Raw genomic sequence first — 454,911 nt, 5'->3', positions numbered from 1 at the left:
CTGTTCGCGCCCTATGTGACGACGCTCGTCGCAACCGCGGTGGTGTGGCGCTATCTGCTCCACACGCGCTACGGGCTCGTCAATTATCTGCTCTCGCTGTTCGGCATCGCGCCGGTCGACTGGCTCGGCGATCCGCACGCCTCGCTGCCCGCGATCCTGATCTTCGTCGGGTGGAAGACCTTCGGCTATAATATGATCATCTTTCTCGCCGCGCTGCAGACCGTGCCGCGCGAGTTGGAAGAAGCCGCGCGGATCGACGGCGCCGGCTGGTGGACGCGCCTCCGCCACGTCACCCTGCCCGCGATCGCGCCGACGGTGTTGCTCGTCTCGGTGCTGACCGTCGCGGCGATGTTCCAGCTCTTCGCCGAACCCTATGTGATGACGCAGGGCGGCCCCGCCCAGTCGACCGTCACCATCCTCTATTTCATGTACGAGGAGGGGTTCAAATGGTGGAACCTCGGCTCGGGCGCGGCGGTCGCCTTCCTGCTCTTCCTCTGCATTCTCGCGGTGACGCTCGTACAGCTCAAGCTCGCGAAGCGCGGGGGTGCGATATGAGCCTTCGCCGCTGGACCGTCACCCTGCTCGCCGCATTCGTCGCGCTGCTCACCATCGCGCCGCTGCTGTGGATGGTGTCCGTCAGCTTCATGGCGCGCGGGGAGGCGTCGCAATTCCCGCCGCCACTGCTCCCCGACAGCCCGACGCTCGACAATTACCGGATGCTGTTCGGCACCTTCGGGGTCGGGCGCTTCCTTGCGAACAGCGTGCTGGTGTCGACGCTCGCGACGATCCTCGCCCTGCTGTTCACCGTACCCGCCGGATACGCCTTCGCGAAGCTGCGCTTCAGGGGCCGCGACGCGACCTTCCGCATGCTCGTCGCGGCGCTCGTCGTGCCGGGGCAGATCGGGATGCTGCCGCTGTTTCTCGAACTGAAGGCGATGGGGCTCGTCAACAGCTACGCCGGTGCGCTCGTACCGTGGCTCGCGGGCATCTTCGGCATCTTCCTCGTCCGCCAATATTGCCTGTCGATCCCCGACGAGATGCTTGAGGCGGCGCGTATCGACGGCGCGAGCGAGGGGCAGATATTGCGCCGCGTCGTGCTGCCGATCCTGACCCCGATCATCGTCACGCTGGCACTGTTCGTCTTCCTTGCGAGCTGGAACGACTTCATGTGGCCGCTGATCATCCTAGCTGACCAGAATCTCTACACGCTCCCCGTCGCGCTCGCCGCGATGAGCCGCGAGCATGTGCAGGATAATGAGCTGATGATGGCGGGCGCGGTCGTCACCACCCTGCCGGTGCTGATCCTCTTCCTCGCGCTGCAGCGCTTCTATCTGAGCGGCCTCCTGACCGGGAGCGTCAAGGGATGACCATGAAACGACTGAAAATCGCCGCGCTGGCGGCACTCGCCCTCACCCTCTCTCCTCCGGCAATGGCGCAGATGACCGACGGACAAAGCCCGCAACCCGCGATCGAGGCGGGCAATTATCCGTACCAGCTTTTCCTGCCGCGCGGCTATTCGGCCGACAAGGCGAAGCAGTGGCCGTTGCTGATCTTCCTTCACGGATCGGGCGAGCGCGGCGACGACGTCGCAAAGGTCAAGGTGCACGGCCCGCCGAAGATCGCCGATCGCGATCCCGACTTTCCCTTCGTCCTCGTCTCGCCGCTGCTCGGGACCGATCAGGACTGGGATATCGAAAAGCTCGACCGGCTGGTCGATTATGCGGCCAAGAAGTTCCGCATCGACCCGTCGCGCATCTATCTGACCGGGCTCAGCCGCGGCGGTCACGCGAGCTGGCGCTGGGTCGTCGCCGAGCCGACGCGCTTCGCCGCGGTCGCGCCGGTCGCCGGGCGCGGCGATCCCGGCGGCGCGTGCCGGATCATGGACCTGCCCGTCTGGGCCTTCCACGGCGACCGCGACGATGTCGTGCTGCCCGAGGGCAGCTTCAACATGGCGCGCGCGATCCGCGCCTGCGGCGGCCGCAAGGCGCGCCTCACCGTCTATCCCGACCTCGGCCACAATGCCTGGGACCCCGCCTATGACGATCCCGCGCTTTACGCGTGGCTCCTCGAACACCGCCTCCCCGCGAAGGACAAGAAATGACCAAGACGCCTTTCCCCGACAATTTCCTGTGGGGCGCCGCGACCGCCGCCTATCAGATCGAGGGCTCGCCGCTCGCCGACGGCGCGGGCGCCAGCATCTGGCAGCGCTTTACACACGACCCGCGGCTGATGGCCGCGCCGGGCGACACCGGCGACGTCGCGTGCGACCATTATAACCGCATGGAAAGCGATGTCGCACTGATGCGCGAACTCGGGCTGCAGGCGTATCGCTTCAGCGTCAACTGGGGCCGCGTGCTGCCCGAGGGGACCGGCCGGGTGAACGACAAGGGACTCGATTTCTACAAGCGCCTCGTAGACACCCTGCTCAAGCAGGGCATCGAGCCGCTGCTGACGCTGCACCATTGGGACCTGCCCGTCGCGCTCGACGATCGCGGCGGCTGGCTCAACCGCGACAGTGCCGACTGGTTCGCCGACTATGCGAGCGTCATGTACCGCGCGCTCGACGGGCTGGTGACCAAATGGGTCACGCTGAACGAACCGTGGGTGATCACCGACGGCGGCTATCTCCACGGCGCGCTCGCGCCGGGGCACCGCAACATGTTCGAGGCACCGATCGCGACGCACAATCTGATGCGCTCGCACGGCAAGGCCGTGCAGGCCTATCGCGCCGAAGGGGCGCACGAGATCGGCCTCGTCGTCAACATCGAACCCAAATATCCGGCGACCGACAGTGCCGAGGATGTTGCCGCCACCGCCCGCGCGCACGCCTATATGAACCGCCAGTATCTCGACCCGGCGCTCAAGGGCTCCTATCCCGAAGAGCTGAAGGAAATCTTCGGCGAGGCATGGCCCGAATGGTCGGCAGACGATCTAAAAGACATCAACCAACCGGTCGATTTCATTGGCATAAATTACTATACGCGCAACGTCGTCAAACACGACCCGAACCAGTGGCCACAGCAGGCCGCGCCGGTGAAACAGATCGCGACCCACACCACGACCGACTGGGAAGTCTATCCCCCCGCGATGACCGACATGCTCGTCTGGTTCCGCGACACCTATGGCAACATCCCGCTCTACATCACCGAAAACGGCGCCGCCTTCTACGACCCCCCGACCGCCGGTCCCGACGGGATCGACGACCCGCTGCGCTGCGACTATTTCCGCACGCATATCGCGGCAATCGGCGATGCGATCGCCAAGGGCGTCGATGTGCGCGGCTATATGGCGTGGTCGCTGCTCGACAATCTCGAATGGTCGCTCGGCTATTCGAAGCGCTTCGGGATCGTCCATGTCGATTACCAGACGCAGGTTCGGACGCCGAAGCGGAGCGCGCGCTTCTATTCGGAGATCATCGCGGCGAACGGCGCGAATCTCTGATGCGCTGGCTGGCGCTGCTGCTTGCCGCTTTGCTTGCGTTGCCGGTGGCGGCGAAGGCGCGTGCCGACCGATATGGCGTGATGACGTACAATATCCGGCTCGATATCGCATCGGACGGCGACGATGCGTGGGTGCATCGGCGGACAGCGCTGACCAGCCTCGTCGCCTATTATGCGCCCGACCTCGTCGGGATGCAGGAAGTGCTGCTGGGTCAGAAGCGCGATATCGAGGCCGACCTGCCGGGTTATTCCTTCGTCGGAGTCGCGCGCGACGACGGCAAGGACAAGGGCGAATTCTCGCCGCTCGGCTATCGCCGCGACCGCTTCGCGCTCGTCGCCTCCGGCACCTTCTGGCTCTCCCCCACCCCCGATGTTCCCGGCAAGGGCTGGGACGCCGCCTATCCGCGCGTCGCGAGCTGGGCGCGGCTGACCGACAAGGCGGGCAAGCGCAGCCTGCTCGTCGTCAACACGCATATGGACCATGTCGGGCTGACCGCACGTCTGGAGGGTGCCAAGCTGATCCGGAGCTGGATCGCCGGGCATCGCAAGGCGGGCGACACGGTGGTGCTGATGGGCGATTTCAACAGCCCGACCGGTAGCCCGGCATATGCCGCGATTGCCGAAGCCGGCGCTGATGCACTGCGCGATACTCTGACCATCACCCGCACGCCGCATTTCGGCCCGCTCGGCACCTTCACGGCGTTCAAGGTCGACCAGGTCGAGCCTTCCCCGATCGACCATATCTTCGTGAGCGACGGCGTGACCGTGCTGCGCCACGCGACGCTGACGCAGCAGACGGGCGGCAAGCTGCCCTCGGACCATTATCCGGTGCTCGCCGACCTTTGCGTCGGCAAGGGTTGCTGATCAGTCGGTTTTCGCCTTATCGAGCCAGCCGCCGGTGAAACCGATCCGCTTCAACCCGCGCACGATGTGCGGATTCTTGCGCATCACCTTCCACACCAAGCCGCTGCGGTGGTTTTCCATCATCGTCAGGATCGGCCCCTGATCGATGCCGAGATAGTCGTTCGCCATCCAGCCTTGCGCGGGATCGATCGTGCCGTCCCCTGACGTCGCGCCCGCAAAGGTGAAGCTGGGGTTGAAGGCGTCCTTGAAGCCGTAGCGCGTGTATAGCCGTTCGCCATATTGCGTACGCATCGCCATCAACGCCGGGATCGCCACCTCGGGTGCAAAGGCAACCGAACCGCCGGCGGCGGTCGGAACGACCGTGCCGTCATCGACGACGCGGATCGCGCTGACCCCGCGCGCCATATAGCCATTGAAGGCTCGCGACGTGCCGTTGACGCGATACTGGCCCTCGGAATATCCGGGTCCGTCCGACGCGGTCCAGCCCCAGATGTCGGCGCCGTAGCCGACCCATTTGTTCGGGTTGGCCGCACCATAGGCGCGCTGCGCGAGCGTCGCGCGGCGGCTGTTCTCGAAATAGTCGATGCCCTTGCCGCGCATGAATGCGTCCTGGATTCCCCGGAAATCGACCCAGACATGGCTGTACTGGTGGCCGAAGAGCGGCTCGAACTGCAGATGCTGCTGGCCGTAGAACGTGCCCCAGTCCTTTTCGAGGTCGGCCGCCCAGCCCCTGTCCCACGCATCCCTGTCGACGGCGTGTGTCGGCGAACCGAGCGCGAGCACATAGACGAGCATGCCCTCGTTATACCCGACCCAGTCGTGGCTCTCCCACCCCTTCTCGGGCTTCCAGCCCATGGTGATGGCATGCGAGTTGCGAAGGTTATCGGCCTGCGTACCCGTGGTGTTCCGCTGCGCCCAGCGCCAGTCGACGCGCGTATAGATTTTCTCGGCGAGGTCGCGGATCTCGGCCTCGACCGGGTCGTTGCGGTCGTAATAGCTCTGCGCGAAAAGAACGCCGCCAAGGAACAGGCTGGTGTCGACGGTCGACAACTCGACATTGCGGAAACGCGTGCCGTCGTCGTTCTTCAGGAAGTGATAGTAGAAGCCCTTGTAGCCGGCGTTGCCGGCGGCTTCGGGCCCCTGCGGCGCGGTCCAGTAAAAGCGCAGGCAGTCGCGCGTGCGGTTTGCCGCCTCGGCGCGGGGCACATAACCGCGCTCGGCGCCGATGCCATAGGCGGTCAGTGCGAAACCCGTCGCGGCGATCGACGAGAAGGGATTGCTCGGCCAGCGGTCGGGCGCGAGGCAGCGCTCGGTATCGGTCGTATCCCAGAAATAGCGGAAGGTCCGCTCGGTCAATTCTTCGGAAAAGGCCGCCTCGCTCATCGGCGCCAGAGCGGCAGTAGCGGGCGACGGCATCGCGGAGGAGGCAGGGTTGGCGGTGCAGGCGGCGGTCAACGCCACGAGAGGCAAGGCGAACGCCCCGATCCGGAACGACATTGCAAACTCCAAAAAGAAAGACGCCCGGCCAACGGGAGGGGTGTGTGGCCGGGCGTCCTATTCAGCCGGTCAGAAAGAGAAACCGGCCGATAGCTTAATCGTCCGCGGCGGACCATCAATCGCATAGTCATTCGGGTTACGAAGCCCGGTGACCGCGTTGAAGCCGCTGAAATTGCGGTCGTTGAACAGGTTGATGATATCAACCCTCAGACGGATACGTGTGTCGTCATTGATGAATTTCAGCGGAATATTCTTGGTTATCGACAGATCCATCTGACGATAGCCCCAGAGGTCGCCATTGCCCTTCGTCCGCGTCGAGATCACTTCCCGGCTGAGCGGGTCGCCCGGCGTGAAGACGAACGACGCCAGATATTTCGGCGAGGCCATCTGGAACTTGCCCGACAGCGTGATTCCGTACGGAATGTCGACCGATCCCGCCATCACGAAGCGATGCTTGCGCACGCCCGTCGAGGTGATGAAGTTATAGTCGTCCATGCTCGGGAAATCGAGGCTGAAGGTTTCGCCGAACTGCCGGTTTTCCTTGGCGTCGGTGAAGGTGTAGGTCGCATCGAGGCTCCAAGGCGAGAATTCGGTGTAGCGCTTGGTCAGCTTGAAATACGCCGTGTTCGCCTTCGTCTCGATCCCGTTGGTACCGATGATGATGCTGCCGAACGGCGACGGAGCAAAGCCGAACGGCGAGTCCGGATTGCCAGTTGCCGGGAAGAAGGTGCCATTCGCCCGACGGTTGCCGAGCAGATAGGCGAAACCATCCTTGCTGATCACATAGCTATAGCCGACTTCCAGATCGAGCAGGTCGAAACGGCCGCGCGCGCCGATGCTGAACTGGTCCGAATAGGGCGTCTTCAGCTTGTTGTTGATGAAGCGCAGCTCGCGTCCGGCACCCACGGGCAGCCCGGCGATCAGCGCCGCGCGGCCTTCGGGGGTCAGATAGGCGGGATCCCAGGCGATACAGGTCGCGCTCGGCGCGCAGACGTTGGTCGTGTCGCCCGGGTTGTTGAAGTTGAACGTCCGCGTCGCGAACAGGCCCTGCGACAGTTCCTGCTGGATGAAGTCGAACTGCGTCCGGTCGTACGAACGGCCGTAGCCACCGAAGATCGCGAAGCGCTTCTCTTCATCGAGTGCATAGGTGAAGCCGAGACGCGGCTGCCAAGCGCCCTTGAATGCCTTACGCTCGCTGCCCGTCGAGATATAATCGTCGATGTCGTAATCGGCGTTGACGAGGTTCTGATAGGCGGGGGTCACGGTGCCGTTCGGCGCCGTGTACGGCGCGCGGCCGGCGACGAATTCGGCGATCGCCGGGTCGTGGACATAGTTCAGGAAGGCCGGGGTCCGCTCGTAATCCCAGCGCACGCCGAGGTTGAGCGTCAGGCGGTCGTTCACCTCCCAGTCGTCCTGCGCATAGATACCGAACTGGAAGTTGTTCGACGTGATGTTCGGATCGCCGCCCGCGACGGGCGCGCTGAACACCATGCGGTATGGGATGTCGTCGTTGAACGTGCCGCCGTTGGGGTTGTAATTGACGTTATAGGTGAAGACCGGGTTCACGCCGTTCTGCGTGTTGGTGTTCAGCTTGATCCACTTCGCCTTCACGCCGACCTTGAACGTGTGGTTCTCCATGCCAGTCCAGGTGAAGTCGTCGGAGACCTGCCAGCCCTTCTGGCCCTTGTCCTGGAAGTTGCTGCCCGCGCCGATGCGCAGGATGTCGCCGCGGCGGCTCGTCGTCGCCGGCGGCGGGTTCGGAACCGTGGCGTTGAAGATCGACACATTGCCGAAGTTGAGCGGGCGCGGACCCCAGGTCACATCCTCATAGGCGACCTTGAAGTCGTTGACCCATGTGTCGCCGGTATGCTCCCAGCGCGCAAGACCGCGCCATTCCTCGACCTTTGCGATCGTGCGCGTCTCATAGGCGGCGATACCGCTGTTGAACTGTTCGCCGCTCTCGTCGCGATATTTGACCGAGAATTCGAACAGGTCCTTCGAGGTCGGGGTGAAGTTGAGCTTCCCGAAATAGAGATTCTCGTTGAACGTCTCGCTCGCCGAGCCGAAATATTGCTGATACTCGCTCGGGAAATAGCTGACCGGCAGCTCGAGACCCGGCGTCACGTCGCGCGGATTGGTGCGGCGCTTGCCTTCATAGGTCGCGAAGAAGTGCAGCACGTCCTTGATGATCGGGCCGCCGATCGCGCCGCCGAACTGGATGTCGCGGGTGCGGACCTTCGGGATGTAGCGCGGGAAATTCTCGCTCGGGCGGCGGTCGCGCAGATCCTGGTTGGTGAAGTCGATGAAGCCTTCGCCATGGAATTCGTTCGTACCCGACTTGGTGATCGCGGTGATCGCGACCGAGCTGACCTGGTCGTATTCGGCCTTATAGTTCGAGCTGATGACGCGATACTCGCCGATCGCTAGCTGCGGGAACGGGTTGCCCTGCGTCGAATCCTGCCCGGTGATACCGTTCTTCAGGACATAGTCCTTCTGGCCGACGCCATCGATGAAGATATTGACCGCATTGCTGCCCTGCGCGCCGCCCTGCAGGCGCGACTGGTCGCTGCCGTTGGTGATGAACTGGACGCCCGGCGCGAGGTCGGCGAAGGCAAGGAAGTTGCGGTTGTTCTGCGGCAAGACTTCGATCAGGCGCTGCGAGATGTTCGTGCCGACCTCGCCGCCTTCCATCGAGCGGATGCGGCTGCCGGTGACGATGATCGCATCGTCACCCTGCCCCGTCGCAATCTCGGGCTCCGAGAAATCGAAATCGAGAACGGCATTCTGCGCGACGTTCAGCGAGAAATTGTCGGTGCGGCGGACGCCGTTCGGGGTCGTCAGCTCGAGCCGGTAGGTGCCGGCCGGCAGCGACGCGAAATTATAGCTGCCGTTCTCCGTCACCGTGACACTGCGGGTCAGGCCGGTCTCGGTGTTGATCGCCGTGACCTGCGACACGCCGCCTTCGGCCTTCACATTGCCGCGTAGCGACGCGCCGGCAACCTGGGCGTGCGCAGGTGCCGCCATACCGAGCGCAAGCGCCGCACCGGCGCTGCTATAGGCAAGCGCCGCGGCAAGCATCCGGACATGCGACCGGCGCGCGGCATTGGATTGAATCTGACGGTGTGACTTCACGGCATCCTCCCTGGTAAACGGCCCCGATTTCCCCCGATTTTTCGCCACTTCGTCCGGTTTTCTTACCGGTACGGCGCCGAATCGCGGGGAACCCGTGTTCTTGTTGATTTGATTTGTAACCGGTTTCACGATAGCTGTATAGAGGGAAGCGACACAGGCGGACAGAACCGGGGGCCAGCCGGAAATGGCTTGTTTCAGCCAATCCGTGCGCCACAACCAAAGAGAGACCCAATGGGGAAGGACGAATCATGCCGCCGAAATCGCGCAATCTTGCCTGTCTGACGCTTGCTACGCTGATGGTCGCAGGACAGCTCTCCCCCGCCCCGCTCGACGCCAAACCGGCACCGCGTGTCGAACAGCCCGCGCCGGAAGTCGACTCGACCGGCTGGATGAAACCCGATCCGGTGATGGAAAGGTTCATCGCTGACCTGATGGCGAAGATGACGCTGGAAGAAAAGATCGGCCAGTTGTCGCTGCTGACGAGCGACTGGGATTCGACCGGTCCGACGATGCGCAAGGGCTATCAGGACGACATCCGCAAGGGGCGCATCGGATCGATCTTCAACGCCTTTACCGCCAGATATACGCGCGAACTGCAACGCCTCGCGGTCGAGGAAACCCGGCTCAAGATTCCGCTTCTCTTCGGCTATGACGTCGTCCACGGCCATCGCACCATCTTTCCCATTTCGCTTGGCGAATCAGCTAGCTGGGATATGAAAGCCATTGAAAAGTCGGCAAGAGTTTCGGCGACCGAGGCTGCGGCCGAGGGCATTCACTGGACTTTCGCGCCGATGGTCGACGTGGCACGCGACCCGCGGTGGGGGCGCATGTCGGAGGGTTCAGGCGAAGACGTCTATCTCGGCAGCCAGATCGCCAGGGCGCGCGTGCGCGGCTTCCAGGGCGACGATCTGAAGCGCGTCGACACCGTGCTCGCGACCGCGAAGCATTTCGCGGCCTATGGCGCCGCGCAGGCCGGGCGGGACTATCATACCGTCGATATCTCCGAACGCACGCTACGCGACGTCTACCTGCCGCCGTTCAAGGCCGCCGCCGACGCGGGTGCCGCGACCTTCATGACGTCGTTCAACGAATATGACGGCATCCCCGCCTCGGGCAGCCATTATCTGCTGACCGACATCCTGCGGAAGCAGTGGGGCTTCAAGGGCTTCGTCGTAACCGATTACACGTCGATCAACGAAATGGTCCCGCATGGTTATTCGCGCGACCTCAAGCAGGCGGGTGAGCAGGCGATCAACGCCGGGGTCGACATGGACCTGCAGGGCGCGGTCTATATGGAATATCTCGCCAAATCGGTCGCTGAGGGCAAGGTTTCCGCCGCGCGCGTCGACGAGGCGGTGAAATCGATCCTCGAGATGAAGTATCGCCGCGGGCTGTTCGAGGACCCGTACCGCTACTCCGACGAGGCGCGTGAAAAGGCGACAGTCTACAAGCCCGAATTTCTCGAAGCCGCGCGCGACGTTGCGCGCAAGTCGATCGTCCTTTTGAAGAACAAGGACAACGCCCTCCCCCTCGCCGCGACCGCGAAGTCGATCGCGGTCATCGGCCCTCTCGGCAACAGCAAGGAGGACATGATCGGCAGCTGGGCGGCAGCTGGCGACCGCAAGACGCGCCCGGTGACGTTGCTCGAGGGGCTGCAGGCGCGCGCGCCGAAGGGCACCAGCGTCGCCTATGCACGCGGCGCCGGCTATGGCTTCGACGATGCGGGCAAGAGCGACGGCTTCGCCGAAGCGCTCGCGCTCGCGCAGAAATCGGATGTCATCATCGCGGCGATGGGCGAGAAGTGGGACATGACCGGCGAGGCGGCGAGCCGCACCTCGCTCGACCTGCCGGGCAACCAGCAGGCGCTGCTCGAAGAGCTGAAGAAGACAGGAAAACCGGTCATCCTCGTACTGATGAGCGGGCGTCCGAACAGCATCGACTGGGCCGACGCGAACGTCGATGCGATCCTTGAGGCCTGGTATCCGGGCACGATGGGCGGCCATGCGATCGCCGATGTGCTCTACGGCGATTATAATCCGTCGGCGAAGCTGCCCGTCACCTTCCCGCGCAACGTCGGGCAGGTGCCGATCTATTACGACATGAAGAACACCGGGCGGCCGATCAATCCGAAGGACCCGAACGCCAAATATGTTTCGCGCTATCTCGATACGCCGAACACGCCGCTTTATCCCTTCGGCTATGGCCTCAGCTATACCAGCTTCACCTATTCGCCGGTGACCCTCGACAAGACGGCGATCCGCCCGGGCGAGAAGCTGACGGCGAGCGTGACGGTAACGAACAGCGGCGCCCGCGACGGCGAGGAGGTCGTGCAGCTTTACGTTCGCGATATCACCGGATCGGTCACGCGTCCGGTCAAGGAGCTGAAAGGCTTCGAGAAGATCGCGCTCAGGAAGGGCGAAACCAGGACGGTGCGCTTCACGCTGAGCGACGCCGACCTGGCCTTTACCCGAGCCGACATGAGCTGGGGTAGCGAGCCCGGTGCCTTCACGCTGTGGGTAGGACCGTCGTCGACCGAAGGGTCGGAGGCCGGTTTCGAGCTGACCGAATAGGGCGGCTTGCCGGGGAGGCGGCGCAGGTCTAGGCGAGACGGTGTGAGTCCCGACACGCCCTGCCCGCCCTCCGCGCTCGCCCCCTTCCGATATCCTGCCTTCCGGGCGATCTGGATCGCGAACCTCGCGTCGAACATGGGGTCGATGATCCAGTCGGTCGGCGCGGCGTGGCTGATGACCGAGCTCACCAAATCGCATTTGCTGATCGCGCTGGTGCAGGCGGGCGCGACGATCCCGATCCTGCTGCTCGGCGTCTTCGCGGGCGCGATCGCCGACAATTACGACCGGCGGCGGGTGATGCTGGCCGCGCAGACGGGAATGCTGCTCGTCTCGGCGGCTCTTACCGTGACGACCTATGCGGGTGCGATCACGCCGTTTCTCCTGCTGTTCTTCACGCTGGCGGTCGGCGCGGGCACCGCGCTCAACGGCCCCGCATGGCAGGCTTCGGTGCGACTGCAGGTAGGGCCCAGGGATCTGCCACAGGCGATCGCGCTCAACAGTATCGCCTTCAACCTCGCGCGCAGCGCCGGCCCGGCACTCGGCGGCCTGCTGATCTCGATCACCGGCCCCGCACCCGCTTTCGCGCTCAATGCGGTCTCCTATCTGGCGCTCATCGTGGTACTGTTGCGCTGGCATCCCGAGGTCGATCCGCCGAAGCGCACGCCGATGCTCGCGGCGATCGCGACGGGCATCCGCTTCTGCTACCAGTCCGATCCCGTCCGGCGCATCCTGATCCGGGGCTTTGTGTTCGGCGTCCCCGCCATCGCTTTCCAGGCGCTGCTCCCTTCGCTCGTGCGCGACCGGCTGCATGGAACCGAGACGATCTATGGCCTCTGCCTCGCCGCCTTCGGCATCGGATCGATCATCGCCGCCCTGTTCGTCGGCAATCTGCGTCGCCGCTGGGGCAGCGACCGGATCGTGAGCGCGTCCTCGCTGGTCTATGCTGCGGCCATGCTCCCGGTTGCCCTCACCCAGCATTTGCCGGCGATCCTCGCGGCCGCCTTCGTGGCCGGCATGGCCTGGGTATCGACGCTGACGACGCTCAACGTCGCGATGCAATTGCGCTCGCCGGAGGCGATTCTCGGGCGCTGCATGGCGATCTATCAGGCGGTCACCTTCGGCGCGATGGCGGTGGGGGCGTGGCTGTTCGGCACGGTGGCCGACCTGTGGACACTGGCGACAGCCATCCTGACGGCTGCAGCGTGGCTGACGCTGTCGGCGGTGATTCTTCCGATGCTCGCGCCGATGCCGGGGCGCGACGAAGGACGCATCATGTCCTAGGCTTCGGCCACGGCCTCCTCGATCGTGAAGCCGCTGTTCGCAAGTTGCAGTTCGTCGCCGCAATGGCTGCACGCGACGACCATATGGAGGTCGTGCCCGCACGGGTCATGCGTCAGCAGAACCGGCGGGCCGCGCTCATCGGAGAACCAGCGGTCACCCCATTGCAGCAGCGCGAGCAGCACCGGATAGAGATCGCGTCCCTTTTCCGTCAGCCGGTATTCCACGCGATCCGAATGCGTCGAATAGGGCACGGTCTTCAAAATCCCCTGCCGCACCAGCCGCTCGAGCCGGCCGGTCAGGATGTTCGTCGCCATCAGCGTGTCGCGCTGGATGTCGTCGAAGCGGTTGATGCGGGTGAACATCGCGCGGACGACGAGCGTTGCCCAGCGGTCGCCAAACAGCTCGATCATCGTATCGACCAGCGGCCGTCCGCCCGGCCGCCGCGCGCCGACCTCGCCGCAGAAGCGTCGGCGCTCATAGGCCGGCGTGACCTGCACCAGCCCCGGTCCTTCGCGCCACGATACCTCGCGCGGGTCGATTTCCTTGTGGCAATGCCCGCACGACGGCACCGGCTCGGTCGCGTGCCCGCACGTCGCATGGTGCAACCGGACCTGAAAGTCGCGGCTTGCCGCCTCCCATTTGTGCTGCCAGCGCAGCATCATCAGCGCGTTGGGAAACTGGTCGCGGCCCTTTTGCGTCAGCACATAGTGAAAGCCGCGCCCGCCCTGCTTGGGCTTCTTGGCGAAGCAATCCTCCTCGACCAGCTTCTTGAGGCGGCCGTTGACCACCGAGCGCGCAAGGCCCGTCCGCGCGACGAACTCATCGAAGCTGTGCGTGCCGAGAAAGGCCTGTTCCATGATAAGCAACACGGGTACGTCGCCGACGACGTCGAGCGCGCGCCAGATCGAGCAGGCCCTGATGGTGCGCTCATGTTTCAATCGGGACACATCCTTCGGTTCCGCTTCGCCCTAACCGGGGCGCCGCGCGATGGGAAGAGGGGGCCGTGCCCGTGGCCCCCTCCCCCGCACCGGGAGAACCCGGTCAGAAGCGACCCGTCAGCTGCACCGCAATCGTGCGCGGCCGGTCAACGATGCCGTTATAGGCATTGCCGGCGTTGCGCGTGATCGTCGTCGCGAGCGGCATCGAGCTGGCGGTCTGCAGGATGCGCTGGTTGGTGAGATTGCGCCCGATCAGCGCGATCTCCCACTTGTTGTCGACCTCGGCGAGCGCAAGGCGCGCGCCAAGCTTGGCATAGCTGTCCTGCCGCGTGCGCGGGTCGAGGTTCGCCGAGGCGATATAGGCCGACGAGAAGTCGACGTTGAAGTTCGCGGCGATCTTCATGCTGCCGCTGATCGGGGTCGTATAGTCGAGGTTGAGGTTGCCCGACCATTTGGGCGACAGCGCGTTGCGCTTGCCCGTATAGTCGCAGAAACCGCCCGGCCCCGGCGTCTGCAGATAATAGCACTGGCCGTTGGTGAAGTTGGTGAACTTGAAGTCGAGATAGGCGATCGCGCCGCTGACCGTCAGCCCCTCGGCGAGTGCCGCGCGGAAGTCGGCCTCGACCCCCTGCGTCTTCGCGCCGGCGGCGTTGCGGACGTTGAAATTCAGCGTGCCGTCGAAGATGTTGACCTGAAGATCGTGATATTTGGTGCGATAGACCGACAGGTTGAACGCAAGGTTGCGTCCCTTGTATTTCAGCCCGCCCTCGAAATTGTCGGCGCTTTCGTCCGCGAACATGAAGGCGCCGGGCTTGGCGACGGTGGTCGAGGTCGGCAGCGAGTTCGAGCGGATATCGAACCCGCCGGCCTTCGTTCCCTTGGCATAGGAGGCGTAGAGCATCAGGTCGTCGGTCGCGTCGAACTGGACGTTGACCATCGGATTGAAGCTGTCTTCGCTCAATTTGCCAGAGATGCTGTGCGCCTCGATGTTGAGCGCGCGGAAGGTCGCTGCGACCACGAGCGGGTTGAAGGTGTTGAGTGGCCCCTGGACGATTGCGAGGCTGCGGCTGCCCGTCTTCTTCTCATGGTTGAAGCGCGCCCCCGCGGTAATGCGAAGCTGGTCGGTGACCGACAGCTCGCCCTGCGCGAAGGCCGAGATCAGGTCCGATTTCTGGCTGTAGTCGCGGTCGTTGCGCGTATCGCCGATCGCATTGAACGGCGGGCCCAGCGCAAGGAAGGTCGAGTTGAACAGGGTGAAGTCCTGCACATCGAGCTTGGCATTCTGATAATAGAGGCCCGCGATATAGTTGAACGCTTCGCCGCCCGGCGATGCGAGGCGGAGTTCCTGCGAATATTGGCGATAGTCCTCGCGAAGGTTCGTGCCGTCAAGGAAGCTGATCCCCGAGAAATCGACGTCGACGATCTCGCGCGTCTTGTAGTCGAGCAGCGACGAGGTCGAGGTCAGCGTGTGGTCGCCGAGCTCGAGGTCCATGTTGAGCGTCGCGCCGAACACCTTGTTGCGGCTCTGATAGCCGTTGTCGGCGCGGACATAGTCGGGGGTCGTGTCGACGAAGAACGGCCCCTGGAACACCGTGTTATAGTTGCCGACCGCGCCGAACACGTCGCGCGGCTGACCCTTCGCCTCGAAGTCGGCATATTCGAGCTTGAGCTCGGCCGCGAATGGCCCGCCGCGATCGAATTCGAGTTTGCCGCGGAAATATTTCTCGTCGACGTTCGGCTCGTCGCGGTCGAGCTTGGTGTTGTAGAAATAACCGTCCATCGTCCGGTAGTAGCCAACGACGCGCGCCTCGACCCCGTCGCTGAGCGGCCCCGACAGGACGCCGGTCAGCTGGAATTCCTTGTGGTTGAATTCATAGAGGCCCGAGACCGAGCCCTCGAATTCATCGGTCGGGCTGCGCGTCGTGATGTTCACCGCGCCCGCGATCGCATTCTTGCCGAACAGCGTCGGCTGTGGTCCGCGCAGCACCTCGACGCGTTCCATGTCGATCAGCGGCAGGCGAGAAAGCTGGTCGCGGCCGTAATAGACGCCGTCGACGAACATAGCGACCGACTGTTCGAAGCCCTTGTTGTCGCCCGAGGCGATGCCGCGGATCGCGATGCGGTTGGCGATCGCGGTCTGGGTGATCTTGAGGTTCGGGACCGACGACGAAATCTGTTCGAGGTTGGTCTGACCATAGCTTTCGATCTGCTTGCCACTGACCGCCGAGATCGAGATCGGCACGTCGGACAGGCCTTCGGCGCGCTTCTGCGCGGTGACGATGATTTCTTCGAGCCCGCCCTGCTCTTCCGCTGGCGCAGTGTCCTGCGCAAAGGCGATCCCGGGGGTCGCGAGCGCCGATGCAGCGAGCAGCGCAGCGAATTGCGTCTTCATGATGTCTCTCCCTCCCACCACCGTCGGGGGCACCCCGCGATGTTTTTCTGGCCTTGCGACTCTTATCTTCTTTAAGTATCGTTATGCAAGTCAGATAATTCGGGAGAGCATGATAGTGCCGAAAAACGGCCTTCCACCAGCGCTTACGCGCAATTTGCGGCTGCCCGCGATCGCCGCGCCGATGTTCCTGGTGTCGGGCCCCGAGATGGTGATCGCAGCCTCGCGCTCGGGCGTGATCGGCAGCTTCCCGGCCCCCAACGCGCGCACCTCGGCCGATCTCGAGGATTGGGTGAGCCGGATCGATTCGGCGCTGTCGAACGATCCCGAAGCAGCGCCCTGGGCGGTCAATCTGGTCGTCCATCCGTCGAACAGCCGCCTGCCCGAAGACCTCGCCTGCGTCGTGCGCCACAAGGTGCCGCTGGTGATTACCGCGCTCGGCAGTCCGGCGCGGGTGGTCGAGGAAATCCACGCCTATGGCGGGCTCGTCTTCGCCGACGTCAACTCGGTCGGCTTCGCGCGCAAGGCCGCTGCGGCCGGAGTCGACGGACTCGTTCTCGTCGCGGCGGGCGCGGGCGGTCATACCGGCGCAACCGCCGGCTTCGCCTTTGTCGAGGAGGTGCGACAGTTCTGGGACGGGCCGCTCGTACTGGGCGGCGCGATCTCGACCGGCCACGCCGTCCGCGCAGCCGAAATTCTCGGCGCCGACTTCGCCTATCTTGGCACCTCGCTGATCGCCTGCGCCGAAAGCATGGCAGTGCAGCCCTATAAGGATATGGTCGTCGCAGCAGGCGCCGAGGACATCGTGCCTTCCAAAGGCATCACCGGTGTGACCGCCAACTGGCTGAAATCGAGCCTGATCGCCGCGGGATACGACCCCGCGAACATGCCCGAGGACAAGCGCCCGAACTTCTCGGACGCGCAGGACGATGCCAAGGCATGGAAGAATGTCTGGTCCGCCGGCCAGGGCGTCGGCGCGGTGCGCGGCATCGAACCCGTCGCCGCTATCGTCGATCGTCTCGTTTCCGAATATGATGCCGCCGCCGCAAGGCCGCGCTTTGCAGCAGCCGAAGGAGTCATCGCATGACCGCCGAACTCGTCGAGACGATTGCCACCACGATCCAGCCGAACGACCACCCCTATATGAAGGACGCGTGGCGCCCGACATACAACGAGTGGAACGCGATCTTCGCCAATGGCGATGCCGAGGTGATCGGGACGATCCCGACCGACATCGACGGCGTTTACGTGCGCACCGGCGAGAACCAGATCCACGAGCCGATCGGCCGCTATCATCCGTTCGACGGCGACGGCTTCATCCACGCGATCTCGTTCAAGGACGGCCGCGCGAGCTATCGCAGCCGCTTCGTCCGCACCAAGGGGTTCGAGGCCGAGAAGGAAGCCGGCCGCTCGCTGTGGGCGGGGCTGATGGAGCCCCCGCACAAGTCGACGCGCCACGGTTGGGGTGCGCAGGAGTGGCTGAAGGATTCAAGCTCGACCGACGTTGCGATCCATGCGGGCAAGATCATCTCGACCTTTTACCAGTGCGGCGAAGCCTACCGGCTCGACCCCTTCACGCTCGAACAGTTCGGCACTGAAGCCTGGGTGCCGCTCGACGGCATTTCGGCGCATTGCAAGGTCGACCTCGCAACCGGCGAACTGATGTTCTTCAACTACTCGAAGCACGCGCCCTACATGCATTATGGCGTCGTCGGCGCGGACAACCGGCTGAAGCACTACATCCCCGTCCCGCTCGCCGGGCCGCGACTGCCGCACGACATGGCGTTCACGAAGAATTACACGATCCTCAACGACATGCCGCTCTACTGGAACAAAGAGCTGCTCGAGCGGAACCTGCACGTCGTTCAGTTCCATCCCGACGAAAAGACGCGCTTCGCGATCATTCCGCGGCATGGCCAGCCCGAGGATATCCGCTGGTTCGAGGCCGAGCCGACCTACACGCTCCACTGGCTGAATGCATGGGAGGAAGGCGACGAGATCATCCTCGACGGCTATTATCAGGAAGAGCCGATGCCGAAGTCCTACCCGAACGCGCCCGAGGGGCTCGAGCGGATGATGGCCTATCTCGACCAGGGACTGCTCAAGCCGCGGCTCCACCGCTGGCGTTTCAACCTGAAGACCGGCAAGACGAAAGAAGAGCGGCTCGACGAGCGCGATCTCGAATTCGGCATGTTCAACCATCGTTATGCCGGCAAGCCCTATCGCTACGCGTACAGCGCGATCCCCGAGCCCGGCTGGTTCCTGTTCCGCGGGCTGGTGAAGCACGACCTCAATGCCCGGACGAGCGAGAGCTACGAATTCGGCCCCGGCCGCTTCGGCAGCGAAGCCCCCTTCGCGCCGCGCATCGATGCCAAGGACGAGGACGACGGCTATCTCGTCTCCTTCATCGCCGACCTCGAAACCGACACGAGCGAATGCGTGCTGATCGATGCCAAGAATGTCGCGGCGGGGCCGGTGTGCCGGATCATCCTGCCCGAACGCATCTGCTCGGGTACCCACACCGTATGGGCGAGCGGCGACGATATCGGCATGGGCCCGAACAGCGTGCTGGCCGCCTGAAATGATCGTCGCGGGAGAGGACAAAAGGCGGCGACATCGGGAAAGCGGCTGGTGGGGCGACCAGACCTTCGCCGACCTGTTCGCAGCCAATGCGGCGGCGCACCCCGAGCGTTTGGCGCTGGTCGATGCCCCCAACCGCGGCGACTTCACCTTCGGCGAGCCGCAGCGGCTGAACTATGCCGAACTGGCGGCCGAGATTGACCGACTCGCCGGGGCGCTCGTGACCGCCAGGATAGGCAAGGACGATGTATTGCTCGTCCAGCTTCCGAATATCAGCGAGTTCGTTGCGCTCTATTTCGCGGCGGCGAAGATCGGCGCGATCGTCAGCCCCGCGGCGGTGCAATATCGCAGCCATGAGCTGAAAGGGATGATCGGCGTCGTCGAGCCCAAGGCGTTCGTCTGCGCAACGGCGGTCAAAGGCTGTGACCATGTCGGCGTTGCGCAGCCGCTGCTGGGCGACATTGCCCTGATGACCTTCGGCCCCGATGCACCGCCGAACGCGCTCGATCTCTCGACCGCGGAGGGAGATGCGCAAGCCCTCACCGCGCATGTCGCCGCAAACCCGGTCGATGCCGACGACATCTTCACCGTCTGCTGGACATCGGGCACCACCGGTGTGCCCAAAGGTGTGCCGCGTAGCCACAACCACTGGATCGCGGTCGCGGGCGCAGGCTATGAGGCGATGAAGGTCGGACCCGGCGATGTCCTGCTCAACCCCTTCCCGCTCATCAACATGGCGAGCATCGGCGGCATCACGATGTGCTGGCTGACCAGCGCGGGGACGATGGTGCTGCACCACCCCTTCGATCCCGGCGTGTACCTCAAGCAGATCGCAACCGAGCGGCCGAGCCTGACGATCGCGCCGCCTGCGGTACTCAACATGCTGTTGCAGAATGAGGCTTTGCTCGCGTCGGTCGACCTCTCGAGCCTGCGCGTCATCGCTTCGGGCTCGGCGCCGCTCGCACCCGCGATGGTGCGCGGCTTCCAGGAAAAGCTAGGCATCATAATCGTCAACGTCTTCGGGTCGAACGAGGGGATGAGCTTCATCACCGGCGAAGGCGACATGCCCGACCCCGACAGGCGCGCGAGCCTGTTCCCGCGCCGCGGCACCTATCAGCGCCCTTATGGCGAGGGGCGCGCGCCCAATATCGAAAGCCGGCTCGTCCCGCCCGGCGGCGGCGAGCCGGTCGAGCAGGACGGCGTGTCGGGCGAGTTGCAGATCCGCGGGCCGACGCTGTTCGAGGGCTACCACAACGCACCCGACCGTACCGCCGAGGCCTTCACCGACGACGGCTGGTTCCGCACCGGCGACCTGTTCGAGATTGCCGAGGGCGGCGACTTCTACCGCTTCGTCGGACGCTGCAAGGATCTGATCATCCGCGGCGGGGTCAATATCTCGCCCGAGGAGATCGACCAGCTGCTCGGCGGCCATCCCTTGCTCGCAGAGGCGTGCGTCTTCTCGCTCCCCGACCCGACGATGGGCGAGCGCATCGGCCTCGCCTACGTCCCGCGCGGGTCCGACGACGTCGGCATCGGCGAGGTCGCGGACTATCTGCGCGGGCATGATCTCGCGGTGTTCAAACTGCCCGAGCGCCTGTTCCGGTTCGACGCCCTGCCACGCAACGTCACCAACAAGGTGATGCGAAGCGAAGTGCGCGAAATGGCGCTGGCCACTCTCGAAAAGGAAGCCTGACATGGCAAAGGACGTCTTCATCCTCGGCGGCGCGCAGACCGACTTCGCGCGCAACCTCGAACGCGAGGGCGGCGGCCTGTTCGAGCTTTTCCGCGACGTCGCCGAAGCCGCGTTCGTCGCGACGGGGATCGAGCCGAAAGAGGTCGAAACCGCGCATGTCGGCAATTTCGTCGGCGAACTGTTCGCGGGGCAAGGCCAGCTCGGCGGCTTCTTCGGCCATGTCCACCCTGATCTCGCGGGCATCCCGGCGTCACGCCACGAGGCCGCCTGCGCGTCGGGCAGCATCGCGATCCTCGCCGCCGCCGCCGAGATCGAGGCCGAACGCTACGGCCTTGCGCTTGTGCTCGGCATCGAGCTGATGCGCAACGTCCCCGGCCAGCGCGCCGCCGAATATCTCGGCGCTGCCGCATGGGCGGGCCGCGAAGCACAAGAGGCGCGCTACCTGTGGCCGTATATGTTCGCGCGCGTCGCCGAGGAATATGAGGAGCGCTTCGGGCTCGACCGCGCGCATCTGCGAGGGATTTCGGCGAACAATTTCGCCAATGCGAAGCGCAACCCGAACTCGCAGACGCGCGGCTGGGCTGTCACCGACGATCATCTCGGGGAGAATGACGAGGTCAATCCGCTGATCGAGGGAAGCCTGCGCAAGTCCGATTGCGGTCAGGTCACCGACGGCGCCGCCGCGATCTTCCTTGCTTCACGCGAGGTCGCCGAGGCCTATGCGAGGCGGCGCGGGATTCCGATCGACAGCATCCCGCGTATCAAGGGGTGGGGTCATGCTACTGCCCCCCTGCTCTACTCGACCAAGGTCGCGGACAGCCGCGGCGGCGATTATGTCTTCCCCAGCGTCCGCAAGGCGATGATGGACGCGCTGCGCCGCGCCGAGATGCCCGACATCCATGCCTGCGACGGGGTCGAGGTGCACGACTGCTTCTCGATCACCGAATATATGGCGATCGACCATTTCGGGATTACCAAACCCGGCGAAAGCTGGCGCGCGGTCGAGGACGGCACGATCGCACTCGGCGGCAAGCTGCCGGTCAATCCGTCGGGCGGCCTCATCGGCCTCGGCCATCCGGTCGGCGCGACCGGCGTGCGGATGCTGCTGGACAGCTGGAGGCAGGTCACCGGCAATGCGGGCGACTATCAGGTCGAGGGCGCGAAGAATTTCGCCACCTTCAACGTCGGCGGCAGCGCGACGACCGCGGTCAGCTTCGTCGTCGGCACCTGATTTGGCCGACGTCCATATCTACGACGCGGTGCGGACACCGCGCGGCAAAGCGCGGCCCGACGGCGGCCTCGCGGCGCTGAGTCCGCAGGAACTGGTGCGCCAGCAGGCGGCAGCACTCGCCGCTCGTTGCGGCAATATCGCGTCGGCGCCTGACGCCCTGCTGCTTGGTTGTGTCACGCAGAGCGGTACGCAGGGCGGGCATATCGCGATGCTGGCGAAGCTGCACGCAGGGCTGCCCGACGCCTGCGCCGCGCACAGCGTCAACAATTATTGCGCCTCGGGCCTGTCGGCGATCGGTCAGGCGGTGGCAAAGGTCGCGAGCGGCGAGATTGGCGTGGCGCTCGCAGGCGGGGTCGAGTCGATGAGCAGCGCGCCCTTCCTCGGGGATCGCGCCGGCTTTTACACCAACGACGAATTGCCGCCCCGCGCGCGTTTCGTCCCGCCGGTCCTCGCCGCCGACCGGCTGGCGAACGCCGAGGGCATCACCCGCGCCGAACTCGACGCGGTCGCCCTCGCGTCACAGCAGAAGGCCGCCACGGCAGAGCATGATCCGGCGCTGCAAGCCTCGCGCATCGCGACCGGCGCGCTGACCGGCGAGGAATGCATCAGGCCGCAGACGAGTGCGGAATCGCTAGCTGCCGCGCCTGCTGCTTTCGGCGAATTGCAGGCGCAATATGCGGGGGCGCTCGAGGGCGCGACTTTCGAGCCCTTGCACGCCGTCGCGCACGCCCCGCCGATCTGCGACGGTGCGGGGCTGGCGTTGATCGGCTACGGAGGATTGGGCCTCGCGCCGCGAGCGCGCGTCGTTGCCTTCGCCGAAAGCGGCGGCGACCCCGCCGCGTCGCTCACCGCGGGCTTCGCTGCGATGGACAAGGTGCTTACCCGCGCGGGACTCTCACTCGCCGAGATGGACCGCATCGAGTTCATGGAGGCCTTTGCCGTCACCATCGCCAAATTCCTCCGCGACCGCGCGCCCGATCCGGCGCGCGTGAATGTCGGCGGCGGGCATCTGGCGAAGGGGCATCCAATGGGCGCGAGCGGTGCAATCCTGACGTCCAGCCTGCTCGATGCGCTCGACGCCGCCGGCGGGAAATACGGCCTCGTCGTGCTCACCGGCGCGATGGGTGTCGGCGCCGCGATGATCGTCGAGAGAGAGGCCGGATAAATTTCCGTTAGCCATTAAATCCGGCCGCCCCACGCCCGTTAAATGGCGCATGACCACACATGCAACACCATCGAACGAGCCGGTCGGGCGGCTCCTGGGCTGGCTTGGATTACGGAGCGCGCAGGGCGGCGCCCGCGAGGAGGAGCGGCCGTCGGGGTCTCCTGCCACGCGTGACCTGATCCGCGAAGCGCGTCACCAGCTGGTGGGTGCAATCGGGACTTTTCTTCTCGACCATGATCTGGACGTGACGGCGACCAACCTGCTGATCGCACACAGCGCCTTTTCCGGGATCAATCCCCGCCTCGCGCGACAGATCGCAACACGCGCCGCAACCGGCGAAGGCATCACGCAACAGTGGCTCGACGAACTCGCCCAGCAGGAACCGATCCAGCCCGACAGCGCCGAGCTCGACCGCATGGTCGCCCGCCTCGAATCGAACCTCGAAACCTTCCACACGAACACCAAGGCGGCGCGCAGCGCGACCAGCGAATACGGCACCAGGCTCGAAGAGCATGTCAGCGACCTGGAGGAAGTGCAGAAGACCGGCGAACTCGTCTCGCACCTTGCCGACATTGCCAAGGTCATGCTCGAACGTACGCGCCACGCCGAAGAGGAAATGCGCAAGAGCGAGGACGAAGCCCGCTCGCTCCGCCGCAGTCTCGCGCGAGCCAAGCGCGACGCCGAAATCGACTATCTGACCGGCCTTCCGAACCGCCGCGCCTTCGAAGTGCTGCTCGAACGCCATTATGAAGAGGCGCGTGCCGCTTGCGAACCGCTGTCGGTCGCCTTCTGCGACATCGACAAGTTCAAGGAAGTCAACGACACCCACGGCCATGAGGCCGGCGACCGCGTGATCAAACTGATCGCAGATACGCTCGCGCATATCTCCAATGATCATTGCCATGTCGCACGCCACGGCGGCGAGGAGTTCGTGATGCTGTTCCGTCGTCTCCCGCCGAGCGAAGCCGCGAAGAAACTCGACGAGGCGCGCGAGTCGCTCGCCAACCGTCGCCTGATCAACCGCAAGACCGATCAGCCCTTCGGCCAGATCACCTTCTCCGGCGGGGTTGCCGACGTCTTCGGCTTCGGCGACGCCCGCGCGGCGCTGAAAGCCGCCGACGACGCGCTCTACCGCGCGAAGGAAAGCGGCCGCAACCGCATCGAGCTAGCCCAGCTCTAACGGCTCCAGCGCGCGAAGATGGCGGTGGGGAGCAACAGCCCCCGCGCCTCTTCGCGTACCGCCAGTTCGCCGCATTCGACCTTGCCCGGCAGATCTGCGAAAAGCTGCGCAAGCAGCTCGCCGATCGCAAGCGCCGACATGCGCACGGCATAGACCGTCAGAAACAGCGCGCGGCTGTCGGCGTCGAGCAATTGCCGACAATCGGCGAGCAAGGGCGCCAGCCCCTCCTCGAGCTGCCAACGTTCGTTGTTCGGCCCGCGCCCGAACTTCGGTGGATCAAGCAGGATCGCATCATAGCGCCGCTCGCGCCTGACCTCGCGCGCGGTGAACTTGCCCGCATCGTCGACGATCCAGCGGATCGGCTTGTCGCCCATGCCAGCCAGCGCGGCATTCTCGCGCGCCTGCGCGACCGATTTTTTCGAGGCATCGACATGCGTCACCGTCGCGCCGGCGGCTGCGAGCGCCTGGCTGCCCACCCCGGTGTAGCCGAAGAGGTTCAGGAAGGCCGGATCGGGCTTGCCGTCGACCTGGCCACGCAGCCAGTCCCATACCGGCGCCATGTCGGGAAAGAAGCCGAGATGGCGAAAGGGCGTGCAACTCGCGGTGAAGCGCGTCTCGCGCCAGCCGAGCGGCCAGCCTTCGGCGGGAACCGGCTTGTTGTAATACCAGCGGCCGCCGCCATCATCGTCCGAGGCGGGAATGAATTCGCCGTCGGCGCTTTCCCATTCGCTTTCCGGCAATGCGGGCGCCCACATCGCCTGCGGTTCGGGACGGATGAAGCGGTACGGGCCATAGCGCTCGAGCTTGCGCCCGCCTCCGCTGTCGACCAGCCCGTAATCGTCCCATGCCTCGCCGACGAGGGTGACGAGCGGCTGCAGTTCAGCCACGCGCTGCCTCGCCGAGGATATAGGCCTTCACCGCGTCGTAATCGCCGGGAAGCTTCTCGTAGCGCTCCTCGCGCTCGAACAGATTGCCGAGGCGCGCGGGGAGCGGCGGGCGGACGCCGGTCGCACGTTCGACCGCGTCGCGGAATTTCGCGGGGTGTGCCGTCGCCAGCGTGACGACAGGCACGTCCGCGTCGATCTGGAGCTCGCGCGCCGCGGCGAGGCCGACGGCACTGTGCGGATCGATGATCTGCCCGCCCTTTTCCTGCGCCCAGCGAAGCGCCAGCGTCATGCCGTCGGCATCGACGCGCGCGCTCGAGAAAAGGTCGCGCGCGCCCGCGAGCATGTCGGCCGGAATCGTCATCGCGCGCCTGGCGTCGAATTCGTTCATCATGCCCGTGATCGCCGCACCGTCGCGGCCCGCGAGGTCGAAGAGCAACCGTTCGAAGTTGCTGCTGACCTGGATATCCATGCTCGGCGTAGCGGTCGCGGTGACGCTGCCCGCGCTATAGTCGCCGCTGGTCAGCGCACGGTGCAGGATGTCGTTGACGTTGGTCGCGACGACGAGCCGCGCAACCGGAAGCCCCATGCGCGATGCGACATAGCCCGCGAACACATCGCCGAAATTGCCGGTGGGAACGCTGAACGCGACCGGGCGGTCGGGGGCGCCGAGACGGACGGCGGCATAGAAATAATAGACGACCTGCGCCATCAACCGCGCCCAGTTGATGCTGTTCACCGCCGACAGCGTCACTTGGCTGCGCGCCTCTTCGTCGCCGAACAGGCGCTTCACCATCGCCTGCGCGTCGTCGAAGCTGCCGTCGATCGAGATATTATGGACGTTCGGCGCAAGCACCGTCGTCATCTGGCGGCGCTGGACGTCGCTGACGCGGCCTTCGGGGTGGAGCATGAAGATGCGGATATGCTCGCGCCCCGCCACCGCTTCGATCGCCGCCGAGCCGGTATCCCCCGACGTCGCGCCGACGATCGTGATGTCGGTGTCGCCGCCCGCGAGAAACTTTTCGAATAGCTGGCCGAGCAGTTGCAGCGCGACATCCTTGAACGCCAGCGTCGGGCCATGGAACAGTTCGAGCAGCCAGTGGCGATGGTCGAGCTGGACCAGCGGCGTCACCGCGTCGTGGCTGAACCTCCCATAGGCGGCCTTGCAGAGCTCGCGCAGTTCGTCTTCGGTCAGGATACTCGCGACGAACGGCGTCATTACCCGCACGGCGGTTTCGACATAATCGAGCCCCGCGAGCGCGCGAATGTCCGCCGTCGACATCTGCGGCCATTTTGCCGGGACATAGAGCCCGCCATCGCCGGCGAGGCCGGCGAGCGTGGCGGCGCGGAAGTCGAGGGTCGGCGCTGAGCCGCGGGTGCTGATATAGTCCATGACGGACACAGCGCCTAGCGGTGTGCCGTCACGCCTGCAAGCGGCGGCGGACCGCGAGGATATAGATAATCAGTGCGACGATCGCGAAGAAGAACCATTGAAAGGCGTACGCCAGATGGTTGTTCGGCACGTCGGCGCCCGTCGGGACCTGGCTCGCGCGCAGCCCGGCAACCGGAGCATCGGCGACAAGCATCGCGCGCGCGGGAACCGCCCTGCCCGTCAGCCGCGCGATCACAGAGGGTTGCTCGGGGCCCGGAACGATCGTTCCCTGCACCGTGCCGCCCTTCCACTGCGGCGGTTTGAAATCCTCGGCGATCCCGACATCGACCAGTACGCCCGGCCCTTCGGCGCCGGTACGGCAGTCGGCGATCATGCGGATACCCGAATTGCCCTTGCGATCGGTGCCCCCGCGCGGGTCCCATTTGACGACCTCAAGGCAGACCACGCTGCTCTTGCGGAACAGCATCGTGTCGGGAACCGGCGGCAACTTGGGATAGGTCACGAGCGACGACATCGCCATGTTGCGGTCATAGAGCGCGATCAGCGCTTCCTTCTCGGCCTTGCGCTGCAGCTGCCAGACGCCGAGCGCGATCATCGTCGCGACGGCGCAGAGCACGACGATCGTCGGAATGATCGGCCAGCGGCGGGGCGCCGAAGCAACAGGGTCAGTCATCGCGCAACTTTCCTTCGGCCGCCTGCCGCTGATGCTCGCTCGCGAGCAATGCCGCCTTGGCGACGCGCAGGCCGTAAATGACCGCCGCCGCGGTCAGCGGCACCCACAGGATGATATGGACCCACAGCGGCGGAGCAAAGGCTGCGTCGACCCCCAGCGCCAGCGCGATCAGCAACGCGCCGATGATCATAGTCAGAAAGGCTGCGGGTCCGTCGCCGACATTGTAGCGGCCGTAATCGAGCCCGCACGACGGACAGCGATCGCGAAAACCCACCAGATCGCCGAACAGTCCCGTCGCCCCGCATTCGGGGCAGAGACCAAAAAAGGCAGCGCGCCAGAGCGGCGGCTGCCCTTTTTGTTCGTGGCTTTCGTCCGGCAACTTAGTGCGCGGCGACCGGCGCGCCCCAGCCGCCCCAGACATAGACGATGATGAAGAGGAACAGCCACACCACGTCGACGAAGTGCCAGTACCAGGCAGCGGCTTCGAAGCCGAAGTGCTGCGTCGGGGTGAAGTGGCCCTTGTAGGTGCGGACGAGGCAGACGATCAGGAAGATCGTGCCGACCAGGACGTGGAACCCGTGGAAGCCCGTCGCCATGAAGAAGGCCGAGGTATAGTTGATCGTGCCGAAGTGGAATGGCGCCTCGGCATATTCATAGGCCTGGATCGAGGTGAAGAGCATGCCGAGCAGGATCGTCGCCCACAGGCCCTTCTTCAGCCCCTCGCGGTCGCCGTGGATCAGCGAATGGTGTGCCCAGGTGATCGTCGTGCCCGAGCAGAGCAGGATCAGCGTGTTGAGCAACGGCAGCGAGAAGGCGTCGATGACGTGGATGCCCTTCGGCGGCCACACGGTCGCGGCGGCCGCGCCGTCCTGACCGAAGAGCGAGGTCACGGCGCCGTCGACGATTTCGACCGGAACCGGGAAGAGCGAGAAGTCGAACCACGCCCAGAACCAGCCGACGAAGAACATGACTTCCGACGCGATGAACAGGATCATGCCGTAGCGCAGGTGCAGCTGGACGACAGGGGTATGGTCGCCGGCATGCGCTTCGTTGATGACGTCCGACCACCAGCTGAAGAAGGTCGCGATCACGCCCATGAAGCCGAGGCCGAGGACCCATTTGCCGGCGCCGCCGAAATGGTCCTGATGCATGAACATCACGAGGCCGAAGAACATCACCAGCGCCGCGAACGAGCCGATAAGCGGCCAGACGCTGGGATTTACGAGGTGATAGTCATGATGTTTGGCACCGGACATGGCGTTGTTCCCGTTTTTAGCAGCCCCAGCTTCGCGATTCCCCATCGCTCGCCAGTCTTGTTTGGACTCTTTGGATGCGGCCTTAGCTCGCGTTTTTGTCCCCGTCTACAGGGTGGAAGGTGTAGCTGAGGGTGATTTCTTCAATGTCCCTGGCGTCGGGATCGTCCTTGATCTTGGGATCGACGAAGAACAGCACCGGCATACGCATCTGCTCGCCCGGCTTCAGCGTCTGCTGGGTGAAGCAGAAGCACTGGATCTTCGTGAAATATTTTCCCGCGGCATCCGGCGTGACGTTGAAACTTGCCGTGCCGACGACCTCGTGCGGCGATTTATTCTCGGCGATGAAGATCGCCATGTCGCGCGCGCCGATGCTGACCGTATCGGTCGGGTGTTCGGGGTAGAATTTCCAGGGGAGTTTCGGCGAGACATTGGCGTCGAAACGCACCGAGATCGTGTCGCTGAGAATCTTGGGTTCGGCGGCGGCGGCAACCGGATCGAAGCGCTGCGTCGTGCCGCCGAAACCGGTCACGCGGCAGAAGAGATTGTAGAGCGGCACCGCGGCGAAACCGAGCCCCACCATCGCCACCGCGAGCAACGCGGCGAGCGAAGCGGTCTTCGCGTTCGCCGACATCCGCTTCATTTCGGCCCCACCAGTCGCGCGATGGTGATGAAGAAGAAGAGCAGGGCGAGCCCGCCAAGCAGCCAGCCCATCAGATTGGCGCGGCTGCGCTGGCGGCGGCGATATTCTGCCTCGTCGAAAGGCGGCTGTTCGGGGGGGAGTTCGTCGGTCATAGCGGCCACCAATGGTCGGCGACGACAGCGCCGAACAGAATGAAGAGATAGGCGATCGAGTAGGCGAAGAGGCGTTTTTCGGGGCGCATCGCATCACCCTCGCCCGTCGTGCGCATCCCGACCTGGATCGACAGGAGTACGAAGACGGCCGACAGCACGACCGCGGTCCAGCCATAGAGCGCACCGGTATAGCCGAGCGGCCATGGCGCGATCGCACCGACCGCCATGATCAGCGCGTAGAAGAGGATCTGGCGCCGCGTCGAGGTTTCGCCAGCGACGACCGGCATCATCGGGATGCCCGCGGCGGCATAGTCCGACCGCACGAACAGCGCGAGCGCCCAGAAATGCGGCGGGGTCCAGAGGAAGATCAGGAGGAAGAGCAGCACCGGCAGCGGCGCGATGCTGCCCGTCGCCGCAACCCAGCCGATCAGCGGCGGAAAGGCGCCCGCCGCACCGCCGATAACGATATTCTGCGGCGTCCGCGGCTTCAGCCACATCGTATAGACGAAGACGTAAAATACGATCGAGCCGGCGAGCAGCAAGGTTGCCTGCCAGTTCGACGCGAAGAGCATCAGGAACAGCGAAAAGGCGGCGAGGCCGACACCGAACTGCAGCGCGGTCTGCGGGTCGAGCCGGCCCGCCGGAAGCGGCCGCCCGGCGGTGCGCTTCATCTTCGCGTCGAGTCCCGCTTCATACCATTGGTTGAGCGCACCCGACGCCCCTGCCCCCAGCGCGATCGCAAGGATCGAAGAGAAGGCGAGCACCGGATGGACGCTGCCCGGCGCCGCGAGCAGGCCGCACAGCGCGGTGAAGACGACAAGCGACATCACGCGCGGCTTGGTCAGCGCGAACAGGTCGCGCCAGTCGGCCGGAAGCGCCGGTTCGCCGTGGGTCAGGCTCTGCGCCATGTTAACTCCGGCCTGAAAGGGTCAAGCCCCCTGCCTAAGTTCGGCAGGGGGCGAAACCGGTCAGGCGATACGCGGCAGTTCGTTGAACTGGTGGAACGGCGGCGGGCTCGACAGCGTCCATTCGAGCGTCGTCGCGCCCTCGCCCCACGGATTGTCGGCGGCCTGCTTGCCCGCGAACAGCGACCAGAGGATGTTCACGAAGAAGAAGAGCATACCGACGGCCATGATCACATAGCCCAGCGACGAGATGTGGTGCCAATAGGCATAGGCTTCCGCATAGTCGGGATAACGGCGCGGCATGCCCTGCTGGCCCAGGAAGTGCTGGGGGAAGAACATGACGTTCACGCCGATGAAGAAGATCCAGAAGTGCAGCTGGCCCAGGACCTCGCTGTACATCCGGCCCGACATCTTCGGGAACCAGTAATAGAAGCCGGCGAAGAGCGAGAAGACCGCGCCCAGCGACAGCACATAGTGGAAGTGCGCGACGACATAATAGGTGTCGTGCAGGTTCTGGTCGACGCCGCCGTTCGCGAGCACGACGCCGGTGACGCCGCCCACGGTGAACATGAAGATGAAGCCGAGCGCCCAGACCATCGGGGTCTTGAAGCTCATCGAACCGCCCCACATGGTGGCGATCCAGCTGAAGATCTTGATGCCCGTCGGGACCGCAATGACCATCGTCGCGGCGGTGAAGTACATCTTCAGGTTCACGCTCATGCCGACCGTGAACATGTGGTGCGCCCACACGATGAAGCCGACGACGCCGATCGCGACCATGGCATAGGCCATGCCGAGATAGCCGAACACCGGCTTGCGGCTGAAGGTCGAGATGATCTGGCTGACGATGCCGAAGCCCGGCAGGATCATGATGTACACTTCGGGGTGACCGAAGAACCAGAAGAGATGCTGGTACAGGATCGGATCGCCGCCCCCGGTCGCATCGTAGAAGGTGGTGCCGAAGTTGCGGTCGGTCAGCAGCATGGTGATCGCGGCGGCCAGAACCGGCAGTGCGAGCAGCAGCAGGAAGGCGGTGACGAGCACCGACCACACGAACAGCGGCATCTTGTGCAGGGTCATGCCCGGCGCGCGCATGTTGAAGATGGTGGTGATGAAGTTGATCGCGCCGAGGATCGACGCCGCACCCGCAAGGTGGAGCGAGAAGATCGCCATGTCGACCGCCGGCCCGACCGAGCCGCTGGTCGACAGCGGGGCATAGACCGTCCAGCCGGTGCCGGCGCCATGGCCGCTGCCGCCGGGCACGAAGCTCGACCCCACCAGCATGACGAACGCAACGAAGGTCAGCCAGAAGCTGACGTTGTTCATGCGCGGGAACGCCATGTCGGGCGCGCCGATCATCAGCGGCACGAACCAGTTGCCGAAGCCGCCGATCATTGCGGGCATGACCATGAAGAAGACCATGATCAGGCCGTGCGCGGTGATGAGCACGTTCCACAGATGCTTGCCCGCAACCTCGTCACCGCCGCTACCCAGCCAGTGAGCCCAGCCGGGCAGATACTGGATGCCGGGCTCGGCGAGCTCGAGACGCATCATGCCCGAGATCACGCCGCCGACGATGCCGGCAACGATCGCGAAGATCAGATAGAGGGTGCCGATGTCCTTGTGGTTCGTGGACATGAACCAGCGGACGAAAAAGCCCGGCGTGTCGTGGTCATGATCATGGGCATGATCGTGGCCGTGCGCGTGTGCAGTCGCTGCGATATCGGTCATCTGTCGGACCCCTTGGATTATTTCTTGGCAGCCGGAGCAGCGGCGGGAGCCGCAGCCGGCGCTGCTTCGGTCGTGGCGGCGGCCGGTGCATCGGCGGCCGGAGCGGTGGTGGCGGGAGCCGGGGCGGCGGGCGCCGGCGCTGCAGCGGCCGGAGCCGCGGGTGCGGGCTTGGGATTGCCACCCTTCGAGCGGACCCAGGCTTCCCACTTCTCGACCGGCAGCACTTCGACCGCGATCGGCATATAGCCGTGATCGACGCCGCAAAGCTCCGAACACTGACCGTAATAGACGCCGACCTTGGTCGGGGTGAAGGTGACTTCATTGGCACGACCCGGGACCGCGTCCATCTTGGTCCAGAAGGCCGGAACCGCGAAGCTGTGGATCACGTCTGCGCCGGTCACGATCAGCTTCACCTGACGGCCCACCGGAACGACCATGCGATTGTCGACCGCAAGGTGATAGGGTTCGCCGGCGGCCTTCGCCTTGTCCTCGGGCAGGATCTTCGAGACATATTCGGCAATGCCCTGGTCGGGATAGGCGTAACCCCAATACCATTGGTAGCCGGTGACCTTGATCGTCAGCGCATCCTTCTTCGCCGGCTCGTACTGTGCGGCGAGAAGCTTGATCGACGGGACTGCGACCACGGCGAGGATCAGGACGGGGATGGCAGTCCACAGCACCTCGATGAGCGTGTTGTGCGTCGTCTTCGACGGGACCGGGTTCGCCTTGGCGCGATAACGGATGATCGCCCAGAGCATCAGGCCGAGCACGAACAGCGAGATGATCGTGATGATCGGCAACAGCAGCATGTGGTTGAACCACAGCGCCTGCTGTCCGAGCGGCGTCACCTGCGGCTGGAAATCGTAACCGCCGGGCGTCGGCTGCCCTTCGCAGTTCTTCGCGCCTTCGGGGCACGGAGCAGGCTTCATCGGCACATAGGTCGCGTCGCCAGCCGGAACGGCGGCCTTCGCTGCGTCGGCCGGCGCCGGAGCGGCCGTGGTCGCCGCCGCATCGGGTGTTGCCGGTGCCGGAGTCGCCGCGGTGGTGACTGCCGGGGCCGCGGCAGGTGCCGCCGCCGGAGCCGCCGCGTGCGCGGCGCCCATTGCGCCGAGCGACAAAGCCGCTGCGATTGCAATGGTTTGCAAGCTGGTTTTCAAGCTCTTCATAAGGATAGTGCCGCCCGTTGCCTGTTGTTCTTTTTGATGCCCCAACCCTTTTTCCGGATCGCCGGACATGCGTCACGGCAGCCGTCCCCAAGGCTGAATCTCGCGGGCGCTATAGACCCGCTTGCCGCTTGCCTCAAGCATCTCTAACACTATTTTACGGCTGGCAAATCTTGACCGCCGAAACGCAGTCGCCCGATCCGGGCGACGACAGGAACAAAAGACCATATCTCCCATGACCGACGACGAAATCCTGGCCGAATTCCGCGCCGCCGACGCCCTGCTGCAGGGACATTTCCTGCTCTCCTCGGGCCGCCACAGCGAATATTATCTGCAATGCGCGCGCGTGCTGATGGACACCGAGCGCGCCGGACGGCTCGCGTCGGCGCTCGCCGCCAAGCTGCCGCGCGACCTGCGCCAGACGATCGACCTCGTCGTTTCGCCCGCGATGGGCGGCGTGATCATCGGCCATGAGATGGGCCGCGCGCTCGGCAAGCCGGCGATCTTCGTCGAACGCCCGACCGGCACGTTCGAGCTGCGCCGCGGTTTCACCATCCCCGACGGCGCGAAGGTGCTGATGGTCGAGGATGTCGTGACGACCGGCCTTTCGTCGCGCGAAGCGATGGACGCGGTCCGCGCCGCGGGCGGCGACGTCATAGCCGAGGCCGCGCTGGTCGACCGGTCGGCCGGGAGCAACATCGACCTTGGCGTCCCCTTCTATCCGCTCGTTGCAATCAATTTCCCGACCTATGCACCCGATGAGTTGCCGCCCGAACTCGCGGGCAGCGAAGCGATCAAGCCCGGGAGCCGGAGCGTAGCGGCTTGAGCGCCCTCACCTCCAGACTGCGGCTCGGCGTCAACATCGACCATGTCGCAACGATCCGCAACGCGCGCGGCGGCGACCATCCCGATCCCGTGCGCGCGGCGGAGATCGTCGCGGCGTTCGGCGGTGACGGCATCACCGCGCATTTGCGCGAGGACCGGCGCCACATCCGCGACGACGATCTCGCGCGCATCCAGGCGGCGACCACCCTGCCCCTCAATCTCGAGATGGCGGCGACCGACGAGATGCTCGAGATCGCGCTTCGCCATATGCCGCATGCCGCGTGCATCGTGCCCGAGAAGCGCGAGGAGCGCACGACCGAGGGCGGGCTCGACGCTGCGGGGCAGCATAATCACCTCGCGCCCATCGTCGGGCGTCTCAACGACGCGGGCATCCGCGTCAGCCTGTTCATCGAACCCGACCCGCGTCAGATCGAGGCCGCGATGCGCCTGAAAGTGCCTGTCGTCGAATTCCACACCGGCCGCTACGCGCATGTCGAGGGCGAGGAGCGCGCCGCCGAGTTGCGCCGCATCGCCGACGCCGCCGCGCTCGCCTGGAAGAACGGCATCGAACCGCACGCCGGCCACGGCCTGACCTATGACAATGTCGTGCCGATCGCCGCGATCCCGCAGCTCGCAGAACTCAACATCGGCCATTATCTGATCGGCGAGGCGATCTTCACCGGTCTCGAACACGCGATCGGGCGCATGCGCGGCCTGATGGACGAGGCGCGCGGGTGAAGGCGCCCGGACACAGTCTCCTGCTCGTTTCCGGCCTTCTGAAAGTCGGGGGAGCGCTGCTGATCCTGCTGCTGCTCGCAAAGGCGGGATGGGATCTGGCGAGCGGCCGTCAGGTGGAAATTCCGCCGATCCTGCTGATCGCAATCGGCGCGACGCTCGCCGCGCAACTCGCGACCTGGGCCGGCTGGCGCTACGCAACGCGACGCGACACCGAAGAGTCCGGCGCATGATCATCGGCCTCGGCTCCGACCTCTGCAATATCGAGCGAATCCAGAATTCGCTCGACCGCTTCGGCGAACGCTTCGAAAATCGTGTGTTCACCGACATCGAGCGCGCCAAGGCGGCGCGGCGCCCCTTCACCCGCGCCGGCACCTACGCCAAGCGCTTTGCGGCGAAGGAAGCCTTTTCGAAAGCGGTCGGCACCGGCTTCAAGCGCGGCGTGTTCATGAAGGACATCGGCGTCGTCAACGCCCCCTCGGGTGCGCCGACGCTGGCCCTCACCGGCGGCGCTGCGGCGCGGCTCGCCGAGATGATCCCGGCGGGACACAGCGCGCATATCCATCTGACACTGACCGACGACCATCCCTGGGCGCAGGCTTTCGTCATCATCGAAGCGATCAAGGATTGAGAATGGCGAAAAGTGCGAGTGACGAAGAGACGAGCTGGGGCAAGCTGATCCGCGACATCGTGGTGATCGTCGTACTTGTGCTCGGCATTCACAGCTGCGTCGCCAAGCCCTTCTATATCCCCTCGGACTCGATGATGCCGATATTGCGGAACGGCGACCGGCTGGTCGTGTCCAAATATCCCTATGGCTGGTCCTATGCTTCGGTGAGCTTTCACCTCGCGCCGAAGATCGCGGGACGCCTGTTCGGCAAGTTGCCCGAACGCGGCGATATCGTCGTGCTCGAACATCCGGTGACGCGCGTCGACTATATCAAGCGCGTGATTGGCCTGCCCGGCGACACGATCGAGCTGCGTGGCGGTGCGCTGATCATCAACGGCAAGCCGATCAGGCGCGAAGTGCAGCCGATGCTCGCCGTTCCGGTCGACGACAATATGCCCGGCCCCGACAGCAGCCTCGGCCGGTTCATCGGCAAGGACGCGGCCGGCAAGGACGTGCTCGAACTGCCGGTCGTACGTGAGACGCTGCCCGGCGGCGCGACCTTCGATACGATCGACATGGGCCCGGGTTACATGACCGACGACTATGGACCGGTCAAAGTCCCCGCCGACCATCTGTTCCTGATGGGCGACAACCGCGACGGCAGCGCCGACAGCCGCGTGTCCGTCGAGCGCAAGGGCCTGGGAGGCCCGGTTCCGTTCGATGCGATCGCGGGCCGGGCCGAGATCATCAGCTTTTCGACCGACGGCACGGCGGAATGGTATAACCCGCTAAGCTGGTTCAAGGCGCTCAGATCGGATCGTGCGGGAACCAACCTGCGTCCCGAACATGATGCCAAGGCGAAATAGGGAGTAAGGGCATGGCGGCGACGACAGGAAAACCGGCTGCGACACGCGCCAAAGCCACCGCCAAGGCCGCGCCCGCCGCTCAGGACGATCACAAGGAAGCACCCGGGCCGACCGAAATCCGGAGCCAGCTTGTCCGCAGCGAATTGCTGAAGGCCGGCGTCTGGCTGGGGCTGGCGCTGCTCATCGGCGTCTGCATCATCCTGATCCAGCCGATCCTGCTGATCTTTGCCGGCATCGTCGTCGCGGCGATTCTCGATGGCGGCACCCGCCTGCTCGGCCGCGTCCTGCCGATCGGGCGCGGCTGGCGCCTGCTGATCGTTTGCCTGTCGCTCGTCGCCTTCCTCGCATGGACGGTGATGTTCGCGGGCTCGCAGATCGCCGATCAGGCCGCGACCCTGCAGACGGTCGTGATGAGCCAGGTCGAACGCATCGCGGCATGGGCCAGCGAACATGGAATGGGCGACCTTCAGTTCGACACAAAGACGATCACCGACAATATCGCAGGCACCGTCGGACGCGTCACGGCGGCGGTCGGCACCGTGCTCGGCGCGCTCACCAGCCTCGTGATGGTCGTCGTGCTGGGCATCTTCATCGCGATCGAACCGCGGCTTTATGAGCGCGGCGTCGCGTGGATGCTGCCGATGAAGAGCCGCGAGAATTTCTACATCACCACCGCGCGCATGGGCTTCACGCTGCGCCGTCTGATGGCAGGGCGCCTGCTCGGCATGGTGGTCGAGGGCATCGGGACCTGGCTCGCTTGCCTGGCGGTCGGGATTCCGATGGCGGCGCTGATGGGCCTGCTCACCGGCCTGCTCGCCTTCATTCCCAATATCGGAGCAATCGTGTCGGGCGTGCTCCTCGTTCTCGTCGGCTTCTCGGCCGGGACCGACGCCGGACTTTGGGCGATCGCAATCTATTTCACCGTCCAGACGGTCGACGGCTATCTGATCGTGCCGATGGTCGCGAAGCAGACGGTCGACCTCGCCCCCGCCCTCGTCCTTGGCGCGCAGATCCTGTTCGGCGCCTTGCTGGGGATCATGGGGCTGTTCCTTGCCGACCCGATCGTCGCCATGATCAAGGTCGCGCTGGAGCGCGAGGCCGAACGCAACGCGGGCGTCGCCAAAACGAAAGCGGCGGCGGGCACCTGACCCGCCGCCGCTTCGGTTTCTTCCAGGCGAGCCGCGTTACTGCGGCGGCGCAGGGGCCGGAACCGGCGCGCCGGGTGCGCCGCCGGGGCCGCCCTGCTGCATCATCTGCTGCATCGCGCGAACTTCGGCTTCCGAGCGGAAGTCGAGCAGTTCGATATCGAAGTGCAGCGTGCTGTTGGCGGGGATCGGTCCGACCGCGCGATCGCCATAGCCGAGCGACGGCGGAATGCTGATCTTGTATTTGCCGCCCTTCTGCATGCGGGTCAGCGCCTGCGAGAAGCCGGGAACGACCTGCGACACCTGCATCGGTGCCTGTTCGTTGGCGTCGAAGACCGTGCCGTCGTCGAGCTTGCCCTCATATTTCACCAGAACGACGTCGGCGGCCGTCGGGCTCGCGCCAGTGCCCGCCTTGACGGTCTCGAATCCGATGCGCGGAGTGCCCTGGAAGGCAAAGGCGACGCCGGCGACGAGCAGCGCGATAAGGCCGATCCACATCAGCCACAGCCCGCCCTTGCTCACCGGGCGCAGTGGAACCGTCGTTACGCTCATGCTCTTGTCCTTCCCCTGCCCCCCGGAAGCTCCGGCCGGGGCTGAATGTCGGGCACGCCTATAGGCGGTGCGGCGCGGGGCGGTCCAGCGGGAAAACGAAAAAGGGCGCCGCGTTACCGCAGCGCCCTTTTCTCGAATCAGGATCCCGAACGGGAGACGGTCTTACTTGATACCGTCGCGCTCCATCCGCTTGCGCTCCATCTTGCGGGCGCGGCGGACAGCGGCGGCACGCTCACGGGCGCGCTTTTCGCTGGGCTTCTCGTAGTGACGGCGCAGCTTCATTTCGCGATACACGCCCTCACGCTGCAGCTTCTTCTTGAGCGCGCGAAGGGCCTGGTCGACATTATTGTCGCGAACGATGATCTGCATACGCCGTGTCGTCTCCTGTTCGTCAAAACGATTTGTGCCACCGGGCAAGCCGGTTTGCCGTAAATCGCCGATATTCGGGCAATAAAAAGAGCGCCGCGATCACGCGACGTTCCGATGAAGCGCCAACTAGAGAGATTCGCGCCAAAATGCAAGCCCCTGCGCGGCGGAGCGTCCGATTGGCGTCCCGAAAGGCTCGCGCGCGGGGATTGTGCCCGGCCCTTTGCCTGTGGCATAGGTAGCAGGACGAAACGGATAGAGGAAGAGGACTGCCCATGGCGACCCAGCTCAAGCGCAACAGCAAATATAGCGAAGCCGAGTGGACGGCGAGGCAGGAACTGGCCGCCTGCTACCGCATCTTCGCGATGATGGGCTGGGACGAGATGATCTTCAACCACATCACGGTGAAGCTGGAAGATCAGGAAGGCGCTTTCCTGATCAACCCCTATGGCATGCACTTCAGCGAAGTCACGGCGTCGAGCCTGATCAAGATCGACATCGACGGCAACAAGCTGGACGAGGACAATCCCTGGCACGTCAACAAGGCGGGCTTTGTCCAGCACAGCCTGTTCCACCGCGTCCTGCCCGACGCGCATGCGATCATCCACACGCACACGACGGCAACGATGGCGGTTTGCGGGCTCGAAGGCGGACTGCAGCCGACGAACTTCTATGCCTGCAACTTCATGGGCCAGCTCGCCTATCACGACTTTGAAGGCGTGACCGTCCGTGAGGAAGAAGGCGCTCGGCTTGTCGAGCATCTCGGCAACAAGCGCATCCTGATGCTGCGCAATCACGGCCCTGTCGTGATGGGCAAGTCGCTGTCCGATGCCTTCATCAAATATTGGGCGCTGCAGCGCGCGTGCGAGATCCAGCTCGCGACGATGAGCATGGGCAAGCCGATCCTCGTCGACGAAGAGGTGATCAAGGTCCATCAGCGCGACCTCTATATGGCGGCGATCCCGGGCCAGTCGGGCAAGGCCGAGTTCGACGCGATGGTGCGCAAGGTCGACAAGATCGACACAAGCTGGCGTGACTAATCCGAAGGTTCCGCTAAGACCGGCCGCATGACGAGATTTTCGGTCAACGACCGGCCGGTCGAATATCGCATGGATCCCGAAACGCCCCTGCTGTGGGCGCTGCGCGACGCATCGAACCTGACGGGCACCAAATATGGCTGCGGCACCGGCGAATGCGGCGCGTGCACCGTCGATATCGACGGCGAGGCGATCCGCAGCTGCATGGTCACGATCGCCGAATGCGAAGGTCGCTTCGTCACGACGATCGAGGCGCTGTCGCGCGACCGCAGCCACCCGGTGCAGCAGGCGTGGGTCGCCGAACAGGTGCCGCAGTGCGGCTTCTGTCAGTCGGGAATGATCATGGCCGCCGCCGCGCTGCTGCGAAAGAACAGCAATCCGAGCGACGCGGAGATCGACGCCGCGATGACCAACATCTGCCGCTGCGGCACCTATCCGCGCATCCGCACGGCGATCCGCCGCGCCGGGCGCGTCCTGCGCGGCGAGGAACGTCTGGCCGTGGCACCCCCGCCCGGCATCCGGCCGGCCGATGCCGCCCTTGCCGTTCCGGCGCTGAAGAAACCCCAGGCCGACTGATCCGTTCATCTAGCTGAACCGCAGGCAACAACCGGGTTCAGCCATGATGCATCTTGCCTCCGGTAACACTCGATTCATCTTCCCGATCGGCCGGGTGCCGTATGGGACATTGGAGAATGCCGAGATGAAGAAGACCCTTGGAGGATTGCTGATCGCAGCGACGATCCTCACCCCCATCGCGCCCGCCGCCGCCCAGGCGAACGGCGAGCGCATCCAGATTGCCCAGCGCGGTGATCGCGGCGGCGAGCGCGGTCCGCGCGGCCCCGAAGCACGCCGCGGCGGCAACTGGAACGGCGGCAACAACGGCGGCGGCCAGCGCGTCGAGCGCCAGCGTCCGCAGAGTGCGCCGCAGACGCAGCAGGTCCAGCAGGCTCCGCGCCCTGATCGCGGTGACCGCGGCAACCGTGGCGGCAATGGCTGGAACGGCCAGCGGCAGGGCGGCGGCGACCGCCAGTGGCAGGGCCAGCGCGGCACCACGCAGCGCCCGGTCGTCCAGCAGCAGCGCCCCGTTGTGCAGCAGCAGCGCGTGACCGGCCAGCGTGGCACGTACGATCGCAACCGCGATGGCCGCACCGATCGCCAGTGGGATCGCAACCGCGACGGCCAAGTCGACCGCCGCTGGGACCAGAACCGTAATGGTCAGGTCGACCGCCGCTATGACCGCAACCGCAACGGCGACCTCGATCGCCGCTGGGACCGGAACAACGACAACCGCGTCGATCGCCGCTACGACCGGAATCGCAACGGCACCGTCGACCGGCGCTATCGCGACGGCCGCCCCGGTAACAACTGGAACCGCGACTGGCGCAGCGACCGCCGCTACGACTGGCACAGCTATCGCGACCGCAACCGGAACTACTACCGGATGCCGCGCTATTACAACCCGTACCGCGGCTATGGCTACACGCGCTTCAGCATCGGTTTCTCGCTGAACTCGCTCTTCTATAGCCAGCGCTACTGGATCAACGATCCCTGGTACTATCGCCTGCCGCCGGCGTACGGCGACTATCGCTGGGTCCGCTATTATGACGATGCGCTGCTCGTCGACGTCTACAGCGGCCAGGTGGTCGACGTGATCTACGATTTCTTCTGGTAATATTCCTTTCGGTTATCAGATGACAAACTGGGGGCCGGCTCGACCGGCCCCTTTTTTGTGAGCATCGCCGCGCTTCCGGCCCCTCTTTTTATCGCCTTGCCCTCCCCGGCCCCGCGCGCCACGATGCCGCCGCAACACAGGGGAGATTCCATGCGCACAATCGGACTGGTCGCTGCCGCGGCCGCCGCACTGCTGAGCGGCACGGCGTACGCCAAAACCACCATCATCTACGCCGGCCGCGTCATCACCGACGCGGGCAATGCGCCCGAAGGCCCGTCGACCGTCACGGTCACCGACGACCGCATTACCTCGATCACGCCCGGCCGCGCCGCCGCGCCGGCCGACGCCGAAGTCGTCGATCTCGGCGACAAGACGCTGCTTCCCGGTCTCATCGACCTCCACGTCCATCTGACCGGCGATCCCGGTGGCGATTATCGCAGCGAGGCGGTCGATCCCGACGAATGGGGCGTCGTTGTCGGCGCGAAAAACGCCCGAGTCACGCTCCGCGCCGGCTTCACCACCGTGCGCGAAGCCGGGTCGGCACAATATACCGCCTTCTCGCTCCGCCGCGGCACCGCCGAGGGCTTGATCGAGGGGCCGCGCATCATTGCTGCCGGCCCACCGCTGTCGATCATCGGGGGCCATGGTGACGTCACCGGCTTCCGCGAGGATATCCACGCCGTGCTCGATCAGGGCTATACCTGCACCGGCGCGGTCGAATGCGCCGAAAAGGTCCGCAAGGCCTCGCGCGCCGGCGCGGATGTCATCAAGATCACCGCGACCGGCGGCGTCCTGTCGCAGCAGGGTCGCGGGCTGGAAGGCCATTTCTCGAACGCCGAACTCGAAAGCATCGCCACGACCGCGCATTCGCTGGGGCTGAAGGTCATGGCGCATGCGCACGGCGCGCGCGGGATCGAATCCGCCGCCGCCGCCGGCATCGACAGCATCGAGCACGGTACCTTCGCCGACGAGGCCGCGCTCAAGGTCATGAAGGCGAAGGGCACCTATATGGTCCCGACGCTGATGGCGTTCGAGGGCATCCGCGAACGGCTCGGCAAAGGCATCTATACCCCGACGGTCGAGACCAAGGTCCGTATGACGCTGAACGACGTCGGCAAGGCCGTGGGCCGTGCGAAGGCGCTGGGCGTCCCCATAGCCTTCGGCACCGATGCAGGGGTGTTCGAGCACGGCCGCAACGCCGGCGAGTTCGCGCTCCTCGTCAAATATGGCCTCACCCCGCGCGAGGCGCTGGCCAGCGCAACGACGGTCGCCGCGAAGCTGCTGTCGATGGAAGGCGAGATCGGCCGCATTGCACCCGGCATGTCCGCCGACATGATTGCGGTGAACGGCGATCCGCTGAGCGACGTGACGACGCTGGAGAAGGTCGACTGGGTAATGGTCCGCGGCCGGATCGCCGACTAGCGGACGTCAGGCGGCGCGGTCGATCCGCGGGCGCGCCGCCTTCCTCGCGGGGCCGATCAACCCCGCGATATCGACCGCCTCGGCGAACTGGACGCCAACGCGATTTCCTTCGGACCAGCGCGCCGACGCCTCGACGATCTCGTCCGACCCGAATTCGATCATCAGCCGCGTCCCGTCGGGGACGTTCCACAGTCCCTCGATCAGCGCGCCGCGCGACGAGATATTGCGGATGATCGCTTCATACCGATAACCGCCGCTTTCGATCTGGATCGTCCGGAAGGTCCGCACGCGCGGTTCCCGCGCGCTCTTGAAGCCTTGGGCGACAACGCGCCCGCCGCCCTCGGCGAGCAGTTTCAGCACCTCGCCAAGGTCCATCGGCTTGCCGTAGATATAACCCTGGACATGGCTGCAGCCGAGGCCGCGGATCAACGCGAGGTCGTCGTGCGTCTCGACCCCCTCGGCGGTCGTCTCCATGTCGAGCGCGGTCGCCAGCCCGACGATCGACGAGATGATCGCCGCGTTCATGCTGCTGGGGTCCGCCGCACCGAGCACGAAGCTCTGGTCGATCTTGATCTTGTCGAACGGCGCCTTCTTCAGATAGCCGAGCGCCGAATAGCCCGTTCCGAAATCGTCGAGCGCAAGGCGGACGCCGGTGCGTTTCAGCTTCTGGAACATTTCCAGATTTTCGGGGCTTTCGTCGAGGAACACGCCCTCGGTAATTTCCAGCTCGAGCTGTTCGGGACGGATGCCGGCGGCGGCAACCGCATTCATGATCGTCGCGGGCAATTTCTCGTTCGCAAACTGCCGCGGCGAGACATTGACCGCCACGCGATAGTCGGGGCCGAGCCGCGCGATCGCGTCGCACGCCGAGCGGATGATCCATTCGCCGATCGGGACAATCAGGTTCGATTCCTCGGCGATCGGGATGAACTTCGACGGGCTGATGACGTCGCCCATGTCGCGCTGCCAGCGGATCAGCGCCTCGAAGCCCGAAATATGCTCGCTGCCGACGTCGACGATCGGCTGATAGAGAAGCTTGAGCTCGTCCTTCGCGAGCGCGTCGCGCAGCGCGTCTTCGATGGCCTTCCGCTCGCTCGCCTGATTGTGCATCGCGTCGGCGTAAAAGCGATAGACGCCGCGCCCCGCATCCTTCGCCGCATAGAGCGCGAGATCCGAATTGCGGACAAGCGCGGACGAGGTGACCCCGTCGCCTTCGGATATCGCTATGCCGATCGAAGAACCGATCCGCACCTGTTCGCCCTCGATCGCGAACGGCTTGGCGAGGCTCAGAATGATCGCGTTCGCGATGCCCGCCAGCTTTTCGGCCTGGATAATCTGCGGCAGGACGATCTGGAATTCGTCGCCGCCAAGCCGCCCGACCTGTCCCTTGTCGCCGACGATCTGCGTCACCCGGCCCGCGACCTGCTGGAGCAGCTGGTCACCGACCGGGTGACCGAGCGTATCGTTGACCGCCTTGAAGCGGTCGAGATCCATCAGCAGCAGCGCACAGGGCTGCGCCTGCCCCATATGATTGCGGAGCGCGCGTTCGAGCAGATCGGTGATGTGGAGGCGGTTCGCGAGCCCGGTCAGCGTGTCGTAGCGTGCGAGCTGATTGATCTCGCGCTCCGACCGCTTCTTTTCGGTAAGGTCGGTTCCCGAACCGCGAAAGCCCTGGAAATTGCCCAGCTCGTTGCTGATCGGGTGACCCGAAATCGACCACCACCGCTCTTCGCCGTCGACCGCAGCCTGCACCGTCAGTTCGTTGAAGGGTGTGCGCGACGAGAGGCTGAAGCCAAGCGTCCGCTCTTCGCTGTCGTCGTTGCCGACGCGCTTGCGGATGATGTCGGTGAAGGGACGCCCGAGGATGTCGGCAAGCGGCAGGCCCAGCTTCGCAGCGACAGTCGGCGAGATATAGACAAGCTGGCCGCCGCGATCGGTTTCCCAGAACCAGCCGCGCCCGGCACGCTCGAAATCGCGCATCAGCCCCAGTGCGCGCTGCTGCTCGCTGATCGACAGCCGGCTGGCGCGCGTCGCGCGGCGCTGATGGCGAACGTCCTCGCGCATCATCACGATCAGCACGCCAAGGAATACAAGCCCGGCGACGCCGAAAGGCCAGGATGCGATCCCGATCGCACCGCCCAGCGCCGTCGCGCCCGCGAAGGCAAAGAAAGCGGGCCGCGCGATCGCGACCGCCGACGCCGCCACCAGAATCGTGCCGAGCTGGATCGCCGAGAAGGCGTCGAAATACAGGCGGCCGTCATTGACCGCGACGGCGGGGAACATCGCGGCCGCGTTGAGCAGGCTGCCGATCACAATCGCACCCATGCCCGCGATGACGAAGGGACGCGTCCGCTCCGCGATATGCCTGGGGCTGACCCGGGTCCACTGTCCGATCACCGTCAGCAACAGATCGCACGCAAGTCCGCCCGCCATCACCGCCCATTGCGACGCGTGCTGCAGGAAGCCGGGAATGCCGGGCACGAAAGCGCAGACGAGGAACGCGAGCGCGCGGCCGAGGAACACATAGTGCCACAGCTGCGCGACGCGCGTCAGCCGCGCCACGAATTTGGGCGAATCGAACAGGGAATCGCCCTCGGGCAATTCACCGTCGACCGGCCGCACGATGCTCCGCTTCACACCCAAAAAATTGCGTCCCTGCCGCTCTGGTCCGACGGGCAAGGCTCTGTCCCAAAGGCGTTTCCAAATCCTTACCCCGGATCCCCGATCCGCGCCGATTCTGTACCAAAACGGAAGGGGTTGGGTTTCGCTTCGCAACGGGTTAGGGTGGGCCATGTCCGCTGTCCGCCTGCTCCCGCCCGACCGCTTTTTCGACCGCGACGCATGGCGCGCGATCACCACCGCGTCGCGCTGGCGTGGTCCGTGGCTGGTCGCGCACGCATGGATCGTCAGTATCGCAGCGGTCGGGCTGGCCGCGTGGAGCGGAAATCCGGCGGCCTGGCTGCTCGCCGTGGCGATCGTCGGCGGCCGTCAGCTCGGCCTTGCCATCCTGATGCATGAGGCCGCGCACGGGTTGCTGCATCCCGATCGAAAGATTAACAATTTTCTCGGCCAGTGGCTGACCGGCGCCGCTGTCGGATCGGACCTGATCGCCTATCGCACCTATCATCTGCAGCATCACAAATTCACGCAGCAGCCCGAAGATCCCGACCTGTCGCTGTCGAAGCCGTTTCCGACGACGCGCGCCAGCCTCGGACGCAAGGTGCTGCGCGACCTGACCGGCCAGACCTTCTTCAAGCAGCGGATGGCACAGTTCGCCTACGCCTTCAAAGGGCTCAAGGCGATGCTCCGCGGAGAACAGGTCGACAAGGGCCGCGCCAGCACCAAGGCCGGAACGCCGTTCAACAAGCAGTCCGACGACGGCATGACGTCACCGACGATCGACGTTGCCGGCGCAATGGCGGTCGCGCGCGCGGTCGGGCGGTTTCTGGTCGTTCAGGCGGTGCTGCTCGCAGCGTCGCTCTTGCTCTACGGCTGGACGCCGTATCTGCTCTGGCTCGCAGGGCTCGCAACGACCTTCCAGCTCTACCTGCGGATCCGCAACATCGCCGAACATGCCTGCACGACGACGGGCAGCGACGATCCCTTCACCCATGCGCGCACCACCTACGCTGGCTGGATCGCGCGCGCCACGGTGGCGCCATATTGGGTGAACTTTCACGCCGAGCATCATCTGTTCATGGGGGTCCCCTGCTATCGCCTGCCCGCGGTCCACGCGATGTTGGGGCAGCAGGGCAAGCATGGGGAGATGACGATCGCGCCCACCTATGCAGCGGTGTTGCGGCAGGTCACCGCGCGCGGCTAGTCCGCGAGGATCAGCACTCCGTCGGCGAGCCACTGGCCGAGCCAGACGGCAAGCTCTTCCATCGCCGCCGCTTCGCCGACCCGTTCGATCACATGCGCGCTGAGCGCCGTAAAGTTTGCTCCAGCCGCCAATAGCGACAGCGCATCGGCTTCACCCGCCGACAGGCTGCGAAAGCTCGTCTGCTGGCGATTGCGCCAGACGAGCAAGGTCACCGGTTCGGCGAACGCGACAGGTTCGGGCGGCTCTTCTTCCGCGTCGAGCGCGCTCCACAGCGCCGCACTGTTGAACCGGAGCGCGAGGAGCGCCGCCCCGGGATGAAGCGTCAGCGGCCGCCCGATCCATGCATCGCCGAGTTCGCCGACCATCGCCGCATCGAGCACCGGCGTATCGGGCGCGTCGAAGGCGGATCGCAGCGCCCAGTCGATCACCGCCACCTCGGCGAGTTCGCCATCATCGGGGAAATGCCGGGCCAGGAATTCGGGAAAAGCGCCGCCATAATAGCGCAGGTTCCGCGTCGTCGACGGGTTCGCCGCCAGATAGGCGCCTGCGATGTTGTCGAACTGCTCGTCGCCCAGATAGGCATGCAAGCGCTCGAAATGGTCCGACAGCACGCCGATCAGGCTCGCGCGGTAATTATTGCGATAGATGTCGAGCCGCTTGCGCGCACCGACGCGCACATCGTCGACGATCAGCGCCTCGGCCCCGGCATCGCCCGCGATGATCCCCGCGAGGAACCGCTGCTGAACCTCGCGCAGCGTCTCAGGCATGCGCCGGCTCCAGCACGCTCGCGGCAAGCGCGCGCGCGCGGTCGAGTTCGGCGATCACGTCGGCGAGGGGCGGAATGTCGTCGTCGCGCTCGATCATCGTGGCGACCGGGCCGAACATGCCGATCGCCCTGGCATAAAGCTCCCACACCGCATCGCAGACCGCGGCATCATGCGTGTCGATGACATAGTCGCCCATGTCGCTGTGCCCCGCGAGGTGGATCTGCTGGATGCGATCGGCGGGCAGTCCGGCAAGATAATCGAGCGGGTCGAAGCCGTGGTTGCGCGCGCTGACATAGATATTGTTGACGTCGAGTAGCAGCAGGCAGTCGGCGCGCTCGGCCATTTCGGCGAGAAACTCCCATTCGCTGCGGTCCGACGAGCGGAACGTCACATAAGAGGAGGGATTTTCGATCAGGATGCGCCGTCCGAGATAGTCCTGCACGCGGCCGATATTGCCGACGACGCAATCGAGCGCGGGCGCGTCATAGGGCAGCGGCAACAGGTCGTGCGTGTTATGTGCGTTGATCCCGGTCCAGCAGAGATGGTCCGAAATCCACAGGGGTCCGACGCGCTGCTCAAGCGTCTTGAGCTGACCCAGATAGTCCATGTCGAGCGGCTCGTCTGACCCGATCGACAACGACACGCCGTGCATCACGACCGGATAGTCGGCGCGGATCGCGTCGAGCATCGCAAGCGGCTTGCCGCCGGGCACCATATAGTTTTCGGAAATGATCTCGAGCCAGTCGACCGGCTGCGGTCCGGCGAGAAATTCGGGATAATGGTCGGGGCGCAGGCCAAGGCCGAAACCCGGCGACGGCGCGGTCTTGCTCTCGGTCATGTCGTTCGTTCGCCCCGGAAATGGAAGGCCCGGCTGAGCGCCGGGCCCGCCAGATCAATCAGACGCCGATCTTGCCGCCGTCGGTCAGGCATTTGCCGGCCGCGAGCTTCTTGAAGCCCTTGCCCTTGCAGCTGTTCGCGCCCGCGCAGCTGTTGCCCGCGGTGCTGCAGCCCGAATCGCCGCTGCACGAGGCCGCTTCGACCTTGCAATCCGACGAGCCCTTGCAGCTGTTGACGCCATAGCATTTGACCGTGTCGCTGGCGCCGATCTGCTTCGGCAGCGGCTTGTCTGCGGCGACGGCGGTCGCCGAAAGCGCAAGCGCGGTGGCCGAAGCGGCAATGAGACCGGCGAGTTTGTTGCTGTTCATGTGATCGTCCCTTCCCTTGGTTGTCCAGATAAGGTGGAGCGAATCGTCGCTCCCGTGCTGTTGTCACACGACCCGCGGGTCTTGTGGCATGATCTGGATCACAGGCGAAGGGATTCTTCCCGGACCGCGACGAAGCGAGGCCCGGGAAGCGAAACGATCAGCCGATGTCGCCGATGACGCCGCCGTCCGACAGGCACTTCGCCGCGGCGACCGCCTTGAAGCCGTGGCCCTTGCACTCGTTCTGGCCCTTGCACTCGTTCGACGCGGTCTTGCAGTCGGCCGTGCCCTTGCAGCTGTTGACGCCGTAGCAATGGACGGTGTCCTTCGCGCCGACCGCGGCGCCCGAGCTGCCGGCGGGTGCCGGCGCAGCCATGGCGGCGCCGGCAAGCGCGAGGGCGGTGGCCGAAGCGGCGACGGCGGCGGCGAACTTGTTGCTGGTCATATTATCCTCCGAAGACTGGGCGAAGCGGCACGATGCCGGTCCCGGAAGGATATTCGGAGGCGGGGTCCGAAGGTTACAGCGCGCGCTTCTTTATTCGGCGCCCGAGACGAAACGCGATCCCGCGCGGTCCTTCACCGTCGTCGCGGGGTCGAAGATCATTCCGTTCATCGCGATATAGACGCCCGGCGGCAGCGTCTGCACAGCGGCGAGCGCGAAGCCGACATTGAATTCGGCGTCGCTCGCGCGCACCGACGCGGGCTGCATCGCGCCGGTCATCACGATCGTCTTGTCCGGGATCCCGGCAAGCACCCGCCCCGTGACCGGCATCGTGTCGGTCCCGTGCGTGACGAGGATGCGCGACGCATCGCTTCCCGCCACCGCGGCGCGGATCGTCTCGCGGTCGGCGTCGGTGAGCTCGAGGCTGTCCTTGCGCATCAGCTGCGTCACGCGGTGCGGGACGTGGACATTATTCTCGCGCAGCAGATCGGGCAGCGCGGTCGGCCCCACCTGATATTCGGAGAGCGCGTCGAAATAGACCTTGTCGATCGTCCCGCCGGTGGTGAAGATGTCGATCATGCGCATTCGTCCTGCACCGGCGCCGCAGGGGTGCCGTCGGGCGCGGCGAAGGGCCGTTTGAAGGTGAAGGCCTCCGCCGTCGGTCCGCTCGCCTCGAGGATCGCGAGCCGCGCCATCCCTTCGGCAACCGTCGGGCGATGCCCCGCGGGAACCCACCAGAGCACCTGATAGACGGCGATATGGTCGAACCACTCCTTGCGCCGCCGCATGATCGAAAGATGACCGGGCTGGCGATAGACGAAGGCCGCAAGCGCATCGATATCGCGCCACACCGACATGTTCGGAATCACGAGCGGATCGTCGGTCACCGGCACGTCGGTCGCATCGTTGCCGTCACCGGTCAGCCGCCAGATGAAGCCGTCGCTCGCCTCGGCGATCGCGTTGACGCCGTCGAGCGCCGCCATGAAGTCGCGGTTCGCGACATGGTCGGCAGGCAGACGGAAGCGCGCGATGTTGATCTGCGCGAGTTCATATCCCGCCATGCCCGCCTCCCTTATGCCAGCGCCTCGGCGATCAATCGCCGCGTGTTGTCGATCCCGAACAGCGCGATGAAGCTGCCCATGCGCGGCCCGGCGCTCGACCCGAGCAGCGTCTCGTACAGCGCCTTGAACCAATCACGCAGGTTTTCAAAGCCATAGGCCTCGTTCTTGCCGATCTCATATACGATATTCTGGATATCGTCGGCCGAGGCATCGGCGGGCAGCGCCGCGAGCTTGTCGTCAAGTTCCTTCAATGCCGCGCCTTCACCGCCCTGCGGCTTGCGGCGGCTGAGCGTCGGCGCGACATAGTCGCGGTTGTACGCCATCGCATTGTCGATCAGCCGGTCGAGCTCCGGGTAAGTCGCAGCGCTCGCCCCCTCGACATATTGGCCGAGATAGCGCCAGATCTGGTCCTTCGAGGCATCGGCGCCCATCACGCCGACGAGGTTCAGCAACAGCCCGAAGGTAACCGGCAGCTCGGCGCCCGGCATATCCTCGCCGCGCGCGACATGGACGTGGTGCACCGGGTTGCCGAGCTTCTTGTCGGGCTCCTGCGCCGGGTAGTTGCCGCGCATCTGCAGATATTCGTCGACCGCCTTCGGGATCACACCGATATGCAGCTGCTTCGCAGCCTTGGGCTCACGATACGCGAAGAAGGCGAGGCTCTCCTCGCTGCCATAGCTCAGCCATTGCTCGAGGCTCAGGCCATTGCCCTTCGATTTCGAAATCTTCTCGCCCTTTTCGTCGAGGAACATTTCGTAGATCAAACCTTCGGGCTTCTGCCCGCCGAGTGCGCGCGCGATCTTGCCCGACTGGATGCCGCTGTCGGTCAGGTCCTTGCCGTACATTTCGTAATCGACACCGAGCGCGACCCAGCGCATCGCCCAGTCGACCTTCCACTGCAGCTTCGCGCCGCCGCCGAGAATGCTGTGCGTGATCGTCTCGCCTTCGTCCTCGAACGACACAAGGCCCTTGTCGGCGTCGACCACCGTCACCGGCACCTGCAGCACGATCCCCGATTTGGGGCTGACCGGCAGGATCGGCGAATAGGTCGCGGCGCGCTCGGCGCGCAGCGTCGGCAACATGATGTCGAGAATGTCCTGATTGTGGCGCAGGACATTCTTCAGCGCCTCGTCAAAGGCGCCCGACTTGTAACGCTCGGTCGAGCTGACGAATTCATAGTCGAAACCGAAGCGGTCGAGAAACTCGCGAAGCATCGCATTGTTATGATGCGCGAAACTTTCATACTTGCCGAACGGATCGGGAATATCGGTCAGCGGCTTGCCAAGGTGCCCGGCGAGCATCTCCTTTTGCGGCACATTGTCGGGAACCTTGCGCAGGCCGTCCATGTCGTCGCTGAACGCGACGAGCCGCGTCGGGGCATTGCCCGTCAGCGTCTCATAGGCGCGGCGGACCATCGTCGTGCGCAGCACTTCGTTGAAGGTGCCGATATGCGGCAGGCCCGACGGGCCATAGCCGGTCTCGAACAGCACGGGATCGCCACCCGGCTTGCCCTGCGGATAGCGTTTGATCAGCTTGCGCGCTTCCTCGAACGGCCAGGCCTTGGACGTTTGCGCGGGTTCGCGCAGCGAAGGATGAAGGTGCAAGTCAGTCATGGCGCGCGCCATAGCGGCAAGATGCGCCGATGGGAAGAAGACCGGACGCGCCCCGGCCCCCTTCCCCGCCGATTACCCGCGCGGCTGCACCGCCGGCATGAAGCTGCTCCGGCGCAGCAGCGCCGCCGACACGAGCGACACGATCAGCGCGACCGGCAGTATCTCGGTCAGCGTCAGCGCCATGCGGAACAGCGGATTTTTATACTGCTCGGCCATCGCGCCCATCTCCGACGAGAATTCCGCGATCTCGGCGGCCGATTTCCCCGCTGCGCGCATGTCCTCGATGCTCGAGGCGATATATTCGGCCATGAAGGTCCCGCCGGTCTTCCACATATAAAGTTCCCAGCCGAGCACATAGAACAGCCCTGAAACGAGCCCGATCCCCAAACCCACGCCGAACGCCCTCCAGAAACCGATCACTCCGCCCAGATCGACGTCGCGATAGCGCTTCACGCCGACGAACACGAAAATGAGCGCCACCAGCATCGACAGATAGCCGGCGACCATCCCCATCGCGCCATGGTCGGCGAGGAAGCTGATGTTGATGAACATGCCGATGACGACGATGACGCCCGAAATGGCGCCATAGACTGCGATGACCCTGCCCATGAATAGTCTCCCCTTGTGAATGAATGCCATGCAAGGAGAGGCGGAACAACGGCCGAAATCCATCGCCCAAACGGGTGATTTGGCGGGTCTCCCCGATTTTACGGCAGGATGTCGAGCGTTCGCGCCTTCTGCACCGCCTGCGTCCGGCTGGCGACCGCCAGCTTTTCATAGACGCGCGCGACATGCGTCTTCACCGTGTTCGGCGAGATATCGAGCTGGCGCGCGATGACCTTGTTCGCATGCCCCGCCGCGAGCATTTCGAGCACCTCGCACTCGCGCGCGCTGAGGCCGAGCGCTGCGATCGCGGCGTCATTCCGCGCAAAAGCCAGCCGCGGGCGTGCGGTCAGCCGGTTGCCGACCCAGATCCCGAGCGCCACGCAGACAGCCGCGATGCAGACGATATAGAATTCGGCCGACCAGCGGTGCACGACATGCCGGTAGTTCAGCCATTCGAGCAGGAACGCCACCGCGGCCAGCGCAATGCCATAGAGGAAGATCGACCGGGCCATGACCTGCGATAGATCATTCTCCGCCAATGCTTGCAATATGGAGCCATCGCCCGGCTTATCGTTACCGGAAAATTTACCATGTCGGGCTTAGCCTCTGCCCATGACGAACTTCCGTACCCCCACGGCGCGCAGCCATAACCGGACCCCGGTCTCGATCGAGGTCATGGTCAACGGCGTTCTCAATTTCGTCGACGGTCGCATCGTCGACCTGTCCGAAGGCGGCGCACGTATCGACGGCGCGAGTATGCCCGCGCGCTCGCGCTGCGAAATCCACTATGCCGGCGAGGTTACCTACGCCGTCGTGATGTGGTCCGAATTCGACCGCATGGGCGTCCGCTTTCCTTATGAGCTGACCCATGGCGCACTGTACAATGCACTGCACAGCGCGCGCAGGGTCAGGCCAAGCGACATGCCGCCCGCCTTCCTCAGCCAGCGCACCGCCGGTTTCGGACGCTGCGGGCTGAGCTGAATCCATAACGGATAAACCCGTTCGCCCTGAGCTTGTCGAAGGGCCGTTCTTCCCTTTATCCCGCCGGTGATGAGCTTCTGGGCCTATATTCTGCACTGCCGCGGCGGTGCCTATTACACCGGCCACATCGACAATCTTCAACGCCGCCTCGCCGAGCATGTATCCGGCACTTTTCCCGGCTTCACTGCCGACAGATTGCCTGTCGTGCTCGTCTGGAGCCAGGATTTCTCAACGCGGATTGAAGCGTTGGAGGCGGAGCGCCGAATAAAGGGATGGAGCCGGGCCAAGAAGATGGCCCTGATCCGCGGGGATTGGGGCAGTTTGTCGGCGTTGGCAAAGAGCAAGAACAGTCCTTCGACAAGCTCAGGACAAACGGATTAAGGTTACGGCCTGACCTTGCCGCGTTCGCCTTTTGTCCCTAGCATATTCCGATGCTCCCCCGCGTCGATCCCCTTGCCCTGCCCGCCATCCACGCGAGCCATGTCGGCATCTGGATCGCCGATCCTGCGGGCCGTGTACAACGCGTCGGACGCGGCGAAGCCATCGCGGCGGTAGCCGCAACGCCGCACCTTCTGCTCAATGCGACGCTGACCGGCGACCGGCTGGGCTATCCCGAACTGTCGGGGCTCGACCTCCTCGAGCTTTTCGCCTTTCTCTATCCCGCACGCTTCACGGTGCCGACGCCCGCGGGGATCGCCGCGTCGATCGGTCTCGACACGCCGAAGGCCGAAGAGGATATCGCACCCTTCCTCCGCCTCGCTGCCGCCGCGATGCTTGCGAGCCTCGACGATCCCGACTGGCCCGAACGTGAAGGCGCCTGGCACGGGCTGCAATCGCTCGGCCGCCAGCGTTGGCCGTGGGCGTCGCTCATGCAATCCCGGCTGGACCCGCCCGACAAGACCGACCGCTGGCTTTTCGCACGCCTGCCCGAGTGGGAGGAGGCGCCGCCGCGCCCGCAGCCGCGGCAGGTGACGGTCAATCCCGACGACGTCCGCGCGCGGCTCGACCGGCTGACCGGCGACGGCGCCGAGCGCCGCACGGGGCAACAGGATTATGCGCAGGCGACGGCCGCGATCTTCGCCCCGCGCGAGCGCAAGGACATGCCGCAGATGCTCGTTGCCGAGGCGGGTACCGGAATCGGCAAGACCCTGGGTTATCTCGCTCCTGCCAAGCAGTGGATCGACCAGTCGGCGGGCGCGATCTGCATCTCGACCTATACCAAGGCGCTGCAACGCCAGCTCGCGCGCGAGACCGAGAAGCTATACCCCGACGCCGCGACGCACCGCGAGAAGGTCGTCGTGCGCAAGGGCCGCGAAAATTATCTCTGCCTGCTCAATCTCGAGGATGCGCTGCAGGGGGGCTTCTCGGGCCGCGCCGCGATCCTTGCACAGCTCGTCGCGCGCTGGGCGGCGTACACGCGTGACGGCGACATGGTCGGCGGCGATCTGCCCGGCTGGCTCCCCGCGCTCTTCCGCCGCAACGGCACCACTGCGCTCACCGACCGGCGCGGCGAGTGCATCTATGCGGGCTGCCCGCATTTCCGCAAATGCTTCATCGAGCGCTCGACGCGCGCCGCAGGTCAGGCCGACATCATCATCGCCAACCATGCGCTGACCATGGTGCAGGCCGCACGCCCGCGCGACGGCGGGGCGCCAGCGACGCGACTGATCTTCGACGAGGGCCATCATCTGTGGGACGCCGCCGACTCGATGTTCGCCGCGGCGCTGACCGGTCAGGAAGCGGTCGAGATCCGCCGCTGGGTGCTCGGCCCCGAGGGCAAGTCGCGTGGCCGGCGCCGCGGGCTCGCGGCAAGGCTTGCCGATGTCGCAAGCTATGACGAGGCGGGCGACAAGGCGATCCAGGCTGCAATCCACGCCGCGGGCGAACTGCCCGGCGAAGGCTGGCTCGGCCGCATTTCCGAGAATGAACCGTGGGGCGCGATCGAGCGGCTTCTCGTCGCGGTGCGCGCGATGACCTATGCGCGCAGCGTCGACACGCGCGCGGGTGACAGCGGCTACGGTCTCGAAACCGAACTCGCCGATCCCGATCCCGAACTGGTCGCCGCCGCCGCGGGTGCAAGCGACGCGATCGAGGCGCTGCTGCGCCCGCTCCTGGCGCTCGGCAAGCGACTCGACGCGCTCGTCGAGGATCCGCCCGACTGGCTCGACGGACAGGCGCGGGCGCGCGTCGACGGCGCACGCAACAGCCTCGGCACGCGGATCGACACGCTCGGCGCGTGGCTGTCGCTGCTCGGCCGCGTCGGCGGCCCCGCCGATCCCGACTTCGTCGACTGGCTCGCAGTCGACCGCTTCGACGGCCGCGAGTTCGATATGGGTCTCCACCGGCACTGGCTCGACCCCGCGCGCCCGGTCGCCGACATCGTCTATCGCCCCGCGCAGGGCGTGCTCGTCACCTCCGCCACCTTGCGAAGCGGATCGGGTTGGACCGACGCCGATATCCGCACCGGCGCGCGGCATATGGACGGCGGCGTCCAGCATTTCGCGGTACCAAGCCCGTTCGATTATGCGCGCCAGTCCGAAGTGCTGATCGTCACCGACATCCCGCGCGGCGACCTGCCCGCGCTCGCCGGCGCGTACAGCCGGCTGATCGAGGCATCGGGCGGCGGGGCGCTCGGGCTCTTCAGCGCGATCCGGCGGCTGCGTATCGTTCACGCGCGCATCGCCGACCGCCTCGCCCGCGCCGGGCTGCCGCTCTACGCCCAGCATGTCGATCCGCTCGACACCGGCACGCTCGTCGACATCTTCCGCGCCGACCCGCACGCCTCGCTGCTCGGCACCGATGCATTGAGGGATGGCGTCGACGTTCCGGGCGATTCGCTGCGACTCGTCGTGATGGAGGGCGTGCCCTGGCCGCGCCCGACGATCCTTCACGCCGCGCGCCGCGCCGCACAGGGCGGCGGCGGCTATGACGACAGCGTCATCCGCGCGCGGATCGGCCAGGCCTTTGGCCGCCTGATCCGCCGCGCCGACGATTTCGGGCAATTCGTGATGCTCTCACCAAGCTTCCCTTCAAGGCTGCTCGGCGCCTTCCCCGAAGGCACGCCGATCCGCCGCCTGCCGCTCGACGAAGCGGTCAATCATGTTGCCGCGGCGAATGTCGAACAAAGAAAAACCGCGTTTCCTGCCTTTTCACCGTCATGAGATTGCGGCAGAGAGCTTTTGATTGAGGGGATCGAAGGCAACGCGGGGAGCGTTTTTTGAAGACTTTGACCATCCTGCGCCATGCCAAATCGGGCTGGGACGTGCAGGTCGAGCGCGATTTTGACCGTCCGATCAACGCCCGCGGCCGCCGCGGTGCGGAGATCATCGGCCAATATGTGAAGCGCCAGGCCTTTCCGGTCGACCGCATCGTCGCGTCGCCGGCGGTACGCGTCACCGAAACCCTCGACATCTTCCAGCCCGCGGCGAACCTTGACGATCTGGAACCCCATTGGGACCGCCGCATCTATCTTGCCTCGGCCGCGACGCTCATCGACGTCATTCACGACATGGGAAAGGATGCGGATAATCTTTTGATCTCCGGACATAATCCGGGACTTGAGGATCTGGTTCTGATGCTTGTTCCCGAAGTGAACGGCGGCGAGCTTCGCGAGAAGGTCGAGGAAAAGCTGCCGACGTCGGCGCTCGTCCGGCTGGAGATCGACATCGCCGACTGGCGCGATCTCGAGGTCAATATGGCACGCATCGCCGCCTTTATCCGCCCGCGCGATCTCGATCCGGCGCTGGGCCCGGCGATGGACGACGACTGACGTCGCCTAGCCGAGTGCGGCGACGAGCCGCTGGCGCAGCGCCACCAGCGCTTCCACCGGGACACCATGCGGGGCGGCGGCGACCACCGCTGCCGGAACGACAGTCACCGGTTCGGCTCGCGCGGCGCCGTTCGGTTCGGACAGCGCCTTGCGCGCGCCCTCCACCGTAAAGCCCTTTACGTGCAGCAGATGGTGGATACGCTCGGCGAGCGCGATATCCTCGGCACGATAATAGCGGCGGCGGCCCGAACGCTGGAGCGGGCGAAGCTGGGGAAAGCGCGTTTCCCAATAGCGCAGCACGTGCGTCGGCACGCCGATACGGTCCGCAAGCTCGCCGATGGCCAGCATGGCGCCGGCGGACTTGCCGCCGTCGCTGCGATCGTAAACGTCAGACACGATCCTGGGCCCGGGCCCGGATCACTTGCCGGCGACGCGCGCGCGCATCGACTGGCTGGCACGGAAGGTCATCACCCGCCGGGGCAGGATCGGAACCTCGATGCCGGTCTTCGGATTGCGGCCGATACGCTGCGCCTTGTCGCGAAGCACGAACGTGCCGAAACCCGAAATCTTCACATTCTGCCCGTCGGCCAGTGCGTCGGACATATGATCGAGAATCGATTCGACGATCGTCGCCGACTCGTTGCGCGACAGGCCGATCTGCTGGTTGATCCGCGCCGCGATGTCCGCGCGCGTAAGTGTCCCTGCTGCCATGTTGTTCCCTTCCCCTCCTGAAGCAAAGCACAAGAAGGACGTCTGACAGCCCCCACCGTCACGAGTCCCCGCGCGCTATGTAACAAAAGCGAATTAATCCGCCAAACTTAAATGGATGGAGCGAGGAGTTGATGCGGTGAAGACCTGTCGCCTTCGGGGACGCGTTCTCACGCCCCAACCGGTCAGATGCGAAGGACCGCCGCGCCCCAGGTAAAGCCCCCGCCCATCGCCTCTAGCACGACCAGATCGCCGCGCTTGATGCGTCCGTCGCGGACTGCGAGATCGAGCGCGAGCGGCACCGATGCGGCGGACGTATTGGCGTGCTGATCGACCGTCAGGACGACACGCTCTGCCGGCAAACCCAGCTTTTTGGCGGTCGCATCGATGATCCGCTTGTTCGCCTGGTGCGGAACCACCCAGTCGATGTCCTCGGCCTTCAGCCCGACATCTTCCATCACCTCGCCGAGCACGCTCGCAAGGTTGGTGACGGCATGGCGGAACACTTCGCGCCCCTGCATGCGGACATACCCGACGGTCCCGGTCGTCGAGGGGCCGCCATCGACATAGAGCATGTCACAATATTTGCCCTCGGCATGGAGCCGCGTCGCGAGAATCCCGCGATCGTCCGCGACCTCTTCGGCCGACAGCACCACAGCTCCTGCCCCGTCGCCGAACAGGACGCAGGTCGTGCGGTCTTCCCAGTCGAGAATACGGCTGAAGGTCTCGCTGCCGATGACGAGCGCATGCTTTGCAGCGCCCGTACGCAGCATCGAGTCGGCGACCGACACCGCATAGAGAAAGCCCGAACACACCGCCGCGACGTCGAAGGCGACGCAGTCGGGCGCGCCGAGGATCGCCTGCACCTTCGTGGCGCTCGCCGGAAAGGTGTTGTCGGGGGTCGCGGTTGCGACGATGATCAGGCCGATGTCGGAGGCTTCGAGGCCTGCGGCCTTCAGCGCTTCCTGCGCCGCGGCGGCACCCAGCGTCGCGGTCGTCTCGTCGGGTTCGGCGATATGGCGAAAGCGGATCCCGGTACGCTCGACGATCCAGTCGTCGCTGGTGTCGACGCGCTCGGCAAGCTCGGCGTTCGAAACGCGGGTGCGGGGCAGCGCCGAGCCGGTACCGGCCAGAATCGCGCGCAGGGTCATGCCGCGGCGCCGCCGCGGAAATTGGCGAGATCCTCGGTCACCTGACGCGTAATGTCCTTTTCGATGAGCTCGGCGCACAGGTGGACGCAGTTCGCGACCCCCTTTGCATCCGCGCTGCCATGGCTCTTGAGCACCACGCCGTTGAGGCCGAGGAACACGGCGCCATTGTGATTGTTGGGGTCGAGATGATGCCGCAGCAGCTCGGTCGCGGGGCGCGAGATCAGGAAGCCGATCTTCGAGCGCACCGAACTGGTAAAGGCGCGGCGCAGCAGGTCGGTCACGAAACGCGCCGTTCCCTCGATCGTCTTCAGCGCGATGTTGCCCGAAAAGCCGTCGTGGACGATCACGTCGACGTCGCCGCGCGAGAGCTTGTCACCCTCGATAAATCCGGTGAACTGCATCGGCAGCCCCTTCGCCTCGCGAAGCAGCGCCGCGGCGTCACGGATCTCGTCGGTGCCTTTCAATTCCTCGGTACCGATATTGAGCAGGGCGACGCGCGGCTTTTCCAGCCCCATCGCGGTGCGCGCATAGGCGGCGCCCATCACCGCAAACTGCACCAGATTGTTCGCGTCGCAATCGGTATTGGCGCCAAGGTCGAGCATGACGACGTCATTGTCGCCGAGCGTCGGCAGCAACGCGGCGAGCGCCGGCCGGTCGATCCCCGGCATCGTGCGCAGCGCGAGCTTCGCCATCGCCATAAGCGCACCGGTGTTACCCGCCGAGACGGCACCGCCGGCATCGCCGCGCTTCACCGCATCGATCGCGAGCCCCATCGAGGTGCTCTTTGCCTTGCGGATCGCCTGGCTGGGCTTGTCCTCGCCTGTCACCACGCCATCGGTATGGATGATGTCCGACGCGGCGCGCAGGTTCGGGTGGTTTTCGAGCGCAGCCTTGATCTGCCCCTCGTCGCCGACGAGCAGGAAACGGAGACCGTCGTGCTTGTGACGCGCCATAGCGGCGCCGGCGAGCATCATGCGCACGCCGACGTCACCGCCCATCGCATCGATCGCGATTCGCGGTGTGAGGCTCATCCGAACGCTCTCCGGCTAGGGCTTAGGCGCCAGCCACCACTTCGCGGCCGTTGTAGTGGCCACAGGCGTTGCACAGGTTGTGCGGGCGCTTCAGCTCGCCGCAGTTCGGGCATTCCTGGAAGGCTTCGACCTTCAGGCTGTCGTGGCTACGACGCATGCCGCGCTTCGAGGGCGAGGTTTTTCGCTTGGGAACGGCCATTTTATATCCTGCATTCTTAAATGTTTATACGAATCGGCGAACCCGGACATGTCGCTTCCGTTGCCGGAAATGACTGGCCCGCCCGCCGCGCGATGCTTGTTTCCGCCTGAAAAAGAACGGGAAACTGTCCGCCGGAGGGTGCCTCAACGCCAGTTGGTGTCGGGTGCCGGATCGGGCGCGGCTATAGCGTTTTTGCCCGCAAAGGCAACCCCCGAGGGGGAAAGGATGTGCCACCGCGCCACTTGCCCTGCCCGGCCCGCAATGCCACACCCTCGTCACCGCCGGAACACCGGCCAACGACAGGGGGGAAGCCACATGATTATCTTGCCGATCAGCCTGACAATCGCCGCGGGGGCGGCGCTGCTCAATCTCTGGCTCAGCGTTCGCGTCGGACGCGTAAGGACCAAGGAAAAGGTTTTCATCGGCGACGGCGGAAGCGAAGCGGTGACGCGGCGGATGCGCGCGCACAGCAATTTCGTCGAGAACACCGCCTTCGTGCTGATCCTGCTCGCGCTCGTCGAGCTTGGCGTCGGATGGTCGATCTGGCTGTGGGGCGTCGGCGCGCTCTATCTGGTCGGCCGCATCCTGCACGCGCTCGGCATGGACGGCATGGCGTGGGGCCGCATGGCCGGCACGATCATCACAATGCTGACGCAGCTCGGCCTTGCCGTTTTCGCGCTGTTTGTCGTCTACGCGACGCCGGTCAGCTTCTCGACCACTGCGGTTACCGCGACCGAGGTCGCTGCGCCGAAATAATTCCGGCTATTTCCCGGACCGGGCGCGCAGGAACAGCCAGGGCACGTGGCTGCCGTCGAAGCGCAGCCGCGTCTCGCGGTCGAGGACCGGCGGCATATGGTCGCCGACGACCAGAATGTCGGTAGGCGGCAGGTTCGGGTCCATCGCCATCGCGTCGATCGCGTCGGCAAGCTGATGGTGGAGCGAGAACATCCGGCAGAGCCCGGGGTTCTCCTCCCGCCAGACCTGCGGGCCGATGTGGCATCCGGCCGTGCCGAGCTTCGCGTCCTCGACCACCGGCGCATGGGTGTTGAGCGTCAGCCAATAGATCATCTGCGGCCTGTCGGCGGCAGCGAGGCGACGGCCGATCAGCGCCGGAACATCCTTGTCGCACGCGCCGGGGAACATCCCGCCACAGGGGCGCGCGCCATCGCGCTCAAGGTCGCGCTCGAACTCGACCCGGTCGAAATGGAGCTTCGGATACCATGCCGTGCGGTTGAAGAAACTGCCGGTAAAGCTGTGCATCGCGGTCGTCTCGTACCCCGCACGCCGGTAATGTTCGGGCAGGCAGTCGGCCTTCGCGAAATCGAAATCCATATAGAGACCCCAGACCCCGCATAGCTCGCGGAGTTCGGCGCTGGTCGTCGACCCGTAATAGGGGACCTTGCCGTGCGAGACGTCATAACGGTCACGCCAGCGCGGCCGGTCCCAGTCGGCGGCATAGAGCGCCTTTTCGGTTCCCGCGGTCGGACGCCCGAGCGCCTCGACCAATATGATCACCAGATGGTGCCGTTCGGCACCGGGCTTCGCCAGACCGACCACATGCGAGGCGGCGTGGAAGGGCTGCCCCGGTTCGGGAGCCGAATGATAGCTGCCGCGGGTCGACGCCGTCGCGAGGCCGTCCATCATGCTGAACCCGAACACCATCCCCAGCGCCACAAGCATCGGCAGCAGCGAGGGAAAGCGCTGCACCTGCGGCGCCCGGCGCAAGCTGAACAGGACGACGCCCGCAAAAACGATGGCGCCGGCGACATAGAGCGGCGCACGCCAGGGCTGCACCTCGCTGGCGAATGACGGCAGATAGCCGATCGCCCAGATCGGCAGATTGAAGGTCTTGGTGACGTAAAAGGCGGAGACCGCGCCCATCATGAGGAGCAGCAGGAGCTGCTTCACGCGCGTCCACGGCAACTGCGATACGAGCAGGGCCGAAAAGCCGAAAAGCTGCAGGAGATTGCCCATCGACGGGCCGCCGATCGGCCACATCAGGATCACGATCAGGTTCGGGATGAACAGCCAGTAGAGCGCCCACCGCCAGGGTATCGCGCGCTCCAGCCACGCCTTCATCCGCTCGATCGTCCCCTGCCGCATCGGGCGGCATTAGGCGATCATGGTTAGTATCGGGTAAAGAGGCGAGGCCCGGGTCCGGTCAGGATCCGATCGCCGCGTCGCCGACATAGGGATTGGTACGCCGTTCCTGCGCGAAGCTGCTGTGCGCGCCATGTCCCGGCAGAAAGATCGTGTCGCCGCCCAGCGGCCACAGCTTCTGCGTGATCGAATCGAGCAGTTGCTGGTGATTGCCGCGCGGGAAATCGGTGCGCCCGATCGATCCCTGGAACAGCACGTCGCCGACGATCGCGAGCTTCGAAGGACCGTGATAGAAGACGACATGGCCGGGCGTGTGCCCGGGGCAATGGATGACGTCGATTTCCAGATTGCCGACGGTCACCTTGTCGCCGTCGACCAGCCAGCGGTCGGGCTCGAAGGGCTCACCCTCCATCCCGAAGCGTTCGCCCGCCGTCGCGAGGCCCTCAATCCAGAAACGGTCGTCCTCGTGCGGCCCTTCGAGCGGCACGCCGAGTTCCTTGGCGAACACACCCGCCAGCCCGCAATGATCCATATGGCCGTGGGTGACGAGGATCTTCTCGACCTCGACCCCCGTCTGGCGGATCGCCTCGCGCAGCTTCGGCAGGTCGCCGCCGGGATCGACGAGCGCCGCCTTGTTGGTCTCGGTACACCACAGCAGGGTGCAATTCTGCTGGAAGGCGGTGACCGGCACGATCGCGGCCTTCAGCGGAGGATTGGGAGCGTTCATGGCCATCGCATGTGGGCAAAGCGGCCGGATTTGGCAAGTGCGGCGCTCAGCGCAGCGTCATCGTGTCGCCTTCGACATTCACAGCGTCGAGTTTGGACAGATAGCTCTGCCCGAGCAGCGAGACGCCCATGTCGGCGTCAACCACCGCCGCTTCGACGTGGCGGACCTCGATACCGTCGACGTCGACACTGTCGAGCATGACGACGCGCATCGGCACGTCGCCCCCCGCCGTCTTCGCGGTTCCCGCGACCGGCAGGCGGTCGACATCGATCCCGATGGCTTCGGCATCGCGGCGCGTCAGCGCGATGATCGACGCCCCGCTGTCGACCATCATGCGGATGCTCGTGCCGTTCACCTCGGTATCGGCATAGAAATGCGAATCCCCGGAACGGCCGAGCCGCACTTCGCCCGATGACGAGCGCGTTGCAGGGGCCTGAGCGCTGCCATGCGTTCGCGGCTGCGTCGTCCAGTTGGCGTTGCTGTCGTCCGCAGCGGGCGCGCGCGACGACCCGGCGTCGCGCGTGGCCATGCTCCCTACCGCGATCGAACCCGCCGCGATGATCGCGCACATCGTGATGATCCGCCCCAGCATGGGCACATTCTAGCGGCGGGTGGTTGGGGAATGGTTAAGTGCGCGGAATGTCGCGATCACCCGGCGACTGCTCGATGAACGCCCGCCATGTCGGCGCGTCACCCCGGATGCTGTAGGTGATCCGCGCACATGCATAGGGCCGCCCGGGCGCATTGTCGGCCTCGACGGCGGTCGCCGGCCACTGGCTGTCGCCGGACGAGGACCAGCAGACGATGGCCTCCGCCTCCGGCCGCGCCGCGATCGCCGCCTGCTCTTCGGCGGTCAGCGTTGCCGGCGCCCAACCCAGGATCCTGCGATGGGTAAACCCCCTTGCAAACAGCGCATGGCGGAACGGGCTGTGCCGGTCGTTCAACAGGGCCCGGACGCGCTCGCGCTCGGACACCGCGAGCCATTGACCGCCCAGCAGCGGCGCCCAGCGGCTTTCATCGCCCGAACGAAGCGCGGGCAGCAATTCATCGGCCGCAGCCGCAAACCGTTCCGTCCACGGGGAATCCGGAGCAAGCGGCGCTAACGGCGCAGGCGCTGACGCCTCTTCCGGTGCGACGGGAACCAGCGGGGTTTCGGCGGCAAGCGCCGGCGAGGCGAAGACGGCGGCAAGCGCCGACAAGGTCAACAGAGCGCGCATGGCCGGCAGACTATCATGCCTGCCTGCATCTGTCATGAACCGGGGGAGGTGAGCGCTTCGCGCATCCAGGCGGGAGCGGCCGCCGGATCGATTGCCTCGGCACGGCGATGCTCGACCGACCAGCCGAGGTCGGGCCATGCGACGACCTGCCGCTTTTCGTCCGCATCGGCGATCGGGACGACGACGAGCCGCCGGTTGACCTTTTGCCGCCAGTTCATCCGCGCAGTATTCTCCTGCCCGACGTAACAGCCTTTTGAAAAGCTGACCCCGTTGAGCTCGGCGGCGTTGCACTCGAGCCAGAGCGTCGTCCCGTCGCCGAGTTCGGCGCGGCCTTCGGTGACGCCCAGCGACAGCCGGTGCGCCTTCCACCCGGCATCGGCGCCCTCGCCCTCATCGGCGGGCGCGAGCCAGCGCTGGCCGAGATCGGCGAGCCGCGGATCGACGACGCCAAGGTCGCCTTCGCTCGCCCAATGCACGGCGAGTCCGTCTTCGCGCCCGATCGTGATCGCCCGGCGCAGGCGATAGAGGGTTAGTCGCTTCGCCAACGCTTCGGCGGCTTCGGCCTCGCAGTCGATCAGGACGTCTTCCTCGTCGCCCCAGATCAGGAAATCGAACAGCACCTTCCCCTGCGGGGTCAGCAGCGCCGCCCACACCGGCAGATTGCCCGACACGTCGTTGGTGACGAGCCCTTGCAGGAAGCCGCGGACATCCTCGCCCGAGAGACGGATGAGCGCGCGGTCGTTCAGGGTGGTATTGGCCATGCCGATAATCTAGGGACGCCCCAGCCAAAACCAAGCCACTTAGTGACGAGTCTCCCGATGACCGACCGCCTGACGATCCGCCGCCCCGACGACTGGCACGTTCACCTTCGCGACGGCGCGATGCTCGATCATGTCGCGCGCTACACCGCGCGCCAGTTCGCCCGCGCGATCATCATGCCGAACCTGTCGCCGCCGGTGACGACCGCCGAGGAAGGCGCGGCGTACCGCGACCGCATCCGCGCGGCGGTCCCCGCCGGGCTCGACTTCACGCCGCTGATCGTCGCCTATCTCACCGATCACAGCGACGCCGACCAGATGGCCCGCGGCCACGCCGAAGGCGTTTTCACCGCAGCCAAGCTCTATCCGGCGCACGCCACGACCGGCAGCGCGCACGGCGTCACCGATATCGCGAACATCATGCCCGTGCTGGAACGCATGGCCGAAATCGGCATGCCGCTGCTCATCCACGGCGAAGTCACCGACCATGACGTCGACATCTTCGACCGCGAGGCGGTGTTCATCGACCGCACGCTCGCACCGCTGGTCAAAAAGCTGCCGCAGCTGAAGATCGTCTTCGAACATATCACCACGTCCGAAGCGGTCGATTTCGTGACGAGCGCGCCCGCCAATGTCGGCGCGACGATCACGCCGCAGCATCTCCACATCAATCGTAACGCGATGCTCGTCGGCGGCATCCGCCCGCACGCCTATTGCCTGCCCGTCGCGAAGCGCGAGCAGCACCGGCTCGCGGTGCGCGCCGCCGCGGTGTCGGGCTCGCCCAAATTCTTCCTCGGCACCGACAGCGCGCCGCACGCCGTGCACACCAAGGAAGCCGCCTGCGGCTGCGCAGGCATCTTCAACGCCCCCTATGCGCTCGAATCCTATATCGCGGTGTTCGACGAGGAAGGTGCGCTCGACAAGTTCGAAGGCTTCGCCAGCGAGCATGGCCCGAACTTCTACGGCCTGCCGCTCAACGGCGGTACGATCACGCTCGAGCGCGGCGAAACGGCGGTGCCCGGCACAATCGGCGAAGTCGTCCCCTTCCATGCCGGCGAAACGCTCGGCTGGCGGCTTATTTAAGCGACTTCGATCATCCGGTCGGCGCGCATCTTGCGCCACATGTCGAAACTGAACACCGCGATGCTCGCCCATATGAGCAGGAAACAGATCAGCTGCGCGGGCTTCAGCGGTTCGTGGAACACGAACAGGCTGAGGATGAACGCAATGCTCGGCGCCAGATATTGCACGAAGCCGAGCGCAGCGTAGCTCATCCTGCGCGCCGCCGTCGCAAACAGCAGCAGCGGCACCGCGGTCACCACGCCGCCCGCCATCAGCAACAGGCTGATCGAAGTCTCCGCCCCGAAACCGCGCCCGTCGCCGATCCAGAGATAATAGCCCGCCGCGACAAGCGCCGGCACCAGCAGCACCGTCGTCTCGATCGCCAGCCCCGGCAGCGAGCCCACCGGCACGATCTTGCGGATAAGGCCATAGGTGCCGAAGCTCAGTGCGAGCGTCAGGCTGATCCACAGCGTGTCGAGCGCGCCCGCGAGCAGGATTGCGACGCCGATCCCGGCGATCACCACCGCGACCAGTTGCAACCGCGACAGCCGCTCGCCGAGGAAGACCATCCCCAGCATCACATTGACCAGCGGATTGAGATAATAGCCGAGGCTCGCGGCGAGCACATGGTCGCTGAAGATGGCGTAGATATAGACGAGCCAGTTGACCGCGATCAGCACCGAGCTCGCGAGCAGCAGCCGCAACGTCTTCCAGTCCTTGAGCGCGATCAGATAGTCGCCGATCTGCCGCCGGAACGCCATGATCACGAAGCACAGCGGCAGCGACCAGACGATGCGCTGCGCCAGCACCTCGGCCGGCGGGACGCTCGTCAGCAGCTTGAAGAACAGCGGGACGAAGCCCCAGATGCCATAGGCCGCGAGGGCATAGGGCAGCCCGCCCTGATGGCTCCCCGCGGGGGCCGGTGTCGTCGCCATGGCGGTACGCCGTTCCGGATCAGATGATGCCGCCGCCGAGCATCAGGCGGACGACGCCGATGACGATGACGACGATATTGAGGTTCCGTCCCGCGGTGCGGTCGGACATTGCGCCGAGCGCGAGCCCCACGACGGCGAACGGAATGATCACCCAGTTCGCCCAGCCAAGCAGCGGGATGAACGCGAAAACGGCCAGAATCAGTGCGATAATGCCGATGACGATCGAGGTGATGTTGAGCATGCGCCCTATGTCGCATGGCCGCGCCCACCCTTCAAGGGCCTTTCGGTTCGTCGACGGATACGCTCGCTTCGTCTTGTTGCCCGAGGTTCATGCAACGGGTCGGCTACCCGGCTCGTTTTCCCGTTCGAAGCGCCCGGTCCCGGAAGGGATGAGGTGCCGATACCAGGAAAGGATAAAAAGATGCGTATTCTCACCAAAGGCCTGATGGGCATGTTCGTCGCGGCAAGCGTCGTCGGCACCGCCCCGGCCTATGCGGGCCTGTCGACCGCCGCTCCCGCGCAGGGCTACAGCAAGGCCGACACCGATGCGAATTTCTATCGCAAGAAGGATCGCCGCTATTACGCCTCGCGCGACCAGCGCGTGAATTCGAACACGCGGATCTGGCGCGGCAACGACGGCCGTTATCGCTGCAAGAAGGATAATGGCACCACCGGCCTGCTGATCGGCGGCGCTGTCGGCGGCCTTGCCGGTCACGAGATCGCGGGCAACGGCGACAAGCTGCTCGGCACGGTGCTCGGCGCCGCCGGCGGTGCGCTGCTCGGCCGCGAGATCGATAAGGACAAGTACCGCTGCCGCTAAGGGACAAGTACCGCTGCCGCTAAGCGACAGAAAACCGTCGCAGGTGTGGGTTCGAGACCCCTCCACCTGCACCATGTGATGGCGAGGGCGCCGACCGGAAGGTCGGCGCCCTCAACCATATCCGGCTTGCCCCGCCGCGCCGGTTCCCGCAGAAGCATCGGCCAACCGCTGCGGGAGAGAGAATATGTTGAACGGCCCCCTGCTCGTCACCGAACGGCTGATCCTGCGCCCGCCCGCCGCCGAAGATTTCGATGGCTTCGCCGCAATGTGCGCCGAGGAAGAGACGATGCGCTTTATCGGCGGCGCCTGCCCGCGCGCCTCGGCATGGCGGCTGTGGTGTACGCTCGCCGGAGCCTGGCACATCCGCGGCTATTCGATGTTCTCGGTGATCGAGCGCGACACCGGCGAATGGGTCGGCCGCCTCGGGCCGTGGGAACCCGACGGCTGGCCGGGGCACGAGATTGCCTATGGCGTCCGGGCGAAGTTCGCGGGCAAGGGCTATGCCTTCGAAGGCGCGGTGGCAGCCTGCGATTTTGCGGTCGAATTCCTGAAATGGCCCGACTTTCTCCATTGCATCGATCCGGACAACACGCGTTCGCAGGCGCTCGCGCAGCGGCTGGGTGCAACGAACAGCGGCCCGACCCGCCTGCCCGCGCCGTTTCAGGATGCACCCGTCGACGCTTGGCGCCAGACCGCCGACCAGTGGCGGATAAAACGCAAGGAGTTCCTGCCGTGAGCGATCATCACATAGACCCCGAACGCACTCAATTCGACGCCTTCAAGGCGCTGCCCCGCGACACGAAGATCCACATGCTCAACCTCGTCCGCTTCAAGGACAAGGCGACCTATCCCGCCGATCACCCGCTCGCGGGCGCCGGTCTCAGCGGCGCCGAAGCCTATGCCAATTACGGCACCGACAGCGGCGCCGTCTTCCAGCGCGTCGGTGGCAGCATCGTCTGGCGCGGGTCGATGGAGGCAATGGTCATCGGCCCCGATGGCGAAAAATGGGACGCGATGTTCGTCGCCGAATATCCAAACAGCGGCGCGTTCATGGAGATGGTGACCGACCCCGTCTATCGCCAGGCGGTGGTCCACCGGCAGGCCGCCGTCGAGACCTCGCGGCTCATCCGCACGGCGCCCGGGCTGATTCCGTCTCGCTCCGGCACAGTTTTCGGCTAACAAAGTCTTACCCGTTAACGCATTTTATTTGGGCCTTTTTAACCAGGATCGGGCATTCCGGGGGCGATATTAAGGGAGTGTTAGCTATGATCGTGCGGGGAAAATGGCTGGTTGCCGGTTTGCTGATTGCGACCGCGCCGCTTGCGGGCTGCCGCGATAATCCTGACGCCAAGGCCGATCTCGCGCCGCTCGACGACGGCCTGACCAATGCCGATCCGGCGGTCAAGGGCGCGCTCGAGGACAAGATCATGGTCGACCCGAAACTGACGGGTCAGGCGAACAAGAATGCCGTGGGGCCGGGGAACAAGCCGGTCGACGGCGGCGTTCCGGGCGTTGCCGGCGGCAAGGCGGCGACCGCGGCCGAAGCCGCTGCCGCGCAGGCTGCGGGCAAGCTGCTCGCCGCGCCGAAAGCCCTGCCCTTCGAGGAAAATTGCGACGGCAATTGCGGCAAGCGTCCGGTCACGATCGGCGCGCTCGCCCGCGACCAGCAAAAAGGCAGCTGCGACGCCAAGCTGACCTATGGCAATGCCTGGGCCGATCGCCTGCCGGCCGCGTTCAAGGTCTATCCGCGCGCGACGCTGCGCGAGGCCGCGGGCGTCGCCGGCGGCAAGTGCAACATCCGCGTCGTGAATTTCCAGACTGCAGCCTCGATGCAGGCGGTACTCGACTATTACCACACGATGGCAATCCGCGCCGGCTATACCAGCGATCACCGCGTCAAGGGCGACGAGCATATGCTCGGCGGCACGAAAGGCGATCTCGCCTTTGTCGTGATGCTGCGCCGCGACGGCGGGATGACCGACGTCGACCTGGTGGCTTCCGGAGGCAAATAAACCCTCACAACGAACACAGTGAAAAAGGCCCCGGGGAGAGGGAACCCCGGGGCCTTTTTCATGCGCGACGAAACGCGTCAGATCTTGTTGCCGAGCGCGCCTTCGACCTTGCCCTTCAGGTTCTGGGCTTCGCCCTTGCGTTCCTGCGCTTCGCCTTCGACGCGCAGGCGTTCGTTGTCGGTCGCCTTGCCGATCGCCTGCTTCGCATTGCCGGCGGCTTCGTTGGCGAGGCCTTTGGCTTTGTCTTTCAGTTCACCCACAGGGGTTCTCCTTGCTATCGAGGCGGGGGAGCAGCCTCGTGCAGGAGAAACGGACGGAAGAGCGCCAACGTTCCTGCCCCGCAAGGCAAACCGTTCAGGGGAAAGGACAATCCGATCGAGGATCAGTCGTGCCGCGCCGCGATCCTGTCCAGCGCGGCCGGATCGCGGATCGTGATGCGATTGTAATCGACCGCGATCACTCCTGCCTCCTCGAAGCCGCGCAGCAGCTTGTTGACGCTCTGCCGCGTCACCCCCAGCATCGCCCCCAATTGCTCCTGCGGCAGGCGGAGGCCAAGCTCGGTCCCAGCCGCGCCGGCGACACCGTGAAGGCGCGCAAGGTCGGCGAGCGTCGCGGCCATCCGCTGATCGAGCGAGCCGAGCTTCTGGTCGTTGAGCTGGCGCAGGCTGTCGCCGTGCCGCGCACACATCAACAAGGCGACGTCGCGCCACAGGATCGGGTGGGCGTCGAGGATCGCGGTCAGACCGTCGCACGGCAGGTGCAGCAGCACGCTGTCCTCATAGGCGCTATACACATAATGGATCGGCGGCGCGGCGAGCAGGCGGACGATCGCGAGGATTTCGGGCGGCCCCTGCACGCTCAGGACGAATTTCTTGCCTGCCGCGGATCCGCGGCTGACCTCGACCCCGCCCGACGCAATGACGAAGGCCTCGCGTTTTTCGGGGTCTTGCGCATAGATTTCGGCGCCGCGCGGATAGTGCTCTGCGCGCGCTATGGCCGCGAGGTCGGCTATCGGCGCATCGGGCCAGCCTGCAAAGAGCGGACAGCGGCGCAGTATCTCCTGCCGCTCGCCCTGCGACCATGCCCCGGGCCGTGTCGCCATAACCGCCGCTCCTCCCGTTTCCGGCCTTACGCGTACCCGGGAAAATTCCCAAGAGATTGTCGGCCGGATGACAGACTGGCGGCGGCGCTCCATCTAACGCGCCGCAGTCCCCTTTTCAGGAGTCGCATGCGATGAAGAGCCTGCTTGCCCTTTTTGCGATGGTCGCCGCCTTTGTGGCCGGCCCGGCCACCGCCGCCCCGGTCACCGAAGACGAAGCCTATGCGATCGGCATCGAGGCCTATACCTATGCCTATCCGCTGGTCCTGATGGAAACGACGCGGCGGGTATCGACCAACGCCGGCGTTCCCGGCCGCCTCCGCGCGCCGGTCAACCGGTTCGCGAACATGCAATCCTACCCCGACGCGACGTTCAAGGATGTCGTGCGGCCCAACGCCGACACGCTCTATTCCTCGCTGTGGTTCGACGTCGGCAAGGAACCGCTGATCCTGAAGCTGCCGAACACGCAGGGCCGCTATCATGTCATCCCGTTGATGGACATGTGGACCGATGTCTTCGCAACGCTCGGCACCCGGACGACGGGCAATGAAGGCGGCACCGTCGCGATCGTCGGCCCGCACTGGCAGGGCAAGCTGCCCGACGGGATGCGGATGGTGCGCAGCCCGACCGAAATGGGCTGGATCATCGGCCGCATCCAGACGAACGGGCCCGCCGACTATGACCATGTCCACGCGCTCCAGAAGGGGCTGTGGGCGATGCCGTTGTCCGGATGGGGCAAGCCCAGCCCGGTGTTCGCGGCGCCGCAGGCGGACCTGTCGGTCGACATGAAGACCCCGCCGGTCGATCAGGTCGCGCAAATGGCACCGCAGGCCTTTTTCGCCACCTTTGCCGAACTGATGAAACGCAACCCGCCGCACGCCAGCGACAATTCGATCGTGCTGCGGATGGAACGCCTCGGCATCGTGCCGGGGCAGAGCTTCGACCTGTCGAAGGCCGATCCCGCCGTCCAGCGCGGCCTCGCCCGCGCCGCCGCCGAAGCCTATCCGCGCATCGTGAACCGCCGCAAGGCGATCCCCCTCACCCGCAACGGCTGGGGCTCGATGGGCGCCAATATCGGCGTCTATGGCAACGACTATCTGCAACGCGCCTTCATCGGCTTCGCCGGCCTTGGTGCGCTGCCGCCCGAGGAAGCCATCTATCCGATGGCGCCCGTCGACAGCGACGGCAAGCCGCTCAACGGCGCTTCGAACTATGTCCTGCACTTCGAAAAGGACCAGATTCCGCCCGCCGATGCCTTCTGGTCGCTGACCATGTATGGCGCCGACCAGTTCTTCGTCGCGAACCCGATCAATCGCTTCGCGATCGGCGACCGCAACAAGCTGGCCTTCAACCCCGACGGCTCGCTCGACCTCTACATCCAGAACGCCTCGCCGGGCGCCGACAAGGAAGCCAACTGGCTCCCCGCCCCCGCCGGCCCGTTCACGATGAACCTGCGGCTGTATCTCCCGCAGCGCCGCGCGACCGACGGAAGCTGGCTGGTGCCACCGGTGAAGCGGGTACCGTAAATCCCATTATCGTCATCCCGGCGAAAGCCGGGCTGACGATAAGATACTAGATCAACCCTGCAAGCGGGCTCGACGGATCGGCATATTTGCGCAGCCCCATGCGACCCGCCAGATAGGCATCGCGCCCCGCCTCGACCGCCAGCTTCATCGCCCGCGCCATGCGAATGGGGTCTTTCGCCTCGGCGATCGCGGTGTTCATCAGCACGCCGTCACAGCCGAGTTCCATCGCGACCGCGGCATCGCTCGCCGTCCCGACGCCCGCATCGACGAGCACGGGCACCGAGGCACCCTCGACGATCAGGCGGATCGTCACGCGGTTCTGGATGCCCAGCCCCGACCCGATCGGTGCGCCCAGCGGCATGATCGCCACCGCGCCCGCATCCTCGAGCTGCTTCGCCGCGATCGGATCGTCGACGCAATAGACCATCGGGAGAAAGCCCTCTTTCGCGAGCACCTCGGTCGCTTCCAGCGTCTCGCGCATGTTGGGATAGAGCGTCTTCGCCTCGCCGAGCACTTCCAGCTTCACCAGATCCCAGCCCCCGGCCTCGCGCGCCAGCCGTAGCGTCCGGATCGCGTCGTCGGCATTGAAGCAGCCCGCGGTATTCGGCAGATAGGTGATCTTCTTCGGATCGATAAAGTCGGTCAGCATCGGCGCGGTCGGGTCCGACACATTGACGCGGCGCACCGCGACGGTGACGATTTCCGCCCCCGATGCCTCGACCGCCGCGGCATTCTGTTCGAAATCCTTGTATTTGCCGGTGCCGACGATCAGCCGCGACGTGAAATTCCGCCCGGCAACACTCCAACTGTCGGTCAACACCCGCCTCCTACGAAATGAACGATTTCCAGCGCATCGCCTTCGGCGAGCGCGACGTCGGCCAGCGTCGAGCGCGGCACGATTTCGCGATTGCGCTCGACCGCGACCTTCTTGACGTCGAGGCCGAGCGACGCGACGAGATCGGCGATGCTGCCTTCGCGCACCTGCCGGGGTTCGCCGTTGAGAATGACCGAGATCACGCCGGAATCCGCCTCGCTTTGCCTTTTGCCGAGCAGCCCATATAGGGGGAGCGCATTTCGCCGCAACCGAAAGACCGCGCATTGACCGATAAGCCTGTCGTCTACGTCCTGAGTGGGCCCAACCTCAACCTGCTCGGAACGCGCGAGCCGGAGATTTACGGGCACGACACGCTGAACGACATTCACGCGCGGCTGGAGGCGCAGGCGGCCGAACTCGGCCTCAGCCTCGAATGCCGCCAGACGAACCACGAAGGCACGCTGATCGACTGGCTGCACGAGGCCTATGTCGCGGGCGCCAAGGCAGTGCTGCTCAACGCGGGCGGCTATACCCACACCTCGATCGCGATCCACGACGCGATCAAGTCGATCAAGGTGCCGGTGATCGAGGTTCATCTGTCGGACCCGATGCAGCGCGAGCAATTCCGTCACATCAGCTATGTCGGCATGGCCGCCGTAGCGCATTTTGCAGGCCATGGTGCGAACAGCTATACGCTGGCGCTGGACGCCGCCGCCCGTCTCTGACAAGAGGGCGCATCAAAAAACGGGGTCCGGGCGTTGGAACCGCAACGCCGCAACAACAGGAAAATTCTCATGGGTGACCATAAAGACGATGGCATCAATATCGATCCGGCTTATGTCCGCGCGCTCGCAGAGCTGCTCGACGACACCAGCCTTACCGAGATCGAAGTCGAGGACGGCGACCGCAAGGTTCGCGTCGCACGCAAGGTAACGGCCGCCGCCGCGACGCCCGTCGCTTATGCGCCCGCACCTGTCGCGGTGCCCGTCGCCGCACCGGCCGCGCCCGCCGCAGCGGCGCCCGCCGCCCCCGCCGCCGACAGCTTCGCCGACGCGGTGAAATCGCCAATGGTCGGCACCGTCTATCTGTCGCCCGAACCCGGCGCACCCAATTTCGCGACCGCCGGCTCGGCCGTGAAGGCCGGCGACACGATCCTGATCATCGAGGCGATGAAGGTCATGAACCCGATCGTCGCACCCACGGCGGGCACGCTGAAGGCCGTGTATGTCGAGAACAGCCAGCCGGTCGAATTCGACCAGCCGCTGTTCACCATCGGCTGAAGCCACAATGGCCATTGAAAAGCTCCTGATCGCCAACCGCGGCGAGATTGCGCTGCGCATCCACCGCGCGTGTCACGAAATGGGCATCAAGACCGTCGCGGTCCACTCGACCGCCGACACCGATGCGATGCACGTCCGCCTTGCCGACGAAGCCGTGTGCATCGGGCCGCCGGCCGCGAAGGACAGCTATCTCAACATCCCCGCGATCATCTCGGCCGCCGAAATCACCGGCGCCGACGCGATCCACCCGGGCTATGGCTTTCTGTCGGAGAACGAGCGCTTCGCCGAGATCATCGAAGCGCACGACATGATCTTCGTCGGGCCGAAGCCCGAACATATTCGCACCATGGGCGACAAGGTCGAGGCGAAGCGCACTGCGGTGAAGCTGGGCCTCCCCGTCGTTCCGGGCTCGCCCGGCGCGGTGACCTTCAGCGAGGAAACCAAGAAACTCGCGCAGGAAATCGGCTACCCTGTCCTGATCAAGGCCGCGTCGGGCGGCGGCGGGCGCGGCATGAAGGTCGTTCCCGACGAGGACAGCCTCGAAAGCCTGATGGGTCAGGCTTCGTCCGAAGCGGCCGCCGCCTTCGGCGATCCGACCGTTTATATGGAAAAATATCTCGGCAACCCGCGCCACATCGAATTCCAGGTGTTCGGCGACGGTCAGGGCAATGCCATCCATCTCGGCGAGCGCGACTGCTCGCTCCAGCGCCGCCACCAGAAAGTGCTCGAGGAAGCCCCCTCGCCGATCATCTCGGCCGAGGAACGCGCGCGCATGGGCAAGGTCTGCGCCGACGCGATGGCCGAAATGGGCTATCGCGGCGCCGGCACGATCGAGTTCCTGTGGGAAAATGGCGAGTTCTTCTTCATCGAGATGAACACGCGCATCCAGGTCGAGCATCCGGTGACCGAGATGATCACCGGCTTCGACCTCGTCCGTGAACAGATTCGTATCGCCGGCGGCGCGGGGCTGTCGGTCAAACAGGAAGACCTCGAATTCCGCGGCCATTCGATGGAATGCCGCATCAATGCCGAGGATCCGCGCACCTTCCTGCCCTCGCCGGGCAAGGTGACGAACTATCACGCGGCAGGCGGCATGCATGTCCGCGTCGATAGCGGGCTCTATGCCGGCTATTCGATCCCGCCCTATTACGACAGCATGATCGGCAAGCTGATCGTCTATGGCCGCAGCCGCGAAAGCTGCATGATGCGGATGCGCCGCGCGCTCGAGGAAATGGTGATCGGCGGCGTCAAGACGAACATCCCGCTCCATCAGGCGCTGCTCGCCGATCCCGACGTCATCCACGGCGACTATACGATCAAGTGGCTGGAAGAATGGCTTGCGCGGCAGGACGAGGACGGCGCGGCCTGACCTTCGCCCACAAGCGGTAGAGTGTGCGCTAGCTCACTTTAACTAGGGAGAGTTTTTGGCTATGGCCTTCGTCATGGTCAAAAAGTCTCTCCTTTCGCTGCGCCCGACTGCGGCGCTGTTGCTCCCCCTGACGCTGCTTGCAGCGCCCGCCTTCGCTCAGGCGGTCAAGGAGGATTCGGTCGTCCTTCAGCCCGACAAGGTCAAGGACGACGCCCCGGTCGTCGAGACCGTCGGCGAGGCCAATCTGCCGAGCTGGTCGGTGGCGAACGCAAAGGCGCTGCTCGCCTTCGTCAAGTCCGTCGGCGACGAGGGCCTGTTCCCGAAGGATTATAATCCCGACGGTCTGCAGGCCGCGATCGACAGCGGCAGCCAGATCCAGCTCGACAAGACCGCGACCGACAGCTTCCTGCTGCTCGCCACGCACATGCGTGACGGCCGCACGCCGAACGCCGCGCGCAAGCAGTGGTTCATGACCGACAGCGATGCCGACAGGACCCCTCTCGTGCCGCTGCTTACTGCGGCGCTGGTGTCGGGGACGGTTCCCCAGGCGCTGGTCGGGCTCGATCCGGTTCACAAGAATTTCGCGGTCCTGAAGGCCTCGCTCAAGTCGGCGAAGACGCCCGCCGACGCCAATGCGATCCGCGTGAACATGGAGCGCTGGCGCTGGATGCCGCGCGACCTCGGCGATCGCTACGTCGTCAGCAACGTTCCCGAATATCTGACCCGCGTCGTTCATGGCGGCACGATCATCGCAACGCACAAGGCGGTCGTCGGCAAGCCGACGACGCCGACGCCCCAGCTCAACCCGATGGCGACCGGCGTCATCGTCAACCCGACATGGACGCTGCCGAAGAGCATCATCGCCGAGGGTATCGGCGCCACGATCGCCTCGCGCCCCGCTGCGGCGCGCGCGCAGGGCTATACCTGGACCGGCAGCGGCAAGACGCTTTCGGTGGTCCAGCAGCCCGGCCCGGGCAACGCGCTCGGCGTGATGAAGATGGAGATGCTCAACCCGCACGCGATCTACCTGCACGACACCCCGTCGAAGGGGGCCTTTGCGTCGACCGCGCGTGCGTTCAGCCATGGCTGTATCCGCACCGACAAGGCGCTGCATTTCTCGGGCCTGATGGCGGTCTATTTCGCCGGTCGCAGCCCGGAGGAATTCGGCGAGGCGATCGCCAGCGGCAAGACGACGAAGTTCACCTTCGAACAGCCCTTCCCCGTCTATGTCGCCTACTGGACGGTCATCCCCAACGCCGCGGGCACGGGCGTCAGCAAGCTGGCCGACATCTACGGCCGCGACGCGCCCGTGGTGGCCAGCTTCGCCAAGCCCGGCCGCAACGCCGCGGTCATGATCTCGCCGAACCCGCCGGCGGTGGTGCCGACGGTGGGCGCGCCGATCACGACTGGCGGACAGTAAGTTCCCGTACCACGCAACTTCTGCTCCCCGGCGAAAGCCGGGGCCCATCGAAGATCGCGTGGAGATATAGACCCCGGCTTTCGCGGGGGAGCATCTGGCAGGCTATCGAATCAATCCGCGGTCTTCGGGATCGTCGTACCCGCACTTGTACGGATCAGATTCTCGCTCCCCGGCAGCGGATCGTTCGGGGGCATCTGGAAGGGCGCGGCCGGGGGTACCGGCGGCGGCACGCTCAGCTTGTCGGCGAACAGCAGGCGGCCCGGCCCCAGCTTGTAGAGCACCATCGGCAGCAGTTCTTCGCCGAACACGAAACAGCCTTCGCTCCGTCCCAGCTTGCCCTGCGTCGCGATCAACGACGGATCGGCATACCAGGCGCCGTGGATCACGATCGCGCGCATGTCGGCGTTGTTGTTGTCGGGCTCCAGCCCCGCGAGGCGCATCGAAGACCCGTTCGAGCCCCAATAATAGTCGCTGGTGCGATAGGCCCCGCGCGAGGAAGCGAGCGAGCCCGGCGCGTTCGAGAAACGCTTGAGCCAGCCGTCATGCTGCGGATCGGATCCGCGGCCATGCGTCACCGGGAACATCTCGATCTTGCCCGCGACCATGTCGACGAGCGCGAAGCGTGGACGCGATGACGGCAGGCCGAAATCGACGATGCCGACGCGGTCGCTCTGGTGGATGTTGCGCGACTGAAGTGCGAGTTGCCTTTTCGCGACGGCCAGATAGTCGACCGGCGCCTGCACGGGCGCGGGTACCGGCGCCAGCGGCGGCAGCGATGCCGACGGCGATGTCTGGGCAATCCAGTCGGACAAGGGCGCGGCACGCGCCGACGTCGCGGCCAGCGCACCCGCGCCCGCCATTGCCGCCAGCAGCTTCCGCCGATCAATCAATTCATTCACGTAAACAGCAACCCCGCAATGGCCGCCTCTGGCGGTCCCTCGACTTTGCATAAGTCGTTGTCCGGACCGGGAAAGGCAAGCTGGTGGTTCCCCTTCATGCCGCAGGATGTGCCATATATGCCATGAATAGCGGGTTTACGCTGCGGTAAGCTCCCGTTAGGGCGGCGGAATGAAGGCTACCATCTGGCACAACCCCGCCTGCGGCACCTCGCGCAAGACGCTGGCGATTCTCGAAGAGACCCCCGGCGTCGAGGTCGAGGTCGTACAATATCTCAAGACGCCCTACACCGCCGACAAGCTCCGCCAGCTTTTCCGCGACGCCGGCCTGACCGCCCGCGACGCGCTCCGCCTGCGCGGCACCGATGCCGAGGAACGCGGCCTGAAGGAAGCCGACGAGGACGCGATCGTCGCCGCAATGGTGGCGAACCCCGCCTATGTGGATCGCCCCTTCGTCGAGACCGAAAAGGGCGTCCGCTACTGCCGCCCGCAGGATCTGGTGCGCGAGATTCTCTGATCTTTGCGATGCCTCATTGCTGAGCTATCCTTCTGCCGTTCGGCGAGGGAGGAATGGATGCGCATTTTCGCTGCGTTTCTGATCAGTTGCGTCGCGGGGCTTGTCGCAAACCCGGCGACCGCAAAGCCTTCGACGATTTCAAAGACCGAAGCACGGTCGCTTCCGTCCCGGGACGTCGAGCGCCGGGTCATGCGGCAATTATCGGAAATTCTCGAAGAAGAGCGGTTCGAAGGGCGAAAGCCGCCGACCCGCGTGCTGACCGACATGTTCTTCACGACGCCGCCCCATGCCACCTACGTCCCGGGTCTATGTGTCGTCGATCGATTGACCGTCAGCTTCACACCGCATCCGAAGATGGCAAAGCCCGATGCCGATACGCCGGTCAGGGCCAACGGCTTCAGCGCCGAACGTTTCTATCGCTTCGCGCAACGCCCCGATGCCGGCTATCATCAGCTGCTCGCCGAAGACTATCACCCCGACGACTCCCGGTGCAGCGGCGCGCTTTGGAAGGATGAGTTCTTTCGTGCGCCGAGCGAAGAAATCGCCGCGGACGGCTATTTCGTCGCGCATCGAGCTCTGGATGCGATCCTCGCGGGCACCCCGCCCTTTCCGTTCACCTGCGAAAAATTCCCGATGGAAACAGCCCTCGGCTGCAGCGACCTCGCGCGGATGCTGAAGGAGGGGGAAATCGACAGCATTGATCGGTGCGAGGAAAGCGACGCGACCACTGCCGGGAATAATTGCTTCGCCATCAGGTCTGGCGACCGCGAATTGCGCATTCTTGCCAGTCCCCACGCATCCGGCCCGAACGTCCCGCCGCCCCTGACGATTGCGTCTGTGCATATCGGATCGCTCATAGTGCTGGTGCACGAAAGGGTCGATTGAGCGTCGACCTTCGCTCTGGACAGAATCGCTCCCCCGTGGCTACCCGCGCGGCATGGGAATCATCGCAACGATCATGAACACCGCCACCGGCCAGCCCCTTCAGAAGATGAGCTTCGGCCGCATGCCCAAACCCTGGGCGAGCTTCACGCTGGAGACCGGCCAACTCGTCACCGCCGAGCGCATCGACGTCGGCAAACCCGCGCCGGGCAAATTCGCCGCTCCGGTCAGCATCTGGGTGACGGTCAAGCCGAAGGACTGATCCGCCCGCCGGCAATGTGAAAACGCGTCACCGGCCCCGGCATCGCGTCGAACAGCGCCGCCTCGGTCCCGGTGAGCCACGCCTGCCCGCCCTGCCCCGCCAGCCGCTCGTAGAGCGCGGCACGGCGCGAGGGGTCGAGATGTGCCGCGACCTCGTCGAGCAGCAGCACCGGGCGCGCGCCGCGCAGCCGCGCGACGCAGTCGCTGTGCGCGAGGACGAGCGACAGCAGCATCGCCTTCTGCTCGCCCGTCGAACAGCGCCCCGCCGAGCGGCCTGTCGCGGCGTGAACGGCGTTCAGGTCGTCGCGGTGGGGGCCCGCGGTCGCGCGGCCTGCCGCCGCGTCGATCCGGCGGCGGCTCGCGAACAGCGCCTTCAGTGCCGCAGCGTCATGGGGCGCTGCGCGCGGGGCGCCGTCGCTGTCGACCAGCGTCAGCAGCGGCCGCGCAAAGGGTGCGTCGGGCTGCCCCGCCAGTTCGGCCGACAGCGCCGCCAGCGTCGCCTGCCGCGCCGCATCCATCGCCGCGCCATGCTCGGCGAGTTGCGCCTCGAGGCTCGCCAGCCATTGCGGGTCGGCGCTCGCCGGATCGGCCAGCAGCTTGCCGCGCGCCCTCAGCGCCGCTTCGTACCGGTTGCTGTGCTGCGCATGGCGCGGATCGAGCGCGAGGACGAGCCGGTCGAGAAAGCGCCGCCGGTTTCCCGCGGTCTCGACGAACAGCCGGTCCATCGCCGGGGTCAGCCACAGCACCGCGATCCACTCGCCCAGCGATGCGGCCGCGGCCGACGCGCCGTTGATCCGCACGATCCGCCGTCCCGGATGCGCGGGCTCGATCCCCGTTCCCAGCGCGACCGGCGCCAGACCGGTGCCCGCCAGCACCTCGGCAAAGATCGCAAAGCCCCCGCTCGCTCCGTCGCGCACCATGTCGGACAGCGCCGCGCGTCGCAGCCCGCGTCCGGGCGCGAGAAGCGAGATCGCCTCCAATATGTTCGTCTTGCCCGCGCCATTGTCGCCGTGCAGCGCCACAAGGCCGGGGGTGGCCGCCATGTCCGCGCCCGCATGGTTGCGAAAATCGGTCAGCGAAAGGCGGGCGAGCGTCATCTCCCTTTCGCCTACCGCAGCCTCCGCACCGATGCCACCCCCGCCCGCGCCCGATTTCGGAACGAAAATTTTCCCATAATCGGTATTTTTCCCCATCCACTCGCAAAAACCGCTTTGAAATATAATTTCTGAATCCGAAAAACGGCAGTTAACCGCCAATGAATGAAATTGGCACGCGTCCTGCATTACATCGGGCATCCACCGGATGGTCCGGATGGAGGATAAAAAAGGATAGTATGATGGCCCACTTCTCGATCGACTCGTTCAAGAGCTACGCGGTTGCCGCGGTTGCCACGGCTTATTGCTCGCTCATGTTCCTTGCCGCTGTCGGCCCGAACGCTGCGCACTTCGGTGGTCTGGTCGCCTGACCAGACCCCGTCGCCAGCCAAAAACGCCGGCCTGACGGCCGGGATCGAAAGGAAAGAAATGAACCAGGGTTTTCGCAAGAATCGTCGCAACGGGATGATCTTCGGCGTGTGCGCCGGGATGGCAGACCAGTTCGGCATCGATGTCTTGTGGACGCGCGTCGCCTTTGTCGCCCTGACGCTCCTCGGCTTCGGCCTGCCTCTGTTGCTGTACCTCGCCGTCGCGATCCTCGCGCCCTAGGACAGCCCGGGCCGGCCGCCTTCAAGGCGCAGTCGCACCGGCCCGCACATTCCCAAGGACCAAGGGCTCACCGGTCATCCGGTGGGCCCTTTTCATTGCGTGGCGGTCTGGACCACGGCAATCCCGCGCGACAGACGCTGGCGGCGCAGCCATCCCCTGACCGCGCGATCGGCCATTGCCGCCGGCAGCGCAAGCAGCGTCACGCTCGCCAGATAGACCGCCAGCCCCGACGCGACCGACCCGGTCGCCGTCTTCGTCGCCTCGCCGATGAACAGCAGCGGCACGTGCAGCACATAGACGGGGTAGGAAATGTCGCCGAGCAGGCCGGCCGCCCGTTCGAGCACCCGCGGCACCTCCCACCGGATCGCGAGACACACGAGCAGCGGAAAGAGCAGCATGATGCTCATCCCCTGTACCGCACCTGTCAGCGCCGCGGGCGGCGTCCAGAGCAGGATCAACAGCGACAGCGCGATCGGCACCGGCGCCAGCCAGGTCACGCGCCGGGTCGCCGCGATGCCCGACCGGAAGATCAGCACGCCCGCGAGGAAGGAATAGAGCGTGCGCGGAATCCCTCCCCAAATGGTCGGCCAGTCCGCCCCCAGATCGAAGAAGTGCGGCGGCGCGGCCATCGCGATCAGGGCGGCGCCCGCGGCGACGGTCAGTGCCGCCAGCGCCGTGGTCCTGAGCTTCCAGAGGCCGAGCGCGAAGGCCAGCCCCACCAGAATCTCGAACGACAGCGACCAGCCCGGAATATTCAGCGGAAAGGTCCAGCGGTCGGCCGGCGCGGGCAGCATCAGCAAATTGGCCAGCGTGATACCGGCGAACCATTTGGGCGCTGCGGCCGCAGCGCCATTGGCGACGAAACCCGCCACCGCCACGAGGCAGCCGAGCAGCCACAGCGGATAGAGGCGTTCCAGGCGCAGGATCATGAAACCCCCGGCGCCAAGCCCCTGCTTCAACCGCTCCGAATAGCTCATCGCGATCACGAAACCGCTCAGGACGAAGAACAGGTCGACCGCCAGAAAGCCCGGGAACCCGCCGACGAAATGATAGGCGGCAACCGCGAGCGCCGCGACGCCCCGGATGCCGTCGAGGGCATGAAATCTGGTTTCTCCGCGCATCGCCAAGGCCTTGTTAAAACGGATCGTTCCGTCGCCCTAGACAGCACAGATGGACAATCGGTGAAAGAAGCACCGTCCCCGAAACGGATCGGGACGACGCGCCTCGGGGCAAAGAGAAAGCCCCGCCGGATCGCTCCGGCGGGGCCTGTTTCTGTCAGCCCGAAAGCGGGGCGAAGATTATTCGCCGTCGCTCTGGATCAGGTAATCGCCCGCATCGGCGTCGGTGCCGTGGGTTTCACCCTCGACCGCACCCAGCGGATCGTCGCCGATCGCCGCTTCGGGGCCCTGCGCCAGTTCGGCGGCATGCTCGTCGGCAGCGCTCGCCGGAGCGATCAGGTCCGGGTTCGCGGCGCGCATGGCGGCACGCAGCGCGGCGTCCTTCGACGACGCGGTGACGCGGACGCGGTTCATGGCAGCGCCGGTACCCGCCGGAATGAGGCGGCCGACGATGACATTTTCCTTGAGACCCTGCAGCGAGTCGATCTTGCCCTGCACCGAAGCCTCGGTGAGAACGCGGGTCGTTTCCTGGAAGGACGCGGCCGAAACGAAGCTGCGGGTCTGCAGCGACGCCTTGGTGATGCCCAGCAGGACCGGGCGGCCCTCCGCAGGCACGCCGTTCTTCGGCAGCTTGGCGTTATACTCCATCATCTCCAGATAATCGAGCTGCTCACCCGGCAACAGCGTGGTGTCGCCGCCGCTGGTGATCTCGACCTTCTGCAGCATCTGGCGAACGATCACCTCGATGTGCTTGTCGTTGATCTTCACGCCCTGCAGTCGATAGACTTCCTGGATTTCGGCGACCAGATACTCGGCCAGCGCTTCCACGCCCATCACGTCGAGGATGTCGTGCGGGTTCGGCGAACCGCTGATCAGCGCGTCGCCGCGCTTGACCTGATCGCCTTCCTGCACTTCGAGAACCTTCGACTTCGGGATCAGATACTCGATCGAATCGCCCTCTTCCGGAACGATCGCGATCTTGCGCTTCGCCTTGTAGTCCTTCACGAATTCGATGCGGCCGCTGATCTTGGCGATCACCGCATTGTCCTTCGGGATGCGCGCTTCGAACAGCTCGGCAACACGCGGCAGACCGCCGGTGATGTCGCGCGTCTTCGACGCCTCGCGGGTCACACGGGCGAGAACGTCACCCGCCTGCACTTCCTGACCGTCCTCGACCGACAGCATCGTGCCGACCGCGAGCAGATAGCGCGCGGCTTCGCCCGAGGCGTCGTCGAGCAGCGTCAGGCGCGGCTGAAGGTCTTCCTTCTTGCCACGGCCGGCGGCGCGATATTCGATCACGACGCGCTGCGCGATGCCGGTCGCTTCGTCGACCTGCTCGATCAGCGTCTTGCTGTCGATCAGATCCTGATACTTCACGACACCGTGCTTTTCGGTGATCAGCGGCATGGTGAACGGATCCCATTCGGCAATCCGGTCGCCCTTCTTCACCTTCTCGCCGTCCTTGTGCATGATCTGCGCACCATAGGGCAGCTTGTGGGTCGCGCGCTCGCGGCCCTCGGCGTCGATGACCGCGATTTCGCCCGAACGCGACAGCGCCAGACGGCGGCCGCGCTGGTCGACGATCGTCGCCATTTCGCGATATTCGATCGTGCCGTCCGAAATCGCTTCGAGGTTCGACTGCTCGTTGACCTGCGCCGCGCCACCGATGTGGAACGTACGCATGGTCAGCTGCGTGCCGGGTTCACCGATCGACTGGGCGGCGATAACGCCGACCGCTTCACCGATGTTGACCGGCGTACCGCGCGCAAGGTCGCGGCCGTAGCATTTGCCGCAAACACCCAGCGTCGCTTCGCAGACCAGCGGCGAGCGGATCTTGACCGCCTGTACTTCGGCTTCCTCGATCTTCGCGACCATCGCTTCGTCGAGCAGCGTGCCGACCGGCGCGATGACATTGCCGTCCTTGTCGACGACGTCCTCGAGCGTGGTACGGCCGAGGATGCGCTCGCCCAGCGAGGCGATCGTCGAACCGCCCTGGATGATCGCGCGCATTTCCATGCCGCGTTCGGTGCCGCAATCGTCCTCGATCACGACGCAGTCCTGCGACACGTCGACCAGACGGCGGGTCAGGTAACCCGAGTTCGCCGTCTTGAGCGCCGTATCGGCCAGACCCTTACGCGCACCGTGGGTCGAGTTGAAATACTCGAGAACGGTGAGGCCTTCCTTGAAGTTCGAGATGATCGGCGTTTCGATGATCTCGCCCGACGGCTTGGCCATCAGGCCGCGCATGCCGGCGAGCTGCTTCATCTGGGCCTGCGAACCACGGGCACCCGAGTGCGCCATCATGTAGATGGAGTTGATCGGGGCCAGACGGCCGTCGTCCAGCTTCGGCGTCGCACGGATTTCGTCCATCATGGCGTTCGCCACCTTGTCGCCGCACTGCGACCAGGCGTCGATCGCCTTGTTGTACTTTTCCTGCTGCGTGATCAGGCCGTCCTGATACTGCTGCTCGAAATCCTTCACCAGCGCGCGGGTTTCGTCGACCATCCCTTCCTTCGACGCCGGAATGATCATGTCATCCTTGCCGAACGAGATGCCCGCCTTGAACGCGTTGCGGAAGCCCAGCGCCATGATGGCGTCGGCGAACAGTACGGTCTCTTTCTGGCCGGTGTGACGATAGACCTGGTCGATCACGTCGCCGATTTCCTTCTTCGTCAGAAGGCGGTTGACGACGTCGAAGGGCACGGTGTGCGACTTCGGCAGGCATTCGCCGATCAGCATGCGGCCCGGGGTCGTTTCGTAACGCTTGAGGTAGGTGTTGCCTTCCTCGTCGGTCTGCGGAACGCGGCTCTTGACCTTGGTGTGGAGCGTCACGGCGCCGACGTGCAGCGCCTGATGCACCTCGGCCATGTCGGCGAGCAGCATGCCCTCGCCCGGTTCGCCTTCGCGCTCCAGCGAGAGATAATAGAGACCGAGGACCATGTCCTGCGACGGAACGATGATCGGCTTGCCGTTCGCGGGGCTGAGGATGTTGTTGGTCGACATCATCAGCACGCGTGCTTCGAGCTGCGCTTCCAGCGACAGCGGCACGTGGACCGCCATCTGGTCACCGTCGAAGTCGGCGTTGAACGCGGCGCAGACCAGCGGGTGAAGCTGGATCGCCTTGCCTTCGATCAGAACCGGCTCGAACGCCTGAATGCCGAGGCGGTGAAGCGTCGGGGCGCGGTTCAGCAGGACCGGGTGCTCGCGAATGACTTCGTCGAGGATGTCCCAGACTTCCTTGCGTTCCTTTTCGACCCACTTCTTCGCCTGCTTCAGGGTCATCGACAGACCCTTGGCGTCGAGGCGCGCATAGATGAACGGCTTGAACAGCTCGAGCGCCATCTTCTTCGGCAGGCCGCACTGGTGCAGCTTGAGTTCCGGACCGGTCACGATGACCGAGCGGCCCGAATAGTCGACGCGCTTGCCGAGCAGGTTCTGACGGAAGCGACCCTGCTTGCCCTTGAGCATGTCCGACAGCGACTTCAGCGGACGCTTGTTCGCACCGGTGATCGTGCGGCCGCGGCGGCCGTTGTCGAACAGCGCGTCGACGGCTTCCTGCAGCATGCGCTTTTCGTTGCGGACGATAATGTCCGGCGCGCGCAGCTCCATCAGGCGCTTCAGGCGGTTGTTACGGTTGATCACGCGGCGGTACAGGTCGTTCAGATCCGACGTCGCGAAGCGGCCACCGTCGAGCGGCACCAGCGGGCGCAGTTCGGGCGGAATGACCGGCACGACCTCGAGGATCATCCACTCGGGACGGTTGCCCGATTCGATGAAGCTCTCGACGACCTTCAGACGCTTGATGATCTTCTTGGGCTTCAGCTCCGACTTGGTGGTCGCAAGCTCTTCCATCAGGTCGACGCGTTCCTGCTCCAGGTCGAGATTCTCGAGGAGCACGCGGATCGCCTCTGCGCCGATGCCGGCCGAGAAGGCATCTTCGCCATATTCGTCCTGCGCGTCGAGCAGCTCGTCTTCGGTCAGAAGCTGGAACTTCTCGAGCGGGGTCAGGCCGGGCTCAAGAACGATATAGGCTTCGAAATAAAGGACGCGCTCGAGCTGCTTCAGCTGCATGTCGAGCAGCAGGCCGATGCGCGACGGCAGCGACTTCAGGAACCAGATGTGCGCGACCGGAGCGGCGAGCTCGATATGGCCCATGCGCTCGCGGCGGACCTTGGTCACCGTGACTTCGACACCGCACTTTTCGCAGACGATGCCCTTGTATTTCATGCGCTTGTACTTGCCGCACAGGCATTCATAATCCTTGATCGGACCGAAGATGCGCGCGCAGAACAGGCCGTCACGCTCGGGCTTGAACGTGCGGTAGTTGATCGTTTCGGGCTTCTTGATCTCGCCGAACGACCACGAGCGGATGCGTTCCGGGCTCGCGATGCCGATCTTGATCATGTCGAAGGTTTCGGGCTTCGCGACCGGGTTCATGAAGTTGGTAAGCTGGTTCATGTCTTTGTCCTCAATCGAGGGAAAATCTTGAAATAGTTCAGTTGCCGGTGGCTGGGGCTTGAACCCGCACCCCTTTCGGGGACCACTGTAGTGATACGTCTACCAATTCCGTCACACCGGCATTTGATCCATTATTCCGCGGCTTCCGGAAGAGCGTCCGGACCTTCGTCGGGGTCTTCGTCCGCATAGGACGAAAGCTCGACGTTGAGGCCCAGCGAGCGCATTTCCTTGACGAGCACGTTGAAGCTTTCGGGAATGCCGGCCTCGAAGGTGTCGTCGCCCTTGACGATCGCTTCATAAACCTTGGTGCGGCCGATCACGTCATCGGACTTCACCGTCAGCATTTCCTGCAGCGTGTACGCCGCGCCATAGGCCTGGAGCGCCCAGACCTCCATTTCACCGAAGCGCTGGCCACCGAACTGCGCCTTACCGCCCAGCGGCTGCTGGGTGACGAGGCTGTACGGCCCGATCGAACGCGCGTGGATCTTGTCGTCGACAAGGTGGTGGAGCTTCAGCATGTAGATGTAGCCCACGGTCACCTTGCGGTCGAACTTGTCACCGGTGCGGCCGTCGTACAGGTCCGACTGACCCGATTCATGCAGGCCCGCGAGGGTCAGCATGTTCGTGACGTCGGCTTCCTTCGCGCCGTCGAACACCGGGGTCGCGAACGGCACGCCGACGCGCAGGTTCGACGCCAGTTCGACGATGCTGTCTGCATCGCGCGACTTGATGTCGTCCAGATATTCGGTGCCATAGACATGCTCGAGCTGGTCGCGGACCGCTTCGGGCATCTGACCGCCCGTCGCGTCGGGATTGGCATCGCGCCATTCGTCGAGCGCCTGCGTCACCTGACGGCCGAGGCCGCGCGAGGCCCAGCCAAGGTGCGTTTCGAGGATCTGCCCGACGTTCATGCGCGACGGCACGCCCAGCGGGTTCAGCACGATGTCGACCGGCGTCCCGTCTTCGAGGAACGGCATGTCCTCGTTCGGCAGGATGCGGCTGATGACGCCCTTGTTCCCGTGACGGCCGGCCATCTTGTCGCCCGGCTGCAGCTTGCGCTTCACCGCGACGAAGACCTTGACCATCTTGAGCACGCCCGGGGCGAGTTCGTCGCCGCGCTGCAGCTTCTCCACGCGATCTTCATACTTCGCGTTGATCCGCTTGATCGCGTCGTCATACTGCGCCTTGATCGCCTCGAGAGCGGTCTGGGCATTGTCCTCGACAACGGCCAGCTTCCACCAGTCGGCGCGGTCGAGATCGACCAGCATCTCCTCGGTGACCGTATCGCCCTTCTTCAGGCCCTTCGGCACCGCGCTGGTCGTCTGACCGATCAGCAGGTCCTTCAGGCTCGAGAAGGTCGCACGGTTGAGGATCGCGCGCTCGTCGTCGGCATCCTGCTTCAGGCGCTCGATTTCTTCGCGTTCGATCGCGATCGCGCGTTCGTCCTTGTCGATACCGTGACGGTTGAAGACGCGGACTTCGACGACCGTGCCCGACACGCCCGGCGGCAGGCGGAGCGAGGTGTCGCGCACGTCGCTGGCCTTTTCACCGAAGATCGCGCGCAGCAGCTTTTCTTCCGGCGTCATCGGCGATTCACCCTTGGGGGTGATCTTGCCGGCCAGAATGTCGCCCGGGCCGACTTCGGCGCCGATATAGACGATGCCCGCTTCGTCGAGGTTGCGGAGCGCTTCCTCGCCGACGTTCGGGATGTCGCGCGTGATGTCTTCCGGCCCGAGGCGCGTGTCGCGCGCGGTGACTTCGAATTCCTCGATGTGGATCGAGGTGAAGACGTCGTCCTTCACGATGCGTTCGCTGATGAGGATCGAGTCCTCATAATTGTAGCCGTTCCACGGCATGAACGCGACGAGCACGTTCTTGCCGAGCGCCAGTTCGCCAAGCTCGGTCGACGGACCGTCGGCGATGATGTCGCCGGTCCGGACGATCTCGCCCACCTTCACCAGCGGACGCTGATTGATGCAGGTGTTCTGGTTCGAACGCTGGAACTTCTGCAGGCGATAGATGTCGACGCCCGACTTGCCGGGTTCGACCATGTCGGTCGCACGGATAACGATACGAGTTGCGTCGACCTGATCGATCACGCCGCCGCGGCGCGCCGCGATCGCCGCGCCCGAGTCGCGCGCAACGGTGCCTTCCATGCCCGTGCCGACGACCGGAGCCTCGGCGCGGAGCAGCGGAACGGCCTGACGCTGCATGTTCGATCCCATGAGCGCGCGGTTGGCGTCATCGTTTTCCAGGAACGGGATCAGCGATGCCGCGACCGAAACGAGCTGCTTCGGCGACACGTCCATCAGCGTGATCTGCTCGCGCGGCGCCATCAGGAATTCGCCCGCTTCGCGCGCCGAGATCAGCTCGTCGATGAAGCTGCCGTCGGGGTTGAGGTCGGCGTTCGCCTGCGCAACCGTGTGCTTCTGCTCTTCCATCGCCGACAGATAGACGACCTCGTTGGTCACCTTGCCGTCGATGATGCGGCGGTACGGCGTCTCGATGAAGCCGTACTTGTTGACGCGCGCAAAGGTCGCGAGGCTGTTGATCAGACCGATGTTCGGGCCTTCCGGCGTTTCGATCGGGCAGATACGGCCATAGTGGGTCGGGTGAACGTCGCGGACTTCGAAGCCCGCGCGCTCGCGGGTCAGACCGCCCGGCCCGAGCGCCGAGACGCGGCGCTTGTGGGTGACTTCCGACAGCGGGTTGGTCTGGTCCATGAACTGCGAGAGCTGCGACGAGCCAAAGAATTCGCGCACCGCGGCGACCGCGGGCTTCGCATTGATCAGGTCGTTCGGCATCACGGTCGACACGTCGACCGAGCTCATGCGCTCCTTCACGGCGCGCTCCATGCGGAGCAGGCCGACGCGATACTGGTTCTCGAGCAGCTCGCCGACCGAGCGGACACGACGGTTGCCGAGGTTGTCGATATCGTCGATTTCGCCCTTGCCGTCCTTCAGGTTCACCAGTTCCTTGACCACGGCGAGGATGTCCTCGCTGCGGAGCGTCGTCACCGTGTCCTCGGCGTCGAGGCCAAGGCGCATGTTCAGCTTGACGCGGCCGACGGCCGACAGGTCATAGCGTTCGCCGTCGAAGAACAGGCCGTCGAACAGCGCTTCCGCGGTTTCGCGCGTCGGCGGTTCGCCGGGGCGCATGACGCGATAGATGTCGCTCAGCGCCTGGTCGCGGTCTTCGGCCTTGTCGGCCTTCAGCGTGTTGCGGATCCACGGACCGGTGTTGTTGTGGTCGATGTCGAGCAGGACGAGCTTGTCGATCCCGGCGCCATCGAGCTTTTCGAGGTTGTCGGCGGTCACTTCGTCGCCGGCTTCGATGTAGATCTCGCCAGTCGCCTCGTTGATCAGGTCATAGGCGCTGTAACGGCCGAAGATTTCCTCGGTCGGGATCAGCAGCGTGTCGAGACCGTCCTTCGCGGCCTTGTTGGCAAGGCGCGGGCTGATCTTGTGGCCGGCGGCGAAGACGACTTCGCCGGTCTTGGCGTCGACGACGTCGAACGCGGGCTTCGCGCCGCGCCAGTTTTCGACGACGAACGGAACCTTCCAGCCGTTCGAGGCGCGCTCGAACACCAGACGGTCATAGAAGTGGTTGAGGATTTCCTCGCCCGACATGCCCAGCGCGTAAAGCAGGCTGGTGACCGGCAGCTTGCGCTTGCGGTCGATACGGACGTTGACGATGTCCTTGGCGTCGAATTCGAAGTCGAGCCACGAACCGCGATACGGAATGACGCGCGCGGCGAAGAGATACTTGCCCGACGAGTGGGTCTTGCCGCGATCGTGATCGAACAGCACACCCGGCGAACGGTGCATCTGCGACACGATGACGCGCTCGGTGCCGTTGACGAAGAAGGTGCCGTTCTCGGTCATGAGCGGCATGTCGCCCATGTAAACGTCCTGCTCCTTGATATCGAGGACCGAACGGGTGTCGGTTTCGCTGTCGACTTCAAACACGATCAGGCGCAGCGTGACCTTCATCGGCGCCGCATAGGTGATGCCGCGCTGACGGCATTCCTCGACGTCGTACTTCGGCTCTTCGAGTTCGTAGTGAACGAAGTCCAGCTCGGCGGTGCCGGCGAAATCGCGGATCGGGAAAACGCTGCGGAGCGTCTTTTCGAGGCCCGAGACATATCCGATCGAGGGGTCCGAGCGCAGGAACTGCTCATAGGATTCGCGCTGCACCTCGATGAGGTTGGGCATCTCCACCGCTTCGTGGATGTTGCCGAACAGCTTGCGGATTCGCTTGGTCGCGGTTGCTTCGAGGGCCTTGCCCACCGACTTCGCCTTGGTCGCCATAAGTGATTGTCTCGCCTTGAAAAAATAGCTCGCGAGCGCAGGAGAGACGCAAAAAGGCCGCGATCAACCGTTGCCGGTTTCCCGCAGCTTTCTGACGCATCTCGAAATCCCTATCGCCCTATCCGTACAGCCCGCTGCGCAAAGGCAGGCTCTATCTCGGACGATCGGGTGTGATCGCCATATAGGATTGGGGGGCCCGGGTGTCAAAGGGGCCCAGGAAATTTCTCGCTTCCCCCGCATCCGCCGCCGGAACGGCGAAACCCTTGGCCGCTCAGAAATAGCGCGGGATCGGCCCGATCTGCGGGGTCTGGTCGGGAAGATCGACGACCACATCGTCGATATAGCACCATCCCCAGCCTTCGGGCGGATCATAGCCCTCGATGATCGGATGGCCGGTCTCGTGGAAATGCGCGCGCGCATGGCGATGCGGGGAATCGTCGCAGCATCCGACATGACCGCACGCCCGGCAGAGCCTCAGATGCACCCAGATGCCGCCGATCCGCAGGCAATCCTCGCATCCCTTGGCGCTGGGGACGACGTCGCGGATCGTTGTCTCATGCGAACAGGCCATCACCCTCTCCTTCGCGCTGCAAGGAATGTCCGGCGAGTATCGCAGGTCCGTGCAGGAAATGATATTGCCGATCTGCACGCGATCCGGAGACCATGATGACCAGCCCAAATCCCGCAGGCCCGCACTATTCGCCCTACACGACCGGGGGGGGCCTGATCTTCGTGTCGGGCCAGCTGCCGCTGCTTCCCGGCCGCGACGCCTCGCTCGCCGGCGCGCCTTTCGGGGCACAGGCCGAACAGACGCTGCACAATCTGGCCGCGGTCCTCGAAAGCGCCGGCGTCGGCCCCGCGCAGATCCTCAAGACGACTGTCTATCTCGGCGACATGGCCGACTGGGACGGGGTCGATCAGGCCTACCGCGAATTTTTCGGCGACGTCCGCCCGGCCCGAACCGTGATCGCGACCGGCCCGCTGCACTTCGGCTTCCGGATCGAGATCGACGCCATTGCGCTGGCCGCGCAATAGCGGGCTCCGCGCTACGCCGCGCCCTGATTGCCGACGCGTTCCAGTTCCGACGTCAGCCGCTGCGCGTCGAACGCATGCTGTTCGAATTCGCCGCGACGCTCGACCCAGAACAGGAACAGATGCGCGGACCACCGGTTGGGATTGGGCCGCGTCCGGCCGTGGCGCAGATCCATTCCGCGATACAGGACGGCATCGCCGGGCTGCATCTCGACGGCCGAGAAAGCCTCGTCGCCGAAGTCCTCGGTGCACGGATCCACGCTGGTAACCCGTTCCGAGCCGACTTCCAGCGGCCATGCCAGACCGTCGCTGTAGACGAGCGTCAGCGACACGCTGTGCTCGCACGACGGACGATCGGCGTGGACGCGGCAGATATCGTCCTGGTGATAGATGCGGAAATAATCGTAGCTCGGCAGCAGGTCGGCTCCCGTAAGCTCGCTGATGATCGGCGTCAGCCCCCACAGGAAGGTGGTGAGCGGCCGGTAGAAATGGCCCGAGATTTCGATGGTCGGCCGCGGTGAAAGCGCGTGCGCCTGGGCAAAGGTCTCGAACGACTTGCCCGAAGCCTCGAGGTCGATCTGGATTTGCCTGAAAAGATTGAAGGCGACCTCCGGAGGGATCAGGCCCCTGATCGTCGCATAGCCGTCGCGATGATAGTCACCCTCGATTTGCATAAGACTCCCTGTCCTGCCCCGCAGCTTTCCCGGAACAGGACCGCACAATGCACGAATTTGCGGCGGCGCCAATGCCCGAACGGGTCGTCAGCCGCGTCAGAATACCCCTTTCAGCAACTTCCCGGGATTCTTCCGCAGCGCCGCTTCCTCATTGCCCATGTAAAGGAAGATGCCTTTCAGCGCCTGCTCGGTAACCGAATCCGTCAGCCGGTCGTGGCTGACCCCCGCGAGCGACAGCAGTTGGTTGTTCCGCCCCAACTGGTCGAGCTGGCGATACGCTCCAACGCTCTCAAGCGCCCCCGTAACCAGCGGCCGCACCTTTTCGGTCAGCACCCCGCCCGCGCTCGATTGCAGATAACGCGTCGCGCCGTCCTTCTTCGACACCAGCGACGGCACGTCGTTCCAGCCCAGATTGTCGATCGCGGCGCGGAACACCGGCTTCGCCTCGCCCGCCGCCTTGCCGCCCGCGTCGTTCAGGCTTTTCGTCAGCTTGGTGGTCAGCCCCAGCTTGTCGCCCGCACCGAGCAGCTTCGACGCCAGCTTGCCGCTCGCGCCCGGCAACAGGATACGCACCGCGGTATCGGCATAGAAAGCACCGGGCTGCGCCAGCCGGTCGAGCGCATTGTCGGACGCCCCGCTGATAAGCCCCTTGAATCCGCCGATCGCGGTCTTCGCGAAGGCGGCCGGCACGAGCCCGAGGCCGGCCAACGCAGCGCCCCCCGCGAGCAGGTGCCGTCTCGCCACCATGTCATCCCTGTTCATGAAAGCCTCCCACGCTATTGTCCGGGCCGGACGATAGCGGAAAAGCCATGCGCACCCAAGCGCTTACCGCCGCTAGGCCGCCATCCGCAGCCGGTTCCGTCCGTCGCGCTTTGCCGCATAGAGCGCCTGGTCGGCACGGTGGAGCAGTTCCTCGGCGTCGGGTTCGCCATCATAGAGCGCCAGGCCGATACTGATCGTCGCGTCGGGCAGGGTCGCTTCCTCCGCGGTTCCCGTCTCCACGGCCTTGCGGACCCGCTCGGCGACGATTTCTGCCGCCTGCGCGCTCGACCGCTGAAGGATGCAGACGAATTCCTCGCCGCCGATCCGGCCGACCAGATCGCCGTCGCGCAGGGCCGCCTTCGCCCGCTGTGCCACGCGGCGGATCACATCGTCGCCGACCGCATGACCGTGCGTGTCGTTGATCCGTTTGAAATGGTCGATGTCGAAAATCGCTACCGCCAGCGGTGCGCCATTGTCGCGCGCGCCGGCCAGCGCCTTTTCCAGAAAAGCCAGCGTCGCGCGCCGGTTCGGCAGGCCGGTCAGCATGTCGGTGTTCGCGACCCGCTCGGCCGCACTGCGCGCCGCTTCGAGGATGCGGGCGTTCTCGACAGTCTCGGTGACATCCTGCACGGTTCCGAAGATGCCGATCGCTTTGCCCCCGCGGCCCATCTCGATCGACCCGTGTGATTTCACATGGCGGATCTCGCCGTCGAGCCTGCGAATCCGCCCCTGATATTCGAAAGCCTGCCCGGTGCGCACCGCTTCGGCGAGCACCTTGCGAACCTCCTCCATATCCTCCTCGACATATTGCTCGACGCTATAGTCGACATCGACGGGGGTTCCGGGCTCCAGCCCGTGGACCCGATAGGTCTGATCCGACCATTTGATCGTCCAGTTGACCAGATCGACGCGCCAATGGCCAACGAGCGCCGCAGCCTCGGCCTGCACCAGCCAGCGATTGCTCTGTTCGAGGCGGCGCGCGAGCTTGCGCTGGACCACCAGCAGGGCCGCGAGCGGCAGCGTCGTGAACAGCAACGCCAGCAGATAGAATTGCAGGAACAGCACCCGGACCTTCTGGCTGTCGTCGATCGCCGCGATCGGCCCGTGCCCCTGCCCGGTCAGCAGCGACGCGATGATCGTCACGATCAGCATTCCCGTCGCCGCGCCGAAGGGCCCTAGCCGGTACGCAGCAGCGACGACGGCGATGCACGGCAGGAAGGTCACCGGGAAATGCGATTGCGAAAAGGCCGTAGCGGTGACCGCCGCGGCGGCGGTCAGGATCAGGATTGCCTCGGTCTTCATGCGCGACGATGCGTTGTCGAGCGCCTTGGTGCCGATCATGCGCGCCAGCATGACGATCGGCGGCGTCACGATCAGCATGCCGAGCGCCACGGTCGTCAGCCATGAGAAGAAGAAATCGATGCCGGTTCCGGCAAGCGCGGTCGCGATCGAGGCACTCAGCGCGCTCGCCGACAGCGTCGCGATGCAGAAATCGCCGACCGATCGCGGGACCATGAACGACAGGTCGCCCGCGTGACGGCGCCGGACCAGCCACAGCGCGACATAGGCCTCGGACGCGTTGGCGAGCGTGAAGGCGGCCGACGCGAGCGGTGGCGTGCCGCCCAGCAGATTGGCGCCGAAGCTGGCAACACCCATGCCCACGAACGACGCTGCTTGCGCGCGTCCGGGCATCAGCAGCAACAGCGCAAGGAAATAGCCGCTCGGTGGCCACACGGCGGCAATATTGTCCGCGCCCCTGGTCGCATAGAGCGACAGGCTCGCCAGCAGAAAATAGCCGAGCGCCGTAAGCAGCGACCAGAAAGCCGCTTCGACTCCGGGTGAGAGCGACCGCGTCATGCTCCGGATCTATCCGAAAACTGGAAAATAAACCGCTAACATTCCGCCACGGCTTAACGCGATTTCACAGCAAAATCACGCACCTTTAGCCTCTAGTCGACGCCACCGAAGGTCATGCCGACGATTTGCCCGATCCGTTCCTCGTCCCATTCGATCCGGCGATCGAGGACGAGCATCGCGAGGCCGTGGACGAGCGACCACGCATGAAGCGCGGCAATTTCGGGTTGATCGAGGTGCGGCATCGTCTGCTCGACGCCCGCGCGCAGCAGATTATAGGCAACTTCCCCTCCGTCGCCGCTTTCCTTGCTGCGTTCGTGCATCTGGCGCGTGAAGCTCAGGCGGAACACCGCGGGCTCGTCGTGCGCGAAGCGGACATAGGCGACGCCCGTCGCCAGGAAACCGGTACGTCCGCCTCCCGCTTTCAGCCACGCCTGCGCCTGCAGCGCGCCCAACCGCCGCAGCCCCTCGTCGGCGAGCGCGTCGAGCAGCGCCTCCTTGTCGGGAAAATGGCGGTAAAGTGCGGTTGCGCTTACCCCCACGTCGCGCGCCAGTGCGCGCAGCCCCAGCTCGGCGCCGTCGCCTTCCTCCAGCCGTTTGAGCCCCGCCGCGATCACCGCCGCGCGCAGATCGCCATGGTGGTAGGAGCCCGAACTTTTCGCTCCGGCATTTTCTATGTTGACACTGTTATCTTGTTCGCTCATGTTGTCACCGTAAACATTCCGAGTCGCCAGTGCAATCCCCTCCACACTGCGCGGCACCTTTGAAACCTTCGGCTTAAGGAGCATCCCCATGGCGAGCAATATGGAAACCCTGATCCGCGGCGCCGTCACCAAGGGCATCGGCAAGGTCGCCGACTTCAACCGCAAGCGCCTCCCCCGCCCCGCCGACGCGCACCCCTATCTCACCGGCATCCACACCCCGATGACCGAGGAATTCACGCTCGAGGAACTGCGCGTCGACGGCGAAATCCCTGCCAGCCTGACCGGCCGCTACCTGCGCAACGGCCCGAACCCCGCGGTCGCACCCGACCCCGCGAGCTATCACTGGTTCACCGGCGCCGGCATGGTCCACGGCATCCGCATCGAAGGCGGCAAGGCCGACTGGTACCGCAACCGCTGGGTCCGCGGCGCCGAGGCTTGCGAAGTCCTTGGCGAGGAAATCCCCCCCGGCCCGCGCGCCGAAAGCAACGACGCGCCGAACACCAATGTCATCGGCGTCGACGGCCGGACCTTCGCGATCGTCGAGGCGGGCGGCAAGCCGGTCGAGCTCGGCTATGAACTCAACACCATCGCTCACAACCCCTTCGACGGCACGCTGAAGGGTCCGTACACCGCGCACCCGCACCTCGATCCCTCCACGGGCGAGATGCACTCGATCACCTACAAGGGCGACGACTTCAACACCGTCTGGCACGTCGTCGTCGACAAACATGCGCAGGTGATCCGCGAGCTTGCGATCCCGGTCAGCGACGGCCCGTCGATCCACGATTGCGCGATCACCGAAAATTACGTGCTCGTCCTCGACCTGCCCGTCACCTTCTCGATGTCGCGGCTGCTTGCAGGCTATCGCTTCCCCTATGCCTGGAACGAGAAGCATCAGGCACGCGTCGGCCTCCTCCCCAGGAAGGGCAGCGCAGACGACATTATCTGGGTTCCCGTCGAGCCCTGCTATGTCTTCCATCCCGCGAACGCGTTCGAGACCGCCGACGGCAAGATCATCGTCGACGTCGTCGCGCACGAGACGATGTTCGCCGAATCGACCCGCGGCCCCGACAGCCAGAAGGCCCGCATGGAACGCTGGACGCTCGATCCCGCCGCGCGCACCTCGGTCCGCACCGTCATCCACGACCATGCTCAGGAATTCCCGCGCTACGACGAAAGACTGACGACCAGGCCCTATCGCTATGCCTACACGGTCGCGATCCCCGAGGCCGAGGCGTCCGAATGGCAGATCGCCGATACCCGCCTGTTCCGCCACGATCTCGACAAGGGCGTCACCGATGCCCACGATTTCGGCCCCGGCCGGCATCCCGGCGAGTTCGTCTTCGTTCCGCGCAGCGCAGATGGCGCCGAGGATGACGGCTGGCTGATCGGCCTCGTCGTCGACATGAACGACGAGACCACCGATCTCGTCATCCTGAATGCCGATGACTTTACCGGGTCACCGCAAGCTGTGGTTCACCTGCCGCATCGCGTGCCGCCGGGGTTCCACGGGAACTGGGTCGCGGATTGACGATATCGGGGCGCTTCATCAGCGCCTCGGTCACCCGCAACGACCGCTCGTTGTCGACATCGATCGCTGTCGCCCCGTTGCTCACCAGCAGCGGGGCGATGTCGACTTTCAGGTGGCGCGAAATGCGCTGGAAGATGTGGTGGATCGGCCCCAGCCCGAAGCGGAAACGCAGCAGGTTGATCAGCCCGAACGCCTGCATCACGCGGATCGGCTTCTTGACGAACTGCCCGCCGCCGCGAAACGCCTCGGCGGCCTTGAGTGCTGCGGGATCGCCGATCCAGTAGGCGTTGCAGTTCGACACCGCGACATCCGAAAATTCATAGAAGCGCCGCTGCCCCTCGGGATGCACGGCAAGCACATCCTCGCGCCGCGCGAGCGCAACCCCCGCCCCCACGCCGAGCCGAGCCGCCTCGTTTCCGATCTCGACGATCGTTTCGGGGGTCAGCAGGCAATTGTCCGCCGTGGTGATGAACAACGGAAACGCGGCTTGGCCGGCGACCGCAAGAACCGAGTCCGCGAGGTTGTCGGCGGCCGGCACGATGACGAGGCGCTCGCCCAGCCTCTCGATCACCTCGTCGGCCAGATCATCAAGAAGGGTCTCATGATGCGTCGAGACGAAGATGCGGGCCGCATCGGTCTGCGCCGCGCTGTCGAGTACATGCGCAATCATCGCGCGGCCCGCGACGGGAACGAGGCACTTGTCGCCCACCCCATGCGCCTCGGCGAGCGCGTCGACCGCACCCGGCCGGCGCCCCGCGAGGATCAGGATCGAGCCGCTCATGCCGCGTCCCTCCGCGCAAAACCGACAAGCTGGCGGATCATGCTTTCGGACACGATCGTCTCGATCAGGTCGGCCTGGGTAAAGCCGGCTGCAATCGCGGCGCGACCGAAAACCTTCTCGGACCACAGGTTGCAGTTGAGATTGACCTCGAGCAGCCGGATCTCGCCGGTCGCGAAATCGACGCGAAACTCGAAGCGGCCATAATCGAAAGGCCGGAAGACTTCAGCCATCGCGCGCGTATATTCGATCAGCCGCGCGCCGATTTCGGCGTCGTCGAACAGCTTCAGGCTGTATTTCTGGCTGCGGTCGACCAGATCGCGCTTTTCCTGATAGGTGCGCAGGTGGCTCGGGTCGGCCTGCTCGAAGATCATCATCGGCAGCATCGCCGGCTCGCCGTCTATGGTGATCACCGGCACCTCGACGTCGCTGCCGTCGATGAAGGGCTCAACGATCGCGTCATGATCGAGCGCATGGATTTCGGCGATCGCCTGCGCGAGTTCGATCCGGTCGTGCGCGTCGCGAATGCCCCACGAAGCCGAGCTGTTGTTCGGCTTGATCACCCAGCGCTTCGCCGGCGGACAGCGCGACGCATCGACCGGCGCGCCGCGGCGGAACAGCGACCAGGGCGCGGTGGGAATATCGCGCGCCGCCGCTTCGAGCTTGGTCAGGTGCTTGTCGTCGGACAGGCCGCGCACGATCGGCGACGCGCCGACATAGGGCAGCCCCAGCCGGTTGCAGAGCAGCGGCAGCAGCATCTCGCTGTTGTAGAAGCCGCCGCGGTTGAGCAGCGGAAAGACGAAGTCGGCGTCGGGCCGGGTGAACAGGTCGGCGTAATTGTCGGCGACGAGCAGCGGGATGCCGAGCCCTTCCAGTATCTCGCGCGTTTCGCGGTGATAGAGCGCGTGGTTGCCGTCTTCGCTATGGAGCCCGCCGGTCCATTTCGCGTGCTTGGCGATGAAGAGAAGCCGCTGCGTGTCGCGCAAGCGATCGGGCAGCCTGGTGGGTGCAAGGTCGTTGGTTCGCATGTGACGCTCTGACCACGCGCAGGTTTCATGCCGATGACTTTTCAATGACTGCGCTGCAACCAAAACGCCAAATCTCTGTCATCTTGCGCCGGTAATTCGCGGGTCATGGTCTTCCCCGGAACGGATTTATCCGCATGCTTCTGAACCCGAAAAGCTATGAGAAAAACGCACTGCGCAGCGACGGCCGCCATGCCGCGCGGCTCGCCGAAGCGCTGATCAGCGGCGGCGACGGGCGCATCCGCCTCGATGCGCAGGGGCGTAACCAATATTATGCCAGCGCCGCGCCCAGCGACGCGCTCGCCTACGGGTCGTCGACGATCAGCAGCATTTCGGAGCATGCGTTCGAGACGTTGGTCGTCGAATGGAGGGATCGGCTCGACCAGCCGGTCGCCGCGCGCGATTATGCCGCGGGCCTCGACGCGATCCGCGACCGCCTCGCCGCATATTTCGGTTCGGACGATGCCGCGATCGTCTTCGCCGCGTCGGGAACCGATCTCGAATATGTCGGCCTCGCCGCCGCCTGGGACGGCCGGCCGCTCACCGCCGTTCTGCTCGGCCGCGACGAGGTCGGCAGCGGCTGCATCCATAGCGCCGCAGGCCGCTTCTTTGCCGAGGAAACCGCGACCGGCGCGCGCGTCGTCGCGCAATCGGCGATCGACCCGGCCTTTGCCGGGATCGAGCTGATCGACGTTGGCGTGCGCGACGCCGCCGGCCGCCCGCGCGCCTCGGCCGCGGTTGCCGCCGAGCTGTCGCTCCACATCGAGCGCGCCGCCGCCAACGGCCGCCGCGCGGTCGTCCATGTCGTCCACGGCTCGAAATCGGGCCTCACGCTCCCGGCGCTCGCCGACGTCGAGCGCCTCGTCGCGACGCATGGCGACGCGATGACGATCGTCGTCGACGCCTGCCAGCTTCGCATCGCGCCCGATGTCGTCCGCAGCTATCTCGCGCTCGGTTGCACCGTCCTGATGACCGGCTCGAAATTCGCCGGCGGCCCGCCGTTCAGCGGCTTCGCGCTGGCACCCGCCGCCGCGCGCGACCGCGCAAGGCCGCTTCCCGAGGGCTTCCGCCGCCTCGCCAACCGCGCCGAATGGCCCGCCGACTGGCCCGGCGCCGACATTCTGCATGCTACGGGCAATTTCGGCCTGCTCCTGCGCCTGCAGGCGGCGCTGATCGAGATCGAGCGCTTCGCTGCGCTTCCTGCCGGGCGCGCGACGCATGTCGCCGCGCGTTTCAGCCATCATGTGATGCGGATCGTCAAGCGCCTCGAGCTTGCCGAGGTCCCCGGCGCGGGCACGAGCTGCCTTGCGACCGAGACGCTGCGCACGCTCGACCTGTCGGCACGCTGGCCGCAATGCGATTTCGATGCCGCGAAGACGATGCACGGCCATATCGCGCGCCAGTCGCGCCAGTGGCTCGGCCAGGAAATCCGTCTCGGCCAGCCGGTGAAGACGCACCCGCTCGCCGACGGGCGAATGGCCGGGACGTTGCGCCTGTCACTGTCGATGCCGCTGATTATCGACATGGCCGCAATGGACGATATCGCCCTCGACGAGCGGCTCGACCGCGAGATGTCGCTGGTCGGCGCGGCGATCTCGGCAGCGGGCGCGATGACTCTCGCCTCGCCCCAGCCAGCCCCCATCGGCTGACCCCGAAAGCGGTCGTCGGGCGCGACGAACGGGCCCGAAATCTTCGCCGCGCCGCCACGGCGGCACGGCTCATCGTGGAATCGGACGCATTTTAGCAGCGCTTTTCGGGCGCCGTTCGTTTGCCCTCCACTATGACGAAAAATGCTCCCCTCCTCCGCCCCGCCGCGAGCGCGATTGCCGCGTTCCTGGTCCTCTCCACCCCCGCCGCCTTCGCGCAGGAAACGACGGTACCGATGACGCCACCGGTCAGCGTGCCGCCGGCCTCGGCTCCGCCGACGGTCCAGCCGCCCGCTACGACGGCGCCCGCGACGGCCCCGACCGCGCAACCGGCGCCCCAGCCGGTGATCCGCGTCCCGCTCGACCTGCCGCCCGCTCCGAAGGCAGCCGAGCGTGAAGCCGCTGCCCCGCCCGCCCGTGCCCGGGCCGAACGCGCGGCTCCGCGACCGCGCCCGGCACAGGCAGCCCCCACGCGTGTCGCGGCCGCGCCCGTCGCGCCGGTTGCCGCCGCGGCTGCGCCGATCGAAGAGGCTGCGCCGGTTTCGCCCGTCGTCGTTGAGCCGGTCCAGCCGACGGTAGAGACCGCACCTGTTGCGGTTGAAAAGGCAGCGCCCGCTACCAGCGACAGCTTTCCTTGGGAAATCGTCGGAGGTGCAGCCGCGCTGCTGATCGTCGGCGGTGCGGGCATCGCCTTCGCGCGCCGTCGCAAGGCCTCCAAGGAGGTCTGGGAATTCAACGAGAATTCGAACGCCGAATGGGTGCCGACGGGTGAACCCGCCACCGAGCCCGCCTTCACCCGCGCGGAAACCGTCGTCGCGCCTGCGCCTGAACTGCAGCCGACAGAGCCTGCGACCACGCCGGCCTTCGCGGCAGCGCCTTCGGGCAGCATGGGGCGTCACGAGGCGATGGCAATGGCGGGGCCGACGCCCGACAACCCCTTCACCACGCTCAGCAAGCGCCTCGCCCGCGCGCGCTTCCTCGATCGTCAGGAACGCGCCGACTATGACGCCGCGCTCGCGACCAGCGAGCCGCAAACCGAACAGGCCCCGGTTCGCAAACCGGTCAGCGCATGGGAAATCGCCCAGCGCCAGACAATCCCGGCGCCGGCCGAACAGGAGGTTCGCCGCCTCCAGCCCGGCAGCGTCCGCAAGGAGCTGAAGCCCGGCTGGACGCGCAACTGACGCCCCCTTCCGGGCAATGAAAAAGGGCGGCGCCTCGCAGCACCGCCCTTTTTCTTTTTCGCAAGCACGGCGGGCAAGCCCGCCGGACCCGAACCGAATTACTTCAGTTCGACGGTCGCGCCGGCGGCGAGCAGCTTGGCCTTCAGCTCTTCAGCTTCAGCCTTGTTGACGCCTTCCTTGACGGCCTTCGGCGCGCCTTCGACGAGTGCCTTGGCTTCGCCCAGACCCAGGCCGGTGATCGCACGGACTTCCTTGATCACGTTGATCTTGTTGCCGCCGTCACCGGTCAGGATGACGTCGAATTCGGTCTGCTCTTCAGCAGCGGCGGCACCGGCGCCACCAGCGGCCGGAGCGGCAACCGCAACGGCAGCAGCGGCCGAAACGCCCCACTTTTCTTCGAGCAGCTTCGAAAGTTCAGCAGCTTCCAGAACGGTCAGCGCCGACAGGTCTTCAACGATCTTTGCGAGATCAGCCATTTTCATTCTCCATCAGAACCGGGAAAGCCCGGTGAATTGTTACGGTAGGTAAAAGTTTATGCCGCTTCCTTGGCGCCATAGGCACCAAAGACCCGCGCCAGCTGACCAGCCGGGGCTGCCGCAATCTGGGCAACCTTGGTGGCCGGAGCCTGGAGCAGGCCGACAAGCTTGCCACGCAGTTCGTCAAGCGACGGCAGCGATGCAAGCGCCTTCACGCCTTCCACGTCGAGGACCACATCCCCCATGCCACCACCAACGATTTCAAGCTTGTCGTTGGTCTTGGCAAATTCCACCGCGATCTTCGCAGCCGCGACCGGATCGGTCGAAGCGGCGATTGCCGTGGGGCCGGTCAGCAGATCGCTGATACCGGTGTAGGAGGTGCCATCGAGCGCGATCTTGGCCAGGCGGTTCTTCGCGACCTTGAAGCTTGCACCCGCGTTCCGCATCTGCTCGCGAAGCACCGTCGACTGGGCGACGGTAAGACCCAGGTTGCGAACAATCACAACCGAGGCTGCATTCGACAGCGTAGCGTTCAGCGAGGATACGGCTTCGGCCTTTTCAGCACGATCCATGCCTGTTTCTCCACTCATGCCCGGCTGCAAGCAACCGGGCCGCTAACACACGCAAAAGCCATGCGGAATGAATCCCGCCTGTCCCTTGCGCAACGATGTCCGATGGGGTCGGTCAAGCCGCGTCACCCGGGAATGCCAGGCGGGCGACCGATAAAAGACTGTCCCCGTCTCGGTTGGAAATTAAGAAGGGCAAATTCCCTTCACCAACTGTCTCGGACGGAATTGCCAAGGCCGGAGCCCGGACAACACGGGCGCGCTAATAGCGATAACGCGCGCCGAGTCAAGCCGCATGCGGCGGAAAAGCAGGCTTGGCGCGCGATACCGACAGCCCTACGGCGGCATCCATGATCCGGATACGCCCCTCCACGCCCGCCGACGGCGACCGCGCCGTCGATATCTGGCGCGCCGCAGTCGACGCCACACACGACTTTCTGACGCCCGCAGACCGGATCGCGATCGAGGAAGAGGTAAAAGGCTTTCTGCCGCAAGCACCGCTATGGCTTGCCGTTGACGCCGACGATCGCCCGATCGCCTTCATGCTGCTCGACGGCAGCAGCATGGAGGCCCTCTTCATCGACCCCGCCCATCGCGGCCGGGGTATCGGCAGGGCGCTCGTCGAGCACGCGATCGGCCTTCACGGCACGATCACGACCGAGGTGAACGAGCAGAATGACCAAGCGGCGGGCTTTTACGAACGTATGGGCTTCACCGCCACCGGCCGCTCGGACCGCGATGGTCAGGGCCGGCCCTATCCCTTGATCCACCTCCTTTTCTCACCGCGAAGCTGACGGGACTCCAGCGGTGCGCAAAAAAATCATCGCACCCTCTTGCCTAAAACACATCAAGATATATCTTAGACGCATCGAATCGCATGAAGGAGTACAAGATGCGACATGGAATGAACCGGCATGGCTGCGGCGAACGCCACGCCATGCGCCATATGATGCGCGAAGCGATGCGCCACGGTGGCTTCGGTCACGGACGCGGTTTCGGGCGCGGCTTCGGTGGGCGCCACGGACGTGACGACGACGGACACGGCCGCCGCCGGCGGATGTTCGACAGCGGCGAGCTGCGGCTCGTGCTGCTCAAGCTGATCGCCGACGAGCCGCGCCACGGCTACGACCTGATCCGCCAGATCGAAGAGCTGACCGGCGGCGCCTATGCGCCGAGCCCGGGCGTGATCTACCCCACCCTCACCCTGCTGGGCGACATGGGGCTGATCGAAGCGGCCGACAGCGACGGCGCGAAGAAGCTCTTCGCGATCACCGCAGCTGGCCAGACCGAACTCGACGCGAACAAGGACGCTATCGATGCGTTGATTGCGCGCCTGACCGAAGTCGGCGAGGAGCTCCAGCGCACCGACAGCGCGTCGGTCCGCCGCGCGATGGGCAATCTCAAGGCCGTGCTGATGAACCGGCTCGGCGACCGCGACCTCGACGAGGCGACGCTGCACAAGGTCGTCGCGCTGATCGACGAGGCGGCGCAGAAGATCGAGCGGCTGTGATGGTTAGTGTCGTCGCCAACGTCCCCACCGCGCACGCGAGCAAATATCTGCAGCAGCTGTGCAAGCACTGGCAGCACAATCTCGCCGTCGAATTCACCCCGGAACATGGCACCGTGACCTTCCCCAGGGATGCGCGCGGCGCGAGTTGGGCGGGCGACGCGCTGGTCACCTTCGATGCGGGAGCCGGCGCACTGTCGGTGCGCATCGACGCGAGCAGCGACGAGCATGTCGAGGCGATGAAGGGCGTCGTCGCCCGTCACCTCGATCGCTTCGCGTTTCGCGAGGCCTCGCTGGGGTTTGACTGGGCGGTGGCCTGAGCGGCCAGCCAGCCCCGACAGGCATCGTCATTCCGGCGGAGGCCGGAATCTCTCCGCCGGACATCGATGCACCGGCGAGATCGTGTTCAGAGTCGCGTGCCTCTGAACGCCCTTCGCCGGGATGACGAAAGAGTTATCGTTTTTCGATATTATCGATTGACGATAAGGTCGACTCAAAATATATCGTTCTTCGATAAGCAAACCATCGGAGAACGATATGCCTACCGATCATTCGACTCTGCTGCGCGCGACCCGCGGCCTGCTCTGGCTGATGCTGGCGCTGGTCGCAGCGGCGTTTCTGTTCGTCATCGCCTCGGGCGGCGCGCTGGTCGCCATGTGGCCCGACATTGCGGTGGAGGCAAAGAACAGCAAGGTGTTCATCGATGCCGACGCCATGCGTCCGCAGCTGTTTGCGCTGCTCGGCATCCTTGCCGCGATCCTTGCGGTCGCCGTCTATGTGCTGCGCCAGTTGCAGGCGCTGGTCAAAAGCGCGACCAACGATCCCTTCATCCCCGCAAACGCCGCGCGCCTGCGCGGGATCGGCTGGGCATTGGTCGTGACGCAGATGCTGGCCTTTCCGCTGGGGTGGGTCGCGAGCCGTATCGCGGTGTCGACGAGCGAGTTCGCCAATATGGGCGGGCTCGATCTGGAGGGCATCCTCGCGATCCTGCTCGCCTTCGTCCTTGCCGCCGTGTTCGAACGCGGCGCGGCGATGCGCGACGAGCTGGAAGGGACCGTCTGATGGCGATCGTCGTGAAACTCGATGACCTGCTTCACGCGAAGCGGATGACGCTGACCGACCTGTCCGACCGCATCGGCATCACCCTCGCCAACCTGTCGATCCTCAAGACCGGCAAGGCCAAGGCGATGCGCTTTTCGACGCTCGAGGCGATCTGCACCGAACTCGATTGCCAGCCCGGCGACTTGCTGGCGTTCGAAGCCGACAGCTGAAGACAGCGCGGCAAAAGACTGACCCCGCTCCGCATCCCCGGTCGGAGCGGGGTTTTTTATGCCTTACGCGCCCGCCGCAACCGCCTTGTTACGGGCGTAGAGGAAATAGACCGCAAGCCCCGCAACATTCCAGATCCCGAACCACAGCTGTGTCTTCGCCGGCAGGCTGAGGAACAGATAGATGCACCCGAGCACCGCAATGCCGCCGACCACCCACGGCATCGGCGTGCGGAACGTGCGCGGCGCATCGGGCGCACGGCGACGCATGATGAGCATGCACACCGACACCGCCGTGAAGGCCGCGAGCGTGCCCGCATTCGCCAGCGCCGCCAACTCGTCGAGCGGAATGAAGCCCGCGAGTATCGCGACGACGATCGCGGTGAAGATGGTGATACGGACCGGGGTGCCACGCGACGACAGCTTGGCGAGGCTCTTGGGGAGCAGCCCGTCGCGCGCCATGGTGAAGAAGATGCGGCTCTGCCCGAAGAAGAAGGCCAGGATCACCGTCGGCAGCGCGATCACCGCCGAAAGTGCGAGATATTTCGCGGCGCCCGGCTGGCCCAGCTCGCGCAGGATCAGCGCCAGCGGCTCGGGGCTGTTCGCGAATTTGCTGTATGAAATCGCGCCGACCGCCGCGACCGCAACGAGAATATAGATGGCGACGCACGCGAACATCGATCCGACGATCCCGATCTTGAGATCGCGGTCGGGATTCTTCGCCTCCTCGGCGGCGGTCGCGATCGCGTCAAAGCCGTAGAAGGCAAAGAAGATGATCGCCGCCGCCGCCATGATCCCGCGCTCGACGCCATCGGGGCCGACATGCTTGGTAAAGCCGAAGGGGCTGAAAGGTTCGAGGTTCGCCGCGTCGAACGCCGGCAGCGCGACAGCGACGAACACCGCCAGCGCGATGATCTTCACGATCACGAGGATTGCGTTGACCGTCGCGCTTTCGCGCGTGCCGTAGAGCAGCATTCCGGCCACGATCGCGATGATCGCGATGGCCGGCAGATTGACGATACCGCCGAGTTCCGGCCCTTGCATCAGGCTCATCGGCACACTCGCCCATGCGTGCAGCAGCGGCGCCGCATAGCCCGACCAGCCGACCGCGACCGCGCTGACCACGAGCGAATATTCGAGGATCAGGCTCCAGCCGACGATCCACGCGATCAGTTCGCCGATCACGACGTAGCTGTAGGTATAGGCGCTGCCCGAGGCGGGGATCATCGTCGCCATCTCGGCATAGGCGAGCGCCGCGCACGCGCAGATCAGACCGGCGACAGCGAAAGAGACGATGACCGCAGGCCCTGCCTTGTCGGCACCGACGCCGATGAGCGTGAGGATGCCGGTCCCGACGATCGCCCCGACACCAAGCGCGATCAGATGCGGCCAGCTCAGCGTCCGGGCGAGCCCGTGCCCTTCCTGTTGCTCCGGAACAATGGATTTGCGGCGCAGCAGGCTGTCGGACATGTGGACGATCCCCCTTGTTACTTTGTTGCGCCCTTGTGGAACCGGCACGCGGGGAAGGCAAGATATGGCTTATGCGGTCCGGCGGGGCAGCCACCATGCGCGAAGCATCAGCGCCGCAGCCAGCAGGAGCGCAAGGCCGTATGCCGCCGGCACCGACGAAAGGATCGTCCGCGCTCCGACGATCGCACCGCCGACCAGCGAAAGCCAAAGTCCGAAATGGTGGAACCAGTGCCCGTCACCCTCGCCGCGCAGCCTGTTGGCGATTTTTTGCCCCATCTGCACGAGCGTCCCGGTCATATAGGTGACGCCGACGACGGTGCCATCCTTCCCCTCCAGCGCCGCATTTACCAGCCCCATCGCAAAGGCAAGGCAAGCGATTGCCGGCCACTGGCCAACCTCGAACCGCAATGCCGCAGCGGCGGCAAGCAACAATGTGGTGCCTGAAAGCACGGCGGGTGCCCGCGCCGCCCCCGCCCGTGCGGCGAGGAGTGAGCCGGTCACGACACCGGTCAGGAACAGCGTGATGATGCCGCCGGCAATCAGCGCCGCCGCCTGCCATTCTGCGGCGCCGACCGCGAACCGTGTCGAATTTCCCGTCATGAACGAGACGAAGAAGCCGCCCGATTCGACAAAGCCGATCGCGTCGACAAAACCGGCGAGGATCGCCACCCCGACGGCAAGCAACTGACGGGACCGGTCGAAGCGGATCATCGGCGGATCAGAGCAAAGCCTCGATCGCCTCTGCCAGCGCGACGTCGCGCCCGGACAGGCCATCGGCATCATGCGTCGTCAGCAATATGTCGACCTTGTTATAGACGTTCGACCATTCGGGATGATGATCCATCTTCTCTGCAATGATCGCGACGCTCGCCATGAAGCCAAAGGCCTGTGCGAAATCGTCGAACTTGAACTGCCGCGTGATGCCGTCGCGGGTCGGCTCGTGCGTCCAGTCGGGAAAGCGTGCGAACAGCGCGGCGCGCTGCGCATCGTCGAGTTTCTGGACCATCTTCTATCTCCCGCTGGCCAAGCTGTGTCCCCCGCCATAAGGAAGGGCGCAATGACCGACAAGACCGCCCTGACCGCACTGCCCGCCGGATGGACCGGCGGCGCCCCGGACGCCGAGGCGCTGTTCGCGATGGCCGAAGCCGCGCTCGCGCAATTGCCCGATGTGTTCAAGCCGCATATTCAGGACGTCGTGATCGAGATCGAGGAATTCGCCGACGACGAGACGCTGAAATCGCTCGACATCGAGCATCCCTATGATCTGACAGGGCTCTATGAGGGCCGCCCCCTGACCGAGCGCAGCATCGACCAGAGCGGCGGCATGCCCGACCGCGTGACGCTGTATCGCATCCCGATCCTGGTCGAATGGATCGAAGGGGGCGAGCGGCTCGACTGGCTGGTACGCCATGTCCTGATCCACGAGATCGGCCATCATTTCGGTTTCAGCGACGACGACATGCACGCTCTGGAAGATATGGCGTGACCGGGCTGCTGCGGCTCGACAGCGTGGCGTGCATCCGCGGCGACCGCCTGCTGTTCGAGCGGCTGTCGCTGACCCTGAACCGCGGCGATGCGCTGTGGCTGCGCGGGCCGAACGGCGCGGGCAAGTCGAGCCTGATCCGCCTCGCCGCGGGGCTTCTGCGACCCGCCGCAGGGACGGTCGAACGCCGCGAGCGCGTCGCGCTGATCGACGAGGCCGCCGCGCTCGACGCCGAAGTGCCGCTGCGCCGTGCCCTCGATTTCTGGGCGCGCGTCGATACGGTCGACGGGCACGCGGTCGACCGCGCGATGGACGAGATGGCGCTGGGCAGCCTCGCCGAAGTGCCCGTCTCGATGCTCTCGACCGGCCAGCGCAAGCGCGCCGCGATGGTGCGCGTGATCGCGAGCGGCGCGCCGATCTGGCTGCTCGACGAGCCCGCGAACGGCATGGACGATGCAGCACAGGCGCGGCTGGTCGCGGGAATCGCGAAGCACCGCGCGAACGGCGGCGCAGTGCTGCTGGCATCGCATTTCGCGCTCGGGATTCCCGATCTGGCCGAGCTCGATATGGGGGCGCTGGCATGACCGCGCTGATCGCCCTGTTCTGGCGCGACCTTCGCCGCGCATGGGGCAGCGGGGCACTGTGGCTGCCGGTGCTCTTCTTCCTGCTCGTCGCGACCGCCTTTCCCTTCGCGGTCGGACCCGATGCGCCGCTGCTGCGCCGTGCCGGCGGCGGGATGGTCTGGGTCGCGGCGCTGCTCGCGGCCCTGCTGCCGATCGACCGGCTGGTGAAGCCCGACAAGGATGCAGGGGTGCTCGACCAGCTCGCGGTGCGCGGTTTTGCCGACGAAGTGATCGCGGCTGTGAAGATCGGCGCACATGCCATTGGATTCGGGCTGCCTCTGCTGATCGCCCTCTTGCCCGCGTCGGCGTTGCTCGCGCAGGACGGCGGGCGCGTCGAGCTGCTGGCGACGGGCATCGCCATCGCGATTCCGGCGCTGGCCTCGCTCGCCGTGCTGAGCGCCGCGCTGACCGCGAACCACAAGGGCGGCAGCGCAATCGGGGGACTGCTGATCCTGCCGCTCGCGGTGCCGATGCTGATCTTCGGCGCCGGGATGCTCGATCCATCGGGGCGCGGTGCATTGAAGCTGCTGGCGGCGTCGAGCCTGCTTCTCACCGTAATCGGGCCGTTCGCCGCGGGCGCGGCGCTCCGCGGCCTGCGCGAATGACGCGCCAGTCGCTCGCGCACATCGCGCTCGTCGTGCGCGACTATGACGAGGCGATCGATTTCTATGTCGGCGCCCTCGGCTTCACGCTGGTCGCCGACGACTATCAGCCGGCGCAGGACAAGCGCTGGGTTCTCGTCGCCCCGCCGGGCAGTCCCGAAGGCGGTGCAACGATCCTGCTCGCACGCGCCGCAAACGAGGAGCAGGCGGCTTTCATCGGCAACCAGTCGGGCGGCCGCGTCTTCCTGTTCCTGCAGACCGACGATTTCGCCCGCGACTATCAGAACCTGCTGGACAAGGGCGTGCGGATCGAGCGCGAACCGCTGCAGGCCGACTATGGGACCGTCGCGGTCTTCCTCGACCTCTATGGCAACAAATGGGACCTGATCGAGTTTCGCCGGCCGGAATGACAGCAATCGACCGATTGCGAACATTGTGCCTCTAACCTAGTCTGGCGCAATGGAAGCAGAACTTAGATCGCTTGCTACGCAACATGGGGAGTTCCTGACCGACATCCGGCCTGTCGGAGATTTGTTCTGTATCACCGTCTGCGCTGAAATTGGCACTAAGGGCGGCGTCGGAGCGGATCTGTTCGATTTTGATGTTTGCTCGCCAGGCTGGCTCGATTCCGAACTCGATCGACACTCAGTGCTGCCCGGTGGCAAAAGGCTATTCATGCGTAAGTTCGATCCCGATGCGGTGGAACTATATGTTCGCAAGCGCCTTCGGCACGCCACCGGTACCAAATGGCATGAAATCGCGAGTAAAATTGGTGAATGGGCGCGATGGGAGTTTGCGGACTAAGAGGGCGGTGTCCGCTTCCCACCCCGAAGACGCCGTCGCCTTCAAATAGGCCTTTCCTACATTATCCGGCTGTGTCAGCCTTCGTCCGGTCTTTCATCTGGTAGATAAAACGGTTGCTACCCGGCTTGCCACGAGATCCGATCGGCACCGCACAGGGCTGACCTTCACTGAACTTTGGAATATCACACGGCCCTCGCGCCGACCGCATCCCGGGACGATGTCACAAGGCGGCGGCGGTTCACCATCTTCCAGCCCGCGCACAAGAAAAGGGCCGGAGTTTCCCCCGGCCCTTTCCTGAATCGTTGCGGTGCCGATCAGGCGCCGGTGACGTCGGCCGTGTCGACCTTTACGCCCGGGCCCATCGACGACGACAGCGCGATCTTGCGGACATATTTGCCCTTCGCGCCTGCCGGCTTGGCCTTGACGATCGCATCGACGAAGGCGTCGAAGTTCTGGCGGAGCTTTTCCTCGCCGAACGACAGCTTGCCGATGCCGGCGTGGATGATCCCGACCTTTTCGACGCGGAATTCGATCTGACCGCCCTTGGCGGCCTTCACGGCTTCGGCGACGTTCGGGGTCACGGTGCCCAGCTTCGGGTTCGGCATCAGGCCCTTCGGACCCAGCGTCTTGCCGAGGCGGCCGACGATGCCCATCATGTCCGGCGTCGCGATGACGCGGCCATAGTCGAGGTTGCCCGCGAGCATGTCTTCCATCAGGTCTTCGGCACCGACCTTGTCGGCGCCGGCGGCCAGCGCCTTGTCGGCGTTGTCGCCGCGCGCGAACACGGCAACCTTGACGTCCTTGCCGGTACCGGCGGGCAGCGTGACGACGCCGCGGACCATCTGGTCGGCGTGGCGCGGATCGACGCCGAGGTTCATCGCGATTTCGAGCGTTTCGTCGAACTTGGCCGAGGCCAGTTCGCGAACGGTCTTGATCGCTTCGTCGACGGCGTGAAGCTTCAGCGCGTCGACCTTGCCCTCAAGGGCTTTCTGCTTCTTGGTCAGCTTGGCCATCTGATCAGCCCTCCGTCACTTCGAGGCCCATCGAGCGCGCGCTGCCCTCGATGATCTTCGTTGCCTGTTCCAGATCGTTCGCGTTGAGATCCTTCATCTTGATCTCGGCGATTTCGGTCAGCTTCGAGCGGGCGATCTTGCCACCGCTGATCTTGCCGGGCTCCTTCGAACCCGACTTCAGGTTCGCGGCCTTCTTGATCAGATAGGTCGCCGGGGGCGTCTTCGTGATGAACGAGAAGCTCTTGTCGGCAAAGACGGTGATGATGGTCGGGGTCGGCGTGCCCTTTTCCATGCCGTCGGTCGCGGCGTTGAACGCCTTGCAGAATTCCATGATGTTGACGCCGCGCTGACCCAGTGCCGGCCCGAGCGGCGGCGAGGGGTTGGCGGTGCCGGCGGGCACCTGCAGCTTGATGTAGCCGCTGATTTTCTTGGCCATGATGGCCTCCTTTCTTTCTGTCGCCCCGGACCGGGATCCAAGGCTCAAAATAAGCGGTCGAACAGAAAGGCATCACCCCTTCCTCCCGCGCGGAATCACGCCCTTGTCTGACGCGAAGCGGCGCCCATATGCGCAAACGCCGCGGAAAACAAGCCTTATGCGTCAGGCGGCGGCGCGACGCGCAGCAGCCCTTCCTGCATCGCCGATGCGATCAGCGTTCCATCGCGACGATAGACAAGGCCGCGGTTGATCCCGCGGCTGCCGCCCGTCCAGTCGCTGTCCATCACATAGACGAACCAGTCGTCGACCCGAATATCGTCGTGAAACCACATCGCGTGATCGAGGCTTGTAGAGAACAGGCCCGGGGTCGACCAGGTGAAACCGTGGGGAAGCAGCGAAGAGGAGAGCAACCCCATATCGGACGCATAGGCCAGAAAGGCACGATGCAGCAGCGGATCGTCGCCGATCGGCGCAGCGAGCCGATACCATTGATAATGCGCGCTCGCCTTTTCGGTCGACGGTGGCCGGAAGCTGCGGATTTCGAATGGCCGCAGGCGAGCCATGCGATCGAGCTGCGCGTCGCTGACATTAGGGTCGGCCGCCATATTCTCGACGAATTCGGCACATTGCTCGGGCGGCAACAGGTCGGGCATCGATACCTGATGGGTCACGCCTTGCTCGGGTGCGTGGAAGGACGCGGTCAGGTTGAAGATCACCTTGCCGTCCTGTCGCACGACGACGCGGCGGTTGGCAAAGCTGCGCCCGTCGAAGTCGCGGTGCACGCGGAAATGCAGCGGCTTCGCTTCGTCGCCACCGCGCAGAAAATAGGCATGCAGCGAATGCGCCGACTTGTCGGGGTCAACGGTTCGCGCCGCGGCGACCAGCGCCTGCGCGATCACCTGCCCGCCAAAGATGCGCTGCCGCGTGGGCTTGTTGAACGCCGGAAAGGTAAATTCGTCCTCAAGGCCAGGAACGCGTTCCAGATCGAACAGCCGCGTCACCGCCGCGACGACCTTTTCAGGCGAAAAGGCGGCCTGAATCTCGCGCGCGCGATCAATGCGGGCCTGAATCTCGTCGGGAGTCAGGCTCATGCGGCAATCCATTCTTTCGCTGGGCCCCCGCCTTCGCGGGGATGACGACCTGTCGGGGTCGTCACTTCATGCGTTCGACCTGCTCGAAATCGAGCTCGACGGGGGTCGCACGACCAAAGATCGACACCGACACCTTGACGCGCGCCTTGTCGAAATCGAGTTCCTCGACGACGCCGTTGAAGCTTGCGAACGGCCCTTCGAGCACCTTGACCTGATCGCCGATTTCATAGTCGACGCGGATTTCGGTCTTCGGACGCGCCGCGGCCTCTTCCTTGCTGTTCAGGATGCGCGCGGCTTCGGCTTCACTGATCGCCTGCGGCTTGCCCATCGAACCCAGGAAGCCCGTCACCTTCGGCGTGTTCTTGACGAGGTGATAGACGTCGTCGGTCATCGTCAGCTTGGCGAGGACATAGCCGGGGAAGAACTTGCGCTCGGCCTGCACCTTCTTGCCGCGCTTCACTTCGGTCACCGTTTCGACCGGCACTTCGACCGATTCGACGAAATCGGTAAGGCCCATGCGCTCGGCTTCGGCGAGCACCGAATCGCGCACCTTGTTCTCGAAGCCCGAATAGGCGTGAATGATGTACCAGCGCGCCATGATTGCGTATCCCTTTTGAGTCCTGTGGCCCCGCGACTTAGCGCGCGAGCGACGTCAGCCAGCTGACGATGAATTTGAAGATCGTGTCGACGCCGAAGAAGAAGAGTGACAGGATCGTGGTCATGATCAGCACCAGGATGGTGGTCTGCACGGTCTCGCGGCTTGTCGGCCACACGATCTTGGTGGCTTCGGTCTTCACCTGGTTGACGAATTCGCCAATTTTGGGCTTGGCCATGTCGCGCGTCCTGTCCTTCAAACGTCCAATGATCCGGGCCAGATGGGTTGCCGCCCCCGGCGCGTCAAGCGCGCTTCGGGCAATAGTCCGCCCACCCTCCCCGAGCATGTCGGCGAAAGGCGGAAGGAAAACGGCGCATCTGTCCGAATGATGCGGCCTTTACCGGTGCCCCACGGCGATTGCAAGTCAAAGGCTGGCAGGCCGTCGCGCGGCATGACGATGCATCAGGACGAGCAGCCCGATCATCAGCATCCAGCTCGCCGCCGGCTGCAACACGAACAGCAGATGCAGCTCGCGCGCCGCAGCTGCGCCATTCTTCGGATCGAAGCCGACAAGGTCGAGCAGCACATAGCTGACCGCGATCGCGGCGGCGACGCCGAACTTGGCCATCAGGTTCAGCAGCGCAAAGAGGAAGGCCGAACGATTCCGCCCGCACCGCTCCGCGTCGCGCGGGATCAGGTCGGCGAGCATCGAATAGGTGAAGAGCAATCCGACGAAGCCGGTGCCCAGCATCAGCGAAAAGATCGCCGCCTGCACAAAGCCGCGCGGCTCCTGCACGAGCGTCGCGAACAGCAGCGACGAGATCAGCAGGGCCATTGCCATCATCATCAGGGGCTTGCCGAACCGCCGCGCAAGCAGGGTCCAGACCGGCGACGCGATCGCCCCGCCGATGAAGCTCGCGAAAAGCAGAAGGGCACTCTGGCTGTCGAGGTCGAGCACCGATGCGGCGAAGAAGACGAAGAGCGAGGTCAGCGATCCGAAAGCGAAGCTGTTGAGAAACTGGACACCCAGCAACAGCATCAGCGGCGGGAAAGACAGCGACGCCCCGATCTCGCGCCGCCAGCCGATGCCCGGCTCGACGACCACGGCGCGCGCCGGTACGCCGGCGATCGCGATCAGCGCAACCGGCGCCAATATCAGGAAAATGGCCGCATAGGCCATGATCCGCCCCTGCAGGTCGACGCCGGGGATCAATATCTGCGCAGCCGCCGGGGCGGCGAAAGCGACGATCAGCGCGATCTTGGTGAACCAGTCGCGCGCCCCATAGAGAAGCGCGCTGTCCGCCGGACTGCGGACCAGCGCCGCGCCCCATGACAATTGGGCGACCTCATAGAGGCTGAAACTCGAATAGAAGAGCACCATCACCAGAAATAGCGCTGCAAAGGGCAGCGTGTTGCCCACGATCACGATCACCGCGAGCAGAAGCGAAAGCGGCACGAGCGCGCTCAGCATCCAGCGGCGGTGCGCCCCCATACCGGGGCGAAAGCGGTCGATCATCGTCCCGATCAACGGATCGACCACGCCGTCCCATACGGTCGTCAGTGAAAAGAGCAGCCCGACGAGCGCCACGGGGATCGCCCCGCCCTCTGCAATATAGGGCGGCAGATAGACGCTGAAGGGCAGCGCGAGCATCGCGGTCGGCCCCGCCGTAGCGGCATAGGCAGCAACCGTCCGTGGCCGCAGCGCGGATTGTTCCGGCGCCGCGCCGGTGGGAGACTGGGCTATGGTGGCCAAGCTGCGATCCTCTCGGCACCGAGAGTTTCAGCTGTTGACAGCCATGTCAATAGTCAAGCGGGTGCCGATATCTTCATCAACACCAGACCCGAAACGATCAGCAGCGCCGCGACGATACGCATCGCGCTTGCCGTCTCGCCAAGCCAGGCGATCCCGACGACGAAGGCGCCGACCGCGCCGATCCCCGTCCAGATCGTATAGGCGGTGCCAAGCGGCAGCGATTTCATCGAGAGCGACAGCAGCGCGAAGCTCGCGATCATCGCGGCCACGGTGATGATGGTGGGAACGGGACGCGTGAAACCGTCGGACTGCTTCATGGAAAAAGCCCAGACGATCTCGAAAAATCCCGCTACAGTCAGATATATCCAGGGCATGACAGCCTCCTTCATGGACTGCCGGGCCGTCCCGGACCTGAAACCCGCGAAATGCAGGGAGGACGTGGCCTCATCGGGATCCTGCCCCGGGGGGCGGGATCATCGGATCGGCTCTCTGAACCCTTTCGGGGCAAACTGCAACGCACAGCCTTCGCGACCGCACATCCGACCGCGGCTCGGTGCCGCCTACCCCTCGATCGCGCGATCCCGCACGACATCCTGCCCCTCGCACAAACGAACGGCGGTGGGCGAAGCCCCAACATCCTCCCAGAACGGATCATTCGGCGCGAGCCCAAGCGGCAGGAAGGCAGCGGTGCAGAGATAGAGGCTGCCGGTCGAAATATAGTCTTCGGCGAGCCCCGGCTGGTGCCCCGAATAGCCGACCGTCAGCCATCCTTCGTCATCGAAGGTCTCCGGCGCCGCAAGGGTGCGCGTCATGGCAAGCGACATGGCGCTCCGCACCTGCCCCGCCGCCACTCCGGACGGCAGTTTGCCGAGCAGGGCGAGCTGAGCGAGCAGGTGCAGATTGCCGCAGCGGTAGGTGAGCGATCGCCCGATCGCCGGCATCGTGCCATCGGGTGCGATCATCCGTTCGAGCTGCACGGCGTGGCGCTGCGCGCGTCCCGTCTGCCGCGCGCCGAACTCCTGCCATTCCGGCTCGCGCGGCAGCACGCGCAGGATATCGACAAGAAAAGGATGGATGACGAAGCTGTTGTAATAGTCGAAACGAAAGGCGGGCCCGTCGCCATACCAGCCGTCGCCGACATACCATGTGTCGAACTGCCGGATCGCCCGGTCAATACGCATGGGATCGAAATCCAGCTTGAGAGCGGCGAACAGCGTCTCGATCATCGCCGCGAAGAGCAGCCAGTTGTTCGACGCCGGCGTGATCCACCGCGTCGCCGCCATTTCGCGGACGATATGGGTGCGCACAGCGGGAGGAAGGTCGTTCCACAGGATGGTCGGCGCCCGCAGGATCGCCTGCGCAAGGAAAGCGGCATCGACCAGCGGCTGCAACCCGAGGCCGAAATCGACATGATCGGGCGATGCGGGATCGGTAATCGACGCGATCAGCGCCTGCGCCTGTCCGCGCGCCTCATGCTGCCACGCCGCCTCTTCACCGGTCAGCCCTTCGAGTTCCAGCCATGGCGCCAGCCCCGCGAGCATTCGCCCGCAAGCCTCCAGATGCGTAAAATGCCGCCGCCCCTCGCCGCCGGTGGGAGCCTCGACCGGCATCGCGCTCTTCAGCGTTCCGGCGGCGCCATGGCGCAGGACGGGCGCCACGATCGTCCGCAGCATCGTCAGCCAGTCGCCACGCGTCTGCAGGGCGGTAGCCGACGCCATCGTCATGCGCCGTCGATGCCTCCGCCCAGCGCCTGGTAAAGCGCGACATAGGCATTGAGGCGATCGGCGCGCAGCTGAATAAGCGACTGGTCGACCGAAAGCAGCGCACGCTGCGCGTCGATCTGCTCCAGATAAGGCGAATAGCCGGCACGATAGCGGTTCGTCGCGTGGCGCAGCACTTCGGCAACTGCGGTACGCTGGGCGAGCAACGCTTGCTCCTGCGCGCCCAGCCGGTCGATCAGCGCCAGCTGATCCTCGACCTCGCGAAACGCCGTGAGCACGGTCTTGCGATAAGCGAAGGCGGCCTGGTCGCGCTGCGCCGTCGCCGCGTCGAACTGCCCTTCCAACCGCCCGCCCGAAAAGATCGGCGCGAGGATGCTGCCGCCGACCGACCAGATGGTAATCGGATCGCCCAGCAGCGACGAGATCGCCGCGCCGCCCGACGCCGACAGGCGAATCTGGGGCAGGAACTGCGCCCGCGCAGCGCGCAGATTGGCATCGGTCGCCGCCAGCGAATATTCGGCCTGCGCAATGTCGGGGCGGCGCCTGACGAGATCGGACGGCACGACGGCCGGCACGGCAGGGGTCGCAAGCGCGTCGAAGTCGGCGCCGCGCGCGATCGCGTGCGGCGTGTCGCCGACCAGCAGCGACAGCGCATTTTCCTGCCGCGCGATCGCCGCCTCGATCGTGGGGATCTGTTGCTCCGCCGCCCGATATTCTGCCTCCGACTGACGCAGTTCGAGTTCGGATGTGTAGCCCGCTTCGGCACGATCGCGCGCGATGCGGAGCGCCTCTCCGCGCTGGACAAGCGTTTCCCTGAGCAAGCCCAGCCGCTCGTCGAGCGCGAGCAATGTAATGTAACCGCTCGCCGCCGTGGCACTGACAGACAACGTCGCAGCCTCATGCGCCGCAGCAAAAGCGGCGGCGCTGGCACGCGCCGCATCCCGCCGCGCGGCGTTACCGCCGAACAGGTCGAGCTCGTAGGCGGCCTGGAAGGTCGGCTGCGCCGACGTGCTTTCGCTCGGCTGGCCGAAAGCGTTGACCGTGCGCGCCTCCGATCCCGGGAGGCTTGCAGACAGGCTGGGAAGCAGCAGCGACCGTGCAACGCGTTCCTGCGCGCGCGCCTCGGCAACGCGCGCGGCCGCGATGGCAAGGTCCGTATTGTTCGCGCGCGCCTGCTCGACCAGCGCCGAGAGCTGTGGATCGCCGAAACGCCCCCACCATTGCCGTTCGACCACTCCTTCGGAGGGCAGCGGCGTGCGCCAGTCGGCGGGTGGCGCAACGACACTTGCTTCGGGCCGCGGGCTGATCGCAGGCGCGCAGCCCGCCATCAGCAGCGGCAGCAGCAGCGCGGCGCGTTTCACCGGCCGCTATCCGTATCGACGGTGGCGATCACCGACATGCCTGGGCCGAGCCGCTTCGCAAGCGCCTGCCCGGGATCGATCCGGATACGCACGGCGATCCGCTGCGGCACTTTCACGAAATTGCCCGATCCGGTGTCGGGCTTGATCACACTGAATTCGCTGCCTGCCGCAGGCGCCACACTCTCGACCGTACCTTTCAGCTCGGCGCCGCCGAGCGCATCGACGCGCATTCGCGCTTTCTGGCCGACGCGGATGGTCGCGGTTTGCGCTTCCTTGAAATTGGCAACCACCCAATGGGTTTCGGGCACCAGATACATGAGCTGCGTCCCCGGGTTGACGAGCTGGCCGACGCGGACCGTAACCTCGCTCAACCGGCCCGAACGCGGTGCACGGATCACCGTGCGCTCGAGATCGATGTCTGCGAGGCCCCGGGTTGCCTCGGCATTCTGTACGCCCGCCTTCAGCCCGCCGCGTCCGACGGTAACCGAACGCACCTGCTCCAGCGCGATCTGGCGCTGTGCCTGCGCCTGACGCACCGCCGCTTCGGCCTGGCGCAGCGCCGCCAGCGTCTGGTCGCGCTCGCGCAGCGACACCGATCCCGCGTCGACGAGTTCGTTGACGCGGCGCATGTCGGCCTGCGCGCGCTGAAGCTGGGCACCGGCATTCGCGACTGCGGCATCCTGCAGCTGGACCTGCGCTTCGGCCGAGCGCTGGCTTTGCTCGCTGTTACTGAGGCTCGCGTTCTGCGCCGCGATGTTCGCCGCGCCCTGTGCGACGCGCTCGCGATAGATGCGGTCGTCGATGCGCACCAGGATCTGCCCCGCCGCAACGCGCTCGAAATCCTGCACGAGCACCTGCGTCACATAGCCACCGACCTGCGGCGAGATGATCGTCGTCTGGCCGCGAACATAGGCATTATCTGTGGTCTGGCTGTCCGGCCGAAAGGGCGGCAGCCCCCAAGCATAGAGGATCGCGAGAGCGCCGATCAGGATCAGTCCGGCGAAAAGCACGATCTGCCGGCGCGACCGGTCGGGACGCCACCCTCCTCCGCCTGCCGGCGGTGCTTCGGCGGAGGCGGGCTGCCCTGTGTCGGGCGCCGGCTCGGGCTGCGGTGCCGGAGCCTCTGCAGGCGGCGGGGTTTTCTTGTCTTCGGTGTCGGTCATTGTCTTTGTGCCAACATTTGCTGGAGTCGGAAGAGATCGGCGGCGAGCGGGTTGAAGCCGCGCCGGCGGTCGTACAGCCAGCGCGCGAACATGATGACAAAGGCAAGTCCCGACAAGGCGCCGATGACGAAAAATACGTCGTTATACGCAAGGACCGCCGCTTGGCGCGCGGCTTCGCGAACGACGTTGCTGCCTGCGACGGCCGCCCGCAACGCCGGATCGCCGATCGTACCGTTGAGGCTCGCGGCAAGACCGTTGATCGCTTGCGCCAAGGCGGGATCGTCGGTCTGGAGGCTGGGAGCCAGCGTCATCAGATGCGCCTTGGTGCGTATGGTAAAAAAGGCCGACAGCGCCGCCGTCCCGAACAGTCCGCCGATCGTCTGCGACAGGTTGAAGATCGCGAGAAAGCTGACGACATAGGCCGGACCGCGCGTCAGCGCACGCAGGAAACCCTCCATGAGCATCGGGCCGATGAAATAGACCGAGGCAAAGGCAATCGCGGCCTGCGACATATAGAGGTTGATCGGCCGGGTGTTGAGCCCCGAATGCGTGTCGGCAAAGGCTGCGATGCTGATAATCGCGAGCGAGACGAGCCGCGATGTACGCAGATCGAGCGGATTCAGCCGGACGAGCGGAAGAAAGACGCCGAGCAGCGCCGCCGCCGCCGTCACGACATAATAGGTCACAAGTTGATCGTTCACGAGCCCCAGGCTGGTGAGCAGGCCGCTCGCGCCAAAACTCTGTTCGGACAGGACGACGCGGACGAGCGCCCCGGTAAAGGCGAGCTTGACCAGATCGCTGCTCGCGATCCAGCGCGTCAGCAGCATCGGGTTGGCACGGTTATGCTCGATCAGGAAGGACGCGCCGATCAGCACGACCGAGAGCGCGAGCGCACCGCCCAGCCAGGGCGTTGGCCACCAGACGATCCGCCCCTGGACTAGGAAGGCGCAGAGCAGTCCGACGCCGATCGCGAGCAACGGAAAGCTGATCATGTCGAGCACCCCGAAGGCCCTGACCTTGATCCCCTGCGGCAGCGGCAGGATGTTTACTGCGCCGACCGCGACCAGCGACAGGCCGAACTGGAACGCGAACAGGCTGGTGATATCGCCGTCATAGACGAGCAACGGTGAAATTGCCCGCGCCAGCGGCGTCCCCAACTGCACCATGCCGATACCAAGGATGAGCGCGATCATCTTCTTCGGTCCCGGCAGGCTCTGCATCATGTAGAAGATGGCCATCGTCACCAGCCCGCTCGCCGCAATTCCGGAAATGCCCCGCGCGATCAGCTCCAGCCGGTACCCTGCGTCGAACAGCTGAAGGAAGTTCGCGATCACCAGCGCGAGCATCGTCAGGCGAACGAACCGCTGGATGCCGAAATGCTGGCGTCCCTTGAACAGCAATATGCTCATGCAGGTGTTTGTCATGTTATAGGCGACTGTCACCCAGCCGGCGTCGGCCGGCGTCAGACCCATATGGCTCTGGAGCAGCGTCAGGTTCGCGAGCAGCAGACCGTTCTGGAATCCGCTGACGAGGCCAAGGAACAGGCCGATCGCGAAATAGAAATAGCGGCGATGCAGCGGGTGGTCGGGGTTCGCCGGCGAGCCCGGGATGAGGGGTTGCTCGTGCGGCTTGAGCACATATTCGCCGGATGCGCGCGCGTCAGCCACGCCCGTTGCCGATCGACTTCATCTGTATGGCAAGCGTGCCCTGCATTGCACCGCACAATAGGCGTGCGAACACGATTGGCCTAGTACCGAAAACAGTCGGACCGCCTGGTCCGTCAGGCGGCTTCGGCTGTCCCCGAGCTGAGATCGCGGCGCGCGTGCCGAAAGACGTCGAGGCTGCCCCATATCGCCAGCCCGGCCATGATCGCCGCCACCGCGAGATCGGGCCAGCCCTGCCCCGTTCCGAACACGCCAAGCGCCGCCGCCATCACCGCGAGGTTGCCGATCGCGTCGTTGCGCGAGCAGACCCAGACCGAGCGCATGTTGGCGTCCCCGGTTCGATAGCGATAGAGCATCAGCGCGACAGCGACGTTGGATACCAGCGCTAGGGCGCCGATCAGCCCCATCGTCTCGGCATGCGGCGCGGTCCCGGTGATGAAGCCCCACGCCGCTGACGCGAAAACCCAGAGGCCGAACGCCAGCATCGTCCCGGCTTTCAGCAACGCCGCCCGGGCGCGCCACGCGAGCGCCATGCCGGCGACGCCAAGACTGATCGCATAATTTGCGGCATCGCCCAGAAAATCGAGCGCATCGGCCTGCAGCGCGCGCGAATCGGCCGCCACCCCTGCTACGATCTCCACCCCGAACATCGCGGCGTTGATCAGCAGCGCGATCCACAGCACGCGCCGCCAGCGCGGATCGTTGAGCGCGGTCTTGCCGCTTTTGCCGGAACAGCATTGATCGGCCATTCGCCGAAGCTCCTCTTCATCGGTCGGCTTTCCGGGGAAAGCCTCCTTACATCTTCGAGTCGACCTCCTATATGGAGCCTGTAGCAACTACAGGGTCAAGCGATGAAAATCGGCGAATTGTCGCGTGCCACCGGCACCAACATCGAAACCATCCGCTATTATGAACGGATCGGCCTGCTCCCCGCACCCGCGCGCACCGATGCCAATTACCGAAGCTATGGCGCCGAGCACCGCTCGCGGCTCAGCTTCGTGCGCCATTCGCGCGATCTTGGCTTCACGATCGAGGAAATCCGCTCGCTGCTCGATCTGTCGGATCACCCCGACCGCGACTGCGGCGAGGCCGACCGCATCGCGACGACGCATCTGGAGCAGGTCGAGGAGAAGATCGTGCAGCTGTCGCTGCTGCGCGACGAGCTCCAGCGTATCGTCGGCCGCTGCCGCGGCGGGCTTGCAGGCGATTGCCGCGTAATCGAAGCGCTGGGCGATCACGGGCAGTGCGAAAGCCGGCACTAACTGGCGACGATCACCTTCCCGAGCGCTTTGCCGCTTTCGAGAAATTCGTGCGCAGCAACAATGTCGTCGAGTGGATAGCGCGCGGCAATATTGTGGGTTAGCGCCCCCGCCTCCAACGCCTCGGCAATCGCCCGCTGAGCCTCTGCGTGGGCGGCAGCATCCATCACATAGACGAGAACAAAGCGGATCGTCGCATCGAGCATGACGAGCGGCCAGAAGGGCAGTGCCGGCTCGGGCACCGCATCCGATGCATAGGTTGCGACAACGCCGCGCGGCGCGAGCAGAGCGGCGATAACATCGAGATTGGCGCCGAACGCGACTTCGACGAAGCGGTCGACACCGCGCTCCTTGCCGGTGAACTCGCGGACGCGCGCGACGATGTCGTCGGTCTTGCGATTGACGATGAAGTCCGCACCGGCCGCAAGCGCCGACTGCGCCTGCTCGTCGCGGCTGACGCTTGCGATGACCGTCGCACCGCCAAGCTTGGCGAACTGGATGGCGTAGCGCCCGACTGCGCCTGCACCGCCCGAGACGAAGACGGTCTTCCCGGCGACAGGGCCGTCGGCGAATATGCTGCGATGCGCGGTCATCGCCGGCACGCCCAGGCTCGCGCCTTCCTCGAACGACGCAGCGTCGGGCAGTTCCGAAACCTGCCGAACCGGCAGCGCGACATATTCGGCGGCGGCGCCGAACGGCCTGCCCAGCTGTGCTTCATAGAACCAGACGCGTTTGCCGATCCATGCTGCGTCCGCAGCCGATCCGGCCGCGACGACTTCGCCCGCGCCGTCCTGATGCGGAATGATCAGCGGAAACGGCATGTCGGTGCGTCCACGCGCGCCCTGCCGGGCCTTCGTGTCCGATGGGTTCACCCCAGAGGCGCGGACGCGGATCAACAGTTCGCCGGCCTGCGCTACCGGCACCGGCTGCTCGCCGACGACGAGCACATCGGCGGCGCTTCCCTTTTGATCGTACCAGGCGGCCTTCATGACGGATTTTTCCACAACACATTCCTCTTTCGATGTTCAAGATTGCTGTTGCGGATGTAGGCGTTTATGACGATCTTCATAAGTACGTACAATTTGGACATGTACTATCATGAATGTATCTATTGCAGAAAATGAAGGAAAATCGCGCGCAGTCCGACGCCGGGCCGGGCGGACGGGATGCAGCGTCGAGGCCACGCTTTCGGTCATCGGTGGCGTCTGGAAGCCCGTGCTGCTGTTTCACCTGCTCGGCGGCAAGCTCCGGTTCAATGCGATCTGCCGGCTGACGCCGAACGCGACGCAGCGCATGATCACCCTGCAGCTTCGCGAGCTGGAGGCGGACGGGATCGTCGAGCGGACGGTCTTTCCCGAAGTGCCGCCGCGCGTCGAATATGCGCTGACGCCGCTCGGCCGGACGCTCAAGCCGGTGCTGCTCAGCATGCGATCGTGGGGCGCCGATTTTCAGGCAGGCCTCGACGGTGAACGCCCGACGACAGCCGCCACTCCCTGTGCCGAAGCGAACGTCCCGACGTAAAAAGGGAAAGGTGGGACGATTCTGTTGCCCGGCTCGTCCCCAGCCGCTGGTATCCGATTCTGTTGCCCGGTTCGGTCCGAACCGCGTTCTATTTGTCTAACCTTAGGCCGTGAGGCTTATCGGTTAGGCAGCAAGAGCGAGTGCTTCGTTATCGTTAGCACTTATAGGTTTGAGCCTTGAACGGGTTACTCAGCCCGGAAGAAAACATCGTCTTTGAACACACGTCGATCCTGGTTCGGCCCCGTCAGAAGCCCGCGATCCCCTCGGGAGCGCGCGGGTTTGTGGTGGAGCCGCCGGGTACTGCCCCCGGGTCCGCTGTGTCTATTCCACGACACCATTTATCCTCATAGCCGGCCGAAACCGGCATGACCCATATAGGAAACCCGCCCGCGCTTTGGAAGGGCGCAGGCGGGTCATTCGTCCCGAATTGGGCTGGGGGCCCTATTTCTTCCGCAATTCGTCCCGGATTTCGGTGAGCAGGTCGACTTCGCTCGGACCGGCTGGCGCGTCGGGTCCACGGCGGAGAACCTTGTTCACCCATTTGACCAGCAGGAAGATGATGAAGGCGAGAATCAGGAAGTTGATGACCGCGGTGATGAAAGCGCCATAGCCGATCATCGCGACGCCCGCCTTTTTCAGCGCGGCATAATCGGTCGCGCCGATGCCGTCGGGGATGCTGCCGAGCAGGATGAACTTGCTCGAAAAATCGACTCCGCCGAAAAGCCAGCCGACCAGCGGCATGATCAGGTCGGCAGTCAGCGACGTCGTGATCGTCGCGAAGGCGCCGCCGATGATGACACCGACCGCGAGGTCCATGACATTGCCCTTGGCGATAAATTCCCTGAATTCGCTCAACATGTTGCTGCTCCCCGGATCGTGGATCTTGCGCGCCGACCGTGCCGCGACGATTGCACAAAGGCAAGCGCGATCCTATTATGTGTGTTGTTGCGGCAAAACGCCGCGCGAGGGAGCATTGATGACCATGACCTATCGTTCCGCCCGCTGGCTGATTGTCCCGGTTGCCGCACTGTCGCTGTCCGCCTGCGGCATCAACAGCGTTCCCACCAAGGAAGAGGCCGCGAAGGCCAAATGGGCCAACGTCGAAGCCGCCTACCAGCGCCGCGCCGACCTGATCCCCAACCTCGTCGAAACCGCGAAGGGCGCGGCAGGAATTGAGAAATCGACGCTGGAAAGCGTCGTGCAGGCGCGTGCATCGGCGACGCAGGTGAAACTGTCGACCGACGACCTCAACGACCCCGCAAAGGTCGAAGCCTTCCGTCAGGCGCAGGGTCAGGTGTCGAACTCGCTCGGCCGGCTGCTCGTGACGATGGAGGCCTATCCCGACCTCAAGAGCCAGGGACGTTTTGCCGACCTGCAGACGCAGCTGGAGGGAACCGAGAACCGTATCACGACCGCCATCAACGATTATAACGGCGCGGTTCAGGACTATAATACGACGATCCGTACCTTCCCCGATATCATTGGCGCCAAGATCGTCCATGGCGCGCAGCCGATGACGCCGTACAAGGCCATCAGCCCGAACGCGGACACAGCACCGAAAGTGAATTTCGGTCAATAAGATGCGCCGCGCCGTCCTTGCCGTGCCGCTTGCGACCCTGTTGGTCGCGGGCGGCTGCAAGGAAGCGCCCGCGTCGTCGGCACCGACCCCGGCGATCGCGGGCTGCGCGGGCGTCCCCGACATGGCGCTGCAAGGCCGTGTCACGGACGCTGCAGGCATTCTTCCGGCGGCCGAAGAAGCTCGCCTGTCGGATCGGCTCGCACGATATGAGCAACGGACGACGCATCAGATGGTCATCGCTACCGCACCGACCCTCAATAACCTCGACGTTGCCACGGTCGGCGACTGCCTCGGCAATCGTTGGGGCATCGGCGACAAGGATCGCAACGACGGAATCCTGATACTCGTCGCGCCCAACCAACGGCGGGCCCGTATTTCGACCGGGAGCGGGCTTGAATCGATGCTCACCGACGAGGAAGCAAAGGCCGCGATCGACCAGATGACACCGCATTTCAGATCGAACGACTTCGCGGGAGGCCTGTCGGCTGCCGTCGAGGCCATCGCTGCCCAGACCGGAGATACGCAATGAAGTCCATCCTGCTCGGCTGGGCGCTGGGCCTCTCGCTGTTCGCCGCGCCTGCCTCTGCTCAAACCTTTCCCAAGCTGACCGGCCGCGTCGTCGATCAGGCGGACATCATTCCCGCTGCCGAGGAAGCCAATCTCAATATCCAGCTCGAGCAGCTTGAAAAGACGACCGGGCATCAGCTGGCGGTCGCGACGGTCAACGACCTCGAAGGCTATGACGTCAGCGAATATGGCTACAAGCTGGGACGTGCGTGGGGGATCGGCCGCAAGGACAGCAATGACGGGGTGGTCTTCCTGATCGCGCCGAACGAGCGGCGGATGCACATCGCCGTGGGCTATGGCCTCGAACCCGTGCTGACCGACGCGCTGTCGGGCCGGATCATCCGCGACGTCGTGACGCCGAAGTTCAAGGCGGGTGACATGCCCGGCGGCATCCAGGACGGCGTCAATGCGATCGCGCAGCAGATCCAGCTGCCGCCCGAAGAAGCCGCCGCACGCGCCGCGGCTGCGGACAAGGCCGAGCGCGATCGCGCCGATGACGGCGATATCGGCGGCCTGGTCTTCATCGGCTTCATCGTCTTTTTCTTCTTCATCCTGCCGATGATCTCGGCCTTCGGACGGCGTGGCAAGAAGCATCGCCGCAACCGGCCGTGGGGCGGCGGTCCGATCATCATCTGGGGCGACGACGACTGGGGCGGAGGCAGCGGCGGATCTTCGTGGGGCGGCGGCTCCTCGTGGGGCGGTGGCGGCGGATCGAGCTGGGGTGGCGGCGGCGGCTTTTCGGGCGGCGGCGGCAGCTTCGGTGGCGGCGGCGCATCGGGCGGCTGGTAAGGGGAACAGGCCATGAAAGTCAGTCACGTCAGCGCCGCCGATCACGATATCGTTACTGCCGCGGTCGCCGCGGCCGAAACGCATACGAGCGGCGAGATCGTCACCGTCATCGCGGCACAGTCGAACGATTATGACGACGTCGCGCTCGTGTGGGCGAGCGTGATCGCCTTCCTTGCGATGTCGATCGTCGCTCTTTTCCCCGATTTCTATCAGGGCCTCTACTATCGCCTGAGCGGTGGCTGGGGCCACGAACTCACGTCCAACCAATGGCTTGGAACGGTGATCGCGATCGGGGTGCTCAAGTGGATCGGCGTGTGGCTGATCCTGCTCTGGCGCCCGCTGCGCCTGTGGCTGACCCCGCGCGCGATCCTTGCGGGGCGTGTCCGCGCCCGCGCTGTCGATCTGTTCAAGGTCGGGACCGAGGCAAAGACGCTCGGTCGCACGGGCGTTCTGCTCTACGTCAGCCTGCGCGAACACCGCGCCGACATCGTCGCCGACGAAGCCATCGCGTCGAAAGTCGCGCCCGAAGTCTGGGGCGACGCGATGGCGTCGCTGATCGAGCTTGTCCGCAAGGGCAAGCCCGGCGAAGGCATGGCCGAAGCGGTGCGCCAGATGGGCGTCGTCCTCGCCGAACATTTCCCGCGCGGCAGCGAGAACCCGAACGAACTGCCCGACCGTCTGATCGAACTCTAGAAGGAAACGCCATGAGCCGCCCCTCCTCCGACACGCCCATCGAAACGCGATGGGAAGGCCGGTTCATCACGGTGAAGCAGCAAGGCACGTGGGAATATGTCTCGCGCTCGCGCGGGATGCATGCCGCGGTGATCCTCGCGATCGATGAAGCGGCCGACGGGCGGCATGTGATCCTCGTCGAACAGTATCGCGTGCCGTTGAAGGTCCGGTGCATCGAACTGCCGGCGGGGCTCGTCGGTGACGAGGTCGCGGGAGAGGCGGCCGAGGTGGCGGCGCAGCGCGAGCTGGAGGAAGAAACCGGCTATCGGGCCGTAAACTGGCGCAATGTCGGCGAATTCTACAGCTCGCCGGGCATGGTCAGCGAAAGCTTCACGTTACTCGTCGCAACCGGCCTCACCAAGGTCGGCGACGGCGGCGGCGTCGAGGGTGAGGACATTGTCGTCCACCGCGTTCCGCTGAACGGGATCGAGGATTTCGTCACGGCAAAGCGCGCCGAAGGATGCGGCATCGACGTCCGGGTCGCGACGCTGCTGGTAAGCGGGCTGCTGGCCTAGCGGGCGCCGAAGCGCCAGCGAAGCAGGGGGCGGGCAAGCAGGAGGCCTGCAAGAAACCCTCCCACATGCGCCCAGATCGCGATGGCGCCGAGCTCGCCGCCGCCCGCGAAACCGATCGCGAGCTGCAACCCGATCCACGCCGCGGCGAGCCAGAGCGCTCGCACCCAGTGCGCCGGGATCGGCCCGATCGCAGAGGTCTGCGTGCGGCTGAAGATCAGCGCGAAAACCGCGAGCAACGCCGAAATGGCACCGCTCGCACCGATCATCGGGACCGTCGATTGCGGATCGGCCAATCCTTGTGCCAGCGCGCCGGCATAGGCTCCGACGAGCAGCAGGACCGCCATCGCCTTGCCACCCAGCGGCGCCTCGAGCTGGCGGCCGATGAACAGCAACATGACCATATTGAAGATCAGGTGCAGCCAGCCACCGTGCAGGAAGGTCGCGGTCAGCGGCGTCAGCAGGAACGGCACCATCGTGCCCGGGGGCGCGATGACCTCCGCGCCGAACCGCGCGGGAATGAAGCCCGCGCGGATGATCGCGTCATACTGGAAGCCGGTGATCGTCAGCAGCAGAAAGATGATGACGCAGGCGAGCGCATAACCCGTGATGACCGGGGCTTCCTGCGGCTTCATGCGATCTGCCCCGGCGTCAGACGAATTCGATCTTGGTGACGAGATAATATTTGTCGCCCGACGGCACGGTCACTTCGACCTCGTCGTCGACGCGGCGTCCGATCAGCGCGCGGCCGAGCGGCGAGTTATAGCTGATCTTGCCGTCCTTGGCGTCTGCCTCGGCCTGACCGACGATCTGATACTTCACCGGCTTGTCGTCCTCGTCGGCGAGGGTGACGGTCGCGCCGAAGACGATGCGGTCGCCCGACAGCGTCGTCGGGTCGATGATCTGCGCGCGCGACAGGCGGTCTTCGAGGTCGCCGATCGAGGCTTCGACCTGACCCTGACGCTCCTTCGCGGCGTGATATTCGGCATTTTCCGAAAGGTCGCCATGCGCACGCGCTTCCTCGATCGCATCGACGATCAGAGGGCGCTCGGCCTTGAGAGTCGCGAGCTGGGTGCTCAGCTTCTCATAGCCTTCCTGCAGCATCGGTACCTTTTCAACGCTTGCCATTATCCTGTTGTCCTTCGTCAATAATCCTGCCTCGGCGGTTTAGCGCCGAGCGGCTGAGCCGCTGTGTCCATCAATGTCGGGAGGTGGAGCGGTATCCTCAATAATAGTCCTGAAGCGGCTTTACTTCAAGACTATGCGCGCGCAGCGCCCCGATCGCGTGGGTCGCGGCATCGCTTCCCGCGGCGGTCGTGTAATAGGCGATGTCGGCGGCGAGCGCCGAGGCGCGGATCGATTGCGAGTCCTGCAACGACTGCCAGCCCTCGGTCGTGTTGAAGATCAACTGCACATCGCCGTCCTTGATCCGGTCGACGATATGCGGGCGGCCCTCGGCGACCTTGTTGACGCGCTCGACCTCGATCCCCTGCTCGGCCAGATAGTCGGCGGTCCCGCCGGTCGCGACGACCTTCCAGCCCCAGGCGCGAAGCTGCTTCACCGAACCCACGATGCGCGGCTTGTCGCTGTTCTTGACCGACACGAACAGGCGTCCGTCGGTCGGCAACCGGTCGCCCGCGCCGAGCTGTGCCTTCGCGAAGGCGAGATTAAAATCGCGATCGATTCCCATGACTTCGCCGGTGGACTTCATCTCGGGAGACAGGACCGGATCGGTACCGGGGAAGCGCGCGAAGGGGAAAACCGCTTCCTTCACCGCGACATGCGCGATGTCGCGATTGATCTTCGGCAGGTCGGCGAGCTTCTCGCCGGCCATCACGCGCGCCGCGATCTTGGCGATCGGCGAGCCGACGGCCTTCGCGACGAAGGGCACGGTGCGGCTCGCGCGCGGATTGACCTCGATCAGATAGACCTCGTCGCCCTTGACCGCGAACTGGATGTTCATGAGGCCGCGAACGCCCAGCGCCCGCGCCAGCGCATCGGCCTGTCGTTCGATCTCTGTAACGATCTCGGCCGAGAGGCTGTACGGCGGGATCGAGCAGGCGCTGTCGCCCGAATGGACCCCCGCTTCCTCGATATGCTGGAGCACGCCCGCGACGACGACGTCGGTCCCGTCGCAGAGCGCATCGACATCGACCTCGATCGCATCGCGCAGATAGCGGTCGATCAGCACCGGCGAGTCGCCCGACACCTGCACCGCGGTCTCGATATAATTTTCGAGCTGCGCCTGATCGTCGACGATCTCCATCGCACGGCCGCCGAGCACATAGCTCGGGCGCGTGAGCACCGGATAACCGATACGCGCCGCGACCGCGACGGCCTCTTCGCGGCTGCGCGCGATACCGTTCTCGGGCTGTTTCAGGCCAAGCTTGTTGACGAGCGCGGCGAAGCGCTCGCGGTCTTCGGCAAGGTCGATCGCGTCGGGCGAGGTGCCGAGGATCGGGATCCCCGCCTCCGCCAGCGCCTGCGCCAGCTTCAGCGGCGTCTGCCCACCGAACTGGACGATCACGCCGACGAGTTCGCCCTTCGACATTTCGACATGCAGGATTTCAAGCACATCCTCGGCGGTCAACGGCTCGAAATAGAGGCGGTCCGACGTGTCATAGTCGGTCGATACCGTCTCGGGGTTGCAGTTGACCATGATCGTTTCATAACCCGCCTCTTCGAGCGCGAAGCAGGCGTGGCAGCAGCAATAGTCGAACTCGATCCCCTGCCCGATCCGGTTCGGACCGCCACCGAGGATGACGATCTTCCGGCGGTCGCTCGGGTTCGCTTCATTCTCGGGCTCGCCGAAGGTCGGGGCTTCATAGGTCGAATAGAGATAGGGCGTCTGCGCCTGAAATTCGGCGGCGCAGGTGTCGATCATCTTGAACACCGGCCGCACGCCGAGCTTGTGGCGCAGCGCGCGCACTTCGGCTTCGGTCACGCCGCCGGTCATCGCCTTGACGGCTTCGTGGATCAGGCCCGACCCGCGCGCGGTCGCGCGGCGGGTGCCGGGGTGGAGGTTCGCCGACTGGAGCGCCAGATAGGCGAGCCGCTTGTCGGAGAAGCCCATGGCCTTGAGCTTGCGCAGCCCCTCGGCGTCGCGCGGCAGGCCGTTCGCCATGACTTCATTTTCGGCCTCGACGATCTCGAAGATGCGTTCGAGAAACCACATGTCGTAACCCGCGATGCGGTTGATCTCGGCAAGCGGCAGCCCCTCGCGGATCGCCTGCGCGGTGTTGAGCAGGCGGTCAGGCGTGCGCTTTGCCAGCTCGCTCTTGAGCTGCTCGTGGCTCGCGCCGACGAGGCGGTCGACGAAGTTGAAGCCCGAAAGTCCGGTCTCCAGCCCGCGCAGCGCTTTCTGCAACGACTCATGGATCGTCCGCCCGATCGCCATCACCTCGCCGACCGATTTCATCGCGGTCGACAGCGTCGCCTCGGCGCCCTTGAACTTCTCGAAGGCAAACCGGGGGATCTTGGTGACGACATAGTCGATCGTCGGTTCGAACGAGGCCGGGGTGACGCCGGTGATGTCGTTCATGATCTCGTCGAGCGTGTAGCCGACCGCCAGCTTCGCCGCGACCTTGGCGATCGGGAAGCCCGTCGCCTTCGACGCGAGCGCGGAACTGCGCGACACGCGCGGGTTCATCTCGATCACGATCAGGCGGCCGTCCTTCGGATTGACCGCGAACTGGACGTTCGACCCGCCGGTTTCGACACCGATTTCACGCAGCACCGCGATGCTCGCGTTGCGCATGATCTGATATTCCTTGTCGGTCAGCGTCAGCGCCGGCGCGACGGTGATGCTGTCACCCGTATGCACGCCCATCGGATCGACATTCTCGATCGAGCAGATGATGATGCAATTGTCCTTGCGGTCGCGCACCACCTCCATCTCGAACTCCTTCCAGCCGAGGAGCGATTCCTCGATCAGGACTTCGGTGGTGGGCGAGGCGATCAGGCCGCCGCGGACGATATGCTCGAATTCCTCGCGGTTGTACGCGATGCCGCCACCGGTGCCGCCGAGCGTGAATGACGGGCGGATGATCGACGGCAGGCCGGTGCGTTCGAGCACCTTCAGCGCCTCGTCGAGCGTATGCGCGACGCCCGAGCGCGCGCTTTCGAGCCCGATCTTGTCCATCGCATCGCGGAACTTCTGCCGGTCCTCGGCCTTGTCGATCGCCTCGGCATCGGCACCGATCATCTCGACGCCGTACTTGGCGAGCGTCCCGTCCTGCGCGAGCGCGAGAGCGGTGTTGAGCGCGGTCTGTCCGCCCATCGTCGGCAGCACCGCGTCGGGGCGCTCCTTCGCGATGATCTTCGCGACGATCTCGGGCGTGATAGGCTCGACATAAGTGGCGTCGGCGAGGTCGGGATCGGTCATGATCGTCGCCGGGTTGGAGTTGACGAGGACGATACGATAGCCCTCCTCCTTCAGCGCCTTGATCGCCTGCGTCCCCGAATAGTCGAACTCGCACGCCTGACCGATAACGATCGGGCCGGCGCCGATGACGAGGATGGATTGGATGTCGGTTCTTTTGGGCATTATTTTGCTGTCTCTAAACTCTTGAAGAGGGTTGTGTCCGGCTCGCCGCGTAGTGGGTTTCCAAGGCCAGCGGAAAACGCCCCGTAAAGGCCCGACTTCACGCATTTGACCGTCGACAAATTATCTGAAGCCTGAGGGACGATTACGGTTTCGTAGTGCCAGCCATAATTGACATGGATATGCGAATCTGTGCAGGATTTTACTGCCTCCAGAAGCAAATCCGGATCACCGAAGGCTTTCCGGCGAAGCTTTGCGAACAGCTTGATTGGCGGCTTACCTTCGCCTCGAATGGCGCCCGGAAAGCCCTGAACCCCGTCGCCTTGCACAAACATCAGGGTCTTTGCGTATTGTTTCCGCAACTCGCATATCTCGCCCCTTGCGTTTGAAACGCATTTATCGAGAAAGAACGCTCTGCCTTTAAGAACCGTCCAATTGCCGCCTGAATAGGTTACGTCACGCCAAGGATTTCCATAGCCGCTTAACGCCGCATAGGAATAGATGGCGAGCGCGCCGATCAGAAATGAGAGCAGCAGGGCCTTCATCCAAGACCCTGCACAAACTTCTCGAACAGGTAGAAGCTGTCCTGCGGCCCCGGGCTTGCCTCGGGGTGATATTGCACGCTGAACGCCTGCTTGCCCGTCACCTCGATGCCGCAGTTCGATCCGTCGAACAGGCTCTTGTGCGTTTCGACCACGCCCTTGGGCAAGGTCGCCGCGTCGACCGCGAAGCCGTGGTTCATGCTGGTGATCTCGACCACGCCGTCTTCCGCGCGCTGCACCGGATGGTTCGCGCCGCGGTGGCCCTGATGCATCTTCACCGTCTTCGCGCCCGCCGCGATGCCGAGCATCTGGTGACCGAGGCAGATGCCGAAGATCGGCACATTGCGCTCGAGCAGCCCCTTGATCACCGGCACCGCATATTCGCCCGTCGCCGCGGGGTCGCCCGGGCCGTTCGACAGGAACACGCCCGCTGGGCGCAGCGCCATGATCTCGTCGAGGCTGGTCTTGGCGGGTACCACCGTGACGCGTGCGCCGGCCTTCACCAGATTGCGGAAGATATTGTCCTTCGCGCCATAATCGACCGCGACGACATGCGGCGCGGGATCGCCCGCGCGCTTGTGGTCCGACCCTTCATAGCCCGATCCCAGATGCCACACGCCCGCGTCCCAGCTTCCCTGCCGCTCGCGCGTCACGGTCTTGGCCAGGTCCATGCCCTCCAGCCCCGGCCAGCCCTGCGCCAGCATCAGCAGCTTATCGAGGTCGAACTTGCCCTCGGGGCTGTGCGCCACGACGCCGGTCGGCGCGCCGCCGTCGCGGATACGGCGCGTCAGCGCGCGCGTGTCGATGCCCGCGAGGCCGATCAGGCCCTGGCTCGCCATCCAGTCGGGCAGCGTCTGGACGCTGCGAAAACTGCTCGGGTGCGTCGGTAGTTCGCGCGTGATGCATCCGATCGCAGCGCGCTTTTCGCGCTCCATATCCTCGGGGTTCGCGCCGACATTGCCGATATGCGGAAAGGTGAAGGTGATGATCTGCCCGGCATAGCTCGGGTCGGTCAGGATTTCCTGATAGCCGGTCATCGACGTGTTGAAACAGATCTCGCCGACGCCCGCACCGCTGGCGCCGTATCCTATGCCCCAAAGGACGGTTCCGTCGGCAAGAACGAGGACGCCGGTGGCCCCTTGCGGTTGCTTTTCAGGCGCGACTGATGGGTTGGCTGGTGCCATTTAAACTGCTCCGGACGGGGGGCTAAACGGCCGACCAAGTAGGAGCCAAAAAAGTGATTCACAAGCTATCGGATTCGAAAACTTGCCGCTAGAGAGGGCCTTTCCGAAATTTGCAGCGCATGGGGACACGCATGATTCGTGACGACATCAAGGCTGCGCAGGTTGCTGCCATGAAGAGCGGCGACAAGGCGCGTCTGGGCACCATCCGGCTGATGCTGGCCAAGATCAAGGACAAGGACATCGAACTGCGCACCGGCACCGCGCCGGCCGACGACGATGTGCTCGTCACCGACGTGCTGCAGAAGATGGTGAAGCAGCGCCGCGAGTCGATCACCATGTACGAACAGGGCGGCCGCCAGGAACTTGCCGACATCGAAGCGGCCGAGGTCGTCGTGATCGAGGATTTCCTGCCCGCGCAGCTTTCCGACGACGACGCGATGGCGGCGATCAAGGCGATCGTGGTCGAGCTGGGCGCCGAAAGCCTGAAGGATATGGGCAAGGTGATGGCCGCGGTGAAGGACCGGCTCGGCTCGCAACTCGACATGAGCAAGGCGAGCGGCTGGGTTAAGGCGGCGCTGAGCTGATCAGCCGGGAAGAGCCAGCCTGAAAATCCGTTCGTGTCGAGCGAAGTCGAGACACCCATCGGGACAGTGCAGGTTTGAGGGCATCTCGACTTCGCTCGATGCGAACGGGTAGAGGGGTAGGATGGCGTTCTGGACCTACATCCTGCTTTGCAACGATGGGCTCTATTACACGGGCCATACCGATAATCTCGAATATCGGATCGGCCAGCACCAATCGGGTCTTATCAAGGGTTTTACATCGTCTCGTTTGCCAGTCCGCTTAATGTGGTCGCAGGACTTCGCCAGTCGCTTCGAAGCCTTAGATGCCGAAATGCGAATCAAGAAATGGTCTCAAGCTAAGAAAGAGGCATTGATCCGCGGTGATTGGAAAATGGTGAGCCATTTCGCCAGGCCCCCACATGAACGTTCCCCCTCTCCGCTCGCGTCGGGCGAAGTCGAGACGCCTATCGAGGCGGTTTCTCGTCCGATGGGTGTCTCGACTTCGCTCGACACGAACGGGATTGAAATGACAACCCGCCAAAGGGAGGGGAGCTAAATGACGCTCACCCCGCAATGGCTGGACGAACTCAGATCGCGGATCACGCTGTCGACGCTCATCGGGCGGACGGTGAAGGTCACGCGCGCGGGGCGCGAGTATAAGGCCTGCTGCCCCTTCCATAACGAAAAGACGCCCAGCTTTACGATCAACGACGAAAAGGGCTTCTACCACTGCTTCGGTTGCAGCGCCCACGGCGACGCCATCCGCTGGATGACCGACCAGCGTGGCCTGTCGTTCATGGACGCCGTCAAGGAACTCGCCGCCGAAGCCGGAATGGAAGTCCCCGCCGCCGACCCGCGCGCCGCGAAAAAGGCCGAGGAGCAGGCGAGCCTCCGCGATGTCACCCAGGGCGCCGCCGACTGGTTCACCCAGCAGCTCGACAGCAGCAACGGCGCGCCCGCGCGCGAATATCTGAAGAAGCGCGGCATTTCGGACGCCACGCGCAAGGCCTTCGGCTTCGGCCTCGCGCCCGAGAGCCGGAGCGCGCTGAAAGAAGCGCTCAAGAAATTCCCGACCGCGATGCTCGTCGAATCGGGGATGCTGATCGCGGTCGACGACAAGGACCCTTACGACCGCTTCCGTGGCCGCCTGATGATCCCGATCCGCGACGCTCGCGGGCGCGTGATCGCGTTCGGCGGACGCATCCTCGGCGACGGCGAGCCCAAATATCTGAACTCGCCCGACACCCCGCTCTTCGACAAGGGCCGTACGCTCTTCAACCTCGACAAGGCGAGCCCGGCGTCGCGGCAGACGAACCGGATCATCGTCGTCGAAGGCTATATGGATGTGATCGCGCTCGCCGAGGCGGGGATCGCCGATGCGGTCGCGCCGCTCGGTACCGCGCTCACCGAGAACCAGCTCGGCATGATCTGGCGGATGGTGCCGGTGCCCGTGCTCTGCTTCGACGGCGACAATGCCGGACAGAAAGCGGCGATGCGCGCAGCGATGCGCGCGCTCCCCCTGCTCCGCCCCGGCTTCAGCCTCGCCTTCGCAACGCTGCCCGCCGGACAGGACCCCGACGACATCGTCCGCGCGCGCGGCGCGACCGGCTTCGTCGAAATCCTTGAGGACGCCCAACCGCTCGTCGAGCGCCTCTGGGCACACGAGGTCGCAGCGGGACCGCTCGCAACGCCCGAGGAACGCGCCGCACTCAAGACGCGCCTTCTCGCGCACGCCGACGCCATTCAGGACGCCGACGTGCGCCACCATTATCGCGAGGCGTTCCGCGAAAAGCTCGACGCGCTCTTCGCGCGCAAGCAGCCCGAACGCGGCCCGCGCGTGCCCTGGGCACCACAGCCGCAGCGCGGCGGCCGCCGCTTCCAGCCCGACCCGCGCCTTCAGCCACCCGCCGACGAAACGCGCGCACTGGGACAAGCCGGCATCGGCGGCCCTTATGCAGCCGCGCTGCTTGGCGGCCTGCTCCGCTATCCCGAGGCGATCCGGCGCCACGAGGACGAGCTTTTCCGCCTCGCGATCCCCGATTCCGGCGACGCCGAACTGCTCGGCGTAATGCTTGACAGCGCAAATGCCCAAGAAGGGCTTGATTGCGAGGGGTTGCTTGCCATATTGGAGCCCATGAAAGTGTATAATAGGGCGATGACATTGCTCAGAGCCGACGGAATGCACTTCTCATTCAATCGAAGGCTCGAAGGCGAAGAGGCTGATGCAGCACGTGAAATCGCGCTGCGCGACCTCGACGAATATATCGGCGTGCTGGTCACCCAGCCCGAAATCCGCGCAAGGCTGGCAGAAGCCACCGCGGAGTTTCAGCGCACGATGGACGACGAAGGCCTCGCGCGTCAGCAAAAGCTGCGTGCGATGGATGAGGACCTGACCCGCCGCCTGGCCGCGCTGTCCGACAGCACGAACCAGTAAAGACCGACCCGTTTATGCCCCCCGGCTGGGCAATGACCAGGAAGAATTAATGGCCACGAAGAACACCGAAGCCGATACCGACGCTCCGCTGATCGACCTCAACGAGGCCGACGTCAAAAAGCTGATCGCGCGCGGCAAGAAGCGCGGATACCTGACCTACGACGAGCTCAACGAAGCGCTGCCGCAGGACGAGATGTCGTCGGAGCAGATCGAGGACATCATGTCGGCGATCAGCGACATGGGCATCAACATCGTCGAAAGCGACGAGGACGTCCAGGAAGAGGCCGAGCAGGAACAGGACGACGAAGTCGATGTTTCGGCGGGCACCGGATCGGTTTCGAACCCCGCGATCGAGAAGAAGAAGGAAACGGTCGATCGCACCGACGATCCCGTTCGCATGTATCTGCGCGAAATGGGCGCGGTCGAGCTGCTCAGCCGCGAGGGCGAAATCGCGATCGCGAAGCGCATCGAGGCGGGCCGCGACACGATGATCCTCGGGCTGTGCGAAAGCCCGCTGACCTTCAACGCGATCATCGAATGGTCGAACGCGCTGAACAACGGCGACATGCAGCTGCGCGAGATCGTCGATCTCGAAGCGATGCTGTCGAAAGACCCGGCGCCTGAAAACCTCGACGAGGAAGGCGCCGAGGACGACGGCGAGATCAGCGAGAAGAATGCCGGCGTCTCGTTCAAGGACGAGGACGAGGTCGAGGAAGAGCCCTCGGCCGACGAGGACGACGAGGACGGCGAAGGCTCGTCGGGCAAGCGCGAAACCTTCGAGGAGGACGAAGAAGACAACACCCTCAGCCTCGCCGCGATGGAAGAGCTGCTGAAGCCCGATGCGCTCGAAAAGTTCGCGAACATCACCAAGAGCTTCAAGGCATTCCAGAAGCTGCAGGAAGCGCGCCTCGAATCGCTGTCGGGCGGCGAGGAATTCCCCTCGGCGTCGGAGAAGAAATATCACAAGCTGCGCGAGGAGCTCACCGCGCAGGTCGAGAGCGTGCAGTTCCACGGCACCAAGATCGAATATCTCGTCGACCAGCTCTACAGCTACAACCGTCGCCTGACCGCCCTCGGCGGCCAGATGCTGCGCCTCGCCGAGCGCCACAAGGTGCCGCGCAAGGCCTTCCTCGACAATTATGTCGGGCGCGAACTGGAAGAGAATTGGCTCGAGGACGTCGGCTCGATCGACAAGAAATGGGCCGCCTTCGCAGAGAATGAAGCCGGCGCCGTCGACCGCATCCGCATCGAAATCAGCGAAATCGCGCAAGCCGCGGGCATGAGCCTGACCGAATTCCGCCGCGTCGTGAACATGGTCCAGAAGGGCGAGCGCGAAGCGCGCATCGCCAAGAAGGAAATGGTCGAGGCCAACCTGCGTCTCGTGATCTCGATCGCCAAGAAATATACGAACCGCGGCCTGCAGTTCCTCGACCTCATTCAGGAAGGCAATATCGGCCTGATGAAGGCGGTCGACAAGTTCGAGTATCGCCGCGGCTACAAGTTCAGCACCTATGCGACCTGGTGGATCCGGCAGGCGATCACCCGCTCGATCGCCGATCAGGCGCGCACGATCCGCATCCCGGTCCATATGATCGAGACGATCAACAAGCTGGTCCGCTGCAGCCGCCAGTTCCTCCACGAAAGCGGCCGCGAGCCGACACCCGAGGAAATGGCCGAGCGTCTGTCGATGCCGCTCGAAAAGGTCCGCAAGGTGATGAAGATCGCCAAGGAGCCGATCTCCCTCGAAACGCCGATCGGCGACGAGGAAGACAGCCACCTCGGCGATTTCATCGAGGACAAGAATGCCGTCATCCCGGTCGATGCCGCGGTGCAGTCGAACCTCAAGGAAACGGTTACGCGAGTATTGGCGTCGCTTACTCCTCGTGAGGAGCGTGTTCTCCGCATGCGCTTCGGCATCGGCATGAACACCGACCATACCCTCGAGGAAGTCGGCCAGCAGTTCAGCGTGACCCGCGAACGCATCCGCCAGATCGAGGCGAAGGCGCTCCGCAAGCTGAAGCACCCGAGCCGCAGCCGCAAGATGCGCAGCTTCCTCGACCAGTAAGCGATACGCCGGCCGTCCGGCCAACGAACGTCCAACCACTGGACCGCTCGCCCCGTCCGCACCCGTGCGGGCGGGGCGCTTTCGTATCGGTTGGGAGCATCCGATTGTGCGCCGCACAAAAAATTTCGTGCCCCTACTTCAAATCTTCATACTTCCGAACCAGATAGCCATCCGGCGGAGGGATTTGGGGCGCGATTTTCAGCAACCGTTCATCCAGAACCGCTAAATGGCAATCCATCCCACATAGTGGGAATATAGAACATAGTCCGAGGAGGGCAGCCGCTCCGGCTGATCCGAAAAATCCCGGAAAAGTGAGAGAATGTACGAATTGGCACGCGCGTTGCTTAGCAGTGGGCATGACGCGGCGCTCCCCGCCGCGGCCAAAGGGAAAGACAAGAAGATGCAGACCGAAACCACCAATCTCTTCCGCCGCCGCGATACCTTCTTCGGCATCTGCGAGGCCGTCGGCCAGGATTTCGGCTTCAATCCGCTGTATCTGCGTCTCGCGTTCATCGCGCCGCTCTTCTTCTTCCCGGTGCAGACCTTCGCGGCCTATTTCGCGCTCGGCTTCATCGTTCTCGCCTCGCGCCTGCTCTTCCCGAACAAGGCAGCGGCGGCGGCCGGACAGCACGCCCTGACGGTGGCCGAACCGGCCGCGGCGAAGGAAGAGAAGACCGAGGAATTCGCTCTCGCAGCTTGACGGGAAACGGGCCGGGCACTTTCCCTCTCGTCGCCCCGCTCGTTCCCTCCGGATGGCGCTCCCCGGCGCCGCAACCAAGGACCGGCAAGCCCTCCGTGCTTGCCGGTCTTTTTGCGTCATGATTTCCCCGCTGTCTCTATCCGGCACAGCTTCCGCCGAATTCGCCGGGGTCCATATAAACGCGACGTTTACGACGTTGCTCTAAGGCTGGACGCTCGAAATCACGGGTGGGGCGCATCGGCGTGCCGCCACAGGCAAGGATGATGCGTTGAGCCAGTCGACCCAGCCCCAGCCGCAATCACGCGGCGTCGCCGAACTGCTCGATACTCTCGTCGCCAGCGAAGGCACGGGTGCGCATCCGCACGTCAAGTCCGGCGCATTGTCGAGCGACCCGCAAGCGATGCGCAACCTTGCCGACGCCGTCCATTTCCTCGGCCTCCTCCACGGCCGCTATCCGGGTGTCATCGACAGCGCCGCGCGCAAGGCGGTCGACCCCGTCTCGCGCCGGTGGATGGACGAAGCCGCGCAGGCCTTTGCACAGGAGCGCGCCTTCCTCACCAAGATCGCCTCGGCAGTCGGCCCCGTCCCGAGCACGCAGGGTCAGGCGCAGTGCGAGGCCGCAGTCGCGGCGCAACGCAAGGCGCTCGACATGCTCGCCGAATCCGATCGCCACGGCTGCGCGGTCGGCGCGGCAATCGCCCTGACCCTCGACTGGCGCACGATCCGCGTCCTGCTCGACATCAGCGCGCAGCGCCTCGACATGAATGTGCCGCGCTGCACGCTACCCGACCTTCGCGATACGGCACGTCTCGCCGGCGAGGTCGCCGACGGTCCGGCCACCGAGCGCGCGATCGCATTCGGCGCGCAACAGCTGGTCGCCCAGCACAGCGGCCTTTGGGATCTCCTCGCCGCCCGCGCCGCGAGCCGCGCGCACCCCTGAACGCTTCTGCCAGCCAGAGGAACGCAACTTTGCTTGCGCCCCCTGCCCCGCTGTGCCATTTCACTTGACGTTCACGTTAAGGGAAAGAGCCGATGCGTTTCGAAGGTACCAGCGCCTATATCGCCACCGACGACCTGAAGGTCGCGGTCAATGCCGCGACGATGCTCCGCCGCCCGCTGCTCGTGAAGGGCGAACCCGGCACCGGCAAGACCGTGCTGGCCGAGGAAATCGCAAAGGCGTTCGACGCGCCGCTGATCACCTGGAACATCAAGTCGACCACCAAGGCGCAGCAGGGCCTGTACGAATATGACGCAGTCGCGCGCCTCCGCGACGGCCAGCTCGGCGAAGAGCGCGTCCACGACATCCGCAACTATATCCGCAAGGGAAAGCTGTGGGAGGCCTTCACCAGCCCCAAGCTTCCCGTCCTGCTGATCGACGAAATCGACAAGGCCGACATCGAATTCCCGAACGACCTTCTCCAGGAACTCGATCGCATGGCTTTCCATGTGTACGAGACCGACGAGACGATCAGCGCCAAGGAACGCCCGATCGTCGTCATCACCTCGAACAACGAGAAGGAACTGCCCGACGCCTTTCTGCGCCGCTGCTTTTTCCACTACATCAAATTCCCCGACCGCGACACGATGGCGAACATCGTCGATGTCCATTTCCCGGGCATCCAGAAAACGCTGGTCAGCCGCGCGATGGACATCTTCTACGACGTGCGCGATGTCCCCGGCCTCAAGAAAAAGCCCTCGACCAGCGAGCTCATCGACTGGCTGAAACTCCTCCTTGCGGAGGATATGCCGCTCGAAGTCCTGCAGAACCGCGACGTCGGCAAGGCAATCCCGCCGCTCCACGGCGCGCTGCTCAAGAACGAGCAGGATGTGATGCTGTTCGAAAAGCTCGCCTTCATGGCGCGCCGTCAGGGCAGCTGATGGGCTATACCGGCCGCTGTTCGTGCGGCGCGGTCGAGTTGCGCATCGATGCCGAGCCCATCGCGGTGCGCCAGTGCTGGTGTCGCCGCTGCCAGAAGATCGCGGCGGGCGGCCCCACGAACAATGCGATTTTCCGGACTGCCGATATCATCATCGACGGCCCGACCGCGTCGCATGACTATGTCGCCGACAGCGGAAACACGCTGACGCGCACCCACTGTCCCGCCTGCGGCACCCCGATCCTGGGAGGGTCTTCGGCCCGGCCGCAGATGCGCGTCGTTCGCCTCGGCGTGCTGGATCAGGGGCATGAGCTCAAACCAACGATGGCAATCTGGACAAGCGAAGCGCCCGGCTGGGCGGTTCTCGACCCGGCAATCGAGCAGTTCCCGGCGCAGCCCCCGGCTCCGCCGGCGCCTCAGAGCTGATAGGCAACCTCGACGTCGCCCCAGCGGCGGCCGTTGATCACCGCGGGCATATAGACGTTGCGTACGGTCAGGTAATTGATCCCGTCACCTTCCTGCCGGTAAACGGTCATGAAGAAGGGCGCGGTGCTGCGCTTCGCCGCTGCGTCGGTTTCGTCATAGAGCAAACGGCCGTTGCGGCAGTGGGCGGTATCATGCTCGAGGTCGCCGGTCGGCGCGCGCGAGCAATCGGTGATGTGCGTCGGCAGAAAGCCGTTCATGTCACCCGCCGACGACATCTTGATCTCGGGATGCTCCGCGACGATGCGGTCGAACAGCGGGCGCCAGTGGGCGTCGGCCCAGTCGCAGAGCGTCGTGCGAAAGCGTTCGGGGTTCGAGTTCGGAACCCGGACATAATTGGTATCGAACAGCTGGTCCATCGACAGCTCGCCCCGCGCCACCGCGCGTTCGGCAAGCCCGACAAATTCGTCGCGGACCTTGGCAGCCAGTGCAACGACTGCCGAATCCTGCGGAGACACTCCCGCCGAGATCACGGCATTGAACATGCGGTTCGACACATGCTCCATCGACAGGATAGAATCGCGCGTCCCGTCGAGGGTCGCGCTGTTGTCGCGCACCGAGGTGACGACGCGGTCCATCGCCTCGCGCACCTTGGCGCCATTGGCATGCACCATGGCCGAGCTTTGCGCGATCCGGTCGCTCTGGTCGTCGAGCAGCGCGACAAGGTGCGTCGCGTCGTGCAGCGCATCGGTGATCGTCTCGAACTGCGCCTCGGCACGGCTCGACTGTTCGACGCCCGACTGGATTTCGGCGACAAGCCCCGATGCCTCGGTCGCGAGGCTGCCGATGCTGCGACGAATTTCGTCGGTCGCGCCGCGCGTGTTCTGGGCCAGCTTCTTCACTTCGGCGGCAACAACCGCGAAGGTACGGCCGGCGTCGCCGGCGCGCTCGGCCTCGATCGCGGCGTTCAGAGCCAGCATGTTCGTGGTCTTGGCGATCGACTCGATCGACTGGCTGACCTGCTGCACCTGCTCCATCACCGCGGCGAAATTGGTGACGTGCGTGCCGAGCCGTGCGACCAGGTCGATCACCGAGCGGAATTCGCTGACCGCGGCGTTGACCCGCTCGGCTCCGGTGTCGAGTTGCTCGCACGCGCGCGCCGACAGCAGTTTCGCTTCATCGGTCGAATCGGCGATCTGGCGCTGATCGTTTTCCAAACTGACGACGAACTCTTCGAGCCTCCCGAGCTCCGAAATCTGACGATCCATCTGGTCGGTCGCGCGCTTGATGCGCCCCGCTGCATCGCTGCAGCCGACGGCAAGCTCGCCGCAGTCGCTGGCTACCGACTGGTCGAGAATCTGCGCCGCCGGATTGATCGGATCGAATTTCATCAGGCTACCCACCCCAAATTGATCGCAAAGCTATGACGGGCAATGGTTAACGCGGCGTCAACTCGGGGACCGCTTTACGTTCACGTAAAGTGATTGCGCGCGCGCCGCCAAAGCGGTACGCCTGCCCCATGCTTCTGGGCTTTCTCGACGAACTTCGGGCCGCGGGCATTCCCGCCAGCCTGAAAGAGCATCTGCTGTTGCTGGAGGCGCTCGACCGCGAAGTCATCGACCGCAGCCCCGAGCAATTCTATTATCTCAGCCGATCGATCTATGTGAAGGACGAGGGCCTGCTCGACCGCTTCGACCAGGTCTTCAACAAGGTCTTCAAGGGCCTGCTCACCGATTATGGCCAGAACCCCGTCGACATTCCCGAGGAATGGCTGAAAGCCGTGGCCGAGAAATATCTCACGGCCGAGGAGATGGAGGCGATCAAGTCGCTCGGCGACTGGGACGAGATCATGGAGACGCTGAAAAAGCGGCTCGAGGAACAGCAAAAGCGCCACCAGGGCGGCAACAAGTGGATCGGCACCGGCGGCACGTCGCCTTATGGCAATTCGGGCTATAACCCCGAGGGCGTCCGCATCGGCGGCGAGAGCAAGCACAAGCGCTCGCTGAAAGTCTGGGAAAAGCGCGAGTTCCAGAATCTCGACAACACCAAGGAACTCGGGACCCGCAACATCAAGATCGCGCTCCGCCGCCTGCGCAAGTTCGCGCGCGAGGGCGCGGCCGACGAGCTCGACATTCCGGGCACGATCGACGGCACGGCACGGCAAGGCTGGCTCGACATCCGGATGCGTCCCGAGCGGCGCAATGCGGTGAAGCTGTTGCTGTTCCTCGACGTCGGCGGCTCGATGGACCCCTTCGTCAAGCTCTGCGAGGAACTGTTCAGCGCCGCGACGACCGAGTTCAAGAATCTCGAATTCTTCTATTTCCACAACTGCCCGTACGAAGGCGTTTGGAAGGACAATAAGCGCCGCTGGTCGGAACGGCACCAGATGTGGGATATCCTCCACAAATATGGCCATGACTATAAGCTGATCTTCGTCGGCGACGCGTCGATGAGCGCCTATGAAATCACCCATCCGGGCGGCAGCGTCGAGCATTTCAACGAAGAGTCGGGCGCGGTCTGGATCCAGCGCATGACGCACGTCTATCCGGCTGCGGTGTGGCTGAACCCGGTGCCCGAGGCGCATTGGGGCTACACACAGTCGGTGAAGCTGATCAAACAGTTGATGAATGACCGCATGTACCCGCTGTCTCTCGCGGGACTCGATGATGCAATGCGCGAGCTGACGCGAAAGCATTGACGCCACGTACGCGGGGTGTAGGGGCGCGAAGATGATCGACCTCCCCCTCGTTACCATCCTGCTGCTCACGGGCTTCATCAACCTGATCGGTGCGCTCGCCTATGCCGCGCGCATCGCTGGTGTCCGGACGCGGCGCATTGCGATGTCCTTCGCGCTGTTCAACATCCTCGTGCTCTTCTCGCGCACATCGAACAGCTTCCTCGGTCCCTTCCTCGCCAAGCGGATCGAGACGCGCATCCACGACGGCAGCGGCGGCCAGCTGTTCTTCGACATGCAGATGGTGCTTGCGGCGGCGAGCGTCGCGACTTTGGTCGGCATCCTGCTCGTACCGACGGGTCAGCGGATGTTCGCGGCCGCGATCGGCTGGTACCAGAACAACCGTTCGACGACGAAACTCGCGGTCAAGGCGATGAGCCCGAGCGGGCTGCGCACGCTGCGCCAGTCGTTGACCCTCCCCAGCCTGTCGCATCTGAAGGCCTGGAAGATGCCGAAAGGGATCGGCTGGGGCGTGCTGATTGCCAACTGTCTTGCCCAATCGCTGATCGCGGTCGGGGTCGTCGCGTCGCTCTACGCCGGCTACCTCGCTCCCGAATTCCGCGTCACCGCATCGCAACTCTCGGCCCTCATCAACGGCTTCGCGACGATTTTGCTGTTTGCCTTCATCGACCCGCAGCTGTCGGTGATGACCGACGATGCGGTCGAGGGCAAAGTCGACGAGAGCGATTTCCGCCGCGCGATCACCTTCATTTCGCTGAGCCGCCTTGCGGGGACGGTCCTCGCGCAAGCGCTGCTGCTGCCCGCCGCGAACTTGATCGCCTACGTCTCCGTGCATGTCTGAACCGGCGCGCAGCCACAGCCGCTTCCATGCGGTCCGCGCGCGCCTCGAGGCGATGGCGGTCGAGCCCGGGCCGCGTGGCTCGTTCCTCGAATTCCTCGCCTTCGGATTCAAGCAGGGATGGGCGTGCCTGTTCGGCGGGCTGATGCTCGCGCTGCTGCTCGGCACGCATCTCTTCTGGCCCGACGACGCCCCGCTGCATCGCTATGACGCTATCACGATCGGCGCGGTGCTGATCCAGCTCGGCATGCTCGCCTTCCGGCTGGAGACGCCGAAGGAAGCGATCGTCATCCTGATCTTCCATATCGTCGGCACGATCATGGAGCTGTTCAAGACCGCGGCGGGCTCGTGGCAATATCCCGAAGCGAGCCTGCTCCACATCGGCGCGGTGCCGCTCTTCTCGGGCTTCATGTACGCCGCGGTCGGCAGCTATATCGCGCGGGTCTGGCGCATCTTCGATTTCCGCTACACCGGCTATCCGCCGGTCTGGACGAGCTATCTTCTCGCTGCCGCGATCTACGTCAATTTCTTCGCGCACCACTGGATCTATGACATCCGCTGGTTCCTGTTCGCCGCGACCGCGCTGCTCTTCTGGCGCTGTCAGGTCTGGTTCCGCCCGCTCCACACGCACCGCCGCATGCCTTTGCTCGTCGGCTGGGGCCTTGTCGCGCTCTTCATCTGGTTCGCCGAAAATATCGGCACCTTCGCGCGCGCATGGACCTATCCCAGCCAGAACGACGGCTGGCACATGGTCGGGTTGGAGAAACTCGGCAGCTGGTATCTGCTGATGATCATCAGCTTCGTGCTGGTCAGCCTCGTACAGCGACCGACAGCGCCCGATCAGGCGAAAGGCTGATCGATCGACGGCGGCGGTTCGCTGAACCATTTCGGGCCGCTGTCGGTCATGTAGAAGCAGTCCTCGAGCCGGATGCCGAATTCGCCGGGGATATAGATGCCGGGCTCGTTCGAGAAGCACATACCCGGCGCGAGCTTCGTCGTCTCTCCATGGACGAGGTTCACCGGCTCGTGCCCGTCGAGCCCGATGCCGTGCCCGGTGCGGTGCGATGTGCCCGGCAACTTGTATCCGGGACCCCAGCCAAGGCCCTGATAATAAGCGCGAACCGCATCGTCGACCGCGCCCGCCGGCGTCCCCAGCTTCGCCGCGGCGAACGCCACATCCTGCCCCTTGCGCATCTGGTCCCACACCTGCCGCTGGCGTGCGCTCGCCTTGCCATGGACGAAGGTCCGTGAAATGTCGGATTGATAGCCGTGGACCGTCGCGCCGCAGTCCATCAGCACGACTTCGCCATCCTTTACCGCCTGCGGCTTGCCGCTGCCATGCGGATAGGCGCTCGCCTCGCCGAGCAGGATCAGCTCGAACTCGCTGCGCCCGCCAAGAGCCGTCGTCGCAGCCTTCATGATCGCGCCGATATCAGCGGGCGTCATTCCCGCTTCGATCCGCGGCGCGGTGTGGCGATAGGCGGCAATGGTAATGTCGGCGGCGATCTGCATCAGCGCGATTTCGGCGGGCGACTTGTGCATGCGGCATCCGCGCACGACGGGCGCGCCATTGACGACGGTCGCGCCCGGCATCGCCTTTTCCAGCCCGTCGACCGCGAAATAGCGCACCGTTTCCTCGACGCCTATCCTGCCCTTTGTCAGCCCGCGCTTGCCGAGCCACGCCGCCACCGCCGCGAGCGGGTTCTCGTCCTCGTTCCACGTCAGCACCTCGGCCTCGATTCCCAGGCTCTCACGCACCGAAGGCTCCTCGAAAAAGGGCGTGACGATCGCGACCTCGCCTTCGCGCGTCAGCACCGCGGCAGTCAGCCGTTCGCTCCGCCACCACTCGACCCCGGTGAAATAGATGAGGCTCGACCCCGGCTCGATCAGCAGCGCGCCGATATCGTTCGCGCGCATCAACTCCCTCGCCTTGGCGATGCGCGCCAGGCGCTCGGCCTTGCCGATCGGTACGGCTCGGGCAGCAAGGTTCGGCAGGCCGGCGGTGTCAGCTGCAAGCGCGGAAACCGGCAAGGTTGCAACCAGACCGCCGAGCGCCGCCGTACCCAGAAATTGCCGCCGATGCATCGCCATCCCTTCCTCAGTAAATCAGCAGGTCCGCAATCTCTTCGCGCCACGCCGCTTCGTCGGGCACCGCAACCGCGTCGAGATCGCCCGCCGCAGCGCCGGCATCATCGACCCACTCGCGCAGACCCGGTCCGCCGTTGATCACGTCGATCGCGAGCACGTCGTCGGTGTACTCATATTTGAAATCCTTACCGCGCCAGACCGGATAGTCGGGATAGAGCGAGCGGATTGCCTTGAAGCCCAGCGCCTGCACGCGCCATGGCCGGAACGCCAAATGATCATACCAGCCGCCCTCGGCGTGGATATGGATGCCGTTATTGAGCTGCTTCATATGTTTGTGAAAGGTTGGCTCGAACCAGATGTCGCGCAGCTTGCAGCCGGCAAGCCATTCGGGTGCGATCCGCTTCATCTCGGCGATTACCGCTTTCGCGTCGATATCGGGCGCACCGAAGAGTTCGAGCGCGCGCGTCGTGCCGCGCCCTTCGCTCAGCGTCGCGCCCTCGACCATCACGGTCCCGGCATAGGCGCGCGCCATGTTGAGGTTCGCCGCGTTCGGGCTGGGGTTGATCCAGACGCGTTCGACGGGCCAGCCGAACCCCGGCCCTTCGGGGTCCCACCCCTCCATCCCGATCACGCGGTAGTCGACGTCGAGCCCGAAGTGGCGGATGAACCAGTGCCCCATCTCGCCCATCGTCAGCCCGTGGCGCATCACCATCGGCCCCGCGCCGACGAAGCTTTCCCAGCCGGGAAGAAGCCGCGTGCCCTCTACGGGACGTCCCGCCGGGTTCGGGCGATCGAGCACCCACACCGCCTTGCCATGCTCCGCCGCGGCTTCGAGCACGTACAAAAGCGTCGTCACATAGGTGTAGATGCGACAGCCCAGATCCTGCAGGTCGACCAGCATGACGTCGAACGTATGCATCGACTGCCCCGACGGGCGCCGCACCTCGCCATAGAGGCTGAACACCGGCATGCCATAGGTCGGATCGGTGAAGTCCGGCGACTCCATCATATTGTCCTGCAGGTCGCCGCGCACGCCGTGCTGCGGCCCGAACACCGCCGTGACGTCGATCCCCGCCGCGACCAGTGCATCGAGACTGTGCGTCAGGTCAGCGGTGACCGAGGCGGGGTGCGCGAGCAGCGCGACGCGCTTCCCTTGCAGCGGCGCGCGAAGCGCGGGGTCGGCGAGCAGGCGGTCGATACCGAAGTGGGTCGTCATGCCCGCCCGCGTGCCTCAAGCGTCAGCGCAAAGCAATCGGGATGATGGAAGTCGGGCTTGCCCGCGGGGTGCCGCAGCGCCCAATAGCTCTTCGTCCCGTCGACCTCCTCGATCACCGCCGACAGCGCGAGCTTCGATCCGGTGTCGGGAAAGATACCCGGCTCGACACGCAGGACATAACGACCGACTTCGCGCTCGCTCTCCATCAGCCAGGGCGCCAGATCGTCGGGACGCAGCAGCGAGCGATAGTCGTCGAACTGGTAACAGGCCCAGCGCCCGTCGGGGGCATAGTTGAACTCGGTATAGTCGGGTTGGCCCTCCTCGGTCAGGAACGCCTCGAAACAGGTACTCTGCCACAATCCGTCGGTGACGCTGTCGGCGATGACCAGCTCGCCCTCGCCCTGCGGCAGCACGATCGCGCCGATCTCGCCCTCGACGATGAAGCGCAATGCAAAGCCCTCCTCGAACGACAGGTCCACTTCGACCGCGATCGACCGCACCGCACGCGCCGGGGTGTCGGGGTGGCAGATCAGCTCTTTGCGCATGCTATCCAAATATCAAACCCCATGCTAAGCGCCCGCCCGCTATGACGAACTATAAATCCGACCTGCTGCGCCTGCTCGACGAGCGAGGCTATATCCATCAGACGACCGACGCGGAAGGGCTCGATGCGCTTGCCGCGAAACAGGTTGTCCCGGGATATATCGGCTTCGACGCGACCGCGCCGAGCCTGCACGTCGGCAGCCTCGTCCAGATCATGATGCTGCGTCGTCTGCAACAGACGGGGCACAAGCCCGTCGTGCTGATGGGCGGCGGGACGACGCGGATCGGCGACCCGACGGGACGCGACGAGAGCCGCAAGATGCTGTCGGACGAGACAATCGCCGCAAACATCGCCTCGATCTTCAGCATCTTCCAGCAGTATCTGACCTTCGGCGACGGTCCGACCGACGCCGTAATGGTCGACAATCAGGACTGGCTCGGCAAGCTCGGCTATATCGAACTGCTGCAGGAAGTGGGGACGCACTTCACGATCAACCGCATGATGACGTTCGATTCGGTCAAGCTGCGGCTCGACCGCGAACAGCCGATGACCTTCCTCGAATTCAACTACATGATCCTGCAGGGATACGACTTCCGCTACCTGTCGAAGGAGCGCGGTGTGCGCCTCCAGATGGGCGGATCGGACCAGTGGGGGAATATCGTCAACGGCATGGAACTTGGCCGCCGGATGGACGGCGCCGAGCTCTATGGCCTGACGACTCCGTTGCTCACGACCGCCGCGGGCACCAAAATGGGCAAAACTGCTTCGGGTGCCGTGTGGCTCAATTCGGGACAGTTGCCCCATTTCGACTATTGGCAATATTGGCGCAATTGCGACGACCGCGACGTCGGCAAATTCCTGAAGCTCTTCACCGATCTCCCGCTGGACGAAATCGCGCGCTTGGAAGCGCTCGAAGGCGCCGAGATCAACGAGGCGAAAAAGATCCTCGCGAACGAGGCGACCGCGATGTGCCGCGGTGCCGAGGCCGCGAAGATCGCTGCCGAGACCGCCACCCAAACCTTTGAAAAGGGACAGATTGGCGGCGACCTGCCACAGGTGTCGGCAAGCGCCGGCGGCATCAGCATCGTCGACGCCCTTCGCGAGCTGGGCTTTACCGCGTCGAACAAGGAAGCGCGGCGCAAGCTCGACGAGGGCGCGGTCAAGGTCGATGGCGTCGTCGTTCGCGATCCGCACCATCTGATCCAGCCAGGGACAGGCGATGTTCCGGTCAGCCTCGGGTCGAAGAAACACGGCCTCGTCACGCGCTGAACCGGGAAAAGCCCTTTACGGTTTCTTCAGCATTCGTACCAATGCTGCATGGCAAACCACAAAGGTCCGGGACGTATGCGCAAGATCGATACCAGCAAGGCCCATTATGTCGGCCTCGACCAGCGAATAGCGCCGCGTAGCGACGTCTATTGCCGCCTGCCCTTCGTGCTGCCCGACGGGCGGCAGGAAATGTGCACCTGCGTCAACATCAGCGCCGACGGTATGCTGATGCGGTACGAGCGCGGGCTCGAAATCGGCGACCTCGTCGTTTTCCGCATGCCGATCATCGGCCGCACTGCCGCAAAGGTCGTCTGGTCGCTCGGCGGCAAGACCGGTGTACAGTTCGAAAAGTCGATCGCCGCCGAGGATTATCTGCCGATGATCCGCGCCATGGGCGCGCGCGGGGACGTCAACTAAGTCAGCGCTACAACTGAAAGCTGTTTTCCCCTCTCGCTTGCGGGAGGGGCAGCGAGACTTGCGAGCCTGCTCGCTAGTCGCAGCGGGGTGGGTACCTGAAGCGGTGCAGCCCACCCCCAACCCCTCCCGCAAGCGGGAGGGGAGCTATTACCCACTCCGAAGCAGCGGCACCGCGGCGTCGCGTTCGAACAGATAGAGACAAAGGCGAACAGCTTCGCCGCGCGCTCCCTCCATGCCGCCGTCGCGCTCGACGAACAGTCGTGCGTCGTCGTGCGCCACCGGCAAGAGCCGTACCAGCTGCTCGGGCGTCGCGACGCGATAATCGGCGTCGCCCGACTGCTTCAGCCCCAGCAACTCGCCGCCGCCGCGCAGTTCCAGATCTTTCTCGGCGATCACGAAGCCGTCGTTCGTGTCGCGCATCAGGGCCAGCCGCTCGCGCGCGGTTTCCGAAAGATTCTGCGAGCGCAGCAACAGGCACACCGATTTCGCCGCACCGCGCCCGACCCGGCCGCGCAGCTGGTGGAGCTGGGCAAGCCCGAAATTCTCCGCATGTTCGATGATCATCAGACTCGCGCTGGGGACATCGACGCCGACCTCGATCACTGTGGTTGCGACAAGAACGCCGATCTCGCCCGCCTGAAAGCGCGCCATGACGTCATCCTTTTCCGGGCCCTTCATCCGCCCGTGAACCAGCCCGACGCGGGAGTCGCCCAACCGCGCGCGAAGCAGCGCCGCCCGGTTCTCGGCGGCGGCAAGTTCGCTCCCCTCGCTCTCGGCGACGAGCGGGCACACCCAATAAGCTTGCGCGCCGGTCGACAGGTGGCGATCGAGACTGTCGACGACATCGTCGAGCCGGTCGAGCGAGATCACCCGCGTGTCGACGGGCGTCCGCCCCGGCGGCATTTCGTCGATCTGCGACACGTCCATCTCGCCATGATTGGCCAATTGCAGCGTGCGCGGGATCGGGGTGGCGGTCATCACCAGCAGGTGCGGCGGACGCTGGCCTTTCGCCGTGAGCATCAATCGCTGCGCGACACCGAAACGATGCTGTTCGTCGACGACGACCAGCGAGAGATCCCTGTAGTTTACCGCCTGCTGGAAAATGGCGTGCGTTCCGACAAGGATGTCGATGCTGCCGTCGGCGAGCCCCATCAACGTGGACTCGCGAACCTTCCCCTTGTCGCGCCCGGTCAGGATCGCGAGGTTCACGGGCAGGCCGCCGAGCATCCTTTGCAGGGTCGCATAGTGCTGGCGCGCTAGGATCTCGGTCGGCGCGAGCAGCGCCGCCTGCGTCCCCGCTTCGACCGCGGTCAGCATCGCGCGCAGTGCGACGAGTGTCTTCCCCGACCCGACGTCGCCCTGCAGCATCCGCAGCATCGGCGTGTCCTGCGCCATGTCGCCCGCAATCTCGCGCCCGACGCGCTCCTGCGCTCCGGTCAGCCCGAAAGGAAGTTGCAGCGCATCGGTCAGGCGCCCGTCGCCGACGATCGCCCTGCCCTTCCGATTCCGCAGCCCTTGCCGGATCAGCATCAGCGCAACCTGGCTAGCGAAAATCTCGTCATAGGCGAGCCGGTCGCGCGCCACTTCGTCGCGCGGGCTTGCGTGCGCCCGTTCGATCGCCTCGCGCCACGCCGGCCAGCCACGGCTCGCGAGCAGCGGCGCGTCGATCCATTCGGTCAGTTCCGGCCGCCGCTCCAGCGCCACGGCGCCGAGTTGCGACAGCCGCGCGTTGGTCAGCCCCTCGGTCAGCGGATAGACCGGTTCGTGTTCGGCGATGCCCGCCTCGTCTTCGGGTTCGGCAACATGGTCGGGATGTACGATCTGGCGCATATCGCCATAGAGGTCGAGCCGGCCCGACACGCGGCGCTTCTCGCCGAGCGGGAACAGCTTGCGCGCCAGCCCCGACGTCCGCCCGAAATAGGTCAACCGCACATGATCGCCCGCACTATCGAACGCCTCGACCCCGAAGGGGGCGCGCGGGCTGCGACCCGGGCGATAATCCTGCGCGGTCAGCTCGACGATGATCGTCTGCCCCGCCTGCGCCTGATCGAGCCGGTCGACCGGAAAGCGCGAGATCAGTCCCGTCGGCAAATGGAACAGCACATCGACCACGCGCTCCAGCCCGAGCCGCGTCAGCGGCTTGGCCAGCTGCGGCCCGACCCCTTTCAGGTCGGTCAGCGCGGCAAAGAGCGGATTGAGTATATCGGGTCGCATCGCTAGGGCGTGTCTAGCCTCGTCTTTCCGTTCGTGTCGAGCGAAGTCGAGACACCCCGATGGCATAGGCCAGACCGATGGGCATCTCGACTTCGCTCGATGCGAACGGGTTGAGGAAACTTCGTCGGCACCGCGCTGAGCCGCTTAAGAAGAATCGCCATGCAAGACCGCCTCAAACGCCTGAAATTCCGCGCCTGGCACCGCGGCACGCGCGAGGCCGACTATATGATCGGCGGCTTCTTCGACCGCTACTCGGCCGAATGGGGCGAAGCCGAACTCGACTGGTACGAGGCGGTCGTCGAAGAGGATGATGTCGACATCATGGCGTGGGCACTCGGGACCGGCCATCCGCCGGCACATCTCGACAACCCGCCGCTGATCGCCGCGATGCGCCGGCTGGATTATATTCCGCTGCCATGACCCGCCCTGCCGCCGATATTTTCGCCGCCATTGCGTCGGCTCCGGCGCCGCTGACGCTCGCGCGGACGGCGGACGGCTTCCTGCCGCTACTGCTCGCCGATCTGGCGCGCGCCAGCGACAAGCGGCTCGTTTATGTCGCGACCGACGACACCGCGATGCAGGCGGTTGCCGACGCCGCGCCCTTCTTTGCCCCCGACCTGATCGTCCACCGCTTTCCGGCGTGGGACTGCCTGCCCTATGATCGCGCCGGCCCGTCGATGCGCGTCAGCGCCGACCGGCTCGCGACCCTGTCGGCGCTGCAACAAGCGCCGAAACGCGGCGAGTTGATCCTGACCACCGTCGCCGCGATCACCCAGCGCACGCTTACCCCCTTCCGCATCCGCCAGCTCGCGACCACCCTCGCGCCGGGGCAACGGATCGACCGCGACGCGCTCGCCGAGCTGCTGGTCTCGAACGGTTTCAGCCGCGTCGATACCGTCGCCGATCAGGGCGAGTTCGCGGTACGCGGCGGCATCCTCGACCTCTTCCCCGCGGGTGAGGAGACGGGCCTCCGCGTCGATTTCTTCGGCGACGAGATCGAGAGCATCCGCCGCTTCGATCCCGCCGACCAGCGCAGCCTCGGTCCGGCGAAGGCGCTGCAATTGCTCCCCGCCGCCGAAACCTTGCTCGACGAGGCGACGATCAAGCGCTTCCGCTCGAGCTACCGCGAAATCTTCGGCGCACAGGCGACCGGCGATCCGCTCTATCAGGCGGTCAGCGAAGGCAGGCGGCAGGCGGGCATGGATCACTGGCTGCCGCTGTTCGAGGAGCGGCTGGCGACGCTGTTCGATCATATCGACCCCGCGACCCCGGTGCTCCGCGGTCACCGCACCGACGCGACCGCCGAGACGCGCTTTGACGCGATTACCGACTATCACGCGAACCGCGTCGCCGCCGAACGCGAGCAGGCCGGCAGCTATCGACCGCTCGCGTCCGAAACGCTGTATCTGACCCGCAACGAATGGTCCGACGCCGAACGCGCACGCCCGATCCATATGATCTCGCCGTTCGACGTCCCGCCATCGGCGACGGTGATCGACCTCGAAACCTTCGCCGCGCGCGATTTCACGCCCGAGCGCACGGCCGATCTCAACGTCTATGACAAGGTCGCCGACCATCTCTCGGACGAGCGCCGCAAGGCGCGCAAGACGATCATCGCCAGCTATTCTGGCGGCGCGCGCGAGCGATTGTCGGGGCTGCTGCGCGACCATGGCGTCACCTCGCTCGCTCCGGCGGAAAGCTGGCAAGACGCGCTCGGCACCGCTTCGGCGGAAAGCGGCGGCGCGACCGCGATGGTCGTCCTTCCGCTCGACCATGGCTTCGCCAGCGACGCGATCAGCCTGCTCACCGAACAGGACATCCTCGGCGAAAGGCTGGTACGTCGTCAAAAGCGCCGCAAAAGCGCCGACGCCTTCCTCGCCGAGCTCGCGACGCTCAGCGTCGGCGACCTCGTCGTCCACCTCGACCACGGTATCGGCCGTTACGAAGGCCTGACATCGATCCCGGTCGGGAGCAGCCCGCACGACTGCGTGGCGCTCACTTACGCGGGCGGCGACAAGCTTTACGTCCCCGTCGAAAATCTCGACGTCCTCTCGCGCTACGGTGGCGAGAGCGACGGGGTCGCGCTCGACAAGCTCGGCGGCGAAGCCTGGCAGCGTCGCAAGGCGCGAATGAAGGAGCGAATCCGCGAGATTGCGGGCGAATTGCTCGCGACCGCGGCGCAGCGCGCGCTCCGCCCCGGCGAGGTGCTGGCACAGGACGCCGCCTACCCCGCCTTCGCCGACCGCTTTCCCTATCAGGAAACCGACGATCAGGACCGCGCGATCGGCGACGTGCTCGAAGACCTCGCCGCGGGCCGCCCGATGGACCGGCTCGTCTGCGGCGACGTCGGCTTCGGCAAGACAGAGGTCGCGCTGCGCGCCGCTTTCGTCGCGGCGATGGCGGGGGTTCAGGTCGCCGTCGTCGTGCCTACGACCCTCCTTGCGCGCCAGCATTACACGAACTTCGTCGAGCGCTTCAAAGGCTTCCCGGTCAATATCGGCCGTCTCTCACGGCTCGTGCCCCCTGGCGAAGCGCAGAGGACACGCGACGGCCTGTCGAGCGGCCAGATCGACATCGTCGTCGGCACCCACGCGGTCATCGCGAAAGCGGTCGAGTTCAAGAATCTCGGCCTCGTCATCGTTGACGAGGAACAGCGTTTCGGTGTCGTCCACAAGGAACGACTGAAGCAGCTGAAGGCCGACGTCCATGTGTTGACGCTCACCGCTACGCCTATCCCGCGCACCTTGCAGATGGCGATGTCGGGCCTCCGCGAACTCAGCGTCATCCAGACGCCGCCGGTCGATCGCCTCGCGGTGCGGACTTACGTCGCGCCTTGGGACCCCGTTGTCATTCGCGAGGCGCTGCTCCGCGAGCACGACCGCGGCGGCCAGAGCTTCTTCGTCACACCGCGGATCAAGGACCTCCCCGACATCGAGGAATTCCTGCGCAATCGCGTGCCCGAAATCAAATATGTCGTCGCACACGGCCAGATGGCACCGGGCGAGGTCGAGGAGCGGATGAGCGCCTTCTATGACCGCAAATATGACGTGCTCGTCTCGACGACGATCGTCGAAAGCGGTCTCGACATCCCGAGCGCGAATACGCTGATCGTCCACCGCGCCGACCGTTTCGGTCTCGCGCAGCTCTATCAGCTCCGCGGCCGCGTCGGACGTTCGAAGACGCGCGCCTATGCTTACCTCACGACGCCCGAGGGCGGGGCGATCACCGATACCGCCGAAAAGCGGCTGAAACTGCTCGGCGACCTCGACACGCTCGGCGCAGGCTTCCAGCTTGCGAGCCACGACCTCGACATCCGCGGCGCGGGCAATCTCGTCGGCGACGAGCAATCGGGGCACATCCGCGAGGTCGGTTTCGAACTTTACCAATCGATGCTGGAGGAGGCGATCCTCGTCGCCAAGGCCGAGGGCATGGGCGCCGCGCCGCCGCGCGAAGCCTTGTCGCCGATCATCACCGTCGACGCACCGATCCTGATCCCCGAGGATTATGTCCCCGATCTGCCGCTGCGCATGGCGCTCTATCGCCGCCTGAACGACGCCGGCGACCGTCCGGCGCTAGATGCTTTCGCCGCCGAAATGATCGACCGTTTCGGTCCGCTCCCGCCCGAGACCGCGAACCTGATCCAGCTGATGGAAATCAAGGCGAACGCGAAGGCGGCGGGCATCGCCAAGCTCGATGTCGGCACCAAGGGCGCGCTCGTCAGCTTCCACGGCGACCAGTTTGCCAACGTCCCCGGGCTGATCGCCTATGTCGAGCGACTGAAAGGCCGCGCACGTATCCGCCCCGACAACAAGCTGTCGATCAGCGGCGACTGGGTGAGCACGGGCGCCCGCCTGAACGGCGCGCTGCAGCTCTCGAAGGGATTGGGGAAACTCGCGAAGCAGGCTGCCTAGGCGGTCAACAGGTCCGGAAGCTGGTCGCCGGGCACCGGTCCCGATTTCAGGAAGCCCTGCCAGGTCGCCACGCCAAGCTCCTTCAGCCGGTCGAGCTGCTGCTCCTTCTCGATCCCCTCGGCCACGACCAGAAGGCCGAGCGCCCGCGCGAGATCGACGATCGCGCGCACGACGATCCGGTCGCGGTCGCTGCCGTCGAGGCTCCGCGTGAAACCGCTGTCGATCTTGAGATAGTCGATCGGCAGCCGCGCGAGCAGCGACAGGCTGGAATAGCCCGTCCCGAAGTCGTCGATCGCGATCGCGCAACCGAGCGCGCGCAATTGCGCCAGCTGCGCCGCCGCGCTCGCGGGATCGCTGAGCATCGCCTGCTCGGTCAGCTCCAGCGTGATCCGGTCAGGATCGACTCCGGCCCATTTCGCCATCATTGCGAAACGATCAGCGAAATCCGGATCGCCAAGATCGGCGGCGGTGATGTTGAGCGAAACGCGCAGCTTGCCGAGCGCCTTCGGCCATTTCGCCATTTCGGCGAGCGCGACGCGGTGTGCATGCTCGGTCAGTTCGCGCTCGAGGCGCGCCGCGCGCGCGGCGGTGACCAGCGGCCCCGCGCCGAGCAGGCCCAGTTCGGGATGCTGCCAGCGCAGCAGCGCCTCCACACCGGTCATTTCGCCCGTCGCAACATCATATTGCGGCTGATAGAAGACGACGACCTCGTCGTGCGAGAGCGCCGCGTTGACCATGGCACCATCGCGGGCCGATGCCGGACGGCCAAGCTGGTCGCTCGCAATGCGAAGCTGAGCGGCAATATCCTCGTCGCGCGTGATCAGCGACGCCGCGATCCGGATCGCGAGCCGGCCATTGGGGTCGCCGACCATCGGCTCGGCAAGCGCCACATGCAGCGCACGTTCCTGTACCCGCAGCGCCCCGAGCGACAATGACGTCGCCGGCACGATGACGAAGCGCGGTCCGCCGATCCGCTCGACCACTGAGCCTTGCCCGAACTCGTCGCCCGCGAAACCTTCGAGCCGTCGCGCCACCTCTTCGAGCAACGCATCACCCGTTTCGGTCCCCGCGCTCGTGTTGATGCGCGCGAGCTGGTCGACCTGCACGAGGATCACGCCGATATCCGCGCCGGCCTGTTCTTGTAGCAATTCAATCTGCCGGACGCTTGCCGCATCCGAGTCAATCATCCGATTCATGAGCGCCGCCATAGCAGCGATTACTTGCCAAGCCCTTCCCTTTTGCATCACAATCCCCGCAATGGCCGTAATTTCGTCTCCGCCTGCGGCTTCGACCGCGCCCTTGATCGACGGCATCGGCCGCCGGATCAGCTATTTGCGCCTGTCGGTGACCGACCGCTGCGATCTGCGCTGCCGCTATTGCATGGCCGAAGACATGCAATTCCTGCCGAAATCGGCGATTCTGAATATCGAGGAAATGGGGGATCTGGCCGAGCGCTTCGTCGCGCGGGGCATCCGCCGCATCCGGCTGACCGGCGGCGAACCGCTCGTCCGCCGCGGGATCGATACGCTCGCAATGCGGCTGGGCGCGCTGATCGGCCACGGACTCGACGAGCTGACGCTGACCACCAACGCCATGCGGCTCGCCGAACATGCGCCGATGCTCGCCGCCGCCGGCGTCCGGCGAATCAACGTCAGCCTAGACACCCTCGATCCGGCAGCCTTTCGTCACATCACCCGCGTCGGCGATCTCGGGGTCGCGCTCCGCGGGGTAGACGCAGCGAGGAGCGCCGGTCTGGCGGTCAAGATCAATATGGTCGCGCTCGCGGGTCTCAACGAGGATCAGCTGCTCCCGATACTCGATTTCTGTAGCGCGAACGGCTGCGACCTGACGCTGATCGAGACGATGCCGCTCGGCGAGATCGAAGGAGACCGGAGCGATCACTATATCCCGCTCCACCAGTTCATCGCACCGCTGCGCGCGGCGCGCGCGATCTGGCCGGTCGACAAGGCGACCGGCGGTCCCGCGCGCTATTTCGCGATCGAGGACAGCCCCGTCACCCTCGGCCTCATCACCCCGCTCAGCGACAATTTCTGCTCGACCTGCAACCGCATCCGCCTGACCGTCGAGGGGCGCATCTACATGTGCCTCGGCCAGGATGACCATGTCGACCTCCGCGCAGCGCTGCGTGACGGCGACGATGTCGACGGCTTGATTGATGTCGCATTGGCTGGCAAACCCCGCGCGCATGACTTTCATATCGAACGAAAGTCACAACCGGCGGTCGCGCGTCATATGAGTGCAACGGGCGGCTAGGATAGCCGGGCCAAGGGGGACCATAATGCAACGCAGGATCGCGCTGGTCGCGTCGAATTCGCCCGTGGCGGAGGAGGCCGAGGCCGAACTTCGTCCGCTCTACGACTTCGTCGACCTGAACGAGGCTGACATGCTGATCGTTCTCGGCGGCGACGGCTTTCTGCTGCACATGCTGCACCAGCTGCTCGACCAGCGGCGCAGCATGCCGGTGTTCGGGATGAACCGCGGCACGATCGGCTTCCTGATGAACGAGTTCCGGGTCGAAGGGCTGCTCGATCGCATTGCCGCCGCACGCCCCTATCTGATTCATCCGCTGTCGGGCGACATCACGACGATCAGCGGCGAGCGGCACATCCTGCCCGCGATCAACGAAATCTCGCTGCTCCGCGAAACGCGCCAGGCGGCAAAACTCGAGGTGATGATCAACGAAAAGACAATGCTTGAGGAACTCGCCTGCGACGGCGTCCTCGTCTCGACCCCTGCCGGATCGACGGCGTACAACCTCAGCGCCAACGGCCCGATCCTGCCGCTCGATTCGGCAATGCTCGCGCTGACCCCGATCAGCCCTTTCCGCCCGCGGCGCTGGCGCGGTGCGCTCGTTCCCGAATCGACGAGCATCCGCTTCAACGTCCGCGAGGCCGCAAAGCGCCCGGTCAGCGCAGTCGCAGACCAGCGCGAAATCCGCGACGTGAAGACCGTATTGGTCACGACCGACCGCAGCCGGCCGCTGACTTTGCTCTTCGATCCCGATCAGGGATTGGACGAACGCATCGCGATGGAACAATTTATCGTTTGAGGTCTTGCAAAATCATTCGGGCGACGGCAAAGGGGCCGCCTTGCCCGCCACGGCGGTGTGTTCCTCGGTAGCTCAGCGGTAGAGCAATCGACTGTTAATCGATCGGTCGTAGGTTCGAATCCTACCCGGGGAGCCATTTCTTTCCAGACATACGAAAGCCTGCGCCAAACCACCTTAGCCTTGCGTGGTCTGCGGCCAATCGGGCCTCAATTTGATCTACCGGCGTCGTCGATAGGTGCCGGTCCTATTTGCCCGTAAATTATCGTGGCTTGCCTCGCTCTCCAAAGGCGAAATTGGCCGATCAGACTGCAGGATAGAAAGACCGGCGTCAGGAACGATCAGGAAAGAAGCGGACCGCTCAAGCCGGATGCCCATTGCGCTAAACTCGCGCGGCGACCTCTGGGCGCTAGCGGGCCGTCTTCTTTGCAGCCCGTGCCTCGAAAAGCGGACAAACGCGCCGCTTGATCGGTTCCCATAAACTCTTCGCAATGAAACGTAGGTGAAGGCACCAAAATGGTAAGTCTGCTATCCATCGCTGATACAGCAGATGAAGGCAATCTTGCGCGAGGATGGTATGCCTAGTTTGGCGTCAGGATCATCTTGAGGGCGCCGCCATCGCGCGCATCGAACAGCGCATAGGCCTCGGCTCCCGCGCTCAATGGCAAGCGGTGACTGATATATTTCTCGGGCCTCAGCCGCCCCGACTGCACCAGCGGGAACAGCGTGGGCAGCTCCTCGGGCACCGAACAGGTGCCGGCGCGGAAGGTCAGACCGGCGGCGAAGAAGCGTTCGAGCGGGAAGGCATAGCGCCGCGACTGCTGCACCCCGATCACCGACACGGTGCCGCGCGCGCGGACTAGGCGGAGCGCGAGATCGACCGTCTCGTCGCGCCCGACGACCTCGATCGCGCAGTCGAGCTTGCGTCCCTTGGTGGCCTCGCGGATCGTCTCGATTGCGTCACCGGGGTGAAGCGCGATCGCGCCCGCCTCCTCGGCCAGCGCGCGGCGTTCGGCAATCGGATCGATCGCATAGACGACATACGCGCCCATGACGAAGGCGCTCTCGACCGCCATCAGGCCGATCGGCCCAAGCCCTATCACGGCGACGCTGCTGCCCGGCACGATATCGGCATTGCGGGCACCGAACCAGGCGGTCGCGAGCGCGTCGGTCATCAACAGCGCCTGTTCCTCCGACACGCCGTCGGGGATAAGCACGGCATTGACGTCGGCGGCAGGAACACGCACCGCCTCGGCCTGCGAACCCTGCAGCTTTGCCGACAGGCCGTAGCAGGACCCCATGCCGAACTCGCAGAGATTGACGACCCCGGCGAGGCACGACCGGCACGATCCACAGCCGACCGCGGCAGGGATCATCACCTTGTCGCCGACCTTCAGCCGCGACACGCCGCGCCCGGTTTCGACGACCTCGCCCACCGCCTCGTGCCCGACGCAGAAGCCGACATCCTCCGAAAAACCATGGCCATGATAGATGTGCAGGTCGCTACCGCAGATCGCACAGGCGGTGACCTTGACGATCGCGTCGCGGTCCGATTGCGGCGTCGGATCGTCCATGCTTTCGTAGCGGATGTCGTGTGCGCCGTAATAGCGAAGGGCTTTCATGGCTTTGCCTCCCCTTCCCGATCAGCGCCGGTTCGCGGCGACATATTCGGCGATCTTCTGCTTGCCGAGCTGCGACATATGCACTTCCTCCGGCCCGTCGGTGATGCGGACGTAGCGGTTGAGCGTGAAGAAATAGGCGATCGGCGTGTCCTCGCTGACCCCCATGCCGCCATGCGCCTGAATCGCGCGGTCGGACACGGTCTGCGCCATTGTCGGCGCGACGACCTTGATCGCGGCGATCAGGTCCTTCGCCTGCTTGTTGCCATAGCGGTCCATCGCATCGGCCGCCTTCAGCGTCAGCAGCCGCGCCATTTCGACCTCGCAGAAGCTTTTCGCGACGTCCTGACGGATGCTGCTCTGGTCGGCGAGCTTCTTGCCGAAGGCGACGCGGCTGTCGACGCGGCGCGCCATATGTTCGAGCGCGCGCTGCGCCTGCCCGATCGAGCGCATGCAGTGATGGATGCGGCCCGGCCCGAGGCGGCCTTGCGCGATCTCGAACCCGCGACCTTCGCCGAGGATCAGGTTCTTCTTCGGCACGCGGACATTGTCGAACCGAAGTTCGGACTCGCCGCCCGGCGAATTGTAGGAGCCGAAAACGGTCTGATGGCGGACGAAGGTCACCCCCGGTGTGTCGCGCGGGACAAGGATCTGCGAATGCTGGGCATGGCGCGGCGCGTCGAAATCGGTCTTGCCCATCACGATGAAGAGGTCGCAGCGCGGGTGCATCGCGTTCGAAATCCACCATTTGCGGCCGTTGATCACATAATCGTCGCCGTCGGGGATGATCGACAGTTCGAGATTGGTCGCATCGGACGAGGCGACCTGCGGCTCGGTCATCACATAGGCCGAGCGGATCTCGCCGTTCAGCAGCGGCCTCAGCCATTTCTCCTGCTGCTCGGGCGAACCGAATTTCGCCAGCACCTCCATATTGCCGGTGTCGGGCGCCGAGCAGTTGAACACCTGGCTCGACCAGGGCACGCGCCCGAAAATCTCGGCCAGTGGCGCATATTCGAGGTTGGTGAGGCCGGGCGAGAATTCGCCATATTCGTGCGGCAGGAACAGGTTCCACAGTCCTTGCGCGCGCGCCTTTTCCTTCAACGCCTCCATCCCCGGCCATTCCTGCCAGCGATTGTTCTGGTCATGGACGAAATCGTAATAGGCCTGTTCGTTCGGATAGATATGCTCGTCCATGAAGGCTTCGACCTGCGCGATCAGCCCGGCGACCTTGTCGCTATATTCGAAATTCATCTGTCTGCCTTTCGTTAGAGGGAGAGCCCGCCATCGACGATGAGCGTGTGGCCGGTGACATAGGAAGCGAGCGGCGAGGCGAGGAAGATCGCGGCGCCCGCCATATCCTCGGGCGTGCCCATCCGCCGCTGCGGGATATGGGCGAGCGTGCCTTGCAGCCGCTCGGGGTTCTGGGTGGTGACCTTGGTCAGCTTGGTATCGACGAGGCCTGGGGCGAGGCCGTTGACGCGGATGCCGTCGGCGGCGAACGCCTGCCCCAGCGTCTTGGTCAGGCTGATCGCTCCTGCCTTTGACGCGGCATAGGCGGGGTTGCCGATATTGCCCTTCAGCCCCGAGATCGAGCTGACGATGACGATCGACCCGCCCGCATCGGCGAGCTGCGGCCGGAACTTGCGCGATATGTGCATCAGGCTGTCGAGATTGACCGCCATCACCCGGTCCCACCCCTCGCGCTCGAACTCGCCGCGGCGATAGACGACGGTGCCCTGACACAGGATCAGCACGTCGAGCCCGTCGAACGGCAGCGCCGCCGCCTCGATCGCGTCGGGATCGCCAACATCGACGCAGCTATAGCCGAGTCCGCTCATATTCGATCCGTCGGCCGCGTCGTAATCCGCTGCGGAGGCACGCGTGCCCCAGACATGAACCTCGGCGCCGCGCTCGCGAAAGCCGTGCGCAACACCATTGCCGATGCCGCTCGATCCGCCGACGACCAGCACCCGTCGGCCTGTGAAATCGGTGTCGTCTTTCATCGTCATTCCTTCAGTTGATGCGACGCAATGCGCGGTCGAACAGGTCGAGTGTGTGGGCGTGGAGGCGGTCGCCGGTTTCTTTCGGCGCCTTGCCGGCAGCGGCGCGGGCATGCGTGCCCTCAAGAATGATCCCGAGCTTGTAACAGGCGAGCACGACGTACCAGTCGAGCGCACCGAGACTGCGGCCGCTGACCGCGGCATAATGCGCGACCAGTTCGCCCGGGGTCGCAAACCCGTCCCACGGCGTGATCGCGACGTCGGTGGCGCGGGGCGTGTCGCCTTCGGGCCAGGTCGCGAGCAACCAGCCGAGATCGAGCAAGGGATCGCCGATCGTACTCAGTTCCCAGTCGACCACGGCCGCCAGGTCGCCGCTGTCGGGACGCACCATGACATTGCCGAGATGGAAGTCGCCGTGGATGATCCCCGGCCGGAAGTCAGAGGGGCGATGCGCGTCGAGCCAGTCGGCAACGCGCTCGACCCCGGGAATCGCATCGGGACCGGGCCATTCGGCGAAATCGGCATAGCTGGCGAGCTGCGCCTTCCACCGGCCGACCTGCCGCTCGAGATAATTGTCGGGCTTGCCGAAGCCGTCGAGCCCGACCGCGCGATAATCGATGGCGCCCAAGGCGGCGATCGCCTCGACCATCGACAGGCCGATACGGTGGCGGACAACCGCGTCACCCGCATGCAACGCTGGCAGCCCCTGCGTCGGATTGAATCCCTCGACGGGCTCCATCAGGTAAAAGGCGACGCCCAGCACATCTTCTTCCGGGCAGGCTGCCAACAACCGCGGATGCGGCACGGCGGTGCCGTCGAGCGCCGCGAGCACTCGTGCCTCGCGTCGCATGGTGTCGTTCGAATTGGCGCGCGGCACCGGTGGCGGGCGACGGAGCACATAGGCGGCATCGCCGCGGCGAAAGCGCATCAGGATATTCTGGGTGCCGCCCGACAACAGCCGCGCGTCGGCGATCGGTCCCGTGCCGACGCCCCGCCCCTCCATCCAGCGTTCGAGCGCTGCGAGGTCGACTCCCTCGATCATCCTCAACCCTCTCTTTTATCCATTTGGATAAATGCATTTGACGCCCCCCGCTGTCAATGGCAAATGCAAGCCATGGCCCGCGACCCGTCGACCGCGCATTCCGAAGCGCCGCAGCATCTGAAGGCGGTCGCGATGAAACTCTTTGCGGAGCGCGGGATCGACGGCGTCACGGTGCGCCAGATCGCCGAAGCTGCGGGGCAAAAGAACCACGCCGCCATCACCTATCATTTCGGATCGAAGGACGCGCTGATCCGCGAACTGGTCGTCGACGGCGCACAAGCCATCGACGCGCGCCGCAACGCCGCGCTCGACCGCGCGAATGCGACGAACGGTCCACACAGCGTCCTCGAAGTGATGGAGATACTGGTCGAAACCTCGGTCGACCCCGACCCGCCCGCCTGGGGCGAATGCTACAACCGCTTTGTCGTCGGGCTGCAGCTGTCGAATCGGGCGCTGTTCATGGACGCGCTCGCGGGGCGCTGGAACTCCGGATATCAGCGTTGCCTGGACGAAGTGCGCCGGCTGATGCCCGGCATGCCCGCCGAGCTGCTCAACCAGCGCCTCGTCTTCATGGGCGGCGCGATCGGCGGCATATTGGCAGGACGCGAGACCGAGCTGGCCGACCGGTCACGCGAACACCCGATGTGGTCGCATCCCGGCACGCTCGGCCGCGTAGCGCGCGCCCTGGCCTCGATCATCGAAGACTGATCAGCCGCGCAGCTCGGCCTTCAGGATCTTTCCTGCCGCCGACAGCGGCATGATGCTGCGAAACTCGACCGAGCGCGGGCATTTATAGGCAGCGAGCTTCGTTCGCATATGCGCGATGATATCGTCGGCATCCGGCACGACGTCGGGCTTTGCAACGACCACTGCGTGGACACGTTCGCCCCAGCGCGGGTCGAGGAGGCCGACGACGGCGCATTGCGACACCGCCGGATGATCGGCCAGCACCGCCTCGACCTCGACCGAATAGACATTCTCGCCGCCGGTTATGATCATGTCCTTCAGCCGGTCGACGATATGGATATAGCCGTCGGCATCCATCCGCCCGACGTCGCCGGTGTGCATCCATCCACCGCGCAGCGCCTCTGCGGTCTCTTCCGGCCGGTTCCAATAGCCGGTCATCACCGCCTCGCCGCGCGCAACGATCTCGCCGATCTCGCCGACCGGCACTTCGTTGTCGTCGGCATCGACGACTCGCGCCTCGATCGCCACCACCGCGCGCCCGGCCGAGCGCAATCGCGCGGGGTCGCGGTGGTCGGCAGGCTTCAGGAGCGAGATCGAGCCCGAGGTCTCCGTCATGCCATAACCCTGCACAAAACCGACGCGTGGCATCGCGGCGATGGCGCGGTCCATCAGCGCAGGCGGCATCGGCGCGGCGCCATAATAGATGCGCTCGACGCTGGTAAGGTCATGCTCGCCGAAGCGCGGGTGATCGAGCACGGCCTGCAGCATCGTCGGGACAAGGAAGATATCGGTGACGCCCTGCCCCGCTACCGCTGCCATCACCGCCTCGGCCTCGAACGCGGGCAGAAAGATATGCCGCCCACCGCCGAGCAGGCAGGCGAGGAAGCCCGAGATTGCGCCGACATGGAACAGCGGCGCCGTATGCAGCATGCATTCGCCGGGCGCCGCATCCCCCGCGCCGGCAAGGCACAGCGCATAGGCCATCAGCGCACGATGCGAGAGCATCACGCCCTTCGACCGCCCGGTCGTACCGCCGGTGTAGAGGATCATCGCCAGATCGTCGCCGTGACGCAGATGCTCGTCGGGTTCGTCGGACGCCGCGATCAGTTGCTCGAATACGGGACCGACCACGACGACCTCGCGCAGCTTCGGTGCCTCGCGGCGGATATCCGCCAGCATGGCGCGGAAGCCCGGATCGACGATCAGCACCTCGGCACCACAATCGGCGAGCGCATAGGCGATTTCGGCCGCGGTCCAGCGCGTGTTGACCGGGCAGGAAACCGCGCCCGCCCAAAGGCTGCCGAACAGGAAATCGACAAACAGGCCACCATTCGGCGCCAGCAGCGCGACGCGGTCGCCCGGCTTGACGCCAAGATTCTGCAGAACGCCCGCGATGCGGCGCGTCCGATCGGCAACCTCGCGCCATGTTCGCGTGCGCCCCGCATCGACGGTCGCGATGCGATCGGGTGTTTCGCGCGCGGCGCGGTGTAGAGGCTGGGTGATCGACAGCCCGGTCATGCGGACACCGCCGACCGCCGCGCCATCACCATCCGCCCCGCAGTCACGATGCCGCCAAAGTAGAGCGTCGCCAGGGCGATCGCCGCCATCACATGCGCAAAGCTTTCTCCCGCCTGCAGCAGCGGGGCGGCCATCACGGTCAGATAGAGCATATAGGGCCGGTTGATGAGCAGCGGCAGCCAGCCGCGAAGCTGGCAATAGATCGCGGCGACGATCAGGCCGAGCACGGGCGCTGCACCGGCCAGCCCGCCCTGCACCGCGCCATATTGCAGCAGCCACGCCGTCGCCGTCCCGCCGCACGCGCCGACGAGCAAGGGCGCCAGCGCCTTGCCCTCGACCATGTCGACGCTGCCCCAATACCAGAGCAGCAGGAAACCGGCATAGAGCGGCGTCAGCCCGAGCAGCAGGCCGAACGCGATGAACCCGGCGATCAGCAGCACGACGCCGCCGGTGACGACCGCCGCCTGTCCGCTCGCCATTGCCGGCGCGGGTTTGTCGCTCATCGCCAGGGCTCCACGACGATCTTCACCTGATCGCCCGGCGAGGCGAGCCGTTCGAAGGCCGCAGGCGTACCGGCCAGTGCGACCTGATCGGTCAGGAACGCCGATCCGTCGATCGCGCCTTCACCCAGCGCCTGCAGCGTTTCCGCGAATTCATCTGGCGAATAGGCCCAGACAAAGCTGAAGCGCATCTGCTTGTTGATGCCGAGCACGGGCAGGATGCGGTCATCCTCCATGCACGCGCCGACCACGACGATATGCGCGAGCGGCGGCGCCTGTTCGAGCAGGTTTTGCAGCATCCCCGGCACGCCGACACATTCGAAGACGATCGCGTCGCGCATCGACCGGCCCGACAACTGCGCCACGCCGAAGGAGGCAAGCGTCGTCGGGACGTCGAGCGCCTCCCAATGAGCGTGGGGCGAGGTCGCGGCAGGGTCGACGACGATGTCGGCGCCCAGCTTCTCGGCGCGTGCGCGGCGGGCGGGCGAGAAATCGGCGGCGATGATCGGGCCGATGCCCCGGCGTTTCAGCGCCACGATCACCGCGAGCCCGATCGGGCCGCAACCGATGACCATCGCGACACTGCCCGGCCCCGGATTGGCGACCGCGACGGCATGGGTGCCCACCGAGAGCGGCTCGGTCAGTGCCGCGATCTCGGACGGAAGACCGTTCGGCACCGGCAACAGCAGCGCCTCGGTGAGCACCACGCGCTCGGCGAGCGCACCGCGGTAGCGGGTCGAAAAGCCGATCAGTTCGGCGCCGAGCGGCCCGAAGGCGAAGGGCGTCGAAACGACGCGCGTTCCCGCTGCGAACCGCTTTTCGGTTCCGGGGCCATGGTCGAGAATTTCGGCGCAGAACTCATGCCCCAGCACCAGATCCTGCGACGGGTCGATCGTGTCGGGCGCGCCGCAGCGGCGACCGATCTCGACCCCATGTTCCAGATGACGGACGGCGTGCAGATCCGACCCGCAGATGCCGCAGGCGAGCGTCTTTGCGACGACCTGCCCCGCTTCCGGCACGACATCGGGAACGTCGGTGACGGTCAGCGCGGCGCCGCGGCGGACCGCCGCGCGCATCGTGGCTCCGCTCATTTTGCGCCTGCGAGTTCGGTCGGCTTGCGCTGGCCTTCCCAGCCTGGCTTTTCCTTGCGCAGCCCGTCGACGATCTTGTCCCAGAACGCAGCCGTATTGCCGCGGAAACGGATATCGAATGCATCGGCGGTGCGGAATTCCAGCACCTCGACGCCCTCCGGCCCGGGCTTGTAGGTGTAGGGTACGTCGGTGCCGACATAGAAGCCGTCGCCGGGGCCGAGCACCTCAGTGCCGAGCTTCAGCGAGCCCGCGATGATATAATAGAGACAGTCGGCGTTGTGGCTGTGCAGCGGCAACGGAAAACCGCTCTTGAACCAGGCATAGGTCAGGCTCATCCCCGGCATCGAGAAGAGCAGTTTCACCTCGTTCCCGTCATCGGCGCCCTCGGCAGTCGCACGGACGATGCCGTCCTCGATCACCGGGGTGATTCCCGAATATTCCATGCACGACGTCTCGCTATACGGCGGCGCATCGGCGGCGCGATAGACTTGGAAGTTGGTCTTCTTGGCAGTCATCGTCTTACCTTTCACGCTTGATCCACGGCGCCCAGAACGTCGCGGAGGTCGGGCTGCCCCGTATGTGCGGTCAGCCCGCCGTCGACCGGAACGGTGGCGCCGGTCATGCCGCTGGCATCGTCCGACGCGAGGAAAAGCGCGACGGCGGCGATCTCCTCTGGACGCGCAAAGCGATGGGCCGGCACGATCCGCTCCCATTCGCTGCGTAGCCCCTCGATCTCATCGACGCCGCTGGTCAGCAGCGGTGTGTCGACGGGGCCCGGGCAAATGGAGTTCGCGCGGATATTGTCGCGCGCATGGTCGATCGCGAGGCACCGGGTGTAGTTGATCACCCCTGCCTTCGCTGCATTATAGGCGGTGAAGCCATAGTCAGCGGCCATGCCGGAGGCCGACGCAGTGTTGACGATCGCCCCGCCCCCACGCGCCCTCAGATGCGGGATGATCGCACGGCAGGCATAGAAGACGGCATCGAGATTGACCGCGATGCAGCGACGCCACTGTTCGACGTCCATATCGGGGGTCAGACCGAAATTGCCGATTCCGGCGTTGTTGAACAATATGTCGATCCCGCCGAAGCGTTCGACGGTCTTGTCGGCGAGCGGCGCGAAAGCGTCGGCATCGGCGACGTCGACCAGTTCGAAGGCGACACGTTCGCCCAGCTCGGCCGCGAGCGCGGCGGCGCGCTCGACATCGAGTTCGGCGATCATCACCGATCCCCCCTCCGCAACGAAACGGCGCACAAAGGCCTCTCCGATCCCCGAAGCGCCGCCGGTGACGATCGCGGTCTTGCCTGCAAATCTCATCGCGTCTGTCCTTCTTTCACTTGTTCCAGCCAGGTCAGAAGCGCCGCGGTCACCGCCTCCGGCCGCTCCTGCTGTGTCCAATGTCCGCATCCATCGAGAAGGATCGCATCGGACAGATTGGGTACCTGCGCCCGCATCGCCGCGATCATGTCGAAGCCGGGCAGCATCGACAGCACCAGATCGCGCGTGCCGCCGATATAGAGCGCCGGCTGGTCGATCATCCGTCCGCGCCACGGCTCCAGATGGGCGACGTCGCGGTGCTGGTTGCGATAACGGTTGAGCGGTCCGCGAAGGCCGCTGGCCCGAAATTCGCCGACCAGATACGCAATGTCCGCCTCGGGCAGCCACGCCGGAAAAGGTTCGGGGTCAGGCAATCCGTCGAGCAAGCGGGAATCGGCGGGCCGGTCGTCGCCCAGACCGTCGGGCGCTTCCCCCGCCAACCAGAAATAGAAACGGCGAACAAAGGCGTCGAGGTCGGCTTCCGCTTCGGCTTCGGCGGTACCGGGAGCCTGAAAATAGTCTTGATAGAAGAAGCGGCCCCGATCCGCATAGACGGGCTTCAGCGCATCGATCAAAGCGACCTCGGCGACGCCGATGAACGGCACCGACAGGGCGGCGACCGCACGGACCCGATCGGGGTGCAGCAGCGCAGTGTGCCAGACCAGATACGCGCCCCAGTCGTGACCGATCAAAATGCCGGGCTCGCCATCGCCCATCGCATCGACGACGCCCGCGATATCGGCCGTCATGCTTTCCAGATCATAGGATTCGATAGCGTCCGGCTTGTCGCTGCCGCCGTAACCGCGGCAGTCGATCGCGCAAACCCGATAGCCCGCTGCCGCGATCGGTCCGATCTGATGCCGCCACGCCGCCCAGCTTTCGGGAAAGCCGTGCACGAGCACCACCAACGGCCCTTCGCCGGCTGTCGCCACGCGCAGGTTGATGCCGTTGGTGGCGATCGTACGGAAGGCGGGTGGGATCACAGGCGCCAGCCGACCGAGATGCCATATGTCGCGGGGCGGCCCGCCATTCGCCACGCGGTGTCGGCCTGGAAGGTCGAGTTCCAGTAATATTCGTTGAAGACGTTGCGGCCCCAGAGCTGGACGCGCAGCTTGCCATCCTCGCTCTCGATCCCGGCGCGCAGATCGACGAGCGTCCGCGCATTGATCCGCAGGATCGCGGGATCGCCGAAGGTCGAGTTGGTCGCGCTGTTGTAGTTGACGTTGGTGCCGATCACCGCGTTCCAGCGATCGCTGACGGGCCATTTATACTGGACGTCGGCGGTCGCCTGCCACTTCGGGGTGAACGGGAAAGCCGACCCTTCGTAATCGGCGAAAACGCCGGTGCCGTTATAGCCGGTAAATTCGTCGATCCGGCTCTTCACATAGGTGCCCGACAAATTGGCGGTCAGCCCTTCGACGGGGCGCCAGTCAATCGCCGCCTCGACACCGTAAATGTGCGAGGTCGGGATATTTACCAGCCGTTCAAGCAGCCCGAAGATCGGATCGAGGATACGGCCGCGAACCTGCTTGTCCGAATAGTCGTAATAGAAGCCCGCGGCATTAAGCTGCAGCGTGCGGTCGGCCAGCGGCAGCTTGAAGCCGGCCTCATAGGCGAGCAGCGATTCCTGCGTTGCGGGCAGGAAGCCCGTGAAGGAAGAGGCCGGTACCGTGGGGAACCCGCCGGCCTTCCACCCGCGCGAAATGTTCGCATAGACGATCGCGCGATTGTCGAATGTGTAGGTCAGGCCGCCCCGCCATGAGATATTGTCCTGCTTCAGCTCATCGACGACCAGCGACGGCTGGAACTCGGGACTGAAGGTCAGACAGCCGCCGGCCGGGATCGGTGTGATTGGCGGCGCGCCGGTGAACAGCTCGGTCAGCACGTTGAAGCTCAAATAGGTCGTGCCATCCCCGTCATAGCCGCAGCCATTGAAGCTGCGCTCGTTACGCGTGTAGCGGATGCCGCCTTGCGCTGTGAGGTTCGGCGTCAGATCATATTCGACATTCGCATAGCCCGCATAGGTGGTCACCTTCTGGTTGGTGAACACCGCCGACACGGTCAGGATCGGCAGCCCGGGAATGATGACGTTGCTGCTGAGGTCGTTGGTGAAGAGGATCTGCTGCTCGCTCGCCTTGTCGTGCGAATAATTGGCGCCGAGGATCCAGCGCGCGTCGCCGCTGGTGCCCGTCAGCCGCAGTTCCTGAAAAAAGCTCTTCACGCTGCCCGGCGTATAACTGTCGAGCTGGCGCCACTGCGTTGCATCGAGATCCTGCGTGGCGTCGGTATTGAATTCGAGCCACGAGGTGATCGAGGTCAGGCGGACGTCGTCGGAAACGTCGAGGTCGGTACGGAGCGATGCCTGATAGAAATCATCGTCGCGGCGCATCGGGGTCGACGCCGACCAGTTGGCAGCGCGCGCCTTTTCGGGCGCCAGCGGCGTCGCGAGTACATAGGGATAGGCGCCGGCCGGGTTATAGGGCGTGTGCGCGGTCAGCTGCGGCGCCTGCACGTCCGACTTGTCGCGCCAACCGTTGAGATTGAGCGTGAATTCCAGCGTGTCGGTCGGGTTCCAGACGACCAGCGCGCGGCCCGCGATGCGGCGCGCGCTGCCCAGCTTGTCGTCGCGGGTGTAATTCTGCTGCCAGGCGCCGCCCTCGTCGACGCGCGCGCTGAGGCGAACGCCGAGCGTATCGGTCAACGGTGCGCTGACAAAGCCCGACAGTTCGAACGCGTTGAAACGCCCGAAGCTGGCATCGGCGCCCGCCTCGAAATCATTGCCGGGCTTGGCCGAGATATAGTTGATCGCGCCGCCGGTGGCGTTCTGACCATAGAGCGTGCCCTGCGGACCCTTGAGCACCTCGACGCGCGACAGATCGAGCGCGGCGCCCTGCGTCAGGATCGCGAAAGGCAGTGGCACTTCATCGACATAGACGCTGACCGCGGGCGATGCCGCGAGGGTCGATTCGTAAAAGCCGACACCGCGGATCGTATAGACCGGGGTCGCGATCTGGCTCCGGGTAAAGGTCAGGCCCGGAACGATCTTCGCGAGGTCGGCAACGGTGTTGATGCCCTGCGCTGTGAGCTGATCGCCGCCGATCGCGGTGATCGACATCGGGACCGAGTTCAGCGACTGTTCGCGGCGCTGGGCGGTGACGATGATTTCGCCTGCATTGTCGGCCGGCGCGCTTTGCGCCGCCTCTTCGCTACCGGCCTCGGCGGTCTGCGCCATGGCCGGCGTGGCAACAATCAATGCTGCGTAGGTCACACTGGCGCAAAGTCGCGCCGCAAATCCCTTGGACATCCAACTCTCCTTATCGGGGACGGCTTATGGCGCCGCCTCCCGACCAGAAAATCAGATTGCCCCAAATTAGTCAAGATCGACTAATCAAGTTTGACTAATTAAAACCCCGTGTCGCTTCGAGCCGCGAGATTGGCGCAAAACCGCCGGTGCCGCTCCTTCATACGCTCGATCGCTGCTATGATCATTGGGCGCGACTGGTTCACGCTATGCTCGATGATCAGCCCGCGAACGCTTGCGATCAGCAGCCAGCCGTGCGGCACCAGCGCCTCGGCGTCGGTGAACCCCGCTTCGCTTGCGAGCTTGATGAACTCGTCGTGGATCTCCTGCTCAACCCTGCTCGTAACCGGCTGCAGCCCGTCGAGCAATTCGCGGTCCCAGCGCGCCGCCAGCAGGATATCGGTCAGCGCCAAACCCTCGGGCAGCGAGTGCGTTTCCCACGAAATGCGCGCGTAATCGGACAGGCGCTCGAAGGGGTCCTCGATTGCCTCGGCCATGACCCGCGCCGAATCCATGACGCGCCGCATCGCCAGTTCGGCGGCCGCCACCATCAGCGCGACCCGGTTCGGAAACTGGTGCAGCACCGAACCACGGCTGAGCCCGGCTTCGACCATCACATGCTCGACCGTGGTCGCGGTGAAGCCTGCGCGCACGATGCAAGCGATCGTCGCGTCGAGAATCTTCTCCCGCGCGTCGATGCCACGTCGCGTCATCCGGCGCGGCCGACCGGCAACAGGAATGGAAGTCAAATCGCTCATTGGATCATTTGGCTCCACAACGCCAAAACGTCAAACTCGGCCGAAGTCTGCCAGCCGAACATTTCGCATTTGGCCGCTTGCGGACTGACTGCTCTTGGGCGAATCTCGAAAAGGCGAGCGTAGATGATGCGCTACGAAAGCTATCCTGCCCATATCGCGGGAACCGCGCGCTGCCATTCAATTGCTGCTTCCAGCTGATAGGCGAGCCCAAGCAGCAGAGCCTCGCCACCGACCCGGGTCGCAAACTGGATACCAACCGGAAGGCCATCGTCGCTGAACCCGATCGGCAGGCTGATCGATGGTGTGCCGGCGAAATTGTCGATCCAGCAATAACCCGCATAGTCGATGAGGGGATCCTTTTGATCGAGCCACGAAACGTCGGGTCCGAACACGCCGATGCGCGGAATTTCGGTGCTAAGCGTCGGGGTCATCCAGATGTCGATCTGGTCCAGTCGGTCGAGATAAGCTGCGACAATATCCTCCATCGCCGCCCAGGCCGACGCGAATTGCGCGTCGTCGATCGCCTCGCCGGCGGCGATCAGCGTCGCCGACCGATGCTCAAGATCCTCGACCTTGACCTTGATCCCGATCGCCTGCGAGAGCATCCCGAGACGGCGACAGAACATACCCTCGGTGATGGTGCCGAGGAGTCCCATCGCCGAAGGCCCGTCGAAGGGAAGGTCGGCGTCCGCAACCGTATGACCGAGCCGACCCAGCAAAGCGATCGCATCGCTGAAAACCCGCTGGACGCTGGCGTCGGGCAGCCCGCCCGTTCGCATCACGCGGCCGTAAGAGTGAATGCGCAGGCGATGATCGACAGGGGACGTCACCAGCGGAATCGGCGTCAGACAAGCAGGATCGCGCGTCTGCGTTGCCTCGAGCCAGGCCGCGGTATCACGCACCGTGCGGCTGACGCAGCCGTTTACGGTCAGGTCCGAGATCGACCGGAAAGCCTCCTCTCCGGCATTTCGACCGCGCGAAGGCTTGAGGCCGACGAGGCCGCACGGCGCCGCGCCGTGGCGGATCGATCCGAGCCCGTCGCTCGCGTGCGCGATCGGAACCACCCCGGCCGCGACCGCTGCCGCTCCGCCGCCGGACGAGCCGCCGGGGGTGTAATCCGGATTCCACGGGTTGCGCGTCGGGCCGAACAACGGCGATTCGGTGACCGCGTTCAGACCGAGCTCGGGCATCGTGGAGCGCCCGATGGAGATCGGGCCCGCGGCGGAAATGGCGCGCATATAGGGGGCATCGTCGGACGGGATGAAATCGCGCAGCGCGGCCGATCCGAAACTTGCGGGTAGGCCCTTTTCAGGGAGCATGTCCTTGATCAGTGTCGGAATGCCGCCGAGCGGCCCTGACAGCGGCTCGGCAGCCTGCGCCCGCGCGCGATCGAACGTCGGCCAGGCCATGAAGTTGAGCTTCGGATTGACCGCTTCGGCGCGTTCGATCGCCTGATCGACCAACGCGGACGCGGTGGTCCGCCCCGAAGCGAGCGCTTCGCGCATGTCGGTCATGTCCAAAGGGGCAGGCGCGGTCGTCATGGGAATTCCTTCGAAAGCCCGGGCCGGATCGCCCGGAGCGTAGCGGCATAAGGGCTAGGTGCGAATGCCATCAGTATCGCCGAGACGATCAGCGCCGGCAGACTGATGATTGCAATCGCCTGCAGCATGCCGCGCGGCCCCGCGATCAGCCCCGAAAGCGCACCGATCGCGAGCGGCGAGGCCGCAAGGGCCAGCGCGTTGACGATTCCGAGTAGCGCGAGGACGCGCGATCGGAGATGCGGCGGCGCGAGATTCTGTAGCACGCCCGGCATCAACGAGGAGGCGGCGATGCCCAGCGCGCCCTGTACCCCCGCGACGAGATACGCCTGAAATGGCGAGGTCGTGAACGGCAGGAAGGCGGCGGGAAGCGGCGTCAAGGCGACGAAGATCGCGGCGACGCGGAGCGGGTCGAGATCGGCGTCGCGCCGCCGCAGCCTGAGCAAGGCGGGCGCAAGGACGACGCCGACCAGCGTCGCTATCGTGATCGCGGTGCCAAGCCCTACCCCCACGGTCGCCGGATCGATCCCGAACGCGCGCGGAAGCGCGAGCGGAAACCACATGACGCCCGACGTCATCGCCACCGCCATCGCAAAGATCGATCCGAAGACGCAAAGCAGCGTGCGCCGATGCGCGTGTGCATAGGGAAGAAAGTCGTGCGGGGCGCCGTCGGCAACGGCCAATGCCGCCAAGCCGGCCTTGCTTCCCAGCGGCATCGTCAGCACGAGCAGAAAGAAGATCGGTCCCGGCAGCGCGATCAGCATCATCGCGATGCGCCAGCTATCGACGCTCACGAGCGCCGCAGGAAGCACATCTTCTGCCTGCGCAAGCCATTGCAGCAAGGCGCCGCCAAGCGCCATGCCCAGCCCCGCGCCGAGCAGCGACCCGCCATAGAAGATGAAGTTCGCGGTATTGCGCTGCCGCTCGGGAAACAGATCGGGGATCAGCGCAAAGACGATCGGCGCGAGTCCGGCTTCACCGATCGCAATGCCGATCGTTGCCGCAAACAGGCCGCCGAAACTGTCCTGAAACGCACAGAGCCCCGTCGCCAGCGACCAGCAGGCGACCCCGAGCGCGAGAACGAGGCGACGACCGAAGCGGTCGGCGAGCCAGCCCATCGGATAGCTTGCGACGCTCGCGAAGACGGCCATGCCGAGCCCCTGCAACATGCCGAGCTGCAGGTCGCTGAAACCGAGCGACGTCTGGAGCGAGGGCGCGACGAGGCTCAGCATCTGGCGAACGACGAAAGCGAACAGCGTCGTCATCAGCAGTACACCGAGCCCGTACCACGCCCAAGCGGCGGCGCTGCGCGCCGTGCCCTCGCCGTCCCCTGCCGTTCCGATTTCCATATCGCTCTCCCGAGCTTGTTGCGTCACGCCACAATAAAACAAGTTGACTTTATTGTAAATGGGGCAGATGTGTCGTCGCAGCAAAGACGGAGGTGAGCCGGTCAGCGCCACCTCCCGCTTGGAGCAGGCCAATGCCCTTTTCGGTACGCGCATCGCTGGAACAATTCACCCTCGCCCACCCGTCGGGCCACAGCGAGCTGACGATCAGTGTCGCCGCGCCGTCAGTAGCGGACCCCGCCGCTGGCGTACCGGTCCTCTATGTCCTCGACGGCGATATGCTCTTCGGCATGGCGGCCGAAATCGGGCGTGCGGTGTCTAGCGTCGCGGGCTTCCCGGCGCACTATGTCGTCGGCATCGGCTACGACGCCGACTATGGCGATTTTCTGAAGCGCCGCACGGCCGACCTGACCCCGCCGATCGGCGCAGAGGCCCTCGCCGACCTGGGCGGACTCGGCGCGGCCATCGGCGGCGATCAGGGCGGCGGCGCAGATGCCTTCCTCGGCTTTCTGGCCGATACGTTGCAGCCGGAGATCGCTGCGCGCTATCCGCAAGCGGCCGGCGGCGAGCAGATCCTCTTCGGCCATTCGCTCGGCGGGTTGTTCGCGGCGCACGCGCTGCTGACCCGGCCCGCCAGCTTTTCGGCCTTCGTCATCAGCAGCCCGTCGCTGTGGTGGGACGGCTTCTCGATCATGAAACGGCTGCCCGCGTTCGGCGAGCGCCTCGCTGCGCTGCCGCGCCAGCCGCGCATCTTCGTCGATGTCGGCGCACACGAGCAGGAGCTGCCGACCAGCGTCCCCGACGGCATCGGCGTGACGCTGGAAGAGGCGCAGGCGCAGATCCGGAACGCGCGCATGGTCGATGCCGCAAAGGACTTCGCCGACGCGCTCACCGAAGCGGGGGCCACCGCGGTCCGGCATGTCGCCTTCGCCGAAGACGACCATGTTTCGGTGGCGCCGGCCGCCATTCTGCACGGCATGCGCTTCGCGCTCGGCCGCGACCTTTGAGGTTCGGGACTATAGATCGATGAGAGGGGATTTCAGAATGCGCCAATCCAATGTTCGGGCCGGAACCGCCCTCGCGCTTGTCCTGATGCTGCCCGGCACCGCCTTCGCGCAGGACGCCGAGCCGGGGCTGCAGGACGAGATCGTCGTCACGGCACAAAAGCGCGCGCAGACGTTGATCGACGTGCCGCAATCGGTGTCGGTCGTGTCGGGCGCGACGCTCGAGGAACAGGGAGCAACGAACTTCGCCGATTATCTCAAGAATGTGCCGAGCCTCCAGCTCGTTCAGGGCACGCCCGGTCAGGGACGCCTTGTCCTGCGCGGCATCAACACCGGCGGGGTCGCATCGACCGTTGCCGTTTATGTCGACGAAACCCCCTTCGGATCGAGCACCGGCCTTGCCAACGGCTCCGAACTCGCGGGCGATTTCGACAGCTTCGACATCGCGCGGATCGAGGTTCTGCGCGGTCCGCAGGGCACACTCTATGGCGCGAGCTCACTCGGCGGCCTGTTGAAGTTCGTCACCAACGCCCCCTCGACCGCAGGCCTCGAAGCCAAGGCGCTCGGCGGGTTCGAACTGACCAGGGGCGGCGACGCCTCGTATCGCGGCGCGGCGATGGTCAACCTGCCGCTTGGCGAAACGCTCGCCTTCCGCGCGTCGGGCTCGTACCGCAAACAGGGCGGCTATATCGACTCGATCGGCACCGCGGGATCGAATGTCCGCAGCAATATCAACGACTTCGAAAACTACGGCGGCCGCGCCTCGCTGCTCTGGAAACCCGACGCCGGTCTCAGCGTCCGGCTGAGCGCGCTGTTCCAGAACCTCTATGTCGATGCGCCGAGCATCGTCGAGGCCGATCCCGCGACGTTGAAGCCGCTCTATGGCGGGCTCACGCAGTCCGAATATCTGCCGACCTTCAGCAATGTGAAATACCGGCTCTACAACGGCACGATCGACTATGATTTCGGCGGCGTCACGCTGACCTCGGCGACGAGCTATGGCGAACAGCTCCAGTCGTTCCGCGCCGACTATACCGCCAATCTGAACGCGGTGCTCGGCACTTATGTCTATTTCGACCAGCTCACCGAGAACCGCAAATGGACGCAGGAGCTGCGGCTCGCGTCGAACGACGGCGATTTTCTCGAATGGATGATCGGCGGCTATTACACGCACGAAAAGGCGCGCATCTTCCAGAATCTGAAGACCGCGGCGCCGGGAACGCCCGGCGTGCTGACGCCGATCGACCTGCCCTTCGAGCTCGCGGTGTTCAATCTCGACTCGCGCTACAAGGAGATTGCAGGCTTCGCGAACGCGACGCTGCACCTGTCGCCCTGGTTCGATATCGACCTCGGTGGCCGTTACAGCCACAACAGCCAGCGCGCGCAGCAGGCGACCGACGGCATCTTGCTCGGCACCGCGCTGATCGACGGCCTGCGTTCGTCGGACAATGTCTTCACCTGGTCGGTCGCGCCGAAGGTCAAGTTCGGCGAGCAGGCCTCGCTCTATGCCCGCGTGGCCAAGGGGTACCGCCCCGGTGGCCCCAACGTGATCCCGATCGGCTCGCCACCGGGCACTCCGACGACCTACCAGCCCGACACCGTCACCAGCTATGAAATCGGATTCAAGGGCGATACCGCCGACCGGACGGCATCGATCGAGGCCTCGCTCTATCATATCGACTGGAAGAACATTCAGCTCGCGGCCGTCGTCAACGGTTTCGGCGTCAATGTGAACGGCGCGAGCGCCAAGGTCGACGGCGCCGAAATCGTTGCCACGCTGCGCCCCACGACCGGCCTGACCACATCGATCAGCCTCGCCTACAATGACGCGCGGCTCAGCGGCGATACCGATCCCGTCGCGGTCGGCGCGGTGAAGGGCGACCGCCTGCCCTTCACGCCGAAATATGCCGTCAACGCCAATGCCGATTATGAATGGGACCTCGCATCGGGCGTCACCGCATCGGTCGGCGCGTCGATCCGTTCGGTCTCGCGCCAGAGCGGCGGTTTCGACCCCGCCTATCTCGCGACCTTCGGGCGCTTCCCGCGCGTGAAGGCCTATGAGGTGCTCGACCTGCGCGCCGGTCTCGACTTCGGGCGTTTTTCGCTCGCCGCCTATGTGAACAATCTGACCAATTCGGGCGGGGTCACCTCGACGCAGGCGCTGCTCGGCGTCGCGGGATTGCCGCGCAGCGCCAACGGCGCGCTGGGCACGGGCGTCCTTCGGCCGCGGACGATCGGCGTCAATGCCACGATCACCTTCTGAGGCCTCGCCTACGGCGCCCGCTGCCGTTATCGATGACGTCGACATGACGCCCACCCTCGCCCGCCCCCGCCGCAGCCAAGCCGACCGCAGCGCCGCCACGCGCGCCAAGGTGCTGGCGGCGGCGCGCGACGTGCTTTGCGCGCAGGGCTATTCGGGTGCGACGATGCACGCGATCCGCGACGCCGCCGGGATGAGCCTTGGCGCGATCCAGCATCAGTTTCCGACCAAGGCGAAGATGATGGCGGCGGTCGCAGCCGAATTTGCGGCGTACCGCACCCGCGTTTATTCGGAAGCGATCCGCGCCGGCGCGACGCCGCGGCAGTCGATGGAAAATCTGATCGACGCCAATTTCCGCATGGTCAGCCGCCCCGAAATGGCGGCAGTGCTCGAAATCCACCTCGCGCGGCGGAACGATCCCGAACTCGATCAGGAAGTGGGGCCTGGTACGCGCCGCTTCGAACGACGCGTCCGCCTGTGGGGTCACTTCATCCTGCACGCCGCGGGCATCGACAACGACGCGGCCTATCAGAGCCTGCAACTGCTCAACAACGCCGTCACCCGCGGCCTGACCGTCGAATATATCCGCAACCCGGATATGGCGCTGATCGAGCGATCGGTCGCGATCTGGAAACGGCAAATGCTGGAGCTGGTTTTCGGCCCATGAAGTCGCCGGCAATGGCCGCTAGCGGTCAGGCCGCTTATGTGTCTTCGCTTGCGGAAGCCGTCATAAGGCGATGTTCCAGTGTCATGTGCACATGGTGGGAGTATGATGCTTGAAGTCCCAGCGCGTGCTCGAAGCGTTCGATAGCTTCGATATCCGCCGCAATCTCCCCTGTCACCCAGATGGACGCATGGGAGAGCAACCCGACGTTGCCGCCACTAAGCCGTACCAGCGATGCAGTGCCCGCCAATTTCCGACCTTCTGATACCAGATTGAAGCGGCCGTCACAGTAGCTGCGATCTACACGTCCCAAATATGCCGGTATACCTACAGCACCGATTGACGTTGCCAGATGCTCGCAGAATATCCGGAACCGACGGATCGCATCGTCGCCATCGCCGCGCCACGATTGAAAATGGCTGGCGTTCAACGTGCCGGGCCTATGTGCGACCGTCGTTCCCCCGCTCGGCCGCACAAACACCGGCCACCCTTGGCAGGCGCTCGCCAGCGCCGCATCGGCGAAGCGGGGCATGGCCGCAAAACGGCGCGTCGTGACGAGACAAGGGCGGTTTGTCCATAGCCGCCACCCGCCCGCGCTGGCGTCACCCCTGAGCAGGGCGTCGAGGCGCACGGCATCCGCGTCGATCGCTGTCCGTCCGTCGCCGCACTCGACGGGAACATCATCTGCTATCGCCATCGCCAAGCGCGACACGATCGTCGATGGCATGATCATTCAGACGATCCGTGCCGCCACCGCCCCCGCACGCACCGGGACCTCGGCCGTGATCAGGATCTGCAGCGTTCCCGTAGCCGCCGCGATGAGTTCATAGCTCGATTTCTCCACCATGATCTCGGCGATGATCGCGCCTTCGGCGACCGCGTCACCATCCGCGTAGAGCCATGCCGAGATCGCGGCCTCATCGTCGGCGTTCCACAGGCCGGTCGGAATCGTCACGTCGGTCATCAGTTCGAAACCCTCATCATCTGGCGCACAGCGGCCGTGACCTTGTCTGCATTGGGCAGCACGAAATGCTCCATCACCGGGGTGAAGGGCACGGGAATGTCGGGAAAGGCGATGCGCTGCGGCGGCGCGCGAAGCGGGATGTCCGCTTCGCAGACGCTGGCGATGATCTCAGCGCCAACGCCGTAGCTCAGATAATCATCGTCGACGACAAGCAGCCTCCCGGTCCTGCGCACCGACGCCCGCACCGCTTCGCGGTCGAGCGGCGCGACGCTGATCAGATCGATGACCTCAGCCGAAATGCCCCCTTCGGCCAGCTGCCCGGCGGCATCGAGCGCCTGATGAACCGAAAGGCCCAGGCCCACGACCGTAATATCTTCGCCCTCGCGCACGCATTTCGCTTTGCCGAGCGGGACAACATAATCGCCCTCCGGCGCATCGGTGATCGAACGTTGCACGGTCCCGAGCCAGCCCATGCCCTGCAGAGCCTTGTGATACATGAAGATCACAGGGTTGGGATCCCGGATGGCCGCCAGCATCAGGCCCTTCGCGTCGTGCGCGTTCGAGGGAATGACGACCTTCAGCCCCGGCAGATGACCGAAGGTCGCGTAGAGCGCCTGGCTATGCTGACCCGCGTCGCCATAGCCGCCGCCGACGCTTGTCATCAGCACCATCGGGCACGTCACCTGCCCACCCGAGAAATAGCTCTGCTTGGCCGCGAGATTGTAGATCGCGTCCATGCATACGCCGAAGAAATCGACGAACATCAACTCGACCACGGGCCGCATTCCCGAGGCCGCGAGACCCACCGCGGCGCCGATGAAGGCGGTCTCGGAGATCGGTGTATCGCGGACGCGTTCGGGGCCGAAGCGGTCGAGCAGCCCGGTTGTGGTACCGAAGACGCCGCCGAGCTTCGCAATATCCTCGCCCATGACGAGGACATCGGGATCGCGCTCCATTTCCTGCCCGATCGCTTCGGCGATCGCGCGGGCGATGGTCAGGCGGCGAGCCGGCCGAACGGCCGTTGCAGTGTCAGGCGAAGACATGAGTGAAAGCCTCTTCCGGATCGGGATAAGCCGCGGCGCGCGCGAAGGCGAAGGCGGCATCGACGGCCGCCCGGGCTTCGGCCGCGGTGCGGTCTAGGTCAGCCGCCTCGAAACCGTCGGCGAGTAGGCGCGCGCGATAGGCCGGAATGGGATCGCTCGCCTTCAACCGTTCAACCTCGCCCTCGGGCCGATAGCCCTCCGCGTCGCCCATGAAATGCCCCTCGAGCCGGCAGGTCTCGATCTCGAGCAACGATGGCCCCTCGCCGCGCCGCGCGCGCGCAATCGCCTCTCCGGCAATGGTATGGACCGCGTCGGCGTCATTGCCCGCGACGAAATGGCCGGGCATGGCATAGGCCGCCGCGCGATCGGCATTACGCTCGACCGCCGTGCAGTCGCGCTTGGAGACGGAGATGCCGTATGCATTGTCCTCGATCACGAAGATCGCCGGCACCTTCCAGACCGAGGCGAGATTGAGCGCCTCATGAAAGGCCCCCTGGTTCGCCGCGCCCTCGCCGAGAAAGGCGACCGCGACGGCATCGTCACCGCGCAGCTTGCTTGCTAGCGCCGCGCCGACCGCTGGCCCCAAACCCTGCGCAATGATGCCCGAACAGGCAAAATTCACCCGCGCGTCGAACAAATGCATATGACCGCCGCGCCCGCCCGACAGCCCGCTTGCCTTGCCGAAAATCTCCGCCGCCATTGCGTCCAGATCAACCCCCTTGGCGATCGCGACATGGTGCGGGCGATGCGTCGCGGTGACCGTATCACCGGGCCGAAGATGAGCGCAGACGCCAACGGCGCAGGGTTCCTGCCCGTCGGACAGATGCATCTCACCCGGCAATGGCCCCTTCGCCATATTGAACACCGGGCTTTTGCCTTCGAAATAGGCGGGCTTGATCAGCGCCTCGAAATGGCGGCTCTTGATCATTGTGGCGTACATCCACAGCCGGTCGCTGGCGTTGCTCGCGCCGGTCATCGGGCGACCCACCCGCCATCGATGACCAGCTCGATCCCGGTCACGAAACGCGCTTCGTCGCTGGCGAGGTAAACCGCGCCCATCGCAATATCCCGAGGGCTGCCAACGAGATTCAACGGGCACAGCGAAGCGACCGCGGCCCACGGGTCTTCAGCCGGGATGGACCCTTCGCGCACCCAGCCCTCGACCGCCATCTCCAGCATCGGCGTGCGAATGCAGCCGGGATGGATCGAATTGCAGCGGATCGGTAGCGCATGCGATGCCCATTCGATCGCAAGGCTCTTGGTCATATGGCGCACCGCGCCCTTCGACGTGTTATAGGCGAGCTGGTCGGGATAGCCGACAAGCCCGGCGATCGACGAGATATTGACGACGCTCGCCGCGCCACTCGCCGCGAGCAGCGGCTGCATCGTCCGGCAACCGAGGAACAACCCGTCGACATTGACGGCCATCAGACCGCGCCAGTCGGCCAGACTGTGCTCGGTCATCGGCTTGACCAGCTCGACGCCGGCATTGTTGACCAGGATCGAAAAGCTTCCAAAAGTCGATGCAATGTGATCGGCCGCAGCGGCCCAGTCGCTTTCGCTGGTGACATCAAGCGCCAAGGCCGAAATGCCGCTTTCCACCGCGAGGGCTTCGCACCCCGCCACATTACGGTCCGCCGCAATGACGTGGGCGCCTTCGGCGGCCATCGCCCGAGCAATAGCCGCACCGATGCCCTGCGCCGCCCCCGTAACCAACGCGACCTTATTGTTGAGCCTGTCGCCCATATCCGTCTCCCATCGTCGTTTCTTCGACCTAGGGGAGCGGATACATCCTGACTTGCATCAGAACGGCGGCTTATTTGGGCGGGAGGGAACCGGCGGCGGCACCATCGGGACATTCGGCCGCAACGCGGCGAAACGCTCGCGGCGAGAGCCCGAAAGCATCGCGAAAGGCATGGCTGAAATGCGAGGCATCGGCGAAGCCGCGCCGCATCGCGATCTCGGTGATCGAATAGGAGGCCATCGACCGGCTCGACAGGTCGCTACGTGCCGCAAGCAGGCGGCGTTCGCGGATCCACGTCCCGACGGTGACCCCGAACTCCTCGAACAACCGGTGGAGATAGCGCGGGCTGAAACGAAAGGCGGCGGCGATGCTGGCGGCCGACAATCCGGGGTCGCCCAGATGCGCAACGATATGGTCCTGCACCCGGCCGAGCAACGCACGCCGGAAATTGGTTCCGCCAAGCTGCTCGACGTCAGGGCGAAAGGCCGCGGCCACCAGCTCGACGGTTGCGCGAAGCACGGCCGTCCGGTCGCGCGGATCCACCGTTTCGACCGTGCGGTGGATCTGACGCAGATGCGACAGCAGGATCGCCCCCAGCCCCGCGCTGCCGTCGACGGTCAGCCCACACATATCCTCGATCCCCGGCACGATCGTCTTCGCCATATGATGCGGGATCATGATCGAGAGCTGGTGCAACTGCTCGCTATTCTGGAACATAGCGGGACGCGTGCTGTCCCACACCGCGATCGTGTCGCGCCGCACCACCGATTCATTGCGCCCCTGCCGCAGCAGGCAATTCCCCTCCTCGAAATGGAGCAGGCAGAAATAATCCTCGGTCCCGCGCTTCACATCGTCCATCGTGCGATAGCCGGTCACCGGATCGCACACGATATCGGTGAAGACGAAGTCGTCGATCGCGCGCCGCCGCACCTGCGCGTCGTAACGCTCGCCATTGCCCTTGCTCAGCCCCCAATGGAAATGCGTCCGGTCGAACACTTCCTGGAATCCCGGCAGTTGCCGCGGCGGCGGCAAATGCGCCGATGTCCATTGTTCCTCGGTCAGAAGCATTGGCCTGCCCTCTCTCCAACGCGGCAAGCTATGCCTTTTGGCGTGGCGATGCAATCAAGGGGTCCGCCGGGTTCTCGCTGACACAAATATGGCTACGCGATGAGACAATTGCCGCCGCGAAAGCACGGCCTTCCGCGCGCTTTGCGCCGCACGCAGTTCCCGCTCAGCCAAATTTTGCACCGCTCAGGCACATGCGCCGGATGGCCGCCCTCGCCTAGAAACGGGAACGAACAGGACGCCCCGACAGAGGGCGCCGCTATCCTGGGAGGGGATCATATGACAAACCAGTTCCGTACATCGCTCTACGCCGCCGCAGCTGTTCAGGCGCTCGCCATCGCAGCACCGGCTTGTGCTCAGGAAAGCACGGATAACGCGACCCAGAGCGGCGTCGGCGAAATCGTCGTCACCGCACAGAAGCGCGCGCAGAATCTTCAGGATGTTCCCATCTCGGTCAGCGCATTCGACGATACCGCAATCCGGGAAGCGGGCTTCACGAACAGCCTGTCGATCGGAGACCAGGTTCCGAACCTTGAGATCAAGACGTTCGGCGGCGTTCCCAACATCTTCATCCGCGGCGTCGGCAACAATGATTTCAACGCATCGTCCATTGGTCCAATCAGTATCTATCGCGACGATGTGGTGGTCGCCTCGACCGGCAGCCAGATCTTCTCGCTGTTCGACCTCGAACGGATCGAGGTGGTGCGTGGCCCGCAAGGCACCCTCTTCGGCAAGAACACGACCGGCGGCGCGATCCAGTTTTTCTCGAAACTTCCCGACGGTAAATTCGAAGGCAATGCCCGCTTCGGCTATGGCCGTTTCGACCTGTTCGAAGGCGAAGCCGCCCTGAGCCTGCCGCTGGCCGATACGCTCTCGCTACGCGTCGCGGGGATTGTCCGCCGCCGCGACGGCGAGAAGGTTAACCTGTTCACCGGCGACCGTGCGATCGATGTCGACGAAGCCGCCGCACGCGCGATCCTGCGCTGGCAGCCGTCGGGTGACACTGACGTCCGTCTGTCCGTAGGCGGCGGCCGCGACCGCAGCGACTATCTGGAAAACAAGCCCGTCGGGACGATCAACGGCGCCGACCTGTTCGGCTATTCCGACCCCTTCCCCGACAATCCCAATTTGCTCAACTTCAACGGCCAGTCGCGCAATCACAGCGACAATGTCTTCGTCAATCTCAACATCGCGCAGAGCTTCGGCGACTTCACCTTCAAGTCGATCAGCGGCTATGACAAGAGCGACGTCGACAACCGCGTCGATGTCGATGGCGGCACCAAGCGCGTCGACGAGATCACCTTCCTGACCGACGCCGAACAGCTGACCCAGGAGTTTCAGCTGGCCTATGACAACGGCCCGCTCAACGCGATCGCCGGCCTTTATTATTTTCAGGAGGATCTCGACGCCGACAGCAATGCCGACCTGCTCGGCGAACTGACCTTCGCGCAGGGTGCGCTGCCGGTGATCACGCGGGCGACGCGCAAGAACCGCGCTTATGCGATCTTTGGACAGGCGACTTACGCCGTGATACCGACGCTGCGGCTGACCGTTGGCGGACGCTACACGATCGACAAGGTGCGTGCGACGCACCGCGCCGACCTGGTACCCGGTTTCTTCGATGCCGACATTCCCGACGGCGCACCGGTGCCGCTGGTGCCCTTCGCGGCACTGCGCGATACCTTCAAATCCTTCACGTGGCGGATCGCGGCCGACTTCGACGTAACCGACGATATTCTGGCCTATGCCAGCGTCGACCGCGGCTTCAAGGCGGGCGGCTTCAACATCGGTATCATCACCAGCGTCGCCGAGCGGACGCAAGTCGATCCCGAATATCTGACCTCCTATGAAATCGGACTGAAGAGCACCTTGTTCGATCGCCGCCTGCGGCTGAACCTCTCGGCCTTCTACTACGACTATACCGATTTGCAGGTGCTGTCGGTGAACCGGCAGGCGGGCAGCGCGGTGCCGACGCTGGGGCTCGACAATGCGGCAGACGCCACGATCAAGGGGATCGAGGTCGAAGCGACGGCCGTGCCGACGGACTGGCTCGACATGGGGCTCAACCTCGGCATCCTCGACGCCAAATACAAGAACTACCTGTCGGGTGCGATCGATCCCGTGACCGGCGATCCGCGCGACTTTTCGGGCAACCGCATGCCCGGCGCACCGAAATTCACCCTGTCGACCTTTGCACAGGTTACCGTGCCGGTCGGCAGGTTCGAGACGCGCTGGCGCGCCGAATACAACTACACCGGCAAGAAATATTACAACAATGCGCAGGACGAACTGATCAGCTCGGGCGAAGGCTATGGCCTGCTCAATCTGCGCGTCGCCTTCGCCGATCCCGACCAGGGATGGGAACTCGCCGCCTGGGCGAAGAACGTCACCGGAAAGGCCTATATCGTCGATGCGACCGACACGAGCGGCTTCGGTTTCGTGCCCCGCTATTATGGCGAGCGCGCGACCTATGGCGCCGAATTTTCCGTCCGTTTCTGAACCCTTTACACGAGTATTTCGACATGATGGACGAACATCTGACTCCGCCCGCCGCCATGAAATGGGCAACAATCGCCGACGGGATCGAGTTTGCATTGCTCTATTCGAGCGCCGAGACGGGCCGCTGGACCGTGTTGTTTCGCGCCCAGCCCGGCAGCTTCTTCGGACCGCACCGCCACCTCGGTGCCGGGGAATATTATGTGACGAAGGGCCGGATGACGTATCGAATGGGCGAAGCAGGCCCCGGCACCTATGGTTATGAACCGCTCGACGTGGTGCACGATCACACGGCATTTCCCGAATATACCGAATTGCTCTTCACCAACCATGGCCCGATTGCCTTTCTCGACGAGGCAGGCGAGATATCGTCGATCCTCGACCACAAATTGCTCGAGGATCTTTCGGCGGCCGTATGAGACGATGAGCGCAACTTACGAAGACACCTATACCAGCAGCCTCTCGAATCCCGACGCCTTCTGGCTCGAGGCGGCCGGGGCCGTCGACTGGATCGAGCGCCCACAGAGCGGATGGACCGAGGGCCGGGGCTGGTTCGCCGACGGCACGCTCAATACCTGCCACAACGCGGTCGACCGCCATGTCGCCGCAGGACGCGGGAAAGACATAGCGGTCATCTACGAAAGTCCGGTTACCGGCGCACGGCAGCAGATCGATTTCGACACGCTCCTCGAACGGGTATCGCGGACCGCCGGAATGCTGTCGAGCCTCGGCATCGGCAAAGGCGACCGCGTCATCATCTATATGCCGATGATCTCCGAGACGCTCTTCGCGATGCTTGCCTGCGCGCGGATCGGGGCGATCCACTCGGTCGTATTCGGCGGCTTCGCCGCCCCCGAACTCGCCAAGCGTATCGACGATGCGGCGCCGCGCGCCCTGCTGACCGCCTCATGCGGAGTCGAGGGCGGCCGAATTCTTCCATACAAGCCGCTTGTCGACCATGCGCTGGCATTGGCGTCGCACCGGATTGAGCATGTGGTGCTGTTGCAGCGCCCACAATGCGTCGCCGAGCTGGTCACCGGCCGCGACCGGGACTGGACCGAAAACTATGAGGCTGCCCGCCCCGCCGGGTGCGTCCCGGTCGCTGCAACAGACCCGCTCTATATCCTCTACACCTCGGGCACCACGGGAGCGCCAAAGGGCGTAGTGCGCCAGAACGGCGGACATGCGGTGGCGCTCGCGTGGAGCATGCAGCATATCTATGGAGCCCAAGCGGGCGAGACCTTCTGGGCGGCATCCGACGTCGGGTGGGTCGTGGGGCACAGCTATATCGTCTACGGTCCGCTGATCGCGGGATGCACCACGTTGCTTTTCGAAGGCAAACCGGTCGGCACCCCCGACGCCGGGACGTTCTGGCGCACGATCACCGAGCATCAGGTCGACATCTTCTTCACCGCGCCGACCGCGATCCGTGCGATCCGCAAGGAGGATCCCGAGGGTCGATTCATTCAGGACATAGGCACCGGGCGCCTGCGCGCGATGTTCCTCGCGGGCGAGCGCGCCGATCCCGACACGTTGCTCTGGGCGGAGCAACAACTGGACATTCCCGTGATCGACCATTGGTGGCAGACCGAACTCGGCTGGCCTGCGGTCGCAACCTGCCTCGGGCTCGACGACAGACGACGGCGCGCGGGCAGCGCGGGTTTTCCGGTTCCCGGATTCCGCTTCGCCGTGCTGAACGACGACGGCGCGCCGGTCGCACCCGGGGCGAGCGGCCATATGGCCATCGGGACGCCACTGCCACCCGGCTGCTATTCTTCCCTATGGAACAATCCCGAGGGCTATGGCCGCGCCTTTCAAAGCTTCGCCCGTCATTATGAGAGCGGCGACGCGGGCCATATCGACGATGAGGGGTTCGTCCATATCATGGGCCGCACCGACGATATCATCAATGTTGCAGGGCACCGACTTTCGACCGGACAGATCGAGCAGATCATCGCCACCCACCCTGCCATTGCCGAATGCGCCGTCATCGGTGCCGACGACGAGCTCAAGGGCATGATCCCGCTCGCCTTTGCAGTAGTCAAGAGCGGCGTGAACGCGGCGGAAGAATTGTCTGGCGAGATTATATCCCTTGTGCGGGAAGAGCTTGGGCCCGTTGCCGCTTTAAAGCAGGCCATCATCGTCAATGCCCTGCCCAAGACCCGATCGGGCAAGATCTTGCGCGCCGCCATTCGGCGACTTGCCAACGGAGAGGATGTCGACACGCCGCCAACTATCGAAAACCCCGGAGCGTTAGCGGAAATTGCGGCCGAATTGCAAAGGCGACGGAATTCCCAGCCTGCATGATCGCTACTGGCCGGTTTGAGGCAGTCCGCTTTTGGGCGTAAAATGGAAATTGCGGACATCGAAGGTGCCGACCCGCGAACAACCATTGGGTGCGTCGCCGCACTTGGGGTCCAAACGGGCGCCGCATTGGCCTATCTACCCTCGATCCATCAGTTTCGATCGAAGACTATATTCCAATGACTTAGCAATCCGACGCTTGGCTACGTCAGGTTGAATCCGCCATGCGACTCGGTTGAAACGGCCATTTCCGTGTAACACGGTTCGCGCAGGAAGCTCGTGAGGCGCCATATCCAGCTTTTTTTTCAACAGACACCTTGCTCAGAAGAGTGGGGCCTCAGGCACGCTCGAAATCGCAGTGCAATTATCCATATGATTTTACTGAATTTAAAATTTCACCTGGGTGGAAGCTAGCTCTTTTTCTTGGTCTTGTTCTCCCATACCGAAGCAGTTCTTCGCAATGAGGTGGGGTCCAAACTCACTTTAGCGGGATAGCGGCGGGCGCTCCAATCCGGATAAGCCACAGCACTCCAAATGCGCTGCGATGTCGCCCGTCGCTTTTATTTGCCGCACTCAGTTCAGCTGAATGCACCCGCGATAGCTCTGGTACGAACGACGATTTTGCAGCTGCGCCTTCCTTATTGCTTCATTGGTTAGCTCGGCGACAAGCTCTGGATGGGTCCTGAAGCTCCAACGATGTTGAATGCTTCGGTCATGTGGGCGTCAGTCAGTCTTACCGCGCGATACCAATCTGTTCGCCCGCCCGCATGTCCGCGCGGACCCGAAACAACGTCAGGCCAAGTTTCAATGAGCTGCTGACCCCACTTATCGTTGTCGTGTTTCAGAAGGTTAGTGAGATCACGGACTGCTTCCAATCGCGGGTGAATCGGGTCACCCAACGCCTCCACTGCAATCGCCAGCTTGCTATGATCCCGCCGGTCGTCACCGGTCCACTTGCGTGCTGACCGCTCCCAGTGATGGTAGAGCGCAATCACAAAGGCCTTCCGGAGGGCTTCCTGAGCTTCAACTTTTGTATCAATCTCCATCTCGTGGACTTGCTCCTGGTCCCACACGATTGCCCCGTCATCCTCCCGCTCCCCCTGCCGTTCGATCTCGCCCTGATTTACCCCATCAACATAGGCTTGGGCATCTTCGCGTGCACGCGCTCACTCCTCATGGAGCGCATCCGCGGCAGAATGATATGCGCTCACAAGAACGTGAACGCCTTCTTGGAAGACGAAGCCATGTAGATTGAAGGTGAAAGCGACCAACGAGGCCTCCGAATATCGCCGAGTATGAAGCCCTAAATCACATGTCGTACGACGATATACTGCATGTCTTGCTCTGTCCGATCAATCGAGAAACTCGGAACTCACGCTCTCTTGCCCGGTTTGATTTTTGCTTCTGAACCCAGACGCAACCACTCCAAGTCATCGCCCCCGACGCGGTGCTGGCTAGCCGCAATATCGCTCGCAAAGCCTTGCGCTTTCAAATTGGCGATATCGCCCATCCATTGAAATTTTCTGCGCCACGTCGAGCTTGGACGCCTCCTATCAAACGCGGGCTTCCCGGCGCAGACATCGGCAAAGGGCCTCCGAGCCAGCTTACTGGATTGTGTAGCCCGCCATGCGCCATTGGCCATCCTGGTCCAAGCTGAATGAGACCACTTCTTCCGCGGACTTTCCATTCTGCCCGGTCGTTGCAAAGCGGATAGAGATATATTGCCCGACGGGCAGCGGCCCGCCTGCCTTGGTGATGGGCACACGCATGATGGATGTCCAGTCGCGAGTCCGGATGCTTCCCAAGACCGCTCTGCGTTGCGCCACGTTCGCAACGAAACGATCCTTCGGAATGCTCGATTTCATGATGGGTGAAGAGACGTCCCAGACCGTCGCCATTTCATAGCGGTCGATCGCGTTCACGACATTTTGCGCGGCATCCAGAAAGCTTGACGGGCCAAGCGTGGCAACTCGCGCTGGCGCTGGCGCACTCCCCGGCCTCTGGCCAGACGCCGGTCCGGAAAGACCCAGAACAATTGCGAAGACAAAGGAGCCGAGGCAGCGCATTTCCATCATTTTTCTACATTCTTTGGCGTGTTGCCCGCGAGGTTCTGCTCGAGAATATTCACGCAGGCCGGTTCACGAAACCAGGTGCGTTCAACGCGTGCCTTGCGATCAAAACGTATCTGGTACTGGCAAGCGACATACTTGTCGCCTTCACCCGTATAAAAGTTCACGATGTAGTTCCAGCGTCGCACGCCGAACAATCCTTCGTGGAAATGCGGCACGCCGATCAGAGCGTAGACCTGATCTTTTGTCAGGCCCGGGGTCACCATCGCAATATTACGCGCCGCAACGAATACCCCTTCCTTGCGGGTAGCGCGCTCGACATCGGGAAACGTAATCGCGTCGCTTACCCCGGGCCGATAGGAAGGAAGTCCATCTGCCGCGGCCGCAACCGCGCCGGACAGGCAAAGCATCGCTGAAGCGGCGAGCATATATCTGGTAATCATTTTCGTCATTCTCCGGAATGAGACTGAGCTGGTCGCCGCATGGAGCGGCGCGATCCTGCCGATCAGAACTGGAACCCGACACCTACGGCCGCACCGCCTTCGCTGCGGCTGTTATAGGAGCCGGTCGCTCGCACAACGACGCGCCCGTTGTCGGATGCCTTCGAAATGCCGAATGCAATCGCCTGCTCGCCCTGCCAGGTCGACATGCCGATGCCCGCGATCCCCATACCGGGCTCGAAAGCCTGCGGCACCTGGCTCATCGCCATCGCCGCAGCCGTGCCGCCATTGGCATCGCGCCGATAACGGGTCAGATCGAAGCGAAGGTCGGCGATTGCCGTATCGGTATAACGGTTGGCCTGACCGAGCGTGTTCGCTAGCCCGGCATTCATCTGCCCCAGATTGACCGCATCGGTTGGCGCAACACCCGCGCCGACATTGGTAATCCGGTCACCGCCCATATCGATGCCGTTTCCGTTGATCGTCGGGCCGCCGGTGATTGCAATGCTCTGAATTCCCGTCAGGTTGGGATTGAGCGCAAGCTCCAGGGCGCCGCCGCTCTGGTTGATCGTCATATTGTTGCCGGCGACGAAAGTCGCCGTCGCGCCGGGTGCGATCGATGCCGAAGCATCGCCCGTCACTACGCCTGACCCGTTCACGCCGCTCGCCAGCGTCCAACCGCCGCCACCGCCATTGACCGTTATGGCCTGCAACGCGTCCTGCACATTGCTGTAGACATTGTTTCCGACGACGATTTGCGCCGTGATGCTGTTGGTCGCAGGGTTGTATGTCGAGCCCGGGCTCAACGAGGCCGCGATGCTGTCCCCCAATGCCACCAACTGGCTGCCATTCACGGCCTCGGTGCTGGTCGACGACAGGGTTGCCGCCGTGACGCCCGTTATCTTGCCGGTCCCGCCGTCATTGACCGTGACGGTACCGAACTTCGGCGCTTCGGCCATCTCGATGTTGATGGCGCCGCTACCGGGATCGGTCACGGTACGGATATTGCCGCCCGAGTAGCTCCCGGTCGTCGTCCCGCCGCCCTGGATAACGAGCACCTGACCGCTCGACCGCGTGATATTCGCACCCGAGTTGCCTGCAAAGCCGATATTGACGCTGCCGACTGCGGCGTTGAGCTGACCGACGTTCACCGCGTCGGTCGCTGCGGTACCCGCCGCGACATTGGTGATCCGGTTCCCGCCATTGTCGAGACCGTTGCCGGTCAGCGACACCGTGCCGTTCGGACCGCCGGCGATGCTTACCCCGCTGGTGTCCACCGTCGTGTTACCGGCGGTGACGCTGTCCACCGTGATGTCGTCGGCCAGCGCAAACTCGATATCGTTGCTCGCTGTGCCCTTGGAGACGACGACATTGCCGTCGCTGCTCTTGAAGTCGACGGTCGATCCCGTTGCGCTGCCGGCGGCCACATTGGTCGCGTTCGCACCCTGCGCGCTGATAATCCAGCCTGCACCGGCGGTGGCATTGAGCTGCGTCAACGCATCCTGCACATTGTTGTAGGTGGTCCCGCCAACCGAAAGCGAAGCGACGACCTGGCCCGTGCTCGGATTATAGCTCGATCCGCCGCCCAGCGACGAAGCCGTGCTGTTCCCGAGCGCAAAGAGCTGCGACCCGTTCACCGCGTCGGTCGAAGCCGCGCCGATCACGCCTGCCGCGACATTGGTGATCCGGTTCCCGCCGTTATCGAGACCGCTGCCGGTCAGCGACACCGTGCCGCTGGGACCACCCGCGATGCTCACGCCGCTGGTATCCAGCGTCGTGTTGCCGGCAGTGACGCTGTCCACCGTGATATCGTCGGCAAGCGCAACCTCGATCTTGCCATCGTCGTCGGCGCCTGTCTGGGTCACACGGATATTACCGTCACCCTCGAAGACGACGTTGCCATCCGGGCCGATGTTTGCGGCGTTGCCGTTCGCATCGGTCAGGTTCCATCCCGCATTTGCGGCCTGCGTGGCGGCTGCGACCGCTTGATTGGTGGCATGAAGCTGGCTGCCATTCACGGCCTCGGTGCTGGTCGACGACAGGGTTGCCGCCGTGACGCCCGTTATCTTGCCGGTCCCGCCGTCATTGACCGTGACGGTACCGAACTTCGGCGCTTCGGCCATCTCGATGTTGATGGCGCCGCTTCCGGGATCGGTCACGGTACGGATATTGCCGCCCGAGTAGCTCCCGGTCGTCGTCCCGCCGCCCTGGATAACGAGCACCTGACCGCTCGACCGCGTGATATTCGCACCCGAGTTGCCTGCAAAGCCGATATTGACGCTGCCGACTGCGGCGTTGAGCTGACCGACGTTCACCGCGTCGGTCGCTGCGGTACCCGCCGCGACATTGGTGATCCGGTTCCCGCCATTGTCGAGACCGTTGCCGGTCAGCGACACCGTGCCGTTCGGACCGCCGGCGATGCTTACCCCGCTGGTGTCCACCGTCGTGTTACCGGCGGTGACGCTGTCCACCGTGATGTCGTCGGCCAGCGCAAACTCGATATCGTTGTTCGCCGTGTCCTTGGAGACGACGACATTGCCGTCGCTGCTCTTGAAGTCGACGGTCGATCCCGTCGCGCTGCCGGCGGCCACATTGGTCGCGTTCGCACCCTGTGCACTGATATTCCAGCCTGCACCGGCGGTGGCATTGAGCTGCGTCAACGCATCCTGGACATTGTTGTAGGTGGTCCCGCCAACATTCAGCGCCGTCGTCACCGAGCCGTCGGGATTCACATAGGAGCTGCTGCTCATGCCACCGGCGATGCTTTGTGCCAGATTGCCGACTGCCGTATTCGTGGCAAAGAGTTGCGAGCCATTGACAGCATCGGTGCTGGTCGATGAAACGCGTCCTGCCGCCACATTGGTGATTGTGCGTTCAGCCCCAAGATTGCCGATGCTGACCGTACTGGTCGGGGCAATACCCGCATAATTGTAGGTAATGCCGTTGTTGACGCTGCTCGCCGTCCCCGCAACCACCGCAGTGACACTGCCCCGCCCGAGAGCGACGTCACCATTTTGTGCGCCGGCGACAGAGTTGCTGCCGATTGAAACCGTATCGCTCGCGGTGATGCCGTTCCCTGCCAGATTACCGAGGGCAATGTTCGATGCACCCGTTACATTTTGTCCGGTATAGGCACCAAGAGCTGTATTGAATGATCCCGTCACGTTCATGCCGGACTGCCGGCCCAGCGCCACGTTCAGGTCGCCCGTGACCTGGTTGCCCGCCTGCCAGCCCATTGCGGTATTCGCCGTTCCCCTCACATTCTGGCCAGTCCGAATGCCGATACCGATATTCGTTACGTTGGTGCTGACCCCGCCGAGCCCGGACTCGGTACCGATATGGATCTCGGAATTGCCCGCCGAAGTGGCGTTCCAGCCAACCGAGATCGATTCCCGCCCGACCGACCTGGACTGAAAACCGAATGCCACACTCAAAGTACCTTGAGCAGAGGCGTTTGTGCCGATTGCAATCGCGCCAAGTCCGGTCGCGCCATCGTTGTTATAGTTGCCCGAGCCCAAAATCTGGCCTGCGTCGTTGATGCTGACGTAATGCGTCTTGCTCGCCTCCACCGCCTGGTTCGTCGCAAAGAGCTGGGAACCATTGATCGCGTCGGTGCTCGTCGCACTGACGCGTCCGGCCGCGAGATTGGTAATCGTCCGCTCGTTACCGACGCTTCCCACGCTTACCGTGCTGAGCGGAACGGCTCCCGCAAAATTATAGGTCGTGCCGTTGATCGTCGCAGAGGCAGTCCCGACGACCGTATCGGCGATCGATCCGGCACCGAGGGCGACGCCGTCGGCGACTGTTACATTGCTGTTATGCCCCAAGGAAACGGCGCGATCGGTGCCCGCAGCGATGGTGACATTATTGCCCAGAACGAAGGCCTGATCGGCGTCGATCACATTGTCGTTGCCGATGGCATAGCTGTCGTTGCCGGTGATCGTGGTCGGATCGCCAAAGGCACCCGACCGATCCCCCGACACGTCATGCCCGACACCGATCGCGATCGACTGGTCTCCTGAAACCTGGCTTCCCAGCCCGACCGCAATACTGCCGATACCGCTGCTCTGCGCGTTCGATCCGAATGCCAGGGCATCTTCCGCCGATGCCCTGGCGCTATCACCCATCGCGATGGCAAAAGCGCCGGATGCATTTGCGATGCGGCCGATTGCAACAGCACTGTCACCAGAATCCGCCTTTGCGCCATTACCAAGCGCGACCCCACTGTCGGCCATTGCACTCGATGTTGTCCCGAGCGCGACTGCACGGTTGCCGCTGGCCGTGACGCTGTCCCCCAGGGCGAGCGACCCGTCGCCGGTTGCGAAGCTCACACGGCCGATAGCGACCGACCCGTCGCCAGTCGCCGTATTATAAGAACCGAGGGCAACGGCGCCATCACCCGTGGCAAATTGACTGACGCCGATCGCGACGGCCCCTTCATTTGTTGAATTGGCGTTCGCCGATGTTCCGCCTGCGCCGATGGCGACATTGTAGCCCGTGGCTCCCGACGTCGCGCTCGCCCCGACAGCCACACCATCCTGGCCCAGTGCGGACGCGTCCGTTCCGATCGCGACCGCCCGTTCAACTGCCGCAGCATCGGTCCCGATGGCGACCGCATCGTCGGCGAGGCCGCGGGTATCCTGACCGATGTTGACGGCGCGGTTATATGCAGACCCAAGCGTCCCGACAGGATTGCCGTTGCTGTCGATCTGCGCCTGTGTTCCGGCCTGATTGCCGATCGAAACATTGTTGTCGCCCGTTACAGCCGCGCCTGCTGCGACCCCATGCGCGACGTTGTTGTTCCCTATCGCTGCCGCGCCGCCGAAATAGCCACTGAAGCTGTTCTGCGTGCCCTGCGATTCCGCCCCGGCAAAAGCACCGACAAACGTACTGCGCGAGACATCGCCGGCTCCCTGGCCGGCGCCATAACCGACCGCAACCGTCGATCCCGAAGAGATCGTGCCGTCCAGCGCGCCTGCGCCCAACGCGGTATCGCCTTGTCGGGCGAGCGCATTGTTGCCAACCGCGGTCCCCAGATTGCCTCTCGCCTCTGCGCCGGAACCGATGCCGACCGCATACTCGCCGAGTGCGTCGGATTCGCGCCCGATTGCTATCGCATTGGTGTTGAGCGCCTGCGCCTGTGATCCGATGGCAACCGAATGAATACCGTCGGCTTCTGCCTCCGCACCGAAAGCAAGCGCTTCATTTCCAGTGGCCGAAGCATACGCACCAACGGCAGTGGCGCTCGGGCCAACGGCGGACGCTGCATTCCCGATCGCAATGGCATTGGCACCGGAGGCGCGCGTCGTTGCCGTGCCGAGAACAATTGCGTTTGCACCCGGCAGATTGGTCGACACCCAATTGTTCAGCCAGGCCAGATCCGGATCGCCCGTCGGAGTGCTCGGCACCCCGGAAATCGTTGCGAACCCTCCGCTGCCGTTCGGCACCTCGCACGTCCATGTGGACGCCACAGTGGGGGATGCCGACGCGATGGAACAGGTGGAGCCCTGTGTGCCGACATCGACAGCCGTCGTCTCCGTGACGACGGTCGCAAGAGCCGGCGATACCAGCGCCAGAGCCACGGACGCCATCGCGGCGCCGACAACCGAGCGACCGGTGTCGCTTCCCGGATGAACCGGACCCAGGCTACGACGCTTGCGGCGCATCCCCAGTACCCGAACAGAAGCACGCAGCGCCTGCATGATACGGCGACGGACGGACCACGAAAGGCCTCCCCCGACTTTCAGCCGACCAGCAAACCCACGCTGGACATTGGCGGCTACGTGTGTCCTTTTCAGATCATAGCGCATAGAGGATGTCTTTCTTTGGTCCCTTAGACATCCAGCATAGGAATTGTTGGTAAATTACTGGTTTACTAAACACTTGCGCATACTTTCACATATTTGCACCCTGCCTCCGTGACGCTCGGCCCGATGGCCGTCGCGGCCAGCAGGCCCGATGCCATACGAAACCGCAGCAGCGGGATCTTTCGCCAGAAATCTACCTGTCTTCTTCGGAGCGCAGGGCGAGCGCCATGCGCCTTGGCGTCGGTCGTGGACGAGCATCTTTTGGCTATTGGTCGAGAGGAGGAGACAAGGGTCCGCCACGCCGGGCTCACGCGCTGCTCCGGATTCGTGGACGAAGCTCACGCGCTTCCTGGCATCATCATCCAGTCCTCCTTCGATCGACCGTAGCATCTCTCCCGAGTCGAAGAGGATCGTCGCTGCCAGCGGTTCCGGTTCCTTGTCGAGCCGGCTCCTTGCAGCATTTCTGCCGCTGAACATTCTCGCAAAGACATAGCGGGAGATTCATCGCGCCCCTCACGGCTCGAGCGAGATGCGTCGGGACAGAGGGCTTGGCCGGCGGCGGACGCCGACGATAGGTAGGTTTCTAACTTTGGACGTGCATCCCATTGAAATCTTGATACATGCGCGCTCGCACTCGCTTGGGGCGTGAAGCGATTGCGATCTCTCGGGGGACCCAAGAGCAACAATCGAAGGAATATCGAAGCATGAAGAAGTTTTTGACGGTCGCTGCGATCGGAGCGGTGCTGGCATTGAGCGGCTGCGGCAAGAGCGACGATACGGCGGCTGCGCCGGCCGGGACGGTGAAGCGCGAAGCCGGCAACTGGAAGACCGACATCAAGCTGGTCAAGTTCGAGATGCCGGGCGTCCCCGATAATGTGAAGGACCAGATGTCGAAGCAGCTCGCGGCCGCCGGCGGCACCGAACAGTGCCTCACGCAAGAACAGGCCGACAAGGAAGATATCGCCGGTGCCCTGTCGAAGGGCTATGGCGAGGCCTGCACCTGGAACAAGAACCAGATCGGCGACGGCAAGATCGATGTTGCGGGCACGTGCACGCAAGGCGCGCAGAAGGTCGAACTGGCCCTTGCGGGAACCCTTGGCGGAAAGAAGACCGATGTTCTCGTGACCTCGAAGGGCAAGTCGCCAATGGGCGGCGGCGACATGGAAATGGAGATGCAGGTGACCAGCACCAATATCGGGCCCTGCAAAAGCTAAGCTTCTTCGAAAGAACGAGTTGATCAGGGGCGCGGCGCCAAGGCCCCGCCCCTGATCAGCATCGAATCCCTTACCGCTACAATCCGGTCGCCATTGATCGTCGCAGATCGTGAAAGCGCGCGTGGCTGATCGAGGCTATCCGGCGAATTATCATCTGAAATTATAGCTTTCGGCAATCACCGCCGGAAAAGTCCGTCCTGATTTTATGCTTGAAAGCTGTGGCCAGTGGCAGGCTGGCGGCTCTTGAACGGATTTCAACGCTGGCAGACATTCGGGGACGCCTTCCGCAGCGCCGGCAGCAGGCTTTTCATTAAGACCTCGCCGCGTGTCGCCCGATGGTGGGATTTTGTCGCTGCATATCAAGACGGTTCCGAACGGTGCATTTTAGTCTCGGCGCACCATGGAAATAGTCGCGCAATCGCGCGGCATGCCGGAGCCCGAACGCCGATGCCGAACGACAAATATTCGCCCGACGAAGTGCGCGACGATTTCGTTCCCAAAGAGGTGTATTACGCACAGGACTTCGCCGACCTCGAAGCGGACAAGCTCTGGCCGTTCGTCTGGCAGCTCGCGTGCCGCGCCGAAGAGATACCGGATGTTGGCGACTATGTTACCTATAACATCGTCGATGACTCTGTCGTCGTCATCCGCGCCAGCGAAACCGAAATCAAAGCCTATCACAATGTCTGCCCGCATCGCGCCCGGAGGCTGACCGAGGGCTGCGGCAACAACCGGCAGTTCGTCTGTCCCTTTCACGGCTGGCGTTTCGGCCTCGATGGCCGGAACATCAAGGTGATCGACAAGGGTGACTGGGGCGATTGCCTGAAGGACGAGGACATCAAGCTGTCCGAAGTCCAGTGTCAGTCATGGGGCGGCTTCGTCTTCATCAACATGGACGCGAACGCCGAGCCGCTGCTCGACTTCCTGTCGCCCATGCCCGACTATTGCGAGAAGTTCGAGTTCGAAAAGCTGAGATTCCAATGGTATAAGACGGTCGTGATGCCGTCGAACTGGAAGACCGTCCTCGGCTTTTTCAACGAATTCTATCATGTGCAGCAGGCGCACCCGCAATTGCTGGAATTCACCGACGATTATTCGAACAGCGGCGAATTCGGCCGCCATTCGCAGACATGGTTCGAATCCGAAGGCGCGCTTCCGTTCCGCCGGTCCCCCCGCCTTCCCGCGCGGCCGGAACCGCCGATGAAGGAGCATATCGTCACCTTTGCCGAGCAGTACAGGGAAGACCTGCGCACCATGTTGACGCCGCGCAACTATGCGGCGGCGATGCGGGTCCGCGACGAAGTGCCGGCCGAGACGGGCGCCGTCGAGACACTCGCCAAATGGGCGGAATTCCAGATGGAGGCGGCCGCCGCCGACGGGTCGGGATGGCCCGAGGGGCTGACCCCCGAATATATCGAGCGGTCGGGCCTCGACTGGCACGTCTTTCCCAACACCATCTTCCTCCACGGCTTCGTCGATGGTGTCCTCTGGTATCGCGTCCGGCCCAACGGCCGCGATCCCGAAAGCTGCATCTTCGATATCTGGTCGCTCGTCCGCTACGGCCCTGGTCAGGAGCCACCGCTCGAACGTGAATATTATGAAGACTGGCGCGACGGGGACTGGGGGCTGATCTTCCGACAGGATTTCGAAAATATTCCCGAGGTCCAGAAGGGCTTCAAATCGCGCGGCTTCAAGGGCGAACGCACCAATCCCGTGCAGGAGCGGTCCGTGTCGAGTTTTCACAGGGTGCTGCGGCAGTTCCTGCGCGATCCCTATGACAAGCCACCGGTCACCCGGCAAAGATGAGGACGACGATGTACGAAAACTACGAGCATATCCGGTTTGACCGCCGTGGCCGCGTCCTGACCGTGACGATGGACAGCCCGCCGCTCAACGCGGTGGGCCGGGCGCTGCACGACGAGCTCTCGTACGTATTTCTCGACGTGGGGCGCGACGAGGCGTGCGACGTCGTTGTCCTGACGGGAGCCGGGCGCGCCTTCTCCGCTGGCGCGGATTTGCCGGGGCTGCTCAGGGCGACGGAGGACAAGGCGCTGCGGACCGCCCTGCTTTCGCGTGCTCCCGCGATCGTTCATTCGCTGTTGAGTCTCGAAAAGCCCGTTATCGCGCGGGTGAACGGTCACGCGATGGGACTGGGCGCTACGCTGGCGCTTCTCTGCGATGTCGTGATCGCTTCGAACGATGCGCGTATCGCCGATCCGCACGTCGGGATCGGCCTGTCGGCGGGCGATGGCGGCGCGCTGATCTGGCCGCAACTGATCGGCTATGCGCGGGCCCGTCATCATCTGCTGACCGGCGACCCGCTGACCGCGCCAGAAGCCCAAGCGATCGGATTGATTTACAAGGCCGTCGCGGCCGATGCACTGGACGCCGAAGTCGATGCCTATGCCGACCGGCTGGCAAGCGGCGCCACAATGGCGATCCGCGCGACGAAACGGTCGATCAACATGGAGCTTTGCCGCCAGGCGATCGCCACCGCCGAAGCGCATGCCGGGCTCGAGGCCTACACGATGGCATCGAACGACCACCATGAAGCGGTGCTCGCCTTCATCGAGAAGCGCACACCGGTGTTCAAGGGCGACTAGCCGGCCAGTTCCATATAGCGCGCAAGGTGATGCTCGACATCGCCGAAGCTGCGCTCGGACACCATCACCCGCCGCAGATAATGACCGACCGGATATTCGGTCGTCATCCCGATGCCGCCATGCAGATGCACCGCCATGCCGGCGATCCCTTTCGCCGCGTCGAAGGTCTTGACCCAGCAACTCGACACCGCGCGTCGCCGGTCTTCGCGTCCGCCACGATCGAAGACGGCGATGGCGTTATACAGGCTGGAACGGATCGAATCGGCGTCGATATACATTTCGACGACGCCGTGCTGCAGCGCCTGGAAGTTCGCGAGCGGCTGGCCGAACTGGGTGCGCGTCTTCAGATAGTCGGCGGTGATCTCGACCGCCCGCTCGAGCGCTCCCAGCGTATCGGCGCAAAGCGCGAGCCGCGCTTCGTCGAGCACGTCTTCGACCGCATCGACGGTCGTGATGCCCAGCAAGGCATCGGGACCAAGCTCGACCTGCTCGAAACGGACGTCGGCGGCATTGCCGTCGTCGATCGTCGCATAGCGTGTCGGGAAGATAGCGGCATTCTCCATCGTCGCCAAAAACAGGCCCACAGCACCGTCGCCCAGCAACGCCGTCACGAGCAGGCCGTCCGCACCCGCTGCGCCCGCGACCAAGCTTTTGGCGCCGGACAACCGGTACCCGGCGCCTGACGTTACAGCGCGGACTTCGGGCTCCAGCCTGTAGCGACGGCCGGGTTCGTACAGCGCCGGTGCAAAGCGTCGTTCGCCGCTTGCCATCGCACCCAGAAGATCGAGGCGCTGCTGCCCCGCGGCGACCAGATCGACCAGCCCGGTCGCAAGGACGGCCGAGGCGATATAGGGTTGGAGTGACAGGGCCCGGCCCATTTCCTCGGCGAGGATCAGCACATCCTCGATATCGCCGCCCAGTCCCCCGGCATCTTCGGGCGCGAGCAACGCGAGCCAGCCGAGATCGGCATAGCCTCGCCAACCCGTACCACCAGCGGCACCGTCGCCGCGCCGCCGCGCCGCGAAATCATCCGCGAGATAGCGCCGCGCACCGTCGCGCAGCATGTCCTGTTCCGGACTCAGGGCAAAATCCACTCGCTCAACCTTTCTGTGTCCTGCAGCCGGCAAATCATCGGAACAGCGTGCTCCAGATGATGTTGCGCTGAATCTCGTCGGAGCCGCCGAAGATCGTGGCGGCCCACCAATAGAGATATTGGGTGGTGCGCCCCGCGGCCGCCGGCGGCGCTCCGGCGACGAGCGGGGTTCCGTCGTCGGGGGCGAACCGCGGCACGACCTGCGGTCCGAGGATCGCCATTTCGAGGTCGGTGGCGCGCAGCAGATACGCTGCCCCGCGGATCGAGATCGCCGACGCCGCCGCGCCCAGCGCAGGCCCCTCCTCCCCGGCCAGCACGCGCAGCACCGACCATTCGAGCGCATCCACATCGATCGCGAGCCGTGCATGACGGCGCCGGTATTCGCCCGCTTCGGCGGCGGGCAAGCCGCGACACAACTCGTCGTCGATCAACGCCGGAATGCGTGCCAGATACCGCCGCAGCATGCCCAGATAGGCATTGTGCGTCCGCTCATGTCCGAGCAGATATTTGGCCTGTGTCCAGCCGCTGTTTGGCTCGCCGATCAGATAATGGACCGGGACGCGAACATCTTCGATGAAGACCTCGTTGACATGCGCATCGCCGTCGATCGTATCGATCGGACGCACCGTCACGCCCGGCGCATCCATCGGCATGATGATCATCGACAGCCCGGCCTGCGGCTTCACTTCCGCATCGGTTCGCGCCAGGCAGATCATATAGTCCGCCATATGGGCGTCGGTCGTCCATATCTTCTGCCCGGTGATCACATATTCGTCGCCGTCGCGCACCGCACGCGTGCGCAGGCTGGCGAGATCCGATCCGGCCTGCGGCTCCGAAAATCCCTGACAGAACCAGCAGTCGCCCTTCAGCATCGGCTCCAGAAACTCGTGCTGGAGCTCCGGGCTACCGAACCGGCACAGCACGGGACCGGCCATCGACATTGCGATCAGGCTGTATTCGGGAGCGTTGGCGAGGCCGCATTCGAGTTCGAAGATATAGCGCTGGATCGGCGACCAGCCCGCCCCGCCGAATTCCGCCGGCCAGTTCGGCGCTGCCCAACCCCTTGCGTAAAGCCGCTGCTGCCACGGATGGACCGTGTCGCGTTTGTTGTGAAAGCCCGCCGCTTCGCGCCGCGCCAGCCCGGGCGGCAGCTCGGCGGCGAGAAAGGACCGGACTTCGGCACGGAACGCCTCATCCTCGGCCGAAAATGCCAGCTTCATATCGCCTTTTCCTTCTCGAGCACTTCGCCTGCCGCGATACGCCGGAGCTGGTCCTTGCGGACTTTGCCCGAGGGCGTTTTCGGGAGATCGTCGACGAGCATCAGATGCTCAGGCGTTTTCTGGCGGGCCAATCCCGCCGCGCCCACCATCGCCGTCACATCGGCCAGGCCGACCGACGCACCGGCGGCCGGAACGATGAAAGCGCAGATGGCCTCGCCGGTCCGCTTGCTCGGCATCGAAACGACCGCGACTTCCGCGATCAGCGGTGAGGAAAACAGCACATCCTCGATTTCGCGCGCGCTGATATTCTCGCCCGCGCGGATGATCAGATCCTTCTTGCGGCCGGTACAGACGATGTGATCACCGTCGACGAGACGGCCGAGGTCGCCCATCCGGAAATAGCCTTCCCCGTCATAGGCATCCTCATTGTCTTCCAGCCGCGCATAGCCGAGCGCCATGCTGGGCTCGCGCACCAGTATCTCGCCCTCCTCGCCCGCTTCGAGCGGCATGCCGGTCGCGATATCGACGATCTTGACCTCGCAACGGAGAAGGCGCCCGTCGGTTTCGGCCGCCAGCCGCATATCGTCGCGGGATGCCGGGCCGGCGGTCATCGTCGGCGCTTCGGTCGCGCCGAAAGTCCGGAACGGGATGCAATTCGGAAACTGCCGCGCCGCGTCGTAGATCAATTCGGGCGGGACAGATGCGCCGCCGCACAGGAAGTAGCGGAGCGACGGCACCGTTTCACGGCGCGCGCGCGCGACGGCGAGGAAGTCCTGCAGAAAGGGCGTGGCGCCCAGCATGAAGGTACAGCGGTGCGCGGTCACCAGATCCAGCGCACGTTCGGGTTCCCAGATATCGACGATCACGGCGGGGACATCGATGATCCACGGCGCGTTCAGGGCCCACAGAAAACCGCTGACATGGGTGACCGGTGATGGCGAGAAGATACTGTCGCCGATGCCCAGACCCATCGCCGCGGCCATCTTGACCGAATCTGCGCCGATGCTGTTGTGCGAATGCAGCACCCCCTTTGGCCGGCCCGTCGTACCCGAAGTGTACATCAGCAATTTAACCGCGTCGGGATCGACCTTCCGGGCTGTCGTCAAAGGCGCCCCGGCGAGTATCTCGTCGAAGCTCCGCAATCCTTCCGCCGCGCTGCGAACGGTGATCACCTCGGGCGCACCATCAAGATCGGGCGCGATCCGCGCCATCATCGCGGCATAGTCGAAGCCACGAAAAGTCCCGGGCACGAACATCAGCCGGCTCCGCGACTCGCGCAGCATGAAGGTCACTTCGGCGTCGCGGTTGATCGGGACGATCGGGTTCACGACCACGCCCGTCATTGCCGCCGCAAGGTTGATGACCGAACATTCCCACCAGTTGGGCAGCTGAAACGAAACGACCTCGCCCGGTTTCAGCCCGATAGCATCGAAATAGCCGGCAAGCCTTTGCGCACGATCATGGAGATCGCCGCAGGAGAGCCGGTGCTCGCCGTCGATCAACAGGACTCGCTCCGGGTTGGCGGCCACCCGCTCGGTAGCGAAATCGGCGATCGTTCGATTGGTCCAGTCGCCGTCGCGAACGGCGCGGTCGGCGCGGTCGGGATTCCAGCGCGTTCGCCAGCCACCGGCGTCCTCGCGATAGCGGCGGTCAGCCATGAAGGCGCCGCGTCGCCGAGCGATCGATTTCGGCGCGTCCCTCGGCAACGAAGGCCCGGCGCCGTGCGATCACGGGTATGTCGGCCAGCACGTCGACAACCCGCGCCGACAGCGGCGCGTCTCGGAAACCGGGGCGATGAAAGCGAATATCGCCGTCCCCGGACCAGGCGCGTTCGTAGTGCCAGCGCATCACATTCATCATCGGGTGATCGACGTCGGGTTCGGCCGCGTCACCGGGGATCAGTTTCCAGCCGAAGGTTCGCACCTCCGCCGCGCTCTGGTTCACCCGCACCAGGGCGTCGGCGGACAGCGGACGCAAGCCCGAGACCTCGCCCTCCATCAGCACCGCGTCATATTCGGACGCCCGGAAGCGACGGCTATCGTCGCTCCGTTCGATCGCATCCATCGCCGCGGGCAATTTCGCGAAGCCCATGAACTCGCGGCCGCTGATCAGCGCGCCCGGCTCGGTCACCCACATCACGGGAGCAAAGCCCGACGGGCGCTCGTCATCGCCATGCAGCGCGCTCACCGACACGACGATCTCGCGATATCCGCGGCCGCCCAGATAATCCACGTCGCTGTAATCGATGCGGGTAACGGTGACGACCGGCTGCCCCGCGGCGCGAAAGAAGCGCGGCAGCAGCCGCTCCGCCGCCGCGACGCTAGTCTCGAAACCGATCGATACGACCTCTGCGAAAGGTATGAGGCTGCGGTCAGGCACCGGACTCGGACCGAAAAGAGCCGGCATATCAAATCGCTGCGTTGCCAAAACCATGCTCCCTTCGACCGCGAAACGGGCGTTGCGGCGAACATAATGGAGCGGCTCGGGCGCATCTTGGCGGCGGGCGACATTGACCTGACATCCGGCGACCCTTGCCGCAGAAAACCGCCGGTTTCGGGGGGGCGCATCACGGCAACATCACCCTATGCCGCCTGTCGGGCAATATCTTGATTTTTGACGACAAAGAGCAGATGATTCGCGTCGTAACGGAGCGCGGCGATTCTTCGCGAATGACGTTCCGGACAAGAAATGTCGCCGAAAAAGGGCGTCAGGGAGAGCAAAATGGCTAGCACTGCAAAGCTTCTCGACAGCGATCACGAGGATGCCGGCGTCAAGACGGCACTGGTTCGCGCGGACATCCTGCGTCTGTATCCGGAGGTCGTAAGCCGGCTCGGCGGCGACCCCGAACCCCTTCTGGCAAAGGAGAGTATCTCGCCCGAGATTTTCGGCCAGACGGGCGCGATGATTTCCTACCGCCGTGCGATCCGGCTGTTGCACCGGACGGCTATCGAACTTCAGCGACCCGACTTCGGGATGGCCTTTGCGTCATATCAAGGCGGTACGGCGGTCCTCGGCCCGCTCGAAGTCGCCATGTCCAACGCGCCGACGCTTGGCGACGCCTATCGCTATTGCGCCGACCATCTGCGCACCTACAGCCTCGCCAGCGAGCTGACGCTCGAGAATGAGCGCGGCAGCGGCCGGCCCTATATCCGCTGGGAAATCTGCCTCGACCGGCTGCCCCACCAGGAACAGGCGATCGAACAGGGGATGGCGCTGATGCACCACGCGATCCTCGCGCTGTCGGGCGGAAGCGTGCGCGCGCGCGAAGTGTGGTTCGGCCATGATTATATTTCGGCGCCGACGCGCTACAGCCAGTATTTCGGCGCGCGCGTCGAGATGAACGCTCCGTTCAATGCGATCTTCCTCAACCGCGCCGACCTTGCGGCGCCGATCGCCAATCGCAGCCAGCAGCTGTACGATATGGCGACCTCCTTCATCGACACCCAGTTTCCGGATTCGGCGCGACCGCTGTCGGGCCGCGTGCGATCGGTCGCAGCCCGGCTCCTGTCGCATGGCGGCAGCCTGCACGTCGACGTTGCAGCCGCCATCGGCATGCACCCGCGCACGATGCAGCGCCGATTGAGCGAGGAAGGCGTCAGCTTCGAGGATATCAAGGACGAGGTGCGGCGCGAGGCTGCCATTCGCTACCTCGGTCAGCCGACGATCCCGCTGACCCGCGTTGCCGCGATGCTCGGCTATAGCGAGCCATCGGTGCTGACGCGCAGTTGCCACCGCTGGTTCGGCGCCAGTCCGCGCAAGTTTCGCAAGGATATGTCGACCGACGTCGAACTCTGACGCGCTATCCGGCGAGCAGCCGCTTGCCCTGATCGACCGCAGCGCCGAGCCCGCGCGTCACGGTCGAAAGATATTCGCGGCTGAAATGCGAGAGCTCGTGCGCCGCAAAATGGGCCTCCAGCGCGGAACGGAATCCGGCAAGATCGTGCCCGTGGTTGAGCGATCGCTTCGTCAGGCGAATCCCGAACGGCGGTGCCTCGGCGATGCGCGATGCCAGCGCCATCGCGGCGTCATCCAACTCCGCGACCGGCGCGATCCGGTTTACGAGTCCGATCACATGCGCCTCGGCGGCGGTCATGCGCTCGCCCGTGAACAGCATCTCCTTGGCGCGCCGAAGTCCCATCACCCACGGATGGACGAGTATCTCGACGGAAGCCGCACCCAGGCTGTGAACCACCGGGTCCGCGAAATAGGCATCGTCCGACGCAACCATCAGGTCGCACATGTTCGCCATCATGAACGCGCCCGAAACACAGGCGCCCTGCACGCGCGCGATGGTCGGCTTGGGGCAATCCCAGATTTTCAGGCACAGTCCGTAAAAATGTCTTTCCTCATAGGCCCAGCGCTCCTCGACCGACAGGTTGGCGCGCTTCTCCTCGCCTTCGCGCAGATCATGGCCTGCCGAAAAATGACCGCCGATGCCGCCAAGGACGATGACGCGCACCGAAGCGTCGGTGGCTGCACGATCGAGCGCGGCTTCGATCTCGGTCAGCATCAGCTGGTTCTGCGCGTTGCGCTTGTCGGGCCGGTTCTGTTCGATGACAGCGACGGCACCGGTCTGGCCATATTTAACGAGCTCGTATGTCATGGGATGAAAGCCCGTCAGACAGGATCGAAAGCGATTTCGAGCCGGCTGGGCCCAAAGGCGAAGAAATGGGCCTGCCAGGATACGCCCGCCTCGCCGCGCGCCAGGCGCAGGTTCTTCATGCGCTGGAGCAGCCGGTCGATCGTGATCCTGAGCTCGCCGCGTGCGAGCAGATTGCCGACGCAAAAATGGGGCCCGACGCCGAAAGCGAAATGCCGGCGCGCGTTCGTCCGCCGGATATCGAAGCGATCGGGGTCGGGAAATATTGCGGGGTCGTGGTTGCCCGCGCCAAAACGCAGCACGATGATCGAATCCTTGGCGATCGGCACTCCGCCAATCTCGGTATCGCAGGTTGCCCGGCGCCAAAGCCCCTGAACCGGCGCCGCAGTTCGCAGAACCTCCTCGACGAAGTTGGCGATGAGCGACGGGTCGGCGCGAAGCTCGTCCTCGAGGCCCGGCGTGGTCGCGATCCGGTGCATCGCGCTGGCAAGGGCGCCCACTGTCGTGTCGCTTCCGGCCGGCAGCATCTGCTCGACGATCTGGATGATCTCTTCGATCGCCAGGCGTTTGCCGTCCACCTCCGCATGGACCAGATCGTTGAGGATGCAAGGGCGCGGAACGTCGCGATATTCCTCGATGCGCTCGACCAGAAACTGCTGCAGTTCGCAAATGGTGCGCGTGATTTCGACCTGACGCTCTTCGCCGTTGTTGGGGTCGGCTTCCTGCACGATCGCGTCGGCCCAGCGCTTAAAATCGGCGAACCGCTCGCGCGGCAGACCGATCTGGTCCGACAGGACGTGATTGGGAATCTTGACCGCAAGATCATAGTAGAAATCGGCCGCACCCGAACCGATCACCTGGTCGACCATTTCGTCGACCACGCCTGCCAGATATTCCTCCATCCGCTTGACGCTCGACACAGTGAACACCTTGTCGACGAGCGAGCGGTGAAAGCTGTGGATTGGCGGGTCGGCCACAACCAGCGCGGTTACCGGCAAATAGCCTTCCTCGCGATAGATGGCGTCGATCCGTTCCTGATAGGGCGCCGTCTTGACGAGCAATTGCCCCGTAACGCTGGAAAAGGTCTTCGTATCCATCGCGGCCTTGCGGATATCGTCATAGCCGGTGACGATGTGGAAGCCGTTCGATTTGTCGTAATAGACGGGCCCCGCCTCGCGGATCTCCTTATAGGCCGCAAAGGGGCAACGCTGGATATCGGGGTCGTTGAAACTGATCTCCGGCGTCACGCCTTGCTCCCTCCCGATCGCTGCCGGCATCGCGGTCAGAAATCATATCCGACGGTGATGCCGAACTCGCGCGGCTCTTCATAGGTGGCACGTGCGGCACCGGCCGAAATGGTTGTCGAGCTGAACGATTTGGCGTTGGTGAGGTTATGCACCCACAGCGACAGCCGCAAACCGCTGTTGTCGGGCTTGTACGCAATTTCGGTCGCCACACGGGCATAGGCGCCCTGAACCAGCAGATCGAACGCGTCATAGGGCAGATATTTGCTCGAATAATGGACGCTGGGTGTGATCGTCAGGTCGCCGCCACCGACACGGCCGGTGTAGGTGACGCTGGCAACGGCGCTGACTTTCGGCGCACGGACCAGCCGCTGGCCGCTGACGTCGGCCACCACCGAGGGAAGTCCGCCCGCCGTGATCACCGGCTGATAGCCGGCCGCGTTCGGGAAGCTGCGGAAATCCGCCTTGGGCATCCATGTCACGCCTCCCCGCGCGCTGAACGAAGAACCGAGATCGACGGTCCCGTCGAATTCGACGCCGAAGATCCGGGCCGAGGCGGCGTTGGTCGGGATGATCGTCGTGCCGGTAAACGACTGGATCTGCAGATCCTTATAGTCATAGAGGAACGCCGCGAGATTCAGCGAGTAGCCGGGCTGCGCCGTCTTGTATCCGACTTCATAGGCGGTGATCTTTTCGGGATTCACCGGATCGCCGACGGTCAGGATCGGCAGGATGCCGCTCTTGAAGCCCTTGCTGAAGGTCGCATAGATATTGCTGCGACCATCGAGCGCGTAACGCAGGCCGAGCCGCGGCGTGAAGCTGTCCCAGCTGGGGTTCGCAAAATTGGTGAACGGCGAACCGAAGAAGGTGATGTAGCCCTTCTTCTTCTCGTAGCTGTAGCGCAGGCCCGCGGTCAGCGTGAGCTGGTCGGTCAGGTCGATATCGGCTTGCGCGAAAATGCCATAGGCGCGGGTCTTGACGCGGGTCGTCGCGATCAGCAGCGGATTATAGACGACGGTCGGCGCACCGGGCTGGGCGCCCCCGCTGAAGTCGCTGATCACCCCGGACAGGTCGCCGTTGCTGCTGAAGAAGTTGCCGCCCACGACGAATTTCACGCGCCCCATCTGTTCGGACGTGAACAATATATCCTGCAGGAAATTGTCGTTGGGCTGCGTATCGGCGAACGCGATGCACGCGAACGTCATCGGCGCCGCGGCAAGACACTGCGGCGAATAGGACGCGTCGACGTCGACGCGTTCGCGGTGCCGGCTGAGCGTGTAGCTGGTCGTCGACGTCAACGTACCGGCGCCGGTGTCGATGTCGATCTTCAGCGCGCCGCCGTAATTCTTGATCTCGGTCAGCGGATCGGGCGCGTCGTACGCATATTCGAAGGGCCGCGTCCCGAACACCGCATCGGGATAGAAAGCGCCCGCGGTCAGGCCACCCACCGGCAGCCCCGCGCTGCCATGATCGCTCTTGCGGTGCATGTAATAGCCGCTGAGCAGAACCGAAACATTCTCGGTCGGCGTGAACAAGAGCTTGCCGCGGAGCGTGACCGATTTCAGCCAGTCCATGCGATCGGTGCCATAGGCGTTCTGGATCGCCGTCGGCAGGCTGTCATAGACGATGTTCGTCGAATAGCCGTCGACATTGCGATAGGCGAAGGACAGGCTCGCGGCGAGCTTGTCGGCAACGATCGGCCCGCTCACATATCCCTTCACCCCCAGATCATAGGACGAACGGCTGGATCCCGAGCCGTCGTACAGCCCGGCGGTTGCCGAAACGCTGCCTGTGGTCGTGAAGCTGGGGGTCTTGGTGAAGATCTGGATCGCGCCGCCGGTCGAATTTCGCCCGAACAATGTGCCTTGCGGCCCCTTGGACACTTCGATCCGCTCGACGTCGGGCAGGTCGATCGAGGCGCCAGCCTGCGTCCCCTCATAGACACCATCGATATAGAGCGCGATCGGGTTGTCGGAACCGGGACCGGTAACGAGGGTCGTGATCCCGCGCAGCGCCGGCTGCACGAAATTGCCTTGCGCCTGGAAGGTCAGGCCGGGCGTCACCGCGCCGAGGTCGCGCAGATTGTCGACGCCAGCCGTCTCGAGCTGTTCACCGCTTTGCACGACGACCGAGATCGGCACATCCTGCAGCCGTTCGGCGCGGCGCTGAGCCAGCACGATGATCTCGTTGCCGTCGTTGACGGATGTCGCGTCGGCTGGCGGCGGAGTGCCCTGCGCCCATGCGGGCGCCGCCGACGACAGCAACACGAGAGCCACGCTTCCGAGTTTGAACCTCATCTTTTTCCTCCCCAACCGAGCTCTTCTTCTGGTCGCTCTTTTGATCCGTGATCACCGAATAATGAATTTGCCACGCACCGCGCGTCTTTATCTTTGACGACAAAATCCCGATTGCAGGCGGTCCGTGTCGGTCGTTTCGACACCGGGTTCCGTAGCCATCCGGGCGCAGGTCCCGATTGTCGTTCCGAGCGCAAAAATTGTCGCGACCCGTCAAGATGCGCGCCGAACGCGCATTCTAACGTCGGCAGCAAGGGAAGAGGTTTGAAACATGCAGGACGATCTGAACGAGATTCTGAACCATCAGCGAATCCGGCTGGTTCTGGAACGCTATTGCCGCGGCATCGACCGGCTCGACGCCGACGCGCTGGCCAGCGTCTACTGGGACGACGCGCATGACAATCATGGCATCTACAATGGCCCTGCGCCGGGCTTCGCCGAGTTCATCATTCCCTACATGCGTGACCATTGGACTTCCACGACGCACATGATCGGCCAGTCGAATATCGAGGTCGCCGGCAACCGCGCCGCGGCGGAAACAGTCTTTATCGCGCACCACATCCGGCCCGATGGCGACGGCATCGCCGACGATGTCGCGGGCGGCCGATATGCAGATGTTCTCGAATGCCGCGATGGCGAATGGCGGCTGCTCGACCGCGTCGTCGTGATGGACTGGGTCTATACGCACGCCGGTCTCGCCAGCAGCGCGATCGACCCCGATGTTTTCGTGATCGGCCAGCGCGACGCGGCCGATTTTGGATACCAGCCTTACGGCCGTCTTCGCGACTGAAGGATCAGCACCCGCATGACCAACCGACCCGATCCCGACGCAACGACGCTCGTTGCGATCTACCGGCGCATGGCGCTCATCAAGGCCAATGACGAACGCTCGCGCAAGGTGATCATGACCGGCCGGCTCGTCATGCCCTATTACTCGCCGCGCGGGCAGGAAGTGATCCCGAGCGCGGTATCGGCCAACCTGCACGACAGCGACTATATCTGCACCATCTATCGCGGCACCCACGACATGCTGGCGAAGGGCGTGCCGCTGAAAGACCTTTGGGCCGAGCTTGCGGGTCGCGTCACCGGAACCTGCAAAGGCAAAGGGGGCCCGATGCACATCACCCATCCGAAATCGGGGGTGATGGTGACGACCGGGATCGTGGGAAGCTCGATGCCGATCGCCAACGGCCTTGCATGGTCGTCGCAGCTCAACGGCGATGGCCGGGTGACGGTCGCCTATTTCGGCGACGGTGCCTCGAATATCGGCGCCTTCCACGAAGCGCTCAATCTGGCCTCGGTATGGAAGCTGCCCGTTGTCTTCGTATGCCAGAACAATGAATGGGGCGAGCATACCGCCTATGAGAAGGCGACCTCGGCGCCGCGTGTCGCGGACCGGGCGGCGTCCTATTCGATGCCGGGCATCCGCGTCGACGGAAACAATGTGCTCGAAACCTATGCTGCGGCGCGCGAGGCCATCGAACGCGCGCGGGCCGGCGGAGGCCCGACGCTGATCGAGGCGATGACCTATCGTTTTCACGGTCATATCTTCGGCGATGCCGATGCCTATATGGACCCCGAGCGCAAACGGGCGGCGATGGCGGCCGATCCCGTCCCCCGTTTCCGCGCATGGCTGATCGAACAGGGGCACGCCGCCGAAGCCGACCTTGCCGCCATGGAAGCGTCCATCGACGCCGAGATCGACGAAGCGATCGACTATGCGCTGGCAAGCGATTTTCCCGACGTCGGCGAACTGTCGCGCGATGTATTCGCGGCGGAGGCGGCATGATGGGCAACATCACGATCCTCGAAGGCATCAACCGCGCGCTGGCCGATGCCATGGAAGCCGACGAAAGCGTGCTGATCCTGGGCGAAGATGTCGCCGATCCCGAGGATGGCGGCGTACTCGGGGTCACCAAAGGGTTGTCGACGCGGTTCGGCGAGCATCGCGTGCGGTCCACCCCGATCGCCGAGCAGGCGATCGTCGGCGCCGCGATCGGGGTGTCGCTCGGCGGATTCAAACCCGTCGCCGAAATCATGTTGATGAACTTCACGACGGTCGCGATGGACATGATCGTCAACCACGCCGCAAAGCTGCGCTTCATGTCGGGCGGCCAGACCAACGTCCCGATCGTGATCCGCACGATGACGGGCAGCGGCTTTGCCAACGGCGGCCAGCACAGCGACTATCTGGAGGCATGGTTCGCGCACACCGCGGGAATCAAGGTCGTCGCGCCGTCGAACCCGGGCGATGCCTATGGCCTGCTCCGCAGCGCCATCGACGATCCAGATCCGGTGATCTTCATCGAGAATCTGCCGACCTATTTCACCAAGGGCGAGGCGCCCGAAAGCGGGCACCGCGTCCCCATCGGCAAAGCCAGTGTCGTGCGCGAAGGCAGCGACGTGACGGTCATTGCCTATGCGAAAATGGTCCAGGAAGCGGCTGCAGCGGTCGAAACCCTCGCGAGCCGCGGCATATCGGCCGAACTGATCGATCTGCGCAGCATCGCGCCGTGGGACCGAGAAACGGTGCTGGCGTCAGTGAAGAAGACCGGCCGGGCGATCGTCGTGCACGAAGCGGTGACGCCATTCGGTGCGGGCGCCGAGATCAGTTCGGTCATTCACGAAAATCTGTTCCACGCGCTCAAGGCACCCGTTCAGCGTTTGGGCGCCGCCTTCTGCCCCGTCCCCTTCTCTCGCCCGCTCGAAGCCGCTTTCGCGCCCGATGCCGCAGCCATCAAAGCTGCGGTCGTCGCGCTGTTGAAATAGGATCAAAAGGAATATCTCTCCATGGCAGTCGAAGTCCTGTTGCCCAAGATCGGTTTCTCGATGAACGAAGGCGAGCTTGTCGAATGGCTCGTCGCCGACGGCGGTCAAGCGGTCGAAGGCGAGCCGCTTTATGCGCTCGAGAGCGAGAAATCGACGCAGGAGGTCGAAAGCCCGGCGACGGGAACCCTGCGAATTCGCGCAGCGATCGGGGAAACCTATCAGGTCGGCGCCGTCCTCGCGGTCATCGAATAGATGGGCCGGCTCGACGGCAAGGTGGCCCTGATTTCCGGAGGCGCGAGCGGTCTGGGCGCGGCCGAAGCCGAACTCTTCGCCCGCGAGGGCGCCCGCGTCGTCGTCGGCGATATCCAGATCGAGGCCGGACAGAGTGTCGTCGACCGGATCGTTGCCGCGGGCGGCGATGCCGCCCTGACGCCGCTCGACGTGACCAGCGCCGAAAGCTGGCGGCAGGCGGTGCGATTCACGGTCGGGCGGTTTGGCGGGCTGACAACACTGGTCAACAATGCCGGCATTTTTCGCATGGGCGGCGTGCGCACGACCACGCCGGAAATCTGGTCCGACGTCATTGCCGTCAATCAGACGGGAACGCTTCTGGGCATGCAGGCGGCGGCGCCCGAATTGCTCAAGGTCGCGGGCGCGGCGATCGTCAATATCGCGTCGATCTATGCGATTACCCCCAGCCCCGACGCCCTGTCGTATCACGCCTCGAAAAGCGCGGTCCGGATGATGAGCCGGGCGGCGGCGCTCGAATTCGCGCGGCAAGGCATCCGGGTCAACACGATCCTTCCGGGGCGGATCGACACGCCGATCGCCGGCGACATCGCGCCCGAACAACTGGCGGCGGTCAACGCCCGAATTCCCATGGGCTGGACGGGCGATCCGATCGATATCGCGCACGGCGTCCTCTATTTCGCTTCCGATGACGCGCGCTATGTAACGGGGGCGGAACTGATCATCGACGGCGGCTGGTATGCGGGCGCCGGATCGATGATCGACGCACCGGAACCGGAAGGAAGCTAGATGAAAATCGACGGCGTCGCCGCCATTGTCACCGGCGGTGGATCCGGCCTCGGCGCGGCCACGGCAAAGCTGCTCGCCGCGCGCGGCGCAAAAGTCGCTATCCTCGACCGCGACCCTGTTGCGGGCGAACGGGTCGCGACGGAAACAGGCGCTCTGTTTGCCGAATGCGATGTCACCTGCGAAGCGAGCGTAAAGACGGCTCTCGACGCAGCAGAAGCGCGCCACGGCACCGCGCGCATCCTCGTCAATTGCGCGGGAATTTCGGACCTGATCAAAACCGTCGATGACAGCCGGATGCCCCATTCGCTCGATGCCTTCCGGCGGATCATCGACATCAATCTGGTCGGAACATTCAACACCCTGTCGCAGTTCGCCGCGAGGCTATGTGCGGCCGATCCGATCGGCGAAGAGCGCGGGGTGATCGTCAACACATCGTCGATCGCGGCCTTCGACGGCATCGCCGGGCAGGCCGCCTACAGTGCATCGAAGAACGCCATAGCCGGAATGTCGCTGCCCATCGCGCGCGATCTGGCTCCGCACAGGATCAGGATTGTCGCCATCGCGCCGGGCACGTTTCTAAGCCCGATGGTCGAAGCGCTGCCGCAACAGTACAGGGACGCGCTCGCCGCCGCCGTCCCGCACCCCAGCCGGCTGGGCCGTCTGGAAGAATTCGCGGAATTCGTCGAGACGATCATTGCCAGTCCCATGATAAACGGCACTTGCATCCGCCTCGATGGCGCAGCCCGCCTGCAGTAAGTTCCGACAAGCTCCGCTGCGCGGCCGGGCGCGAAATGTGCGGGCCAGTTCGGCGGCGCTCACGCCGGCGACGGTTAGCGGAGACCCTTGATCGCCTCCTCCCCGCATAGGGGGGAATGGTGAGCCCGCACGCTTGGGACGTGCGGTGCGAAGACGGTGATGCCGATCAGTCCGGCACCGATCGCGCTTACAAGAACTGCACCCGCCGCAACATCCTTCGCGGCCTTGATCGCCGGATGAAAGCCTTCGCCGATGGCATTGCAGCATTGTTCTATCGCCGTGTTGAGCGCCTCGGTCGCGACGACGAGGGTGATTGCGACGATCAGCCAGCGCCATTCGGACAGGTCGAGGCCAATCCACAGGCCGAGAACCAGCACGAGCATGGATGCGCACGCATGAATGCGCATGTTCGGCTCATTGCGAAGCGCGAAGGACAGACCCGCAACGGCATGGCGGACGCTGTTTATGCGCCCGCTCCGCATGGCCGGCCGCTGCGCAGCATCGTCATGCAGGCGCCAGGCCAGCGGACTGGGCCGCCAGGCGGCGACGGGAAACAGGACGAGAGCCAGCAGCCCGGCAATCAGGGTGCAGCAAACCATATTGCCTCCTCAGACAAACAGCTCGATCGACAACTGCGTCCGGCCGCGAAGTTCTATCTCGATCGTCGCGACACCTGACGGGTCCGCGCGGAGAAACTTCGGCTGCGCCAGCCCGGTCAGATAGTGCCGGCCGGGGAGCAGGCCCCCGATCGCGATCGTCGACACCGTGACATCGCTGCCCGGATACAACACCAGATCGAGCGACCGCGCGCCCGCGACCGCGCGCGCGATCAGCACATCGGGATAGTTTGTCCTGACCAGCCGAGGACCGTCCTGCTCCCGCGCGGCGCCGACCATCGTGCGTAACCTGTCCCGGCCGATGCTCCGCGCGATCATCTCGAGGCAATGTGCCCAGAGCGAAGCGCGATCCCGGTGAATCACGCCCCTATCGCTGCGCAATGGGCATTCGGTATCGAGCCGCGCAAGGCATTCGTGCATCACCCCCGCATCGCCCATCTCGGCGGCAGCCGCTGCTGTTGCGGCGTAGCCCGCAGCCCGGCTGAAACCATAGTTGCCGACATCGATCGGCCAGAAGAGTTTGCGCCAGTCCCGCCGGCCGAGTTCGGCGCGCACCGCGTGCCATTGCTCCTGCGCCAGATCCGGATCGAGCGCATTGAGGAAAAGGCAGGGGAAGCTCTGCATCACGATCCCGCCGGGCGCGGGGGGAGCAATCCCGGTCAACGCAGAGCGAAAAGCGATGAACCGTCCGTCGGCTCGGGTAGCTTCGCGTAGCAAGGCCTCCCGGAAGTCGTCAGCCATCCCCGTCCAGCGATCGGTGCCGTTACGGGCGCCGGCGGCCTTGATTCCCGCAGCGGTGATCAGGTTGCAAAGCGGGTATATCCAGTTGGGCTCGCACGCGAGCAGGCCATAAGGCGACATGCGATATTGGTCCGCAAGCCGCCCCGCGATCCGATCCAGCGAATAGCGGCGCCATTCGCGACCTTGCCGATGCAGGACGAGATCGTCCGGCAGACCGGAAAGCGACATCTGCAGCGCAGTGAAACCCGAATACATGATATTCTCGTCGGGAACCGGATCGGCATCGAGCCGAAGCCGCCCCCACGCATTTTCAAGCTGCCAGTACCGCCACAAACGGTGGTCGCCGATCTTGTGCAGCAACTTGCCCTGCGCCGCCTCGAAGCAGGCACCAGCCGCGGGCGCATAACGCGCTTGCGCCGCCGCGAGCGCATAGGACAGGAAATTGACCTGATAGCGTATCGCGGCCGTCTGGAACTGATCGCGCCATTCAAAGCCGCGAAAGTCCCCGGCGGGCTGGAGCGCCCGGTCGAACAGAAGACGCTGGCGCCGAAGGTCTTCAACCGACAGTTCGCCTGCCGTGCCGGGCGTCGGCGCCATGTCCCAACCCGCTGGAGCGGCGTGGACCCGGCGCGGCCGCCGGCGCCGCGGACGCAGCCATACAGCCCCCGCGACGGCCCAGAGCGCCGGGCCGGCGACGAGAGGCCAATCAGCCGACAGCGGAAGAGGGTCGAGTCCTGCCCGCTCCGGATGGCTCGCGAGCAGCGCCGACAGGCCCAACAGCGCCGGCGGCGCGAGGATGTTGCCCGTTCCGAACCAGATCAGCAGCGAGAGGCCGAATGCCGACAGCGACAAGCCAGCCCAGCCAAGGGCGGGCCAAAGCTGATCGGCCGACGCCCATGTGGTAAATCCGAGACCCGGAAAAACGAGGCCGAGCAAGCCGGCCCTTGCCCTGTCGCCGGGATCGCCCAGCAGGATTCCGGCTTCGACCAGCCCCACGAGCAGGCCATAAAACAGCAAAAACCGCCCCTGCCGACGCCACGAACGCGTCGCGCGCACGGAGGTGCAATTATGCAAATAACTTTGCATTGCAGAGCATGGGTGCAAAAAAAGGGCAGTCATTCCCCGTGTGGTGGGTGCAATTCCGGCGGCGGGGCCTCGATTGTGGTCGCTCATGCCGGCTTCCCATTGGTCCCCGGCACCTTCACCGCATCGCCGCGGGCGAGGAGCAGCACCTGCTCCAGAACCGCGAGATAATCGTCGAAGCGACGCCGTCCTTCCGCGGTGAGTTTGCAGTTCGTATGCGGCCGCCGGCCTTCGAACCCCTTGGTGACATCGATCAGCCCGGCCTCCTCGAGAATCTGGATGTGACGGCTGAGATTGCCGTCCGTCAATCCGCAGAGGTCGCGGAGTTCCCCGAAACCCAGCCCCTCATGATAGTCGGCAAGCGAGGTCAGGATGCCGAGGCGAGCCTTTTCGTGAAGTACGCGGTCCAGCCCTTCGAAAGCGAAGGGAGCCTCTTTCCGGTCAGACATGGTGCTTCCTTCCCGACGAGGCATAAAGCGTCGCAGCGACCAGAAGCTGCCCGATACCGAAAGGCAGCCCCATCATCCACGCGAGGTCGATCGACGCGTCACCGCTGATCGCGAGGCTGATCGTACCGGTCATAAAATAGAAGGCCGCGGGCCATCGCATTGCCGGCGGCAAGTTCCCGAGCGCGGCGCATATGCCGACCGCCATCAGCAATTGCCACAGTCCCGGCAGCAGCCGGGCGTGTTCGGGAAGCTTCATGAGGATGACCGAGCCCGCGATGGCACCCGCCAATCCGACGGGCGCCAGACGTTGCAACGTGCTGTTGATCAGCCGGTCGGCCATCGCGCGATGCAGCGCACGCGCACGGACAATGGCCTCGACCCCGAGCATGAGCGCGCAGACCAGCGCAAGAAGTATCCAGACGAACAGATTTGCATCGCCGCTACGCCCCTGCCAGCCGGCAAGCAGGAAAGCGAATGCGCCGGTAAGCGCCACAAGTTTTGGCGCGAATCCCTCGAACCGCGTGCTGGCGGCCAGCCTGTCGCGAATCCGGTTGATGTCGTTCAGCGCCGAATCGATATCCGTCATGGACACCGCTATAGGCAAATTACTTTGCAATGCAAAGCATGATCACGCGGTTGCCTGATACTTCGGCGCGGGCCGGTTCGCCGGATATCGCCGCCTTCCGGTACCCCTTGGCATCGGACGCAACGACCTGAGGACGAGCCCGACCGCTCAGCGACCTACCGGGGCGAGCAGCGCTGTCAGGCAGAGACCGGCCGCGACGATTTCGCCGTCGGGCCGCGCATAGCCCGATGCGACCCAATGCTTGAGGATCCGCACCAGTCCGCCGGCGACTCCGACCCGCAGCGCGCTATCGTGAACGCCCGCGGTGTCACCCCAAGCCTCTTCGATCAGATCGGCAAGCCCGTCGAGGCTGTCCTCGAACGCCGCGTCGACGTCGGCCCCCGCGCCCGATATCTCGACGAGAAACAGGCGCGCCGACGAGGGATTTTCACGCAGCGCGAGGCAATAGGCGTGAAGCAAGGCGGCCGCACGTTCATGGCCCGGTGAGGCAACCGTCGCAGCCGCCTCGGCAAGGCGCTGGCTGAGCTGATCGGCAACATGCTCATAGGCCGCGACCAGAAGCGCCTGCCCGCCCGGAAAGCTTTCGTAGAAATAGCGCTCCGTCAGCCCCGCCGCCTCGCAGACCCCCTTCACCGACGCGCCGCGAAAGCCCGTCTGTCCGTATACCTCGATCGCCGCCTCGATCAGCCGCGCCCGCCGGAGCGCCCGTCGCTCGGCGGCGGGCACGCCCTTGTACGCTTGTCCGCTTCCCTGTTTCACATCGGTCATTCCGCAACTTTGACATGAGCTATTGTCAAAATCAATCTGACAATGCATATTGTCAGAGTTCGATGCGAATCGCAGCGTGCAGACGGGATGACCGAGGGGCCTGACTCCACCTGCAGAGTGGATGTGCCTCTCCATGAGGAGACACCAGCAATGAGCCTTGCCACCCTCGACAGGCAGCAGGCGCGCAGCGCCCCCGCCGATCATTTCGACCTGCTGATCGTCGGCGCGGGACTCTCCGGAATCGGCGCTGCCGCCCATTTCCTCGAAAACTGCCCCGGCAAAAGCTATGCGATCCTCGAAGGCCGCGCCGACCTCGGCGGAACGTGGGACCTGTTTCGCTATCCCGGCATCCGCTCGGACAGCGACATGTACACGCTGGGCTACAGCTTCAAGCCGTGGACCGACAGCAAGGCGATCGCCGACGGCCCGTCGATCAAGCGCTACATCGCCGAAACGGCCGCCGAGCGGGGCATCGACCGGCACATCCGCTATGGGCACAAGGTGCTCGCAGCCGATTGGGATTCGAACGCCGCGCGCTGGCACGTGACCGCCGAATGCAACGGCGAAACCCGCATGCTCAGCTGCAATTTCCTGCTGATGTGCGCGGGCTATTATTCTTATGCCGAAGGCCATCGTCCGACCTGGCCGGGCGAGGAGAGCTTTGCAGGCCGCATCGTCCATCCGCAATTCTGGCCCGAGGATCTCGACTATACCGGCAAGCGCGTGGTCGTGATCGGCAGCGGGGCGACGGCGGTGACGCTCGTCCCCGAGATGGCGCGCGAGGCGGCCCATGTCACGATGCTGCAGCGCTCGCCGAGCTATGTGGTCTCGCGGCCGTCGGTCGACGGTATCGCGGAGAAACTGAAGGCCCTTCTCCCGGCGAAACTCGCCTACGGGCTTACGCGCTGGAAGAATATCCTGCTGGGCCAGTTCTTCTATAAACTCGCGCGTTCGCGCCCCGAAAAGGTCAAGGCATCGATCATCGACATGGTGCGCGGCGAGCTTGGCCCTGACTTCGACATCGAGAAGCATTTCACGCCGAGCTACAACCCCTGGGACCAGCGCGTGTGCGCGGTTCCCGATGCCGACATGTTCAAGGCCATTCGCAACGGCAAGGCATCGGTGGTAACCGACCATATCGACGCCTTCACGCGCGACGGGATCAGCCTCGCCTCGGGCGAAACGCTGACCGCGGACGTCATCGTCACCGCGACCGGTCTCAAGCTCAACCTGTTCGGCGATATCGCGCTGTCGCTCGACGGCGAACGGATCGATCTGTCAAAACGGATGAATTATCGCGGCTGCATGCTGTCCGACGTTCCCAACCTCGCGTCGATCTTCGGCTATACCAACGCCTCATGGACGCTGAAGGCCGATCTGGCCTCGCAATATATATGCCGCCTCATCAATCATATGGAGCGCAAGGGCGCCTCCTCGGTCCGTCCGCGGCGCGATGCCAGCGTCGGTGAGGAACCCTTCCTCGATTTCGCATCGGGCTATGTCCAGCGCGCGATCGACAAGCTGCCGCGGCAGGGATCGAAGCAGCCGTGGAAGCTGTACCAGAATTACACGCTCGACCTCGCCACGCTGCGATTTGCAAGCCTTGATGACGGCATCCTCAGCTATGGCATTTCGGCGAATGTCGATGAAACAGGCGGACGACGCGCCGCCTGAGATCCGCGGCTTCCACTCGACCATAACGGACCGGATAGCGGGAGATCGCCGCCCGTCCGAGGCTGGAGGTCGGCCCGGTTTTGCTTTATTTGCCAAGCGGATTCAAATTCCTGGATTCTTCCGGTCAAGCAGGATTCCTGAAATGCGCACCGCCGGCCTCGCCCTTCTGCTGACTCTCGCCGCCTGCTCTTCATCGGGCACGCCGCAGCCGCCCGCGAAGGAGGAAAAGGCCCGCGATCATTCCGCCGTTGGTGCGAAACCCGTCGTGAAGGCATCCCCGGCGAGCAACCCGATGGCTATCGAGCTCGCGGCGGATGGTTTGCTGGTCAGGGGAAAGCTGCTTCCCTTCGGCACGCCGCGCCCGAGTGCCGAAAGTGCGATCGGCGATCTTCAGGGGAGCGAAGGCACGCGCGGCAGCAGCTCGGAATGCGCAGCCGGCCTTGTGGACTATACCGCGTACGGCGACAGCCTCCAGCTGACCTTTCAGGAGGGGAAGTTCGTCGGCTGGACGATCAACGGCAGCGCATCACCCCTGCGCACCGCCAAAGGCATCGGTATCGGATCGCCGCGCCAGTCGCTCGATGCGGCCTATCCCGATGTCATCGTCGACGATTCCTCGCTAGGCCTGCTGTTCAGCGCCGGAGACCTTGTCGGCTTGCTCGATCAGGACGGGATCGAGGGGATCGTGACCGATATCTGGGCCGGCACCGTCTGCCTGGTCGATTGAGGAGCCGAACCATGGACCGGATCGAAACCAAAGCTTCGGGCGGATGCCAGTGCGGCGCGGTGCGCTGGCACGTCACGGCCGTCAACGACAGCTCGCATATCTGCCATTGCCGGATGTGCCAGAAAGCGGCGGGCAATTTCTTCGCCGCACTGATCGGCGTCCCGCGCGACGCGCTCACATGGACGCGCGGTGCGCCCGCGACCTTCGCCAGTTCGGACAAGGCCTCGCGCGGCTTCTGCCGCGACTGCGGCACACCGCTCACTTATGACTATCACGAGAGCAGGCACATCAACCTGACCACCGGCTCGTTCGACGAGCCCGCGCGCTTCGCGCCGAAGATGCAGTTCGGGATCGAGGGGCAATTGCCCGCCTTCGCCAATCTGCCGATTCAGGCCGAAGGGACGACCGAGTCGACGATGAGCAGCGTCGTCGGCGTGATCAGGGCGAGCAACCATCAGCATCCCGATCGCGACACCGCGCGCTGGCCCGAATAATTCGCTAGCGCTCCGGCCTTCCTGTGATACCCCGTCAGGGGCTTTGGGGGAGGCTTGGCAATGGCAACGCAACCGATCGGAACGCGCGTCAGCGGAGCGCGGCTGAGCTGGGTCGTCGGGCTGATCGCACTGTCGGTGCTGCTCAACTATGTCGACCGCGGCGCGATCGGCGTCGCCGCACCGCTGATGAAGGAAGAGCTTCAGCTCTCGGCGACGGGCTTCGGCCTCGCGGTCTCGGCCTTCTTCTGGGTCTATGCCCCCGCCTGCCTGCTCGTCGGCTGGCTCTGCGACCGCTTCTGCGTCTATCGCATCTTCGCGGCCGGGGTCGCGATCTGGGCGCTCAGCACGGCGCTCACGGGTTTCGTCGGCGGCCTCGTCTCGCTGATCATCCTGCGGCTGTTCCTCGGGCTTGGCGAGAGCATCGCCTTTCCCGGCAGCACCAAGATTTTCGCGGCCGAAGTCCCGGCAGAGCGCCGCGGCATCGCCAATGCGGTTGTTGCGGCAGCGCTCGCATTCGGCCCCGCCGCAGGCGTCCTCGCGGGCGGCGCGATCCTCGGCGAATGGGGGTGGCGGCCGGTCTTCTGGATTTTCGGCGCGGTCACCCTGTTGTGGCTGATCCCCTGGATGATCGCCTCGGCGCCGATGCGCGCCAGGGGGCTGGCAGCGCCCGCTGCGGGGCAGGTCTCCATCGGCCGGCTGATCCGTCTGCCGACCCTGTGGAAGATGAGCATCGTCCACTTCCTGTCCAACTATGGCTTCTACTTCCTGCTCGCCTGGCTGCCCCTCTATCTGGTCAACACGCGCGGCTATTCGATCGGCGAGATGACGATACTCACGACGCTGAGCTTCACGACCCAGGGCGTCGTCGCCCTCGCCGGCGGCTGGTTGTCCGACACCATGGTCGCACGCGGCGCGAATGAGGGAGAGGTCCGCCGCTGGCTGATGGTCGCCGGACAGGTCGGCTTGGGCGCGGCGATCGCCGGCATCGGCGTCGCCGACAGCTACGCCATGCTGGCGTTCTGGCTCGCCGTCGCCGGGTTCGGAACGGGGCTGCTGTCGACCAACCTGTTTGCCGTCGGGCAGATATTCGCCGGGCCGCGCGCTGCGGGCAGCTGGATGGGAGCGCAGAACGCGCTCGGCAATATTTCGGGGATCGTCGGCCCGATCGTCACCGGGCTGATCGTCGATTATCTCGGCGGCTATGCCTACGCCTTCGCCAGCGCAGCGGGGCTGTCGCTGCTCGGCGCGCTGCTCTGGTGGAAGATGATCCCCGAAATCCGCCCGCTCGACCTCTGATTCAGGCGTGGCGAATCCCGCCGCGCCCGACTAGAGCGCGGCAAACGCCAGCGACGAAAGCCCTGCCATGACTCCCACCGCCAAAATCCTGCTGCTCGGTTCGGGCGAACTCGGCCGCGAATTCGTGATCTCGGCCAAGCGGCTCGGCTGTCATGTGATCGCATGCGACAGCTATGCGGGTGCGCCGGCGATGCAGGTGGCGGACGAGTTCGAGATATTCTCGATGCTCGACGGCGACGCGCTCCGCGCGACGATCGAGAAGCATCGGCCCGACCATATCGTCCCCGAGGTCGAGGCGATCCGCACCGAAATCCTCGCCGAAGTCGAGGCCGAAGGTTTCCACGTGGTGCCGTCAGCGCGGGCGGCGCAGCTGACGATGAACCGCGACGCGATCCGCGACCTTGCCGCGAGCGAACTCGGGCTGAAAACCTCGACCTTCGAATATGCCACGACGCGCGAAGAACTCGCGGCGGCCGCGGCGCGCATCGGCTTCCCGCTCGTCGTGAAACCCGTGATGTCCTCGTCGGGCAAGGGCCAGAGCACGGTCAAAGACGCCACCGGGATCGACGCCGCGTGGGACTATGCCGCCGCCGGCATGCGCGGCGACCGCCTCCGCGTCATCGCCGAAGCCTTCATCGACTTCGATTACGAGATCACGCTGCTGACCGTACGCCACAAGGACGGCGTCAGCTTCTGCCCTCCGATCGGCCACCGGCAGGAACGCGGCGACTATCGCGAGAGCTGGCAGCCCGCAGCGATGTCGGATGCGGCGCTCGCCTCGGCGCAAGACATGGCGACCAAGGTCGTCGATGCGCTTGGCGGAAACGGCATCTTCGGCGTCGAATTTTTCGTGAAGGGCGACGAGGTCATCTTCTCCGAACTCAGCCCGCGCCCTCACGACACCGGGATGGTAACGCTGATCTCGCAGGCCCTGTCCGAATTCGATCTCCACGCCCGCGCGATCCTCGGCCTGCCGATCCCGGCAGTCGACGTTCCCGCGGCCAGCGCCAGTGCGGTGCTGCTCGCCGACCGCGACGCGCAGGATTTTGCCATCACCGGCCTCGCCGACGCGCTGACCGCTCCGGACGCCGCAACCTCGGTCGATGCGCGCATCTTCGGCAAGCCCGTCACGCGGCCGTATCGCCGTATGGGCGTGGCGCTGGCGAAGGTCGCGGGCGGCACGACCGACGACGCGCGCGCAGCGGCGGTCGCGGCGGCGGCGAAGCTGCATATCGACTATCGCGACTGATCGGCTAAGCGGGGACATGGCCAAGCGCCCTGCCCCGCTGACCCGCTGGCTCGTCATCGCTGCGCTGCTGATGCTCGTCATCGGCCTGCCGCTGATCTTCCGCGACCAGTTCATGGCGGCGAGCGACGCGATCCTCGCGGCGGCCGACGAGCAGCCGGTCGCCGCGGCCGCCTTCATCATCGCCGCGCTGACGCTCGATCTGTTCCTGCCCGTTCCCAACGGCGTTACAAACACGCTCGCGGGTGCGGCCTTCGGCTTTCCCCTCGGCACGCTGGTGATCTGGCTCGGGCTGATGGGCGCCAGCCTTGCCGGCTATTCGTTCGGCCGCTGGGCCGCCCGACCGCTCGCCAAGCGGCTGCTCGGCGCCGATGACGTCGAGAAGGCGCACAGTCTCGCCGAACGCGCCGGGCCGATCGCGCTGATCCTGTCGCGCCCGGTTCCGGTGCTCGCCGAGATCATGTCGATTGCCGCCGGCGTGGCAGGCATGTCCTTTGCGCGCTTCGCACTGGTGATGGCACTCGCCAATCTCGGCGTAGCGGCGCTGTTCGCGGCGATCGGCGCAGCAGCGGTCGAGCAGGCGTCGGCCGAATTGCTGATGCTCGGCGCCGTCGGTCTGCCGCTCTTCTTCTGGTTGAGCTGGCAGGGTACCCAACGCTGGCGGACACGATGACCAAAGCGGGAACATCGCCCTAGGCCGCCCGCGCCGCCGCTGCTACACCGCCGCCATGTCCGAGAAGAATCATCTCTATCTGGTCGATGGCTCCAGCTACATCTTCCGCGCCTATCACCGCCTGCCGCCGCTGACGAACCCGAACGGGGTGCCCGTCGGCGCGGTCTATGGCTATACGACGATGCTCTGGAAGCTCGCCAAGGACCTGCACGACGCCGACGGGCCGACGCATCTCGCGGTCATCCTCGACCATAGCAGCCATTCGTTCCGCAACGACATCTATGACCAGTATAAGGCGAACCGTCCGGAGCCGCCCGAGGATCTCCGCCCGCAATTCCCGCTGATCCGCGACGCGACGCGTGCCTTCTCGCTGCCGTGTATCGAGATGGAGGGATTCGAGGCCGACGACCTGATCGCCTCTTACGCCGAGGCGGCGGTGCGCGAAGGCTGGGACGTCACCATCGTCAGCAGCGACAAGGATCTGATGCAGCTGATCCGCGAGCCCGCCGACGGATCGCCGCACGTCGACATGCTCGACACGATGAAGAATGTCCGCCTCGGGTTCGAAGCCGTGAACGAGAAATTCGGCGTCACCCCCGACCTCGTCGGCGACGTGCTCGCGCTGATGGGTGACAGCGTCGACAACGTCCCCGGCGTGCGCGGGGTCGGGCCGAAGACCGCGACCAAGCTGATCCAGGAATATGGCAATCTGACCGCCGCGCTCGACGGCGCGGAGACGATGAAGGCCAGCAAGCTTCGCGACAACCTCATCGAGCATCGCGCGATGGCCGAACTGTCGCGCATCCTCGTCGACCTGAAGCGCGACGTCGCATTGCCCGACGCGCTCGATACGCTGAAGCTTGGCGCGATCCCGCCGCTCCCGCTCAAGGCCTTCCTCGACGAACATGGGTTCCGCTCGCTTTCGGCGAAGCTCGACACCGGCGCGACGCCAAGCGGGCCGCCGACCCTGCCGCGCGCTTCGGCACCCGCCCCCGCCGCACCGTCGGCGCCCTCGACGCCGACCCTGCCCGCATGGCCCGCGATCGACCGTTCGCTTTACGAGACCGTCACGACGATCGAGGCCCTCGACCGCTGGATTGCCGAAGCTCGCGCGGCGCATGTCGTCGCGGTCGACACCGAAACCGCAACGCTCGACAGCGTCACCGGCGAGCTCGTCGGGGTCAGCCTGTCGACCGGTCCCGGCAAGGCCTGCTACATCCCGCTCGGCCATGGCGGCACCGACATGTTCGCCGAAAAGCCCGACCAGATTCCGATGAACGATGCGATCGGACGCCTCCACGCGCTCTTCGCCGACGAAGCGGTGCTGAAGGTCGGGCATAACCTGAAATATGACATCGGCGTCCTTGCGCAGCACGGCGTCACCATCGCGCCCTATGACGACACGCTGGTGATGAGCTTCGCGCTCGACGCAGGCAAGCATCAGCACGGGCTCGACGAACTGTCGAAGCTGCATCTCGATCATGTCTGCCTCTCGTTCAAGGACGTCTGCGGCACCGGCAAGTCGCAGATCAGTTTCGCCGAAGTGCAGCTCGACCGCGCGACCGAATATGCCGCCGAGGATGCCGAGGTCGCATGGCGGCTGTGGAAGCTGCTCAAGCTCCGCCTACCCATCGAGGGCGGCACGCGCGTCTATGAAATGGTCGACCGCCCGCTCGCCGCGATCGTCGAGACGATGGAACGCGCGGGCATCATGGTGAACCGCGAATATCTCGCCAAACTGTCTGCGGATTTCGCGAGCGAAATGCTCCGCATGGAAGGCGAAATCCACACCCTCGCGGGCCAGCCCTTCGCGATCGGCAGCCCCAAGCAGCTTGGCGAAATCCTGTTCGACAAGCTCGGTCTCAAAGGCGGGCGCAAAGGCAAGTCAGGCGACTGGTCAACCGACCAGAGCGAACTCGAACGCCTCGAACGCGACGGCGTGCCGATCGCGCGCAAGATCCTCGAGTGGCGCCAGCTCGCGAAACTCAAGTCGACCTATACTGACGCGCTGCAGCAACAGATCAACGCGAAGACCGGCCGCGTCCACACGAGCTACAGCCTCGTCGGCGCGCAAACCGGACGCCTGTCGTCGACCGACCCCAACCTGCAGAACATCCCGATCCGCACCGAGACCGGCCGCCAGATTCGCGACGCGTTTATTGCGGCGCCGGGCCATGTGCTGATCGCTGCCGACTATAGCCAGATCGAGCTGCGCCTCGCCGCGCACATGGCCGACGTCCCCGAGCTCAAGGAGGCCTTCGCGCAGGGGCAGGACATCCACAGCGCGACCGCGATCGAACTGTTCGGCGAGGTCAACCGCGACACGCGCGGCAAGGCGAAGACGGTCAATTTCTCAATCCTCTATGGCATTTCGCGCTGGGGCCTCGCGGGCCGGCTCGAGGTCACGCCCGACGAGGCGCAGGCGCTGATCGCCCGCTATTTCGAGCGCTTCCCCGGCATCTCGGACTATATCACCGACACGCTCGATAGCGCGCGCGCGAAGGGATACACCGAGACGCTGTTCGGCCGTAAAACCTGGTTCCCGCGCCTGAAAGCCGCGAGCCAGAACGAGCGCGCGGGCAGCGAACGCGCCGCGATCAACGCGCCGATCCAGGGCACCAGCGCCGACCTGATCAAGCGCGCGATGGCGCGGATGCCGAAAGCGCTGGAGGAAGCCGGCCTGTCCGACGTCAAGATGCTGCTGCAGGTCCACGACGAACTCGTTTTCGAAGCGCCGGAGGGCAAGGCCGAAGCCGCCGGCGAGGTGATCCGCCGCGTCATGTCGGGCGCCGCCGAGCCGGTGCTGACGCTGTCAGTCCCGCTCGAAGTCGAAATCGGCATCGGCAAGAGCTGGGGCGAAGCGCATTGATCGCCGCCCTGTTGCTTGCGGCGGCGCTCGCAGCCGATCCCGTCGCCGCGCCGGTTACGGCACCGGTCGAGGCGGCAGCACCCGTCATCGCCGACACCGACGTTCGCGAGTTCGCCGCGCTGGCCGGGCGAAAGGTCGCCGGGCGCCCGGTCGGCGGCCCCTATCCCGATGCCGACAAGGTGTTGCTCATCGCGCGCGATGGCAAGGGCTATCCGGCGATCGCGGCGAGCATCGGCTTCCCGACGCGCCAGTCGCTGCCCGCGCCGCCGGCAGGGACGCTTGCGATCGTCCGCCTGCACCAGAGGTCGCTCACCACCGTGCCCGGCCCGACCGCCGACGACCTTGCCTTCGTCGCGGCGAACAAGATGCCGCTGTTCGTTATCGGCGAATGGGCGCGCCCCGCGCCGATGTGGGAGGTCGCATGGGTCGACGGCGCGGTGCGCTATCGCGCGATCGGCGACGTGGGCGAGATCGGCCCCTGGCAAGACTAGCAGATTCTCACATTCACGCTTGACTGTATTGCAATAATAATACAGCAAGCCGGAAACCGAGGGAGGATGCATGTCGCACAAGCTGATCGCGGCCTTCGCCGCCGCTGCCCTGTTTTCTCAAGCTGCCATGGCGGCGGAACCGACGCCCCCCTCTCCTCCGCTCGAGTCGGTCGAGATTCTGCCCGTCGGCTTTTCGCCCGAAGGCCTGTCAGGACCCGGCGGCGAGCGGCTCCGCACCGCTTTGGAGCAAGCGCAGTTCGTTGCGCTCGGCGAGGATCATGGCTTCGCCGGGTCGCCGGAACTGGGCGAGGCGTTGGCGCATGACGCGGCGGCGGTCGCCGAACGTCAGGGCGCCGGGCCACTCTACCACGCTGTCGAGGTCGGCCCGCATACGATCGAATGGGTTGCGGCACAGATCGGCACCGGCGGGCTCGACGCCTTGGGTGACGGGTTGAAAGGGCGGCCGTGGGCAATGCCCTTCCTGTCGAACGTCGAGGATGCGCGGCTCGCTGCCCCCTTCGCGACCGAAGGCCGCCTGTGGGGAATCGACCAGGAGTTTGTGGGCTCGCCCTCGCTGCTGTTCGACATCCTCGCCGCACGGACGAAGGACAAGGCGACCAGAGCTTTGCTCGCGGACTGGCGCGCAAAGGACGACGCCGCGCTCGCTGCGGGAAAATTTGACGCGATCTTCACATCCTACGCGACGCCTGGAAATTTCGCCGATCTCCGCGCGCGCTTCGAAGGCGATGCCGAAGCCCTGAAAATCATCGACGATCTCGCCGAAAGCACGTGCATCTATCAGCTCAACAACAGCGGCCAATATCTTCAGAACAATGAGGAAAGATCGGCGCTGATGCAGCGCTACTTCCTGACCGCCTATCGCGCCGCGCCCGTCAAGGCACCGCGCGTGCTGTTCAAGATGGGCCTCAACCATATCGGCCGCGGGACCACGCCGACGTCGATCGTCGACCTGGGCTCGCTCCTGCCCGGCCTGGCGGCAGCGAACGGGAAGACGGCGTTGACGGTTGCTTATGTCCCGCTGGGCGGGTCGGTGCGCCAAATCAGCCCTTCGCCGGCAGCCTTTACAAAGGTCGTACCCTATGAAGACGAGATGATCGGCCCGATCCTCGACGCTGCGGGGATCGCCCGCGACAGCATCCCGGCCGAAGGCCATGTGCTGATCCCGCTCGCGCCGCTGCGCCATAATCTCGCGGGCAAGAAGCTCCGCGAGCTCCCCGCCTATTCCCGTTTCATGCTGCTCGGCGTCGACTATCTCGTCACGACGCGCGGCGCCGAGCCGGCGACGCATTTCGAAGCCATAGCCAAAGCGCCGCGCTGATACGGCAGATCGACCGAAGCGCCCTTTTCCCGCCGCGATTTCGCCTCTATGACGGGCCAATGACATTCCGCTGGCATTTTTGCGACAGCGACGGCGAAAGATTTCCATGACAACCACCCCGGCCGCCAATGTGCCGACGCGCATCCAGCAGAACTTCCTCGCGCGTCACGAACGCCGCCTGCTCAACTGGATATGTCCTCGCCTCCCCGCATGGGTAACGCCCGACCAGTTGACGACGCTCGGCTTCCTCGGCGCGGTGATGGTGGCTGCGGGTTACATGCTCAGCTGGATCGACGACGAATGGCTGGGGCTTTGCCTCGCCGGCTATATCGTCAACTGGTTCGGCGACTCGCTCGATGGCAGCCTCGCGCGCTGGCGGCGGATCGAACGACCGAATTACGGATATTTCGTCGATCATAGCGTGGACGCCGTCGCGACCCTGCTGATGGTCGGCGCGATCGGGATGAGCCCCTATCTGCGGCTCGACGTCGCGCTGATGGCGGTCATCGGCTATTTCCTGCTGTCGATCCACACCTTCATCGCGGCCAAGGTCGTCGGCGAGTTTCGCCTGTCCTATATGGCGGGCGGGCCGACCGAGCTGCGCCTGATGCTGATGGCGATGACCGTGACGATGGCGTTCGTCGGCCCCGGCGACATCCGCGGCACGAATTTCTCGCCCTTCGACCTTTTCGGGCTGGTCATTGCCAGCATTCTGGTGACACTGTTCGTGGTCCAGAGCTTCACGACGGCGCGGATGCTCCGCGCACGCGGGGGTTAGGGCCGAAGCCGCGCCTGCGGATAGGTGCCGAGGAGGCGCAGCGATTTCGTCTGGAAATCAAGCTCCTCGAGCGCACGATCGATCCGCTCGTCGCCGGGCGCGCCGACGATGTCGGCATAGAATTTCGTCGCCGCGAAGCTGCCGCCGACCTGATAGCTTTCAAGCTTGGTCATGTTGACGCCGTTGGTCGCGAAACCGCCAAGCGCCTTGTAAAGCGCGGCGGGGATATTCTTCACCTCGAAGACGAAGGTCGTCATCAGTGGCACGTCGGCAGGCGGCTGGGTCAGCGGTTTCTGCGCGAGGACGACGAAGCGCGTCATGTTGTGGTCGGCATCTTCCATACCCGTGCCGTGCAGCGTCAGCCCGTAAAGCCCCGCGGCGTGCGGCGGAGCCAGAGCGGCCAGTCCGACCTCGTCGCTGTCGGCGACCCACGCGGCGGCGCCCGCCGTGTCACTGTGCGCAACCGGCGAGATGTTATTGGCCCGGAGCCATTTGCGGCACTGGCCGAGCGCCTGCTCGTGGCTCATCGCGCGCGTGACCGGACCGAGGTCGCGGCTCATCAGGCCATAGCGGATCGGCAGAAAATGCTCGCCGATGATGTGCAGACCGGATTCGGGGAGCAGGAAATGGATGTCGGCGACGCGTCCGTGCAGGCTGTTCTCGATCGGAATGATCGCGCGCTCGACGCTGCCGCCCAGCACCGCCTCGATCGCATCCTCGAACGAATAGCAAGGCATCGGCAGCGAGGCCGCGTCATATTCGCGCGCCGCCAGATCGCTGTTCGCGCCGGGGGCGCCCTGAAAAGCGAGGCCGCGTGCCGGATCGGCGAGCGCCGCCGCCTTCATTTCATCCACCAATCGCTGCGCCGAAGCCGAATAACTGCCCATGACTGCCCTTCCGAACTGCGCCGCGGCGCATAGCGAGGCATGAAGGGGCGCGCAACCGCAGCCCGTGCGATTTCATCCCCTTGCGCCGCGCATCGTGCCCCAGTAAGGGAGCGACCAAATCATATACGCGCCCACGGGCGGGCGTGAGCGAACGGGGCTGCAAGCATGGACGACCGCAACAATACTATTGCCGGCTGGGTTTTGTTCGCCGGCATTTGCGCACTGGGCCTGTCGATCGGCTCGGGCATGTTGTTTGCCAGCCATAACCCCGAAAAGCCGGGCTATCCGATCGAGGATGCCGAAGCCGGCGCAGGCGGCGGCAAGTCCGCGGTTCCCCTGCCCAACCTGCTCGCCGCAGCCGACGTCGAAAAGGGCAAGGCCGTGTTCGCCAAGTGCGCCGCGTGCCACACGGACAACCAGGGCGGTAACAACGGCATCGGCCCGAACCTCTACGCCGTCGTCGGCGACGAGATCGGCCATGGCCGCGGCGGTTTCGCCTTCTCCGATGCGCTCAAGAGCCATGGCGGCACCTGGACCTTCGAAAATCTCGACCAGTGGCTCGCCAGCCCGCGCAAGTTCGCCAACGGCACGAAAATGTCGTTCGCCGGTCTGTCGAGCCCCGAAGACCGCGCCAACCTGATGGTCTATCTGAACGCGCAGGGTTCGAATGTTCCGCTGCCGGCGGCCGAAGCGGCTCCCGCGGCCGATGCCGCCCCTGCAGCTGGCGCCGACAAGGGCGCCGCCCCGGCCGAAGCCGCCAAGGGTGCGGAAGGCGCCGCCGCGGCTCCCGCCGCTCCCGCCGAAGCCAAGAAATAATGCGTCTCGCGCCCGTCGCACTGGCGGGCGCGTTGCTGCTTGCCGGATGCGGCAAGGCCGACCAGCCGGCCCGACCTGCAGCCGATGACGGCGCGGTGGCCGAAGAACCCGCGCCCGCTGTCGAACCCACCGCCGCGATGGGCGAGCAGGTATTCAAACGCTGCGTCGCCTGCCATACGATCAACAAGGACGGCCCCAACGGGATCGGCCCGAACCTGCACGGCGTGGTCGGACGCGCCGTCGCATCGCATGCGGGCTTTTCCTACTCGTCGGCGCTGAAGGCCAAGGGCGGCGTCTGGGATGAAGCGCATCTCGAACAATTCATCGAAGCGCCGATGAAATATGCGCCCGGGACGCGCATGGCGTTCGCAGGCGTGATCGACGAGGCGGATCGCAAGGCGCTGTTCCTCTATCTGGAAAGCCAGAAATAGCGCCATTCCCCGCGACTCTGCGCGGGGAAGTGCCCTCAATGATGCTCGGCGTTGGCGTAGAAATCCTGGATGATCGCCCACGCTTCTTCGGCGGTCTCGACGAACCGGAACAGGTTCAGGTCGCGTGCGCTCACCACACCTTCCTCGACCAGCGCCTCGAAATTGACGACGCGGTGCCAGAATTCCTTGCCGAACAGCACGATCGGGATCGGCTTGATCTTGCCGGTCTGGATCAGCGTCAGCAGTTCGAACATCTCGTCGAAGGTGCCGAACCCGCCCGGGAAGACCGCGACGGCGCGCGCGCGGAGCAGGAAGTGCATCTTGCGCAGCGCGAAATAGTGGAACTGGAAGCTGAGCGACGGCGTCACGAAACGGTTCGGCGCCTGCTCGTGCGGCAGCACGATGTTGAGGCCGATCGATTCGCGACCCTCGTCGGCGGCGCCGCGGTTCGCGGCCTCCATGATCGAGGGACCGCCGCCCGAGCAGACGACGAAGTGGCGACAACCGTCCTCGTCGCACGGCACCTGGCTCGCGATCCGCGCCAGCTTGCGCGCCTCGTCGTAATATTTCGCCTTGGCCTTCAGGTGGCGCGCGATGTTGCGCTGGACGTCGTCGGTCGCTGCGGCTTCGAGCCCGTCCGCAGCGTCGGGTTCGGGAATGCGCGCCGAGCCATAGATCACGAGCGTCGACTCGATTCCGGCCTCGTCCAGCAGCAGTTCGGGCTTCAGCAGCTCGAGCTGGAAGCGCACGGGGCGCAGATCCTCGCGCAGCAGGAAATCATTGTCCTGGAAGGCAAGCTTGTAGGCCGGGTCGGCGGTCTGCGGGGTGGTGGTCGCCTGCTTGGCGAACTGCGCGTCGTCCTTGGCTTTGTGGAAACGCGAACGATGGGGCTGTTTGTCTTTTGTCATTCAGGTGCGGCTACTCGCTTCGCGTGACTTTGCCAAGACGGCGGCGCTCTAGCGGCAGTAACCGTTGCCGCTCATATCCATGTGGAAATGATTATAGTGGGCCGCATTATAATCGGGGCTGAGCACCGTACCGAAGCGGCGGCATGCCGATTTGTGGAGCGCGCGGAGAAAGTCCTGTGACGCCTTGTCGCCCTTCCACCCGCCATCGAGCATGATGCGGCGCCCGTCGGCCAGCACGAAGCCCGAGACGTCGATCGCGTTCGAATAGGCGTGCTGCGACAGTCGTCCCGAACGTCCGCCATAGATATTGCGGCAGCTGTAGGTGCCGAAGGTCTCGATCTTCACGACCTCGGATCCGAAGTATCTGCGTGCCGCGGGTTTGACCGCGAACTGCGCCCACGCCGCAAAATTCTTCGCAAGCGGGCAGGTCATCGCGCCAAGGCCCGAAACCGGGGTGCCGATATCGAGGAGCTTCACCGAATCGATCGAACTGCATCCGCCGCCATGATCCTGGTTCGGCAGAGGGGTGAAGCGCACCCCCGCCTGTTTGAGATCGAACGCGCATTGCTGCGCTTCGGCGCTGGTGAAGGACGGCGTACCGACGACTTGCGGACGGCTTGGCTTGCTCGCGACCGGACGTTTCCCGCCGCTATTCTTCATCGCCTCGGGCGCCCCGAAACAGGCGGATAGCGACAGCGCCGCGACGGCGGCGATCAGGATCCGGGGCTTCAGGAAAGGCGGGATCGGCATGGCCGTCAAATTACCGACAAGATGGTTAACAAGCCGTATACCTTTGCCTCGGCTCGTCGGAAATTTCGCGCGGACGGCGCAATTTGTTTGACAGTTGCGCGTGCGAACCTAAACGCGGCGCCGGGCCACGCGGTCCCAACGCCGCGCGAGCTCTCTGCAAGGAGAGACTATAATGAGTGAAGTGACGACGCCACAGGTGCGACCGACGCGCCCCTATTTTTCTTCCGGTCCCTGCGCCAAGCCGCCGGTCTGGTCCCCCGAAAAACTAGCTACCGAATCGCTCGGCCGCTCGCACCGCGCGAAGATCGGCAAGACGCGCCTCGCTCATTGCATCGACCTGATGCGCGAGATGCTGCAGCTTCCCGACACGCACCGCATCGGCATCGTGCCTGGATCGGACACCGGCGCCTTCGAAATGGCGATGTGGACGATGCTCGGCGCCCGCCCCGTCACGACGCTCGCTTGGGAGAGCTTCGGCGAGGGCTGGGTCACCGATGCCGCGAAGCAGCTCAAGCTCGACCCCACCGTCATCCGCGCCGATTACGGCCAGCTTCCCGACCTCGGCCAAGTCGACTGGTCGAATGATGTCCTTTTCACCTGGAACGGCACCACCTCGGGCGTTCGCGTCCCGAACGGCGACTGGATCGCCGCCGACCGCGAAGGCCTGAGCTTCGCCGACGCGACCTCGGCCGTGTTCGCCTACGACCTGCCGTGGGACAAGATCGACGTCGCGACCTTCAGCTGGCAGAAAGTGCTCGGCGGCGAAGGCGGCCATGGCGTGCTGATCCTCGGCCCGCGCGCGGTCGAACGGCTCGAAAATTACACCCCCGCCTGGCCGCTGCCGAAGGTCTTCCGCCTCGTTTCGAAGGGCGCGCTCGCCGAAGGCGTGTTCAAGGGCGAGACGATCAACACCCCGTCGATGCTCGCGGTCGAGGACGCGATCTTCGCGCTCGAATGGGCGAAGTTGCTGGGCGGTCTCGACGGCCTCAAGGCCCGCAGCGATGCCAACGCCGCCGCACTCGACAAGATCGTCGAAGAACGCGAGTGGCTGAGCCACCTCGCCGCCGACCCGGCCAGCCGCTCGAAGACCTCGGTCTGCCTGTCGGTCGCGGGCGCCGACGAAGCCTTCATCAAGAAGTTCGCCGGCCTGCTCGAAGCCGAAGGCGCGGCGTATGACATCGCGGGCTACCGCGATGCGCCTCCGGGCCTGCGTATCTGGTGCGGCGCGACCGTCGACACCGCCGATATCGAAGCGCTCGGCCCGTGGCTCGACTGGGCCTACGCCTCGCTCAACGCCTGAACTCTTTTAATCGTCATTCTCGCGAAGGCGGGAATCCAGCTTTTTCCATCGTCATACCCAGCAGCGAACAAGGAAGCTGGACCCCCGCCTTCGCGGGGGTGACGAGAAAACAGGAATAGAAACATGACCGCACCCAAAGTTCTGATTTCCGACAAAATGGACCCCAAGGCCGCCGCGATCTTCAAGGAACGTGGCATCGACGTCGATGTCATCACCGGCAAGACCAAGGATGAGCTGATCGCGATGATCGGCGACTATGACGGCCTCGCGATCCGCTCGGCCACGAAAGTCACCGCGGACGTCCTCGCCGCCGCGACGAACCTGAAGGTCGTCGGCCGCGCCGGGATCGGTGTCGACAATGTCGACATTCCCTCGGCGTCGAAGCAGGGCGTCATCGTGATGAACACGCCCTTCGGCAACAGCATCACCACCGCCGAGCATGCGATCGCGATGATGTTCGCGCTCGCGCGCCAGATCCCCGAAGCGAACACGCTGACGCAGGCGGGCAAATGGCCGAAGAATGACTTCATGGGCGTCGAGCTCACGTCGAAGACGCTCGGCCTGATCGGCTGCGGCAACATCGGCAGCATCGTCGCCGAGCGCGCCCTCGGCCTGCGGATGAAGGTCGTTGCCTTCGACCCCTTCCTGACCCCCGAGCGCGCGATCGAACTCGGCGTCGAAAAGGCCGATCTCGACACTTTGCTCGCCAAGGCCGATTTCATCACGCTGCACACGCCGCTGACTGACCAGACGCGCAATATCCTGTCGGCCGAGAATATCGCCAAGGCGAAGAAGGGCGTCCGCATCATCAACTGCGCGCGCGGCGGCCTGATCGACGAAGCGGCGCTCAAGGACGCGCTCGACAGCGGCCACGTCGCGGGCGCCGCGCTCGACGTGTTCCAGACCGAACCGCCGGCGGCCGACCACCCGCTGTTCGGCACCCCGAACTTCATCTGCACGCCGCACCTCGGTGCGTCGACCGATGAAGCGCAGGTCAATGTCGCCATCCAGGTCGCCGAGCAGATCAGCGATTATCTCCTCACCGGCGGCATCACCAACGCGCTCAACGTGCCGAGCCTGTCGGCCGAGGAAGCGCCGAAGCTGCGCCCCTATATGAGCCTCGCAGAAAAGCTCGGCAGCCTCGTCGGCCAGCTCGCGCACGACAACCTCACCACCATCTCGATCGAGGTCGAAGGCGCCGCCGCCGAGCTCAACCTCAAGCCGATCACTGCCGCGGTGCTCACCGGCCTGATGCGCCGCTACTCGGACAGCGTGAACATGGTCAACGCCCCGCACCTCGCGCGCGAACGCGGGCTCGACGTCCGCGAAGTTCGCCACGACCGCGACGGCGATTACCACACGCTCGTCCGCGTCACCGTCGCGACCGAGGCAGGCGACCGCTCGGTCGCGGGCACGCTGTTCAGCAACGGCGACCCGCGCCTCGTCGAAATGTTCGGCATCAAGGTCGAGGCCGATCTCGACGGCCATATGCTCTATATCGTCAACGAGGATGCTCCGGGCTTCATCGGCCGCATCGGCACCGCGCTCGGCGAAGCCGGGCTCAACATCGGAACCTTCCACCTCGGCCGCCGCGCCGCAGGCGGCGAAGCCGTGCTGCTTTTGAGCCTCGACTCGCCGATGCCCGAACCTTTGCTGTGGCAACTTTGCCAGCTTCCGGGCGTGAAGACGGTGAAGGGTTTGAAGTTCTGACCATCCGGCGGGAGCGGTTGAAACGCTCCCGCCACCCTTCTAAGGCCGCAATCGATGACCAAGGCCCCTGCCCTGCTGCCCGAAGGCCTCCGCGACCGCCTGCCCGCGCAGGCCGAGGCCGCCTCGCGCGTCACCCGCGCGCTCGTCGATGCGATGCGCTCGCACGGCTATGGCCGCGTCTCGCCCCCGCTCGCCGAGTTTCGCGAGACGCTCGGCACCGATGACGATCGCAGCGCCCGCGACCTCTTGCGCTTCACCGATCCGGTGTCGCAGCGGACCCTCGCGCTGCGTCCCGACATCACGCGGCAGGTTGGCCGCATCGCCACCTCACTGCTCGCCAAGGCGCCGCGCCCGCTGCGGCTCTGCTATGCCGGCCAGATCGTCAAGCTCCGCGCCAGCCAGCTTCGCCCCGCGCGCGAAATGCTGCAGGTCGGCGCCGAGCTGATCGGCAGCGACAGCGTCGCCGCCGCGCGCGAGATCGTCACCGTCGCGATCGAGGCGCTCGATGCGGCCGGGATCGGCGACGTCACGATTGATTTCACCTTGCCCGATGCGGTCGGTCTGCTTGCAAACGGACCGCTGCCGGTCGCCGCCGATATTGAAAGCCTGCGCGACGAACTCGATGCGAAGGACGCCGGCGCACTCGTCCGCATCGGCGCCGGGGCCTATCTGCCCTTGCTCCGCGCGACCGGCCCGTTCGACCGCGCCATCGCCGACCTGCGCGCTTTCGACAAAGCTGGCGTGCTCACCAGCCGCATCGACGCACTGGAAGAAATCGCGGCGCCGATCCGCGGCCGCGTCAATCTGACCCTCGATCCCACCGAGCGCCACGGCTTCGCCTACCAGAGCTGGTTCGGCTTCCAGATCTTCGTCCCCGGTCAGGGCGACGCGATCGGCCGCGGCGGCGGCTATGCGATCCCGGTCGGCGACAGTCAGGAAGAGCCCGCCGTCGGTTTCTCGCTCTACCCCGACCCGCTGATCGACGATGGCCTCGGCGCCGAGGACGAGGCCGAACGCCGCATCTTCCTGCCGCTCGGCCATGATCCCGCGCTCGCATCGAGCCTGCGCGCCGACGGATGGCAGACGGTCGCGGCGCTGACCGAAGACGAGGACGCAAAGCGCCTCGGCTGCGGATTCATCCTCGGCCCCGACGGACCCTTCGAAGCCTAAAAATCCGAAATCCCGAAACGCGGAATCCCCTGGTTGACGCCCGGCGGATCGAGCACGGTCACGTCGAGCTCGACCGGTTCGCCGATCCAGTGCGCAAGGCTGGTATGATCGGCGAGATCGTCGTCGGTGAGCGGATGAACGAGCGCACGCAGCCCCGTTGCCTCGATCGCCGCGACGACCGCAGGCCGATGGCCGGCCAGAAAGTGCACCTCATATTGCGCAATCGGATGCGGCCCCGCCGCGCGGTCGGTCAACGCCCCGACGAACAGGATCGCGGGATCGGCGCCGAACGCATCGCGGAGCGCGACGGCGGCGGGCCGCTCGGCGGGATCATAATAGATATGCGCATGATAGGGCGCGTCGGGGCTGGTCATACCCCGATGCTTACCGCAACGATCAGCGTGCGAACACCCGCTTCAACCACGCGTCGACCGTCGCGGTGGGCGCATAGGCCGGATCTCCCAACCGGCGGTTGATCTCGGCATGGCCCTGCAAGCCCTCGCCCGGGAAGCTCCCGCGTTCGACCTTGCTCCCGCCCGCCACCAGCGCCTTCTCCAGCGCCTCGGCCTGCCGCACCCCGTCGGGGCGCTGTACGTGGAGCAGGAGGAATTGCGGCACATTGGGCGCTCCCGCCTGTAATGTCGGCGACAGCGCCTTCTGGCGCGCCGGATCGGTACCGAATGCCTGCTTGTATGTCGCCTGCATGATCTGCGGCCCGTCCTTCATCTGCGCCGGCACGTCATAGGCCGCGCCGTCGATCGGGATCACGCCGGCGATATCGGCGAAACTCAGCCCCGCGGCGCGCAGATATGTCTCGTCGGCCCCGACCACGGCGACCAGATGCGCCCCCGCGCTGTGTCCCATCAGCACGATCCGCCGCCGGTCGATGCCCAGCGCGGCCGCGCGGTCGACCAGCGCCTTGACCGCGCTCGCGACGTCGGCCGCCTGCTGCTCGACCGTTGCGTCGGGAACGAGGCGGTAGTTGATCGATGCGAAGGCATAGCCCTCGCCCGGATAATGCTCGGGTTTGAACTGGCCGGTCGCATTGTCCTTGCTGCCGCGCTTCCAGCCGCCTCCGTGGACGAAGACGACCAGCGGCGCCGGCCCCTCCGCATCCTTCGCGCGCCACACATCAAGGGTTTGCAGCGGGTTGCTGCCATAGGAAATCGTCTCGCTGCCGGGCGCCTTCGGCCCCTCGTCAGCGCCCATGCGTTCGGCCATGCGTTCGCGCAACCGGTCGCGCATCCGCTCGCGCGCGTCGGCAAAGGGCGCAGACACCGTCACGCTCGCCGCCGCAAAGGCCGCCACTGCGGCATATCCCAACCAGTCTCGTTTCATCATCGTCCGTCTCCGCTGTCCCGGCACACCCGATCTTGCCCGCAATTGTCGCAAAATCATCCCGCTTTGGGTTGCCTCTCCGGCCAAATCCGCTAAGGCCGCGCCGGGCCCGCACTGGTCGTTTTTGGCCCGGTTCAGCAGGACAGCATCATGGCAAATGTCACCGTCATCGGGTCGCAGTGGGGCGACGAGGGCAAGGGCAAGATCGTCGACTGGCTCGCAAGCCGTGCCGACGCAGTCGTCCGCTTTCAGGGCGGCCACAACGCCGGCCACACGCTCGTCGTCGGCGAACAGGTGTACAAGCTGTCGCTGCTCCCCTCGGGCATCGTAACCGGCACGCTGTCGATCATCGGCAACGGCGTCGTCCTCGATCCCTGGGCTCTGCGCGACGAGATGGCAAAGCTGCGCGGCCAGGGCGTCGAGATCAACGCCGACAATTTCGCAATCGCCGACAATTGCGCGCTGATCCTGCCCTTCCACCGCGATCTCGACGCGCTGCGCGAAACGGCTGCAGGCGCGGGCAAGATCGGTACCACCGGCCGCGGCATCGGCCCCGCCTATGAAGACAAGGTCGGCCGCCGCGCGATCCGCGTCTGCGACCTCGCGCACCTCGACAAGCTCGATCCGCAGCTCGACCGCCTGACCGCACACCACGACGCGCTGCGCGCCGGTTTCGGCGAGCCGCCGATCGACCGCGAGCGGCTGATCGCCGACCTGTCCGAAATCGCCGACTTCGTGCTCGAATATGCCCAGCCCGTCTGGAAGCGCCTCAAGAAGGTCCGCAAGGCCGGCGCGCGCATCCTGTTCGAGGGCGCGCAGGGCGTGCTCCTCGACGTCGATCACGGCACCTATCCCTTCGTCACCAGCTCGAACACCGTCAGCGGCACCGCCGCCTCTGGCTCGGGCCTCGGCCCGAGCGCGGTCGGCTTCGTCCTCGGCATCGCCAAGGCCTATACGACGCGCGTCGGCAGCGGCCCCTTCCCGACCGAGCTCGAGGACGAGATCGGCCAGCGGCTCGGCGAGCGCGGGCATGAATTCGGCACCGTCACCGGGCGCAAGCGCCGCTGCGGCTGGTTCGACGCGGTGCTCGTGCGCCAGAGCTGCGCCGTGTCGGGGGTCACCGGCATCGCGCTCACCAAGCTCGACGTGCTCGACGGGTTCGACACGATCCGCATCTGCACCGGCTATCGCCTGCGCGGCAAGATCCTCGACTATTTCCCCTCCCACGCCGCCGATCAGGCCGAGGTCGAACCGATTTACGAGGAAATGGACGGCTGGCACGAATCGACCGCGGGCGCGCGCAGCTATGCCGACCTGCCGGCGCAGGCGATCAAATATATCCAGCGCGTGCAGGAATTGATCGAGACCCCGATCGCACTCGTGTCGACCAGTCCCGAGCGCGAAGACACGATCCTGATCCGCGACCCGTTCAGCGACTAGCCGGCCTGCCCCTCCCCACGCTATAGCGGCTCTGTGGGAGGGGGCCGATGACGACCAGAAGAACCGGCTGGGCCGAAGACGAGCGGTTGCTGTTCGTGCTGATCGCCGCGCTGCTCGCGATGAGCGCAATCATTGTCGCTGTAGCGGGCACGGGTATCGACGGCACGCGAATGCTGATCCGCGCGACCGCGCGCAGTTCGCTCCTGATCTTCCTCGCTGCATTCGCCGCCAGTTCGCTGGCGCGCCTGTGGCCCGCCCCGACGACGCGATGGATGATCCGCAACCGCCGCTGGCTGGGGCTGGGCTTTGCCTTCTCGCATCTTGTCCACCTGATCGCGATCCTGTGGCTGTTTGGTGTTTATGGCGGAGAGACGCCGCCCCCGCCGATGCGCACGATCATCGGGGGCGGCATCGCCTATGTCTTCATCGCGCTGCTTGCCGCGACGTCGTGGAACGGCGCGGTTCGCGCGCTCGGAGCGCGCAACTGGCAGCGGCTGCACAAGGCCGGCGTCTGGTATATCTGGCTGATCTTCATGGTCAGCTATGGCGGCCGCGCGGCCATAAATCCGCTTTACCTGCCGCCCGCGATGCTGCTTGTCGGTGCGGCGGCGTTGCGCCTCGTCGCCTCGCGCCGCCGTGCCGCCGCCTAGGGTCTTGCGGCTGCGACCGCGCGGATCGCCGCAACGAAGCCTTCGGGATCGTCCTCCTGGATGAAATGGCCGCCCTTCAGTGTGCGATGGGCGACACGCGAGGCTCCGGGAACGCGTGCCGTAAACAGCGCATCGCCGCCGCGGGTGATCGGATCGCCGTCGGAGAAGCAGCAGAGGAACGGCTCGTTGAATTTCTCCAGCGCCGCCCACGCGCGCTTCTGGTCGGGCACCGCAACATTGTCGCCGAGCGGCACGAACGACGGATAGACACGCGCGGCAACCTTCGACGCCCGCGTCGGAAAGGGCGCGTCATAGGCCGCGATTTCTTCGGCGCTGAGTTCGCGCTTCGCTCCCGCCTTGACAATCTTGCCGATCGGAAACACCGGACTGTAGCGCGAGAAGGCGCGCCAGATCGCGAAGGCGCGCGGCGCCGCCTGGCCTTCGGGAAGCCCACCGTTCGACAGCGCTACGCCCGCGAAGCGCCCGGGCATTTCGGCGACGAGACGTAGGCCGATCAGCGAACCCCAGTCCTGGCACGCGAGGATCATGTTTTTCAGATCGAGCGCTTCGATCCATTGCCGCATCCATGCGACTTGCGCAGCGTAGCTATAGTCGGAGCGATCGAGCGGCTTGTCCGAGCGGCCGAAGCCGATCAGGTCGGGCGCGACCACGCGAAAGCCCGAACTTACGGCCGGGCCGATCATGTGACGGTAGAGATAGGCCCACGTCGGCTCGCCATGCAGCATCAGCACCGGCTGCGCATCGACCGGCCCCTCATCGACATAATGAACCCGCAGCCCGTCCGCGATCTCCAGATAGTTCGGCTTGTACGGCCAGTCGGGCAGCCCCTCGAAGCGCGCGTCCGGCGTGCGATAGATCCGCATATTGTCCCCCTCTTCCCGGGGTCAGCTTAGCGCAGGCCGCGGCCTTGTCCATGCGCGGCGATGCCCTATGGTGGCGCGATGCGCTTCGTTCCCACCCTGTTCCTTCTCCTGTTGTCGGCTTGCGGGTCGGCGCAATCGCAGCCGCTGCCCGCCGGGACGAAGATCGGTCGCCTGCTCGTCGACAAGAGCGACCGCGTCCTCATCGGCTATTCGGGAAGCCGCGAGGTCCTCCGCTATACCCATATCCGCCTCGGCGACGCGCCGGTCGGGCACAAGCGTTTCGAGGGCGACGAAAAGACCCCCGAGGGCAGCTACACGATCAGCGGCCGCAATCCGAAGAGCGCCTATCACCTGTCGCTGCGCATTTCCTATCCCAACGCGGTCGACCGCGCCTATGCAAAGGCACGCGGGCGGTCGCCCGGCGGCGACATCTTCATCCACGGTCAGCCGAACGCGTGGATCGGCCCGACGATCGCGCGCGACTGGACCGACGGCTGCATCGCGCTGTCGAACACCGAGATCAAACAACTGTGGGATGCCGTTCCCGACGGCACCCCCATCACCATTCGTCCCTGAAGGAGCAAATATGGCCCGCGATATCCTGGTCTTTTACGGCAGCTATCGCCGCGACCGTCAGGGCATCAAACTCGCACGCTGGATCGTCGAAGCGCTACAGGCGCGCGGCGACAATGCCGAACTGATCGATGCCAAAGTCGTCGACCTGCCGATCCTCGATCGCCGGTTCAGCGATTACAGGGACGGCGAAGCGCCGGCCGCGATGGCCGAGCTTGCCGCGCGGATCGCGGCCGCCGACGGCTTCGTCTTTGTCGCGGGCGAATATAACGGCGGGCTGCAGCCGGGACTCAAGAATCTGACCGACCATTTCCTCGAACAATATTACTGGCGACCGGCGGCGATCGCGTCCTACTCGGCCGGTCCCTTTGCGGGGATCAAATCCGCGACGGCGTGGCGCAGCACGCTCGCGGTGCTGGGAATGGTGGTCACCTCGACGCCGTTGTCGCTTGCACGGATCGGCGGCGCGTTCGACGCCGACGGCAAGCTGACGGGAGACGACGGCGGGCGGCTTGAAAAGGCGTTCCCGCGCTTCGCCGACGATCTTGGCTGGTGGATCGACGCCGCGCAGGCGCAGCGCGAAAAACAGGCCCCGCCCTATTAACCCGATTTGAGTTCGCGGCCGAGACGCAGGCTCGCGCGCCAGAAGAAGAAAGCGGGGATCAACCCGAGCCATGCCGCGCCATAGAGGACGTAGCGCACGCTCTCCTGCCCATAGGTCGGCGCGAGCTGGTCCGACAGCACGCCGAACAGGAATGGCCCGAACCCCAGCCCGATCAGATTCTGCCCGAACAGCATGATCGACGCCGCGACCGCGCGCGCTTGCGGGCGGACCAGCCCCTGAACACAAGCATAAGCTGGACCGTAATAGGCGGAGTTGAGGATCGTGGGAATGATCAGCAGCGCGACCGCGACGCGCCAGTCCTCCATATAATAGCCGAGGAACAGGATCGGCGCCGCGACCGCCATGCCATAGGCGGGGAAGGTCAGGATGTGGCGCTTGTCGCGCGGCCCGAACTTGTCGGCCATCTTGCCGCCGAGCCACGTGCCGAACACGCCAGCGAGGCCCAGCACGACCGCCATCGACAGCCCCGCCTCGGTCGTCGAAAGCCCGTGGCTCCGAATGAAGAAGCTGATCGTCCACAGCGCCTTGCCATAGCCGAGGAAAGCAACGACCGACGACGCGATCAGGATATAGACGAAAGCGCGCGAGGCGAAGATTTCGCGCATCGCTTCGCCGGTCGACAGCCGAGCGGGAGCCTCTGCAGTGGTGACCTCGACGGATCGCAGATGGCGCGGTTCGCGCATGAAAAAGAGGACGACGAGTGCGAGCAGCAATCCCGGCGCGCCGACGAGCATCAGTGCAACGCGCCAGCCATAGAGATCGTTGACGACCCCGCCGATGATCAGCCCGAGCAGCGACCCGATCGGCACGCCAAGCCCGTAGAAGGCGATCGCCGACGAGCGCTTTTCGGGCGCGACGCTGTCCGCAATGAGCGAATGCGCGGCGGGCGTGCAGCCGGCCTCGCCGATCCCGACGCCGATGCGCGCGAACAGCAGCTGCACGAAATTCTGCGCAAGCCCGCACATCGCAGTCATCGCGGACCAGATCGCGAGCGACAGCGAGATCAGCCGGACGCGGTTCGATCCCGCCTTGTCGGCATAGCGCGCGATCGGAATGCCGAGCAGCGCGTAAAAGACCGCGAAGGCGGGTCCGGCAAGCAGGCCGAGTTCGGTATCGGTCAAATGCAGATCGCGTTTGATCGGCTCGGCGAGGATGTTGACGATCTGCCGGTCGAGAAAGTTGAAGATATAGACGACGAGCAGGATCCACAGCATCGTCCGCGTGTGCGCGGCAACGCTGTCGGAGGGCGGCGAGCCGATGCCGGCGGCAAGGGCAGGTTTATCCGTCATTTTTCTCTCCCGAACGGGCAAGGTGCAGACCGCGGCGCAGCCTGTCAACGCCGCCGCGGCGAGCCGGAACAAGGCGCTTGCAATTGCCGCTACGGCTGCCAGCCTGCGACCATGCAGAAAATTTTCCTCGCCGCCGCCGTGTCGCTCCTCGCGCTGGCCCCCGCCGCGGCGATGCCGCCGCCGCTGCCGCCGGTCGAGGACAAGGACGCCGCAACACTGCAGGCCGAGATGACGCAGGGGTCGATGTACGACGAACTGCTCACGACCCTCTATCTCGACCGCATCCTGAAGATCGACGATTACGGGCCCAAGCTCGATGCCGTCATCGCCACCTTCCCCGACGCGGAGAGCGAGGCGAAGCGCCTGTGGCAGGAACGTCAGGCCGGCAAGGTCCGCGGTCCGCTCCACGGCATCCCGGTGCTGATCAAGGACAATATCGAGGCGAAGGGTCCGCTGCCGACAACGGCGGGGAGCCTCGCGCTCAAGGACAATGTCACCGGCCGCGATGCGCCGATCGTCGCGCGTCTGCGCGAGGCGGGCGCGGTGATCCTCGGCAAGACGAACCTCAGCGAATGGGCGAATATCCGTTCGGGCGATTCAACGAGCGGCTGGAGCGCGGTCGGAGGGCTGACGAAGAATCCGCACGCGCTGAACCGCAACGCCTGCGGCTCGTCGTCGGGCAGCGGCGCCGCGGTCGCGGCGAGCCTTGCTCCGCTGGCGATCGGGACCGAGACCGACGGGTCGATCACCTGCCCCGCCGCGATCAACGGCATCGTCGGGTTCAAGCCGACGGTGGGCCTCGTCAGCCGCACCTTCATCGTGCCGATCAGCCACAGTCAGGACACCGCCGGGCCGATGGCGCTGACCGTGCGCGACGCGGCGGCGCTGCTCGGCGTTATCGCGGGCAGCGATCCCGCCGATCCGGCGACCGCCGAAGCCGATGCGCGAAAGACCGACTATGCGGCGAAACTCTCGCCCGACGCGCTGAAGGGCAAGAAGATCGGCGTGCTGCGCGACCGCATCGGCGGCCGCGCGGACATCGCGGCGCTGTTCGATGCGGCGCTGAAGGCGATGGAGGGCGCGGGCGCGACGATCGTCGAGATCAAGGATAGCAAATCGGGCCAGGACGAACTCGGCGCCGCCGAGCTCGAAGTCCTGATGACCGAGTTGAAGGCGGACATGGCGACCTATCTCGCTTCGCGCCCCGCCAAGGATGGCCCCAAGACGCTTGGCGACCTGATCGCGTTCAACAAGGCGCATCCCGAGGAGCTGCGCTGGTTCGACCAGTCACTGTTCGAACTGGCCGAGACGAAGGGCGGCCTCGACAGCCCTGCCTATCGCGAAGCGAAAGCCAAGGCGGCGCGGCTCGCCGGACCCGAAGGCATCGACCGGCTACTCGCGGAGAATAAGGCCGATTTCCTCGTCGGCGTCACCAACGGCCCGGCGTGGACAACCGACCTCGTCAACGGCGACCATTATACGGGCCCCAGCGTCAGCCAGATGCCCGCGGTCGCGGGCTATCCGCACCTCACGGTGCCGATGGGCGCGGTCGAAGGCCTGCCGATCGGCCTGTCGATCATCGGACCGAAATGGAGCGACGCCGACGTGCTGGCGGCGGGATATGCCTATGAGCAGGCCAGCAGGAAACGGGTCGCGCCGACGTACAGGCCGCAATGATCAGCGGCGGCTCTGCCGCTTCTTCCAGCCCATTTCCTCGAGTTCGAGCAATTCCATCGGCACGTGAATCGTGCGGATCGCCAGTCTGACCTCGATCAGGAACAGGACCAGCGACACCAGCAGCAGCAGCATCGCGACCGCAAAAACCCAAGCCGCGGCGAGCCCGAGGTCAAAGCCCGCTACCGCTTGGGTGAACAGCAGCGCGACGAGCAGGCAAACGACGATGCCGCACGCGACCGCCGCGGCGATCGAATTGTTGATCACATCGATGCGACGGTCGACGACGCGCAGTTCGGCAACGACGCGCTCATGCTCCGCTCCCTCGGTCTCGGCCCAGAGCTCCATCAGCCGGCGCGAGCGGTCGACCACCCGCGCAAGCCGGCCGGTAAAGACGTTGAGCAGGCTGCCGGTAGCCACCAGCAGGAATACCGGCGTGACCGACAGCTGGATCGTCTCGGCAATGGCGCCGAGGCCGGAGGCCATTAGCCGCCCGCCGCGACCGACGGCGTGTTCACGCCGTGCATCTGCAGGAACTTGCGGACGTTGCGCGCGGCCTGACGGATGCGCTGCTCATTCTCGACCATCGCGATGCGGACATAGCCTTCGCCGTCCTCGCCATAGCCGACGCCGGGTGCGACCGCGACCTTGGCGTGGGTCAGGAGCTGCTTCGAAAATTCGAGGCTGCCCATTTCCTTGAGCGCGGGCGGTAGCGGTGCCCAGGCGAACATCGACGCGGGCGGGCTCGGGATATCCCAGCCGGCGCGGGCGAAGCTTTCGACCATGACGTCGCGGCGTTTCTGATAGAGTTCGCGGTTTTTCTGGACGATGTCCTGCGGCCCGTTGAGCGCCGCGCAGGCGGCGGCCTGAATGGGGGTGAAGGCGCCATAGTCGAGGTAGGATTTCACGCGCGTCATCGCCGCGATCAGCCGCTTGTTGCCGACCGCAAAGCCCATGCGCCAGCCCGCCATCGAATAGGTCTTCGACATCGAGGTGAATTCGATCGCGACATCCTTCGCGCCCGGCACCTGCAGGATCGAGGGGGTGGGGTTGCCGTCGTAATAGAGCTCCGAATAGGCAAGGTCGCTCAGCACCCAGACCTTGTTCTCCTTCGCCCAGGCGACGAGGCGTTCGTAGAAAGCCAGGTCGACGGCTTCGGCGGTCGGGTTAGACGGGTAATTGACGACAAGGATCGACGGACGCGGGACGGTGAAGGCCATCGCGCGGTCGAGCGCGCGCCAGTAATTCTCGTCGGGCGTCGTCGGCACGCTGCGGATCGTCGCGCCGGCGATGATGAAGCCGAAGGTGTGGATCGGATAGCTGGGGTTCGGCGCCAGCACGACGTCGCCGGGGCCGGTGATCGCGGTCGCGAGGCTCGCGAGCCCCTCCTTCGACCCCATCGTCACCACGACCTCGCTCTCGGGATCGAGTTCGACGTTGAAGCGGCGCGCGTAATAATTCGCTTGCGCGCGGCGAAGCCCCGGGATGCCCTTCGATTGCGAATAGCCGTGCGCGTCGGGCTTCGCCGCAACCTCGCACAATTTGTCGATCACATGCTGCGGCGGCGGCAGGTCTGGGTTGCCCATCCCCAGGTCGATGATGTCCTCTCCCGCGGCGCGGGCGGCCGCACGCATCGCATTGACTTCAGCGATGACATAGGGCGGCAGGCGCTTGATGCGATAGAATTCATCTTCGGACATGGGAAACTAGAACAACTCCTTTTCGTTGTGGACAGGTTGACGCGAGCGGCAGCCTCGCCAGCCGCTTCGCGGCTCGTTATAGGCATAATATCCGCACTGACCAGCAGGAACGAGCATGAGCGATACGGGCAAAAACGACACGACCGAAGCGCCGAACCCCTTCATGCCGTCACCCGACGATCTGCAGCATTGGGCCAGCGTCATGGGCCGCGCGCAGCAGATGATGCTCGACTATGCGCTGGGTCAGGCGAACCAGGGGAACAGCGCCGCCGCGGGCCTGTTCGACCCTGCAAGCTGGTTACAGAATCCGACGACGCAGGCCTGGACCGAACAATCGGCAAAAATGTGGGAGCAAGGCGTCGCCTTCTGGACGTCGATGGCGACGCTGCAGCCGCCCTTCGCTCCGGCCGCCGACGCGCCGCAGGACAAGCGCTTCGCCGATCCTGACTGGACCGCAAACCCCGTCTTCGCGCTGATCCGCCAGACCTATGGCCTGCTCACCGAGCAATTGCTGACGACGACGCGGACGATGCAGGGGCTCGACGAGCATGCGCGTGCGAAAATGGAGTTCGCCGCGAAGAATATGGCCGAGGCGCTGTCGCCCTCGAACCTCGCGATCACCAATCCGCAAGTGATCAAACGCGCGGTCGAGACGCGCGGCGAAAGCCTGCTCAAAGGTTTGAAGCATATGTTGACCGACCTGTCGCGCGGGCAGCTCAGCCACGTCGATCCCGACGCATTCGAGGTCGGCGTGAACATCGCCACCACCCCGGGCAAGGTGGTCCACGAAACCGACCTTTACCAGCTCATCCAGTATGAGCCGGCGACGAAGGACGTCTTCAAGGTCCCGCTCGTCATCTTCCCGCCGTGGATCAACCGTTTCTATATCCTCGATCTCAACCCGGCGAAAAGCTTCGTCAAATGGGCGGTCGAGCAGGGCCTTACCGTCTTCATGGTGTCATGGAAGTCGGCCGACGCCTCTATGAGCGAGATCATCTGGGACGATTATATCGCGGCGCAGGTCGATGCGATCGACACGGTGCGCGAACTGCTCGACGTCCCTTCGGTTCACACGATCGGCTATTGCGTCGCCGGCACCACCCTCGCCGCGACGCTCGCGATGCTCGCCGCGCAGGGCGAGGCCGACAAGGTCAAGTCGGTGACCTTCTTCACCGCACAGGTCGATTTCGAGCTGGCCGGCGACCTCAAGATGTTCGTCGACGACAGCTACCTCACCCTGCTGCAGCAATTGTCGGCGGGCGGATTCCTAGACGGACGCTATATGGCCGCGACCTTCAACAGCCTGCGCGGCCGCGACCTCATCTGGAATTATGTCGTCGGCAATTATCTGCTCGGCAACGACTATCCGCCGTTCGACCTCCTCTATTGGAACGGCGACACCACCAACCTGCCCGCCAAGTGGCACCGGCAATATCTGATCGACCTCTATCGCGACAACCGCATGGTGATCCCGAACAGCCTGTCGGTGATGGGCACCCCGATCGACCTGAAGAAGATCAGGACGCCCGCCTACATCCAGGCCGGCCGCGAGGACCATATCGCGCCGCTCGCCAGCGTATGGCGCCTGATGGACCATCTGGCGGGGCCGAAGACCTTCCTGCTTGCGGGATCCGGTCATATCGCGGGCGTGGTCAATCCTCCTGCTGCGGGCAAATATCAATATTGGACCGGCGACAATGATGCCGCGACGCTCGACGATTTTGTTGCGGGCGCAAGCGAGACCAAGGGCAGCTGGTGGCCGCACTGGATCGGCTGGATTTCGGCACAGGATGGCGCAAGGACGCCCGCCAAGGGCTCGCGAATCCCCGGAAAGGGCGCTAAAAAGGCGATCGAGGACGCGCCCGGCCGCTATGTCAAACAGCGGTAATATCTAGCGAATATACCGCTTCGGGGACGACGTTCCGACAATTTTTGTGCGCTGCACAATTTTTTCCTTGAAATCGCCGATCCACTCCTATATTGTGCACTGCAACATAAAGGAGTTGTCCCGATGGCTACCAAGATGGATAGTGCCGAAAAGGCTTTCGAAGCCGCGACGCTGGAAACCGCCGCCAAGCCGGTGGCCGCTCCTGCCGCTCCGGTGGTTGCTGCTCCGGCAGCACCCGTGAAGACCAAGACTGTCGCGGCGAAAGCCAAGCCGGTCCAAAAGAAAGCCGCAAAGCCGGCAGCGAAAAAGGCCGCCCCCAAGAAGGCGGCTGCAAAGACCATTGCCCCCAAGCCCACGAAGGTCGCGCCGAAGCCGGCCGCCGTCGTCACCAAAGGATTCAAGACCATGAACGACACCGTCAAGAAGTTCGCCGACGAAGCCAAGACCCGCGCCGAAACCCTGACCGCCGATTTCCAGGCGCGTTCGAAGGAAGCTCTCGCGAAGTCGAGCAAGCTCGCTGAAGAAGCCGTCGAATTCAACAAGGCGAACGTCGAAGCGCTCGTCGAAGCCGGCAAGATCGCTGCCAAGGGCATCGAAACCCTCGGCCAAGAAGGGGTCGCCTACGCTCGGAAGAGCTTCGAAGACACCTCGGCCGCGCTGAAGGGCTACACCGCCGTCAAGTCGCCGGCCGAATTCCTGAAGCTCTATGCCGAAAACAGCAAGAAGGCGTTCGACGCCGCTGTTGCGCAGACCTCGAAGACCAGCGAACTCGTCGTCAAGCTGACGAACGACAGCTTCGCGCCGATCTCGAACCGCGTTTCGGTCATCACCTCGAAGATGAAGGCAGCCTAAGGCTTTCCATCTTCCCGTTGGCGCGGGCTTCCCCCTCCTCTCCCCGTCCGCGCCGACATCCAAGACCGCTCGCTTCCACCGGAAGCGGGCGGTTCTTGCTTTCTGCCCCAACGAAAAGGGGGTTAATACCTCCCCGCCCTCTTGCGATTCCGCCCCGGCTTGCGATATTCCCGATAATGATGCTTCCCGCTTCGATCCCTCACGTCGTCCGCGCCATGGCGGGCAAGGATGAAGACGCTTCCGGTACGCCCGGCGTCGGCATCGCGACGCGCACGCGCGCGAAGCCCAAAAAGCCCTCGATGTACAAGGTGCTGCTGCTCAACGACGACTATACGCCGATGGAATTCGTCGTGATGGTGCTCCAGCGCTTTTTCAACATGGATATCGAACAGGCGACGCAGGTGATGCTGCATGTTCACCAGCAGGGCGTCGGTGTGTGCGGCGTGTTCAGCTACGAAGTCGCCGAGACCAAGGTCAACCAGGTCATGGACGCCGCGCGGCAGAACCAGCACCCGCTGCAATGCACGCTCGAAAAGGCGTAGTCCCTATTCGGCCGCGGGCTTTTGTGCCGCGGCAAGCAGCTCGGGCAATTCGGGAAACAACCGGCGGTACAGGACGCCGCTCGCCGCATCGTCGAGAAGGTGAATGTCGGCACCCACAAGCATCCGTCCGAAACTCTGCCCCGCCGGACTGGCGATGAAGGCGCGCGTGGCGGCAAGGTCGGTCGCCAACATCAGCTGACGATACAGATTGGCCAGCGTCACCCTGACATTTGACCGCTCCTCCGGCCAAACAGCGTCCACTCTCGCCAGAATGGCGAGATGGAACTGGCGGAGAACCGTCGGGTCACTGATCTCGGGATGCGCCGTCCGCAACCAGCCCGTCGCCTCCCGGGAAACAGCGAAACCCGTCCGATGCCGCAATTCGCTTTCGTTCAGGGCGATCAGTTCATCGGCCAGTGCATCGGCTTCGATCACCGCCACCGGATCGGGCGGCGGCTGTGGCGGCGGGATGGCGTGAACCGGGACCGCAACGGCCAGGCAAGCGACAACGCTGAAAAATGACCGACCGCGCAACCTCGCCTCCCCGGCATCGAGACGACAGCGTATCAGAATACGGCTTGCAGTCTATCCCGTCCGCGCCGCCTGCTCGGCCCTCAGCGCCGGCGACGGCTCGCCCTTCAGGTCGCCATAGCCCAGCGGCGCCCCGCACCCCGGACAGACCAGCGCCGTTCCGACATCGGTGCCGCATGCCCGGTGGATATAGCGCATCGCGGGCCCGCCTCCGGTTTCGCCGTCGGTATAGGCCCAGCGCTCGGCCCAACCGCGCATCGCATAGAGCACGCCGAACAGATCCTTGCCCTTGTCGGTCAGCCTGTATTCGTACCGCGGCGGCCGCGGCTGATAGGCATGGCGCTCGACCACCCCCTGCTTTTCCATAAGCTTCAGCCGAGCCGACACGAGTTGGGGGCCAAGGCCGGTGTTCGCTGCGATCGCCTCGAACCGGCGTCGGCCGAAAAACAGGTCGCGCAGGATGAGCAGCACCGCGCGGTCGCCGAGCAGTTCGGCCGACCGTCCGACGGGGCAGAAGGTGTCCGACAGATCCGTGCGTCTGGGCACTGCTCAAACCTTCCCGAAGAAAATCCTTGTCACTATGATTATCATAGTTACTATCCGGTGCAAGAGGAGAGTCGCCGATGCCCAGTCCCGCAGCCGTCATCATCGGAGCCGGCGACGCCACGGGCGGCGCGATTGCGCGCGCCTTTGCCGCCGAGGGCCTCACCGCCTGCGTCAACCGCCGCGAACGCAATGCCGACGCACTGGAAGCGCTCGCCCGGTCGATCCGCGACGACGGCCATCAGGCGCGTGCCTTCCCCGCCGACGCGCGCGACGAAGAGGCGATGATTGCGCTCTTCGACCAGGTCGAGGCTGAGGTCGGTCCGGTCGAGGTCGCGGTGTTCAACATCGGCGCCAATGTGAACTTCCCGATCGCCGAGACGACGGTGCGCGTTTACACCAAGGTCTGGGAAATGGCGTGCCTCGGCGGCTTCCTGATGGGCCGCGAAGCGGCAAAGCGCATGGCCCCGCGCGGCCGGGGCACGATCCTCTTCACTGGCGCAACCGCATCCTTGCGTGGAGGATCCGGCTTCTCTGCCTTTTCGGGTGCCAAGGGCGCCCTCCGCATGCTCGCGCAATCGATGGCGCGCGAGCTCGGGCCCAAGGGCATCCATGTTGCGCACACGATCATCGACGGCGCGATCGACACCGAATTCATCAAGGGCCGCCACCCCGATTTCGACAATGCGAAAGCGCAGGACCTGATCCTCAATCCGGATGCCATCGCGGCCAATTATGTGATGCTCTACAAGCAGCCGAGAAGCGCGTGGACGCACGAACTCGACCTTCGTCCCTGGGGAGAGAAATGGTGAGCAAAACCCTCGAACTCATTTTCGATTTCGGCAGCCCCAACGCCTATCTGACGCTGAAGGTGCTACCCGAATTGCTCGACCGCACCGGCGCCGATCTGGTCATCACACCCTGCCTGCTCGGCGGCATCTTCAAGGCGACGGGCAACAAGGCGCCGATGGTCCAATATGCCGAAGCGCCCGCGAAGCTCGCCTATGAAAATCTGGAGATGCGGCGCTTTATCGCAAAGCACGGCCTCTCGAAGTTCCGTCTCAATCCGCACTTCCCCGTCAACACGCTCACCATCATGCGCGGCGCGATCGTCGCCAACGACGAGGGCATTCTCGACGATTATGCCGACGCGGTGAACCGCGCGATGTGGGAAGAGGGCCTGAAGATGGACGACCCGGAGGTGATCGCGACCTTCCTGTCGGCCAACGGCTTCGACGGCCCCGCGCTGCTCACCCGCACGCAGGAGCCCGAGATCAAGGCGAAGCTCGTCGCCAACACCGAAGCCGCCGTCGCGCGCGGGGTGTTCGGCATTCCGACCTTCTTCGTCGGCAACGAGATATTCTTCGGAAAGGACAGGCTCGGTCAGGTTGAAGAGGCACTCGCCTGACCCTTAACTCGCCGCCCCTGCTTCGCGCGGGGGCGGCGGTTTTCTGGTCCCTAGTTGAAATCGAGCTGGATGATCTCGCTCGGCGTCGCGCGACAATACATTTCGATGGATTGCGCGCCGGTCGGATAGGTCGCGGTCATCGCGGCGCGGATACGCCATCCGCCATTGCCCTGCTCGAGCGAGACGAGCTTGTCGTACGACAGCTTCGTACCCCCGGTCGCGCCGATCTGCCGCGCCGCATCGTTCATGCAATTCTGCACCGACGGCCGCGCCGCGCCCGGCAAACCGCTGAGGTTCGCGCTCAGCGTGGCGGGTCCCGTCGACGCTGGCGGCGGGGTTTCGTCAGCGGTGCCGTCGGACTTTTTCTTCTTGCTGGCGAGCAAGGCAAGCAACCCGCCCGCGACGACGATGCCGCCAATGATCAGCCCGGTACTCGGGCCTTTCTTCTTTTCGGGCTCGGGTCCGGGCAGCGGAGTCAGATTGGCATAGCCATAGCCGAACTCGGCACGGCAGCCGTTCGTGACCCAGATATAGTCGGCGCCATAGCCCCATTGCCGTCCGGCATTGCATTTGCCGCCAATCTTGCGGACGAGTTCGACGCGGCCATTCGTCTGCACCGCGCATTGCTCGTAACGGTTGCTGCGCGACTCGCAGCGCAGCGTGCCGGCGAAATCATTGCCGGGATAGGTGCCGCCGGCATAGCCATAACGGAACTCGGCGCGGCAGCCGCCCGACACCCAGATGCCGTCGGCATCGAAGCCCCAGTCGCGTCCCTTCGAGCAGCGCCCGCCGATCACGCGGACAAGTTCGACGCGATTATCGGTGCGGACGTTGCAGCGTTGCTGGCGATTGCCGTAGGATTCGCAACGGATCGTGCCAGCCCAGCCCTGATTATAGCCTGTCGAACCGGTCGGCGGCGGATAGGGATAGGTGGTCTGGGCAAAGGCCGGGACGGCAAGCTGGCTGGCGACGAACGATGCGGCGGTAATCGCCGTTACGACAGGATTTCGCATAGCTATTTCTCCCCTGTTGAACTCTGTGCCCTACGTTCCTCATTTCCTTCGACTATCGACGCGAAGTGTTTCACATTTTCACGAGGTGCGCCACCGCGAAAGCCGAGCGCGCCCGCTTGCGCGCTTTCACGCATGCGCTAAAGCAACGCGATGGATCAAATCGTCATTCGCGGCGGCCAGCGACTCAAGGGCCGTATTCCCATCTCCGGCGCGAAGAATGCGGCGCTGACCTTGCTGCCGTGCGCGCTGCTCACCGACGAGCCGCTGACGCTTCGCAACCTGCCGCGCCTCGCCGACGTCGACGGCTTCGGCCATCTGCTCAACCAGCTCGGTTGCTCGACGACGATCGAAGGCTCGCGCCCCGAAGATTTCGGCCGCGTGATGACCGCGCGCGCGACGACGCTGACCTCGACCGTCGCGCCCTATGACATCGTCCGCAAGATGCGCGCGTCGATCCTCGTGCTCGGACCGCTGCTCGCGCGCGCGGGCGAAGCGACGGTGTCGCTGCCCGGCGGCTGCGCGATCGGCAACCGCCCGATCGACCTGCACCTCAAAGCCCTCGAAGCCTTCGGCGCCGAGATCGAGCTCGCCTCGGGCTATGTGAAGGCGGTCGCCCCCGGCGGTCGCCTCGCCGGCGGCAAATTCACCTTCCCCGTCGTCTCGGTCGGCGCGACCGAAAATGCCGTCATGGCGGCAGTCCTCGCCAAGGGCACCTGCGTCCTCGAAAATGCGGCGCGCGAGCCCGAGATCGTCGACCTCTGCAACTGCCTGGTCGCGATGGGCGCGCATATCGACGGCATCGGTACCGAGACGCTGACCATCGAAGGCGTCGACCGCCTGCATGGCGCGACCTATCGCGTGATGGCCGACCGCATCGAGGCGGGCAGCTATGCCTGCGCCGCAGTGATCACCGAGGGTGATGTCGAACTTGTGGGCGCGAAAGCCGACGAGATGGACGCGACGCTCGCCGCACTGCGCGAAGCCGGCGCGACGGTCGAGGAAACCAAGTCGGGCATCCGCGTTGCCATGTCGGGTCGCGCAGAACCCGTCACCCTGTCGACCGCCCCCTATCCGGGCTTCGCGACCGACATGCAGGCACAGTTCATGGCGATGGCGACACTCGGCACCGGCGCCTCGCTGTTCACCGAGACGATCTTCGAGAACCGCTACATGCACGTTCCCGAGCTTGCGCGCATGGGCTGCGATATCCAGGTCAAGGGTCGCACCGCGATCGTCCGCGGCGTCGACCATCTGGTCGGCGCGCCGGTGATGGCGACCGACCTTCGCGCCTCGATGAGCCTGATCATCGCAGGGTTGGCGGCGCAAGGTCAGACCGAGGTCAACCGCGTCTATCACCTCGACCGCGGCTATGAGCGGCTCGAGGAGAAGCTGCAGGCGGTCGGCGCCGATATCGAACGGATCAGCGCGGGGTAAGATGCTCGGCGCGGCCATAGGAGCCGCGCACATCGCCCTTGATCCAGTCGCCGAGCAATTTCAGATAGCCGTCGGTGATGCGCGTGACGCTGCGCGAGCCGTCCGCATTCGTCGTGAACTCGAACATGCCGTGATCGGTGTCGGGGAACAGATAGACGTCGACCGGCTTGCCGGCTTTCGCAAGCCCCGTCAGCGCGCCGCGCGTCGTTTCGATCGGTGCTTCGCGATCCTCGCCGGCTAGAACCCAGAGCAGCGGCGCATCGAGCTTCTTCAGCGCCGCGACCGCGTCATAGTCCCAGATCAGCTCGAGATTGTCGACGCGCGCGCGCCCGATCCGCTTGAGCTCATCGTTCGGCGTCCGCGCAATCGCGCCGCTATATTCGCCCTCGATCTTCGCCGCCCACGGCTTGTCCGCCATGTCGCGCCGGACCGCGTCGAGCGCGTCGTAACCGGTGTGGAATTCGGAGAGCAGCAGCTGCGACGTCGCCGCCGACAGCCGGTTGACCAGCGCAACCGCGTCGTCACCCAATCCGGCTGCGCGGACTTCCGACACCATCTGTTCGCGGTCCTCCTCGATCGGTGAGGCGACGAGGCCGAAACCGATCGCGACGAAATCGGCCTTCGTCCGCGTCGCGGCGAGCGGCGCGACCCAGCCGCCCTGGCTGCCGCCGAAGAAGCCCGCGCGGCCGAAACGCCCCTTCGCCATGCTGCGCGCCTGATCGAGCGCGTGCCCTGCATCCTCGGCGAGCAGTTCGAAGTTCTGGGTATATTCGCCTTCGGAGCCACCCGTCCCGCGCTTGTCATAGACGAAGACCGAAATTCCCTGAGCAGCCATCGCATAGCCATAGACGCCGCCGATCGGCGAGGTGCGCTCGGATCCATGCACCATCACGACGAGCGGCCGCTTGGCGTCGGGGGCGCCCGGCGGCTCGATCAGCATGCCATTCATCTTCGTCGCAACGCTGTCGAACGTCGCGGGCGTCTCGCGAAAGGCGACCGGCTTCCACGCCTTGCCGTTCACCGTCACGCTGTCGGAGCCGCACGAGAACGGTGCCGTCGTATCGGACGACGCGCCGCGCCGGCCATCGCGGAACAGATAGCGCAGTCCCGGAGCCGGTACCGCCGGGCTCTTCACGAGCACGACGAAATCACCGTCAGCGGCGGCATAAGTGCCGGGCGTACACGCCTGTGCGAAAGCCGGAGTCGCCGGCAGGGCAGCGAGCAGGAGGGCACCGAGGAGCTTTTTCATGAAGCTGTATTATTAGTACAATACAGCTTTGGCAACTAGCTTTCGCGTTCGACCGGCACCGAAACCATATTGCCGCTGACCGAAGGCCGCTCGGGCCGCTTGGCGACCGCGATCACCAGTCCGACCAGCGCCACGATGCCGCCCGCGATCGACAGCGTCGCCCAGTGGTAACCCTCGAACACCGTCGAAAAGCCCATCGCGATGATCGGGATCAGCACACTCGACCACGCCGCCTGCCCCGGCCCCACCGCGCGGATGACGTTGAAGTAGAGCGGAAAGGTCACCGCGCTTGCGATGATGCCGAGATAGAGGACGCCGCCGAGATAGGCGGGCGTTGCCTCGACCACCGGCGGCCCCGTAGTAATCCACGCATAGCTGCCATCGGCGAGCGCACCGAACAGCATCGCCCAGGCGATCATCACCACCATCGACTGCGCGCGCGCGATCCGCGTGCCCTGCATGACATTGGCGGTCGAGGCGCTGAAGACGCCCGACAGCGTCAGCACGGTGCCGAGGATCACCTCGTCCGCGCCCAGCGCCGCGGCGCGATATTCGTGCAGGATCATCAGCCCGACCCCGATAATTGCGATTCCCGCGCCGGCAAGAAAACGCTTTTCCAGCGGCGTCTTGAGGAACAGCCGCCCGAGGAGCGTGTTCGGCACGATCAGCAGTGCGAACAGCACCGCCACCAGCCCCGACGTGATATGCTGCTCGGCGCGATAGACGAAGTTGAAGTTGAAGGTGAATTGCGCGACGCCGAGCAACACCGCAAAGGCCATCGCGCGCGGTTCGAGCCAGATCTTCTCGCGCCTGACGGCGGCGAACGCGAACATGGCGATCGCCGCGACGCCGAAGCGGTAGGTCACCGACCAGCTTGGCGGGACGATGCCGAGCTGCCCCTTGATGACGATCCAGGTCGATCCCCAGATCAGCGTCACAAGCGCGAAAGGAAGAAGGACGCGCGGACTGAGCAGCCCCGGCTGCGTCTCGCTCATAGCGCCGCGATGGCGGCCGCGAGCGGCGCCACGGCGGTCGCGTCCTGATCCCAGCTGACGACGAGGCGCGCGGCGCCGCTGCCCCAGTCGTAGAAGTCGAAACCCTTGGCGCGGAGGTCAGCCGCTTCCTCGGCGCTGATCCGGACGAACAGCTCGTTCGCCTCGACGGGATGCATCAGGCGGTCACCGCACGCCGCAGCCAGCGCGGCCGCACCCGCATTGGCCGCACGCGCATTCGCGAGCCAGAGGTCGTCCTTCAGCATCGCGCGGATTTGCGCCGCGACGAAGCGCCCCTTGCTGAGCAGGTGGCCGCCGCGCTTCTTGAGTTCGCGCACACCGGCGCCGCCGCTGCCGCCAAAGAAGACGAGCGCCTCGGCCATCATCGCACCATTTTTGGTGAAACCGAACGACAGCGCATCAACGCCGGCGCGCCATGTCACATCGGCGGGCGAACAGCCGAGGAAGGCGACGGCATTGGCGAAGCGCGCACCGTCCATATGCAGTTTCAGTCCGCTCGCCCTGGCGATCGCGCTGATCTCGCGCACTTCGTCGGGACGCCAGGCGAGGCCATATTCGGTCGCGTTGGTGATGCTGATCGCCGCCGGCTGGATCTGGTGGACGTCCTTGCGGATGCCTGCGATCCGCGCCTTCAGTGCGTCGGTGTCGATCTTCGCGCCCGGCCCGGGCAGCGTCATCAGCTGCGCGCCGCCCGAGTAGAAGGTCGGGGCACCGCACTCGTCGACCTCGATATGCGCTTCCTCATAGCAGAGGATACCCTGCCAAGGGCGAACAAAATGCGCGAGGATGATGCTGTTGGCCGCAGTCCCGGTCGAAATCCACACGACTTCGCAGTCGGTTTCGAACAGGTCCGAAAAGGCCGCGTCGAGCGACTGGCTGAGCGCATCGCCGTCATAGGCAGTGTCGACATGGTTGGCGGCGGCAAGCGCCTCCATCACGGCGGGATGGACTGTTGCGGCGTTGTCCGAGAAGAAGCGCATGGCGGTCATGGACGGGCCCCTTAGCGCAGGATTCGCGATCAGGCTAACGCGTTAAGATTTGGGCTGTCCGGCAGCGGGATCGTCGTCTTCGTCGGGAGCGCTGCGCGCGAGGCCCATGCCGCCGGCAAGGCCGAGACCGCCGGCCATGCCCATACCACCTCCGCCACCCGCACCGCCGCCGCGACCGCCACCGCTGCCATCCCCGCCGCTGCGTCCGGCTCCACTGCCCTTGCTCCCGCTGCCCGACGGGCGCGTCGGGCCTTGCAGCGGGATTGCGACGTCGGCCGGCACCGCGTCCAGATCGAGCGCATCGCGGATATAGTCGCGCAGCGCCACGACCAGATCATGGACATGGACCGGGCGCCCATCCGAAAGCTCCCGCGCCGCCGTCGCCGCAAGCCGCACCTGATCGGCCGTACCGAGCAGAATGATATCGGAAAGTGCCGCCTCGACCGCATCGCGAATGCGCCGCGGCCGATCCGACTCGCCGCCCTGCCGTTCGCCTTCGTCATCGGTCAACGGCTCAGTCGCAGCGCCCTGATTCGCGCCATCGCGGCGGATGTCCCGCAAATGCCGCGGATCGACCATCAGGTTACCGGTGAAGGATCCGCCCAGCGTCTTGTATGCCGCGATCAGCGTGCGGAGCCGTTCATTGATCTGGCGGTTTAGCCGTTCGCGGCGTTGCTGGATCGTCATCATGACCATCAGCCGGATGCCGACGCCGATCAGCGTGACCAGCGCGAGCCCGAACAACGTGGTGGCGATGCTCTGCCACGAAGAGAAATCGAAGACGCGCACGGATCGGCAATCCCTTCGGCCCTGAATGCTTCAGGCCGATCCTGACGCGTGTCGGCGTCGCGCGCTACCCCTGAAGACGTTTAGGCGGCCGAGCTGTGAATACGCCGGTAGATAGGCTGGCCGAGCGAGCGTGACCTGCGAACATAATATTTGCCGGGCGAAAGCCACCTGGTGTGCACGCCGGTGCGATCGAGCAGCTTTCCGAAGCGGGGCAGGACCAGCGAGCAGGCCTGCCATTCATAGACGGAGGGATCGATTTCGGAGACGTTCGACATTGCTACCTACCCACTTTGGTCCAAGGCAGCCCCCACTGCCCTATTGCCAGACTGGTAGCGAATGCGCGCCGGTCAGCGCTTACATAAAATCACGAAATTATAGATATTTGTGGGAATTTACCATCAACCTGCCTTGCCAAAACGGCAATATAGCGCCGAACCGAAAGCTAGCGCCGCCGGTCCCGCACCTGCAACCAGCGAGTCGAACCTAGCGGTCGCGCTTCGCGAGCAGCTTCAGCCGCAGCGCGTTCAGCTTGATGAAGCCGGCCGCATCCTTCTGGTCGTAAGCGCCGGCATCGTCTTCGAACGTCACATGGCGTTCGCTGTAGAGGCTGTTCGGCGACTTGCGGCCGACGACGCTCGCGTTGCCCTTATAGAGCTTCAGGCGGACCGTGCCGCTGACCTTTTCCTGGCTGAGATCGATCGCGGCCTGCAGCATCTCGCGCTCGGGCGCGAACCAGAAGCCGTTATAGATGAGCTCGGCATATTTCGGCATCAGCTCGTCCTTGAGGTGCGCCGCGCCGCGGTCGAGCGTGATGCTCTCGATGCCGCGATGCGCGCGGGCATAGATTTCGCCGCCCGGCGTCTCATACATGCCGCGCGACTTCATGCCGACGAAACGGTTCTCGACGAGATCGAGGCGGCCGATGCCGTGCTTGCGGCCAAGGTCGTTGAGCGCCGCAAGCAGGGTCGCAGGCGACATCGCCTGACCGTTGAGCGCGATACCGTCGCCGCGCTCGAAATCGATCTCGATATATTCGGGCGCGTCGGGCGCGTCCTCAGGATTGACGGTGCGCGAATAGACATAGTCCGGGGTTTCATCCCACGGGTTTTCGAGCACCTTGCCCTCCGACGAGGTGTGCAGCAGGTTCGCATCGGTCGAGAACGGACTCTCCCCGCGCTTGTCCTTGGGCACGGGGATCTGGTTCTTCTCTGCGAAATCGATCAGCGCGGTGCGGCTGGTCAGGTCCCATTCGCGCCACGGCGCGATGACCTTGATGTCGGGGTTCAGCGCGTAGGCCGACAGCTCGAAACGCACCTGATCGTTGCCCTTGCCCGTCGCGCCATGTGCCACGGCGTCGGCACCGACTTCCTTGGCGATCTCGACGAGCCGCTTCGAGATCAGCGGACGCGCGATCGAGGTGCCGAGCAGATAGTCGCCCTCGTAGCGGGCGTTCGCGCGCATCATCGGGAAGACGAAATCGCGGACGAATTCTTCGCGCAGGTCATCGATATAGATATGCTCGGGCTTGATCCCCATCAGCTCGGCCTTGGCGCGCGCGGGCTCAAGCTCCTCGCCCTGCCCCAGATCGGCGGTGAAGGTCACGACCTCGCAGCCATAGGTCACCTGCAGCCACTTCAGGATCACGCTGGTATCGAGACCGCCCGAATAGGCGAGGACGACGCGCTTGAAGGACTCGGACATGATGGCACCTTTGGCGAGGGAAAGACGCGGGCGCGGCTAGCAGGCCGTCGCCCAAGGCGCAACCGGCTTGGACCGCACGAAGGGACGCGATATGCTTGCGCGGAGGGAGATCGTGATGGGCAAGGCGGAAATCAAAACCAAAGCGACCGAAGCCGGCGTCGCCGATTTCATCCTCGCACTTCCCGACGCGCGTCGCCGCGACGAGGCCACTGTCATCGATGCCATGCACGAGCGGGTAACGGGACAAAAGGCCAGGATGTGGGGGCCGTCGATCATCGGCTATGGCAGCTATGACTATGTCTATGACAGCGGCCATTCGGGGACAATGTGCCGCGCGGGCTTCTCGCCGCGCAAAGCCGCGATGACCCTGTATCTCATGGGCCATTATCTCGACCGCCAGCCCGAGGCGGACGCGCTTCTGGCAAAGCTCGGCAAGCACAAGACCGGCAAGTCGTGCCTCTACGTCAACAAGCTCGCGGACGTGGATCTGGAGGTGCTCGAACAGCTCGTCGCGCTGAGCTGGGAGGTCATGAACGAGCGTTATCCGGTATAGCGACCCTCGGCTTCGGCCATGTAATCCCGCGTCAGCGGAAGCGCATGACGGCTGCGCGCGAACTGGATCTGATAATTCCCCATCCCTCCGCTTTCGAATGCAGCGGTCGCTCCGGCGAGATAGAAGCACCACATGCGGAAAAAGCGTGCGCCCATCATCTTCACGATTTGGGTCTCGTGCGAGAGCGTGTTCGCATACCAGTGACGCAGGGTCGCGGCATAGTGGAGGCGCAGCGTCTCGATATCGGTCGCGATCAGCCGGCTCTTCTCGCTCGCCGCGAGCGTCTCGCTAAGCGCCGGAATATAGCCGCCGGGAAAGATATATTTGCGCGTGAAGGCGTCGGTCGCGCCCGGCTTGCCGAAACGCCCGATCGTGTGGAGCAGCATCACCCCGTCGGCGGTCAGCATGTTCGCGCAGGCGCGGAAGAAGGTTTCGAAATTGCGGGCGCCGACATGTTCGAACATGCCGACCGAGACGATGCGGTCAAAGCCCCCGGCGTTGCGCTCGGCAAGGTCGCGATAGTCGATCAGCTCGAAGCGCACGCGCCCCGCGACGCCCGCCTGCTCGGCGCGCTGCTGCGCGAGTTCGAGCTGCTCGACCGATAGCGTGATACCAAGCACCTCGACCGCCTCAAGCTGCGCGAGCGTGATTGCCATCCCGCCCCAGCCACAGCCGATGTCGAGAATGCGTTGCCCCGGCGCGAGCGCGAGCTTTGCCGCAATATGCGCCTTCTTCGCCTCCTGCGCTTCGTCGAGCGACATGTCGGGCCGCGGCCAGTAGGCGCAGCTGTACTGCATGTCGCGGTCGAGAAAGAGGCGATAGAGGTCGTTGCCGATGTCGTAATGGTGCGCGACATTGGCACGCGACTGGCGCCGCCGGTTGATCGAGCCGAGCCGCGTTTTCAGCCCTTCGATCCAGCGGCCGACCCGCGTCTTGTCCTTGAGCTTCGCGCCGCGATCCCACGGCGTATTCATGCGCAGCAGACCGATGAGTGCCATGATGTCGCCTTCGACGACTTCCATATCGCCGTCGATATAGCTCTCGCCCGCGCCGAGCCGCGGATCGAGGATCACACGGCGCATTGCCGTGCGGGTGACAAAGCGAACGCTTACTTCCGGAAAACCCGCCGCAGGCTCGCCGAAATGCTCGGCGGTGCCGTCGGGATCGATGACGGTCAGCCGGCCCTTGCGAATGACGCGAGAGAGAAACGGATGCAGGATGGACATGGACGCGGCCTCATTATCTTTATCTGCCCCTGCGAACCCCTGATACCCCCATCCCGTTCATAATCAACGCGAACTTCCATGGCCCGGCCGGACCGATTGCGATTTCCCCTGCCGGGCCGCTAGCGAACTAGGCGACCGCCTCGGCTGCATATTGCTCGCGATAGAGGTTACGCAGACTGACCTTGTCGATCTTTTCGCTGCCCAGCTTCGGCAGCGCGTCGTTCGACATCCAGATCCGGCACGGCACCTTGTAGGGCGCGAGCCGCGTGCTCAGGAACGATGTCAGTTCGTCGGCAGTCACGCTGCTCCCGGGCTTCATCCAGACGACGGCACCGACGCATTCGCCGAGCCGCTCGTCGGGCAGGCCGAATACGGCGCATTCGTTCACCTCGGCGTGCTCGTAGATCGCGGCCTCGACTTCCTGACAGCTGATGTTCTCGCCGCCCCGGATGATGATGTCCTTCTTGCGGTCGACGATGAAGAGATAGCCGTCGGCATCGAGATAGCCGAGATCGCCCGAGCGGAAATAGCCATTGTCGAAGAAGGCCGCCTTCGTCGCGTCGGGGCGGTTCCAATAGCCCTCGAAATTGCAGACCGAGCGCATGCAGACTTCGCCGACGCTGCCCTGCGGCAGTTCATTGCCATTGTCGTCGAGGATCGCGAGGTCGACGAGCGGCTTCGACGCCGGCCCCGTCGACAAAGGCTTTTCGACGTAATTTTCGTTGATGATGCCGCAGCCGACGGCATTGGTCTCGGTCAGGCCATAGCCGAGCAGCGGCTTGGCATCGCCCATCTCGCTCGCGAGACGGCGGACATGCTCGGGCGGACGCGGCGCGCCGCCGCCGGCGTAGCTCCGGCAGGTCGAGAGATCATAATTCTTGCGGTTCGGACTGACGAGAATCTCGTAGCTCATCAACGGGACGCCGACGAAATAATTGCACTTCTCGTCCTGAATCAGTCGCATCGCCTCGTCGGCGTTCCACTTGGGCATCAGCACCAGTTTGCGCCCGAGCGCGAAGCTCTGAAGGAACACGGGGATTTCTGCGGTGACGTGAAACAGCGGCGTACAGATCAAGGTCGCGGGCTGGATTTCCGACATCTGACCGTCCTCGGTCAGCAGATGGACGATGCTCGCGGTCTGCGTCACATAGTTGAAGATCGCCTGCACCACCGCCTCGTGGCGCGAGTAGGCGCCCTTTGACTGGCCGGTCGATCCCGAAGTGAACAGGATCGTTGCCAGATCCTGTCCCGTCAGCGTCGGCAACACGGTTTCGGCGCTACCACCCGCAGCGATCGGCGCGATCGCCTCGTCTATCGGTTTCGTGATGTCGAGCGTGACCACCTTCGCGCCGTGGCTGACGCCGGGCTCGGCGAGCCGCGCCGCGCGCTGGACGTCGGCGATGACAAGCTTCGCTTCGGCATCGTCGATACCCGCGGCCAGTTCGGCGCCCTGCCACCAGCCGTTTAGCAGCGTGGCGCAGCCACCCGCGAGCAGGATGCCGACATAGGTCACGCACCACGCGTTGGCGTTGCGCATCGCGATCGCGATGCGGTCGCCGCGCTGGACGCCATGGCCTTCGATCAGGCCCGCGGCTACCTGGCGGGCGGCGGCATAGACCTGTTTGAAGCTCAGCCGTTCGTCGCCTTCGACCAGAAAGGTCGCGTCGCCGTGCATCGCGCTGAAATAGGCGACATAATCGGCCAGGTTCGTGGGCGCATTGGTGATGAACGGCAGCTCGCGGCCAAAGCGTTCGACGGACCCCACCTGGATCGGACCGCCCGGGCCCGTGATCAGATTATAGGCGGATTCCAGGCGCAGATCGAGCGCGGAAGGCATTGGGCATCTCTCCTCTTGGTCTCGCTCGCCTTACCCCCTATGGGGAAGGCCTCTCCTGGGGAAGGACAGCGCGACTATATGTTTCTTTTTGCAACCTTAGCCGAAGCGACGCAACATCTTAACTTTCAAGATCTGATGGGCGAGCATAGCGAGATCGCGTTCAGCGTCTTCGGCTGGCCGATCCGCTGGTACGCGCTCGCCTATCTTGCGGGCGTTTTTCTCGGCTACTGGTACCTGCTGAAGCTGATCGCGCAGCCCGGTGCCCCGATGGCGCGACGCCACGCCGACGACATGATCTTCTATGCCATGCTCGGTATCATCCTGGGCGGCCGGCTGGGTTATGTCCTGTTCTACAATCTCGAATCCTATCTGAAGAAGCCGGTCGAGATCTTCAAACTATGGGACGGAGGGATGTCGCTGCACGGCGGTGTGCTCGGCGTGCTGATCGCGATCTGGTATGTGACGCGCAAGGAAAAGCTCAGCTTCCTGCGCTTCTGCGACTACATCGCCTGCACCATCCCTTTCGGGCTGTTCCTCGGACGCCTCGCCAATTTCGTGAACGGCGAGCTGTGGGGCCGGGTTGCCCACGTGCCGTGGGCGATCATCTTTCCGCACGGCGGCCCCGAACCGCGCCACCCCAGCCAGCTCTACGAAGCCGGGCTGGAGGGTATCGTGATGATGGCCATTCTTGCCTTCCTGTTCTGGCGCACCGATGCGCGATACAAGCCCGGCTTTCTCGTGGGCATGGCCTCGATCATCTATGGGCTCAGCCGCTTTGCCGTGGAATTTTTCCGCGAGCCCGACGCGCAACGGATGAATGTCGTCGAAGCGACCGGTCTTTCGATGGGCCAGTGGCTCACGGTGCCGATGATCCTGATCGGAATCTGGCTCGTCGCGACAGCGAAGAGGCGTCGCCAACGGGTCGAGCCGATCGCGGGACCCGACGCCGTTGCGTGAGGGCCCACCGACGCCCGAGCAACTGATCAAGGATATCGCCGCCGCCAGGCCGATGACCGTCGCCGACTATATGGCGGCCGCCAACGCGCACTATTACGCGACGCGCGATCCACTCGGCGCCGCGGGCGACTTCACCACCGCGCCCGAAATCAGCCAGATGTTCGGCGAACTGATCGGCATCTGGGTCGCCGATCTGTGGAGCCGCGCGGGCAGTCCAGCCTTCCATTATGTCGAGCTCGGCCCCGGCCGCGGGACGCTTGCCGCAGACGCTCTTCGCGCCGCCGCGCGCTTCGGCTGCGTGCCGGCCGGCGTGCACCTTGTCGAAACCAGCCCCACCTTGCGAACCGCCCAGGCGGCGCGCATCCCGCAAGCGGAGCATCACGACGAGGTCGATGCCTTGCCCGACGATGCGCCGCTGATCATCATCGCCAACGAGTTTTTCGATGCGCTGCCCGTTCATCAATATGTGAAGACGGCCGATGGCTGGCGCGAGCGGATGGTCGAACGTCGCAAAGCGGGGCTGGCGCCGGTCGCCGGGAGCATTCGGGCAGACGATGCCGTGCCCCCCGCGCTCCGCGACCGGCCCCAGGATACGATCGTCGAAACCGCACCCGTGTCGGCCGCAATCATGCAGCGCTGCGCCTTCCGCCTTGTCCACCAGGGCGGTGCGATGCTGGTGATCGATTACGGCTATAGCGGCCCCGCCGCGGGCGATACCTTGCAGGCGGTGAAAGCCCATCGATTCGCCAATCCCTTCGTCGACCCGGGCGAGGTCGATCTGACCGCGCATGTCGACTTTGCCGCGCTCGCCGATGCGGCACGCGCCGCGGGTGTGACGATCGACGGCCCGACGCCGCAGGGCAACTGGCTGAAACGCCTCGGCATCGACGCGCGGCTGAAGTCACTTTCGACCGCCGCGCCCGATCGCGCCGAAGAGTTGCGGGGCCAGCGCGACCGGCTGGTCGAAACCGACGCGATGGGCGAATTGTTCAAGCTGATCGCAGTCACCGCACCGGGATGGCCCGCACCCGCTGGATTTTCAGGAGAAGCCGCATGACCGCCATCCAGCTCGCCAGGCCCGAGGATGCCGAAGCGATCGCGACGTTCGCAAACGGATCGTTCACGCATACCTTCGGGCATATCTATGACCCCGCCGACCTGTCGGCCTTCCTCGCCGACTGGAACCCGCCCGAACGCGTGCGCGCGCAGATCGAGGATGCGGGGCATGACATCGCGCTCGTGCGAAGCGAAGCGGGCGCGATCCTCGGCTATATCAAGATGGGGCCGGTCGAATTCGACCTGCCCCCCGAACAGCCGACCGACGATGCGGTCGAACTGCACCAGATCTATGTCGCCGAAGCCGCCAAGGGCACCGGTGTCGCGGTCGCGCTGATGGAATGGGGAATCGCGTGGGCGCGCGAGCGCGCGTCGATCCTGTATCTCACCGTGTTCACCGAGAACGACCGCGCGCAGGCCTTCTATCGCCGCTATGGCTTCTACGACGTCGGGCGCAACGCCTTCCGGGTCGGCAACCATGTCGACGAGGACCGTTTCTTCAGGCTCGACCTGTGACCGCGAGCTTCATCGGCGCTGCGACGCTCGGCGTTCCGCACGGCTTCTTCGGACGGCAGGGCGGCGTGTCGACCGGCGACCTTGCCTCGCTGAACTGCGGGTTCGGGTCGGGCGACGATCCCGACCTGATCGCCGAGAACCGCCGCCGCGCCGCCAACGCCGTGTTGCCCGGCGCGAAGCTGACCGGGCTCTATCAGGTTCACGGCAATCGCTGCGTGATCGTCGACGAGACCAGCGATCTCGCTGCCCGCCCCGAGGCCGATGCGCTTGCGACACGCACGACCGGACTGTTGCTCGGCATCCTGACTGCCGACTGCGTTCCGGTCCTCTTTGCCGATGCGCAGACCGGCGTTGTCGGCGCAGCACATGCAGGATGGAAAGGCGCGCTCGCCGGGGTCACCGATGCGACGCTCGACGCAATGGAAAGTCTCGGCGCCCGCCGCAGCGACATTGCGGTCGCGATCGGCCCCTGCATCGGCCGCGGCTCCTATGAAGTCGACGACGGCTTCGTCGACCGCTTCCTCGCCGACGCTCCCGTCAACGAACGCTTCTTCGCGGCGGGCAAGCCGGGTCATGCGATGTTCGACATTGCGGCCTATGTCGCGGCGCGTCTCGCCGCCGCGGGCGTCACCCGAATTGCCATCGGCGGACAGGATACTTATGCGGAGGAGGCGGACTATTTCAGCTACCGCCGCGCGTGCCACAGAAACGAAAACCGCTACGGCCGACAGATATCGCTGATCGGACTGAGCTGAGGGGGATCGATGAAGGCCTTCGCCATACCGCGCAAACGCCTCGTCTCGATCGTCGGCGGTTCGGCGGGCAATCTCGTCGAATGGTATGACTGGTTCGCCTATGCCGCCTTCGCCATCTATTTTGCCCCCGTCTTCTTTCCCAAGGCCGACCCGACCGCGCAGCTTCTGAGCACCGCGGCGATCTTCGCCGTCGGCTTCATCATGCGGCCGATCGGCGCGTGGGTGATGGGGCGCTTCGCCGACACGCGCGGGCGCAAGGCCGGGCTGTCGTTGTCGGTCGCGCTGATGTTCAGCGGGTCGATGCTGATCGCGATCGCTCCGACCTATGCGACCGCGGGCCTGTTCGGTCCGGCGACGCTGCTGGTCGCACGGATGCTGCAGGGCCTGTCGCTCGGCGGCGAGTATGGCGCCAGCGCGACCTATCTGTCCGAAATGGCACCCAAGGAGCATCGCGGTTTCTGGGCGAGCTTCCAGTATATGACGCTGATCGGCGGCCAGCTCTGCGCGATCTTCGTCGCCGTCATCCTGCAGGCCTTTCTGACCGAGGCCGAACTGACCGCGTGGGGATGGCGCATCCCGTTCGTCATCGGCGCGATCCTCGCGCTCGTTGTTTACATGCTCCGCCGCAATCTCGCCGAAACGCCGTCGTTCGAAAACCAGGCCGTCGACCGGCCCGTTTCGACCGCAAGGCTGCTGTGGAAGGAGCATCGCCGCGAGAGCATCCTCGTCGGCATGCTGTCGGCAGGCGGCGGGCTCGCGGCCTATACCTACACCAGCTACATGCAGAAATATCTGTTCAACACCGTCGGCTTCGACAAGGCGACCGCGACCTATATCATCGCCGCCGCGCTGATCTGGTTCACGCTGATGCAGCCGGTGTTCGGCGCGCTCGCCGACCGCTTCGGGCGCAAGCCGATGCTGCTGCTCTTCGGGATCGGCGGCGCGATCGTCGCGGCGCCGACCTTCCTGACGCTCGAAACCGTCACCTCGCCCATCGTCGCGACCCTGCTGATCCTGATCCCGCTGACCTTCCAGGCTGGCTACACGGCGAACAACGCGCTGGTGAAGGCCGAGCTGTTTCCGGCGCATATTCGCGGTCTCGGCGTCGCCCTGCCCTATGCGATCGGCAATGCGATCTTTGGCGGCACCGTCGAAATGGTCGCGCTCGCGCTAAAGGGCGCAGGCGTCGAATGGCTCTTCTATTTCTATGTCGCCGCGGTGATCAGCATGGCCGGCGTCGCCACGATGATGCTGCCCGAAACGAAAGAGCGCAGTCTGATCATCGAGGACTGACCGCGCAATATAGTTTCAAACGAAACTTTGAGCGCTATAAGGGCCGCCATATCTCAAGGAGCTTCCCCCATGGCCATGCGCGGCAAACCCAAGACGAACAGCAAGAAGATCGGTGACAAGGAGCTGAGCCCCGCAACGCTGATGATGGGCCTCGGCTATGATCCGATGCTGTCGGAAGGCTCGCTGAAGCCGCCGATCTTCCTGACCTCGACCTTCGCGTTCGAAAACGCCGCGGCGGGCAAACGCTTCTTCGAGCATATCACCGGCAAGCGCGAAGGCCCCGCCGACGGCCTCGTCTATTCGCGCTTCAACGGGCCGAACCAGGAGATCCTTGAGGATCGCCTTGCGGTCTGGGACGGCGCCGACGACAGCCTCGTCTTTTCGAGCGGCATGTCGGCAATCGCGACGCTGCTCCTCGCACTGGTGAACCAGAATGACGTGATCGTCCATTCGGGCCCGCTCTATGCCGCGACCGAAACGCTGATCGCGCGCATCCTGTCGCGCTTCGGCGTCAGCTTCCTCGATTTCCCCGCCGGCGCGACGCGCGAGGAGATCGACGCCATTCTCGATCGCGCCAAGGCGCTGGCGGCCGAAAAGGGCGGCAAGGTCGCGCTCGTCTATCTCGAAAGCCCGGCGAATCCGACCAACGCGCTGGTCGACGTCGAGGCCGTCCGCAACGCACGCGATGCGGCGTTCCCCGGCGAGCACAAGCCCGCGATCGCGATCGACAACACCTTCCTCGGCCCGCTGTGGCAGCAGCCGCTGAAGCAGGGCGCCGAGCTTGTCGTCTACAGCCTCACCAAATATGCCGGCGGTCATTCGGACCTCGTCGCGGGCGGGGTGTCGGGCGACCAGCACCTGATCAACGCGATCCGGCCGATGCGCAACACGATCGGTACGATCTGCGATCCCAACACCGCGTGGATGCTGCTCCGCAGCCTCGAAACGCTGGAACTGCGGATGAGCCGCGCGGGCGAGAATGCGCTGAAGGTCTGCACTTTCCTGCGCGATCATCCGAAGGTCGAGGGACTCGGCTATCTGGGCTTCATCAGCGACGCGCGGCAGAAGGACATCTACGACCGCCATTGCAGCGGCGCTGGATCGACCTTCTCGCTGTTCATCAAGGGCGGCGAGGCCGAGAGCTTCCGCTTCCTCGATGCGCTGAAGATCGCGAAGCTTGCGGTCAGCCTCGGCGGCACCGAAACGCTCGCGAGCCATCCCGCGGCGATGACGCATCTGTCGGTCCCTGACGAGCGCAAGAAGGCGCTTGGCATCACCGACAATCTGGTCCGCGTGTCGATCGGCATCGAGGACCCGGATGACCTGATCGCCGACTTTGCGCAGGCACTCGACGCGGTCTAACGACCGCGCTTGGCGCGCCAGTCGACGACTTGCCAGCCCATTCTGGGCGCAAGCTGTTTCAGCTTGCGCGACGGCGTCGTGGCGACCGCCTCGTCGGCGAAGTGCAGCATCGGATGATCCGAGACGTGATCCGAATAAGCACGGACATGCAATTGATCGCGGGTGATTTCATTCGCAGCGAGCCAGTCCGAGATGCGCGCGAACTTGGCCTCGCCATAGCAATTGGCGCCCGCCAGCCGCGCGTGGATGTGGTCGGCGCCATCGGGCTCGTCGAGCTGCGTGGCGAGCACATCGTCGATCCCGAGCCGCCGCGCGATCGCGTCGACATAAAGATGGAAGGACGCGGTCGCGAGCAAGAGCCGGTAGCCTGCCTCGCGGTCGGCCGCGATCTGGTCGAGGGCGGCGCTGTGCAGCCCGCGTGCAACCACCTTGTCGGCATAGCTCTCGGCGAGCGGCGCAATTTCGGTTCGGCTGAAACTCTTGCCCACAAGCAGGCGCAGGTTGATCGCTTTCAGCCGCGACCGGTCGATAAGGCGTAGCGCGTAGCCTGCGCCCGCAAGCCCGACGAGCGGCAGAAACAGCAGCCGCCATTGCTGGCGCCGCCTTGCAACATGCATAAGGAATCCACTGTAAGTCCCTGAACGCGTTATCGTTCGATCCATATCGTACATGGCAACGCGATGCGTGTAGCCGGTCGTCGGCGAAACAGCGGGAGTCTCCATGCGCGTGGTCATAGTGCGACGGAACGAAGCGGCCAAGGGGGCGGGATTCGCTTGCTGTCACAAATGAAATAATACAAGGTCCCGGCGAGATGGTGGCCCGGGCGGACTTCGACTTTAGCGACGGCGCCAACGGCGCCGCGGTCCGCTTTACCGGCCGCCTGACACTGGCGCGCCTCGGCGACGTCCCCGCCCGCCTTGAAGAGCTGGGTCCGATCGAATCGCTCGACCTCTCCGAAATCGAACGCATCGATACCGTCGGCGCGTGGATCGTCACCCGCGCCGTCAACGAACATGGCGCGAAGGTCGTCGGCGCGAGCCCCGAAGCGGAACGGCTGCTCGAGGCGCTGAAAGACGACAAGAGCGAATATCGCGTTCACCGCGACCGGCGCTCGGCGATCGAGCGCATGCTCGAACAGGTCGGCACCGCGAGCGTCGCCATCTGGCGCGAGCTCGTCGGCATCGTCGATTTCTTCGGCGCAATGATCATCGCGCTCGGCGTCCAGATCCGGGCGCGGCGACGGCTGCGGTGGCATGCCGTCGTCACCCGCTTCCAGACGGTGGGCGTCGACGCCCTTCCGATCATCGGACTGATGAGCTTTCTGATCGGGATCGTGATCGCGCAGCAGGGATCGGTGCAGCTCGAACAATTCGGGCTGGAGGTGTTCACGATCAATCTCGTCGGCCGCGCGTCGATCCGCGAACTCGGCCTGCTGATGACCGCGATCATGGTTGCCGGGCGGTCGGGATCGGCCTTTGCGGCGCAGATCGGGACAATGAAACTGACCGAAGAGATCGACGCGATGCGCACGATCGGCGTATCCCCGATGGAAGCGATCGTGTTGCCGCGTGTCGCAGCCTCGACGATCACCATGCCTTTGCTCGGCTTCTATGCCAGCATCTGCGCGATCGTCGGCGGCGGCGTCTTCTGCTGGGTCGGGCTCGAAATCCCGCCGCTGACCTATGTGCAGCGGCTACGCGAAATCATACCGATGCACGATTTCTGGATCATGCTGATCAAGGCGCCGGTGTTCGGCATCCTGATCGGCGTGACTGGCTGCTACGAAGGCATGCAGGTTCGCCAGAATGCGGAGGAAGTCGGCAAGCGCACGACATCGGCGGTGGTCGCCGCCATCTTCCTCGTGATCGTGCTCGACGCCTTTTTTGCGGTCTTCTTTTCCTCGCTGGGATGGAATTGATGGCCGACGACATCCAGCAGCAGGAAATCAAGGAAGAGCTGGCCGCCGCCGACGCGGTACGCCCCGAAAAGTTCGAATATGCGATCCGTATCCGCGGCCTCAAGAACCAGTTCGGCGACGCGGTGATCCATGAAAATCTCGACCTCGACGTGCGCTCGGGCGAAATTCTCGGTGTGGTCGGCGGGTCGGGCACCGGCAAATCGGTTCTGATGCGATCGATCGTCGGGCTGCAGACCCCGACCGCGGGTGAGATCGAGGTCTATGGCAAGACGCTCGACACGATCACCGATCAGGAAGAATCGCGCGACCTTCGTCGCCGCTGGGGTGTGATGTTCCAGGGCGGCGCGCTGTTTTCGACGCTCAGCGTCGCCGAGAATATCCAGGTTCCCCTGCGCGAATATTATCCGCGGCTGGACCAGCGGCTGCTCGACGAGATCGCGGCATACAAGGTGCAGATGGTCGGCCTGCCCCCCGATGCCGGGCCGAAATATCCGGCCGAGCTGTCGGGCGGCATGGTCAAGCGCGCCGGCCTGGCCCGGTCGCTGGCGCTGGACCCGGCCCTGCTCTTCCTCGACGAACCGACTGCCGGGCTCGACCCGATCGGCGCCGCCAAGTTCGACGAACTGATCCGCGAGCTGGCCGATACGATGGGGCTGACCGTCTTCCTGATCACCCACGATCTCGACTCGCTTTATGCAACCTGCGACCGGGTCGCGGTATTGGCAGAGAAGCGGGTGATCGCGGTCGGCACGATCCCGGAACTGCTTGCCACCGAGCATCCGTGGATACAGGATTATTTCAACGGCCCCCGCGGCCGGGCGGCCGCTGGCTGCAATATTGCGACAGAGCGGCAGGATAGGAAAAGCTGATGGAAACACGCTCGAACAATGTGCTCGTCGGCGCGTTCGTCCTCTTCTTCGTCGCGGCGCTCGCGATCTTCGTCGTCTGGCTCGCCAATGACAGCGGCGGCACGAAGCGCGAATATGACATCTTTTTCAAGCAGTCGGTGGACGGGCTGAACAAGGGCGCACAGGTGCAATTCTCGGGCGTCCCCGCAGGACAGGTGCGCGAGATCGCGCTGTGGCCCGACGACCCGCAGTTCGTCCGCGTGCGGATCGAAGTCAACGAAGGCGTACCGATCCTGCAGGGCACCACCGCCGCACTCGAGGGCGTCGGCTTTACCGGCGTCTCGCAGATTTCGCTCGACGGCGCGGTCAAGGGTGCCCCGGCAATCGCCGACAAGGGTCCCGCGGGCAAACCGGTAATCCCGACACGTGTTGGTGGTCTCGGCGAGCTTTTGAACACCGCGCCGCAGCTGCTCCAGCGTCTCTCGACCCTGTCGGAACGCCTCGCCGAACTCGCCGACGACAAGAATCAGGAGAGCTTCGCGAACATTCTCGACAATGTCGAGGCGACGACCGCGACGCTCGCGCGTAACGGCCCGGCGCTCGAAAAGGCGATCGCCGATACGCGGATCGCGATCCAGCAAGCGGGGAATGCCGCCGAGCAGGTCGGCAATCTTGCGGCAGCGACGCAGGGCACGATCGACCGCAATGTCGATCCCGCGATGGCGAACCTGCGCGATACGCTGAAATCCGCGAACAATTCGATCAAGACGCTCGAGGCGGCAATCTCCGACGCCCGTCCGGGGCTCAAGACCTTCAGCGAGACGACGATCCCCGAAGCCAATGCGCTGATCCGCGACCTGCGCCGGACCTCCGCCTCGCTGTCGAGCCTGACCGACAAGCTCGACCAGCAAGGTGCGGGTGCGGTTCTGGGTGGCAGCAAGCTGCCCGATTACAAGCAATGAGGATGCTCGATATGCGAAAACTCCGCGCCCCGCTGATGAGCGTCGCCCTTGCCGTAACGCTCTCGGGCTGCATCGGGCTTGGCGGCAAGACGCCACCGTTTCTGCTGACACTCGACCCCGACGCTGCGCCGCAAGCCGGCACCGCGCGCACGGCGGCCGAGGCAGCGACGCTGACGATCCTGATCCCGACCGCCCCCCAGAAGCTGCGCACGACGCGGATTCCGGTGCAGCAGGACGGTTCAAGCGTGACCTATGTGAAGGATGCGCAGTGGGTCGAGGCGCCTTCGCGCCTCTTCCAGCGGCTCGTCTCCGAAACCGTTGCCGCGCGCACCTCGCGCGTCGTGCTCGACGAGGGGCAATATCTGACCGCACCCGGCGAGCAGCTTGCCGGGCAACTCATGGAATTCGGCGTCGACGCGCGCTCGAACGAGGCGGTCGTCGTCTTCCAGGCGATGCTCGTCTCGGCGGGCGGCAAGACCGTGACCCAGCGCCGCTTCGAGGTGCGCGAGAGCATCGGCGGCAAAGTCGAGGCCAAGCCGGTCGGCGAAGCACTGACGCGCGCCGCGAACAAGGTCGCGGTCGACGTCGCAACCTGGCTGGGCGGCTAGCCCAGCAGGCTTTTCGACGCCTGCTCGGTCACATCGCGCGAGAGGCCGGGCTGCGCCAATATACGTTCCAGCTCCGCTTTCATCATCGCCTGACGCGCGTCGTCGAAACGCTTCCAGCGGCCGAGCGGCGGGATCATCTTTGCTGCGGTCTGCGGGTTTTTCGGATCGAGCGCGATCACCAGGTCGGCGATCAGGCGATAGCCCGCGCCATCGGCCTGATGGAACGCCGCCTGATTGCCGGTGAGCGCACCGTATAGCGAGCGTACGCGATTCGGATTGGCGAGTGTGAAGTCGGGGTGCTGCGCCAAAGCCTCGACCGCATCGACCGTGTCGGGCCGCATCGACCACGCCTGCACCTGAAACCATTTGTCGAGCACGAGCGGATTGTCGCGATAGCGCTGGTAGAAAATATCCAGCGCCGCGATGCGTTCGGGGCTGTTCCCATGCGCGAGCGTCGCGAGCGCCGCCTGCCGCTCGGTCATCCCGTCGGCGCCCGAGAATATCCCGAACGCCAGCGTCGACACATCCTCGATTCCGGTCGCGGCGAGATAGGCCAGCGCGACACCGCGCAGCCGGCGCCCGCCCTTGGCCTTGCGCGACAGAATCGCGGCGGGCGGCGCGACCTCGCCGAGGATCGCCCGCCACTCGCCTTCGAGCGCGCGGCCGATAGCCGCCTGTAGCGCAAGACGTTCGCGGCGGATCGCGTCGGGATCGACAGTCACCATCTGGTCGCCGATAAAGGCCTCACTCGGCAGCAGGATGGCTTCGGCGACGAAAGCCGGGTCGGACGCGCGCCCCGCCAGCGTCAATCCGACCGCGTCGATCACCGCCTGATGGTCGGCAGCCTCGCCCGACACGGCCGCGACGAGCGTGTCGAGCATCAGCTGCTGGAGCGCCTCGTAGCGCGCGAACGGATCGTCATCATGCGCGGCGAGCCATGCGAGTTCGCCCGGCGCGCGTTCGAACTCGACGATGACGGGCGCCGAGAAGCCCCGGTTGACCGACAGTGCCGGGCGCGCGGCGAATTTGCCGAGCGCGATACGTTGCGTTGCTTCGGTGAGCGTAACGAGCGTGTCGGGGAGCGCGGCACCACTGTCGTCCATCGCGAAGGCGGCGAGGCGCAGCGGCATCATCGCGGGCTGCTTGTCGGGCTGACCGGGCGTCGGCGGCACGATTTGCGCAACGTCGAGATACCATTCACCGCCCTCTTCTCCGAGCGCGAGCCTGAGGCGCGGCGTCCCGGCCTGTTCGTACCAGCGGCGGAACAGGGTCAGGTCGATCCCGCCTCCCTCCTCCATCGCGCGGACGAAATCCTCGCACGTCGCGGCTTCGCCGTCGTGGCGGTCGAAATAGAGGTCGGTGCCCTTGCGGAAACGCTCGGGGCCGAGCAGCGTCGCCATCATCCGGATGATCTCGGCGCCCTTGTTATAGACCGTCGCGGTGTAGAAGTTCGATATTTCCTGATAGGAATCGGGCCGGATCGGATGCGCGAGCGGCCCCGCATCCTCGGGGAACTGCGCGGCGCGCAGCAGGCGGACATCCTCGATCCGCTTGACCGGCGGCGAGCCCATGTCGGCCGAAAAGCTCTGGTCGCGAAAGACGGTGAAGCCTTCCTTCAGGCTGAGCTGGAACCAGTCGCGGCAGGTGACGCGGTTGCCCGACCAGTTGTGGAAATATTCGTGCGCAACGACGCCCTCGACCCCGTCATAATCGAGGTCGGTCGCGGTGTCGGGATCGGCAAGGATGTAGCGGGTGTTGAAGATATTGAGGCCCTTGTTCTCCATCGCCCCCATGTTGAAGTCGCTGACCGCGACGATGTTGAACAGGTCGAGGTCATATTCGCGGCCATAGACGCGCTCGTCCCACGCCATGCTGTCCTTGAGCGCCTTCATCGCATGGCCGGTGCGGTCGACGTCGCCGTCGCGCACCCAGATGCCCAGTTCGACCTTGCGCCCCGACATGGTGACGAATTCGTCGCGGTTGACGACGAGGTCGCCCGCGACGAGCGCGAAGAGATAGGACGGCTTCGGCCAGGGATCTTCCCACAGCGCCCAGTGATCGCTCCCCTCTTCACCCGACGCGATGCAATTGCCGTTCGACAGCAGGATCGGGAACAGCGCCTTGTCGCCCGCCATGCGGACCTTGTAACGGCTGAGCACGTCGGGCCGGTCGGGGTGGAAGATGATGCGGCGGAAGCCTTCGGCCTCGCACTGGGTGCAGAGCATCGAGTTCGAGGCATAGAGGCCCATGAGCTGGGTGTTCGCAGCCGGGTTGATCGCGGTATCGACCTCGACCACCGCCTCGGCCCGGTCGCCGAGGTCGACGATCAGGTCGGGGCCGTCCATACGCCAGTCGTTCCAGCCCTCACCGTCAACCCGAACCGCAAGCGGGGTCAGCCCGTCTCCGCGCAGGGTCATCGGCGTTGGCGCATCGGCGTGGCGCACAACCGAAAGCGCGGCCGTGACGCGTGTCTCGTCAATCCCGAGCGCGAAATCGAGTGCGATATCGGGCACCTGCCACTCGGGCGGGCGATAGTCGCCGCGGTGGATCGTGACGGGAACGGCGGGGGTGGAAGAGGCGTCGGTCATGCACGAGGGTCTAGGCGCGGGGCGACAGGCGCGCAATAAGGCGCGCGATGGCAAGGATGCTGATTTTCGGAATGGGCTATGCGGCAGGGCATCTCGCCGCACGGCTGGACGCACGCGGCTGGGAGGTCATGGGAACGACGCAGGACGGGCGCGGTGGCAGCATCGCGTTCGGCGACGAGGCGGCGGTGATCGGCGCGTTGCGCTCGGCGACGCATATCCTGTCGTCGGTACCACCCGGTGAAGGTATCGATCCGGTGCTCGAGCGATACGGACAGGCGCTGGCGGTCGCGCCCGCGACATGGGTGGGCTATCTGTCCTCGACCGGCGTCTATGGCGACGCAGGCGGCGCGTGGGTCGACGAGAGCGCACCGGTCAAGGGCCGCCGCGCCGATCGCAACGCCGCCGACCGGGCGTGGCAGACACTGCGTGGCGACGTCCGCATATTTCGCCTGCCCGGCATCTACGGACCCGGCCGCTCGATCCTCGACCGCATCGGCGAAGGACGAGCACACCGGATCGACCTGCCCGATCAGGTCTTCAGCCGCATCCATGTCGACGACATTGTCGGCGGTGTGATCGCCTCGTTCAGGGGAGCGGCAGGTGTCTATAACCTCGCCGACGACGAACCCTGTCACCAGAACCGACTCGTCGAATGGGGCTGCGCGATGCTGGGCGCCCCCCTGCCGCCGTTACAGACGCTCGACGAAGCGGGCTTGTCGCCTGCCGCACGCGCCTTCTATGCCGAGAACCGCCGCGTCGCGAACGGCAAGGCGAAGCGGCTGCTGGGGTGGACACCGCGCTACCCGACATTTCGCGAGGGACTGGCGGCGGTCAGTTAGATCCAGATGTCGACGGTATGGATCAGTACGCCGACGAGCCCCCCGACCAGCGTTCCGTTGATGCGGATATATTGCAGGTCGTCGCCGACGGCATTTTCCAGCCGGTCGGTGATCGTCTTGGCGTCCCAGCCGCGGATCGTGTCCGAGACGAGCTGCAGCGCGGTCTCGCCATAACTGTCGACCATGCCGACGACCGCGCGGCGCGCATAACGGTTGAGCGTGCGCTTGATGCCTTCGTCCTCGCCCAGCATCGTCCCGAATTGCGTGATCAGTTCGCCTAGCTGTCCCGCGAGCATCGTATCGGGGTCGCGCGCAGCTTTGAGCAAGGCGCTGCGTCCCTGTTCCCACAGGCCGTCGAGCCAGCGCTTGACCGCCCTGTTCTCGAGCAACTCGTCGCGAACCTTGGCGACCTTCGCTTTCACTTCGGGATCGTGCTGCAGGTCGAGCGCCATCTTGGCGAGGCCTTCCTCGACGCGGATACGCAACGGGTGCGTTTCGTCGACCGCCATCTCGCTGAGCAGCTTCGACAAACCGGCGACGATGCGGTTCGAGATGCTCTCGTCGAGTCCCGTGAAGCGGACGATCGCGTTCGAATTGTCGTGGACCATCTGGTGAATCAGATGCTCGTTGAGTTCGAGCGTCTTTGATCCCCATTTGACCATCGCGTCGAGCAGCGGCTGGTGCCGCCCTTCCGAGAGCGCCGCCTGCAGCGCTTGCCCCAGCAAGGGGGCGACATCGAGTTCGCGCAGCCGGTCGGCGATCGCCGATTTGACCATGCCACCCAGCCGCTGCTGGTCAAGCGCGCCGAGCCCGTCGGCGATGATCCGCGACGCGCCGAGCTTCAGGCGCCCGCCGCCCTCGGCCGGCTGCGACAGGAATTTGCCGACCGCGCCCGCGACATCAACCGTCTGCATCTTGCGCGCAATCAGCCGCGGCAACAGGAAATTGGTCAGCAGGAAGCGCGCGAGCGTGTCGCCGATGCGGTTCTTGTTGCGCGGGACGATCGCGGTATGCGGGATCGGCAGCCCCATCGGATGGCGGAACAAGGCCGTCACCGCGAACCAGTCGGCAAGCCCGCCGACCATCGCCGCCTCGGCAAACGCGCGGACGAAGCCAACGGCGGGATGGACGTCCTGGAAATATTTGGCGGTAACGAAAACCGCCGCCATGACGACGAGCAATCCGGTCGCGACGACGCGAATGTTCGAGCCTTTCGCCGGGATGGCGACGCCCATCGGCCGGGAGAGCGCGTGGTCGGTCATGCGAACCAAATGGCGAAATGCCGCAAAGGTTGCAACCGGCGCAGTGACTTACCGCGCCGGCTTGCCGTCATTTACTCGGCCGGCTCGGGTGCTGGCGCCGTGTGCGGCTTGGTATCGTCGCCCTTCCGGTAGGTCAGAAGATAGGTCGAGAAGAAGCGGCCAAGGCGTTTTTCGATGCTGTCGGCAAGGCTGAAGCCCGCGGGAACGATCAGCAACGTCAGCATCGTCGACAGGATCAGGCCGCCGATCACGACCACGCCCATCGGCGCACGCCATGCCCCGTCACCCGACAGCGAGAGCGCGGTGGGCACCATGCCGGCGACCATCGCGACCGTGGTCATCACGATCGGCTGGGCACGCTTGCGTCCGGCATCGAGCAGCGCCTCCGACTTGCCGATCCCGTGATCCATTTCCTCGATGGCGAAATCGACGAGCAGAATCGAGTTCTTCGCCACGATACCAAGCAGCATCAACAGGCCGATGAACACCGGCATCGAGATTTCCATCCCCGCGATCCGGAGCGCCAGCAGGCCGCCAAGCGGCGCAAGCAGCAGCGACGACATATTGACGAGTGGCGAGAGGAAACGGCGATAGAGCAGGACCAGCGTCGAGAAGACGAGCATCAGCCCGGCAATGAGCGCGATGAAGAAATTGTTCATCATCTCGGCCTGCCATTTGGCATCGCCCTGGATGACCTTGCGGATACCCTGCGGCATGTTCTTCACCGCCGGCAGCGCATCGATCTTGGTCTGGGCATCCCCCGTGACGAGGCCCGGGGCAAGGTCGGCGCCGATCACGATACGTCGCGTCTGGTTGTAACGACGCAGCTCGGTCGGCCCCGCGCCGAAGCCGATCTCGGCCACCGACTTCAGCGGCACCGTCGTACCGCGCGAGGTCGGCACCGGCAGATTCTCGATCGTCGCGAGCGCCCGGCGCGAGTCTTCGGACAGCAGTACCCGGATGGGGATCTGACGATCGGACAGCGAGAATTTCGCCGCGTTCTGATCGATGTCGCCGATCGTCGCGATGCGGATCGTCTGGCTGAGCGCGGCCGTCGTGACGCCGAGTTCGGCCGCCAGATCCATACGCGGATTGACGATGATCTCGGGCCGCGGAATGTCGCCCTCGATCCGCGGCGAACGCAGTTCCTTGAGCTTGCCCATCTGCGCAACGATCAGGCGCGCGTGCTTTTCGAGCGCCACGGGATCGTCACCGCCGACCACCATCGTGATATCACGGCCCGAAAAACCGCCCGACTGGCTCTGGAAATGGACGCGCGCATCGGGGATCGCCGACATTTTGGGTTGCAGGTTGCGTTCCCATTCGACGCTCGACATCTCGCGCTTCTTTTTCAGCGTGATGTACACGCTGCCACCGCCCACATTGACGTCGTAGAAAGCATTTTCGACCGTCGGGTTCGCCTCAAGAATATCGTTGATCTGGTTCGAGATATGCTCGCTCTGCGCAAGCGTCGAACCCGGCGGCAGCTCATACTGGACCTGGCTATAGTCGCTGTTGGTCGTGGGCTGAAACTGCTTAGGCGAGATAATGAATATCCCGATGCTGCTCAGGAAGGCGACAACGCCGATCCCGACGATCCACACGCGGTGGTCGAACAGGCGCGCTCGCGCGCGCTGCGACATCGACATCGCCCAATGGGAAAAGGTCCATTTCGCCATGCCGAGTTTTGCAAACACCCACGACACAAATCCGAGCGCGACCGCGAAACCCATAATGCCGGCCCACGCCATCAGCGCCTTGGTGATCGGGGACAACATGCCAACAAGCCACAGCAGCGCGACCAACACGGCAGCAACAGCTGCAAGCCGCGCATAAGCAGAGGCGATCTTCGACATCGGCTCACGCTCTGTCCAGACTACCATCGCCCCCAGGACGATCTGGAGAAGCGCGACCAGCAAGAAGGTCACGACAGCCACGAGTGGGGTCAGCAGCAGGAAATGCAGCGCGGCATTAGGCGCGTCCTGACCGACGGGCACAGGCCGGAAGTACATCGCTGCCACGACCGCGGCGACGATCGCGGCGACGATCAGCGGTACAATGAGGAAGATCAACCGCGTGGCGGTCAAGTCATAGCCCGCACGCTTCGCATGATGTTTGCTATTGTCCAGCGACCAAGCGAGAATGCGCTCATAGCGGTCGACCCATGGCCCGGCGGCATGCTCCTGCTCGCCCTGCGCCGACAGGAAATAGGCCGCGATCATCGGTGTAATCATACGCGCGACGGCCAGGCTGACGAGCACCGCGAACACGACGGTCATCCCGAACTGGATGAAGAACTGCCCCGATACGCCCGGCATCAGCGCGACCGGCAGGAACACCGCGACGATCGACATCGTCGTCGCGACGACTGCGAGCCCGATCTCGTCGGCGGCGTCGATTGACGCCTGATAGGCGGTCTTGCCCATACGCATATGTCTGACGATATTCTCGATCTCCACGATCGCATCGTCGACGAGCACCCCGGCCACAAGGCTGAGCGCGAGCAGCGACAGGCCGTTGAGCGAGAAACCCATCAGTTCCATGAACCAGAAGGTCGGGATCGCCGACAGCGGGATCGCGAGCGCGCTGATCAGCGTCGCGCGCCAGTCGCGCAGGAACAGGAAGACGACGACGACCGCGAGCACCGCGCCCTCGATCATCGCGGCCATCGAGCTGCGATATTGCTCCTTGGTATATTCGGTGCGCGTGAAGAGGATCTTGAAGTCGACCTTGGGGTTGTTCTTCTTGATCTCCGCGAGCTTCTTCATCGTCTCGTCATGGATCGTGACGTCGGAGGCGCCCTTCGCCTTCTCGATCGAGAAGCTGAGCACCTGACGGCCGCGGATCTTCGCAAGGTTACGCTGCTCGGCGTAGCCGTCGGTCACCTTTGCGATGTCCGACAGGCGGATCGTGCGGCCATTGCCGATCGAGATGCGCGAGTCCCCGAGCGCGAACGCATTGGCGGCGTTGCCGAGAACGCGCACCGCCTGTTCGGAACCCGCGATTTCGGTGCGGCCGCCCGCAGCGTTGACGTTCGTCTGGCGGAGCTGCTGGTTCACCTGGCTTGCGGTCAGGCCGTAGCTTTGCATGCGCGCGGGATCGAGGATCACGCGGATTTCGCGATCGACGCCGCCCGAGCGGCGCACCTGGCTCATGCCGGGGATAGAAAGCAGGTCCTTCGCGACCGTATTGTCGACGAACCACGACAATTGCTCGAGCGTCATGTCGCTCGTTTCGACGGCGAAATAGGTGATCGGACCGCCCGCGATGTCGACGCGCACGACCTGCGGCTCCAGAATGCCGTCGGGCAGGTCGCTGCGGATCTGCTGCACCGCCTGGTTGACGTCATTATAGGCGCGGTCGATCGGGGTCCCGATCGCGAACTGCACCATCGTGCGGCTGTTGCCCTCGCCGACATAGGAGGACATTTCATCGACGCCGCTGACACCGCGCACCGCGGCCTCGATGCGCTGCGTCACCTGCGTCTCGAGCTCGGTCGGCGCGGCGCCCGGCTGCGAGACGATGACCTGCACCGCCGGGAATTCGACGTCGGGGTTGTCGTTGACGTCCATCCGGTTGAAGCTGACGACGCCCGCCAGCAACAGCAGCACGAACAGGACGATCGGCGGCACCGGATTGCGGATGCACCAGGCGGAGATGTTGCGAAAGCTCATGATTCAAACGCCTTTTGTGCGCGTGCTGTCCGTATGCGGTTCGTTACTGCGACGATTTCTGCAACACCGGCTTCACCTTGTCGCCGGGGTTGAGGAACGCACCGGCGAGCACGACGACCTTTTCGTTGCCGGTCAGGCCCGACGCGATCGACACGCCCCCGTCGGTCACCGTTCCGACCTTCACCGGCTTGCGTGCGATCTTGTTGTCCGCACCCACAATCAGGACGAAATTGCCTTCGGGCCCGCTCTGCACCGCGCTTTCGGGAAGCAGCGGCGCCTGTTCGGTGCCCGAGACGAGCCGTGCGTCGGCGAAGCCGCCGGGACGCAGCGCTGCGCTGTACGGGATGGCGATCCGCACCGTACCCTGGCGCGTATCCATGTTGACGATCGGCGCGACCTGCCACACCTGACCCGCGATCTGCAGGCTGGTGCCGACCGGCGTTACCGTTGCAGTCGTGCCGACCCGGACGCGCTGGAGATCGGCCTCGGCGAGCTGCGCGAGCATTTCCATCTCGCCGCCCTTCGCCATGCGGAACAGCACGCCGCTTCCTGCACCCACGACCTGACCCGGCTCGACCTGCCGCGTCAGGACCAGACCGGCTTCCGGAGCGACGATGTTGAGGCGTCCGTTGCGTGCGACCGCTTCCTGATACTGCGCCTGCGCGACACGAACGCGCGCATTGGCAGCATCGCGGGTCGCGCGCTTCCGGTCCATGTCGGCCTTGGAAATGAAGCCGCGCCCGACCAGCGCCTGTGCGCGCTCAAGTTCGGCCTGCGCAAGGTCGGCGTCGGCCTGTGACACCTTGATCGAGGCGGCAAGGCTCGCGGCCTGCTGCGACTGGACCGAACGGTCGATAATCGCGAGCGTCTGGCCGGCGCCGACCCACTGGCCGGGCTCGACGAGCACACGAACGACCTGACCGCCTTCGCCGGCAACGCCAACGGGCATTTCGCGACGCGCCGCAATCGTGCCGTTGGCGGCAATCGCCGCCTGAACCGAAACACGGCCCGGGATCATCACGGTAACGTTCGGGACGTTCTGGGCGCCCGCACCGCCGGCGCCACCGGCCGCCGCGTCGTCGCCCTTGCTGTGGGCGAACGCGTACCAGACGCCGAGCAGCACGACTGCGATCAGCGCCACGGCGGCGATCGTCAGCATCCGCTTGCGGCGGTTGTCCTGATCTTCGTAAAAGCTTTGCGTCCCCGCGAGGCTGTCCATCGAATCCACTTTCCGTTCGTAGTTCACGCCATATCCCCTCTGACGCCGCGAAAGTCCGGACAATGATCGCCCGACAGCGACCCGCCCCGACCCGCAAGCGCAGGATAATCCCTTTGAAGGTGTGTTACCTTATTAAATCACCGCATGCAAGAGGTGAAAGCCCCCCGGCCGCCTTGCCCTCGGTTCGCGCCTCCCTAGAGGGGTCTTTGCCCGATTTCCAGCAATAGTTCGGATAGTTGAGGACGAAAAAAGAGCGGCCGGATCGCTCCGGCCGCTCCTTGTCTCATGGCATCCGATCCGTAACGGACCGGATGGTGGTCCGGTCAGCGAACCCTGCCGCGCCGGATCAGGTTGACGATGGCGAGCAGGAGAATGGCACCGATGAACGCCGTTACCAGCGTCCGCCAGTCGAACGCGTCGCCGCGCAGATGGCCTCCGCCGAGGAGGCCGCCGAAAAGCAGGCGACCCAGGATCGAGCCGACGCAACCGACAATGATGTTCAGGAAAATGCCCTGCTGGGCATCGGTGCGCATCACGATGCTGGCCAGCCAGCCGATGACGCCGCCCATGACGAGTGCGATAATGAAATCAATCATCTATTTGACCCCCTACGATCATTATGTGCCTGACGCTGCAGGCAAGACATTGGTACCTTAAATATTTTCAATCGCATAGCGAAATGGCAACCCCGAAGGCGGCCCCCGGGCGGCGCCCATCCCGCCCGTCACCGGGCACCTCCGCGACGGAAGAGGCTGAGCAGGCCGAGCAGCGCCAGCGCGCCCATGACGGCCCATGCGAGGCCGATCGGAAACTGGAAAGATCGGCACTCATCCCCGACATTTTGGCAAGAAAACTGCCCAGAAAAGCACCGGCGACGCCGGCTCCGATGTCGAGAAACATTCCCTTCCATGTGTCGGTACGCGTGGCAGTGCTGGCGAGCCAACCGAGAATCCCGCCGGCAACCAGGGTGATGATCAGCCCCATGGCTTCCTCTCCCGCGCGCACCACGCTGCAATGAAAGGATAATCGGGAAATCCGGAAAAGGTTCCCGGCCGCACCGGAGGCGCAGCCGGGAAAAGGGGGATCAGCTCCGGTCGGGGAACTGGTCCGGGTCGCAAAGCCTCGATAAGCAGGCAAGTTTGACCGCGATGTGACTCGCGTCACAGCAAGGGGAATTTTCCGGGCGTCTGGCCCGCAGAGGAGAAATCTGGCTCGGACGACAGGGCGGAGCCTTGTAGCGGGCGACACTTCGATATCGGCCCGAACGAAATGGGGGCCGGCATCGCTGCCAACCCCCACTATCCGGTTGTTGCTCCTTCGCGCCTCCGCTCCGCCCCATCCCGGTCTACCGGCCCGAAGACCTGCAGCCCGCAAAACGTTGCGCTGCGGCGCGCGCCGGGTCAGTCCGGCGATGGTTTGGTCGGCCCCCTTTCGGGGGCCGGCCTCACCTGAAAGACCCTTCATCATCTTGTCCGTGCCTCTGCCGAAACAGCTGCGCTTCCAGAGCGATGGACTGTCTTTCATATGCCCGATCTGGTTCGCCTCAACTCGTGGGAATCGCTGCGTTCCGTGATCAGACTATCAGTAGATTTCCTCGCAAATCCGGCCCGTTTCCTTCTGGCTAGTCTTGCAACTACCCTTCATGTCCCGGCGGCTTTTCGTCTCCGTCTTCCGATGATTTGAAGCTGTCACGAACCGATTTCCTCGCCAACAAAAAATGCGCGGGAAAGCCGCTTCAGGGCCCCGCGCTTGTGGATAAGTCCGGTATTAGCAACATGCGGATTCACTGCAGCATTTTTGTAACAAGGCTGCAGCATTTTCGGATTCCATTGCCGCAGTGCAGCATCGGACGACGGGCGCGACTCGCCTGGAATTTTCGCCGGTCGAGTCGCAGAGTCGCGACTCAGGCGCGGCCCAGATCGCCCTTGCCGACGGTGCCCGACGCCATGTCGAGCATCCGGTCGAGGCTCTTGCGCGCGGCGAGACGAAGCCCCTCCTCCATCTCGATCTGCGGCTTGAGGTCGCGGAGCGCGAGGTAGAGCTTCTCCATCGTGTTGAGCGCCATGTACGGACAGATATTGCAGTTGCAGTTTCCATCCGCGCCCGGCGCCCCAATGAAGGTCTTTTCCGGAAGCGCGAGCTCCATCTGATGGATGATGTGCGGCTCGGTCGCAACGATCAGCGTGTCGCCGGGGAAGCTCTTCGCGAATTGCAGGATGCCGCTGGTCGATCCGACATAGTCGGCATGGTCGACGATGTGCGGCGGGCATTCGGGGTGCGCCGCGACCGGCGCGCCGGGATGCTGCGCCTTCAGCTTCAGCAGTTCGGTCTCGCTGAACGCCTCGTGGACGATGCAGACGCCCGGCCACAGCAGCATGTCGCGGTCAAATTTGCGGTTGAGATAGCCACCGAGATGCCGGTCGGGGCCGAAGATGATCTTCTGGCTCTCCGGAATCTGGCTGATGATCGTCTCGGCGCTCGACGAGGTGACGATGATGTCGCTGAGCGCTTTCACCGCCGCCGAGCAGTTGATGTAGGTCAGCGCAATATGGTCCGGATGCGCTTCGCGGAAGCGCTTGAACTGTTCGGGCGGGCAGCTGTCCTCGAGGCTGCAGCCCGCATCCATATCGGGCAGGATCACCGTCTTTTGCGGCGACAGGATCTTCGCGGTTTCGGCCATGAACTTGACGCCGCAGAAAGCGATGACGTCGGCGTCGGTGTCAGCCGCCTTGCGCGACAGTTCAAGGCTGTCGCCGACGAAATCGGCGAGATCCTGAATCTCCGGCTTCTGGTAATAATGCGCGAGGATGACGGCGTTGCGTTCCTTGCGGAGGCGCTCGATTTCGGCGCGCAGGTCGAGACCCGAGAGATTCTCGCGGACGGGAGCAGTCATGGCTTTATCCTTATATGGCTTTGCCTTGCGCGCCCTCTACACGCCCTCGTCGGGCAGGGCAATCAGCCGGTCAGCTTTGCCGCCAGTGCAGCCACCGGCGGCGCGAGCGACAGCAGATAGATGGCCACGCGCACTGCGATGACAAGGAGTGCAACGGCCTTCGTTGCCGGATGGATGAGGCCGAGCGTACGCCGGTCGTGCAGTGCGATGATCCCGACGACCGAAAGCTGGATCAGCCCGACCGGAATGTCCGACCAGCCGATCATCAGCGGCATCGGGAGCAAGCGGCCGAGCGCGGGTTCGAGAATGACGATCGTCGCGCCGATCATCAACCGCCGGTGCCATTCGGTATCGCGGCGCTTGCGGATGGCCGCCATCACAACGAGCCCGAAAGTGACCGCCTCGACGAAGGTCAGCGCAAGGAAATAGGGCGGCGTGAAGAAGGGCGGAAAGCGGTTCAGCACGAGCGAGGCAAGCCCCGTATAAACACCGAGGATTGCAATCAGTGTCGCGAGTGCTGCCCCGGCCCATCCGAGCCGCCGATGCAGGTCGAGATTGCCGCGCGTCTCCAGCGTCGGCTGCACGACGAGCAGAGCAAGCCACGCGAGCATCGCGACGCCATGCAGATGCACCCACCACGGCGCGGCTACCGGATCGACGAAGCCGCGCAGCGCGAACTGCAGAAAACCGAAGATGATGAAGACAGCGAGGCCGATCGCCATCCGCTGCCAGAAACGCCCGGCGCGTACCGCGCCCTCTGCCGTCGTTGCCATGCCGCACCCCCCGATTGGCCTGAACGGAGCGAGGGTAGCGCAGCGTCCCCTGTGGGGAAAGCCTATTCGCCCGCGAAGCGCGCCGTCACCTTAGCGTCGATCCCCGCCGCCTTCAACGGCATGGCAAAGCTCTGTTCGACCGCGGTCCGCGCGGCGTTGCGGGCGAGGCGCATCGGCGTCGTGCCCTTCGCCTGCTTTATCAGTTCCTCCTGCGCCGCCTTGCGGTTTGCAGCGTCGAGCGTCTTTTCGGCGTCGGTAAGCGTCAGCAGGATGACGCCGTCGCGATATTCGCTGATCGAATCGAGGTCGATCTCCGGCCCCGCAAGGCGGAGCGGGGGCAAGGTCACGCCAAGCGAATTGTTCGCAGCATCCCAGGCGAGGTCGGACTGCTTCAGCTTTCCGAGGTCGAGTTCATAGCGGACCGTGCCGGGCATGATCAGCGTCTTCTTTGCCTCAAGCCCCAGCCGCGACTGCGTCGAGGTCACGACCGCGACATAGCGCGCGGTGAAGGGCACGAGAACATTCTGCTCCTGCAAGCCCTGCAGGCTCGCCGCGACGACGGTCTCGGGATCATAGCCGCGCTGCCAGTCGCGCCATGCGGAGAAGGCCCACCAGGCGGCGAGCGCCAGCAGAGCGGCGGCGGCGAGGAGGATAAGGCGCGGAAGGAGGCGCGACGGACGGTCGGTCATGGTGTTGTATAATCCGAGCATTCGGGCGCCGGCCGGTCCATTTCGTAGCGCGACGTCGCGGGGTTGTAGCGCAGCACGCGGTCATAGGTGCAAGCGGGGTCTTCGGCGCGAACAAGGTCGGCGCGTTTGAGCTTGCCAGCGCTATTGTCCTCCGACCGGCGCGAGGTGCGCGGGAAGGTCGTCGCGACGGCCCGATAGGTCAGTGCCGGAAACATTCCGCCATCATCCGGCGCTGCGGTCAGCGTCGCGCTGAAATCATATTCGTCGTGACAGGCTTCGAGCCGGTCTTTCATGTCCTGCTCCGAAAAACAGGCGCGGATCATCAGCGAGCCGCCCCAGACGACATTCAGCACCTCCTCGCCGAGCCCTGTTGCGCCCGACTCAAGGCCGAACTCGTAGAGATGAAGCCGCGAGGCCGAACCGCCGCCGCCCGAATACATGGCATTCTGGCGCCCCAATATGCCGACCAGATAGTGCTGGGCGCCATCGTCGCTCTTGAACGCGATCAGGTTCGGCCAGAGTTCGCGCTGCCCGGCGTCATCATATTCGGGGAGCGGTACCGTCGTCGGCTCGCCGTCGGCGGGCGTCACGATCAGCGCCGTATCGCCACCGCCGTCTTCGGCAACCACGGGGATTTCGAGGCACAGGCTCTTGTCGGGAAGGCATTGCCGGTCACCCTCACCCTTGACGAGCGCGATCACCGGACCGGCGTCGACGGGCGCGGCGGCGGCCAGAAGCAGGGGCAGCAGCATCAGGCAAGAATCCATTCGTCGTTGTCGTTGCGCACCGCTCCGCGCGTCTGCAAGTCGATGAGATGCGCGAGCACCGAACGGCCGGCGGCGCCGGTCAGCCGGGGATCGAGCCCCTTGTACATATGCGTCACCATCTCGGGGATCACGCGCGTGCCCTTTTCGAGTTCCCGCAAAATCTGCCGTTCGCGCTGCTTGCGGTGGCCAAGCATCCCGCGGACGAGCTGGCGAGGCTTGGTCACCGCCGGGCCGTGGGCGGGATAATAGACGCGATCGTCGCGGTCGTAGAGCTTTGACAAGCTTGCCATATACGCCGCCATGTCGCCGTCGGGCGGGCTGACCACGCTGGTCGACCAGGCCATCACATGGTCGCCGGTAAACAGGGCGCCGCTTTCGACGAGCCCGAAGCACAGGTGGTTCGACGTGTGGCCGGGCGTCGCAACGGCCTCGAGAGTCCAGCCGTCGCCCGCGATGCGTTCGCCGTCGGCAAGGACGCGATCGGGCGCATAGTCGGGGTCGAAGGCCGAGTCGGCGCGCGGGCCGTCGTCGCGAAGCGCGAGCGGGGCGCAGCCGATGATCGGCGCGCCGGTCGCTTCCTTGAGCGGCGCGGCGGCGGGCGAGTGATCGCGGTGGGTGTGCGTGCAGAGGATTGCGGCGACGCGCTGCCCCTCGACGGCGCGCAGGATCGCGTCGACATGCCCCTGCCCGTTCGCGTCGGGGGGATCGCCGATGCTCATCCCGCTGCCCGTCGGGCCGGGGTCGATCACCGCGACGTCGCTGCCCGCGCCGACGATCCAGGTCTGGGTGCCGGTGAAGGTATAGGGCGACGGGTTCGGCGCGAGGACGCGGCGTACGAGCGGCTCATGCCGTTCGCAGTCGCCGGCGCGGATCGTGTCGGGCCAGGGCTTTTCTTCGCTCATGAAGGGCATGTGGCATTGCCGCCCGCAAAGGAAAAGGGCGAGACGCGAAAAAGGGAGCGGTCATGACGCCGCTCCCTTTCCCCGCCCCTGCCATCGGCCCCACCGGGGAATGGGGGCCGACACCAAAGCCGTCAGGCCCCTAGCCGCCTGATTTTTCGAGCTCGGCGATCGCCTTGTCGAGGTCGGCGGCCACCTTGGCGCGCATGTCCTCGGACAGGCCACGGGCGGCTTCGCCCTTGCTGAAGCCCTCGCGCGCCTTCTTGAGCGCCGAGAGGCGCGCGGCCTTGTTCTCGGCCGTGTCGCCGCAGCGGATCATATAGACGCGCTGGCGCTTGTCCCCGCTCGCTTCCTCGCGGTTGACCAGCGGCGCAGCCTTCGACCCGTCGCCGCACTTGCCGATCACCATCGCCTTGCCGTCGAACGTGCCCCATGCAGCGTGCGGCATTGCCGGCATGGGCGGCATCGGCGGCATCGGCGCCATGACGGTGCGGATACGCTCACGGCGCTTGGCCTCGAGCTTGTCGGCGATCGCCTCGGCCTGCGCGCCGGTCACGCCCTGTTCCTTCAGCGTCGCGAGCACATCGTCGCGCGACAGGCTGCCCGGCGTGCGGATTTCGACGCGCTTGAACTTGCCATCGGCGGGAGCGAGCATCATCGCGGGATGCCCGTCGCCCTCGCCATCGCCGTCGCGGCGGATGACGATACGATGGACTTCGCGCTTCTTGCCGTCCTTGTCCTTCGCCGCATCGCCGTCCTGCACGTCGGTGAAGATCATGACGTTCGACATGTCACCCGCCGCAGGAGGTTCGGGCGGCAGCGGCGCGTCGGGTGCGGACGGCGGCGCGGGAGGCGCCGGCGGCTCGGCAATGTCGGCCTGCGCCTTGGCCGTCGCCGCAGGCACCAGCGTCGCGGTCGTCGCAAGCACGGCAAGCGTCGCACCGCCCACCAGCAGCTTGCCGATCAGGCCGCGCTTCCTCGAAATATCCTCCCTCATAAGCATCGTCAGTCTCTCCTGCAGATTGTCGTGAACCGCCATCGGCGCCGCAAGCGACAGCCGCGACCCGACCGCCGCCTTCGCAATCGCGGTGGCATAACGGGCCGTACGCAGGTCACGGGGTGCCTCGTCGGTCATCGTCAGGACGCGCGCATCGCATGCCGCCTCCTGATCGAAACGGAAGGCGCGGATTGCGCGCCAGGCGAAGGGGTTGAACCATTGCGACGCGAGCAACAGCAGCGCCGCGGCATTCGCCCAGAGGTCGCCATGGCGGTGGTGCGCCAGTTCGTGGTCGATCGCGAGCGCGCGCTCTTCGGCGGCGTAGCGGCCGAAGAAATCCTGCGGAACCGCGACGAAGCGGCGCCAAAGGCCGAAGGCGACCGGCCCGTCAACCGCGCCGGTCATCACCAGCCGGATCGTACCGATCGGTTCGAGTTCGACCGCTTCTCCCAGCGTTTCGCGAAGGAAACGGCGATGCGCGAGCCATGCCGAGGCAAGCACGAACAGGACGCCCGCGACCCACAGCCCGAAAATATAGGGAAGCGCGTCGGCGAACGACCATGCGGGCGCCGAGGCAACAGATGCTTCGGCCATCGCATCGGCGGGAACCAGATAGACGATTTCGCTCGCGGGAAGCGCCGCGGCTGGCTGGACCGGGTCGGCAAACGGCAGCGGCGGCAGCAGCAGCCGCAGCGCGGGCACGAGCCAGAGCATATAGGTAAGCTGAGGGCCGAAATGGCGGGCGAAGGGCTTGCGGATCAGCAGCACCGCAAGGACGAGGGCAGCAGTGGTGACCATCGTGTCACCCCAGACCTGCAGGATCATGTCGCCGCTCACGACTTGAGTTTCCGGAGCAGCGCCTCGATCTCGGCAATGTCGGCATCCGACAGCGCCTCGCGTTCGGCGAGATGCGCGATCATCGGGCTGACCCGGCCACCGAAGAGGCGATCGACGAAGCGCTGCGATTCCTCGCCAACGGCGGCGGCGCGTTCGACGGCGGGACTATAGAGATAGCGGCGGCCGTCGGCTTCGGCCGTGACCGCGCCCTTCTGAACCAGCCGCGCAAGCAGGGTTTTCACCGTCGCCTGCGTCCAGCCGTTGATCTTGCCGATGCGCCGGGTCAGATCGGCCGCCGTTTGCGGCGCCTCTTCCCACAGCGCCGACAGGACCTGCATTTCGGAATCGCTTGCTCTTTCCGCCATATCGGAAACCCCTCCCTTCGGCGTTGACCTGCAATACGACTACAAATGTAGTCATTCGGCTGAACGCTTCCTGAACGAGCCTGAACGTGGCGGTGCGGGCGATGTGTCGGGAATTTTGACAGCCGCGGGAGCCGGTAAGGAATCGCTAACCAGCGTGTCCCGCCGAAATCCGCGAAGGCGGCAAATTGGCACGCGGTTTGTATGGTATAAGACGTTCCCGAGTGTTCCGCTCAATGGAGCGGTGGGGGGCATCGGTCTGGTCCCTGATGTCCCCTGCCCCCACTCCGGAAATTCCCCACTTGCCCCCGACGCAAACGGGGGGCGGAGCGGCCGAAAGGCCCCGCCCCCCGGATGCTTTTGTCCGGAAAAAATCAGCCGAAGGTGAAGGCGAAAGCCTGGACGCCGGGATCGAGAAACTCGATCTGGAACGTCCTGTCCTGCGGCCCCTGCTGCCGCACGAGCTGATAGAGCCGCTGGCCGGTCACCGTGCCGTTGCCCTTTGCGTCGATATCGAGCCCGTGGTCGGCGCCCGGCGCCTTGCCGTCGAGCGTCACGCGAAAGCGCACCGGCCTTTTGGCATCCGCTGCGCCGAGGACGAGGTGCAGGTCGCGGCCGCGGAAGCGGAAGGCGATGCGCGCGCCGGGAGCGGCCGACACGCCATGTTCGCCGCCGATGGTCCACTGGCCGCCCAGCGCCCAGTCGTTGCGGCTGGCGAGCGTGGGCACCGCATAATCATGCACCGCATCACGGACGAAGCCGCCGGGCGAGACGAAATTCGCGGCACGGTCGTAACCGACATAGGTTTCAGGCGAGCGGTCCTTGCGCGTGCTCTCGCCCTCGCCGACACCTTTCGCATCGACCAGAGCGGTGTCCATCGCGCCGAGTGCGCCGCCGTTTTCGGCAATCAGCCGCTGGATGATCTTTTCCGATTCCTCATGATGCCCTTCGCCGAAGCGCGCGGCGCGGATGCGGCCTTTCGCGTCGATGAAATAATGCGCCGGCCAATATTTATTGTCGAAGCCGCGCCAGATCGCATAGCGATTGTCGAGCGCGACCGGATAGGTGATGCCGAGATCCCTGATCGCCTTCGCGACATTGTCCGGATCGCGCTCGAACGCGAATTCGGGGGTATGAACGCCGATCACCACAAACCCTTTGTCGCGATATTTCTCCTGCCACGCCTTCACATAGGGAATGGTGCGCAGGCAGTTGATGCACGAATAGGTCCAGAAATCGATCAGCACGACCTTGCCGCGCAGGCTTTCGGTCGTGAGCGGCGGCGAATTCATCCAGCCGGTTGCGCCGGCAAGCGAAGGAAACGGCCCCTTGTCGGCGAGGGCGTCGGCGCCCGGCATATCCTTGGGCATCGCGCCCTCGGGGTGCAGGCGGTCTAGCAATCCCTGCTCGAAGCGCGCGGTGCTGGCGAGCGACAGGCGGGTGAGCAGTCCGGTATCGAGACCGAGGCCGATCGCGACGACGCCCGCGAGTACCGCGACGCCGAGCGCCTTGCGTACCCATTCTCCCGCGCGGATCGAGCGCTTCATCGCCGCGAAGACGCGACCGCCAACCAGCAGCGCCAGCGCGAGCGACGTCGCCGCGCCGAGCGCATAAGCGAGCAGTAGCAGCGAGGTCTGCGCGCTCGCGCCGTTCAGCGCCGCGCCGGTGAGCAGGAGGCCGAGCACCGGCCCGGCGCACGGCGCCCAGAGCAAGCCGGTAGCGACGCCAAGCAGCAGCGAAGAGAGGAAAGACGAACCGCCGCCGTCCTGCCCCGCATTTCGCGACAGCCGAGCGCCGAGCGCGACGAGCGGCCGCGTCGCGCGGTCGGCAAGTGAAGGAAAGAGAAGCAGCAGCCCGAACAGGCCGAGGATGACGAGCGCGGCGATGCGCCCGTAATTGTTCGCCTCGACGACCCAGCTTCCGCCGACCACCGCCAGCGTCGCCACGGCGGCGAAGGTGACCGCCATGCCGAGGAGCATCGGAAGCCCGCTCTTGACGAAAGGCTGGTCCGCCCGGGCGAAAACGAACGGAAGCACCGGCAGAATGCACGGGCTGACGATCGTCAGCGCGCCGCCGAGATAGGCAAGAAGAAAGAGGATCACGAAGCGCTGCGCCCTTGATGGTTACCGGTCCTATGTCCCAGATACGATGGCAATCGTCGAGACGTTACAGACAGGCGCCGGGCGCGGCGCATTCGCTCAGGCAGCGCGGGTCGGGACGCCGTCCATCAGCTGGTGCAGCTCGCCGGCTTCCCACATTTCCATCATGATGTCGCTGCCGCCGACGAATTCGCCCTTCACATAGAGCTGGGGGATCGTCGGCCAGTCCGAAAATTCCTTGATGCCCTGACGGACTTCCATGTCCTGCAGCACGTCGACGGTGTCATATTCGATACCGAGGCGGTCGAGCATCGCGATCGCGCGCGAGGAAAAGCCGCACTGCGGAAAGAGCGGCGTGCCCTTCATGAACAGCAGAACGGGGTGATCGGCGACCAGCTTGGCAATGCGGTCGTGGGTGGCGGGATCGCTCATGTACAGTCTCCGGTCGGGCGCCGTTGCGCCGCTTGAAAGGGATATGCCCCTTATGAAGGAACGGCAGTCGTCAATTGCAAGGCATGAAGTTCGCCGCCCATGCGTCCGCCAAGCGCCGCATACACCGCCTTGTGCTGCGCAACGCGGCTCATCCCGCGGAAGGATTCGCTGACGACATGCGCCGCATAATGGTCGTTATCGCCCGCAAGGTCGGTGATCGAAACCGCGGCGTCCGGAAACGCCGCCTCGATCATCGCCTTCAGATCGTCCTGCCGCATGCCCATGATCGTCGCCTCAGCTCTGGCTGTCCATGAACTGGCGGCGCGCCTCGGCCGTCTTGTCGTTCAGGACCGAACGAATCTCGGCATCGCTGATCTCGACGCTTGCAGCCGTCAGGTCGCCCGCCAGCTTGCGGATCACATCCTCGTCGCCGGCTTCCTCGAAATCGGCCTGGACGACCGCCTTCGCATAAGCGTCGGTTTCCTCGGGGGTCAGGCCCATGCGTTCGGCAGCCCATTCGCCGACGAGACGGTTGCGGCGCGCGGTGATGCGGAACTGCACTTCCTGGTCGCGGGCGAACTTCGCCTCGAATGCCCGTTCACGATCGTCGAATGCGCTCATCTTTGTTCCTCGCCGGAAAATAGGGGTTCCCGGTCCAGATAGGTCGGTGTGCCAAAGCGCGCAAGGCAGTGTGCCGCAGATCACTTCCCTTTTTCGAATGATGGGTTTAGGGTCCGCGTCGACGGGAATGGGTCGTACCGCAGCACTGAAGACTGCGCCTTGCCGCCACGACACGCGGGCACGGCGCCTTGAAGCTTGCTTTGGGGGATTTGGTAATGACCGCTCGACGTCCGTATTTTCTGCCGGTTCTGGCGGCGCTGGCATTGGCCGCGCCCGGTGCCGCGCAGGCGCAGGTCGGCGATCCGACGACCCGCGACAGCTTTTCGATCGGCGATCAGGGTGGCTCGCTCTGCGAAGTGCAGGCAACCGTTCGCGACTCCGTGATCAAAGGCATGTTCGACCGTGCCTGGCTGATCGTCTGCCGCGATGCGAGCCAGCCGGTCGGTTATGTCCGCATGCTCCGCGACACCCCCGAGCAGGCGCGCGCCCGGATCGACCGCGGCCGCAGCGGCACGATCGTCTGCGTCGACGGCAACACCTGCACCGTCAAGGACAGCAATGTCGGCTGGACGACGCGCGTCGAGGCCGGCGGCGAGACGACCTACACCGTCGAGGGTTTCACGGCGTATAATGATGCGCTGAACCTCGCGCTCGAATCGATCCGGCAACGCAAGGTCGTTCCCGGCAAGATCAACGTCGCGACGACATCGGTCGGCGGCAGCGACGGCTTCGCCCGCACGCTCGCGGGGACGATCGACGTCGACAAGGCGCTTGCCGAGGGATACCGGCGCAACCACAGCGGCGATTATGCCGAGGCCGCCGAATTCTTCGAGGCGCTGTCGCGCCGCGCGCTCGAGGATCAGGCCGCGGGCGATCTCGACCCCACCGAATTCACGCTCAATCGCGCGCTCCAGCGCTCGAACCTCGGCGAGTTCGCCGAAGCCGAGCGGCTGTTCAGCGAAGTCGAGGCGATCCCGACGAGTGACCCGGTGCAACTCCGCCTCCGCCGCAATTTCCGTGCGATCCATGCGCTGAACCAGCGCGACTACGATGGCGCCGCGGCCCTGCTCCAGACACCGATCCCGCCGCTGACCAACGCGGTGACGGTCGAGGGCGGCGCGGTGACGCTGACGCCCGAGATCGTCGCCGGCGTCAACAGCGGCAACAACGCCCGCGCGGTACGCCAGACCGGCGACCGCGAACGGCTGACCCCGCTCGAACGCGCACAGATCATCGATGCGCAGGCGACGCATCTGCTCGGCACGGTCGAGCGGCTGCGCGGCAATGCGCAGGCGGCAAAGACGGCTCAGCTCAAGGGGCTCAGCGACGCGCTTGCAGTCCGCGAAGGCCGTGTGACCTCGATCGTCCGGCTGCGTTCGCAGATGCTCGGCGAACTCGCGCTGGCCGAGGAGGCGCTCGGAGATAATGGCGCGGCAGACGCGCGCTTCCAGGAATCGATTGCGGCGCTCGCGGTCGAATATCCCGAGACCAATGCACTCGCCTCGGCGCGCGCGCGTTATGCGGCTTTCCTCACGCGCCATGATCAGAACGACAAGGCGCTCGGCATCTATCGCGACGTGGTGACGGCGCTCGCCGGCTCGCAGCGCTCGACGACGGGCATGGCGAACATGATGGCGCCCTATTACAAGCTGCTCGCCGACCGCGCCGCGACCGATCCGGCGGCGGTGCAGGACTTTTTCGTCGCAAGCCAGCTGCAGGTGCGCCCCGGCGTCGCCGACACACAGGCGATGCTCGCACGCGAACTGTCGGCGGGCAGCGACGACGGCTCGCGTCTGTTCCGCCAGGCGACGACGCTCAACCGCGACATCGAACGCGCGCGGATCGAGGATGCCCGCCTCGCCCAGCTGCCGACCTCGCCCGAGGTCAATGCCTTGCGCGCCGACCTCAAGACCCAGCTCGACAACCTGTCGTTCCAGCAGGCCGAAACGGTCGCGAAACTATCCGCCTACCCGCAATATCGCGTCGTTGCGCCGGGCAAGCTCGACCTTGCCGAACTGCAGCAGGTGCTGAAGCCCGACGAGGCCTATCTCAAGATGCTGGTCGTCGGCGATTCGGTATATTCCATGCTGATCGGCAACGGCAGCGCGCAGCTGTGGAAGGCCGATATCAGCACGCAGGGCCTCGAGAATGCGGTCGACAGCATCCGGTCGACGATCTCGATCGTCGAGAATGGCAAGCGCGTCACCTATCCCTTCGACGCGCTGACCGCACGCAAGCTCTACACGCAGCTCTTTGCGCCGGTCGCCGACCGGTTGCCGGGCGTACCGCATCTGATCTTCGAGCCCGACGGCGCGATGCTGCGGTTGCCGATCAACCTGCTGATCACCTCGGATCAGGGGCTCGCGGCCTATGAGCAGCGGGTGGGCGATCCGAATGCCGACGCGTTCGACATGCGCCAGATCGCGTGGCTGGGCCGCTCGACGCGCCCGAGCACGGCCGTGTCGGCGCTCTCGTTCCGCAACGCGCGGCAGACGCCGCCGTCGAACGGGACGCGCGAATATTTCGGGCTGGGCGAGAATCTGCCTGTGCGCGGGGGTATCCTGCCGTCGACGGGAACACGCGGCGCTGTCGCAGGCGGCATCGACGGCGGATGCCAGTGGGACGTCAGCCAGTGGAGCCGGCCGATCTCCGCCGACGAGCTGGTCACCGCGAGCAGCACCATGGACCGCGGCGCGACGACGCTGCTGACCGGCGGCGCCTTCACCGATACCGCGGTCAAGAACCGCAGCGACCTGTCCGATTATCGCATCATCCATTTCGCGACCCACGGCCTCGTCACCGCACCGCGACCGTCGTGCCCGGCGCGGCCCGCGCTCGTCACTTCGTTCGGCGATCAGGATTCGGACGGTCTGCTGACCTTCCAGGAAATCTTCGACCTGAAGATCAACGCCGACCTCGTCATCCTGTCGGCGTGCGACACCGCGGGCGCTGCTTCGGTCGCGGCGACGCGCGAAGCCGGCGTCTCGAGCGGCGGCGGCAATGCCCTTGACGGGCTGGTGCGCAGCTTCATCGGCGCCGGCGGCCGCTCGGTGATCGCGAGCCACTGGCCCGCGCCCGACGATTTCGACGCGACCAAACGGCTGATCGGCGGGTTGTTCGCGGCCCAGCAGGGCGAAAGCATCGCCGACGCGCTGTGGGCCACGCAGACCAAGCTGATGGACGAAAAGCAGACCTCGCACCCCTATTACTGGGCGGGCTTTGCGATCATCGGCGACGGCGGTCAGGCACTGCTCCACGGTTCGACCACGACGGCGCAAAACGGGGAGGCTGCGGGCCGCGCGGCCCGCTGAACTGATGGCGACGACAGCGATCGACACCGCGGCGCAAGAGGCGCGCCCCGCAACCGTGCCGATTGGCAAGCGCATCCGCCGGCTGGTGATGCAGCTTGGTCCTTCGCGCATGGCGATGACGATCCTGTTCCTGATCGTCGCGACGCTGTTCGCCCGTTTCAGCTGGCAGATGCCGCTCGTCGGCGACGCCGAACGTGCGCTCTACGACGCCCGCGCGATGGTGATGGCGCCGCACGTCGGGCAGGACAAACGGATCGTCATGGTCACCTATAATGACGAGACCTTGTTCAACACCGGCATCCGCTCGCCGCTCGACCGTACGATCCTGGCGAATGCCCTCGCCAATCTCGACGCGATGGAACCGAAGGCGATCGGCATCGATATCGTTTTCGACTCGCCGCGCCCCGACGACGATCTGTTGAAAGCGCAGTTGCGCGCGATGAAGACGCCGACCTGGCTCGCCTATGCAGAGCAAGCGAGCAATCCGAACACGATCTTCTATGAACAGCAGAAATATCTCGAAGCGTATCTGGCCGAGGTCACGACGGCGAAAACGAAGCCGACGAGCGTGCTGTTCCGCACCGACGGCGACGGGGTGATCCGCAACTGGCCCGACCGGCCGAAGAATCTGCCGCCGTTGATGGCCAACGCCCTTGCCCCGGTCGATCCGGCGCATGCCAATTATCAGGGCAACATCCGCTTCCTCGTTCCGGCGCGCGTCGCCAAGGGACAGGAAGAGCCGGTGTTTGCGAACATTCCGATCGACACCTTCGCGATGCCGATGGATGCCGAAACGCGCGCCGGCTTTTCGGAGCTGGTGAAGGGCCGCTACGTGCTGATCGGCGGCGACGTGATCGACAACGACCAGTTCAACATCCCGCTCAGCCGCTTCACCGACCCGATCACCGGCCAGCATGAAACGATGATCGGGCTGGAAGTGCATGCGCATATGCTGGCGCAGCAGCTCGACAACGACTGGTCCAATCCGCTTCCGGGCCCGGCGCTGTGGGCGCTGGCGATTCTCGTCGTCCTCGCCGGCGGACTGACCGCATTGGTCGACATGCGCGCGCGCTGGGTGGCGGTGGCCTTCCTCGGGCAGATGACCTTCTTCGTCGCCTTCCCTTTCTGGCTGCAGGGGCACAGTGTCGATACGACGACCCTGCCCGCCTTCGGCTGGGCAATCGGCTGGCTGCTCGGCTACGCCGCGATCGGAACTGCCGCGCGCACGATCGGGTCGCGCCAGCGCGCCTTCGCACAGTCGGCGCTCGGCAAATATCTGCCCGCCGACGTCGCGGCGCAGATCATGCGCGACCCCGACCAGCTTTCGCTCCACGGCGAACGGCGCAATATCTTTTGCGTCTTCACCGACCTCGAAGGCTTTACCAAGCTCAGCCATGCGACGACGCCGGAAACCGTCGCGCGCCTGCTCAACGAATATCTCGACCGCCTGTCCGACGTCGTGCTCGAACATGGCGGGACGATCGACAAGTTCGTCGGCGATGCGATCGTCGCTTTCTGGGGTGCGCCGCTGAGCCGCCCCGACGACGGCGAACGCGCCGCCGCCGCGGCGATCGCGATGAACGAGGTGGGCGAGAAATTCCGCACAGATGTCGCGGGCGAAGATGTGCCACCGATCGGCATGACCCGCGTCGGGCTTCACGTCGGCGACGCGATCGTCGGCAATTTCGGCGGCGAGGATCGCATCCAGTACACGGCGCTCGGCGACAGCATGAACACCGCCTCCCGTCTGGAATCGGCGAACAAGAGCCTGAAGACCGGCGTACTGATCTCTGCCGAAGCCGCCGCACGCGCGGGACGCGACGATCTGGTCCCGATGGGACGCGTCACATTGCGTGGCCGCGCGCAACCCGTCGATGCGTTGACCCCGCGCCCCGACCTCAGTCCCGGGCAGCGAACGCGCATTGCCGAAATGGTCGCGGCACACACGGCGGGAAATAAAAATGCGTATGTGACCGCCGCCACAGCGCTGGCCCAAGAATTTAGTCAGGATCCAGCCATAATGTTCCTGATAGAACGCCTGAACGAGACCGAAAGTGGAGAAAGCTATGTCCTTTCCTGATTTCTCGATGCGCCGCCTCGGCCTGACCGCAGCTGCTGCGATCGCGGCCGTCGCCTTTGCCGGCACCGCCGCTGCCCAGTCGATGGTCGTTCGCTCGACCGGACCTTCGGCGGGCAAATATCCGACCGGCACCAAGCTCAAGTCGACCGACAAGCTGACGCTTGCGGCGGGCGACAAGGTCGTGCTGATGCAGGCGGGCAAGACGCGCACGCTGTCGGGACCGGGCACCTTCGGCGCCACCGGCCAGATCCAGGCGAACCAGAATATGGGCGCAACGGTCACGCGCATGCTGTCGACCGGCCCGACGATGCGCTCGCGCGGCGGGTTCTCGCGCGGGGCAGAAACCGACACGCCGGTCAATGTCCGCGCACCGAACGTCTGGCTGCTCGACTATCGCGAAGCCGGCACCTTCTGCGTCGTCGATCCGGCAACGCTGATGCTGTGGCGCCCGAACATGGAAGGCGATACCGCGCTCGAGATCGAGGGCGCCGGCAAGAAAGCGACCGTCGCGATCGTCGACGGCGCCAATTTCCGCAAATGGCCGACCGATAGCCTGCCCGTGCAATATGGCGTCGATTATCATCTGTCGGGCGCCGGGCTCACCAAGCCGGTGACGGTACGCTTCACCGAAATGGGTACGGTACCCGACACCGTCGAAGGGTCGGTCGACATGCTGATGGCCAAGGGCTGCGCGCCGCAGCTCAACCGTCTGGTCGATGCCATGTCGGAAACCGAAGCCGTGGGTGGTTAACGGAATCGGGTTTGCATTGAACCGTTTCGGACCATCTGATAACACTTGGACAAAATCAGCCGCAACAAAGCGGTAAGTCCTTTCCTTGGGTCGAAAATTCGCTCTGCCGGACCAGCGGCGGAGCATGAAGAATTGGTGCGTTTCCGCGAGCTGCGGGCGCATGCGTACGCAAGGGGTGGTAATGACCGACAAGGGGCAATTCGACGCTATCGTGACCGCGCAGCCGGCGAGCCGCGCGATCTTCAGGGCGCTGGCATGTTCGGCCGGCCTTGCGGCGATATCGCTGGCAAGCGCTGCACAGGCGCAAATCGCTCCTTCGGTTCCCACGCGCGAGGAAATCCAGCGACCCAACCTGCCGCCCGCCAGCCCGCCCGGCGAGCAGGTCGTCACCGCGGACGACAGCATCGAACGGTCGCCCTGCCCGCTCGCCAACCCCGAATTCGCGAATGTCCGCGTGACCGTCCGCGATGTGCAATTCTCGCCGGTCGAAGGCATCGATACGTCGATGCTCGACGACAGCTGGCGCGACACGGTCGGGCAGGATCTGCCGATCTCGGTTGTCTGCGACATTCGCGACCGCGCCGCCACCATGCTGCGTTCGAAGGGCTATCTTGCGGCGGTGCGCGTGCCGCCGCAGACGATCGGCAGCGACGGAATCGTCAAGCTGGATATCCTGTCGGCGCGGATGACGCGCATCGAGGTGCGCGGCGACGCCGGCGCGAACGAAAAGCTGCTTCAGCGTTATCTGTCGCGGCTCGACGACCAGCCGGTGTTCAACATCGTCGACGCCGAACGCTATCTGCTGCTCGCGCGCGACATTCCCGGACTTGACGCCCGCCTGACGCTGCGCCCCGGCTCGGCGCCCGGCGAAGTCGTCGGCGAAGTCACGGTCAGCCGCACGCCGATCCTGTTCGATGCCAATGTGCAGAATTTCGGATCGAAGGACGTCGGCCGCTGGGGCGGCGTCGCGCGCGTGCGCTTCGCGGGGCTCACCGGCATGGGCGACCTGACGACCGCGAGCTTCTATTCGACCCCCGATTTCGACGAGCAGAACGTGCTGCAGCTGGCCCATGAATTCCGCGTCGGCGGCGAGGGATTGCGGTTCGGCGCAAGCTATACCTATGCCTGGACGCGCCCCGATCTTGCCAATTTCCCGGTGCGGTCGAACACCCAGATCGTCAGCCTGTTCACATCTTATCCGCTGGTCCTGACTCAGGCGCGGCGCGTCACGCTCGGCGGCGGACTCGACATTATCGACCAGGATATCAGGCTGGCGTCGATCCCGCTCAACCGTGACCGCATCCGCGTCTTCAACCTGCGCGCCGATGCCAGCTGGGTCGACCCCGCGTCGGTCGCCGGCAAGAACGGTTACAGCCCGTCCGAACCGCGCTGGGGAATCGCAACCTCGCTCGAAGCGCGGCAAGGCGTGAACTTCCTTGGGGCGAGCGACGATTGCGGTCCCGGCGGTGCGGCCTGTTTCCTGCCCGGCGCCGTCCCGCTGACGCGGGTCGAGGCAAAGCCCGACGCGTTCCTCGTCCGCGCCAACGCGCAGATCGAGTGGCGACCCGACAAGCTGTTCACGATCGCGGTTTCGCCGCGGGCGCAATGGGCAAGCGATCCGCTCGTCGCCTATGAAGAATTTTCGGGGGGCAATTTCACCGTCGGGCGCGGCTTCGATCCGGGCACGGTGATCGGCGACAGCGGCGTCGCCGTTTCGACCGAACTGCGTTACGGCTCGTTCGTTCCCGCGAATACCAAGAGCTTCGCGGTGCAACCCTTTGCCTTCTTCGACGCCGCGTGGGTGTGGAACAAGGACACAGCGTTCAACGGGCTCAATCCCCAGAAACTCTATTCGGCAGGCGGCGGCCTGCGCGTCGCCTATGGCGACGTGGCGCGGGTCGACATGACGCTTGCCGTGCCGCTCAACACGGGCGGCTTCCTGACCCGGAAGCCCGATCCGCGCTTCCTGGTTTCGTTTACGACCCAATTCGGCGTGAAGGCGCGCTGAGCCATGACTTTTGCATCGAGGACCAATGCCATGCGTGCCACTGTCACCCCTTCGCCCGTCCGCAACGGCAAGCGCCGCCTGCTGAACAGCTGTGCGATCACCGCGGGGATGATGGCCCTCGCATACGGCGGGCCCGCGCTGGCGCAGGTCGCAGCCAACCCGGTGCCGGTGAATGTGACCGCGGGATCGAGCGTCTCGGTCAATTCGGGTACCAAGACGACGACGGTTACCGTCACCGGCGCACAATCGGTCTATAACTGGGTTCCGACAGATACCGCTGCAACCGGCGGCGACATCAACGTTCTGCCAGCAGACAGCACATGGAACTTTGTCGGGACCGGCAACTATATCGTCCTCAACCGCTTCGTGAACGGCGCCGGCGGCTCGCTCAGCCGCCAGATCGCGCTCAACGGCACGATCAACAGCAGCAACAGCGCCGCCTCGGGCGCGCAGGGCGGCAGCATCTGGTTCTATAATGCCGGCGGCATCCTGATCGGCAGCACAGGCGTCGTGAACGTCGGCAGCCTGGTGCTGACGACGAACGACATCGACCGCACCGGGGGTCTGCTCGATCCGACGACCGGCGCGATCCGCTTCCGCGGAACCTCCGGCAGCACGTCGACCGTTACCGTCGCCGGCTCGATCGATGCCAATCAGGCGCTCGCGCCCGGCAGCAGCTATGTCGCGCTGGTCGCGCCGCGCGTGGTGCAGGCGGGCAGCGTCAGCGTCTATGGTTCGGCTGCCTATGTCGCTGCCGAACAGGCCGATATCACCATCAACGGCGGGCTGTTCGACATCAATGTCCTCGTCGGTGCCGAGGGCGGCAATGTCATCACGCATACCGGCAGCACGGCCGGTCCCGAGCAGCAGACAACCGGCCCCGCGCAGCGCATCTATATGGTCGCGATCCCGAAGAATGTCGCGGTGGGCATGCTCGTGTCGGGTCAGGTCGGCTATCAGGACGGCGCAACGACCGCGATCACCAATTCGGACGGTTCGGTGGTGCTGTCGGCGGGCTACAATATCACAAACGGCCTGATCAACACGACGCCGGCCAACAATGTCGGCGCGGACATCACCGTCAACGACATCATCTTCCGCAGCAATGTGCTGGCGCACGCGAGCGGGGCGTTCCTTGGCCAGCCGCTGCTCGCCGTGCCGGCGATCGGAGGGCCTGTCACGGCGCTCCCGCCGCCGCAGAACGGCCGCTTCATCGTTCAGGGCAACGGCACCTTCATCGGCGACACCAGTTCGACGCTGACGGTCAATGCCAACCGCGTTGCAGGCGCCACCGGCACGCTGACGCTGATTTCGGGCGGACGCGGCGGCGTCGGGGGAAGCGCGAACGTCAATGTCAATGGCGGCACGCTGCAGGCTATCGGCGGCCTGTCGATCATCGCCGACGCAGCGGCCGATCCGACGCTGGGCCTCGGCACCGGACGCGGCGGCACAGCCAACCTGTCGGTCACGAATGGCGGCGTAGCGCTCACAAACAACTTGCTGCTGTCCGCCGTTGGAACGGGCGGCATTACGGATTCGGGCACGGGCGGAACCGGAACGGGCGGAACCGCCAGTGTCACCGTCAGCGGCACGGGCAGCGTGTTGAGCGCAAGTTCGGTGTCGATCGACGCGAGCGGTTTCGGCGGTGGTCTGACGACCGCTTCGTCGGGCGCGACGACCGCGGTCGACGAAGGCGGAAACGGTCAGGGCGGCAGCGCGCTGCTGACGGTCGACGGCGGCGGCAGCCTGAGTTCGACGAACGGCGTCGCGCTGAACGCCGGCGGCTTCGGCGAACTCGGCAACGTCCAGTCGGGTAACGGAACCGGCGGCACGGCACGTCTTACGATCGGCGGCGACACGTCGAGCGTCACGACGCCCTTCGCTGTCATCAATGCGATCGGCGTCGGCGGAGGGTCCTTCTCGCGCTCGCCGATCGGGACCTTCTTCTCGACCAACGGCGGAGACGGCAGGGGCGGCACGGCCGAGCTGCTGATAACCTCGGCCAGCACGACACTGGACCTTGGCGGCGTCGGGCTCGACGTGAGCGGTTACGGCGGCGGCGCCGGCGGGAATTCGGAGAATACGACCGCAGGCGACGCCTTCGGAGGCAACGCCAATGTCGCGGTGAACGGCAATACGAACATCGTGCTCGACAACCTGTCGGTCAATGCGCACGCCGAAGGCGGAAGCGCGACAAGCGCCAGCGGCCAGACCGCGCGCTCGGGCAACGCGCAGGGCGGCAATATCGACATCCTCGCGACGGGATCCTCGACGCTGACCGTGACCGACGGCGCGTCGCTCGACGCCAGCGGCAACGCCCTGGCGGGCGAAAATGTCGGCGACGGCGCGGGCGGCAACATCGCGGTTACGGCCATGAACAGCGGTACGCTGGACTTCGGCGCCGGCCTGCAGGCGAACGCGTTCGGCGGCATCACATCGGGCAGCCTGCCGAGAACTGCGGGCAGCGCGACGGGCGGCAATATCGATCTGCTCGCCGATCTCAGCGGCACGATCACCGCGAGCAATTACAATCTCAACGCCCGCGCGGCCGCGGCCAACGCGGCGACCAACAACGGCACGGCGCAGGGCGGGCGGATCACGATGACCGCGCTCAACGGCGGCCTCGTCGAAGCGACGAGCGACGGCATCGACAATTTCGACGTCAGCGCGCAGACCGGATACAGCCAGACCGGCGCCTCGGCGACGGGCGGCGAGATCGACATCTTCGCGAACGAGGCGAGCATTGCGCTCTCCAACGTCTCGATCAGCGCCGGCGGCGTCGCGGGCGGTGCGCTGGCACCCGGTGCAGAGCGCGTGACCGGTACCGGCGGCAACGTCGTGATCCGCACCGGTTTCGGTTCGGACAGTTCGATGAGCTTCGGCACGCTGAACGTCGACGCGAACGGCCGGACGCAGGCGTTTACCGAAGGCACCGGCGGCGAAGAGTTCGAACCCTCGGGCGACGGCCAGGGCGGTACCGTGACCATCCAGGCGAATGGCGCCGACCTGACGATCGCAGGCCCCACCACGCTTCGGGCCGACGGCTATGGCGGGCTGGGCGGCGCGAGCGCGACCGGGCGTGGTGGCATCGTATCCTTCACGCAGATCGGCGGCAACGTCCAGACCGGCGACTTGCGGCTTAGCGCCGACGGTTATGGCGGGGTGATCGAGGGCCAGTCGGGCGACGGTATCGGCGGTGACGCGTCTGCCACCTTTACCAGCGGCACCTTCACCGGCGGGGACGTCCGCGTCTCGGCCAGCGGCTTTGGCGGTGCGGCGTTCAGCGGCGACGATCTCGATCCGGCCAACCCGCGCGCGGCGGGGAATGGCGGCAACGGCCAGGGTGGCAATGCGTCGATCACCATCGCGGGCGACGCCGTTGTCAACGCGTCCGTGCTGGCGGCCACGGCGAGCGGCTTCGGCGCTGCGGGGGGAGATTTCTACAACTATAACGGCCTGCCCGGAGCAAGCGGCAATGGCGGCAACGGTCGCGGCGGCTTCGCAACGATCAACCTGACGTCGGGCGAGCTCAACGCCGACGCAGTCGTCGCCGATGCCGGCGGCACCGGCGGCAACGGCGGCAGCACGATCCTGACGTCGACCAGTTCGGGTTCCTCGACCGGCTTCGGTGTCGGCGGCAACGGCGGCAACGGCGAAGGCGGCTCGGCGATGATCGAACTTGCCGGCAGCGTCCTGAATATCAGCGAGAGCGTCACAAGCTATTCGGGCGCCCGCGGCGGCGATGGCGGCGGCATCCCGACATCGAGCAGTTCGGGGATTCCCACCGGCGCAAGCGTCGGCGGCAATGGCGGCAGCGCGACGGGCGGACTCGCGCAGGTGATCGTCGACAATTATGACGCGGGCGTCCTCTCGCTCGTGCTCGACACCTCGTCCTTCGGAGGCAACGGCGGCGACGGCACCGATGGCAACGCCGGCAACGGAGGCAATGCCCGCGGCGGCAGCGCGCGCGTCGAGGCCATCGGCCCCAACGCCTCGGTTATCGTGTCGCAGGCCAATTTCGAAGTCAGCGCGGCGGGCGGCAACGGTGGTTCGGCCTATACCGACTTCTTCTCACGGCCCACAGTCGGTGGTCGTGGCGGCAATGGCGGCGACGGCGTCGGCGGCGACATCCAGATCGTCGCGACCGATGGCGCCACGGTCGGCCTCGGTATCGGCCGCACTGGCGGCGGGCTGTTCGGCAGTACCGGCACCGGTGGCAACGGGGGTCGCGGTGCCGACAATCCGGGCACGATCACCCTCCCTGGCCCCGACGGTATTCCCGGCACCCCCGATGATGTGATCCAGGGCCTGCAGGGCGGCGACGGCGGCATCGGCGGCGGCGGCACGGGCGGTACCGTTTTCCTGTTCGCGAACGGCGGTACGATCACCTCGGGCGGCGCGCCGGTGGGCATCGCGGTCAACGGCGTATCGGGCCAGGGCGGCGATGGCGGCGTGGGTTCCGGCGGCACCGGCAGCTGCTGTTCGGCCTTCCTCGATTTCGGCGGCCGCGTCCTGTTCGAGACCAGAAATACCGCAGGCGGGGCGGGTCAGATCACGCTGGGCGACACGGTCATCAATGCCAATGGCGGCGGCGCCGGACGTATCGAGATGCGCTCGGCAGGCAACATCACCATGGCGAGCCTGACGGCGGAAGCACTGGGCTTTGCCTTCCCGACAAACAACGACACCGACGAGGCGGGACAAGGCATCTTCTTCGCGCCGACGGGCGGGACGATCAGCACCGCGGGCGACTTGACGCTGCGTACCGGAGGCTCGATCGGCGTCTATGCGCAGGGCAGCGGCCGCGTGAACGCCGGGGGCAACATGTCGCTCGAGGCCGGCGACCAGATCGACCTGCGCCACACGGTGCGCGGCGACGCGACGAACGCGACGCTATTCGCCACAGGCGACCTGACAATCACCGCGGGCAACACGCTGACCGGGGCGACAGGCACCCTGCTCGGCGCCGACGGCACGCTGACGCTGGCGAATTCGACGCCCAACGGCAGCATCACCGTCGACCGGCTCGACGGCGACGACATCGTCATTACCAGCGATGGCGCCGTGAGTGTCGAGCATGCCGAAGCGGTGGGAGATTTTACCGCGACGGCCGGCAGCTTCCGGACCGGGCTCAATTCGATCATCACCGGCGGCAACATCGACATCACCTCGGCCGGAGCCGTTGACCTCGGCAATTCGACCGCAGGCGGTTATGTCGATGTCGACGGCCAGTCGATCACCTTCGCCAATATCGTCTCGGGCTTCTACGTCGATCTGAACGCGACCGGCACGGCTTCCGGCGCCGAAGGCATCAACGGCGGAACGATTACGTCCGACAGCAGCGTGTTCCTGAACGGCAACAGCATCACGATCGATTCGATCGACAGCGGCGGCTCGCTGTCGGCCAACGCCTCGGGCGGAAACGTCGCGATCGACGAAGGAATCGCGCGCGGGGGTATCGGCATTTTCGCGCAGGGCGACATCACCGGCAGCTATGCCGGCGGTGCGGACATCTATCTGAGCGCGGGCGGCGACATTATCGCATCGGCAAGCGCGATCGGCGAAGGAGGCAGCAGCAGCAGCGGCACGCCCACGGCCGCGGGGCTCTATGTCGATGCCGACGGCGACGTCATGCTGTCGAACAGCGAGGCGAGCGGAATGTTCGGGGTGAACGCCGGTGGATCCGCGACGATCAACGGCGGCACCGCGGGCGAGGACATGCTGGTGCTGGCCGGGACCACAGCGAACCTTTCGGACATCACCGTCGGCGACGATCTCAACATCCGCGCGCCGGGTGCGATCACCGTCGCCGGGGCCAGCGCTACCGGCGACGGCCCCGACGGCCTCGAGCTTCGCTATTCCAACGGCAGCTTCACCATCGGTCAGGGCGAAGGCAATTCGACGCTCGACGGGGCCGATATCAACATCATCTCCGCGAACGGGGCGATCAACGCGAGCGGGCTTTCGGCCGGCGACGACATCTTCCTTTCGGCGGCGACAATCGCGCTCAACGGCGCGACGACGCTGGGCCTCGGCACGACGGGCGGCGACAGCAGTATCAGCACGACGGGCGGCGACACCGATGTTTCGGGGCTCGACGCATTCGACGACATATTGATCAACTCGACCGGCACCGCGAGCATTTCGAGCACGATCACTGCGGGTCGCAATGTCTCGATCGAGGCGAACGACGTCACGCTCGCCGGCATCATCCTGCCGAACAACCAGGTGGTCGATACCGTCACGGCAGGCGGAAATATCAATGTCACCTCGGCGAACGACATAACCGGCGGCGCTTTCACCGCCGGCGGCAGCCTGACGCTGACCGCCGACGGGGCGATCGGCATCACGCAGGCGATCAGCGGCGAAGATGCCGAGATGACGCTGACCGGTGCGACAGGGATTTCGGCCAACATATTGCGCAGCCGCGGCGTCACGACGCTGACCAGCGACGCCGGTGCGGTGCAGATCAACAGCCTGAGCTCGCGCGACGCGGTGACGGTGAGCGCTGACAGCCTGAACATCGGAACCAACGGCCCGATCGAGTTCGCGAATATCGTCACCGACGTCGGCGATGCGACCATTCAGGCAAACAACCGCCTGATCATCGACGACGGCGATATTGCGGGCACGGTGCGGCTCAGCGATACGGGCGAACATATCATCATTCGCAGCCTGACCGCCGCCAACGTCGCCATCGACGCGAACGAGATGCTGTCGATGACGAATGTCACCGCGACCGGCAATCTGGATGCCGAAGCCGGAACGACGATCTTCATCGACGGGACCGTGACGGGCCAGAATATCTCGCTCGCTTCCGCCGATATCGACCTTGTGGTCACGGGCCGCGTCGGTACCGCGGGCGTCACGCAGGCGCTGTCGGTCCAGAACAACGACAACCAGAGCCAGACCTATGTCGGAGGGACGGGCACGCGCAACGGCTTCCATATCGATGCCGCCGAGCTCACCCGTCTCTATGGCAACGCGATCGAGATTTTCGCGCCCGAGGTCCAGATCATCCAGCCGGCCTCGGTGGGCAGCTCGTCGCCGCCCGATGTGATCGTCGACACCTTCACGATGACCGGTGGCGGACCGAACGCGCAGGGCGTCCCGTCGAACCTGGGTGCGAACGGGGCGCTGACGATCCGCACGACGGGCAAGATGCGCGTCATCGGCAACGTCCAGCTGACCGGCCTCACCGATACCAATGCGCTCAACCTGATCGCCGACGATGCGCTCGAGGTCATTCTGGGTCAGGGAACGGTGCGCCTGCTCGGCGCGAACAATGCCCCAGGCGGCGTGCTCAACATGGAATCGGACGATATCATCGTCGCGACCTCGCAGGCGATCACCGACGTCGGAAACGCCACGACGATGGACGCGATCAACACAAGGCTCGGCCAGAACGATGGCGTGACGCTCGACGAAGGTGCGCTCTTCGCCCGCCGGATCGCCTTCGACGTCGTCGGCGGCGTCTATGTGCAGAACAGCGGTGCGGGGACCGACTTCGGTCAGCGCCGCGGGCTGACCTTCGGCGCCGGCGGACTGGACGTCACGACCGAGGGCTCATCGCGGATCGTCCTGAACGGCGTCCACCTCGGCCCGAACGGCCAGGTGACGGGGCTCGATGTAATCCCGCTGCTCACGCTTGCGGGCGGCAGCGTCCCGACCGGCGGCACGACCGGCTCGCTCGGTTTCGACCCCCAGTCGACGCTCAACGGCTGCTTCATCGCGAACACCGGAGCCTGCACGACGCCGACCGTCGTGATCGACCGGATGTTCCCGGTGCAGGACGTGATCGAGGACGAGGATGGCGACGGCGACGAGGGCGACGGCACCAGCCTGCCGACGGCGCTGATCACGATGCGCGACCTCGACCCGCTCTCGGGCGAGCCGCTGCTCGACGATCCGGTGACCGGCGCGGGCAACGACGATCTGTGGACGCCGACGACCGACACGCAGCAACCGTAAGCCTTTCGGTTGACGGAGTGCGGTTTTGCGGGGCAAGGGCACGGGCATGACCGATGCCCCTGTCCCCCTGCGGCTGTTCAACAGCCTGACGCGCCAGCTGGAAGAATTCCGGCCCGTCCACCCCGGCGAAGCGCGCGTCTATAGCTGCGGGCCGACGGTCTATAATTATCCGCATATCGGCAACATGCGCGCTTATGTCTTCGCCGACACGCTGGGACGCACGCTGTCGTACAAGGGGTACAAGCTTACCCATGTCATCAATATCACCGACGTCGGCCATCTGACCGACGACGCCGACGCGGGCGAGGACAAGCTGGAGAAGGCGGCGGCGGAGCGCGCGCAGTCGATCTGGGATATCGCCAAGCACTATACCGAGGCCTATTGGGCCGATGTGAAGGCGCTCGGCATCCGCCAGCCGGCGCACTGGTCGATCGCGACCGACTATGTTCCCGCGATGATCGAGTTCGCGAAGGCGATCGCCGACAGGCATTGCTACGAACTCGACGGCGGCCTCTATTTCGACACGACGACGGTCGCCGACTACGGCCGCCTCGCGCGCCACGGCACCGATGAGGGCGAAAGCCGCATCGACCCGGTCGAGGGCAAGCGCCACGCCGCCGACTTTGCGATCTGGCGCAAGACGCCCGCGGGAGAGACGCGCCAGATGGAATGGGATTCGCCCTGGGGCCGCGGCGCGCCGGGCTGGCACCTTGAATGTTCGGTGATGTCCGAAGCGCTGCTCGGCTTCCCCTTCGATATCCACACGGGCGGGATCGACCATCGCGAGATCCACCATCCGAACGAGATCGCGCAGAACCAGGCCCACAGCTGCTCGACCGACAGCGGGGCGCGGATGTGGATGCACAATAATTTCCTCGTCGAACGCAGCGGCAAGATGTCGAAGTCGAGCGGCGAATTCCTGCGCGTCCAGCTGCTCATCGACAAGGGTTACCACCCCCTCGCCTATCGCCTGATGTGCCTGCAGGCGCATTATCGCAGCGAGCTGGAATTCAGCTGGGACGGCCTCGGCGCGGCGCTGACCCGGCTGAAGCGACTGGTGATGGCGGCAACCTCGGTGCGCGACGCCGAAACGGTCGTGCCGTCGGACCGGCGCCTGACCGACCTGCTTGCCAGGTTCGATGCGGCGATATCGGAAGACCTGAACACCGCGGTCGCGCTGACCTTGCTCGAAGAGACCGTCGCGATGAAAAAGATCGACACCGGACAGAAACGAGGAGCAGTCGAGGTGATGGATGCCGTGCTCGGGCTCCAGCTACTGACCCTCTCCCGCGAAGATCTTCGCGTCCGCCCCAAGGCCGCGACGATCGGAGAGGACGAGATCGAAGCCATTCTCTTCCGCCGCAAGGAAGCGCGCGCCGCTAAGGACTTTGCGGCCTCCGATGCGCTGCGCGACGAACTCATCGCGGCTGGCGTCGAGGTGATGGACGGCGATCCGCTCGGCTGGGACTGGCGCCTCGCCAATTAGAGACTTGCCCGGGCGCGGCGCGCTGCCTAGCCTCGTTGCATGTCGCAACTGATCTGCTGGCTCCTCGTCGCTCTCGTCCACCTGATCCCCGCGCTGGCGCTGTTCCGGCCGGGCCTGATCACGCGGCTCTATGGCGTCGCGCCGGACAGTCCGCTGTTCCTGCTGATGCACCACCGCGCGGCGCTGTTCTTTGCGGTGCTTGTCGCCTGCATCTGGGCGGCTTTCGATCCGGACGGGCGCAAGCTCGCGACGGTGATCGCCGCGATCAGCATGCTCAGCTTTCTGGCCCTCTATCACAGCCGCGGCCGCCCCGCCGCGCTCGGCACCATCGCCCTCGTCGACCTGATCGGCCTCGCCCCGCTCGCCTGGGCCGGCTGGCACGCTTTCCAGCAGTAGGAAGAATATGACCAAGACCGTCACCGTCCTGTCCGCCATGGTCCGCCCGCTTATCGACGGCCGCCTTCCCGACTGGGTCGAGCCGCGCTTTTTCATGTCGAAAGAGGAAGCGATGGAGCTGGCGCCGGAGGCCGAGATCGGCTGGTTCGACATGTACGACAAGAAGGACATGGCGGCGGCGATCACCGCCGCGACGAAGATGAAATGGCTGAATTCGATCTATGCCGGGGTCGACGGCTTTCCGCTCGACCTGCTCCGAACACGCGGCACGGTGCTGACGAACGGTGCGGGGATCAACGCGATTACCATCGCCGAATATGTCGTGATGGGGATGCTGACCGTCGCCAAGGGCTATCGCGACGTCGTGCGCGCGCAGGAACGGCGCGAATGGCTGATGGAGTCGCCCGGCAAGGTCGAACTGTTCGGATCCAAGGCGCTGCTGCTGGGCTATGGTGCGATCGGCAAGCTGATCGAGGAGCGGCTGAAGGGCTTCGCGGTCGATGTGACGGTCGTGCGGCGCTCGGCGGGCCCGAACACGCTGACCCCCGACCAATGGCGCGATCGCCTCGGTGAATTCGACTGGGTGATCCTCGCGGTTCCGGCAACACCCGAAACCGACGGGATGATCGGCGCAGCCGAGCTGACGGCGATGAAACCGACCGCGACCCTGATCAACATCGCGCGCGGCGCGGTGGTCGATCAGGACGCGCTCGTCGCCGCGCTCGATGCGCAGCAGATCGCCGCCGCCTTCCTCGACGTTACCACGCCCGAGCCACTCCCTGCCGACGACCCGCTGTGGAGCCTCGACAACGCCCATATCACGATGCATCTGTCGGGGCGCGCGCAGGACAAGATGTTCGCGCGTTCGGCGCAGCGCTTCCTCGAGAATCTCGATCGCTGGAAAAAGGGCGAAGCCGTCGAACCGCGCGTCGACCTGACGCTGGGCTACTGACCCGGCGCGGCGCGGCGCAGCGCTGCCTTGATGTCGCGAAGGTCTTTGCGGAGCGCCTCGATGCGTCCCTTGCCGATCTTGTCCGCGATCGCCGCCTCCGCCTCCAGACTGAGCTTCGTCAGCGTCGCAACCGCGTCGCGGCCACGCCGGGTCAGCAGCACCCGCTTGGCACGCCGGTCGCCGGGATCGGCCCCGATCTCGACATAGTCGAGCGCCGCGAGGCCTTCGGTCAGATAGGCCATGCTTTGCTTGGTCATCCCCGCTCGCTCGGCCAGATCGACGACGCGCGATCCCGCCGCGTCGATATGGCGCAGGACGCCCGAATGCGCGGGGCGGAGATCGTCGAACCCCCGGCGCGCCGCGCCCGCGTAGACGCTTTCGCGCATATCTTCATAAATGGCGCGGCAAAGCTGGGCGATACGTTCGCCTTCGGGCGGTTCGGCATTTTCCATCAAGGGATATTGACACAAGACAGATAAACTGTCTATTAGCAATAAAGACAGACAATCTGACCAAATGAGGCATTGATGAACGACGACATTATCGCCCGCAATCTGGCGGTGGCGCATGACCATATCACGAATGAGGGGATCGATCCGGCGTCGGTGATGCATCTCTATACCGACGACATCATCCTCGAAGTGCCGGGACGCGGCCTGCGCTTCGACACGCACGAAGCGATCGAAGCCAACTACCGCCGGATGTTCGCCTCATTCGCCGATGTCGAGATCATCCCGCTCGACCGCTTCGCCACCGAAACACGCGTCTTCGACGACATGATCGTGCGCTTGAGGCTGGTCGGCGACGGGATGGTCAACGCGCCGGTTCCGGTCGGATCACACGTCGAGATGCGGCTGCTCCACGTCTTCCACATGCGGGATGGCAAGATCGCGCGCGAGATCGTGCACGAACAATGGACGCTACTCGGCTGAAATCCGGTCAGACCGGCCGCTCCGCCTTCAATTCGCGCACCAGCGGCTGCAGCCGCTCGTCATATTTGGCGAGCATCGTGTGCGCGCCGGCATGATCGTAGAAGCTGACGAGTTCGCGGCCGTTCCAGCGGTGGAGGGCATAGGCGGGGTCTTCGGCGACGATCATGGGGCGGTCGTCGGGATGGTTCTCGTCGATCGGGCGAAGGTCGAGCGAGACCTGCGGCGCGGTCGACGAGCAGATCGCGACCGTACGCCCCTCCCACGACACGGTGACGCTGCGGTGGAGGTGGCCGCAGATCAGGCCGCGCACCTGCGGGTGGCGCTGGACCACCTCGGTAAACACCGCGACCCACGGCTCATTCGGGTCGGTGTTCATCCATTCGATGCCGCTTTCGACCGGCGGGTGATGCATGACGACATAGGTCGGCTTGGCGGGATCCTTCGCCAGTTCGGCGTCGAGCCAAGCCGCGCGTGACGCGCAGAAAGCGCCGCCGTGGCGCCCTTCCTCAAGCGTGTCGATCGTCACCAACCGCAACTCGGGCAGCTCGATCGTGTACTGGATGAAGCCGTTGCCGTCGTCGAAGCCCGGAAACTGTGCGTGAAAATTGTCGCGGAGGTCGTGGTTCCCGACACTCGGCCAGACCGGGAAGGGACAGCGCGAGAAAGCGGTCGCAAGACGGCGATAGCTGTCCATGTCGCCGCGATCGGTGATATCGCCCGTCGCGAGCAGCAGATCGGGACGGTTCGGGCCCTCGATCAGCACGTCGAGGACGTCGTCGAGCCGTTTGCGGTTATACTCCGCCGGATTGTCGGGATCGAACCCGATATGGATATCGGTGATCTGCGCGATCAGCATATCCGTCCCCTGCTTCCCGCCGGTCGACCCCGGACCAAAATCTAGCCGCCCCGCTCTGCCCCGTGCAGGGCGGGTGTGCGCCACGTCACATCATAGAGCCCCCGCCCCGGTGAACCTGTGACCAAGCTCACACCATAGATAGCGCGAAGAGGTTTATTTGTGATTGCCGCGCTGTTTACCTTGCGTTGGCGCGCCGGCATCCACGGCTTGCCGCCATCCGAATGATATTCGTGGCACATCGCGCAGGGCGATTCGGTCGCGGTCTCGACTTTTACCAGCCGCGCGCCATTCTCGCCGACATGGCAATCGCGGCACTGGCGAAGCCCGGGGATCAGCAAGTCGCTTGCCGCCTTCGAACCCGTCGCCATCGTGTGACAGTCGGCGCATTTCGTTTCCTTGTGCGCATCATGGTCGAACCAGCCCTTGGTCAGGAAGCGCGACGTCTGGTCGACCGCCTGGACGGTCCAGCCTTTACCGCCCTGCGGTGCATAGATCGTGTGGCAGTCGTAGCAGGCCCCTCCCTTCGAGAAGACCGCACGCACCGCATCCTCGGCGCGGTTCGGTCGAACCGCGACCTCGCGGAAATAGATGTTGTAGACCTGCCCCTGCGCATAATCGCCCGGCCGCCGTCGCTCCATGCCGCCGAGCTGCAGCGGCCGCGACGGCGGGGTCGAGCGATAATAGGCGGTCAGATCGGCGACCACCTGGTCGGGCTCCCCGTGACGCAGGGTGCGCGTCACGCCGCCAACCGTCTCGAACGCGAGACTGTGGCACATCGCGCAATCGCGCTCCATTTGCACGGGCTTTATGCGGACGCCATCGGCCTCGGGACGATGGCAATTCTCGCACTCCAGCTTCTTGCCGAAATCGTAGCGGCCGCGGAAACTGGCCGCCATCCGCGCGACGCCTCCGGTCGCCTGCAGATGCAGGTCATGCGGAAATTTGAGCCCGTCGAAGTCGGTGAGCGCACCCTTGCCCGTCACCGCCCGGATCGGCTTCGCGCCGGGCGCCGGGCGCACCATCGGGCGGAATTCAGGGTGGATCGTCCCGAAATCGGCGGCGTCGGCGACGGTCGGCTTGAATCCGGCCTTCAGCAGCCGCGCCGACATGCCGTCGTGACAATCGGCGCAGAATTTCTGCGGCGTCGCAAGCATCGGCCCGGCACCTTCATGCTCGGTATGACATTCGACGCAACGCCCCTGCGGTTTGTTGAAGGTCTTCGCAAAACCCGCGAGAATCCGTTCGCCCACACCCGGCGGATGACGCGCCGCCAGCAACATCGCGGTCGGCGCGTTGGCGTGGGCAGCGCTCATCGCCTTGTGCTCACCGGTGTGACAGCCGACGCACGCTTTGTCGGTCACCGCGACGAACGGCTCGACATGGCACGACTGGCAGTCGTTCTTCAGGCTGGCATGGGCGCTCGACAGCGGTCCCGACATCCATGCCTTGTCGGCGTGATAACCTTCGGGGCGTTCGTCGACATTCTTGAAGCTCTGCCACGCCCAGATCGGCCCGACCAGAAAGGCGAGCAGCATCAGGATCGCAAAGGTCCATGCGCCGAGGCGCTTGCCGGGCATGACGCCCGCCAGCGAAAAGGCTTTCGCCTCGTCGACGTCCTTCGACGATTGCGACAGTTCGTCGATACGTTCGACGAGCAGGATGATCTTCTCGTCCTCGCGCGCAATCGTCAGCCGGTGCCCGCCAAAGCGCAGTTCGGCCCCCGCAGCGCTGTCGATATCGGCGGCATCGACCGTGCGGCCGTTGATGTCGAAGCCCAGCCCTTCGCTCGCCTGCACGCGGACGTGTCGACCGTCGGCGCTGGTGATCGTCGCATGGTGCGGATTCACCGCCAGATCGGCGATGTGGATGATATTGCTGCCCTCGCGGCCCAGCGTGATCGCATCGCCCGGCAACGCCTGGTCGCGGACGATCTGCTTGCCCGTCTTGGTCGTCGAGATCCGGCGCAGGATGAAGCTCATCGTCCCGGCCTCACCAGTAGAAGAAAACGCTGATGATGTGCGCCGACAGCGCCGCGATCAACGCAAAGGTCAGCGGCACATGCACATAAAGCCAGACTTCGAGCAGCGCGCGGATGCGAAGATGCTGGCGCAGCCGCGCCAACGCCGCCTCCTTCTGCTTGAGCAGCCCGATCACCTTCTCGCGCGCCTCCGCATCGCTGCTCCGCGAGGTCGACAGCGCCACGAGCGCCGCCGAGGTCGCGCAGCGCGGATACCGGCCCGAAAGGCGCGCACCGATCCCGCCGGCGAACGGATCCTCGTCGAGCGCGGCGAGCACCGGCGCGGTATCCTCGGGGGTCAACGGCTGGGCGGCAGAATGGAGCTGACGATCGAAGGCGCGGATCGCCTCGAGCATCTGCATCTGCGTCATCTCGTCGCGGTTGTTCGAGAGTGCGGCAGGCAGTGTCGCATAGACGATAACGCCATAGAGCCCCGACAGGATTACCAGCATCATCAGCACCCACGCCAGCGTGTGGACGTTCCAGCCGAGCTGGAAGCCCGTATGCCAGGTGCCGATGACGATCAGGCTGAGACCGAGGTAGACATGCGCCGAGGTCCACGCCTTCAGCGACCAATAGTCGCTCGTCATCTTGCGCTTGCGATAGCCGAGCGCGGTGAGCCACAGGATCAGACCTGCGCCGATGGTGCCGAGCGTATAGCCGTACCAGCTGCCGCCATTAGGCCGCGGCGTCACGTCGATCAGCGCGTAGGAAACGATGATCAGCAGGCACAGCCCGCCCGAGATCTTCGCCCAGCGGAAATTGGCGTAACGCAGGAAGCCCTCGTGCCGCCTTTCGCGGACACGCTCGGTCTGGGTCGCCTTGCTGCGGCGGCGCTTGAAAAGGCTCGCCATCAGCCGGCGTCCTCCTCGAGCCGCGCGATCGAGAGGAACTCTTCGGGCGAGACGCGGATTGCGGCGCCGGTCGGACAGGCGCGGACGCAGGCGGGGCCGCCGGCGATACCCTTGCACATGTCGCACTTCACCGCGATCTTCTTGGGCTTCTCCTCGCCGAGTTTCTTCTTCGTCCACTTGGGCGACGGCTCGCCCGGACCGGGACCGAAGCCGGTCAGCAGCCAGCGCAGCAGGCCGGGCTTTTGCGGCGGCGCCGCTTCCATCCGGATCACGCCATAGGGGCAGTTGCGCATGCAGTTGCCACAGCCGATGCATCCCGGCTCCATGAACACTTCGCCATCGGGGCCGCGATGGATCACGTTCGGCGGACAGTCGGCCATGCAATGCGGATGCTCGCAATGCCGGCAGCTGGTCGGGACGTGCAGATGCGCGAAGGTCTTGCCCGCCTCGCGGTCGAGCCGCGACAGGCCTTCGTGGCTGTCGGCGCATGCCTTTTCGCAATTGTCGCAGCCGACGCACAGATTCTCGTCGATCAGCAGCGCGTCGGTCGCCTCGCCGAGGCCTTCCTTCATGATGAAGCCCGCGGTGTCCGAATAGAGATCAACCGCGCTCGAATAGCTCGCCTTGCGCGATTCGATGAAGCTGTTCATCGCCGCCCGCTCGGCAACCGCCGCCTCCGTCGCCGCCCGTACCTGCGGCCGCTTGGCGAGCATTTCCTTGAACTGCTGTCCCTTCAGCCGGATGACCTCGCTCGCGACCGCGGCCTTGACCGTCGCGTTGCGCGGAGCCCCGCTCAGCACCGCCATTTCGCCGAAATAGCTGCCGGCCGGGAGGTAGCGGAGGAAGATCGACTTGCCGCCGATATCCTTCTCGACCACCATCGAACCCGAACGAACGACATAGACGTCATCGCCCTCGTCGCCCTCGGCGAGCACGACCTTGCCCGCCGCGACCCGCTCGATCGCCGGATCCTCGACGATCGGTTCCAGATCCTCGACCGTCAGCCCGCCCTTGAAGATCTGGAGCAGCTGGCGTTCGAGCGAGATGCGGTTGATCACGCGCTTGGCGCCCGGCACCGCCGCCATCAGCTTGAGCGCCGCGGTGCGCGAGACCTCGACGAAGATGCTGTCCTCGCCCGCACGGATCGTCGCGCCGCGCTTGCGGCCCGAAATCAGGCCGACCTCGCCGAAGATCGAGCCTTGCTCGATCGGTACCGTCATGCCGCCGCCGATGTCGACGACCGCGCTGCCGTCAGCAATCGCGAAGAGTGACGATCCGGGCTCGTTCGCCTCGAACACCACTTCGCCTGTCCGGTAGAATGCGACCTTCGAATCGAGCATGAACTCGCGCATCTGCAACGGCGAAACGTCGGCGAAAATGCGCACCCGCGTCCGCAGGAATTCCAGCCAGTCGGCGACGGATTTCTGCTGCGGCAGGTTGGCGAAGATCGCCGCCAGATCCTTTTCGTCGGCCGGCGTGAGGTTCTTGTTGCCGTTGATGAACTCGACGACGTCATAGCCTTGGTTCATGCAGTGCTTGATCAGCGGATAGCCCGCGAGCGCGCCGATGACGAAGATACCGGGGACGGTCGATTCAAAGGTCGGCGACAGTTTCGGAAAGGCTTCGCGATCAGGGCCGGTGAACTCGATCCCCATCGATTCGACGAAGCCGCGCGGCGCGACCGATCCCAGGCGCGCGACGATGACGTCGCACTGGATCTTCTCGTCACCGGTCGGGGTTTCGAGCGTCAGCCAGCCGGGTTCGACGAGCTTCGGCTGCGTCTCGGTGCGGATCGACATGAAGCCGTTCTCGCCCGCCTCCATCATGTCGGAAACATTCTTCGCCTTGGCGCGCGCGAAATCCTTCGAGCGGTTGAGGATCGTGACGGTATTCTCGAGCGCTTCCTCGGCGACCCCGAGCGCATTCTCGATTCCGGCGTCGCCCGACCCGACGACGGTTATATGCTTGTCCTTGAAATCCTCGGGATCGTCGACCTGGTAGATGATGTGCGGCAGGTCGGCACCGCCGCAACGCATGCGGTTCGGGTTACCCTGCGTCCCGATCGCGAGGACGATATTCTCTGCCTTGTAGACCTCGCCCTTCGCGGTCCTGATCTCGAACGCGCCCTGCTGCCCCGTTACCTCGGTGACTTCGGCATGCTTGACGACATTGACCTTGTTGTTGGCCGCATCCTCGTCCCAGTTACCGAGAATATATTCGCGCGCACCTTCGGCGAACCGGCAGTCGGAACGCAGGTCAAGGCGTTCGGGCGTCGCAAGAACGCGCTTGCCCTTCTGATATTTGAAGATGGTATCGGAGAGGTGATCGGTCTTTTCGAGCAGCACATGGCTAAGCCCCAGCTGCCCCGCACGCGACGCCGCGCTGAGCCCCGCGGGCCCCGAACCGATAATCGCAACCTTGACCGTCTCGCTCATGCGCGCACGATCCCGCTGGCGGAACGCCTGCTTTCGGTCCTGATGCTGAACGCGCGCACGGGCATCCCATTCCCCCCAATCGCCTACCCCTAGGCGACCACCAAACTGGATGCGACCCGGACTTTGTCCTGGACGATGAGCTATGCCCTTGAAAGCGGGAAAAGGTCAACCGGCGAGGCGGCAATTTCGCCTGCTGCGAGACGTTCGCAATAGCGCGGAATTACGCGAGTTCGAACATCGCCGCGATGCGGTCCGACGTCGCCGGCTCGAAGCGCGACCAGCCATCGGGGCCGAGCTTTTCGAGCGGACGGAAGCGCGCCTTGTACGCCATGCGCGGCGAACCTTCGATCCAGTAGCCGAGATAGACGTACGGCAGCCCCGCATTGGCGGCGCGCAGCACATGGTCGGCGATGATATAGGTGCCCAGCCCTTCGCGCATCGGATGCGCGGCATCGAAGAAGCTGTAGATCATCGACAGCCCGTCGCCCTGCCGGTCGGTCAGACAGCAACCGACAAGGCGGCCCTTGCGGCCGTCGACCGTCGGTTCGCGATATTCGATCATGTAGGAATCGACCGGGGTCTGCTCGACCATGTCGGCGAAATCCTGTTCGTCCATATCGGCCATGCCGCCGTTCGGATGGCGCGAGCCGAGGTAGGAGCGCAGCAGCGCATATTGTTCTTCGGTCGCCCACGGCTTGCACGCGGTGGCGACCAGATCGTTGTTGCGGCGGATCGTCCGTTTCTGCGAATTGCTGGGCATGAACTCGCTCGCGCAGACGCGCACCGAGACACAGGCCGAACAGTCCGCGCAACTCGGGCGATAGGCGACCGACTGGCTGCGCCGGAACCCGATTCGGCCGAGCGCATCATTCAGTTCGTTCGCATTGTTTCCGCTGAGTTCAGTGAACACCTTCCGCTCGGTCTTGCCCTCGAGATAGGGGCACGGAGCGGGGCTGGTGACGAAAAAGCGCGGGAAACGGAACGGTGCGGACACGCGAGACAGACCTCCGGAATGGCGTTGCGGAGCCCCCCGACGCGGGTCCGTTGCGCTACATCCACCGGTTATGCCGTGCTGCGTCAATGGTGCAAAGACCATTTACCATTTTTGTCCGTCCCGTTCTGATTCAGCTTCGAAAAATTCTGAATCGCCCAGTAACTCTTGTGCCGATTTGAATCGAAAGGCCGCCCCTCCGCCGGCGCAGCGAAGCTGCGTGCTAGGCGTAGCCGCGAAGCTCGTCGCCGGTGAGCGTCGCCACATGGAGCACATTGGTCGAGCCCGGCGTACCGAAAGGCACACCGGCCATCATCACCAGCTTCGATCCCGCGGTGCCGATCCCGTGGCGCAGCGCCATGCGCTTGCCCTTGGCGATCATCTCTTCGAAGCTGCCGATGTCCTTGGTCGGCACCGCATGCGCGCCCCACAGCAATCCCATGCGCCGTGCGGCTTCGCGCTTCGGCGTCAGCACGAGCAGCGGCGCACCCGCACGCTCGCGCGCAACCCGGCGCGCCGTCGAGCCCGAGAAGGTGAAACAGATGATCGCATCGGCGCCGATCGTCCGCGTGATATCGCCCGCCGCCTCTGCGAGCGCATCGGCGGTCGTGGAATCGGGCTGCGTCTCCGTGAAGTGCAGGCGGCGGAAATAGTCGGGATCGCTTTCGACCGAGCGCGCGATCGAATCCATCATTGTCACCGCCTCGACCGGCCAGGCGCCCGCTGCGGTCTCGGCCGACAGCATGATCGCGTCCGCACCGTCATAAACCGCGGTCGCGACGTCCGAGACTTCGGCGCGCGTCGGCGACGGGGAGACGATCATCGATTCGAGCATCTGCGTCGCGACGACGACGGGTTTGCCCATGCGGCGGGCGGTCGCGACGATCTTTTTCTGGAGCGGCGGCACCGCCTCGGGCGGCAGCTCGACGCCCAGATCGCCGCGCGCGACCATCGCTGCGTCGGCGATCTCGAGGATCTCTTCGATCCGCTGAACCCCCGAAGGCTTTTCGAACTTCACGAGCAGCGCGGCCTTGCCGCCGATCAGCCGCCGCGCCTCGGCAACGTCCTCGGGACGCTGGACGAACGACAGCGCGATCCAGTCGACATGCTGTTCGAGCGCGAAGGTCAGATCCTTGCGGTCCTTCTCGGTCAGCGCCGCGAGCGGGACGACGACATCGGGGACGTTGACGCCCTTCCTGTCCGAAATCTTGCCGCCGACCTCGACGATCGTCTCGATGCGGTCCTTCGCGACGCTCTTCACGCGGAGCACGAGCTTGCCGTCGTCGACGAGCAGGCGCGTATCGGGTTCGAGCGCGGCGAAGAGTTCGGGGTGCGGCAAATGGACGCGGCTCGCGTCGCCGGGCGCCTTGTCGGTATCGAGGACGAAAGGCTTGCCTTTCACGAGTTCGGCGGGGCCATCCTTGAAAGTGCCGACGCGCAGCTTCGGCCCCTGCAGGTCGACGAGGATCGTCGTCGGGCGGCCGGTTTCCTTCTCGAGCGCGCGGATCGCGGCGATGACCTTCGCATGCCCGGCATGATCGCCATGGCTCATATTGACGCGGAAGGCGTCGGCGCCGGCGACATGCAGCGCGGCGATCATCTCGGGGTTCGCGCTCGCGGGGCCAAGGGTCGCCAGGATACGCACCTTGCGCTGGCGGGGGGTGAAATGCTGGGCCACGGATGCTCCGGAATGAGAGTTTGGATGGCCGCTTGCCTAGGCCTGTTGCCCCCGTCTAGGCAAGCCGCGTATAGCTATTCATCGGCCGACAAGAAGGGAATCCGCCATGTCCTGCAGCGACGACACGACCGCAGCGAACGATGCGCTCGATAGCCTCGACGATGCGGTTGCCGCCGCAGCGTTCCGCCGTCTCGTCCGCCTGCTCCAGCATCGCAGCGACGCCGCGAACATCGACCTGATGGGGCTCGCCGGATTCTGCCGCAACTGCCTCGGCGACTGGATCGCCGAAGCGGGGGAGATGGACAAGGAGGCCGGTCGTGCGATCGTCCACGGCATGCCGACCGCCGACTGGAAAGCGCGCTTCCATACTCCGGCCACCGCAGAGCAGCTTACGCGGATGGAAGAAAGCATGGCCAAGAATCCCTGACCCCGCTAGGTGGGCCGCGAGGCGATTCTCGCCACCCAAATCCAACCTTTAGCGGAGTCAAAAATGAGCGAAGCCACCGTGTCCGACGAACAACTGCGTCTTTTCATCGAGCGCATCGAGCGTCTGGAAGAAGAGAAGAAGGGCATCGCCGACGATATCCGCGACGTCTATCTGGAATCGAAGTCGCAGGGCTATGACCCCAAGATCATGCGCCAGATCGTCCGCCTGCGCAAAATGCCGATCCACGACCGCAAGGAAATGGAAGCGATCCTCGACGTCTATAAATCGGCGCTCGGCATCGCCTGACGCCTTTTCATCCAAGCCGGGAGAATGACGATGTTCAGCACCACCACGAATAATGTCGAAGGCCATCCGGTCCGCGAATATCTGGGCATCGTCACCGGCGAGGTGATCGTAGGCGCCAATCTGTTCCGCGACCTGTTCGCGAGCATCACCGACATCGTCGGCGGCCGTTCGGGCAAATATGAGGACGTCCTCGCCCGCGCCCGCAAGGAAGCGATCGCCGAGATGGAAGCCGAAGCGGCGCGCCTCGGCGGCAATGCCGTGATCGGCGTCGATCTCGACTATGAGGTGCTAGGACAGAACGGCTCGATGCTGATGGTCAGCGCGTCGGGAACCGCCGTGGTTGTCTGATCGGCGTGCCCGCGCTAGGGCGGCGCCAGATTTTTCCTTTGAGGAGGTAGGCCGTGGCAGGCCATAGTAAATTCAAGAACATCATGCACCGCAAGGGTGCGCAGGACAAAAAGCGCAGCAGCCTCTTTTCGAAGCTCAGCCGCGAAATCACCGTCGCGGCGAAGATGGGCCTGCCCGATCCCGACGCGAACGCGCGCCTGCGCGCCGCGGTCAACGCCGCCAAGGCGCAGTCGATGCCGAAGGACAATATCCAGCGCGCGATCGACAAGGCGGCGGGCAATGACGGCGATAACTATGAAGAGATCCGCTACGAAGGCTATGGCCCCGGCGGCGTCTCGCTGATCGTCGAGGCGCTGACCGACAACCGCAACCGCACCGCGACCAACGTCCGCACCGCGTTCAGCAAGAACGGCGGCAACCTCGGCACCTCGGGCAGCGTCAGCCACGGCTTCGATCGCCTCGGCATGATCAGCTATGGCGCGGGCGCGGGCGATGCCGACACGGTGTTCGAAGCCGCGCTCGATGCCGGCGCCGACGATGTCGAATCGTCCGAGGACGGCCACGATATCTGGACCAGCGTCGACAGCCTGCACGAAGTCGCGAAGGCGCTCGAAGCGAAGCTCGGCGAGGCCGAGGGCGTCAAGCTCGCCTGGCGTCCCACGCTGAAGAGCGAAGTCGCCGACGAGAGCATCGCGCAGACGCTGTTCAAGCTGATCGACACGCTCGACGACGACGACGACGTGCAGACCGTGTGGGGCAATTACGAAATCCCCGACGCGGTGATGGAAAAGCTTGGCTAAAAGCCAGAATCCGTTCGCATCGAGCGAAGTCGAGATGCCCATCGGTCGCGCATGCCTTCTGGGTGTCTCGACTTCGCTCGACACGAACGGGAACAGATGATCATCCTCGGCCTCGATCCCTCGCTCAGCTGCACCGGCTGGGGCGTCATCCGCGTCGAGGGCAGCCGGATCAGCCACATCGCCAACGGGCAGGTGAAGACCGACGCCAAGGCTCCCCTGCCCGACCGGCTCGTGCATCTCGATACCGTGCTAGCGGCGGTGATCGCCGATCACGCGCCCGCCTGCGCCGCGGTCGAGGAAGTCTTCGTCAACGACAATCCGCAATCGACGCTGAAGCTGGCGCATGCCCGCGGCGTCGCGCTGCTCGCTTGTGCGCGAGCGGGGCTGACGGTGGGCGAATATGCACCGCGGCTGGTCAAGAAGGCGGTCGTCGGCACCGGCGCCGCGGCGAAGGAGCAGGTACAGGCGATGCTGCGCATCCTGCTGCCCGGTGCAAAGGTCACGGGCGCCGATGCGGCCGACGCACTGGCAGTAGCGATCTGCCATGCGAACCATCGTCCCAAAGCCTAAATCTCCGTACCGTTCGTCCTGAGCTTGTCGAAGGACCGTTCTTCTTCTAGGGAGAACAAAGAGTGAAAGAACGGCGCTTCGACAGGCTCAGCGCGAACGGCTATTTGGGGGCTCGATGATCGCCAAACTTACCGGACGGCTGGACAGCAGCAGCGCAGGCCATGCGGTGATCGACGTCGGCGGCGTCGGCTATCTGGTCGAGGCTTCGGCGCGCACGCTCGACGCGCTCGGTCCGGTCGGCGGCGATGTCACCATCCATACCGAAATGCTCGTCGGCGAAGATTTCCTGCGCCTGCTCGGCTTTGCCAAGGCCGAGGAGCGCGACTGGTTCCGCCTGCTCACCAGCGTGCAGGGCGTCGGCGCCAAAGTCGCGCTCGCGATCCTGTCGGCGCTGGAAATCGGCGACCTGCAGCGCGCGCTTGCCAGCGGCGACAGCGCGATGATCGCGCGCGCGAACGGCGTCGGGCCGAAGCTCGCGCAGCGGATTGCGCATGAACTCAAAGACAAGGCGGGGGCACTCGGCGGAATTGCAGGCACGGGCCCGGTTCTCGCGGCAACCGCCGGCCCGCTCAGCGACGCTGTCGCCGCCCTCACCGGCCTCGGCTTCAAGCCCGGCGAGGCAAGTGCCGCCGTTGCTGCCGCCAGTGAGGAACTGGGCGCGGGTGCGAGCCTTGACGCGCTGGTGCGCGTGGCGCTCAAAAAGGCGGCTAAGTGACCGAGCGCACCCGCCACGCCTCCTGCCGCTGCGGGCAGCTCCGTATCGCCTGCGCCGGCGAGCCGATCCGCGTGTCGGTCTGCCACTGTCGCAATTGCAAGGCGCGGAGCGGCAGCGCCTTTGCCGCGCAGGCGCGCTTCCCCGCCGATCAGGTTCGCACCGAAGGCGAAGCGAAATTGTACCAGCATCCCGGCGGCAGCGGCACGCTCGCGGACTTCTACTTCTGCGAAAACTGCGGCTCCACGCTCTGGTTCCTCAATCGTCCGGATCTCGATAGCTATGCCGTGCCGATCGGCAATTTCGAACCCGGCCATGACTTCGAGCTGCAATTTTCAGTCTATGAGGATCGTCAGGAACCTTGGGTTTGCATCCTCGGCGAGGCAATAGAGCGTTTATGACCGAGCCCGCCCTTACCACCCCGCTGCGTACCCCCGAGGATGCCGACGCCGCACTGCGGCCGAAGTCGCTGGCCGAGTTCGTCGGACAGGCCGCAGCGCGCGAGAATTTGCGGGTGTTTATCGAGGCGGCGAAGGCCCGGGCGGACGCGCTCGACCATGTACTCTTCTATGGCCCGCCGGGGCTCGGCAAGACGACGCTGGCGCAGATCGTCGCCAAGGAGCTCGGCGTCGGGTTCCGCTCGACCAGCGGCCCTGTGATCGCAAAGGCGGGCGACCTTGCCGCGCTGCTCACCAATCTGGAGGACGGCGACGTCCTCTTCATCGACGAGATTCACCGGCTGTCGCCCGCGGTCGAGGAAATCCTCTATCCCGCGATGGAAGACCGCGCGCTCGACATCATGATCGGTGAAGGACCGTCGGCGCGAAGTGTGCGGATCGACCTGCCGAAGTTCACCCTCGTCGGCGCGACGACGCGGCAAGGGTTGCTGACGACGCCGCTGCGCGACCGCTTCGGCATTCCGGTGCGGCTCAACTTCTACACACATGGCGAGCTGGAGCAGGTCATCTCGCGTGCCGCGCGTCTGCTCGCCCTGCCGATCGCCGCCGATGGTGCGCTGGAGATCGCGAAGCGCTCGCGCGGAACGCCGCGCATCGCGGGCCGCCTGCTCCGCCGCGTGCGCGATTTCGCGACCGTTGCAGGGCATGAGATCGTCGATGCGAAAGCCGCCGATGCCGCACTCAACCGGCTGGAGGTCGACGCGCTCGGGCTCGATGCGATGGACCGCCGCTACCTCACCATGATCGCCGACATCTATCGCGGTGGCCCGGTCGGTGTGGAGACGCTGGCGGCAGGGCTCAGCGAGCCGCGCGACACGATCGAGGATGTGATCGAACCCTATCTGCTGCAGGCAGGCCTCATTGCCCGCACCGCGCGCGGACGCATGCTGAACGCGAGCGCGTGGAAGCATCTGGGGCTGAATCCGCCACAGGGCACGCAGGACGGACTTTTCGACAACGGGAAATAGCGGGGGCAAATAGCGCGGATTCCTGCGCCTTTCATTCCACCAACCGGCGCTCAGGTGCGACGAACCGTTGATCAGGGGTTTGCGACGAGTCGTTGCCCCGCTATCGGTTAACCAGATGGCAGATGTTCCTCCACCCTTCGTCCCCGGCGCCTTCGTCGGGGCCGCGCACCATTACCGCGCGCGCATCTATTTCGAGGACACCGACCTGTCGGGAATCGTCTATCACGCCAATTATCTGCGCTATATGGAGCGCGCGCGCTCCGACATGCTGCGCCTCGCCGGCATCGACCAGCGCGCGGCGATGGAGGGCGGCGAAGGCGCGTGGGCGGTCACCGATCTGACCATCAAATATCGTAGTCCTGCGAAGCTCGACGACGACATCCTCGTCGTCAGCACCGTCGAGGCGGTGCGCGGTGCGAGCGTGATTATCGCACAGCGCATCCTTCGCGGTCAGGACGCGTTAAGTTCCGACACGCTTACCGAGGGCCGTGTTACCGCGGCCTTCCTGTCGCCCGAAGGCCGGCCGCGCCGTCAACCTGCGGGCTGGGCCGACCGCTTTACCGCCATCATGAATGGAGAGACTTTCCCTTGCTAGACAATATCAAGCTGGCCGCCGACGCGGCGACTTTGTCCCCTATCGCGCTGTTCCTGCAGGCCGACTGGGTCGTCAAAGGCGTGATGATCGGGCTGTTGCTCGCATCGGTCTATGTCTGGGCAGTGATCTTCACGCACGGCCGCGGCGTCGGCAAGATGATGCGCGCGTCGGACCAGTTCGAGCGCGATTTCTGGCGCGCCGAAAATATCGACAAATTCTATGACAAGAACAGCACCGAGGAATTGCCGAGCGCAAAGGTTCTTGCCGCCGGCATCAGCGAGTGGCGCCGCTCGACCAAGGGCAAGGTCGTCGACCGCGACGGCACGCGCGAACGGCTCGGTATCGCGATGAACGCCGCGGTTGAGGGTGAGGTCGACCGGCTCGCCGAGAAGATCGGCACGCTCGCCACGATCGGTGCGGTCGCGCCGTTCGTAGGCCTGTTCGGCACAGTGTGGGGGATCATGCGCGCCTTCACCGAAATCGCCGCGCAGAACAACAGCAGCCTCGCCGTCGTTGCCCCGGGTATCGCCGAGGCGCTTTTCGCGACCGCGATCGGCCTGTTCGCGGCGATCCCCGCCGTGATCGCCTATAATGCCTTCTCGCAGCGCCTGAACCGTCTGGAATCGCGCCTCGGCCGCTTTGCCGACGGATTGCATGCGACCTTCAGCCGCGAGCTCGAGGTGGACGCCTGATGGCGATGTCGGGCCCTTCGGGCGGCGCCGGCGGACGGCGGCGCGGTCGCGGTTCCCGCCGCGCGCCGATGTCCGACATCAACGTCACCCCGCTCGTTGACGTGATGCTGGTGCTGCTGATCATCTTCATGATCACCGCGCCCCTGCTCGCCTCCGCCGTTCCGATCGACCTGCCCGAAAGCCGCGCGAAGCCGGTCGAAACCGAGGAGCAGGAGCCGGTGCAGCTGTCGATCAACGCCGACGACAAGATCTATCTTGGCGATCAGGTCGTCGCCGAAGCCGAGTTGCCGGCGCGGCTCGACGCGATCGCGCGCGAGAATGAGGGCAAGGACAAGCCGCGCCAGATCATGCTGCGCGCGGACCGCGGCCTCGACTACGGCCGCGTCATGCACGTCATGGGCGAGCTTAACCGCGCCGGGCTGACGCGGATCGCGCTGGTCACGACCGGAGCCGATAGCACCGCCGCCGCCGAGGCCGCGGTCACCAACGGTTCAGGCAGCGGCCAATAGGTTCGGGATCATGGCTGCCACAACAGCACCAAGGGGGAACCGGAACGCCAGCATCGCCATCGCGGTGCTGCTGCACATACTGGTGATCGGCCTGCTGTCGGTGCAATGGAGCCGCGGCGACCGGCGCTTCGACAATCCGCCGATGGAGGTCGATCTGGTCGCCGAAACCGCGACGCAGTCGTCGGCGCCGGTGATCAGCCAGACGCCGCCCGCCGCAAGGCTCGGCGAGGAAGACGCGACCGATATCGCATCGCCCGAGCCCGTGCCTGCTCCCCCGATACCCGAGCCGGTCGTCCGCCCGACACCCGCACCAGCACCGAAACAGGTCGCTCGGCCGGTTCCGACGCCCCCGAAGAAGGCGCCCCCGGCCGCGACAAAGGCGCCCCCCAAGGCTGCACCGAAAACGCCGGTTAAAAAGCCGGGTGCGCAACCGACCGGCCGCCCCACAGGGAATCTGGACGGCATCGGCCGCGAACTTACAAAATCGCCGAGCAAGGGCGCGCCGGCCGCCACGACGTCGGCGCAGGTGAAACGCTCGATCGATGTCAGCATCAGGGCAAAAATCACCCCCCCGTGGAATCGCTGCAAGGTGTCGGGGCTGGACGCCGATCAGCTCGTGACAACGGTGAAATTCCGGCTCTCGCAGTCGGGCGCGCTGACGTCATTCAGCAGCGTGACGACGTCGGGCGTCAACGAGAGCAACAAGCCCCAGGTCGCCATCCATCAGGAATGCGCGAAGAAGGCGATCCAGCTGGCCAGCCCGTTCGATCTTGATCCCGACAACTATGACTACTGGAAAGAGTATACTCTTCACCTGGAAAAGAAATGAGGAACAATATCATGTCTGCCAGCCGGCTCTTCGCCCTTTCTCTTTCCGTCCTTCTTTGTGGCGCGCCTGCTCTTGCCCAGCAGGTACCGGATGCTTCCTCGCCGCCGCGTACCGGACCGGAAGAAACCGTGACCGGGACGCTGTCGCAGGATCGTACCGTTATCGCCGTTCCGGCGCTGGCAACGCCCGCCGCGGTGAATGTTGCCGGGCTCAACACCTCGACGCTTGGCAAGCAGATCGCCGAAGTGATTGCGGCCGACCTTGAACGCAGCGGCCTTTACGCCCCGCTCGGCCCGGGCAGCGTCCGCGCGATCACGATGGCAGAAGTCCGCGCGCCGCGCTTCGCCGACTGGCAGGCGAAGAATGCGGACAATGTCGTCCACGGCTTCGTGCAGGCAAGCGGCACCGGCGGGCTGGTCGTCGGTTGCTATCTCTATGACACCGACCTCGGCAGCGAACTGGTGCGGCAGGGGTTTGAAATCCAGCCCGGCGACTGGCGCCGCGCCGCGCATAAATGCGCCGATGCCATCTATGCACGCCTGTCGGGGGAGTCGCCCTTCTTCGACAGCCGCGTCGCGTACATCGCGGAGAGCGGCCCCAAGGGTAACCGCATCAAGCGCCTCGCGATCATGGACTCCGACGGCGGCAACCACCGCTTCATCACCAACGGCCAGGCACTCGCCATCAGCCCGCGTTTCTCGCCCGATTACAAGAAGATCGTCTACGTCTCCTATCTGAACAACCGCGTGCGGGTCTTCATCTACGACGTCGCGAACGGCAGCCAGAAGCTCGTCACCGAAAGCGCCAATGCGACCTTCGCGCCGCGCTGGTCCCCCGACGGGCGCCAGATCCTCTATTCGATGGCAGTCGGCGGCAACACCGACATCTATCGCATCTCGGCCGATGGCGGCACGCCTGTCCGGCTGACGAACACGCCGGGGATCGACGTCGGCGGCAGCTTCTCGCCCGACGGCAAGAAAATCGTGTTCGAAAGCGACCGCTCGGGCGGACAGCAAATCTATACGATGAACATCGACGGATCGAACCAGCAGCGGATCAGTTTCGGTGGCGGTCGCTACGCCACCCCCGAATGGTCGCCGCGCGGCGACCTGATCGCGTTCACCAAGATGGGCGGCGGCGAGTTCCGCATCGGCGTCATGACGCCGTCGGGCGGCAGCGCCCGCCTGCTGACCAACAGCTGGCAGGACGAGGCGCCGACCTGGTCGCCGAACGGCCGCGTGATCCAGTTCTTCCGCACCTCGCCCGGCAAGGAAGGCAAGTCGCAGCTGTGGCAGGTCGACCTGACCGGCGTGAACCTGCGCCGCCTGCCGACCCCGCAGGACGGTTCGGACCCGAGCTGGGGCCCGATACTGCCCTGATTGGGTTACGGAACCAATGGAAAACCGCGGGGTTCAACTTAAGTTAATCCCCGACCCGCACGACTGAAGACGCAACTACAAGAGGACAGAAACATGACGATACGCAAAACCACCGCGATGATCGCGGCGATCACCATGCTGACTGTTGGGGCTTGTGCGAAAAAAGCTCCCGATACGCTTCCGCCCGCACCCGACGGTTCGGGCAGCACCGACACGGGCACCGGAACCGGCGGCGTCGTCCCCGGATCTCAGGCAGACTTCGTCGCCAACGTCTCGTCGGACCGCATCTTCTTCGATCTCGACCAGTATAATGTCGACGCGCAGGATCAGACGACCCTGCAGAGCCAGGCGCAGTGGCTGGCACGCTACCCCGCCGTCCGCGTCACGCTGGAAGGCCATGCCGACGAACGCGGCACCCGCGACTATAACATCGCGCTCGGCGAACGCCGCGCCAATGCCGCGAAAAACTATCTGTCGTCGCTCGGCGTCGACCCGAACCGCATCCAGGTGATCAGCTATGGCAAGGAACGCCCGGCGGCGCTGGGTTCGAACGAGGAAGCCTGGGCGCAGAACCGCCGCGCGGTGACCGTCGTTATCGGGAACTGATAAACGTCGACAGGGGCACCGCGGTCCACGCCGCGGCGCACAGGAAAAGACCGAAGGGGACCCGTCGCAGGGCAAGCGGCTGGTCCCCTTTTCCTTGCGCGAGCGCCCAGCATATTCCTCCGAGGCTCGCGAGCAGCAACAGCAACGGCTGCGCCTGCCAGCCGAGCCAAGCGCCGATCGCCGCGACGAGTTTCGGATCGCCGCCGCCCATGCCGTCGCCGCCGCGCACACGCCGATAGCCCCACGCGATCGCGGCCAGAATTAACCCTCCCGCGAGCGCGCCGATCCAGCGGTCGAGCAGTGAGGTGTGAAGCAATGGTCCTGCCAGTAGCAGCCCTGCGATCGCGAGGAGCGCGTTCAACCGGTCGGGCAGCCAGAAATGGCGCGCATCGAGCAGCGCAAGCGGTAGCAGAAGCCAGCCGAACAGCGCCCAGAGCCAGCCGGCGGTGCCGGGGAGCAACGCCAGCGCCGTAACGCCGATCAATCCCGAGCCCAGCTCGACCCGCCAGTGGAACGGATCGATGCGCCCTCCGCACGTCCGGCACTTTCCGCGCGCAGCGAAGGCCGACACGAGCGGCACCAGATCGAAGATACCAAGATTGCGGCCGCACCCGTCGCATTGCGAGCGCCCGAGGATCGAGCGCCCTGCGGGCCAGCGCAAAACCAGCGTCGCGATGAAGCTGCCGAGGACAAGGCCGATCAGGCCCGCTAGAGACACGCCCGCGCCGACTGGCAAGGCGTCGAAGATCGGCACCTCAGAAGCGACCCGAGGTCGCCAGCACGAAGCCGTTCGATCCGGGCTTGAACCCGAGCACCGCGAGTGCCGCCGCCATTGCCGGATCGCGGTCGACGTTGATCGCGAATTGCGCGCGATAGTTGCCCTGCCCGTCGAATCCGAGCGTCAGGCGCTCCATCCCCGACTGGCTGGCGAGCGCCGCCTGCGCGCGGCCGCCCGCACAGCTGAGCGGACCCGACAAGCCCTGCGACAGGTCGAGCCCCGCGATCGGCGCCGCGACCGACAGCTGGATGCGCCCCCGCGCCTCGACGCACTTTCCGGCCGCGTCGAAACGGATCGTCGCGCCTTCGAAGCGGATCGTGTCGGCGGGAATCGGCCCGAGTCCGCCCGCGAGCGAGGTCGTACCGTTGACGTCGGACATGCCGCGCGGATTGCTGCCGTGCAGGCGACCCGCGAGCGGACCGAGACGCTGATCGGCGCGCTCGAAGGCAAGTTCGGTATCGCCGCCGAGCAATGCCAGCGGCGACAGGCTGGCGCGCACCGAGCCGATCGGCAGCGCGCCGAGCCGCGCGTCGATCAGCGCCCCCGACCAGACCGAGCCGCGAATCTCGCGCGCCGAAATGCCGGCGTCCGATGCGCCCGACAGCGACAGCGCGAGCCGCATCGGGAAGGTCGCGACGATCAGCAGCAGCGCAAAGAGTGCTGCTGCGACGATCCAGCGCCGGCGCACACTCATTGGCCGCCCTTCCGAAGTTCGGCGGTCATCCCGACGGTACCGTCAGCCGCAGGCGTGATCGTGAGCTGGTCGACGACGAAGCCCTGCGTTTCCAGTCCCGCAAGCCAGTCGGTCAGCACGGGAGCCTTGGCCGTCGCGATCGCAATCGTCGCCTGCCGGTCGCCGCGCGGCTCGTTGCGGTCGAGCGTCAGCCCGATCTCGCCCGCCGACTGCGCCAGATACTGGTCAATTGCCACCGCGTCGATGGCAGCCGCGACCGACTTCGCCGGACGCTGGCTCAGCAACTGTACCTTCGCGGCGACGCGCCCTTCGCGTTCGACGGCGGCGCGGTGCTGCGTCTCGAGGTCGAAGAAGGCGGCAACCGCGGGCCGCCCGAGCCCCCAGCCGAGCACCGCGAGTGCGAGCGCCCCCGCGACGCCAACGAGCCAGCGCTCGCGCATCGACAGTCCGCTCCACCAGCTTTTCACGCCGTCCATCATGGCACCGCCCGGATCGTCACATTGGCCATCTGCTGGCCGTCGGTGCCCGCCATCGGCTGCGCGGTAATGCGATAGCCGCGCGCCTGCAGCGCGAGCAGCACCTTGTTGATGTCATCGACGCGCGGCGCCGCAAGCGTCGTCGTCAGCGTTCCGTCGGTTCGGTGCGCCAGCGTCTTCAGCGACACGCCCGGCGTATCGCGCAGCGCGTCATATAGCGCCGATGCAGGGACCGAGAAAGCGAGCGGCCCGCCGCCCGCGGTCGCAAGCCGGCGGTCGAGTTCGGCTTCCGCCGTCGCGGCGTCGCTTGCCGCGACCCCGGCCTTTTTCGCCGTCGCAACCGCCGCTTCGTCGGCACGGCTGGTGTCGGACATCAGCCGCACCGCATAGACAACCGGGATCAGCACGCTCACCACGACGAGCGCGATCAGCAACCGCTTCGCCAGTTTTACCAGCGCCGGATCGACCGACCAGCTCCGCTTCGGCTTCCATGCGCCGCTCAGCAGATCGAGCGGCGGGGTGACCAGCGACAGCAGCAACGCTTCGCGCATCGGCTCGGCGGGCAGCGGCGCGATCGTCCGCTCGCCGGCAATCAGCGGATCGAGTTCGGGGTCGGACAGGAAGGCGCGGTCGGCCGTACGCACGATCGCCTCGCCGCCGACCTCGGCAGTCCACAGCATATCGGGCTCTGGCGGCGGCACCGTCGCGGCCGACGGAATGATCGCTGCGGCGCTGAGGCCGCGCGCCTTCAGCCAGTCGGTCCACGCCGCCATCGCACCATGGGTGGCGACGGCAACCGGGACCGCCTGTCCGGCTTCCGCAGGCAAGCCTGCAACCACATGCAGCGCCGACGCCTCGCCAAGGCTGTCGCGCAGTGCGTCGAGACGCGCCGCTGCCGCGGCCTGTGCGGGCGCGGCGTCGGGATAATGATACCAGCGCAGCGGAATATCGGCCGCCGGGGCGAGCGCGATCAGCTGGTCGTCGCCCGCATTGTCCTGCGGCCTTTCCCACGCATCGACCCAGCCGTCGTCCTGCCCTGAATCGACGATCACGCCGTCATCGACGCGCAGCCAGGCCGGGCGGGGCTCATCCTCGCCCGAAAGCGCTGCCTGCGACGGCAGCCAGAGGACCAGAGTGCGGGCCATATCAGTCGCCGTCGCCCCAGTCGCGGCGGACGATGACAGGTGCGGCCTGCCCCGCGCTGGCCGCACCGCCGTTCGCGTCGATGAGCGATCTTGCCGTCAAAACCCCGTCCCCCATCGTCACATTCGTCGTCAGCGCCAGCCAGCGGCTCGTCACTCCCGCCTGCTCGGCAATATCCTGCGGCGGCTCGATGCCCTCGAAGGCCCGGCCCTCCCAGAATCGCACGCTGCTGCCATAGCCGCCCGCAGGCCGTGCGGCTAGCGCCGCCCGCGCGTTCGCGATCGTGATCTTGCCCGGAACCAGCATCGCGATCAGCGGCGCCTGTTCGGGGATCAGCGTGTTGACGTTAAGCTTCACCGGATCGGTGACCGGCAGCACGCAGACCCAGGGTTTCAGCTGCGCATAGATTTTCGGCGTCACGCCGCGCACCGCGCGCAGCTCGCTGACATCGGCCATCTTGCGGTTCGCGGCGAGATAGCTTGTCTGCATGCCGCGATAGACATTGTCCTCGGCGCCGAGCGGGCCGTCGTTGCTGTCGCTGTCGATCCAGTCGGCGGCCGCGCCGGCGATCTGCAGCGCCTGATTGTCGCCCACGCCGACGAGCTTCATCAGCTCGGTGAATTGCCCCATCGCGCCCGATCGCTGACTGTATTTGCCCGGCGTCACCTCGGCGACGAGGCTGTTGAGGTTGAAGCAATTGTTCGCGTCGGTGAGCTTCGCCCGCCCCTGCCCGCCCGGCAGCGGCAGGGTGAAGTCGCGGCCGAGCCAGCCGCTGTCGTTGGTGAGCCGCGTCGCATCGCGCGACATCAGATTGTTGACGCGGCGGAGCGCGATCTGTTCGGCGGCAAAGGTATAGGCGCGGCCCTGATCGACGGTCGCTGCACTGCCCGCGATCCGCGTCGCGAGCGTCAGCCGGTCGAGCGCGGTCGCTGCGATCACCGCCATCACCGCGACGAGCAGCAGCACCGTCAGCAGCGCCGCGCCGCGTTCGTCTTTGGGGTCGCGTGTCATGTCGGCGGTGCTCCCGTCACGGGGGGCGGCAACGTCGGCCCGGTCAGGAACAGCATCGTCAGAGGAGCGCGTCCCGCGCGGGTAAGTCGCACCTCGACCGCGCGCGGCAACCGGTCGACCGGATCACTGTTCCAGCTCTGCGTCCAGTTTCCCTGCGCGTCGCGGTAGCGCACCGCGATGGCGGTGACGTCGCCGATCAGCCGGTCGCCGTCGGACAAGGCGCTGCCGTCGAGCATCGGCTGCGTCGCGCGGCGCCACTCGCCGCCGGTCAGCGCATAACCGACACGCTCGACATTCGGCCGCGGGCTGCCGTCGAGCGAGGCGGCACCAGCATGGACGAAGGCGAAACCGTTCGCCGAGCCGACGAAAGCCGGCACCGGCTCGCCCGCTTGCCCGCGCGTCGAGCGCTGCACCGCCTGCGCGAGGTCGTTGGCCATCACCGCGCGAAGGCGATTCATCCCGCTCATCCCCTTGAGCCGCGCCTGTACCGCATCCTGCGTATCGACGCTGCTGCGCAGCAGGCTGACCCCCATCGCCGCGATCACCGCGAAGATCGACAATGCGACGAGCATTTCGACGAGGGTGAAGCCGCGGTCATCCCTCATCGCGACGGCCTGATGATCGTGAGCGCCGCCTGCCCATTGCCGCTTTCGGGCCGGACGATCAGGTCGATGCGCAGCAGGCTGTCGTCGGCGGTTTTCGCGACGCGCTGTTCGATGCGCCAGTTGCGCCCGGCGTTGGCGACGCTGCTCGCGCTGTTGCCGATCGTTGGCGGCGACGGGTCGGTCCACAGCTCGACCGCGCGGTTCTGCGCGACGATCCCCGCCATCGTGCTTTCATCGAGATCGCCCGCGGTGCGCACCGCATAGGCGTCGAGGCGGACGAGCGTCAGCGCCGCGATGCTGATGATGCTGAGCGCGACGAGCATCTCCAGCAGCGTGAAGCCGCGCTCGTCGGACGGCGGACGACGAAAGGCGTCATTCGCCACGGCTGACCTCCCCGGTCGCCGAGATGCGCACGACCTCGCGCGCGTCGCCGCCCGCCAGCACCAAGGCTTGCGGCGTCGGGCTGGTGCCGATGCGGTCGAAGAGGATGCGCGCGGCACCCTGTCCGTCGTCCGCGACGAAGCGGACGTTGGACGGCCAGTTGCGTTGTTCGAAGGCGCGTCCGGGCAGCGGTTGCCAGGCGCCCTCGACGCGGCGTTCGAAGCCATAGCCCGAGGGCGCGAAATTGACCGAGACGCTGCGCCCCTCGATCACCGCGACGTCGCGCGCGGCCGCGAGCCGCGCCGCGAGCCGGTCGGCCTCGCTTCGCACCGTGCGTTCTTCGCCGGGAATGGTCAGCACGACGGCGGTCGCCGCGAGCGCCATGATGGCGATCACGACCATCAGTTCGACGAGCGTGAAGCCGCGTTCGCCGGAGGGACGCTCAACCTTCTCCGTGAATGTCGGCATTGTCGTCGGTCCCGCCCGGCGTTCCGTCGGCGCCCAGCGACCATACATCGAACGCCTTTCCGTTCTGACCAGGCGCCTGATAATTATAGGGGCGCCCCCACGGATCGCTCGGCAGCTTCTTGATGTAGCCGCCGCGGCGATAGCGTTCGGGCTGTGCGAGCGATGGCGGCGCCGTGACGAGCGAGTTCAGCCCGTCGGTCGTCGCCGGATAGCTCAGATTATCAAGCCGATATTGTTCCAGTGCGCCTTCAAGCTGCGAGATATCGGTCTTTGCCTTAGTGACAACGGCCCGGTCTTGGGCGCCTAGCACGTTGTACATCACCACCGTGGCGAGCAGGCCGATGATGAAGATCACGACCATCAGCTCGGTCAGGGTGAAGCCGCGCTCGTCCTTCGTGCGCCGCGTCGGGCGCGCCTGATTTGTGAAGGACGGATCGAGCATCAGGCGGAAAAAAAGCTTCATGAGCGACATATTATTATAGCCCTGCGAGGTTCTGCAACTGGAGGATCGGCAGCAGGATGGCGAGGATGATGAGTGCGACGCACGACCCCATAACGACAATTATGACAGGTTCGAGAAGGGCCATCGACGCGGCGGTAAAACGGTCGAACTCGCGTTCGAGATAATCGGCGGCGCGTTCGAGCATCTGCTCGAGCCGCCCCGCGCTTTCGCCGCTCGCGGTCATATAGACGAGCAGCGGTGGGAAGACCCCGGCATCGCGGAGCGCGGCCGACAGGCTGCCACCGGCGCGGACCTGATCGACGATGCCCGCGGTTGCGATCGCGAGCGCGCTGTTGCGGATCGTCGGTACGGTCAGCCGCAGCCCCTCGACGAGCGGCAGCCGGCTCGACACCATCGTCGACAGCGTGCGCGCGAAACGCGCCGCGTAAAGATCGCGGAGCAGCCGGCCGAAAAGCGGCAGGCGCAGCAGGCGGCCGTCGACCGCGGCCTTGAACGCCGGGCGGCGCATCGCGGTCACCCAGCCGAAGGTCAGGGCCGCGATCAGCAGCGCGATCAGCCACCACCAGTTGGCAGCAAAACCGGAGATCGCGATCACCGCGCGGGTCAGGAACGGCAGTTGCTGGCCGACGTCGGTGAACTGCTCGACCACACGCGGGACGACGAAGATCATCAGTGCGGCGACGACCCCGATCGCGACGACCGCCAGCACGACCGGATAGGCGAGCGCCGCGATCAGCTTGCCGCGCACCTCGGCCTGCCGTTCGAGCAGGTCGGCAAGGCGCGCGAGGATCGTCGTCAGACTGCCCGTCGTCTCGCCCGCCGCGACCATCGCGCGATAGAGCGGCGGAAAGCTGCCCGGCTGGCGCGCCATCGCATCGGCAAGGCGGCGGCCTTCGAGCAGCCCGGCATGGACATCGGCGATCACCGCACGCGCGCTTTCGGCCTCGCTCTGGCGCGTCAGCGTGCGCAGCGCCTCTTCGAGCGGCGCGACTTCGACAAGCGTCGCGAGCTGGCGCGTAAAGAGCGCCAGCTCCTTCGACGCGAGCTTGTTCCGGCGGAAGGCAAGCAGCGAACGACCGGTGGCAGGCTTCGCCCCCGCCTCCTCGACCGCGACGATGTGGAATTTGCGGCGGACCAGATCGGCGCGTGCGGCATCGTCGTTCGCGGCGGTCAGCCGCCCCTTGCGCTCGCGGCCCTGCGGATCGATCGCCACATAGCGATAATCAGGCATCGACATCCTCGCGCCGCGCGATGCGGATCGCTTCCTCGGGCGTCGTCAACCCCTTGGCGACCATCGATCGCGCCGCCGATGCGAGCGTCGGCGCCTTCAGAAAGGCGTGCTTTGCGATCATCGATTCATCGCCGCCGGCATAGATATAGCGGCGCACGGTCTCGTCGACCTTGATCGCCTCGAACACGCCGATGCGGCCCTTATAGCCTGTATGTCCGCACTGGTCGCAGCCCTTCGGCCGCCAGACAACGGTACCGATGTCGAGGCCGAGGACCGCGGCGACGCTGTTGTCGGCCTGCACCGGCTCGCGGCAATTCTCGCAGAGCTTGCGGACGAGGCGCTGTGCCAGCACGGCGCGGAGCGTCGAGGCGAGCAGGAAGGGCTCGACCTTCAGATCCTTCAGGCGCGTGATCGCGCCGACGGCGTCGTTGGTGTGGACGGTCGAAAGGACAAGGTGGCCCGTGAGCGACGCCTGAACCGCAATGTCGGCGGTCTCGCGGTCGCGGATTTCGCCGACCATCACGACGTCGGGGTCCTGACGCAAGATCGCGCGGAGGCCCGCGGCGAAATCGAGCCCGACCTTGGCGTTCACCTGCGTCTGGCCGATTCCGTCGACGGCATATTCGACCGGATCCTCGACCGTCAGGATATTGCGCTGGCCGTCGTTGAGCTGTTTCAGCGCCGCATAGAGCGTCGTCGTCTTGCCCGATCCGGTCGGGCCGGTGACGAGGATGATGCCGTTCGGCTCGGCCAGCGCCTCGCGCAGGATGCGGTCGGCCTCGCCCGACAGGCCGAGGACGTCGAAATCGATCCCCGCGGTATCCTTGTCGAGGATACGCATCACGACGCGCTCGCCCGCGCGGCTCGGCAAGGTCGAGACGCGGACGTCGACGGCCTTGCCCGCCAGCGTCAGCGCGATGCGCCCGTCCTGCGGCACGCGGCGTTCGGCGATGTCGAGGCGCGCCATCACCTTGATGCGGCTGACGACAACCGGCGCGACGTGCGGCGGCATGCGCAGATGCTCGCGCAGCACGCCGTCGGTGCGCATGCGCACGACGAGCCCGCTTTCATAGGGTTCGATGTGGATGTCGCTGACGCCCTGCCGCACCGCCTCGGCGATGATCGCGTTGATCAGCCGGATCGCGGGCGCATCGTCGGCGCTGTCTAGCAGATCCTCGGCGCTGGGAATGCCGAGTTCGAGGTCGCTGCCGTCGAGCGTCCCCGCCATCGCCGCGGCAGAGGCGTCTACCGCATAATGGTCCGAAAGCAGCCGGTCGAAATCGCCCGCGCTTGCGGTCGCAACGCGGATCGGCTGCGCCAGATAGCGTTTCACCTCGATCAGCACCGCGGGATCGCTGCCCTCGCGCAGGGTGGCAAGCCAGCGCCCCTCGCCATCCTGTGCGATGACGACACCGTGGCTTCGCGCGAAGCCATAGGGAATATCAACCGGCGCCGGGGGAGGCGCCGCCGGTTCGATGTCGGTCACGGATAGTCTCCGGGCGGGGGTGCGGGTGCCTGCGACACCGAAGGCGGCACGTCGGTGCTGATCACCTTGCCATCGGGTCCGCGCAGTTCGGGCAGATTGACGGGTCCGACGGTCACGTCGGCGGGCGTCGGAGCGGTCGCGACCGGTGGGACAGTGCCCATATAGTCGCGCACCAGCGTGTCGATCGCGGGCTCCTCGCCCGGATTCCGCTGGAGCTGGAAATCGCGGATATAGCCGTAACGGCGCGCGGTGAGCGCTGCATTGTCCTCGCGATTGCGCAGGATCGTCGGGCGGATGAAGACCATCAGGTTCGTCTTGGAACGCGAGCGGCTGCGCGACTTGAACAATTCGCCGACCAGCGGAATGTCGCTGAGCAGCGGGATGCGCTCGATCGTCTTGCGCTCGTCGTCGTTGAGCAGGCCGCCGATTGCGAGGATCTCGCCGTCGTCGACCGTGAGCACCGTCTCGAACGAGCGCTTGTTGAGGATCAGGTCGCTGTTGCGCGACGATACCGGTCCCGCGACGCTCGACACTTCCTGACGCAGGAACAGCTTCACCTCGCCCGCGCCATTGACCTGCGGCGTCACCTCCAGCTTGATGCCGACCTCTTCGCGCTGGACGGTGCGGAAGGCGTTGTCGAAATTGTCCGAAAGCGCCTCGCCCGTCGTGATCGGCACTTCCTGTCCGACGAGGAATTTCGCGGCCTGATTGTCGAGCGTGACGATATGCGGGGTCGCGAGCAGGTTCGACGTCGTGTCGGACTTCACCGCATTGATGATCGCACCGAAGATGGTGTTCTTGCCGATGTCGCCCGCGAAGCCCGCGAAGCCGCCGGTCGCGGTGAGCAGCGATGCGGCGGCCGCTTCCTGCAGGCTGCTGCCGAGCGCGCTGTTGGTCTGGGTCACCGTCGTGTTGCCGTTGACCGTGGTCGTTTCCTGCGACAGCCGGTTCGCCGCATAGGCGCCGCCGAGCGTGAAGATATTCGGCTGGGCATTGCTGTAGTTGGTCGCGACGAACGGGATATTCTTGCCGCCGAGCAGGAACTGGACGCCGAGGCGCTTCGCGGCATCGTCGCCGATCTCCACCACGATCGCCTCGACCAGCACCTGTTCGCGGCGGCTGTCGAGCTGGCGGATCAGCTCGCCGAGCATCCGCTGCACTTCGCTGTTCGCCGCGACGATGATCGCATTGGCACCTTCGTAGCGCGTGACGATCGCGGGGCCGCGCGTCGCGATGCTGCCGCCCGAACCGCTGACCGAAGTTGGCGTGGTGGTCGCCGGCGCGGCGGTCGGCGCAGATGTGCTGCCGCCCGTTGTCGAGGACGAGGACGACGCGGGCGGCAGACCCGCCTTTTGCGCCGGATCGCTGCCGCCGCCGACGAGCTGCTGCAAGGTCGGCAGCAGCGTTTCGGCATTGGCATGTTCGAGCCAGTAGACGCGCAGCTCGGTGCCGCCGGCTGCTTTCGCATCGAGGTCGTTCGCCATCGAGACGAAACGCGCGACGAGCGCCTGATCACCGCGGAGCGCGATCGCGTTGCTGCTGTCGACCGGCACGATCGCGATCGGGGCTTTTGCCCCCTCGCCTGCAGCCGGAACGAGCGCGGTCAGCGCCGCGGCGATTTCGCGCGCGCCGGCATTCTTCAGCGTGACGATCTGGCTGGTCGAGGTATCGCGGTCGATGCTGGCCGCAAGCGCTCGGATACGGCGGATATTGTCGGCGAAATCGGCAACCACAAGGCTGTTCGCGTTGCGGTTCGCGGTGAGCGATCCCTGCGCACTGACCAAGGGGCGCAGCGTTTCGACGGCAGCGACGGCGTCGATGTGCTTCAGGCGAATGATCTCGGTGACGAACTGGTTCTGCGCCGCGCGATCGCTGCCGATCCGGCCCGGTTGCGCGGCGGCGCCGTCGATCGGCTGGATGCGATAGGCGCCGTTCGGCCCCGGCACCGCGACGAGCCCGTTCGAGCGGAGGGTTGAGAGGAAGATTTCGAAATATTCGCTGCGCGACAGCGGGCGGTCGGTGACGACCGAGACCTTGCCGTTCACCCGTCCGTCGATGACGAAGGTGCGCCCGGTAATCCGCGCCGCATCCTGGATGAAGGCGCGGATATCGGCATCGCGGACATTCAGCGTATATTGCGCGAACGCCGGTCCCGGCGTGGCGGAGACGAGAGCTGCAGCGAGCATCAGGGACAGTTTGAGACGCATGGGACCTATTGCTTCGAGAGGATGATGGCGACCGGGACGACACCGGCCCCGCGCTCGACTTCGAGCGAGAGGCGCGCGCCGGGCGCAAACTGGCTGGCAAGCGACGCAGCATCGCCTGCCGAACTGATCGGGCGGCCATTGACCGAGCGGATGACGTCGCCGGGTTTCAGGCCTGCCGAACGAAACACCGCGCCGTCACCCTGCGACTGGACGACAAGGCCGGTGATCCGGCCATTCTCGGCGCGCGGCGCGAAACCGACGCCGGCCTTCAGGGCGTCGGGCGACATTTCGCCACCCGGCGACGTCCCGCCGGCGGGAGCGGCGCCGGCCTCCGGCGTCGGCGCGGGAAGCGCAGGAGCCGGGGCGGCGGACGCGCCGCCGCTCTGGTCGAGGAACAGCGTCTCGCGCGCACCGCCGCGATCGAGCAGGACATGGTCGAATGCCACGCCGACCAGCTTCAATCCCGGCGCGATCTCGTCACCCACGGCATAGCTGTTCTGGACGCCGTCCTCGCCGGCGATGATCGCCGAACCGCCGCCGGTGGCTTCGTTGATATTGATCCCGAACAGCGTGAGTCCGGCAGAGGTTACCGTGGCCGTCGCCGGCCCCTGCCCCGCACCGCGAAAGAAGGGGTCGATGCTGGTGAACAGCGCGCGGCGCTCGGCGGGCGATGCGATGACCGCCGTTTGCGGCTGCCACGCGCCGAGCGGGGACAATGGCACGACAAGCGCCCACAGCAGGCTGACCGCCTGCCAGATCAACGCCGCGACCAGAAGCCCGACGAGAATCGCCGGACCGACGTCGCGCGCCGACCGCTTCCCGCGCAGCCACGAAGGCAGCGCGCGCGGCAGCCGTACGGCCGATCCGGACATCAGCGTCGCCATGAATTCGTCCCTGTCCCCCAACTGAAAAAGCGGTCTCGCGAATCGCCTAGGGGCGATCGGTGACAATCAGCTGACGGGAAGATTACAGTTTTTTGACAGAGGGGCGAGTCCGCCCTGCACGGCTGGTAGCAGTCGCCACCCCGGCACTCGGCCGGGGTGACGTGCAAGGGACCTCTAGAATTTCAGCGATCCGCCGAGCGAGAAGGTCGTGCCGGTTTTATACAGGTTGTAGTAGACGGTGTTGTCGCCGCTCTGCTGCATTTCCTTGAACTTCGTGCCGAGGATATTCCGCGCCTCGAACTTCAGCTCGAGCTCCTTGCCGAACAGCGGAATGCCCTGACGCGCAACGAAGTCGATCTGGACGCCCGGCTTTTCGAAAATGTCCGGCTGGCCCGAAGGCCCGCGCCGCGTGATGCGATCCGACGCATAGGAAATCAGGATCGTCTGCTGCGACAGCTTCTCGGTATCCTCGAGACCGAACTCGAGGTTGACGAGATGGTCCGACTGGCCGGTCAGCGGCGCGCCGTCGCGGAAGAACTGGCTGGCCAGCGTCGCGCCGGTGAAGGGGAAGGCCTTGACCGGATCGTCAGGGCCAACCTTCAGTTCGGACTTCGAATAAGTGTAGTTGCCGATGACCACCGCGCGGCGCGTGGCGAAGAAGCCGTCACCCCAGCCGCTGAGATCGAAATGCTTCTGTACCTCGAACTCGGCGCCGTACAGCGTCGCCTCGGGGGCGTTGGCGAAGCGCGTCGTCACGCTGTTGCCGTCGAAGCTGGCATAGGTTTCGATCGGATTCTTGATCCGCTTGTAGAAGCCGCCGATCGACAGGCGCTGTTCGGGCGCGAAATACCATTCGAAGCGGCCTTCGGCGTTGTACAACTGGCTGTCGACAAGCTGCGGATTGCCCTGGAAGTTCCGGTTGGTGTCGGGATCATAATAGGTCTGGAACACCAGTTCGCGGAACTGGGGGCGTGCGATCGTCTTCGAGGCGCTGAGGCGCACCTGCATCTGCGGCTGGATCTCGTATGTCAGCGTCGCAGCGGGAAGCAGATAGTTGCGGCTGAGATTGGTATCGGGCGGCAAGGTCGGATTGACGGTATAGACCTGCACCGCGCTGACGCGCTGGACCGCGGTTTCATAGCGTGCGCCGATGTTGAGGTTGAGCCCGTCGATCAGGTCGGCCTGCAGCTGGAAATAGCCCGCATGATTGCGCAGGGTCGCCTCGAACGTCGGGTTAGAGCCCGTGCTGTCGACCAGGCTGATACCCGTCGGGCTGGGGTTGGCCGGACAATTGGGGTTGGTCGGCGGATTGAGCGGCGGGAAACAGATCACCGTCTGCGAGAGCAGCAGGTCGGGCCGCAGCAGCGAGACGCCGAGCGGAATATTGTTGTTCCCCTGGAACAGGAAGTCGCGGCGTTCGGTAACGCGGTCGGTATCGCTATAGGCATAGCCATAGACCGCTTTCACCGTCGGCGTGATTTCATAGGTGAAGTCGATGCCGGCCGAGTACAGATCCTCGTTCAGGTCCGAAAAGGCGATCGTCGCGCTGCCCGGACGCTGCCCCGTATTCAGGGTGTTCGTGTAGAACTGCCCATAGGGATCGGTCGGGCTGTTGGAGCGGCTGTAGACGAAGCTCAGCTCGAACGGCGCCTCGCGCTGCGAATTGGCGTAGCCCGCGCGGATGTCGACATGCAGGTCGTCGAAAGGCTGGAATTCGCCGACGAACTGCGTGTTGAACAGCTGGCGCGCATACCAGGCGGTGTCCTGGTACATGAAGCTGACGCCGGGGTTCGCATCCGAACTCAGCGGGCGATCTTCGGCGCCGAGGCGCGCCTGCTTGATGGTGTCGCGGATGTACAGGTTGGTCCAGCGAACCTTGTTCTCGCCGAATTCGGCGCTGAGACCGATGAGGCCGTTCACGACGACGCGGTTATCGGTGATCACGCGGTTGATATCGGTGTTGAGCGAGGACAGGTCGAGCGCATTCGCTGTCTGCTGCGTCACGTCGCGCGTACGCCATTTGCTCGTATAGCCCGCCGTCGCGATCAGACCGATCTCGGTGCCGCCGAGCGTCCAGGATTTGCCGCCGGTGATGTTGGCGCCCCAGTTGACCGGCATATTGTCGTTGCGCTGGACGATCGCGTTGCTCGCCGTCACGAACTGGCCGGCGATTGCTTGCTGATTGACGCTGGGATCGTTGATGCGCAGGCCCGAGGCGCGCCACGCCTTGTATGCGGACGGCAGATTGCGGCCGCCGTCGCCGAAGCCGGTCCAGTCGCTGCCGGTTCCGTAATAGGTATAGCCGAGCTGGCCCGTCGTTTCCGAGTTGCCGCCGATGCTGGCGCCGATCGTCAGGAAGGGGTCGCGCGGCACCGCCTTGGTCGTGAGGTTGATCACGCCGCCGCCGAATTCGCCCGGGAAGTTGGCCGAGTAGCTTTTCTGGACGAGCGACGAGGCGATGATGCCGCTGGGGAAAATGTCGAGCGGGACGACGCGCTTCAGCGGTTCGGGGCTGGGAAGCGGCGAGCCGTTGAGCAGTGCGAGCGAATAGCGGTCGCCGAGACCACGGACATAGACGAAGCCGTTGCCGACGACGCTGAGGCCAGTGACACGGCCCAGCGCGCCCGCGATATTGCCTTCACCGGTGCGCGCGATGTCGGCGGCACCGAGAACCGAGACGACCTGGGGGGCCGTGCGCTCGACGTTGGCGTTGCGACGGCCGGTCACGACGATCTCGCCGCCACCGGGGATCGACACGTCCAGTTCGTCATCTGCCGGCGCTTCGGCGGCAGCGTCCGCGGGCGCTTCGGCTGCCGGATCGGCGGCAGGTGCCTCGGGTGCCGGATCCGTTTGCGCCATCGCCGTGGCGGGCGCGACGAGCGCCGTGGAAATCAACAACAGGCTGGCGAGCCGGATCGGCTTGGACATGACAGTCACCCCTCAGGAACCCGAAAATATGCGTGAGAGGGAGCGGCACCCCGCCGCCCCCTCCCGATTGATGCCAAAGGCCTCAGGTGGTCGGCAGCGTGGTGCAGAGACCCGAATTGCCGGTGCCGAAATTGGCGGTGCCGCTGTTGCAGGTCCAACCCTGGAACCAGGTGTCGCTCGCATCCTTGACCGCGCCGATATAGGTCGTCGCGTCGAAGAAGCCGGCCCGCGTCAGTTCGATGCCGTTGAACGTCTGGCCGTTCAGCGTCGAAACGTTGAACGGGGTCACCGCGGTTTCGGTCGCGCCGTTGATGTACAGGCTGGTCAGCGTCGGGGTGTAGGCATCGTTGTTGCCGTTCGTTCCGGTGCCGAAGATCGCCTGCACGTCGGTCGCCGACGGGCCGTTGCTGCCGATATATTTGGTGCCCGAGCACTGCATCAGGACCGAGCGGAAGATCGGTGCACCGAATTCGTCGATCGCGGCATTCTGCGTGCCCGAAGCGGTCTGCGCACGGCTGATGCGGAGGCACGAGTTGTTCGGGCTGACGACCAGCGAGTTGTAGAGCCCATAGTCGGTACCGCCGCGCAGCAGGATCGACGCCTGGTCCGACGAGCTGTTGTTCGAATTCTGGTAGAAGACGAAGTTCGACACGCGGGTGTTCTGACGCGGATTGTCGCCATCGAGCGTGTCGTCCGAGTCGGCCTCGATCAGCGCGTCGCCGATGTTCGGACGCTGGACGATGATGCCGTACTGGAAGTTTGCCTTCGTGCCGACGTCGGTGTCGAGATTGTCGTCCTCGGCGCCGACCGCGATGAAGTGCTTCACATGGGCGTGGCCACCGAAGATTTCGACCGCATCGTCCGAGCTGTTGTACGACTGGATATGATCGATCTGGGTGCCCGAACCGACGCCCTGCAGCGTCAGCGACTGAAGCTCGCTGTTGTTCGACAGGATGTAGCCCGAGAAGCGGATCTGGACATAGCTCAGACGGCCGCTGCTCTCGGTGTTGTTCGCGCCGCCGTAAAGCGCCGGATCCACCGCGCCTTCGGTCTGGCGTTCGCAGGCCGTCGTGCCCGGCGCCGCGCCGCCGGTCGCGCAGTTGGTGACCTGCGCACGGCCGCTCAGCACGACACCGCCCCACTGACCCGACGAATTTTCGGTGTTCAGGCCCTGGACGTTGTCGCGGCTGGTGAAAATGATCGGCTTGGTCGGGGTGCCGACGGCCTGGATCGAGTTGCCGCGGGTGACGTTGAGCCACGACGGACCCGATTCGCCGTAGAGGATGACGCCGGGCTCGATCGTCAGGACGACGTTGGTCGTGCCCGTCGTGGTCGGCCCCTTGTCGGTACCGACGTCGACGCGGCCGTTCATGCGATAGACGAGACCGGCGATCTTCGGCAGCGTGATGCTGCCCGTGATGACCGACGGCAGCGTGCAGACGCGGAAGGTACCGACCGATGCGTTGGCAATCGTGCCGCTGTCGGTGAGCGCGCCGGCCGAGATCGTCGGGCAGCCGGCAGCCGGCGTCACCGACGGCGGAGTCGGAGTCGGCGTGGGGGTCGGCGTCGGGGTCGGGGTGGGCGTCGGGTTGATGATGATCGTACCGCCTTCGCCCGGCGATGCGATGTCGTCGGCACCGCAGGCCGCGAGGGTGGAACAGGCCACGCTGGTAAGCATGATCAAACGAACGCGTGCAAAGGCCGCCATGAAATTCTCCGTTCCCGGTGTGCGCATGTCGAGCGCAGTGAAAAACCACCGGCAAACGAAAGAGGTGTGCCGCCTCGCCCCCGGTGCCGCCGCCACTAGGGTGATTCGATGACGGTCTGACGCCAGAGCAATGACAGTAAGGTGACTCTTCGAAGTCGCTTCCGTGACATCGGCCCAAGCCGCGCGGCGCCATGTTCGCAGGTGCAAGAAATAAAAGCGGCGAAGCTCGCTTGCATCACCCGGAAAGCTTTGCTAGGCGCCCGCTCCTACCTGGTGCCGGACTGTCCGGAACCATCATGATGTGCGGTCGTGGCGGAACTGGTAGACGCGCAACGTTGAGGTCGTTGTGGCCGAAAGGCCGTGGAAGTTCGAGTCTTCTCGACCGCACCATCATAGCCATATTATGGCATAAATTCAGATATTTAGTGAGATATTCAGCCCTGCGGCCCGCCTTTTCGCGGCCACAGGATGACGCCATGATTTCGCTCCGGACCTCATCCCATCCGGATCCGCGGATTTTGCCGCTCTTGGCGAATTGCAGGGCGCCCGACAATCACCTGCCGGCCAACGACAGACGGCTTGCTTCCGGTGGTGCATAATATGAAGTGAGCGTTGCAGGCTTTTCGGCAAGCATGGTGCAACGGGCAAGCGGCCGGACGGCATCGCCGCCAAACTCTCGCGGCGTTGATTTGTATCAGGCTGACACATCGAATTTTTCGTCGCTGATTCTGAACGGCTTAGCGCCCGTGACGCTTTCGTCCAATCAGACTCGCTGCCCCCTTGCCATGTCTGGGGCAAGACGGGCGGAGGACTTCTTCGACTGACGATATCGTGGCGGTCTGGCCACTCGCTGCGGGCGCGCAATGCGCCTGCGGGCCAGATTGCCTTCGTCGGCGAACCCTCCCGAACCGCAGGGTCCAGTTGCATCACCGACATCCATCCCGCGCGTACTTTCGCGCGCGATCCGCAATGCATGGGAGAATCCGAATGAAAGCCCTCCAAGCCAGCAGCTTCCTGACCGTCACACCCGTCATGGAGTTTCGTCCCGACCTGATCGCGATCATCGGCGCCGCCACCGGTCCGACCGCGCAGGACAAGGCCAACGCCGTCCTCGCCAAGGCAAAATTGCGTATCCGCGACGGTGACGAAGCCTATAAATCGGGAAGCTATGAGGCGGCGCTGACGCACTACAAGGCGGCACGCGCGCTTCTCTATTCGCAGGTCGCGCCCAATTTCAACGCCATCCTCTATTCGGTCGCGACATCGCCGCTGCTGCCTGTATCCGAAGCGATCGAGGCCGGGATGATGCAGGCCGGCGTCCAGCTTCTCGACGCGGCGCAGCCCTCAACAAAGCCCGGCGGGCTGCTGACGACGGTCACCCTTCCGCCGCTGACCGACGACTTCAAATTGTACAGCCTCGCCGGATTCCAGACGGCCGGATCGAACGAGATAACCGACACGCTCGAACGGTCCGCGGGGCTGATCGCCGAAGGGCGTGCGGCCGGCGCGATCGAACTGCTCGAGACCGCGCGCCGCGCTACGGGGCGGACGAGCGCCGGAACGCAGGCGTCTATCGCGCTCAATCTGGCGACCGCGCATATCCAGGCCGGCGACGTCGCGAAAGGCAGCGAGGTTGCCGAGGAAGCCGCCGCGCTGTTTGCGCGTGCCCGCGACAAGCAAGGCCAGGCGCAGGCTCTTCACGTCGCGGCGGTCGGACTGGCCGACACCGACGCGCGGCGCGCCGACCAGCTCTTCACCGATGCCGCAGCGCTCGTCGGGAGCGGAGGAATCGGCGCCGGCCGGATCGAACGCGGGGGCGCGACGCCGCGCTCGCGCGACGTGTCCGCGGCGATTGCCGAGAAACGGCGCGACGTCCTCGCCGTCCGCTCGCGCGCCGACGACAGCGGGTGGACGATGGTGGCGCGCGGCGAAGCGGCGGCGCAGGGCTGGAAGGTCGGCGTCGGCAGCGCCGCCGGCCCCGTCGCTTTCGAGGTCTCGCCCGGCAAGGGGCCGACGGCCGACATGGTCATGGCCAAGATCTACGACGTCCGCATCACCGCAACGAACATCTCCGACCTGATCGTCAACATGACCGACGGCGCGTCGGCCAGCCTGTATGTCAACCATCTCTACAGCTTCGTCCTGACGATGAAGATCGGTGACGCCCTGCACGCGCTCGGCCGCTATGCGCAGGCCGAGGATTCCTACAGGCAGGCAGCGTCGTACAAATATCTGAACAAGGCGCACGAGGCGCCGGCGGTCTGGCTGAAGCTCGCCGCGAATGTGATGCAATGGGGTGACTCGCTCTATCGCGACGAGAAGATCGAGGCCGCCAAGGCGCAGTACGAGAAGTTCGTCACCGAGGACTTCGATGCCCCCGCCGGCTCGTTCCTCTACAAGCTCGAAAAGCTGTCAGGACCGGCTGCGATCGCGAAAGCGCGGCTGGCGGCGATCGGATCGGGAACGCCGGGTTCCAATTCCGAGATCGGCTATTATGTGCTGACCGCGGCGAGCCGGATGCAGTCGATTCTCGACGGGCTCGACTTCTTCGGCACGCTTCTCTCGCCGATCCATACGTTCGAATATCTGCAGGGCGTCGCGCGCGGCTTCGCGCAGAGCGCGATCCAGGCCGAGCGCGAGTTCGTCAACTTCACTACCCAGCAGGAGGCCGAAACGGCGACGCGCCGCGAACTCGAAACGATGGTCGCGATGGCGAAGGCGGAGACCGAGGCGAAGCTCGAAGCGGTGAAAGCGGCACAGGAGGATGTCGACGCATCCGCCGCCGCCCTCGACCTCGCCAAAGAACGGAAGGAAAATGCCAAGCGTCAGCGCGACGATTATGCCGAGGCGAGCTGGCAACAGATATGGGCGTCGGCGGCAGCGCAGGCGCTCGGCGGCGGCGAGTCCGCGATGTTCAATACCGTCGTTGCGCTCGCCGACCGGCTCGACAACGGCGAGACGATCCGTGGCGCCGGCCCGCTGCTCGCGGCAGCGCAGACCTATCGCTCGGGACGGCGGACGCGCGAATATGAACTTGCCAAGATGGACGACAATATCGCCGACCTCGCCGGCGCGGTCGATATCGCACAGGAAATGCTGAACGCCGCCGAAGCGCGGCTGCGCGTTGCCGAGATCGCCGCCGAGGCAAGCGCCGAGCGCGCGGCGATGGCCGAGGAATCGCTCGACGCGTTCGACAGCGAGATGTTCACGCCGGAGGTGTGGGCAAAGATGGCGTGGGTCATGCGCGGCATCTCGACCGCCTATCTCCATGATGCAATCCGCCTCGCCAAACTGATGCAGCGCGCATTCAATTTCGAGAACGACACCAACCTGTCGCTGATCAAGAACGGCTACGGCCATGCGATGGTCAACGCGTCGACCGGCGGGTCGGTGTCCTTGCTCGGCGGCGACAGCCTGATCCGCGACATCGACGCCTTTACCTATCAGGCCATCACCGGACGCACGCGCAAGAACAGCCGGATCAAGGATACGATTTCGATCGCGCACAATTTCCCCGCGCAGTTCGAGGAATTCCGTCGCACCGGCGTGCTGGAGCTCGAAACCGATCTCTATGAGTTCGACCGGCTGCATCCCGGCTTCCACAATCAACGGATAGAAGCGGTAGAAGTCGAATTCGCCGGGTTGCTCCCGCCCGAGGGGATCAACGGCATGGTCCGTTGCGGCGGGGTAACGAGCTATCGCACCCGCAGCCGCGGCACGAACAAGCGCGTGCACCAGGTCGACACGATGGCGCTTTCCGATTTCACGGTGCGCGGCGACCTGTTCATCTACACGCCCGAGGTCGGCCTGCGCGGACTGTTCCAGGGCATGGGCCTTGCGACCACGTGGAAGCTCCACCTGCCACGTCGCAGCAATGATTTCGATTATGCGCGAATCTTCGACGTCAACCTGGTCATCTATTACACCGCACAGTTCGATCCGCTGCTGCGCAAGACGGTGCTGTCGAGTCCCGTTCGTCCGGGCGAGCTCACCGAACTGCGCAATTTCGACCTGCGCTTCGACTTCCCCGAAAGCTGGTACGGGCTCTACAAGGACGGCGCTGCCACATTCGCCTTCCGCCGCGACCGCCTGCCCTTCAACCAGCAGGATTTCTCGACAGCGTCGGTCAATTTCCGCGTCGTCACCAAGGCCGGGGTTCCGGCGAAAGGGATCGAACTCAGGATCACGGCGCCGAACGGCAGTTCGGGGAATGCGACCACCGCAGCCGACGGGTCGGTGTCGAGCGAAGCTGCCACGCTCGCCGGTCTCGCGAACGGATCGCCGGTAGGCGACTGGAAGGTCGAGATCGTCGGCGGGGCACCGCTGGAGGATGGCGGCACGCTGAAGTTCGATCGCATCCACAATATCCAGATGGGCCTCGAATACGGGTTCGCATTCGTCGCCGAGGAGATCTGAGATGCGCGCCGATTCAGGAGCAGCGGCCGGCATCACCGGCCTTCCGGGCGGCGGCGTCTCGCCGCTCGGGGACCGCTTCCAGCCCGACCTCGTGCGCGGCAGCGGGTCCTTCTCGGTCCCGTTGCCCATGCCGCTCGGCGCGGGACAGATGCGTCCGGACCTCAAACTCGATTATGGCACGGGAAGCGGGAACGGGCCCTTCGGGCTCGGTTGGCGGCTCGAACTGCCGCGCATCGAACGGCGCACCGATCGTGGCCTGCCGACCTACACCGACGCCGACAATTTCGTTCTCGGCGGCGCCGAAGTGCTGGTCGATGTCGGCGACGGCCGTTTCCGGCCGCGGGTCGACACGCTGAACTGGCTGATCGAGCGCGACGGCGACGGATGGCGCATCAAGACGGGGACGGGGTCGACGCTGTTCCTCGGCACGAGCGAGGAAGCGCGCGAGGCCGACGGCGGGCGTGTCTTTGCCTGGCTGATCGAACGCGAAGTCGACGCCGCAGGTAACGAAATGCATTTCGACTATGAACGCCGGGGCAATCGATTGCTGATCAAGGCCGTGCGCTGGAGCGTGTTCAGCCTGGTCATCGACTATGAGGATCGCCCCGACCTCATCCGCAACGGCCGCGCGGGATTTCTCCGCACGCTCGATCGCCGCGCGAAATCGATCGCATTGCACAGCGAGCGCGCGGCGCCGACCTTACTGCGCACCTATTCGCTGACTTACGAGCGCGCCACCAATGGCAGCTCGCTGCTCGCCCGCGTCGCGCTGGAAGCCGAACGCGGCGGCAAGAATGCCGCGCTACCGCCGCTGACCTTCGCTTACTCCGGCCAGGATCTGGCGGCATGGGAGTGGCGGAGGCTCACCGGGACGATGACACCGCCCGGCATCGCCGATCAGGACACACAGTTCGTCGACATGACCGGCGACGGCCTGCCCGATATATTGCACGACAGCGGCAGCGCGCTTCGCCTCTGGCGTAACGTCGGCGACGGTCATTTCGAAGGCCCGACGCTGATCGACGCGGTGCCGGCCGCGCTGCGCCTCGCACAGCAGGATGTCGCATTCGCCGATCTCAACGGCAACGGCCGCGCCGACCTGTTCGTCGCCGACCAGCCGCTCCAGCTCGCGGTAGAGAATGACGGCAAGGGCGGCTTCGGCGACCGACCGCTGATCTTCGACGGCGCTCCCGGCATCGCGCTCGCCAGCCCGCAGACGCGCCTTACCGATATCGACGGCGACGGCGTGACCGACCTTATCGCCACAATGCGCGACCATATCGTCGTGCATCATCATCAGCCGGGCGTCGGCTGGACCGATACCAGCGTCATCGACCGCGAGCATGATCTCGAGCTCTTTCCCGATGTCAGTTTCGGCGACCGCGGCGTACGGCTCGCCGACATGACCGGCGACGGGTTGCAGGACATGGTGCTGATCCGCAGCGGCGACGCGAGCTATTGGCCCAATCTCGGCAACGGGCGTTTCGGCGCGCGCGTCCTGCTCGACGCACCGCCCGCCTTCCCCGCCGGATATCGCGAAGACCGGCTGTTGCTGCTGGACGTCGACGGGGATGGCTGCGCCGACCTCGTCTATTGCGGCGACGACGGCACCACCGTCTGGCTCAATTGCAGCGGCACCGGTTTCGGCAGCGCGATCGAGCTTCCGGTCGCGATCGCGCGGCACGGCACGCCGCCGATCGCGCTCGACTTGTTCGGCGACGGCATGGCGAGCCTCGTGTGGGCCGAGCCCTCAACCACCCCCGAGGGTGCGGGCGCGGCGGCTCTCCGTTTCGACAATGGCACCAAACCCTATCTGCTGACGTCGATCGACAACGGCATGGGCGGCGTGACGACGATCGCCTATGCCAGCACCACGGCAATGCGGATCGCCGATCGCGCGGCCGGGCGCCTTTGGACGGGAAGCCTGCCCTTTCCGGTACCGGTCGTCACCGCTATCGACGAGCATGATACGATCCTCGACAACCGGCGGCGCACCGAGCTTGTGTATCGCGACGGCGTCTATGACGGCATCGAGCGCGAGTTCCGCGGCTTCGCCGACGTCGAACAGCGGCTGATCGGCGACGATTCCGCTCCAACGCTCCGCCAGCAATATCGCTATTTCCAGGGCGAGCCCGAAATGCCCGAGCCGCGTGAACGCCAGCGCCAGCGCGCGCTGAGCGGATCGCTCGCCGCGCTCGAGATCCACGAAGTCACGGAGGATGGCGAGCGGCTCTGCATGCGATCGGAGCAGCAGTGGGAAGCGGTGCAAGTCCACGACGGCGCGGACGGCTTCGTCTTCGTCCCGCGGCTCCTGAGCGTCGAGCAGCGCGAGATCGGCGAAACCGACGCCGACCGGATCGAGCGAACCGAATATTCCGAGCATGACAGCGCGGGCAACGCCGGCTGCAAGCGCCGCCGCTTTTTCTTCGAGGGCCAGCCCGATTCCGAAATCGTCAGCGAAGAACGTTCGAGCTTCATCGCGCCTTCGCCCGCCTGGCTCGTCAAATTGCCCGTTCGCGAGCAGGTCAGCGGCGCTGGCGGCACCGAACGCCTGCGCGAAACCCACTATGACGGCGCGGCGTTTGTCGGCCTGCCACTCGGTGAGGCCGAAAAAGGCCTGCCGACGCGGGTTCGCGAGCTGCATCTTCGCGACGCGGCGACTCCCGCGGGCTATCTGGGCGGGCGCGACATGGCAGCCGACGGCTTCGAACGCGAGGCTGCGGGCGGCGAACCGGGCTGGTATGCGACCACCTTTCGCGTCCGGCGCGATGCACGCGGCAATATCGTCGAACAGCGGGACGCGCTGGGACAGTCCACGCGTATCGCGTTCGACGACGACGGACTCTATCCGGTCGAACAGGTCAACGCCGTCGGGCACCGCGTGACGTACAGTTTCGACCCTGTATCGGGAGAGCCCGCGGAAATCGCCGCGAGCGACGGGCGCAGGACACGCTATGTCTGCGATCCGCTCGGCCGGCCGGCGGCGCAATATGAACTCGGCGACGCAGGCGACGAGCAGCTTGTGGCGCTGTGGGACGCCGCGATCGACGTGCTGCCCGTGGCAACATTATCATGGTTGCCGCGAAAAGCGGGACTGACGCCGGAAAGCGCCCGCGATCCGGCGAATGCTGCAGACGTCCGCCACGGCCGCGTCTATTTCAACGGTTTCGGTGAGCGCGCGCAGGAGATCGGCGACGGACCCGCAGCGGCCGACGGATCGCCGCGCCTCGTCAGCCGGCACGAGGTGCGCCAGAACGTCCGCGGGCTGGTATCGGCGACATTCGCCGACCGCTTCGTGACGAGCTTCGGCTTCGCGCCGCAATCGATCGATGCCGCCGAAGAGCGGACGCGCTATGATGCGAACGGACATATGATCGAACGCGCAGGCCCGGGCGATAGCCTGTTCCGGGCGGCGCGCGACACGGCAACGGTGACCCGCTTCGAGGGTACCGCCAGCGCACCGGCCAGGACGCGGACCGAAAACTTCGACGCGCAGGGACGCATCCGGCGCATCGCCGAATGGATCGAGCCCGCGGTTGCCGCTGTCACAAGTTACGACCTGACGCTCGACGGGCGGATCAAGGCGGTACTCGACGGCGATGGCAAGACGCGGATCGCCTACACCTATGGCGCCGCCGGCGAAGCGATTCGCATTGCATCGCGCGAGGCCGGCACGCGCGACTATCATCGCGACGCCGCGGAACGGATTGTCGCGCTGAAGCTCGCCGACGGGCAAATGCTCGATTATGCCTATGATCCGATCGGGCGGCCCATCGCGATCACCGGCGGCGGCGCAACGCTGCGCCGCTATGAATATGCCGATGCAGCGACGCCCGACGCCGATTTCACGACCGGGCGCCTTACCGCGATCGTCGAGCCGGCCTCGAGGATCGACTATCGCTATACGCGATTGGGCCGGACGCGCGCCGAGCGGGTGACGGTGAACGGCGAAGCGCTCGAAGTACAATGGGAATACGGGCTTGGCGGCGACATCACCGCGATCGTCCATCCCGACGGCGCACGTGTCGAGCAAACGCTCGACAGTGGCGGACGGGTCACGGCAATCGACGGCGTCGTCGATGACATCCTCTATGACGCCGATGACGCCGTCGAAAGCTACCGGCTCGCGAACGGCGTGACCGTCGTCACGACCCGCGAAGACCGGCGCGTCAGGGGCCTCGACGTCACGCTTGACGGGGCTGCCCTTCGCAGCATCGCCTATGATCGCGACGCGATCGGCGGTTGCATCGCGATACGCGACCGGATGCCCGGCGATCTGCGCGTCAGCCGCTTCGGCTTCGACGGCGCGCGGCGGCTCACCTCGATGGCGATATCGACCAGCGAAGGGGGCCCTCCCGTCCGGCAGGTCGATTACGGCTATGATGCAATCGGCAACATCCGGACCTGCGGCGAAACGGGAACGCAGATGGCCTATGCCGATGGCATGCGGCCGGAGCGGCTGACCGGCACTACCGGCCCCGGGGGCCCGCGCAGCTTCGACTATGATGCGCGCGGCCACACAACCGGCCTCGGTGACGGGACAAATCTCAGCTTCGACCTCTTCGACCGGCTGACCCGCGCCGAAAGAAGCGGCGGTCCGGTCGTCGACTATGTCGTCGACCCGCTTGGCCGCGTCGCGCAGGTCGATCGCAACAGCGGCGGTGCGGTGACCTCGATGCGCGCGATCGGCAGCCTCTTCGAACAGCATGACGGCTTCGCGCTTCGCCATGTCTATCTCTCCGACCGCGCAATCGCGACGATCCGCAGCGCTCCCGGCGAGGCCGATCGCACCGCCTACCAGGTCAGCGATCATCAGGGATCGGTGCTGCTTCAGATTGACGATGCCGGCACGCCGATTGCGCAGCAGCGCTATACCCCGTTCGGGCTGGCGGTCGACGATGGCAGCGCGCTCGATCGCTATCTTGGTATCGAGCGCGAGGCGTCGCTGGGCATCCAGCGCATCGGCGCGCGCATCTATTCCGCTTCGCTCGGGCGCTTCCTGTCACCCGACTGGTACATACTGGAAAATCCCTCGCTCACCGCGAGCGTCCCGCAGGGGTTCCATGTCTATAGCTACGCGGTCAACAACCCGGTCGACTTCAAGGACCCGACGGGGCGCTTCTTTTTCATCGTTGCCGCCGTCGTCGCGGCGGTCGGGTTCACTGTCGGCTTCGTTTCGGGGATCGCGCGCGGCAAATCCTTCGGCGAAAGCCTGCTGATCGGGCTGGAGACCGCGCTCACCACGACGATCGGCGCAGCGCTCGGCGCAGCCACGGGCTTCCTCGTCGGCGGGCCCGCAGGGGCGATCTTCGGCGGGATCATGGGCGGAATAAACGGCCTCTATACCGGCGCGCGCGGCATCTACGACTGGGGCGGCGGGACGGGGTTCATCGCTTTCCTTGCCGACTCGACCTGGGGCCTCCTCGGGACGTCGCTCGGCAATCTGTCGAACATCTATAATTCGATCGCTGCGCCTGGAAGCTATCAAGCCAAGTGGAGCGAACGCCAGAACCGGCAAGTATATGATCGCGGCTTTTCGATCGACGGAAAGGCCGCATTCACCGCGGGCAATGTGATCAGCAATATGCGCGGGCGGTATCCCGATCAGGGTTCGGACCTCCTCTATCACGAAACGCTGCACATCACGCAAAGCCGGATCTTCGGGCCGATCTATCAGATCACCTATGTCGCATGGCTGGTCGTCGGCGCGATCATCGGGCTGATCGCGTCGCCCTTCGTCGACCAGTCGGTCGGCCAGTCGATCCGCGACATGGCCTATTCGAACAACCCCTGGGAACGCTGGGGCTATCACGTCGGGGGCTCCGACGGGCGGGCGGGAGAGCTCAAATGGTAGCCCGGAACCCGCCCTTGGCGCGGCGAATACCGGCCGCCGTCGACGGGGCCGCTGCGGCCATGGTAACGCCGCAGCGGATACTGCCTACGGATTCGCGTAAACTGCCGCCACGCCGCAACCGCCACCTCTGGCATCGCTGCTGACGAAAATGCGGCAGGAGCAATCTTGCCAGTTCGAGATGCCCCCTATGGCGGCGCTCGGCGCGAGGAAGATGTTCGGGCCGACAGGCGTGTGAGGAACAGGACTGTGACGAGCGCACCGGCGCTCATCTGCCCGAGCCATTCGACCGTGCCATAGGCCCAGCCAAGCCCCCGGCCGGCCAGGACAAAGGCCAGCGCGAGACAGGCCCACCCGGCTGCGCGAAGCGCTTTGGGGGCGGCAGCCGGGAGCTTTCGCCCAAGGAGGTCGCGTTGATGGCGATCGCGCGCGAGGCAGAGCATCGCGAATCCCGCGCAGGCGAGGCCGAAAAGCAGGATATGGATCATCCGGCGGCCTCCTGCCGCGAATGCGCATCCGCGCCGCGCACCCGCCTCCCCGGTTTCTGCCGGCGCGCGACTTTGAACGCCGCGAAGCCGAAGACCGACGCGAGCAGGAGCATCGCCAGATCGAAACCTGCGAAGACCCAGTCGCGGGCGAGGAGGCTTGCGACAAGCGAGCGATCGGTCGTGAGCGCGTTCACGACCGGAATGGCCGCGAAGGCGATTCCGGTCGCCGCGAAACCTTCGATCCATGCGCGTCCGGCCGGCCGCGCGATCGCCCATATGGCGACGGCGCCCCACACGATGAACATGGTGCCGATCTCGCGATCACTCCGTCCGGCGATATCGAGCGGCAGAAGACGGTTGGCGAGAAAATAGGCCGCGATCGCCAGGGGCAGGCCCGCAATCGCCGCGATATTGAGCTTCTCGACGAGCCGGAAACCGAAATGCGGACGCTCGGGATCGGGAAGTCTGGCGCGGCGCTTTACAGTCCACAGGATCAGGCCGGACGCCACCATGACGCATCCGGCAATTCCCGACAGGAAATAGAGGAAGCGAAGCAGCACCGAAGCGAAACGGCCGGCGTGAATGCCGATCATCGTACCTTCGGTGGCCGTCGCGGCACCGGCAGGATCGCGCCGCTCGACGACCTTGCCCGTTACCCCATCGAAGGTGATCGAGCGCGGGCGCACCGACATGCCGGCATCGGGCGCGCTCGAGACGATGACTCGCGCCGTGCGATCGCCGGGATTCAGGATGCGGATGCTTCCGGCCGCGACGCCCCATTCGCTTTCCGCCTGCCCGACCAGCGGCGCGACGGGCGCGAGCGGGGCGACGCCGGTCTTCTCCCCGGGCGCCGGCCAGGGGAAGGCCGCATCGAAGAACTTGTCTTCGCTCGCATAGTTGGCGGCTATCCCCCACGGCATATAGTGCGTCGCGAGGCTGACGAGCCCCGTATAGGTGATCATCAGGATGAAGGGCAGGAACAGGACGCTCGACACATTGTGCGCGTCGAGCCAACTGCGCTGCCCCTTGCCGAAGCGCAGCAGGAAAAAGTCGACGAAGATCTTCTTGTGCGTGACGATGCCCGAGAGGATCGCGACCAGCATCGCCATCGCCGCGATGCCGACGATCCAGCGCGCCCAATACCAGTTGATGTAATGCAGGTCGTAATGGAAGCGGTAAAGGAACCAGCCGCCGAGCGTCTCGCGGGCCTCGACCTTTTGACCGTTCCCGTCGAGCCGTGCTTCGGTCGGCGCATCGGCAGGTACGTCCGGGCCGTTGACCCAATAAAGCTGCAGGTCGGCGGCGCGCTTCCCCGCCGAATAGACCGACCATTCGCTCGCACCCGGAGCCTCGCGCTGCAACCAGTCGGTTGCGCTCTGGAAGCCGCGTGCCGGATCGACGGGCACGCTTCGCACTTCGGGCGTCATCCAGCGCGTCGTCTCTTCCTGGAAATAGGCCGAGGTGCCGGTAACGAAGATCGCGAACAACAACCAGCCGAGCAGCAGTCCGGTCCAGGTGTGCAGCCACGCCATCGACTGACGGAAACCCTGCTTCACAGCCGGCCACCGATCGAGATCAGCAGCCAGTCGATGCCGCCCGCCAAAACGCCGAGTACGACCAGACCGAGCCAGAGTTTGACGGTCGAGCGAACGGCGAACGCGGCCATCGCAATTCCCGCAAAGAGGATGAAGGACAGCAAGGTCGCACCGATGCTGGCCTGCGCGGCGCCGCCCGGCAGCAGGCGCGCGATGAGCATCGTGAGAACGGCGGTGACGGCGTAGTTGAGCGGCACGGCGGCGAGCGCACGCAAAGCCACGTCCCGCCAACCGCTCTTGCGCGCCACCCTGGCCGTCCCGCTCATCCCGCCCTCATCCCCGTCAGAAGCGGTAGCCGAGCGTGCCCATCACATTGCGCGGCGCCCCGACGAAGCAGTCACCACGTGCGAGGCAGGAGGCATAATATTTATTGTCGAACAGGTTCGTTGCGTTGAGCGCGAAGCGCCAGTTGTTCCAATTGATCTCCGCAAGTGCGTCGACCGTCATGCGCGACGGGGTGACGATCGACCAGACGGGGCTCGTCGATACGCTCTTGCCGCTATAGACGACGCCGCCGCCGAGGCGCAGTTGCACGTCGCTCGCAAGGTCGAAGCTCTTGGTCGTCCAGAGCGACGCGGTGTGACGCGGCATATAGTCGAGGCTGGTGTTGGTTTCGGACTTGAGCTTCGAATAGCCATAATTGGCGAGCAGCTCGAAATTGCCGGGCAGCGTGTGGCTCGCCTCGATCTCGAAGCCCTTGGTGTTGAGCACGCCCGACTGCGTCGTCCCGCCGGCGGCGAGATAGAGGACGCGGTTGCGTTCGCGGATCTTGAAGACGGTCGCGGTGACGAGCGTGTTCGGCGCCGGCTGCCATTTCACGCCCGCCTCGTACTGCGTACCGGTCTGCGGCTTATAGGGGTCACCGAAGGTCCCGTCGCCATTGTCGATGCTGCCCGCCACCGGCAGGAAGCTTTCGGTATAGCTGAAGAAGGGCGAGAAGCCCGCACCAACCTCGCCGATGATCCCGGCACGGAAAGTCGTCGCATTGTCCTTCTGGCCCGACGAGCCGGTGACGCGGTCGCGGCGCGCGCCGAGCACGACCGAAACGCGGTCGAAGAAGCGAATCTGGTCCTGCACATAGACGCCGAGCTGCTTCTGGCTTTCCGTGGTGAAGGGGCCGCTGGGATCATAGGTCAGCAGCGCATCATAATCGATGTCGTAGAGATCGACGATCTCGAAGCCGAAGATCCCGCGCTTTTGCACCTTGTTCCAGCTGTAATCGAGGCCGACGAGCAGCTTGTGCTCGATATTGGCGCCGGTGCTGAAATTGAGCTGGAGATTGTTGTCGGTCGAGAAGACGTTCATCCGCGCGTCGCTGGCATCGGCGTAGAGCCCGATGGTGCGGCCGTCGGTGCCATAGACCGAAAAGGGATCCTGCGGGTCCGTATAGCTGTCGGCATAATGGGTATTATATTCGAGGTCGCTGTCGATATAGCGCGCCTTGAGGCTGAGCTTCACGGCGTCCGAGAAGCGGTGCGTGATCGATCCGCCGCCCTGGAGCGAGCGGCCGGCATAGCGGTCCCAGCCGGGCTTGCCCACGAAGGTGTAACGACCGAGTTGTTCGCCCGCGACCGTGTTCGGCCGGAAGGTGCCGATGATCGGCAGGAACTGCGAGGTCGAGCCCGTGTCGTCCTCCTGATAGAGGCCGGTAAGCACGACGTCGGTGTCGGGGGTCGGCTGCCAGCGGATCGATGGTGCGAACATGACGCGGTCGTCGGGGACGTGGTCGACATAGGTGTCGGCGTCGCGCGCGCGGCCGACGAAGCGGACAGCGAGCGTGTCGGATACCGCGAAATTGACGTCGCCCAGCACTTCCTTGCGGTCATCGCTGCCATAGACGAGGCTGATTTCGCCGCGGGTGTCGAAATCCGGCGTCTTGCTGACGAGGTTGACGAGGCCGCCGATCGAACCCTGCCCGAACAGCACCGAGGCCGGCCCGCGGACGATCTCGACGCGCGAGAAATTATACGGGTCCGAGGTGATCGAGGCATAATAGCTGAAGATGTCGCGCATACCGTCGCGGAACTGCAGCGCATCGAGCCCGCGGATGTTGAAGCCGTCGACGCGCGTGTCGCGACCATAGGGGTTGGCAAGGACGCCAGCGGCATATTTCACCGTGTCGCTGATGCTGATTGCGCCTTGCGCCTCATATTGCTCGGCGGTGATCACCTTGACCGGCTGCGGCAATTCGGTGAGCGCCGTGTCGGTCTTGGTTCCGGTGTAGCCGAAAACGACGATGGTATCGTCGGCTCCCCCCGCATCGGCTTCCGCCGTGGCGGCATCGTCCGCTCCCTCGCCCGCCCTATCGCCCGCCCCATCGCCCGCCCAGGCCGGATTGGCGGCAAAGGCCAGCGTTGCAGCTCCGCAAAGCGCGATCATTCGGACGGTCATGGCGTTCCCCTTCTTGCGACTCAATCTCAATTGGGACCGGCGGCTATCGCCATCGCGACGCCATGACAAGCTAATAATAATCGTTTGCAATAATGACCATCAACGGCCACACACCGGTCGCCGAAGCCGGCCGATCGCATCAGCGAGGTCGGCCAGCCGGAATTGAAGACGGGGAGAATCCGATGAAAAAGACCCTTGCCGCCTTGCTGGCCTTCAGCTTTGTCGCCGCCCCCGCGGCCGCACATGAAGTGTGGATCGAGCGCGACGGCGACGGTCCGGCCCGCATCTATCTTGGCGAGCCCGCCGATATTGTTCCCGAGGCGGGCGATCCCGAGTTCCCGAACCTCAAGACCCCGTTGGTGTTCCAGACCGACCGCACGAAGCCTGCGATGCTCGCGCGCCGGGCCGATCATATCGAGGCGGCAGTCGCCGGACCCGGCGACGTACGCCTCGCCGACGACAACGTCTTCGCGCCCTGGGAAGGTGAAGGCGGCAAGTTGGAGGGTGTCGTTTATTACGCCCGGGCCGGACGCGGCGAGACCCGCACCGGACTTGACCTGGAGATCGCGCCGACGGCGCCGGATGCCGACAGCGTGATCGTCTCCTGGCTCGGCAAACCGCTGGCGGGCGCCAAGGTGACGGTGATCAATGCCGATCGCTGGCAAAAGAGTTTCACCGCCGATGCAAATGGCCGGATCGACGTTCCCGTATCCGCACCGGGACGCTATCTGGTGTCGGCCAGCCACACCGTCGAGGGCGCCCGGACGCTGGGCGGCAAGCAAGTCGCCAAGGTTATCCATGTATCGACGCTGACCTTCGTCGCGCCCTGATCATTGTCCCGATCCGGTCAATTCCGGCTTCGCGACCTCCTACGGCGATAGTCGGAAGCTCGATCCAGCGATCGGGCTGCCGACTGTCCGGCGGCTGCGGGGCCGGAAACGGCCGGCTCGCCTTAAAGCGGCCAAAGGCCCGAAGGCACGCCATGAAATCGGGATTGAACATGGCCCCGCTTCGCGGCGCACCTCCCGACAGATTCATGTCCGAACGGCAATTCTTCCATTCGGCGGCGAAGCCGGGCTCGGGCGCCGGGTCGACGAAAGTCGTTCCATATCCGTCGGCGGTGGTGACGTATAGCGGCGTCGTGGGCCATATCAGCCGCAGCGCGGCGATCGACGACACCTCGGACTGGTTGACCATCAATGCATAGCCGCGCATCGCCGCCGTAAACGCATCCGCCTTGGCGTCCGGCGCGACATCCGCGCGGGCTTCCGTCGGGCCATTGCGAACGACATAGGCTATACCCGAATAATCGGCGCCGGCGTCGGCACCCGCGCGGGCCATGGCCCGCTCGAACAGCGCTTGAGGAAGCGCAAAAAAGACCGACTGACGTACCCCGCCATCCATATAGGTTTTCGCGCTGCTCCGGTCGGTAACGCCGCGCGGGCGCGGCCCGACGACCGGCTCGATGCTGGAAATGCGGAGCTGCTGATACTGGACCGGCACCGCGGCGGATGCCATCGCGGCCCCGGTAAGGCATTGCTGGCGTTCGCGCACCGGCATCGTCACGCTGCGAACACCGTCAGGGCCCGCGACCGGGTAGGTGCCGCGCGCTATTTCATTCGCCGAAACGAAGAGCAGCTGCCCGCTCCCGGCTTCGACGAAGCCCAGCATCACCTCCGGCGCCCGGTCGCTCGCCAGCGCTTCGATGAGCGGACAGTCGGCAAGCGTCAGCGGGTCGGCCGTCGGCCGGCCTGCGGCCTTCGGGCAAAGCGCGGCTTCGATCCGCGTCCTGAGCGGACCCAAGCGCGCGACCGACCCCTTGAAAACCGCCCCCAACCACGAACCGCGCTTGACGACATCGGCTTCGCTCGCCGGCGAATATTGCCTCCTGAGCTCGGTCAGCCATTTCTTTTCGGGCTCCGCCGCATGCGCGCCGACGAAGAGCGCCTGGAGTCCTCCGGTGCTGACACCCGTCACGACCCGCGGCTCGGGCAATTGCGAGGGGTTTCCGTTTGCGAGCGCCTCAAGGAAACCGGCGCCATAGGCGCCCCACTGCCCCCCGCCAGACAGCAGCAGATAGACGGGGCGCCCGTCCGTTCGGGCGTCCGCTCCCATCACGCCCGCGGTCGCTTTCGCGGTCAGAACGCGCCGGGCCTGCGTCTCGATCGAACGGCCCATGGCCGATGTATCGATGATCCGGTCCAGCTCGGCGGGCGCGAATATTGCGGCGGACGGAACGGCGCTGTCGCTGCGGATCGCCTCGACGATGCTGTTGTCGCTGACCGGCTGCGCGAAGTGCGTCCTGAAGGGCGCGCACTCCAGCGTAAGCGCTCCGGACGAGGCACAACCCGAAAGCAGCAACGCTCCGGCCGGGAGGATCACGGTTCGGACAAGGCGGTTTCGCATCGCTGTTACTCCGTCTTCAGGCCGCCGGCGGCTGGTCGAGCAGCCCGTAACCGACGAGCGCGGGACTTGTGAAAAGATTGCGGATCCGCGCCTCGGGCACCAGCCTCTCGCGCGTGCGGCGCCAGCCGGCGATGCGGCTGCCATGATCCTGCGGATCTCCGAAATTGTCGGCGACCCGCGCTGCGTCGAGATCGCCCAGTTTTGCCCAATGCATGGCGTAACGCACCGGCTTGCCGTCGATGACCGCTGCATCGAGCGTGTCGCGCAACCGGCGCGCCGCCTTGACGATCTCGCCGCCGAACTGTCCCAGGCCGTTCGGCGCCTTGGCCGATATCCCGTCGATCTCGATCACCGCAGTGTCGCCGAAATGCGTGAAAGCGAGCGAGCCCTTCGCCCCGGACACGAAGCGGATTGTATAGAGAAACGTCGGCAGACACCCTTCCACGGCCTTGCAGATCAGGGGAATGACCGCCGGCAGAGCCTCGCGGGGGATGGCGAAAGATGCATTCCAGAGTGCCCCCGGAAAACCGCCCGTGATCACGTCGCCGTGAAGTTCGCTCCAGCGCCGCGGCGCCGCCAGCGTCCCGCTTGCCAGAAGCTCGTCGACCTCTCCCCTGTACATTTCGAACACAGAAGGAAGGCTGCCCGCGCGCTCCTTCTGCGAAAGCTGTTCGATCGCCGCGGGAAGGAAGTCCGTCGCGAGCGGGGCCTTGACCGGGTCCGCAGGAGTAAGCGGCGACGTCTCCACCGGAAGGTAGAAATTATGGATGGCCTCGGACCCGTTCCAGGCGAAAGGGTCGATCGTCAGTTCATAAAAGGCCGGATTTCCGGGTAGCCCGAGCCTCGACGCCAGCTCGCCGAACGCTCCGGCGGCCAGCTTCCCCAGCCAGTCCGCATCGATCCGCGCAAAACGGAAACGGTGGGAGAAGCTTTCGTCGGGGGCGAGGCGAAGCGCGACGCCGTTGACGATACCCATGGCGCCGAGGTGGACCAGCGCATCGTCGAAAACCGCGTCGTCGCTGATGACGTCATTGGCGAATTGCCGGGCGACATCATCGCGCAGGACCGGGTTGGTTGCGGACTGCACCCAGACCGACCGGTCGGGACCCGTCACGAAATGCATCCCGCAGACAAGATTCTGGATGCCGCCGTGACCAAGGCGCGAGCCGTGACTGGCAGTGGCCGCAGCGCCCGCAACGGAGGGGCCGAGATGGGTTCCGCTCGTTTCGATCGAAAGGCCGCGCGGAGAGCCCCAGTTCACGATTTCGCGCAGGCGCGTGCCACCGAGTGCAAGAACAACCCGGCCCGGGGCGATCCCGCTGTCCGGATGCTGGTCGGCCGGGTCGAGCGGCGCCACACCGGCAAGACCGGCAAGGTCGACGAGCAGATCGTCAGCTGCGATAAGGTCGGCGAAGCTCCAGCCGCGCCCGGCGATACCGCACGAGCGCGGATAGGGTTTGCGCCGCATCGGCGGCGCGGGTCGGTCGATCCTGTCGGTCATTTCCCGAAGCAATGCGCGAAGGGTGTCGCCGCTCGCTGCAAACATCGCGGGACCTGCCATACCGGCGGCGTCAGCGCAGAAGAGCTCGGCAATTTCGTAGACCGTGCCATCGGGCAGATGCCGCCCCTCGCTGGTCAGATGATAGTTGCACCACTTCGGAAGATAGCTGATCGCATAGCCCGGCATATTTCCCTCCCGTCCCGCGGCGAAAGAGGCCATGGCGGGGCGACCCGTGCAACGCCTTTCTGATGGCGAACGGCGCCTGCCCTCATTTTTCACGTTTCGCGAACGGTCAGCGAACGGAACGCGCGCGCCGGGCGCCCTACACTCCTCCCGTAGCCGATCCTGGGGGAGAGAAAATCATGCGAAAATATCTGGCACCGCTGCTTGCCGGGCTCGCCGCAATACCGGCGCCGGGCCTTGCCGCCGATATCCAGATCGTCGGGGGCGAGAAGGTTCCCGCCGATGTATTCAACTGGCAGGTTGCGATGATCGAGGGCAAGCCCGACCAGGACCGCAGCCGCGCACAACTGGGGTGCGGCGGCGTCCTCATCTCGCCGGTCCATGTGCTGACCGCGGCGCACTGCGTCGACCGGAACGGGGGCGGTGGCCGGCTGCAATTGCCGTACGAGCCGATCGATGTCGGGTCGATCAGCCTGCTGGTCGGCGCCGTAAACTACCGCGCTCCCGGCGATGGCGAACTCATTGCCGCGGCGGCGATAACCGTGCATCCCGGATGGAAATCGACGGACAACCGGCTCAATTCCGATGCCGCAATCATTCGTCTGGCGCGACCGGTCACGCAGGGACAGATCGTGCCCATTCGCCGCAAGCCCGTCAGTTCGGCAACGGGCAGCGTCTGGGTCAGCGGCTGGGGCCTGACCGAACATCAGCAATTGTCGGATCATTTGCGCGGCGTCGCGGTTCCCGTCGTCGATCCCGGCCCGTGCGCGGTCGGCAACGACTATCGCCTGACGAACAACATGTTTTGCGCCGGCCTGAAAGAAGGCGGCAAGGACAGCTGCGGCGGGGACAGCGGGGGGCCCGTCGTCGTCGGGTCGCTGGGCCGGGTCCAGCTGGTGGGGCTGGTCAGCTGGGGCGGCGGCTGCGCCGCGCCCGATCATTATGGCGTCTATACCCGCCTCTCGCAGATGCTCGAATGGATCGCCGAAGCCAGCGGCAACGCGGCCCGCTTCACATCCGCCGACCCGGGGCCGCTGTTCGATCTGCCGAAGAAGGGGGAGATCTGAAATGAACGGACGGATACTCCTGCTGGCGGGCTCCAGCCTGGCCCTGGCGGCATGCCAGACGGTCGAATCGCGGCCGATCGCTTCCACGCTGCAACCGGCTGCGGCGGGCGCGACGTCAAGCGGTTCGGGTGTGACGCCGATTCTGGATGGAGGCGATTGCCCCGAGGGGCCGCAGCCGGTCTGCGACAATGGCATCAGCGCCGCGCCGACATCCCCGCCACCCGCCGCGCCCCTGAACCGGGCCACTTTCGAACTGAACCCGGACGACGACGGGATGATCTACTTCCTCCCGCGCCAGCTCGCAAAGATCGTCGCCAAACGAACGACGAAGAAGCTCAGCGAAGCGGTTACGGACGTGACGAAAGCGCAGACTGCCCTCGACACCGCGAAAGCCCGCCAGGCCTCGCTGGAGAAGGAGCAGGCGGCGATCGAGGCGCAACGGCTTGCACAGGCCGGCGATGCCGGGGCAGTCGCCATCTATGACGCACGGCTGAAGGAGCTGACGCCATTGGTGGCCGAAGCGAAGACCGCGGCGGCCAATGCGCAGACGGCGCTCAAGGGCAAGACCGACGCGCTCGCGGCCTTGCGCATCAAGGGTCTCGACGGTGATCCCGAAACCGACATCGTGACCGTTACCGTCGAACTGCCGCCGCTCAGCGCCGATCCCGCCTTCGGCTTCCGGCTTCGGGCGCTGCACAGCATCCAGCGCGACGACGAGCACAAGCTGATCGTCACGCCGGGCGGGCTGCTGACCAGCACCGACGTCGTCGCGACCGACCGTACCGGCGATATATTGGTCGAGCTTGCAACGATCGCGGGCGCGATTTCGGGTGCCGGGGTCGGAAAGACCGCCCTCGACGGTTCCATCCCTCCCGATCCCTGCCTCGGGGCGCCCAGCGAGGTGATCAGCATCGTCGACTTCGCCGATCCCGCCGATGTCGATCAGCTCGAACGCGACCTCCAGTGCATGAAGATCCGGCTGCGGCCCGCCGCGGCCGTGCAGACGCGCTACACCGGGCTGAATGCGACCGCGCGGGCCGCACCGGGCATCGCGACGCGGATGCCGGTCGAAGTCCCGATCCGGATCGAGCAATGCACGTTCGTGGAGTGCGGGCCGGGCGACTATCGCCTGCGCGAGGTGCGCTATCTGCCGCTACCGCAGGCCGGTCCGATCGGCTTCGTCAAACAGGAAGCAGGGGTTTTCACCAGGACCCAATACAAGCTGGGCTTCAAGGACGGCGTGCTCGTGTCCTACGACGCCAATCGTCCGAGCGAGCTGCTCGAGATCGCGCGCACACCGATGCGGCTTGTCGATGGCTTCTTCTCGGGCTTCAGCAAGATCATCAGCCTCCGCACCGGCCGGAACGACGAAGTCGTGTCGATGTCGGCGAGCGAGCTCGCCAAGATGATGGCGCTGGCACGCGACCAAAGCGCGGCCGAGGCCTTCCTTGCCTGTGTCCGGACGAAAACAGCCGCGGGCGAGTCTTTCGACGCCTGCATGCCGACTTCCTGATTGCGACCTGACGGGCGGGACGGACGAGCCATCCTATGATCGACGACAGGACGCCGGGGCATGACCCCGCCCGCCGCGAACGGCATCGCCTGATCGCCCGCCTCCTCCGCCGCGCGCTGGGCGAGCAACGGCGGACGTGCGTCGTCGGTTGCGTCGGGTTTCCCGACGAACAGGAACTGCTCGGGCGGGACCTCAGCCTTATGACCCTCGTCGATCCCGACGCGTCGACAACTGCAGCACTGCGTCGCCGCTTCGGCGAGGCAATCGTGATCGAGACGAGCCCGCCCTCGCCCTTTCTCGCGCGCTGCCGGTCGAACGGTGAGCGTTTCGATCTCGTCATGCTGCCCGGGCTTGCCGACCGGACCGACGACGAGGCACTCGGCACCCTGCTCGGCGAGATGGTCGGCGCGCTCAACGACGGCGGCTGCGTGCTTCTGGTCGCACATGTGTCGACGTCGCGGCTGACCGGCCGGACCCTCGGCGACTTTGTCCAGCTGTTCGAAAAGGCGGTAGGACCGCTCGACGTATCGGCACATCGCGAGGGTGATCTTGCTGTGCTGGCTGGACAGCTTCGGGCCTAGAGCATCGCCGCCGCGTCGAGTGCAGCCGCAAGCAGCGCGCGCTGTCCGGGATCCTGAAAGGTCCGCAGCACGACCTCCGCTCCGCCGAGGCTGGCGAGCTGGTACGACGCGGCCCGGGCAGCATCGCGGTCGCCGACCTGTGCGGCGGCGATCGCAAGCGCCGCCTGGGTGGTCGGATAGGTCTGGAGCTCGGCTGCGGCATGACGAAGCAACGGAAAGGCCGTGGCGGCATCGCCCGCCAGGAGCAGGCTGACGCCAATGCCGGTCAGCGCATAGTTGCGAACCCCGGCAGCAGGGTTGATGCGCAGCGACAGCTCGAAGCGTTCGCGCGCCCGCACTGGATTGCCATTGGCGATATCGACCCACCCGCCCCAGAAAAGCGTCGGCTGATAGGGCGGAAGAAGCGACAGGGCGTGCGTGACGAGCCGGTCGGCCTGCGCCATGTCACCGCCTATGCTGACGAGCGTCCCCGCCGCATAGCCCAGAGCTTCGACATTATCGCCGCCGAGCCGCAGCGTGTTCTGGAAATGGTGGATGGCGGCGCGACGGGTCGCTTCGCGGTCGATCGTCCAGCTGAAGGCATAGGCGATGCCGTTGCAAAAGGCGGCAAGCGAAGCGGACAAGGGACAGGTGGGATTGATCGCCACCAGTTCGTCGGTGAGCTGGATCGCCTCCAGCCCGCTTTCGCGCTGCCAGTTGCGGTACAAAGCGTTCGCGCGCCAATAGAGATCATAGCTGTCCATCCGCGCAACCGGCGATGCAAGGCCGCGATGCCGTTCGGCAACGTCGATCCGGGTCCATATCTGCGGCGCAACCGCGACGGTGACGCTTTCGGCGAGCGAAGCGATCGCCTCGCGGACCGTCTCGAAGCTCTGCACCCAGAGTTGCTGGCCGCTCGACCCGTCGAGAAGCTGCACCGCCGTCCGGATGCCGCTCGCCGACGGCCGGACCGACCCGCCCAAAAGATAGCGCACCCCCAGGGTGCGGGCGATTTCGGAGGGGGTCATCCGGCGCTCGGTGAGCGCGGCCGCTGCCGAACTGGCAACCACGAACAGCTGGGGCAATTGGGCGAGCGTCAATCCGATATCCTCGGCGATGCTTTCGCCCAGCCAGCCGGGGACCTCGGGCGCCGCAACGGTCTGGAACGGCAGGACAGCGACCGACGGCTTTGGCGGCAATGCGGGTGGTTTGCCCGCGATCAGCGAAGCCGTCGGCGGCAGCGGTCCGCCGAGGACTTCCTCGACCGGCGCAAGCGCGGCATCGGGCTCCGGGATCGATATCCGCTGAAGCTCGGCGATCCGGCCGCGCTGGCGGAGCAGCCATTCCTCGAATTCGTCGCAATCGGGAAGGTCGATGCCTTCGAGCAGATCGCCCTTGTCCTTCATTGCGTCGGGTTTCGGGGCGACGACGAGTTGATCGATGTCGACCACGATCCGGTCGAGCCGCAGCTGGATACGCTGGCTTTCGCGAACGAGCAGATCGTCCGCACCATATCCCTCGAGGATGGTGCAAAGCGTCGACAGTTCGCGGCGCAGACTCGATTGCGCCTGCGCCTGTCCACGGGTTCCCCAGAGCATCGCCTGCAGCCAGCCGCGGGTGCGCAATCCGTTGGGCGCGAATGCCAGCAGCGCCAGCAGCGCCACGGCCTTCCGGCTCCGGATGTCGATACGCTCGCCGTCGGGCGCGAAGAAGCCGAACGGACCGACAAGGTCGATCCGGAATTTTCCGCCCCTATGCAGCGCGTCCCCCATGTCGCGAGGAATAGAGAGGTCGCGCCGTAACGCAACCGGCCGATCCCGTTATTTGATCAGTATTGGCGAGGATGACAAAGGGGGCGGCCGCCTGCTCGCCACTATATGTCTTCGTCCGGGAACGCGCGAAAACATATAGTGGCAGACGGTCGTCATCGTCTGCGGGCCGTTGCAGGCCGACTGCGCGGAAACAGCCCCGAAACCCGCCCGCCTCGATGACGGGCGGGTCCCCCTTTGGCTCGATCAGGTCGCCGGGCGTCGCGCGTAATATCCGAAGCAGGCGATCACCGCATAGCAGATCGCGGGCAGCGCCAGCGCGACCGCGAGGCTGCCCGTCACATCCGCAATGGCGCCTGTCGCGAGGGGCACGACTGCGCCGCCGAAGATCGCAATATTGATGATTCCCGATCCGTCAGCTGCCCGGCTGCCAAGCTTCTCCGACGCCAAGCTGAAGATCGTCGGGAACATGATCGCATTCATCAATCCGATTGCAAGCAGCGACCAGGCGGCGACGCCACCGCTGCTGTTGGCCGAAATCAGGATCAGCGTAATCGCCCCCCCCGCAACGCCGGCAAGCAGCTTGCCCGGGCTGACGCCCAGATACATGATGCCCGAGCCGATAAAGCGCCCGACCATCGCCCCGCCCCAGTAAAGCGCGACCATCCATCCGACGACCGCTTCGGGCTGGCCGAGCACGCGTTCGAGTGCGAGATAATTGATCATCAGCGAACCGATCGACACTTCTGCCCCGACATAGAGAAAAATGCAGAGCGCGCCGAAGCTGAAGCGCGGTCGCTTGAGCAGGTCGAAGCCCGCGAGCCCGCCGCTTGCCTCGTGATTTTCGCCCTTCAGCCGGTTGCGGAACATCCACACCGCGGCGGCGACGATAGCGAGCGCCGCCGCGATACCGAGATAGCCGTGGACGATCGCCTGACTCTCGGCAACGCGATAGGCGTCCAGCGCAGCACCCGACAGGTCGGCCGCCTTCACATCCTTGAGCGAGCCGAGGATCAACCCGGCGCCGACAAGCGGAAAGATCGTCGTGCCCAGCGAATTGAACGCCTGCGCAAAGGTCAGTCGGCTATGCGCAGTTTCCGGCTTGCCGAGGAGCGAGATAAGCGGGTTCGCAACGACCTGCACGATGACCACACCGCTGGCGAGTACAAAGAGCGCGAAGAGGAAAAGACCATATGTCGCCGTCTGCGAGGCGGGAATGAAAAGCAGGCAGCCGACCATCATCGTCAGCAGTCCCGCCACCGCGCCGCGCATATAGCCGATCCGCTTTACGAGCTTCGCGCCCGGGATGCCGATCAGCAGATAGGCGGTGAAGAAGCAGAACTGCACCAGCATCGCCTGGGTATAGTTCAGCGTAAACAATTCCTTGAGCTTCGGAATGATCACGTCGTTCAGCGATGTGATGCCCCCGAAGATGAAAAAGAGACCCATTACGAACAGGCGCAGTTCGGGGGCATCGACATGCTCCCCGGCACGTCCGGCCACGATATTATCGGCACTCGTCAGATCTGGCGATACGGCCACATTGTCTCTCCCCGGAATTGTATCACGCCAGTCTCTTTGCGCGGTTCGATCGTTACGCCGCTGGCGGACAGGCCAGATTTTCGCCGACCGCCTCGACCCGCGCCGACATGAGCGTCAGCGCGAGGCCCTTGTCGCCGCTCAGCGTCACGGCGTCACTGACTTTCTTCAGGTCGGCGCCGGTATCGGCGAAACAGCGCAGCGGGATCCTGATCGTCGAGACCTTGCCCGCCGGGGCTCCCGCGACGAGCGCTGAAATGTCGAACGCCCTGTCACCCAGCGACAGGCGCGCGGGGCCGGCGGCGTCGATGCGCCAGTCGATACGCAGCGCGAAACTGTTGTTGAGCTGGCGCGTCATGTCGGCGCTCGGACCCGACAGGCGGAACGAGGCTGCACCCGTCCAGACGAAACTCTTGCCATCTTCCTGCGCCGCGACGTCGACCGATTTCGCCTTGAGCAGCCCGTAGCTGCTGTCGAGCGGCCCCGACTCCACCTGCCGCGATCCTCCGGCGTCGGCGATCGACAGCGTCCACGGCGTCCGCGCGCGGCCGCCCGAAAAGAAATTCTCGACATTGAGCATTCCCGCAATGTCGACCCCGGGTTTTTCCGACAGCTGCGGCACGGTCTTCCGGTCGGCATAGGTCAGGCCGTACCCGACATCGAACTGCGGCTTTTCGACGGGCGAGCGCGCGTCGGCGGGCCAGGCGAAGGGCAGCTTGCCTGTGAAACCACGCGGCGTCTTGCCGTCCTTGCCCGCAACGAGCACATCGGCGACGCCGTCGCCCTGCGAGCCCGGCAGCCACGCCGCGACGAACGCGTCGGCAGCGTTGATTTCGGGGTTTGTAAACAGCGGGCGACCCGAGAGGAACAGGGCGACAACGGGAATCCCCGCCGCCTTCAGCTTTTTCAGCGTCGCAAGGTCGGTCGCCTCGGCGGGCTGATAGTCGAGCGTCGGAACGTCGCCCTGGAATTCGGCATAGGGATGCTCGCCGAAGACGACGACCGCGACGTCGGGCTTTTCCTTGTAGACGCCATCATCCGAAAGCGTCGCGATGCCGCCGGCATCGCGGACCGCCTTGTCCATCGCCTCCCAGATCGTCTGCCCGTTCGGGAAATCGGCGTGGGTGACGTCGGTGCCCTGCCAGCTGATCGTCCAGCCCCCCGACTGGAGCGCCATGTCGTTCGCACCGGGGCCTGTGACCAGCACCCGCGCGCCGGCCTTGATCGGCAACACGCTGCCGTTGTTCTTGAGGAGGACGAGCGATTTCGCGACCGCCTCGCGCGCAATCGCCAGATGTTCGGGCGCGCCGACGGCGGCGAAATTGCCCCGGTCGACATGCTCGACATCGAACAGGCCGAGCTTGTATTTGACGCGCAGGATGCGGCGCACCGCATCGTCGAGCCGCGCGGCGGGGATGGTGCCGTCCTTCGCCTGCTTCACCGTCGTCTCGTAGAGGCCCTTCCAGCTGTCGGGCGCCATGAACATGTCGAGCCCGGCGTTGATCGACTGCGGACAATCGGTGACGCTGCATCCCGCAACCTGGCCATGGCCGTTCCAGTCGCCGACGACGAAGCCTTCGAACCCCATCTTGTTCTTGAGCGCGTCGGTGAGCAGCCCCTTGTTGCCGTGGTGCTTGACCCCGTTCCAGCTCGAGAAGCTGGCCATGACGGTCAGGGTTCCGGCGTCAATCGCGGCGGGATAGCCCTGTGCATGTCTGGCGACGAGTTCCTCTTCGCCGATCTTCGCATCGCCCTGGTCCTTGCCCTCGAAGGTACCGCCATCGGCGAGGAAATGCTTCGCGGTCGCTGCGACATGCGATGCGTCGACCGGACGGCCGGCGACGAGCGGCCCCTGCAAGCCCAGCACCATCGCCTTGGCATAGTCCGCGACCAGCTTCGGGTCCGACGAATAGCCCTCGTAACTGCGGCCCCAGCGCAGATCCTGCGGCACCGCCAGCGTCGGCGCGAAGGTCCATTCGATGCCGCTGCCCGAAATCTCGGCCGCGGTCACCTGACCGATGCGGTGGAGCAATTCGGGATCGTGCGCGGCGCCAAGGCCGATATTGTGCGGAAACAGCGTCGCGCCGGGGATATTGTTATGCCCGTGAACGGCATCGACCCCGAAGATGATCGGGATCGCGACACCGTTCGGCTGCGGGCGCAGCGACACGGCGCGGAATTCGCCGACAAGCCTTGCCCAGTCTTCGGCGGTCGAGCGCTCATTGCCGTTGGGACCGCTGTTGCCGCCGGCAAGGATGGACCCCAGCGGATAGGTTTCCAGATCCTTGGGCGTGATTGTGCTGATGTCGCCCTGGACGAGCTGTCCGACCTTCTGCTCGATCGTCATTTTCGCGATCAGCGCATCGATACGCGCCTCGGTCGCAGGATCGGTGATCGCGGCCGGGCTTTTCGCCGACGGCCAGAGCGCGGTGTGGACGTCGGCGGTGCCCGAATTCGCTGGCTGAGCCATTGCCGCACCGGCCACCCCTGCCAAAAGCAGGGCGCTCGCCATCGCTATCGCCTGTCGACGCATCTCTCTCCCATCCCTCTTATGTGAACGTTATCAAATTCTCTCTCGCATAGGCTCTTCGCGAAATCAAGCGGACAATGTCGGGAGGTTTCAGGCCCGGCGGGGCATGGTCGCGAGCAACAGCACGGCTGCTGTCGTCAAGGCCGCGAGCAACAGGAAAAGCGCGCTGAATCCGAACCCCGGAACGAGCGAGAGCGTCAGCCACGGCATGATGAGCGACGGCATGGTGTTGGCGAGATTGAAGATACCGAGATCGCGCCCGCGATGTTCGGCACGCGGCAGGATGCGCAGCGTCTGCCCGGCGTGAAGCGACAGGAACGCCGTCGTCGCGATTCCGAAGACGAGGTAGGCGAGCTTTGCCGATGTCGGATCGGCAGCGAGTGCCATGCCGATCAGTCCGATGGCCGAGACGATCGCCGTGACGACCAGCGGCGCGAACGGCCGGTCGTTGCGGTCGGCCCAGCGTCCGGCGAACAGCGCCACCGGCACCGCAACGGTCAGCGCCACGCTGAAAATACCGGCCTTCTCATTGTCGCCCATCGCGGGATCGATCGAGCGGAACCAGAAATAGAGATAGGCGAAAAGCGCCGCTTCGGCGATCTGGACGAGCAGGCGCGCAAGCCACATGCGCGCGGCGGGCATTGTCACCCTTCGCTCGCCTGACGGGTCCGGCCGCATCAGTTCGGGAAAGGAGCGCGGCCGGCCGAAGAGAAGCGCGGGCAGGATCGCCGCCGCGATCATCGCGGCAACGACGCCAAGCCGCTCTTCGAAGCCGGTGATCCCCGGCAGGGTGACGATCGCCCCCGACCAGGCACCGAGCGCCGGCGACAAGGCGAGCAAGCCGCCGAGGAGCCCCTTCTGCTCGTCGGGGACGACATCGCCCGCCCATGCTGCCAGTGGCCCGAGGATCATGTTCAGCGAAAACTGCCAGGCGATGATCAGCCCGAGCAGCGCGGGCATATTATCCGCGAGCGGCATGGCGAGAAGCAGAGCGACCGTCATGACGAGCCCGAGAGCCACCCAGAGCCGGCGCCCGCCCGTCCGGTCGCTGAGCCAGCCGAAGAAGATACCGGCGACGCTTGCGGCAAGCGCGCCGAAGAAGGTCATGTAACCTAGCCACTGGACGTCGTTCGCACCTGCGAGTTCGGCCATCCGTGCCGGCAGCAACAGCGTCAGGAACGGCACATAGGCGATCGCCCCACCTGCCGCCGCGAGCGCATAGAGCAGCAGAAAGCCGAGCGCCTGGCGCCGCGGCGGTTCGCTTTCAATCATACCGCGCCGTCGATCCGCGTTCGACGAGCCCGCCCGTAACGACGGCCGGCTCGGTCGGACGCGGTGCACCGCGCTGCGACGCGATAATCAGTTCGACGGCCCGCGCCACGGTCGCCGAGATCGGCTGGTCGACGGCGGTCAGCGGCGGCTGGCTGAAATTGACGATCGGCGTGTTGTCGAAGCTGACGATCGAAAGCTGCGACGGGACATCGATGCCGAGTTCGCGCGCGACTTCGAGCGTCGCGAGCGACATCTGGTCGTTGCTTGCGATGATCGCGGTCGGCGGATTCGCACCGCCCAGCAATTGCCGCGCCGCGGCCTCGCCCGAGGCATAGCTGAAATCGCCCTCGGCGAGCAGGCCGTCGATCGGCAGACCGGCAGCACCCATTTCGGCTTTCCAGCCGTCGATCCGCCAGTGGCTGAGATCATATTCGACCGAGCCCGAGATAAAGCCGATGCGCCGGTGGCCCAGATCGATCAGATAGCGTGTCGCGCGCGCGGCCGATCCTTCATCGTCCATCGTCAGCGCGATCCCGGCGTCGCCGCCGTGCGATCCGATGCGCGCAAACGGGATTTTCTGGCTGTGCAGCAGGTTGACGATCAGCGGGTTGTCCGAATGCGGCGGGGTCAGGATCACGCCGTCGGGCTGCAGCGCCGCAATCGCCGCGCGCAATTCCCGTTCGATATGGTCGCTGTGGGTATCGACCAGTTCGAAGATCATCCGGTATCCGAATTCGGCGCATTTCAGCATCCCGCCGAACAGCATCTGGTCGACCCAGTCGGTGCCCTGCCGCGCCTTCCAGTCGGCGATCGTTCGTTCGCGGTCGTTGATCGCGAGGATCAGATAGGAGCGCGACCCGCTCATCCGCTGCGCCGCGATCGAGGGGACGTAACCCAGCTTGTCGATCGACGCCTGCACGCGCTCCTTCATCTCGGGCCGCACGTTCGGTTCGTTGTTGATGACGCGGCTCACCGTCTGCAGCGACACGCCTGCATCGGCCGCTACATGCTTGATCGTTACTGACTGTCGCCGACGCCCCATCAGACCCCTCGGTCCCTGCAAATCCCACAATTCGCTCTGCTAGCGGTGTCACCGGCGCATTGCCAGACACGAAGCCGGCGGTTTTTTATCTTTTGCAGCTTCACGCGGCCTTCGGCTCCGCCGCACCGCAATATTGCGCAACATAATCCTGATGCGAGGGCAGCGTCGCCGCGGTGCGCGTCACGCTCTCGCGAAGCGATGCCATCAACCGTTCGAGTTCGTCGTCGCCCAGCTTCTCCGCGATCGGATGCCAGCTTTGCGGATCGACCCCCTGCCCCATCATGACCTGCACCCAGCTGTTCTCGGCGAAGAGTTCCTCATTCTTGCGGAAGGTCCGGCCGGTTTCGCGGAACAGCTCGATCTTCTGCTGCAGGCTGTCGGGGACCGGCATCGCCGCGACGTGCCGCCAGAACGGGCTGTCGCGCCGCTCGGTCGCCTTGTAGTGCAGGATCACGAAGTCGCGGATCTGCTCGATGTCCTGCCGCTGCTGTTCGTTGAACTCGATCGCGTCGCGCTCGCTGACCCGGCCGTTGGGCATCAGGCGGATGAAGCGCAGCACCGCGCGCTGGATCAGGTGGACCGTCGTCGCCTCGAGCGGCTCGACGAAGCCGCCGGCCAGCCCGACCGCGACGCAGTTGCGATACCATTGCTTGCGGCGGACACCGCCCTTGAACTTGATGTCGAACGGCTCGATCCGCGGCGTGCCGACGCTCGACATCAGCCGGTCATAGGCTGCATCGCGCGACAGATAGCCGCTCGAATAGACGATCCCCGCACCCATCCGGTGCTGCAGCGGAATACGCCATTGCCAGCCCGCATCATGCGCGATCGCCTGTGTGTACGGCATCGGCGGCCCCAGATGGTCCGACTGCACCGCGATGGCGCTGTCGTTGGGTAGCCAGTGCGACCAGTCCTCGAACCCCGCGTGCAGCGCACCGTCGATCAGCAGGCCGCGGAAGCCCGTGCAGTCGACAAACATGTCGCCCTCGACGCGGCGGTCGCCGTCGAGCAGCAGCGCGGCAATATTGCCAGTCTCCCCGTTGAGCTCGACCTTCTGGATCCTGCCCTCGACGCGCTTCGCGCCATCGGCCTCGGCGAGCTTGCGCAGGAAGCGGCCATAGAGCGTCGCATCGACGTGATAGGCGTAGTTCATCCGGTCTTCGGGCAGGTGCGCGAACTTGCCCTGCAGCCCGGCGACGAGCTCGAGGCAATAGTCGTCATAGCTGTGCGGATAACCCTTGGCGCGCGCATGCAGCCAGAAATGCTGGAAGCCCGCCGACCAGTGATCCTTTCCGCTCAGACCGAAGCTGTGGAAATAGCTGTGCCCGTCGTACTTCCAGTTGTCGAACTTGATGCCGAGCTTGAAGGTCGCCTGCGCCGCGCGCATGAAATCGGGCTCGGGAATGCCGAGAATGCGGTTGAAATTGACCAGCGGCGGAATGGTGGATTCGCCGACGCCGATCGTCCCGATCGCCTCGGACTCGACCAGCGTCAGGTCGACGGTCTTGCCCATCGTCCGCGCGATCGCCGCGGCCATCATCCATCCCGAGGTTCCGCCGCCCGCGATCACGACCCGGCGAACTGGTTTGGTGTCACTCATCTGCTCAACGTCCTCAACAGAAAGGCGCGCAGGCGCCCGGCGCTTTCGGGGGTCAGGGGCGCCAGAATGCTGCGCCCCGCTTCGGGAATATGGTCGGTGACGCCGCTGTCCGCGTCGAAGACATAATGGTCGAACAGGTCGCGCCAGATCGCGCGGTCTTCGGGCGGCAGGTCGCGGATCGCGAGGATCGCATGGTTCAGTGCTTCCTGCGGCTGGCCGAGCCAGGCGGGGGTCCGCCGCCACCAGTAGTTCACCAGAATGTTGAAGTCCGCGAGCCCCTCGACATGATGCCACCACATCGACGGGATGAAGATCGCATCGCCGGGCTCCAGTTCCGCAGTCAGCGCATGCGCCATCGCCTCGACGAACTTGGGATGCGCCGCGAGGTCGGGACGTTCGAAATCGACCATCGAGATCGCGCGGCCCGCCGGCGTGTTGTCGATGGGCCCCAGATAGAGATTGCGGAACTCGCCCGGCGGAAACAGCGTGAAGCGGCGCCGGCCCGCGGCGCAGCAGGCCAGATTGTCGGGAAAGTCATTGTGCGCCGCGATCCGCGTCCGCGTCCCGATCCAGATGCTTTCGAGCGGTTCGCGGTCGCCGAGGTCGACGCGGTTCGCCTCGCCCAGGCCGTCGAAATAGCCCGCCATGTCGACCGAGCCAAGATAGACGGCGCGCGGGTCATCGAGATCCTCGCTCTTGTCGATCCCGGCAAAAATGTCGGCGAGTTTGCCGGTGCCGGTCCGGAAGTTCATCTCCATATTCGCGTCGTAGAAGAAGCGCCCGTCGTGTCCCGGCGGACCGATCGACACGGTGAACGGCCGGTCGCGCGCGCGGTCGAGCAGATATTGCCGCACCGCACGCGCCGACCTTTTTCCTTCGGCGACGAGCGGCCAGTCGGCGACCAGACCCCGGATCACGAAGGGTTCGCGCGCCTCGTGAAGGAGAGCGTCGAGCCCCGCCGTGTCAGCAACCGTCCGCTCCGGGACCCGCGCAAGGCGGTCGTATATGGGCGCGTCGCGTTCAGCCATCGCGGCGCCGGTTCTTGCGCGCGATCAGCGCGCCGATCTGCGCCTGCGATGCGATCGCCATGAAGATCGGCATCAGGTGCCCCGCTTCGTGAAGCGCGCCGAGCGCCGCGGCGTCGAGGCTGCGCAATTTCGCCTCGTCGATGATGTGGAAACCGACGAGCGAGTGGACCGACCCGTTGTCGAGCGTGACTTCGAGCGTGAACGGTTCGAGCAGGTCGTGCCCGGCCAGCGCCGCGAAGAAGGCCGTGCTTTCGCGATATCCTTCGTCGAGGTCACCCAGCTTGTCCGCGATATCCTCCAGAAAAGGGGTTGCGAGGCCGCTGGCGTCGAACAGGCGGACGCCTTCCCCGCCCGCGGCGATGCGCGGGTGGCCGAGGTCGACATGCACCTGCGCTGGCGCATCTTCGTTCGCCGACCGGCCGATCAGGAAGGGCTGGATCGCGAGCGACAACGGGCGATAGCCGGCATCCCAGCGCGCGCCATCGACAAAGAGATTCTCGCCGCTTTCGAATCCGAACAGCGCCACCGCGAAAAACTGCTCCTGCCCCGCCTCGCGCCGGAAAAGGATCGGGAAATGGCCCTGTACGCGCCGGAACTCTGTCGGCACCGTCAGCGTCGCCATCACCCCGTCGCCCAGATCGACACCCGTATCGACGCGCACGCGAAGCTCGCGGTGGCTGTTGCTGTCGAGAAGGGCGTGGTTCGTCATGCGGGTCTTTCTATTCGGCGACGATGCGTTCGGCGGCGAGCGCGTCGAGGTAAGTACGGTTTGTCGGCAGGCCCGCCGCGAGCGTGCGCGCGCGCTGGCGCATTTCGGCAAGCGCAGCCATCGCTCGGTCGCTCGCCGGCCAGCCGGCGGGGGCCGGAAAGCCCATGCCATAGAGAATATACTGGTGACTCTCGGCCGAGAAAATCTCGTCGACATAGGGAAAATCGGACGAGGAAGGCGGCTGGTCGCGCCACAGCGTCAGCAGGTCGGCAAGATGCGGCGGGATATGCTCGGGCGCGCGGTGCGCCACCCAATAGGGCTCTTCGCGGCGGCTCAGCGCATAATGGAGCTTGAGGAATTCGATGATGCGGTCCCAGCGATAGCGGAACAGCTTGTTGAAGCGCGCAGCATGGATATCCATCGCTGCCCGGTCGGCCGGGAAGTTATCGGTCAGCGCACGCAGCGAGAGTTCGATAAGGACGATCGCAGACGCCTCGAGCGGCTCGACGAACCCTGCGGCCAGTCCGATCGACAGGCAGTTCCTTTCCCAGAAGCGCGCGCGGTGGCCGGTCCGGAAGCTGATATGCCGGAACGGCGTCCCGAACACCTTGCTCTCGGGCTCCGCCCCCGGCAATTCGCGTTCGATATAGGCGCGCAGGATTTCCTCGGCGCGCCCGGAATCCATGAAGCGGCTCGAATAGACGCAGCCGATCCCGCGCCGCGACGGCAGGCCGATGTCCCATATCCACCCTGCCTCGTGCGCGGTCGCGATCGTCTGCGACGCGATCGGGCTGCCCGGCGGCACCGGCACCTGCGACGCGATCGCGCGGTCGTTGAAGGCATGGTCGCTGCGGTCGACCCACTCGACGCCCAGCGCGCCGTCGATCAGCAGACCCTTGAAGCCGCTGCAGTCAATGAAGAGATCGCCCTCGATCTCGCGGCCGCTGCGGGTCGTCAGTGCAGCGATGTCGCCGTTGTCGGCGTGCCGGACTCCGGTGACATGGTCGAGGATGTGGGTGATGAGCGGGTTCTGCTTCGCATGCGCGGCGAGCAGCGCGCCGAATTTCTCGGTCGCGAAATGATAGGCATAGTTGGTCGCGCCCTGATAGCCCGGCATCGCGCGTTGGCGCGGGGCGAGGTGCAGGCTGCAAACCGCCGCCTGCGCGCTCATCGCCGCCGCAAAGGGCTGGTCGGGCGCCGAGGCCTGCCATGCCGCGAGCAGCTCGCCGGTCGGGACGGGCGGCGGGGTCGTGAAGGGGTGCAGGTAACTGTCGCCTTCCGAACCGTCGACCCAGCCGTCGAACCGCGAAGCCTGCTTGAACGCGCCGTCGCAGGCCGACAGGAAATCGCCTTCGTCGAGCCCGATCGTCGCCAGCGTCGACCGCATCGTCGGCCAGGTGCCCTCGCCGACGCCGACGATCGGCACGTCGGGTGCCTCGACCAGCGTGATCGACAGCGGCGCGGCCTCGGCGCGGCGCGAAACGGCGATCAGCGACGCAGCCAGCCAGCCGGCCGTGCCGCCGCCCACGATGACAACCCTCTCGACTTTTTGCGTCATTGGGAACGTTCCTAAGCCAGTCGGCGCCCTCCGTCACGCAAAAGAGCCGCGCCCCGGGGAAGCGCGGCTCTGTCGCCTGCGGGAGGGGTCCCCGCGTCTAGAAGCTGAACCTCACACCGGCCGCGTAGCGGGCATAGCCCGGCGCCACGAAGGTGACGTTGTTGTTGCTGCGCAGATGCCCGCGGCGCCCTTCGCCCGTCAGGTTGATCGCCTCGACGAAGCCCGTAAGGCCCGGCATGAACTCATAGCTCGCGCTGGCGTCGATCTGCCAATAATCCTCGATATAGGTCGGGTTCGGCCCGCTGCCCTGGAGGAATTCGTCGCGCCAGTTCCATGCGACGCGCGCCTGGATTCCGTTCTTGTCGTAATAGGCCACCGCATTGGCGCTGTCGCTGAGGCCGACCAGCGCGAACTGCGGGACCGACGACGGCTGCGTATTGTCGTACGTCGCGTCGCCATTGACGATCGTATAGTTCAGGATGACCCCGAAGCCCGTATCCCAGAAGCTGTGCTGGATCGCGAATTCGAAGCCGTTCAGCGATGCCGTCTGATCGCTGTTGATCGGCTGCGTGACCTGGAAATTGAGCGCCGGGTCCTCGGGCAGCGTATTGATCGTCCCGACATAGGTGCCCGGCCCGCCGCCCGTGATGGTCACCGACCCCGGATAGTTGGCGAAGATATACTGCCGGATCTGTGCCACCGTGGCATTCTGGCCGAGCGCCGCGACCGCCGCGTTCCAACGTGGCCCGTTCACCGGCGTCTTCAGCCCGAAAGCTTCGGTATCGACGCGCGTCGTCGAGATGAAGTTGCTGACATCCTTATGGAAATATCCGACGGACATATAGCTGCCGGGGGCGTAATACCATTCCGCCGACAGGTCGATATTCTTCGACTTGTAGGGGATCAGTCCCGGATTGCCCTGCGAACCGGTTCCGCCGCCGACCCGGAACAGCGTGTCGAGCGTGCGGCCGCCCTGCATGTTGGCATAGTCGGGCCGCGTGATCGTGTGGCTGTACGACGCGCGCAGCTTGACGTTCTCGATCGGGGAGACGTCGAGGTCGAACGCGGGCAACCAGTTCTCGTACGATCCCTTGAAGCGGGTAAAGTCGCTGTCGCCCGAGAAGATGATGTTGAACTCGTTGTCGCCGACCCAGCGGGTACCGGTGGGCACCGGCACAAGCGCGGCCGAGGAAATGTCGGTCGTCTCGTAACGGACGCCCGCCACGAAATGCGCCGGATTGTTGAACAGGTCGAATTTCGTCGAGACCTGCAGATACGGCGCCAGCGTCTTTTCGGTGATCCGCCGGTCGGTATTATAGTTGGCGATACAGGTGCCCGGGATCGCCTGCGACCCCGTCTGCGGCCGGCTGCACGTGCCGTATTTCGATTCGATCAGATCGACCATCCGCTCGAAGTCGAACGTGTAGAAGCTCTGGATCATCCCCGGCTGCGCAAGGCCCGGGAACTTGTCGGGCAACGTTTCGAGCGTGAAGATATCGTCAGGGATATCCGCCGCCGGTCCGGCGCCGCCCCAAGTGTCGTTCTGGATCGTCCCGAACGCCGAGCGCACCTTGTTCTCGACATAGGAAACGCCGAAGTCGATGCTGTCGAGGAAACCTTCCTCCGCCTGATAGCGGCCGCGCAGCTGGATCTGGTTGATCTCGTCGCGGAAATAGGCGGCACGGAAGGCGTTGCCCGTCGGCTGGATCAGCCCCGCGTTCAGCGGGTCGATGCCCGGATACATCTGGTACGACAGGATCGGCAGATCGTTCTCGAAATTGATCGACTGGCTCTGGACGCCGAAGATCGCGTTCCCGACCGACATGCTCGAACCATATTTGTTGACCGGCTTGACCGTTGCCGTCGAATGGTGCGCGTCGAGCTCGAAGGAAAAGCCCGTATCGTTCTTCCAGTCGAGGTTGAAACCGATCGAACGGTTCTCGGCGCGGTTGTCGGTCAGCGCGCCGCTGTACGACAGATCCTTGCCGCCGTTGAGCGTGGTGGTGCTCGGCGGAGCCGGCGGTGCCGCGAAGCGCTCGGTATAGAATATCGGGCCGGCAACCGGGCCGTCGGTCCAGGCGCTCGACGTGTCCTCGTGGTTGAACCAGATGCCGACGTTGCTGTTTCGCGTCTGAACCGTGTTGCGCGAATAGGTGTAATCGAGCGTCGCGGTCAGCGAATCCGCGGGGCGCCACTGCAGCACCGCCTGCCCGTTGATCCGCTCGCGATTGATGTCGTTGAGGTCGTAGGACGCGTTCTGCGGCACCTGATAGACGTCGGTCGGATCGGGGCGGTTCGCGATGTTGGGGAAACGCGGATCGCCCGGCTGCGCCAGCGAACCCCAGTTGTTTTCGCTGCCCAGATAACCGTCGCGCCAGCCGACATTCGCCTGGTTGTTGCTCGATTTGCGCTTCTGGTACGAACCGGTGATCAGGATGCCGAGCGTGTCGTCGGCAAAGGTCGTGCTGAAGATGCCCGAGATTTCGGGAGTGACCGGATTGCCGTTGTTGCGCGATGAATCATAAACCGCTTTGGCCGACAGGCTGCCGTACATGCCCGGCTTGTCGAGCGGGCGCGGCGTACGGATGTTGATCGTCGAGCCGATACCGCCCGATTCCACCGTCGCGCGGCCGCTCTTGTAGACCTCGACCGCCGAAACGCCTTCGGAGGCGAGGTTCGCGAAATCGAACGAGCGCGACGAGGGCGCGCTGCCGCCGTCACCGATGATCGCGGTGGGCATCTGGCGGCCGTTGAGGGTGACGAGGTTGAACTCGGGACCGAAGCCGCGGACCGTAACGGTCGAGCCTTCGCCGTTCGAGCGGTCGATCGATACGCCGGTGATCCGCTGCAGCGATTCGGCAAGGTTGGTGTCGGGGAATTTGCCGATGTCTTCGGCCGAGATCGCATCAACGACGCCTACAGCGTCGCGCTTGATATCCGCCGCCGCCGAGAGGCTTGCCCGGATACCGGTCACGACGATCTCGTCGCCGGCACCCTCTGCCGGAGCTTCCTGTGCCATGGCCGCCTGGGCCGCCCCCATCAGCGACAGTGCCGATGTGCTGACCAAAAATTTGGCGAGCCAATGCTTGTGCGAAGCCTGCATCCCTAACCCTCCCGTTTAGCCACTCTTTGGCGGCATTTGTAATGTGAACGTTCACCTAAATGATAACGTTCTCTTTGTCAACGCGTTCGCATGGCGCCCACGCGTTAAATGCAACAGAAGAGGCATCGTTGCGCGGGTGCTGTCGCAATCAAGGCCGTCTTTTTCATCTTTATGGTTTTAAAGGAATAATATCGGGAAGAGGTTCCTCCGTGCGGAAGTGCGCGCGAGGCCCGGCGAGCCGTTCAGCGATGCCAAGACTACGAATGCAACGCTGCTGAACCATGGACACACACCCCGCATGACCCCCGGCAGGACCGCCATCCACACCGTCGCCGGGTGAGGCGACAGCCGCTATTCGTCGACGATTCGAAACACCGCGCCCGTCCCGGCATCGCGGACCAGATCGACGCACCGGCCGTCCCAGTGATAGTCGAGATGCCGCCCCTGTACGGGCAGCGAAGCACCATCGGGGTAGAAGAGGCCGACGCATTCGCCGCCGGGATGGCGTACGCTGGGATAGGCGATGCCGTCGCTTCCACCGCGACGAAGCCGGATACCCAGACTCTGCGCATCATCATAATCGTCGGGGTCGAGTTCGCCCGCGCCCGCCTCTCCGCGCAGATCGTGCAGATCGGCCGCGATGTCGAGCAGGAGCTCCCGGAACTGCGACGTCCATCCGGGCGCCTCGGCCGTTCGCGCCATGAAGCGCGCGTGATGGTGAATGGTCTCGAACAACGCCGTCTCATAGGCGCGCGCGGCGTAGAGAACGCCGAAGCTGCCGTCGGAAAAACGGCTCGTCCGGTCGGGACTGACATGGGTGAACGACGCCATCAACCAGGAAGCGCCCGGTCCGCCGACGCGCCGGTCGGGGGGCACCAGGTCGAGATTGCCGATCGTTGCCATGATCCGCGGGTTGGTCTTTTGCTCGGCCGACAACAGAAGCGGCCAGTCGGCAGGATCGGCAATATCCTCGAACAGGTCGATCGGCGGGAACAGGCTGCGGATGATCCGCACCGCCCCTTTCCATTCGACCCGCGAAACAGGAAGCTTCCCCTTCGTCACCACCCGCCACGCTCGGCGTCGAGATAGCGACGCACGCGCATGATGTCGGTAAGCTCTCCGCCCAGCATCACCTCGAGCGCGCTGCCGCCGCCGAAGCCCGTGTTCGGCGCCTTGACCCAGTCATAGGCACGCTGCGCTTCGGTGAAGATGATGCGCAGCGCCTTGTGAATGCCCATCAGGTTCGACAGCCTCGCCCGGCCGTCCCGCGTCAGGCGTCCGGGCCCCTCGGCCTTCCAGCGGCGGAAGCTGCGCACCGGCATGTCGAGCAGGACGGCCGCCTGTTCGTCGGTGATACCCCATTTGCCGAACAGGTTCAGCGCGGCGCGGAACAGCGCCTCGCCCTCGGCCTGCGTGATCGGGTCGGCGCGAAACGCCTGGCCGATCGTATCAACGGGTTGCAATGCCAGCATGATCATTCTCCATATGGCATCATATAGTAATTATATGCCATATGGCAATATCGGCTTGCCACGCGCACAAATGGAAAGACCGGCCCGCGCAAGGTGCGGACCGGCCTTTTCGGAGTTCGAGAGGGAAAGGGGCTTACTGGCCCTTCTTCTCGACCTTCTTCGCGCTGTGCGTGGCGGCCTTCTTCGCCGGCGCCTTGGTGGTGGCGGTCTTCTTCGCCGGCTGCGCGGCGGGCGTCGCGGCAAAGGCGGATCCGGCGATCGCTACCGACAGGGCAGCAGCGGCAGCAAGCTTGGTAAAGTTACGCATGGGTTCACTCCTAGACAGTTGATCCGCCCCATTTTCCGAAACGGGCGCCGTCTGGATGAACCGATCCTCTGCCAGGGTCAGGGGGATGGATTGGACCGGTTCATCCGACGCCCCCCTTATGGGCGCCCCACCCTGCCCGGGCGATGGCGACCGGATTACATATTCGTCATCTTCGGTCCGCGCGCCACAGCCAGCCGGCGCACGCCAGATCCTGCACGATCGATCCCAGCGATTTGTAGATCGTCACGTCGCGCGCCCCGATCCGGCCGGGCGCCGTCCCGGCGAAGACGTGCCCGATCTCCGGCAGCACATGCGCCTCGGTCACCAGCCCCGCCGCTTTCGCGCGCAGATATTCGGCGCCCTGCGCAAGCACCCCCTCGCGATGATCGGGAATGAAGCGCGCGCGCGCGACGAGCGCCTCGTCGATTTCGGACGGTCCGGCTCGGCTCGACCCGACGACATTGATATGCGCGCCCTCGGCAACATCGCGATCGAACAGGATCGGTTCGGCAGCGGCGGTGAGCGCACAGATGATATCGGCGCCCGCCGCAGCTTCGGCCACAGACTTCACCGTGCGAGCCGGGAGCCCGAGATCGCCGATCCGCCGTGCCAGCGCATCCGCCTTTTCCGTTGCCCGCCCCCAGACGGTCACTTCCTCGAGATTGCGGACATGCCGGATCGCGGCGACGTGATGCCACGCCTGCTCGCCCGTTCCCAATATGGCGAGCCGCCGCGCGTCGGGGCGCGCAAGCGCATCGGTTGCAGCCGCCGAAGCGGCGGCGGTGCGGATCGCGGTCACCTCCCCCGCGTCGATGACGCACACCGGCGCACCGCTTGCACGGTCGAACAGGAGGATGAGCCCCTGGTGCGACCCGCCCTCCGCCGCTGCGGCGGGAAACACGCTAATGATCTTCGCGCCGAAGCCCGCTCCGTCGAGCGCACCCGGCATCACCCCGAACATGTCGCCGCCGCCCAGATCGATGATCCCGCGCAGCAATTGCTGGCTGCGCCCCCCGGCCAGCGCGGCCATCGCCGTCTTCATCAGCGGGATGCAGTCGGCATGGCCCAGCCGCTCGCGGACCTCGCTCGCGTCGATGAACGCGATGGGTTCAGGCACCCCACACGCCTTCGGCATGGCGCATGAAATTGAGCCCCATGATCTTCTCGATCCGCGCCGACGAATAGCCCCGCGCCGACAGCAGCCCTATCAGCTTGCGAAATTGCTCCGGCCCGCGCAGGTCGACGACGAAGGGATAGGTGTCGGGCCGCTCGCCGGTCGCACTGATCCCGGCGGCGCGGCGCGCCTCGATCTCTTTCGCGAGCACAGCCTCGTAACGCTTGAGATCGTCGATCTGCGTCACGTAGCCGTCGGTGCCGATCCCGACATGATCCTCTCCGCAGACATTCACCGCATGGTCGATATGCGCCACCACATCCTCGGCACGCGCATGGCCCGAGATGTTGAGGAAAGGCATGAAATAGATGCCGACGAAACCGCCCTTCTCCGCCACCAGCCGCAGTTCGGCATCGGTCTTGTTGCGCGGCAGGTCGGTCACCGCGCGGCACCCGGTATGGTTGATCGAGATCGGCGCCTTCGACGCCCGCGCCGCTTCCAGACAGGTGCGTTCGCCGCTGTGCGAAAGGTCGACGATCATCTTCTGCGCATTCAGCCGCTCGATCACCTCGCGTCCGAAATCGGTCAGTCCCGGATTGTCCGCCGCCATCGACCCGCCGCCAAGCAGGTTCGCCGGATTATAGGTGAGCTGGAATATCCGCACGCCCATATTGGCGAAGATGTCGACCCGGCGCGCATCCTTTCCCATCATCGCTGCATTCTGGAATCCGTATATGATGCCGACCTTCTTCTCGGCCTTGGCGCGGCGGATGTCGGCGACGCTCAATATCTTGATCAGGTCGCGTGGATAGCGCCGCAGCAGCATGTCGGCCTCGGCCACGTCGCGGACGCTCTTCTCGAACGGCTCGTCGGGACCGGCGACATAGCCGAAGGTCCAGTTGATCGCGGTGACGCCCGAAGCGTGCGCGTCGGCAAGCACGCGCGCCGAATAGGGATCGGCCGCATCGGGATCGTTCGGATCGCCGAGCCCGCCGAGGGCGTTGACGATCACCCATTTGCTGCTGTCCGGAGCCGCTGCCCAGGCTCCGCGTAGCAGCAGGGCGCCGGCAGCGAGCCCCGCCGCGCCAAGCATCATCGCGCGCCGTTCAATCGTCATCGCCAAGCTCCTTTTCCGTCACTGGGACATAGTCGGCGCGCCGATACTCGCGCCCGCGCTTCACCGTCATCTCGATCGTCTCGATATTGCCGATGTCGACGAGCGGATCGGCGGTCAGCACGACGAAGTTGGCAAGCTTGCCGGCCTCGACCGACCCCATATCCTTCGCCTGCCCCGCAGCCTCCGCCCCGACCAGCGTCGCAGACCGGATCACCGCGAGCGCTGGCATGCCGACATCGCGCGCCAGATAGCGCAACTCCTCATGCACTTCAGGCCAGGCATCGCCTGCCGGATCGACATAATCGGTTCCGGTCGAGATCGGGATACCGGCGCGCCAAGCCTGCTGCGTCAGGCGGATCGTCTGCGCCCCGCTGCAACGCAGCGGCTTCTTTTCGGGGTGCGCCTTGCGCTCCGCTTCGAATTTCACGAACAGATTGCCGGTCGCGTCGAGGATCGTTCCCTGCTTCAGCATCGCGCGATAGAGGCGCGCGACGACCGGATCGTCACCGGCGGGGGCGAGAAGATTTTCCCGGACCGGCGTCCGGTCCTCATAGGCGGCAAGATTCGCCGGCTGCGCCTCATAGCCGAGATAACAGACGTGACTGATCACATCCGCGCCCGCCGCGATCACGTCCGAGGGTCTGGCCGGAAAGACCGAACTGTGGGCCCAGATCATCACATGCTGGCGATGCGCTTCGGCGGTGATCGCGCGGACACGCTCGGCTGGAAGGTCGGCATAGATCTTGATCGCACTTGCGGAGGTTCCGCGCGCCAGCGTCACCGCGGTGCGAAGGTCGGTTCCCTTGTCGATCGACTGCATCCACGGCGCGGTTCCCGGCGTGAAGCCGCGGCTCACCGCCAGGACGCGCGGATCCTCGAAAAAGGGCGGTCCGGCCATCAGCGCGGCATAATAGATGTCGGGCGCCGGAATCTCGCCGACCAGCGCCGCACGCGAAAGATCGCCGACGGCGCGCAGATCGTCGGCCATGTCGCGGACCGCAGTCACGCCGCCATAGAGCTGACGCCGCAGGATCGCTTCGGCGCGCGCGCGGTTCGGCGGCGTCGCAAGGTGGACGTGGCTGTCGATCAGCCCCGGGATCACAAAACGCCCTGCCAGGTCGACCCTGCGCGCGCCCGAAGCGCGTTCGTCCAGGCCGCCCCGCGCCCCGACCGCGACGATGCGTTCGCCCTCGACCAATATGTCCTGATGCTCGCGGGCGGGCCCTCCCGTCCCGTCGATCAGCGTGACGTCGCTATACAGGACTCCGTCTGCTGCCGCAGCGGATGCGGGAAGAATGAAGGCGGCGAGGAGGAAGAGCGACGAGCGAAAGCTGAAACAGGCCATGCCTTTGGCTAGCCGCCCCCGGAGCGCGCCGCAACCGGGACATCATGGTGCACCCGACAGGATTCGAACCTGTGGCCCCCAGATTAGGAATCTGATGCTCTATCCTGCTGAGCTACGGGTGCAGCCGGGGTCCGTGTAGCGGGCGGGTATGCGACAGGTCAATCAGTTCGCGGCCTCGGGCGGAACGATCGGAACGAGAAGCGGCATGGCCGCAATCCCGTCGTCGCGCAGCGCCTGCGCCTCCTCGGGCGAAGTCTGACCGTGAATCAGGTCCTCGGCCGCCCGGCCTTCGTGCATGGCGCGCGCGGCATCGGCGAAATCGCGCCCGACCCAGCGCGATTGCGGAAGCATCTCGGCCTGTTTTGCCGCTATCTCCGCAAGCACCTTGCGCATCAGTTCCGGACCCGGCTCGCCGTGGGTGTCCACAGGCGGCGACGCCGGAGCGCTGGCGATCTGGTTCGACTTTGCGCCGACACGCGGCGCCATCACGGCCTTCCTTACATCGACATCCCCGCAGACGGGGCATGCGATCAGCCCGCGCGCCTGCTGGTCGGCAAAGCTCTCGCTGCTCGCGAACCACGCCTCGAACCGGTGGGCGCCGGTGCAACTGAGGTCGAAAACGATCAAGTTTCAGCCCGCTCCGAGCAGCGGATCGAGCTGGCCCTTCGCCTCGAGCGCGGCCAGGTCGTCGCTCCCGCCGACATGCTTTCCGTCGATGAATATCTGCGGCACGGTGCGGCCGCCGTTCGAACGTTCGACCATCGCCTCGAACCCGGCGCGGTCCATTGTCACGTCGAGTTCCTGATAATCGGCGCCCTTGCGATCGAGCAGCGCCTTCGCGCGCGCGCAATAGCCGCAGAAGGCCTTGGTATAGATTTCGATCTTTGCCATGCGGCTATCCTGTCATCCTTTGATCGTCATATCGGAATCAACGTCCGCAAAGTCAAATATGTTGCCCGTCATCAGCGCATCGGGAACCACACGGGCCCACGCCAGCGCCGACACCCGCGCCGCGCCGCTGTGCTTCAGCGCCCGTGCCGCCGCGCGGAGCGTCGCGCCGCTGGCATGGACGTCGTCGATCAGCACCAGATGCCGGCCCTCGGCGCGCGGCCTCGCATCCTGCGCCAGTGCGAAGGCTCCCGCAACGATCCGTTCGCGCTCGCGCCGCCCCTTGCCGCGCAGCGCCGCAGTCGCCTTGTTCCGGACGAGAAGGCGATGGTCGTGCGGCGTGCCCGTAAGCTCGGTCAGCGCGTCGGCGACGAGCGCCGCCTGGTTGAAGCCGCGCGACCAGAGCCGCCAGCGATGGAGCGGAACCGGGATCAGGAGCATCTCGTCGCCTCGGCCGAGCGCGGCCAGCGGGCGCGCCATCAATTGTGCCATCAACCGCGCATGTCCCGTCCGCCGTCCATATTTCAGCCGCAGCGCGACGGTGCGCGCAACTGCGCCATAGGCGACGGCGGACGGCGCCCCCTCGAACGGCGGCGCCGACGCGAGGCAGGCGCCGCAACGGACCGGCGCGCCGGGCAAAGCCGTCGGCAGCGGGATCGAGCATTGCGCACAGGCCGGGCCGTCGAGGAAATGGAGCGACGACCAGCAACCGAGACAGAATTGCCGGTCCTCGCCGACGATCGCACCACAGCCCGGACACCGCGGCGGCAACGCATAATCGACGATGGCGCGTCCGATCCGGCGTACGGGGTGAATGAAGCCGTGGCCGACCGCACCCGGCGCGTCGATTCCGGCGTCCCCGATTGCCGCGCTCATGCGGACACTTGTGAAGCATCGCGCGGGGCGGCACAAGCGCGTGCATGTCGTCCTCCCCGCCCCTCTTTTCTCCCGCCCGCCACGCGGCACAGCGCGATCGCATGGCAGGCCTTCCGGCCGACGCCAATTTCCTTGCGCCGCTGATCGCCGAGACGCTGCTCGATCGCCTGTCGATGGTTACGCGCGACTTCAGACACATCCTGCTGATCGGCGCTCATGATCCGGCACTGACCGCTCATCTCCGCGCGACCGGGACCCGGCTCACCCTGTTCGAGGCGGGTCCGCGTCTCGCCGCCTCGACCGGCGCGCTCTGCGGGGAGGCCGACAGCATCGACCTGCCGCCCGGCAGTTTCGACCTGATCGTGTGGCCGGGCGGGCTGGAAGCGGTCAACGACGTCCCCGGCGCGCTGGTCCGGATGCGCGCGCTGCTCGCGCCCGACGGATTGCTGCTCGGCGCGTTCGTCGGTGACGGCAGCCTTGCCCGGCAGCGCCGGGCCGTGATGACCGACGGGGTCCGCACGGTCGCGCGCCTCCATCCGCAGATCGACCTGTCGGCGATCGGCAACCTGCTCCAGCGCACGGGGTTCGCCCTGCCGGTGGTCGATGTCGATGCCCTGACCGTTCGCTACGGCGACTGGTTCGCACTCGTTCGCGATCTGCGTGCCGCGGGGTTGTCGTCGCAGCTTGCCCCCGCCCCGCCGCCGCTGACCCGCGAGGAGGCGGCCCGAATCGCTGCGGCCTTCGCGGCGCAGGCCGACCCCGACGGCCGCGTCGCCGAAATTTTCCGGATCGTGCATTTCAGCGGCTGGGCGCCGCACCCCGATCAGCCGCAGCCGGCAAGACGCGGCAGCGGGATGGCCTCGCTCGCCGAGGCGCTGAAACCGAAAACCTAGACCAGCGCTTCCAGCAGGCCGATCAGCGGTTCATCGGCAGGCGGCATGGGAAGGCCGTGCAACTCGACCGGCCGCACCCAGCGCAGCGCGCTTGCATGCTGCGCCACGGGCACGCCTTTCCATTTGCGACAGACGAAAAGCAGAAGCAGCAAATGCTTGTCGCCCAGCGTATCGCTCGCGAAACAGGCCGGCGCGAGACAGCTATGATCGACGTCGATCGCCAGTTCCTCTGCCAGTTCGCGGATAAGGGCCTGTTCGGGCGTCTCGCCGGGCTCGATCTTGCCGCCCGGAAATTCCCAGAGGCCGGCCATCGGCTTGCCTTCCGGCCGCTGCTGCACGAGCAGCCGGCCATCGCGATCGACCAATGCCGCCGCGACGACCGAAAGTGTAGTTTTTGCGGCGATTACAGCCCCCGACACGGACAAATTGTTAACCTTCCTGTGCGACCCTCGCAAGCCTCGGGAACTATAACTTCAGTTAGGGGCGGAACAATGAACAAGTTTCATAAGCTGCTGCGGTCGACCAGGGCCGCTACAGCTGTCGAGTACGGGCTGATCCTGGCCCTTGTATTTCTCACGGCAATCGTTGCGATCTCCGCCGTGGGCACGTCGACCATCAAGATGTGGACGACGGTGTCGGATACATCGACGGCCGCGATGGGCGGACCTTAAGCGTCCTGTTTCGGGACTCGAAAATCCCGAAAACGCAAGCGCCGCCATTAAGATTTTCAAAACCAATTGGCCCTAACTTGCAATTGTTGACCACGACCAGACCGTCAACAGGGTAAGTGATTGTCAGGAGACCAGACATGAAGTTCATCAAAAAGTTCGTTCGCAACACCAAGGCTGCGACCGCCATCGAATACGGCCTGATTGCCGCTCTCATCGCCGTCGCCGGCATCTCGGCCATGACCGCCGTTGGTAAGAGCGTCAGCACGACCTTCAAGGACGTCAACACCGGCCTGCAGCAGTAATCACTGCGCACCGGTCGGGCTCGCCAACGCGAGCTGGCTGAAAATCGAAAGGGCGGTGGATCACTCCACCGCCCTTTCTTTTTGCCTTCGGGCCGCGCGCCGCCGCTATCGCGCCGCGTATACGACGATCTTGACCTTCTGTCCCGGGGTCAGCCGGCTCGACGCGGTCAGCCGGTTGAGCACCTGAAACCGCTCGGTCTGGAAATTGCTGTACGCCATGCGCCGCGCCAGCGTTGCGACCGTATCGCCGCGTCCGACCGTCACGACGTCGATCCGCCGCGGCTTGATCGCCGCCGCTTCGGCCGCACTCAGTCGCCGTACGCTGTTGAACATCGTGTTGAACACGTTTCCGCCGCCCGCCTGCGTCAGGGCAACGAAGTGGAACGCGCTGCCCTTTGAAAACTCATAGGCAAAGACGGTAACATCGACCTGACCCGACTGGGTATTCGCGCGCGCCGTCGAATAATAGGCGGGAATGCCGTTCACCGTCGTGCGCTGAATACTGCCCGGGCTAAGCTGCGCGTTGCCGGCAATCGCCTTGAAAGCCGCGGCGATATAGGCGTTCATATCGCCATTATAGGCCGCGGTCGTGAACTGCGCCTGCCCGCCGTTGCCGCTCACCAGCACCGCGGTCGCGCCATTCTGCATCCCGTAGCCGTTCGGCACCGCGAATTTCAGGCGAAGGTCGGGGTGGAGAAACTCCTGCCCCTCGACCACGCCCTGCGCCGGATCGTCGCCATAGAGCACGCCGTCGACCGAGGCGAGGAACGCATCGGCGTTGCGCACGCCGCCGACGCCGACCTTCGCGGCGAGCGACTGGGCATTTTTCACGCGCGACGCGGGATCGGGGTGCGTGCTCGCCCATTCGGGGATGGCGCGCGCGTCGCCACCCGACACGCGGGCCTCCAGATTGGTCTGGTTGGCAAGGCTGGCGAGCATCGTCGACAGCGCGAGCGGATCGTAACCCGCCTTTTTCAGATACTGGACGCCGAGCTGGTCGGCTTCGAGTTCCTGACTGCGCGAAAATCCCAGGGTCGCGAGCTGCGCCGCCTTCATCGCATTGTTCTGGAGCAGGCCGCCAAGACCGCCGAGCAGTCCGCCATTGTCGCCGATCGCGCCGCCGATCACCGCGCCGAGGACGCCCAGGATCGTATTGCGCGTTGCGGCGGACTGGCGCTTCTTGCTGTGCTGCGCCGCGACGTGGCCGACTTCGTGGCCCAGAACGCCGGCCAGCTCGGCCTCGTCGTTCATCAGCGCCATCAACTGGCGTGTGACATAGACATAGCCGCCGGGGATCGCGAACGCGTTGTTCACCGGCGAGTTGAGCAAGGTCACGGTGAAATCGCTGGGGCTGCGCGACAATCCCGACTGGACCGCAATATTCTGGCCGATGCGGTTTACATAGGCCGCCTGCTGCCCCGCATAGGCACCGCCGAATTCCTGCAGCAACTGCGGATGTGCCTCGTCGCCCTGCTTGCGCTCGGCCGGCGTGATATTGGTCTGGGTCCGGATCGCCTTGAGCTGCGCGTCGGCGACTCCCGAAAGAGCCATACTCGCGGCCAGCATGATCGCCAGCCTGGTCCCCGTTCTTTGCGTCATCTGAATGCGCCTCCCACTTTTTCCGGTCGCAGGGTTAACCCCCGGACGCGATCTGGCAAGCCGTGCCTGAACGACGGCTTGCGATGCTGTGGATTTTGAACGCGATAAAGGCGGATCGGGTTCCGGGGTCAGACCCTGCCCATCGCCAGAAACTTCTCCTCGCGCGCGGTCAGCAGCGCCTCGGCCGGCAGACCGGCAAGCGAATCGAGTTCCTGCGCGATCGCATCGCCGAGCGAACGGATCGCGACCTCGGGTGCGCGGTGCGCGCCGCCAACGGGTTCGGGGACGATGCGGTCGATCACCTTCAGTCCCAGCAGATCCTGCGCCGACATCTTCATGGCCGTCGCGGCATCGGCCGCCTTGTCCGAGGTGCGCCACAGGATCGACGCGCAGCCCTCGGGCGAGATCACCGAATAAACCGCATGTTCGAACATCAGCACGCGGTTCGCTGCGGCAAGCGCGATCGCGCCGCCCGACCCGCCTTCGCCGACGACGGCCGCGACCATCGGGACGCCTAAGGCAAGGCATTGCTCGGTCGAACGCGCGATCGCTTCCGCCTGTCCGCGTTCCTCGGCCTGGATGCCCGGAAACGCACCCGACGTATCGACCAGCGTCACCACCGGCAGTCCGAAACGGTCGGCAAGCTGCATCAGGCGGATCGCCTTGCGATACCCCTCGGGCTTCGCCATCCCGAAATTATGCTTCATGCGCGAGGGAATATCGTCGCCCTTTTCGTGCCCGATCACCATCACACGGCGGCCGCGAAAGCGCGCCAGACCGCCGAGGATCGCCTGATCGTCGGCGAAATTCCGGTCGCCGGCAAGCGGCATCCAGTCGTCGAACAGCCCCGCGACATAATGTTTGAAGTGCGGGCGATCGGGATGGCGCGCGACCTGCGTCTTTTGCCAGGGCGTCAGCTTTGAATAGATTTCGCGCAGCAATTTCGAGGACTTGTCCTCCAGCCGCGCGATGTCGTTGTCGATGTTGAGCGACGGATCGTCGCCCATTTCGCGCAGTTCGGCGATCTGCCGATCGAGCGCCGCGACCTGTTTTTCGAAGTCCAGAAAGGCTGTCATGCGCAGTCGCTAGGACGATGATGTCGCAAGGTCAACGTCGTCGATGCGCGCCAGCGGATGCCGCTTGTTGACCAGCTCGACGAGGCGGCGGCTATCGACATGCGTGTAAATTTCCGTCGTCGCGATGTCGGCATGGCCGAGCATCAGTTGCAGCGCGCGAAGGTCCGCGCCGCCTTCGAGCAGATGCGTCGCGAACGCGTGGCGCAGGACGTGCGGACTGATCGCCGCCGGGTCGATCCCCGCGCGCGCCGCAAGCTCGCGCAGGAGCTGGAACAGGCGAACGCGCGAGAGATGCGCCTTGCCCGAGGGAAAGAGCCACGGCGAACCGTCGGCGAGCAGTGGCAACCATCGGTCGACCGCTTCGCGCGCGCGCTCGGAGAGCGGAACGAGCCGTTCCTTGTCTCCCTTGCCGCGAATGATCAGAAACTCGCGCCCGCCCGTGACCGCCCGGCGCGGAAGCGACACGAGCTCGCTCGCTCGCAGGCCGGAGCCGTATAACAGTTCGAGCAGCAACAGCATTCGCACGGCATTGGCCGGCGGGGTTTCGCCCGCGGCCTCCTCGCTCGCCTGCGCAAACAGCGTTTCGACATGATCGTGCGTCAGGATCCGCGGCAGCGGCCGCCGCGTCGCAGGCCGCGCGATATCGAGCGCGGGGTTGTCGGTCCGGTCGCCCTCGTCGAGCAGAAACGCAAAGAATTGCCGCAAAGCCGACAGCTTGCGCGCTGCACTGCTTGCCGCAAGCGATTGATAATCAGCCATCAATTTGCGCAAATCGTCAGCTTGGGCGTTGCCCAGCGACCCGTGGATCAACTCCGCAGCCTGCTCCAGATCACGGCGGTAAGCGGCCAGCGTGTTGCGCGATGCGCCGCGCTCGGCAGCCATCATCTCGAGGAAGCGGTCGATCAGGCTTCCATCAGGCATGGCCTGACAAATCCTGAACGTCAGACACGCACCAGCGCTTCGGCAGCGATCATCCGCGCTTCGGATCCGAGCCCGACCTGCCGCAGTGCGCGGACGATATGATAGAGGTGATAGGGCGGCAGGTCGGACCATTCGCCCTGCATCCCCGTCGCTGCCAGCAAGGCCACCATGCCGGGTTCGCCCCGCGCCGCGGCATCGTCGATCGCGCGGGTCCAGCGCGTCTGCTTGCCGAGATTGAGGTCGAGATCGCTCGCCGCCGATGCCGCCTGCGACTGATCGAGCCGTCCAAGCCCCGCGAGGCCGGCCACCAGGAATTTCGAGCGCAGATACTGGTCGCTGTCGTCGCTTCCCGAGAAGCTGCCGATATTGCCGGCGCTCACGCCGTTCAGCGGACGCGGCGAGCCCACCGCCAGCACGCCCCATGCGCGGCTGCCGACGCTGATCTTCGGCGCCCAGGCCATGGCATTATTGTCGAAGCCGGCCGCCATCATCGACCCGAGAAGCTGCCACGGATCGTTGCCCACGTCGGTATTCGTCGGCAGTCCCGCCGCGGCGCGCGCGGTCGCGACCATGGCCGCATAATGCTGGACGCGATCCGTTCCCGCGCTCCACAGGCCCTGCATGGCCGAATAGCGATCGGCGCCGCCCGGCGCGCTGAAAGCGTTGCGAAGCCGGTCGATCTGGCCGACGAGCGCCTCGGGCGGCTCCTCCTCGGCCGAGGCGGCGCTCAGCAACGAGACATAGGCTTCGCTCGACAGCACGCCGCGCGCCGCCGCAACGGGTGCCGCCGCGATGCGGTCGGCCATGTCGGTCATCGGCGCAAGGACGGTCCAGCCGCGCATATAGGCCGGTTCGGTCTTGCGGAGGTCGGCGGGAATATCGATCGCCGTCGCGGTCGCCATGCCGAAGCGCCAGCTCGTAAGCTTGTCGACCTTGGTCCATTCGATCGTCGTCGAACGGCGGCCGGCACCGGTCGCGCCCAGCACGCGTTCGGCGAGCAGGATGTCGAAATTGCTGATCCGGCCGCTGGACCTTACGCGGCCGATCGCCCAGCCCGCCGGGCCCGCTTCGCCGGACAGCCCGGCACAGATGCCCGCGGAGAGACGCCACGACTGCTCTTCGCCATGCGCAAGACCTGCCGGCACATAGGGGCAAAGCCCGGCCGGGTCGGCGTTCGCCAGGAACGTCTGCTGCGCGACCTGGACGAGCCGCGGACTTGCCCGGTCATAGTCGACCGACTGGACGATCGACCGTGCTGCGGTCGATTCGCCCATACGGAGCAACAGGCCGGCGCGGTCCGCCGCCAGATCGGCGCCGTTGATCGTGTCCGGCGTGTCGATCGCCGACGACAGTGCGCGGCGAAGCAGTATCTGGCCCCAGCGCGACGCCAGATTGCCGTTCGTCTTGCGCATCAGCGCGGCGGCATATTGCCCGCGCACACCGAACGCGTCGGGCGCGAGCCCGCCGGTCTCCGGCGTCAGCGGGCCGATGCGCGACAGCAGGCGGCGCGCGCCCGGCGGCAGGTCATATTTCAGGCCGCCCGAGGTTTCTTCCTCATCGTCGGCCGCATCATCACCTTCTTCGTCGCTCGCGGCAGTCGTCGTCGGTACGACCGACGGGGGCAGCACGCCGGGCGACGAGCCCGACGAGGACGGCGACGGCGTGGGCGCCGCAGTCGGCGACGGCGTGGGCGAGGATTTCGGGGTCGGGCTCTCGGACGGATTGCCGAATCCTTCGGGGAGCAGCGATTCCTGCGCGAGCGCAGGCAGGACCAGCGCGGCGGCCATGGCGGTGCCCGACATACCGAGCGTCAGCGTCAGCAATTTCTTCGTCATCGCGGGCCGCTTTCGGCGATCTTGTCGGTCACGTCCACCCATATCCTCTGTGCATTGCAGCAAAATGCCCGCAGTAAAGCATTGTCCCGCGCGCCTTCGTCGGTATAGCCGCCCGCACCATGTCACGAAACCCGAAAAGCCCGGCTCCGGCCGCCTCCGGGCCGATCCCCGCCGCGGTTCGCGAGCGATCGATCGTGCTCGTCGGTCTGATGGGGTCGGGCAAGTCGACCATCGGGCGTCGCCTCGCGCAGCGGCTCGGCATGGCCTTCGCCGACGCCGACGACGAGATCGAGCGTGCGGCAGGGATGACGATTTCCGATATTTTCGCGAAGTTCGGCGAGGCGCATTTTCGCGATGGCGAGCGCCGCGTGATCGCCCGGATGCTTGCCGGCAAGCCGCACGTCCTTGCGACGGGCGGCGGCGCCTTCATCAATGACGAGACCCGCGCGCTGATCCTCGCGGACAGTCTCTGCATCTGGCTCGATGCGGATATTCCGACGCTCGTCGAACGTACCGCGCGCCGGAATCACCGCCCGTTGCTGAAGGGTCGCGATGCGGGACAGGTGCTTCGCGAACTCGCCGAGGTCCGCAATCCGATCTATGCCGAGGCGCATATCCGCGTCAGTTCGGCCTCGAGCCCGCACGAGTACACGGTGCGCGCGATACTGGAGGAGCTGGCGCAGTGGAAAGCCTGACCGTCGACCTTGGCAGCCGCAGTTACCCGATCCTGATCGGCGACGGACTGCTTCGCGACATCGGCCGCCATGTCGCGCCGCTGCTCAGGCGTCCGCGCACCTTCATCGTCTCCGACGCCCATGTCGCGGACCATTATCTGGTTGCGCTCGGCGCCTCGCTCGGCGCCGAAAATATCTCCTTCTCCTCGCTCGTGCTCCCGGCGGGCGAGAGCACGAAGAGCTGGACGGGCCTAGCGCGGCTTACCGAATGGCTGATCGGCGAAGGCATCGAACGCAGCGACCATGTCATCGCACTCGGGGGGGGCGTGATCGGCGACCTCGTCGGCTTCGCGTGCAGCATCGTCAAGCGCGGCTGCAACTTCATCCAGGTGCCGACCACCCTGCTCGCACAGGTCGACAGCAGCGTCGGCGGCAAGACCGCGATCAACGTCGAGGCGGGCAAGAATCTGATCGGCGCGTTCCACCAGCCCGCCCTGGTTGTGATCGACCCGACGACACTCGCCACCCTGCCTCGCCGCGAACTGGGGGCAGGCTATGCCGAGGTCGTCAAATACGGGTTGATCGACGACGCGGATTTCTTCGCCTGGTGCGAAGCCAACGGCGCGGCACTGCTCGCGGGCGACGCCGAAGCGCGGCACAAGGCGATCGCACACAGCGTCGCAGCGAAGGCGCGCATCGTCGCCGCCGACGAGCGCGAGACGCAGGACGTGCGGGCGCTGCTCAACCTCGGTCACAGCTTCGGCCACGCGCTGGAGGCAGAGACCGGCTATTCGGACCGGCTGCTCCACGGCGAAGCGGTTGCCGCGGGCATGGTGCTCGCGCATCAATTCTCGGCCGCCAACGGGCTTTGCCCAGCCGAAGATGCGGCACGCGTGCGCGATCATCTGGCCAGCGTCGAGCTGCCGCACAGTCTTGCCAGCGCCGGGATCAACACCGGCGGCGCGGCGCTCGCGGCGCATATGGCGCACGACAAGAAGGTGCGCGGCGGCAAGCTGCCGCTGATCCTGACCCGCGGCATCGGCCAGAGCTTCGTCACCGACGAATACAGCTTGGATACGGTCGCCGAGTTTCTCGACGGACAGCGCGGCTAGGCCGCCTCTTCAGCCTCGGTTTCCTCGCGCGCGCGCTTCGCGGCCTGCCGCCGTTCGCGCAGCGCCTCGAGCACGCTCGACGCCTGCCGCCCGCCGCCCGCGACGAACCGATGCTCGCGGCCCGCAGCGATGTCGCCCTCGCTGATCTGCATGTCGAGGCGTTCGGCGTCGAGCTGGCGCAGCGCGGTTTCGACATCCTCGATCTCGCGCGGTTCGACCTCGAGCTGGCGCAGCGCCATCAGGCCGAGCGCGATCGAGCTTTCGAATACCTCGCGCACCGCGCCCGCGGTCCCCGCCCCGTCGACCGCGAGAAGCTGGCGACGGTCGAATACGCGGGTCAGCACGCGCGCATTGGGAAACGCCTCGACGATCGGCGCGAGTGCGGCCGCGTCGATCGTCCGGTCGTCGGTGCAGAAGACGATCAGCCGCGCCTCCTCGGCGCCCGCGCGCCGCAGCACATCGATGCGCAGCCCGTCGCCGAAATAGACCTTGGTATCGAAGCGGCCCGACAGCTCGATCTGGCTCGGCTTCTTGTCGATCAGCGTTACCGAACAGTCGACCGCATGCAGCATCTGCGCGACGATCTGGCCGAAGCGACCATAGCCGATGACGATCGACGAGCCGCGCGGCGCATTTTCGGGATCGTCGAGGTCGGCGTCGACGCTCGGCGAGAATTCGAGGTTGCGCGCGAAGAGCATCAGGAACGGCGTCGTCATCATCGACAGCGTCACGACTGCGCTGAACAGGCTCGCCGCCTGCGGTGCGACGAGCAGCGCGTCGGCCGCCTGCGTGAAGAGCAGGAAACCGAATTCACCGCCCTGACTCAGCAGCAGACCCAGGCCCAGCGCCATGTTCCACGGCTTGCCGAACAGGCGGACAAGCACGGTCAGCACGGCCACCTTCACCACCACGACCATCGCCGCGAGCGACACGACCAGCATCGGCTTTTCGGCAACGACACTGACGTCGAGCACCATACCGACCGCAAGGAAGAAAAGGCCCAGAAGCACGAGACGGAAGGGCTCGATATCGGCCTCGATCTCGTGCCGGTACGGCGAGTCCGCCAGCATCATGCCGGCCACGAACGCGCCAAGTGCGGTCGACAGGTGGAGGCTGTGCATGAACGCGGCGCTCGCCAGCACGGCCAGCAGCCCCACGACAACGAACAGCTCGCGCTCGCCATAGCGGCCGATCAGCCGAAGCAGCGGATTGACGACGAAGCGGCCGACCAGCACCAGCACGGCGATCGCGCCGACCGTATAGAGCGCCATCTGCCATCCCGGTGGCGCCGCCGGGTCGGCAGGCGCGCGCGACAGTGCGGCGATGATCGTGATCATCGGGACGATCGCCAGATCCTGGAACAGCAGGACCGAAAAGGCCTTTTCGCCAAAGGGCGAATTGATCCGTCCCGAGCTTTTGAGGCTCGGCAACACCTGCGCGGTCGACGAGAGCGCGAGCGGCAGCCCCAGCGCGAGCGCCGCCTGCCAGCTGAAGCCGAGCGTCGCAAAAATCAGCGCCGCGAGGATCAGTCCCGACACCACGACCTGCGCGAGCCCGAGACCGAAAATCGCCTTGCGCATCTCCCACAATCGTCGCGGATGGAGTTCGAGACCGACGAGGAACAGCAGGAAGGCGATGCCGATCTCGGCAAAGGCGAGCTTGGATTCCCCGCCGCCGACGAGACCCAGCCCATAGGGTCCGACGAGCGCGCCCGCGATCAGATAGCCAAGCACCGCGCCGAGCCCGAGGCGGCGGAAAATCAGGACGAACAGCGTCGCGACCCCCAGCAGGATCGCGCCCTCCAGCAGCACCGCGTCGGTTGCAGTCTCCGCCGCAACCTCCGTGGCTGCCGCGGTCAGGACGGCAAGGTTCATGCCGCGTCCGCCCGGTCTTCGAGCGCGGCAACAGCGGCGTCGAAGGGCAGCAGGATCGCCCCGTGGCGTGCCGGGTAATCGCGCGCGGCGGCGAGCAGGTCGAAGCCCGGCCACGCGGGTGCCTCGCCCTCGCCCCTGAACCACGCCGCGATCGCGTCGCGTGCGGTCCGGATTTCGGTGAGCCCCTGTCCCGGCGCGTGCCGGGCGAGCAAGGCGGCCGACGCCTGACCGAGTGCGCAGGCCTCGACGTGCAGGCCGATGCCCGTCACGCCGCCATCCGCTTCGGTATCGAGGTCGAGAATGATCGCACTCCCGCAGAGCGGCGCACGCACCGACACGCGATGATGCGGCGCCTCGAGTGGCGGGAAATCCGCGGTCGCGACTGCAAGCGACAGGATGTCGCGGTTATAGAGCGCGGCGCTCATTTCGGCGTCGCGGGAGCCGCGCCTTCGCTTTCGGCGGCGCGCGCCTCGGCGCGGCGGTCGGCAATGACCTTGCTCAGCGCCGAGCTCGTCGCATTGAGCGCGGGATAGGTGCGGCTATCGGCCATCCACGCGGGGCGCTGCGCATTGCCATAGCCGATGTCATAGAGGAGCGTGACAAGCATGAAGCCGATGGTCGCGATGATCAGCCCCTTGACCGCTCCGAAACCCGCACCGAGCCCGCGGTCGAAACCGCCGACGATCGACGCGCGGCTCCGCTGCCCCATCGCACGCGAACCCCATTTCGTAATCGCGAAAACCCCGCCGAACAGGACCACGAACGCCAGCATCGCCGCGCCCCCGGGCGCCTCGATCCATTTTGACAGCAGGTCTGTCGTCATCCCGTGAAAGAAACGCACCGCGGCGATCGCGAGCACCCAGGCGAGCAGGCTTGTTACCTCCTGCACCAGCCCCCGCGAAAAGCCGAGCACCGCGCTGCCGCCGATCAGCGCCAGCACGAGAATATCCATAGCCGTCAAACTACCCATAAGGGCGAGCTAGTCGCGACCGAGCATCAGGTCAACGAGTTCGCCGAGACGTCCGAAGCCATTTACCCCGATCCCGTTCACAGGCTTCATACCCTTCGGCCCCCAGCCCTTTGAAAAGCCGAGCTTCGCGGACTCCCGAAGGCGGAGTGCATCGTGCGAGACGGGACGAACCTCGCCCGAAAGCGACAGCTCGCCAAAGACGATCGCGTCGGACGGCACCGGCCGCTCGCTGAACGCCGAAATCAGTGCGGCCGCGACCGCGAGATCGGCCGCGGGATCGGTCAGCCGATAGCCGCCCGCGATGTTGAGATAGACTTCGGCGCCGCCCATCTGGAGTCCGCAGCGCGCCTCCAGCACCGCAAGCACCATCGCAAGCCGGCCGCTGTCCCAACCGACGACCGCACGCCGCGGCGTCGCGCCGCTCGCGAGGCGCACGGTGAGCGCCTGCACTTCGACGAGCACCGGACGCGTGCCCTCCAATGCAGGGAACACCACCGACCCCGGCACGTCGCGGCTGCGATCGGTCAGGAACAGGCTCGACGGGTTGGAGACTTCGCCCAGCCCCTCTTCGCCCATCGCGAACACGCCGATCTCGTCGGTACCGCCGAAGCGGTTCTTCACCGCGCGGAGGATCCGGTACTGGTGGCTGCGCTCGCCCTCGAACGCCAGCACGGTATCGACCATATGTTCGAGGACGCGCGGTCCTGCGATCGTTCCGTCCTTGGTGACATGCCCGACCAGCACAATCGCCGCGCCGCTGTCCTTGGCATAGCGGATCAGTTCCTGCGCGCTCGCACGAACCTGGCTGACCGTGCCGGGCGCGCTGTCGATCAGGTCGCTGTGCATGGTCTGGATCGAATCGATCACGACGAAATCGGCGGTCCGGCTGTCGAGCGTCGCGAGGATGTCGCGCACCGAGGTCGCACTGGCGAGCGCGACCGGCGCATCGCCGAGCCCCAGCCGCTGCGCCCGCAGCCGCACCTGCCCCGCCGCTTCCTCGCCGCTGATATAGACGACCGACTTGCCCGATTTCGCGAGCCGCCCCGCGGCCTGCAGCAGCAAGGTCGACTTGCCGATCCCCGGATCGCCGCCGATCAGCGTCGCCGATCCCGCGACGAATCCGCCGCCGAGCGCGCGGTCGAACTCGGCGATGCCGCACAGCATCCGTTCGGGCATCGGACTATGTTCGTCGAGCGTTTCGAGCGCGAGCGTCCGGCCGCCCTTGCTGAGGTCGTGCTTCGCCGAAAAGGCGGTCTCGCCCGCTTCCTCGACGAGCGTGTTCCACTCGTTGCAATCGGCGCATTGCCCCTGCCACCGATACGAGACCGATCCGCAATTCTGGCAGACATATTGACGCTTCGCTTTGGCCATGCCGATCGCATAATCGGAACAAAGACGGAACGCCAGCGCTTTCCGGAAATGCGGACGGTTCATATTTGGCGCGCGCTGTTCTAGGGCGGGAACCGATCCGAATCACCCTGCCCGCAAGGAAGCCCCGCGCCATGAAATTCTTCGCCGACACCGCCGAAATCGCCGACATCCAGGAACTCGCCGCGACCGGCCTGCTCGACGGCGTCACGACGAACCCGTCGCTGATCGCCAAGTCGGGCCGCGACTTCAAGGAAGTGACAAAGGAAATCTGTGCGCTGACCACCGGCCCGGTGTCGGCCGAAGTCGTCGCGCTCGACCATGCGACGATGATGAAGGAGGCCGAAATCCTCCGCAAGATCGCCGACAATGTCTGCATCAAGGTGCCGCTGACGATCGACGGGCTCAAGACCTGCAAGGCGCTGACCAGCGACGGCACGATGGTCAATGTCACGCTCTGTTTCTCGGCCGCACAAGCACTGCTCGCGGCGAAGGCCGGCGCGACCTTCGTCTCGCCCTTCGTCGGCCGCCACGACGACAATGGTTTCGACGGCATGCAGCTGATCGCCGACATCCGGCTGATCTACGACAATTACGCCTATGAAACCGAAATCCTCGTCGCGAGCGTCCGCCACGGTATCCATGTGCTCGAAGCCGCGAAGATCGGCGCCGACGTGATGACCGCACCGCCGTCGGTCATCAAGGGCCTCTTCAAGCACATCCTGACCGAAAAGGGCATCGAGGGCTTCCTTGCGGATTGGGCGAAGACCGGGCAAACCATTGCTTGAGCCAGCAATTTCCGGCCGCTGAGTGGCAAACGCCTTTACAGCAGATTGGCTCGCGGACGGATGTGACTGATTTGCATCGGGGGAAAAGACAATGGTTCGCTGCCTGCGTGTTCTCGCAGCCATAGCTGTAACGGGACTGTCACCCCTACCCGCGCTTGCGCAAGTTGTACCCGCGGCCACTGTGAAGACGCCTTCCCATGAGGAGGCGGCTCGGGATTTGGCAACGACCCTGTTCAGCAAGAGCCGAATGGAGAAGTTCATCGAACCGACGGTCGACTTCCTGATCGATCGCCTGCTCGCGTCCGATCCTGTGGCAGCTGATCTGAATCGACAATATCCGGGACTTGATCAGGCGCTTCGCAACTCGTTGCGGCCCATTCTTCAGGACGACCTGGATCATCGCTATCCACAATATGTGACGATGCTTACCGAGCTTTACGCAAGTCGGCTCTCCACGGCCGAGATCGGACAGGTCAAGATTTTCCTGACTGGGGAGGTCGGACAGATCCTTCTGGGAGTATGGGCGGATACCTTGGCATCGCACGCGGCGGTGACCGCGCAGTATAACGAACCGGGCAACGACGGCGGACCTACGCAGGCACAAAGATCCGAAGGCGCGAAAACGGCCCTCCAGAGAATGTCGACGAGGCAACTCAATGACCTGAAACGTTTTTTCGAATCCCCGGCTGGGCAAAAGTTTCAGGCCAGCGATCTGGAAAAGAAGGCGATCGAAGAGAAGTGGATTGTCGATAGCGCATCCCCTGATCTGGTAGAACGGGTCGATCGCGCGATGACTGCAGCGGCCGAAGCGCATATTGCGAGCGCTGGCGCGGACGGCTCGTTGACACAATAGCGATGCAGAGGCTCCCTCACGGGCATCTGCATCGAAGTCTTTCCAGTTGACGTAAACGTCAAGTCATCGCGATACTCGCCCGAAAGGGAGAGATTCGCGATGACCGACACCACCATCCTCACCGAACGCCGCGGCCATGTCCTGATCGTCACGATCAACCGGCCCGACGCGCGCAACGCCGTCAACGCCGCGGTCCATGTCGGTATCGGCACCGCGCTCAAGGAAGCGGAAAGCGATCACGACATCCGCGCCGTCGTGATCACCGGCGCGGGCGAAAAGAGCTTCTGCGCCGGCGCCGACCTTGTCGCACTGTCGCGTGGCGAGAGCCTCTATCCTTCCGACAAGGTGCAGCAGGAATGGGGCTTTGCGGGCATGGTCTCGCACCCCATCTCGAAACCCATCATTGCCGCCGTCAACGGCTTCGCCTTTGGCGGCGGCTGCGAGATCGCGCTGATGAGCGACATCATCGTCGCCGCCGACCATGCGCAATTCGGCCTGCCCGAGGTCAAGGTCGGGCTGTTCGCCGCAGCGGGCGGCGCCTTCCGTCTTGCCCAACAACTGCCGCGCAAGCTCGCGATGGAATATATGCTGACCGGCGACCCGATCCCCGCCGCGCGCGCCGCCGAATTCGGCCTTGTGAACCATGTCGTGCCGCTCGCCGACCTGATGCCGACCGCGATCGCGCTGGCCGAAAAGATCGCCGGTAATGCGCCGCTGTCGGTGCAGGCGTCGAAGCGCGTCGCGCTCGGCATCGCCGACGGCCGGATCGCCGCCGACGCACCCTATTGGGAACATAACACCCGCGAGCGCAGCGTGCTGATGCGCAGCGAGGACGCACGCGAAGGCCCGCTCGCCTTCGCGCAGAAGCGCAAGCCCGAGTGGAAGGCGCGCTGAGGATGGCGATGACCGATCCCGAGCGCATTCCCGTCATCATCGGCGTCGGGCAGGTCAACGACCGCCCCGACGACCCCGATCAGGGGCTGGATTCGCTCGGGCTGATGGTCGCGGCGCTGCAAGTCGCGGCGGAAGATGCAGGCGTATCGCTGACCGAAATCGACAGCCTCGCGATCGTCGACCAGATCAGCTTCCACAGTCTCGGCAAGCTCCCCGAACCGCTCGCCGCCGCGATCGGCGCCAGCCCCGCGATCAATTACCAGTCCGCCGCACCGCATGGCGATACGCCGGTGCGCCTGCTCAACGAAGCCGCGAACCGTATCGGCGCGGGCGAGGTCAAGCTCGCCGCCATCGTCGGCGCCGAAGCGCTGCGCACCGCAGCGGGCCGCGCCGCCAAGGCGGCGAGCGGCGAGGACAAGAGCTATAATGCTATCCGCAAGGTCGCGACGCGGCGCGAACCCAATTATGCCCAGCTTCATGGCCTCGCCGCCCCCGTCGACGTCTATCCGCTCTACGAAAATGCGACGCGCGCGGCGTGGGGGCAGAGCCTGACCGAGGCACAGGCCGAAAGCGCCGAAATCTGGTCGCGCTTCTCCGAGGTTGCTGCCGCGAACGACGGTGCGTGGATCCGCAAGCCCGCGAGCCCCGCCGACATCCTCAACGTCGACGAGCGCAACCGCCCGATCGCTTTTCCCTATTCGAAGCTGATGGTCGCCAATTCGTCGGTCAATCAGGGCGCGGGCTTCCTCGTCGCCAGCCTCGCCGAGGCGCGGCGCCGTGGCATTGCCGAAGACCGTCTCATTTATGTCGGCATGGGCGCCGCGGCGAAAGAGCCCGCAAGCATCCTCCACCGCGACCGCTACGATGGCAGCGTCAGCATGGAGACGTCGATCAATCGCACGCTCGATCTCAACGGCATGACCGTCGCCGATTTCGACTGCGTCGAACTCTACAGCTGCTTCCCGTGCGTCCCCAAAATGGCGCGCCGCACCCTCGGCTGGCCGGTCGACAGGCCCGCTACCGTGTTCGGCGGCCTGACCTTCGGCGGCGGCCCGATCGCCAACTATATGAGCCACGCGATCGTCTCGATGGTCGGGAAGCTGCGCAATGAAGGGCGCTACGGCTTCCTCTTCGCCAATGGCGGCTTCGCGACCGACAATCATTGCATCGTGCTGGGAAGCGAACCGATCGCGGCCGCAAGCTTCCCGCAGGACTTCGACTATCAGGCTGAAGCCGAAGCGAAGCGCGGGCCGGTGCCCGAACTGGTCGAGGATTATGCCGGCCCTGCGACGGTTGAAAGCTACACGATCTTCTATGGTCGCGACGGCGCGCCGAAAGCTGGCGTGATTGCTGCGCGGACACCCGAAGGCCAGCGCACGCTGGCATATGTGGACGTCGCGGATCCCGCGATGCTCGCCTTTCTCACCGACGGCAGAGTCGAACCGGTCGGCACGTCGGGGCGGATCGTTGCACTGGAAGAAGGCTTCGGTTGGCGCGCGGCCTGAGCTGCCGATTATGACGTGCGCTGAAACGGCTCGCCCTCAGCACCGTCGACCATTATGGTCGAGCGCATGAAAAACCCCTTCGTCCGGCTGGCGTTCGGCGCGGCCATCATGAGCATTTTCGGATGCACGGCACCGACCCGCGCCGAACCGGCGATGGAGGAGTTGCTGCGCGATCCCGTCGTCGCCGAATTTGCCGCGTGGCAGAAGGACCATAGCCTTCCGGCCATCGATCTCGAACCGGCCGGCCCGGCCCCCTCGACACCCGGAGGCACCCGTATCGGCGGCCCGGTCTGGCTTGCCGCAGGCGAAGCCTGGCCCGCCGACGCCGACGGGCAGCCGATGTCCTTTCTCGCACAGGTCGACTTTGCCGAGCTTCCCCCGCTGCCCGACTATCCGGCCAGTGGCGTCCTGCAATTCTTTATCGCGCGCGACGACCTGTACGGCGCGAATTTCGAGAAGCCCGAGGCCGGAAAGTTCCGCGTCATCTGGCGCGAAAAAATGGACGGGCCCGGAAAACTGTACAGCGGAACGCCGCGCGGTGACCGCGGAATCGACGACTATTCCCCGCTGAACGACGATACCGTCCTGCGGGGGATCGCGCTGAAGGCCGAACGCGTCGAGCAGGTGCCCTCGGTCGAGTCGTGGCTGGCCGAAAGGGATATGAAAGCGGCGCTCGAGAGCGACAGCGTCTACAAATTTGCCGACAAGCAATATGAGACGACCCCGCAGCGCCATCATGTCGGCGGCCACCCCGGCTTCACCCAGTCGGACTGGCGGGCCGACAAGCCCTATCAGGACGTCGATCGCGTCCTGATCAACCTGTGGAGCGACGACCACATCATGTGGGGCGACATGGGGCAGGGCCAGTTCATGATCCGGCGCGAAGACCTGCTCAAGCGCGACTTCAGCAAGGTCTTCTATCAGTGGGACTGCTACTGACGGGCGGCACAGCCCTCAGATGTCGAACGAAACCCCCTGCGCCAGCGGCAGTGCGTCCGAATAGTTCACCGTGTTCGTCGCGCGGCGCATATATTGGCGCCACGCGTCCGAACCGCTTTCGCGCCCGCCGCCGGTCTCCTTTTCGCCGCCGAACGCGCCGCCGATCTCGGCGCCGCTCGTGCCCAGATTGACGTTCGCGATGCCGCAATCGCTCGCGGCAAGAAAGCGCTCGGCCTCGCGCATGTCGGTGGTGAAGATCGCCGACGACAGGCCGGCCGCCACGTCGTTATGCAGCCCGATCACAGCGTCGAGGTCGTAATAGCGCATGACATAGAGGATCGGCGCAAAGGTCTCCTCCAGCACCGGCCCGACCTGCCCCGGCATTTCGACGAGCGCCGGCCTTACATAGAAGCTGGCGCCATCGCCGACGCGGTCGCCGCCATGCACGATGCCACCGGCCGCCCTGGCAGCGGCCAGCGCTTCCTGCATCATCTCGTATGCGGCGCGGTCGATAAGCGGGCCGACGAGCACTTCGCCCTCCAGCGGATTGCCGACGCCGACGCTGGCATAGGCCGCCTTCAGCTTCGCGACGAAACCGTCATGGATGCTGTCGTGCAGGAACAGCCGCCGCGTCGTGGTGCAGCGCTGTCCCGCGGTCCCCATCGCCCCGAAGGCGACACCGCGCAGCGCGAGATCGAGGTCGGCCGACGGCGCGACAATCACGCCGTTATTGCCGCCGAGTTCGAGGATCGCGCGCGCGAAGCGCTGCGCGAGCCGCGGCGCAACCGCGCGGCCCATGCGCGTCGACCCGGTTGCCGAAACGAGAGCGACGCGCGGATCGTCGACCAGCGCCTCGCCCGCTTCGCGCCCGCCGATCAGCAGTTGCGACAGCCCCGCCGGCGCATCGCCGAAACGCGCAACAGCCCGCTCGAAAATCGCCTGTGTCGCCAAGGCGGTCAGCGGCGTCTTTTCGGACGGCTTCCACACGACGCTGTTGCCGCACACGAGCGCGAGCGCCGCATTCCATGCCCACACCGCGACCGGGAAATTGAACGCCGAAATCACACCGACGACGCCGAGCGGGTGCCAGACCTCCATCATCCGGTGCCCCGGCCGCTCGGTCGCGATGGTCAGGCCGTAAAGCTGGCGCGAGAGGCCCACGGCGAAGTCGCAGATGTCGATCATTTCCTGCACTTCGCCCGCGCCTTCGGACGGGATCTTGCCCGCCTCGATCGTCACCAGCTTCGCCAGATCGTCCTTCGCGGCGCGCAGCTCCTCTCCGAACAGGCGGACGAGCTCGCCGCGGCGCGGCGCGGGGACATTGCGCCAGGCACGGAACGCCGCGGTCGCCTGCCCGAGCACCGCGTCGATCGCCGCGGCATCGACGATCTGCACCTGCCCCAGCTGCTCGCCCGTCAGCGGCGTCACCGCGGGCATCGACCCGTCGATCCATGCGGTGCGATCGACGCCGAGTGTGTCGAGAAGCGAGGCGACCTCCTGGCCCAATATCGTCATTCTATGTCCCTTCACCGGCGCGAGCGCGCCCTTGCAGTTTGTGGCTCGCGGGTTATCGCAGCCAGCAAGCGAGTCAAATCGAAAGCGGGAGAATCAGCGTGTCCGACCTACCCCCCTCCGAACCGCTGGTTCCCGTCCCCGCCGACGCCGCCGCGAACACACATTGCACCGCCGCCGATTACGACCGGCTCTATGCGCAGAGCGTCGACGACCCCGACGCCTTCTGGGCCGAACAGGCAAAGCGCGTCGACTGGGTCCAGGCGCCGACGAAGATCGGCAACTGGTCGTACGACCCGGTCGAGATCAAATGGTTTGAGGACGGCGTCCTCAACCTCTGCCACAACGCGATCGATCGCCACGTCGCGGCGGGCCATGGCGAGCGCACCGCGATCATCTTCGAACCCGACGCGCCCGATGGCGAGACGCGGACGATCAGCTATGCCGCGCTGCTCGCCGACGTCATCCGCATGGCGAACACGCTGAAGAAAATGGGCGTCCGGAAGGGCGACCGCGTCACCATCTATATGCCGATGATCCCCGAGGGCGCGGTCGCGATGCTCGCCTGCGCGCGCATCGGCGCGGTGCACAGCGTCGTCTTCGGCGGCTTCTCGCCCGAGGCAATCCACGGCCGCATCGAGGATTGCGCGAGCGACTGGGTGATCTGCGCCGACGAGGGCCTGCGCGGCGGCAAGACCGTTCCCTTGAAGGCCAATGTCGACAAGGCGCTCGAGCGCGTCGAGGTGAAGGCGGTGCTCGTCATCGCTCACACCGGCGGCGATGTCGCGATGAAGGAAGGCCGCGATCACTGGTACGACGCACTGTCGGCCGATGTCGCCAGCGACTGCCCGTGCGAGCCGATGGGCGCCGAGGATCCACTCTTCATCCTCTATACGTCAGGCTCGACCGGCAAGCCGAAGGGCGTGCTCCACACCGTCGGCGGCTACAGCGTCTGGACCGCCACGACCTTCTGGTATGGCTTCGACTATCGCCCGGGCGAGGTCTTCTGGTGCAGCGCCGACATCGGCTGGGTCACCGGCCATAGCTATGTCGTCTATGGCCCGCTCCAGAACGGCGCGACCAGCCTGATGTTCGAGGGCATCCCCAACTATCCCGACCACGACCGCTTCTGGCAGGTCGTCGACAAGCATCGGGTCAACATCCTCTACACCGCCCCCACCGCGATCCGTGCGCTGATGCGCGAGGGCGACGACTATGTGACGCGCCACGACCTGTCGTCGATCCGCCTGCTCGGCAGCGTCGGCGAACCGATCAACCCCGAGGCGTGGCGCTGGTATCACCAGACCGTCGGCAAGGGCCGTGTGCCCGTCATCGACACCTGGTGGCAGACCGAAACCGGCGGGATCATGATCACCACGCTGCCGGGAGCGCACGCGATGCAGCCGGGGAGCGCGGGCAAGCCCTTCTTCGGCGTCCGCCCCGAACTCGTCGATGCCGAAGGCCATACGCTGGTCTGCGAAGAAACCGGCGGCGCGGCCGAGGGCAATCTCTGCATCACCCATAGCTGGCCCGGGCAGGCGCGGACGATCTACGGCGATCATGGCCGCTTCGCCGAGACCTATTTCTCGACCTACAAGGGCAAATATTTCACCGGCGACGGCTGCCGCCGCGATGCCGACGGATACTGGCGGATCACCGGCCGCGTCGACGACGTCATCAACGTCTCGGGCCATCGCATGGGCACCGCCGAGGTCGAAAGCGCGCTCGTGCTGCACGAGGATGTCGCAGAAGCCGCGGTCGTCGGCTTCCCGCACGACATCAAGGGTCAGGGCATCTACGCCTATGTCACGCTCAACGCCGGCGTCGAAGCGAGTGACGCGATCGTCGCGGCGTTGAAACAGCAGGTGCGCAAGGAAATCGGCCCGATCGCAACCCCCGACCATATCCACCTGACCCCCGCGCTCCCCAAGACGCGCTCGGGCAAGATCATGCGCCGCATCCTGCGCAAGATCGCCGAGAATGATTTCGGGTCGCTCGGCGACACGTCGACGCTTGCCGATCCGAGCCTCGTCGACGGGCTGATCGAGGGGCGGAAGAACAGATAGGCCGTATCATTCTTTGGTATGATTGAACGCGCGGCCGCGGCGCACCATATAGGGAGCGCCCCCGAGTTCCGGCCGCCTTCCCCCCTCCCTGCGGCCGGAGCAACAAGGCCCGGAAGGTCCCGCACCTTCCGGGCCCTCCCTTTCCGGAAATCCGGCGCAAACCTCCAATCAGAAATGGAAGTCGGGCAGTTCCGCCAGCGCGATTCCCAGCGCCTCGGCCCAGCCGTCGGCGACGCTCTCATAATAAGGATCGTTGCGCTCGAAACGCCGCTCGCGCACGCTCGAAAAATCGTCGCGCTCGTGAACCTTGAGGTCGATCGGCAGGTCGACGCCGGCGTTCGCGCGGATCGTCGAATCGAACGAGACGCAGAGCAGCTTCACCGCATCCTCGAACGACATCGCGGGATCGTAGGACCGGACGATGATCGGCCGGCCGTATTTCGTTTCGCCGATCTGGAAGAAGGGATTGTCCTCGCCGGCCTCGATGAAATTGCCCTCGGGATAGATCAGGAACAGCCGCGGTTCGGCCCCCTTGATCTGCCCGCCGACGATCAGCGAGGCGCGGAACAGCGATTCGGATGACGGCCCCTCTTCGTTGTGGCGCATCACGATGCCGCGCAGCGTCTCGCCGATGATCGTCGCGACCTGAAACATCGACGGCGCCTGCAGGATCGAGGGCTGCCGGTCTTCGGGCGCCTTGGTGCGCTCGTCGAGCAGGCTGACGACCGCCTGCGTCGTCGCAAGGTTGCCCGCCGACATCAGCGTGATCACGCGCTCGCCGGGCACCGTCCAGCTGCGCATCTTGCGGACCTGAGAGATGTCGTCGACGCCCGCGTTGGTGCGGGTGTCCGACATGAACACCAGTCCCTTGTTCAAACGCATGCCAACGCAATAGGTCATCGAATCCCGTTTCCCCGCCCGGATGATGTGGTCGCCCGAAGCCCGCTTATTGCTGGACCTGCAATTGGACAACCAGATTTTCTTGCGCTGCACCATAGCGCATCCCGCGAACCGGGGCGGCGTCGCGATAGTCGAGGCCGGTTGCGACCCGGATATAGCGCTGGTCGGGCGAGTGGCCGTTGCTCACGTCGAAACCGATCCAGCCGATATGGTCGAAATACGCCTCGGCCCAGGCGTGGGTTGCATCCTGATGCGTCCGGTCGTTCATCATCAGATAGCCCGACACATAGCGTGCCGGGTGCCCCAGATGCCGCATCGCCGCGATGAAGATATGCGCATGATCCTGGCAAACCCCGCCCTCGCCGCCCAGCGCCTGCTCGGCGGTGGTCTCGGCATCGGTGAAACCGATCCGGTAGGCGAGCTTGTCGATGATCAACGCCGACAGCGCATGCGCGCGTTCGATGTCGGACGCATAGTCGCGGCCGAGCTGCGCCGCCAACGCCCGCACCTGGCGCCCCGCACGGGTCAGCGGGGTCGGGCGGAGGAAGGTCCAAAGCGGCATCGCACCACGGTGCGCGCCGATCACGCCGTCCCACGTGATCAGCTCTATCTCGCCGGCGCAACGAATCACGAGCTCGGTCTCGCCGCTGCGCACCGCGACCAGATCGACGCCATTGCCGTGATGGTCGGTGTAGTGCAGTTGCTGCGCACCGCCTTCGACCTCGATCGACCAATTGTGGATCAGCTGTTGCCCCGGCCGCTCCTTCGGCGTCAGTTTCAACTGCTGCAGCGCATAGGCGACAGGGCTGTCGTAATTATAACGGGTGGTGTGCTCGACGCGCAGTTTCATAACTATTCCACAAAGCGGTAGTCGCGCTCGATCTGCTGCGCGAGCGCGGCGTTGGCGCGAAGGAAGTCGGTGATGAATTCGTGCAGCCCGCCATCGAAGATCGACTGGATCGGGCGCGAGAGCCGCTCGCGGCAGATCGCGCTGCCCATCCGGACCGCCTCGGTCTCCTCGTCATAGGTCCGCTGGAGCAGGCCGAGATTGTCGTTCATCTGATCGCAGCAGAAGGCCAAGCTGCGCGGCATCTGTTTGTACAGGATCAGGAACTCCGCAATCTTGAGCGCGCTGATCTCGGTCCCGTACAGCCAGTGATAGGCGCGGTGCGCCGACACCGAGCGCAGAATGGTTTCCCACTGCACATTGTCGATCGAACTGCCGATGTGCGCCACCGACGGCAACAACAGATAATATTTGACGTCGAGGATGCGCGCGGTGTTGTCGGCGCGCTCCAGAAACGTCCCGACCCGCGCGAAATTATAGCCGTCGTTGCGCAACATCGTCCCGGAAAAGGCCCCGCGGACGAGCGCGCTCTGCTGGCGGATCGCGGCGAGTACATCGGGCAGATCATCCTCGCGCACCTGCCGCTTGAGCAGTGCGCCAAGCGTCATCCAGCTCGTGTTGACCGCCTCCCATACTTCGCGCGTGAGATAGGTTCGCGCAGTCCGCGCATTGTCGCGCGCCTGTTTGACGACCGAGAGGATGCTCGACGGGTTCGACGGATCGCGCAGCATGAAGTCGACGACGCGCTGCGAATTATAGTCCTGATGCGTCTGCTTGAAGGCGTAGTCCTGCCCTGCGGTCACAAGGACCGAGCGCCATTCGGCTTTCGCGGTACTCGACCGCGTCAGCGCGATACGAAACCCCGCATCGATCAGTCGCGCATTATTCTCGCTGCGCTCGAGGTAACGCGCCATCCAGTAGAGGCTGCCCGCCGTTTTCCCCAGCATCAGTCTTCCAGTACCCACGTGTCTTTGGTGCCGCCGCCCTGACTCGAATTCACCACCAGCGACCCCTTGGTCATCGCGACGCGCGTGAGCCCGCCCGGCGTGATCGTGATGCCCTGCGGCGACATCAGAACGAAGGGACGCAGATCGACGTGCCGCGGCGCCAGACCCGCCTTGGTGAAGATCGGCACCGTCGAGAGCGACAGCGTAGGCTGCGCGATATAGCCGCGCGGGTTTGCTTCCAGCTTGTCCCTGAAAGCCGCGATCTCTTTCTTGCTGGCGGCGGGACCCACGAGCATCCCGTAGCCCCCCGACCCATGGACCTCTTTCACCACCAGTTCGGGCAGGCGGTCGAGCACTTCCTTCAGATGTTCGGGCTCCGAACAACGCCAGGTCGGTACGTTCGGCAGCAACGCTTTCTCGCCCGTGTAGAATTCGATGATGTCGGGCATGTAGCTGTAGAGCGCCTTGTCGTCGGCGATACCGGTGCCCGGCGCGTTGGCAATCGTGATGCCGCCGGCGCGATAGACATCCCAGATCCCGGGCACGCCCAGCATCGATTCCGGCCGGAAATTCAGGGGATCGAGAAAGTCGTCGTCGACGCGGCGATAGAGGACATCGATCGGCGTATAGCCCTGCGTCGTCCGCATCGCGACGCGCCCGTCGACGACGCGCAGGTCGTGACCCTCGACCAGTTCGGCGCCCATCTGGTCGGCAAGGAAGCTGTGCTCGAAATAGGCGCTGTTGTGGATACCCGGCGTCAGCACGGCAACCGTCGGCGTCCCGTTGCACGCGGGCGGCGCGCAGGCGGAAAGCGACTTCAGCAGGTTGAGCGGATAGTCGCTGACCTCGCGCACCGAAATCTTCGCGAACAGCTCCGGAAACATCTGGAGCATCGTCTCGCGGTTCTCGAGCATATAGGAGACGCCCGACGGCGTGCGCGCATTATCCTCCAGCACATAGAATTCGTTCGGGCCGGTGCGGACGATGTCGATGCCGCTAATATGCGTATAGACGCCGCCCGGCGGGTCCATTCCCATCATCATCGGCAGGAAGGCCTCGTTGCGCGAGATGAGCTCGGTCGGCACGCGGCCGGCCCGAAGGATCTCCTGCCGGTGATAGATGTCATGGAGGAAGGCGTTGAGTGCCCGGACGCGTTGCTCGATCCCGCGCGACAGGCGCCGCCATTCGCTCGCCGAGATGATGCGCGGAACGACGTCGAACGGGATCAGCCGCTCGTCGGCCTCGTCCTGCCCGTAAACGTTGAAGGTGATACCGGTCGTGCGGAAAAAGGCTTCGGCCTGCTGCGCCTTGCGCTGGATGCGCGCCGCATCCTCGCGATCGAACCATTCATGATAGTCGCGATAGGGCGAGCGGACTTCGCTGCCTTGCCCCGTCATCTCGTCGAAAAAGGAAATGCCCCAGCCCTTTCCACGCAACATGCCAACGTCCAGCCGCGCGCGATGGTCGGGCGTGCACGGCCCCGATATTCCTGCCTGCTGCGTTGCTTGTCTGGCTACGCGGCCGCCAAGCTTGTGGAGACGATGCTAGCACCGCGGCACGGGAAGGCAAGAGCGCAAAAAGTCCTTGAAAACCAGAAAGAAGGCACAGGAACTAGATACCGATCGCGGGTCCGATCACCGGATACAGCAGCCGCACCGCCACAAACCCGACAAGCAGCGCGGTAAGCCGCCGGATCAGCGTCGCGGGGCCGGTCTTCACAGCCAGTTGCGTGCCGATCGCCCCGCCGATCAGCACCGCGACCAGCAATGGCCAGTGCCCCGCGATCGCGTGGACCATCTCGCCGCCCTTGCCCTTGATCAACTGGCCGGTCAGCCCGAACAGGCTGTTGACGAGGATGAACAGGCTGGCGGTTGCGGCGACGCTGCGCGCCTCGGCCCAGCGAATGAGGTGCAGGATCGGCGCAAGGAAAATGCCCCCGCCGATGCCGACGACGCCGGCAAGATAACCGAGCGCCGCTGCAACCGGCAGCAACAGCTTCGGCGACAGATCGACCGGCTTCGCGGTCTGCGGCTGGAACAGCAGGGCGAGCGCAGAGGCCAGCAGCGACAGGCCCAGCAGAACGACGAGCACGCCCTGCTTGACCGGCGTGAGCCCGCCAAGGAATGCCAGCGGCGCAGCGACCACGATCAGCGGCAGCGCCTTCGTCCACGGCATCACCCCGGCGCGCGCGAAGCGGATCGTTCCGCCGGTGACGACGATGACGTTGCACGCAAGACTGATCGCCGGAACCAGCCCGACCGCGACACCGCCAAGCAGCAGCAGCGCGGTATAGGTCGACCCGCCGCCGAACCCGACCGCCGAATAAAGCAGCGCGGTGAGGCCAAAGAGGGCAGCTAGTCCGGTCATCTCATCTCCCCCCTGTCACTGCCCCTTTCCCCGTCATCCCGGCGAAGGCCGGGATCTCACCGTTGCCTTTTATCGCGAGGTCGAGATCCCGGCCTTCGCCGGGATGACGACTTGGGAGGAGTAACGGCCCTTAGAGCTGGCCGTGGCAATGCTTGTACTTGCGGCCCGACCCGCACGGGCACGGCGCATTGCGGCTGATCTCGAGCGCCGCATAGGGATTCTCGCCATCGGGCATGTCGGGACGCGGCGACTGCATCGGCGGCAGCGTGTTCGCGATCACGCCCAGTTCGCCCGCGTCGATGTCGCCGCTGTCGTCCTCGCCTGTGAACGGGTCGATATGCGTCGTCAGGAAATCGGGCAGATCGGGAAGCGGCATCGGTTCCGGTTCCTGGAACTGGAAGTCGATGCGCGCGACGGTGCGCGTCACATCCTCGCGGATATTCTGCAGCATCCGCTCGAACAGCGCGAAGGCTTCCTGCTTGTACTCGTTGATCGGCTGCTTCTGCGCATAGGCGCGCAGGAACACGACCTGCCGCAGCGCGTCGAGGGTCGAGAGATGCTCTTTCCAGTGATGGTCGAGCGTCTGCAGCAGGATCGACTTTTCGATCCCCTTCCACGATTCATCGTCGACCTGCGCCGCCTTTCCTGCGGCGGCGCTGTCGGCCATTTCCTGGATGCGTTCCTCGAAGACTTCGGCGTCGACCGCATCTTCCTGCATCCAGTCGTCGATCGGCGGGGTCAGGTCGAGGATGTTCGCGACGCGCTCCTTCATCTGCTCGATGTTCCACTGTTCGGGATAGCTTCCCGGCGGGCAGGCATCGGCGACGATCGAGTTCACCGTTTCGGCGCGCATCGCGGTCATCACCTCGTCGACGGTTTCGCTGTCGATGATCTCGCCGCGCTGTTCATAGATGACCTTGCGCTGGTCGTTCATGACGTTGTCATACTCGACGACCTGTTTGCGGATGTCGTAGTTGCGCGCCTCGACCTTCTTCTGCGCGGTCTCGATCGCCTTCGACAGCCACTTCGATCCGATCGCCTCGCCATCCTCCAGATTCTTGTTCATCATCTTGGAGAAGAGCGTGTCGGGTCCGAAGATACGCAGCAGGTCGTCGTCGAGGCAGAGATAGAATTTCGACAGACCGGGGTCGCCCTGGCGTCCCGAACGGCCGCGCAGCTGGTTGTCGATGCGGCGGCTTTCGTGGCGTTCGGTCGCGAGCACGAACAGCCCGCCCGCTGCGCGCACGGCTTCGCGTTCGGCGGCGACCTCGGCGCTGATGCGTTCCACCGCGGCGTCGCGCTCGGGGCCCTCGGGCATGTCCTTCAGCTCGTCCTCGATGCGGAACTCCTCGTTACCGCCGAGTTTGATGTCGGTGCCGCGGCCCGCCATGTTCGTCGCGATCGTGACCGCGCCGGTGCGGCCCGCCTGCGCGACGATGTGCGCCTCGCTCTCGTGGAAGCGCGCGTTCAGGACGCTGTGCGCCACACCTTCCTTTTCGAGGAAGGACGACAGCAGTTCCGATTTTTCGATCGACACGGTGCCGACGAGCACCGGCTGTCCGCGTTCCTGCGCTTCGCGGATGGTGCGCGCGATCGCGCCGAACTTGTCGGTGATATTCTTGTAGAACTCGTCCTCATCGTCCTTGCGCGCGATCGGGCGGTTGGTCGGGATGGTGACGACGTTCATCTTGTAGATGTCGAAAAATTCGGCCGCTTCGGTCGCGGCGGTACCGGTCATGCCCGACAGCTTCGGATACATGCGGAAATAATTCTGGAAGGTGATCGAGGCGAGCGTCTGGTTCTCGGGCTCGATCTGGACGCCCTCCTTCGCTTCGACCGCCTGGTGCAGACCGTCGGACCAGCGGCGACCGTCCATCATGCGGCCGGTGAATTCGTCGATGATGACGACCTTGCCGTCCTTGACGATATAATCGATGTCCAGCTTGAACATCACGATCGCCTTCAGCGCCTGATTGACGTGATGGACGACCTGCGTGTTCTCGATGTCATAGAGGTTGCTGCCCTGGAGCAGGCCCGCGGCTTCGAGCAGCCGCTCGACATGCTCGGTGCCTTCTTCGGTCAGGTTGATCGACTTGGCCTTCTCGTCCTTCTCGTAATCGTCCTCGACAAGCTGGAGCACGACCTCGTTCACGCGGACATACATTTCCGACTTGTCGTCGGTCGGCCCCGAAATGATCAGCGGGGTGCGCGCCTCGTCGATCAGGATAGAATCGACTTCGTCGACGATCCCGAAGTTGAAGGTGCGGTGGACCATCTGCGCGCGGTCGAACTTCATATTGTCGCGCAGATAATCGAAGCCCAGCTCGTTGTTCGTCGCATAGGTGATGTCGCTGTTATAGGCTTCGCGGCGCTGCGTCTCGTTGAGGTTCGGGACGATGATGCCGGTGGTCAGGCCCAGGAAGCCATAGACCGTTCCCATCCATTCGGCGTCGCGGCGGGCCAGATAGTCGTTGACCGTCACGACGTGCACGCCCTTGCCCTCGAGCGCGTTGAGATAGCAGGGGAGCGTCGCCATCAGCGTCTTGCCCTCGCCCGTCGCCATCTCGGCGATCTCGCCGCGGTGAAGGACGATGCCGCCGATCATCTGGACGTCGAAGTGGCGCATGCCGAGTGTGCGCTTCGACGCCTCGCGCACCGTCGCAAAGGCTTCGGGCAGGACGTCGTCGAGCGTTTCGCCGGCTTCCAGCCGGTCGCGGAATTTCTGCGTCTGCGCCTTCAGGTCGTCGTCGCTCAGCGCCTCGAGCTCGGGCTCGAAGGCGTTGATCTTCGCCACGATCTTGCGCATCGAGGCGACGTAGCGGTCGTTGGACGAGCCGAACAGGCTCTTGGCAATGCTGCCGAACATATGGAATTTCCTTGGATTCTGGATAGGCGGGGGCGGCAGGCATGCCGCGCGGAACATACAGGAAAAGCCCCCGCACAGGCGGAGGCGAGGCCCGAAAGGGCGTCAGCTCTTCAAGCTATTCGAGCGCGCGGTCGCTGCCGGTGAGAAGGCCGGGAAGGTGCGGCGGCCCCGCCTTGCGCGGCTTGCCGCCGCCGCCGCTGGTGGTGCGGCGCGTCGGTGCGGTCGTCGTGGGACGGCGTTCATTGTCGACGGTCTCAACCTTGCCCGCGCTTTCGGCGAGCAGGACGAGCGACCCCATTGCCGCCGGAACGGCAGGCGCAGCCATCGCCCGGTCCGCACTCGCGAATCCGGTGATCAGCGCCAAAAGGGTCAGAAGTAACCGCAAGAATCGCCCCTCCATACGTCCGGAGCCAAGATTATTGCGCCCCGTTCCCTGAACATAGGGTGAAAGTGGTCCGGCGTCCAGTGGCTGGTTATTTGGCCGGCGCGGCCGCCGGCGCCGCATCGTCCTCGACCTTCACCTCGGTCCGGAAGGTGATCCGCCTTGCAACGGGCCGCCCGTTCGTATCGGTAAAGGGGATATAGCGCAGCCTGCCGCCGATCGAGTCGCACGGATTCGGCATCTGCCCCCCGACACCTGCGCTCTTGTACTGACAATCGCTCGCCTGCCCGTCGGTGCCGATCCGCACCGTCGCCTCGATCATCCCGGCATCGCTCATGGGGAATTTGCGAATGGGCGGCTCCGGGTTCGGCGCGGCATCGTCGGCGCGGGGCAGCACCCAGTTGAAGGTTGCCGGAACCACCGACCTTGCCGGTTTGCCATTGCTGTCGAGCGCGGGCTGGAATTTGCCGTTCGCCCGCATCAGCGCGCAAGCGGCATCGTCGAGCTCCTTTACCATGCTGGTGTTGATCACCGCACAGCCGACCACCTTGCCAAGCGGATCGACGGTCAGCGTCATGACGACATCGCCTTCCTGCCGCTCCGCCAGCGCCTTCGCCGGATAGTGCGCGCCCGCATCGAGCGTCACCATCTCCGGATCGGGAACGGCGCCGCGCGGCCAGGCCGGGCGATTGGTATCGAGCTGGAAACCCGACCTCGCCAGCTGCTCCAGATAATCGTCGGGCATCTGCCAGCGTATGCGGTTGCTATAGGTGCCGCCAACCCGCACGCCGTTGGCATCGCGCTGCGTCTGGAACCGCGCGCGCTCCATGAGGAGGCGGCAGGTTGCGGTATCCAGCATTTCGTGCCCGCTCGACGCAATGATTTCGCACCTGCGCGGCAAGCCGTCGGGTCCGACCGTCAGGCGGAAGCCCGTCACGCCTTCCAGCGTGTCGCGAAGCGCGGCGGGCGGATAGTCCGCCGGCGTGACCCAGCCCCCCGGATTGGTGACCGGCTTCATCGGCTCGTCGGCCTGCGGCACGGGCGACGGCGGCTGTTCCGCTCCGGGCGCCGCGAGCAGCATCAGCATCGCAATCATCATTTTCGTCCCCCCTTACCCGAGCGCCGGATTGAGTTCCTTCACCTCGAGCAGAAACGTCTTCGGTTTCTTGAAATATTTGCTTTTCCGGTTGACCTTCAGCCCGACGACTTCGGCAAGTTCCATCACGAAATGGACGCAGTTCGCCTTGTTCAGGCTATAGCTCGGCTGCTTGCGATCCTGCCATTCGCGCACCTTTGCGATCACGCGCGCATAGGTCGCATCGTCGACCACGACGCTGAACTGGCGATCGCTCTTCGCGATATAATCGGGCTCGGATGTCTGGACATAGCCCTTCACCGACCCGAGCAGGATCGCCGGGCTCACATTCTTCGCGGTAAAGCCGAAATTATTGTCGACCGCCTGCCCGCTGCCGTCGAGCTTTCCCTTCACGACGATGAAGGCGTGCGGAAAGCGGTCGCCGAAATCATGGCTGTAGAAGCTGACGGTTACCGCCGCGTGCGCGGGAAGCGCGACGCCCATGCAGAAGGCCAGCAAGGTCAGGAGCATCAGGCGCAGGCGAAACATCGGCGCCCTGATAGCGACGCGCAGGTCGCCTTGCCAAGCGCGATTGCCGCTTGACGTTCACGTCAGCCTCGCCTCTTCTGTCACTGACACGAATGTAAGGGAGCGCGCAGATGGCACGGAAGGCGATTTTCATCACCGGCGGCGGGTCGGGAATCGGCCGTGCGACAGCACGCCACTTTGCCGCGCAGGGCTGGTTCGTCGGAATCGCCGACGTCAATGCACAGGGAATCGACGAAACCGCTGCCCTGCTTCCCGAGGGAGCCTCGTCGCGGCATATCATGGATGTGCGCGACCGCGACCAGTGGAAGGCGGCGCTCGATGCCTTCGCATCGGCAAGCGGCGGACGGCTCGACGTCCTCTTCAACAATGCCGGCATCGGGTCGGGCGGGCAATATATCGACATGGCCCCCGAGGAAGCCGACCGGCTGATCGCGATCAATTTCGGCGGCGTCGTCAACGGCATCTACATGGCGCTGCCGCTACTCCGCGCGACGCCCGGATCGACGATCCTCAACACCGGATCGGCGTCGGGCTTCTATGGCGTGGCAGGGCTCGCCGTCTATTCGGCGACCAAATTCGCGGTGCGCGGCCTGACCGAGGCGCTGGAGATCGAATTCGCCAAGCATGACATCAAGGTGCGCTCGCTGATGCCGGGCTTCATCGACACGCCGCTGCTCGACCAGGTCAGCGCCGACAGCAACGAGCCCGCGCGCAACCGCCTGTCCGCAAGCGGCTTCGAAATCGTCCCGGTCGAGCGCGTGGGCGAAGCGGCGTGGGAGGCCGTGCATGGCACCCGCGTGCATGTCACCGTCGGCAAGATGGCAAAGCGCCTGTCGCGCCTCGCGCGCTTCTTCCCGGGCCTGATCGCAAAGCAATCGAAGAAGATCGACGGGCTGGGCGCCGCGGCCCACTAGCGCCTATCGTTTCGCGGGTCCGCAGGTCACGCTGCCGCTTCCGGTATTGCGCACGGTGCAGACGGGGCGGCCGAGCACCACTGTCTTGCCGATCCCGCGCGTCGTCACCGCAGCGCTCTTCACCGCGTTGAGGATATGATCGCCCGCGCCCTCGCTGTCGCTGGTGAGTTCGTCGATCGCGAGCTTGCCGGCATCGACCATATTCGCGCCCGACAGGGTCATCTGGCCCTGCTTTGCCGTCCCCGCGAGCGTCATCGTGCCGTTGCCGATCATCGCGACCGCCAGCCGGTCGGTCGTGATCCGGCCGACCCCGATCCTGCCGGGCCCGCGCAGCCCGACCGCGACCCGCGTGCCCTTCAGCTGGTCGACCTGCAGCGATCCCGCGCCGACCAGCGTCGCCGACTGCAGGTTCGCGGCATTGATGCGGATCGTCACGGCGCCCGGCTGCGTCGGGCGGTTCTCGTCGTCCGAAAATTTCTTCGAACTGATCACCAGCCGTCCGCTGCGCGTTTCGAGCACAAGCCGGTCGAGTGCATCCTGCGGCCCCGTGGCGACGGCGCTCACCGGCGCGCGCGTCACAACCTCGACATCGACGTCGGCCGTAACCTCGATCGCCTCGAAACTCGACAGTCCGAAACGCCTTTCGGCGGCCGAAGCCGGGCCGGTGAAAAGCAGGGCGGCGGCCAGCGGAGCGGCCAGGCGGGAATAGCTGGTCATGGTGCCGCCTTAACCGTTCGGCCGGGGCGACACCATAGCCGCGTCACTTGCAGGTCGCGGTGCCCGATCCCATCGCCTTGGTCGTGCATTTGCCGCCGCCGCTGATATTGGCGTCGCCCGAACCGAGGATGCTGACGTCGGCCGCGCCGGTCGCCTGCGCATCGACGTCGCCCGACCCGGTGATCGAAATATCGAGTGTGTCGGCGATCAGTCCGTCGGCGTCGATGCTGCCCGACCCGGTGACATTGTAATCGCCGGTCCCGATGGTGCCGCCGCCGACCTCGATATCGCCCGAGCCCGAGATCGTGAGTTCGGCGCTCTTGCCCGAAAGCTTCGCAACCTTGAGGTCGCCCGATCCGGTGACGACGGCCTCGACCGCATCGCCCTCGATGCTGTCGGCGTCGATCGAGCCCGAGCCGGTCAGGCGCAGCTTGTCGAGCTTCGGCAATGTGATTTCGATCTGCAGGCCCTTGCCGTCATGGCTGTTGAAGCTGAAGCCCGACCGCTTGCGGCCGATCGACAGCACGTCGCCGTCGAGCTTGATCTCGAGTTCGTCGAGTTCGTTCTTCGGTCCCTTCGCGGTGATCGCAAAGGCTTCGCCATGGCGGATGGCCACGTCGTCGGGTCCGGCGACCTTGACGCCGGTGAAATCCTTGAGATCGAAGCTCTGCGTCGTGACCGGCCCGGCCTCGACCGTTCGCTTGCCATCCTTGCTGTCGCTCGTGATCTCGGCGCTGCAGGCCGTGACCGTCATTGCAAGTGCCAGCGGCAGGGCCACCATCGTCCAGTTACGCATGCTCAATCTCCTTCGTGTGTTATCCATATAACACAGAAGAAGCGATGTCCAGCGGTCGCTACCAGCGCAGCAGAGGCGACAGAAAAACACGCCCGGCCAGACCCCAGAGCGGGATCGCGAGCCCGTGCCACAGCGCGATATGGATCATGTCGTTCGACGAGCAATGCAGGCCGACCGCAGTTGCGCCCGCCGCGCCGGCGGCAATGCCGATCACCCAGCCCGCCCGCGTCGGCGAGGTCGGCGCGCCGCCCTTGAGCCAAGCGAACAGCGCCGCGCCGACGCCGAGCCCGGCAATCAGCCCGTCGATCGTGCAGCGCATCCCGGTTTCGGGGCGCATCGCATCCATCGCGGCATGGCTGTCACCCATTCCGATAAAGATGGCGGTCAGCGGCAGAGCGAGCGCGGCGAGCCCGGCCCAGCGCCATCCGCTATAGTCGCGGCCGACCGCAGGAAGCCCCATGCGCAGCGCGCTCCACGCGGCGGCGAGGCCGAGCGCGACGATCAGCCAGAAGGCCAGCATCGGCAGCGGCGCCATCGCCAGCCCCGCCGCCAGATCGTGCCGCATCCCGAAAACCCAGAGCAGCAACACGGCGCCAGTCAGCCAGCCCGCAGCAACCCAAAGCCCGCCGCGCAGCACGCGCCGCGGGCGGACCGGCTCGAGCTCGCTGGCGAGACCGTCGATCAGATCGTCGATCGATGCGTCCTTCATGTCATTCGCTTTCAATCAATTGCGCGAGCTTCTTCAGCCCGCGATGGATATTCACCTTGACCAAGCTCTCACTCTGGCCGCAAATTTTCGACGCTTCGGCTATCGACGCGCCCTCGATCTTCACCAGCGTAATCGCCTGCGCCTGCGCCGGCGTCAGATAGGCGAGCAGCCGGTCGATGCTGAGCTGCGCGTGCACTGCCTCGTCCTCGGCACCGACCGCGGCGTCATTTTCGCCGAGTTCGGCCTCGTCGCGCTGGCGGCGCAGCATGTCGATCCAGCGATAGCGCGCGATCGCCGCAAGCCAGGGCAGGAACGGCCGGCCGCTGTCCCATGTCGCGAGCTTGCGGTGCATCGACACCAGCGTTTCCTGCACCAGATCGTCGATCTGGTGCGGCGCGATGCGCCGCGCGAAATAGCGTTCGAGCCATTTGCGGCAATCGCCGAGCAGCGCCCGATAGGCCGCACGATCCCCCCGCTGCGATGCGGCCATCAGGCGCGCGAGCGAAGGTTCGTCGATGCTCATTGCGTGCGCACCCTAGCAAGCAGCGCGTCGAGCGAAAACAGCCCGCCGCCACGCACGATCAGGATCGCCGCCATCGCCACCCACAGCGAGTGCACCGGCCACCAGGCATCGGGAAAGACGAATATCTGGATGACCAGCGTCATCACCAGCAGCGCGCCGGCCGAGAAACGGGTGGCGAGACCGAAGAGCAGCAGGACCGGGAAGAAATGCTCGGCATAGGTGGTCAGCGGCACCGCGATCACGGGATCGAGCGGCAGGCCCGAAAACTCCGACGCGAACAGGTCATAGGTCGACGGGTTGATCGACAGGAAACTGCCCTCGATCACCTTGGTCTGGCCCGAACGCCAGAAGACGCCGGCCAGCGCGACGCGCAGCAGGAACAGTGCGAGCGATTCGGGGATACGCGATGCGGCGATCTCCACGCCGCGATCATAGAATGCGACCAAGCGATTCATCTCTCAAAACCTTTCGAATGCCCCTGCGTCGATCAGCGTCGCGATTGCCGCGCCACCGTCGGGATGCAGTTCGGCGAGCACGGCGATCAGGTTACCCAAGGTCGAAATTTCTTTCGCCCGGTCGAGCGCGGCATCGTCTGCGACGTGCAGCGCGAGCAACCGCACCTCGGCGTCGGGCCGGACGACCAGCAACGCGCCTGTACCGGACGCAAGGGCCGGGTCGACCAGCGGCGCGGCATCGCTCGCCAGCGTAACGACCTGCGCCGCGGGGTGCAGACGAAACGTCAGCGCGAGCAGCGCCGCTTCATCCTGCCCCGCAAGGTCGGCGAGGCGCAGCGGTGGCGCCTCGGCGGCGTTGTAGCTTTCGAGCCACGCCCATTCGACCCGCGCGACGTCGGCGGCGAGCGGATCGTCGAGCCAGCCGGCAAAATCGCGGCCGATGTCGGGAAGCGCGAGCGCTTCGGCGCCGCCGCCTTCGACGAAGATGCGCGACAGGCGGTTGAATTCCGCATCCCCAAGATGCGCGCGCGTGCGCGGGAACGTCTCTTCGAGCGCAACGAGGCGCGCGTGCGAGATGGTATTGGCATGGACGCAAAGGCCGCGCAGCACTGCGGCATCGTCGCCCGCGAACAGTCCGCCGGGCAGATCATCGGGCCCATGCAGCAACGTTGCCGCTATGGCCGCCTGTTCGCGTTCAAGCATCGACGGGTTCGATCAGCCGGTCGGCCGTCGTCGCCTCCCCCATCAGCACCGCGAAGTCGGGAACGTCGGTGTCCCATTCGACGAGCACCGGCTTCGGCCCTGAGCGCTTCAGAAAGCGCGCAAGCAGATCCCAGCAACTCGCGCGCACCGGCGATCCATGATCGTCGATCGCGATCCGGCCGCCCATGTCGTCGTCCTTGACGGCATGACCCGCGACATGGATCTCGCCGACGAGCGACGGATCGAAAGCGTCGAGCCACGGCAGCGGATCAAGCCCGAGGTTGAACGCCGACACTTCGACATTGTTGATGTCGAGCAGCAGCCCGCAGCCGCTGCGGCGGCAAAGTTCGTGCAGGAATCCGGCCTCGTCCCGATCGCTCTTCGCATAGGCGAGATAGCGCGACGGATTCTCGATCAGGATGTGCCGGCCGAGCCGGTCCTGCACACGGCCGACCTGTTCGATGAAATGATCGAGCGCAGCATGGGTATAGGGAATGGGGAGCAGATCGGGGAATTTGTCGTCCGGTCCGTTGCTCCAGCTCAGATGGTCGGACACCATCGCTGGCGCATAGCGGTCGCACAGCGCCGCAAGCGCTTCGAGCTCGCCCGTATCGACGCCCGCCGCCGACCCCAGCGACAGCCCGACCGAATGAAAGCTCAGCGGCAGATGCGCCGCGATCGCGGTCAGCCAGCGATGCGGGGGCCCGCCTGGGCCGAAGTAATTTTGGGGGTGTACTTCGACCCAGGCGGGCGCCGCCCCCTCCTCCACCGCCGCAAGCACATCGGCATAGTGCCGGGATCGAAGCCCTATGCCGGCGCGTGACGGTAGTGAGTGGACCGAGGGGGCGGACAAGGTGGATCAGCCCTTCTTGGGCTTCGCATTGCCCGCATGCGCGGTCAGCGTGCCGCCCATCTTGACGCAGGTGCCGGGCTTCACATGCTTCCAGGCGTTGCCCTGATAGTCGACGGTCGAGGTGCCGGCGCAGCTCGTGCCGGGGCCGGCGGCGCAGTCGTTCTTGCCCTTGAGCGCAATGCCGAAGCATTTCTCGGTCTTGCCTTCGGCGGCGACGGCAGTGCTGCCGATTGCGTTGCCGGCGGCCATGGCGAGAATGGCCGAGGCGGCCAGCGACAGTTTCAGCGTGTTGGTCATGTGGATACTCCCTTGGAAAATGGATGATGCGGGGGATGGCATCGTCCCTGTTTCGAGCGGGATCGCCGCGTGGTTACGGCGACGCGCCTTTATATCGCCACCTTCATGGCCCAGAGGCGCCGATCATTCAGGAAAGAGACGATGAGCGTAGCCTTCCGCCGCGAGAGCGACGACGAGCATAAAGAACCCGAATATGAGCTGCCGATCCCGGTCGGCGCCAACCTCGTGACACCGCGCGGCCTCCGGCTTCTCGGCGAAGAGGTCGCGCGCCTCGAAGCCGCAGTTGCGGCCGAGGGTAATGAGGAAGCCCGCAAGAAGCTCCAGCGCCAGCTCCGCTATTTCAACACGCGCAAGGCAACCGCCGAGGTGCAGGCGCCGGCCGAAGACGATGTCGTCGGCATCGGCAGCCGCGTCCACTATGCACTCAATGGCGCCGAGCGCGCGGTCACCATCGTCGGCCACGACGAGGCCGATCCTGCCGCGGGCCGTATCGCCTTCGCCGCGCCGCTCGGCCGCGCCTTGATGGGCGCTGAGGCCGGTGACATGGTCGAATTTCAGGGCCGCGAGGACGCTATCGAAATCCTTGCCGCCGCCGCCGATCCGGAGGTCATGGCATGAAGGACAAGTTCGAACGCCACAAACAGCCCTGGACCGCGGCCGAGATCGACAAGCTCCACACGCTCGCCAAGAAGGGGATGGCGCTGAAGGCGATCGCAAAGGCGCTCACCCGCAGCGAGGAGTCGGTGAAGGTCCGCGCCAAGGCCGACGGCCTCTCGATCGCAAAGCTGCACTGACACCCGCATGACAGGTTACGACGCCATCGTGCTGGGTGCCGGCGCGGCCGGACTGATGTGCGCCGCGGTTGCGGGGCAGCGGGGCAAGCGCGTCCTGCTGCTCGACCATGCCGATCAGGTCGGGAAGAAGATCCTCATCTCGGGCGGCGGCCGGTGCAACTTCACCAATATCCACACCGCGCCCGACCGCTACATCTCGGCGAACCCGCATTTCGCGAAGTCGGCACTCGCGCGCTACACGGCGGCCGACTTCATCGCGCTGGTCGACCGCTACGGCATCGCGCATCACGAAAAGACGCTCGGCCAGCTCTTTTGCGACGGCTCGGCGAAACAGGTCGTTGCGATGCTGCTCGAGGAATGCGCGAAAGGCGGCGTCGACGTCCGCTGCGGCCAGCCCGTGCGCGAGGTGACGCACGCCGATGGCACGTTCACCGTGACTTTCAGCGACCAGCAATTTGCGGCACCCAACCTCATCATCGCAACCGGCGGCCCCTCGATCCCGAAGATGGGCGCGACCGGCTTCGCCTATGACCTCGCGCGCCAGTTCGGCCTCAAGGTCGTCGAGCCACGCCCCGCGCTCGTGCCGCTCACACTCGGCGGCGACGATGTGCTGTTCCGCGACCTGTCGGGCGTCGCAACCCCGGTCGAGGCGCGCGCGGGCAAGACCGCCTTCCGCGAAGCCGCGCTCTTCACCCACAAGGGCCTCTCCGGTCCGGCGATCCTCCAGATCAGCAGCTACTGGCGCCACGGCGAGCCCGTCACGATCGACTTCCTGCCCGGCGCTGCGCCGGGTTGGCTTCTTGACGCCAAGCGCAGTCGGCCGCGCGCGACGCTCGCCTCGGCCATCGCCCTCCCCGATCGCCTTGCGCAGACACTCGCCGACCGCCTCGCCCTTCCCGGCGAATTGGGTGCGCAGACCGACCGCAAGCTTGCCGACGCCGAAGCGCGTCTCGCGCGCTGGCCCTTCCACCCGAACGGCACCGAAGGCTATGCCAAGGCCGAGGTCACCGTCGGCGGAATTTCGACCGCAAACCTGTCGTCGCAAACAATGATGGCCAAAAGCGTGCCGGGACTGTATGCGGTCGGCGAAGCCGTGGATGTCACCGGGTGGCTGGGCGGCTATAATTTTCAATGGGCTTGGGCCAGCGGACACGCTGCGGGTCAGGCGCTTTAGGAAAAACCCACATATTTCCTCGTCATGCTGAACCCGTTTCAGCATCCATGACCCAATTGTTCGGACCCGGGCGTCAGACCCGAACCGAATCCCGGGCGGCGGAGAAGCAACGACGGCGCCTTTGCCGCACAGGACAAGAAGAACAAAATGCCTTTCGAAAATCTCTCGCCCGTCCTTTCGGACGCCCTCGTCGCGCGCGGCTATGAAGCGCTCACCCCCGTCCAGACGCACGTCACCGAAGACGAAGCCAAGGGCCGCGACCTCCTCGTCTCGGCGCAGACCGGTTCGGGCAAGACCGTCGCCTTCGGCCTCGCCATGGCCGACGAGCTGATCGAGGACGGCCGTCTGCCCTTCGCCAGCTCGCCGCTCGCGCTGATCGTCGCGCCGACGCGCGAGCTCGCGCTGCAGGTCAGCCGCGAACTGAGCTGGCTGTACGGCAAGGCCGGCGCGCGCATCGCGACCTGCGTCGGCGGCATGGACGCAAGCCGCGAACGCCGCAACCTCAGCCAGGGCGTCCACATCGTCGTCGGCACCCCGGGACGCCTGCGCGACCATCTCGAACGCGGTGCGCTCGACCTTGAGGCACTGCGCGTCGCCGTCCTCGACGAGGCCGACGAAATGCTCGACATGGGCTTTCGCGAAGATCTTGAGGAAATCCTCGACGCGACGCCCGAGACGCGCCGCACTTTGCTGTTCTCGGCGACGATCCCGAAGCCGATCGCCCAGCTCGCGAAGCGCTATCAGCGCGATGCGCTGCGCATCTCGACCGTCGGCGAAGACCGCGGCCATGGCGACATCGCCTATCAGGTCGTGACCGTCGCCCCGGCCGATATCGAGGGCGCCGTCATCAACCTGCTCCGCCTGCACGAGGCCGAGACCGCGATGCTGTTCTGCGCGACGCGCGACAATGTCCGCCGCCTCCACGCCAGCCTCGTCGAGCGCGGTTTCGCCGCCGTCGCGCTGTCAGGCGAGCATAGCCAGAACGAGCGCAACCATGCGCTGCAGGCGCTCCGCGACCGCCGCGCGCGCGTCTGCGTCGCGACCGACGTCGCCGCGCGCGGCATCGACCTGCCGAGCCTCAGCCTCGTCGTCCATGTCGAAATCCCGCGCGACGCCGAAACGCTCCAGCACCGCTCGGGCCGTACCGGCCGCGCGGGCAAGAAGGGCACCGCGGTCCTGATCGTCCCCTATCCGCGCCGTCGCCGCGTCGACGGCATGCTGCGCGGCGCGAAGATCGAGGCGGAGTGGATGAACGCCCCGACCGCGGCCGACGTCCGGCAAAAGGATCAGGAGCGGCTGATCGAAAAGCTGCTCGCCCCCGTCGAGCATGAGGCTGAAGACCTCGAACTCGCGCAGCGCCTGATGGCCGAGCGCTCGGCCGAGGATATCGCCGCATCGCTCGTCCGCGCGCACCGCGCGCTGATGCCGCCCCCCGAAGATCTGATCGACAATGGCCCGCCCGCGCGCCGCGAGCGCGGCGAGCGGGGCGACCGCTTCGAACGCGATGATCGTCCCGACCGCGGCCAGCACCGCGAGCAGTTCGACGACAGCGTCTGGTTCAAACTGAACATCGGCCGCCGCCAGAACGCCGACCCGCGCTGGATCCTGCCTTTGCTCTGCCGCCGCGGCCATGTGACCAAGCACGAGATCGGCGCGATCCGCATCGGGCCGAGCGAAACCCTGTTCAACATCCCGCTCGCCATCGCCGACCGCTTCGCCGAGGCCATCCAGCGCACCGCCAATCAGGATGGCGAGGACGACAGCGGCGTCGCGATCACTCCCGCGCCCGGCGGCGCCACCTATCCGCCGCGCCGCGAGAAAGGTCCGCACAAGGGCGGCGCGCGTCACGGCGGTCCGCGCCATGACGGCCCCCGCCACGACGGTCCGCGTCATGACGGCCCGCGCGGCGATGGCCCGCGCAAGCCGCGCGGCGCCAGCACGCCCGGCGGCCCGACCGAACGCTACAAGCCCAAGCCCTATGGCCAGCGGGGCCCGCGCAAGCAGGGCAAATATTGATCGCTCCCGCCTGACGTAGCGGCGCTTTCACCGCTCCGCCCTTGCGCCGCTTGCCTGCCCGCCCCAGATGGGGGCGATCAGCAGGAGAGCGGCGCATGCAGGCGATCGAGGCGTTCATCGAAACGCAGGGCGGACCCGAGGTCATCGACTGGCGCGAGGTCACGCTCGGCGATCCCGGCCCCGGTCAGGTGCTCGTGCGCCAAACCGCCGTCGGATTGAACTATATCGACACCTATCACCGCGACGGCACCTATCCGGTCGAGCTGCCCGGCGGCCTCGGCGTCGAAGCCGCGGGCGAAGTGATCGCGGTCGGGCCCGACGTCCATGGCCTCCAGCCCGGCGACCGCGTCGCGACCTTCGGGCCGCAGCGCAACGCCTATGCCTCGGCGCGGCTCGTCCCCGCGGCCTCGCTGTTCAAGCTGCCCGCGACGATCGACGACGAAACCGCTGCCGCCGCGCTGCTCAAGGCCGCGACCGTCGAGGCGCTCGTCGAGCGCTGCGCGAAGGTCGAGGCTGGCTGGCCGGTGCTCGTCCATGCCGCCGCGGGCGGGGTCGGGCTGATCCTCGTGCAATGGCTGAAGGCCGTCGGCGCGACCGTCATCGGCACCGTCAGCACCGAAGCCAAGGAGCATGTCGCACGCGAGGCCGGCGCCGATCATGTCATCCGTTACAAGAGCGACGATGTCGCCGCGCATGTCCGCGAGATCACCGACGGTCAGGGTGTCCCCGTCACCTTCGACGGGATCGGCATGGCGACCTGGAACATCTCGCTGAAGGCGACCGCGCGCCGCGGACTGATCGTCAGCTATGGGAATGCCGGCGGGCCGGTGACCGGCGTGAACCTTGGCATCCTCGCGCAGCACGGATCGCAGTTCGTCACCCGGCCGACCCTGTTCGACTATTACCTGCACCCCGGCGAGCGCGCCGCCGGGGCCGCACGCGTGTTCGAGATGATCGAAAGCGGCGCGGTAAAGATCACCGTCGGCCAGCGTTACTCACTCGAAGATGCGGCGCGGGCGCACGCCGACCTCGAAGCCGGACGCACGACGGGCTCTACCTTGTTGATTCCGGAGCGCTCTTAAATCCCCTCCCGCTTGCGGGAGGGGTAGCGAGACTTGCGAGCTTGCTCGCTAGTCGCAGCGGGGAGGGTTCGGCAACACCACATGCCCTCCCCCAACCCCTCCCTGAAGGGAGGGGAGTTTCACGCCTTCAGCCGCTCGGCGTGCCAGGCAACATGCTCGGCCATGAAGGTCGAGATGAAATAATAGCTGTGGTCGTATCCCGGCTGCATGCGGATTTCGGCTTTCTGTCCCGCCCGCTCGCACGCCGCGACCAGCAATTCGGTCTTGAGCTGTTCGACGAGGAAATTGTCGGCATCGCCCTGATCGACAAGCAGGTCGGGCACGCGCAGCCCCTGATCGAGCAGCGCGCACGCGTCATAGGCGTGCCAGTCCTCGCGGTCGTCGCCGAGATAACCGGTGAGCGCCTTCTCGCCCCAGGGGCACTGCGACGGCGCGACAATCGGCGAAAAGGCCGACACCGAGCGGAAGCGATCCTGATTGCGCAGGCCAATCGTCAGCGCGCCATGCCCGCCCATCGAATGACCGGTGATCGCCTGCCGCGTCAGGTCGGCGCTCGCGAAATTGCGCAGCACCAGCGACGGCAGTTCGTCCTCGACATACGAACGCATCCGGTAGTTCTTCGCCCACGGCTCCTCGGTCGCATCGACATAGAAGCCGGCGCCGAGCCCGAAATCATAGGCCGCGTCGGCATCGTCGGGCACGCCCTCGCCGCGCGGGCTCGTGTCGGGCGCGATGAAGATCACGCCATGCTCGGCGCAGGCGGCGCGATATTCGCCCTTCTCCATCACATTGGCATGGGTGCAGGTCAGCCCCGACAGATACCAGAGCACCGGCAGCTTCGCGCCATGCGCATGGTCGGGGACGAAGACCGCGAAGGTCATGTCGGTGCCGGTGGTGGTGCTCGCGTGCTTGTACACGCCCTGCGTGCCGCCATGGCTGCGGACGGTGGAGAGGGTCTCGATAGGCATGCGCGCCTTGTGGCGCGGCGACCCGAAACGCGCAACCCCGCCGTCCACCCGGGACGACGGGGCAATCGAATTCACGCGGCGTCAGATCTGGGCGAAGCCGCCGTCGACGAACAGTTCGACGCCGTTGACATAGCTCGACGCGTCGGAGGCCAGGAACACGGCCGCCCTGCCGATTTCGCGCGGGTCTGCAAGGCGGCCAAGCGGAACGCGGGCGGCAAATTCGCCTTCGAGCGCATTCCATTCCTCATCGCTCGAGGTGAGCCCCTTGAGCCCCGGAGTGGTGGTCGCGCCCGGCGCGATGACGTTCACACGGACCTTGCGGTCCCTGAGGTCGAGTATCCAGCTGCGCGCGAAATTGCGGATCGCCGCCTTGGTCGCGCCATAGACGCTGAACGCCGGTTCCGAACGCGTCGATGTCGTCGACCCGGTGAGGATGATCGACGCGCCTTCGCGCAGCAGCGGCAGCGCCTTCTGCACAGTGAACAGCGTCGCCTTCACATTCAGGCCGAAGGTGCGGTCGAACTCTTCCTCGGTGATTGCGCCGAGCGGCTGGAATGCGCCTCCGCCGGCATTGGCGACGAGGATGTCGATCGGCGCACCATGCTGCTGGACGACGTCATAAAGGCGATCGAGGTCGGCAAAGCTGGTCACGTCGCCCTGCACGCCGACGGCATCATGGCCGATCGCCTGCACCGCGGCGTCGAGCTCTTCCTGCCGGCGGCCGGTGACGAAAACTTTCGCGCCCTGCCCGGCGAGTTCCTGCGCGATACCGAGGCCGATGCCGCTGTTGCCACCGGTCACGACTGCCACCTTGCCTTTGAGATCATAGGTCATGGTCATTCTCCTGTCAGAGGGCGGCGAACCCTTCGCCGTCCGATGGAGAGGAGATAAATCCGCAACGATGTTGGCAGTAGACGGCAATATTGACACTTATCGTTCCATCAATAGAACGATTGTCATGCAGGACCTCAACGATCTGCGCTATTTCGATGCTGTAGTGACGAACGGTGGCTTTGCCCCCGCCGGCCGCGCGCTGCGCCTGCCCAAGTCGAAACTCAGCCGCCGCATTGCCGCGCTCGAAGAGCGTCTGGGCGCGCGGTTGATCGAGCGTTCTTCGCGGCGCTTCCGCGTCACCGACATCGGCCTCGCCTTCCACGCGCAGGCGCAGCTCGCGGTCGCCGCCGCCGAGCGTGCCGAAGCGATCGTCGAGGCGAGCCTCAGCGAGCCGCGCGGCACCGTCCGCATGTCGTGCCCGACCGGGCTGGTGTCGATCGTCGCCGACATGCTGCCCGACTTCCTGACCCTCTATCCGAAGGGCCATGTCCAGATCGTTGCGGTCGATCGCCCGGTCGACATCATCGCCGAGCGGATCGACGTCGCGCTGCGCGTGCGTGTCAAACTCGACAGCGACGCGGAGTTGACGATGCGGACGCTCGCGCACAGCCGCCGCATCCTGATCGCCAGCCCCGCGCTCGCCAATCGCATCGCGGGGGGCGGGATCGAGGCGCTTGCGGAGCTGCCGACGCTGAGTTCGTCGGGTGAGGACGGCGAAGAGACGTGGCGGCTCGAAGGGCCCGACGGGCCGCGCGATATCCGGCATATTCCGCGCCTCAGCTGCGGGGATTTCGGCGCGATCCGGCAAGCCGCAGCCGCGGGGCTCGGTGTCGCGATGCTGCCCGACCACGCCTGTGCTGCGGAATTGCGCTCGGGCGCCCTCGTCCATGTGCTGCCCGAATGGCGGAGCGAGGACGGCATCGTCCACCTCGTCTTCACGACACGCACCGGCCTGCCGCCGCTGGTGCGCGCATGGATCGACCATCTGGCAAAGGGGTTCCGCAACCCCGCGCTGTTCAGCGACCGCTAAGGGGTTCACCCCGCATTTCGGGGCGTTCGTCCCGCAGGCGACCTGGGCACCGCGATGCTCCGGAACTTTCGCGCAATTACACAGGTTTGGCCTCAACCACAGCTTGCGGAACCAGCAAGCGTGGCTTTCCACGGGTCGCACTGCCGGCCTCTCCCGATACCAGCATAGGGGTATTTATGCGCAAGATTTCGATTATCGCCGTTGCCGCCGCCAGCTTCTGCATCGCGCCGCTCGCGCTCGCACAGGAGCCCGACGCACCGGCGCCCACGGAAGAACCGGCGCCGGCGCCGCAGCCCACCGCCGAACCGTCGAGCGAGCCGACGCCGACCGCGGAACCCGCTCCGGCGCCCGAACCCACCGACAAGAAGGCGCCGAGCGACGAGCCGGCACCGAAGGAAGAGCCCAAGGCCTGATAGCGCCGGGGCATTCCCGACGAAACGGACCGCCGGAGCCTCGCTTCGGCGGTCCTTTCTTTTCTATCCGGTCTGTACCGGAACTCCCGCAACAAGCGGTGCGTGACCCCAGTGACGCAGCAGATCGAGAATCGCCGCGCCCGACAGGCCGAGCGTCGCGGTGTTGCGCAGCGGATGGACGTTGACCGTGTCGGCGGCCGCCAGCCCTTCGTCGAGCACGACGGTGATACTCCCGACCGGCGCGTTGATCGCGGCGAGCGGCGTCACCGAACCCGGTGCAATTCCCAGCAAGCGTTCCATGTCCTCCGCCTTGCCGAAGCTGACGCGCTTGCTGCCGATCGCGGCGGGCAAGGCCTTCAGGTCGACCCGCGCTTCGCCCGGCACGGTGACGAGCCAATAGGCGCCGCCATTGTCCTTCAGGAACAGGTTCTTGGTATGCGCACCCGGTATCGCGGCGTTCACCTCGTCGCTCTCGGCGACGGTGAACACCGCGACATGTTCATAGGCGGCGAAGGGGATGCCAAGCGCATCCAGATCGGTCAGCAATCCCGCTTCGCCGCGCATGACCGGCCCTTAAACGACGCGGTGAAGCGCGCAGAGCTTGTTGCCCGACGGATCGCGCAGATAGGCGAGATAAAGCTGGCCGAAACCGCCTTCGCGCACGCCCGGCGGATCTTCGATCGAGGTGCCGCCATTGGCGACGCCGGCATCGTGCCAGGCCTTCGCCTGCTCGGGCCCTTCCATCGCGAAACCGATCGTGCAGCCGTTGCCCACGGTCGCGGCTTCGCCGTCGATGGGCTTGCCGACGAGGAACAGGCCGCCGTTGTGCATATAGATCAGGCGGCCCTTGTCGTCCTGGATGCCCGGCTTGCCGCCGATCGCCTGGAAGGTCGCGTCATAGAATTTCTTCGCCGCCTCGATGTCGTTCGCGCCGACCATATTGTGACTGTACACGCCTTTTGCTCCTCCTGATTATGGTTGCGATTCGGGACTTATCCTGCCCGCCCCGTCAGGACCAGTCACGATAGCGTTTCCGGTTCACCGAAAATGACGAACGGCCGTTAGCGGAAGACCACGGTCTTGCGGCCGTCGATCAGCACGCGCTGCTCGGCGACCCAGCGCACCGCCCGCGCCAGCACCTGCGCCTCGGTATCGCGGCCGATGCGGATCAGTTCGTCGACGCTGTCGCGGTGATCGACGCGCTCGACCGCCTGTTCGATGATCGGCCCCTCGTCGAGGTCGCTCGTCACGAAATGCGCGGTCGCACCGATCAGCTTCACCCCGCGCTCCTGCGCGCGGTGATAGGGCTTGGCGCCCTTGAAGCCCGGCAGGAAGCTGTGATGGATATTGATGCAGCGCCCCGACAGCTTCGCCGACAGATCCTGCGAGAGCACCTGCATATAGCGCGCGAGCACCAGATATTCGGCGCCGCCGCGCGCCATCACGTCGAGGATCGCCGCTTCCTGGTCGGCGCGGTTCGCGTCGCTGACCGGCAGGTAATGGAAGGGCACGCCATGCCATTCGGACAGGCGCCGCTGCGCCTCATGGTTGGAAACCACGCCGACGATGTCGATCGCCAGATTGCCGGTCGACCAGCGGTGGAGCAGGTCGTTCAGGCAATGGCTGCCCTGCGACACCGCAATGACGAAGCGCGGCTTTGCGGCGCGGTCGCTGATCCGCGCATCCATCGCGAAGCGCGCGACGATCGGCGCGAACGCCTCTTCAACGCCGGCCAGCCTCTCGGGAAAGCGCGGTCCAGCCCCGCGAAACTCGACGCGCATGAAGAAGCGCCCGGAATCGAGATCGGCATATTGCTGGCTGTCGAGAATGAAGCCGTCGCGTTCCGCCAGCAGCCCCGTCACGGCGGCCACAATGCCCACCGCGTCGACGCAGCTGAACGTCAGGACATAGGGTCCGCTCACTTCGTCACTCCCTCCGCGCGCTCTCCAAACCCGTTTGTGCTGAGCCTGTCGAAGCACCGTTCTTTCTTCTGCGCCGCCGCATGGAGGAAGAACGGCCCTTCGACAAGCTCAGGGCGAACGGAAATTGGAGTCGGCTCAGTAAACGACGACGCTGCGGATGCTCTCGCCGGCATGCATCAGGTCGAAGCCCTTGTTGATCTCTTCCAGCCCCATGACGTGCGTGATCATCGGGTCGATCTCGATCTTGCCGGTCATATACATGTCGACGATCTTCGGCACGTCGGTGCGGCCCTTGGCGCCGCCGAACGCGGTGCCGCGCCAGTTGCGGCCGGTGACGAGCTGGAACGGGCGCGTCGCGATTTCCTTGCCCGCCTCGGCGACGCCGATGATGATCGAGGTGCCCCAGCCGCGGTGGCAGGCTTCGAGTGCGATCCGCATCACCTCGGTATTGCCCGTCGCGTCGAAGGTATAGTCGGCGCCGCCGTCGGTCATCGCGACGATCGTCGCGACGACATCCTCGCGGCTCATGCCCTTCGAGTTGAGGAACTCGGTCATGCCGAACTTGCGGCCCCATTCCTCGCGGTCGGGGTTGATATCGACGCCGATGATCTTGTCGGCACCGGCAAGGCGCGCACCCTGGATCACGTTGAGCCCGATGCCGCCGAGCCCGAAGACCACGACATTGTCGCCGACCTGCACTTTCGCGGTGTTGATCACCGCGCCGACGCCGGTGGTCACGCCGCAGCCGATATAGCAGCTCGACTGGAACGGCGCGTCCTCGCGGATCTTCGCGACCGCGATCTCGGGCAGCACCGTGAAGTTCGAGAAGGTCGAGCAGCCCATATAGTGAAAGATCGGCTGGCCCTTGTACGAAAAGCGCGTCGTGCCGTCCGGCATCAAGCCCTTGCCCTGCGTGGCGCGGATTGCGGTGCAGAGGTTGGTCTTGCCCGACAGGCAGCTTTTGCACTGGCGGCATTCGGGGGTGTAGAGCGGGATCACATGGTCGCCAGGCTTGACGCTGGTGACGCCCGCACCGACCTCGCGCACGACGCCCGCGCCCTCATGCCCCAGCACGCTCGGAAAGATGCCCTCGCTGTCGAAACCGTCGAGCGTATAGGCATCGGTGTGGCAGATGCCCGTCGCCATGATCTCGACCAGCACCTCGCCCGCCTTCGGGCCTTCGAGGTCGAGTTCGACGATTTCGAGCGGCTTCTTCGCTTCGAACGCAACGGCGGCGCGGGTCTTCATGGGGAGCACTCCTTGCGAGAAATTGGTTGCGCCCGCTGTACACCGATCCAAAGCGCGATAAAGGGGCCAATCGGCAATATATTATCCCAAAGGTGAGATAATGAGCGCATGGGAGGGCATCGACGAGATCGTCGCGATCGCCGACGCGGGCAGCTTCGTCGCGGCGGCGGCGCGGCTCGGCACCTCGACCTCGCACATCAGCCGCGCGGTGATCCGCCTTGAAAACCGCATCGGCGCGCAGATTTTCGTACGCACGACGCGCCGCGTCGTCCCGACCCCGGCAGGCCGCACCTTGATCGAGCAATTCCGCAGCCTCATCGCCGCGCGCAACGATGCGCTTTCGGCGGTCAGCGACGACGGCGCGCCGCGCGGCGAGGTGCGGATGACCTGCTCGATCGCGATGGGCGAGCGCTTCGTCGCGCAGATCGCGCGCGACCATGCCTTCGCCTTTCCCGACGTGACCGTGACGCTCGAACTCACCAACCGCGTCGTCGATCTGCTTGCCGAGGGCTTCGACCTCGCGATCCGTACCGGCACGCTGCCGGACTCGGGGCTGGTCGCGACGCGCATCGCCTCGCGCAGCCTCTATCTCTGCGCCGCGCCCGCCTATCTCGCGCGCGCCGGGACACCTGCGTCGATCGATGACCTCGCACGCCACGAATGCCTGCTCGGCACCGCCCCCGCCTGGCACTTCCGCGCGCAGGGCAAGGAAATCACCCACCGCCCCGCCGGCCGCTGGCGCTGCAACAGCGGCACCGCGGTCACCGAAGCCGCACTCGCGGGCCACGGCGTCTGCCAGCTTCCCGATTTCTATGTGATGCCGCATTTGCAAAGCGGCGCGCTCGTCTCGCTCCTCGACCCGCTGCGCCCGCAGGAGGAGCCGATCTGGGCGGTCTATCCGCAGCGCCGCCATTTGCTGCCGAAGGTTCGGCTGCTGATCGACAAGCTGCGCGAGGAATTGCCGGGGGCGTTGCAGCGGAGTGGGGCTGACTAACGCCTATGGCCTGGATGACTTCGCTCTACCAATCTAGATGCGAATAAGATCGACCAAGTCGTTGAGGAATGGTTCGGTCGGTTGAAAATTGATCGTAATCATGCTGCCCTGACGCGACACGCTAACTTTTTGATGCGGATCATCGACCGAGAGAAATGCTCCTCCCCATTCGCCGGTCGGTTCAAAACCCCCGCCGGACATTTCCTCCCCCGCCCCGATAAATATGCGCCCGGAAGGCGCCTTTAAATGATAGCCAGCCCGCTCAGGATCACATTGTTTGGTAATTTCAATCTGATAGCGTCCATCTGCACCCAGATTTAGAAACAGCGCATTGCTGTTACGAACTTCCATCAATTCGTCTCTTGGAATGGACCACCAATCGCCAGTATCGTCTTTACGATGGCTCATTGCGGCCAGGTCAAAAACGCAAATTGTGGCTGTATCCGTCACGATGTCGAAAACGCCGCGAGTATCATTCGCGGGCGCGGCGTTGGCAGTTAGCGCCTTCTTACTTTTCAGCCAGTCGAACAATGCGGATCTCCCAGATTGGAAATATTCTGCTAGACCTGAATATCGGTCCGCACAATTAGCGCTTTGCCCTCAACATTCCACCACACTAACCGCCAGCCCGCCCTTCGACGTTTCCTTATATTTATCCCGCATATCGCGCCCGGTTTGCAGCATCGTCACGATCACCGTGTCGAGGCTGACGACATGCGTGCCGTCGCCGATCATCGCGATGCGGCTGGCGTCGATCGCCTTGATCGCGCCCATCGCGTTGCGCTCGATGCACGGGATCTGCACCAGACCTCCAATGGGATCACAAGTGAGGCCCAGATTATGCTCCATGCCGATCTCGGCGGCATTCTCGACCTGCGCGTTGGTGCCGCCGAGCGCGGCCGTCAGCCCCGCCGCCGCCATCGAGCAGGCGACGCCGACCTCGCCCTGGCAGCCGACCTCGGCGCCCGAAATGCTGGCGTTGCGCTTGTAGAGCGCGCCGACCGCGCCCGCCGCGAGCAGGAAGGTGCGCACGCCGGCGGCATCGCCACGATAGCCGCGGCGGTAGAAGCGGATCACCGCGGGGATGATCCCCGCCGCGCCGTTCGTGGGCGCGGTGACGACCTTGCCGCCCGCGGCATTTTCCTCGTTCACCGCCATCGCCCACAGGTTGATCCAGTCCATCATCGCGAGCGGGTCGATCAGATTGGTTTCGTGGCGGCTCCGGATGTCGTCGGCGATCTGCGGCGCGCGGCGCATGACCTTCAGCCCGCCGGGCAGAATGCCCGTGCTCGAACAGCCCGCGTCGATCGAGGCATCCATCGCCTCGGCGATCGCATCGATACCCGCCGTCACCTCGTTCGGCGGGCGGTGACGCACTTCGTTGGCGAACATCATTTCGGCAAAGCTGAGGCCCGACGCCTTGCCCATCGCGATCAGGTCGGCGCCCGAGGTGAAGGGATAGGGCAGTTCGACTTCATCCTCCGCGCCGCGGCTGTTGCGTCCTGCCTCGTCCTCGTCGACGACGAAGCCGCCGCCGATCGAGAAATACATGCGCTTCGCCAATATCTCGCCATCGCCGTCGCGCGCGGTGAAGCTAAGCGCGTTGCTGTGGAACGGCTGGCGCTGGCGCATCTGGAAATGCAGGTCGCTTTTCGGCTGAAACCTTACCCGCTGTCGCCCGAGCAGGTAGATCGCCCCCTCGCCCTCGGCGCGGTCCCAATGCGCCTTGATCGCGGCGAGGCTGGTCGAGGCCGGAATCTCACCCGCAAGCCCCGCGACCACCGCGGTATCGGCAGCGTGGCCTTTCCCCGTCAGCGCTAGCGAACCATAGAGGTCCGCCTCGACATGCGCGGTCCCTGCGAGCAGCCCCTGCTCGTCGAGCCACACGGTGAAGCGCCGCGCGGCAACCATCGGCCCGACCGTATGCGAGCTCGAAGGACCTACACCGATTTTGAAGAGTTCGAACAGGCTGATCGTCATGGCGGCCCTATAGGCGGATCGCGATCATCGGGATAGGCCCGCGCGGGCCAATTTTCGTTACGGCATAGTGTCATCCCGGCGAAGGCCGGGATGACACTATTCAGATCTTACGCCGGATAGGTCCAGGTCGTCTCGCGTGCGAAATTCTCGGCGGCGAAATCCCAATTGAGCAGTTCGTCGACCACCGCGTCGACATAGGCCGGGCGCAGATTCTTGCGGTCGATGTAATAGGCATGTTCCCACACGTCGATCACGACGAGCGGCTTGATGCCCGCGGTCAGTTCGGTGCCGGCGTCGTGCGTGTCGGTGACCGACAGCGTGCCGTCGCGCGAGATGAGCCACGCCCAGCCCGACGCGAAATGATTGACGGCGGTTTCCTTGAGCTTCTTTTTCAGATCGTCCAGCGAGCCGAAATCGCGGTCGATGGCCGCGGCAAGGTCGCCCTTGGGCTCGGTCTTCGCCGGGCTCAGGCTTTCCCAATAGAAGGCGTGGTTCCACGCCTGCGCGGCATTGTTGAACAGGCCGCGATTGCCCGCGCCCTCGGCGTGGTGGACGATCTCCTCGAGCGGCTTGTCGGCCAGCTCGGTGCCCTCGATCGCGGCGTTCGTCTTGTCGACATAGGCCTTGTGATGCTTGCCATGGTGCGTCGCCAGCGTGTCGGCCGAGATATGCGGCTCGAGCGCGTCCAGTGCATAGGGGAGAGGAGGATGGGCGATCGTCATGGCAGTCTCCATTGTTGTTTTGGGGTCTTTGCGGCCTTTAACTCGGTATCGCCCGCATGGGTTGCAACCCTGTGACGCGGAATTTTTACCCTGATTTTCAGGTCGCCATGGCTTGCAGGGTCGCGATCCGGTCGGCTTCCTCGGCGGGCTTGTCGCGGCGGATGCGCGAAATGCGCGGAAAGCGCATCGCGAGCCCCGACTTATGGCGCTTCGACGCGTGGATCGAATCGAACGCGACTTCGAGCACGAGCGACTTTTCGACCTCGCGCACGGGGCCGAAACGGTTCAGCGTGTTGTCGCGCACGAACTTGTCGAGCCACTTCAGTTCCTCGTCGGTGAAGCCCGAATAGGCCTTGCCCACCGGCAGCAATTCGCCCGCATCGGACCAGCATCCGAAGGTATAGTCCGAATAGAAGCTCGCGCGGCGGCCGTTGCCGCGCTGCGCATACATCATGACGCAATCGGCGGTGAGCGGGTCGCGCTTCCATTTGTACCAGAGGCCCGCGCGGCGCCCCGCCACATAAGGCGCATCGCGTCGCTTCAGCATCACGCCTTCGATTGCGGCATCGCGCGCGCCGGCGCGACGTTCAGCGAGGTCGTCGAAGTCGGTGGCGTCGATCACCTGCGACAGGTCGAAATGGCTGGCGGCGAGCCGCGGAACGAACGCTTCCAGTTGCCGCCGTCGCTCGCTCCACGGCAGGCCGCGGAGGTCGTTGCCATCGACGCCGAGCAGATCATAGACGCGCACGAAGGCCGGATAGTCGGCGAGCATCTTCTTCGACACCGTCTTGCGCCCGAGCCTTTGCTGCAGCGCGTTGAAGCTCGCCGCTTCGCCGCCCTGCACCTCGCCGCGCACGAGCAGTTCGCCGTCGATCACAGCATCCTGATCGAAGGCCGCGACGAGCTCGGGGAACGCCCCGCTGATCTCCTCGCCGCCGCGGCTGTAGATGCGCGTCTCGCTGCCCCCGCGAACGATCTGGACGCGGATGCCGTCCCATTTCCACTCGGCGGCATAGTCGGAAAGGTCGATGCTCTCCTCCTCCAGCGGATGCGCGAGCATGAAGGGGCGGAAGAAGGCAACATCTTTCAGGTCAGGCCGATCCGCCCGCCCCTCGCCCCATGCGAACAGCGGCGCATAGGGTGGCGGGATCGCGTGCCACAGCTCCTCGACATCGTCGACGGGCACATCGAACGCCTGCGCAAACGCCTGCTTCGCAAGCCGCGCCGA

Annotated in this window: 430 protein-coding genes, 4 tRNA genes and 1 other RNA gene (2 of these 435 running past the window's edge); 189 read left to right on the top strand and 246 right to left on the bottom strand. The window is 65.2% G+C overall.

The genetic code is table 11. The annotated features are described in order from the left end of the window. The 5 genes in view from L7H23_RS17230 to L7H23_RS17210 are tightly spaced (at most 2 nt apart) and all read left to right on the top strand, a layout consistent with a single transcriptional unit that may run on beyond the window. A protein-coding gene (locus L7H23_RS17230; RefSeq protein ID WP_237837091.1) for a sugar ABC transporter permease crosses the window boundary here: on the top strand, positions 1–555 show its 3' portion. The gene continues 342 nt to the left of window position 1, outside the view; only the last 555 of its 897 coding nucleotides appear in the window; its start codon lies off the left edge, out of view; the stop codon is at positions 553–555. Beyond that, a complete protein-coding gene (locus L7H23_RS17225; RefSeq protein WP_237837090.1) occupies positions 552–1,367 on the top strand; it encodes a carbohydrate ABC transporter permease in 816 nt (271 codons plus the stop codon). Before L7H23_RS17230 ends, L7H23_RS17225 begins: the two co-directional genes overlap by 4 nt. A 2-nt stretch (positions 1,368–1,369) precedes the next feature. After that, positions 1,370–2,101: a hypothetical protein gene (locus tag L7H23_RS17220; RefSeq protein WP_237837089.1), complete on the top strand. Its 732-nt coding sequence runs from the start codon at positions 1,370–1,372 to the stop codon at positions 2,099–2,101. Beyond that, on the top strand, positions 2,098–3,441 hold the full coding sequence (locus L7H23_RS17215) for a GH1 family beta-glucosidase (RefSeq protein WP_237837088.1): 1,344 nt from the start codon (positions 2,098–2,100) through the stop codon (positions 3,439–3,441). The genes L7H23_RS17220 and L7H23_RS17215 overlap by 4 nt, the downstream gene beginning before the upstream one ends. Beyond that, the gene (locus L7H23_RS17210; RefSeq protein ID WP_237837087.1) at positions 3,441–4,304 is read left to right on the top strand and encodes an endonuclease/exonuclease/phosphatase family protein; all 864 of its coding nucleotides are present in this window, start codon (positions 3,441–3,443) and stop codon (positions 4,302–4,304) included. Before L7H23_RS17215 ends, L7H23_RS17210 begins: the two co-directional genes overlap by 1 nt. Here L7H23_RS17210 and L7H23_RS17205 read toward each other — a convergent pair whose 3' ends face one another. Further along, positions 4,305–5,801: a glucoamylase family protein gene (locus tag L7H23_RS17205; RefSeq protein ID WP_237837086.1), complete on the bottom strand. Its 1,497-nt coding sequence runs from the start codon at positions 5,799–5,801 to the stop codon at positions 4,305–4,307. A 69-nt stretch (positions 5,802–5,870) separates the two neighbouring features. Continuing rightward, on the bottom strand, positions 5,871–8,933 hold the full coding sequence (locus L7H23_RS17200) for a TonB-dependent receptor (protein WP_237837085.1): 3,063 nt from the start codon (positions 8,931–8,933) through the stop codon (positions 5,871–5,873). 248 nt (positions 8,934–9,181) lie between these two features. Here L7H23_RS17200 and bglX point away from each other — a divergent pair, with 248 nt between their 5' ends. Together bglX and L7H23_RS17190 are read left to right on the top strand one after the other, a co-directional pair. Further along, on the top strand, positions 9,182–11,503 hold the full coding sequence (gene bglX / locus L7H23_RS17195) for a beta-glucosidase BglX (RefSeq protein ID WP_237837084.1): 2,322 nt from the start codon (positions 9,182–9,184) through the stop codon (positions 11,501–11,503). 42 nt (positions 11,504–11,545) lie between these two features. Continuing rightward, entirely contained in the window at positions 11,546–12,784 is a 1,239-nt protein-coding gene (locus L7H23_RS17190) for an MFS transporter (protein ID WP_237837083.1), read from the top strand. On the opposite strand, the gene L7H23_RS17185 is transcribed toward L7H23_RS17190, so the two are convergent. Together L7H23_RS17185 and L7H23_RS17180 are read right to left on the bottom strand one after the other, a co-directional pair. Further along, entirely contained in the window at positions 12,781–13,722 is a 942-nt protein-coding gene (locus L7H23_RS17185; RefSeq protein WP_237837082.1) for a winged helix-turn-helix transcriptional regulator, read from the bottom strand. The two genes, L7H23_RS17190 and L7H23_RS17185, sit on opposite strands and share 4 nt — an antisense overlap. Positions 13,723–13,825: 103 nt before the next feature. Continuing rightward, positions 13,826–16,114, bottom strand: coding sequence for a TonB-dependent receptor (locus L7H23_RS17180; protein WP_237837081.1), 2,289 nt, complete (start codon positions 16,112–16,114; stop codon positions 13,826–13,828). Between the two features lie 109 nt (positions 16,115–16,223). Here L7H23_RS17180 and L7H23_RS17175 point away from each other — a divergent pair, with 109 nt between their 5' ends. From L7H23_RS17175 to L7H23_RS17150, 6 genes are read left to right on the top strand one after another with little or no spacing between them, the layout of a single operon-like run. After that, complete coding sequence (locus tag L7H23_RS17175) at positions 16,224–17,198, top strand: nitronate monooxygenase (protein ID WP_237837080.1); 975 nt, start codon at positions 16,224–16,226, stop codon at positions 17,196–17,198. Next, the gene (locus L7H23_RS17170) at positions 17,195–18,691 is read left to right on the top strand and encodes a carotenoid oxygenase family protein (RefSeq protein WP_237837079.1); all 1,497 of its coding nucleotides are present in this window, start codon (positions 17,195–17,197) and stop codon (positions 18,689–18,691) included. The genes L7H23_RS17175 and L7H23_RS17170 overlap by 4 nt, the downstream gene beginning before the upstream one ends. A 1-nt stretch (position 18,692) precedes the next feature. Next, positions 18,693–20,384 (top strand): class I adenylate-forming enzyme family protein, encoded by a 1,692-nt coding sequence (locus tag L7H23_RS17165; protein WP_237837078.1) that lies wholly within the window; start codon positions 18,693–18,695, stop codon positions 20,382–20,384. A gap of 1 nt (position 20,385) precedes the next feature. Next, the gene (locus tag L7H23_RS17160) at positions 20,386–21,615 is read left to right on the top strand and encodes an acetyl-CoA acetyltransferase (RefSeq protein WP_237837077.1); all 1,230 of its coding nucleotides are present in this window, start codon (positions 20,386–20,388) and stop codon (positions 21,613–21,615) included. A 1-nt stretch (position 21,616) separates the two neighbouring features. Next, positions 21,617–22,780, top strand: coding sequence for an acetyl-CoA C-acyltransferase (locus L7H23_RS17155; protein ID WP_237837076.1), 1,164 nt, complete (start codon positions 21,617–21,619; stop codon positions 22,778–22,780). A 49-nt stretch (positions 22,781–22,829) separates the two neighbouring features. Further along, positions 22,830–23,960: a GGDEF domain-containing protein gene (locus L7H23_RS17150; protein WP_237837075.1), complete on the top strand. Its 1,131-nt coding sequence runs from the start codon at positions 22,830–22,832 to the stop codon at positions 23,958–23,960. On the opposite strand, the gene L7H23_RS17145 is transcribed toward L7H23_RS17150, so the two are convergent. The 10 genes from L7H23_RS17145 to coxB form a co-directional block, all read right to left on the bottom strand. Then, entirely contained in the window at positions 23,957–24,847 is an 891-nt protein-coding gene (locus tag L7H23_RS17145) for a class I SAM-dependent methyltransferase (RefSeq protein ID WP_237837074.1), read from the bottom strand. The genes L7H23_RS17150 and L7H23_RS17145 overlap by 4 nt on opposite strands. Continuing rightward, the gene (thrC, locus tag L7H23_RS17140) at positions 24,840–26,237 is read right to left on the bottom strand and encodes a threonine synthase (RefSeq protein WP_237837073.1); all 1,398 of its coding nucleotides are present in this window, start codon (positions 26,235–26,237) and stop codon (positions 24,840–24,842) included. The genes L7H23_RS17145 and thrC overlap by 8 nt, the downstream gene beginning before the upstream one ends. Before the next feature lie 28 nt (positions 26,238–26,265). Next, positions 26,266–26,910, bottom strand: coding sequence for an SURF1 family protein (locus L7H23_RS17135; RefSeq protein ID WP_237837072.1), 645 nt, complete (start codon positions 26,908–26,910; stop codon positions 26,266–26,268). Next, entirely contained in the window at positions 26,903–27,331 is a 429-nt protein-coding gene (locus L7H23_RS17130) for a DUF983 domain-containing protein (RefSeq protein WP_237837071.1), read from the bottom strand. The genes L7H23_RS17135 and L7H23_RS17130 overlap by 8 nt, the downstream gene beginning before the upstream one ends. Further along, the gene (locus tag L7H23_RS17125; RefSeq protein WP_237837070.1) at positions 27,291–28,166 is read right to left on the bottom strand and encodes a cytochrome c oxidase subunit 3; all 876 of its coding nucleotides are present in this window, start codon (positions 28,164–28,166) and stop codon (positions 27,291–27,293) included. The genes L7H23_RS17130 and L7H23_RS17125 overlap by 41 nt, the downstream gene beginning before the upstream one ends. An 82-nt stretch (positions 28,167–28,248) precedes the next feature. Further along, on the bottom strand, positions 28,249–28,806 hold the full coding sequence (locus L7H23_RS17120) for a cytochrome c oxidase assembly protein (protein ID WP_237837069.1): 558 nt from the start codon (positions 28,804–28,806) through the stop codon (positions 28,249–28,251). Then, positions 28,803–28,958 carry a hypothetical protein gene (locus L7H23_RS17115; RefSeq protein WP_237837068.1) on the bottom strand — a complete coding sequence of 52 codons (156 nt, stop codon included), beginning with the start codon at positions 28,956–28,958 and terminating at the stop codon, positions 28,803–28,805. Before L7H23_RS17115 ends, L7H23_RS17120 begins: the two co-directional genes overlap by 4 nt. Beyond that, positions 28,955–29,866 (bottom strand): heme o synthase, encoded by a 912-nt coding sequence (locus L7H23_RS17110; protein ID WP_237837067.1) that lies wholly within the window; start codon positions 29,864–29,866, stop codon positions 28,955–28,957. Before L7H23_RS17110 ends, L7H23_RS17115 begins: the two co-directional genes overlap by 4 nt. A 60-nt stretch (positions 29,867–29,926) precedes the next feature. Then, positions 29,927–31,594 (bottom strand): cytochrome c oxidase subunit I, encoded by a 1,668-nt coding sequence (gene ctaD / locus L7H23_RS17105; RefSeq protein ID WP_237837066.1) that lies wholly within the window; start codon positions 31,592–31,594, stop codon positions 29,927–29,929. 17 nt (positions 31,595–31,611) lie between these two features. After that, the gene (coxB, locus tag L7H23_RS17100; RefSeq protein ID WP_237837065.1) at positions 31,612–32,760 is read right to left on the bottom strand and encodes a cytochrome c oxidase subunit II; all 1,149 of its coding nucleotides are present in this window, start codon (positions 32,758–32,760) and stop codon (positions 31,612–31,614) included. Positions 32,761–32,992: 232 nt separating this feature from the next. Between coxB and pyrE the strand changes: the two genes are divergently transcribed. Genes pyrE through L7H23_RS17070 form a run of 6 tightly spaced genes read left to right on the top strand, consistent with a single transcriptional unit; the run spans position 32,993 to position 36,941 of the window. Continuing rightward, positions 32,993–33,583, top strand: a complete 591-nt coding sequence (gene pyrE / locus L7H23_RS17095) for an orotate phosphoribosyltransferase (protein ID WP_237837064.1) — start codon at positions 32,993–32,995, stop codon at positions 33,581–33,583. Further along, positions 33,580–34,320, top strand: a complete 741-nt coding sequence (locus L7H23_RS17090; RefSeq protein WP_237837063.1) for a pyridoxine 5'-phosphate synthase — start codon at positions 33,580–33,582, stop codon at positions 34,318–34,320. The genes pyrE and L7H23_RS17090 overlap by 4 nt, the downstream gene beginning before the upstream one ends. Further along, on the top strand, positions 34,317–34,550 hold the full coding sequence (locus L7H23_RS17085; protein ID WP_237837062.1) for a hypothetical protein: 234 nt from the start codon (positions 34,317–34,319) through the stop codon (positions 34,548–34,550). Before L7H23_RS17090 ends, L7H23_RS17085 begins: the two co-directional genes overlap by 4 nt. Next, positions 34,547–34,948, top strand: a complete 402-nt coding sequence (acpS, locus tag L7H23_RS17080) for a holo-ACP synthase (RefSeq protein WP_237837061.1) — start codon at positions 34,547–34,549, stop codon at positions 34,946–34,948. The genes L7H23_RS17085 and acpS overlap by 4 nt, the downstream gene beginning before the upstream one ends. A gap of 2 nt (positions 34,949–34,950) precedes the next feature. Then, positions 34,951–35,793: a signal peptidase I gene (lepB, locus tag L7H23_RS17075; protein ID WP_237837060.1), complete on the top strand. Its 843-nt coding sequence runs from the start codon at positions 34,951–34,953 to the stop codon at positions 35,791–35,793. 11 nt (positions 35,794–35,804) lie between these two features. Then, a complete protein-coding gene (locus tag L7H23_RS17070; protein ID WP_237837059.1) occupies positions 35,805–36,941 on the top strand; it encodes an AI-2E family transporter in 1,137 nt (378 codons plus the stop codon). 36 nt (positions 36,942–36,977) lie between these two features. Here the strand turns inward: L7H23_RS17070 and L7H23_RS17065 are convergent, their stop codons facing one another. Then, positions 36,978–37,490 carry an FKBP-type peptidyl-prolyl cis-trans isomerase gene (locus L7H23_RS17065; protein ID WP_237837058.1) on the bottom strand — a complete coding sequence of 171 codons (513 nt, stop codon included), beginning with the start codon at positions 37,488–37,490 and terminating at the stop codon, positions 36,978–36,980. 162 nt (positions 37,491–37,652) lie between these two features. Further along, the gene (rpsU, locus tag L7H23_RS17060; RefSeq protein ID WP_003047635.1) at positions 37,653–37,859 is read right to left on the bottom strand and encodes a 30S ribosomal protein S21; all 207 of its coding nucleotides are present in this window, start codon (positions 37,857–37,859) and stop codon (positions 37,653–37,655) included. 272 nt (positions 37,860–38,131) lie between these two features. Here rpsU and L7H23_RS17055 point away from each other — a divergent pair, with 272 nt between their 5' ends. From L7H23_RS17055 to L7H23_RS17040, 4 genes are all read left to right on the top strand, one after another. Next, entirely contained in the window at positions 38,132–38,896 is a 765-nt protein-coding gene (locus L7H23_RS17055) for a class II aldolase/adducin family protein (RefSeq protein WP_054588149.1), read from the top strand. Between the two features lie 27 nt (positions 38,897–38,923). Continuing rightward, entirely contained in the window at positions 38,924–39,469 is a 546-nt protein-coding gene (locus tag L7H23_RS17050) for a (2Fe-2S)-binding protein (RefSeq protein WP_237837057.1), read from the top strand. Positions 39,470–39,593: 124 nt separating this feature from the next. Beyond that, the gene (locus L7H23_RS17045; RefSeq protein ID WP_237837056.1) at positions 39,594–40,565 is read left to right on the top strand and encodes an RcnB family protein; all 972 of its coding nucleotides are present in this window, start codon (positions 39,594–39,596) and stop codon (positions 40,563–40,565) included. 150 nt (positions 40,566–40,715) lie between these two features. After that, a complete protein-coding gene (locus L7H23_RS17040) occupies positions 40,716–41,987 on the top strand; it encodes an amidohydrolase family protein (protein WP_237837055.1) in 1,272 nt (423 codons plus the stop codon). A gap of 6 nt (positions 41,988–41,993) precedes the next feature. Here the strand turns inward: L7H23_RS17040 and L7H23_RS17035 are convergent, their stop codons facing one another. Next, positions 41,994–44,624, bottom strand: coding sequence for an EAL domain-containing protein (locus L7H23_RS17035; protein ID WP_237837054.1), 2,631 nt, complete (start codon positions 44,622–44,624; stop codon positions 41,994–41,996). Positions 44,625–44,778: 154 nt separating this feature from the next. On the opposite strand from L7H23_RS17035, the gene L7H23_RS17030 reads away from it, so the two are divergent. Beyond that, entirely contained in the window at positions 44,779–45,810 is a 1,032-nt protein-coding gene (locus L7H23_RS17030; protein WP_237837053.1) for a fatty acid desaturase family protein, read from the top strand. Here the strand turns inward: L7H23_RS17030 and L7H23_RS17025 are convergent. The 9 genes from L7H23_RS17025 to L7H23_RS16985 all read right to left on the bottom strand — a co-directional run bounded on the left by L7H23_RS17025 (position 45,807) and on the right by L7H23_RS16985 (position 52,013). Then, complete coding sequence (locus L7H23_RS17025; protein ID WP_237837052.1) at positions 45,807–46,577, bottom strand: putative DNA-binding domain-containing protein; 771 nt, start codon at positions 46,575–46,577, stop codon at positions 45,807–45,809. The two genes, L7H23_RS17030 and L7H23_RS17025, sit on opposite strands and share 4 nt — an antisense overlap. Next, positions 46,570–47,415, bottom strand: a complete 846-nt coding sequence (locus tag L7H23_RS17020) for a DUF692 domain-containing protein (protein ID WP_237837051.1) — start codon at positions 47,413–47,415, stop codon at positions 46,570–46,572. The genes L7H23_RS17025 and L7H23_RS17020 overlap by 8 nt, the downstream gene beginning before the upstream one ends. Positions 47,416–47,473: 58 nt before the next feature. Beyond that, positions 47,474–47,782 carry a hypothetical protein gene (locus tag L7H23_RS17015; protein WP_237837050.1) on the bottom strand — a complete coding sequence of 103 codons (309 nt, stop codon included), beginning with the start codon at positions 47,780–47,782 and terminating at the stop codon, positions 47,474–47,476. A 157-nt stretch (positions 47,783–47,939) separates the two neighbouring features. After that, entirely contained in the window at positions 47,940–48,224 is a 285-nt protein-coding gene (locus L7H23_RS17010; protein ID WP_237837049.1) for a hypothetical protein, read from the bottom strand. Positions 48,225–48,314: 90 nt separating this feature from the next. Further along, positions 48,315–48,800 carry an asparaginase domain-containing protein gene (locus L7H23_RS17005; RefSeq protein ID WP_237837048.1) on the bottom strand — a complete coding sequence of 162 codons (486 nt, stop codon included), beginning with the start codon at positions 48,798–48,800 and terminating at the stop codon, positions 48,315–48,317. Continuing rightward, on the bottom strand, positions 48,797–49,282 hold the full coding sequence (locus tag L7H23_RS17000) for a DUF3291 domain-containing protein (protein WP_237837047.1): 486 nt from the start codon (positions 49,280–49,282) through the stop codon (positions 48,797–48,799). Before L7H23_RS17000 ends, L7H23_RS17005 begins: the two co-directional genes overlap by 4 nt. 11 nt (positions 49,283–49,293) lie before the next feature. Continuing rightward, a complete protein-coding gene (locus tag L7H23_RS16995; RefSeq protein WP_237837046.1) occupies positions 49,294–50,895 on the bottom strand; it encodes a lysine--tRNA ligase in 1,602 nt (533 codons plus the stop codon). A gap of 72 nt (positions 50,896–50,967) precedes the next feature. Then, complete coding sequence (locus tag L7H23_RS16990; protein WP_237837045.1) at positions 50,968–51,504, bottom strand: DUF4199 domain-containing protein; 537 nt, start codon at positions 51,502–51,504, stop codon at positions 50,968–50,970. A 98-nt stretch (positions 51,505–51,602) separates the two neighbouring features. After that, a complete protein-coding gene (locus L7H23_RS16985; RefSeq protein ID WP_237837044.1) occupies positions 51,603–52,013 on the bottom strand; it encodes a response regulator transcription factor in 411 nt (136 codons plus the stop codon). A gap of 100 nt (positions 52,014–52,113) precedes the next feature. Between L7H23_RS16985 and L7H23_RS16980 the strand changes: the two genes are divergently transcribed. The 4 genes from L7H23_RS16980 to L7H23_RS16965 all read left to right on the top strand — a co-directional run bounded on the left by L7H23_RS16980 (position 52,114) and on the right by L7H23_RS16965 (position 56,251). Then, positions 52,114–52,482 carry a PilZ domain-containing protein gene (locus tag L7H23_RS16980; protein WP_237837043.1) on the top strand — a complete coding sequence of 123 codons (369 nt, stop codon included), beginning with the start codon at positions 52,114–52,116 and terminating at the stop codon, positions 52,480–52,482. A 69-nt stretch (positions 52,483–52,551) separates the two neighbouring features. Further along, positions 52,552–52,863 (top strand): GIY-YIG nuclease family protein, encoded by a 312-nt coding sequence (locus L7H23_RS16975; RefSeq protein WP_237837042.1) that lies wholly within the window; start codon positions 52,552–52,554, stop codon positions 52,861–52,863. 50 nt (positions 52,864–52,913) lie between these two features. Continuing rightward, positions 52,914–55,643: an ATP-dependent DNA helicase gene (locus L7H23_RS16970; RefSeq protein WP_237837041.1), complete on the top strand. Its 2,730-nt coding sequence runs from the start codon at positions 52,914–52,916 to the stop codon at positions 55,641–55,643. A gap of 56 nt (positions 55,644–55,699) precedes the next feature. Continuing rightward, entirely contained in the window at positions 55,700–56,251 is a 552-nt protein-coding gene (locus tag L7H23_RS16965; protein ID WP_237837040.1) for a histidine phosphatase family protein, read from the top strand. Between the two features lie 6 nt (positions 56,252–56,257). Here the strand turns inward: L7H23_RS16965 and L7H23_RS16960 are convergent, their stop codons facing one another. From L7H23_RS16960 to rpmF, 5 genes are all read right to left on the bottom strand, one after another. Beyond that, positions 56,258–56,599 carry a MerR family transcriptional regulator gene (locus tag L7H23_RS16960; protein WP_237839288.1) on the bottom strand — a complete coding sequence of 114 codons (342 nt, stop codon included), beginning with the start codon at positions 56,597–56,599 and terminating at the stop codon, positions 56,258–56,260. Positions 56,600–56,668: 69 nt separating this feature from the next. Next, entirely contained in the window at positions 56,669–56,962 is a 294-nt protein-coding gene (locus L7H23_RS16955; RefSeq protein WP_237837039.1) for an integration host factor subunit alpha, read from the bottom strand. Positions 56,963–57,144: 182 nt separating this feature from the next. Then, positions 57,145–58,110 carry a beta-ketoacyl-ACP synthase III gene (locus tag L7H23_RS16950; protein WP_237837038.1) on the bottom strand — a complete coding sequence of 322 codons (966 nt, stop codon included), beginning with the start codon at positions 58,108–58,110 and terminating at the stop codon, positions 57,145–57,147. Beyond that, positions 58,107–59,141, bottom strand: a complete 1,035-nt coding sequence (gene plsX / locus L7H23_RS16945; RefSeq protein WP_237837037.1) for a phosphate acyltransferase PlsX — start codon at positions 59,139–59,141, stop codon at positions 58,107–58,109. Before plsX ends, L7H23_RS16950 begins: the two co-directional genes overlap by 4 nt. Positions 59,142–59,163: 22 nt before the next feature. Beyond that, entirely contained in the window at positions 59,164–59,340 is a 177-nt protein-coding gene (rpmF, locus tag L7H23_RS16940) for a 50S ribosomal protein L32 (protein WP_053553947.1), read from the bottom strand. A gap of 315 nt (positions 59,341–59,655) precedes the next feature. Between rpmF and L7H23_RS16935 the strand changes: the two genes are divergently transcribed. Then, positions 59,656–60,096: an MAPEG family protein gene (locus L7H23_RS16935; RefSeq protein WP_237837036.1), complete on the top strand. Its 441-nt coding sequence runs from the start codon at positions 59,656–59,658 to the stop codon at positions 60,094–60,096. A gap of 6 nt (positions 60,097–60,102) precedes the next feature. Here L7H23_RS16935 and L7H23_RS16930 read toward each other — a convergent pair whose 3' ends face one another. From L7H23_RS16930 to L7H23_RS16910, 5 genes are read right to left on the bottom strand one after another with little or no spacing between them, the layout of a single operon-like run. Beyond that, on the bottom strand, positions 60,103–61,443 hold the full coding sequence (locus L7H23_RS16930; RefSeq protein WP_237837035.1) for a sulfatase-like hydrolase/transferase: 1,341 nt from the start codon (positions 61,441–61,443) through the stop codon (positions 60,103–60,105). A gap of 58 nt (positions 61,444–61,501) precedes the next feature. Further along, a complete protein-coding gene (locus tag L7H23_RS16925) occupies positions 61,502–62,167 on the bottom strand; it encodes an MBL fold metallo-hydrolase (protein ID WP_275671212.1) in 666 nt (221 codons plus the stop codon). A 46-nt stretch (positions 62,168–62,213) separates the two neighbouring features. After that, positions 62,214–62,759 carry a retropepsin-like aspartic protease gene (locus tag L7H23_RS16920; RefSeq protein ID WP_237837034.1) on the bottom strand — a complete coding sequence of 182 codons (546 nt, stop codon included), beginning with the start codon at positions 62,757–62,759 and terminating at the stop codon, positions 62,214–62,216. Positions 62,760–62,793: 34 nt separating this feature from the next. Then, positions 62,794–63,384 (bottom strand): hypothetical protein, encoded by a 591-nt coding sequence (locus tag L7H23_RS16915; RefSeq protein ID WP_237837033.1) that lies wholly within the window; start codon positions 63,382–63,384, stop codon positions 62,794–62,796. Positions 63,385–63,416: 32 nt separating this feature from the next. Next, positions 63,417–64,145, bottom strand: a complete 729-nt coding sequence (locus tag L7H23_RS16910; protein WP_237837032.1) for a folate-binding protein — start codon at positions 64,143–64,145, stop codon at positions 63,417–63,419. Positions 64,146–64,202: 57 nt separating this feature from the next. On the opposite strand from L7H23_RS16910, the gene pyrC reads away from it, so the two are divergent. After that, on the top strand, positions 64,203–65,225 hold the full coding sequence (gene pyrC / locus L7H23_RS16905) for a dihydroorotase (protein ID WP_237837031.1): 1,023 nt from the start codon (positions 64,203–64,205) through the stop codon (positions 65,223–65,225). Here pyrC and rarD read toward each other — a convergent pair. Further along, positions 65,222–66,139 carry an EamA family transporter RarD gene (rarD, locus tag L7H23_RS16900; RefSeq protein WP_237837030.1) on the bottom strand — a complete coding sequence of 306 codons (918 nt, stop codon included), beginning with the start codon at positions 66,137–66,139 and terminating at the stop codon, positions 65,222–65,224. The two genes, pyrC and rarD, sit on opposite strands and share 4 nt — an antisense overlap. Before the next feature lie 19 nt (positions 66,140–66,158). Then, the gene (locus L7H23_RS16895) at positions 66,159–66,380 is read right to left on the bottom strand and encodes a hypothetical protein (protein WP_237837029.1); all 222 of its coding nucleotides are present in this window, start codon (positions 66,378–66,380) and stop codon (positions 66,159–66,161) included. A gap of 180 nt (positions 66,381–66,560) precedes the next feature. Here L7H23_RS16895 and L7H23_RS16890 point away from each other — a divergent pair, with 180 nt between their 5' ends. The 4 genes from L7H23_RS16890 to L7H23_RS16875 all read left to right on the top strand — a co-directional run bounded on the left by L7H23_RS16890 (position 66,561) and on the right by L7H23_RS16875 (position 68,971). Further along, complete coding sequence (locus L7H23_RS16890) at positions 66,561–66,959, top strand: glycine zipper 2TM domain-containing protein (protein ID WP_237837028.1); 399 nt, start codon at positions 66,561–66,563, stop codon at positions 66,957–66,959. 184 nt (positions 66,960–67,143) lie between these two features. Further along, on the top strand, positions 67,144–67,695 hold the full coding sequence (locus L7H23_RS16885; RefSeq protein ID WP_237837027.1) for a GNAT family N-acetyltransferase: 552 nt from the start codon (positions 67,144–67,146) through the stop codon (positions 67,693–67,695). Continuing rightward, on the top strand, positions 67,692–68,138 hold the full coding sequence (locus L7H23_RS16880; RefSeq protein ID WP_237837026.1) for a DUF1330 domain-containing protein: 447 nt from the start codon (positions 67,692–67,694) through the stop codon (positions 68,136–68,138). The genes L7H23_RS16885 and L7H23_RS16880 overlap by 4 nt, the downstream gene beginning before the upstream one ends. 86 nt (positions 68,139–68,224) lie before the next feature. Next, complete coding sequence (locus L7H23_RS16875) at positions 68,225–68,971, top strand: hypothetical protein (protein ID WP_237837025.1); 747 nt, start codon at positions 68,225–68,227, stop codon at positions 68,969–68,971. A gap of 77 nt (positions 68,972–69,048) precedes the next feature. Here the strand turns inward: L7H23_RS16875 and L7H23_RS16870 are convergent, their stop codons facing one another. Further along, entirely contained in the window at positions 69,049–69,231 is a 183-nt protein-coding gene (locus L7H23_RS16870; protein WP_237837024.1) for a CsbD family protein, read from the bottom strand. A gap of 122 nt (positions 69,232–69,353) precedes the next feature. Further along, positions 69,354–70,073, bottom strand: coding sequence for a Crp/Fnr family transcriptional regulator (locus L7H23_RS16865; RefSeq protein ID WP_237837023.1), 720 nt, complete (start codon positions 70,071–70,073; stop codon positions 69,354–69,356). 131 nt (positions 70,074–70,204) lie between these two features. Here L7H23_RS16865 and L7H23_RS16860 point away from each other — a divergent pair, with 131 nt between their 5' ends. Then, positions 70,205–71,596 carry a DUF1254 domain-containing protein gene (locus tag L7H23_RS16860; protein WP_237837022.1) on the top strand — a complete coding sequence of 464 codons (1,392 nt, stop codon included), beginning with the start codon at positions 70,205–70,207 and terminating at the stop codon, positions 71,594–71,596. Between the two features lie 46 nt (positions 71,597–71,642). Here the strand turns inward: L7H23_RS16860 and L7H23_RS16855 are convergent, their stop codons facing one another. Together L7H23_RS16855 and thiS are read right to left on the bottom strand one after the other, a co-directional pair. Then, a complete protein-coding gene (locus tag L7H23_RS16855) occupies positions 71,643–72,413 on the bottom strand; it encodes a bifunctional sulfur carrier protein/thiazole synthase protein (protein ID WP_237837021.1) in 771 nt (256 codons plus the stop codon). After that, complete coding sequence (thiS, locus tag L7H23_RS18585) at positions 72,410–72,613, bottom strand: sulfur carrier protein ThiS (RefSeq protein WP_237837020.1); 204 nt, start codon at positions 72,611–72,613, stop codon at positions 72,410–72,412. The genes L7H23_RS16855 and thiS overlap by 4 nt, the downstream gene beginning before the upstream one ends. An 81-nt stretch (positions 72,614–72,694) precedes the next feature. On the opposite strand from thiS, the gene L7H23_RS16845 reads away from it, so the two are divergent. The 4 genes from L7H23_RS16845 (at position 72,695) to L7H23_RS16830 (ending at position 76,479) form a co-directional block, all read left to right on the top strand. Further along, on the top strand, positions 72,695–73,135 hold the full coding sequence (locus L7H23_RS16845) for a type II 3-dehydroquinate dehydratase (RefSeq protein ID WP_237837019.1): 441 nt from the start codon (positions 72,695–72,697) through the stop codon (positions 73,133–73,135). Positions 73,136–73,204: 69 nt separating this feature from the next. Beyond that, positions 73,205–73,690 (top strand): acetyl-CoA carboxylase biotin carboxyl carrier protein, encoded by a 486-nt coding sequence (accB, locus tag L7H23_RS16840; protein WP_237837018.1) that lies wholly within the window; start codon positions 73,205–73,207, stop codon positions 73,688–73,690. Between the two features lie 7 nt (positions 73,691–73,697). Beyond that, positions 73,698–75,059, top strand: a complete 1,362-nt coding sequence (accC, locus tag L7H23_RS16835; protein ID WP_237837017.1) for an acetyl-CoA carboxylase biotin carboxylase subunit — start codon at positions 73,698–73,700, stop codon at positions 75,057–75,059. A gap of 73 nt (positions 75,060–75,132) precedes the next feature. Then, complete coding sequence (locus L7H23_RS16830) at positions 75,133–76,479, top strand: L,D-transpeptidase family protein (RefSeq protein ID WP_237837016.1); 1,347 nt, start codon at positions 75,133–75,135, stop codon at positions 76,477–76,479. Between the two features lie 110 nt (positions 76,480–76,589). Here the strand turns inward: L7H23_RS16830 and L7H23_RS16825 are convergent, their stop codons facing one another. Next, positions 76,590–77,378: a murein L,D-transpeptidase catalytic domain family protein gene (locus L7H23_RS16825; protein ID WP_237837015.1), complete on the bottom strand. Its 789-nt coding sequence runs from the start codon at positions 77,376–77,378 to the stop codon at positions 76,590–76,592. Between the two features lie 169 nt (positions 77,379–77,547). Between L7H23_RS16825 and L7H23_RS16820 the strand changes: the two genes are divergently transcribed. The 3 genes from L7H23_RS16820 to L7H23_RS16810 all read left to right on the top strand — a co-directional run bounded on the left by L7H23_RS16820 (position 77,548) and on the right by L7H23_RS16810 (position 79,036). Then, positions 77,548–77,892: an arsenate reductase family protein gene (locus L7H23_RS16820; protein ID WP_237837014.1), complete on the top strand. Its 345-nt coding sequence runs from the start codon at positions 77,548–77,550 to the stop codon at positions 77,890–77,892. 189 nt (positions 77,893–78,081) lie between these two features. Continuing rightward, entirely contained in the window at positions 78,082–78,777 is a 696-nt protein-coding gene (locus L7H23_RS16815; protein ID WP_237837013.1) for a hypothetical protein, read from the top strand. A gap of 52 nt (positions 78,778–78,829) precedes the next feature. After that, positions 78,830–79,036: a hypothetical protein gene (locus L7H23_RS16810; RefSeq protein WP_237837012.1), complete on the top strand. Its 207-nt coding sequence runs from the start codon at positions 78,830–78,832 to the stop codon at positions 79,034–79,036. Here the strand turns inward: L7H23_RS16810 and recF are convergent. Continuing rightward, complete coding sequence (gene recF, locus L7H23_RS16805; RefSeq protein WP_237837011.1) at positions 79,020–80,132, bottom strand: DNA replication/repair protein RecF; 1,113 nt, start codon at positions 80,130–80,132, stop codon at positions 79,020–79,022. The two genes, L7H23_RS16810 and recF, sit on opposite strands and share 17 nt — an antisense overlap. A gap of 236 nt (positions 80,133–80,368) precedes the next feature. Here recF and L7H23_RS18560 point away from each other — a divergent pair, with 236 nt between their 5' ends. Continuing rightward, on the top strand, positions 80,369–80,500 hold the full coding sequence (locus L7H23_RS18560; RefSeq protein ID WP_275671211.1) for a hypothetical protein: 132 nt from the start codon (positions 80,369–80,371) through the stop codon (positions 80,498–80,500). Between the two features lie 58 nt (positions 80,501–80,558). Then, positions 80,559–80,738 (top strand): PspC domain-containing protein, encoded by a 180-nt coding sequence (locus L7H23_RS16800; protein WP_058816939.1) that lies wholly within the window; start codon positions 80,559–80,561, stop codon positions 80,736–80,738. Positions 80,739–80,830: 92 nt separating this feature from the next. Here the strand turns inward: L7H23_RS16800 and L7H23_RS16795 are convergent, their stop codons facing one another. From L7H23_RS16795 to L7H23_RS16775, 5 genes are all read right to left on the bottom strand, one after another. After that, the gene (locus L7H23_RS16795) at positions 80,831–81,859 is read right to left on the bottom strand and encodes an acyltransferase (RefSeq protein WP_237837010.1); all 1,029 of its coding nucleotides are present in this window, start codon (positions 81,857–81,859) and stop codon (positions 80,831–80,833) included. 177 nt (positions 81,860–82,036) lie between these two features. After that, entirely contained in the window at positions 82,037–86,314 is a 4,278-nt protein-coding gene (gene rpoC, locus L7H23_RS16790) for a DNA-directed RNA polymerase subunit beta' (RefSeq protein WP_237837009.1), read from the bottom strand. Positions 86,315–86,356: 42 nt separating this feature from the next. Continuing rightward, positions 86,357–86,435: transfer RNA gene (locus tag L7H23_RS16785), tRNA-OTHER, on the bottom strand. 10 nt (positions 86,436–86,445) lie between these two features. After that, the gene (gene rpoB, locus L7H23_RS16780; RefSeq protein WP_237837008.1) at positions 86,446–90,624 is read right to left on the bottom strand and encodes a DNA-directed RNA polymerase subunit beta; all 4,179 of its coding nucleotides are present in this window, start codon (positions 90,622–90,624) and stop codon (positions 86,446–86,448) included. A 271-nt stretch (positions 90,625–90,895) separates the two neighbouring features. Further along, positions 90,896–91,195 (bottom strand): UBP-type zinc finger domain-containing protein, encoded by a 300-nt coding sequence (locus tag L7H23_RS16775; RefSeq protein WP_237837007.1) that lies wholly within the window; start codon positions 91,193–91,195, stop codon positions 90,896–90,898. Positions 91,196–91,287: 92 nt separating this feature from the next. Here L7H23_RS16775 and L7H23_RS16770 point away from each other — a divergent pair, with 92 nt between their 5' ends. Next, positions 91,288–91,659 (top strand): RidA family protein, encoded by a 372-nt coding sequence (locus L7H23_RS16770; protein ID WP_237837006.1) that lies wholly within the window; start codon positions 91,288–91,290, stop codon positions 91,657–91,659. Positions 91,660–91,670: 11 nt separating this feature from the next. Here L7H23_RS16770 and L7H23_RS16765 read toward each other — a convergent pair whose 3' ends face one another. From L7H23_RS16765 to L7H23_RS16750, 4 genes are all read right to left on the bottom strand, one after another. Next, the gene (locus L7H23_RS16765; RefSeq protein ID WP_237837005.1) at positions 91,671–92,330 is read right to left on the bottom strand and encodes a hypothetical protein; all 660 of its coding nucleotides are present in this window, start codon (positions 92,328–92,330) and stop codon (positions 91,671–91,673) included. Between the two features lie 96 nt (positions 92,331–92,426). After that, positions 92,427–93,092 carry a DUF4197 domain-containing protein gene (locus L7H23_RS16760; protein ID WP_237837004.1) on the bottom strand — a complete coding sequence of 222 codons (666 nt, stop codon included), beginning with the start codon at positions 93,090–93,092 and terminating at the stop codon, positions 92,427–92,429. A gap of 72 nt (positions 93,093–93,164) precedes the next feature. After that, the gene (locus tag L7H23_RS16755) at positions 93,165–94,949 is read right to left on the bottom strand and encodes a sensor domain-containing diguanylate cyclase (protein WP_237837003.1); all 1,785 of its coding nucleotides are present in this window, start codon (positions 94,947–94,949) and stop codon (positions 93,165–93,167) included. A gap of 92 nt (positions 94,950–95,041) precedes the next feature. Further along, complete coding sequence (locus L7H23_RS16750; RefSeq protein WP_237837002.1) at positions 95,042–95,650, bottom strand: TetR/AcrR family transcriptional regulator; 609 nt, start codon at positions 95,648–95,650, stop codon at positions 95,042–95,044. A gap of 88 nt (positions 95,651–95,738) precedes the next feature. Between L7H23_RS16750 and L7H23_RS16745 the strand changes: the two genes are divergently transcribed. After that, on the top strand, positions 95,739–97,181 hold the full coding sequence (locus L7H23_RS16745) for a carotenoid oxygenase family protein (RefSeq protein ID WP_237837001.1): 1,443 nt from the start codon (positions 95,739–95,741) through the stop codon (positions 97,179–97,181). On the opposite strand, the gene L7H23_RS16740 is transcribed toward L7H23_RS16745, so the two are convergent. Next, the gene (locus tag L7H23_RS16740) at positions 97,102–97,962 is read right to left on the bottom strand and encodes an NTP transferase domain-containing protein (RefSeq protein ID WP_237837000.1); all 861 of its coding nucleotides are present in this window, start codon (positions 97,960–97,962) and stop codon (positions 97,102–97,104) included. The genes L7H23_RS16745 and L7H23_RS16740 overlap by 80 nt on opposite strands. Then, positions 97,959–98,987, bottom strand: coding sequence for a phosphoribosylglycinamide synthetase (locus L7H23_RS16735; protein WP_237836999.1), 1,029 nt, complete (start codon positions 98,985–98,987; stop codon positions 97,959–97,961). Before L7H23_RS16735 ends, L7H23_RS16740 begins: the two co-directional genes overlap by 4 nt. Positions 98,988–99,121: 134 nt before the next feature. On the opposite strand from L7H23_RS16735, the gene L7H23_RS16730 reads away from it, so the two are divergent. Both L7H23_RS16730 and L7H23_RS16725 read left to right on the top strand, forming a co-directional pair. Continuing rightward, positions 99,122–100,633: a hypothetical protein gene (locus tag L7H23_RS16730; protein ID WP_237836998.1), complete on the top strand. Its 1,512-nt coding sequence runs from the start codon at positions 99,122–99,124 to the stop codon at positions 100,631–100,633. A 131-nt stretch (positions 100,634–100,764) separates the two neighbouring features. Then, entirely contained in the window at positions 100,765–101,811 is a 1,047-nt protein-coding gene (locus L7H23_RS16725) for a hypothetical protein (RefSeq protein ID WP_237836997.1), read from the top strand. A 98-nt stretch (positions 101,812–101,909) separates the two neighbouring features. On the opposite strand, the gene rplL is transcribed toward L7H23_RS16725, so the two are convergent. Together rplL and rplJ are read right to left on the bottom strand one after the other, a co-directional pair. Then, a complete protein-coding gene (gene rplL / locus L7H23_RS16720; RefSeq protein WP_237836996.1) occupies positions 101,910–102,287 on the bottom strand; it encodes a 50S ribosomal protein L7/L12 in 378 nt (125 codons plus the stop codon). A 56-nt stretch (positions 102,288–102,343) separates the two neighbouring features. Further along, on the bottom strand, positions 102,344–102,859 hold the full coding sequence (rplJ, locus tag L7H23_RS16715) for a 50S ribosomal protein L10 (protein WP_237836995.1): 516 nt from the start codon (positions 102,857–102,859) through the stop codon (positions 102,344–102,346). 344 nt (positions 102,860–103,203) lie between these two features. Here rplJ and L7H23_RS16710 point away from each other — a divergent pair, with 344 nt between their 5' ends. The 5 genes from L7H23_RS16710 to L7H23_RS16690 all read left to right on the top strand — a co-directional run bounded on the left by L7H23_RS16710 (position 103,204) and on the right by L7H23_RS16690 (position 105,631). Next, positions 103,204–103,647, top strand: coding sequence for an acetyltransferase (locus L7H23_RS16710; RefSeq protein ID WP_237836994.1), 444 nt, complete (start codon positions 103,204–103,206; stop codon positions 103,645–103,647). Positions 103,648–103,802: 155 nt separating this feature from the next. Beyond that, on the top strand, positions 103,803–104,363 hold the full coding sequence (locus tag L7H23_RS16705; RefSeq protein ID WP_237839286.1) for a PadR family transcriptional regulator: 561 nt from the start codon (positions 103,803–103,805) through the stop codon (positions 104,361–104,363). Continuing rightward, a complete protein-coding gene (locus tag L7H23_RS16700) occupies positions 104,363–104,680 on the top strand; it encodes a DUF2218 domain-containing protein (protein ID WP_237836993.1) in 318 nt (105 codons plus the stop codon). Before L7H23_RS16705 ends, L7H23_RS16700 begins: the two co-directional genes overlap by 1 nt. Before the next feature lie 217 nt (positions 104,681–104,897). Continuing rightward, the gene (locus L7H23_RS16695; protein ID WP_237836992.1) at positions 104,898–105,422 is read left to right on the top strand and encodes a DUF2975 domain-containing protein; all 525 of its coding nucleotides are present in this window, start codon (positions 104,898–104,900) and stop codon (positions 105,420–105,422) included. Next, positions 105,422–105,631, top strand: coding sequence for a helix-turn-helix transcriptional regulator (locus L7H23_RS16690; RefSeq protein ID WP_058539484.1), 210 nt, complete (start codon positions 105,422–105,424; stop codon positions 105,629–105,631). Before L7H23_RS16695 ends, L7H23_RS16690 begins: the two co-directional genes overlap by 1 nt. 63 nt (positions 105,632–105,694) lie before the next feature. Here the strand turns inward: L7H23_RS16690 and L7H23_RS16685 are convergent, their stop codons facing one another. The 3 genes from L7H23_RS16685 to L7H23_RS16675 all read right to left on the bottom strand — a co-directional run bounded on the left by L7H23_RS16685 (position 105,695) and on the right by L7H23_RS16675 (position 108,104). Beyond that, positions 105,695–107,098 carry an amino acid permease gene (locus L7H23_RS16685; RefSeq protein ID WP_237836991.1) on the bottom strand — a complete coding sequence of 468 codons (1,404 nt, stop codon included), beginning with the start codon at positions 107,096–107,098 and terminating at the stop codon, positions 105,695–105,697. A gap of 69 nt (positions 107,099–107,167) precedes the next feature. Next, positions 107,168–107,809, bottom strand: a complete 642-nt coding sequence (locus tag L7H23_RS16680) for a YoaK family protein (protein WP_237836990.1) — start codon at positions 107,807–107,809, stop codon at positions 107,168–107,170. 7 nt (positions 107,810–107,816) lie between these two features. Next, the gene (locus tag L7H23_RS16675) at positions 107,817–108,104 is read right to left on the bottom strand and encodes a 4a-hydroxytetrahydrobiopterin dehydratase (protein WP_237836989.1); all 288 of its coding nucleotides are present in this window, start codon (positions 108,102–108,104) and stop codon (positions 107,817–107,819) included. Between the two features lie 51 nt (positions 108,105–108,155). Here L7H23_RS16675 and L7H23_RS16670 point away from each other — a divergent pair, with 51 nt between their 5' ends. From L7H23_RS16670 to L7H23_RS16650, 5 genes are read left to right on the top strand one after another with little or no spacing between them, the layout of a single operon-like run. Next, positions 108,156–108,584, top strand: a complete 429-nt coding sequence (locus L7H23_RS16670) for a metallopeptidase family protein (protein WP_237836988.1) — start codon at positions 108,156–108,158, stop codon at positions 108,582–108,584. Next, entirely contained in the window at positions 108,581–109,165 is a 585-nt protein-coding gene (ccmA, locus tag L7H23_RS16665) for a heme ABC exporter ATP-binding protein CcmA (RefSeq protein WP_237836987.1), read from the top strand. Before L7H23_RS16670 ends, ccmA begins: the two co-directional genes overlap by 4 nt. Further along, positions 109,162–109,809, top strand: coding sequence for a heme exporter protein CcmB (locus tag L7H23_RS16660; protein ID WP_237836986.1), 648 nt, complete (start codon positions 109,162–109,164; stop codon positions 109,807–109,809). The genes ccmA and L7H23_RS16660 overlap by 4 nt, the downstream gene beginning before the upstream one ends. After that, complete coding sequence (locus tag L7H23_RS16655) at positions 109,806–110,216, top strand: VOC family protein (RefSeq protein WP_237836985.1); 411 nt, start codon at positions 109,806–109,808, stop codon at positions 110,214–110,216. The genes L7H23_RS16660 and L7H23_RS16655 overlap by 4 nt, the downstream gene beginning before the upstream one ends. A gap of 49 nt (positions 110,217–110,265) precedes the next feature. Then, on the top strand, positions 110,266–110,610 hold the full coding sequence (locus L7H23_RS16650) for an Imm8 family immunity protein (protein ID WP_237836984.1): 345 nt from the start codon (positions 110,266–110,268) through the stop codon (positions 110,608–110,610). 314 nt (positions 110,611–110,924) lie between these two features. Here L7H23_RS16650 and rplA read toward each other — a convergent pair whose 3' ends face one another. From rplA to L7H23_RS16590, 12 genes are all read right to left on the bottom strand, one after another. Beyond that, positions 110,925–111,623, bottom strand: coding sequence for a 50S ribosomal protein L1 (rplA, locus tag L7H23_RS16645; RefSeq protein WP_237836983.1), 699 nt, complete (start codon positions 111,621–111,623; stop codon positions 110,925–110,927). 4 nt (positions 111,624–111,627) lie between these two features. After that, positions 111,628–112,059: a 50S ribosomal protein L11 gene (gene rplK, locus L7H23_RS16640; RefSeq protein WP_237836982.1), complete on the bottom strand. Its 432-nt coding sequence runs from the start codon at positions 112,057–112,059 to the stop codon at positions 111,628–111,630. A 155-nt stretch (positions 112,060–112,214) separates the two neighbouring features. Further along, entirely contained in the window at positions 112,215–113,150 is a 936-nt protein-coding gene (locus L7H23_RS16635) for an acyl-CoA thioesterase II (RefSeq protein WP_237836981.1), read from the bottom strand. A 61-nt stretch (positions 113,151–113,211) separates the two neighbouring features. After that, positions 113,212–113,748, bottom strand: a complete 537-nt coding sequence (nusG, locus tag L7H23_RS16630) for a transcription termination/antitermination protein NusG (protein ID WP_237836980.1) — start codon at positions 113,746–113,748, stop codon at positions 113,212–113,214. Between the two features lie 37 nt (positions 113,749–113,785). Further along, positions 113,786–113,983 (bottom strand): preprotein translocase subunit SecE, encoded by a 198-nt coding sequence (gene secE, locus L7H23_RS16625; protein ID WP_237836979.1) that lies wholly within the window; start codon positions 113,981–113,983, stop codon positions 113,786–113,788. Between the two features lie 186 nt (positions 113,984–114,169). After that, positions 114,170–115,498: an MFS transporter gene (locus L7H23_RS16620; protein ID WP_237836978.1), complete on the bottom strand. Its 1,329-nt coding sequence runs from the start codon at positions 115,496–115,498 to the stop codon at positions 114,170–114,172. A gap of 53 nt (positions 115,499–115,551) precedes the next feature. Beyond that, positions 115,552–115,872, bottom strand: coding sequence for a multidrug efflux SMR transporter (locus tag L7H23_RS16615; protein WP_237836977.1), 321 nt, complete (start codon positions 115,870–115,872; stop codon positions 115,552–115,554). Positions 115,873–116,058: 186 nt separating this feature from the next. Continuing rightward, complete coding sequence (locus L7H23_RS16610; RefSeq protein WP_237836976.1) at positions 116,059–117,222, bottom strand: DUF2264 domain-containing protein; 1,164 nt, start codon at positions 117,220–117,222, stop codon at positions 116,059–116,061. Beyond that, positions 117,219–118,580: an efflux transporter outer membrane subunit gene (locus tag L7H23_RS16605; protein ID WP_237836975.1), complete on the bottom strand. Its 1,362-nt coding sequence runs from the start codon at positions 118,578–118,580 to the stop codon at positions 117,219–117,221. The genes L7H23_RS16610 and L7H23_RS16605 overlap by 4 nt, the downstream gene beginning before the upstream one ends. After that, a complete protein-coding gene (locus tag L7H23_RS16600) occupies positions 118,577–119,743 on the bottom strand; it encodes an HlyD family secretion protein (protein WP_237836974.1) in 1,167 nt (388 codons plus the stop codon). Before L7H23_RS16600 ends, L7H23_RS16605 begins: the two co-directional genes overlap by 4 nt. Next, positions 119,740–121,410, bottom strand: a complete 1,671-nt coding sequence (locus tag L7H23_RS16595; RefSeq protein WP_237836973.1) for an MFS transporter — start codon at positions 121,408–121,410, stop codon at positions 119,740–119,742. Before L7H23_RS16595 ends, L7H23_RS16600 begins: the two co-directional genes overlap by 4 nt. Positions 121,411–121,523: 113 nt before the next feature. Beyond that, entirely contained in the window at positions 121,524–122,156 is a 633-nt protein-coding gene (locus tag L7H23_RS16590; protein WP_237836972.1) for a cation transporter, read from the bottom strand. A 102-nt stretch (positions 122,157–122,258) separates the two neighbouring features. Between L7H23_RS16590 and L7H23_RS16585 the strand changes: the two genes are divergently transcribed. Further along, positions 122,259–122,669 carry a helix-turn-helix domain-containing protein gene (locus tag L7H23_RS16585; RefSeq protein WP_237836971.1) on the top strand — a complete coding sequence of 137 codons (411 nt, stop codon included), beginning with the start codon at positions 122,259–122,261 and terminating at the stop codon, positions 122,667–122,669. Here the strand turns inward: L7H23_RS16585 and L7H23_RS16580 are convergent. Then, positions 122,666–123,670 (bottom strand): NADPH:quinone reductase, encoded by a 1,005-nt coding sequence (locus L7H23_RS16580; protein WP_237836970.1) that lies wholly within the window; start codon positions 123,668–123,670, stop codon positions 122,666–122,668. The two genes, L7H23_RS16585 and L7H23_RS16580, sit on opposite strands and share 4 nt — an antisense overlap. Positions 123,671–123,764: 94 nt before the next feature. Between L7H23_RS16580 and L7H23_RS16575 the strand changes: the two genes are divergently transcribed. Next, positions 123,765–124,187: a helix-turn-helix domain-containing protein gene (locus tag L7H23_RS16575; protein WP_237836969.1), complete on the top strand. Its 423-nt coding sequence runs from the start codon at positions 123,765–123,767 to the stop codon at positions 124,185–124,187. 48 nt (positions 124,188–124,235) lie between these two features. Here L7H23_RS16575 and ssrA read toward each other — a convergent pair. Further along, positions 124,236–124,591, bottom strand: a transfer-messenger RNA (tmRNA) gene (gene ssrA / locus L7H23_RS16570). Positions 124,592–124,628: 37 nt separating this feature from the next. Then, entirely contained in the window at positions 124,629–125,045 is a 417-nt protein-coding gene (mscL, locus tag L7H23_RS16565) for a large conductance mechanosensitive channel protein MscL (protein ID WP_237836968.1), read from the bottom strand. 118 nt (positions 125,046–125,163) lie between these two features. Here mscL and L7H23_RS16560 point away from each other — a divergent pair, with 118 nt between their 5' ends. From L7H23_RS16560 to L7H23_RS16540, 5 genes are read left to right on the top strand one after another with little or no spacing between them, the layout of a single operon-like run. Next, positions 125,164–125,766 carry a LemA family protein gene (locus L7H23_RS16560; RefSeq protein ID WP_237836967.1) on the top strand — a complete coding sequence of 201 codons (603 nt, stop codon included), beginning with the start codon at positions 125,164–125,166 and terminating at the stop codon, positions 125,764–125,766. A gap of 1 nt (position 125,767) precedes the next feature. Next, the gene (locus L7H23_RS16555; RefSeq protein ID WP_237836966.1) at positions 125,768–126,295 is read left to right on the top strand and encodes a TPM domain-containing protein; all 528 of its coding nucleotides are present in this window, start codon (positions 125,768–125,770) and stop codon (positions 126,293–126,295) included. Beyond that, on the top strand, positions 126,292–127,122 hold the full coding sequence (locus tag L7H23_RS16550) for a TPM domain-containing protein (RefSeq protein WP_237836965.1): 831 nt from the start codon (positions 126,292–126,294) through the stop codon (positions 127,120–127,122). Before L7H23_RS16555 ends, L7H23_RS16550 begins: the two co-directional genes overlap by 4 nt. Positions 127,123–127,134: 12 nt before the next feature. Next, complete coding sequence (locus tag L7H23_RS16545) at positions 127,135–127,815, top strand: hypothetical protein (RefSeq protein WP_237836964.1); 681 nt, start codon at positions 127,135–127,137, stop codon at positions 127,813–127,815. Between the two features lie 11 nt (positions 127,816–127,826). After that, positions 127,827–128,369 carry an NUDIX hydrolase gene (locus tag L7H23_RS16540; protein WP_237836963.1) on the top strand — a complete coding sequence of 181 codons (543 nt, stop codon included), beginning with the start codon at positions 127,827–127,829 and terminating at the stop codon, positions 128,367–128,369. Here the strand turns inward: L7H23_RS16540 and L7H23_RS16535 are convergent. The 5 genes from L7H23_RS16535 to carA form a co-directional block, all read right to left on the bottom strand. Then, positions 128,366–129,001, bottom strand: a complete 636-nt coding sequence (locus tag L7H23_RS16535; protein ID WP_237836962.1) for a rhomboid family intramembrane serine protease — start codon at positions 128,999–129,001, stop codon at positions 128,366–128,368. The two genes, L7H23_RS16540 and L7H23_RS16535, sit on opposite strands and share 4 nt — an antisense overlap. Positions 129,002–129,017: 16 nt before the next feature. Further along, a complete protein-coding gene (gene greA / locus L7H23_RS16530) occupies positions 129,018–129,494 on the bottom strand; it encodes a transcription elongation factor GreA (protein WP_237836961.1) in 477 nt (158 codons plus the stop codon). 97 nt (positions 129,495–129,591) lie between these two features. Then, complete coding sequence (gene carB / locus L7H23_RS16525; RefSeq protein ID WP_237836960.1) at positions 129,592–132,912, bottom strand: carbamoyl-phosphate synthase large subunit; 3,321 nt, start codon at positions 132,910–132,912, stop codon at positions 129,592–129,594. Further along, positions 132,912–133,454: a hypothetical protein gene (locus L7H23_RS16520; RefSeq protein WP_237836959.1), complete on the bottom strand. Its 543-nt coding sequence runs from the start codon at positions 133,452–133,454 to the stop codon at positions 132,912–132,914. The genes carB and L7H23_RS16520 overlap by 1 nt, the downstream gene beginning before the upstream one ends. After that, complete coding sequence (gene carA / locus L7H23_RS16515) at positions 133,451–134,635, bottom strand: glutamine-hydrolyzing carbamoyl-phosphate synthase small subunit (RefSeq protein ID WP_237836958.1); 1,185 nt, start codon at positions 134,633–134,635, stop codon at positions 133,451–133,453. The genes L7H23_RS16520 and carA overlap by 4 nt, the downstream gene beginning before the upstream one ends. A gap of 131 nt (positions 134,636–134,766) precedes the next feature. Here carA and L7H23_RS16510 point away from each other — a divergent pair, with 131 nt between their 5' ends. From L7H23_RS16510 to L7H23_RS16475, 8 genes are all read left to right on the top strand, one after another. Next, entirely contained in the window at positions 134,767–135,219 is a 453-nt protein-coding gene (locus L7H23_RS16510; protein WP_237836957.1) for a GatB/YqeY domain-containing protein, read from the top strand. Positions 135,220–135,340: 121 nt separating this feature from the next. Next, positions 135,341–135,754: a GIY-YIG nuclease family protein gene (locus tag L7H23_RS16505; RefSeq protein WP_237836956.1), complete on the top strand. Its 414-nt coding sequence runs from the start codon at positions 135,341–135,343 to the stop codon at positions 135,752–135,754. Then, positions 135,755–137,632: a DNA primase gene (gene dnaG / locus L7H23_RS16500; RefSeq protein ID WP_237836955.1), complete on the top strand. Its 1,878-nt coding sequence runs from the start codon at positions 135,755–135,757 to the stop codon at positions 137,630–137,632. It abuts the gene before it with no gap. A 49-nt stretch (positions 137,633–137,681) separates the two neighbouring features. Next, complete coding sequence (rpoD, locus tag L7H23_RS16495; protein WP_237836954.1) at positions 137,682–139,697, top strand: RNA polymerase sigma factor RpoD; 2,016 nt, start codon at positions 137,682–137,684, stop codon at positions 139,695–139,697. A 400-nt stretch (positions 139,698–140,097) separates the two neighbouring features. Then, the gene (locus L7H23_RS16490) at positions 140,098–140,397 is read left to right on the top strand and encodes a PspC domain-containing protein (RefSeq protein ID WP_237836953.1); all 300 of its coding nucleotides are present in this window, start codon (positions 140,098–140,100) and stop codon (positions 140,395–140,397) included. Positions 140,398–140,665: 268 nt separating this feature from the next. Continuing rightward, positions 140,666–141,337, top strand: a complete 672-nt coding sequence (locus L7H23_RS16485) for a hypothetical protein (protein WP_237836952.1) — start codon at positions 140,666–140,668, stop codon at positions 141,335–141,337. A gap of 92 nt (positions 141,338–141,429) precedes the next feature. Beyond that, positions 141,430–142,275, top strand: coding sequence for a MoxR family ATPase (locus tag L7H23_RS16480; protein WP_237836951.1), 846 nt, complete (start codon positions 141,430–141,432; stop codon positions 142,273–142,275). Next, positions 142,275–142,700, top strand: coding sequence for a GFA family protein (locus L7H23_RS16475; protein ID WP_237836950.1), 426 nt, complete (start codon positions 142,275–142,277; stop codon positions 142,698–142,700). The genes L7H23_RS16480 and L7H23_RS16475 overlap by 1 nt, the downstream gene beginning before the upstream one ends. On the opposite strand, the gene L7H23_RS16470 is transcribed toward L7H23_RS16475, so the two are convergent. Continuing rightward, positions 142,691–144,088, bottom strand: coding sequence for a methyl-accepting chemotaxis protein (locus tag L7H23_RS16470; RefSeq protein WP_237836949.1), 1,398 nt, complete (start codon positions 144,086–144,088; stop codon positions 142,691–142,693). The two genes, L7H23_RS16475 and L7H23_RS16470, sit on opposite strands and share 10 nt — an antisense overlap. A gap of 128 nt (positions 144,089–144,216) precedes the next feature. Between L7H23_RS16470 and L7H23_RS16465 the strand changes: the two genes are divergently transcribed. From L7H23_RS16465 to L7H23_RS16455, 3 genes are read left to right on the top strand one after another with little or no spacing between them, the layout of a single operon-like run. Further along, on the top strand, positions 144,217–145,395 hold the full coding sequence (locus L7H23_RS16465; RefSeq protein ID WP_237836948.1) for a VWA domain-containing protein: 1,179 nt from the start codon (positions 144,217–144,219) through the stop codon (positions 145,393–145,395). Positions 145,396–145,426: 31 nt separating this feature from the next. Continuing rightward, complete coding sequence (locus L7H23_RS16460; protein ID WP_237836947.1) at positions 145,427–146,233, top strand: lipid II flippase Amj family protein; 807 nt, start codon at positions 145,427–145,429, stop codon at positions 146,231–146,233. After that, positions 146,226–147,086, top strand: coding sequence for a DUF817 domain-containing protein (locus L7H23_RS16455; RefSeq protein ID WP_237836946.1), 861 nt, complete (start codon positions 146,226–146,228; stop codon positions 147,084–147,086). Before L7H23_RS16460 ends, L7H23_RS16455 begins: the two co-directional genes overlap by 8 nt. Here the strand turns inward: L7H23_RS16455 and L7H23_RS16450 are convergent. From L7H23_RS16450 to L7H23_RS16440, 3 genes are read right to left on the bottom strand one after another with little or no spacing between them, the layout of a single operon-like run. Further along, on the bottom strand, positions 147,071–148,315 hold the full coding sequence (locus L7H23_RS16450; protein WP_237839285.1) for a Xaa-Pro peptidase family protein: 1,245 nt from the start codon (positions 148,313–148,315) through the stop codon (positions 147,071–147,073). The genes L7H23_RS16455 and L7H23_RS16450 overlap by 16 nt on opposite strands. 13 nt (positions 148,316–148,328) lie before the next feature. Beyond that, positions 148,329–149,534 carry a DUF1343 domain-containing protein gene (locus L7H23_RS16445; RefSeq protein WP_237836945.1) on the bottom strand — a complete coding sequence of 402 codons (1,206 nt, stop codon included), beginning with the start codon at positions 149,532–149,534 and terminating at the stop codon, positions 148,329–148,331. After that, positions 149,531–150,079, bottom strand: a complete 549-nt coding sequence (locus tag L7H23_RS16440; RefSeq protein WP_237836944.1) for a DOMON-like domain-containing protein — start codon at positions 150,077–150,079, stop codon at positions 149,531–149,533. The genes L7H23_RS16445 and L7H23_RS16440 overlap by 4 nt, the downstream gene beginning before the upstream one ends. 41 nt (positions 150,080–150,120) lie before the next feature. Between L7H23_RS16440 and tyrS the strand changes: the two genes are divergently transcribed. Continuing rightward, positions 150,121–151,347, top strand: a complete 1,227-nt coding sequence (gene tyrS / locus L7H23_RS16435) for a tyrosine--tRNA ligase (protein ID WP_237836943.1) — start codon at positions 150,121–150,123, stop codon at positions 151,345–151,347. A gap of 48 nt (positions 151,348–151,395) precedes the next feature. Further along, positions 151,396–151,764 carry a PilZ domain-containing protein gene (locus L7H23_RS16430; RefSeq protein WP_237836942.1) on the top strand — a complete coding sequence of 123 codons (369 nt, stop codon included), beginning with the start codon at positions 151,396–151,398 and terminating at the stop codon, positions 151,762–151,764. Between the two features lie 147 nt (positions 151,765–151,911). Here L7H23_RS16430 and recG read toward each other — a convergent pair whose 3' ends face one another. Continuing rightward, on the bottom strand, positions 151,912–153,978 hold the full coding sequence (gene recG / locus L7H23_RS16425; protein WP_237836941.1) for an ATP-dependent DNA helicase RecG: 2,067 nt from the start codon (positions 153,976–153,978) through the stop codon (positions 151,912–151,914). A 159-nt stretch (positions 153,979–154,137) separates the two neighbouring features. Between recG and L7H23_RS16420 the strand changes: the two genes are divergently transcribed. Both L7H23_RS16420 and mfd read left to right on the top strand, forming a co-directional pair. After that, positions 154,138–154,398: a succinate dehydrogenase assembly factor 2 gene (locus L7H23_RS16420; RefSeq protein WP_237836940.1), complete on the top strand. Its 261-nt coding sequence runs from the start codon at positions 154,138–154,140 to the stop codon at positions 154,396–154,398. Continuing rightward, complete coding sequence (gene mfd / locus L7H23_RS16415) at positions 154,395–157,889, top strand: transcription-repair coupling factor (RefSeq protein ID WP_237836939.1); 3,495 nt, start codon at positions 154,395–154,397, stop codon at positions 157,887–157,889. Before L7H23_RS16420 ends, mfd begins: the two co-directional genes overlap by 4 nt. Here the strand turns inward: mfd and L7H23_RS16410 are convergent. Continuing rightward, positions 157,886–159,085 (bottom strand): GGDEF domain-containing phosphodiesterase, encoded by a 1,200-nt coding sequence (locus tag L7H23_RS16410; protein WP_237836938.1) that lies wholly within the window; start codon positions 159,083–159,085, stop codon positions 157,886–157,888. The two genes, mfd and L7H23_RS16410, sit on opposite strands and share 4 nt — an antisense overlap. 61 nt (positions 159,086–159,146) lie before the next feature. Here L7H23_RS16410 and moaA point away from each other — a divergent pair, with 61 nt between their 5' ends. The 3 genes from moaA (at position 159,147) to L7H23_RS16395 (ending at position 161,095) form a co-directional block, all read left to right on the top strand. Next, positions 159,147–160,163, top strand: coding sequence for a GTP 3',8-cyclase MoaA (gene moaA, locus L7H23_RS16405; protein WP_237836937.1), 1,017 nt, complete (start codon positions 159,147–159,149; stop codon positions 160,161–160,163). Between the two features lie 25 nt (positions 160,164–160,188). Further along, the gene (locus L7H23_RS16400) at positions 160,189–160,959 is read left to right on the top strand and encodes an NAD kinase (RefSeq protein ID WP_237836936.1); all 771 of its coding nucleotides are present in this window, start codon (positions 160,189–160,191) and stop codon (positions 160,957–160,959) included. A 61-nt stretch (positions 160,960–161,020) separates the two neighbouring features. Beyond that, positions 161,021–161,095: transfer RNA gene (locus tag L7H23_RS16395), tRNA-Asn, on the top strand. Between the two features lie 442 nt (positions 161,096–161,537). Here L7H23_RS16395 and L7H23_RS16390 read toward each other — a convergent pair. From L7H23_RS16390 to L7H23_RS16375, 4 genes are read right to left on the bottom strand one after another with little or no spacing between them, the layout of a single operon-like run. After that, the gene (locus L7H23_RS16390) at positions 161,538–162,578 is read right to left on the bottom strand and encodes an alcohol dehydrogenase family protein (RefSeq protein WP_237836935.1); all 1,041 of its coding nucleotides are present in this window, start codon (positions 162,576–162,578) and stop codon (positions 161,538–161,540) included. Positions 162,579–162,599: 21 nt separating this feature from the next. Next, positions 162,600–163,826 carry an acyl-CoA dehydrogenase family protein gene (locus L7H23_RS16385; RefSeq protein ID WP_237836934.1) on the bottom strand — a complete coding sequence of 409 codons (1,227 nt, stop codon included), beginning with the start codon at positions 163,824–163,826 and terminating at the stop codon, positions 162,600–162,602. A 14-nt stretch (positions 163,827–163,840) separates the two neighbouring features. Continuing rightward, the gene (locus L7H23_RS16380; protein WP_237836933.1) at positions 163,841–164,578 is read right to left on the bottom strand and encodes an SDR family oxidoreductase; all 738 of its coding nucleotides are present in this window, start codon (positions 164,576–164,578) and stop codon (positions 163,841–163,843) included. 10 nt (positions 164,579–164,588) lie between these two features. Then, positions 164,589–165,617 (bottom strand): phosphotransferase family protein, encoded by a 1,029-nt coding sequence (locus L7H23_RS16375; protein ID WP_237836932.1) that lies wholly within the window; start codon positions 165,615–165,617, stop codon positions 164,589–164,591. A 72-nt stretch (positions 165,618–165,689) separates the two neighbouring features. Here L7H23_RS16375 and L7H23_RS16370 point away from each other — a divergent pair, with 72 nt between their 5' ends. Beyond that, positions 165,690–166,325 (top strand): TetR family transcriptional regulator, encoded by a 636-nt coding sequence (locus L7H23_RS16370; RefSeq protein WP_237836931.1) that lies wholly within the window; start codon positions 165,690–165,692, stop codon positions 166,323–166,325. Here L7H23_RS16370 and L7H23_RS16365 read toward each other — a convergent pair whose 3' ends face one another. The 10 genes from L7H23_RS16365 to L7H23_RS16320 all read right to left on the bottom strand — a co-directional run bounded on the left by L7H23_RS16365 (position 166,326) and on the right by L7H23_RS16320 (position 177,677). Beyond that, a complete protein-coding gene (locus L7H23_RS16365) occupies positions 166,326–167,822 on the bottom strand; it encodes a long-chain fatty acid--CoA ligase (RefSeq protein ID WP_237836930.1) in 1,497 nt (498 codons plus the stop codon). Beyond that, on the bottom strand, positions 167,819–168,325 hold the full coding sequence (locus L7H23_RS16360; protein WP_237836929.1) for a hypothetical protein: 507 nt from the start codon (positions 168,323–168,325) through the stop codon (positions 167,819–167,821). Before L7H23_RS16360 ends, L7H23_RS16365 begins: the two co-directional genes overlap by 4 nt. Continuing rightward, complete coding sequence (locus L7H23_RS16355; RefSeq protein WP_237836928.1) at positions 168,322–169,413, bottom strand: zinc-binding dehydrogenase; 1,092 nt, start codon at positions 169,411–169,413, stop codon at positions 168,322–168,324. Before L7H23_RS16355 ends, L7H23_RS16360 begins: the two co-directional genes overlap by 4 nt. Continuing rightward, a complete protein-coding gene (locus L7H23_RS16350; RefSeq protein ID WP_237836927.1) occupies positions 169,410–169,928 on the bottom strand; it encodes a cupin domain-containing protein in 519 nt (172 codons plus the stop codon). The genes L7H23_RS16355 and L7H23_RS16350 overlap by 4 nt, the downstream gene beginning before the upstream one ends. An 11-nt stretch (positions 169,929–169,939) precedes the next feature. Next, on the bottom strand, positions 169,940–170,731 hold the full coding sequence (locus tag L7H23_RS16345) for an SDR family NAD(P)-dependent oxidoreductase (protein WP_237836926.1): 792 nt from the start codon (positions 170,729–170,731) through the stop codon (positions 169,940–169,942). Further along, entirely contained in the window at positions 170,728–171,714 is a 987-nt protein-coding gene (locus L7H23_RS16340; protein ID WP_237836925.1) for an alpha/beta hydrolase, read from the bottom strand. Before L7H23_RS16340 ends, L7H23_RS16345 begins: the two co-directional genes overlap by 4 nt. Continuing rightward, positions 171,711–174,035: a TonB-dependent receptor gene (locus L7H23_RS16335; RefSeq protein WP_237836924.1), complete on the bottom strand. Its 2,325-nt coding sequence runs from the start codon at positions 174,033–174,035 to the stop codon at positions 171,711–171,713. The genes L7H23_RS16340 and L7H23_RS16335 overlap by 4 nt, the downstream gene beginning before the upstream one ends. Before the next feature lie 98 nt (positions 174,036–174,133). Further along, positions 174,134–174,790, bottom strand: coding sequence for a TetR/AcrR family transcriptional regulator (locus L7H23_RS16330; protein ID WP_237836923.1), 657 nt, complete (start codon positions 174,788–174,790; stop codon positions 174,134–174,136). Positions 174,791–174,930: 140 nt separating this feature from the next. Further along, the gene (locus L7H23_RS16325) at positions 174,931–176,331 is read right to left on the bottom strand and encodes an amidase family protein (protein WP_237836922.1); all 1,401 of its coding nucleotides are present in this window, start codon (positions 176,329–176,331) and stop codon (positions 174,931–174,933) included. Beyond that, positions 176,328–177,677 carry an MFS transporter gene (locus L7H23_RS16320; RefSeq protein ID WP_237836921.1) on the bottom strand — a complete coding sequence of 450 codons (1,350 nt, stop codon included), beginning with the start codon at positions 177,675–177,677 and terminating at the stop codon, positions 176,328–176,330. The genes L7H23_RS16325 and L7H23_RS16320 overlap by 4 nt, the downstream gene beginning before the upstream one ends. Positions 177,678–177,808: 131 nt before the next feature. Here L7H23_RS16320 and L7H23_RS16315 point away from each other — a divergent pair, with 131 nt between their 5' ends. From L7H23_RS16315 to L7H23_RS16305, 3 genes are read left to right on the top strand one after another with little or no spacing between them, the layout of a single operon-like run. Next, the gene (locus tag L7H23_RS16315) at positions 177,809–178,681 is read left to right on the top strand and encodes an alpha/beta hydrolase-fold protein (RefSeq protein WP_237836920.1); all 873 of its coding nucleotides are present in this window, start codon (positions 177,809–177,811) and stop codon (positions 178,679–178,681) included. A 37-nt stretch (positions 178,682–178,718) separates the two neighbouring features. Continuing rightward, positions 178,719–180,941 carry a TonB-dependent receptor gene (locus tag L7H23_RS16310; RefSeq protein WP_237836919.1) on the top strand — a complete coding sequence of 741 codons (2,223 nt, stop codon included), beginning with the start codon at positions 178,719–178,721 and terminating at the stop codon, positions 180,939–180,941. A 43-nt stretch (positions 180,942–180,984) separates the two neighbouring features. Continuing rightward, positions 180,985–181,605 carry a TetR/AcrR family transcriptional regulator gene (locus L7H23_RS16305; RefSeq protein ID WP_237836918.1) on the top strand — a complete coding sequence of 207 codons (621 nt, stop codon included), beginning with the start codon at positions 180,985–180,987 and terminating at the stop codon, positions 181,603–181,605. A gap of 34 nt (positions 181,606–181,639) precedes the next feature. On the opposite strand, the gene L7H23_RS16300 is transcribed toward L7H23_RS16305, so the two are convergent. The 6 genes from L7H23_RS16300 to L7H23_RS16275 form a co-directional block, all read right to left on the bottom strand. After that, positions 181,640–182,335 carry a hypothetical protein gene (locus tag L7H23_RS16300; protein ID WP_237836917.1) on the bottom strand — a complete coding sequence of 232 codons (696 nt, stop codon included), beginning with the start codon at positions 182,333–182,335 and terminating at the stop codon, positions 181,640–181,642. Continuing rightward, entirely contained in the window at positions 182,336–182,566 is a 231-nt protein-coding gene (locus tag L7H23_RS16295; protein ID WP_237836916.1) for a lipoyl domain-containing protein, read from the bottom strand. Further along, on the bottom strand, positions 182,566–183,609 hold the full coding sequence (locus tag L7H23_RS16290) for an alpha-ketoacid dehydrogenase subunit beta (RefSeq protein ID WP_237836915.1): 1,044 nt from the start codon (positions 183,607–183,609) through the stop codon (positions 182,566–182,568). Before L7H23_RS16290 ends, L7H23_RS16295 begins: the two co-directional genes overlap by 1 nt. Next, on the bottom strand, positions 183,596–184,585 hold the full coding sequence (locus L7H23_RS16285) for a thiamine pyrophosphate-dependent enzyme (protein ID WP_237836914.1): 990 nt from the start codon (positions 184,583–184,585) through the stop codon (positions 183,596–183,598). The genes L7H23_RS16290 and L7H23_RS16285 overlap by 14 nt, the downstream gene beginning before the upstream one ends. Further along, positions 184,582–185,355 carry an SDR family oxidoreductase gene (locus L7H23_RS16280; protein ID WP_237836913.1) on the bottom strand — a complete coding sequence of 258 codons (774 nt, stop codon included), beginning with the start codon at positions 185,353–185,355 and terminating at the stop codon, positions 184,582–184,584. The genes L7H23_RS16285 and L7H23_RS16280 overlap by 4 nt, the downstream gene beginning before the upstream one ends. A 70-nt stretch (positions 185,356–185,425) precedes the next feature. Further along, positions 185,426–186,421, bottom strand: a complete 996-nt coding sequence (locus tag L7H23_RS16275; RefSeq protein ID WP_237836912.1) for a helix-turn-helix domain-containing protein — start codon at positions 186,419–186,421, stop codon at positions 185,426–185,428. A gap of 276 nt (positions 186,422–186,697) precedes the next feature. Between L7H23_RS16275 and L7H23_RS16270 the strand changes: the two genes are divergently transcribed. The 3 genes from L7H23_RS16270 to L7H23_RS16260 are packed head-to-tail and all read left to right on the top strand — an operon-like array spanning position 186,698 to position 191,221. Beyond that, positions 186,698–188,917 carry a TonB-dependent receptor gene (locus tag L7H23_RS16270; protein ID WP_237836911.1) on the top strand — a complete coding sequence of 740 codons (2,220 nt, stop codon included), beginning with the start codon at positions 186,698–186,700 and terminating at the stop codon, positions 188,915–188,917. A gap of 23 nt (positions 188,918–188,940) precedes the next feature. Beyond that, on the top strand, positions 188,941–189,333 hold the full coding sequence (locus L7H23_RS16265) for a 2,4'-dihydroxyacetophenone dioxygenase family protein (protein WP_237836910.1): 393 nt from the start codon (positions 188,941–188,943) through the stop codon (positions 189,331–189,333). Positions 189,334–189,337: 4 nt separating this feature from the next. Beyond that, positions 189,338–191,221 (top strand): AMP-binding protein, encoded by a 1,884-nt coding sequence (locus L7H23_RS16260; protein WP_237836909.1) that lies wholly within the window; start codon positions 189,338–189,340, stop codon positions 191,219–191,221. Between the two features lie 650 nt (positions 191,222–191,871). Here L7H23_RS16260 and L7H23_RS16255 read toward each other — a convergent pair. The 5 genes from L7H23_RS16255 to L7H23_RS16235 form a co-directional block, all read right to left on the bottom strand. Continuing rightward, positions 191,872–192,264: a hypothetical protein gene (locus tag L7H23_RS16255; RefSeq protein ID WP_237836908.1), complete on the bottom strand. Its 393-nt coding sequence runs from the start codon at positions 192,262–192,264 to the stop codon at positions 191,872–191,874. Between the two features lie 326 nt (positions 192,265–192,590). Further along, positions 192,591–192,728 (bottom strand): hypothetical protein, encoded by a 138-nt coding sequence (locus L7H23_RS16250; RefSeq protein ID WP_237836907.1) that lies wholly within the window; start codon positions 192,726–192,728, stop codon positions 192,591–192,593. Positions 192,729–192,822: 94 nt separating this feature from the next. Beyond that, a complete protein-coding gene (locus L7H23_RS16245; RefSeq protein WP_237836906.1) occupies positions 192,823–193,293 on the bottom strand; it encodes a DUF4019 domain-containing protein in 471 nt (156 codons plus the stop codon). Next, a complete protein-coding gene (locus L7H23_RS16240) occupies positions 193,290–193,739 on the bottom strand; it encodes an outer membrane protein assembly factor BamE (protein ID WP_237836905.1) in 450 nt (149 codons plus the stop codon). Before L7H23_RS16240 ends, L7H23_RS16245 begins: the two co-directional genes overlap by 4 nt. A gap of 53 nt (positions 193,740–193,792) precedes the next feature. Beyond that, positions 193,793–199,537, bottom strand: coding sequence for a YadA-like family protein (locus tag L7H23_RS16235; protein ID WP_237836904.1), 5,745 nt, complete (start codon positions 199,535–199,537; stop codon positions 193,793–193,795). 701 nt (positions 199,538–200,238) lie between these two features. Here L7H23_RS16235 and L7H23_RS16230 point away from each other — a divergent pair. The 3 genes from L7H23_RS16230 to L7H23_RS16220 all read left to right on the top strand — a co-directional run bounded on the left by L7H23_RS16230 (position 200,239) and on the right by L7H23_RS16220 (position 203,351). Beyond that, entirely contained in the window at positions 200,239–200,748 is a 510-nt protein-coding gene (locus L7H23_RS16230) for a DUF3617 domain-containing protein (RefSeq protein WP_237836903.1), read from the top strand. Positions 200,749–201,195: 447 nt separating this feature from the next. After that, positions 201,196–202,554, top strand: coding sequence for an aromatic ring-hydroxylating dioxygenase subunit alpha (locus tag L7H23_RS16225; protein WP_237836902.1), 1,359 nt, complete (start codon positions 201,196–201,198; stop codon positions 202,552–202,554). Continuing rightward, complete coding sequence (locus tag L7H23_RS16220; protein ID WP_237836901.1) at positions 202,551–203,351, top strand: enoyl-CoA hydratase-related protein; 801 nt, start codon at positions 202,551–202,553, stop codon at positions 203,349–203,351. The genes L7H23_RS16225 and L7H23_RS16220 overlap by 4 nt, the downstream gene beginning before the upstream one ends. Here L7H23_RS16220 and L7H23_RS16215 read toward each other — a convergent pair. The 4 genes from L7H23_RS16215 to L7H23_RS16200 are packed head-to-tail and all read right to left on the bottom strand — an operon-like array spanning position 203,348 to position 208,070. Further along, a complete protein-coding gene (locus L7H23_RS16215) occupies positions 203,348–204,445 on the bottom strand; it encodes an acyl-CoA dehydrogenase family protein (protein WP_237836900.1) in 1,098 nt (365 codons plus the stop codon). The two genes, L7H23_RS16220 and L7H23_RS16215, sit on opposite strands and share 4 nt — an antisense overlap. Before the next feature lie 34 nt (positions 204,446–204,479). After that, positions 204,480–205,664 (bottom strand): acyl-CoA dehydrogenase family protein, encoded by a 1,185-nt coding sequence (locus L7H23_RS16210; protein ID WP_237836899.1) that lies wholly within the window; start codon positions 205,662–205,664, stop codon positions 204,480–204,482. Next, the gene (locus tag L7H23_RS16205; RefSeq protein WP_237836898.1) at positions 205,661–207,322 is read right to left on the bottom strand and encodes an AMP-binding protein; all 1,662 of its coding nucleotides are present in this window, start codon (positions 207,320–207,322) and stop codon (positions 205,661–205,663) included. Before L7H23_RS16205 ends, L7H23_RS16210 begins: the two co-directional genes overlap by 4 nt. Further along, positions 207,315–208,070 carry an acetoacetate decarboxylase family protein gene (locus L7H23_RS16200; RefSeq protein WP_275671210.1) on the bottom strand — a complete coding sequence of 252 codons (756 nt, stop codon included), beginning with the start codon at positions 208,068–208,070 and terminating at the stop codon, positions 207,315–207,317. The genes L7H23_RS16205 and L7H23_RS16200 overlap by 8 nt, the downstream gene beginning before the upstream one ends. 125 nt (positions 208,071–208,195) lie before the next feature. On the opposite strand from L7H23_RS16200, the gene L7H23_RS16195 reads away from it, so the two are divergent. Then, positions 208,196–208,393 (top strand): hypothetical protein, encoded by a 198-nt coding sequence (locus L7H23_RS16195; RefSeq protein WP_237836896.1) that lies wholly within the window; start codon positions 208,196–208,198, stop codon positions 208,391–208,393. After that, complete coding sequence (locus L7H23_RS16190; protein WP_237836895.1) at positions 208,386–209,459, top strand: AraC family transcriptional regulator; 1,074 nt, start codon at positions 208,386–208,388, stop codon at positions 209,457–209,459. Before L7H23_RS16195 ends, L7H23_RS16190 begins: the two co-directional genes overlap by 8 nt. Before the next feature lie 4 nt (positions 209,460–209,463). On the opposite strand, the gene L7H23_RS16185 is transcribed toward L7H23_RS16190, so the two are convergent. From L7H23_RS16185 to L7H23_RS16175, 3 genes are read right to left on the bottom strand one after another with little or no spacing between them, the layout of a single operon-like run. After that, entirely contained in the window at positions 209,464–210,267 is an 804-nt protein-coding gene (locus L7H23_RS16185; protein WP_237836894.1) for an enoyl-CoA hydratase, read from the bottom strand. A 14-nt stretch (positions 210,268–210,281) separates the two neighbouring features. Next, complete coding sequence (locus L7H23_RS16180) at positions 210,282–211,511, bottom strand: cytochrome P450 (protein ID WP_237836893.1); 1,230 nt, start codon at positions 211,509–211,511, stop codon at positions 210,282–210,284. A gap of 35 nt (positions 211,512–211,546) precedes the next feature. Continuing rightward, entirely contained in the window at positions 211,547–213,805 is a 2,259-nt protein-coding gene (locus L7H23_RS16175) for a TonB-dependent receptor (protein ID WP_237836892.1), read from the bottom strand. A 268-nt stretch (positions 213,806–214,073) separates the two neighbouring features. Here L7H23_RS16175 and L7H23_RS16170 point away from each other — a divergent pair, with 268 nt between their 5' ends. Genes L7H23_RS16170 through L7H23_RS16145 form a run of 6 tightly spaced genes read left to right on the top strand, consistent with a single transcriptional unit; the run spans position 214,074 to position 218,365 of the window. Next, positions 214,074–214,592, top strand: a complete 519-nt coding sequence (locus tag L7H23_RS16170) for a nuclear transport factor 2 family protein (protein WP_237836891.1) — start codon at positions 214,074–214,076, stop codon at positions 214,590–214,592. A 15-nt stretch (positions 214,593–214,607) separates the two neighbouring features. Next, complete coding sequence (locus tag L7H23_RS16165) at positions 214,608–215,591, top strand: thiamine pyrophosphate-dependent dehydrogenase E1 component subunit alpha (RefSeq protein ID WP_237836890.1); 984 nt, start codon at positions 214,608–214,610, stop codon at positions 215,589–215,591. Continuing rightward, entirely contained in the window at positions 215,588–216,571 is a 984-nt protein-coding gene (locus L7H23_RS16160; protein ID WP_237836889.1) for an alpha-ketoacid dehydrogenase subunit beta, read from the top strand. Before L7H23_RS16165 ends, L7H23_RS16160 begins: the two co-directional genes overlap by 4 nt. Before the next feature lie 21 nt (positions 216,572–216,592). Further along, the gene (locus L7H23_RS16155) at positions 216,593–216,823 is read left to right on the top strand and encodes a lipoyl domain-containing protein (RefSeq protein ID WP_237836888.1); all 231 of its coding nucleotides are present in this window, start codon (positions 216,593–216,595) and stop codon (positions 216,821–216,823) included. Next, positions 216,824–217,609, top strand: coding sequence for an SDR family NAD(P)-dependent oxidoreductase (locus L7H23_RS16150; RefSeq protein ID WP_237836887.1), 786 nt, complete (start codon positions 216,824–216,826; stop codon positions 217,607–217,609). Then, a complete protein-coding gene (locus tag L7H23_RS16145) occupies positions 217,610–218,365 on the top strand; it encodes an SDR family NAD(P)-dependent oxidoreductase (protein ID WP_237836886.1) in 756 nt (251 codons plus the stop codon). A 74-nt stretch (positions 218,366–218,439) separates the two neighbouring features. Here L7H23_RS16145 and L7H23_RS16140 read toward each other — a convergent pair whose 3' ends face one another. The 5 genes from L7H23_RS16140 to L7H23_RS16120 form a co-directional block, all read right to left on the bottom strand. Continuing rightward, positions 218,440–218,772, bottom strand: coding sequence for a diacylglycerol kinase family protein (locus tag L7H23_RS16140; RefSeq protein WP_237839284.1), 333 nt, complete (start codon positions 218,770–218,772; stop codon positions 218,440–218,442). Positions 218,773–218,973: 201 nt separating this feature from the next. After that, the gene (locus tag L7H23_RS16135) at positions 218,974–220,740 is read right to left on the bottom strand and encodes a hypothetical protein (protein ID WP_237836885.1); all 1,767 of its coding nucleotides are present in this window, start codon (positions 220,738–220,740) and stop codon (positions 218,974–218,976) included. A 152-nt stretch (positions 220,741–220,892) separates the two neighbouring features. Continuing rightward, a complete protein-coding gene (locus L7H23_RS16130) occupies positions 220,893–221,255 on the bottom strand; it encodes a transcriptional regulator (RefSeq protein ID WP_237836884.1) in 363 nt (120 codons plus the stop codon). Continuing rightward, positions 221,248–221,841, bottom strand: coding sequence for a hypothetical protein (locus L7H23_RS16125; protein WP_237836883.1), 594 nt, complete (start codon positions 221,839–221,841; stop codon positions 221,248–221,250). Before L7H23_RS16125 ends, L7H23_RS16130 begins: the two co-directional genes overlap by 8 nt. 147 nt (positions 221,842–221,988) lie before the next feature. After that, entirely contained in the window at positions 221,989–222,609 is a 621-nt protein-coding gene (locus L7H23_RS16120; RefSeq protein ID WP_237836882.1) for a TetR family transcriptional regulator, read from the bottom strand. A 150-nt stretch (positions 222,610–222,759) separates the two neighbouring features. Between L7H23_RS16120 and L7H23_RS16115 the strand changes: the two genes are divergently transcribed. From L7H23_RS16115 to L7H23_RS16070, 10 genes are all read left to right on the top strand, one after another. Then, complete coding sequence (locus L7H23_RS16115; protein WP_237836881.1) at positions 222,760–224,283, top strand: NAD(P)/FAD-dependent oxidoreductase; 1,524 nt, start codon at positions 222,760–222,762, stop codon at positions 224,281–224,283. Next, positions 224,249–225,010, top strand: a complete 762-nt coding sequence (locus L7H23_RS16110; protein ID WP_237836880.1) for a hypothetical protein — start codon at positions 224,249–224,251, stop codon at positions 225,008–225,010. Before L7H23_RS16115 ends, L7H23_RS16110 begins: the two co-directional genes overlap by 35 nt. Positions 225,011–225,021: 11 nt before the next feature. Further along, on the top strand, positions 225,022–225,504 hold the full coding sequence (locus tag L7H23_RS16105) for a GFA family protein (protein WP_237836879.1): 483 nt from the start codon (positions 225,022–225,024) through the stop codon (positions 225,502–225,504). 60 nt (positions 225,505–225,564) lie between these two features. Next, positions 225,565–226,800: an MFS transporter gene (locus L7H23_RS16100; RefSeq protein WP_237836878.1), complete on the top strand. Its 1,236-nt coding sequence runs from the start codon at positions 225,565–225,567 to the stop codon at positions 226,798–226,800. Between the two features lie 67 nt (positions 226,801–226,867). Then, positions 226,868–228,049 (top strand): formate-dependent phosphoribosylglycinamide formyltransferase, encoded by a 1,182-nt coding sequence (gene purT / locus L7H23_RS16095; protein WP_237836877.1) that lies wholly within the window; start codon positions 226,868–226,870, stop codon positions 228,047–228,049. 16 nt (positions 228,050–228,065) lie between these two features. Beyond that, positions 228,066–228,719 (top strand): VTT domain-containing protein, encoded by a 654-nt coding sequence (locus L7H23_RS16090; RefSeq protein WP_237836876.1) that lies wholly within the window; start codon positions 228,066–228,068, stop codon positions 228,717–228,719. Between the two features lie 55 nt (positions 228,720–228,774). Next, complete coding sequence (gene polA, locus L7H23_RS16085; RefSeq protein ID WP_237836875.1) at positions 228,775–231,588, top strand: DNA polymerase I; 2,814 nt, start codon at positions 228,775–228,777, stop codon at positions 231,586–231,588. Next, on the top strand, positions 231,585–232,079 hold the full coding sequence (locus L7H23_RS16080) for a hypothetical protein (protein WP_237836874.1): 495 nt from the start codon (positions 231,585–231,587) through the stop codon (positions 232,077–232,079). The genes polA and L7H23_RS16080 overlap by 4 nt, the downstream gene beginning before the upstream one ends. A gap of 70 nt (positions 232,080–232,149) precedes the next feature. Further along, positions 232,150–233,418, top strand: coding sequence for a hypothetical protein (locus L7H23_RS16075; protein ID WP_237836873.1), 1,269 nt, complete (start codon positions 232,150–232,152; stop codon positions 233,416–233,418). A 106-nt stretch (positions 233,419–233,524) separates the two neighbouring features. Continuing rightward, positions 233,525–234,196 (top strand): CDP-alcohol phosphatidyltransferase family protein, encoded by a 672-nt coding sequence (locus L7H23_RS16070; protein ID WP_237836872.1) that lies wholly within the window; start codon positions 233,525–233,527, stop codon positions 234,194–234,196. On the opposite strand, the gene L7H23_RS16065 is transcribed toward L7H23_RS16070, so the two are convergent. Further along, entirely contained in the window at positions 234,193–235,083 is an 891-nt protein-coding gene (locus L7H23_RS16065; RefSeq protein ID WP_237836871.1) for a prephenate dehydratase, read from the bottom strand. The genes L7H23_RS16070 and L7H23_RS16065 overlap by 4 nt on opposite strands. 165 nt (positions 235,084–235,248) lie before the next feature. Here L7H23_RS16065 and L7H23_RS16060 point away from each other — a divergent pair, with 165 nt between their 5' ends. Both L7H23_RS16060 and L7H23_RS16055 read left to right on the top strand, forming a co-directional pair. Continuing rightward, a complete protein-coding gene (locus L7H23_RS16060; protein WP_237836870.1) occupies positions 235,249–235,899 on the top strand; it encodes a cytochrome c family protein in 651 nt (216 codons plus the stop codon). Beyond that, positions 235,899–236,330 (top strand): cytochrome c family protein, encoded by a 432-nt coding sequence (locus L7H23_RS16055; RefSeq protein ID WP_237836869.1) that lies wholly within the window; start codon positions 235,899–235,901, stop codon positions 236,328–236,330. The genes L7H23_RS16060 and L7H23_RS16055 overlap by 1 nt, the downstream gene beginning before the upstream one ends. Positions 236,331–236,365: 35 nt before the next feature. On the opposite strand, the gene L7H23_RS16050 is transcribed toward L7H23_RS16055, so the two are convergent. Together L7H23_RS16050 and L7H23_RS16045 are read right to left on the bottom strand one after the other, a co-directional pair. Further along, positions 236,366–237,238: an LOG family protein gene (locus L7H23_RS16050; RefSeq protein WP_237836868.1), complete on the bottom strand. Its 873-nt coding sequence runs from the start codon at positions 237,236–237,238 to the stop codon at positions 236,366–236,368. 48 nt (positions 237,239–237,286) lie between these two features. Beyond that, on the bottom strand, positions 237,287–237,988 hold the full coding sequence (locus L7H23_RS16045; protein ID WP_237836867.1) for an extensin family protein: 702 nt from the start codon (positions 237,986–237,988) through the stop codon (positions 237,287–237,289). A 172-nt stretch (positions 237,989–238,160) separates the two neighbouring features. Here L7H23_RS16045 and L7H23_RS16040 point away from each other — a divergent pair, with 172 nt between their 5' ends. The 3 genes from L7H23_RS16040 to L7H23_RS16030 all read left to right on the top strand — a co-directional run bounded on the left by L7H23_RS16040 (position 238,161) and on the right by L7H23_RS16030 (position 242,168). Beyond that, positions 238,161–239,288 carry a phosphoserine transaminase gene (locus L7H23_RS16040; protein WP_237836866.1) on the top strand — a complete coding sequence of 376 codons (1,128 nt, stop codon included), beginning with the start codon at positions 238,161–238,163 and terminating at the stop codon, positions 239,286–239,288. Positions 239,289–239,411: 123 nt separating this feature from the next. Continuing rightward, positions 239,412–240,998 (top strand): phosphoglycerate dehydrogenase, encoded by a 1,587-nt coding sequence (gene serA / locus L7H23_RS16035; protein ID WP_237836865.1) that lies wholly within the window; start codon positions 239,412–239,414, stop codon positions 240,996–240,998. A 54-nt stretch (positions 240,999–241,052) separates the two neighbouring features. Beyond that, the gene (locus tag L7H23_RS16030) at positions 241,053–242,168 is read left to right on the top strand and encodes an ATP phosphoribosyltransferase regulatory subunit (protein ID WP_237836864.1); all 1,116 of its coding nucleotides are present in this window, start codon (positions 241,053–241,055) and stop codon (positions 242,166–242,168) included. On the opposite strand, the gene L7H23_RS16025 is transcribed toward L7H23_RS16030, so the two are convergent. Together L7H23_RS16025 and L7H23_RS16020 are read right to left on the bottom strand one after the other, a co-directional pair. Then, the gene (locus tag L7H23_RS16025; RefSeq protein WP_237836863.1) at positions 242,165–242,542 is read right to left on the bottom strand and encodes a DOPA 4,5-dioxygenase family protein; all 378 of its coding nucleotides are present in this window, start codon (positions 242,540–242,542) and stop codon (positions 242,165–242,167) included. The two genes, L7H23_RS16030 and L7H23_RS16025, sit on opposite strands and share 4 nt — an antisense overlap. A gap of 22 nt (positions 242,543–242,564) precedes the next feature. Next, the gene (locus L7H23_RS16020) at positions 242,565–243,509 is read right to left on the bottom strand and encodes an alpha/beta hydrolase (protein WP_237836862.1); all 945 of its coding nucleotides are present in this window, start codon (positions 243,507–243,509) and stop codon (positions 242,565–242,567) included. A gap of 147 nt (positions 243,510–243,656) precedes the next feature. Here L7H23_RS16020 and L7H23_RS16015 point away from each other — a divergent pair, with 147 nt between their 5' ends. Both L7H23_RS16015 and L7H23_RS16010 read left to right on the top strand, forming a co-directional pair. Next, positions 243,657–244,946 carry an adenylosuccinate synthase gene (locus tag L7H23_RS16015; RefSeq protein ID WP_237836861.1) on the top strand — a complete coding sequence of 430 codons (1,290 nt, stop codon included), beginning with the start codon at positions 243,657–243,659 and terminating at the stop codon, positions 244,944–244,946. A 47-nt stretch (positions 244,947–244,993) separates the two neighbouring features. Continuing rightward, positions 244,994–245,596, top strand: coding sequence for a ferric reductase-like transmembrane domain-containing protein (locus L7H23_RS16010; protein WP_237836860.1), 603 nt, complete (start codon positions 244,994–244,996; stop codon positions 245,594–245,596). Here L7H23_RS16010 and L7H23_RS16005 read toward each other — a convergent pair. Then, entirely contained in the window at positions 245,593–246,480 is an 888-nt protein-coding gene (locus tag L7H23_RS16005; RefSeq protein ID WP_237836859.1) for a haloalkane dehalogenase, read from the bottom strand. The genes L7H23_RS16010 and L7H23_RS16005 overlap by 4 nt on opposite strands. Before the next feature lie 78 nt (positions 246,481–246,558). On the opposite strand from L7H23_RS16005, the gene L7H23_RS16000 reads away from it, so the two are divergent. Together L7H23_RS16000 and L7H23_RS15995 are read left to right on the top strand one after the other, a co-directional pair. Then, positions 246,559–247,056, top strand: a complete 498-nt coding sequence (locus tag L7H23_RS16000) for a L,D-transpeptidase family protein (protein ID WP_237836858.1) — start codon at positions 246,559–246,561, stop codon at positions 247,054–247,056. A gap of 10 nt (positions 247,057–247,066) precedes the next feature. Then, the gene (locus L7H23_RS15995; protein ID WP_237836857.1) at positions 247,067–247,657 is read left to right on the top strand and encodes an NADPH-dependent FMN reductase; all 591 of its coding nucleotides are present in this window, start codon (positions 247,067–247,069) and stop codon (positions 247,655–247,657) included. Here L7H23_RS15995 and L7H23_RS15990 read toward each other — a convergent pair. Beyond that, positions 247,654–248,967, bottom strand: a complete 1,314-nt coding sequence (locus tag L7H23_RS15990) for an MFS transporter (protein WP_237836856.1) — start codon at positions 248,965–248,967, stop codon at positions 247,654–247,656. The two genes, L7H23_RS15995 and L7H23_RS15990, sit on opposite strands and share 4 nt — an antisense overlap. Before the next feature lie 111 nt (positions 248,968–249,078). On the opposite strand from L7H23_RS15990, the gene L7H23_RS15985 reads away from it, so the two are divergent. After that, complete coding sequence (locus L7H23_RS15985) at positions 249,079–250,644, top strand: amidase (protein ID WP_237836855.1); 1,566 nt, start codon at positions 249,079–249,081, stop codon at positions 250,642–250,644. Here L7H23_RS15985 and L7H23_RS15980 read toward each other — a convergent pair whose 3' ends face one another. Beyond that, entirely contained in the window at positions 250,645–251,127 is a 483-nt protein-coding gene (locus L7H23_RS15980; protein ID WP_237836854.1) for a DUF2721 domain-containing protein, read from the bottom strand. Then, positions 251,127–252,341, bottom strand: a complete 1,215-nt coding sequence (locus L7H23_RS15975; RefSeq protein WP_237836853.1) for an LL-diaminopimelate aminotransferase — start codon at positions 252,339–252,341, stop codon at positions 251,127–251,129. The genes L7H23_RS15980 and L7H23_RS15975 overlap by 1 nt, the downstream gene beginning before the upstream one ends. Positions 252,342–252,456: 115 nt before the next feature. On the opposite strand from L7H23_RS15975, the gene phaC reads away from it, so the two are divergent. From phaC to clpS, 3 genes are all read left to right on the top strand, one after another. Beyond that, positions 252,457–254,229, top strand: coding sequence for a class I poly(R)-hydroxyalkanoic acid synthase (gene phaC, locus L7H23_RS15970; RefSeq protein ID WP_237836852.1), 1,773 nt, complete (start codon positions 252,457–252,459; stop codon positions 254,227–254,229). A gap of 123 nt (positions 254,230–254,352) precedes the next feature. Further along, a complete protein-coding gene (locus tag L7H23_RS15965) occupies positions 254,353–255,081 on the top strand; it encodes a phasin family protein (RefSeq protein ID WP_237836851.1) in 729 nt (242 codons plus the stop codon). Between the two features lie 215 nt (positions 255,082–255,296). Then, positions 255,297–255,623, top strand: a complete 327-nt coding sequence (clpS, locus tag L7H23_RS15960; protein WP_237839283.1) for an ATP-dependent Clp protease adapter ClpS — start codon at positions 255,297–255,299, stop codon at positions 255,621–255,623. Positions 255,624–255,626: 3 nt separating this feature from the next. Here the strand turns inward: clpS and L7H23_RS15955 are convergent, their stop codons facing one another. Next, complete coding sequence (locus L7H23_RS15955) at positions 255,627–256,058, bottom strand: hypothetical protein (RefSeq protein WP_237836850.1); 432 nt, start codon at positions 256,056–256,058, stop codon at positions 255,627–255,629. A 150-nt stretch (positions 256,059–256,208) separates the two neighbouring features. Beyond that, on the bottom strand, positions 256,209–256,700 hold the full coding sequence (locus L7H23_RS15950; protein ID WP_237836849.1) for a helix-turn-helix domain-containing protein: 492 nt from the start codon (positions 256,698–256,700) through the stop codon (positions 256,209–256,211). A 77-nt stretch (positions 256,701–256,777) separates the two neighbouring features. Here L7H23_RS15950 and L7H23_RS15945 point away from each other — a divergent pair, with 77 nt between their 5' ends. Then, positions 256,778–257,509: an SDR family oxidoreductase gene (locus L7H23_RS15945; protein WP_237836848.1), complete on the top strand. Its 732-nt coding sequence runs from the start codon at positions 256,778–256,780 to the stop codon at positions 257,507–257,509. Continuing rightward, positions 257,503–258,105, top strand: coding sequence for a 2-hydroxychromene-2-carboxylate isomerase (locus L7H23_RS15940; protein WP_237836847.1), 603 nt, complete (start codon positions 257,503–257,505; stop codon positions 258,103–258,105). Before L7H23_RS15945 ends, L7H23_RS15940 begins: the two co-directional genes overlap by 7 nt. 50 nt (positions 258,106–258,155) lie before the next feature. Here L7H23_RS15940 and L7H23_RS15935 read toward each other — a convergent pair whose 3' ends face one another. Next, positions 258,156–259,118 (bottom strand): DUF3011 domain-containing protein, encoded by a 963-nt coding sequence (locus L7H23_RS15935; RefSeq protein WP_237836846.1) that lies wholly within the window; start codon positions 259,116–259,118, stop codon positions 258,156–258,158. A 150-nt stretch (positions 259,119–259,268) separates the two neighbouring features. Here L7H23_RS15935 and murA point away from each other — a divergent pair, with 150 nt between their 5' ends. Further along, on the top strand, positions 259,269–260,552 hold the full coding sequence (gene murA, locus L7H23_RS15930; protein ID WP_237836845.1) for a UDP-N-acetylglucosamine 1-carboxyvinyltransferase: 1,284 nt from the start codon (positions 259,269–259,271) through the stop codon (positions 260,550–260,552). Here the strand turns inward: murA and L7H23_RS15925 are convergent. From L7H23_RS15925 to L7H23_RS15900, 6 genes are all read right to left on the bottom strand, one after another. Further along, positions 260,539–261,801, bottom strand: coding sequence for an alpha/beta hydrolase (locus L7H23_RS15925; protein WP_237836844.1), 1,263 nt, complete (start codon positions 261,799–261,801; stop codon positions 260,539–260,541). The genes murA and L7H23_RS15925 overlap by 14 nt on opposite strands. Before the next feature lie 35 nt (positions 261,802–261,836). Beyond that, complete coding sequence (locus tag L7H23_RS15920) at positions 261,837–262,796, bottom strand: DMT family transporter (protein ID WP_237836843.1); 960 nt, start codon at positions 262,794–262,796, stop codon at positions 261,837–261,839. Beyond that, the gene (locus tag L7H23_RS15915) at positions 262,793–263,794 is read right to left on the bottom strand and encodes a beta-eliminating lyase-related protein (RefSeq protein ID WP_237839282.1); all 1,002 of its coding nucleotides are present in this window, start codon (positions 263,792–263,794) and stop codon (positions 262,793–262,795) included. The genes L7H23_RS15920 and L7H23_RS15915 overlap by 4 nt, the downstream gene beginning before the upstream one ends. Positions 263,795–263,845: 51 nt before the next feature. Beyond that, positions 263,846–264,592 (bottom strand): hypothetical protein, encoded by a 747-nt coding sequence (locus L7H23_RS15910; RefSeq protein WP_237836842.1) that lies wholly within the window; start codon positions 264,590–264,592, stop codon positions 263,846–263,848. Positions 264,593–264,672: 80 nt separating this feature from the next. After that, complete coding sequence (locus L7H23_RS15905; protein ID WP_237836841.1) at positions 264,673–264,867, bottom strand: hypothetical protein; 195 nt, start codon at positions 264,865–264,867, stop codon at positions 264,673–264,675. 208 nt (positions 264,868–265,075) lie between these two features. Further along, positions 265,076–266,293: an argininosuccinate synthase gene (locus tag L7H23_RS15900; RefSeq protein WP_237836840.1), complete on the bottom strand. Its 1,218-nt coding sequence runs from the start codon at positions 266,291–266,293 to the stop codon at positions 265,076–265,078. A gap of 91 nt (positions 266,294–266,384) precedes the next feature. Between L7H23_RS15900 and L7H23_RS15895 the strand changes: the two genes are divergently transcribed. Further along, the gene (locus tag L7H23_RS15895; protein ID WP_345790410.1) at positions 266,385–266,846 is read left to right on the top strand and encodes a DUF1801 domain-containing protein; all 462 of its coding nucleotides are present in this window, start codon (positions 266,385–266,387) and stop codon (positions 266,844–266,846) included. Here L7H23_RS15895 and L7H23_RS15890 read toward each other — a convergent pair. After that, complete coding sequence (locus L7H23_RS15890) at positions 266,834–268,072, bottom strand: cyclopropane-fatty-acyl-phospholipid synthase family protein (protein ID WP_237836839.1); 1,239 nt, start codon at positions 268,070–268,072, stop codon at positions 266,834–266,836. The two genes, L7H23_RS15895 and L7H23_RS15890, sit on opposite strands and share 13 nt — an antisense overlap. 127 nt (positions 268,073–268,199) lie before the next feature. Continuing rightward, the gene (locus tag L7H23_RS15885) at positions 268,200–269,909 is read right to left on the bottom strand and encodes a class I adenylate-forming enzyme family protein (protein WP_237836838.1); all 1,710 of its coding nucleotides are present in this window, start codon (positions 269,907–269,909) and stop codon (positions 268,200–268,202) included. A 135-nt stretch (positions 269,910–270,044) separates the two neighbouring features. Here L7H23_RS15885 and lgt point away from each other — a divergent pair, with 135 nt between their 5' ends. The 6 genes from lgt to L7H23_RS15855 all read left to right on the top strand — a co-directional run bounded on the left by lgt (position 270,045) and on the right by L7H23_RS15855 (position 275,848). Then, positions 270,045–270,866, top strand: a complete 822-nt coding sequence (lgt, locus tag L7H23_RS15880) for a prolipoprotein diacylglyceryl transferase (RefSeq protein WP_237836837.1) — start codon at positions 270,045–270,047, stop codon at positions 270,864–270,866. 70 nt (positions 270,867–270,936) lie between these two features. Beyond that, the gene (locus L7H23_RS15875; protein ID WP_237839280.1) at positions 270,937–271,923 is read left to right on the top strand and encodes an SAM-dependent methyltransferase; all 987 of its coding nucleotides are present in this window, start codon (positions 270,937–270,939) and stop codon (positions 271,921–271,923) included. Then, entirely contained in the window at positions 271,920–272,438 is a 519-nt protein-coding gene (locus L7H23_RS15870; RefSeq protein ID WP_237836836.1) for a GNAT family N-acetyltransferase, read from the top strand. Before L7H23_RS15875 ends, L7H23_RS15870 begins: the two co-directional genes overlap by 4 nt. Further along, positions 272,435–273,193: a peptidoglycan editing factor PgeF gene (gene pgeF, locus L7H23_RS15865; RefSeq protein WP_237836835.1), complete on the top strand. Its 759-nt coding sequence runs from the start codon at positions 272,435–272,437 to the stop codon at positions 273,191–273,193. Before L7H23_RS15870 ends, pgeF begins: the two co-directional genes overlap by 4 nt. Positions 273,194–273,202: 9 nt before the next feature. Next, a complete protein-coding gene (locus L7H23_RS15860) occupies positions 273,203–274,486 on the top strand; it encodes an MFS transporter (RefSeq protein WP_237836834.1) in 1,284 nt (427 codons plus the stop codon). Between the two features lie 69 nt (positions 274,487–274,555). Next, positions 274,556–275,848 (top strand): cystathionine gamma-synthase family protein, encoded by a 1,293-nt coding sequence (locus tag L7H23_RS15855; RefSeq protein ID WP_237836833.1) that lies wholly within the window; start codon positions 274,556–274,558, stop codon positions 275,846–275,848. Here L7H23_RS15855 and L7H23_RS15850 read toward each other — a convergent pair. Continuing rightward, the gene (locus L7H23_RS15850) at positions 275,845–276,570 is read right to left on the bottom strand and encodes an HAD-IB family hydrolase (protein ID WP_237836832.1); all 726 of its coding nucleotides are present in this window, start codon (positions 276,568–276,570) and stop codon (positions 275,845–275,847) included. The genes L7H23_RS15855 and L7H23_RS15850 overlap by 4 nt on opposite strands. An 89-nt stretch (positions 276,571–276,659) precedes the next feature. On the opposite strand from L7H23_RS15850, the gene L7H23_RS15845 reads away from it, so the two are divergent. From L7H23_RS15845 to L7H23_RS15830, 4 genes are read left to right on the top strand one after another with little or no spacing between them, the layout of a single operon-like run. Next, positions 276,660–277,766 carry an ABC transporter permease gene (locus L7H23_RS15845; protein WP_237836831.1) on the top strand — a complete coding sequence of 369 codons (1,107 nt, stop codon included), beginning with the start codon at positions 276,660–276,662 and terminating at the stop codon, positions 277,764–277,766. Next, a complete protein-coding gene (locus L7H23_RS15840; RefSeq protein WP_237836830.1) occupies positions 277,766–278,635 on the top strand; it encodes an ABC transporter ATP-binding protein in 870 nt (289 codons plus the stop codon). The genes L7H23_RS15845 and L7H23_RS15840 overlap by 1 nt, the downstream gene beginning before the upstream one ends. Beyond that, positions 278,635–279,576 (top strand): MlaD family protein, encoded by a 942-nt coding sequence (locus tag L7H23_RS15835; RefSeq protein WP_237836829.1) that lies wholly within the window; start codon positions 278,635–278,637, stop codon positions 279,574–279,576. The genes L7H23_RS15840 and L7H23_RS15835 overlap by 1 nt, the downstream gene beginning before the upstream one ends. Positions 279,577–279,587: 11 nt before the next feature. Continuing rightward, on the top strand, positions 279,588–280,184 hold the full coding sequence (locus tag L7H23_RS15830; protein ID WP_237836828.1) for an ABC-type transport auxiliary lipoprotein family protein: 597 nt from the start codon (positions 279,588–279,590) through the stop codon (positions 280,182–280,184). On the opposite strand, the gene pepN is transcribed toward L7H23_RS15830, so the two are convergent. Further along, positions 280,181–282,772 carry an aminopeptidase N gene (gene pepN, locus L7H23_RS15825; RefSeq protein ID WP_237836827.1) on the bottom strand — a complete coding sequence of 864 codons (2,592 nt, stop codon included), beginning with the start codon at positions 282,770–282,772 and terminating at the stop codon, positions 280,181–280,183. The genes L7H23_RS15830 and pepN overlap by 4 nt on opposite strands. Positions 282,773–282,819: 47 nt before the next feature. Between pepN and L7H23_RS15820 the strand changes: the two genes are divergently transcribed. Then, positions 282,820–283,611: an SDR family NAD(P)-dependent oxidoreductase gene (locus L7H23_RS15820; protein ID WP_237836826.1), complete on the top strand. Its 792-nt coding sequence runs from the start codon at positions 282,820–282,822 to the stop codon at positions 283,609–283,611. Here the strand turns inward: L7H23_RS15820 and L7H23_RS15815 are convergent. From L7H23_RS15815 to L7H23_RS15740, 16 genes are all read right to left on the bottom strand, one after another. After that, a complete protein-coding gene (locus tag L7H23_RS15815; RefSeq protein WP_237836825.1) occupies positions 283,608–284,873 on the bottom strand; it encodes a DUF445 domain-containing protein in 1,266 nt (421 codons plus the stop codon). The two genes, L7H23_RS15820 and L7H23_RS15815, sit on opposite strands and share 4 nt — an antisense overlap. A 71-nt stretch (positions 284,874–284,944) precedes the next feature. Further along, positions 284,945–288,547: an efflux RND transporter permease subunit gene (locus L7H23_RS15810; RefSeq protein ID WP_237836824.1), complete on the bottom strand. Its 3,603-nt coding sequence runs from the start codon at positions 288,545–288,547 to the stop codon at positions 284,945–284,947. 43 nt (positions 288,548–288,590) lie between these two features. Further along, a complete protein-coding gene (locus L7H23_RS15805) occupies positions 288,591–289,766 on the bottom strand; it encodes an efflux RND transporter periplasmic adaptor subunit (RefSeq protein ID WP_237839279.1) in 1,176 nt (391 codons plus the stop codon). A gap of 323 nt (positions 289,767–290,089) precedes the next feature. Beyond that, positions 290,090–290,362: a GlsB/YeaQ/YmgE family stress response membrane protein gene (locus L7H23_RS15800; RefSeq protein WP_237836823.1), complete on the bottom strand. Its 273-nt coding sequence runs from the start codon at positions 290,360–290,362 to the stop codon at positions 290,090–290,092. Positions 290,363–290,429: 67 nt separating this feature from the next. Then, positions 290,430–290,750 carry a GlsB/YeaQ/YmgE family stress response membrane protein gene (locus L7H23_RS15795; protein ID WP_237836822.1) on the bottom strand — a complete coding sequence of 107 codons (321 nt, stop codon included), beginning with the start codon at positions 290,748–290,750 and terminating at the stop codon, positions 290,430–290,432. Between the two features lie 919 nt (positions 290,751–291,669). Beyond that, complete coding sequence (gene nadA, locus L7H23_RS15790) at positions 291,670–292,659, bottom strand: quinolinate synthase NadA (RefSeq protein ID WP_237836821.1); 990 nt, start codon at positions 292,657–292,659, stop codon at positions 291,670–291,672. Positions 292,660–292,721: 62 nt separating this feature from the next. Then, positions 292,722–293,432, bottom strand: coding sequence for an adenylate cyclase (locus L7H23_RS15785; protein ID WP_237836820.1), 711 nt, complete (start codon positions 293,430–293,432; stop codon positions 292,722–292,724). 62 nt (positions 293,433–293,494) lie between these two features. Continuing rightward, positions 293,495–294,121, bottom strand: a complete 627-nt coding sequence (locus tag L7H23_RS15780; RefSeq protein WP_237836819.1) for a DUF4230 domain-containing protein — start codon at positions 294,119–294,121, stop codon at positions 293,495–293,497. After that, complete coding sequence (locus L7H23_RS15775; protein WP_237836818.1) at positions 294,118–294,873, bottom strand: hypothetical protein; 756 nt, start codon at positions 294,871–294,873, stop codon at positions 294,118–294,120. The genes L7H23_RS15780 and L7H23_RS15775 overlap by 4 nt, the downstream gene beginning before the upstream one ends. Next, entirely contained in the window at positions 294,873–295,790 is a 918-nt protein-coding gene (locus L7H23_RS15770; RefSeq protein ID WP_237836817.1) for an MBL fold metallo-hydrolase, read from the bottom strand. The genes L7H23_RS15775 and L7H23_RS15770 overlap by 1 nt, the downstream gene beginning before the upstream one ends. Before the next feature lie 139 nt (positions 295,791–295,929). Beyond that, positions 295,930–297,621 carry a M56 family metallopeptidase gene (locus tag L7H23_RS15765; protein WP_237836816.1) on the bottom strand — a complete coding sequence of 564 codons (1,692 nt, stop codon included), beginning with the start codon at positions 297,619–297,621 and terminating at the stop codon, positions 295,930–295,932. Further along, the gene (locus L7H23_RS15760; protein WP_237836815.1) at positions 297,618–297,986 is read right to left on the bottom strand and encodes a BlaI/MecI/CopY family transcriptional regulator; all 369 of its coding nucleotides are present in this window, start codon (positions 297,984–297,986) and stop codon (positions 297,618–297,620) included. Before L7H23_RS15760 ends, L7H23_RS15765 begins: the two co-directional genes overlap by 4 nt. Positions 297,987–298,357: 371 nt before the next feature. After that, positions 298,358–300,085 carry a cytochrome c biogenesis protein CcdA gene (locus L7H23_RS15755; RefSeq protein ID WP_237836814.1) on the bottom strand — a complete coding sequence of 576 codons (1,728 nt, stop codon included), beginning with the start codon at positions 300,083–300,085 and terminating at the stop codon, positions 298,358–298,360. A 96-nt stretch (positions 300,086–300,181) separates the two neighbouring features. After that, on the bottom strand, positions 300,182–300,514 hold the full coding sequence (gene grxD / locus L7H23_RS15750; protein ID WP_237836813.1) for a Grx4 family monothiol glutaredoxin: 333 nt from the start codon (positions 300,512–300,514) through the stop codon (positions 300,182–300,184). A gap of 50 nt (positions 300,515–300,564) precedes the next feature. Continuing rightward, positions 300,565–300,798 (bottom strand): BolA family transcriptional regulator, encoded by a 234-nt coding sequence (locus L7H23_RS15745; RefSeq protein ID WP_237836812.1) that lies wholly within the window; start codon positions 300,796–300,798, stop codon positions 300,565–300,567. A 10-nt stretch (positions 300,799–300,808) separates the two neighbouring features. Further along, the gene (locus tag L7H23_RS15740; RefSeq protein ID WP_237836811.1) at positions 300,809–301,135 is read right to left on the bottom strand and encodes a DUF1476 domain-containing protein; all 327 of its coding nucleotides are present in this window, start codon (positions 301,133–301,135) and stop codon (positions 300,809–300,811) included. Between the two features lie 215 nt (positions 301,136–301,350). On the opposite strand from L7H23_RS15740, the gene L7H23_RS15735 reads away from it, so the two are divergent. From L7H23_RS15735 to L7H23_RS15700, 8 genes are all read left to right on the top strand, one after another. Beyond that, positions 301,351–304,446, top strand: a complete 3,096-nt coding sequence (locus tag L7H23_RS15735) for a CHAT domain-containing protein (RefSeq protein ID WP_237836810.1) — start codon at positions 301,351–301,353, stop codon at positions 304,444–304,446. Between the two features lie 4 nt (positions 304,447–304,450). Further along, a complete protein-coding gene (locus L7H23_RS15730) occupies positions 304,451–306,526 on the top strand; it encodes an adenylate/guanylate cyclase domain-containing protein (protein ID WP_237836809.1) in 2,076 nt (691 codons plus the stop codon). Continuing rightward, positions 306,513–307,277: a hypothetical protein gene (locus tag L7H23_RS15725; protein ID WP_237836808.1), complete on the top strand. Its 765-nt coding sequence runs from the start codon at positions 306,513–306,515 to the stop codon at positions 307,275–307,277. The genes L7H23_RS15730 and L7H23_RS15725 overlap by 14 nt, the downstream gene beginning before the upstream one ends. A gap of 181 nt (positions 307,278–307,458) precedes the next feature. Further along, entirely contained in the window at positions 307,459–309,285 is a 1,827-nt protein-coding gene (locus tag L7H23_RS15720; protein ID WP_237836807.1) for a ShlB/FhaC/HecB family hemolysin secretion/activation protein, read from the top strand. Positions 309,286–309,315: 30 nt separating this feature from the next. Continuing rightward, positions 309,316–317,256 carry a hypothetical protein gene (locus L7H23_RS18555; RefSeq protein ID WP_275671209.1) on the top strand — a complete coding sequence of 2,647 codons (7,941 nt, stop codon included), beginning with the start codon at positions 309,316–309,318 and terminating at the stop codon, positions 317,254–317,256. Positions 317,257–317,302: 46 nt separating this feature from the next. Continuing rightward, positions 317,303–318,742, top strand: coding sequence for a cysteine--tRNA ligase (gene cysS, locus L7H23_RS15710; protein ID WP_237836806.1), 1,440 nt, complete (start codon positions 317,303–317,305; stop codon positions 318,740–318,742). 39 nt (positions 318,743–318,781) lie between these two features. After that, complete coding sequence (locus L7H23_RS15705) at positions 318,782–319,138, top strand: hypothetical protein (protein WP_237836805.1); 357 nt, start codon at positions 318,782–318,784, stop codon at positions 319,136–319,138. Between the two features lie 7 nt (positions 319,139–319,145). Then, a complete protein-coding gene (locus tag L7H23_RS15700; protein ID WP_237836804.1) occupies positions 319,146–320,090 on the top strand; it encodes a D-2-hydroxyacid dehydrogenase in 945 nt (314 codons plus the stop codon). Here L7H23_RS15700 and L7H23_RS15695 read toward each other — a convergent pair. Next, positions 320,084–320,542: a MarR family winged helix-turn-helix transcriptional regulator gene (locus L7H23_RS15695; protein WP_237836803.1), complete on the bottom strand. Its 459-nt coding sequence runs from the start codon at positions 320,540–320,542 to the stop codon at positions 320,084–320,086. The two genes, L7H23_RS15700 and L7H23_RS15695, sit on opposite strands and share 7 nt — an antisense overlap. A 75-nt stretch (positions 320,543–320,617) precedes the next feature. Between L7H23_RS15695 and L7H23_RS15690 the strand changes: the two genes are divergently transcribed. Beyond that, positions 320,618–321,022, top strand: coding sequence for a nuclear transport factor 2 family protein (locus L7H23_RS15690; protein WP_237836802.1), 405 nt, complete (start codon positions 320,618–320,620; stop codon positions 321,020–321,022). Between the two features lie 7 nt (positions 321,023–321,029). Here the strand turns inward: L7H23_RS15690 and L7H23_RS15685 are convergent, their stop codons facing one another. The 6 genes from L7H23_RS15685 to pyk form a co-directional block, all read right to left on the bottom strand. Next, entirely contained in the window at positions 321,030–321,878 is an 849-nt protein-coding gene (locus tag L7H23_RS15685) for a metallophosphoesterase (RefSeq protein WP_237836801.1), read from the bottom strand. 41 nt (positions 321,879–321,919) lie between these two features. Continuing rightward, positions 321,920–323,857, bottom strand: a complete 1,938-nt coding sequence (locus L7H23_RS15680; RefSeq protein ID WP_237836800.1) for a cytochrome c3 family protein — start codon at positions 323,855–323,857, stop codon at positions 321,920–321,922. Between the two features lie 10 nt (positions 323,858–323,867). After that, on the bottom strand, positions 323,868–324,749 hold the full coding sequence (locus tag L7H23_RS15675) for a hypothetical protein (RefSeq protein WP_237836799.1): 882 nt from the start codon (positions 324,747–324,749) through the stop codon (positions 323,868–323,870). Continuing rightward, on the bottom strand, positions 324,749–327,184 hold the full coding sequence (locus tag L7H23_RS15670; protein ID WP_237836798.1) for a cyclic nucleotide-binding domain-containing protein: 2,436 nt from the start codon (positions 327,182–327,184) through the stop codon (positions 324,749–324,751). Before L7H23_RS15670 ends, L7H23_RS15675 begins: the two co-directional genes overlap by 1 nt. Positions 327,185–327,404: 220 nt before the next feature. Further along, complete coding sequence (locus L7H23_RS15665; protein ID WP_237836797.1) at positions 327,405–328,178, bottom strand: arginyltransferase; 774 nt, start codon at positions 328,176–328,178, stop codon at positions 327,405–327,407. A 220-nt stretch (positions 328,179–328,398) separates the two neighbouring features. Further along, a complete protein-coding gene (gene pyk, locus L7H23_RS15660; protein ID WP_237836796.1) occupies positions 328,399–329,853 on the bottom strand; it encodes a pyruvate kinase in 1,455 nt (484 codons plus the stop codon). A 106-nt stretch (positions 329,854–329,959) separates the two neighbouring features. Here pyk and L7H23_RS15655 point away from each other — a divergent pair, with 106 nt between their 5' ends. The 14 genes from L7H23_RS15655 (at position 329,960) to pal (ending at position 339,052) form a co-directional block, all read left to right on the top strand. After that, positions 329,960–330,280 (top strand): DUF1244 domain-containing protein, encoded by a 321-nt coding sequence (locus L7H23_RS15655; protein WP_237836795.1) that lies wholly within the window; start codon positions 329,960–329,962, stop codon positions 330,278–330,280. 63 nt (positions 330,281–330,343) lie between these two features. Continuing rightward, the gene (locus tag L7H23_RS15650; RefSeq protein ID WP_237836794.1) at positions 330,344–330,586 is read left to right on the top strand and encodes a DUF2312 domain-containing protein; all 243 of its coding nucleotides are present in this window, start codon (positions 330,344–330,346) and stop codon (positions 330,584–330,586) included. A 30-nt stretch (positions 330,587–330,616) separates the two neighbouring features. Continuing rightward, positions 330,617–330,934 (top strand): heavy metal-binding domain-containing protein, encoded by a 318-nt coding sequence (locus L7H23_RS15645; RefSeq protein WP_237836793.1) that lies wholly within the window; start codon positions 330,617–330,619, stop codon positions 330,932–330,934. Between the two features lie 53 nt (positions 330,935–330,987). After that, on the top strand, positions 330,988–331,734 hold the full coding sequence (locus L7H23_RS15640) for a YebC/PmpR family DNA-binding transcriptional regulator (RefSeq protein ID WP_237836792.1): 747 nt from the start codon (positions 330,988–330,990) through the stop codon (positions 331,732–331,734). Between the two features lie 96 nt (positions 331,735–331,830). Then, positions 331,831–332,304 (top strand): crossover junction endodeoxyribonuclease RuvC, encoded by a 474-nt coding sequence (gene ruvC / locus L7H23_RS15635; RefSeq protein ID WP_237836791.1) that lies wholly within the window; start codon positions 331,831–331,833, stop codon positions 332,302–332,304. A gap of 115 nt (positions 332,305–332,419) precedes the next feature. Beyond that, the gene (gene ruvA / locus L7H23_RS15630) at positions 332,420–333,019 is read left to right on the top strand and encodes a Holliday junction branch migration protein RuvA (RefSeq protein WP_237836790.1); all 600 of its coding nucleotides are present in this window, start codon (positions 332,420–332,422) and stop codon (positions 333,017–333,019) included. Continuing rightward, positions 333,016–333,417 (top strand): GFA family protein, encoded by a 402-nt coding sequence (locus L7H23_RS15625; protein ID WP_237836789.1) that lies wholly within the window; start codon positions 333,016–333,018, stop codon positions 333,415–333,417. Before ruvA ends, L7H23_RS15625 begins: the two co-directional genes overlap by 4 nt. Beyond that, the gene (ruvB, locus tag L7H23_RS15620) at positions 333,414–334,442 is read left to right on the top strand and encodes a Holliday junction branch migration DNA helicase RuvB (protein WP_237836788.1); all 1,029 of its coding nucleotides are present in this window, start codon (positions 333,414–333,416) and stop codon (positions 334,440–334,442) included. The genes L7H23_RS15625 and ruvB overlap by 4 nt, the downstream gene beginning before the upstream one ends. Positions 334,443–334,557: 115 nt before the next feature. Continuing rightward, on the top strand, positions 334,558–335,037 hold the full coding sequence (locus L7H23_RS15615; RefSeq protein ID WP_237836787.1) for a YbgC/FadM family acyl-CoA thioesterase: 480 nt from the start codon (positions 334,558–334,560) through the stop codon (positions 335,035–335,037). Continuing rightward, positions 335,031–335,729 (top strand): protein TolQ, encoded by a 699-nt coding sequence (gene tolQ / locus L7H23_RS15610; protein ID WP_237836786.1) that lies wholly within the window; start codon positions 335,031–335,033, stop codon positions 335,727–335,729. Before L7H23_RS15615 ends, tolQ begins: the two co-directional genes overlap by 7 nt. After that, positions 335,729–336,238, top strand: a complete 510-nt coding sequence (tolR, locus tag L7H23_RS15605; RefSeq protein WP_237836785.1) for a protein TolR — start codon at positions 335,729–335,731, stop codon at positions 336,236–336,238. Before tolQ ends, tolR begins: the two co-directional genes overlap by 1 nt. A gap of 10 nt (positions 336,239–336,248) precedes the next feature. After that, positions 336,249–337,067 carry a hypothetical protein gene (locus tag L7H23_RS15600; RefSeq protein ID WP_237836784.1) on the top strand — a complete coding sequence of 273 codons (819 nt, stop codon included), beginning with the start codon at positions 336,249–336,251 and terminating at the stop codon, positions 337,065–337,067. A gap of 11 nt (positions 337,068–337,078) precedes the next feature. After that, on the top strand, positions 337,079–338,446 hold the full coding sequence (gene tolB / locus L7H23_RS15595; RefSeq protein ID WP_237836783.1) for a Tol-Pal system beta propeller repeat protein TolB: 1,368 nt from the start codon (positions 337,079–337,081) through the stop codon (positions 338,444–338,446). A 93-nt stretch (positions 338,447–338,539) separates the two neighbouring features. Then, entirely contained in the window at positions 338,540–339,052 is a 513-nt protein-coding gene (gene pal / locus L7H23_RS15590; RefSeq protein ID WP_237836782.1) for a peptidoglycan-associated lipoprotein Pal, read from the top strand. Here the strand turns inward: pal and L7H23_RS15585 are convergent. The 15 genes from L7H23_RS15585 to L7H23_RS15515 all read right to left on the bottom strand — a co-directional run bounded on the left by L7H23_RS15585 (position 339,039) and on the right by L7H23_RS15515 (position 355,515). Further along, complete coding sequence (locus tag L7H23_RS15585) at positions 339,039–339,770, bottom strand: A24 family peptidase (protein WP_237836781.1); 732 nt, start codon at positions 339,768–339,770, stop codon at positions 339,039–339,041. The genes pal and L7H23_RS15585 overlap by 14 nt on opposite strands. A 37-nt stretch (positions 339,771–339,807) precedes the next feature. Beyond that, entirely contained in the window at positions 339,808–340,524 is a 717-nt protein-coding gene (gene gspN / locus L7H23_RS15580) for a type II secretion system protein N (RefSeq protein ID WP_237836780.1), read from the bottom strand. Next, a complete protein-coding gene (gene gspM, locus L7H23_RS15575; protein ID WP_237836779.1) occupies positions 340,521–341,003 on the bottom strand; it encodes a type II secretion system protein GspM in 483 nt (160 codons plus the stop codon). The genes gspN and gspM overlap by 4 nt, the downstream gene beginning before the upstream one ends. After that, positions 341,000–342,145: a type II secretion system protein GspL gene (gene gspL / locus L7H23_RS15570; protein ID WP_237836778.1), complete on the bottom strand. Its 1,146-nt coding sequence runs from the start codon at positions 342,143–342,145 to the stop codon at positions 341,000–341,002. Before gspL ends, gspM begins: the two co-directional genes overlap by 4 nt. Position 342,146: 1 nt before the next feature. Next, the gene (gene gspK, locus L7H23_RS15565; protein ID WP_237836777.1) at positions 342,147–343,154 is read right to left on the bottom strand and encodes a type II secretion system minor pseudopilin GspK; all 1,008 of its coding nucleotides are present in this window, start codon (positions 343,152–343,154) and stop codon (positions 342,147–342,149) included. After that, entirely contained in the window at positions 343,151–343,759 is a 609-nt protein-coding gene (gene gspJ / locus L7H23_RS15560) for a type II secretion system minor pseudopilin GspJ (protein WP_237836776.1), read from the bottom strand. The genes gspK and gspJ overlap by 4 nt, the downstream gene beginning before the upstream one ends. After that, a complete protein-coding gene (gene gspI / locus L7H23_RS15555) occupies positions 343,756–344,142 on the bottom strand; it encodes a type II secretion system minor pseudopilin GspI (RefSeq protein WP_275671208.1) in 387 nt (128 codons plus the stop codon). Before gspI ends, gspJ begins: the two co-directional genes overlap by 4 nt. After that, the gene (gene gspH / locus L7H23_RS15550) at positions 344,132–344,608 is read right to left on the bottom strand and encodes a type II secretion system minor pseudopilin GspH (RefSeq protein ID WP_237836775.1); all 477 of its coding nucleotides are present in this window, start codon (positions 344,606–344,608) and stop codon (positions 344,132–344,134) included. Before gspH ends, gspI begins: the two co-directional genes overlap by 11 nt. Further along, positions 344,583–345,080 (bottom strand): type II secretion system major pseudopilin GspG, encoded by a 498-nt coding sequence (gene gspG, locus L7H23_RS15545; RefSeq protein WP_275671207.1) that lies wholly within the window; start codon positions 345,078–345,080, stop codon positions 344,583–344,585. The genes gspH and gspG overlap by 26 nt, the downstream gene beginning before the upstream one ends. 4 nt (positions 345,081–345,084) lie before the next feature. Next, positions 345,085–346,302 (bottom strand): type II secretion system inner membrane protein GspF, encoded by a 1,218-nt coding sequence (gene gspF, locus L7H23_RS15540; RefSeq protein WP_237836774.1) that lies wholly within the window; start codon positions 346,300–346,302, stop codon positions 345,085–345,087. Further along, positions 346,295–347,788, bottom strand: a complete 1,494-nt coding sequence (gene gspE / locus L7H23_RS15535) for a type II secretion system ATPase GspE (protein WP_237836773.1) — start codon at positions 347,786–347,788, stop codon at positions 346,295–346,297. Before gspE ends, gspF begins: the two co-directional genes overlap by 8 nt. Beyond that, positions 347,785–349,995 (bottom strand): type II secretion system secretin GspD, encoded by a 2,211-nt coding sequence (gspD, locus tag L7H23_RS15530; protein ID WP_237836772.1) that lies wholly within the window; start codon positions 349,993–349,995, stop codon positions 347,785–347,787. Before gspD ends, gspE begins: the two co-directional genes overlap by 4 nt. Positions 349,996–350,000: 5 nt before the next feature. Further along, a complete protein-coding gene (locus L7H23_RS15525) occupies positions 350,001–350,879 on the bottom strand; it encodes a type II secretion system protein N (protein ID WP_237836771.1) in 879 nt (292 codons plus the stop codon). A 174-nt stretch (positions 350,880–351,053) separates the two neighbouring features. Continuing rightward, on the bottom strand, positions 351,054–353,807 hold the full coding sequence (locus L7H23_RS15520) for a TonB-dependent receptor (protein ID WP_237836770.1): 2,754 nt from the start codon (positions 353,805–353,807) through the stop codon (positions 351,054–351,056). 82 nt (positions 353,808–353,889) lie between these two features. After that, positions 353,890–355,515 (bottom strand): hypothetical protein, encoded by a 1,626-nt coding sequence (locus L7H23_RS15515; protein WP_237836769.1) that lies wholly within the window; start codon positions 355,513–355,515, stop codon positions 353,890–353,892. 303 nt (positions 355,516–355,818) lie between these two features. On the opposite strand from L7H23_RS15515, the gene L7H23_RS15510 reads away from it, so the two are divergent. The 3 genes from L7H23_RS15510 to L7H23_RS15500 all read left to right on the top strand — a co-directional run bounded on the left by L7H23_RS15510 (position 355,819) and on the right by L7H23_RS15500 (position 365,785). Continuing rightward, positions 355,819–355,905 (top strand) — tRNA-Leu (locus tag L7H23_RS15510). Between the two features lie 597 nt (positions 355,906–356,502). Next, a complete protein-coding gene (locus L7H23_RS15505; protein WP_237836768.1) occupies positions 356,503–359,931 on the top strand; it encodes a hypothetical protein in 3,429 nt (1,142 codons plus the stop codon). A gap of 1 nt (position 359,932) precedes the next feature. Next, positions 359,933–365,785 carry a toxin TcdB middle/N-terminal domain-containing protein gene (locus L7H23_RS15500; RefSeq protein WP_237836767.1) on the top strand — a complete coding sequence of 1,951 codons (5,853 nt, stop codon included), beginning with the start codon at positions 359,933–359,935 and terminating at the stop codon, positions 365,783–365,785. Between the two features lie 185 nt (positions 365,786–365,970). Here L7H23_RS15500 and L7H23_RS15495 read toward each other — a convergent pair whose 3' ends face one another. The 4 genes from L7H23_RS15495 to L7H23_RS15480 all read right to left on the bottom strand — a co-directional run bounded on the left by L7H23_RS15495 (position 365,971) and on the right by L7H23_RS15480 (position 370,256). Beyond that, on the bottom strand, positions 365,971–366,270 hold the full coding sequence (locus L7H23_RS15495; protein WP_237836766.1) for a DUF3325 domain-containing protein: 300 nt from the start codon (positions 366,268–366,270) through the stop codon (positions 365,971–365,973). Beyond that, positions 366,267–367,826 carry a PepSY-associated TM helix domain-containing protein gene (locus L7H23_RS15490; protein ID WP_237836765.1) on the bottom strand — a complete coding sequence of 520 codons (1,560 nt, stop codon included), beginning with the start codon at positions 367,824–367,826 and terminating at the stop codon, positions 366,267–366,269. The genes L7H23_RS15495 and L7H23_RS15490 overlap by 4 nt, the downstream gene beginning before the upstream one ends. After that, positions 367,823–368,086 carry a DUF3649 domain-containing protein gene (locus L7H23_RS15485; protein WP_237836764.1) on the bottom strand — a complete coding sequence of 88 codons (264 nt, stop codon included), beginning with the start codon at positions 368,084–368,086 and terminating at the stop codon, positions 367,823–367,825. The genes L7H23_RS15490 and L7H23_RS15485 overlap by 4 nt, the downstream gene beginning before the upstream one ends. Positions 368,087–368,147: 61 nt before the next feature. Then, a complete protein-coding gene (locus L7H23_RS15480; protein ID WP_237836763.1) occupies positions 368,148–370,256 on the bottom strand; it encodes a TonB-dependent siderophore receptor in 2,109 nt (702 codons plus the stop codon). 182 nt (positions 370,257–370,438) lie between these two features. Between L7H23_RS15480 and L7H23_RS15475 the strand changes: the two genes are divergently transcribed. Further along, positions 370,439–371,086: a DUF4198 domain-containing protein gene (locus L7H23_RS15475; protein WP_237836762.1), complete on the top strand. Its 648-nt coding sequence runs from the start codon at positions 370,439–370,441 to the stop codon at positions 371,084–371,086. On the opposite strand, the gene L7H23_RS15470 is transcribed toward L7H23_RS15475, so the two are convergent. Further along, on the bottom strand, positions 371,049–372,662 hold the full coding sequence (locus L7H23_RS15470) for a patatin-like phospholipase family protein (protein WP_237836761.1): 1,614 nt from the start codon (positions 372,660–372,662) through the stop codon (positions 371,049–371,051). The genes L7H23_RS15475 and L7H23_RS15470 overlap by 38 nt on opposite strands. 16 nt (positions 372,663–372,678) lie before the next feature. After that, entirely contained in the window at positions 372,679–374,349 is a 1,671-nt protein-coding gene (locus tag L7H23_RS15465; protein WP_237836760.1) for a hypothetical protein, read from the bottom strand. Between the two features lie 176 nt (positions 374,350–374,525). On the opposite strand from L7H23_RS15465, the gene L7H23_RS15460 reads away from it, so the two are divergent. Genes L7H23_RS15460 through L7H23_RS15450 form a run of 3 tightly spaced genes read left to right on the top strand, consistent with a single transcriptional unit; the run spans position 374,526 to position 377,507 of the window. Next, positions 374,526–375,413, top strand: coding sequence for a serine protease (locus L7H23_RS15460; RefSeq protein WP_237836759.1), 888 nt, complete (start codon positions 374,526–374,528; stop codon positions 375,411–375,413). A gap of 1 nt (position 375,414) precedes the next feature. Then, the gene (locus L7H23_RS15455; RefSeq protein WP_237836758.1) at positions 375,415–376,926 is read left to right on the top strand and encodes a hypothetical protein; all 1,512 of its coding nucleotides are present in this window, start codon (positions 375,415–375,417) and stop codon (positions 376,924–376,926) included. A 35-nt stretch (positions 376,927–376,961) separates the two neighbouring features. Continuing rightward, complete coding sequence (locus L7H23_RS15450) at positions 376,962–377,507, top strand: hypothetical protein (protein WP_237836757.1); 546 nt, start codon at positions 376,962–376,964, stop codon at positions 377,505–377,507. Here L7H23_RS15450 and L7H23_RS15445 read toward each other — a convergent pair. The 20 genes from L7H23_RS15445 to L7H23_RS15350 form a co-directional block, all read right to left on the bottom strand. Continuing rightward, complete coding sequence (locus tag L7H23_RS15445; protein WP_237836756.1) at positions 377,504–379,258, bottom strand: hypothetical protein; 1,755 nt, start codon at positions 379,256–379,258, stop codon at positions 377,504–377,506. The genes L7H23_RS15450 and L7H23_RS15445 overlap by 4 nt on opposite strands. A 243-nt stretch (positions 379,259–379,501) precedes the next feature. Continuing rightward, positions 379,502–380,797: a sugar MFS transporter gene (locus tag L7H23_RS15440; protein WP_237836755.1), complete on the bottom strand. Its 1,296-nt coding sequence runs from the start codon at positions 380,795–380,797 to the stop codon at positions 379,502–379,504. A gap of 52 nt (positions 380,798–380,849) precedes the next feature. Further along, positions 380,850–383,264 (bottom strand): glycoside hydrolase family 3 protein, encoded by a 2,415-nt coding sequence (locus tag L7H23_RS15435; protein ID WP_237836754.1) that lies wholly within the window; start codon positions 383,262–383,264, stop codon positions 380,850–380,852. Positions 383,265–383,414: 150 nt separating this feature from the next. Next, entirely contained in the window at positions 383,415–384,596 is a 1,182-nt protein-coding gene (locus L7H23_RS15430) for an MFS transporter (protein WP_237836753.1), read from the bottom strand. After that, the gene (locus L7H23_RS15425) at positions 384,589–385,638 is read right to left on the bottom strand and encodes a LacI family DNA-binding transcriptional regulator (RefSeq protein WP_237836752.1); all 1,050 of its coding nucleotides are present in this window, start codon (positions 385,636–385,638) and stop codon (positions 384,589–384,591) included. Before L7H23_RS15425 ends, L7H23_RS15430 begins: the two co-directional genes overlap by 8 nt. Before the next feature lie 100 nt (positions 385,639–385,738). Beyond that, entirely contained in the window at positions 385,739–387,238 is a 1,500-nt protein-coding gene (locus tag L7H23_RS15420; protein WP_237836751.1) for a tryptophan halogenase family protein, read from the bottom strand. Beyond that, positions 387,235–388,266, bottom strand: a complete 1,032-nt coding sequence (locus L7H23_RS15415) for a cupin-like domain-containing protein (protein ID WP_237836750.1) — start codon at positions 388,264–388,266, stop codon at positions 387,235–387,237. The genes L7H23_RS15420 and L7H23_RS15415 overlap by 4 nt, the downstream gene beginning before the upstream one ends. Next, the gene (locus L7H23_RS15410; protein ID WP_237836749.1) at positions 388,259–388,975 is read right to left on the bottom strand and encodes a SapC family protein; all 717 of its coding nucleotides are present in this window, start codon (positions 388,973–388,975) and stop codon (positions 388,259–388,261) included. The genes L7H23_RS15415 and L7H23_RS15410 overlap by 8 nt, the downstream gene beginning before the upstream one ends. A 10-nt stretch (positions 388,976–388,985) precedes the next feature. Continuing rightward, a complete protein-coding gene (locus tag L7H23_RS15405; RefSeq protein ID WP_237836748.1) occupies positions 388,986–390,533 on the bottom strand; it encodes a tryptophan halogenase family protein in 1,548 nt (515 codons plus the stop codon). A gap of 97 nt (positions 390,534–390,630) precedes the next feature. After that, complete coding sequence (locus tag L7H23_RS15400) at positions 390,631–393,636, bottom strand: TonB-dependent receptor (protein WP_237836747.1); 3,006 nt, start codon at positions 393,634–393,636, stop codon at positions 390,631–390,633. 351 nt (positions 393,637–393,987) lie between these two features. Further along, a complete protein-coding gene (locus L7H23_RS15395; protein ID WP_237836746.1) occupies positions 393,988–394,650 on the bottom strand; it encodes an RES family NAD+ phosphorylase in 663 nt (220 codons plus the stop codon). A 44-nt stretch (positions 394,651–394,694) separates the two neighbouring features. Continuing rightward, complete coding sequence (locus L7H23_RS15390) at positions 394,695–395,108, bottom strand: MbcA/ParS/Xre antitoxin family protein (protein ID WP_237836745.1); 414 nt, start codon at positions 395,106–395,108, stop codon at positions 394,695–394,697. Positions 395,109–395,241: 133 nt separating this feature from the next. Beyond that, entirely contained in the window at positions 395,242–395,415 is a 174-nt protein-coding gene (locus L7H23_RS15385; RefSeq protein WP_237836744.1) for a hypothetical protein, read from the bottom strand. A 166-nt stretch (positions 395,416–395,581) separates the two neighbouring features. Further along, positions 395,582–396,532, bottom strand: coding sequence for an ornithine cyclodeaminase family protein (locus L7H23_RS15380; RefSeq protein WP_237836743.1), 951 nt, complete (start codon positions 396,530–396,532; stop codon positions 395,582–395,584). After that, entirely contained in the window at positions 396,525–397,646 is a 1,122-nt protein-coding gene (locus tag L7H23_RS15375; RefSeq protein ID WP_237836742.1) for a membrane dipeptidase, read from the bottom strand. Before L7H23_RS15375 ends, L7H23_RS15380 begins: the two co-directional genes overlap by 8 nt. Beyond that, positions 397,636–398,991, bottom strand: coding sequence for an amidohydrolase family protein (locus L7H23_RS15370; protein WP_237836741.1), 1,356 nt, complete (start codon positions 398,989–398,991; stop codon positions 397,636–397,638). The genes L7H23_RS15375 and L7H23_RS15370 overlap by 11 nt, the downstream gene beginning before the upstream one ends. A 45-nt stretch (positions 398,992–399,036) precedes the next feature. Continuing rightward, positions 399,037–399,113 (bottom strand) — tRNA-Arg (locus L7H23_RS15365). Between the two features lie 40 nt (positions 399,114–399,153). Further along, entirely contained in the window at positions 399,154–399,618 is a 465-nt protein-coding gene (locus L7H23_RS15360; protein WP_237836740.1) for a DUF1178 family protein, read from the bottom strand. 3 nt (positions 399,619–399,621) lie between these two features. Continuing rightward, complete coding sequence (gene grxC / locus L7H23_RS15355) at positions 399,622–399,882, bottom strand: glutaredoxin 3 (RefSeq protein WP_237836739.1); 261 nt, start codon at positions 399,880–399,882, stop codon at positions 399,622–399,624. 12 nt (positions 399,883–399,894) lie between these two features. Then, the gene (locus L7H23_RS15350) at positions 399,895–400,755 is read right to left on the bottom strand and encodes a double zinc ribbon domain-containing protein (RefSeq protein ID WP_237836738.1); all 861 of its coding nucleotides are present in this window, start codon (positions 400,753–400,755) and stop codon (positions 399,895–399,897) included. Between the two features lie 101 nt (positions 400,756–400,856). Between L7H23_RS15350 and L7H23_RS15345 the strand changes: the two genes are divergently transcribed. Continuing rightward, positions 400,857–401,648 carry a methyltransferase domain-containing protein gene (locus tag L7H23_RS15345; RefSeq protein WP_237836737.1) on the top strand — a complete coding sequence of 264 codons (792 nt, stop codon included), beginning with the start codon at positions 400,857–400,859 and terminating at the stop codon, positions 401,646–401,648. Here the strand turns inward: L7H23_RS15345 and L7H23_RS15340 are convergent. Beyond that, entirely contained in the window at positions 401,645–402,052 is a 408-nt protein-coding gene (locus L7H23_RS15340) for a (deoxy)nucleoside triphosphate pyrophosphohydrolase (RefSeq protein ID WP_237839275.1), read from the bottom strand. The genes L7H23_RS15345 and L7H23_RS15340 overlap by 4 nt on opposite strands. A gap of 87 nt (positions 402,053–402,139) precedes the next feature. Here L7H23_RS15340 and L7H23_RS15335 point away from each other — a divergent pair, with 87 nt between their 5' ends. Together L7H23_RS15335 and L7H23_RS15330 are read left to right on the top strand one after the other, a co-directional pair. Then, positions 402,140–402,319 (top strand): Flp family type IVb pilin, encoded by a 180-nt coding sequence (locus tag L7H23_RS15335; protein WP_237836736.1) that lies wholly within the window; start codon positions 402,140–402,142, stop codon positions 402,317–402,319. A gap of 137 nt (positions 402,320–402,456) precedes the next feature. Then, a complete protein-coding gene (locus tag L7H23_RS15330; RefSeq protein WP_237836735.1) occupies positions 402,457–402,621 on the top strand; it encodes a Flp family type IVb pilin in 165 nt (54 codons plus the stop codon). A gap of 105 nt (positions 402,622–402,726) precedes the next feature. Here the strand turns inward: L7H23_RS15330 and L7H23_RS15325 are convergent, their stop codons facing one another. From L7H23_RS15325 to L7H23_RS15310, 4 genes are all read right to left on the bottom strand, one after another. Beyond that, positions 402,727–404,172 carry a M48 family metalloprotease gene (locus L7H23_RS15325; protein WP_237839273.1) on the bottom strand — a complete coding sequence of 482 codons (1,446 nt, stop codon included), beginning with the start codon at positions 404,170–404,172 and terminating at the stop codon, positions 402,727–402,729. A gap of 176 nt (positions 404,173–404,348) precedes the next feature. Beyond that, on the bottom strand, positions 404,349–405,296 hold the full coding sequence (locus L7H23_RS15320) for an acetyl-CoA carboxylase carboxyltransferase subunit alpha (RefSeq protein WP_237836734.1): 948 nt from the start codon (positions 405,294–405,296) through the stop codon (positions 404,349–404,351). Between the two features lie 9 nt (positions 405,297–405,305). After that, entirely contained in the window at positions 405,306–406,217 is a 912-nt protein-coding gene (locus L7H23_RS15315) for a tyrosine recombinase (RefSeq protein WP_237836733.1), read from the bottom strand. Between the two features lie 20 nt (positions 406,218–406,237). Next, positions 406,238–408,052, bottom strand: a complete 1,815-nt coding sequence (locus tag L7H23_RS15310; RefSeq protein ID WP_237836732.1) for a hypothetical protein — start codon at positions 408,050–408,052, stop codon at positions 406,238–406,240. A 119-nt stretch (positions 408,053–408,171) separates the two neighbouring features. Here L7H23_RS15310 and L7H23_RS15305 point away from each other — a divergent pair, with 119 nt between their 5' ends. Together L7H23_RS15305 and aroB are read left to right on the top strand one after the other, a co-directional pair. Next, positions 408,172–408,747: a shikimate kinase gene (locus L7H23_RS15305; protein WP_237836731.1), complete on the top strand. Its 576-nt coding sequence runs from the start codon at positions 408,172–408,174 to the stop codon at positions 408,745–408,747. Continuing rightward, a complete protein-coding gene (gene aroB / locus L7H23_RS15300) occupies positions 408,735–409,838 on the top strand; it encodes a 3-dehydroquinate synthase (protein WP_237836730.1) in 1,104 nt (367 codons plus the stop codon). Before L7H23_RS15305 ends, aroB begins: the two co-directional genes overlap by 13 nt. On the opposite strand, the gene L7H23_RS15295 is transcribed toward aroB, so the two are convergent. From L7H23_RS15295 to radA, 4 genes are read right to left on the bottom strand one after another with little or no spacing between them, the layout of a single operon-like run. Further along, positions 409,835–411,712, bottom strand: coding sequence for a cation:proton antiporter (locus L7H23_RS15295; RefSeq protein WP_237836729.1), 1,878 nt, complete (start codon positions 411,710–411,712; stop codon positions 409,835–409,837). The two genes, aroB and L7H23_RS15295, sit on opposite strands and share 4 nt — an antisense overlap. Further along, entirely contained in the window at positions 411,709–412,137 is a 429-nt protein-coding gene (locus L7H23_RS15290; RefSeq protein ID WP_237836728.1) for an iron-sulfur cluster assembly scaffold protein, read from the bottom strand. Before L7H23_RS15290 ends, L7H23_RS15295 begins: the two co-directional genes overlap by 4 nt. Continuing rightward, on the bottom strand, positions 412,134–412,682 hold the full coding sequence (locus tag L7H23_RS15285) for a CvpA family protein (protein ID WP_237836727.1): 549 nt from the start codon (positions 412,680–412,682) through the stop codon (positions 412,134–412,136). The genes L7H23_RS15290 and L7H23_RS15285 overlap by 4 nt, the downstream gene beginning before the upstream one ends. A 9-nt stretch (positions 412,683–412,691) precedes the next feature. Further along, positions 412,692–414,053, bottom strand: coding sequence for a DNA repair protein RadA (gene radA, locus L7H23_RS15280; RefSeq protein WP_237836726.1), 1,362 nt, complete (start codon positions 414,051–414,053; stop codon positions 412,692–412,694). Between the two features lie 131 nt (positions 414,054–414,184). On the opposite strand from radA, the gene fsa reads away from it, so the two are divergent. From fsa to L7H23_RS15255, 5 genes are all read left to right on the top strand, one after another. Continuing rightward, on the top strand, positions 414,185–414,838 hold the full coding sequence (fsa, locus tag L7H23_RS15275) for a fructose-6-phosphate aldolase (RefSeq protein WP_237836725.1): 654 nt from the start codon (positions 414,185–414,187) through the stop codon (positions 414,836–414,838). A gap of 247 nt (positions 414,839–415,085) precedes the next feature. Then, positions 415,086–415,691 carry a hypothetical protein gene (locus tag L7H23_RS15270; RefSeq protein ID WP_237836724.1) on the top strand — a complete coding sequence of 202 codons (606 nt, stop codon included), beginning with the start codon at positions 415,086–415,088 and terminating at the stop codon, positions 415,689–415,691. A gap of 99 nt (positions 415,692–415,790) precedes the next feature. Next, positions 415,791–416,585, top strand: coding sequence for an enoyl-CoA hydratase-related protein (locus tag L7H23_RS15265; RefSeq protein ID WP_237836723.1), 795 nt, complete (start codon positions 415,791–415,793; stop codon positions 416,583–416,585). Positions 416,586–416,587: 2 nt separating this feature from the next. Beyond that, positions 416,588–418,090 (top strand): acetyl-CoA acetyltransferase, encoded by a 1,503-nt coding sequence (locus L7H23_RS15260; RefSeq protein ID WP_237836722.1) that lies wholly within the window; start codon positions 416,588–416,590, stop codon positions 418,088–418,090. Positions 418,091–418,156: 66 nt separating this feature from the next. Beyond that, the gene (locus tag L7H23_RS15255) at positions 418,157–419,029 is read left to right on the top strand and encodes a YwqG family protein (RefSeq protein ID WP_237836721.1); all 873 of its coding nucleotides are present in this window, start codon (positions 418,157–418,159) and stop codon (positions 419,027–419,029) included. 15 nt (positions 419,030–419,044) lie between these two features. Here the strand turns inward: L7H23_RS15255 and L7H23_RS15250 are convergent, their stop codons facing one another. Beyond that, positions 419,045–420,544: an aldehyde dehydrogenase family protein gene (locus L7H23_RS15250; protein ID WP_237836720.1), complete on the bottom strand. Its 1,500-nt coding sequence runs from the start codon at positions 420,542–420,544 to the stop codon at positions 419,045–419,047. 98 nt (positions 420,545–420,642) lie between these two features. Here L7H23_RS15250 and acs point away from each other — a divergent pair, with 98 nt between their 5' ends. Then, positions 420,643–422,607, top strand: coding sequence for an acetate--CoA ligase (gene acs, locus L7H23_RS15245; protein ID WP_237836719.1), 1,965 nt, complete (start codon positions 420,643–420,645; stop codon positions 422,605–422,607). A 168-nt stretch (positions 422,608–422,775) separates the two neighbouring features. Here the strand turns inward: acs and L7H23_RS15240 are convergent, their stop codons facing one another. The 9 genes from L7H23_RS15240 to L7H23_RS15200 all read right to left on the bottom strand — a co-directional run bounded on the left by L7H23_RS15240 (position 422,776) and on the right by L7H23_RS15200 (position 432,540). Continuing rightward, entirely contained in the window at positions 422,776–423,507 is a 732-nt protein-coding gene (locus tag L7H23_RS15240; protein WP_237836718.1) for a peptidase, read from the bottom strand. A 46-nt stretch (positions 423,508–423,553) separates the two neighbouring features. Next, positions 423,554–424,357 (bottom strand): transglutaminase family protein, encoded by an 804-nt coding sequence (locus L7H23_RS15235; protein ID WP_237836717.1) that lies wholly within the window; start codon positions 424,355–424,357, stop codon positions 423,554–423,556. A 2-nt stretch (positions 424,358–424,359) separates the two neighbouring features. Beyond that, positions 424,360–425,301, bottom strand: coding sequence for an alpha-E domain-containing protein (locus tag L7H23_RS15230; protein WP_237836716.1), 942 nt, complete (start codon positions 425,299–425,301; stop codon positions 424,360–424,362). Next, positions 425,301–426,698: a circularly permuted type 2 ATP-grasp protein gene (locus L7H23_RS15225; protein WP_237839272.1), complete on the bottom strand. Its 1,398-nt coding sequence runs from the start codon at positions 426,696–426,698 to the stop codon at positions 425,301–425,303. The genes L7H23_RS15230 and L7H23_RS15225 overlap by 1 nt, the downstream gene beginning before the upstream one ends. 214 nt (positions 426,699–426,912) lie before the next feature. Next, positions 426,913–427,668 (bottom strand): sulfite exporter TauE/SafE family protein, encoded by a 756-nt coding sequence (locus L7H23_RS15220; RefSeq protein ID WP_237836715.1) that lies wholly within the window; start codon positions 427,666–427,668, stop codon positions 426,913–426,915. Between the two features lie 130 nt (positions 427,669–427,798). Continuing rightward, positions 427,799–430,534 (bottom strand): preprotein translocase subunit SecA, encoded by a 2,736-nt coding sequence (gene secA, locus L7H23_RS15215; RefSeq protein WP_237836714.1) that lies wholly within the window; start codon positions 430,532–430,534, stop codon positions 427,799–427,801. Positions 430,535–430,649: 115 nt separating this feature from the next. Continuing rightward, positions 430,650–430,859 (bottom strand): hypothetical protein, encoded by a 210-nt coding sequence (locus L7H23_RS15210; protein ID WP_237836713.1) that lies wholly within the window; start codon positions 430,857–430,859, stop codon positions 430,650–430,652. 148 nt (positions 430,860–431,007) lie between these two features. Further along, positions 431,008–432,015, bottom strand: a complete 1,008-nt coding sequence (locus tag L7H23_RS15205) for an energy transducer TonB (protein WP_237836712.1) — start codon at positions 432,013–432,015, stop codon at positions 431,008–431,010. A gap of 12 nt (positions 432,016–432,027) precedes the next feature. Further along, positions 432,028–432,540: a hypothetical protein gene (locus L7H23_RS15200; RefSeq protein ID WP_237836711.1), complete on the bottom strand. Its 513-nt coding sequence runs from the start codon at positions 432,538–432,540 to the stop codon at positions 432,028–432,030. A gap of 110 nt (positions 432,541–432,650) precedes the next feature. On the opposite strand from L7H23_RS15200, the gene L7H23_RS15195 reads away from it, so the two are divergent. Then, positions 432,651–433,454, top strand: a complete 804-nt coding sequence (locus L7H23_RS15195) for an SDR family oxidoreductase (protein ID WP_237836710.1) — start codon at positions 432,651–432,653, stop codon at positions 433,452–433,454. 3 nt (positions 433,455–433,457) lie between these two features. Here L7H23_RS15195 and L7H23_RS15190 read toward each other — a convergent pair whose 3' ends face one another. The 8 genes from L7H23_RS15190 to L7H23_RS15155 are packed head-to-tail and all read right to left on the bottom strand — an operon-like array spanning position 433,458 to position 438,506. After that, positions 433,458–434,171, bottom strand: a complete 714-nt coding sequence (locus tag L7H23_RS15190; RefSeq protein WP_237836709.1) for a head GIN domain-containing protein — start codon at positions 434,169–434,171, stop codon at positions 433,458–433,460. 43 nt (positions 434,172–434,214) lie between these two features. Next, positions 434,215–434,967, bottom strand: coding sequence for a head GIN domain-containing protein (locus L7H23_RS15185; protein ID WP_237836708.1), 753 nt, complete (start codon positions 434,965–434,967; stop codon positions 434,215–434,217). 58 nt (positions 434,968–435,025) lie between these two features. Then, positions 435,026–435,676, bottom strand: a complete 651-nt coding sequence (locus L7H23_RS15180; protein ID WP_237836707.1) for a DUF1109 domain-containing protein — start codon at positions 435,674–435,676, stop codon at positions 435,026–435,028. 1 nt (position 435,677) lies between these two features. Further along, positions 435,678–436,199, bottom strand: coding sequence for a sigma-70 family RNA polymerase sigma factor (locus tag L7H23_RS15175; protein ID WP_237836706.1), 522 nt, complete (start codon positions 436,197–436,199; stop codon positions 435,678–435,680). After that, on the bottom strand, positions 436,196–436,654 hold the full coding sequence (locus tag L7H23_RS15170) for a DoxX family protein (protein ID WP_237836705.1): 459 nt from the start codon (positions 436,652–436,654) through the stop codon (positions 436,196–436,198). The genes L7H23_RS15175 and L7H23_RS15170 overlap by 4 nt, the downstream gene beginning before the upstream one ends. A gap of 3 nt (positions 436,655–436,657) precedes the next feature. Next, the gene (locus L7H23_RS15165) at positions 436,658–437,356 is read right to left on the bottom strand and encodes a putative DNA-binding domain-containing protein (protein ID WP_237836704.1); all 699 of its coding nucleotides are present in this window, start codon (positions 437,354–437,356) and stop codon (positions 436,658–436,660) included. Beyond that, positions 437,349–438,209 carry a DUF692 domain-containing protein gene (locus L7H23_RS15160; protein WP_275671205.1) on the bottom strand — a complete coding sequence of 287 codons (861 nt, stop codon included), beginning with the start codon at positions 438,207–438,209 and terminating at the stop codon, positions 437,349–437,351. Before L7H23_RS15160 ends, L7H23_RS15165 begins: the two co-directional genes overlap by 8 nt. Before the next feature lie 6 nt (positions 438,210–438,215). Then, on the bottom strand, positions 438,216–438,506 hold the full coding sequence (locus L7H23_RS15155; protein WP_237836702.1) for a DUF2282 domain-containing protein: 291 nt from the start codon (positions 438,504–438,506) through the stop codon (positions 438,216–438,218). A 141-nt stretch (positions 438,507–438,647) separates the two neighbouring features. Between L7H23_RS15155 and L7H23_RS15150 the strand changes: the two genes are divergently transcribed. The 5 genes from L7H23_RS15150 (at position 438,648) to L7H23_RS15130 (ending at position 443,572) form a co-directional block, all read left to right on the top strand. Beyond that, on the top strand, positions 438,648–439,124 hold the full coding sequence (locus tag L7H23_RS15150) for a GreA/GreB family elongation factor (RefSeq protein ID WP_237836701.1): 477 nt from the start codon (positions 438,648–438,650) through the stop codon (positions 439,122–439,124). Next, positions 439,121–439,300 (top strand): hypothetical protein, encoded by a 180-nt coding sequence (locus L7H23_RS15145; RefSeq protein WP_054724496.1) that lies wholly within the window; start codon positions 439,121–439,123, stop codon positions 439,298–439,300. The genes L7H23_RS15150 and L7H23_RS15145 overlap by 4 nt, the downstream gene beginning before the upstream one ends. Positions 439,301–439,307: 7 nt before the next feature. After that, positions 439,308–440,474 carry an NAD(P)/FAD-dependent oxidoreductase gene (locus L7H23_RS15140; RefSeq protein WP_237836700.1) on the top strand — a complete coding sequence of 389 codons (1,167 nt, stop codon included), beginning with the start codon at positions 439,308–439,310 and terminating at the stop codon, positions 440,472–440,474. A 147-nt stretch (positions 440,475–440,621) separates the two neighbouring features. Next, positions 440,622–442,490 carry a DEAD/DEAH box helicase gene (locus tag L7H23_RS15135; RefSeq protein ID WP_237836699.1) on the top strand — a complete coding sequence of 623 codons (1,869 nt, stop codon included), beginning with the start codon at positions 440,622–440,624 and terminating at the stop codon, positions 442,488–442,490. Between the two features lie 95 nt (positions 442,491–442,585). After that, positions 442,586–443,572, top strand: coding sequence for a quinone oxidoreductase (locus L7H23_RS15130; protein WP_237836698.1), 987 nt, complete (start codon positions 442,586–442,588; stop codon positions 443,570–443,572). 119 nt (positions 443,573–443,691) lie between these two features. On the opposite strand, the gene fghA is transcribed toward L7H23_RS15130, so the two are convergent. Both fghA and L7H23_RS15120 read right to left on the bottom strand, forming a co-directional pair. Beyond that, positions 443,692–444,540, bottom strand: coding sequence for an S-formylglutathione hydrolase (gene fghA, locus L7H23_RS15125; RefSeq protein ID WP_237836697.1), 849 nt, complete (start codon positions 444,538–444,540; stop codon positions 443,692–443,694). Between the two features lie 81 nt (positions 444,541–444,621). Then, entirely contained in the window at positions 444,622–445,374 is a 753-nt protein-coding gene (locus tag L7H23_RS15120; protein WP_237836696.1) for an SDR family oxidoreductase, read from the bottom strand. A 124-nt stretch (positions 445,375–445,498) separates the two neighbouring features. On the opposite strand from L7H23_RS15120, the gene L7H23_RS15115 reads away from it, so the two are divergent. Further along, on the top strand, positions 445,499–446,404 hold the full coding sequence (locus tag L7H23_RS15115) for a LysR family transcriptional regulator (RefSeq protein WP_237836695.1): 906 nt from the start codon (positions 445,499–445,501) through the stop codon (positions 446,402–446,404). A gap of 176 nt (positions 446,405–446,580) precedes the next feature. Then, the gene (locus tag L7H23_RS15110) at positions 446,581–446,817 is read left to right on the top strand and encodes a hypothetical protein (RefSeq protein WP_237836694.1); all 237 of its coding nucleotides are present in this window, start codon (positions 446,581–446,583) and stop codon (positions 446,815–446,817) included. Between the two features lie 63 nt (positions 446,818–446,880). Here the strand turns inward: L7H23_RS15110 and L7H23_RS15105 are convergent, their stop codons facing one another. From L7H23_RS15105 to L7H23_RS15090, 4 genes are all read right to left on the bottom strand, one after another. Further along, a complete protein-coding gene (locus tag L7H23_RS15105; RefSeq protein ID WP_237836693.1) occupies positions 446,881–447,381 on the bottom strand; it encodes a prolyl-tRNA synthetase associated domain-containing protein in 501 nt (166 codons plus the stop codon). Positions 447,382–447,390: 9 nt separating this feature from the next. After that, entirely contained in the window at positions 447,391–447,771 is a 381-nt protein-coding gene (locus L7H23_RS15100) for a VOC family protein (protein ID WP_237836692.1), read from the bottom strand. Between the two features lie 107 nt (positions 447,772–447,878). Beyond that, positions 447,879–448,739, bottom strand: a complete 861-nt coding sequence (gene purU, locus L7H23_RS15095) for a formyltetrahydrofolate deformylase (protein WP_237836691.1) — start codon at positions 448,737–448,739, stop codon at positions 447,879–447,881. A gap of 135 nt (positions 448,740–448,874) precedes the next feature. Continuing rightward, entirely contained in the window at positions 448,875–449,987 is a 1,113-nt protein-coding gene (locus L7H23_RS15090) for an S-(hydroxymethyl)glutathione dehydrogenase/class III alcohol dehydrogenase (RefSeq protein WP_237836690.1), read from the bottom strand. A 100-nt stretch (positions 449,988–450,087) separates the two neighbouring features. Between L7H23_RS15090 and L7H23_RS15085 the strand changes: the two genes are divergently transcribed. Further along, on the top strand, positions 450,088–450,981 hold the full coding sequence (locus L7H23_RS15085; RefSeq protein ID WP_237836689.1) for a LysR family transcriptional regulator: 894 nt from the start codon (positions 450,088–450,090) through the stop codon (positions 450,979–450,981). Positions 450,982–451,014: 33 nt separating this feature from the next. Here the strand turns inward: L7H23_RS15085 and L7H23_RS15080 are convergent, their stop codons facing one another. The 4 genes from L7H23_RS15080 to L7H23_RS15065 form a co-directional block, all read right to left on the bottom strand. Then, a complete protein-coding gene (locus L7H23_RS15080) occupies positions 451,015–451,512 on the bottom strand; it encodes a DUF6386 family protein (RefSeq protein ID WP_237836688.1) in 498 nt (165 codons plus the stop codon). Between the two features lie 69 nt (positions 451,513–451,581). Beyond that, the gene (locus tag L7H23_RS15075) at positions 451,582–452,961 is read right to left on the bottom strand and encodes an L-serine ammonia-lyase (RefSeq protein WP_237836687.1); all 1,380 of its coding nucleotides are present in this window, start codon (positions 452,959–452,961) and stop codon (positions 451,582–451,584) included. Between the two features lie 107 nt (positions 452,962–453,068). Next, positions 453,069–453,683, bottom strand: coding sequence for a superoxide dismutase (locus L7H23_RS15070; protein WP_237836686.1), 615 nt, complete (start codon positions 453,681–453,683; stop codon positions 453,069–453,071). A gap of 97 nt (positions 453,684–453,780) precedes the next feature. Beyond that, positions 453,781–454,911, bottom strand: partial view of a cisplatin damage response ATP-dependent DNA ligase gene (locus L7H23_RS15065; protein WP_237836685.1) — the 3' portion only. The gene runs 438 nt beyond the window's last position; 1,131 of the gene's 1,569 nt are visible here — the last part of the coding sequence; its start codon lies off the right edge, out of view; the stop codon is at positions 453,781–453,783.

The sequence above is a fragment of the Sphingopyxis sp. BSN-002 genome, assembly GCF_022024275.1.
Taxonomy (GTDB): Bacteria; Pseudomonadota; Alphaproteobacteria; order Sphingomonadales; family Sphingomonadaceae; genus Sphingopyxis.
Note: the sequence above shows the minus strand (reverse complement) of the source record. Positions and strands in the feature narration are given on the sequence as shown.

What these genes read in the sequence shown, in the direction of transcription:
- L7H23_RS15175 (WP_237836706.1), bottom strand. Translation starts at nt 436,199, where the DNA reads ATGAGCATCGACGAACCTTCGCTCGCGCGCCTGATGGCCGCATCGCAG.
- L7H23_RS17150 (WP_237837075.1), top strand. Translation starts at nt 22,830, where the DNA reads ATGACCACACATGCAACACCATCGAACGAGCCGGTCGGGCGGCTCCTG.
- L7H23_RS16980 (WP_237837043.1), top strand. Translation starts at nt 52,114, where the DNA reads ATGACGAACTTCCGTACCCCCACGGCGCGCAGCCATAACCGGACCCCG.
- L7H23_RS15600 (WP_237836784.1), top strand. Translation starts at nt 336,249, where the DNA reads ATGGCTGCCACAACAGCACCAAGGGGGAACCGGAACGCCAGCATCGCC.
- L7H23_RS16540 (WP_237836963.1), top strand. Translation starts at nt 127,827, where the DNA reads ATGAGCCGCCCCTCCTCCGACACGCCCATCGAAACGCGATGGGAAGGC.
- L7H23_RS15480 (WP_237836763.1), bottom strand. Translation starts at nt 370,256, where the DNA reads ATGACCGTCCGAATGATCGCGCTTTGCGGAGCTGCAACGCTGGCCTTT.
- L7H23_RS16910 (WP_237837032.1), bottom strand. Translation starts at nt 64,145, where the DNA reads ATGGCCAATACCACCCTGAACGACCGCGCGCTCATCCGTCTCTCGGGC.
- L7H23_RS15110 (WP_237836694.1), top strand. Translation starts at nt 446,581, where the DNA reads ATGCGCAAGATTTCGATTATCGCCGTTGCCGCCGCCAGCTTCTGCATC.
- L7H23_RS16915 (WP_237837033.1), bottom strand. Translation starts at nt 63,384, where the DNA reads ATGCGCGCTCTGTTGACCTTGTCGGCGCTTGCCGCCGTCTTCGCCTCG.
- L7H23_RS16170 (WP_237836891.1), top strand. Translation starts at nt 214,074, where the DNA reads ATGCAGGACGATCTGAACGAGATTCTGAACCATCAGCGAATCCGGCTG.
- L7H23_RS17030 (WP_237837053.1), top strand. Translation starts at nt 44,779, where the DNA reads ATGTCCGCTGTCCGCCTGCTCCCGCCCGACCGCTTTTTCGACCGCGAC.
- L7H23_RS16140 (WP_237839284.1), bottom strand. Translation starts at nt 218,772, where the DNA reads ATGCGCATTCATGCGTGCGCATCCATGCTCGTGCTGGTTCTCGGCCTG.
- L7H23_RS15730 (WP_237836809.1), top strand. Translation starts at nt 304,451, where the DNA reads ATGGCGACGACAGCGATCGACACCGCGGCGCAAGAGGCGCGCCCCGCA.
- L7H23_RS16925 (WP_275671212.1), bottom strand. Translation starts at nt 62,167, where the DNA reads ATGAACGCTCCCAATCCTCCGCTGAAGGCCGCGATCGTGCCGGTCACC.
- L7H23_RS15400 (WP_237836747.1), bottom strand. Translation starts at nt 393,636, where the DNA reads ATGCAGGCTTCGCACAAGCATTGGCTCGCCAAATTTTTGGTCAGCACA.
- L7H23_RS16305 (WP_237836918.1), top strand. Translation starts at nt 180,985, where the DNA reads ATGACGCCCACCCTCGCCCGCCCCCGCCGCAGCCAAGCCGACCGCAGC.
- L7H23_RS15695 (WP_237836803.1), bottom strand. Translation starts at nt 320,542, where the DNA reads ATGGAAAATGCCGAACCGCCCGAAGGCGAACGTATCGCCCAGCTTTGC.
- carB (WP_237836960.1), bottom strand. Translation starts at nt 132,912, where the DNA reads ATGCCCAAAAGAACCGACATCCAATCCATCCTCGTCATCGGCGCCGGC.
- L7H23_RS17125 (WP_237837070.1), bottom strand. Translation starts at nt 28,166, where the DNA reads ATGTCCGGTGCCAAACATCATGACTATCACCTCGTAAATCCCAGCGTC.
- L7H23_RS15925 (WP_237836844.1), bottom strand. Translation starts at nt 261,801, where the DNA reads ATGAAAAAGCTCCTCGGTGCCCTCCTGCTCGCTGCCCTGCCGGCGACT.
- L7H23_RS17220 (WP_237837089.1), top strand. Translation starts at nt 1,370, where the DNA reads ATGAAACGACTGAAAATCGCCGCGCTGGCGGCACTCGCCCTCACCCTC.
- L7H23_RS16985 (WP_237837044.1), bottom strand. Translation starts at nt 52,013, where the DNA reads ATGGCCCGGTCGATCTTCCTCTATGGCATTGCGCTGGCCGCGGTGGCG.
- L7H23_RS17170 (WP_237837079.1), top strand. Translation starts at nt 17,195, where the DNA reads ATGACCGCCGAACTCGTCGAGACGATTGCCACCACGATCCAGCCGAAC.
- L7H23_RS15225 (WP_237839272.1), bottom strand. Translation starts at nt 426,698, where the DNA reads ATGACGGGGCAAGGCAGCGAAGTCCGCTCGCCCTATCGCGACTATCAT.
- L7H23_RS17015 (WP_237837050.1), bottom strand. Translation starts at nt 47,782, where the DNA reads ATGAACAGCAACAAACTCGCCGGTCTCATTGCCGCTTCGGCCACCGCG.
- L7H23_RS17215 (WP_237837088.1), top strand. Translation starts at nt 2,098, where the DNA reads ATGACCAAGACGCCTTTCCCCGACAATTTCCTGTGGGGCGCCGCGACC.
- L7H23_RS16650 (WP_237836984.1), top strand. Translation starts at nt 110,266, where the DNA reads ATGGAAGCAGAACTTAGATCGCTTGCTACGCAACATGGGGAGTTCCTG.
- purT (WP_237836877.1), top strand. Translation starts at nt 226,868, where the DNA reads ATGACTCCCACCGCCAAAATCCTGCTGCTCGGTTCGGGCGAACTCGGC.
- L7H23_RS16145 (WP_237836886.1), top strand. Translation starts at nt 217,610, where the DNA reads ATGAAAATCGACGGCGTCGCCGCCATTGTCACCGGCGGTGGATCCGGC.
- L7H23_RS17025 (WP_237837052.1), bottom strand. Translation starts at nt 46,577, where the DNA reads ATGCCTGAGACGCTGCGCGAGGTTCAGCAGCGGTTCCTCGCGGGGATC.
- L7H23_RS15270 (WP_237836724.1), top strand. Translation starts at nt 415,086, where the DNA reads ATGGAGAAGTTCATCGAACCGACGGTCGACTTCCTGATCGATCGCCTG.
- L7H23_RS15180 (WP_237836707.1), bottom strand. Translation starts at nt 435,676, where the DNA reads ATGAAGGACGCATCGATCGACGATCTGATCGACGGTCTCGCCAGCGAG.
- L7H23_RS15675 (WP_237836799.1), bottom strand. Translation starts at nt 324,749, where the DNA reads ATGGCGAGCCTTTTCAAGCGCCGCCGCAGCAAGGCGACCCAGACCGAG.
- L7H23_RS16410 (WP_237836938.1), bottom strand. Translation starts at nt 159,085, where the DNA reads ATGAATCGGATGATTGACTCGGATGCGGCAAGCGTCCGGCAGATTGAA.
- L7H23_RS16735 (WP_237836999.1), bottom strand. Translation starts at nt 98,987, where the DNA reads ATGCGAACCAACGACCTTGCACCCACCAGGCTGCCCGATCGCTTGCGC.
- L7H23_RS16555 (WP_237836966.1), top strand. Translation starts at nt 125,768, where the DNA reads ATGCGCCGCGCCGTCCTTGCCGTGCCGCTTGCGACCCTGTTGGTCGCG.
- L7H23_RS15795 (WP_237836822.1), bottom strand. Translation starts at nt 290,750, where the DNA reads ATGGGGCTGATCATCACCCTGGTTGCCGGCGGGATTCTCGGTTGGCTC.
- L7H23_RS16045 (WP_237836867.1), bottom strand. Translation starts at nt 237,988, where the DNA reads ATGCCGATCCCGCCTTTCCTGAAGCCCCGGATCCTGATCGCCGCCGTC.
- L7H23_RS16470 (WP_237836949.1), bottom strand. Translation starts at nt 144,088, where the DNA reads ATGAAATTCGATCCGATCAATCCGGCGGCGCAGATTCTCGACCAGTCG.
- L7H23_RS15185 (WP_237836708.1), bottom strand. Translation starts at nt 434,967, where the DNA reads ATGCGTAACTGGACGATGGTGGCCCTGCCGCTGGCACTTGCAATGACG.
- rpoB (WP_237837008.1), bottom strand. Translation starts at nt 90,624, where the DNA reads ATGGCGACCAAGGCGAAGTCGGTGGGCAAGGCCCTCGAAGCAACCGCG.
- L7H23_RS16710 (WP_237836994.1), top strand. Translation starts at nt 103,204, where the DNA reads ATGATCCGGATACGCCCCTCCACGCCCGCCGACGGCGACCGCGCCGTC.
- L7H23_RS15915 (WP_237839282.1), bottom strand. Translation starts at nt 263,794, where the DNA reads ATGCGCTTCTTCTCGGACAACGCCGCAACAGTCCATCCCGCCGTGATG.
- L7H23_RS16590 (WP_237836972.1), bottom strand. Translation starts at nt 122,156, where the DNA reads ATGGCCGATCAATGCTGTTCCGGCAAAAGCGGCAAGACCGCGCTCAAC.
- acpS (WP_237837061.1), top strand. Translation starts at nt 34,547, where the DNA reads ATGATCATCGGCCTCGGCTCCGACCTCTGCAATATCGAGCGAATCCAG.
- L7H23_RS16105 (WP_237836879.1), top strand. Translation starts at nt 225,022, where the DNA reads ATGGACCGGATCGAAACCAAAGCTTCGGGCGGATGCCAGTGCGGCGCG.
- L7H23_RS16895 (WP_237837029.1), bottom strand. Translation starts at nt 66,380, where the DNA reads ATGCTCAACATCACCTCGATCGTCATCGGCATTATCGCACTGATTCTG.
- L7H23_RS15615 (WP_237836787.1), top strand. Translation starts at nt 334,558, where the DNA reads ATGGCAGATGTTCCTCCACCCTTCGTCCCCGGCGCCTTCGTCGGGGCC.
- L7H23_RS16815 (WP_237837013.1), top strand. Translation starts at nt 78,082, where the DNA reads ATGCGGCAATTATCGGAAATTCTCGAAGAAGAGCGGTTCGAAGGGCGA.
- L7H23_RS15170 (WP_237836705.1), bottom strand. Translation starts at nt 436,654, where the DNA reads ATGAATCGCTTGGTCGCATTCTATGATCGCGGCGTGGAGATCGCCGCA.
- L7H23_RS15760 (WP_237836815.1), bottom strand. Translation starts at nt 297,986, where the DNA reads ATGGCGGAAAGAGCAAGCGATTCCGAAATGCAGGTCCTGTCGGCGCTG.
- L7H23_RS15230 (WP_237836716.1), bottom strand. Translation starts at nt 425,301, where the DNA reads ATGCTGGGGAAAACGGCGGGCAGCCTCTACTGGATGGCGCGTTACCTC.
- L7H23_RS15920 (WP_237836843.1), bottom strand. Translation starts at nt 262,796, where the DNA reads ATGAGCGAGACGCAGCCGGGGCTGCTCAGTCCGCGCGTCCTTCTTCCT.
- L7H23_RS18560 (WP_275671211.1), top strand. Translation starts at nt 80,369, where the DNA reads ATGATGGCCCACTTCTCGATCGACTCGTTCAAGAGCTACGCGGTTGCC.
- L7H23_RS16975 (WP_237837042.1), top strand. Translation starts at nt 52,552, where the DNA reads ATGAGCTTCTGGGCCTATATTCTGCACTGCCGCGGCGGTGCCTATTAC.
- L7H23_RS16040 (WP_237836866.1), top strand. Translation starts at nt 238,161, where the DNA reads ATGAGTGAAGTGACGACGCCACAGGTGCGACCGACGCGCCCCTATTTT.
- fsa (WP_237836725.1), top strand. Translation starts at nt 414,185, where the DNA reads ATGAAATTCTTCGCCGACACCGCCGAAATCGCCGACATCCAGGAACTC.
- L7H23_RS16220 (WP_237836901.1), top strand. Translation starts at nt 202,551, where the DNA reads ATGAGGACGACGATGTACGAAAACTACGAGCATATCCGGTTTGACCGC.
- L7H23_RS15690 (WP_237836802.1), top strand. Translation starts at nt 320,618, where the DNA reads ATGAACGACGACATTATCGCCCGCAATCTGGCGGTGGCGCATGACCAT.
- L7H23_RS16535 (WP_237836962.1), bottom strand. Translation starts at nt 129,001, where the DNA reads ATGAAGCCGCAGGAAGCCCCGGTCATCACGGGTTATGCGCTCGCCTGC.
- L7H23_RS15905 (WP_237836841.1), bottom strand. Translation starts at nt 264,867, where the DNA reads ATGTCGAACGTCTCCGAAATCGATCCCTCCGTCTATGAATGGCAGGCC.
- L7H23_RS15325 (WP_237839273.1), bottom strand. Translation starts at nt 404,172, where the DNA reads ATGGCTCTTTCGGGAGTCGCCGACGCGCAGCTCAAGGCGATCCGGACC.
- L7H23_RS15465 (WP_237836760.1), bottom strand. Translation starts at nt 374,349, where the DNA reads ATGCCGGGCTATGCGATCAGCTATCTTCCGAAGTGGTGCAACTATCAT.
- L7H23_RS16600 (WP_237836974.1), bottom strand. Translation starts at nt 119,743, where the DNA reads ATGACCGACACCGAAGACAAGAAAACCCCGCCGCCTGCAGAGGCTCCG.
- L7H23_RS16335 (WP_237836924.1), bottom strand. Translation starts at nt 174,035, where the DNA reads ATGTCCAAGGGATTTGCGGCGCGACTTTGCGCCAGTGTGACCTACGCA.
- L7H23_RS16065 (WP_237836871.1), bottom strand. Translation starts at nt 235,083, where the DNA reads ATGGGCAGTTATTCGGCTTCGGCGCAGCGATTGGTGGATGAAATGAAG.
- L7H23_RS15820 (WP_237836826.1), top strand. Translation starts at nt 282,820, where the DNA reads ATGGCAAGGATGCTGATTTTCGGAATGGGCTATGCGGCAGGGCATCTC.
- L7H23_RS16930 (WP_237837035.1), bottom strand. Translation starts at nt 61,443, where the DNA reads ATGCGGCAGGGGACGATCGAGCGGATGAAGGCGTGGCTGGAGCGCGCG.
- fghA (WP_237836697.1), bottom strand. Translation starts at nt 444,540, where the DNA reads ATGCCTATCGAGACCCTCTCCACCGTCCGCAGCCATGGCGGCACGCAG.
- L7H23_RS15210 (WP_237836713.1), bottom strand. Translation starts at nt 430,859, where the DNA reads ATGGCTGCGCCTGCCGTTCCGGCGGCAATGGGGTCGCTCGTCCTGCTC.
- rplA (WP_237836983.1), bottom strand. Translation starts at nt 111,623, where the DNA reads ATGGCCAAGCTGACCAAGAAGCAGAAAGCCCTTGAGGGCAAGGTCGAC.
- greA (WP_237836961.1), bottom strand. Translation starts at nt 129,494, where the DNA reads ATGGCAAGCGTTGAAAAGGTACCGATGCTGCAGGAAGGCTATGAGAAG.
- phaC (WP_237836852.1), top strand. Translation starts at nt 252,457, where the DNA reads ATGAGCGATACGGGCAAAAACGACACGACCGAAGCGCCGAACCCCTTC.
- L7H23_RS15505 (WP_237836768.1), top strand. Translation starts at nt 356,503, where the DNA reads ATGAAAGCCCTCCAAGCCAGCAGCTTCCTGACCGTCACACCCGTCATG.
- L7H23_RS15305 (WP_237836731.1), top strand. Translation starts at nt 408,172, where the DNA reads ATGTCACGAAACCCGAAAAGCCCGGCTCCGGCCGCCTCCGGGCCGATC.
- L7H23_RS15350 (WP_237836738.1), bottom strand. Translation starts at nt 400,755, where the DNA reads ATGAGCGCGGCAATCGGGGACGCCGGAATCGACGCGCCGGGTGCGGTC.
- L7H23_RS15515 (WP_237836769.1), bottom strand. Translation starts at nt 355,515, where the DNA reads ATGGCGGCCTTTGCACGCGTTCGTTTGATCATGCTTACCAGCGTGGCC.
- L7H23_RS16510 (WP_237836957.1), top strand. Translation starts at nt 134,767, where the DNA reads ATGATTCGTGACGACATCAAGGCTGCGCAGGTTGCTGCCATGAAGAGC.
- L7H23_RS17175 (WP_237837080.1), top strand. Translation starts at nt 16,224, where the DNA reads ATGATAGTGCCGAAAAACGGCCTTCCACCAGCGCTTACGCGCAATTTG.
- L7H23_RS16770 (WP_237837006.1), top strand. Translation starts at nt 91,288, where the DNA reads ATGATGACCAGCCCAAATCCCGCAGGCCCGCACTATTCGCCCTACACG.
- L7H23_RS17210 (WP_237837087.1), top strand. Translation starts at nt 3,441, where the DNA reads ATGCGCTGGCTGGCGCTGCTGCTTGCCGCTTTGCTTGCGTTGCCGGTG.
- L7H23_RS16480 (WP_237836951.1), top strand. Translation starts at nt 141,430, where the DNA reads ATGCGTTTCGAAGGTACCAGCGCCTATATCGCCACCGACGACCTGAAG.
- L7H23_RS15670 (WP_237836798.1), bottom strand. Translation starts at nt 327,184, where the DNA reads ATGAGCGAGACGGTCAAGGTTGCGATTATCGGTTCGGGGCCCGCGGGG.
- L7H23_RS15740 (WP_237836811.1), bottom strand. Translation starts at nt 301,135, where the DNA reads ATGAGCGCATTCGACGATCGTGAACGGGCATTCGAGGCGAAGTTCGCC.
- L7H23_RS16365 (WP_237836930.1), bottom strand. Translation starts at nt 167,822, where the DNA reads ATGACCGGGCTGTCGATCACCCAGCCTCTACACCGCGCCGCGCGCGAA.
- L7H23_RS15430 (WP_237836753.1), bottom strand. Translation starts at nt 384,596, where the DNA reads ATGATTGAAAGCGAACCGCCGCGGCGCCAGGCGCTCGGCTTTCTGCTG.
- L7H23_RS15295 (WP_237836729.1), bottom strand. Translation starts at nt 411,712, where the DNA reads ATGAACCTTGCCGTCCTGACCGCGGCAGCCACGGAGGTTGCGGCGGAG.
- L7H23_RS15870 (WP_237836836.1), top strand. Translation starts at nt 271,920, where the DNA reads ATGACCGCCATCCAGCTCGCCAGGCCCGAGGATGCCGAAGCGATCGCG.
- cysS (WP_237836806.1), top strand. Translation starts at nt 317,303, where the DNA reads ATGACCGATGCCCCTGTCCCCCTGCGGCTGTTCAACAGCCTGACGCGC.
- accB (WP_237837018.1), top strand. Translation starts at nt 73,205, where the DNA reads ATGGGTGACCATAAAGACGATGGCATCAATATCGATCCGGCTTATGTC.
- thrC (WP_237837073.1), bottom strand. Translation starts at nt 26,237, where the DNA reads ATGGACTATATCAGCACCCGCGGCTCAGCGCCGACCCTCGACTTCCGC.
- gspJ (WP_237836776.1), bottom strand. Translation starts at nt 343,759, where the DNA reads ATGAGGGATGACCGCGGCTTCACCCTCGTCGAAATGCTCGTCGCATTG.
- L7H23_RS15385 (WP_237836744.1), bottom strand. Translation starts at nt 395,415, where the DNA reads ATGCGTAACTTTACCAAGCTTGCTGCCGCTGCTGCCCTGTCGGTAGCG.
- L7H23_RS16265 (WP_237836910.1), top strand. Translation starts at nt 188,941, where the DNA reads ATGATGGACGAACATCTGACTCCGCCCGCCGCCATGAAATGGGCAACA.
- L7H23_RS16325 (WP_237836922.1), bottom strand. Translation starts at nt 176,331, where the DNA reads ATGACGACCGCGCCTGCCCCTTTGGACATGACCGACATGCGCGAAGCG.
- L7H23_RS15650 (WP_237836794.1), top strand. Translation starts at nt 330,344, where the DNA reads ATGAGCGAAGCCACCGTGTCCGACGAACAACTGCGTCTTTTCATCGAG.
- L7H23_RS16690 (WP_058539484.1), top strand. Translation starts at nt 105,422, where the DNA reads ATGGCGATCGTCGTGAAACTCGATGACCTGCTTCACGCGAAGCGGATG.
- L7H23_RS17000 (WP_237837047.1), bottom strand. Translation starts at nt 49,282, where the DNA reads ATGGCGGGATATGAACTCGCGCAGATCAACATCGCGCGCTTCCGTCTG.
- L7H23_RS15220 (WP_237836715.1), bottom strand. Translation starts at nt 427,668, where the DNA reads ATGACCGGACTAGCTGCCCTCTTTGGCCTCACCGCGCTGCTTTATTCG.
- L7H23_RS17065 (WP_237837058.1), bottom strand. Translation starts at nt 37,490, where the DNA reads ATGAGCGTAACGACGGTTCCACTGCGCCCGGTGAGCAAGGGCGGGCTG.
- L7H23_RS16160 (WP_237836889.1), top strand. Translation starts at nt 215,588, where the DNA reads ATGATGGGCAACATCACGATCCTCGAAGGCATCAACCGCGCGCTGGCC.
- L7H23_RS17120 (WP_237837069.1), bottom strand. Translation starts at nt 28,806, where the DNA reads ATGAAGCGGATGTCGGCGAACGCGAAGACCGCTTCGCTCGCCGCGTTG.
- L7H23_RS16235 (WP_237836904.1), bottom strand. Translation starts at nt 199,537, where the DNA reads ATGCGCTATGATCTGAAAAGGACACACGTAGCCGCCAATGTCCAGCGT.
- L7H23_RS15855 (WP_237836833.1), top strand. Translation starts at nt 274,556, where the DNA reads ATGGCCATGCGCGGCAAACCCAAGACGAACAGCAAGAAGATCGGTGAC.
- accC (WP_237837017.1), top strand. Translation starts at nt 73,698, where the DNA reads ATGGCCATTGAAAAGCTCCTGATCGCCAACCGCGGCGAGATTGCGCTG.
- L7H23_RS16955 (WP_237837039.1), bottom strand. Translation starts at nt 56,962, where the DNA reads ATGGCAGCAGGGACACTTACGCGCGCGGACATCGCGGCGCGGATCAAC.
- L7H23_RS15250 (WP_237836720.1), bottom strand. Translation starts at nt 420,544, where the DNA reads ATGACGATATTGGGCCAGGAGGTCGCCTCGCTTCTCGACACACTCGGC.
- gspN (WP_237836780.1), bottom strand. Translation starts at nt 340,524, where the DNA reads ATGAGTGTGCGCCGGCGCTGGATCGTCGCAGCAGCACTCTTTGCGCTG.
- L7H23_RS16390 (WP_237836935.1), bottom strand. Translation starts at nt 162,578, where the DNA reads ATGAAAGCCCTTCGCTATTACGGCGCACACGACATCCGCTACGAAAGC.
- L7H23_RS16705 (WP_237839286.1), top strand. Translation starts at nt 103,803, where the DNA reads ATGCGCGAAGCGATGCGCCACGGTGGCTTCGGTCACGGACGCGGTTTC.
- L7H23_RS17115 (WP_237837068.1), bottom strand. Translation starts at nt 28,958, where the DNA reads ATGACCGACGAACTCCCCCCCGAACAGCCGCCTTTCGACGAGGCAGAA.
- tyrS (WP_237836943.1), top strand. Translation starts at nt 150,121, where the DNA reads ATGACGAACTATAAATCCGACCTGCTGCGCCTGCTCGACGAGCGAGGC.
- L7H23_RS16185 (WP_237836894.1), bottom strand. Translation starts at nt 210,267, where the DNA reads ATGACATACGAGCTCGTTAAATATGGCCAGACCGGTGCCGTCGCTGTC.
- L7H23_RS15330 (WP_237836735.1), top strand. Translation starts at nt 402,457, where the DNA reads ATGAAGTTCATCAAAAAGTTCGTTCGCAACACCAAGGCTGCGACCGCC.
- L7H23_RS16950 (WP_237837038.1), bottom strand. Translation starts at nt 58,110, where the DNA reads ATGACCCTGCGCGCGATTCTGGCCGGTACCGGCTCGGCGCTGCCCCGC.
- L7H23_RS17160 (WP_237837077.1), top strand. Translation starts at nt 20,386, where the DNA reads ATGGCAAAGGACGTCTTCATCCTCGGCGGCGCGCAGACCGACTTCGCG.
- L7H23_RS17205 (WP_237837086.1), bottom strand. Translation starts at nt 5,801, where the DNA reads ATGTCGTTCCGGATCGGGGCGTTCGCCTTGCCTCTCGTGGCGTTGACC.
- L7H23_RS16575 (WP_237836969.1), top strand. Translation starts at nt 123,765, where the DNA reads ATGAATGTATCTATTGCAGAAAATGAAGGAAAATCGCGCGCAGTCCGA.
- recF (WP_237837011.1), bottom strand. Translation starts at nt 80,132, where the DNA reads ATGACGCTCGCCCGCCTTTCGCTGACCGATTTTCGCAACCATGCGGGC.
- L7H23_RS16165 (WP_237836890.1), top strand. Translation starts at nt 214,608, where the DNA reads ATGACCAACCGACCCGATCCCGACGCAACGACGCTCGTTGCGATCTAC.
- L7H23_RS16725 (WP_237836997.1), top strand. Translation starts at nt 100,765, where the DNA reads ATGACGAAAAATGCTCCCCTCCTCCGCCCCGCCGCGAGCGCGATTGCC.
- L7H23_RS15895 (WP_345790410.1), top strand. Translation starts at nt 266,385, where the DNA reads ATGCTTGCGCGGAGGGAGATCGTGATGGGCAAGGCGGAAATCAAAACC.
- L7H23_RS15115 (WP_237836695.1), top strand. Translation starts at nt 445,499, where the DNA reads ATGCAGGACCTCAACGATCTGCGCTATTTCGATGCTGTAGTGACGAAC.
- L7H23_RS16420 (WP_237836940.1), top strand. Translation starts at nt 154,138, where the DNA reads ATGCAAGACCGCCTCAAACGCCTGAAATTCCGCGCCTGGCACCGCGGC.
- L7H23_RS15425 (WP_237836752.1), bottom strand. Translation starts at nt 385,638, where the DNA reads ATGGGGCGTCGGCGACAGTCAGTAACGATCAAGCATGTAGCGGCCGAT.
- L7H23_RS16750 (WP_237837002.1), bottom strand. Translation starts at nt 95,650, where the DNA reads ATGAGCGAACAAGATAACAGTGTCAACATAGAAAATGCCGGAGCGAAA.
- L7H23_RS16025 (WP_237836863.1), bottom strand. Translation starts at nt 242,542, where the DNA reads ATGACCAGCCCCGACGCGCCCTATCATGCGCATATCTATTATGATCCC.
- gspM (WP_237836779.1), bottom strand. Translation starts at nt 341,003, where the DNA reads ATGATGGACGGCGTGAAAAGCTGGTGGAGCGGACTGTCGATGCGCGAG.
- L7H23_RS15155 (WP_237836702.1), bottom strand. Translation starts at nt 438,506, where the DNA reads ATGACCAACACGCTGAAACTGTCGCTGGCCGCCTCGGCCATTCTCGCC.
- L7H23_RS17225 (WP_237837090.1), top strand. Translation starts at nt 552, where the DNA reads ATGAGCCTTCGCCGCTGGACCGTCACCCTGCTCGCCGCATTCGTCGCG.
- L7H23_RS15770 (WP_237836817.1), bottom strand. Translation starts at nt 295,790, where the DNA reads ATGAGCGAAGAAAAGCCCTGGCCCGACACGATCCGCGCCGGCGACTGC.
- gspK (WP_237836777.1), bottom strand. Translation starts at nt 343,154, where the DNA reads ATGACACGCGACCCCAAAGACGAACGCGGCGCGGCGCTGCTGACGGTG.
- L7H23_RS16380 (WP_237836933.1), bottom strand. Translation starts at nt 164,578, where the DNA reads ATGAAAGACGACACCGATTTCACAGGCCGACGGGTGCTGGTCGTCGGC.
- pal (WP_237836782.1), top strand. Translation starts at nt 338,540, where the DNA reads ATGACGATACGCAAAACCACCGCGATGATCGCGGCGATCACCATGCTG.
- L7H23_RS16100 (WP_237836878.1), top strand. Translation starts at nt 225,565, where the DNA reads ATGGCAACGCAACCGATCGGAACGCGCGTCAGCGGAGCGCGGCTGAGC.
- L7H23_RS16020 (WP_237836862.1), bottom strand. Translation starts at nt 243,509, where the DNA reads ATGATGAAACGAGACTGGTTGGGATATGCCGCAGTGGCGGCCTTTGCG.
- L7H23_RS16205 (WP_237836898.1), bottom strand. Translation starts at nt 207,322, where the DNA reads ATGGCTGACCGCCGCTATCGCGAGGACGCCGGTGGCTGGCGAACGCGC.
- L7H23_RS16240 (WP_237836905.1), bottom strand. Translation starts at nt 193,739, where the DNA reads ATGACGAAAATGATTACCAGATATATGCTCGCCGCTTCAGCGATGCTT.
- pepN (WP_237836827.1), bottom strand. Translation starts at nt 282,772, where the DNA reads ATGACCGACGCCTCTTCCACCCCCGCCGTTCCCGTCACGATCCACCGC.
- L7H23_RS16990 (WP_237837045.1), bottom strand. Translation starts at nt 51,504, where the DNA reads ATGGGCAGGGTCATCGCAGTCTATGGCGCCATTTCGGGCGTCATCGTC.
- mfd (WP_237836939.1), top strand. Translation starts at nt 154,395, where the DNA reads ATGACCCGCCCTGCCGCCGATATTTTCGCCGCCATTGCGTCGGCTCCG.
- L7H23_RS16115 (WP_237836881.1), top strand. Translation starts at nt 222,760, where the DNA reads ATGAGCCTTGCCACCCTCGACAGGCAGCAGGCGCGCAGCGCCCCCGCC.
- L7H23_RS16310 (WP_237836919.1), top strand. Translation starts at nt 178,719, where the DNA reads ATGCGCCAATCCAATGTTCGGGCCGGAACCGCCCTCGCGCTTGTCCTG.
- L7H23_RS15335 (WP_237836736.1), top strand. Translation starts at nt 402,140, where the DNA reads ATGAACAAGTTTCATAAGCTGCTGCGGTCGACCAGGGCCGCTACAGCT.
- L7H23_RS16440 (WP_237836944.1), bottom strand. Translation starts at nt 150,079, where the DNA reads ATGCGCAAAGAGCTGATCTGCCACCCCGACACCCCGGCGCGTGCGGTG.
- L7H23_RS16695 (WP_237836992.1), top strand. Translation starts at nt 104,898, where the DNA reads ATGCCTACCGATCATTCGACTCTGCTGCGCGCGACCCGCGGCCTGCTC.
- L7H23_RS17165 (WP_237837078.1), top strand. Translation starts at nt 18,693, where the DNA reads ATGATCGTCGCGGGAGAGGACAAAAGGCGGCGACATCGGGAAAGCGGC.
- grxD (WP_237836813.1), bottom strand. Translation starts at nt 300,514, where the DNA reads ATGAGCGATCCCGCCACCCACGACCGCATTGCCAAGCTGGTCGCCGAT.
- ruvA (WP_237836790.1), top strand. Translation starts at nt 332,420, where the DNA reads ATGATCGCCAAACTTACCGGACGGCTGGACAGCAGCAGCGCAGGCCAT.
- L7H23_RS16865 (WP_237837023.1), bottom strand. Translation starts at nt 70,073, where the DNA reads ATGGCGACACGGCCCGGGGCATGGTCGCAGGGCGAGCGGCAGGAGATA.
- L7H23_RS15375 (WP_237836742.1), bottom strand. Translation starts at nt 397,646, where the DNA reads ATGACGATTGAACGGCGCGCGATGATGCTTGGCGCGGCGGGGCTCGCT.
- L7H23_RS16445 (WP_237836945.1), bottom strand. Translation starts at nt 149,534, where the DNA reads ATGACGACCCACTTCGGTATCGACCGCCTGCTCGCCGACCCCGCGCTT.
- L7H23_RS16795 (WP_237837010.1), bottom strand. Translation starts at nt 81,859, where the DNA reads ATGCGCGGAGAAACCAGATTTCATGCCCTCGACGGCATCCGGGGCGTC.
- L7H23_RS15875 (WP_237839280.1), top strand. Translation starts at nt 270,937, where the DNA reads ATGGCGGCCGCCAACGCGCACTATTACGCGACGCGCGATCCACTCGGC.
- L7H23_RS16090 (WP_237836876.1), top strand. Translation starts at nt 228,066, where the DNA reads ATGGCCAAGCGCCCTGCCCCGCTGACCCGCTGGCTCGTCATCGCTGCG.
- L7H23_RS16885 (WP_237837027.1), top strand. Translation starts at nt 67,144, where the DNA reads ATGTTGAACGGCCCCCTGCTCGTCACCGAACGGCTGATCCTGCGCCCG.
- L7H23_RS16660 (WP_237836986.1), top strand. Translation starts at nt 109,162, where the DNA reads ATGACCGCGCTGATCGCCCTGTTCTGGCGCGACCTTCGCCGCGCATGG.
- L7H23_RS16120 (WP_237836882.1), bottom strand. Translation starts at nt 222,609, where the DNA reads ATGACCGATGTGAAACAGGGAAGCGGACAAGCGTACAAGGGCGTGCCC.
- L7H23_RS15435 (WP_237836754.1), bottom strand. Translation starts at nt 383,264, where the DNA reads ATGGCTCAGCCAGCGAATTCGGGCACCGCCGACGTCCACACCGCGCTC.
- rplL (WP_237836996.1), bottom strand. Translation starts at nt 102,287, where the DNA reads ATGGCTGATCTCGCAAAGATCGTTGAAGACCTGTCGGCGCTGACCGTT.
- L7H23_RS16385 (WP_237836934.1), bottom strand. Translation starts at nt 163,826, where the DNA reads ATGAATTTCGAATATAGCGACAAGGTCGCCGGGCTGATCGCGCAGGTC.
- L7H23_RS15990 (WP_237836856.1), bottom strand. Translation starts at nt 248,967, where the DNA reads ATGACGGATAAACCTGCCCTTGCCGCCGGCATCGGCTCGCCGCCCTCC.
- L7H23_RS16680 (WP_237836990.1), bottom strand. Translation starts at nt 107,809, where the DNA reads ATGATCCGCTTCGACCGGTCCCGTCAGTTGCTTGCCGTCGGGGTGGCG.
- L7H23_RS15525 (WP_237836771.1), bottom strand. Translation starts at nt 350,879, where the DNA reads ATGGCGACGCTGATGTCCGGATCGGCCGTACGGCTGCCGCGCGCGCTG.
- L7H23_RS16230 (WP_237836903.1), top strand. Translation starts at nt 200,239, where the DNA reads ATGAAGAAGTTTTTGACGGTCGCTGCGATCGGAGCGGTGCTGGCATTG.
- L7H23_RS16675 (WP_237836989.1), bottom strand. Translation starts at nt 108,104, where the DNA reads ATGGTCCAGAAACTCGACGATGCGCAGCGCGCCGCGCTGTTCGCACGC.
- L7H23_RS16175 (WP_237836892.1), bottom strand. Translation starts at nt 213,805, where the DNA reads ATGAGGTTCAAACTCGGAAGCGTGGCTCTCGTGTTGCTGTCGTCGGCG.
- L7H23_RS16765 (WP_237837005.1), bottom strand. Translation starts at nt 92,330, where the DNA reads ATGCAAATCGAGGGTGACTATCATCGCGACGGCTATGCGACGATCAGG.
- L7H23_RS16740 (WP_237837000.1), bottom strand. Translation starts at nt 97,962, where the DNA reads ATGAGCGGCTCGATCCTGATCCTCGCGGGGCGCCGGCCGGGTGCGGTC.
- L7H23_RS16295 (WP_237836916.1), bottom strand. Translation starts at nt 182,566, where the DNA reads ATGACCGACGTGACGATTCCGACCGGCCTGTGGAACGCCGACGATGAG.
- L7H23_RS16005 (WP_237836859.1), bottom strand. Translation starts at nt 246,480, where the DNA reads ATGCGGATCTATCGCACGCCGGACGCGCGCTTCGAGGGGCTGCCCGAC.
- L7H23_RS16125 (WP_237836883.1), bottom strand. Translation starts at nt 221,841, where the DNA reads ATGACGGATATCGATTCGGCGCTGAACGACATCAACCGGATTCGCGAC.
- coxB (WP_237837065.1), bottom strand. Translation starts at nt 32,760, where the DNA reads ATGAAGAGCTTGAAAACCAGCTTGCAAACCATTGCAATCGCAGCGGCT.
- L7H23_RS15780 (WP_237836819.1), bottom strand. Translation starts at nt 294,121, where the DNA reads ATGACCGACCGTCCGTCGCGCCTCCTTCCGCGCCTTATCCTCCTCGCC.
- L7H23_RS15945 (WP_237836848.1), top strand. Translation starts at nt 256,778, where the DNA reads ATGCCCAGTCCCGCAGCCGTCATCATCGGAGCCGGCGACGCCACGGGC.
- nadA (WP_237836821.1), bottom strand. Translation starts at nt 292,659, where the DNA reads ATGACTGCTCCCGTCCGCGAGAATCTCTCGGGTCTCGACCTGCGCGCC.
- L7H23_RS17110 (WP_237837067.1), bottom strand. Translation starts at nt 29,866, where the DNA reads ATGGCGCAGAGCCTGACCCACGGCGAACCGGCGCTTCCGGCCGACTGG.
- L7H23_RS15495 (WP_237836766.1), bottom strand. Translation starts at nt 366,270, where the DNA reads ATGATCCATATCCTGCTTTTCGGCCTCGCCTGCGCGGGATTCGCGATG.
- L7H23_RS16960 (WP_237839288.1), bottom strand. Translation starts at nt 56,599, where the DNA reads ATGCTGGCCATCGGCGAGCTTGCGGACCGTATCGGCGTGCCGACGCAC.
- rplJ (WP_237836995.1), bottom strand. Translation starts at nt 102,859, where the DNA reads ATGGATCGTGCTGAAAAGGCCGAAGCCGTATCCTCGCTGAACGCTACG.
- gspL (WP_237836778.1), bottom strand. Translation starts at nt 342,145, where the DNA reads ATGGCCCGCACTCTGGTCCTCTGGCTGCCGTCGCAGGCAGCGCTTTCG.
- L7H23_RS16610 (WP_237836976.1), bottom strand. Translation starts at nt 117,222, where the DNA reads ATGACGATGGCGTCGGCTACCGCCCTGCAGACGCGTGGCGACTGGCTG.
- lepB (WP_237837060.1), top strand. Translation starts at nt 34,951, where the DNA reads ATGGCGAAAAGTGCGAGTGACGAAGAGACGAGCTGGGGCAAGCTGATC.
- L7H23_RS15890 (WP_237836839.1), bottom strand. Translation starts at nt 268,072, where the DNA reads ATGTCCATCCTGCATCCGTTTCTCTCTCGCGTCATTCGCAAGGGCCGG.
- rpsU (WP_003047635.1), bottom strand. Translation starts at nt 37,859, where the DNA reads ATGCAGATCATCGTTCGCGACAATAATGTCGACCAGGCCCTTCGCGCG.
- L7H23_RS17045 (WP_237837056.1), top strand. Translation starts at nt 39,594, where the DNA reads ATGAAGAAGACCCTTGGAGGATTGCTGATCGCAGCGACGATCCTCACC.
- L7H23_RS15900 (WP_237836840.1), bottom strand. Translation starts at nt 266,293, where the DNA reads ATGTCCGAGTCCTTCAAGCGCGTCGTCCTCGCCTATTCGGGCGGTCTC.
- L7H23_RS15235 (WP_237836717.1), bottom strand. Translation starts at nt 424,357, where the DNA reads ATGAAACTGCGCGTCGAGCACACCACCCGTTATAATTACGACAGCCCT.
- L7H23_RS15655 (WP_237836795.1), top strand. Translation starts at nt 329,960, where the DNA reads ATGTCCTGCAGCGACGACACGACCGCAGCGAACGATGCGCTCGATAGC.
- rarD (WP_237837030.1), bottom strand. Translation starts at nt 66,139, where the DNA reads ATGGCGACGACACCGGCCCCCGCGGGGAGCCATCAGGGCGGGCTGCCC.
- L7H23_RS17070 (WP_237837059.1), top strand. Translation starts at nt 35,805, where the DNA reads ATGGCGGCGACGACAGGAAAACCGGCTGCGACACGCGCCAAAGCCACC.
- L7H23_RS17130 (WP_237837071.1), bottom strand. Translation starts at nt 27,331, where the DNA reads ATGTCTGGGGCGGCTGGGGCGCGCCGGTCGCCGCGCACTAAGTTGCCG.
- murA (WP_237836845.1), top strand. Translation starts at nt 259,269, where the DNA reads ATGGATCAAATCGTCATTCGCGGCGGCCAGCGACTCAAGGGCCGTATT.
- L7H23_RS16830 (WP_237837016.1), top strand. Translation starts at nt 75,133, where the DNA reads ATGGTCAAAAAGTCTCTCCTTTCGCTGCGCCCGACTGCGGCGCTGTTG.
- serA (WP_237836865.1), top strand. Translation starts at nt 239,412, where the DNA reads ATGACCGCACCCAAAGTTCTGATTTCCGACAAAATGGACCCCAAGGCC.
- L7H23_RS16655 (WP_237836985.1), top strand. Translation starts at nt 109,806, where the DNA reads ATGACGCGCCAGTCGCTCGCGCACATCGCGCTCGTCGTGCGCGACTAT.
- L7H23_RS15785 (WP_237836820.1), bottom strand. Translation starts at nt 293,432, where the DNA reads ATGGCAACGACGGCAGAGGGCGCGGTACGCGCCGGGCGTTTCTGGCAG.
- L7H23_RS16475 (WP_237836950.1), top strand. Translation starts at nt 142,275, where the DNA reads ATGGGCTATACCGGCCGCTGTTCGTGCGGCGCGGTCGAGTTGCGCATC.
- L7H23_RS15720 (WP_237836807.1), top strand. Translation starts at nt 307,459, where the DNA reads ATGACCGACAAGGGGCAATTCGACGCTATCGTGACCGCGCAGCCGGCG.
- L7H23_RS16820 (WP_237837014.1), top strand. Translation starts at nt 77,548, where the DNA reads ATGAAGGCTACCATCTGGCACAACCCCGCCTGCGGCACCTCGCGCAAG.
- L7H23_RS16055 (WP_237836869.1), top strand. Translation starts at nt 235,899, where the DNA reads ATGCGTCTCGCGCCCGTCGCACTGGCGGGCGCGTTGCTGCTTGCCGGA.
- L7H23_RS16745 (WP_237837001.1), top strand. Translation starts at nt 95,739, where the DNA reads ATGGCGAGCAATATGGAAACCCTGATCCGCGGCGCCGTCACCAAGGGC.
- L7H23_RS16700 (WP_237836993.1), top strand. Translation starts at nt 104,363, where the DNA reads ATGGTTAGTGTCGTCGCCAACGTCCCCACCGCGCACGCGAGCAAATAT.
- L7H23_RS15835 (WP_237836829.1), top strand. Translation starts at nt 278,635, where the DNA reads ATGGAAACACGCTCGAACAATGTGCTCGTCGGCGCGTTCGTCCTCTTC.
- L7H23_RS15410 (WP_237836749.1), bottom strand. Translation starts at nt 388,975, where the DNA reads ATGACGAACCACGCCCTTCTCGACAGCAACAGCCACCGCGAGCTTCGC.
- L7H23_RS18555 (WP_275671209.1), top strand. Translation starts at nt 309,316, where the DNA reads ATGCGTGCCACTGTCACCCCTTCGCCCGTCCGCAACGGCAAGCGCCGC.
- L7H23_RS16320 (WP_237836921.1), bottom strand. Translation starts at nt 177,677, where the DNA reads ATGGAAATCGGAACGGCAGGGGACGGCGAGGGCACGGCGCGCAGCGCC.
- L7H23_RS15130 (WP_237836698.1), top strand. Translation starts at nt 442,586, where the DNA reads ATGCAGGCGATCGAGGCGTTCATCGAAACGCAGGGCGGACCCGAGGTC.
- L7H23_RS15140 (WP_237836700.1), top strand. Translation starts at nt 439,308, where the DNA reads ATGACAGGTTACGACGCCATCGTGCTGGGTGCCGGCGCGGCCGGACTG.
- L7H23_RS15975 (WP_237836853.1), bottom strand. Translation starts at nt 252,341, where the DNA reads ATGTCCGAAGATGAATTCTATCGCATCAAGCGCCTGCCGCCCTATGTC.
- L7H23_RS16520 (WP_237836959.1), bottom strand. Translation starts at nt 133,454, where the DNA reads ATGAAGGCCCTGCTGCTCTCATTTCTGATCGGCGCGCTCGCCATCTAT.
- L7H23_RS16250 (WP_237836907.1), bottom strand. Translation starts at nt 192,728, where the DNA reads ATGGGCGATATCGCCAATTTGAAAGCGCAAGGCTTTGCGAGCGATATT.
- L7H23_RS15680 (WP_237836800.1), bottom strand. Translation starts at nt 323,857, where the DNA reads ATGAGCTTCATCCTGCGCCGGATCTCGACGACCAAGACGGGCAAGCAG.
- L7H23_RS16155 (WP_237836888.1), top strand. Translation starts at nt 216,593, where the DNA reads ATGGCAGTCGAAGTCCTGTTGCCCAAGATCGGTTTCTCGATGAACGAA.
- L7H23_RS16130 (WP_237836884.1), bottom strand. Translation starts at nt 221,255, where the DNA reads ATGTCTGACCGGAAAGAGGCTCCCTTCGCTTTCGAAGGGCTGGACCGC.
- L7H23_RS17135 (WP_237837072.1), bottom strand. Translation starts at nt 26,910, where the DNA reads ATGACTGACCCTGTTGCTTCGGCGCCCCGCCGCTGGCCGATCATTCCG.
- L7H23_RS16800 (WP_058816939.1), top strand. Translation starts at nt 80,559, where the DNA reads ATGAACCAGGGTTTTCGCAAGAATCGTCGCAACGGGATGATCTTCGGC.
- L7H23_RS15315 (WP_237836733.1), bottom strand. Translation starts at nt 406,217, where the DNA reads ATGCCTGATGGAAGCCTGATCGACCGCTTCCTCGAGATGATGGCTGCC.
- L7H23_RS16775 (WP_237837007.1), bottom strand. Translation starts at nt 91,195, where the DNA reads ATGGCCTGTTCGCATGAGACAACGATCCGCGACGTCGTCCCCAGCGCC.
- rpmF (WP_053553947.1), bottom strand. Translation starts at nt 59,340, where the DNA reads ATGGCCGTTCCCAAGCGAAAAACCTCGCCCTCGAAGCGCGGCATGCGT.
- L7H23_RS15860 (WP_237836834.1), top strand. Translation starts at nt 273,203, where the DNA reads ATGAAGGCCTTCGCCATACCGCGCAAACGCCTCGTCTCGATCGTCGGC.
- L7H23_RS15370 (WP_237836741.1), bottom strand. Translation starts at nt 398,991, where the DNA reads ATGGCCTGTTTCAGCTTTCGCTCGTCGCTCTTCCTCCTCGCCGCCTTC.
- L7H23_RS15470 (WP_237836761.1), bottom strand. Translation starts at nt 372,662, where the DNA reads ATGCGAAACCGCCTTGTCCGAACCGTGATCCTCCCGGCCGGAGCGTTG.
- L7H23_RS17040 (WP_237837055.1), top strand. Translation starts at nt 40,716, where the DNA reads ATGCGCACAATCGGACTGGTCGCTGCCGCGGCCGCCGCACTGCTGAGC.
- L7H23_RS15085 (WP_237836689.1), top strand. Translation starts at nt 450,088, where the DNA reads ATGAGCGCATGGGAGGGCATCGACGAGATCGTCGCGATCGCCGACGCG.
- L7H23_RS15320 (WP_237836734.1), bottom strand. Translation starts at nt 405,296, where the DNA reads ATGACAGCCTTTCTGGACTTCGAAAAACAGGTCGCGGCGCTCGATCGG.
- gspD (WP_237836772.1), bottom strand. Translation starts at nt 349,995, where the DNA reads ATGCGTCTCAAACTGTCCCTGATGCTCGCTGCAGCTCTCGTCTCCGCC.
- L7H23_RS15070 (WP_237836686.1), bottom strand. Translation starts at nt 453,683, where the DNA reads ATGACGATCGCCCATCCTCCTCTCCCCTATGCACTGGACGCGCTCGAG.
- L7H23_RS16270 (WP_237836911.1), top strand. Translation starts at nt 186,698, where the DNA reads ATGACAAACCAGTTCCGTACATCGCTCTACGCCGCCGCAGCTGTTCAG.
- L7H23_RS15840 (WP_237836830.1), top strand. Translation starts at nt 277,766, where the DNA reads ATGGCCGACGACATCCAGCAGCAGGAAATCAAGGAAGAGCTGGCCGCC.
- L7H23_RS15345 (WP_237836737.1), top strand. Translation starts at nt 400,857, where the DNA reads ATGGCAGGCCTTCCGGCCGACGCCAATTTCCTTGCGCCGCTGATCGCC.
- L7H23_RS16550 (WP_237836965.1), top strand. Translation starts at nt 126,292, where the DNA reads ATGAAGTCCATCCTGCTCGGCTGGGCGCTGGGCCTCTCGCTGTTCGCC.
- L7H23_RS15145 (WP_054724496.1), top strand. Translation starts at nt 439,121, where the DNA reads ATGAAGGACAAGTTCGAACGCCACAAACAGCCCTGGACCGCGGCCGAG.
- L7H23_RS15200 (WP_237836711.1), bottom strand. Translation starts at nt 432,540, where the DNA reads ATGTTTCGCCTGCGCCTGATGCTCCTGACCTTGCTGGCCTTCTGCATG.
- L7H23_RS16585 (WP_237836971.1), top strand. Translation starts at nt 122,259, where the DNA reads ATGAAAATCGGCGAATTGTCGCGTGCCACCGGCACCAACATCGAAACC.
- L7H23_RS16060 (WP_237836870.1), top strand. Translation starts at nt 235,249, where the DNA reads ATGGACGACCGCAACAATACTATTGCCGGCTGGGTTTTGTTCGCCGGC.
- L7H23_RS15965 (WP_237836851.1), top strand. Translation starts at nt 254,353, where the DNA reads ATGGCTACCAAGATGGATAGTGCCGAAAAGGCTTTCGAAGCCGCGACG.
- L7H23_RS15705 (WP_237836805.1), top strand. Translation starts at nt 318,782, where the DNA reads ATGTCGCAACTGATCTGCTGGCTCCTCGTCGCTCTCGTCCACCTGATC.
- L7H23_RS15265 (WP_237836723.1), top strand. Translation starts at nt 415,791, where the DNA reads ATGACCGACACCACCATCCTCACCGAACGCCGCGGCCATGTCCTGATC.
- L7H23_RS15105 (WP_237836693.1), bottom strand. Translation starts at nt 447,381, where the DNA reads ATGCGCGGCGAAGCGGGATTGCTGACCGATCTGGATGCGCTTGGCATC.
- L7H23_RS15390 (WP_237836745.1), bottom strand. Translation starts at nt 395,108, where the DNA reads ATGCTGGCATTGCAACCCGTTGATACGATCGGCCAGGCGTTTCGCGCC.
- L7H23_RS15075 (WP_237836687.1), bottom strand. Translation starts at nt 452,961, where the DNA reads ATGACGATCAGCCTGTTCGAACTCTTCAAAATCGGTGTAGGTCCTTCG.
- L7H23_RS15745 (WP_237836812.1), bottom strand. Translation starts at nt 300,798, where the DNA reads ATGGGCATGCGGCAGGACGATCTGAAGGCGATGATCGAGGCGGCGTTT.
- L7H23_RS16300 (WP_237836917.1), bottom strand. Translation starts at nt 182,335, where the DNA reads ATGATCATGCCATCGACGATCGTGTCGCGCTTGGCGATGGCGATAGCA.
- L7H23_RS15190 (WP_237836709.1), bottom strand. Translation starts at nt 434,171, where the DNA reads ATGACCAGCTATTCCCGCCTGGCCGCTCCGCTGGCCGCCGCCCTGCTT.
- L7H23_RS16490 (WP_237836953.1), top strand. Translation starts at nt 140,098, where the DNA reads ATGCAGACCGAAACCACCAATCTCTTCCGCCGCCGCGATACCTTCTTC.
- L7H23_RS16970 (WP_237837041.1), top strand. Translation starts at nt 52,914, where the DNA reads ATGCTCCCCCGCGTCGATCCCCTTGCCCTGCCCGCCATCCACGCGAGC.
- L7H23_RS16685 (WP_237836991.1), bottom strand. Translation starts at nt 107,098, where the DNA reads ATGTCCGACAGCCTGCTGCGCCGCAAATCCATTGTTCCGGAGCAACAG.
- L7H23_RS17050 (WP_237837057.1), top strand. Translation starts at nt 38,924, where the DNA reads ATGACGAGATTTTCGGTCAACGACCGGCCGGTCGAATATCGCATGGAT.
- L7H23_RS15805 (WP_237839279.1), bottom strand. Translation starts at nt 289,766, where the DNA reads ATGGACAGCCTCGCGGGGACGCAAAGCTTTTACGAAGATCAGGACAAC.
- moaA (WP_237836937.1), top strand. Translation starts at nt 159,147, where the DNA reads ATGGCCGTAATTTCGTCTCCGCCTGCGGCTTCGACCGCGCCCTTGATC.
- L7H23_RS15455 (WP_237836758.1), top strand. Translation starts at nt 375,415, where the DNA reads ATGAACGGACGGATACTCCTGCTGGCGGGCTCCAGCCTGGCCCTGGCG.
- L7H23_RS15815 (WP_237836825.1), bottom strand. Translation starts at nt 284,873, where the DNA reads ATGACCGACCACGCGCTCTCCCGGCCGATGGGCGTCGCCATCCCGGCG.
- L7H23_RS16050 (WP_237836868.1), bottom strand. Translation starts at nt 237,238, where the DNA reads ATGACAAAAGACAAACAGCCCCATCGTTCGCGTTTCCACAAAGCCAAG.
- L7H23_RS16860 (WP_237837022.1), top strand. Translation starts at nt 70,205, where the DNA reads ATGAAGAGCCTGCTTGCCCTTTTTGCGATGGTCGCCGCCTTTGTGGCC.
- L7H23_RS15460 (WP_237836759.1), top strand. Translation starts at nt 374,526, where the DNA reads ATGCGAAAATATCTGGCACCGCTGCTTGCCGGGCTCGCCGCAATACCG.
- L7H23_RS16455 (WP_237836946.1), top strand. Translation starts at nt 146,226, where the DNA reads ATGTCTGAACCGGCGCGCAGCCACAGCCGCTTCCATGCGGTCCGCGCG.
- mscL (WP_237836968.1), bottom strand. Translation starts at nt 125,045, where the DNA reads ATGTTGAGCGAATTCAGGGAATTTATCGCCAAGGGCAATGTCATGGAC.
- ctaD (WP_237837066.1), bottom strand. Translation starts at nt 31,594, where the DNA reads ATGACCGATATCGCAGCGACTGCACACGCGCACGGCCACGATCATGCC.
- L7H23_RS15290 (WP_237836728.1), bottom strand. Translation starts at nt 412,137, where the DNA reads ATGAGCGCCGCGCTCTATAACCGCGACATCCTGTCGCTTGCAGTCGCG.
- L7H23_RS16275 (WP_237836912.1), bottom strand. Translation starts at nt 186,421, where the DNA reads ATGCTTCTGACCGAGGAACAATGGACATCGGCGCATTTGCCGCCGCCG.
- L7H23_RS15725 (WP_237836808.1), top strand. Translation starts at nt 306,513, where the DNA reads ATGTCCTTTCCTGATTTCTCGATGCGCCGCCTCGGCCTGACCGCAGCT.
- secA (WP_237836714.1), bottom strand. Translation starts at nt 430,534, where the DNA reads ATGTTCGGCAGCATTGCCAAGAGCCTGTTCGGCTCGTCCAACGACCGC.
- gspF (WP_237836774.1), bottom strand. Translation starts at nt 346,302, where the DNA reads ATGCCTGATTATCGCTATGTGGCGATCGATCCGCAGGGCCGCGAGCGC.
- L7H23_RS15150 (WP_237836701.1), top strand. Translation starts at nt 438,648, where the DNA reads ATGAGCGTAGCCTTCCGCCGCGAGAGCGACGACGAGCATAAAGAACCC.
- L7H23_RS16545 (WP_237836964.1), top strand. Translation starts at nt 127,135, where the DNA reads ATGAAAGTCAGTCACGTCAGCGCCGCCGATCACGATATCGTTACTGCC.
- L7H23_RS15810 (WP_237836824.1), bottom strand. Translation starts at nt 288,547, where the DNA reads ATGAGCTTTCGCAACATCTCCGCCTGGTGCATCCGCAATCCGGTGCCG.
- L7H23_RS15940 (WP_237836847.1), top strand. Translation starts at nt 257,503, where the DNA reads ATGGTGAGCAAAACCCTCGAACTCATTTTCGATTTCGGCAGCCCCAAC.
- clpS (WP_237839283.1), top strand. Translation starts at nt 255,297, where the DNA reads ATGGCGGGCAAGGATGAAGACGCTTCCGGTACGCCCGGCGTCGGCATC.
- L7H23_RS16315 (WP_237836920.1), top strand. Translation starts at nt 177,809, where the DNA reads ATGCCCTTTTCGGTACGCGCATCGCTGGAACAATTCACCCTCGCCCAC.
- L7H23_RS15415 (WP_237836750.1), bottom strand. Translation starts at nt 388,266, where the DNA reads ATGGCTGAACGCGACGCGCCCATATACGACCGCCTTGCGCGGGTCCCG.
- L7H23_RS16615 (WP_237836977.1), bottom strand. Translation starts at nt 115,872, where the DNA reads ATGCCCTGGATATATCTGACTGTAGCGGGATTTTTCGAGATCGTCTGG.
- L7H23_RS16935 (WP_237837036.1), top strand. Translation starts at nt 59,656, where the DNA reads ATGATTATCTTGCCGATCAGCCTGACAATCGCCGCGGGGGCGGCGCTG.
- L7H23_RS16400 (WP_237836936.1), top strand. Translation starts at nt 160,189, where the DNA reads ATGCAACGCAGGATCGCGCTGGTCGCGTCGAATTCGCCCGTGGCGGAG.
- L7H23_RS15980 (WP_237836854.1), bottom strand. Translation starts at nt 251,127, where the DNA reads ATGGCCTCCGGCCTCGGCGCCATTGCCGAGACGATCCAGCTGTCGGTC.
- L7H23_RS15830 (WP_237836828.1), top strand. Translation starts at nt 279,588, where the DNA reads ATGCGAAAACTCCGCGCCCCGCTGATGAGCGTCGCCCTTGCCGTAACG.
- L7H23_RS15285 (WP_237836727.1), bottom strand. Translation starts at nt 412,682, where the DNA reads ATGGGTAGTTTGACGGCTATGGATATTCTCGTGCTGGCGCTGATCGGC.
- carA (WP_237836958.1), bottom strand. Translation starts at nt 134,635, where the DNA reads ATGGCACCAGCCAACCCATCAGTCGCGCCTGAAAAGCAACCGCAAGGG.
- L7H23_RS15700 (WP_237836804.1), top strand. Translation starts at nt 319,146, where the DNA reads ATGACCAAGACCGTCACCGTCCTGTCCGCCATGGTCCGCCCGCTTATC.
- L7H23_RS16670 (WP_237836988.1), top strand. Translation starts at nt 108,156, where the DNA reads ATGACCGACAAGACCGCCCTGACCGCACTGCCCGCCGGATGGACCGGC.
- L7H23_RS16635 (WP_237836981.1), bottom strand. Translation starts at nt 113,150, where the DNA reads ATGAGCCTGACTCCCGACGAGATTCAGGCCCGCATTGATCGCGCGCGC.
- L7H23_RS16010 (WP_237836860.1), top strand. Translation starts at nt 244,994, where the DNA reads ATGACGACCAGAAGAACCGGCTGGGCCGAAGACGAGCGGTTGCTGTTC.
- L7H23_RS17005 (WP_237837048.1), bottom strand. Translation starts at nt 48,800, where the DNA reads ATGATCGACATCTTCACCACCGGCGGGACGATCGACAAGGTCTATTTC.
- L7H23_RS15260 (WP_237836722.1), top strand. Translation starts at nt 416,588, where the DNA reads ATGGCGATGACCGATCCCGAGCGCATTCCCGTCATCATCGGCGTCGGG.
- L7H23_RS15195 (WP_237836710.1), top strand. Translation starts at nt 432,651, where the DNA reads ATGGCACGGAAGGCGATTTTCATCACCGGCGGCGGGTCGGGAATCGGC.
- L7H23_RS15135 (WP_237836699.1), top strand. Translation starts at nt 440,622, where the DNA reads ATGCCTTTCGAAAATCTCTCGCCCGTCCTTTCGGACGCCCTCGTCGCG.
- L7H23_RS16245 (WP_237836906.1), bottom strand. Translation starts at nt 193,293, where the DNA reads ATGATGGAAATGCGCTGCCTCGGCTCCTTTGTCTTCGCAATTGTTCTG.
- L7H23_RS16350 (WP_237836927.1), bottom strand. Translation starts at nt 169,928, where the DNA reads ATGACTGCCAAGAAGACCAACTTCCAAGTCTATCGCGCCGCCGATGCG.
- L7H23_RS16000 (WP_237836858.1), top strand. Translation starts at nt 246,559, where the DNA reads ATGCGCTTCGTTCCCACCCTGTTCCTTCTCCTGTTGTCGGCTTGCGGG.
- L7H23_RS15420 (WP_237836751.1), bottom strand. Translation starts at nt 387,238, where the DNA reads ATGAGTGACACCAAACCAGTTCGCCGGGTCGTGATCGCGGGCGGCGGA.
- L7H23_RS16075 (WP_237836873.1), top strand. Translation starts at nt 232,150, where the DNA reads ATGTCGCACAAGCTGATCGCGGCCTTCGCCGCCGCTGCCCTGTTTTCT.
- L7H23_RS16290 (WP_237836915.1), bottom strand. Translation starts at nt 183,609, where the DNA reads ATGTCTTCGCCTGACACTGCAACGGCCGTTCGGCCGGCTCGCCGCCTG.
- bglX (WP_237837084.1), top strand. Translation starts at nt 9,182, where the DNA reads ATGCCGCCGAAATCGCGCAATCTTGCCTGTCTGACGCTTGCTACGCTG.
- L7H23_RS16150 (WP_237836887.1), top strand. Translation starts at nt 216,824, where the DNA reads ATGGGCCGGCTCGACGGCAAGGTGGCCCTGATTTCCGGAGGCGCGAGC.
- L7H23_RS16465 (WP_237836948.1), top strand. Translation starts at nt 144,217, where the DNA reads ATGCTTCTGGGCTTTCTCGACGAACTTCGGGCCGCGGGCATTCCCGCC.
- L7H23_RS15775 (WP_237836818.1), bottom strand. Translation starts at nt 294,873, where the DNA reads ATGCTGCTGCCCCTGCTTCTGGCCGCCGCCGCGCCCGTCGACGCCGGT.
- radA (WP_237836726.1), bottom strand. Translation starts at nt 414,053, where the DNA reads ATGGCCAAAGCGAAGCGTCAATATGTCTGCCAGAATTGCGGATCGGTC.
- rpoC (WP_237837009.1), bottom strand. Translation starts at nt 86,314, where the DNA reads ATGAACCAGCTTACCAACTTCATGAACCCGGTCGCGAAGCCCGAAACC.
- L7H23_RS16015 (WP_237836861.1), top strand. Translation starts at nt 243,657, where the DNA reads ATGGCAAATGTCACCGTCATCGGGTCGCAGTGGGGCGACGAGGGCAAG.
- L7H23_RS15885 (WP_237836838.1), bottom strand. Translation starts at nt 269,909, where the DNA reads ATGCCTTCCGCGCTCGATCTGCGCCTGGAATCCGCCTATAATCTGATC.
- L7H23_RS15685 (WP_237836801.1), bottom strand. Translation starts at nt 321,878, where the DNA reads ATGCTGATCGCGCAGATCACCGATATCCATATCGGGTTCGATCCCGAC.
- tolB (WP_237836783.1), top strand. Translation starts at nt 337,079, where the DNA reads ATGTCTGCCAGCCGGCTCTTCGCCCTTTCTCTTTCCGTCCTTCTTTGT.
- L7H23_RS16450 (WP_237839285.1), bottom strand. Translation starts at nt 148,315, where the DNA reads ATGCATCGGCGGCAATTTCTGGGTACGGCGGCGCTCGGCGGTCTGGTT.
- L7H23_RS15800 (WP_237836823.1), bottom strand. Translation starts at nt 290,362, where the DNA reads ATGATTGATTTCATTATCGCACTCGTCATGGGCGGCGTCATCGGCTGG.
- L7H23_RS16070 (WP_237836872.1), top strand. Translation starts at nt 233,525, where the DNA reads ATGACAACCACCCCGGCCGCCAATGTGCCGACGCGCATCCAGCAGAAC.
- L7H23_RS15310 (WP_237836732.1), bottom strand. Translation starts at nt 408,052, where the DNA reads ATGACGAAGAAATTGCTGACGCTGACGCTCGGTATGTCGGGCACCGCC.
- gspH (WP_237836775.1), bottom strand. Translation starts at nt 344,608, where the DNA reads ATGCCGACATTCACGGAGAAGGTTGAGCGTCCCTCCGGCGAACGCGGC.
- pyrC (WP_237837031.1), top strand. Translation starts at nt 64,203, where the DNA reads ATGACCGACCGCCTGACGATCCGCCGCCCCGACGACTGGCACGTTCAC.
- L7H23_RS15995 (WP_237836857.1), top strand. Translation starts at nt 247,067, where the DNA reads ATGGCCCGCGATATCCTGGTCTTTTACGGCAGCTATCGCCGCGACCGT.
- L7H23_RS15500 (WP_237836767.1), top strand. Translation starts at nt 359,933, where the DNA reads ATGCGCGCCGATTCAGGAGCAGCGGCCGGCATCACCGGCCTTCCGGGC.
- L7H23_RS15735 (WP_237836810.1), top strand. Translation starts at nt 301,351, where the DNA reads ATGACCGCTCGACGTCCGTATTTTCTGCCGGTTCTGGCGGCGCTGGCA.
- L7H23_RS16890 (WP_237837028.1), top strand. Translation starts at nt 66,561, where the DNA reads ATGCGTATTCTCACCAAAGGCCTGATGGGCATGTTCGTCGCGGCAAGC.
- secE (WP_237836979.1), bottom strand. Translation starts at nt 113,983, where the DNA reads ATGGCCAAGCCCAAAATTGGCGAATTCGTCAACCAGGTGAAGACCGAA.
- L7H23_RS16730 (WP_237836998.1), top strand. Translation starts at nt 99,122, where the DNA reads ATGCTTCTGAACCCGAAAAGCTATGAGAAAAACGCACTGCGCAGCGAC.
- L7H23_RS16285 (WP_237836914.1), bottom strand. Translation starts at nt 184,585, where the DNA reads ATGACCGGCGCGAGCAACGCCAGCGACCGGCTGTGGATGTACGCCACA.
- tolR (WP_237836785.1), top strand. Translation starts at nt 335,729, where the DNA reads ATGGCGATGTCGGGCCCTTCGGGCGGCGCCGGCGGACGGCGGCGCGGT.
- ruvC (WP_237836791.1), top strand. Translation starts at nt 331,831, where the DNA reads ATGATCATCCTCGGCCTCGATCCCTCGCTCAGCTGCACCGGCTGGGGC.
- L7H23_RS16810 (WP_237837012.1), top strand. Translation starts at nt 78,830, where the DNA reads ATGGGAATCATCGCAACGATCATGAACACCGCCACCGGCCAGCCCCTT.
- dnaG (WP_237836955.1), top strand. Translation starts at nt 135,755, where the DNA reads ATGACGCTCACCCCGCAATGGCTGGACGAACTCAGATCGCGGATCACG.
- L7H23_RS16995 (WP_237837046.1), bottom strand. Translation starts at nt 50,895, where the DNA reads ATGACTGACTTGCACCTTCATCCTTCGCTGCGCGAACCCGCGCAAACG.
- L7H23_RS16560 (WP_237836967.1), top strand. Translation starts at nt 125,164, where the DNA reads ATGACCATGACCTATCGTTCCGCCCGCTGGCTGATTGTCCCGGTTGCC.
- L7H23_RS17010 (WP_237837049.1), bottom strand. Translation starts at nt 48,224, where the DNA reads ATGACCAGCAACAAGTTCGCCGCCGCCGTCGCCGCTTCGGCCACCGCC.
- L7H23_RS15445 (WP_237836756.1), bottom strand. Translation starts at nt 379,258, where the DNA reads ATGGGGGACGCGCTGCATAGGGGCGGAAAATTCCGGATCGACCTTGTC.
- rplK (WP_237836982.1), bottom strand. Translation starts at nt 112,059, where the DNA reads ATGGCCAAGAAAATCAGCGGCTACATCAAGCTGCAGGTGCCCGCCGGC.
- L7H23_RS16210 (WP_237836899.1), bottom strand. Translation starts at nt 205,664, where the DNA reads ATGAAGCTGGCATTTTCGGCCGAGGATGAGGCGTTCCGTGCCGAAGTC.
- pyrE (WP_237837064.1), top strand. Translation starts at nt 32,993, where the DNA reads ATGACCGACGACGAAATCCTGGCCGAATTCCGCGCCGCCGACGCCCTG.
- L7H23_RS15090 (WP_237836690.1), bottom strand. Translation starts at nt 449,987, where the DNA reads ATGAAGACCCGCGCCGCCGTTGCGTTCGAAGCGAAGAAGCCGCTCGAA.
- L7H23_RS16110 (WP_237836880.1), top strand. Translation starts at nt 224,249, where the DNA reads ATGTCGATGAAACAGGCGGACGACGCGCCGCCTGAGATCCGCGGCTTC.
- L7H23_RS15205 (WP_237836712.1), bottom strand. Translation starts at nt 432,015, where the DNA reads ATGATGATTGCGATGCTGATGCTGCTCGCGGCGCCCGGAGCGGAACAG.
- L7H23_RS15645 (WP_237836793.1), top strand. Translation starts at nt 330,617, where the DNA reads ATGTTCAGCACCACCACGAATAATGTCGAAGGCCATCCGGTCCGCGAA.
- L7H23_RS16430 (WP_237836942.1), top strand. Translation starts at nt 151,396, where the DNA reads ATGGCAAACCACAAAGGTCCGGGACGTATGCGCAAGATCGATACCAGC.
- L7H23_RS16330 (WP_237836923.1), bottom strand. Translation starts at nt 174,790, where the DNA reads ATGAGCGATTTGACTTCCATTCCTGTTGCCGGTCGGCCGCGCCGGATG.
- L7H23_RS16355 (WP_237836928.1), bottom strand. Translation starts at nt 169,413, where the DNA reads ATGAGCGGAGCCACGATGCGCGCGGCGGTCCGCCGCGGCGCCGCGCTG.
- L7H23_RS16225 (WP_237836902.1), top strand. Translation starts at nt 201,196, where the DNA reads ATGCCGAACGACAAATATTCGCCCGACGAAGTGCGCGACGATTTCGTT.
- lgt (WP_237836837.1), top strand. Translation starts at nt 270,045, where the DNA reads ATGGGCGAGCATAGCGAGATCGCGTTCAGCGTCTTCGGCTGGCCGATC.
- recG (WP_237836941.1), bottom strand. Translation starts at nt 153,978, where the DNA reads ATGCGACCCGATATACTCAATCCGCTCTTTGCCGCGCTGACCGACCTG.
- grxC (WP_237836739.1), bottom strand. Translation starts at nt 399,882, where the DNA reads ATGGCAAAGATCGAAATCTATACCAAGGCCTTCTGCGGCTATTGCGCG.
- L7H23_RS15255 (WP_237836721.1), top strand. Translation starts at nt 418,157, where the DNA reads ATGAAAAACCCCTTCGTCCGGCTGGCGTTCGGCGCGGCCATCATGAGC.
- L7H23_RS16755 (WP_237837003.1), bottom strand. Translation starts at nt 94,949, where the DNA reads ATGACGCGGTCGCTCTCACCCGGAGTCGAAGCGGCTTTCTGGTCGCTG.
- nusG (WP_237836980.1), bottom strand. Translation starts at nt 113,748, where the DNA reads ATGGCGCGCTGGTACATCATTCACGCCTATTCGGGCTTCGAGAACAAG.
- gspG (WP_275671207.1), bottom strand. Translation starts at nt 345,080, where the DNA reads ATGTCGCTCATGAAGCTTTTTTTCCGCCTGATGCTCGATCCGTCCTTC.
- L7H23_RS16875 (WP_237837025.1), top strand. Translation starts at nt 68,225, where the DNA reads ATGATCGTGCGGGGAAAATGGCTGGTTGCCGGTTTGCTGATTGCGACC.
- L7H23_RS16260 (WP_237836909.1), top strand. Translation starts at nt 189,338, where the DNA reads ATGAGCGCAACTTACGAAGACACCTATACCAGCAGCCTCTCGAATCCC.
- L7H23_RS17055 (WP_054588149.1), top strand. Translation starts at nt 38,132, where the DNA reads ATGGCGACCCAGCTCAAGCGCAACAGCAAATATAGCGAAGCCGAGTGG.
- L7H23_RS16360 (WP_237836929.1), bottom strand. Translation starts at nt 168,325, where the DNA reads ATGAGCGACAAACCCGCGCCGGCAATGGCGAGCGGACAGGCGGCGGTC.
- L7H23_RS15165 (WP_237836704.1), bottom strand. Translation starts at nt 437,356, where the DNA reads ATGCTTGAACGCGAACAGGCGGCCATAGCGGCAACGTTGCTGCATGGG.
- polA (WP_237836875.1), top strand. Translation starts at nt 228,775, where the DNA reads ATGTCCGAGAAGAATCATCTCTATCTGGTCGATGGCTCCAGCTACATC.
- L7H23_RS15845 (WP_237836831.1), top strand. Translation starts at nt 276,660, where the DNA reads ATGGTGGCCCGGGCGGACTTCGACTTTAGCGACGGCGCCAACGGCGCC.
- L7H23_RS17180 (WP_237837081.1), bottom strand. Translation starts at nt 16,114, where the DNA reads ATGAAGACGCAATTCGCTGCGCTGCTCGCTGCATCGGCGCTCGCGACC.
- ruvB (WP_237836788.1), top strand. Translation starts at nt 333,414, where the DNA reads ATGACCGAGCCCGCCCTTACCACCCCGCTGCGTACCCCCGAGGATGCC.
- L7H23_RS15120 (WP_237836696.1), bottom strand. Translation starts at nt 445,374, where the DNA reads ATGACCTATGATCTCAAAGGCAAGGTGGCAGTCGTGACCGGTGGCAAC.
- L7H23_RS15935 (WP_237836846.1), bottom strand. Translation starts at nt 259,118, where the DNA reads ATGCGAAATCCTGTCGTAACGGCGATTACCGCCGCATCGTTCGTCGCC.
- L7H23_RS15240 (WP_237836718.1), bottom strand. Translation starts at nt 423,507, where the DNA reads ATGACCTATTGCGTTGGCATGCGTTTGAACAAGGGACTGGTGTTCATG.
- L7H23_RS16030 (WP_237836864.1), top strand. Translation starts at nt 241,053, where the DNA reads ATGACCAAGGCCCCTGCCCTGCTGCCCGAAGGCCTCCGCGACCGCCTG.
- L7H23_RS17020 (WP_237837051.1), bottom strand. Translation starts at nt 47,415, where the DNA reads ATGACCGAGAGCAAGACCGCGCCGTCGCCGGGTTTCGGCCTTGGCCTG.
- rpoD (WP_237836954.1), top strand. Translation starts at nt 137,682, where the DNA reads ATGGCCACGAAGAACACCGAAGCCGATACCGACGCTCCGCTGATCGAC.
- L7H23_RS16200 (WP_275671210.1), bottom strand. Translation starts at nt 208,070, where the DNA reads ATGCCGGCTCTTTTCGGTCCGAGTCCGGTGCCTGACCGCAGCCTCATA.
- L7H23_RS15475 (WP_237836762.1), top strand. Translation starts at nt 370,439, where the DNA reads ATGAAAAAGACCCTTGCCGCCTTGCTGGCCTTCAGCTTTGTCGCCGCC.
- L7H23_RS15450 (WP_237836757.1), top strand. Translation starts at nt 376,962, where the DNA reads ATGATCGACGACAGGACGCCGGGGCATGACCCCGCCCGCCGCGAACGG.
- L7H23_RS16255 (WP_237836908.1), bottom strand. Translation starts at nt 192,264, where the DNA reads ATGGAGATTGATACAAAAGTTGAAGCTCAGGAAGCCCTCCGGAAGGCC.
- L7H23_RS16460 (WP_237836947.1), top strand. Translation starts at nt 145,427, where the DNA reads ATGATCGACCTCCCCCTCGTTACCATCCTGCTGCTCACGGGCTTCATC.
- L7H23_RS16190 (WP_237836895.1), top strand. Translation starts at nt 208,386, where the DNA reads ATGGCTAGCACTGCAAAGCTTCTCGACAGCGATCACGAGGATGCCGGC.
- L7H23_RS15405 (WP_237836748.1), bottom strand. Translation starts at nt 390,533, where the DNA reads ATGACGCAAAAAGTCGAGAGGGTTGTCATCGTGGGCGGCGGCACGGCC.
- L7H23_RS15850 (WP_237836832.1), bottom strand. Translation starts at nt 276,570, where the DNA reads ATGGAGACTCCCGCTGTTTCGCCGACGACCGGCTACACGCATCGCGTT.
- L7H23_RS16505 (WP_237836956.1), top strand. Translation starts at nt 135,341, where the DNA reads ATGGCGTTCTGGACCTACATCCTGCTTTGCAACGATGGGCTCTATTAC.
- L7H23_RS15520 (WP_237836770.1), bottom strand. Translation starts at nt 353,807, where the DNA reads ATGTCCAAGCCGATCCGGCTCGCCAGCCTGTTGTTGATTTCCACGGCG.
- plsX (WP_237837037.1), bottom strand. Translation starts at nt 59,141, where the DNA reads ATGAGCCTCACACCGCGAATCGCGATCGATGCGATGGGCGGTGACGTC.
- L7H23_RS16920 (WP_237837034.1), bottom strand. Translation starts at nt 62,759, where the DNA reads ATGCTGGGGCGGATCATCACGATGTGCGCGATCATCGCGGCGGGTTCG.
- L7H23_RS16370 (WP_237836931.1), top strand. Translation starts at nt 165,690, where the DNA reads ATGGCCCGCGACCCGTCGACCGCGCATTCCGAAGCGCCGCAGCATCTG.
- L7H23_RS16345 (WP_237836926.1), bottom strand. Translation starts at nt 170,731, where the DNA reads ATGAGATTTGCAGGCAAGACCGCGATCGTCACCGGCGGCGCTTCGGGG.
- L7H23_RS16280 (WP_237836913.1), bottom strand. Translation starts at nt 185,355, where the DNA reads ATGGGCGACAGGCTCAACAATAAGGTCGCGTTGGTTACGGGGGCGGCG.
- L7H23_RS16760 (WP_237837004.1), bottom strand. Translation starts at nt 93,092, where the DNA reads ATGAACAGGGATGACATGGTGGCGAGACGGCACCTGCTCGCGGGGGGC.
- L7H23_RS15985 (WP_237836855.1), top strand. Translation starts at nt 249,079, where the DNA reads ATGCAGAAAATTTTCCTCGCCGCCGCCGTGTCGCTCCTCGCGCTGGCC.
- L7H23_RS16375 (WP_237836932.1), bottom strand. Translation starts at nt 165,617, where the DNA reads ATGATCGAGGGAGTCGACCTCGCAGCGCTCGAACGCTGGATGGAGGGG.